Source organism: Croceicoccus sp. YJ47, from assembly GCF_016745095.1.
Lineage (GTDB): Bacteria > Pseudomonadota > Alphaproteobacteria > Sphingomonadales > Sphingomonadaceae > Croceicoccus.
This window is the reverse complement of sequence record NZ_CP067087.1, coordinates 115,343-560,000: the sequence shown is the minus strand read 5'-3', so window position 1 is coordinate 560,000 and position 444,658 is coordinate 115,343. Positions and strand designations below refer to the sequence as shown.

The 444,658-nt window shown below is 64.2% G+C and carries 415 protein-coding genes, 8 tRNA genes, 2 rRNA genes, 1 other RNA gene, 24 pseudogenes and 2 riboswitches (1 of these 452 only partly in view); of the genes and pseudogenes, 240 read left to right on the top strand and 210 right to left on the bottom strand.

Translation table 11 applies throughout. From position 1 onward, the window contains the following. Nucleotides 1-119 precede the first annotated feature (119 nt). The 3 genes from JD971_RS02655 to JD971_RS02645 all read left to right on the top strand — a co-directional run bounded on the left by JD971_RS02655 (nucleotide 120) and on the right by JD971_RS02645 (nucleotide 3,345). Nucleotides 120-2,918 (top strand): 23S ribosomal RNA (locus tag JD971_RS02655). A 121-nt stretch (nucleotides 2,919-3,039) separates the two neighbouring features. Continuing rightward, a 5S ribosomal RNA gene (gene rrf / locus JD971_RS02650) occupies nucleotides 3,040-3,154 on the top strand. A gap of 114 nt (nucleotides 3,155-3,268) precedes the next feature. Then, a tRNA-Met gene (locus JD971_RS02645) sits at nucleotides 3,269-3,345 on the top strand. Between the two features lie 174 nt (nucleotides 3,346-3,519). On the opposite strand, the gene JD971_RS02640 is transcribed toward JD971_RS02645, so the two are convergent. Beyond that, nucleotides 3,520-4,527 (bottom strand): NAD(P)-dependent alcohol dehydrogenase, encoded by a 1,008-nt coding sequence (locus JD971_RS02640; RefSeq protein WP_202085734.1) that lies wholly within the window; start codon nucleotides 4,525-4,527, stop codon nucleotides 3,520-3,522. 355 nt (nucleotides 4,528-4,882) lie between these two features. On the opposite strand from JD971_RS02640, the gene JD971_RS02635 reads away from it, so the two are divergent. Beyond that, nucleotides 4,883-5,662, top strand: coding sequence for an SDR family NAD(P)-dependent oxidoreductase (locus JD971_RS02635; RefSeq protein WP_202085733.1), 780 nt, complete (start codon nucleotides 4,883-4,885; stop codon nucleotides 5,660-5,662). Between the two features lie 50 nt (nucleotides 5,663-5,712). Here JD971_RS02635 and JD971_RS02630 read toward each other — a convergent pair. Continuing rightward, a pseudogene (locus JD971_RS02630) lies at nucleotides 5,713-5,946 on the bottom strand (acetyl-CoA C-acyltransferase); the annotation flags it as partial. A 282-nt stretch (nucleotides 5,947-6,228) separates the two neighbouring features. On the opposite strand from JD971_RS02630, the gene JD971_RS02625 reads away from it, so the two are divergent. Next, nucleotides 6,229-7,200, top strand: a complete 972-nt coding sequence (locus JD971_RS02625) for a DMT family transporter (protein WP_236672234.1) — start codon at nucleotides 6,229-6,231, stop codon at nucleotides 7,198-7,200. A gap of 13 nt (nucleotides 7,201-7,213) precedes the next feature. On the opposite strand, the gene JD971_RS02620 is transcribed toward JD971_RS02625, so the two are convergent. Genes JD971_RS02620 through JD971_RS02610 form a run of 3 tightly spaced genes read right to left on the bottom strand, consistent with a single transcriptional unit; the run spans nucleotide 7,214 to nucleotide 10,819 of the window. Then, nucleotides 7,214-8,629 (bottom strand): dihydrolipoyl dehydrogenase, encoded by a 1,416-nt coding sequence (locus tag JD971_RS02620; RefSeq protein ID WP_202085732.1) that lies wholly within the window; start codon nucleotides 8,627-8,629, stop codon nucleotides 7,214-7,216. Continuing rightward, nucleotides 8,626-10,011: an NAD-dependent succinate-semialdehyde dehydrogenase gene (locus tag JD971_RS02615; RefSeq protein WP_202085731.1), complete on the bottom strand. Its 1,386-nt coding sequence runs from the start codon at nucleotides 10,009-10,011 to the stop codon at nucleotides 8,626-8,628. The genes JD971_RS02620 and JD971_RS02615 overlap by 4 nt, the downstream gene beginning before the upstream one ends. Before the next feature lie 46 nt (nucleotides 10,012-10,057). Beyond that, the gene (locus JD971_RS02610; protein WP_202085730.1) at nucleotides 10,058-10,819 is read right to left on the bottom strand and encodes a hypothetical protein; all 762 of its coding nucleotides are present in this window, start codon (nucleotides 10,817-10,819) and stop codon (nucleotides 10,058-10,060) included. A 207-nt stretch (nucleotides 10,820-11,026) separates the two neighbouring features. On the opposite strand from JD971_RS02610, the gene JD971_RS02605 reads away from it, so the two are divergent. Continuing rightward, complete coding sequence (locus JD971_RS02605) at nucleotides 11,027-11,503, top strand: MarR family winged helix-turn-helix transcriptional regulator (protein ID WP_202085729.1); 477 nt, start codon at nucleotides 11,027-11,029, stop codon at nucleotides 11,501-11,503. A gap of 52 nt (nucleotides 11,504-11,555) precedes the next feature. On the opposite strand, the gene JD971_RS02600 is transcribed toward JD971_RS02605, so the two are convergent. Next, nucleotides 11,556-12,269 (bottom strand): OmpW family protein, encoded by a 714-nt coding sequence (locus JD971_RS02600; protein WP_371809702.1) that lies wholly within the window; start codon nucleotides 12,267-12,269, stop codon nucleotides 11,556-11,558. Nucleotides 12,270-12,539: 270 nt separating this feature from the next. On the opposite strand from JD971_RS02600, the gene ccoN reads away from it, so the two are divergent. From ccoN to JD971_RS02535, 13 genes are all read left to right on the top strand, one after another. Further along, nucleotides 12,540-14,147 carry a cytochrome-c oxidase, cbb3-type subunit I gene (ccoN, locus tag JD971_RS02595; RefSeq protein WP_371809732.1) on the top strand — a complete coding sequence of 536 codons (1,608 nt, stop codon included), beginning with the start codon at nucleotides 12,540-12,542 and terminating at the stop codon, nucleotides 14,145-14,147. Between the two features lie 14 nt (nucleotides 14,148-14,161). Continuing rightward, nucleotides 14,162-14,971: a cytochrome-c oxidase, cbb3-type subunit II gene (gene ccoO, locus JD971_RS02590; protein WP_202085725.1), complete on the top strand. Its 810-nt coding sequence runs from the start codon at nucleotides 14,162-14,164 to the stop codon at nucleotides 14,969-14,971. Then, nucleotides 14,968-15,132, top strand: a complete 165-nt coding sequence (locus JD971_RS02585) for a cbb3-type cytochrome c oxidase subunit 3 (protein ID WP_202085723.1) — start codon at nucleotides 14,968-14,970, stop codon at nucleotides 15,130-15,132. The genes ccoO and JD971_RS02585 overlap by 4 nt, the downstream gene beginning before the upstream one ends. Next, on the top strand, nucleotides 15,122-16,033 hold the full coding sequence (gene ccoP, locus JD971_RS02580) for a cytochrome-c oxidase, cbb3-type subunit III (RefSeq protein ID WP_202085722.1): 912 nt from the start codon (nucleotides 15,122-15,124) through the stop codon (nucleotides 16,031-16,033). The genes JD971_RS02585 and ccoP overlap by 11 nt, the downstream gene beginning before the upstream one ends. Then, nucleotides 16,020-17,582: a cytochrome c oxidase accessory protein CcoG gene (gene ccoG, locus JD971_RS02575; protein WP_202085721.1), complete on the top strand. Its 1,563-nt coding sequence runs from the start codon at nucleotides 16,020-16,022 to the stop codon at nucleotides 17,580-17,582. Before ccoP ends, ccoG begins: the two co-directional genes overlap by 14 nt. After that, nucleotides 17,579-18,025, top strand: a complete 447-nt coding sequence (locus JD971_RS02570) for a FixH family protein (protein ID WP_202085720.1) — start codon at nucleotides 17,579-17,581, stop codon at nucleotides 18,023-18,025. Before ccoG ends, JD971_RS02570 begins: the two co-directional genes overlap by 4 nt. Continuing rightward, a complete protein-coding gene (locus JD971_RS02565) occupies nucleotides 18,022-20,211 on the top strand; it encodes a heavy metal translocating P-type ATPase (RefSeq protein ID WP_202085719.1) in 2,190 nt (729 codons plus the stop codon). Before JD971_RS02570 ends, JD971_RS02565 begins: the two co-directional genes overlap by 4 nt. Further along, nucleotides 20,208-20,360 carry a cbb3-type cytochrome oxidase assembly protein CcoS gene (gene ccoS / locus JD971_RS02560; RefSeq protein ID WP_202085718.1) on the top strand — a complete coding sequence of 51 codons (153 nt, stop codon included), beginning with the start codon at nucleotides 20,208-20,210 and terminating at the stop codon, nucleotides 20,358-20,360. Before JD971_RS02565 ends, ccoS begins: the two co-directional genes overlap by 4 nt. After that, complete coding sequence (locus tag JD971_RS02555; protein ID WP_202085717.1) at nucleotides 20,357-20,599, top strand: hypothetical protein; 243 nt, start codon at nucleotides 20,357-20,359, stop codon at nucleotides 20,597-20,599. Before ccoS ends, JD971_RS02555 begins: the two co-directional genes overlap by 4 nt. 31 nt (nucleotides 20,600-20,630) lie before the next feature. Then, nucleotides 20,631-21,944: a radical SAM protein gene (locus tag JD971_RS02550; RefSeq protein WP_202085716.1), complete on the top strand. Its 1,314-nt coding sequence runs from the start codon at nucleotides 20,631-20,633 to the stop codon at nucleotides 21,942-21,944. A gap of 175 nt (nucleotides 21,945-22,119) precedes the next feature. Beyond that, nucleotides 22,120-23,700, top strand: a complete 1,581-nt coding sequence (locus JD971_RS02545) for a SulP family inorganic anion transporter (RefSeq protein ID WP_236672233.1) — start codon at nucleotides 22,120-22,122, stop codon at nucleotides 23,698-23,700. Continuing rightward, nucleotides 23,697-24,338 carry a carbonic anhydrase gene (locus JD971_RS02540; RefSeq protein WP_202085712.1) on the top strand — a complete coding sequence of 214 codons (642 nt, stop codon included), beginning with the start codon at nucleotides 23,697-23,699 and terminating at the stop codon, nucleotides 24,336-24,338. Before JD971_RS02545 ends, JD971_RS02540 begins: the two co-directional genes overlap by 4 nt. A gap of 347 nt (nucleotides 24,339-24,685) precedes the next feature. Then, on the top strand, nucleotides 24,686-25,384 hold the full coding sequence (locus JD971_RS02535; protein ID WP_202085710.1) for an EAL domain-containing protein: 699 nt from the start codon (nucleotides 24,686-24,688) through the stop codon (nucleotides 25,382-25,384). A 30-nt stretch (nucleotides 25,385-25,414) separates the two neighbouring features. Here the strand turns inward: JD971_RS02535 and JD971_RS02530 are convergent. After that, a pseudogene (locus JD971_RS02530) lies at nucleotides 25,415-26,659 on the bottom strand (class I SAM-dependent methyltransferase). 241 nt (nucleotides 26,660-26,900) lie between these two features. Here JD971_RS02530 and JD971_RS02525 point away from each other — a divergent pair. The 4 genes and pseudogenes from JD971_RS02525 (at nucleotide 26,901) to JD971_RS02510 (ending at nucleotide 31,250) form a co-directional block, all read left to right on the top strand. Beyond that, nucleotides 26,901-28,585: pseudogene (locus tag JD971_RS02525) on the top strand (ABC transporter ATP-binding protein). Next, nucleotides 28,578-29,660, top strand: a complete 1,083-nt coding sequence (locus JD971_RS02520) for an HlyD family secretion protein (RefSeq protein ID WP_202085709.1) — start codon at nucleotides 28,578-28,580, stop codon at nucleotides 29,658-29,660. The pseudogene JD971_RS02525 and the gene JD971_RS02520 overlap by 8 nt, the downstream one beginning before the upstream one ends. Beyond that, nucleotides 29,657-29,869 carry a hypothetical protein gene (locus tag JD971_RS02515; RefSeq protein ID WP_202085708.1) on the top strand — a complete coding sequence of 71 codons (213 nt, stop codon included), beginning with the start codon at nucleotides 29,657-29,659 and terminating at the stop codon, nucleotides 29,867-29,869. The genes JD971_RS02520 and JD971_RS02515 overlap by 4 nt, the downstream gene beginning before the upstream one ends. A gap of 61 nt (nucleotides 29,870-29,930) precedes the next feature. After that, nucleotides 29,931-31,250: a TolC family protein gene (locus JD971_RS02510; protein WP_236672232.1), complete on the top strand. Its 1,320-nt coding sequence runs from the start codon at nucleotides 29,931-29,933 to the stop codon at nucleotides 31,248-31,250. A gap of 11 nt (nucleotides 31,251-31,261) precedes the next feature. Here JD971_RS02510 and JD971_RS02505 read toward each other — a convergent pair whose 3' ends face one another. From JD971_RS02505 to JD971_RS16445, 6 genes are all read right to left on the bottom strand, one after another. Next, entirely contained in the window at nucleotides 31,262-32,473 is a 1,212-nt protein-coding gene (locus tag JD971_RS02505; RefSeq protein ID WP_202085707.1) for an Nramp family divalent metal transporter, read from the bottom strand. Nucleotides 32,474-32,621: 148 nt separating this feature from the next. Then, nucleotides 32,622-34,067: a carbohydrate porin gene (locus tag JD971_RS02500; protein ID WP_202085706.1), complete on the bottom strand. Its 1,446-nt coding sequence runs from the start codon at nucleotides 34,065-34,067 to the stop codon at nucleotides 32,622-32,624. A gap of 28 nt (nucleotides 34,068-34,095) precedes the next feature. Next, nucleotides 34,096-35,823, bottom strand: coding sequence for a fructose-specific PTS transporter subunit EIIC (locus JD971_RS02495; RefSeq protein WP_202085705.1), 1,728 nt, complete (start codon nucleotides 35,821-35,823; stop codon nucleotides 34,096-34,098). Beyond that, nucleotides 35,820-36,842, bottom strand: a complete 1,023-nt coding sequence (gene pfkB / locus JD971_RS02490) for a 1-phosphofructokinase (protein ID WP_202085704.1) — start codon at nucleotides 36,840-36,842, stop codon at nucleotides 35,820-35,822. Before pfkB ends, JD971_RS02495 begins: the two co-directional genes overlap by 4 nt. Next, nucleotides 36,839-38,683, bottom strand: a complete 1,845-nt coding sequence (gene ptsP / locus JD971_RS02485; RefSeq protein WP_236672231.1) for a phosphoenolpyruvate--protein phosphotransferase — start codon at nucleotides 38,681-38,683, stop codon at nucleotides 36,839-36,841. Before ptsP ends, pfkB begins: the two co-directional genes overlap by 4 nt. Further along, on the bottom strand, nucleotides 38,569-39,396 hold the full coding sequence (locus JD971_RS16445; RefSeq protein ID WP_236672230.1) for a PTS sugar transporter subunit IIA: 828 nt from the start codon (nucleotides 39,394-39,396) through the stop codon (nucleotides 38,569-38,571). Before JD971_RS16445 ends, ptsP begins: the two co-directional genes overlap by 115 nt. 150 nt (nucleotides 39,397-39,546) lie before the next feature. Here JD971_RS16445 and JD971_RS02480 point away from each other — a divergent pair. From JD971_RS02480 to JD971_RS02455, 6 genes and pseudogenes are all read left to right on the top strand, one after another. Next, nucleotides 39,547-40,524, top strand: a pseudogene (locus JD971_RS02480) (LacI family DNA-binding transcriptional regulator); the annotation flags it as partial. Between the two features lie 43 nt (nucleotides 40,525-40,567). Then, a complete protein-coding gene (locus JD971_RS02475) occupies nucleotides 40,568-41,428 on the top strand; it encodes a shikimate 5-dehydrogenase (protein ID WP_202085702.1) in 861 nt (286 codons plus the stop codon). A 69-nt stretch (nucleotides 41,429-41,497) separates the two neighbouring features. Beyond that, nucleotides 41,498-42,496 carry a class 1 fructose-bisphosphatase gene (locus JD971_RS02470; protein ID WP_202087278.1) on the top strand — a complete coding sequence of 333 codons (999 nt, stop codon included), beginning with the start codon at nucleotides 41,498-41,500 and terminating at the stop codon, nucleotides 42,494-42,496. A 117-nt stretch (nucleotides 42,497-42,613) separates the two neighbouring features. After that, nucleotides 42,614-43,003, top strand: a complete 390-nt coding sequence (locus JD971_RS02465; RefSeq protein ID WP_202085700.1) for a hypothetical protein — start codon at nucleotides 42,614-42,616, stop codon at nucleotides 43,001-43,003. Nucleotides 43,004-43,541: 538 nt separating this feature from the next. Next, nucleotides 43,542-43,835: a hypothetical protein gene (locus JD971_RS02460; protein WP_202085698.1), complete on the top strand. Its 294-nt coding sequence runs from the start codon at nucleotides 43,542-43,544 to the stop codon at nucleotides 43,833-43,835. A gap of 124 nt (nucleotides 43,836-43,959) precedes the next feature. Next, a complete protein-coding gene (locus tag JD971_RS02455; RefSeq protein WP_236672229.1) occupies nucleotides 43,960-44,841 on the top strand; it encodes a GyrI-like domain-containing protein in 882 nt (293 codons plus the stop codon). 371 nt (nucleotides 44,842-45,212) lie between these two features. Here JD971_RS02455 and JD971_RS02450 read toward each other — a convergent pair. Both JD971_RS02450 and JD971_RS02445 read right to left on the bottom strand, forming a co-directional pair. Further along, nucleotides 45,213-45,289: transfer RNA gene (locus tag JD971_RS02450), tRNA-Pro, on the bottom strand. Between the two features lie 91 nt (nucleotides 45,290-45,380). After that, nucleotides 45,381-45,456 (bottom strand) — tRNA-Ile (locus tag JD971_RS02445). A gap of 296 nt (nucleotides 45,457-45,752) precedes the next feature. On the opposite strand from JD971_RS02445, the gene JD971_RS02440 reads away from it, so the two are divergent. Then, nucleotides 45,753-46,214, top strand: coding sequence for an Lrp/AsnC family transcriptional regulator (locus JD971_RS02440; protein ID WP_202085694.1), 462 nt, complete (start codon nucleotides 45,753-45,755; stop codon nucleotides 46,212-46,214). Between the two features lie 27 nt (nucleotides 46,215-46,241). Here JD971_RS02440 and accC read toward each other — a convergent pair whose 3' ends face one another. From accC to JD971_RS02395, 10 genes and pseudogenes are all read right to left on the bottom strand, one after another. Beyond that, the gene (gene accC / locus JD971_RS02435) at nucleotides 46,242-47,591 is read right to left on the bottom strand and encodes an acetyl-CoA carboxylase biotin carboxylase subunit (RefSeq protein ID WP_202085693.1); all 1,350 of its coding nucleotides are present in this window, start codon (nucleotides 47,589-47,591) and stop codon (nucleotides 46,242-46,244) included. A gap of 7 nt (nucleotides 47,592-47,598) precedes the next feature. Beyond that, nucleotides 47,599-48,084: pseudogene (gene accB, locus JD971_RS02430) on the bottom strand (acetyl-CoA carboxylase biotin carboxyl carrier protein). Nucleotides 48,085-48,199: 115 nt separating this feature from the next. Further along, complete coding sequence (locus tag JD971_RS02425; RefSeq protein ID WP_202085692.1) at nucleotides 48,200-48,610, bottom strand: holin family protein; 411 nt, start codon at nucleotides 48,608-48,610, stop codon at nucleotides 48,200-48,202. Between the two features lie 82 nt (nucleotides 48,611-48,692). Beyond that, the gene (locus JD971_RS02420; RefSeq protein ID WP_371809701.1) at nucleotides 48,693-49,193 is read right to left on the bottom strand and encodes a DNA primase small subunit domain-containing protein; all 501 of its coding nucleotides are present in this window, start codon (nucleotides 49,191-49,193) and stop codon (nucleotides 48,693-48,695) included. A gap of 42 nt (nucleotides 49,194-49,235) precedes the next feature. Next, complete coding sequence (locus JD971_RS02415; protein ID WP_202085691.1) at nucleotides 49,236-49,520, bottom strand: hypothetical protein; 285 nt, start codon at nucleotides 49,518-49,520, stop codon at nucleotides 49,236-49,238. A 300-nt stretch (nucleotides 49,521-49,820) separates the two neighbouring features. Continuing rightward, the gene (locus tag JD971_RS17030; RefSeq protein ID WP_371809700.1) at nucleotides 49,821-50,726 is read right to left on the bottom strand and encodes a hypothetical protein; all 906 of its coding nucleotides are present in this window, start codon (nucleotides 50,724-50,726) and stop codon (nucleotides 49,821-49,823) included. After that, nucleotides 50,650-51,270, bottom strand: coding sequence for a DNA polymerase ligase N-terminal domain-containing protein (locus JD971_RS17025; protein WP_371809699.1), 621 nt, complete (start codon nucleotides 51,268-51,270; stop codon nucleotides 50,650-50,652). The genes JD971_RS17030 and JD971_RS17025 overlap by 77 nt, the downstream gene beginning before the upstream one ends. Next, nucleotides 51,267-51,767, bottom strand: coding sequence for an MgtC/SapB family protein (locus JD971_RS02405; RefSeq protein ID WP_202085690.1), 501 nt, complete (start codon nucleotides 51,765-51,767; stop codon nucleotides 51,267-51,269). Before JD971_RS02405 ends, JD971_RS17025 begins: the two co-directional genes overlap by 4 nt. A gap of 14 nt (nucleotides 51,768-51,781) precedes the next feature. Then, nucleotides 51,782-52,618: a Ku protein gene (locus tag JD971_RS02400; protein WP_202085689.1), complete on the bottom strand. Its 837-nt coding sequence runs from the start codon at nucleotides 52,616-52,618 to the stop codon at nucleotides 51,782-51,784. A gap of 133 nt (nucleotides 52,619-52,751) precedes the next feature. Then, nucleotides 52,752-52,828: transfer RNA gene (locus JD971_RS02395), tRNA-Pro, on the bottom strand. A 215-nt stretch (nucleotides 52,829-53,043) separates the two neighbouring features. Here JD971_RS02395 and yajC point away from each other — a divergent pair. The 3 genes from yajC to secF are packed head-to-tail and all read left to right on the top strand — an operon-like array spanning nucleotide 53,044 to nucleotide 55,974. Next, complete coding sequence (gene yajC, locus JD971_RS02390) at nucleotides 53,044-53,376, top strand: preprotein translocase subunit YajC (protein WP_236672228.1); 333 nt, start codon at nucleotides 53,044-53,046, stop codon at nucleotides 53,374-53,376. An 8-nt stretch (nucleotides 53,377-53,384) separates the two neighbouring features. After that, complete coding sequence (gene secD, locus JD971_RS02385; RefSeq protein WP_202085688.1) at nucleotides 53,385-54,983, top strand: protein translocase subunit SecD; 1,599 nt, start codon at nucleotides 53,385-53,387, stop codon at nucleotides 54,981-54,983. A gap of 10 nt (nucleotides 54,984-54,993) precedes the next feature. Continuing rightward, nucleotides 54,994-55,974 (top strand): protein translocase subunit SecF, encoded by a 981-nt coding sequence (gene secF, locus JD971_RS02380; protein WP_202085686.1) that lies wholly within the window; start codon nucleotides 54,994-54,996, stop codon nucleotides 55,972-55,974. 15 nt (nucleotides 55,975-55,989) lie between these two features. Here the strand turns inward: secF and JD971_RS02375 are convergent, their stop codons facing one another. From JD971_RS02375 to JD971_RS02365, 3 genes are read right to left on the bottom strand one after another with little or no spacing between them, the layout of a single operon-like run. Next, the gene (locus tag JD971_RS02375; protein ID WP_202085684.1) at nucleotides 55,990-56,574 is read right to left on the bottom strand and encodes a DUF421 domain-containing protein; all 585 of its coding nucleotides are present in this window, start codon (nucleotides 56,572-56,574) and stop codon (nucleotides 55,990-55,992) included. A gap of 18 nt (nucleotides 56,575-56,592) precedes the next feature. Next, complete coding sequence (locus JD971_RS02370) at nucleotides 56,593-57,021, bottom strand: hypothetical protein (protein WP_202085681.1); 429 nt, start codon at nucleotides 57,019-57,021, stop codon at nucleotides 56,593-56,595. Continuing rightward, the gene (locus JD971_RS02365; RefSeq protein ID WP_202085679.1) at nucleotides 57,018-57,590 is read right to left on the bottom strand and encodes a helix-turn-helix domain-containing protein; all 573 of its coding nucleotides are present in this window, start codon (nucleotides 57,588-57,590) and stop codon (nucleotides 57,018-57,020) included. The genes JD971_RS02370 and JD971_RS02365 overlap by 4 nt, the downstream gene beginning before the upstream one ends. A 102-nt stretch (nucleotides 57,591-57,692) precedes the next feature. On the opposite strand from JD971_RS02365, the pseudogene JD971_RS17020 reads away from it, so the two are divergent. Further along, nucleotides 57,693-58,168, top strand: a pseudogene (locus JD971_RS17020) (DUF6456 domain-containing protein). Between the two features lie 49 nt (nucleotides 58,169-58,217). On the opposite strand, the gene JD971_RS02355 reads toward JD971_RS17020, so the two are convergent. Then, on the bottom strand, nucleotides 58,218-59,984 hold the full coding sequence (locus tag JD971_RS02355; RefSeq protein ID WP_202085677.1) for an ABC-F family ATP-binding cassette domain-containing protein: 1,767 nt from the start codon (nucleotides 59,982-59,984) through the stop codon (nucleotides 58,218-58,220). Between the two features lie 115 nt (nucleotides 59,985-60,099). On the opposite strand from JD971_RS02355, the gene JD971_RS02350 reads away from it, so the two are divergent. From JD971_RS02350 to JD971_RS02335, 4 genes and pseudogenes are all read left to right on the top strand, one after another. Then, nucleotides 60,100-60,837: an SIMPL domain-containing protein gene (locus JD971_RS02350; protein WP_202085675.1), complete on the top strand. Its 738-nt coding sequence runs from the start codon at nucleotides 60,100-60,102 to the stop codon at nucleotides 60,835-60,837. Nucleotides 60,838-60,909: 72 nt separating this feature from the next. Next, nucleotides 60,910-61,248 (top strand): PepSY domain-containing protein, encoded by a 339-nt coding sequence (locus JD971_RS02345; RefSeq protein ID WP_236672227.1) that lies wholly within the window; start codon nucleotides 60,910-60,912, stop codon nucleotides 61,246-61,248. 122 nt (nucleotides 61,249-61,370) lie between these two features. After that, nucleotides 61,371-62,048: a response regulator transcription factor gene (locus JD971_RS02340; protein ID WP_202085673.1), complete on the top strand. Its 678-nt coding sequence runs from the start codon at nucleotides 61,371-61,373 to the stop codon at nucleotides 62,046-62,048. A 106-nt stretch (nucleotides 62,049-62,154) separates the two neighbouring features. Beyond that, nucleotides 62,155-63,467, top strand: a pseudogene (locus JD971_RS02335) (ATP-binding protein). Between the two features lie 26 nt (nucleotides 63,468-63,493). Here the strand turns inward: JD971_RS02335 and JD971_RS02330 are convergent. Continuing rightward, on the bottom strand, nucleotides 63,494-63,826 hold the full coding sequence (locus JD971_RS02330; protein ID WP_202085671.1) for a chorismate mutase: 333 nt from the start codon (nucleotides 63,824-63,826) through the stop codon (nucleotides 63,494-63,496). 146 nt (nucleotides 63,827-63,972) lie between these two features. Between JD971_RS02330 and JD971_RS02325 the strand changes: the two genes are divergently transcribed. The 3 genes from JD971_RS02325 to JD971_RS02315 are packed head-to-tail and all read left to right on the top strand — an operon-like array spanning nucleotide 63,973 to nucleotide 67,775. Then, nucleotides 63,973-64,983: a polyprenyl synthetase family protein gene (locus tag JD971_RS02325; protein ID WP_236672226.1), complete on the top strand. Its 1,011-nt coding sequence runs from the start codon at nucleotides 63,973-63,975 to the stop codon at nucleotides 64,981-64,983. Nucleotides 64,984-64,990: 7 nt separating this feature from the next. Beyond that, nucleotides 64,991-67,462, top strand: coding sequence for an ATP-dependent helicase HrpB (hrpB, locus tag JD971_RS02320; RefSeq protein ID WP_202085669.1), 2,472 nt, complete (start codon nucleotides 64,991-64,993; stop codon nucleotides 67,460-67,462). A 34-nt stretch (nucleotides 67,463-67,496) separates the two neighbouring features. Continuing rightward, nucleotides 67,497-67,775: an ETC complex I subunit gene (locus JD971_RS02315; protein ID WP_202085667.1), complete on the top strand. Its 279-nt coding sequence runs from the start codon at nucleotides 67,497-67,499 to the stop codon at nucleotides 67,773-67,775. Nucleotides 67,776-67,805: 30 nt separating this feature from the next. On the opposite strand, the gene JD971_RS02310 is transcribed toward JD971_RS02315, so the two are convergent. Next, nucleotides 67,806-68,294 carry a hypothetical protein gene (locus JD971_RS02310; protein WP_202085665.1) on the bottom strand — a complete coding sequence of 163 codons (489 nt, stop codon included), beginning with the start codon at nucleotides 68,292-68,294 and terminating at the stop codon, nucleotides 67,806-67,808. Nucleotides 68,295-68,358: 64 nt separating this feature from the next. Between JD971_RS02310 and ffs the strand changes: the two genes are divergently transcribed. The 5 genes from ffs (at nucleotide 68,359) to JD971_RS02285 (ending at nucleotide 73,819) form a co-directional block, all read left to right on the top strand. Further along, nucleotides 68,359-68,453: signal recognition particle sRNA small type (ffs, locus tag JD971_RS02305), an RNA gene on the top strand. Nucleotides 68,454-68,566: 113 nt separating this feature from the next. Beyond that, a complete protein-coding gene (locus JD971_RS02300; protein ID WP_202085663.1) occupies nucleotides 68,567-70,345 on the top strand; it encodes a DNA polymerase III subunit gamma/tau in 1,779 nt (592 codons plus the stop codon). A 46-nt stretch (nucleotides 70,346-70,391) separates the two neighbouring features. Continuing rightward, complete coding sequence (locus JD971_RS02295; protein WP_202085662.1) at nucleotides 70,392-70,736, top strand: YbaB/EbfC family nucleoid-associated protein; 345 nt, start codon at nucleotides 70,392-70,394, stop codon at nucleotides 70,734-70,736. 103 nt (nucleotides 70,737-70,839) lie between these two features. Next, nucleotides 70,840-73,281: an endopeptidase La gene (lon, locus tag JD971_RS02290; RefSeq protein WP_236672225.1), complete on the top strand. Its 2,442-nt coding sequence runs from the start codon at nucleotides 70,840-70,842 to the stop codon at nucleotides 73,279-73,281. Between the two features lie 265 nt (nucleotides 73,282-73,546). Further along, nucleotides 73,547-73,819, top strand: a complete 273-nt coding sequence (locus JD971_RS02285) for an HU family DNA-binding protein (protein ID WP_202085661.1) — start codon at nucleotides 73,547-73,549, stop codon at nucleotides 73,817-73,819. A 79-nt stretch (nucleotides 73,820-73,898) separates the two neighbouring features. Here the strand turns inward: JD971_RS02285 and rlmB are convergent, their stop codons facing one another. After that, nucleotides 73,899-74,666, bottom strand: coding sequence for a 23S rRNA (guanosine(2251)-2'-O)-methyltransferase RlmB (rlmB, locus tag JD971_RS02280; RefSeq protein WP_202085660.1), 768 nt, complete (start codon nucleotides 74,664-74,666; stop codon nucleotides 73,899-73,901). A 204-nt stretch (nucleotides 74,667-74,870) separates the two neighbouring features. Here rlmB and JD971_RS02275 point away from each other — a divergent pair. Further along, nucleotides 74,871-74,956: transfer RNA gene (locus JD971_RS02275), tRNA-Tyr, on the top strand. A gap of 427 nt (nucleotides 74,957-75,383) precedes the next feature. Further along, nucleotides 75,384-76,859: a cysteine--tRNA ligase gene (cysS, locus tag JD971_RS02270; RefSeq protein ID WP_202085659.1), complete on the top strand. Its 1,476-nt coding sequence runs from the start codon at nucleotides 75,384-75,386 to the stop codon at nucleotides 76,857-76,859. Nucleotides 76,860-76,875: 16 nt separating this feature from the next. On the opposite strand, the gene JD971_RS02265 is transcribed toward cysS, so the two are convergent. Next, entirely contained in the window at nucleotides 76,876-77,244 is a 369-nt protein-coding gene (locus tag JD971_RS02265) for a hypothetical protein (RefSeq protein ID WP_236672224.1), read from the bottom strand. 10 nt (nucleotides 77,245-77,254) lie between these two features. Between JD971_RS02265 and JD971_RS17015 the strand changes: the two genes are divergently transcribed. From JD971_RS17015 to JD971_RS02220, 9 genes and pseudogenes are all read left to right on the top strand, one after another. Continuing rightward, nucleotides 77,255-77,482, top strand: a complete 228-nt coding sequence (locus tag JD971_RS17015; protein WP_202085658.1) for a hypothetical protein — start codon at nucleotides 77,255-77,257, stop codon at nucleotides 77,480-77,482. Nucleotides 77,483-77,738: 256 nt separating this feature from the next. Continuing rightward, entirely contained in the window at nucleotides 77,739-78,248 is a 510-nt protein-coding gene (locus tag JD971_RS02255; protein WP_371809698.1) for a helix-turn-helix transcriptional regulator, read from the top strand. A gap of 128 nt (nucleotides 78,249-78,376) precedes the next feature. Then, complete coding sequence (locus JD971_RS02250; protein ID WP_202085657.1) at nucleotides 78,377-78,847, top strand: TVP38/TMEM64 family protein; 471 nt, start codon at nucleotides 78,377-78,379, stop codon at nucleotides 78,845-78,847. A gap of 69 nt (nucleotides 78,848-78,916) precedes the next feature. Beyond that, nucleotides 78,917-79,612 (top strand): MBL fold metallo-hydrolase, encoded by a 696-nt coding sequence (locus tag JD971_RS02245; RefSeq protein ID WP_371809697.1) that lies wholly within the window; start codon nucleotides 78,917-78,919, stop codon nucleotides 79,610-79,612. A gap of 189 nt (nucleotides 79,613-79,801) precedes the next feature. Then, nucleotides 79,802-79,981: a 50S ribosomal protein L32 gene (rpmF, locus tag JD971_RS02240; protein ID WP_202085655.1), complete on the top strand. Its 180-nt coding sequence runs from the start codon at nucleotides 79,802-79,804 to the stop codon at nucleotides 79,979-79,981. Between the two features lie 32 nt (nucleotides 79,982-80,013). Next, nucleotides 80,014-81,096 (top strand): phosphate acyltransferase PlsX, encoded by a 1,083-nt coding sequence (gene plsX / locus JD971_RS02235; RefSeq protein ID WP_202085653.1) that lies wholly within the window; start codon nucleotides 80,014-80,016, stop codon nucleotides 81,094-81,096. Next, nucleotides 81,093-82,083 (top strand): annotated as a pseudogene (locus JD971_RS02230) (beta-ketoacyl-ACP synthase III). The gene plsX and the pseudogene JD971_RS02230 overlap by 4 nt, the downstream one beginning before the upstream one ends. A gap of 86 nt (nucleotides 82,084-82,169) precedes the next feature. Beyond that, nucleotides 82,170-82,466 carry an integration host factor subunit alpha gene (locus JD971_RS02225; RefSeq protein ID WP_202085651.1) on the top strand — a complete coding sequence of 99 codons (297 nt, stop codon included), beginning with the start codon at nucleotides 82,170-82,172 and terminating at the stop codon, nucleotides 82,464-82,466. Then, nucleotides 82,463-82,888, top strand: coding sequence for a MerR family transcriptional regulator (locus JD971_RS02220; RefSeq protein ID WP_202085649.1), 426 nt, complete (start codon nucleotides 82,463-82,465; stop codon nucleotides 82,886-82,888). The genes JD971_RS02225 and JD971_RS02220 overlap by 4 nt, the downstream gene beginning before the upstream one ends. Here the strand turns inward: JD971_RS02220 and JD971_RS02215 are convergent. From JD971_RS02215 to JD971_RS17005, 8 genes and pseudogenes are all read right to left on the bottom strand, one after another. Continuing rightward, on the bottom strand, nucleotides 82,880-83,428 hold the full coding sequence (locus tag JD971_RS02215; protein WP_202085647.1) for a histidine phosphatase family protein: 549 nt from the start codon (nucleotides 83,426-83,428) through the stop codon (nucleotides 82,880-82,882). The genes JD971_RS02220 and JD971_RS02215 overlap by 9 nt on opposite strands. Beyond that, nucleotides 83,425-86,256 (bottom strand): ATP-dependent DNA helicase, encoded by a 2,832-nt coding sequence (locus JD971_RS02210; RefSeq protein ID WP_202085646.1) that lies wholly within the window; start codon nucleotides 86,254-86,256, stop codon nucleotides 83,425-83,427. The genes JD971_RS02215 and JD971_RS02210 overlap by 4 nt, the downstream gene beginning before the upstream one ends. A gap of 96 nt (nucleotides 86,257-86,352) precedes the next feature. Continuing rightward, nucleotides 86,353-86,985 (bottom strand): hypothetical protein, encoded by a 633-nt coding sequence (locus JD971_RS02205; protein WP_202085645.1) that lies wholly within the window; start codon nucleotides 86,983-86,985, stop codon nucleotides 86,353-86,355. A gap of 113 nt (nucleotides 86,986-87,098) precedes the next feature. Further along, nucleotides 87,099-87,662 (bottom strand): thermonuclease family protein, encoded by a 564-nt coding sequence (locus JD971_RS02200; RefSeq protein WP_202085644.1) that lies wholly within the window; start codon nucleotides 87,660-87,662, stop codon nucleotides 87,099-87,101. After that, nucleotides 87,659-88,624 carry a phytoene/squalene synthase family protein gene (locus JD971_RS02195; RefSeq protein ID WP_202085643.1) on the bottom strand — a complete coding sequence of 322 codons (966 nt, stop codon included), beginning with the start codon at nucleotides 88,622-88,624 and terminating at the stop codon, nucleotides 87,659-87,661. Before JD971_RS02195 ends, JD971_RS02200 begins: the two co-directional genes overlap by 4 nt. 20 nt (nucleotides 88,625-88,644) lie before the next feature. Next, nucleotides 88,645-90,129, bottom strand: a complete 1,485-nt coding sequence (locus JD971_RS02190; protein ID WP_202087261.1) for a phytoene desaturase — start codon at nucleotides 90,127-90,129, stop codon at nucleotides 88,645-88,647. 32 nt (nucleotides 90,130-90,161) lie between these two features. Continuing rightward, complete coding sequence (gene crtY, locus JD971_RS17010; RefSeq protein ID WP_371809696.1) at nucleotides 90,162-90,881, bottom strand: lycopene beta-cyclase CrtY; 720 nt, start codon at nucleotides 90,879-90,881, stop codon at nucleotides 90,162-90,164. Nucleotides 90,882-90,951: 70 nt separating this feature from the next. Continuing rightward, nucleotides 90,952-91,299, bottom strand: a pseudogene (locus JD971_RS17005) (lycopene cyclase family protein); the annotation flags it as partial. Here JD971_RS17005 and JD971_RS16425 point away from each other — a divergent pair. From JD971_RS16425 to JD971_RS02140, 10 genes are all read left to right on the top strand, one after another. Beyond that, complete coding sequence (locus JD971_RS16425; protein WP_236672423.1) at nucleotides 91,234-91,488, top strand: hypothetical protein; 255 nt, start codon at nucleotides 91,234-91,236, stop codon at nucleotides 91,486-91,488. The pseudogene JD971_RS17005 and the gene JD971_RS16425 overlap by 66 nt on opposite strands. Next, nucleotides 91,458-91,565, top strand: a riboswitch (TPP riboswitch). It overlaps the preceding gene by 31 nt. A 42-nt stretch (nucleotides 91,566-91,607) precedes the next feature. Continuing rightward, on the top strand, nucleotides 91,608-93,545 hold the full coding sequence (gene thiC / locus JD971_RS02180) for a phosphomethylpyrimidine synthase ThiC (RefSeq protein ID WP_236672222.1): 1,938 nt from the start codon (nucleotides 91,608-91,610) through the stop codon (nucleotides 93,543-93,545). A 7-nt stretch (nucleotides 93,546-93,552) separates the two neighbouring features. Further along, complete coding sequence (locus JD971_RS02175) at nucleotides 93,553-93,900, top strand: hypothetical protein (protein WP_202085642.1); 348 nt, start codon at nucleotides 93,553-93,555, stop codon at nucleotides 93,898-93,900. A 178-nt stretch (nucleotides 93,901-94,078) separates the two neighbouring features. Continuing rightward, a complete protein-coding gene (locus tag JD971_RS02170; RefSeq protein ID WP_202085641.1) occupies nucleotides 94,079-94,423 on the top strand; it encodes an HPF/RaiA family ribosome-associated protein in 345 nt (114 codons plus the stop codon). Nucleotides 94,424-94,485: 62 nt separating this feature from the next. Next, nucleotides 94,486-94,968 (top strand): COG3650 family protein, encoded by a 483-nt coding sequence (locus tag JD971_RS02165; protein WP_202085640.1) that lies wholly within the window; start codon nucleotides 94,486-94,488, stop codon nucleotides 94,966-94,968. Nucleotides 94,969-95,123: 155 nt separating this feature from the next. Then, complete coding sequence (locus tag JD971_RS02160) at nucleotides 95,124-95,702, top strand: fasciclin domain-containing protein (protein ID WP_202085639.1); 579 nt, start codon at nucleotides 95,124-95,126, stop codon at nucleotides 95,700-95,702. 90 nt (nucleotides 95,703-95,792) lie between these two features. Further along, nucleotides 95,793-95,999, top strand: a complete 207-nt coding sequence (locus JD971_RS02155) for a hypothetical protein (RefSeq protein ID WP_202085636.1) — start codon at nucleotides 95,793-95,795, stop codon at nucleotides 95,997-95,999. 211 nt (nucleotides 96,000-96,210) lie between these two features. Continuing rightward, nucleotides 96,211-96,417: a cold-shock protein gene (locus tag JD971_RS02150; RefSeq protein ID WP_202087257.1), complete on the top strand. Its 207-nt coding sequence runs from the start codon at nucleotides 96,211-96,213 to the stop codon at nucleotides 96,415-96,417. Between the two features lie 169 nt (nucleotides 96,418-96,586). Continuing rightward, entirely contained in the window at nucleotides 96,587-97,165 is a 579-nt protein-coding gene (locus JD971_RS02145) for a YbhB/YbcL family Raf kinase inhibitor-like protein (protein ID WP_202085635.1), read from the top strand. 51 nt (nucleotides 97,166-97,216) lie between these two features. After that, nucleotides 97,217-97,468 (top strand): SWIB/MDM2 domain-containing protein, encoded by a 252-nt coding sequence (locus JD971_RS02140; RefSeq protein ID WP_202085634.1) that lies wholly within the window; start codon nucleotides 97,217-97,219, stop codon nucleotides 97,466-97,468. A 10-nt stretch (nucleotides 97,469-97,478) separates the two neighbouring features. Here the strand turns inward: JD971_RS02140 and JD971_RS02135 are convergent, their stop codons facing one another. Beyond that, nucleotides 97,479-97,913 carry a DoxX family protein gene (locus JD971_RS02135; RefSeq protein ID WP_202085633.1) on the bottom strand — a complete coding sequence of 145 codons (435 nt, stop codon included), beginning with the start codon at nucleotides 97,911-97,913 and terminating at the stop codon, nucleotides 97,479-97,481. Between the two features lie 20 nt (nucleotides 97,914-97,933). On the opposite strand from JD971_RS02135, the gene JD971_RS02130 reads away from it, so the two are divergent. Continuing rightward, nucleotides 97,934-98,719 (top strand): DUF72 domain-containing protein, encoded by a 786-nt coding sequence (locus JD971_RS02130; protein WP_202085631.1) that lies wholly within the window; start codon nucleotides 97,934-97,936, stop codon nucleotides 98,717-98,719. Here JD971_RS02130 and JD971_RS02125 read toward each other — a convergent pair. From JD971_RS02125 to dapD, 6 genes are all read right to left on the bottom strand, one after another. Further along, nucleotides 98,714-99,154: a DUF1810 domain-containing protein gene (locus JD971_RS02125; RefSeq protein WP_202085629.1), complete on the bottom strand. Its 441-nt coding sequence runs from the start codon at nucleotides 99,152-99,154 to the stop codon at nucleotides 98,714-98,716. The two genes, JD971_RS02130 and JD971_RS02125, sit on opposite strands and share 6 nt — an antisense overlap. Next, on the bottom strand, nucleotides 99,151-99,480 hold the full coding sequence (locus tag JD971_RS02120) for a DUF3140 domain-containing protein (protein ID WP_236672221.1): 330 nt from the start codon (nucleotides 99,478-99,480) through the stop codon (nucleotides 99,151-99,153). The genes JD971_RS02125 and JD971_RS02120 overlap by 4 nt, the downstream gene beginning before the upstream one ends. A 6-nt stretch (nucleotides 99,481-99,486) precedes the next feature. Next, complete coding sequence (locus JD971_RS02115; RefSeq protein WP_202085627.1) at nucleotides 99,487-99,669, bottom strand: DUF3008 family protein; 183 nt, start codon at nucleotides 99,667-99,669, stop codon at nucleotides 99,487-99,489. Further along, nucleotides 99,669-99,893, bottom strand: a complete 225-nt coding sequence (locus tag JD971_RS02110) for a DUF2945 domain-containing protein (RefSeq protein WP_371809695.1) — start codon at nucleotides 99,891-99,893, stop codon at nucleotides 99,669-99,671. The genes JD971_RS02115 and JD971_RS02110 overlap by 1 nt, the downstream gene beginning before the upstream one ends. Before the next feature lie 17 nt (nucleotides 99,894-99,910). Continuing rightward, nucleotides 99,911-100,210, bottom strand: a complete 300-nt coding sequence (locus tag JD971_RS02105) for a hypothetical protein (RefSeq protein WP_202085626.1) — start codon at nucleotides 100,208-100,210, stop codon at nucleotides 99,911-99,913. A gap of 138 nt (nucleotides 100,211-100,348) precedes the next feature. Then, the gene (gene dapD / locus JD971_RS02100; RefSeq protein ID WP_202085625.1) at nucleotides 100,349-101,194 is read right to left on the bottom strand and encodes a 2,3,4,5-tetrahydropyridine-2,6-dicarboxylate N-succinyltransferase; all 846 of its coding nucleotides are present in this window, start codon (nucleotides 101,192-101,194) and stop codon (nucleotides 100,349-100,351) included. 276 nt (nucleotides 101,195-101,470) lie between these two features. On the opposite strand from dapD, the gene JD971_RS02095 reads away from it, so the two are divergent. Continuing rightward, nucleotides 101,471-101,770 carry a hypothetical protein gene (locus tag JD971_RS02095; protein ID WP_202085624.1) on the top strand — a complete coding sequence of 100 codons (300 nt, stop codon included), beginning with the start codon at nucleotides 101,471-101,473 and terminating at the stop codon, nucleotides 101,768-101,770. Next, the gene (locus tag JD971_RS02090) at nucleotides 101,745-103,946 is read left to right on the top strand and encodes a S8 family peptidase (protein ID WP_202085623.1); all 2,202 of its coding nucleotides are present in this window, start codon (nucleotides 101,745-101,747) and stop codon (nucleotides 103,944-103,946) included. Before JD971_RS02095 ends, JD971_RS02090 begins: the two co-directional genes overlap by 26 nt. Nucleotides 103,947-103,977: 31 nt before the next feature. On the opposite strand, the gene gmk is transcribed toward JD971_RS02090, so the two are convergent. The 3 genes from gmk to JD971_RS02075 form a co-directional block, all read right to left on the bottom strand. Then, a complete protein-coding gene (gene gmk, locus JD971_RS02085; RefSeq protein WP_202085622.1) occupies nucleotides 103,978-104,661 on the bottom strand; it encodes a guanylate kinase in 684 nt (227 codons plus the stop codon). Nucleotides 104,662-104,744: 83 nt separating this feature from the next. Next, complete coding sequence (locus JD971_RS02080; RefSeq protein ID WP_202085621.1) at nucleotides 104,745-105,104, bottom strand: hypothetical protein; 360 nt, start codon at nucleotides 105,102-105,104, stop codon at nucleotides 104,745-104,747. 68 nt (nucleotides 105,105-105,172) lie between these two features. Continuing rightward, on the bottom strand, nucleotides 105,173-105,706 hold the full coding sequence (locus JD971_RS02075) for an SspB family protein (protein ID WP_202085620.1): 534 nt from the start codon (nucleotides 105,704-105,706) through the stop codon (nucleotides 105,173-105,175). Nucleotides 105,707-105,789: 83 nt separating this feature from the next. Here JD971_RS02075 and hisB point away from each other — a divergent pair. The 19 genes and pseudogenes from hisB to JD971_RS01980 all read left to right on the top strand — a co-directional run bounded on the left by hisB (nucleotide 105,790) and on the right by JD971_RS01980 (nucleotide 121,814). Continuing rightward, a pseudogene (gene hisB / locus JD971_RS02070) lies at nucleotides 105,790-106,399 on the top strand (imidazoleglycerol-phosphate dehydratase HisB). A gap of 4 nt (nucleotides 106,400-106,403) precedes the next feature. After that, nucleotides 106,404-107,033 (top strand): imidazole glycerol phosphate synthase subunit HisH, encoded by a 630-nt coding sequence (gene hisH / locus JD971_RS02065; protein ID WP_236672220.1) that lies wholly within the window; start codon nucleotides 106,404-106,406, stop codon nucleotides 107,031-107,033. A gap of 66 nt (nucleotides 107,034-107,099) precedes the next feature. Next, a complete protein-coding gene (locus tag JD971_RS02060; RefSeq protein WP_202085618.1) occupies nucleotides 107,100-107,873 on the top strand; it encodes an SDR family oxidoreductase in 774 nt (257 codons plus the stop codon). Then, nucleotides 107,866-109,002 carry a glycosidase gene (locus tag JD971_RS02055; RefSeq protein ID WP_202085617.1) on the top strand — a complete coding sequence of 379 codons (1,137 nt, stop codon included), beginning with the start codon at nucleotides 107,866-107,868 and terminating at the stop codon, nucleotides 109,000-109,002. The genes JD971_RS02060 and JD971_RS02055 overlap by 8 nt, the downstream gene beginning before the upstream one ends. 21 nt (nucleotides 109,003-109,023) lie before the next feature. Further along, nucleotides 109,024-109,764 (top strand): 1-(5-phosphoribosyl)-5-[(5-phosphoribosylamino)methylideneamino]imidazole-4-carboxamide isomerase, encoded by a 741-nt coding sequence (gene hisA / locus JD971_RS02050; protein WP_202085616.1) that lies wholly within the window; start codon nucleotides 109,024-109,026, stop codon nucleotides 109,762-109,764. Beyond that, a complete protein-coding gene (gene hisF, locus JD971_RS02045; RefSeq protein WP_202085615.1) occupies nucleotides 109,761-110,543 on the top strand; it encodes an imidazole glycerol phosphate synthase subunit HisF in 783 nt (260 codons plus the stop codon). Before hisA ends, hisF begins: the two co-directional genes overlap by 4 nt. Before the next feature lie 68 nt (nucleotides 110,544-110,611). Continuing rightward, complete coding sequence (locus JD971_RS02040) at nucleotides 110,612-110,965, top strand: phosphoribosyl-ATP diphosphatase (protein ID WP_202085614.1); 354 nt, start codon at nucleotides 110,612-110,614, stop codon at nucleotides 110,963-110,965. Then, entirely contained in the window at nucleotides 110,962-111,345 is a 384-nt protein-coding gene (locus tag JD971_RS02035; RefSeq protein ID WP_202085613.1) for an HIT domain-containing protein, read from the top strand. The genes JD971_RS02040 and JD971_RS02035 overlap by 4 nt, the downstream gene beginning before the upstream one ends. Before the next feature lie 67 nt (nucleotides 111,346-111,412). After that, entirely contained in the window at nucleotides 111,413-111,898 is a 486-nt protein-coding gene (locus JD971_RS02030; RefSeq protein ID WP_371809693.1) for a YbgC/FadM family acyl-CoA thioesterase, read from the top strand. Further along, a complete protein-coding gene (tolQ, locus tag JD971_RS02025; protein WP_202085612.1) occupies nucleotides 111,899-112,606 on the top strand; it encodes a protein TolQ in 708 nt (235 codons plus the stop codon). Between the two features lies 1 nt (nucleotide 112,607). After that, nucleotides 112,608-113,060 carry an ExbD/TolR family protein gene (locus JD971_RS02020; RefSeq protein ID WP_202085610.1) on the top strand — a complete coding sequence of 151 codons (453 nt, stop codon included), beginning with the start codon at nucleotides 112,608-112,610 and terminating at the stop codon, nucleotides 113,058-113,060. Nucleotides 113,061-113,072: 12 nt separating this feature from the next. Then, complete coding sequence (locus JD971_RS02015; protein WP_202085608.1) at nucleotides 113,073-113,966, top strand: hypothetical protein; 894 nt, start codon at nucleotides 113,073-113,075, stop codon at nucleotides 113,964-113,966. A gap of 2 nt (nucleotides 113,967-113,968) precedes the next feature. Then, complete coding sequence (gene tolB, locus JD971_RS02010) at nucleotides 113,969-115,318, top strand: Tol-Pal system beta propeller repeat protein TolB (protein ID WP_202085606.1); 1,350 nt, start codon at nucleotides 113,969-113,971, stop codon at nucleotides 115,316-115,318. Nucleotides 115,319-115,415: 97 nt separating this feature from the next. Beyond that, on the top strand, nucleotides 115,416-115,943 hold the full coding sequence (gene pal, locus JD971_RS02005) for a peptidoglycan-associated lipoprotein Pal (protein ID WP_236672219.1): 528 nt from the start codon (nucleotides 115,416-115,418) through the stop codon (nucleotides 115,941-115,943). 42 nt (nucleotides 115,944-115,985) lie between these two features. After that, nucleotides 115,986-116,531, top strand: coding sequence for a J domain-containing protein (locus JD971_RS02000; protein ID WP_202085605.1), 546 nt, complete (start codon nucleotides 115,986-115,988; stop codon nucleotides 116,529-116,531). Between the two features lie 143 nt (nucleotides 116,532-116,674). Next, nucleotides 116,675-117,316, top strand: a complete 642-nt coding sequence (paoA, locus tag JD971_RS01995) for an aldehyde dehydrogenase iron-sulfur subunit PaoA (RefSeq protein WP_202085604.1) — start codon at nucleotides 116,675-116,677, stop codon at nucleotides 117,314-117,316. A gap of 3 nt (nucleotides 117,317-117,319) precedes the next feature. Next, on the top strand, nucleotides 117,320-118,270 hold the full coding sequence (locus JD971_RS01990) for a xanthine dehydrogenase family protein subunit M (protein ID WP_202085603.1): 951 nt from the start codon (nucleotides 117,320-117,322) through the stop codon (nucleotides 118,268-118,270). Between the two features lie 6 nt (nucleotides 118,271-118,276). After that, on the top strand, nucleotides 118,277-120,472 hold the full coding sequence (gene paoC, locus JD971_RS01985; RefSeq protein WP_202085602.1) for an aldehyde oxidoreductase molybdenum-binding subunit PaoC: 2,196 nt from the start codon (nucleotides 118,277-118,279) through the stop codon (nucleotides 120,470-120,472). Between the two features lie 7 nt (nucleotides 120,473-120,479). Further along, complete coding sequence (locus JD971_RS01980; RefSeq protein WP_202085601.1) at nucleotides 120,480-121,814, top strand: AarF/ABC1/UbiB kinase family protein; 1,335 nt, start codon at nucleotides 120,480-120,482, stop codon at nucleotides 121,812-121,814. Here JD971_RS01980 and JD971_RS01975 read toward each other — a convergent pair. The 4 genes from JD971_RS01975 to pdeM all read right to left on the bottom strand — a co-directional run bounded on the left by JD971_RS01975 (nucleotide 121,811) and on the right by pdeM (nucleotide 125,596). Continuing rightward, nucleotides 121,811-122,560, bottom strand: a complete 750-nt coding sequence (locus JD971_RS01975) for an alpha/beta fold hydrolase (RefSeq protein ID WP_202085600.1) — start codon at nucleotides 122,558-122,560, stop codon at nucleotides 121,811-121,813. The genes JD971_RS01980 and JD971_RS01975 overlap by 4 nt on opposite strands. Continuing rightward, complete coding sequence (locus JD971_RS01970) at nucleotides 122,557-123,879, bottom strand: cystathionine gamma-synthase family protein (RefSeq protein ID WP_202085598.1); 1,323 nt, start codon at nucleotides 123,877-123,879, stop codon at nucleotides 122,557-122,559. The genes JD971_RS01975 and JD971_RS01970 overlap by 4 nt, the downstream gene beginning before the upstream one ends. A 238-nt stretch (nucleotides 123,880-124,117) precedes the next feature. Beyond that, nucleotides 124,118-124,636: a translation initiation factor IF-3 gene (infC, locus tag JD971_RS01965; protein WP_202085596.1), complete on the bottom strand. Its 519-nt coding sequence runs from the start codon at nucleotides 124,634-124,636 to the stop codon at nucleotides 124,118-124,120. A gap of 213 nt (nucleotides 124,637-124,849) precedes the next feature. Beyond that, nucleotides 124,850-125,596 (bottom strand): ligase-associated DNA damage response endonuclease PdeM, encoded by a 747-nt coding sequence (gene pdeM / locus JD971_RS01960; protein ID WP_202085595.1) that lies wholly within the window; start codon nucleotides 125,594-125,596, stop codon nucleotides 124,850-124,852. A 45-nt stretch (nucleotides 125,597-125,641) separates the two neighbouring features. Between pdeM and hemF the strand changes: the two genes are divergently transcribed. The 3 genes from hemF (at nucleotide 125,642) to JD971_RS01945 (ending at nucleotide 129,250) form a co-directional block, all read left to right on the top strand. Then, a complete protein-coding gene (hemF, locus tag JD971_RS01955; RefSeq protein WP_202085594.1) occupies nucleotides 125,642-126,514 on the top strand; it encodes an oxygen-dependent coproporphyrinogen oxidase in 873 nt (290 codons plus the stop codon). Between the two features lie 7 nt (nucleotides 126,515-126,521). Further along, nucleotides 126,522-127,070, top strand: a complete 549-nt coding sequence (locus tag JD971_RS01950) for a pseudouridine synthase (RefSeq protein ID WP_202085593.1) — start codon at nucleotides 126,522-126,524, stop codon at nucleotides 127,068-127,070. A gap of 89 nt (nucleotides 127,071-127,159) precedes the next feature. Then, on the top strand, nucleotides 127,160-129,250 hold the full coding sequence (locus JD971_RS01945; RefSeq protein WP_202085592.1) for a bifunctional (p)ppGpp synthetase/guanosine-3',5'-bis(diphosphate) 3'-pyrophosphohydrolase: 2,091 nt from the start codon (nucleotides 127,160-127,162) through the stop codon (nucleotides 129,248-129,250). Nucleotides 129,251-129,254: 4 nt separating this feature from the next. Here the strand turns inward: JD971_RS01945 and JD971_RS01940 are convergent, their stop codons facing one another. The 3 genes from JD971_RS01940 to JD971_RS01930 are packed head-to-tail and all read right to left on the bottom strand — an operon-like array spanning nucleotide 129,255 to nucleotide 132,483. Further along, nucleotides 129,255-130,289: a peptidylprolyl isomerase gene (locus tag JD971_RS01940; RefSeq protein ID WP_202085591.1), complete on the bottom strand. Its 1,035-nt coding sequence runs from the start codon at nucleotides 130,287-130,289 to the stop codon at nucleotides 129,255-129,257. 41 nt (nucleotides 130,290-130,330) lie between these two features. Next, complete coding sequence (locus JD971_RS01935; RefSeq protein WP_202085590.1) at nucleotides 130,331-130,762, bottom strand: metallopeptidase family protein; 432 nt, start codon at nucleotides 130,760-130,762, stop codon at nucleotides 130,331-130,333. After that, nucleotides 130,759-132,483, bottom strand: coding sequence for a mechanosensitive ion channel family protein (locus JD971_RS01930; protein ID WP_202085589.1), 1,725 nt, complete (start codon nucleotides 132,481-132,483; stop codon nucleotides 130,759-130,761). Before JD971_RS01930 ends, JD971_RS01935 begins: the two co-directional genes overlap by 4 nt. A 169-nt stretch (nucleotides 132,484-132,652) precedes the next feature. On the opposite strand from JD971_RS01930, the gene JD971_RS01925 reads away from it, so the two are divergent. Further along, on the top strand, nucleotides 132,653-134,689 hold the full coding sequence (locus JD971_RS01925) for a bifunctional diguanylate cyclase/phosphodiesterase (RefSeq protein ID WP_202085587.1): 2,037 nt from the start codon (nucleotides 132,653-132,655) through the stop codon (nucleotides 134,687-134,689). Beyond that, nucleotides 134,686-135,171: a BLUF domain-containing protein gene (locus JD971_RS01920; protein WP_202085585.1), complete on the top strand. Its 486-nt coding sequence runs from the start codon at nucleotides 134,686-134,688 to the stop codon at nucleotides 135,169-135,171. The genes JD971_RS01925 and JD971_RS01920 overlap by 4 nt, the downstream gene beginning before the upstream one ends. An 18-nt stretch (nucleotides 135,172-135,189) precedes the next feature. Here the strand turns inward: JD971_RS01920 and JD971_RS01915 are convergent, their stop codons facing one another. Then, nucleotides 135,190-135,921, bottom strand: coding sequence for a queuosine precursor transporter (locus JD971_RS01915; protein ID WP_202085583.1), 732 nt, complete (start codon nucleotides 135,919-135,921; stop codon nucleotides 135,190-135,192). A 139-nt stretch (nucleotides 135,922-136,060) separates the two neighbouring features. Here JD971_RS01915 and JD971_RS01910 point away from each other — a divergent pair. Further along, nucleotides 136,061-136,136: transfer RNA gene (locus JD971_RS01910), tRNA-Val, on the top strand. 83 nt (nucleotides 136,137-136,219) lie between these two features. On the opposite strand, the gene JD971_RS01905 is transcribed toward JD971_RS01910, so the two are convergent. Then, nucleotides 136,220-136,618: a TlpA disulfide reductase family protein gene (locus tag JD971_RS01905; RefSeq protein WP_236672217.1), complete on the bottom strand. Its 399-nt coding sequence runs from the start codon at nucleotides 136,616-136,618 to the stop codon at nucleotides 136,220-136,222. A 222-nt stretch (nucleotides 136,619-136,840) separates the two neighbouring features. Here JD971_RS01905 and argH point away from each other — a divergent pair, with 222 nt between their 5' ends. From argH to JD971_RS01880, 5 genes are all read left to right on the top strand, one after another. Next, the gene (gene argH, locus JD971_RS01900) at nucleotides 136,841-138,223 is read left to right on the top strand and encodes an argininosuccinate lyase (RefSeq protein ID WP_202085581.1); all 1,383 of its coding nucleotides are present in this window, start codon (nucleotides 136,841-136,843) and stop codon (nucleotides 138,221-138,223) included. Continuing rightward, entirely contained in the window at nucleotides 138,220-138,474 is a 255-nt protein-coding gene (locus JD971_RS01895) for a hypothetical protein (protein ID WP_202085579.1), read from the top strand. The genes argH and JD971_RS01895 overlap by 4 nt, the downstream gene beginning before the upstream one ends. 3 nt (nucleotides 138,475-138,477) lie before the next feature. Next, nucleotides 138,478-139,737 carry a diaminopimelate decarboxylase gene (gene lysA, locus JD971_RS01890; protein ID WP_202085578.1) on the top strand — a complete coding sequence of 420 codons (1,260 nt, stop codon included), beginning with the start codon at nucleotides 138,478-138,480 and terminating at the stop codon, nucleotides 139,735-139,737. A 16-nt stretch (nucleotides 139,738-139,753) separates the two neighbouring features. Beyond that, a complete protein-coding gene (locus JD971_RS01885) occupies nucleotides 139,754-140,524 on the top strand; it encodes a bifunctional precorrin-2 dehydrogenase/sirohydrochlorin ferrochelatase (RefSeq protein WP_202085577.1) in 771 nt (256 codons plus the stop codon). A 101-nt stretch (nucleotides 140,525-140,625) separates the two neighbouring features. After that, nucleotides 140,626-140,871: a hypothetical protein gene (locus JD971_RS01880; protein WP_202085576.1), complete on the top strand. Its 246-nt coding sequence runs from the start codon at nucleotides 140,626-140,628 to the stop codon at nucleotides 140,869-140,871. Nucleotides 140,872-140,931: 60 nt separating this feature from the next. On the opposite strand, the gene ruvX is transcribed toward JD971_RS01880, so the two are convergent. The 7 genes from ruvX to pyrE all read right to left on the bottom strand — a co-directional run bounded on the left by ruvX (nucleotide 140,932) and on the right by pyrE (nucleotide 146,440). Continuing rightward, a complete protein-coding gene (gene ruvX, locus JD971_RS01875) occupies nucleotides 140,932-141,420 on the bottom strand; it encodes a Holliday junction resolvase RuvX (protein ID WP_202085575.1) in 489 nt (162 codons plus the stop codon). Next, nucleotides 141,417-142,565 (bottom strand): DUF3089 domain-containing protein, encoded by a 1,149-nt coding sequence (locus tag JD971_RS01870; protein WP_202085574.1) that lies wholly within the window; start codon nucleotides 142,563-142,565, stop codon nucleotides 141,417-141,419. Before JD971_RS01870 ends, ruvX begins: the two co-directional genes overlap by 4 nt. Before the next feature lie 3 nt (nucleotides 142,566-142,568). Beyond that, nucleotides 142,569-143,648 carry an AI-2E family transporter gene (locus tag JD971_RS01865; RefSeq protein ID WP_202085573.1) on the bottom strand — a complete coding sequence of 360 codons (1,080 nt, stop codon included), beginning with the start codon at nucleotides 143,646-143,648 and terminating at the stop codon, nucleotides 142,569-142,571. Between the two features lie 60 nt (nucleotides 143,649-143,708). Next, nucleotides 143,709-144,623: a signal peptidase I gene (lepB, locus tag JD971_RS01860; protein ID WP_371809691.1), complete on the bottom strand. Its 915-nt coding sequence runs from the start codon at nucleotides 144,621-144,623 to the stop codon at nucleotides 143,709-143,711. Continuing rightward, nucleotides 144,620-145,048: a holo-ACP synthase gene (acpS, locus tag JD971_RS01855; protein WP_202085572.1), complete on the bottom strand. Its 429-nt coding sequence runs from the start codon at nucleotides 145,046-145,048 to the stop codon at nucleotides 144,620-144,622. The genes lepB and acpS overlap by 4 nt, the downstream gene beginning before the upstream one ends. 64 nt (nucleotides 145,049-145,112) lie before the next feature. Continuing rightward, complete coding sequence (locus JD971_RS01850; protein ID WP_202085570.1) at nucleotides 145,113-145,862, bottom strand: pyridoxine 5'-phosphate synthase; 750 nt, start codon at nucleotides 145,860-145,862, stop codon at nucleotides 145,113-145,115. Next, nucleotides 145,859-146,440 (bottom strand): orotate phosphoribosyltransferase, encoded by a 582-nt coding sequence (gene pyrE / locus JD971_RS01845; protein WP_202085569.1) that lies wholly within the window; start codon nucleotides 146,438-146,440, stop codon nucleotides 145,859-145,861. The genes JD971_RS01850 and pyrE overlap by 4 nt, the downstream gene beginning before the upstream one ends. A 250-nt stretch (nucleotides 146,441-146,690) precedes the next feature. Here pyrE and coxB point away from each other — a divergent pair, with 250 nt between their 5' ends. From coxB to JD971_RS01765, 17 genes and pseudogenes are all read left to right on the top strand, one after another. Further along, the gene (gene coxB / locus JD971_RS01840; RefSeq protein ID WP_202087240.1) at nucleotides 146,691-147,746 is read left to right on the top strand and encodes a cytochrome c oxidase subunit II; all 1,056 of its coding nucleotides are present in this window, start codon (nucleotides 146,691-146,693) and stop codon (nucleotides 147,744-147,746) included. Between the two features lie 20 nt (nucleotides 147,747-147,766). Beyond that, nucleotides 147,767-149,466 (top strand): annotated as a pseudogene (gene ctaD, locus JD971_RS01835) (cytochrome c oxidase subunit I). A 114-nt stretch (nucleotides 149,467-149,580) separates the two neighbouring features. Continuing rightward, a complete protein-coding gene (locus JD971_RS01830; protein ID WP_202085567.1) occupies nucleotides 149,581-150,501 on the top strand; it encodes a heme o synthase in 921 nt (306 codons plus the stop codon). Beyond that, nucleotides 150,498-150,692 (top strand): hypothetical protein, encoded by a 195-nt coding sequence (locus JD971_RS01825; RefSeq protein ID WP_202085565.1) that lies wholly within the window; start codon nucleotides 150,498-150,500, stop codon nucleotides 150,690-150,692. The genes JD971_RS01830 and JD971_RS01825 overlap by 4 nt, the downstream gene beginning before the upstream one ends. A gap of 66 nt (nucleotides 150,693-150,758) precedes the next feature. Beyond that, nucleotides 150,759-151,310 (top strand): cytochrome c oxidase assembly protein, encoded by a 552-nt coding sequence (locus tag JD971_RS01820; RefSeq protein ID WP_202085563.1) that lies wholly within the window; start codon nucleotides 150,759-150,761, stop codon nucleotides 151,308-151,310. A gap of 130 nt (nucleotides 151,311-151,440) precedes the next feature. Then, a complete protein-coding gene (locus JD971_RS01815; protein ID WP_202085561.1) occupies nucleotides 151,441-152,262 on the top strand; it encodes a cytochrome c oxidase subunit 3 in 822 nt (273 codons plus the stop codon). Next, nucleotides 152,262-152,669: a DUF983 domain-containing protein gene (locus JD971_RS01810; protein WP_202085560.1), complete on the top strand. Its 408-nt coding sequence runs from the start codon at nucleotides 152,262-152,264 to the stop codon at nucleotides 152,667-152,669. The genes JD971_RS01815 and JD971_RS01810 overlap by 1 nt, the downstream gene beginning before the upstream one ends. Further along, nucleotides 152,666-152,998 (top strand): annotated as a pseudogene (locus JD971_RS17000) (SURF1 family cytochrome oxidase biogenesis protein); the annotation flags it as partial. The gene JD971_RS01810 and the pseudogene JD971_RS17000, both read left to right, overlap by 4 nt. Nucleotides 152,999-153,063: 65 nt before the next feature. Then, nucleotides 153,064-153,258, top strand: coding sequence for an SURF1 family cytochrome oxidase biogenesis protein (locus JD971_RS16995; RefSeq protein WP_371809761.1), 195 nt, complete (start codon nucleotides 153,064-153,066; stop codon nucleotides 153,256-153,258). Between the two features lie 11 nt (nucleotides 153,259-153,269). Further along, entirely contained in the window at nucleotides 153,270-154,679 is a 1,410-nt protein-coding gene (gene thrC / locus JD971_RS01800) for a threonine synthase (protein ID WP_202085559.1), read from the top strand. Continuing rightward, on the top strand, nucleotides 154,679-155,578 hold the full coding sequence (locus tag JD971_RS01795) for a class I SAM-dependent methyltransferase (protein ID WP_202085558.1): 900 nt from the start codon (nucleotides 154,679-154,681) through the stop codon (nucleotides 155,576-155,578). The genes thrC and JD971_RS01795 overlap by 1 nt, the downstream gene beginning before the upstream one ends. A gap of 6 nt (nucleotides 155,579-155,584) precedes the next feature. Further along, nucleotides 155,585-155,956 (top strand): dihydroneopterin aldolase, encoded by a 372-nt coding sequence (locus tag JD971_RS01790; protein WP_202085557.1) that lies wholly within the window; start codon nucleotides 155,585-155,587, stop codon nucleotides 155,954-155,956. Then, nucleotides 155,956-156,279, top strand: a complete 324-nt coding sequence (locus JD971_RS01785; RefSeq protein WP_202085556.1) for a Rossmann fold domain-containing protein — start codon at nucleotides 155,956-155,958, stop codon at nucleotides 156,277-156,279. Before JD971_RS01790 ends, JD971_RS01785 begins: the two co-directional genes overlap by 1 nt. 49 nt (nucleotides 156,280-156,328) lie before the next feature. Beyond that, nucleotides 156,329-157,351 (top strand): GTP 3',8-cyclase MoaA, encoded by a 1,023-nt coding sequence (moaA, locus tag JD971_RS01780; RefSeq protein WP_202085555.1) that lies wholly within the window; start codon nucleotides 156,329-156,331, stop codon nucleotides 157,349-157,351. A 41-nt stretch (nucleotides 157,352-157,392) separates the two neighbouring features. Continuing rightward, nucleotides 157,393-157,599, top strand: coding sequence for a MoaD/ThiS family protein (locus JD971_RS01775; RefSeq protein WP_202085554.1), 207 nt, complete (start codon nucleotides 157,393-157,395; stop codon nucleotides 157,597-157,599). Nucleotides 157,600-157,603: 4 nt separating this feature from the next. Beyond that, complete coding sequence (locus JD971_RS01770) at nucleotides 157,604-158,065, top strand: molybdenum cofactor biosynthesis protein MoaE (protein WP_202085553.1); 462 nt, start codon at nucleotides 157,604-157,606, stop codon at nucleotides 158,063-158,065. A gap of 86 nt (nucleotides 158,066-158,151) precedes the next feature. Beyond that, the gene (locus JD971_RS01765) at nucleotides 158,152-158,616 is read left to right on the top strand and encodes a hypothetical protein (RefSeq protein ID WP_202085552.1); all 465 of its coding nucleotides are present in this window, start codon (nucleotides 158,152-158,154) and stop codon (nucleotides 158,614-158,616) included. 64 nt (nucleotides 158,617-158,680) lie between these two features. Here JD971_RS01765 and JD971_RS01760 read toward each other — a convergent pair whose 3' ends face one another. After that, entirely contained in the window at nucleotides 158,681-159,193 is a 513-nt protein-coding gene (locus JD971_RS01760; protein ID WP_202085550.1) for a hypothetical protein, read from the bottom strand. A gap of 183 nt (nucleotides 159,194-159,376) precedes the next feature. On the opposite strand from JD971_RS01760, the gene rplU reads away from it, so the two are divergent. From rplU to JD971_RS01745, 3 genes are all read left to right on the top strand, one after another. After that, on the top strand, nucleotides 159,377-159,781 hold the full coding sequence (gene rplU, locus JD971_RS01755; RefSeq protein WP_236672216.1) for a 50S ribosomal protein L21: 405 nt from the start codon (nucleotides 159,377-159,379) through the stop codon (nucleotides 159,779-159,781). Nucleotides 159,782-159,821: 40 nt separating this feature from the next. After that, nucleotides 159,822-160,091 carry a 50S ribosomal protein L27 gene (gene rpmA, locus JD971_RS01750; RefSeq protein ID WP_202085548.1) on the top strand — a complete coding sequence of 90 codons (270 nt, stop codon included), beginning with the start codon at nucleotides 159,822-159,824 and terminating at the stop codon, nucleotides 160,089-160,091. 199 nt (nucleotides 160,092-160,290) lie between these two features. Beyond that, nucleotides 160,291-160,650, top strand: a complete 360-nt coding sequence (locus JD971_RS01745) for a hypothetical protein (RefSeq protein ID WP_202085546.1) — start codon at nucleotides 160,291-160,293, stop codon at nucleotides 160,648-160,650. On the opposite strand, the gene JD971_RS01740 is transcribed toward JD971_RS01745, so the two are convergent. After that, nucleotides 160,647-161,549 carry a metal-dependent hydrolase gene (locus tag JD971_RS01740; protein ID WP_371809690.1) on the bottom strand — a complete coding sequence of 301 codons (903 nt, stop codon included), beginning with the start codon at nucleotides 161,547-161,549 and terminating at the stop codon, nucleotides 160,647-160,649. The genes JD971_RS01745 and JD971_RS01740 overlap by 4 nt on opposite strands. Before the next feature lie 28 nt (nucleotides 161,550-161,577). Here JD971_RS01740 and JD971_RS01735 point away from each other — a divergent pair, with 28 nt between their 5' ends. Beyond that, a complete protein-coding gene (locus JD971_RS01735) occupies nucleotides 161,578-162,165 on the top strand; it encodes a TetR family transcriptional regulator (RefSeq protein ID WP_202085543.1) in 588 nt (195 codons plus the stop codon). Here JD971_RS01735 and JD971_RS01730 read toward each other — a convergent pair. Beyond that, nucleotides 162,162-162,950, bottom strand: a complete 789-nt coding sequence (locus JD971_RS01730; RefSeq protein ID WP_236672215.1) for a folate-binding protein YgfZ — start codon at nucleotides 162,948-162,950, stop codon at nucleotides 162,162-162,164. The genes JD971_RS01735 and JD971_RS01730 overlap by 4 nt on opposite strands. An 81-nt stretch (nucleotides 162,951-163,031) precedes the next feature. Between JD971_RS01730 and JD971_RS01725 the strand changes: the two genes are divergently transcribed. Beyond that, nucleotides 163,032-164,360, top strand: a complete 1,329-nt coding sequence (locus JD971_RS01725) for a dihydroorotase (RefSeq protein WP_202085541.1) — start codon at nucleotides 163,032-163,034, stop codon at nucleotides 164,358-164,360. A gap of 37 nt (nucleotides 164,361-164,397) precedes the next feature. Here the strand turns inward: JD971_RS01725 and JD971_RS16990 are convergent, their stop codons facing one another. After that, entirely contained in the window at nucleotides 164,398-164,739 is a 342-nt protein-coding gene (locus JD971_RS16990) for a hypothetical protein (protein ID WP_371809689.1), read from the bottom strand. A 3-nt stretch (nucleotides 164,740-164,742) separates the two neighbouring features. Beyond that, entirely contained in the window at nucleotides 164,743-165,321 is a 579-nt protein-coding gene (rarD, locus tag JD971_RS16985; protein WP_371809688.1) for an EamA family transporter RarD, read from the bottom strand. 238 nt (nucleotides 165,322-165,559) lie between these two features. Between rarD and JD971_RS01715 the strand changes: the two genes are divergently transcribed. Then, on the top strand, nucleotides 165,560-166,051 hold the full coding sequence (locus tag JD971_RS01715) for a glycine zipper 2TM domain-containing protein (RefSeq protein ID WP_202085539.1): 492 nt from the start codon (nucleotides 165,560-165,562) through the stop codon (nucleotides 166,049-166,051). An 88-nt stretch (nucleotides 166,052-166,139) separates the two neighbouring features. On the opposite strand, the pseudogene astD reads toward JD971_RS01715, so the two are convergent. Together astD and JD971_RS01705 are read right to left on the bottom strand one after the other, a co-directional pair. Continuing rightward, a pseudogene (gene astD, locus JD971_RS01710) lies at nucleotides 166,140-167,543 on the bottom strand (succinylglutamate-semialdehyde dehydrogenase). A 95-nt stretch (nucleotides 167,544-167,638) separates the two neighbouring features. Beyond that, nucleotides 167,639-169,045, bottom strand: coding sequence for a protein adenylyltransferase SelO family protein (locus JD971_RS01705; RefSeq protein WP_202085537.1), 1,407 nt, complete (start codon nucleotides 169,043-169,045; stop codon nucleotides 167,639-167,641). Between the two features lie 65 nt (nucleotides 169,046-169,110). Between JD971_RS01705 and JD971_RS01700 the strand changes: the two genes are divergently transcribed. The 4 genes from JD971_RS01700 to JD971_RS01685 all read left to right on the top strand — a co-directional run bounded on the left by JD971_RS01700 (nucleotide 169,111) and on the right by JD971_RS01685 (nucleotide 173,513). Further along, nucleotides 169,111-170,097, top strand: coding sequence for an alpha/beta fold hydrolase (locus JD971_RS01700; RefSeq protein WP_202085535.1), 987 nt, complete (start codon nucleotides 169,111-169,113; stop codon nucleotides 170,095-170,097). A gap of 7 nt (nucleotides 170,098-170,104) precedes the next feature. Then, nucleotides 170,105-171,199, top strand: coding sequence for a glycosyltransferase (locus tag JD971_RS01695; RefSeq protein WP_202085533.1), 1,095 nt, complete (start codon nucleotides 170,105-170,107; stop codon nucleotides 171,197-171,199). Nucleotides 171,200-171,351: 152 nt separating this feature from the next. Continuing rightward, a complete protein-coding gene (locus JD971_RS01690) occupies nucleotides 171,352-172,152 on the top strand; it encodes a tetratricopeptide repeat protein (protein WP_202085531.1) in 801 nt (266 codons plus the stop codon). 59 nt (nucleotides 172,153-172,211) lie between these two features. Further along, nucleotides 172,212-173,513, top strand: a complete 1,302-nt coding sequence (locus JD971_RS01685; RefSeq protein WP_236672354.1) for a PQQ-binding-like beta-propeller repeat protein — start codon at nucleotides 172,212-172,214, stop codon at nucleotides 173,511-173,513. A 42-nt stretch (nucleotides 173,514-173,555) separates the two neighbouring features. Here the strand turns inward: JD971_RS01685 and JD971_RS01680 are convergent, their stop codons facing one another. Both JD971_RS01680 and JD971_RS01675 read right to left on the bottom strand, forming a co-directional pair. After that, entirely contained in the window at nucleotides 173,556-174,929 is a 1,374-nt protein-coding gene (locus JD971_RS01680; protein ID WP_202085529.1) for a glutamate--cysteine ligase, read from the bottom strand. A 44-nt stretch (nucleotides 174,930-174,973) separates the two neighbouring features. After that, a complete protein-coding gene (locus JD971_RS01675) occupies nucleotides 174,974-175,738 on the bottom strand; it encodes a 16S rRNA (uracil(1498)-N(3))-methyltransferase (RefSeq protein WP_202085528.1) in 765 nt (254 codons plus the stop codon). A gap of 54 nt (nucleotides 175,739-175,792) precedes the next feature. Between JD971_RS01675 and ubiA the strand changes: the two genes are divergently transcribed. Then, nucleotides 175,793-176,701, top strand: coding sequence for a 4-hydroxybenzoate octaprenyltransferase (ubiA, locus tag JD971_RS01670; RefSeq protein ID WP_202085527.1), 909 nt, complete (start codon nucleotides 175,793-175,795; stop codon nucleotides 176,699-176,701). A gap of 3 nt (nucleotides 176,702-176,704) precedes the next feature. Here ubiA and JD971_RS01665 read toward each other — a convergent pair whose 3' ends face one another. The 6 genes from JD971_RS01665 to JD971_RS01640 all read right to left on the bottom strand — a co-directional run bounded on the left by JD971_RS01665 (nucleotide 176,705) and on the right by JD971_RS01640 (nucleotide 184,312). Next, a complete protein-coding gene (locus JD971_RS01665; RefSeq protein ID WP_202085526.1) occupies nucleotides 176,705-178,243 on the bottom strand; it encodes a PH domain-containing protein in 1,539 nt (512 codons plus the stop codon). Beyond that, nucleotides 178,240-178,707: a PH domain-containing protein gene (locus tag JD971_RS01660; RefSeq protein WP_202085525.1), complete on the bottom strand. Its 468-nt coding sequence runs from the start codon at nucleotides 178,705-178,707 to the stop codon at nucleotides 178,240-178,242. The genes JD971_RS01665 and JD971_RS01660 overlap by 4 nt, the downstream gene beginning before the upstream one ends. Nucleotides 178,708-178,719: 12 nt before the next feature. Then, nucleotides 178,720-182,145 carry a chromosome segregation SMC family protein gene (locus tag JD971_RS01655; RefSeq protein ID WP_202085523.1) on the bottom strand — a complete coding sequence of 1,142 codons (3,426 nt, stop codon included), beginning with the start codon at nucleotides 182,143-182,145 and terminating at the stop codon, nucleotides 178,720-178,722. Nucleotides 182,146-182,185: 40 nt separating this feature from the next. After that, nucleotides 182,186-182,944 carry a thioredoxin domain-containing protein gene (locus JD971_RS01650; protein ID WP_202085522.1) on the bottom strand — a complete coding sequence of 253 codons (759 nt, stop codon included), beginning with the start codon at nucleotides 182,942-182,944 and terminating at the stop codon, nucleotides 182,186-182,188. A 136-nt stretch (nucleotides 182,945-183,080) separates the two neighbouring features. Beyond that, nucleotides 183,081-183,764 (bottom strand): thioredoxin domain-containing protein, encoded by a 684-nt coding sequence (locus JD971_RS01645; RefSeq protein WP_202085521.1) that lies wholly within the window; start codon nucleotides 183,762-183,764, stop codon nucleotides 183,081-183,083. Then, on the bottom strand, nucleotides 183,764-184,312 hold the full coding sequence (locus JD971_RS01640; RefSeq protein ID WP_236672214.1) for a DUF721 domain-containing protein: 549 nt from the start codon (nucleotides 184,310-184,312) through the stop codon (nucleotides 183,764-183,766). The genes JD971_RS01645 and JD971_RS01640 overlap by 1 nt, the downstream gene beginning before the upstream one ends. Nucleotides 184,313-184,360: 48 nt before the next feature. Here JD971_RS01640 and JD971_RS01635 point away from each other — a divergent pair, with 48 nt between their 5' ends. Further along, nucleotides 184,361-185,410, top strand: a complete 1,050-nt coding sequence (locus JD971_RS01635; protein ID WP_371809731.1) for an A/G-specific adenine glycosylase — start codon at nucleotides 184,361-184,363, stop codon at nucleotides 185,408-185,410. A gap of 26 nt (nucleotides 185,411-185,436) precedes the next feature. Further along, nucleotides 185,437-186,324, top strand: a complete 888-nt coding sequence (nudC, locus tag JD971_RS01630; RefSeq protein ID WP_202085519.1) for an NAD(+) diphosphatase — start codon at nucleotides 185,437-185,439, stop codon at nucleotides 186,322-186,324. A 19-nt stretch (nucleotides 186,325-186,343) separates the two neighbouring features. Here the strand turns inward: nudC and JD971_RS16420 are convergent, their stop codons facing one another. The 3 genes from JD971_RS16420 to mgtE all read right to left on the bottom strand — a co-directional run bounded on the left by JD971_RS16420 (nucleotide 186,344) and on the right by mgtE (nucleotide 188,535). After that, on the bottom strand, nucleotides 186,344-186,484 hold the full coding sequence (locus JD971_RS16420) for a hypothetical protein (protein WP_236672213.1): 141 nt from the start codon (nucleotides 186,482-186,484) through the stop codon (nucleotides 186,344-186,346). A 168-nt stretch (nucleotides 186,485-186,652) separates the two neighbouring features. Further along, nucleotides 186,653-187,048: a DUF1489 family protein gene (locus tag JD971_RS01620; protein ID WP_202085518.1), complete on the bottom strand. Its 396-nt coding sequence runs from the start codon at nucleotides 187,046-187,048 to the stop codon at nucleotides 186,653-186,655. A gap of 47 nt (nucleotides 187,049-187,095) precedes the next feature. Beyond that, entirely contained in the window at nucleotides 187,096-188,535 is a 1,440-nt protein-coding gene (gene mgtE, locus JD971_RS01615; RefSeq protein ID WP_202085517.1) for a magnesium transporter, read from the bottom strand. Nucleotides 188,536-188,726: 191 nt separating this feature from the next. Between mgtE and JD971_RS01610 the strand changes: the two genes are divergently transcribed. Continuing rightward, nucleotides 188,727-189,191, top strand: coding sequence for a peptidylprolyl isomerase (locus tag JD971_RS01610; protein WP_202085516.1), 465 nt, complete (start codon nucleotides 188,727-188,729; stop codon nucleotides 189,189-189,191). Between the two features lie 64 nt (nucleotides 189,192-189,255). Here JD971_RS01610 and JD971_RS01605 read toward each other — a convergent pair whose 3' ends face one another. The 13 genes from JD971_RS01605 to JD971_RS01545 form a co-directional block, all read right to left on the bottom strand. Next, on the bottom strand, nucleotides 189,256-190,140 hold the full coding sequence (locus tag JD971_RS01605; RefSeq protein ID WP_202085514.1) for a LysR substrate-binding domain-containing protein: 885 nt from the start codon (nucleotides 190,138-190,140) through the stop codon (nucleotides 189,256-189,258). After that, nucleotides 190,140-191,072, bottom strand: coding sequence for a hemolysin family protein (locus JD971_RS01600; RefSeq protein WP_202087232.1), 933 nt, complete (start codon nucleotides 191,070-191,072; stop codon nucleotides 190,140-190,142). Before JD971_RS01600 ends, JD971_RS01605 begins: the two co-directional genes overlap by 1 nt. Nucleotides 191,073-191,129: 57 nt before the next feature. Next, entirely contained in the window at nucleotides 191,130-191,636 is a 507-nt protein-coding gene (ybeY, locus tag JD971_RS01595; protein WP_202085513.1) for an rRNA maturation RNase YbeY, read from the bottom strand. 5 nt (nucleotides 191,637-191,641) lie between these two features. Beyond that, nucleotides 191,642-192,682 carry a PhoH family protein gene (locus tag JD971_RS01590; protein WP_371809687.1) on the bottom strand — a complete coding sequence of 347 codons (1,041 nt, stop codon included), beginning with the start codon at nucleotides 192,680-192,682 and terminating at the stop codon, nucleotides 191,642-191,644. Nucleotides 192,683-192,784: 102 nt separating this feature from the next. Beyond that, on the bottom strand, nucleotides 192,785-193,591 hold the full coding sequence (locus tag JD971_RS01585; RefSeq protein WP_202085512.1) for a hypothetical protein: 807 nt from the start codon (nucleotides 193,589-193,591) through the stop codon (nucleotides 192,785-192,787). 35 nt (nucleotides 193,592-193,626) lie between these two features. Further along, nucleotides 193,627-194,967: a tRNA (N6-isopentenyl adenosine(37)-C2)-methylthiotransferase MiaB gene (miaB, locus tag JD971_RS01580; RefSeq protein ID WP_202085511.1), complete on the bottom strand. Its 1,341-nt coding sequence runs from the start codon at nucleotides 194,965-194,967 to the stop codon at nucleotides 193,627-193,629. 57 nt (nucleotides 194,968-195,024) lie between these two features. Next, nucleotides 195,025-195,798: a 1-acyl-sn-glycerol-3-phosphate acyltransferase gene (locus JD971_RS01575; protein ID WP_202085510.1), complete on the bottom strand. Its 774-nt coding sequence runs from the start codon at nucleotides 195,796-195,798 to the stop codon at nucleotides 195,025-195,027. 2 nt (nucleotides 195,799-195,800) lie between these two features. Continuing rightward, nucleotides 195,801-196,220 (bottom strand): Fur family transcriptional regulator, encoded by a 420-nt coding sequence (locus JD971_RS01570; protein ID WP_202085509.1) that lies wholly within the window; start codon nucleotides 196,218-196,220, stop codon nucleotides 195,801-195,803. A 142-nt stretch (nucleotides 196,221-196,362) separates the two neighbouring features. Beyond that, on the bottom strand, nucleotides 196,363-196,794 hold the full coding sequence (locus tag JD971_RS01565; RefSeq protein ID WP_202085507.1) for a MucR family transcriptional regulator: 432 nt from the start codon (nucleotides 196,792-196,794) through the stop codon (nucleotides 196,363-196,365). 216 nt (nucleotides 196,795-197,010) lie between these two features. Continuing rightward, nucleotides 197,011-197,502, bottom strand: coding sequence for a GNAT family N-acetyltransferase (locus JD971_RS01560; RefSeq protein ID WP_236672212.1), 492 nt, complete (start codon nucleotides 197,500-197,502; stop codon nucleotides 197,011-197,013). A 6-nt stretch (nucleotides 197,503-197,508) separates the two neighbouring features. Further along, complete coding sequence (gene tsaB / locus JD971_RS01555) at nucleotides 197,509-198,144, bottom strand: tRNA (adenosine(37)-N6)-threonylcarbamoyltransferase complex dimerization subunit type 1 TsaB (protein ID WP_202085505.1); 636 nt, start codon at nucleotides 198,142-198,144, stop codon at nucleotides 197,509-197,511. 21 nt (nucleotides 198,145-198,165) lie between these two features. Then, nucleotides 198,166-198,771: a malonic semialdehyde reductase gene (locus tag JD971_RS01550; protein ID WP_202085503.1), complete on the bottom strand. Its 606-nt coding sequence runs from the start codon at nucleotides 198,769-198,771 to the stop codon at nucleotides 198,166-198,168. 37 nt (nucleotides 198,772-198,808) lie between these two features. Next, nucleotides 198,809-199,384: a NifU family protein gene (locus tag JD971_RS01545; RefSeq protein WP_202085501.1), complete on the bottom strand. Its 576-nt coding sequence runs from the start codon at nucleotides 199,382-199,384 to the stop codon at nucleotides 198,809-198,811. 113 nt (nucleotides 199,385-199,497) lie between these two features. Here JD971_RS01545 and JD971_RS01540 point away from each other — a divergent pair, with 113 nt between their 5' ends. The 7 genes from JD971_RS01540 (at nucleotide 199,498) to JD971_RS01510 (ending at nucleotide 210,220) form a co-directional block, all read left to right on the top strand. Further along, the gene (locus JD971_RS01540; protein ID WP_202085500.1) at nucleotides 199,498-202,440 is read left to right on the top strand and encodes a pitrilysin family protein; all 2,943 of its coding nucleotides are present in this window, start codon (nucleotides 199,498-199,500) and stop codon (nucleotides 202,438-202,440) included. 159 nt (nucleotides 202,441-202,599) lie between these two features. After that, nucleotides 202,600-203,973, top strand: a complete 1,374-nt coding sequence (locus tag JD971_RS01535) for a class II 3-deoxy-7-phosphoheptulonate synthase (RefSeq protein WP_202087224.1) — start codon at nucleotides 202,600-202,602, stop codon at nucleotides 203,971-203,973. A 102-nt stretch (nucleotides 203,974-204,075) separates the two neighbouring features. Beyond that, entirely contained in the window at nucleotides 204,076-205,359 is a 1,284-nt protein-coding gene (gene egtB, locus JD971_RS01530) for an ergothioneine biosynthesis protein EgtB (protein WP_371809686.1), read from the top strand. A 10-nt stretch (nucleotides 205,360-205,369) separates the two neighbouring features. Continuing rightward, nucleotides 205,370-206,374, top strand: coding sequence for an L-histidine N(alpha)-methyltransferase (gene egtD / locus JD971_RS01525; protein WP_202085499.1), 1,005 nt, complete (start codon nucleotides 205,370-205,372; stop codon nucleotides 206,372-206,374). A 122-nt stretch (nucleotides 206,375-206,496) separates the two neighbouring features. Continuing rightward, nucleotides 206,497-207,522 (top strand): aspartate-semialdehyde dehydrogenase, encoded by a 1,026-nt coding sequence (locus JD971_RS01520; protein WP_202085498.1) that lies wholly within the window; start codon nucleotides 206,497-206,499, stop codon nucleotides 207,520-207,522. A gap of 7 nt (nucleotides 207,523-207,529) precedes the next feature. Further along, on the top strand, nucleotides 207,530-208,291 hold the full coding sequence (locus JD971_RS01515; protein WP_202085497.1) for an alpha/beta fold hydrolase: 762 nt from the start codon (nucleotides 207,530-207,532) through the stop codon (nucleotides 208,289-208,291). Nucleotides 208,292-208,354: 63 nt separating this feature from the next. Beyond that, nucleotides 208,355-210,220, top strand: coding sequence for a M2 family metallopeptidase (locus JD971_RS01510; RefSeq protein ID WP_202085496.1), 1,866 nt, complete (start codon nucleotides 208,355-208,357; stop codon nucleotides 210,218-210,220). A gap of 52 nt (nucleotides 210,221-210,272) precedes the next feature. Here JD971_RS01510 and JD971_RS01505 read toward each other — a convergent pair whose 3' ends face one another. The 4 genes from JD971_RS01505 to JD971_RS01490 form a co-directional block, all read right to left on the bottom strand. Beyond that, nucleotides 210,273-210,410: a DUF2256 domain-containing protein gene (locus tag JD971_RS01505; protein WP_202085495.1), complete on the bottom strand. Its 138-nt coding sequence runs from the start codon at nucleotides 210,408-210,410 to the stop codon at nucleotides 210,273-210,275. Between the two features lie 76 nt (nucleotides 210,411-210,486). Next, nucleotides 210,487-211,236, bottom strand: a complete 750-nt coding sequence (fabG, locus tag JD971_RS01500; RefSeq protein ID WP_202085494.1) for a 3-oxoacyl-[acyl-carrier-protein] reductase — start codon at nucleotides 211,234-211,236, stop codon at nucleotides 210,487-210,489. A 3-nt stretch (nucleotides 211,237-211,239) separates the two neighbouring features. Continuing rightward, the gene (gene fabD, locus JD971_RS01495) at nucleotides 211,240-212,181 is read right to left on the bottom strand and encodes an ACP S-malonyltransferase (protein WP_202085492.1); all 942 of its coding nucleotides are present in this window, start codon (nucleotides 212,179-212,181) and stop codon (nucleotides 211,240-211,242) included. A 69-nt stretch (nucleotides 212,182-212,250) separates the two neighbouring features. After that, complete coding sequence (locus JD971_RS01490; protein ID WP_202085489.1) at nucleotides 212,251-213,069, bottom strand: LD-carboxypeptidase; 819 nt, start codon at nucleotides 213,067-213,069, stop codon at nucleotides 212,251-212,253. A gap of 68 nt (nucleotides 213,070-213,137) precedes the next feature. Between JD971_RS01490 and JD971_RS01485 the strand changes: the two genes are divergently transcribed. The 7 genes from JD971_RS01485 to dnaN all read left to right on the top strand — a co-directional run bounded on the left by JD971_RS01485 (nucleotide 213,138) and on the right by dnaN (nucleotide 219,842). Continuing rightward, entirely contained in the window at nucleotides 213,138-214,571 is a 1,434-nt protein-coding gene (locus tag JD971_RS01485) for a glutamate ligase domain-containing protein (protein ID WP_202085487.1), read from the top strand. A gap of 41 nt (nucleotides 214,572-214,612) precedes the next feature. Further along, complete coding sequence (locus tag JD971_RS01480) at nucleotides 214,613-215,551, top strand: DUF808 domain-containing protein (RefSeq protein WP_202085486.1); 939 nt, start codon at nucleotides 214,613-214,615, stop codon at nucleotides 215,549-215,551. Nucleotides 215,552-215,695: 144 nt separating this feature from the next. Continuing rightward, nucleotides 215,696-216,079 (top strand): 30S ribosomal protein S6, encoded by a 384-nt coding sequence (gene rpsF, locus JD971_RS01475; protein ID WP_202085483.1) that lies wholly within the window; start codon nucleotides 215,696-215,698, stop codon nucleotides 216,077-216,079. After that, nucleotides 216,079-216,303 (top strand): 30S ribosomal protein S18, encoded by a 225-nt coding sequence (rpsR, locus tag JD971_RS01470; RefSeq protein WP_047821188.1) that lies wholly within the window; start codon nucleotides 216,079-216,081, stop codon nucleotides 216,301-216,303. The genes rpsF and rpsR overlap by 1 nt, the downstream gene beginning before the upstream one ends. Before the next feature lie 12 nt (nucleotides 216,304-216,315). Beyond that, entirely contained in the window at nucleotides 216,316-216,936 is a 621-nt protein-coding gene (rplI, locus tag JD971_RS01465; RefSeq protein ID WP_202085481.1) for a 50S ribosomal protein L9, read from the top strand. 172 nt (nucleotides 216,937-217,108) lie between these two features. Beyond that, nucleotides 217,109-218,548, top strand: coding sequence for an AMP nucleosidase (locus JD971_RS01460; protein ID WP_202085480.1), 1,440 nt, complete (start codon nucleotides 217,109-217,111; stop codon nucleotides 218,546-218,548). Nucleotides 218,549-218,705: 157 nt separating this feature from the next. Then, nucleotides 218,706-219,842 (top strand): DNA polymerase III subunit beta, encoded by a 1,137-nt coding sequence (dnaN, locus tag JD971_RS01455; RefSeq protein ID WP_202085479.1) that lies wholly within the window; start codon nucleotides 218,706-218,708, stop codon nucleotides 219,840-219,842. Nucleotides 219,843-220,252: 410 nt separating this feature from the next. Here dnaN and JD971_RS01450 read toward each other — a convergent pair whose 3' ends face one another. The 6 genes from JD971_RS01450 to JD971_RS01425 form a co-directional block, all read right to left on the bottom strand. Next, nucleotides 220,253-221,023 carry a hypothetical protein gene (locus JD971_RS01450; RefSeq protein WP_202085478.1) on the bottom strand — a complete coding sequence of 257 codons (771 nt, stop codon included), beginning with the start codon at nucleotides 221,021-221,023 and terminating at the stop codon, nucleotides 220,253-220,255. 53 nt (nucleotides 221,024-221,076) lie between these two features. Then, on the bottom strand, nucleotides 221,077-221,370 hold the full coding sequence (locus tag JD971_RS01445) for a hypothetical protein (RefSeq protein WP_202085477.1): 294 nt from the start codon (nucleotides 221,368-221,370) through the stop codon (nucleotides 221,077-221,079). Between the two features lie 471 nt (nucleotides 221,371-221,841). Next, nucleotides 221,842-221,916 (bottom strand) — tRNA-Asn (locus JD971_RS01440). A gap of 88 nt (nucleotides 221,917-222,004) precedes the next feature. Beyond that, nucleotides 222,005-222,796 (bottom strand): NAD kinase, encoded by a 792-nt coding sequence (locus tag JD971_RS01435; RefSeq protein WP_202085476.1) that lies wholly within the window; start codon nucleotides 222,794-222,796, stop codon nucleotides 222,005-222,007. A gap of 70 nt (nucleotides 222,797-222,866) precedes the next feature. Further along, nucleotides 222,867-226,373, bottom strand: coding sequence for a transcription-repair coupling factor (gene mfd, locus JD971_RS01430; protein WP_202085475.1), 3,507 nt, complete (start codon nucleotides 226,371-226,373; stop codon nucleotides 222,867-222,869). A gap of 44 nt (nucleotides 226,374-226,417) precedes the next feature. Further along, a complete protein-coding gene (locus JD971_RS01425) occupies nucleotides 226,418-226,702 on the bottom strand; it encodes a succinate dehydrogenase assembly factor 2 (protein ID WP_202085474.1) in 285 nt (94 codons plus the stop codon). A gap of 65 nt (nucleotides 226,703-226,767) precedes the next feature. On the opposite strand from JD971_RS01425, the gene recG reads away from it, so the two are divergent. Then, entirely contained in the window at nucleotides 226,768-228,828 is a 2,061-nt protein-coding gene (gene recG / locus JD971_RS01420) for an ATP-dependent DNA helicase RecG (protein WP_202085472.1), read from the top strand. Between the two features lie 32 nt (nucleotides 228,829-228,860). Here the strand turns inward: recG and JD971_RS01415 are convergent, their stop codons facing one another. The 12 genes and pseudogenes from JD971_RS01415 to JD971_RS01360 form a co-directional block, all read right to left on the bottom strand. Then, on the bottom strand, nucleotides 228,861-230,786 hold the full coding sequence (locus JD971_RS01415; protein ID WP_202085471.1) for a bifunctional diguanylate cyclase/phosphodiesterase: 1,926 nt from the start codon (nucleotides 230,784-230,786) through the stop codon (nucleotides 228,861-228,863). A gap of 119 nt (nucleotides 230,787-230,905) precedes the next feature. Continuing rightward, nucleotides 230,906-232,291 (bottom strand): alpha,alpha-trehalose-phosphate synthase (UDP-forming), encoded by a 1,386-nt coding sequence (gene otsA, locus JD971_RS01410; protein ID WP_202085470.1) that lies wholly within the window; start codon nucleotides 232,289-232,291, stop codon nucleotides 230,906-230,908. A 31-nt stretch (nucleotides 232,292-232,322) separates the two neighbouring features. Beyond that, entirely contained in the window at nucleotides 232,323-233,060 is a 738-nt protein-coding gene (otsB, locus tag JD971_RS01405; protein WP_202085469.1) for a trehalose-phosphatase, read from the bottom strand. 84 nt (nucleotides 233,061-233,144) lie between these two features. Further along, the gene (gene virB11 / locus JD971_RS01400; protein WP_202085468.1) at nucleotides 233,145-234,161 is read right to left on the bottom strand and encodes a P-type DNA transfer ATPase VirB11; all 1,017 of its coding nucleotides are present in this window, start codon (nucleotides 234,159-234,161) and stop codon (nucleotides 233,145-233,147) included. Next, a complete protein-coding gene (locus tag JD971_RS01395) occupies nucleotides 234,158-235,258 on the bottom strand; it encodes a TrbI/VirB10 family protein (RefSeq protein WP_202085467.1) in 1,101 nt (366 codons plus the stop codon). The genes virB11 and JD971_RS01395 overlap by 4 nt, the downstream gene beginning before the upstream one ends. Beyond that, a complete protein-coding gene (locus JD971_RS01390) occupies nucleotides 235,258-236,052 on the bottom strand; it encodes a TrbG/VirB9 family P-type conjugative transfer protein (RefSeq protein ID WP_202085466.1) in 795 nt (264 codons plus the stop codon). Before JD971_RS01390 ends, JD971_RS01395 begins: the two co-directional genes overlap by 1 nt. After that, complete coding sequence (locus JD971_RS01385; protein ID WP_202085464.1) at nucleotides 236,049-237,215, bottom strand: type IV secretion system protein; 1,167 nt, start codon at nucleotides 237,213-237,215, stop codon at nucleotides 236,049-236,051. Before JD971_RS01385 ends, JD971_RS01390 begins: the two co-directional genes overlap by 4 nt. Next, the gene (locus JD971_RS01380) at nucleotides 237,212-239,632 is read right to left on the bottom strand and encodes a VirB4 family type IV secretion/conjugal transfer ATPase (RefSeq protein WP_202085462.1); all 2,421 of its coding nucleotides are present in this window, start codon (nucleotides 239,630-239,632) and stop codon (nucleotides 237,212-237,214) included. Before JD971_RS01380 ends, JD971_RS01385 begins: the two co-directional genes overlap by 4 nt. Before the next feature lie 14 nt (nucleotides 239,633-239,646). After that, nucleotides 239,647-239,931, bottom strand: coding sequence for a type IV secretion system protein VirB3 (locus JD971_RS01375; RefSeq protein WP_202085460.1), 285 nt, complete (start codon nucleotides 239,929-239,931; stop codon nucleotides 239,647-239,649). Nucleotides 239,932-239,935: 4 nt separating this feature from the next. Next, nucleotides 239,936-240,244: a TrbC/VirB2 family protein gene (locus tag JD971_RS01370; RefSeq protein ID WP_202085459.1), complete on the bottom strand. Its 309-nt coding sequence runs from the start codon at nucleotides 240,242-240,244 to the stop codon at nucleotides 239,936-239,938. A gap of 26 nt (nucleotides 240,245-240,270) precedes the next feature. Next, nucleotides 240,271-240,821 (bottom strand): annotated as a pseudogene (locus JD971_RS01365) (lytic transglycosylase domain-containing protein). Between the two features lie 278 nt (nucleotides 240,822-241,099). Continuing rightward, complete coding sequence (locus JD971_RS01360) at nucleotides 241,100-241,474, bottom strand: hypothetical protein (RefSeq protein WP_202085455.1); 375 nt, start codon at nucleotides 241,472-241,474, stop codon at nucleotides 241,100-241,102. 264 nt (nucleotides 241,475-241,738) lie between these two features. Between JD971_RS01360 and JD971_RS01355 the strand changes: the two genes are divergently transcribed. Together JD971_RS01355 and JD971_RS01350 are read left to right on the top strand one after the other, a co-directional pair. Beyond that, the gene (locus JD971_RS01355) at nucleotides 241,739-243,301 is read left to right on the top strand and encodes a hypothetical protein (protein WP_202085453.1); all 1,563 of its coding nucleotides are present in this window, start codon (nucleotides 241,739-241,741) and stop codon (nucleotides 243,299-243,301) included. A gap of 114 nt (nucleotides 243,302-243,415) precedes the next feature. Continuing rightward, nucleotides 243,416-246,142 carry a TonB-dependent receptor domain-containing protein gene (locus JD971_RS01350; RefSeq protein ID WP_202085451.1) on the top strand — a complete coding sequence of 909 codons (2,727 nt, stop codon included), beginning with the start codon at nucleotides 243,416-243,418 and terminating at the stop codon, nucleotides 246,140-246,142. Nucleotides 246,143-246,216: 74 nt separating this feature from the next. On the opposite strand, the gene JD971_RS01345 is transcribed toward JD971_RS01350, so the two are convergent. After that, nucleotides 246,217-246,891, bottom strand: coding sequence for a response regulator transcription factor (locus JD971_RS01345; RefSeq protein ID WP_202085448.1), 675 nt, complete (start codon nucleotides 246,889-246,891; stop codon nucleotides 246,217-246,219). 358 nt (nucleotides 246,892-247,249) lie between these two features. On the opposite strand from JD971_RS01345, the gene JD971_RS01340 reads away from it, so the two are divergent. From JD971_RS01340 to JD971_RS01325, 4 genes are all read left to right on the top strand, one after another. Then, nucleotides 247,250-248,170, top strand: a complete 921-nt coding sequence (locus JD971_RS01340) for an alpha/beta hydrolase (RefSeq protein ID WP_236672210.1) — start codon at nucleotides 247,250-247,252, stop codon at nucleotides 248,168-248,170. Between the two features lie 121 nt (nucleotides 248,171-248,291). Further along, nucleotides 248,292-249,413: an 8-amino-7-oxononanoate synthase gene (locus JD971_RS01335; RefSeq protein WP_236672209.1), complete on the top strand. Its 1,122-nt coding sequence runs from the start codon at nucleotides 248,292-248,294 to the stop codon at nucleotides 249,411-249,413. Then, nucleotides 249,410-250,048, top strand: coding sequence for a dethiobiotin synthase (gene bioD, locus JD971_RS01330; protein ID WP_202085444.1), 639 nt, complete (start codon nucleotides 249,410-249,412; stop codon nucleotides 250,046-250,048). The genes JD971_RS01335 and bioD overlap by 4 nt, the downstream gene beginning before the upstream one ends. Next, the gene (locus JD971_RS01325) at nucleotides 250,045-251,298 is read left to right on the top strand and encodes an adenosylmethionine--8-amino-7-oxononanoate transaminase (RefSeq protein WP_202085442.1); all 1,254 of its coding nucleotides are present in this window, start codon (nucleotides 250,045-250,047) and stop codon (nucleotides 251,296-251,298) included. Before bioD ends, JD971_RS01325 begins: the two co-directional genes overlap by 4 nt. 527 nt (nucleotides 251,299-251,825) lie before the next feature. Here the strand turns inward: JD971_RS01325 and JD971_RS01320 are convergent. The 4 genes from JD971_RS01320 to JD971_RS01305 form a co-directional block, all read right to left on the bottom strand. Next, the gene (locus JD971_RS01320) at nucleotides 251,826-252,386 is read right to left on the bottom strand and encodes a heme NO-binding domain-containing protein (RefSeq protein WP_202085440.1); all 561 of its coding nucleotides are present in this window, start codon (nucleotides 252,384-252,386) and stop codon (nucleotides 251,826-251,828) included. Between the two features lie 349 nt (nucleotides 252,387-252,735). Beyond that, nucleotides 252,736-257,067 carry a CHASE domain-containing protein gene (locus JD971_RS01315; RefSeq protein ID WP_202085438.1) on the bottom strand — a complete coding sequence of 1,444 codons (4,332 nt, stop codon included), beginning with the start codon at nucleotides 257,065-257,067 and terminating at the stop codon, nucleotides 252,736-252,738. 5 nt (nucleotides 257,068-257,072) lie between these two features. Continuing rightward, on the bottom strand, nucleotides 257,073-257,567 hold the full coding sequence (locus JD971_RS01310) for a GAF domain-containing protein (RefSeq protein WP_202085436.1): 495 nt from the start codon (nucleotides 257,565-257,567) through the stop codon (nucleotides 257,073-257,075). A gap of 109 nt (nucleotides 257,568-257,676) precedes the next feature. Next, complete coding sequence (locus tag JD971_RS01305; RefSeq protein ID WP_202085434.1) at nucleotides 257,677-258,942, bottom strand: MFS transporter; 1,266 nt, start codon at nucleotides 258,940-258,942, stop codon at nucleotides 257,677-257,679. Between the two features lie 151 nt (nucleotides 258,943-259,093). On the opposite strand from JD971_RS01305, the gene cobO reads away from it, so the two are divergent. The 4 genes and pseudogenes from cobO (at nucleotide 259,094) to cbiB (ending at nucleotide 264,471) form a co-directional block, all read left to right on the top strand. Continuing rightward, entirely contained in the window at nucleotides 259,094-259,711 is a 618-nt protein-coding gene (cobO, locus tag JD971_RS01300) for a cob(I)yrinic acid a,c-diamide adenosyltransferase (RefSeq protein WP_202085432.1), read from the top strand. A gap of 34 nt (nucleotides 259,712-259,745) precedes the next feature. Continuing rightward, nucleotides 259,746-259,955: riboswitch (cobalamin riboswitch) on the top strand. A gap of 163 nt (nucleotides 259,956-260,118) precedes the next feature. Beyond that, nucleotides 260,119-262,050, top strand: coding sequence for a TonB-dependent siderophore receptor (locus tag JD971_RS01295; RefSeq protein ID WP_202085430.1), 1,932 nt, complete (start codon nucleotides 260,119-260,121; stop codon nucleotides 262,048-262,050). A gap of 23 nt (nucleotides 262,051-262,073) precedes the next feature. Next, nucleotides 262,074-263,515, top strand: a pseudogene (locus JD971_RS01290) (cobyric acid synthase). Continuing rightward, the gene (cbiB, locus tag JD971_RS01285) at nucleotides 263,512-264,471 is read left to right on the top strand and encodes an adenosylcobinamide-phosphate synthase CbiB (RefSeq protein WP_236672208.1); all 960 of its coding nucleotides are present in this window, start codon (nucleotides 263,512-263,514) and stop codon (nucleotides 264,469-264,471) included. The pseudogene JD971_RS01290 and the gene cbiB overlap by 4 nt, the downstream one beginning before the upstream one ends. A gap of 24 nt (nucleotides 264,472-264,495) precedes the next feature. On the opposite strand, the gene JD971_RS01280 is transcribed toward cbiB, so the two are convergent. The 6 genes and pseudogenes from JD971_RS01280 to JD971_RS01255 all read right to left on the bottom strand — a co-directional run bounded on the left by JD971_RS01280 (nucleotide 264,496) and on the right by JD971_RS01255 (nucleotide 270,523). After that, nucleotides 264,496-265,434 (bottom strand): calcium/sodium antiporter, encoded by a 939-nt coding sequence (locus JD971_RS01280; protein ID WP_202085428.1) that lies wholly within the window; start codon nucleotides 265,432-265,434, stop codon nucleotides 264,496-264,498. A gap of 23 nt (nucleotides 265,435-265,457) precedes the next feature. Then, nucleotides 265,458-266,906 (bottom strand): annotated as a pseudogene (locus tag JD971_RS01275) (helicase HerA domain-containing protein). An 82-nt stretch (nucleotides 266,907-266,988) separates the two neighbouring features. Then, nucleotides 266,989-267,855: an oxygenase MpaB family protein gene (locus tag JD971_RS01270; protein ID WP_202085426.1), complete on the bottom strand. Its 867-nt coding sequence runs from the start codon at nucleotides 267,853-267,855 to the stop codon at nucleotides 266,989-266,991. Nucleotides 267,856-267,882: 27 nt separating this feature from the next. Further along, on the bottom strand, nucleotides 267,883-268,686 hold the full coding sequence (locus JD971_RS01265) for an SDR family oxidoreductase (RefSeq protein WP_202085424.1): 804 nt from the start codon (nucleotides 268,684-268,686) through the stop codon (nucleotides 267,883-267,885). Nucleotides 268,687-268,688: 2 nt separating this feature from the next. Then, entirely contained in the window at nucleotides 268,689-269,870 is a 1,182-nt protein-coding gene (locus JD971_RS01260) for a zinc-dependent alcohol dehydrogenase (RefSeq protein ID WP_202085422.1), read from the bottom strand. Continuing rightward, entirely contained in the window at nucleotides 269,867-270,523 is a 657-nt protein-coding gene (locus JD971_RS01255; RefSeq protein ID WP_202085420.1) for an SRPBCC family protein, read from the bottom strand. The genes JD971_RS01260 and JD971_RS01255 overlap by 4 nt, the downstream gene beginning before the upstream one ends. A gap of 203 nt (nucleotides 270,524-270,726) precedes the next feature. On the opposite strand from JD971_RS01255, the gene fumC reads away from it, so the two are divergent. Continuing rightward, nucleotides 270,727-272,118: a class II fumarate hydratase gene (gene fumC, locus JD971_RS01250; RefSeq protein WP_202085418.1), complete on the top strand. Its 1,392-nt coding sequence runs from the start codon at nucleotides 270,727-270,729 to the stop codon at nucleotides 272,116-272,118. Between the two features lie 11 nt (nucleotides 272,119-272,129). On the opposite strand, the gene JD971_RS01245 is transcribed toward fumC, so the two are convergent. Together JD971_RS01245 and JD971_RS01240 are read right to left on the bottom strand one after the other, a co-directional pair. Next, nucleotides 272,130-274,196 carry an NAD(+) synthase gene (locus tag JD971_RS01245; protein WP_202085416.1) on the bottom strand — a complete coding sequence of 689 codons (2,067 nt, stop codon included), beginning with the start codon at nucleotides 274,194-274,196 and terminating at the stop codon, nucleotides 272,130-272,132. 219 nt (nucleotides 274,197-274,415) lie between these two features. Beyond that, a complete protein-coding gene (locus JD971_RS01240) occupies nucleotides 274,416-275,237 on the bottom strand; it encodes an SWFGD domain-containing protein (protein ID WP_202085414.1) in 822 nt (273 codons plus the stop codon). A 274-nt stretch (nucleotides 275,238-275,511) separates the two neighbouring features. Here JD971_RS01240 and JD971_RS01235 point away from each other — a divergent pair, with 274 nt between their 5' ends. The 4 genes from JD971_RS01235 to JD971_RS01220 all read left to right on the top strand — a co-directional run bounded on the left by JD971_RS01235 (nucleotide 275,512) and on the right by JD971_RS01220 (nucleotide 280,622). Next, nucleotides 275,512-276,846, top strand: coding sequence for an amidohydrolase (locus tag JD971_RS01235; RefSeq protein ID WP_202085411.1), 1,335 nt, complete (start codon nucleotides 275,512-275,514; stop codon nucleotides 276,844-276,846). Nucleotides 276,847-277,003: 157 nt separating this feature from the next. Beyond that, on the top strand, nucleotides 277,004-277,939 hold the full coding sequence (cysD, locus tag JD971_RS01230) for a sulfate adenylyltransferase subunit CysD (RefSeq protein WP_256435275.1): 936 nt from the start codon (nucleotides 277,004-277,006) through the stop codon (nucleotides 277,937-277,939). Next, on the top strand, nucleotides 277,939-279,879 hold the full coding sequence (gene cysN / locus JD971_RS01225; protein ID WP_202085407.1) for a sulfate adenylyltransferase subunit CysN: 1,941 nt from the start codon (nucleotides 277,939-277,941) through the stop codon (nucleotides 279,877-279,879). Before cysD ends, cysN begins: the two co-directional genes overlap by 1 nt. Next, nucleotides 279,873-280,622 carry a 3'(2'),5'-bisphosphate nucleotidase CysQ gene (locus JD971_RS01220; RefSeq protein ID WP_202085405.1) on the top strand — a complete coding sequence of 250 codons (750 nt, stop codon included), beginning with the start codon at nucleotides 279,873-279,875 and terminating at the stop codon, nucleotides 280,620-280,622. Before cysN ends, JD971_RS01220 begins: the two co-directional genes overlap by 7 nt. A 15-nt stretch (nucleotides 280,623-280,637) precedes the next feature. Here the strand turns inward: JD971_RS01220 and aroQ are convergent, their stop codons facing one another. From aroQ to JD971_RS01205, 3 genes are all read right to left on the bottom strand, one after another. Continuing rightward, the gene (gene aroQ / locus JD971_RS01215; protein ID WP_202085403.1) at nucleotides 280,638-281,069 is read right to left on the bottom strand and encodes a type II 3-dehydroquinate dehydratase; all 432 of its coding nucleotides are present in this window, start codon (nucleotides 281,067-281,069) and stop codon (nucleotides 280,638-280,640) included. 76 nt (nucleotides 281,070-281,145) lie between these two features. Beyond that, entirely contained in the window at nucleotides 281,146-281,544 is a 399-nt protein-coding gene (locus tag JD971_RS01210) for a response regulator (RefSeq protein WP_236672207.1), read from the bottom strand. Nucleotides 281,545-281,696: 152 nt separating this feature from the next. Then, entirely contained in the window at nucleotides 281,697-283,772 is a 2,076-nt protein-coding gene (locus JD971_RS01205; RefSeq protein ID WP_236672206.1) for a protein-disulfide reductase DsbD, read from the bottom strand. A gap of 172 nt (nucleotides 283,773-283,944) precedes the next feature. On the opposite strand from JD971_RS01205, the gene JD971_RS01200 reads away from it, so the two are divergent. Next, the gene (locus JD971_RS01200) at nucleotides 283,945-285,165 is read left to right on the top strand and encodes a UbiH/UbiF/VisC/COQ6 family ubiquinone biosynthesis hydroxylase (RefSeq protein ID WP_202085399.1); all 1,221 of its coding nucleotides are present in this window, start codon (nucleotides 283,945-283,947) and stop codon (nucleotides 285,163-285,165) included. 4 nt (nucleotides 285,166-285,169) lie between these two features. On the opposite strand, the gene JD971_RS01195 is transcribed toward JD971_RS01200, so the two are convergent. From JD971_RS01195 to hemC, 3 genes are read right to left on the bottom strand one after another with little or no spacing between them, the layout of a single operon-like run. After that, nucleotides 285,170-286,147: a hypothetical protein gene (locus JD971_RS01195; RefSeq protein ID WP_202085397.1), complete on the bottom strand. Its 978-nt coding sequence runs from the start codon at nucleotides 286,145-286,147 to the stop codon at nucleotides 285,170-285,172. After that, nucleotides 286,144-286,866: a uroporphyrinogen-III synthase gene (locus JD971_RS01190; RefSeq protein ID WP_202085395.1), complete on the bottom strand. Its 723-nt coding sequence runs from the start codon at nucleotides 286,864-286,866 to the stop codon at nucleotides 286,144-286,146. The genes JD971_RS01195 and JD971_RS01190 overlap by 4 nt, the downstream gene beginning before the upstream one ends. Beyond that, the gene (hemC, locus tag JD971_RS01185) at nucleotides 286,863-287,825 is read right to left on the bottom strand and encodes a hydroxymethylbilane synthase (protein WP_202085393.1); all 963 of its coding nucleotides are present in this window, start codon (nucleotides 287,823-287,825) and stop codon (nucleotides 286,863-286,865) included. Before hemC ends, JD971_RS01190 begins: the two co-directional genes overlap by 4 nt. 44 nt (nucleotides 287,826-287,869) lie before the next feature. On the opposite strand from hemC, the pseudogene tsaD reads away from it, so the two are divergent. From tsaD to JD971_RS01155, 6 genes and pseudogenes are all read left to right on the top strand, one after another. Then, a pseudogene (gene tsaD / locus JD971_RS01180) lies at nucleotides 287,870-288,922 on the top strand (tRNA (adenosine(37)-N6)-threonylcarbamoyltransferase complex transferase subunit TsaD). Further along, the gene (locus tag JD971_RS01175; protein WP_202085391.1) at nucleotides 288,919-289,935 is read left to right on the top strand and encodes an NAD(P)H-dependent glycerol-3-phosphate dehydrogenase; all 1,017 of its coding nucleotides are present in this window, start codon (nucleotides 288,919-288,921) and stop codon (nucleotides 289,933-289,935) included. The pseudogene tsaD and the gene JD971_RS01175 overlap by 4 nt, the downstream one beginning before the upstream one ends. Then, nucleotides 289,932-291,467, top strand: a complete 1,536-nt coding sequence (locus tag JD971_RS01170; protein ID WP_236672205.1) for a lipopolysaccharide biosynthesis protein — start codon at nucleotides 289,932-289,934, stop codon at nucleotides 291,465-291,467. Before JD971_RS01175 ends, JD971_RS01170 begins: the two co-directional genes overlap by 4 nt. 34 nt (nucleotides 291,468-291,501) lie before the next feature. After that, nucleotides 291,502-292,233, top strand: a complete 732-nt coding sequence (locus JD971_RS01165; RefSeq protein ID WP_202085388.1) for an OmpA family protein — start codon at nucleotides 291,502-291,504, stop codon at nucleotides 292,231-292,233. Between the two features lie 3 nt (nucleotides 292,234-292,236). Next, nucleotides 292,237-292,389: a hypothetical protein gene (locus tag JD971_RS01160; RefSeq protein ID WP_202085386.1), complete on the top strand. Its 153-nt coding sequence runs from the start codon at nucleotides 292,237-292,239 to the stop codon at nucleotides 292,387-292,389. Nucleotide 292,390: 1 nt separating this feature from the next. Further along, a complete protein-coding gene (locus JD971_RS01155) occupies nucleotides 292,391-293,161 on the top strand; it encodes a hypothetical protein (protein ID WP_202085385.1) in 771 nt (256 codons plus the stop codon). On the opposite strand, the gene JD971_RS01150 is transcribed toward JD971_RS01155, so the two are convergent. Both JD971_RS01150 and uvrB read right to left on the bottom strand, forming a co-directional pair. Then, the gene (locus JD971_RS01150; RefSeq protein ID WP_202085383.1) at nucleotides 293,158-293,541 is read right to left on the bottom strand and encodes a hypothetical protein; all 384 of its coding nucleotides are present in this window, start codon (nucleotides 293,539-293,541) and stop codon (nucleotides 293,158-293,160) included. The genes JD971_RS01155 and JD971_RS01150 overlap by 4 nt on opposite strands. A 199-nt stretch (nucleotides 293,542-293,740) precedes the next feature. Beyond that, nucleotides 293,741-295,927, bottom strand: coding sequence for an excinuclease ABC subunit UvrB (gene uvrB, locus JD971_RS01145; protein WP_202085381.1), 2,187 nt, complete (start codon nucleotides 295,925-295,927; stop codon nucleotides 293,741-293,743). 137 nt (nucleotides 295,928-296,064) lie between these two features. Between uvrB and JD971_RS01140 the strand changes: the two genes are divergently transcribed. From JD971_RS01140 to JD971_RS01105, 9 genes are all read left to right on the top strand, one after another. Further along, nucleotides 296,065-296,601 (top strand): DUF3617 domain-containing protein, encoded by a 537-nt coding sequence (locus JD971_RS01140; protein WP_202085379.1) that lies wholly within the window; start codon nucleotides 296,065-296,067, stop codon nucleotides 296,599-296,601. A 9-nt stretch (nucleotides 296,602-296,610) separates the two neighbouring features. Continuing rightward, a complete protein-coding gene (locus JD971_RS01135; RefSeq protein WP_236672204.1) occupies nucleotides 296,611-297,450 on the top strand; it encodes a triacylglycerol lipase in 840 nt (279 codons plus the stop codon). Between the two features lie 49 nt (nucleotides 297,451-297,499). Next, entirely contained in the window at nucleotides 297,500-298,942 is a 1,443-nt protein-coding gene (locus JD971_RS01130; RefSeq protein ID WP_202085377.1) for a circularly permuted type 2 ATP-grasp protein, read from the top strand. A 31-nt stretch (nucleotides 298,943-298,973) separates the two neighbouring features. After that, a complete protein-coding gene (locus tag JD971_RS01125) occupies nucleotides 298,974-299,924 on the top strand; it encodes an alpha-E domain-containing protein (protein WP_202085375.1) in 951 nt (316 codons plus the stop codon). Nucleotides 299,925-299,939: 15 nt separating this feature from the next. After that, nucleotides 299,940-300,344: a transglutaminase N-terminal domain-containing protein gene (locus JD971_RS16980; RefSeq protein WP_371809685.1), complete on the top strand. Its 405-nt coding sequence runs from the start codon at nucleotides 299,940-299,942 to the stop codon at nucleotides 300,342-300,344. An 18-nt stretch (nucleotides 300,345-300,362) separates the two neighbouring features. Next, on the top strand, nucleotides 300,363-300,752 hold the full coding sequence (locus JD971_RS16975) for a transglutaminase family protein (RefSeq protein WP_371809684.1): 390 nt from the start codon (nucleotides 300,363-300,365) through the stop codon (nucleotides 300,750-300,752). Nucleotides 300,753-300,855: 103 nt separating this feature from the next. Next, entirely contained in the window at nucleotides 300,856-301,611 is a 756-nt protein-coding gene (locus JD971_RS01115; protein ID WP_202085373.1) for a proteasome-type protease, read from the top strand. Between the two features lie 155 nt (nucleotides 301,612-301,766). After that, a complete protein-coding gene (locus tag JD971_RS01110) occupies nucleotides 301,767-302,384 on the top strand; it encodes a response regulator transcription factor (protein WP_202085371.1) in 618 nt (205 codons plus the stop codon). A gap of 112 nt (nucleotides 302,385-302,496) precedes the next feature. Then, nucleotides 302,497-303,006: a GNAT family N-acetyltransferase gene (locus JD971_RS01105; RefSeq protein WP_202085369.1), complete on the top strand. Its 510-nt coding sequence runs from the start codon at nucleotides 302,497-302,499 to the stop codon at nucleotides 303,004-303,006. Here JD971_RS01105 and JD971_RS01100 read toward each other — a convergent pair. Next, nucleotides 303,003-303,575, bottom strand: a complete 573-nt coding sequence (locus tag JD971_RS01100; protein WP_202085367.1) for a TMEM165/GDT1 family protein — start codon at nucleotides 303,573-303,575, stop codon at nucleotides 303,003-303,005. The genes JD971_RS01105 and JD971_RS01100 overlap by 4 nt on opposite strands. A 54-nt stretch (nucleotides 303,576-303,629) precedes the next feature. Further along, nucleotides 303,630-304,319 (bottom strand): extensin family protein, encoded by a 690-nt coding sequence (locus JD971_RS01095; RefSeq protein ID WP_236672203.1) that lies wholly within the window; start codon nucleotides 304,317-304,319, stop codon nucleotides 303,630-303,632. Between the two features lie 176 nt (nucleotides 304,320-304,495). Between JD971_RS01095 and JD971_RS01090 the strand changes: the two genes are divergently transcribed. The 3 genes and pseudogenes from JD971_RS01090 to JD971_RS01080 all read left to right on the top strand — a co-directional run bounded on the left by JD971_RS01090 (nucleotide 304,496) and on the right by JD971_RS01080 (nucleotide 308,553). Then, nucleotides 304,496-305,617, top strand: a complete 1,122-nt coding sequence (locus JD971_RS01090; protein WP_202085365.1) for a phosphoserine transaminase — start codon at nucleotides 304,496-304,498, stop codon at nucleotides 305,615-305,617. Between the two features lie 106 nt (nucleotides 305,618-305,723). Then, nucleotides 305,724-307,306 (top strand): annotated as a pseudogene (serA, locus tag JD971_RS01085) (phosphoglycerate dehydrogenase). A 101-nt stretch (nucleotides 307,307-307,407) separates the two neighbouring features. Continuing rightward, nucleotides 307,408-308,553, top strand: a pseudogene (locus JD971_RS01080) (ATP phosphoribosyltransferase regulatory subunit). 4 nt (nucleotides 308,554-308,557) lie between these two features. On the opposite strand, the gene JD971_RS01075 reads toward JD971_RS01080, so the two are convergent. Both JD971_RS01075 and JD971_RS01070 read right to left on the bottom strand, forming a co-directional pair. Then, nucleotides 308,558-309,385 carry an aldo/keto reductase gene (locus JD971_RS01075; RefSeq protein ID WP_202085363.1) on the bottom strand — a complete coding sequence of 276 codons (828 nt, stop codon included), beginning with the start codon at nucleotides 309,383-309,385 and terminating at the stop codon, nucleotides 308,558-308,560. Between the two features lie 93 nt (nucleotides 309,386-309,478). Then, nucleotides 309,479-310,411 (bottom strand): alpha/beta hydrolase, encoded by a 933-nt coding sequence (locus tag JD971_RS01070; RefSeq protein ID WP_236672202.1) that lies wholly within the window; start codon nucleotides 310,409-310,411, stop codon nucleotides 309,479-309,481. Nucleotides 310,412-310,532: 121 nt separating this feature from the next. Here JD971_RS01070 and JD971_RS01065 point away from each other — a divergent pair, with 121 nt between their 5' ends. The 7 genes from JD971_RS01065 to JD971_RS01035 all read left to right on the top strand — a co-directional run bounded on the left by JD971_RS01065 (nucleotide 310,533) and on the right by JD971_RS01035 (nucleotide 317,344). Further along, nucleotides 310,533-311,822, top strand: a complete 1,290-nt coding sequence (locus JD971_RS01065; protein ID WP_202085361.1) for an adenylosuccinate synthase — start codon at nucleotides 310,533-310,535, stop codon at nucleotides 311,820-311,822. A gap of 22 nt (nucleotides 311,823-311,844) precedes the next feature. After that, nucleotides 311,845-312,579, top strand: a complete 735-nt coding sequence (locus JD971_RS01060) for a class I SAM-dependent methyltransferase (protein WP_202085359.1) — start codon at nucleotides 311,845-311,847, stop codon at nucleotides 312,577-312,579. A gap of 85 nt (nucleotides 312,580-312,664) precedes the next feature. Beyond that, the gene (locus JD971_RS01055; RefSeq protein WP_202085357.1) at nucleotides 312,665-313,651 is read left to right on the top strand and encodes a winged helix DNA-binding protein; all 987 of its coding nucleotides are present in this window, start codon (nucleotides 312,665-312,667) and stop codon (nucleotides 313,649-313,651) included. Nucleotides 313,652-313,734: 83 nt separating this feature from the next. Then, nucleotides 313,735-313,825, top strand: a tRNA-Ser gene (locus JD971_RS01050). A gap of 887 nt (nucleotides 313,826-314,712) precedes the next feature. Then, nucleotides 314,713-315,843 carry an ADP-ribosylglycohydrolase family protein gene (locus JD971_RS01045; protein ID WP_236672201.1) on the top strand — a complete coding sequence of 377 codons (1,131 nt, stop codon included), beginning with the start codon at nucleotides 314,713-314,715 and terminating at the stop codon, nucleotides 315,841-315,843. Nucleotides 315,844-316,182: 339 nt separating this feature from the next. Continuing rightward, nucleotides 316,183-316,824, top strand: a complete 642-nt coding sequence (locus tag JD971_RS01040; RefSeq protein WP_202085355.1) for a hypothetical protein — start codon at nucleotides 316,183-316,185, stop codon at nucleotides 316,822-316,824. Beyond that, complete coding sequence (locus JD971_RS01035) at nucleotides 316,772-317,344, top strand: hypothetical protein (RefSeq protein ID WP_202085353.1); 573 nt, start codon at nucleotides 316,772-316,774, stop codon at nucleotides 317,342-317,344. Before JD971_RS01040 ends, JD971_RS01035 begins: the two co-directional genes overlap by 53 nt. A gap of 229 nt (nucleotides 317,345-317,573) precedes the next feature. Here the strand turns inward: JD971_RS01035 and JD971_RS01030 are convergent, their stop codons facing one another. The 4 genes and pseudogenes from JD971_RS01030 to JD971_RS16970 form a co-directional block, all read right to left on the bottom strand. After that, entirely contained in the window at nucleotides 317,574-318,584 is a 1,011-nt protein-coding gene (locus tag JD971_RS01030; RefSeq protein WP_202085351.1) for an OmpA family protein, read from the bottom strand. 44 nt (nucleotides 318,585-318,628) lie between these two features. Further along, nucleotides 318,629-319,615 carry a hypothetical protein gene (locus JD971_RS01025; protein WP_202085349.1) on the bottom strand — a complete coding sequence of 329 codons (987 nt, stop codon included), beginning with the start codon at nucleotides 319,613-319,615 and terminating at the stop codon, nucleotides 318,629-318,631. Nucleotides 319,616-319,900: 285 nt separating this feature from the next. Further along, complete coding sequence (locus JD971_RS16765) at nucleotides 319,901-321,238, bottom strand: ATP-binding cassette domain-containing protein (protein WP_202085347.1); 1,338 nt, start codon at nucleotides 321,236-321,238, stop codon at nucleotides 319,901-319,903. 62 nt (nucleotides 321,239-321,300) lie between these two features. Then, a pseudogene (locus JD971_RS16970) lies at nucleotides 321,301-321,414 on the bottom strand (ATP-binding cassette domain-containing protein); the annotation flags it as partial. Nucleotides 321,415-321,747: 333 nt separating this feature from the next. Here JD971_RS16970 and JD971_RS01015 point away from each other — a divergent pair. The 5 genes from JD971_RS01015 to JD971_RS16755 all read left to right on the top strand — a co-directional run bounded on the left by JD971_RS01015 (nucleotide 321,748) and on the right by JD971_RS16755 (nucleotide 324,555). Further along, nucleotides 321,748-322,251: a hypothetical protein gene (locus tag JD971_RS01015; protein ID WP_202085345.1), complete on the top strand. Its 504-nt coding sequence runs from the start codon at nucleotides 321,748-321,750 to the stop codon at nucleotides 322,249-322,251. Nucleotides 322,252-322,341: 90 nt separating this feature from the next. After that, complete coding sequence (locus tag JD971_RS01010; RefSeq protein ID WP_202085344.1) at nucleotides 322,342-323,058, top strand: IS6 family transposase; 717 nt, start codon at nucleotides 322,342-322,344, stop codon at nucleotides 323,056-323,058. A 152-nt stretch (nucleotides 323,059-323,210) separates the two neighbouring features. Next, nucleotides 323,211-323,765, top strand: coding sequence for a DUF421 domain-containing protein (locus tag JD971_RS01005; protein ID WP_202085343.1), 555 nt, complete (start codon nucleotides 323,211-323,213; stop codon nucleotides 323,763-323,765). A 96-nt stretch (nucleotides 323,766-323,861) separates the two neighbouring features. Then, complete coding sequence (locus JD971_RS16760) at nucleotides 323,862-324,347, top strand: IS6 family transposase (RefSeq protein ID WP_256435274.1); 486 nt, start codon at nucleotides 323,862-323,864, stop codon at nucleotides 324,345-324,347. Beyond that, a complete protein-coding gene (locus JD971_RS16755; protein ID WP_256435273.1) occupies nucleotides 324,322-324,555 on the top strand; it encodes a transposase in 234 nt (77 codons plus the stop codon). Before JD971_RS16760 ends, JD971_RS16755 begins: the two co-directional genes overlap by 26 nt. Nucleotides 324,556-324,652: 97 nt before the next feature. On the opposite strand, the gene JD971_RS00995 is transcribed toward JD971_RS16755, so the two are convergent. Both JD971_RS00995 and JD971_RS00990 read right to left on the bottom strand, forming a co-directional pair. After that, nucleotides 324,653-325,435 (bottom strand): SDR family NAD(P)-dependent oxidoreductase, encoded by a 783-nt coding sequence (locus JD971_RS00995; protein WP_202085342.1) that lies wholly within the window; start codon nucleotides 325,433-325,435, stop codon nucleotides 324,653-324,655. Nucleotides 325,436-325,473: 38 nt separating this feature from the next. Beyond that, complete coding sequence (locus tag JD971_RS00990; protein WP_202087206.1) at nucleotides 325,474-326,133, bottom strand: CoA transferase subunit B; 660 nt, start codon at nucleotides 326,131-326,133, stop codon at nucleotides 325,474-325,476. 142 nt (nucleotides 326,134-326,275) lie between these two features. On the opposite strand from JD971_RS00990, the gene JD971_RS00985 reads away from it, so the two are divergent. From JD971_RS00985 to JD971_RS00975, 3 genes are read left to right on the top strand one after another with little or no spacing between them, the layout of a single operon-like run. Then, nucleotides 326,276-327,466: an acyl-CoA dehydrogenase family protein gene (locus JD971_RS00985; protein ID WP_202085340.1), complete on the top strand. Its 1,191-nt coding sequence runs from the start codon at nucleotides 326,276-326,278 to the stop codon at nucleotides 327,464-327,466. After that, complete coding sequence (locus JD971_RS00980; protein WP_202085338.1) at nucleotides 327,463-328,527, top strand: phosphotransferase; 1,065 nt, start codon at nucleotides 327,463-327,465, stop codon at nucleotides 328,525-328,527. Before JD971_RS00985 ends, JD971_RS00980 begins: the two co-directional genes overlap by 4 nt. Before the next feature lie 25 nt (nucleotides 328,528-328,552). Next, nucleotides 328,553-329,713: an acetyl-CoA C-acetyltransferase gene (locus JD971_RS00975; RefSeq protein ID WP_202087203.1), complete on the top strand. Its 1,161-nt coding sequence runs from the start codon at nucleotides 328,553-328,555 to the stop codon at nucleotides 329,711-329,713. 8 nt (nucleotides 329,714-329,721) lie between these two features. Here the strand turns inward: JD971_RS00975 and JD971_RS00970 are convergent, their stop codons facing one another. Beyond that, complete coding sequence (locus JD971_RS00970; RefSeq protein WP_202085336.1) at nucleotides 329,722-330,492, bottom strand: SDR family NAD(P)-dependent oxidoreductase; 771 nt, start codon at nucleotides 330,490-330,492, stop codon at nucleotides 329,722-329,724. After that, a complete protein-coding gene (locus tag JD971_RS00965) occupies nucleotides 330,489-332,072 on the bottom strand; it encodes a GMC family oxidoreductase (RefSeq protein WP_202085334.1) in 1,584 nt (527 codons plus the stop codon). Before JD971_RS00965 ends, JD971_RS00970 begins: the two co-directional genes overlap by 4 nt. A 53-nt stretch (nucleotides 332,073-332,125) precedes the next feature. Here JD971_RS00965 and JD971_RS00960 point away from each other — a divergent pair, with 53 nt between their 5' ends. Then, complete coding sequence (locus tag JD971_RS00960; RefSeq protein ID WP_202085331.1) at nucleotides 332,126-333,628, top strand: acetyl-CoA acetyltransferase; 1,503 nt, start codon at nucleotides 332,126-332,128, stop codon at nucleotides 333,626-333,628. A 9-nt stretch (nucleotides 333,629-333,637) separates the two neighbouring features. On the opposite strand, the gene JD971_RS00955 is transcribed toward JD971_RS00960, so the two are convergent. The 5 genes from JD971_RS00955 to JD971_RS00935 all read right to left on the bottom strand — a co-directional run bounded on the left by JD971_RS00955 (nucleotide 333,638) and on the right by JD971_RS00935 (nucleotide 340,112). Beyond that, entirely contained in the window at nucleotides 333,638-333,817 is a 180-nt protein-coding gene (locus tag JD971_RS00955; protein ID WP_202085329.1) for a hypothetical protein, read from the bottom strand. A gap of 520 nt (nucleotides 333,818-334,337) precedes the next feature. Then, entirely contained in the window at nucleotides 334,338-335,162 is an 825-nt protein-coding gene (locus tag JD971_RS00950) for an enoyl-CoA hydratase-related protein (RefSeq protein WP_202085326.1), read from the bottom strand. Nucleotides 335,163-335,202: 40 nt separating this feature from the next. Next, complete coding sequence (locus JD971_RS00945; RefSeq protein WP_202085324.1) at nucleotides 335,203-337,335, bottom strand: acetate--CoA ligase family protein; 2,133 nt, start codon at nucleotides 337,333-337,335, stop codon at nucleotides 335,203-335,205. Nucleotides 337,336-337,441: 106 nt separating this feature from the next. Next, nucleotides 337,442-339,013 (bottom strand): aldehyde dehydrogenase, encoded by a 1,572-nt coding sequence (locus JD971_RS00940; protein ID WP_236672200.1) that lies wholly within the window; start codon nucleotides 339,011-339,013, stop codon nucleotides 337,442-337,444. Continuing rightward, a complete protein-coding gene (locus JD971_RS00935; RefSeq protein WP_202085323.1) occupies nucleotides 338,931-340,112 on the bottom strand; it encodes an SRPBCC family protein in 1,182 nt (393 codons plus the stop codon). Before JD971_RS00935 ends, JD971_RS00940 begins: the two co-directional genes overlap by 83 nt. Before the next feature lie 179 nt (nucleotides 340,113-340,291). Between JD971_RS00935 and JD971_RS00930 the strand changes: the two genes are divergently transcribed. Continuing rightward, entirely contained in the window at nucleotides 340,292-341,050 is a 759-nt protein-coding gene (locus JD971_RS00930) for an IclR family transcriptional regulator (protein WP_202085322.1), read from the top strand. Here JD971_RS00930 and JD971_RS00925 read toward each other — a convergent pair. The 10 genes from JD971_RS00925 to JD971_RS00880 all read right to left on the bottom strand — a co-directional run bounded on the left by JD971_RS00925 (nucleotide 341,035) and on the right by JD971_RS00880 (nucleotide 352,731). Next, nucleotides 341,035-342,522, bottom strand: coding sequence for an aldehyde dehydrogenase (locus tag JD971_RS00925; protein WP_202085321.1), 1,488 nt, complete (start codon nucleotides 342,520-342,522; stop codon nucleotides 341,035-341,037). The two genes, JD971_RS00930 and JD971_RS00925, sit on opposite strands and share 16 nt — an antisense overlap. A gap of 60 nt (nucleotides 342,523-342,582) precedes the next feature. Next, nucleotides 342,583-343,674, bottom strand: coding sequence for an aldo/keto reductase (locus JD971_RS00920; RefSeq protein ID WP_236672199.1), 1,092 nt, complete (start codon nucleotides 343,672-343,674; stop codon nucleotides 342,583-342,585). Further along, a complete protein-coding gene (locus JD971_RS00915; protein WP_202085320.1) occupies nucleotides 343,671-344,852 on the bottom strand; it encodes a cytochrome P450 in 1,182 nt (393 codons plus the stop codon). The genes JD971_RS00920 and JD971_RS00915 overlap by 4 nt, the downstream gene beginning before the upstream one ends. 168 nt (nucleotides 344,853-345,020) lie before the next feature. After that, nucleotides 345,021-345,797, bottom strand: coding sequence for an IclR family transcriptional regulator (locus JD971_RS00910; protein WP_256435272.1), 777 nt, complete (start codon nucleotides 345,795-345,797; stop codon nucleotides 345,021-345,023). 20 nt (nucleotides 345,798-345,817) lie between these two features. After that, complete coding sequence (locus tag JD971_RS00905; protein ID WP_202085318.1) at nucleotides 345,818-347,350, bottom strand: class I adenylate-forming enzyme family protein; 1,533 nt, start codon at nucleotides 347,348-347,350, stop codon at nucleotides 345,818-345,820. Nucleotide 347,351: 1 nt separating this feature from the next. Continuing rightward, complete coding sequence (locus JD971_RS00900; protein WP_202085316.1) at nucleotides 347,352-348,530, bottom strand: transporter; 1,179 nt, start codon at nucleotides 348,528-348,530, stop codon at nucleotides 347,352-347,354. Further along, the gene (locus JD971_RS00895) at nucleotides 348,527-348,964 is read right to left on the bottom strand and encodes a Zn-ribbon domain-containing OB-fold protein (protein WP_202085314.1); all 438 of its coding nucleotides are present in this window, start codon (nucleotides 348,962-348,964) and stop codon (nucleotides 348,527-348,529) included. The genes JD971_RS00900 and JD971_RS00895 overlap by 4 nt, the downstream gene beginning before the upstream one ends. Before the next feature lie 43 nt (nucleotides 348,965-349,007). Continuing rightward, the gene (locus JD971_RS00890) at nucleotides 349,008-350,444 is read right to left on the bottom strand and encodes an NAD-dependent succinate-semialdehyde dehydrogenase (RefSeq protein WP_202087196.1); all 1,437 of its coding nucleotides are present in this window, start codon (nucleotides 350,442-350,444) and stop codon (nucleotides 349,008-349,010) included. Between the two features lie 26 nt (nucleotides 350,445-350,470). Further along, a complete protein-coding gene (locus tag JD971_RS00885; RefSeq protein WP_371809683.1) occupies nucleotides 350,471-351,166 on the bottom strand; it encodes a CoA transferase subunit A in 696 nt (231 codons plus the stop codon). An 11-nt stretch (nucleotides 351,167-351,177) separates the two neighbouring features. Continuing rightward, a complete protein-coding gene (locus tag JD971_RS00880) occupies nucleotides 351,178-352,731 on the bottom strand; it encodes an MFS transporter (protein WP_202085306.1) in 1,554 nt (517 codons plus the stop codon). Nucleotides 352,732-353,030: 299 nt separating this feature from the next. On the opposite strand from JD971_RS00880, the pseudogene JD971_RS16965 reads away from it, so the two are divergent. From JD971_RS16965 to JD971_RS00870, 3 genes and pseudogenes are all read left to right on the top strand, one after another. Next, nucleotides 353,031-353,477, top strand: a pseudogene (locus JD971_RS16965) (TonB-dependent receptor plug domain-containing protein); the annotation flags it as partial. Between the two features lie 360 nt (nucleotides 353,478-353,837). After that, nucleotides 353,838-355,469 (top strand): TonB-dependent receptor, encoded by a 1,632-nt coding sequence (locus JD971_RS00875; RefSeq protein WP_236672196.1) that lies wholly within the window; start codon nucleotides 353,838-353,840, stop codon nucleotides 355,467-355,469. A gap of 174 nt (nucleotides 355,470-355,643) precedes the next feature. Further along, nucleotides 355,644-356,360: an IS6 family transposase gene (locus tag JD971_RS00870; protein WP_202085304.1), complete on the top strand. Its 717-nt coding sequence runs from the start codon at nucleotides 355,644-355,646 to the stop codon at nucleotides 356,358-356,360. A 542-nt stretch (nucleotides 356,361-356,902) separates the two neighbouring features. On the opposite strand, the gene JD971_RS00860 is transcribed toward JD971_RS00870, so the two are convergent. Both JD971_RS00860 and JD971_RS00855 read right to left on the bottom strand, forming a co-directional pair. Continuing rightward, nucleotides 356,903-357,952, bottom strand: a complete 1,050-nt coding sequence (locus tag JD971_RS00860; protein WP_202085303.1) for a LacI family DNA-binding transcriptional regulator — start codon at nucleotides 357,950-357,952, stop codon at nucleotides 356,903-356,905. An 11-nt stretch (nucleotides 357,953-357,963) separates the two neighbouring features. Beyond that, nucleotides 357,964-359,298: an MFS transporter gene (locus tag JD971_RS00855; RefSeq protein WP_202087192.1), complete on the bottom strand. Its 1,335-nt coding sequence runs from the start codon at nucleotides 359,296-359,298 to the stop codon at nucleotides 357,964-357,966. Between the two features lie 171 nt (nucleotides 359,299-359,469). Here JD971_RS00855 and JD971_RS00850 point away from each other — a divergent pair, with 171 nt between their 5' ends. The 9 genes from JD971_RS00850 (at nucleotide 359,470) to JD971_RS00810 (ending at nucleotide 369,345) form a co-directional block, all read left to right on the top strand. After that, complete coding sequence (locus JD971_RS00850) at nucleotides 359,470-361,908, top strand: TonB-dependent siderophore receptor (protein WP_202085302.1); 2,439 nt, start codon at nucleotides 359,470-359,472, stop codon at nucleotides 361,906-361,908. A 14-nt stretch (nucleotides 361,909-361,922) separates the two neighbouring features. Next, a complete protein-coding gene (locus JD971_RS00845; RefSeq protein WP_202085301.1) occupies nucleotides 361,923-363,938 on the top strand; it encodes a glycoside hydrolase family 97 protein in 2,016 nt (671 codons plus the stop codon). Between the two features lie 3 nt (nucleotides 363,939-363,941). Next, nucleotides 363,942-365,090: a glycoside hydrolase family 68 protein gene (locus JD971_RS00840; protein WP_236672195.1), complete on the top strand. Its 1,149-nt coding sequence runs from the start codon at nucleotides 363,942-363,944 to the stop codon at nucleotides 365,088-365,090. A 2-nt stretch (nucleotides 365,091-365,092) separates the two neighbouring features. Next, nucleotides 365,093-365,962 (top strand): ROK family protein, encoded by an 870-nt coding sequence (locus JD971_RS00835; RefSeq protein ID WP_202085300.1) that lies wholly within the window; start codon nucleotides 365,093-365,095, stop codon nucleotides 365,960-365,962. Nucleotides 365,963-366,356: 394 nt separating this feature from the next. Continuing rightward, complete coding sequence (locus JD971_RS00830; protein WP_202085298.1) at nucleotides 366,357-367,184, top strand: CPBP family intramembrane glutamic endopeptidase; 828 nt, start codon at nucleotides 366,357-366,359, stop codon at nucleotides 367,182-367,184. After that, entirely contained in the window at nucleotides 367,181-367,627 is a 447-nt protein-coding gene (locus JD971_RS00825) for a hypothetical protein (protein ID WP_202085297.1), read from the top strand. Before JD971_RS00830 ends, JD971_RS00825 begins: the two co-directional genes overlap by 4 nt. Next, a complete protein-coding gene (locus JD971_RS00820) occupies nucleotides 367,624-367,938 on the top strand; it encodes a transcriptional regulator (RefSeq protein ID WP_202085296.1) in 315 nt (104 codons plus the stop codon). Before JD971_RS00825 ends, JD971_RS00820 begins: the two co-directional genes overlap by 4 nt. 358 nt (nucleotides 367,939-368,296) lie before the next feature. After that, on the top strand, nucleotides 368,297-368,746 hold the full coding sequence (locus JD971_RS16400) for a transposase (RefSeq protein WP_236672194.1): 450 nt from the start codon (nucleotides 368,297-368,299) through the stop codon (nucleotides 368,744-368,746). A gap of 356 nt (nucleotides 368,747-369,102) precedes the next feature. Beyond that, complete coding sequence (locus tag JD971_RS00810) at nucleotides 369,103-369,345, top strand: hypothetical protein (protein ID WP_202085295.1); 243 nt, start codon at nucleotides 369,103-369,105, stop codon at nucleotides 369,343-369,345. A 1,015-nt stretch (nucleotides 369,346-370,360) separates the two neighbouring features. Here JD971_RS00810 and JD971_RS00805 read toward each other — a convergent pair. The 11 genes from JD971_RS00805 to JD971_RS00755 form a co-directional block, all read right to left on the bottom strand. Then, a complete protein-coding gene (locus JD971_RS00805) occupies nucleotides 370,361-370,975 on the bottom strand; it encodes a DJ-1/PfpI family protein (protein WP_202085294.1) in 615 nt (204 codons plus the stop codon). A 192-nt stretch (nucleotides 370,976-371,167) separates the two neighbouring features. Next, a complete protein-coding gene (locus JD971_RS00800) occupies nucleotides 371,168-371,650 on the bottom strand; it encodes a GNAT family N-acetyltransferase (protein ID WP_202085293.1) in 483 nt (160 codons plus the stop codon). Nucleotides 371,651-371,887: 237 nt separating this feature from the next. After that, nucleotides 371,888-372,721, bottom strand: a complete 834-nt coding sequence (locus JD971_RS00795) for a hypothetical protein (RefSeq protein ID WP_202085292.1) — start codon at nucleotides 372,719-372,721, stop codon at nucleotides 371,888-371,890. Further along, entirely contained in the window at nucleotides 372,718-373,554 is an 837-nt protein-coding gene (locus JD971_RS00790; protein WP_202085291.1) for an META domain-containing protein, read from the bottom strand. Before JD971_RS00790 ends, JD971_RS00795 begins: the two co-directional genes overlap by 4 nt. Next, nucleotides 373,551-375,338 (bottom strand): hypothetical protein, encoded by a 1,788-nt coding sequence (locus tag JD971_RS00785; protein ID WP_202085289.1) that lies wholly within the window; start codon nucleotides 375,336-375,338, stop codon nucleotides 373,551-373,553. The genes JD971_RS00790 and JD971_RS00785 overlap by 4 nt, the downstream gene beginning before the upstream one ends. 151 nt (nucleotides 375,339-375,489) lie before the next feature. Next, nucleotides 375,490-376,215, bottom strand: coding sequence for a hypothetical protein (locus tag JD971_RS00780; protein ID WP_202085287.1), 726 nt, complete (start codon nucleotides 376,213-376,215; stop codon nucleotides 375,490-375,492). Next, nucleotides 376,212-377,435 carry a hypothetical protein gene (locus JD971_RS00775; protein WP_202085285.1) on the bottom strand — a complete coding sequence of 408 codons (1,224 nt, stop codon included), beginning with the start codon at nucleotides 377,433-377,435 and terminating at the stop codon, nucleotides 376,212-376,214. Before JD971_RS00775 ends, JD971_RS00780 begins: the two co-directional genes overlap by 4 nt. Then, nucleotides 377,432-378,793 carry a hypothetical protein gene (locus JD971_RS00770; RefSeq protein WP_202085283.1) on the bottom strand — a complete coding sequence of 454 codons (1,362 nt, stop codon included), beginning with the start codon at nucleotides 378,791-378,793 and terminating at the stop codon, nucleotides 377,432-377,434. The genes JD971_RS00775 and JD971_RS00770 overlap by 4 nt, the downstream gene beginning before the upstream one ends. A 994-nt stretch (nucleotides 378,794-379,787) precedes the next feature. Further along, nucleotides 379,788-380,228, bottom strand: a complete 441-nt coding sequence (locus tag JD971_RS00765; protein ID WP_202085281.1) for a hypothetical protein — start codon at nucleotides 380,226-380,228, stop codon at nucleotides 379,788-379,790. Next, on the bottom strand, nucleotides 380,206-381,399 hold the full coding sequence (locus tag JD971_RS00760) for a hypothetical protein (RefSeq protein WP_202085272.1): 1,194 nt from the start codon (nucleotides 381,397-381,399) through the stop codon (nucleotides 380,206-380,208). The genes JD971_RS00765 and JD971_RS00760 overlap by 23 nt, the downstream gene beginning before the upstream one ends. Before the next feature lie 352 nt (nucleotides 381,400-381,751). Then, nucleotides 381,752-382,891 carry an alpha/beta hydrolase gene (locus JD971_RS00755; protein ID WP_202085270.1) on the bottom strand — a complete coding sequence of 380 codons (1,140 nt, stop codon included), beginning with the start codon at nucleotides 382,889-382,891 and terminating at the stop codon, nucleotides 381,752-381,754. Between the two features lie 358 nt (nucleotides 382,892-383,249). On the opposite strand from JD971_RS00755, the gene JD971_RS00750 reads away from it, so the two are divergent. Then, nucleotides 383,250-384,287 carry a DUF6624 domain-containing protein gene (locus JD971_RS00750; RefSeq protein ID WP_202085268.1) on the top strand — a complete coding sequence of 346 codons (1,038 nt, stop codon included), beginning with the start codon at nucleotides 383,250-383,252 and terminating at the stop codon, nucleotides 384,285-384,287. 592 nt (nucleotides 384,288-384,879) lie between these two features. Next, a complete protein-coding gene (locus JD971_RS00745) occupies nucleotides 384,880-385,311 on the top strand; it encodes a hypothetical protein (RefSeq protein ID WP_202085266.1) in 432 nt (143 codons plus the stop codon). Between the two features lie 204 nt (nucleotides 385,312-385,515). Here the strand turns inward: JD971_RS00745 and JD971_RS00740 are convergent, their stop codons facing one another. The 4 genes from JD971_RS00740 to JD971_RS00725 form a co-directional block, all read right to left on the bottom strand. Continuing rightward, nucleotides 385,516-385,878: a hypothetical protein gene (locus tag JD971_RS00740; protein WP_202085264.1), complete on the bottom strand. Its 363-nt coding sequence runs from the start codon at nucleotides 385,876-385,878 to the stop codon at nucleotides 385,516-385,518. A gap of 128 nt (nucleotides 385,879-386,006) precedes the next feature. Further along, nucleotides 386,007-386,864 carry a transglutaminase family protein gene (locus JD971_RS00735; protein ID WP_202085262.1) on the bottom strand — a complete coding sequence of 286 codons (858 nt, stop codon included), beginning with the start codon at nucleotides 386,862-386,864 and terminating at the stop codon, nucleotides 386,007-386,009. Further along, the gene (locus JD971_RS00730) at nucleotides 386,858-387,784 is read right to left on the bottom strand and encodes a transglutaminase family protein (RefSeq protein ID WP_202085260.1); all 927 of its coding nucleotides are present in this window, start codon (nucleotides 387,782-387,784) and stop codon (nucleotides 386,858-386,860) included. Before JD971_RS00730 ends, JD971_RS00735 begins: the two co-directional genes overlap by 7 nt. A 769-nt stretch (nucleotides 387,785-388,553) precedes the next feature. Beyond that, nucleotides 388,554-389,165 carry a thioredoxin family protein gene (locus JD971_RS00725; protein WP_202085257.1) on the bottom strand — a complete coding sequence of 204 codons (612 nt, stop codon included), beginning with the start codon at nucleotides 389,163-389,165 and terminating at the stop codon, nucleotides 388,554-388,556. 300 nt (nucleotides 389,166-389,465) lie between these two features. On the opposite strand from JD971_RS00725, the gene JD971_RS00720 reads away from it, so the two are divergent. Then, nucleotides 389,466-389,999, top strand: a complete 534-nt coding sequence (locus JD971_RS00720; protein WP_202085254.1) for a GNAT family N-acetyltransferase — start codon at nucleotides 389,466-389,468, stop codon at nucleotides 389,997-389,999. 101 nt (nucleotides 390,000-390,100) lie between these two features. Here the strand turns inward: JD971_RS00720 and JD971_RS00715 are convergent, their stop codons facing one another. Together JD971_RS00715 and JD971_RS00710 are read right to left on the bottom strand one after the other, a co-directional pair. After that, a complete protein-coding gene (locus tag JD971_RS00715; protein ID WP_202085251.1) occupies nucleotides 390,101-390,301 on the bottom strand; it encodes a hypothetical protein in 201 nt (66 codons plus the stop codon). Between the two features lie 173 nt (nucleotides 390,302-390,474). Then, nucleotides 390,475-391,266, bottom strand: a complete 792-nt coding sequence (locus tag JD971_RS00710; protein WP_202085249.1) for an alpha/beta fold hydrolase — start codon at nucleotides 391,264-391,266, stop codon at nucleotides 390,475-390,477. 165 nt (nucleotides 391,267-391,431) lie between these two features. On the opposite strand from JD971_RS00710, the gene JD971_RS00705 reads away from it, so the two are divergent. Next, nucleotides 391,432-391,947, top strand: a complete 516-nt coding sequence (locus JD971_RS00705; protein ID WP_236672193.1) for a hypothetical protein — start codon at nucleotides 391,432-391,434, stop codon at nucleotides 391,945-391,947. A 235-nt stretch (nucleotides 391,948-392,182) separates the two neighbouring features. Here the strand turns inward: JD971_RS00705 and JD971_RS00700 are convergent, their stop codons facing one another. The 4 genes from JD971_RS00700 to JD971_RS00685 all read right to left on the bottom strand — a co-directional run bounded on the left by JD971_RS00700 (nucleotide 392,183) and on the right by JD971_RS00685 (nucleotide 394,524). Further along, a complete protein-coding gene (locus JD971_RS00700) occupies nucleotides 392,183-392,659 on the bottom strand; it encodes an OsmC family protein (protein ID WP_202085247.1) in 477 nt (158 codons plus the stop codon). Between the two features lie 400 nt (nucleotides 392,660-393,059). Next, on the bottom strand, nucleotides 393,060-393,659 hold the full coding sequence (locus tag JD971_RS00695; RefSeq protein WP_202085244.1) for an SOS response-associated peptidase: 600 nt from the start codon (nucleotides 393,657-393,659) through the stop codon (nucleotides 393,060-393,062). Between the two features lie 146 nt (nucleotides 393,660-393,805). After that, nucleotides 393,806-394,132, bottom strand: a complete 327-nt coding sequence (locus JD971_RS00690) for a hypothetical protein (protein WP_236672192.1) — start codon at nucleotides 394,130-394,132, stop codon at nucleotides 393,806-393,808. Continuing rightward, nucleotides 394,129-394,524, bottom strand: a complete 396-nt coding sequence (locus JD971_RS00685) for a DUF427 domain-containing protein (protein ID WP_371809682.1) — start codon at nucleotides 394,522-394,524, stop codon at nucleotides 394,129-394,131. Before JD971_RS00685 ends, JD971_RS00690 begins: the two co-directional genes overlap by 4 nt. 279 nt (nucleotides 394,525-394,803) lie before the next feature. On the opposite strand from JD971_RS00685, the gene JD971_RS00680 reads away from it, so the two are divergent. From JD971_RS00680 to JD971_RS00670, 3 genes and pseudogenes are all read left to right on the top strand, one after another. Then, nucleotides 394,804-394,950, top strand: coding sequence for an IS6 family transposase (locus tag JD971_RS00680; protein ID WP_202085237.1), 147 nt, complete (start codon nucleotides 394,804-394,806; stop codon nucleotides 394,948-394,950). 11 nt (nucleotides 394,951-394,961) lie between these two features. Next, nucleotides 394,962-395,588 carry a DDE-type integrase/transposase/recombinase gene (locus JD971_RS00675; protein ID WP_202085233.1) on the top strand — a complete coding sequence of 209 codons (627 nt, stop codon included), beginning with the start codon at nucleotides 394,962-394,964 and terminating at the stop codon, nucleotides 395,586-395,588. Between the two features lie 25 nt (nucleotides 395,589-395,613). Beyond that, a pseudogene (locus JD971_RS00670) lies at nucleotides 395,614-396,390 on the top strand (SDR family NAD(P)-dependent oxidoreductase). 12 nt (nucleotides 396,391-396,402) lie between these two features. Here the strand turns inward: JD971_RS00670 and JD971_RS00665 are convergent. The 3 genes from JD971_RS00665 to JD971_RS00655 all read right to left on the bottom strand — a co-directional run bounded on the left by JD971_RS00665 (nucleotide 396,403) and on the right by JD971_RS00655 (nucleotide 398,531). After that, a complete protein-coding gene (locus tag JD971_RS00665) occupies nucleotides 396,403-396,603 on the bottom strand; it encodes an alpha/beta fold hydrolase (RefSeq protein ID WP_202085230.1) in 201 nt (66 codons plus the stop codon). A 144-nt stretch (nucleotides 396,604-396,747) separates the two neighbouring features. After that, entirely contained in the window at nucleotides 396,748-397,554 is an 807-nt protein-coding gene (locus JD971_RS00660) for an alpha/beta fold hydrolase (RefSeq protein ID WP_202085227.1), read from the bottom strand. Then, the gene (locus JD971_RS00655) at nucleotides 397,551-398,531 is read right to left on the bottom strand and encodes an aldo/keto reductase (protein ID WP_236672191.1); all 981 of its coding nucleotides are present in this window, start codon (nucleotides 398,529-398,531) and stop codon (nucleotides 397,551-397,553) included. The genes JD971_RS00660 and JD971_RS00655 overlap by 4 nt, the downstream gene beginning before the upstream one ends. Nucleotides 398,532-398,629: 98 nt before the next feature. Between JD971_RS00655 and JD971_RS00650 the strand changes: the two genes are divergently transcribed. Together JD971_RS00650 and JD971_RS16750 are read left to right on the top strand one after the other, a co-directional pair. Then, a complete protein-coding gene (locus JD971_RS00650; protein WP_202085222.1) occupies nucleotides 398,630-399,253 on the top strand; it encodes a LysR family transcriptional regulator in 624 nt (207 codons plus the stop codon). Beyond that, nucleotides 399,250-399,474 (top strand): LysR substrate-binding domain-containing protein, encoded by a 225-nt coding sequence (locus JD971_RS16750; RefSeq protein WP_202085219.1) that lies wholly within the window; start codon nucleotides 399,250-399,252, stop codon nucleotides 399,472-399,474. The genes JD971_RS00650 and JD971_RS16750 overlap by 4 nt, the downstream gene beginning before the upstream one ends. A 121-nt stretch (nucleotides 399,475-399,595) precedes the next feature. Here the strand turns inward: JD971_RS16750 and JD971_RS00640 are convergent, their stop codons facing one another. The 6 genes from JD971_RS00640 to JD971_RS00615 all read right to left on the bottom strand — a co-directional run bounded on the left by JD971_RS00640 (nucleotide 399,596) and on the right by JD971_RS00615 (nucleotide 407,801). Continuing rightward, the gene (locus JD971_RS00640) at nucleotides 399,596-400,753 is read right to left on the bottom strand and encodes a GGDEF domain-containing protein (RefSeq protein ID WP_202085217.1); all 1,158 of its coding nucleotides are present in this window, start codon (nucleotides 400,751-400,753) and stop codon (nucleotides 399,596-399,598) included. Between the two features lie 394 nt (nucleotides 400,754-401,147). Next, nucleotides 401,148-402,176: a ThuA domain-containing protein gene (locus tag JD971_RS00635; protein ID WP_202085215.1), complete on the bottom strand. Its 1,029-nt coding sequence runs from the start codon at nucleotides 402,174-402,176 to the stop codon at nucleotides 401,148-401,150. 1,059 nt (nucleotides 402,177-403,235) lie between these two features. Then, on the bottom strand, nucleotides 403,236-404,021 hold the full coding sequence (locus JD971_RS00630; protein WP_202085213.1) for a DeoR/GlpR family DNA-binding transcription regulator: 786 nt from the start codon (nucleotides 404,019-404,021) through the stop codon (nucleotides 403,236-403,238). 11 nt (nucleotides 404,022-404,032) lie between these two features. Then, a complete protein-coding gene (locus JD971_RS00625; RefSeq protein ID WP_202085210.1) occupies nucleotides 404,033-405,307 on the bottom strand; it encodes an MFS transporter in 1,275 nt (424 codons plus the stop codon). After that, the gene (gene lldD / locus JD971_RS00620) at nucleotides 405,304-406,458 is read right to left on the bottom strand and encodes an FMN-dependent L-lactate dehydrogenase LldD (RefSeq protein WP_202085208.1); all 1,155 of its coding nucleotides are present in this window, start codon (nucleotides 406,456-406,458) and stop codon (nucleotides 405,304-405,306) included. Before lldD ends, JD971_RS00625 begins: the two co-directional genes overlap by 4 nt. After that, nucleotides 406,455-407,801: an FGGY-family carbohydrate kinase gene (locus tag JD971_RS00615; protein ID WP_202085206.1), complete on the bottom strand. Its 1,347-nt coding sequence runs from the start codon at nucleotides 407,799-407,801 to the stop codon at nucleotides 406,455-406,457. The genes lldD and JD971_RS00615 overlap by 4 nt, the downstream gene beginning before the upstream one ends. A gap of 135 nt (nucleotides 407,802-407,936) precedes the next feature. Between JD971_RS00615 and JD971_RS16395 the strand changes: the two genes are divergently transcribed. From JD971_RS16395 to JD971_RS16385, 4 genes are all read left to right on the top strand, one after another. Further along, on the top strand, nucleotides 407,937-409,058 hold the full coding sequence (locus tag JD971_RS16395) for a class II aldolase/adducin family protein (RefSeq protein ID WP_236672190.1): 1,122 nt from the start codon (nucleotides 407,937-407,939) through the stop codon (nucleotides 409,056-409,058). Then, nucleotides 409,055-410,047: an SDR family oxidoreductase gene (locus tag JD971_RS16390; protein ID WP_236672189.1), complete on the top strand. Its 993-nt coding sequence runs from the start codon at nucleotides 409,055-409,057 to the stop codon at nucleotides 410,045-410,047. Before JD971_RS16395 ends, JD971_RS16390 begins: the two co-directional genes overlap by 4 nt. Nucleotides 410,048-410,066: 19 nt before the next feature. Further along, a complete protein-coding gene (locus JD971_RS00605) occupies nucleotides 410,067-410,963 on the top strand; it encodes a hypothetical protein (RefSeq protein WP_236672188.1) in 897 nt (298 codons plus the stop codon). A 704-nt stretch (nucleotides 410,964-411,667) separates the two neighbouring features. Further along, nucleotides 411,668-411,835: a GMC oxidoreductase gene (locus tag JD971_RS16385; protein WP_236672416.1), complete on the top strand. Its 168-nt coding sequence runs from the start codon at nucleotides 411,668-411,670 to the stop codon at nucleotides 411,833-411,835. Between the two features lie 33 nt (nucleotides 411,836-411,868). Here the strand turns inward: JD971_RS16385 and JD971_RS00595 are convergent, their stop codons facing one another. Continuing rightward, on the bottom strand, nucleotides 411,869-415,234 hold the full coding sequence (locus JD971_RS00595) for a glycosyl hydrolase (RefSeq protein ID WP_256435271.1): 3,366 nt from the start codon (nucleotides 415,232-415,234) through the stop codon (nucleotides 411,869-411,871). 447 nt (nucleotides 415,235-415,681) lie between these two features. Here JD971_RS00595 and JD971_RS16960 point away from each other — a divergent pair. Next, nucleotides 415,682-415,855, top strand: a pseudogene (locus JD971_RS16960) (hypothetical protein); the annotation flags it as partial. 95 nt (nucleotides 415,856-415,950) lie between these two features. After that, nucleotides 415,951-416,268, top strand: coding sequence for a hypothetical protein (locus JD971_RS16380; RefSeq protein WP_236672186.1), 318 nt, complete (start codon nucleotides 415,951-415,953; stop codon nucleotides 416,266-416,268). A gap of 390 nt (nucleotides 416,269-416,658) precedes the next feature. Here JD971_RS16380 and JD971_RS00585 read toward each other — a convergent pair whose 3' ends face one another. The 3 genes from JD971_RS00585 to JD971_RS00575 all read right to left on the bottom strand — a co-directional run bounded on the left by JD971_RS00585 (nucleotide 416,659) and on the right by JD971_RS00575 (nucleotide 418,898). Continuing rightward, nucleotides 416,659-417,264 (bottom strand): TetR/AcrR family transcriptional regulator, encoded by a 606-nt coding sequence (locus JD971_RS00585; protein ID WP_202085203.1) that lies wholly within the window; start codon nucleotides 417,262-417,264, stop codon nucleotides 416,659-416,661. A gap of 273 nt (nucleotides 417,265-417,537) precedes the next feature. After that, complete coding sequence (locus JD971_RS00580) at nucleotides 417,538-417,942, bottom strand: DUF6379 domain-containing protein (RefSeq protein WP_202085202.1); 405 nt, start codon at nucleotides 417,940-417,942, stop codon at nucleotides 417,538-417,540. Between the two features lie 50 nt (nucleotides 417,943-417,992). Then, a complete protein-coding gene (locus tag JD971_RS00575; RefSeq protein WP_202085201.1) occupies nucleotides 417,993-418,898 on the bottom strand; it encodes a sugar phosphate isomerase/epimerase in 906 nt (301 codons plus the stop codon). 296 nt (nucleotides 418,899-419,194) lie between these two features. On the opposite strand from JD971_RS00575, the gene JD971_RS00570 reads away from it, so the two are divergent. From JD971_RS00570 to JD971_RS00560, 3 genes are all read left to right on the top strand, one after another. Next, nucleotides 419,195-420,019 (top strand): phytanoyl-CoA dioxygenase family protein, encoded by an 825-nt coding sequence (locus JD971_RS00570; protein ID WP_202085200.1) that lies wholly within the window; start codon nucleotides 419,195-419,197, stop codon nucleotides 420,017-420,019. A 165-nt stretch (nucleotides 420,020-420,184) separates the two neighbouring features. Beyond that, nucleotides 420,185-421,003 carry a DUF1080 domain-containing protein gene (locus JD971_RS00565; protein WP_202085199.1) on the top strand — a complete coding sequence of 273 codons (819 nt, stop codon included), beginning with the start codon at nucleotides 420,185-420,187 and terminating at the stop codon, nucleotides 421,001-421,003. Between the two features lie 580 nt (nucleotides 421,004-421,583). Further along, complete coding sequence (locus JD971_RS00560) at nucleotides 421,584-423,896, top strand: TonB-dependent receptor (protein WP_236672185.1); 2,313 nt, start codon at nucleotides 421,584-421,586, stop codon at nucleotides 423,894-423,896. 713 nt (nucleotides 423,897-424,609) lie between these two features. Here JD971_RS00560 and JD971_RS00555 read toward each other — a convergent pair. Beyond that, the gene (locus JD971_RS00555; RefSeq protein ID WP_202085196.1) at nucleotides 424,610-425,359 is read right to left on the bottom strand and encodes an SDR family oxidoreductase; all 750 of its coding nucleotides are present in this window, start codon (nucleotides 425,357-425,359) and stop codon (nucleotides 424,610-424,612) included. A 278-nt stretch (nucleotides 425,360-425,637) separates the two neighbouring features. Between JD971_RS00555 and ada the strand changes: the two genes are divergently transcribed. Beyond that, nucleotides 425,638-426,723 carry a bifunctional DNA-binding transcriptional regulator/O6-methylguanine-DNA methyltransferase Ada gene (gene ada, locus JD971_RS00550; RefSeq protein WP_202085194.1) on the top strand — a complete coding sequence of 362 codons (1,086 nt, stop codon included), beginning with the start codon at nucleotides 425,638-425,640 and terminating at the stop codon, nucleotides 426,721-426,723. A 477-nt stretch (nucleotides 426,724-427,200) separates the two neighbouring features. On the opposite strand, the gene JD971_RS00545 is transcribed toward ada, so the two are convergent. Continuing rightward, on the bottom strand, nucleotides 427,201-427,656 hold the full coding sequence (locus JD971_RS00545) for a hypothetical protein (protein ID WP_202085192.1): 456 nt from the start codon (nucleotides 427,654-427,656) through the stop codon (nucleotides 427,201-427,203). Nucleotides 427,657-427,735: 79 nt separating this feature from the next. Here JD971_RS00545 and JD971_RS16375 point away from each other — a divergent pair, with 79 nt between their 5' ends. Beyond that, nucleotides 427,736-428,020, top strand: coding sequence for a MarR family winged helix-turn-helix transcriptional regulator (locus JD971_RS16375; protein ID WP_236672184.1), 285 nt, complete (start codon nucleotides 427,736-427,738; stop codon nucleotides 428,018-428,020). Further along, the gene (locus JD971_RS16370) at nucleotides 428,017-428,187 is read left to right on the top strand and encodes a hypothetical protein (RefSeq protein ID WP_236672183.1); all 171 of its coding nucleotides are present in this window, start codon (nucleotides 428,017-428,019) and stop codon (nucleotides 428,185-428,187) included. The genes JD971_RS16375 and JD971_RS16370 overlap by 4 nt, the downstream gene beginning before the upstream one ends. A 332-nt stretch (nucleotides 428,188-428,519) precedes the next feature. Here the strand turns inward: JD971_RS16370 and JD971_RS00535 are convergent, their stop codons facing one another. Both JD971_RS00535 and JD971_RS00530 read right to left on the bottom strand, forming a co-directional pair. Further along, complete coding sequence (locus JD971_RS00535; RefSeq protein WP_236672182.1) at nucleotides 428,520-428,846, bottom strand: GyrI-like domain-containing protein; 327 nt, start codon at nucleotides 428,844-428,846, stop codon at nucleotides 428,520-428,522. Then, on the bottom strand, nucleotides 428,810-429,424 hold the full coding sequence (locus JD971_RS00530; RefSeq protein WP_202085190.1) for an AraC family transcriptional regulator: 615 nt from the start codon (nucleotides 429,422-429,424) through the stop codon (nucleotides 428,810-428,812). The genes JD971_RS00535 and JD971_RS00530 overlap by 37 nt, the downstream gene beginning before the upstream one ends. A gap of 174 nt (nucleotides 429,425-429,598) precedes the next feature. Here JD971_RS00530 and JD971_RS16955 point away from each other — a divergent pair, with 174 nt between their 5' ends. Both JD971_RS16955 and JD971_RS00520 read left to right on the top strand, forming a co-directional pair. After that, complete coding sequence (locus JD971_RS16955; RefSeq protein ID WP_202087187.1) at nucleotides 429,599-430,189, top strand: DDE-type integrase/transposase/recombinase; 591 nt, start codon at nucleotides 429,599-429,601, stop codon at nucleotides 430,187-430,189. A 350-nt stretch (nucleotides 430,190-430,539) separates the two neighbouring features. Further along, nucleotides 430,540-431,316, top strand: a complete 777-nt coding sequence (locus JD971_RS00520; protein ID WP_202085188.1) for a helix-turn-helix domain-containing protein — start codon at nucleotides 430,540-430,542, stop codon at nucleotides 431,314-431,316. Here JD971_RS00520 and JD971_RS00515 read toward each other — a convergent pair. Together JD971_RS00515 and JD971_RS00510 are read right to left on the bottom strand one after the other, a co-directional pair. After that, nucleotides 431,288-434,533 carry an amidohydrolase family protein gene (locus JD971_RS00515; RefSeq protein WP_202085186.1) on the bottom strand — a complete coding sequence of 1,082 codons (3,246 nt, stop codon included), beginning with the start codon at nucleotides 434,531-434,533 and terminating at the stop codon, nucleotides 431,288-431,290. The two genes, JD971_RS00520 and JD971_RS00515, sit on opposite strands and share 29 nt — an antisense overlap. A 30-nt stretch (nucleotides 434,534-434,563) precedes the next feature. Further along, complete coding sequence (locus tag JD971_RS00510) at nucleotides 434,564-436,738, bottom strand: TonB-dependent siderophore receptor (RefSeq protein WP_202085184.1); 2,175 nt, start codon at nucleotides 436,736-436,738, stop codon at nucleotides 434,564-434,566. A 342-nt stretch (nucleotides 436,739-437,080) separates the two neighbouring features. On the opposite strand from JD971_RS00510, the gene JD971_RS00505 reads away from it, so the two are divergent. The 8 genes and pseudogenes from JD971_RS00505 to JD971_RS00470 all read left to right on the top strand — a co-directional run. Then, nucleotides 437,081-438,295 (top strand): PepSY domain-containing protein, encoded by a 1,215-nt coding sequence (locus JD971_RS00505; protein ID WP_202085182.1) that lies wholly within the window; start codon nucleotides 437,081-437,083, stop codon nucleotides 438,293-438,295. Next, nucleotides 438,292-439,251 (top strand): alpha/beta hydrolase, encoded by a 960-nt coding sequence (locus JD971_RS00500; protein WP_202085180.1) that lies wholly within the window; start codon nucleotides 438,292-438,294, stop codon nucleotides 439,249-439,251. Before JD971_RS00505 ends, JD971_RS00500 begins: the two co-directional genes overlap by 4 nt. Continuing rightward, nucleotides 439,248-439,841 carry an FMN-binding negative transcriptional regulator gene (locus JD971_RS00495; RefSeq protein WP_202085178.1) on the top strand — a complete coding sequence of 198 codons (594 nt, stop codon included), beginning with the start codon at nucleotides 439,248-439,250 and terminating at the stop codon, nucleotides 439,839-439,841. The genes JD971_RS00500 and JD971_RS00495 overlap by 4 nt, the downstream gene beginning before the upstream one ends. Before the next feature lie 117 nt (nucleotides 439,842-439,958). Beyond that, nucleotides 439,959-441,098, top strand: a complete 1,140-nt coding sequence (locus JD971_RS00490) for a carbohydrate porin (RefSeq protein WP_236672181.1) — start codon at nucleotides 439,959-439,961, stop codon at nucleotides 441,096-441,098. 592 nt (nucleotides 441,099-441,690) lie between these two features. Next, nucleotides 441,691-442,857, top strand: a complete 1,167-nt coding sequence (locus JD971_RS00485) for a diguanylate cyclase (protein WP_202085176.1) — start codon at nucleotides 441,691-441,693, stop codon at nucleotides 442,855-442,857. 811 nt (nucleotides 442,858-443,668) lie between these two features. Continuing rightward, nucleotides 443,669-443,998: an STAS domain-containing protein gene (locus tag JD971_RS00480; protein ID WP_202085174.1), complete on the top strand. Its 330-nt coding sequence runs from the start codon at nucleotides 443,669-443,671 to the stop codon at nucleotides 443,996-443,998. Continuing rightward, the gene (locus JD971_RS00475) at nucleotides 443,995-444,363 is read left to right on the top strand and encodes a response regulator (protein WP_202085172.1); all 369 of its coding nucleotides are present in this window, start codon (nucleotides 443,995-443,997) and stop codon (nucleotides 444,361-444,363) included. Before JD971_RS00480 ends, JD971_RS00475 begins: the two co-directional genes overlap by 4 nt. Next, nucleotides 444,360-444,658: pseudogene (locus JD971_RS00470) on the top strand (chemotaxis protein CheA); it runs 1,702 nt beyond the window's last position. Before JD971_RS00475 ends, JD971_RS00470 begins: the two are co-directional and overlap by 4 nt.

The following is a 444,658-nucleotide window of genomic DNA, read 5'->3' as shown; positions in this document are numbered from 1 at the left end:
GACCGGAAGGTTGGTATGTATGCGGCACTTACAGATGAAAATATCTGGCTGAGATTATCGTCCGCACCAATTGGATGCGACAGGGTTTATGCAAGCCTGTCGTTGATGGTGTGGATTCTCAAGCGTGAGGTAAGAGCATTTGGTGGATGCCTTGGCATGTACAGGCGATGAAGGACGTGGCACGCTGCGATAAGCGTCGGGGAGTTGTGAGCAAACTTTGATCCGGCGATTTCCGAATGGGGGAACCCACCTTCACCATTTCTCTCAGTTGTTGGTTGATCCTTGGATTGGCCAGCGGGTGAGTGAGGTGGAAAAGGTATTACCAGAGTGAATACATAGCTTTGGTGAAGCGAACCCGGGGAACTGAAACATCTCAGTACCTGGAGGAAAAGACATCAACCGAGATTCCGTTAGTAGTGGCGAGCGAACGCGGACCAGGCCAGTGCTTCTCATTCAATTAGCAGAACACTTTGGAAAGAGTGGCCATAGCGGGTGACAGCCCCGTATGCGAAAATGATGTGAGAAGACTCGAGTAGGGCGGGACACGTGAAATCCTGTCTGAACATGGGGGGACCACCCTCCAAGCCTAAATACTCGTACATGACCGATAGCGAACTAGTACCGTGAGGGAAAGGTGAAAAGCACCCCGATTAGGGAGTGAAACAGTACCTGAAACCGAATGCTTACAAGCAGTTGGAGCCTCTTTAGGGGGTGACAGCGTACCTCTTGCATAATGGGTCAGTGACTTAATTTATCATGCGAGCTTAAGCCGTTAGGTGTAGGCGCAGCGAAAGCGAGTCTGAAATGGGCGCCAGAGTATGATGAATTAGACCCGAAACCCGGCGATCTAGGCATGACCAGGTTGAAGGTGCGGTAACACGCACTGGAGGACCGAACCGTTTAATGTTGAAAAATTATCGGATGAGTTGTGTTTAGGGGTGAAAGGCCAATCAAGCCGGGAAATAGCTGGTTCTCCGCGAAATCTATTGAGGTAGAGCGTCGGATGTATGCCGTTGGGGGTAGAGCACTGGATGGGCTAGGGGGTCGCGAGATCTACCAAACCTAACCAAACTCCGAATACCAACGAGTCTTATCCGGCAGACAGACGGCGGGTGCTAAGGTCCGTCGTCAAAAGGGAAACAGCCCTAACCTACAGCTAAGGTCCCCAAGTCATCACTAAGTGGGAAAGCATGTGGGAATCCCAAAACAACCAGGAGGTTGGCTTAGAAGCAGCCATCCTTTAAAGAAAGCGTAACAGCTCACTGGTCTAAATAAGGGTTCCTGCGGCGAAGATGTAACGGGGCTAAAGTGATGCACCGAAGCTTAGGGTTCATAGTTTACTATGAGCGGTAGCGGAGCGTTCCGTAGGCGAGTGAAGCGGGAGGGTAACCGACCGTGGACGTATCGGAAGTGCGAATGCTGACATGAGTAGCGACAAAAAGGGTGAGATGCCCTTTCGCCGAAAGACCAAGGGTTCCTACGCAATGCTAATCAGCGTAGGGTTAGCCGGCCCCTAAGACGAGCCCGAAGGGGGTAGTCGATGGGAACCACGTTAATATTCGTGGGCCTGAAGATGTGTGACGGATTGTGGCAGTCGTTCGATCTTATTGGATTGATCGGGCGGTGAAGCAGTCCCAGGAAATAGCCTCTTCATATAGACCGTACCCGAAACCGACACAGGTGGTCAGGTAGAGTATACCAAGGCGCTTGAGAGAAGTATCCTGAAGGAACTCGGCAAATTGCCTCCGTACCTTCGGAAGAAGGAGGCCCTGTATCGACGCAAGTCTTTGCAGGGGGCACAGGCCAGGGGGTAGCGACTGTTTAGCAAAAACACAGGACTCTGCTAAGTCGGCTTCAAGACGACGTATAGGGTCTGACGCCTGCCCGGTGCTGGAAGGTTAAGAGGAGGAGTGCAAGCTCCGAATTGAAGCCCCAGTAAACGGCGTAACTATAACGGTCCTAAGGTAGCGAAATTCCTTGTCGGGTAAGTTCCGACCTGCACGAATGGCGTAACGACTTCCCCACTGTCTCCAGGATATGCTCAGCGAAATTGAATTCTCCGTGAAGATGCGGAGTACCCGCGGTTAGACGGAAAGACCCCGTGCACCTTTACTGCAGCTTCAGAGTGGCATTAGGAAAGAACTGTGTAGCATAGGTGGGAGGCTTTGAAGCGACGGCGCCAGCTGTCGTGGAGCCATAGGTGAAATACCACCCTGTTGTTTTCTGATGTCTAACCTCGCACCGTTAGCCGGTGTAGGGACCCTCTGTGGCGGGTAGTTTGACTGGGGCGGTCGCCTCCTAAAGAGTAACGGAGGCGCGCGATGGTAGGCTCAGGACGGTTGGAAACCGTCTGCAAGAGTGCAATGGCATAAGCCTGCCTGACTGCGAGACTGACGAGTCGAGCAGAGACGAAAGTCGGTCATAGTGATCCGGTGGTCCCTCGTGGAAGGGCCATCGCTCAACGGATAAAAGGTACGCCGGGGATAACAGGCTGATGATTCCCAAGAGCTCATATCGACGGAATCGTTTGGCACCTCGATGTCGGCTCATCACATCCTGGGGCTGGAGCAGGTCCCAAGGGTTTGGCTGTTCGCCAATTAAAGTGGTACGTGAGCTGGGTTCAGAACGTCGCGAGACAGTTTGGTCCCTATCTGCCGTGGGCGTCGATACTTGAAAGGAGTTGCCCCTAGTACGAGAGGACCGGGGTGAACATACCTCTGGTGTACCTGTCATCCTGCCAAGGGTGCCGCAGGGTAGCTATGTATGGACGGGATAACCGCTGAAAGCATCTAAGCGGGAAGCCTCCCTTAAGATTAGGTATCTTCGAGTCGTGATAGACCATCACGTTGATAGGCCGGGTGTGGAAGTGCGGTAACGCATGGAGCTAACCGGTCCTAATAACTCTGATCATGCTTGATGAATCTGCACCATCAATGACAGCCTTGGGTAACCCCGAGCGTCGTTGACCGGACGATCATCCAGCCAGATACGCCCAAGTATATCGCATCGATTAAAACCCGTGACACGCCAGCTTCATTGCTTGGTGACCATAGCGTCTGTGACCCACCCGATCCCATCTCGAACTCGGCCGTGAAACCGGACAGCGCCGATGGTACTAATGCTCAAGCATTGGAAGAGTAGGTCGTCGCCAGGCATTGAAGCCAGCGTGTCACGGGTATAACCCATTCACTTGTCAAAGGGCTGACCCCAAAAGGGCAGCCCTTTTTCCACGTTGGCGCAAAGCCAACACGGCGCAGTACGCGCCCGTCGCGGGGTGGAGCAGTCCGGTAGCTCGTCAGGCTCATAACCTGAAGGTCGTTGGTTCAAATCCAACCCCCGCAACCAATCCACACACTCACAATATTCCCAACCCGCAACAGCCGGTGGATGCGGCGAAAGTGGCATAGCCGGCCTTGGTTAGAAGGCGTTGGAGGCCGAGGTGTGCGCACCTCGACGCCAAAAACCAGCGGACCCGTCATGTAACGGGTCGCGCAACCCGCGCACGCAACAGAGCGCGGCTCACCATTCGAGCACGATCTTGCCAAAATGCTGGCCTGATTCTTCATGACGGAACGCATTGGCGATCTGATCGAGCGGAAAGCTGCGGTCGATTACCGGTCGGATGCCGGTTGCGCCAAGCGCGCGGACAAGATCCTGCTGCATTCGCCGATTGCCCACGACCAGCCCCTGAAGCCGTGCCTGGCCGCGCATGAGCAGTGCCGTCGGCACTTCGCCGCCCGCACCCGTCAGCACGCCGATCAGCGCGATATGCCCGCCGATGGTCACTGCATTGATCGACTGCGGCAAGGTGCCGGGTCCGCCGACCTCGACCACATGGTCGACGCCGCGCCCGTCGGTGAGATCGCGCACGGCATCGCCCCATTCGGGTGTCGTCTTGTAATTGATGGTGTGATCTGCGCCGAGCGCGCGGACGCGCTCGAGCTTTTCATCGGATGACGAGGTCGCGATGACCGTCGCGCCCATCGCCTTGGCCAGTTGCAGCGCGAAAATGGACACGCCGCCTGTGCCGAGCACGAGCACGCTCTCTCCGGCCTTTATTCCGCCATTCACGACGAGCGCTCGCCATGCGGTGAGCGCGGCGGTCGTCAGCGTCGCGGCCTCGGCATGGCTATATCCTTTCGGCGCGTGGGTGAAATAGGATGTCGGACGAACGACCCATTCGCGCGCATATCCGTCGATGCCGTCGCCGGGCGTCGTGCTGAAATCGCTGATCGCCGGTGTGCCGTCCAGCCATGTCGGAAAGAATGTCGAGACGACGCGGTCGCCTTCGGAAAATTCGGTGACGCCCGCACCGACAGCTTCGACCACGCCGGCGCCGTCCGCCATCGGAATGCGTCCGTCGGCGGTCGGCAGGCGGCCCGAAACGACACTGTAATCGTGGAAGTTGAGCGAGCTGGCGTGGAGCCGGACCCGGATCTCGCCAGCCGCCGGCGCGCCGGGATCATCGAGGTCGACGATTTTCAGCGATTCCAGCGTGGCCGGATTCGTAACCTTGGCAGCTTTCATTCCAAGTCCTTTTTTCGATGTCGGGCATCCAACCGACCGCACTGGGCCCAGTTCCTCGTCGCACGGCGACCCCCGATGGTCGCGCACCGTAAAATCTTGCTCCGAGGCCAGTGCGAAGCACGCCGCACCGACCCGCCGGGCACAGGACCCATGTGTCTGACGCGCACCGTTAACCCACCACGCCGTACCGAATGTCGCATGATGGCCCAGCGATCGAAACAGCGCGGCGCGCGTGCGTCGATGATGTGGCGCATACCCTACAGCGTGTCGCCATGGCGGCGAAGTCCCGTCCGGCGGGGATAGAATCCGGCTCGCCAATGGCGGATGCAGGGCCGATTGAAATTAGGAGACCGAGATGATTTTATCAGACACCGCCGCCATCGTCACAGGCGGGGCGAGCGGTTTGGGCGAGGCAACCGCGCGGGTTCTGGCGAAGGAAGGCGTGAAGGTCACCCTTTTCGACATGAACAGTGAGAGAGGGGCCGAGGTCGCCAGCGAAATCGGCGCGCATTTCTGTGAGGTCAACATCACGGACGAAGCGGCGGTCGACAAGGCTTTCGCCAGCGCTCGTGCCCAGCATGGTCAGGAGCGGATCCTCATCAATTGCGCCGGGGCCGGCAACGCCATCCGGACGGCGTCGCGGGCGCGGGATACGGGCGAGATTCGCGCCTTCCCGATAGCGGCGTTTCAAAAGATCGTGGGGATCAACCTGGTCGGGACGTTCCAGTGCATTGCCAAGTCCGCTGCCGGAATGCTCACACTCGACCCGATGGATGGTGGGGAGCGCGGAGCCATCGTCAACACCGCCTCCGCAGCGGCCGAGGACGGCCAGGTCGGGCAGGCTGCCTATGCCGCGTCGAAGGCCGGGATTGTCGGCATGACCTTGCCCATCGCGCGCGATCTCATGGGGGAGGGGATCCGGATCAACACGATCCTGCCCGGCATTTTCGACACGCCGATGATGAAGCAGGCATCGGATCAGGTGCGTGCGTCGCTCGCCGCGAGCGTTCCGTTTCCCAAGCGCCTCGGCAAGGCGGATGAATTTGCCAGCCTCGCGCTGGAAATGTGCCGGAACTCCTATTTCAATGGCGAGGATGTCCGGCTCGACGGGGCCATCCGCATGGCACCGCGCTAAGAAAAAGGGGCGGCGCGCTTCGTTGCGCTCCGCCCCTCTTCTGCTGCGGATTATACGCGCTCGATGATGATCGCAGGCGCCATGCCCCCCGCCGCGCACATCGTGACGAGAGCATAGCGCCCGCCGGTTCGTTCCAGTTCGTCGAGAACCGTACCGATCAGCATTGCGCCTGTCGCGCCAATGGGGTGCCCCAGCGCGATTGCCCCGCCATTGACGTTCACCTTCGAAGCATTGAGGCCGAGATCCCTGATAAATTTCAGCGGAACGACCGCGAATGCCTCGTTGGCCTTCGGCGTTCGCGCAGGCTACAGGTTCTAGGGCGCCGCCGAAGCGTTTCGGGGGCAGATCTTGCCCCGTGAGATCTGGTTTGGGATCAGGACATGTTCGGGCTTCATCGGTGTATTGAACACACACCGGTGGAGCCCGATTTTCCGAACGGATCGGAAAGCCGCACGCCGTTATTGCGCGATCATCGCGTTCGTCAGAAACGCCGGGCGCATGATTCCTGGTCCCGTGTCCATGATTTGTGTGCCCATGCGCGGCCCCAATCGCTAAGGGCATCAGCGATGACCATGACGCAGGATAGTGCCGGACGTTCCGGCGGCGTATTTGCGCCCATCATGCCGTTTGCCGCATTGCTGGCGGCCATGGTGACGCTTGCGATCGGCACGTCGATCGGCAAATCGCTGTTTCCGCATGTCGGCGCGGCGGGGACGGTGGCCTACCGGGTCGGGTTTTCGGCGCTGTTTCTGCTGGCGATCTGGCGACCGTGGCGTCGGCGATACAGCGCGGCGGAGTGGCGGCTTTTCGCCGCGTTCGGGTCGTCGCTCGGCCTGATGAACCTGTGCTTTTACCTGTCGCTGCGGACCGTTCCACTCGGCATCGCGATCGCGACGGAGTTCATGGGGCCGCTCGGCGTTGCATTGTGGGGCACGCGCCGCCCCCGCGATCTTGCCTGGCTTGGCCTGACGCTCGTGGGTCTCGCGCTTCTGCTCCCGATCGAGGAGACGGGATCGCGGCTCGATCCGGTGGGCATGGCATTCGCCGCGTCGGCGGGGGTGTTCTGGGCGCTCTATATCGTGTTCGGCGGAAAGCTCGCGCATCAGCATGCCGGGCACAGCATCGCGATTGCCATGGGCGTCGCGGCCGTAATCGTGGTGCCGGTCGGTGTGGTCAGCGCGAATGCCGCGCTGCTCGACCCGCGATTCATCGCAACCGGCATGGTCGTGGCGGCGGTGTCGAGCGCGATCCCCTACTCGCTGGAGATGGTTGCGCTCAAACATATTCCCGCGCGCGTTTTTGGCACGTTGACCAGCGTGGGAGCCGGCCATGGGCGCGGTCGCGGGCTTTCTCTTCCTCCACGAACTGCTTTCGCCGCGTCAGGGCATCGCCATCGTCTGCGTCATTCTCGCCTCGGCCGGGACGGCGATGACCGCGCGCCGGGAGGCCGAGCCGGTGCTCAACGAATTGCCGCCTGCCTGATGGCGGGCCGGCGGCCCGTCATGGCGCAGCCGGTGAAACCGGCTCCGGTGTCATGACGCGCGCGCAGGGTCACGCGCCCGCCGGCGTTCCCGTATCCTGCGTTTGGGGCAGGGGGAGCGGCGTCGCGGCGCAAATGGTCCGCAGCGCGGATTGCAACCCTTCCTCGATCGTGGGGTGATAGAAAGGCAGTTCCAGCATCTCGCTCGCCGTGACGCGCCGTTCGATCGCCCACGCGATCGCATGGGCAAGATGGTCGCCCGCCGGCGCGACGAGATCGGCCCCGATCAGCCGGCCCTCGGGCGCGGCGGCGTAGAGGGTGAGCACGCCTTCGTTGCGCCCCTCGACCCGTGCGCGGCCCTGATCCGAGAAGTCCGCGGTTCCGCTGACCGCGCTTTCGTCCTCGGCCACGCCGATGCTGGCCACGGGCGGGTCGGTGAAGATCATCGTGAATTTCACGTGCCGGTCGATGGAAATCGGCGCGGGCAGGGCGGCGGCATTGCGCCCGGCGATCCGGCCATCATGCGAAGCCTCGTGCAGCACGGGAACATCGGCGGCGACATCGCCCGCCATGAAGATCGCGCTCGTCCCGCATCGCATGGTTTGGCGGTCGTGGCACGGTACGCCATCATCGTCGCATTCGAGGCCGGCATTCCCGATGTCGAGCCCGTCGAGATGCGGCGGACGGCCGAGCGCGGCGAGCAGCATGTCGAACTCCGCCTCGCCCTTGTTATCGTCGCCGCTCCATTTCACGCGCACGCAATCGCCATCGCGCGACGGTTCGACATCGACGCCGAGGTGGACGGTCATGTCGCTCTCGATAATGTCGCGCAATGCGTCGTGCACCTTGTCGCAGCGCAGGTTACCCATGCGATCGGCCCGGTCGAAAAGGGAAACCTCCGTCCCCAGCCGCGCGAAAGCCTGCGCCATTTCGAGCCCGATCGAACCCGACCCGACCACGGCCAGCCGCCGGGGCAGGTCATCGAGCTCGAACATGTTTTCATTGGTGAGGAGCAAGTCGCCGAGCGCGGCGAAGGGCGGCGGCACGACCGCCTTCGACCCCGTGGCGATGACGATGGCCTTCGCCTCGACAAAGCGGCCATCGGACAGGGCGAGGCGGTTCTCGCTCTCGAACCGGGCGCGGGCCTGCACGCGGATGTCGTCGGGCAGATCCATGATGGATTCGCGGGTGAGGCGGACGAACCGGTCGCGTTCGGACCGGACCCGCTCCATCACCGCGGGACCGTCGACGCGCATATCGCCGACCTCGATCCCGAACAGGCCGGCCTTGCCGATCCGATGCGCTTCCTTCGCCGCGGCGAGCAGAAGCTTGGACGGCATGCAGCCTGTGTTTGCGCATAACGTCCCCCGGAATTCCGGGTCGATCAGCAATGTCGTCGCCCCGCTGTCGCGGGCGGCGCGCTCGGCGGCGAGCCCGGCCGTGCCCGCCCCGATCACCGCCACGTCGCAGCTTAGCGTGGCGCTCATTTGCCTTTCGCGATCCGGATCGACTTCACATTGACGAATTCCTTGATCCCCTCGGGGCCGTGTTCACGTCCGTAGCCCGAATTCTTCACCCCGCCGAACGGCATGTTGGGCGATGCGATGTCGAACGTGTTGATGCACACCATGCCGGTGTCGAAATGCTTCGCCGCCAGTTCGCGCGCGCGGTCGGTATCGCGGCTGAATATCCCGCCGCCCAGGCCATAGCGGCTGTCATTGGCGATGCGCATCGCGTCCTCGTCGTCCTTCGCCTTGATGATGGAGGCGACCGGCCCGAACAGCTCGTCGTCATAGGCCGGTTGCCCCGGCGCCACGTCGGCCAGTACGGTGGCCGGATAGAACCAGCCTTCGCGGTCGGGAACCGTCCCGCCGGTCACGAGGCGGGCGCCTTTCGCGACGCTCTGCGTGACCTGCTCGTGCAGTCCGTCGCGCTGCGATTTCGACACCATCGGGCCGAGCTTCGTATCCTTTTCGGTGGGATCGCCAAGTTCGATGCCGGCGAACTGCTTGCCATAGGCGTCGACGAATGCATCGTAATTCTTCTCGGTCACGATGAACCGCTTTGCATTCACGCAGGTCTGGCCATTGTTGTAGATCCGGCCCGCGACGCAGGTTTTCACCGCAAGGTCGAGATCGGCATCGTCGAGCACGATATACGCATCGTTGGAGCCGAGTTCGAGCACCGTCTTCTTGACCGCCTCGGCCGCTTTCTTCGCGATGTGGCGCCCGGCCTTGTCGCTTCCGGTCATGGTCACGCCGCGCACCAGATCATGCGCGATGAGCGTGTCGGACTGGTCATGGGTGATGCGCAGCACGCCGAAAAGCCCCTTGGGCAGGCCGGCCTTTTCGTAAAGCCGCCCGAGATATTCGCCGCTTCCCGTGCAGTTTTCGGCGTGTTTGAGCAGGACGCCATTACCGGCCATCAGGCTCGAAATCGAATAGCGCACGGCCTGATACGCGGGGAAGTTCCAAGGCTGAATGCCGTAGACCACGCCGATGGGCGCATGCGTCACGATGGCGGTGGCGCCCTTGGCCTCGCGTTCCTCGTCGGCGAGAACGGCTGGGCCATCCTTTGCGGTATAGTCGCAGATCGCGGCGCAAAGCTCGATCTCGTCACGGCTGTCGCCGATCAGCTTGCCGACCTCGCGCGTCATCAATTGCGCGAACTCTTCCTTGTTGTCGCGCAGCGCCTTGCCGATGGCGGCAATGACGCTGGCGCGATCCTCAAGGCTTTTCAAACGCCAGTCGAGGAAGGCCTTGTGGCTGTCCTCGACGACGCGGGCGGCGTCCTCGTCGCTCATGTAGGAATAGGTCTCGATGACCTCCTGGGTGAGCGGGTTGATGGTGGTGAAGGTCTGGTCGGACATGAATGAAATCCTTGAATCGTGTGATGTTGGGTGTGGTCTTGCGGGGTCAGCCGTAGGTGCCGCGATGTTTGGAGAGCGCTTTTTCCGTATCGGCGAGCGCGTCGAGAATTTCGTCGCGCCAGCCGCCGTGCGGGAGCCGGCGAACCGCCGAATGCGCGGCGCACACGGTCGGCGTGTCGGCCCATTTTTCGGCCAGGTCGCGCGCCCATGCGGCAAAGGCGTCCGCGGCACCGGCCCGTTTTTCGAGTGCGCTCGGTACGGTGGGGTGAAACTTGAGCCGGGATTGCGGGACTACGGACTTCAATACGCCCGGCGCCGCGAGCACGTTGATCGTATCGTCGACATGGACGATCCGGCTCTCCCGATGTCGCACCAGCACGGACGCGGCATGCACGCGATCGTTATCGGGCACGAGCTCGAGCCCGGCCGGCACGGAGAATTCCAGCTCCTCGGCAAATTCGGCCTGCGTCGCCGCATCCTCGATCAGCGCGTCGTCCCATGGCAGGGACGGCGCGTTTTCGCGGTGGCGCTTCGTGCCGAGCAGGCGCGCATCCGGCGCGATCCGGTGCGCGAATTCGCAGTGGAGCGTGTGAAACGGATGCACGTTGAGGATCGCGTCGATCTTCGCGCCATTGTCAGTCAGGCCGAGCAGCGCGCCGCGGTCCTCCCCCTCCACGCCATAGCTGTCGATGAGCAGGTAGCGCCCGTTTGCCCGGCGAATGAGCGACATCTGCGTGCCCACGTCGATCAGCCCGCCAATGCGGAACTTGCCACGGAAATTGATGAAGTCGGTCGCGAGCTGTTGCATGATCGCCGGGTGTCCTTTCCCGGACGGGCGCCCGGCTGGATGCGTGGAGAATGTGATGCAGGAATGAGCCAGCGCGCCAATTGTTCCATTGCGCGGGATTACATTGCGCACAATTTGATTTTGTGTGCAGTGAATTGATGGCTGTTGCTATGCTGTGCCCGCGATGATCGACAGCTTCATTCCAGACCGCATGGGCCACAGCGCCGCATGACCGGGCCAGACGCCACCGCCCCGCCGGCCGCGGGGCCGCGCGATCCGCTGCTGCTCGATTCGCAGCTGTGCTTCAAATTCTATGCCGCCAGCAATCTGGTGAACCGGCTTTACGCGCCGGTGCTGTCGCAGCTCGGTCTCACCTATCCGCAATATCTGGCGATGCTGGTCCTGTGGGAATGCGACGATCAGACGGTCGGCGCGCTCGCCGCGCGGCTGTATCTCGACAGCGGGACGATCACCCCGTTGATGAAGCGGCTTGAGAATGCGGGCCTCGTCAAGCGCATGCGCGATCCCGCGGACGAGCGGCGCGTGCGTATCCGGCTGACGCAGGCGGGCCGCGACCTGCGGGCGGCGGCGCGCAAGGTTCCCGGCATCATGCTCGCCGGGCAGGACGAGGCGCGGGTCGATGCCTTGCGCGAAACGCTGGGCGAGATGGTCGATACGCTCGCCGCGATGCAGGCCGCGCGCTGAGGGCGGGGCGGGGCGCTGTTTCCCCGCGCCCGCGCTCCCCGCCGTCACGGGATCAGAAACGAAGCCCCATTCCCGCACTCAGCACCCACGGATCGAGCCTGTGCTCTGTCCGGATGGCGAGCGTGTCGCCGGCGTGCCAGCGTGCCGTGGTGTCGATGAAATAGCGTTTCGCATCGAGGCTCACCATCAGCCCGGCGTCATTGACCGGCACGTCGATGCCTGCCTGAAGCGCGAAACCCAGTTCGTCCGAAAGATCGAAATCGGTGACGCCGAGCGGAATTGTCGCGGCGCCGGGCTTCTCGTCGATAAAGATGAAATAGGCCGGTCCCGCGCCGACATAGGGTTTCCCCCCGCCCAGATCGAAGTGATATTTCACCGTCACCGTCGCGGGCACCAGCTTTGCATCTGCCACGAGTTCCGCGCCGGGAAGCCCTGTCGTGCCATCGACGTCGTGCTGCGTGAGGCAACAGATCGTCTCGACCGAAAATGCGTTCGTGACGAAATATTCGATGGCGAGGGTCGGCACGACATTGTCGTTCGCCTTCGTCTGCGTCCCCGTGGGCAGGCCGACGATGTCCGTGTCGACATCGGTGATGGCCCCATCCGGCAGGACAGCGGTGACAAATCCGCGGACCTGAACCGATCCGGCGCGGTCGGGCGTGCGCGTCTGGGCGAGGGCGGGGGTGGTGGCGGCAAGCGGCATGGCAAGCGCGGCAAGCGCCGCGATACCGCGCGCGATCGGGCCGTGCGCGACAGGAAGTTTCATCGATAATGTCCCGGCAGGGCGGCGGCCGCCCGGTGCGGCCAAGGGTTTTCGCGCTGCCATCGCGGCACTGCACCCGCGCCGCGCCGCCTGCATTGATCCACGTCAATGCCGGGTGCGCCGTGCGCAGCCCGCCATGTTTTACCGCAATTTGCGATGGATCAATGAACGCCCGCCGCACCGGCCCTAGCGAGCCTGGCGAAACCAATGGAGATTGCGATGCAAGCGGAAGCTGCACTCGGCCGGGCGATATTATGGTTCGCGATATTGCTGATGTCGATCATCGTGGCGGCGACCGCGGCCGACCACGCATTTGCGGTGCAGGCGGGGATCGTCGCGCTTGTCGCGCTCGTGCTGATGATGATGAGCGCGACGCGTTTTGACCCGGTGGGCCGGGCGCGCGGGTTTTTCCGCATGCCGGAGGGGGCGTCGCGCTATGACGACGACGTGATCCGCTGGGGCGTGATCGCGACGATGTTCTGGGGGATCGTCGGCTTCCTGGTGGGCGTGTTCATCGCGGCGCAGCTCGCCTTTCCGCAGCTCAATTTCGAGCCGTACCTGAATTTCGGGCGGGTGCGTCCGCTCCATACCTCCGCCGTGATCTTCGCCTTTGGCGGCAATGCGCTCATCGCGACGAGCTTTTACGTGGTGCAGCGCACCTGCCGCGCGCAGCTTGCGTTCCCCGCGCTCGCCCGGTTCGTGTTCTGGGGCTACCAGATGTTCATCGTGCTCGCGGCGAGCGGCTATCTGCTCGGCATCACGCAGTCGAAGGAATATGCCGAGCCGGAATGGTATGTCGATATCTGGCTCACCATCGTGTGGATCGCCTATGGCGCGGTGTTCATCGGCACGCTGGTGCGGCGGCACGAACCGCATATCTATGTCGCGAACTGGTTCTATCTCGCCTTCATCGTGACGATCGCGATGCTGCATGTCGTCAATAATCTGGCCGTGCCGGTGAGTTTCATGGGCTCGCGCAGCTACAGCGCCTTTGCCGGGGTGCAGGATGCGCTGACGCAGTGGTGGTACGGGCACAATGCGGTCGGGTTCTTCCTGACGGCGGGCTTCCTCGCGATGATGTATTACTTCGTGCCGAAGCAGGCGGAACGCCCGGTCTATTCCTATCGCCTGTCGATCATCCATTTCTGGTCGCTGATCTTCCTCTACATCTGGGCGGGGCCGCATCACCTGCATTATACCGCGCTGCCCGACTGGGCGCAGACGCTGGGCATGGTGTTTTCGGTGATGCTGTGGATGCCGAGCTGGGGCGGCATGATCAACGGTCTGATGACGCTCAACGGCGCTTGGGACAAGGTCCGGACCGACCCGATCATCCGCATGATGGTCATGGCGCTCGCCTTTTACGGGATGAGCACGTTCGAAGGGCCGATGCTGTCGATCAAGAGCGTCAATTCGCTCTCCCACTATACCGACTGGACCATCGGGCACGTGCATTCGGGCGCGCTGGGCTGGAACGGGATGATCACTTTCGCCTGCGTCTATTACCTCGTGCCCCGGCTGTGGAAGCGGGAGCGGATGTTCTCGCTGCGCATGATCAACTGGCACTTCTGGCTCGCGACCGTGGGGATCGTTTTCTACGCGGCGAGCATGTGGGTCGCCGGCATCACGCAGGGGCTGATGTGGCGCGAATACGGAGCCGACGGCTATCTGGTGAACAATTTCGTCGACACCGTCGCCGCGCTCCACCCGATGTATGTGATGCGTGCGTTCGGCGGGCTGCTCTACCTTTCGGGCGGGGCGATCATGGCCTGGAACGTGTGGATGACGATGGCGGGTCGCCTCCGCGATGAAAAGCCGATGCGCGATGCCGCCTACGATCCCGCCGCCGACCGGCCTCTCCCCCCCGAACCGGCTGAATAGGAAGCCTGCCCGCCATGTCCATTTCCGACCCTGCACCCGACAACCTGCCCCTGTCGCAGGAGCCGCCCGACGTGGAGGCGACCGTGCGCGGGCACAAGCGGCTGGAGCGCAATATCACCCTCCTCGCCATCGCGACCTTCGTGACGGTGGCGATCGGCGGGCTGGTGGAAATCGCGCCGCTGTTCTGGATCGACAACACGATCGAGCAGGTGGAAGGGATGCGCCCCTACACGCCGCTCGAACAGGCGGGGCGCGACATCTACATCCGCGAGGGTTGCTATGCCTGCCACAGCCAGATGATCCGCCCGTTCCGCGACGAGGTGGAGCGTTACGGCCATTACAGCCTCGCCGCCGAAAGCATGTACGACCATCCGTTCCAATGGGGGTCGAAGCGGACCGGGCCGGACCTTGCCCGCGTCGGCGGCCGCTATTCCGACGAATGGCATGTGCAGCATCTCACCGATCCGCAAAGCGTGGTGCCGCAAAGCGTGATGCCGCAATATGGTTTCCTCGGCGAGACCACGCTCGACATCGCGGATGCGGGCGCGATGCTGACCGCGCTGCGCCGGGTGGGTGTGCCCTATTCCGATACCGACATCGCGCGCGCTAACGAGGATCTCATCGTGCAGGCCAACCCGGAGGCGGGCGACGCGGCCGACCTGCTCGCCCGCTATCCCAAGGCGCAGATCCGCGATTTCGATGGCGATCCGGGCCGCGTGACCGAAATGGACGCGCTGCTCGCCTATCTGCAGATGCTGGGCACGCTGGTCGATCTCGACAGCGCCGCCGCGCAGGAGGAACTCGCGCAGGAGAAGGGGCGATGAGCGTTTACGAAACGCTGCGCCATTTCGCCGACAGCCACGCGCTGATCGCGATGTTCGGGGTGTTCGCGATGCTGTGCGCATGGCCGTTCCGCCCCGACGCGCGGGCGCACAACCGAACCGCCGCCCATTCCATCTTCAAGGACGAAAACGATGGCGAATAGCCGCATCGACCCGGCCACCGGCACCGAAACGGTCGGCCACGAATGGGACGGGATCGAGGAACTCGACACGCCGATGCCGCGCTGGTGGCTATGGACGTTCTATCTCACCATCGTGTTCGCGATCGGCTATGTCATCGCCTATCCCGCATGGCCGATGGTCGACCGCGCCACGAAAGGCGTGCTGCACTGGTCGAGCAGGGGCGATCTGGCCAGGGACATGGACGCCGCCGAACAGGCGCGCACCGGCGTGCACGAGGCGCTTTCCCGCGTGCCGGTCGAACGCCTGCCGGACGATAGCGCGCTGCTTGCGCAGGCGGTCGCGGGCGGGCGCGCCGCGTTCCAGGTGCATTGCACGCAATGCCACGGTTCGGGCGGCGCGGGGAGCCAGCGGCTCGGCTACCCCAATCTCAACGACGATGACTGGCTGTGGGGCGGCGATCTGCGCGCCATCGAATACACGCTGGTCAATGGCATTCGCGCGCCGGGTCACGACGATACCCGGCAAAGCCAGATGCCGCCCTTCGAAGGGGTGTTCGACCCTGTGCAGATGGACGCCTTGATCGACCATGTCCTCGCGCTCAGCGGGAAGCGGGAGAACAACCGGCAGGGCGCGCAGATCTTTGCCGACAATTGCGCCGCCTGCCATGGCGAGGCGGGCGGGGGGAGCCGCGCACTCGGCGCGCCCCGGCTCAATGACGCGATCTGGCTGCGCGGCTCCGCGCGTGAGGATATCCGGCGGCAGATCCTGAACCCGCGGATGGGCGTGATGCCGGCGTGGGAGAGCAGGCTGGACCCGGCGACGATCCGTATGCTGGCCGCCTATGTCCATTCGCTCGGCGGGGGTGAGGATTTCATCGCGAAGGCCGAAGATCCGGCGGTCGAGGTCGATGACCGCCCCTGATCCCGCCGACCCCGCGCCGGGCGCGGGGGGCAAGCCCGACCGCCCGGTCAGCAGCGCGGTCGCCGATCCGGCGGCTGCGACCCGGCGCCACGGCCCGCACGAGCCGGAACCCGCTCATCTGCCGCAAAGCCTGGTCGAAAAACGGGCGGCCGTGCATAACAAGCGCATCGACGGACGGTTTCGCCGCTTCAAATGGGCGGTGATGCTGCTCACGCTCGGCATTTATTACGGGGCGCCGTGGCTACGCTGGAACCGGGGGCCGTATGCGCCGGACCAGGCCGTGCTGGTCGATGTGGCAAACCGGCGCTTTTACATGTTCGGGATCGAGATCTGGCCGCACGAATTCTATTTCGTCGCGGGGCTGCTGGTGATGGCGGGGCTGGGGCTTTTCCTCGTGACCTCGGCGGTGGGGCGGGCATGGTGCGGCTATGCCTGTCCGCAGACGGTGTGGACCGATCTGTTTCAGCATGTCGACCGCTTCGTCGACGGCGATCGCAATGCGCGCATACGGCTCGACGCGGCGCCGTGGACGTGGGGAAAGGTCGCGCGCCGGGCTTTCAAATGGACGATCTATCTCGCCATCGGTTTTGCCACCGGCGGGGCATGGGTGCTCTATTTCGCGGATGCGCCGACCCTCTGGCGCGAATTCTTCGCGGGCGAGGCGGCGCCCATCGCCTATGTCACCGTGGCGATCCTGACATTGATGACCGTGACGCTGGGCGGGTTCATGCGCGAACAGGTGTGCATCTACATGTGCCCCTGGCCGCGGATACAGACCGCCATGCTCGACGAGAAATCGTTGATCGTGACGTACAAGGGCTGGCGCGGAGAACCGCGCGGCAGCGTGAAGAAGGCGGAGAAGGCCCCCGCCCATTTCGGCGATTGCATCGATTGCCGCCAATGCGTCGCGGTGTGCCCGACCGGCATCGACATCCGCGAAGGACCGCAGATCGGGTGCATCACCTGCGCGCTATGCATCGATGCGTGCGACAGGGTGATGGCCGATGTGGGCCGCCCGCGCGGATTGATCGATTATGCCACGCTCGAGGATTGCGAGGCGGAGGCGCGCGGCGAGGCACCTCGTGCCCCGTGGCGCACGATCCTGCGTCCGCGGACCATCGCCTACGGGCTGATCTGGGGCGCGGTGGGGCTTTCGCTGCTGTTCGCGCTGGGCGTGCGCAGCCATGTCGGGCTGACCGTGTCGCCGGACCGCAATCCGCCTTTCATGGTGATGAGCGACGGCAGCTTGCGCAATTCCTACACACTGAAACTGCGCAACATGGAGAGCCGGCCGCGCGGCTTTCGCATCACCGTCGACGGTTTGCCCGGCGCCGTCCTTTGGTCCGATACCGTGGGCCGGGCCGATGCCGCCGGGGCGCAGACCGTCATCGTGCCCGCCGATCAGACGCGGACCGTGCGCGCCTATGTCGCCGTCCCGCCCGGCACGGCGGCGCAAGATTTCGCCTTTCGCCTGACCTCCCTCGACCCGCAGCATGAAACGGCACGGGCCCGAACCCATTTCTCCGCACCTGCAGGAAACAGCCCATGACACGCGAATTCACCGGACGGCACATGAGCGCGATCCTCGTCGCGGGGTTCGGCATCGTCATGGCCGTGAATTTCACGATGGCGACGCTGGCCATGCGTGGTTTCGGCGGGGTGGTCGTCGATAATTCCTATGTCGCGAGCCAGAAGTTCAACGGCTGGCTCGAAACCGCGCGGGCGCAGGATGCGCTGGGCTGGGAGGTCGCGGCGGCGCGTGCGGGCGATGGCCGGATGGTGGTGAGCACGGCGGGCGTCCCCGCCGGGGCGCGCGTGTCCGCCGCCTTGCGCCGCCCGCTCGGCGATCCGGCGGCATTCGATATTGCCTTTGCCGGGGCCGGGCCGGGGGCGTTCGTATCGACGCGCCCGGTGCCGTCCGGACGCTGGATCGCGCGCGTGTCCGTCTTCGCCGGGGGAGAGGAATGGACGCGGGAAATGCGCTTCGAATGAACGCGCCGGCCGTCCTTTCGCCGCATGCGATGGCGGGGCCTGCGCCTTCGCCTGTCGCCGATATCCGGCTGACCGTTCCGGGAATGCGTTGCGCCGGGTGCATCGCGAAGATCGAACGCGGGCTGATCGCGCTCGACGGGGTGGAGGAGGCACGGGTCAATCTCTCGGCCCGGCGCGTCACCGTGCGGCACGACGATACGCTCGATCCCGCGCGCCTGATTGCCGCGCTGCGCGATCTCGGTTTCGAGGCGCAGGTCGCGGGCGACACCGGCGCTTGCGCGGACAGGACGCGCGGCGGTGCGGATGGAGAGATGCGCCGCCTGCTCCGCGCGCTCGCGGTGGCGGGGTTCGGCATGATGAATGTCATGCTGCTCTCGATCAGCGTATGGTCCGGCGCCGATGGGGTGACGCGCGATGTGTTTCACTGGCTGTCGGCGATGATCGCGCTTCCGGTGCTCGCCTATTCGGGGCGGGTGTTCGTTGCCTCCGCGGCGAGGGCGTTGCGGCGGGGGCGGACCAACATGGATGTTCCGATTGCGATCGGGATCGTCCTTGCCGCGGCACTCAGCCTTTATGAAACGGCGACGGGCGGGGCCCATGCCTATTTCGACGGCGTGGTCATGCTGCTGTTCTTCCTGCTCGCGGGGCGGGCGCTCGACGAGGGGATGCGCGGGCGCACGCGGGCGGGGATCGGCGCGCTGCTCAGCCGGATGGGGCGCGATGCCGGGGTGATACAGGCCGATGGGTCGGTGCGCCGGATGAAGGCGGGCGAGCTGGAGCCGGGCATGGTCATGCTCGTCGCTGCGGGGGAGGCGCTGGCCGCCGACGGCGTGGTGGAGAGCGGGTCGGCCATGCTCGACAATGCGATGCTGACGGGGGAAAGCGCGCCCGAACATGCCGCGCCGGGCGCCAGGGTTCATGCAGGGGCCATCAACATGCATGCCCCGATCCGGGTTCGTATCACCGGGACCGGCGAGGATACCGCCATCGCCGAGATCGCCCGCTTGATGGACGAGGCCGGCCAGTCGCGCAGCCGTTACGTCCGGATCAGCGAGCGCGCCGCCCGCATCTACGCCCCGGCGGTGCATACGCTCGCCGCGCTGGCCTTTGCGGGTTGGATGATCGCGGGGGCTGGGTGGCATCAATCGCTCACCATCGCGATTGCCGTGCTCATCATTACCTGCCCCTGCGCGATCGGGCTGGCGGTGCCGGCGGCGCAGGTGGTGACGACGGGCGCGCTGATCCGGCGCGGCGTGCTCGTCAAGGATGGCAGCGCGCTCGAGCGGCTGGCCGAAATCGACATGGTGTTCCTCGACAAGACGGGCACGCTGACGCTGGGCGAATTGCGGGCGGATATCGCGGGGCTGGACGGGCGGGCGGGGGCAATCGCGCTCGCGCTCGCACAGACGAGCCGCCATCCGCTGAGCATCGGGCTGGCCCGGGCGCTCACCGCCGCGGGCGTCGTGCCGGCCGCGGTCGACGCCATCGTGGAGCGCGAGGGGGTGGGCGTGACGGGGCGGCACGATGGCGCGTTCGTGGCGCTGGAACGTCCCTCCACGGACGGCGGCGACGGACCATGCGTGCAACTGCGCATCGGTGAGGGCTCCCATGCGATCCGCTTTTCGGACAGGCTGCGCGGCGATGTGGAGGCTACGCTCGATGCCCTGCGCGCGATGAATCTCGAGCCGCGCATCCTTTCGGGCGACAGCCGCGCGGCGGTCGACGCGATGGCGCAGACGCTGCGCATTCCGGGCGAGGGCGGGGCCGATCCGGCGCACAAGCTCGCCATTCTGAGCCATGCAAAGGCGCAGGGGCGTCGCCCGCTCATGGTAGGCGACGGGTTGAACGATGGCCCGGCGCTGGCCGCGGCGCATGCGGCCATCGCGCCCGGCACGGCCAGCGACGCGAGCCAGCAGGCCGCCGATGCGGTGTTTACGGGTGAGCGACTTTTTCCCGTGGTGCTCGCCATCGCCGCGGCGCGGCGCACGATGCGGATCGTGCGGCAAAATCTCGCGCTCGCCGTCTGTTACAACGTGGCGGCGGTGCCCCTGGCGCTGATGGGGCGGGTCACGCCGCTCGTCGCCGCGATCGCCATGTCGACAAGCTCGCTCATCGTGGTGGCGAATGCGCTGCGGCTGGCGCGCGTGCCGGGCATGCCGGGCATGCCGGGCGGGACGGCGGCATGAGCGTGCTGGCCTTTCTCATCCCCGTCGCGCTCGGCATGGGCGGCGCCGGGCTCGTGCTGTTCTTCTGGGCGATGCGCGATGGGCAGTTCGACGATCTCGACGGGGCGGCGCATCGCATCCTCATCGATGACGAGGAGGATGCGGCATGATGACGGGCCTGTCCGCGCTGCCCGCCCTTGTCGCGGCGGCCGCGCTGTTCCCGCTTGCCGCCGGGCCGGGGCCGGATCCGTCGGCGGGGCGGACATTGCACCTTACCCTGTGTGCCGGGGCGGCGGGGCGCACGGTCGACATTCCCGTTCCACGGCGCGATCCGGCCGCACCGCTGCGCTGTCCGCCCAAGGCGTGCCATGCCGCATGCAACCGCCGCAAATTTGACCCATCGCAATGACGCGCGCCGCCGCCGGCGCCAAACATGCGGCATGTGGCCTTATCATTCCGACCTGCTCCGCGTGCCCGTGCCGCGCTACACCAGCTTTCCCACCGCCGCCGAGTTCGGCCCCATCGACGGGTGCGACTATCGCGAGGCGCTGGAAAACGTTTCGGGCGATGTTTCGCTCTACGTCCATATCCCGTTCTGCGAGAAGATCTGTTTCTACTGCGGCTGTAACACCGGTGCCGCGGGTCGGCGGCAGAGGTTGACGGCGTATCTCGACGCGCTGCACCGCGAAATCATGGCCGTGTCCGCGCTTCTGCCCGCAGGCACGCGGGTAACGCGGCTTTCGTTCGGCGGGGGCAGCCCCAATGCGATCGCGCCCACCGATTTCATCCGGCTGGTCGATCTGCTCACCGTGCGGTTCGGGCTTGTCGATCCGGTCTGTTCGATCGAGCTGGACCCGCGCACGATGTCGCCCCAATGGGCACAGGCCATCGCCCGCGTGGGCATCGCACGCGCCAGCCTCGGCGTGCAGACCTTCGCCGCCCATTGTCAGCATCGCATCGGCCGGGTGCAGAGCGAGGACATGATCGTCGCGACCACCGATAGCCTGCGCGAAGCGGGCGTCACGTCGCTCAATTTCGATCTCATGTACGGATTGCCCGGTCAGACGCGCGACGATCTTCTCGACAGCCTGCATCGCACGCGCGTGCTTCATGCCGACCGGGTGGCGCTCTTCGGCTATGCCCATGTGCCGCATATCGTGCCGCGGCAGCGCGTGATCGACAGCGATGCCATGCCGGATCAGGCGGAGCGTTTCGCCATGGCACAGCTCGGTTTCGACTATCTCGTGACGCACGGCTATGCGCCGGTGGGTTTCGACCATTTTGCGCTGGCGGGGCGCGATCCGCTGGCCCGTGCGGCGCTCGGCGGGAGGTTGCACCGCAATTTTCAGGGGTTCACCGATGACGACGCGCCCAATCTGATCGGCCTCGGCGCCTCCGCGATCAGCGCGTTTCCCCATCTCCTGGTTCAGAACGAGAAGAATGGCGGGCGCTACCGCATGCGCGTCGATGCCGGCGGCCTCGCACCCGAACGCGGCGCGCATCGCGGCGCGGAGGACCGGTCGCGCGGCGCCATCATCGAGGGGTTGCTGTGCCACGGACGCGCGACATTGCCGCCCCGCATCCGTGCGCAGAGCGATGCGCGGCTGGCGCCCTTCGTCGCGCGCGGCCTTGTCGAGATGGCGGGCGACACGTTGATCATCGCGCCGGGCGGGCTGCCCTATGCGCGGACGGTGGCGGCGATTTTCGACCCCTACCGCGCGGAGTCGGCCCGGCGGTTCAGTTCCGCCGTGTAATCGCGCGCGCCGGCGCGGTCAGGGCGCCCTGCAACAATTTGTTACATTGCCCCGAGGGAGCGGCAACAAAGCTTGCCGTATAAGACACGCTGACTTGGTCCGTTCCGGGCCTTTATGACGTGTCATGATTTCGTGCCCTCCGCCGCACCGGCGGTCGGCGCGCGAAAGGGGTTTCGTGAGTAGCAAGAACGGTCTGTTTTCGACGATAGGGAAGGACCTGCCGGCATCAATCGTGGTGGCGCTCGTCGCGCTTCCCCTCTGCCTCGGTATTGCGCTGGCATCCGGTGCACCGCTGTTTTCCGGGCTAATTGCGGGCATTGTCGGCGGCATCGTCGTCGGCATCCTGTCAAAATCGCAATTATCGGTGAGCGGGCCAGCCGCGGGTCTTACGGTCATCGTGCTGGGCGCGATCGAATCGCTGCCGAGCTGGGAGATTTTCCTGCTCGCCGTGCTGCTTTCGGGCGTGATTCAGGCCGGGCTGTTCTTTACCCGGTCGGGCACATTGTCGGAATTCGTGCCCAATTCGGTCATCACCGGCATGCTGGCGGCGATCGGGCTTATCCTGATCCTCAAGCAGATCCCCTATGCCGTGGGATATGAAGGCGATTTCGAAGGGAGCCTGAGCTTTCTTCAGCCGGACGGGCTGAACACGCTGTCGGCGCTGTTCTATTCCGTGTGGGACTTCTTCCTCGTCGGACCGATGATCATCGCGATCGTTTCGCTGATCTTCCTGTTCTGGTGGGATGCCAAGCTACCGAGCGAAGGGCCGTTACGCCTGCTTCCGGGTCCGCTTGTCGTCGTTATTTTTGGCGTGGTGGCCAATGCGATATTCATGGCGGTGGTCCCGGCATGGGCGATTGGCGGCGACCATCTGGTGCAGGTGCCGGTGGCCGAAACGCTGACCGGTTTCACGCAGCAGTTCTCCACCCCGGATTTCAGCGCCATCGGCATGGCCGACGTGTGGGTCGTGGCCTTCACCCTCGCCATCGTGGCCAGCCTGGAATCGCTGCTCTGCGTGAAGGCGGTGGACGAGATCGACCCGCAACGCCGCACGACGGACAAGAATTACGAGCTGCTCGCACAGGGTGGCGGCAATATCGTGTCGGGCTTCATCGGCGGCCTGCCGCTGACCTCGGTCATCGTGCGCAGTTCGGCCAATGTGTCGGCCGGTGCCATGACGAAGATGTCGGCGATCCTGCACGGCTTCTGGCTGTTGCTCAGCGTGCTGCTCATCCCCGCGGTGCTGAACCTCATCCCGCTGGCCGCGCTCGCCGCGATTCTGATCCAGGTGGGGTACAAGCTCAACAATCCCGCGCTTTACAAGCAGCGGTGGAAGCAGGGCTGGCACCAGTTCGTGCCCTTCGTGGCGACCGTGGCGGCGATCCTGCTGACCGATCTTCTGACCGGGATCATCATCGGTCTTGCCATCGGCTTCGTGTTCGTGGTGGCGCGTAATTTCCGCACCGCCATCACCAAGACCAACGACGGCGACCTCTACCTCGTCAGCGCGCGCCGCAGCCTGTATTTCATTCACAAGTATGAATTGCAGAAATCGCTGTCGGAAATTCCGGACAATGCGATCGTGGTCATCAATCTCAACCGGGCCGATTTCGTCGATCCGGACAATATCGAGATCATCAACAGCTTCGTGAAGAATGCCCGGTTCCGCGACATCGACGTCAGCGTGCGCCACGATTCCGATCATCTGGCGAATAGCGGGCTCGACGCGCCGCTCAGGAAGGTAAACTACGCATGAGGACGTTTGAGGAACTGCTCCTGTCGAACAAGGGCTGGGCGCGCGAAATGCAGGAGCGCAAGGCCGATTTCTTCACCGAGCAGACCCGCGGTCAGAACCCGGAGATCCTGTGGATCGGTTGTTCCGACAGCCGCGTGAGCCCGGATCAGATCACGCAGACCCGGCCCGGCGAATTGTTCATCCACCGCAATATCGCCAATCTCGTGCACGAGGATGACGACAATCTCGCCTCGGTCGTGCAATTCGCGGTCGAAACGCTCCGCGTGCGGCATGTCGTGGTGTGCGGCCATTACGGCTGCGGCGGGATCGAGGCCGCGCTGGAGGGCAACACCGAGGGACCGATCGACAAATGGCTCGAAAATGCGCGCCAAGTGGAGCGCGATCATGCCGAGGAGCTGAAGCATCAGACCGACCATCGCAAGCGGGTGAACCGTCTGGTCGAGCTGAACGTGCGGGACCAGCTCGTTCGCCTGTCCAAATTCGGGCCGATCCGCGCGGCTCATGAACGCGGCGACGAGCTCTGGCTCCACGGCATGGTCTACGACCTGCGCGACGGGCTGATCTCGGAATTGCTGACCATTGGCGGCGATGACGCGGCGGCGCCCCCGCCGGTTCCGGAAACGGTCCTGGCGTCCTGATCGCACGGTCCTTTTTACGCGATCCCTTTTTTACACAATGCAAAGACCCCGCCGCGGCAAACGGCGGGGTCTTTCATATGCGAACGCAGCCGCCGGTTGCCCGCCAAGACCTGCTAGGGTCCTGTTTACGGGATCTTATCCAGTTGATGGGATGCTCTTTGCAAAGTTGAGCAAAAAGGGCGTCCTTTGAAATATTTACCTTATCACGCTCGCGATGCCCGGACGGCGGCGCGATACGCATTGGAAGCGCGGGTATGAATCAGCCCGTCGATCCCCGCGCGTTCCAACAGGCGGGAAGGGCGCCCGCGTCCGCCTGCGAAGGGTGCCGCACGGCCAGGCCGCTTCCCATGGCGATCACCATGGCGTTTCAGCCGATCGTGAACATTCAGACCGGCCGACTGTTCGCGTACGAGGCGCTCGTGCGCGGGGTGGCGGGCAGATCGGCGGGCGCGATCCTCGCGCAGGTCGAACCCGACATGATCTATCGCTTCGATCAGACCTGCCGGGTCAAGGCGATCGAGCTTGCCGGCGGGTTGTTCCCGCGCGACGATGGCACGCGCCTTTCCATCAATTTCATGCCGAACGCGGTTTATGAGCCGGAGGCCTGCATTCGCGCCTCGCTCGCCGCATCGGCGCGGGTCGGTTTTTCGCCGCAGCGTCTGATGTTCGAATTCACCGAGAACGAGCGCATGACCGACACGGCGCATGTTCGCAAGATCATCTCGTCGTACAAGGCGCATGGATTTACCACCGCGATCGACGACTTCGGGTCGGGCTATTCGGGCCTCAACCTGTTGGCGGAACTGACGCCGGATCTGGTGAAGCTGGACATGGATCTGCTGCGCGGGATCGACGATTCCTTCGCGCGGCAGCGGATCGTGGCCAATATCGTCAACCTGTGCAGCGAACTTGGCATCGATTGCATTGCCGAGGGGATCGAGACGCCGGGCGAACTCAATGCCGCCCGCGATCTCGGCATCGAACTCGTGCAAGGCTATCTCATCGCCGCGCCGCAAACCGAGCGTCTGCCCGAAGTCGCGGTGTAACCGGCCGCACCCTCGACCGATGCAGGGCGATCAGGCGCGCAGCTTGCTTTCCGCCTCGGCCATGTAGTCGCGCGTGAGGGGAAGGGCGCGGCGGTCGCGGCAATATTGTATCTGGTAATTGCACATGCCGCCGTTTTCGAAACTGGACACCGCGCCGGCGAGGTAGAACGTCCACATGCGGAAGAAGCGCGCATCGTACATCGCCTCGATCGCCTCGCGGTGGGCCATGCACCTGTCGTACCATGCGCGAAGGGTTTGCGCGTAATGGAGGCGCAACATTTCCACGTCGCTGGCGATGAGACGGAATTTCTCGCTCGCCGCGACGGTTTCGGACAGCGCGGGAATATATCCGCCGGGGAAGATATATTTGCGGGTGAAGGCATCGGTCGTGCCCGGCCCGCCGATCCGTCCGATCGTGTGCAGCAGCATGACGCCATCATCGTTCAGCAGGTTGGCGCAGTTCTCGAAGAATGTCTCGAATTGGGGGCGCCCGACATGTTCGAACATGCCCACCGAAACGATGCGGTCGAAACGGGTGCCGCGCGCCGGAAGATCGCGATAATCGACCAGCTCGAACGTCACCCTGTCGGCGACGCCCGCATCGGCCGCGCGTTCGCGGGCAAGCTCGATCTGCTCGCGCGAAAGGGTGATGCCGTGCACGCGCACGTCGAAATGCCGCGCAAGATAGATCGCCATCCCGCCCCAGCCGCACCCGATATCGAGCACCGTCTGCCCGTCGCAAAGCCGCAGCTTGGCCGCGATATGCGCAAGCTTCGCCTCCTGCGCCTGTTCCAGCGTGTCGACGCCGTCGGGCCAGTAGGCGCACGAATATTGCATGTGGTCGGCATCCAGCATCAGCCGGTAGAGCGCATTGCCGATGTCGTAATGATGCGCGACGTTGCGCTGCGACCCGATGCGATTGTTGACGGCCTCGCGCGCGAAGGCGACCCGGTTGCCCAGCCGGCGGAGGAGCGCTGGCTGCCCGATCGAGCCGCCGCGATCCCACGGGCTGTTCGACCGGAGCAGTTCGACCAGTTCCATGATCCCGCCCTGTTCGATGACGAGCCGCCCGTCCATGAAGGTTTCCGCCGCGCCCAGCCGGGGGTCGAGCACGATGTCGCGCGGCACGCGTGCATCGGTGAAGCGGATCCGGACATCGGGAAACCCGTCCTCCTACCGGCCATAGAACGCGGGCGACCCATCGGCGAAAGTCACGCCGAGCGTACCCTTCTTGATGATGCGTACGAGATAGCGGTGGATCAGTCTGTCGCTCATGACCTGCGACATATTTCACCGCGTCCGCCATTTCCAGACCCATTTGTGAGCATGTGTTACACGCTTGCGCCGCCTCTTTGCGCAGGGATTGCAATGTGCCATATCGGTCCGGGTCCGGGCGGTTCGCATCCCGGCAGAAGGCTTTGCGACGGATGCCGGGGGCGCCGCGTGCGGCCGGTCGGACCGTCGTTCACATTCGGGATAGCACGGATCATATCATGGGCTATGGGGCGCAATCGTAATGGCGGGACAACGTCTTGGATATCGCGACGCCTTGTCGTGGATGTCGCAGATCATCGGGCCGGATTCGCGCTATGTCTCGCTCGGCCTCATCTATACGCTCGCGATCAGCCTGCTTTCGCTGGCGACGCCGATCTCGGTGCAGATGCTGATCAATTCGGTCGCGCGCACCGCGCTGCCCGCGCCGTTGTGGACGCTGTCGGGCGTGTTGCTGATGCTGCTGCTGATCGTCGCGTTTTTGAGCGCGCTGCGGTTCTATATCATGCATCTGTTCGAACGGCGCTTCTTCGCGCGCGTGGTCGCGCAGATCACGTTGAAGGCGGTGCACGCGCAGAACCCGTTCTTCAATGACGAGAACCGCTACAGCCTGTTCAATCGCTATTTCGACCTGACCATCGTGCAGAAGGCCGTGCCGAGCCTCGTCATCGGCGCGTTCACCATCATATTGCAGGCCGCGGTGGGGCTTGCGGTGACGAGTTTCTATCATCCGTTCTTCCTCGCCTTCAACGCGATCCTGGTGTCGATCTGCGCGCTGATCTGGATCGTGTGGCGGCGCGGGGCGATCACGCAATCGGTGGCGCTGTCCCATGCAAAACATGACGCGGCACACTGGCTGGAAAGCGTGGGCGCGTCGAACGGGTTCTATAAATCCAGCCGCCATCTCGGTTTCGCGATGGACCGGTCGGAGCAGGTGACCGCGCATTACGTGAACACGCACAAGCGCTATTTCCGGTACATCTTCTCGCAGACGCTGGCGTTTTTCCTGGTCTATGCCTTTGCGAGCGCGGCGCTCCTCGCACTCGGCGGGTCGCTGATCCTGAGCGGGGAGCTGACCATCGGGCAGCTTGTCGCGGCGGAGCTGATCCTGTCGGGGGTGTTCTACGGCATTTATCAGCTCGGCTGGTATCTCGACACGTTCTACGACCTCATCGCCAGTTCGGAGGAGCTGATGCTACTGTTCTCGATTCCTCAGGAAGACGCCGAGGCATCGGGCGAGGCGCCGCGCGACGGGGCGATCCGCATGCGCAATGTGGAGGTCGAGGGCGGCCGGTTCGATTTTTCCGTCAGCAGCGGCGAACAGCTCGTCACCGTGATGGAGCCGGGGGTCGACCGGATGCTCGCGCTTTTGCTCAAACGCCACGCCATGCCGGATCGCGGCATCGTGTCCATCGGCAACAGCGATCTTGGCGCGTTCGATACCTATCTGCTGCGCTCGGCCGTGATGGTGCTCGACCTAGGCCGACCATCGTGGAGGTCACGATCCGGCAGTATCTTACCCTCGCGGCGCCGACGCGCTCGGGTGAGGAGATCGGCCGCGCGCTCGAACAGGTGGGGCTGAGCCCGCGGATCGCGATGCTGTCGGACGGGCTCGATGCACAGCTTGCGTCGTCGGGCTGGCCGCTGTCCATTGCGGAGGTGATGGCGCTCAAGCTCGCCAATGCCTTGCTCAGCCAGCCGCGCGTGCTGGTGCTCTCGCAATTGTACGACATGATGGCGATCGACCGGCTTCAAGGCGCACTCGACGAGCTGCGCGCGGCGGGCACGACCATCTTGCTGAGCACCGGGCGGCCCGAGGCGCTTGAGCGGGACGGCTATCTCTGGCTCGGCCGGACGGAGCAGAAACGGTTTTCCAGCCGCGCCGACATGGTCGCATTCGTCGAAGGCAAGGCGATCCCCCATGCCTGATCGTCCCCAGCACAGCGCCCACTTTACCACGCTGGCCGGCATGCGTCCGCCCCGCATCGCACGCGTCGTCGCACTCCTGATCCTGGGCGGGATTGCGCTGTCGGCGGCGATCCTGTTCTTCGTCCCTTGGGTGCAGACGGCCCAGGGCACGGGCGAGGTCATCGCGCTCGACCCCGACGACCGCGTGCGCGAGGTGACGTCGCTGATCGGCGGGCGGGTCACCGAATTCTACGTGCAGGACGGCGAGGAAGTGTCCGAAGGCGACCCCATCGCGCGTGTCGAGGATGTCGACCCGCGCCTGATCGAACGTCTTCAGGCCGAGCGCGATCAGCTTATGATGGAGATCGACGCGATCGCGCGGCGGCGGCAGGTCGCCATGCTCGACGTCGACCGCAACCGGCAATTGTTCAACGAAGGGCTGGGCTCCCGCCGCGATTTCGAACAGGCGCAGATCAAGGTCGCGGAGGCCGACGCCACGCTGGCCGATGCGCGCGCGCGGGTGCAGCGCATCGATACCGAACTCAGCCGGCAATCGGCGCAGATCGTGCGTGCGCCGCGCAACGGGCGAGTGCAGCAGATCAATGTTGCGGCGGGAAGCGAGCTCGTCTCGCAAGGCACGGTGTTGGCCGTGATCGCGCCGGAGGAGATCGAGCGCGCCGTCGAGCTTTACATCAACGGGCGCGACGTGCCGCTCATCCATGATGGCAGCCCGGTCCGGCTCGAGTTCGAGGGGTTTCCCGCCGTGCAGCTGAGCGGGTGGCCCTCGCTCGCGCAGGGAATCTATGACGGGCAGGTGCGCTCGGTCGATCCCATCGCGCAGCCGAACGGGCTTTTCCGCGTCATCGTGGAACCGGTGCCGGGCAAGAGCGACTGGCCCGGGCGCCGCTTCGTCCGGCAGGGCAGCAAGGTGATGGGCTGGGTGCAGGGCGAGGAAGTGTCGGTCGGCTACGAATTGTGGCGGCAGCTCAATGATTTCCCGCTCGAATTCGGGCCGCGCGCCGATGCGGCCTATGGCGGCGGCGCGGGCGAGGGGGCATCTTCGGGCGCCGGTGGCGGACAGGCGCCGGCGAAATGATCGGACGCGGGCGGGACGGTATCGCGCGGCTGGCGCTGTGTGCCGCGTTGGCGGCAGGCGCGCCGGGCGTGGCGGCGCAGGATGCACCGGACCTCGCGGTGACGCAGCCTGACGAGATGGGCGAACTGGGCGAGGGCAGCGTCGTCGCCGACCCGTGGGATCGGGAGCCGGCAGCTGAGTTATCCCCGGCCTGCGCAGGACGGGCTTGATACAGCGTCGCTTCCCGACGGTCCGGCAGAGGCGCGCAGGGGTATCCTCACGCTCGACGATGTGCTGCGCTCGTCCGCCCGCACCGCGCCGCAGATCATCGAAACGCTCGCCGGCATCCGGCAGGCCGAAGGGCGCGCGCTGTCCGCACAGGGTGCGTTCGACATCGTGTTCGATGCCGAGGGGCGCGGGCGGGCGCTCGGCTATTACGACGGGACCTATCTCACCGGAGAGGCGAAGCGGCCGCTGCGCGACAATGGCGGCTATCTCTATGGCAAGTATCGCGTGGCGCGCGGCGATTTCCCGATTTACGAGGACCAGTATTTCACGAACCAGCTGGGCGAGGTGAAGGTCGGCGGGCTGTATTCGCTGCTGCGTGACCGGCTGATCGACGAGCGCCGCGCCAAGCTCAGCATCGCGAGCCAGGATATCGACATCGCCCGCTTCGAATCGCAGGCGACCGCGATCGGCGTGCAGGTGCGCGCGATGCGGGCGTATCAGCAATGGCTGGCCGCCGGCCTGCGGCTCAACGTGTATCGCGATCTGCTCGCGCTGGCCGAGCAGCGGCGCGGCGGCATCTCCCGGCAGATCGAGCTGGGCGCGCGTGCCTCGATCCTGCTGACCGAGAACGATCAGAATCTGGTCCGTCGCCGTGCCCGCGTCATCGATGCGGAGCAGACATTCGTGTCCGCCGCCAACGATCTTTCGCTGTTCTACCGCGATGCCGACGGCCGGCCCGTGCGCCCCACCGCCGCGCAATTGCCGGCAAGCGGTGCCGCACTGGCGGGGCCGGGGGCGGTCGTCGAAAGCTTCGCCCTGCGCGACCGGCCCGAGATCCGGACCCTGCTTGCCCGCGTGGATCAGGGGCTGGCGAGGCTGGCGCTGGCGGAAAACGATCTGTCGCCGCGGCTCGACGCATTTGGCGAGGTCGGCAAGGATTTCGGCCCCGAAGGGCTTGGCGGGCCGAGCCGGACCCCGCTCGAGCTGATCGTGGGGTTCCGCTTTTCCATGCCGCTCGAAAACCGGGCGGCGCGGGGGCGTATCCGCACGGCGCAGGGCGAGCTCGACGCGCTCGAATGGCGGCAGCAATATCAGCGCGACCAGATCGTGAACGAGATCGAGAACCTCGCGATCGAGATTGAGACGACGCGCCGCCTCGTCGAGATTACCGAGGAGGAGCTCGCGCTCGCGCAGAAGCTCGCCGCTGCCGAACGCCGCCGCTTTCAGCTGGGGGCGACCGATTTCTTCGTCGTCAACCAACGCGAGGAACTGGTCGCGGATATCGCTGTCCGGCTGGTCGATACGCAATTGCGCTATGCCGGGGCGAAGGCCGCCTATGCCGCCGCCGTCGTCGACCGCGAGGCGCTCGGCCTCGTTCGCTAGCGCCCGCCGGCTTAGCCTGCAAGCTGCACCACCTGCTGCACCGCGAGGATGACGAACAGCACGGCGGACCCGGCGAGCGTCACATTCGCGACCGCGCCATTGCGGGCGGCGGCAGGGAGCCGGTCCGAATTGTTGAGCAACAGCAGCGTGATCGCCAGGAACGGCATGAAAAGCGCGCCGAACGCACCATAGACGATCACCAGCAAAAAGGGCCGATCCGCGAAGAGCAGGATCATCGGCGGAAAGGTCAGCCAGCCGAGGTACACGCGATAGGCCGTGCTGCCCTCGCGCCCGCCTTCGGCCTCGTCACGTCCGCGCAATTGATACCACCAGTCGGAGAAGAACAGGCTCATCCCCTGCCACACGCCGAGCAGCGAGGACACCGATGTCGCGGCAAAACCGACGAGGAACAGCGCGGCGACGAGCCGGCCGAACCGCGCTTCGAGCACGTCCGACAGGCCGAGCAATCCGCGGTCGCTATCCTCCAGCGCGATGCCGGCGGAATGGAGCAGTTCGGCGCCCACGATCAACATGGCGACGACGAAAATGCCGGTGACGACATAGGCGACCGCATTGTCCACGCGCATCATCGGCAACCATGGCGTGCCGCGCCACCCCTTCGCCTGGGTCCAGTAGCCATAGGCCGCGGTCGTAATCGTGCCCCCGACCCCGCCAATCAGGCCGAGCGTGTAGAACAGCGACCCCTCCGGCAGCGAAAACGCCATCCCCCGCGCGAGGTCCGGCAGGCCGGGCGCGACCAGGATCGCAAGGCCGACCATGATGACGAACATCGTTCCGACCAGGATCTTCATCACCGTTTCGAAGGTGTCGTACCGGTTGAACCACACGAACACGAAGCCGAACACCCCCGCGATCATCGCCCAGCTGCGCAGCGAGAGCGCCGGAAACAGCGCGGTGAGCGGGAGCGCGGTCGCGCTCATCGCCGTGGCGCCGTAGATGAAGCCCCAGATGACGACGTAGATCCCGAAATACCACCCCGTCCACCGCCCGAGCGAGCGCCAGCCGGCAAGGATGGTCGAGCCGGTGGCGAGGTGGTAGCGCGCCGACCCTTCGGAAAGCGCGATCTTCACGATGCATCCGGCCACCGCCGCCCATAAAAGCGCATAGCCAAATCGCGAACCCGCGATGAGCGTGGCGACGAGATCGCCGGCCCCGACGCCCGTCGCCGCGACGACGATGCCGGGGCCAAGATGGCGCCACATCCGCCCACGCGGCGGGGGAGCCTCCCCGCGTCCGGCCCGGTCGCGGTATGCCGCCCTGCACTATCGGCTGTGTCGCTCATCGATTTTGCCCTCCCGTTTCCCCGTCGTTACAGGGGCCGGGGGGCAAGCGGAAGCCCGCCGGCGAGGATCAGCGCGCGGCGCCCAGAAGGGTCGGCCCGTCGATCGTGAATTTCAGGCCGAGCACCAGCGCATCGGGAATATCCGTGGTGCGGAACGGGGCGCCGGTCTGATCCGGGTCGATGATATATTGCACGTTCGGCGATATGCGGATCGCGGGCGTGAGCTGCATGCCGTAATGCAATTCCGCCATGTATTGGTGCCGTGCAATATCCGTGGTTCCGCCCGCCGACGCGCGCGCGGCGCCCATGCGCGCGATGGCGAGGTCGGAAAAACGCTGATCCGTGATCATGATGCCGAACGTATCGGTGTCGCGGCCCGCGAACGTGCCGGTCTGCACGGCGCCCGCCGCCCGGAAATCCGACAGCTCCACCTCGCCCGAAAGATTGGTCATGACCACGCCGAACAGCGACAGGCCGCGCGGATCGCCGTTTCCGGCGCCGGTGACTTTCTGTTCGGCGCGGAGGTAGAGGCCCGACCGGCCCCGACGCTCCAGCGGATCGCGCCCGCTCAGGATCGCGATGCCGCCCGCCTCGTCGCGAAGGGGATCGGCATATTTGCCCCGGTCGATCCACCCGCCGAGGATATAGCGGCCGGGCAGCCCGGACACCAATCCCGCATCCGGCGTATATTCGACCTCCCACGGCACGACGACGCCGGTCGCGCCCGAAAAGTCGAAGACAAAACCGTTGTCGTCGGCGCGCTTACGCTCGGGATTGACCTCGTAGACGCCAACATGGAGCGCGATGTCGTCGGTGAAGGCGGCGCGGGCATGCGCCATCCAGCTCGACGCCGGGAAATAGGTGAAATTGCTGTTCTTGAAGACGAAGGTGGGATTGCCGCAGATCGCATTGCTCTGAAAATGGCAGTAGAGCGGCGAATTGAGGAAATGGATATTGGCGACGCTCTTGCCCGCCTCGATCATGAGCCGGTCGTCAAGCAAGCGCTGTTCGTAGGTGAGGATGGCGAGATGCGTGTTCTGCGTGCCGAAAACCTCCTGAACCGAGGTGTTGTTGCCGATCGCCACGTCGGTCAGGCTCTTGCCATGGCGGTTGGTGACCGCGGCGTGCACCGTGCCGCCCGAAAGGCCGGCGATACGCTCCATGTCGAGATCGGCTCCGACATAGATCTGCCCGGTATAGGCCGCGTCCCTGCGGATCCCGCCGGTGAGATTGGTGGCGCCCTCGCCGGTATAGCTGATCGCGAGGGTGATGCCCTCATCGGCGAAAGGCTGGTACGCGGCGCGCGGGCCCGTGGCCGGTTCGGGAAGCGAGGGCGGCGGCAGGTCGGCGGGGTCCGCCACGGCGCTGCCCGCGTCGCGCGCCACCTGCGCCGCCGCAGGCGATGCGACGATAAGGGCGGGCACGAGAGCGAGAGCGGCGGTCACCGCGTGGCGCGCGAAAGGCGCAGGCGTGGCGGGCAGGGCAGCGCCCGCCCGGACAGAGGTTCCGGACATGGAAAGATACTCCTTGGGGAGGGATGCGTTACGCGGGCGACGTGCCGGTGGCGGCGGGCGGCGCCGCGCGTTTGAGAAGGCCGATCAGCGCCGCGCTCACCGCCGTCCCTGCGACGATCGCCAGCGCGTAGAGCGCCACATGCGTCACCGCGCCGGGTATCGGCAGCACGAAGATCCCGCCGTGGGGCACGCGCAGCTGAACGCCCGCCACCATGGAAATGGCCCCGGCGGTCGACGACCCGGCGATGAAGGCCGGGATCATGCGAAGCGGGTCGCGCGCGGCAAACGGAATGGCCCCTTCGGTCACGAAGGCGAGGCCCAGCACCGCCGCCGCGCCGCCGGCCTCGCGCTCCTCTGCGGAAAAGCGGGCGGCGAAGAGCCGGGTTGCCAGTGCGGCGGCGAGCGGCGGGGTCATGCCGGCGGCCATCACCGCGGCCATCGGGGCGTAAATATTGCTGGCAAGGGCGCCGATGCCGAAGGCGTAGGCCGCCTTGTTCACCGGGCCGCCCATGTCGAAGGCCATCATCGCGCCGAGGATGAGGCCGAGCACGATCGCGCTCGACCCCTGCATCGCGCGGAGCCATTCGGTCATCGCCGACAGCGCGAGCGCAACCGGCGCACCGATGGCGTAGATCATCAACAATCCGGTGATCAGCGTGCCCAGCACCGGCAGCACCAGCACCGGCATCAACCCGCGCAGGTTCTTGGGCAACACGATCACGCGGTTGAGCCAGTACACGCCGTAGCCCGCGACGAAACCGGCCACGATTCCGCCCAGGAACCCGGCGCCCAGCGAATTGGCGAGCATGCCGCCGATCATGCCGGGCGCGATACCCGGCCTGTCCGCGATGGAAAACGCGATATAGCCCGCCAGCGCCGGCACGATCAGCGCAAAGCCGCCCTCCGCCCCGATCCGGAACAGCGCATGGGCCAGCGTGCCCTCGGCTGCCTCGGCATTGGCGTCGATCCCGCCCAGCGCGAACGCCATGGCGATGAGCAGCCCGCCCGCCACCACGAAGGGCAGCATGAAGGACACGCCGGTCATCAAATGCTTGTAAGGGCCGGTCCGCTCCTTCGCCGCGGGTTGGGCGGTGTCCTGCGCGGCGGCGGTGTCGCCTTGCACCGATGCTTCGGCGAGGGCGCGTTCGATGAGAGCGGCGCCGCCGGAGATGGCGGGCTTCGTGCTGGACGAAAATACACGCTTGCAGGCGAATCGGGACCGGTCCACCTCCCGGTCGGCGGCGATGATGACGACATCCGCCGCCGCGATTTCCGCATCGGAGAGCGGCTCTCCCGCACCGACCGAGCCTTGCGTTTCGACGCGGATCGCATGGCCGAGCCGTTTGGCGCCTTCCTGCAACCCCTCCGCCGCCATGAAGGTATGGGCGATGCCGGTGGGGCAGGACGTGACCGCGACGATGCGACGGTTCGCGGCCACAGGGGCGGTGTCGGCAGGCCCGGTTCCGTTCTCGCCAAATACCGCATCCGGGTCGGCCAGCACGGCGTCCAGCGTCATGCACCGATCCGCGCGTTCGACGAGATCGGGCGCCATGGCGTCCTGCGGGCCGATCAGCAGCAACGTGCCATCCGCGCCCGGCGCCCCGTCGGGCAGCGGATCGACCGCGCCGTTTGGCGTGCGCACCTCGATATCCGCCGAATGCCCCTTGGCACGCGCGGCCTTGCGCAAGGCTTCGGCGGCGAGGAAGGCGCGCACGCCTGCCGCTTCGTCGGCGACGATTACATGGAATTTGGTCATTCGGCCTCTCCCAGCCCGTTCGTGCGTTCCAGCCTTGCCGCATTGTCACGGCGCCCGTGTGTCTCAGGCTTGTCCAGCCAGAGGATTTCGACTTTTGCCGCCAATGTCGCGATCTGGTCCGCGGGGGGGAGGTTCGGTCCCTCCCGGCCCAGCTTGCCCACCGCGAAGGCCGTGGCGAGGCGGGCGATCCTTTCGAGCGGCGCCTCCTCGATCAGCGCGGCGGCGATACCGGCCACCATCGCATCGCCCGCGCCGACCGTGCTGGCGATGGTGTCCACGGAAAGGCGGGCGGTCAGCGCCCCTTCGCGCGAAACGAACAGCGCCCCGTCCTCACCCGCCGACACCACCACCAGCGCGACCCCGCGCCGGTGGAGCCTGCGCGCGGCATCGAGCAATTCATCCGTTGTTTCGACCGGCCGCCCGATCCATTCGGCGAGTTCGTCGCGATTGGGCTTCACCACATGGGGCAAGCTATCGGCATCCAGCGCCAGCCGAAGCGGCGCCCCGCTGGTGTCCAGAAGGACGGTGCCGCCCCGTTCGCGCAGCCGCGCCGTCAGGGAAGCGTAAATATCGGGCGGACATCCCGGCGGGACGCTCCCGGCGAGCACGATGAGATCGTCCCCGCGCACTGCCTGCGCCAGACCGTCGCAAAGCGTGCCCGTCATGTCGGGTGTGACCGCGATGCCGCGGAGGTTGATGTCGGTGGTGCCGGCCTCGTCCACCAGCTTGAGATTGGTGCGGGTCGCGCCGCCGACGTGCGTCATCCGGTCCGCAATGGATTTCGCGCCGAAAAGCGTATCGAACGGCGCCGCATTGTCTGAGCCCAGGAACCCGTAGGCCGCGATGTCGCCGACCGGATGTGCCGCCCGCCAATCGGCAAGGCAGCTTGCGACATTGATCCCCTTGCCGCCCGCATGGGCGCGGGCGTCGCGGGCGCGGTGCACGGCGCCGGGGGTGAGCCGGTCCAGCGTGACCGTCTGATCGATGGCGGGGTTGAGCGTGACGGTCAGCGTGCTCATGCCGTGGCGTCCTGCGCTTCGTTCGCGGCACCATGCGGTTCGGTGGGCGAGCCTTTACGGTCGAGCGCGCGAACATCGTCGGCGCTCGCGGCGTGCAGCGCGTGGCCGGCGAGCGTCTCCAGATCGGCGAGGCTGGAGGTGCGCAGCCGTGCCTTCACCGCGGGAATATCGCGCGGAGTCATGGACAGTTCCGTCACGCCGAGCCCCGCCAGGATCGCCGCTCCGAAAGGATCGCCGGCAAGCCCGCCGCACACGCCGACCCACCGGCCATGCGCCCGCGCCCCCTCGACACAGGTGGCGATGAGGTTGAGCACGGCGGGGTGAAGGCTGTCCGCCTCGCTCGCCAGTTCGGGGTTCTGCCGGTCGATGGCGAGCGCATATTGCGTGAGATCGTTGGTCCCCACCGAAAAGAAATCGGCATGTTCGGCAAGCACGCGGGCCTGCACCGCGGCGGCGGGCACCTCGATCATGATGCCGATGGGCACCGCGGGGGCGTTCAGCTCGGCCCGGATTTCCTCGCACCGGGCGCGCAGCCTGATCAGTTCCCATGCCGAGGTGATCATCGGGAACATGATGGAGAGCGGTCCGCCGCCCTTTGCCGCACGGTAAAGCGCGCGCAATTGCGGGTCGAGCAGGTCCGGCCGGCGCAGCAGCAACCGCGCGCCCCGCACGCCGAGAAACGGGTTCTCCTCCTGCGGCAGGGCCAGATGCGGGACCTGCTTGTCACCGCCGATGTCGAGCGCGCGCACGATGAGCGGGCGGCCATCGAGCGCATCGATCATCGCGCGATAGATGCCATATTGCGCGTCCTCGTCCGGGGTTTCGCCCGCCTCGAGGAACAGGAATTCGGTCCGCATCAGCCCGACCCCTTCGCCGCCCTGCGTCATTGCGAAGGAGACCTGATCGGGGCGGTTCACATTGGCGGAAACCTCGATACGCACGCCATCGCTGGTGATCGCGGGCTTGCCACGCTCGGCTTCCTGCGCCGCGCGTTGCCGGTCCAGTTTCGCGATCCAGTCGCGCGCGGATTGCAGATCCTGCGCCGCCGGATCGATCCAGATGCGCCCGCTGTCGCCGTCGACGATGGCGGTGGTGCCGGGCCGCGTCGCGAGCAGTTTCGCGCCGCCCGCCACGACCGACGGCAGGCCGAGCGTCCGGGCAAGGATCGCGCTATGCGACGTTGGCCCGCCCAGTGCGGTGGCGATGCCCGCCACCCGTTCGGTGTCGAGCGTGGCGGTGTCCGACGGGGAAAGGTCGGACGCGACGAGGATCACCGGCGTATCGGGAAGATCGGCCAGCGACCCGTTCGACAACGACGGATCGAGCTGTGCCAGGACGCGGCGGCCCACATCGCGCAGATCCGCGGCCCGCGCCGCCAGCACCGGATTGCCAAGCGCCGCGAAACGCCCGGCGATCCGTTCCACCGCATTGTGCCATGACCAGGCGACCCCGTGCCCTTCCACCATCATCTGACACGCGAGGGTGATGAGGTCGGTATCGTCGAGCAATTCGGCCTGCGCCGTGAAGATCGCCGCATCGCCTGCGCCCAGCCGCCGGGTCGTGTCATCGATCAACGCCTTCATATGCGCGCGCGTCGTGCCCAGCGCGGCATCGAGCTCGGCACCGCCCGTGACGAGATCGACCGGCGTGTCGGGCACGTCGAGTTCGGCCGCGGCCAGCACGTGGACGGTGCCAATGGCAAGGCCGGGGCTCGCCGCGACGCCGGTCACCATTTCGGCCTCGTGTTCCGGTTTCCAGCCGTGGATCGGCGCGGCGGCCTTTTCCTCGGCGCGTTCGGCATCGCGCTTTTCACGGGCGGAGAGGCTGCGCGCCGTGCGCACGAGCGCGTCGAGTGCGTCGCGCGCGCCGTCCCCTCGGCCGAGAACACGATTTCATCGCCGGCACGGAGCCCGAGTTGCAGCAGGGAGATCAGGCTGCGCGGGTCGGCGCTTTCGTTCTTGTGGCGCACGCGGAGCCGGGCCTTGCCGGACTTGGCGCTGTCGACCCAGGCGGCGGCGGGACGGGCGTGCAGGCCGGAGGGGTAGTCGACGACCCATGTCTCGCTCTGCCCGAAATCGGTGGCGTGGGCGGTTTCGCGGTCGGGTGCCTCGTCGGTTTCGAGCGCGCGGGCGATCATGTCCGGATCGTCCGCCTCGATCAGCGCGCGAAGCCGGTCCTCATCCTGAATAAGCCGGGTCAACCGGCGCAGGATGACGATGTGATTGTCGGAATTGGCGGCGATGCCGACGACCAGATGCGCAACCTGTCCGGGGTTCCATTCCACCCCGTCGCGCAGTTGGAGCACCGCGATGCCGCCGTGATGCACGAGCCCGCGATCTTCCTTCAGCCCATGCGGAATCGCGACGCCCGAACCCAGGAACGTGTTCGCCACCGCCTCGCGCGAGAGCATCGATTCGACATAGCCGGGATCGACCGCGCCGCCCGCCACGAGAAGCTGGCCTGCCTGGCGGATCGCATCGTCCTTCGACGCGGCGGTGGCGGCGATACGGATGTGCGATTTGCGCGCGTGCGTCGGCGTGGGGCCTGCCGGCATGGTGATTCTCCCGCTGGGTACGTTTCTTATGCGTGCGAGAAAACGTTTTCTCGACGTCTTTGTCAAGGGGTGGCTTGCTCTGCACCGTGATATTCGCCATCGTCGCACCGTTCGGACCACGCGATACGCGCAAAGAAAGAGAACGTTTTCATGGCAGTCGGCATCCGCGATGTGGCACGGGAAGCCAATGTCTCCCCCGCCACCGTTTCCCGCGTGCTCGGCGGAAAGCCGGTCAATCCGGCCATGCGCGAACGGGTGTTGCAGGCCGTCGAACGCACAGGCTACCGCCCCAATCTCGCCGCCCGGCGGCTGCGCTCGCAGCGGTCCAACACCATCGGGCTGATCGTCGCCGACATCCGCAACCCGTTCTTCACCGCCGTATCCCGCACGATCGAGGACATCGCGGCGCAGCGCGGGATGCGCGTCATCCTGTGCAACACGGACGAGGACGCCGCGAAGGAGGCCGCCTATCTCGATCTCATGGCGCAGGAGCGGGTGAGCGGGGTGATCCTGGCCCCCGCGCGGAGGAAGGATGGCGGGCGCCGGCCTCCGCCCAGGCCGGATTTTCCCGTCGTGCTCATCGACCGGACGATGCCGGGCGCGACGTTCGATTGCGTGATCCTCGAAAATGCGGCGATGGCCGGTGAGCTGGTCGACCATCTCGCACAGGCGGGGCACAGGCGGATCGTCGGCCTGTTCGGCGCCGACAGCGGGACCGGGCGCGAACGGCGCGAAGGGTTCGAGGAGGCATCGGCCCGGCACGCACTCGACGCGACGAGCCACCTTATCCCCCATGGCGAGACGGAGGGCGCGCAGATGTTGCGCGATCTGCTTTGCACGGCCGAACGTCCCGATGCGATCGTGGCGAGCAACGGGGTGATGCTGCTCGGTGTGCTGCGTGCGTTGCGCGCGCTGCACATCGACGTGCCGGGCGATATCGCGCTTGCCGGGTTCGACAATAATGACTGGATGGAATTCGTGGGGCAAGGGCTGACCGTGATAGAACAGCCGGTGGAGGATATCGGTGCCACGGCCATGACGATGCTGCTCGACCGGATCGACAATCCGGATGCCGCCGCGCGCCGGGTCGTGCTGCGCGGACAGCTCATCGCGCGCGGGTCCACCGTCGCCTCGGCGGGCACAAGCCGGCCCCCGGAACAGGAGCCCCTGCATGAACACGAAACCACCACTCGGTCCCGCAACCCGGCTCTGCATGTCGCTGTCGGGGCGGCCGGGGCGTTCGGGCACGATCTTCCACAACCGGCTCTACGAATTGCTGGGTCTCGATTATATCTACAAATCGTTCGGGACCACCGACCTTGCCGCGGCGGTCGCGGGCATTCGGGGGCTGGGCATTCGCGGCTGCGCGATCTCTATGCCGTTCAAGGAGGATGTCATCGCGCTGATCGACAGGGTGGAACCGTCGGCGCGCGCGATCGACAGCGTGAATACCATCGTCAATGACGATGGCGTGCTCACCGGCCACAACACCGATTTCGTGGCGGTGCGCGATCTTGTCGCGGCGGCGGGAATCGCGCCCACGACCCCCTTCGTCGTGCGCGGCAGCGGCGGCATGGCCAAGGCGGTGACGGCTGCGTTGCGCGATCTCGGCTTTGGCACGGGCACCATCGTGGCGCGGAACCGCGATACGGGGCCGGCACTGGCCGAAAAATACGGCTATGGCTGGCGTGCCGATCTGGGCGAACCGGGCGCGGCCATGCTGATCAACGTGACACCGCTCGGCATGGAGGGTGCTGATGCGGACGCGCTGGCCTTTCCGCCGGTGCATGTCGAGGCGGCGGATGTCGCGTTCGACGTCGTGGCGCAGCCGGTCGAGACGCCCTTCGTCAAAATGTCGCGCGCGCAGGGCAAACGCGTGCTAACCGGGGCCAGTGTCATCGTGCTTCAGGCGGTCCGGCAATTCGTGCTCTATACCGGGCACACGCCGACGCCCGCGATGATCGAGGAGGCCGCCGCGCTCGCCCATGGGCAGGAGGCCGCCGCCGAAATTGCCGCCGTGCTGGCTGCCTGAAAGCGCAGGAGAATGAACGACATGACGACGACGGACACGATGACCCGGGACGACACCGCAACGCCCCGCATGACCGGGCGCCCCACGTTGAGCCGGTTCCTCATCGATCAGCAACGCCGACCCGACTCGACCTGTCCGGCGGAACTGCGCCTGCTGATCGAGACGATCGCGCGGGCCTGCAAGGTGATCAATCACGCCATTTCCAAAGGCGCGCTCGGCGACGTGCTCGGCAGTCTTCAGTCCGAGAACGTGCAGGGCGAGGTGCAGAAGAAGCTGGACGTGATCGCCAACGACCTGCTGCTCGACGCGAACGAATGGGGCGGGCATCTCGCGGGCATGGCGTCGGAGGAGATGGAGGCGATCCACCCCATCCCGAACCGTTATCCCAAGGGCGAATATCTGTTGCTGTTCGATCCGATCGACGGATCGAGCAATGTCGATGTCGATCTTTCGGTGGGCACGATCTTCTCGATCCTGCGCGCGCCGGAGGACAGCGCGGGCCGCGACGTGCGCGAGGCCGATTTCCTCCAACCCGGCCGGTGCCAGGTGGCCTCTGGCTACGCGATCTACGGGCCGCAGACGCTCATGGTGCTGAGCGTGGGGACGGGCGTGTATGAATTCACGCTCGACAGCGAGATCGGGTCGTGGCGGATGACCGACGGGCCGATCACGATACCCGACGGCACGCCCGAATTCGCGATCAACATGGCGCGGCGGCGGCAATGGTCGCCCGCCATCGCCCGCTTTGTCGAAGAGCGTATTCTCGGCACCGAAGGGCCGCTCGGCAAGGATTACAACATGCGCTGGACCGCCTCGATGGTGGCGGACGTGCACCGTATTCTGAAGCGTGGCGGCGTGTTCCTCTACCCCGGCGATCACCGGCGGGACGGCAAGGCGAAGCTGCGCCTGCTTTATGAGGCGAACCCGATGAGCTTCCTGATCGAGCAGGCCGGCGGCGCGGCAACCGACGGCGCCACGCGGATTTTGGACATAGACCCGGTCGGCCTGCATCAGCGCGTCGGCGTCATCCTCGGCGATGGCGAGGAGGTGGCCGCCGCGACGCCGTAGCGACCGGACCATCGGCGCATGTGCGGCGCGTCATGGCCGTGGGGTTATGGCGGGTTCGGGCGGAATCGCAGGTTTCCCGACACGATACCGCCGACCCCACGCCATTTGAAACGGGCGATGGCCGTGCCGCTCTGGCCGAAATTTCGCACGCGCTGGGCGAAGCGCAACTCGCAAACGGCGGCAGCCATTGTCGATCAAAGGTCGTATGCGTCGCATCGGGCCGATGATGGTCTGCGGCTCCGGGCTTCCTGTCGTGACCTTCAGGAATTTTGCATGAGCATAAAACGAATCGTTTCGGAGCAGCGCAATGCAGCCAATTTTTTGTCTGGCGTGATTATGGCTGGCCTGCTGCTGTTCTGGCTCTGGGCAGCACTCGATTGGATATTAGCATTGGGATGGAACGCTGATCCGCAAATACTCTGGGTTGCGCCATTGATGGCGATCTTCGGCTATGGTTTGCGGTTTGTCTGCATGGCGATTCTTCGGTTTGTGGAGAGCAATTACTGACGTCAGCCGGGTGCCCGAGATGCCTGGACGCAGCGCCAAGGTGTGTATGGGGGGACGGCGTTAGCGAGGCCGCTCCCGGACCGATGATTTGCTGCCCGCAAAGAGCGTGAAGCGGTCGTTCCGCAAGGGACGTTTGTGAGGCTCCTTGGCGCGGGCATTTCGGCGAACTGGCGCGCACGGTTTTACAAGAGCGGTCCTTCGCCGTTTCGCCCTATCTCCTGGCGGCATACGGGCATGGGCGGCTCAAACGGCCCACCGCGCTGGAACGGGGTCGCGGCGATGCATGGTCCATTGGCACCGGCGTTCGCGCGGTCCTGCCCGGATCGCTGAACGGCGTGGCGGAGGTCGCCTATGCCAGGGACACGCTGCGCGATGCGGGCGGCGTCCGCCTCACCGCGAGCCTTGGCCGCAGCTTCTGAATGCGCGGCGCGCCTTGATGGATACCCGATCACGCAGGCAAGCGAACGGGCGAAGTGATGGTCATCGGCTTCGCCCATGGTGATCTGTTGTCGGGAACGGCGCGCTCGCGACCGATCCGATGGCCGCGCGCGAGGCACGGGATTACGCCATCCTTCGCGGCACGCTGACGGTTTCGGAAGATTACGATTTGCAGGTCAGCGCCGGCATATTGTCCGTGCGGGCCCGGCCAGCAACGATCCCCGCGCGGGAAGTTGCAAGCCACGGGAACATCGGTCAATCGCCTGCGAATGATCGGGATACACTCGATTTCTGCAACACACTTGCCCCCTGCGCCTCCGTTGCGGGCGATGCGGATCGGGAGCAGGTCGAAGCAGAGGACGACAGGCTGCCGTTCCGTCCACGGCCGTCGTAGCAACAGCCTCCCGCCAAGCCTTGGCGGGCATCCCGTTTCGAACGCGATCGCGCCGAACCGCAAGATCGGTCGGGCAATATGCCCGAACCTGCGCCAGGATGGTGTCGCCACGATGGAGCGGACAGTGACGACAGCACTTCAACATTACCATGACCGGATGAAACGGGCGCTCGATCATATCGATCGGCATCTCGTCGATCCGCTGAATCTCGACACGATCAGTGCCGTCGCGGCCTTTTCCAAGTTTCATTTCCACCGGCAATTTTCCGCGACTTTTGGGCTGTCCGTGCATCGCTACGTGCAGCTCGGGCGGATGAAGCGTGCGTCGTTCCGGCTGGCCTATCGTCACGATCACAGCGTTACCCGGATCGCGATGGATGCCGGTTACGACGCTCCCGATGCCTTTGCCCGCGCCTTTCGGCAGCGCTTCGGACAGTCGCCGTCATCGTTCCGGAAAGCACCCGACTGGGAGCCGTGGCTTGCCGCCCTCGGGCCTCTCACCAACGCGAGGAGAAAAATCATGCAACGGTCCTTCGATGCAAGCGACGTCACGATACGGGAGGCTGACGCCGTTCCGGTGGCGATCATGGAGCACCGCGGACCACCGAACGAAATTGGCGCGACCATTCGGCGGTTCATCGACTGGCGAAAGGCAAACGGACTTCCCCCGCGGAGGAGCAGGACCTTCAACATCTTCCACTCCGATCCCGGCCATACCGATCCCCGCGATTATCGAATGGATCTGTGCGCAGCGACGGAGCAGGTTTTCGACGCGGGCGAGCACGGCGTGGTGTCCGGGATCATACCGGGAGGACGCTGTGCCGTCTTGCGGATCGTGGGGCATACTGACGATCTGGAATCCGCGGCTCTCTATCTCTACCGCGACTGGCTTCCGCAAAGTGGTGAGGAGGCGCGAGACTTCCCGCTTTACTGCGAGCGCATCGCGTTCTTTCCCGACGTGCCCGAAACAGAGGCGATTGCAGAGCTGTTTCTCCCGCTCAGATAGCGGCATACACCGCGTCGCTTGTTCCCAAATCTGCCAGGGTTAGCGATCTGCGGGGCGCGGTCGGGCGCATATTGATTCGTGGGTCGACGCGATCTCTGCCTCTCGCGATCAATCCACACGACAGCTTCGGCATCGAGCAGGCAAAGGCGAATGCGCCGCATCCGCAATGGCACGCGAAGGCAGGGATCGACGAGCACGCCGGATCGAGGTCCGCATCCTGCCCCTACTGCCTGAAAACGACCGCGGCATGCTCCGCTACGCCCGTGACGGAGCCGCAAGTCCTGTGGCGACCGAGGTCGATCAACGCTTTCGAGCCCGCGCCCCACGCGCGATCGAGCATCGGAACATCGCACAAGAAAGAAAAATGAAATTGGTCGGGGAGACAGGATTCGAACCTGCGACATCCTGCTCCCAAAGCAGGCGCGCTACCGGGCTGCGCTACTCCCCGAACCGGGATCGCCTTAAAAGAGCGCGCGGGCAGGCGGCAAGCGATTTCTTTGACCGTGTGCAGAGCGGGGCCTCCGCCGGCACGGGAAAATTGGTGGGCCCGGCAGGATTCGAACCCGCGACCTAGCCGTTATGAGCGGCCAGCTCTAACCGCTGAGCTACAGGCCCGTTGGGGCAGAGCGGGTAACGCTCGCCCGCCGGTTTGGCAAGCTGCTTTGGCCCGGGCCTGCCGCGCGACACGATACGGCGCGATCCGCCAGCGGGCGCGATAAATTGCGACAGGTCGCGGATCATTGCGGCAAATCGCGTTCGCCCGCGTTGCAATGGGAAACAATTTTGCGTAGCAATCCGTTTATTACGGCATATGGCGGTTCGGCCGCTCGCTTATTGCCCGCCATGGGCGAATCATTCCAATATGGCGAAACGCAACACGCCATGGGCCATCGAAGAGGTTTGTCCGCCACATGATTCATGATGAAATCGACCGTCGCCTGCTTGCCGAGTTGCAGGAAGAAGGGCGCATAACCAACGTCGAACTGGCGCAGCGCGTCGGCCTGACCGCGCCGCCCTGCTTGCGCCGGGTTCGCGCGCTCGAGGAACGGGGCGCCATTCGCGGCTATCACGCCGATCTCGACCCAGCCGCGCTCGGCTTTACCATCACCGTTTTCGCGATGGTCAGCCTCAAGAGCCAGGCGGAGGAATCGCTCCGCGCGTTCGAGGATCAGATGGCCGAACTGCCCGAAGTGCGCGAATGCCACATGCTCAACGGTGAGATCGACTTCATCGTGAAGATCGTCAGCCGCGATCTGCAAAGCTTTCAGGAATTTTTGACGAGCAAGCTCACGCCCACGCCCAACGTCGGCAGCGTGAAGACGTCGCTCGTCATCCGTTCGTCGAAGGTAAAGCCGGGCGTCCCGCTGGAATAGGACGCCCGGGCCGATGCGGGGCGGCGCCTATTCCTCGCGCTGCTCCATCCATTCTTCCAGCCATTTGATGGTGTAGTCGCCGGTCTGGAAATCGTCCTGCCGGATCAGCGTTTCGTGAAGCGGGATCGTCGTCTTCACGCCCTCGATCACCATTTCGCCCAGCGCGCGCTTCAGGCGCATGATGCACCCTTCGCGCGTGCGCCCATACACGATCAGCTTCGCAATCATCAGATCGTAGAACGGCGGAATGCGATAGCCGGCGTAAAGCCCGCTATCGACGCGCACGTGCATCCCGCCCGCGGCGTGATAGCTCGTCACCTGTCCGGGCGAGGGGGCGAAGCTGCGCGGATCCTCGGCATTGATGCGGCATTCGATCGCATGCCCGGTAAAGCGCACTTCGTCCTGCGTCACGGAGAGCGGTTCGCCCGCCGCGATGCGGATCTGTTCGCGCACGAGGTCGAGACCGGTGATGGCCTCGGTCACCGGATGTTCGACCTGCAGCCGGGTGTTCATCTCGATGAAGTAGAACTCGCCGTTTTCCCACAGGAATTCGATCGTCCCCGCACCGCGATAGCCCATTTCGGCCATCGCATCGGCGCATGTCCGGCCCATGCGATCGCGATCGGCGTCGCTGATCACGGGGGACGGCGCTTCCTCGAGCACTTTTTGATGCCGCCGCTGAAGCGAGCAGTCGCGTTCGCCGAGGTGGATGGCATTGCCGTTGCCATCGCCGAACACCTGAAACTCGATATGGCGCGGATTGCCGAGATATTTCTCGATATAGACGGTGGAGTCGCCGAACGCGGATTTCGCCTCCGACTTCGCCTGGCTCATCAGGCTGGGCAACTCGTCGGCGTTCTGCACGACTTTCATGCCGCGCCCGCCGCCGCCCGATGCGGCCTTCACCAACACCGGATAGCCGATCTCCTCGGCAAGTTGCAGCGCCTCTTCCGCCGTTTCCACCGCGCCGTCGCTGCCGGGGACGAGCGGCAGGCCGAGTGCGCCCGCCGTGCGCTTGGCCTCGACCTTGTCGCCCATCGTGCGGATATGCTCGGGCTTCGGCCCGATCCATGCGATGCCGTGGGCCTCGACGATTTCGGCAAATTTGGCGTTTTCGGACAGGAAGCCGTAACCGGGATGGATCGCGTCCGCCCCGGTAATTTCTTCCGCCGAAATGATCGCCGCCATGTTGAGATAGCTGTCCGTCGCCGACGGCGGGCCGATGCACACGGCCTGATCGGCCAGCCGGACATGCATGGCTTCGGCATCCGCGGTCGAATGCACGGCAACCGTTTCAATGCCCATTTCCTGCGCCGCGCGATGCACGCGCAGGGCGATTTCGCCGCGATTGGCGATGAGTATCCGGGTTATCGCCATGAAAGCCTCAATCGACCACGACGAGCGGTTGATCGAATTCGACCGGCTCGGCATCGCCGACGAGGATCTGGCTGACCGTGCCGGCGCGCGGGCGCGGGGATGGCGTTCATCACCTTCATCGCCTCGACGATGAGCAGGGTTTCGCCTGCCTTCACCTTGCTGCCGACCGCGATGAACGGCGCGGCGCCCGGCTCTGCGGAGAGATAGGCCGTGCCGACCATCGGCGATTTGACCGCGTCGACCGGCGCGCCGGGCAACTCGGCCTGCTCCGCCGGAGCGGCGTTTATTGGCTGGCGCGCCAACAGCAGGCGCGGCACGGCGCGGGGGCCATGGCGTAGGCGCCAACCGGCGCGGCGCGCGAAACGCGGATTTTCCGGCTGCCTTCCTCGACCTCGATTTCGGTAAGATTGGTATCGTTGAGCATGTCGGCCAGTTCGCGCACGAGCGCGCTGTCGATGTTCATGCCCGAATTTTCGGCGGTTTTCTCGCCCATGAAAGTCCCTCGCTGCAAATCCAGCCTGTCAAAGTCTGGCGCTATGCGCGCCGAAAATCGCAATGACAAGGGGGCGGCGCCGGTAGGCCGCACCGCCCCGAGGGGTTGTTCGCGCTTAGTCGACGCCCTTCACCTTGCCCCACTGGCGCGCCGCGGTATAGCCGAGATAGCCCGTCCCGAAGAGCGCATAGAGCGGTTCGGGAAGCGCGTTGAGATAGCTTGTCATGCCCTTGCCGATCGCATGCGCAGTCGCGGGATTGAAGGCGCCGATCACCCCCATTGGGATGGCGAACAGGATGATGAGATACATCACATAGAGAAATCCGGGTCGCGCCCGGCTGGTCCATGGATCGGGCGATTGCGCCTCGGTCACGATCGCCGAAAGCCGCGCCTCGATCTGCTTGAGCTCGTGATCCGCTTCGAGGCTGAGGAGTTCCAGCTTGGCCCGATCGCGGGCTTCCTTGTCGGGGATGACCTTGTCGATGATGCGGGTGATGGGCCCGATGAGGGATTCGAGAATGGGCATGGCTGCGCTCCTTTGCCAATGGACGCCGGATCGCTACACAGGTTAGCTGGTGTAGGAAAATAAAACCATATAGGTTAACTATTTAGAAGTCGGGCAGTTCCTGGTCCGCAAAGCCCCATCCCGCCAACGCGTCGTCTTCGGCCCGGCGCAACAACCGATCGGCGTCATCGATCGAAAACGGGTGCGCATCCTTTGCATCGTTCAACGCGTCCCAGTTAATGGGCACCGCGACGGCCCCGGCGCTGCGCGCCCGCGCGGAATAGGGCAGCACCGCCGTCGCCCCGCGCTGATTGCGGAGCCAGTCGATGAAAATGCGCCCCTTGCGCTTGGCCTTGCTCATCGTCGCGACGAAGCGATCGGGCTCGGCCATGGACAGCGCCTCGGCAAAGCGGCGGGCGAAATCCTTGTGCGCGTCCCAGCCGTGCGCAGGCGATAGCGGCACGACGACATGCACGCCCTTGCCGCCCGAAAGCATGGCGAAGCTGACGAGGCCGATATCGGCCAGCCGGTCGCGAATATCGCTCGCGGCTTTTTTTACGTCGGCAAAATCCACGGCTTCATCGGGGTCGAGGTCGAAGATCATGCGGTCGGGTGCCTCGAAATGCGCTCCTGGCCAGGCGTAGACTCACGCTTTCCTCACATCGCACGATGAGCCAGAAGCGCACGCATCAGATGCAGATCCCAGCCGGCCGTCGCCCTTTTCGGCGATGGCGATGGCGGCGTGCGCACGGCCCATGCCGCGGCCCTGAACGCACACCTGCCGTCGTTTTGAAAAAGGCGGATTTCTTTCCTGCCCATGCTGGACCGGAGCGTACGGAGGGCTTAGTGCGCCGGCAGCAGCGCGGCGGATGGCGATAATCAGCATAATAATAATCGGCAAGTCGCCAAGCTTCTCTGTCTTCGTGTCCATCGGAAAAAGCGACGACGCGATGTGGTGCGGAAAATCTGACCCCGAAAGTCGGCGCAGCGCGCCCGGCGCTGCCGCAGCCTTCCAGGGCACTCACCTCACCGGCGTCCTTGTCGTGTGCGAAGGGCAGAAGGGAAGCTGCGAGCTGCTGCAAAGTGCGCCGCGTGGTCATCCATGATGGCGGGGCAGATGGCGACTGGCGACGAGTTTCAAGCGTCGCTCGCACTGCGCTGCCGCGTCGGGCGTCGGCGGTTTTTCGCCACCCTCGAGCGAGCGGCGCGGTCTTGCGCGCGATCCGATCCGCTATCCATTCCGTCGGTCAGCCGAAAGATCGTCCAGCGTATCGGCCGTCGGCCGTTTGTGCTGTGCCACACCTTTGCACCTTGCACATCGGCCAATTCGCCGCCTTCGTTCTGCGCGCTTGAAAGGCATCGGCAGCGTAGCAAGCGGCGAACGCGTCGCGTCCTCGCCTTCGAACGCTGATGATGACGAACTGCTGCGCGTCATCCTGACCCAGCGGCTTCGTGATGGCGAGCGATATTTCGCATCGATCCGTTTCGAGATGATGCCTTCCTGCCCGGCATCGCACATGGTCCGATAAAGCTGCTCGCCCGCGTCGATGACATGATCGGCAACGTGCACCGGCGGCGGGGCATGGCGCAGAAGCGCCTCCAGCCGCTCCTTGCGCTCGATATTCGGGAGCGCAGTCAGATCCTCGCCGCCACTCGCGATAAGATCGAAGGCGTGGAACGAGAGCGCATCGCCATCCCCCTGCGCCCCGGCCCCGCGTTTCAGCACGGATTGCAGCGCCGAAAAATCGGGATTGCCATCCTTGCCATAGGCCACGATTTCCCCGTCGAGCAGCGATGGAGGAAGGTCGAGCGCCGCAATATGCGCGGCAAGCGGCGCGAATTTGTCGGTCCAGTCCTTTCCGCTGCGCGTATAGATCGTCACCGCGTCACCCGCCGCCGCGACGATGGCGCGATAGCCGTCGAACTTGATCTCGTGCATCCAGCCATTGCCGGCGGGAACCGCGTCGACCAGCGTGGCAAGCTGCGGCTTGGCAAAGGCGGGCGGTTTCGCATCGGGATTGCGCCGCGTTCGGGTGCGTTTCTGGCCGCCCTTCTTTTCATCACCGCCACCGGATTTCTTTTCGGCACCAGATTTCGCATGGCGGCTCCGCCATGACCTGGAACGCCCGGTCGACACGCTGGTGAGGCAACGCGCTCGACAGCGGATCACAGCCTGCTCTCGCGCTCTCATGCATCCTCGTCTTGCGCAGCAGCCAGTTTTCGCGGCGTTCGCCCTTGCGCGGCTTCATGCGGACAAGCAGCCATTCACCCTTCATCCGCTCACCCGACAGGATGAAATGCAGGTGCCCGTCGGCAAGGTCGTCCGCGCTTTTCCCCTCGACAGGTGCCCATGTGCCGCGGTCCCAGATCATGACCGTGCCGCCGCCATATTCGTCGTCCGGAATGGTGCCCTCGAACGCGGCATAGGAGAGTGGGTGATCCTCGGTCCGGACCGCCAGCCGCTTTATGTCGGGGTCGGGCGAGGGACCCTTGGTCACCGCCCAGCTTTTCAGTACGCCATCGCTTTCCAGCCGCAGATCCCAGTGCAGGCGGGTCGCATCGTGTTTCTGAACGATGAAGCGATTGCCGCCCGGCGCACCCGGATCGCCGGCCGGTTCGCTGGTCCTGCTGAAATCGCGCTTTGCATTATAAGCGGCGAGGGGGTCGGGGCGTTTCGTCATCGGCGGTCGCGCGGCGCGGTGCCGTCGTCCTGTGACAAGCGTCGATCGGGACCCATGTGCCGTTCAAGAATGCGAAGGAGGCTCAGCATCACCATCGAAATGATCGTCGCGACCAGCACGAGCGGCCATTGCGCCGCCCCGCAAGCCACCCCGACAATCGCGGCAAGCCAGAGATTGGCGGCGGTGGTGATATTGTGCAATTGCCCACGCGAAAATACGATCAACCCGGCACCGACGATACCGATGAACGAACCCGCCGCCTCGAACAGGCGAAGGGGGTCCATTCGTTCCGGACCGAGTTGCAGATAAAGGGCAATGATCGAAACGGTCGCCGCCGCGGAGGTAAAGCAGATCAGCCCATGCGTGCGCATTCCCGCCGCATGCCCCCGCAATTCGCGATCCAGCCCCAGAACGAGGCCGAGCACCGCCGCGACGCCCAGCCGCAGCATCAATTGCCAGTCAAGCCATTGGAGCGCGATCGATGGGTTGAGTTCCATGGTCGTCCCGCCGTTCAGGCGCTCTTCTTGCGCGATGGCTTCTTCGAAGGCGATTTGGTGTCATCGTCCCCCACCGATTTCTTCAACGCGGCCATGAGGTCGATGACATTGCCGCCCTTGCCGCTTTCCGGCTCCTCGACATCCTCGAGAATCTTGCCGCCCTTGTCCTTCGCCTTCTTCTCGATCAGCCGTTCGAGCGCGTCGGCGTAGCGGTCGTGGAATTCCGACGGATCGAACGGCGCGCTTTTCTTCTCGATCAGTGTCGTGGCGAGTTCGAGCAATTCGTCCTCGGGCTTGTCCTCGCCGATTTCGCCGAAAAAGGCCTGACCCTTGCGGACCTCGTCGGCATAGCGCATCGTTTCGAGCAATATCCCCTTGCCGCAGGGTTTGAGCGCGACGAGCAATTCCTTGCCACGCACCGAAATCTGTCCCAGCGCGACCTTCTTCGTCTGTCGCAGCGCGTCGCGCAGCACGACATACGCATCCATCGCGAGATCGTCCGCCGGCACCACGAAATAGGGTTTCTCGTAATAGAGCGCGTCGATGTCATGCGCGTCGACAAACTGTACGAGTTCCAGCGTCTTGCGGCTTTCGACCTTCGCCGCCTCGATCTCCTCGTCGTCGAGGAGCACGTAATTGTCCTTGGAGATTTCGTAGCCGCGAATGATGTCGTCGCGGTCGATGGGGCCGATGCCCTGCACGATTTTCTCGTAATTGATCGGCTTGCCGCTCGGTTCGTGGATCTGGCGAAAGCTGATCTTCGAGCCCGATTTGACGGCGGTGTAGATTTCCACCGGGATCGATACCAGCGCGAGCCGGATCTGACCCTTCCAATAGGCGCGTGCGGCCATCGTCGTCTCCCCTTCGTTCGAAGGGAAAGCGCATCAGGCGCGATTCGGTTTCCATCGCGGGGCGCGGGCCCGCTTACCATGCGCATATACGCGGCGGGCGGGGCACTCAGACGATGATGAATAAAGGAAAATTTGGTCGGGACGAGAGGATTCGAACCTCCGACCCCCACACCCCCAGTGTGATGCGCTACCAGGCTGCGCTACGTCCCGACCGGAACGGCGCCAATAGCGGGGCGCGGATCGCTTGGCAAGGCTTGCGGGAGAGAATATGCGATATGGCTCACCGTCCACCGGGCGACGGCACCGGGCGGGGCGCGCATTGCCACGCCTGTGCAATGCTGCTAATCGCCGCGCCCTGGACCCCGGCGGTGCCGTGATGGCGCCCCGAACCATTTTCATTTCTGATCGAAAGAAGCCGGTAAACCGTGAACAGTTCCCTGCTCATCCTCGCCGCGGCGCCCGCCGCCGCCGGACCGCCCGCCTTCATGAACCTCATCCTGCTGGCCGCGATGGGCCTCATTTTCTGGTTCCTCGTCTTCCGCCCGCAGATCAAGCGGCAGAAGGCGCATCAGGCCAAGATCGCCGGATTGCAGCGCAACGACCGCGTCGTGACCGCAGGCGGGCTCGTCGGCAAGATCACGAAGCTGGACGATGATTTCGTCGAGATCGAGATCGCTCCCAACGTCCGGGTTCAGGCCGTGCGCCAGACCATCGGCGACGTGATGCCCAAGGGCGGCGTCAAGCCCGCCAACGACTGAGACCGCCGATGCTCGATTTCCCGCGCTGGAAAGTCATCTGGCTCTCCGCGATTACCGTGATCGGGGTGTTTTTCGCCCTGCCGTCGCTCGTTTCCATCGCGGGCGGGACCTGGCCCGATGCGCTGCCCGATCCGGAGGTCAATCTCGGCCTCGATCTCGCAGGCGGCAGCCACATCCTGCTCGAGGCGGATACGGGGCAGGTGCGCGGGCTTCGGCTCGAATCGATGGAAGAGGACGTGCGCCGCGTCCTACGCGAGGCCGATGACGAGGTCGAGATCGGCGATATTTCCCGCAGCAACGGGCGCCTGTCCTTCATGGTGCAGGACGCCGATCAGGTCGACGCCGCGCGCGAGGCACTGCTGCCGCTGACCGATGGCGCAGGGCTTACCGGACAGCGCGACTGGACCATCAACGTGGTCGACGGCACGCGCTTCATCGTCGTCCCGACCGAGGCGGGGCTGGAACAGGGTGTCGAGCTGGCGATGGATACCGCCACCGATGTCGTGCGCCGCCGCATCGACGAGCTGGGCACGCGCGAGCCGACCATCATCCGGCAGGGCGATGCCCGCATCGTGGTGCAGGTCCCCGGCCTCGACGATCCGCAACAATTGAAGGATCTCCTGGGACAGACGGCGAAGCTTGAGTTCAAGCTCGTCGACGGTTCCGCGGCGCCTGCCGATTTGGCGCAGGGTATCGCGCCTCCGGGCAGCGAGATCCTGAATTTCGCAGCCGGTGGCCAGCAGACCGGCCCGATCGCGGTACGCCGGCTGGGCGGGATTCAGGGCGACAACCTGACCGACGCGCGGCAGGGCTACGATCAGAACGGCGCCCCCGTCGTCAACATCACCTTCAACCAGGAAGGCGGGCGCAAGTTCGCGCAGCTGACCACCGATAACGTCAACAAGCCGTTCGCCATCATCCTCGATGGCGAGGTTTTGTCGGCGCCCAATATCAACGAACCGATCCTCGGCGGCTCCGCGCAGATCAGCGGCAATTTCACCGTCGACAGCGCCAATGCGCTCGCCATCTCGCTGCGTTCCGGCGCGCTGCCGATCGATCTTCAGATCGTGGAGGAGCGCACCGTCGGCCCGGATCTCGGCGCCGATTCGATCCGCAAGGGTCTGCTCGCGCTGATCGTCGGCGGCGCGGCGGTCATGGCGTTCATGTTCGTGAGCTATGGCCGGTTCGGCATCTACGCCGACATTGCCATCGTGCTCAACGTGTTGATCATCCTCGGTATCATGGCGATTCTCGGCTCCACGCTGACGCTGCCGGGGATTGCCGGCTTCGTGCTGACCATCGGTACGGCGGTCGATGCCAACGTGCTCATCAACGAACGCATACGCGAGGAACGCCGCCGCGGCCGCCGCGTGGTGCAGGCGGTCGAGGTCGGCTATCGCGAGGCGCAGCGCGCCATTCTCGACGCCAACATCACCAATTTCATCGCGGGCGTGCTGTTGTTCCTCTTCGGCTCCGGGCCGATCCGCGGGTTTGCCATCGTGTTGATCATCGGCATCGTCACTTCGGTTTTCACCGCCGTCACGCTGACCCGCATGTGGGTGGCAAGCTATCTGCGGAAAAACCGCCCCGCCGAGCTGAATATCTAAGGGACGTGCCATGAAACTGCTCAAACTCGTTCCCGACAATACGAATATCCGCTTCCTGCGGTTGCGCGTGCCGTTCTACATCATCTCGCTGCTGCTGATGGCGGCGAGCTGGGCGCTGGTGGCGACGAACGGGCTCAACCTCGGCGTCGATTTCGTCGGCGGGCAGATGATCCGCGCGACCTTCACCGAAACGGCGGAGGCGCCGGTCGCGGAACTGCGACGCAGCATCGGCGGGCTCGGCTATGGCGACCCGGTGATCCAGCGTTTCGGACAGCCGAACGAGGTGTCGATCCGCATGCGCCTGCCCGAAGGGACCGGCCCCGATTCCACCACGCTCGCCGACCGCATGACGCAGGACATCACCCGCGCCATAGAGACGGAGCATCCCGACGTCCGGATCGACGGCGTCGATTCGGTGTCGGGCAAGGTGTCGGAGGAGCTGTTCTCCACCGGCATGTATGCGCTGCTCGCCGCGATGGTGGCGATCGCCATCTATATCTGGGTCCGGTTTGAGTGGCAGTTCGGCGTGGGCGCGCTTTTCGCGCTGATCCACGACGTATCGCTCACCATGGGATTCTTCGCGATTACGCAGCTGGAATTCGACCTCAATATCGTGGCGGCGATCCTCGCCATCATCGGCTATTCGCTGAACGATACGATCGTGGTGTATGACCGCATCCGTGAAAATCTGAAGAAATATCGCCGGATGCCGATGGAGGAACTGCTCGATCTGTCGGTCAATGAAACGCTGTCGCGCACGGTGGTTACCTCGCTGACGACGCTGACCGTGCTGGCGGCGTTGCTCATTCTCGGGCCGCAGGCGACCTTCGGTTTCGCGGCAGCGATTGCGCTGGGTATTTTCGTGGGCACCTATTCCTCGATCTACATGGCGGCGCCGATCCTCATCTGGCTGAAGGTCGATTCCAACAGCTTCGTGCCGAAGGAAAGCCCAACCGACCGTCAGGAACGCATCGTCCGGGGCGAAGGCTAAGCGCTCAAAGGCGGGTCAGCGCGGGCCGGGCAGTTCGTCCGGCGCGCGGACATCGGCGAGTGTCTCGGCCTCGTCGATGGTCATGTCGCATTTCGTGATGACGCTGAGCACGCCATTGGTTTCGAGGATGACCCAGTTGGCATCCTCGAACCGGGTGATCCCCTTCTGACGCAGGGCACCGCGCAGCTCTTCGGGCGAAATGCGCGTCCGGCGCATCGCGTCCTCCAGCACGCGGCCCTTGTGCAGCAGCAGCGTCGGTGACGCCTCGGCCAGTTTCGAGACAATCCCGCCGCGCAGCACGAGCAAGGTCGTCGCATATTGCATGAGGCCCAGCACGACGATGCCCAGCACGGCATCGGCAAAGGAGATATCCCGGCTCAATATGCCGGACGCCGCCAGCGCGCCGACAGTGACCGTGATGATCCAGTCGAAATTGTTCATCTGTCCCGTGGTCCGCTTGCCCAATATGCGGACGAAGGCGACGATGCCGATGAAGAAGAACACACCGCCCAGCGCCACCTCGGCAAGGCGGGGCCAGTCGCTGATCCAGTCGTTCGGTTCGAAAATCGGTCCGTCTCCTTCGCCATTGGGAACGGGCATGGACCGGTTTGGGTCCGGTCAGTCGGCGCGCATCTCGCCGCGGGCGATGCGGTCCGCGTCCGATCCCGGCGGCGCATCGGGCAGGGCGCCGAAATCCACGATATACACGGGCGGCGGGGCATATCCGAATTTCGAGGTCACGCAGAATGCGAGGCAGGGCGGCATGCCGTCAACATCGACCACATCCGGAACACCGAGGTTGCGCGCCTCGGGCGATGTCGGGTTGCGCGTGGTGTAGGACGCGACACGCTCATCCCGGACAACGGGGGCGCAGACGACGATTTCATCGCCGCTTGACGGCCTGCACGGGGTGGGGGCGGGCGGGAGCGCCATCACCTTCTGCCGGGCGAGCATGGCGTCGATATCGGCGGGCGCATTCTGCGCAAATGCCGCGCCGGCACCGCCCTGCCATAGCGTGAGCACCAGTGCGGCGCCCGCGCGTTTCACAATTTACGGACCAGCATGACGGCGACCGCCACCCATGCGGGATTGGTCACGACCGTCTGCCTCTGTCCGGCGCCGGTGGGCAGGATGGCGACCGATTGCGCATCGCGGTCGATCATCCGGCCGAACACGAATCGCCCGCCGGGACGCGGGACCAGCACGTCGCGATTGATCGCACGCGGCGTTTCCGCATCCTCCATCGCGCGCAGCCAGAGCTGATCGCCGGCGCGATATTCCCCGGCGCTGGCCGATACCTCCATCACGGTCAGCTTCGCCTCGCCCAGGAGCGATGCCGGCGCGATCGCCTCCCGCGGGGAGGACAGCGGTTCGGCGCCGCTGTCGGACAGGCGCGCCACGACCATCGTCGCTTCGCGCGCCTCGCTCGTGAGCAGGGTCTGCGGCTCCACCCTGAGCGCGGCGGCAATGCGATTGAGCCAGTCGATGGATAGCGTGCGCATTCCGGTTTCGAGCCGGCCGACGGTCTGCGGCGTGGTGGGCGGATCGCAACGCTCGGCGAGGTCGGCCAGGGTCAGGCCCTGCTGCTTGCGTATGGCGCGGATGCGATTGATCATGCCGGGTGACTACCACCATGACGACGAACCGCACAGGTTTTATTTTCCTACAGCATTGAACCGGGTCCATTCCGCTCCCGCCGAACGCAAGGGAGACAAGACATGGCAGGCGAATATGCAGATCGCGAATTGACCAGCGAGGGGCCGCGCCGGACCGGCGGTGTTGGGCGCAAGGCGCGCGGGGTGACGGTTAACCTGCGCAGATCGCCGGTCGCCTGGCTGCATTCGCGCGGCCATCTCGACGAACGGCAATTCGATGCGGGCGAGAGGCTGCGCGCCGATTACGAGCGGGCGCAGCTCGCCCCCTCCGTCACGATGAGCTGGGACCCGGTGCGGATCAAGGGGAGCGGCGATGCCGGCCTGACCCCACGGAAAAGCAGATGTCGGCGAGGCGCCGCTTTGACGAGGCGACCGCGGCCGCCGGGCCTGGGCTCGCCGATGTGCTGTGGCGCGTGGTGTGTGCGGGCGAAACGCTTCCCGATGCGGAGAAGGCGCTGGCCTGGCCCGCGCGCAGCGGGAAGCTGGTGCTGAAACTCGCGCTCGACCGGGTGGCGGGCTATTACCGGATACCGGGCTGAAACCTCAGCCCAGCGCCTCGACCTCCTCGGCGAGTTCGAGCCAGCGTTCCTAGGCCGCGTCCTTTTCCTCGCGCTTTTTGTCGAGCGCGGCGGTCAGGACGGCGAAACGGTCCGGGTCGCTGCTATAGAGATCGGGATCGGCGAGCGCGGCCTCGTCCTTGGCCATCGCCGCCTCGAGCGCCTCGATCCGCTCCGGCAGCAATTCGTAGTCGCGCTGATCCTTGTAGGACAGCTTGGTCTTGCGCTGCGGCGGGGGCGGCGGCGGCGGGGCGGCGGGTTTCGCGGCCTTGGCCTGCCGGGTGCGATCCTCGCGCTTGGCTTCCCAGTCAGCATAGCCGCCGACGACGATATCCACCGTACCGCTGCCGTCGAGGCCGAGCGTGAGGTTCACCGTCCGGTCGAGGAAATCGCGATCGTGGCTGACGATGAGCACGGTCCCGTCGTAATCGGCGATGACCTCCTGCAACAAATCGAGCGTTTCGAGATCGAGATCGTTGGTCGGTTCGTCGAGCACGAGCAGGTTCGACGTGCGCGCGAATTCGCGGGCCAGCACCAGGCGCGAACGTTCGCCGCCCGACAGCGTGCCGACCTTCGCATCGGCAAGGCCGGGGTCGAACAGGAATTCCTTCAGATAGCCCTGAATATGCTTGCGCACCCCCCGCACGTCGATCCAGTCGCCCCCCTCGGCCAGCACATCGCGCAGGCGCTTTTCATCGGACAACAGGCTGCGCTGCTGATCGATCATCACGCCCGACAGCGTTTTCGCCAGCGTGACGGTGCCGGTATCGGGCGCAATTTCACCCGTCAGCATTTTGAGCAGCGTGGTCTTCCCCGCGCCGTTGGAACCGACGATGCCGATGCGGTCGCCGCGCTGAATCCTCAGATCGAAATCACGGATGATCGTGCGGTCGCCGTAGGATTTGGAGACGTTTTCGGCGGTGATGACCGCCTTCGTCTTCGTTCCGTCGGCCACGATGGCGAGCTTCGCCTGCCCCTGCGGCTGCACCATGGCAGCGCGGGTGGCGCGCATCTGGTGCAGCTTTTCGAGGCGGCCCTGATTGCGCTTGCGCCGGGCGGTGACCCCGCGTTCGAGCCAGTGCGCCTCGATCTTGAGCCGCGCGTCCAGCCTTTGCGCCGCGCGCGCCTCGTCGGCGTAAACCTTTTCCTCCCACGCCTCGTACCCGCCGAAACCGACCTCGTTGCGGCGCAGGCTCTTGCGATCGAGCCACCATGTCGCGCGGGTCAGGCGGGTGAGGAAGGTACGGTCGTGGCTGATCGTGACGAACGCGCCCTTGTAGCGGTTGAGCCAGTCTTCCAGCCAGTCGATCGCGGCGAGGTCGAGATGGTTGGTCGGCTCGTCCAGAAGCAGCAGATCCGGATCCATCGCCAGCGCGCGGGCAATGGCGGCGCGGCGCTTTTCACCGCCGCTCGCGCTATTGGCGTCGCGCTCCATATCGATGCCGAGCTGGCCGGCGATGGCCTCCACCTCGTGGCGCTGCGGCGCTTCGTCTCCGCCCAGCGCATAATCCATGAGGGTTGCGCAACCGGTGAAATCGGGTTCCTGCTCCAGCATGACGACGCGCGTGCCGGGCTGTATCGTGCGCTTGCCGCGGTCTGCTTCGATCTCGCCGGCGATGAGCTTGAGCAGCGTGGTCTTGCCCGCGCCGTTCCGCCCGATCAGCGCGAGCCGGTCGCGCGGGAGCACGTGCAGGTCGAGCCCGCCATCGCCATCGCCCGTGCCGGGACCGCCGAACAGCCAGCCGCCCCCTTGTTGCAGGCCGAGGCCCTCCCAGCTCAAAATCGGTGCCTGTGCCATGGGCTTGCAGCTAATCGCGCCGTTCATCTTGCGCAAGCGGTGATCATGCTATCATCATCGAGTCACGGAACGATTTCATGATATCGAACCGTCCGTATTTTGGAGAATGATGCTCATGCGCAAACCCGTATTCCTGTTCGCCGCGCCCGCAATGGCCGTTGCCGCCCTGTCCGGCGGCACGATCTCCGCCCATGCGGCCGAGGTTCAGATGCAGGCCAGCGGCCCCGTCGTCGAACTCGGCGTGAGCGAGACGGTGCTTGCCGATCCCGACATGGCGACCGTCGGCGCGGGCGTCACCACCCGCGCACCCACCGCCAGCCAGGCGATGCAGGAAAACGCGCGCAAGATGACCGCCGTGGTCGAGCGGATCGCAGCGCTCGGCATTCCGGACGACCGGATTCAGACGACGGGCATCTCGCTCAACCCCCGGTATGATTACCGGAACGACGACGTGCCGCAGTTCCTGGGCTATGACGCGACCAATAACGTGCGGATCGAGCTTCGCGACATGGAGCGTGTCGGCGCGGTGCTCGACGCTCTGGTCGAGGCGGGTGCGACCAATCTTTCCGGCCCGGATTTCGGTCTCATCGACCCGAAGAGCGCCCAGGCGCAGGCCCGCCGTGCTGCGTTTCAGCGCGGGATGACGCAGGCGACCGAACTTGCACGGATGGCCGTAAGCTATACCGGCGTGCGCCTGCTTTCGGTCGAGGAAGCGGTGAGCGAGAACCGCCCGATGCAACGGGACATGATCGTGGTCACGGCAAGCCGCCGGGAGGGCGCCAGCAGCCCTGTAAAACCGGGGCAGGTGGGCACGGTGGTCATGCTGACCCTGAAATATGAAATGACGCGATAAGGGGCGGGCGCAACGCGGACGCGGCAATATTCAGATTGCGTTCAATGGCTTGATACTAACACGGCGACCACCATGACAATTCGCACACCCCATCGTCCCCGCTTCGCCATGCGCGCGCCCGTGGCCGCCGTGCTGGTCGCCGTGTCATGCCTTTCGCTTGCCGTCCCCGCCCATGCGGAGCAGGGCAAGCGCGACGGTCAGGGCGAGGCCCGCCGCGAATTGCGGGCCGGCAACGTGCACACCCTGCGCGAAATCGAATCGCGGGTCCTGCCGCGGATGAAGGGGATGGATTATCTCGGCATGGATGAATTTTCGGCCAATACCTATCGCCTGAAATTCATTCGCAACGGGCGCGTGGTGTTCGTCGATGTTGATGCGCGCACCGGGAATATCGTCAATATCATGCGCTGAACCCGGCGGGTTCCGGGGGTGCGATCCGACGGTGCAATGCGCTTGACCGGACCTTTCCGCTCTTTCATCTGTTCATGTCACGAACCGCCCGCCTTTCGCGGGGGCATGAACGGGGAACATGCATGCGTATCCTGATCGTCGAGGACGAACCCACTCTTGGTCAGCAATTGAAGACCACGCTCGAGCAGACGGGCTATGCCGTGGATCTGTCGGTCGATGGCGAAGACGGGCATTTCATGGGCTCGACGGAGGAATATGACGCGGTCATCCTCGACCTCGGCCTGCCCGAGATCGACGGGCTGACCGTGCTGGGCATGTGGCGCAAGGAGGGCAAGACCTTTCCCGTGCTCGTGCTCACCGCGCGCGACAGCTGGTCCGACAAGGTGGCCGGGCTCGATGCCGGCGCCGACGACTACCTCGCCAAGCCGTTTCAGACAGAGGAGCTGATCGCCCGGTTGCGCGCGCTCATCCGCCGTTCGACCGGCAATGCGACGAGCGAGCTGATTGCCGGCAATGTGCGGCTGGACACGCGCTCGGGCCGGGTCACGCTCGACGGGGAGCCGGTGAAACTCACCGCGCAGGAGTACAAGCTGCTGTCCTATCTCATGCATCACAAGGGCAAGGTCGTCAGCCGCACCGAATTGATCGAACATATCTACGATCAGGATTTCGACCGCGATTCCAATACCATCGAAGTGTTCGTGACCCGTATTCGGAAGAAGCTGGGCGCGGATGTCATCACCACGATCCGTGGCCTTGGCTACAGTCTCGACGATCCCGCCGACGCTCCGCGCGGGTAAGGGCGCGAAGGATCGCGTCGACGGGCCGTCGGGCGATGCGTCCACGGCCCTGACCGATACGCGTGCGCGCCTCCCGCGGGCGCACACGGGATCGCTGTCGCGGCGCATGATGCTGATCGCGCTGGCGTGGATCTCGATCCTGTTGCTGGCGGGCGGGGTGGCGCTCGACCGGACGCTCAATTCCTATGTCACGCGCAGTTTCGACGAGCAGCTCGAATATATCCTGACCGCGATGGTCGCGTCGGCCGAAATCGGGCCGGACGATGCGGTATGGTTTTCGCGGCCTTTGGGGGATCAGCGTTTCCTGGAGCCGGGGAGCGGCCTCTACTGGCAGATCGTGGGCGAGGGGCACGAGGATTATCTGTCGCGATCTTTGTGGGACAGGCAATTGCCGGTGCGCGAGACCGACAGCATGGACCCTGTGATCTTCGATTCCGCCACGTTCGAAAATGAACCGCTGCGCGTGATACAGCGGCCCATCATCCTTCCCGGAAGCGATACGACATGGTGGTTCACCGTGGCAGCATCGCGCGGCGAGCTGAATGCGCAGATCGGGCGGGTGCGCTCGATCCTCATCTACAGCTTCGTCGTGCTGGGCTTTGGCCTGATCGTGATGGCCGCGTTGCAGACATGGCTCGGCCTGTCGCCCCTGCGCGGGATCCGGCGCGCCATCCACCGCATCCGCGTGACCGGCGTGCCGCGGGTGGAGGAACCGCTCCCGCTCGAGGTGCAGCCGATGGTGGACGAATTGAATGCCCTGCTCGCCCATTCGCAGCGGCAGGCCGAGGAGGCGCGCACCCATGCCGGCAATCTCGCCCATGCGCTGAAAACGCCTCTCACGGTCGTGAACAATGCCGCCGCCGCCCGCGCGCCCGATCTCGACGAGGTGGTCAAGCGCGAGGCCGCGATCATGCGCCGGCAGGTCGACCACCATCTCGCCCGCGCCCGCGCCCTACCGGCCGCAGGGTCAGCGGGCTTGCGCGCGCCGACGTGCGCGGCGCGGCGGACGCGGTGGAGCGGGCGGTCGGCCGGCTCTACCCCGACGTGCGGTTCGACATCGATGGCGCCGATACCGCCATGGTCGCGCTGGAACGGCAGGATCTCGACGAATTGCTCGGCAATCTGGTCGAGAACGCCGCCAAATACGGCGGGGGCAGCGTGTTCGTCACGGTCGATGCGGTGCCCGATGGCGAATTGTGCGAAATCTGGATCGAGGATGACGGCATGGGCATCCCCGATCCCGAGCGTATCCGCATATTCGACCGGGGCGCCCGGCTCGACACGAACAAGCCGGGCACGGGTCTCGGCCTTGCGATCGTGCGCGACGTGGTCGAAATCTATGGCGGTGAGGTCGCGCTCGAGGAAAGCGAGGACCTGGGCGGGCTGCTGGTCCGGCTGGCCCTGCCGCGCGCGGGATAAGGCGCACGGACGAAGGCTTGCGCCGATTATTCGCCGCGGGCCTGCTGATGATGGCGGATGACCTCGTCGATGATGAAGCGCAGGAATTTCTCGCTGAATTCCGGGTCGAGATCGGCGTCTTCGGCCAGCGCCCGCAGGCGGGCGATCTGCTTTTCCTCGCGCGCGGGGTCGGCGGGGGGCAATTCGGCCTTCGCCTTGAACTCGCCGACGGCCTGCGTGATGCGGAACCGTTCGGCCAGCATGTGCACGAGCGCTGCGTCGATATTGTCGATGCTGCGGCGGTAGGCGGACAAGACGTCCGTCGGCGAGCGGCTGCCCTCGGTCTGCGCCTGTTTCGATGTCTGTTTCGATCCGGTCATGGCTCGCGTCTTACCAAGCCCCTGCCCGCTGGCAAGCGCATTGCGGCGATGCCCGGTCGCGGGGCGCCACCGTTCCGGCGCGATTCGTCGGGATATCCCCAACTTGTCTCTTGCTTTGGCGCGCTATCGCCCCCAAACGACGCTGCGTGAGCGCAACAGTGCACAAATTGACCCCCGGCGAACCGTCGCTGTCTCCGATTCTGGCGCTGACCGCCGATGGGATGAGCGGGGTGAACCGCATCATCCTCGACCGGATGCAGTCGAAAATCCCGCTGATTCCCGCTTTGGCCGGTCACCTCATCGCGGGTGGGGGCAAGCGTATGCGCCCGATGCTGACCCTCGCCAGTGCGGCACTCCTCGAATATGAAGGCGTGCGCCATCACAAGCTCGCCGCGGCGGTGGAATTCATCCACACCGCGACGCTGCTGCACGATGATGTCGTCGACAAATCGGACATGCGCCGCGGCAAAGACGCGGCCAATATCGTGTTCGGCAACCCTGCCGCCGTGCTGGTCGGGGATTTCCTGTTTTCGCGCAGCTTCGAATTGATGGTCGAGGACGGCAGCCTCAAGGTGCTGAAGATCCTGTCGGGCGCGAGCGCGGTCATCGCCGAGGGCGAGGTCGATCAGCTCACCGCGCAGCGCAAGGTGGAAACGGGCGAGGAACGCTATCTCCACATCGTCGGCGCAAAGACCGCCGCGCTGTTCGCCGCCGCCTGCCGCATTGCCGCCGTCGTGGCCGAACGCGATCCGAAGGTGGAGGAAGCGCTCGACGATTATGGCCGCAATCTCGGCATTGCGTTTCAATTGGCCGACGATGCGATCGATTACGATTCCGAAGTCGGCAGATCCGGCAAGGACAAGGGCGACGATTTCCGCGATGGAAAGATGACGCTCCCGGTCATCCTCGCCTATGCGCGCGGCGATGCGAAGGAGCGCGCCTTCTGGCAGGACGCGATCCGGGGCAAGCGGAACTCGGACGAGGATCTTGCCCATGCGATCGCGCTTATCGCGAAATATGATGCGGTGACGGACACGCGCGAACGGGCACGCCATTTCGCGAATCGCGCCATCGATGCCATATCGGGCTTTCCCGCGAACGAGGCGCGCGCCGCGATGATGGAGGCGGTGCAATTCGCGGTGGCCCGCCGCTATTGACCCCGCGATGGAGAGCGCGCCGCTCCCCATAAATGCCGTCCTGCCCGACCTTGCCGCCGCGCTGCGCGAGGGGGCGGGCGCCGTGCTGATCGCGCCGCCGGGCGCGGGCAAGACGACGGCGGTTGCCCCGGCCCTGCTGCATGAGCCGTGGTGCGACGGCGAAATCCTTTTGCTCAGCCCGCGCCGCGTCGCCGCGCGTGCCGCCGCCGAACGCATGGCCGAAACGCTGGGCGAACGGGCCGGCGCGACGGTCGGCTATCTTTCCCGCATGGACAGCCGGACATCGGCTCTCACCCGCATCACGGTGATGACGGAGGCGATTTTCGTCAATCGCATCGCCGCGGATCCCGAACTCTCCGGCGTGTCCGCGGTCCTGTTCGACGAGGCGCACGAACGCCATCTCGATAGCGACCTCGGCCTCGCCCTTGCGCTGGAGACGCAGGCGGTGCTGCGGCCCGATCTGCGTCTGTTGGTGATGTCGGCGACGATCGACGGCGCGCGGTTCGCGCAGACGATGGGCGGCGCCCCGGTGATCGAGAGCGAGGGCAAGATCCACCCCCTCACCATCGAGCATATCGGTACGCGGGCGGAATTGCGGCTGGAGGACCAGGTGGCGGGCGCCGTGCGCCGGGCGTGGAGCGAGACGAAGGCGGACCGCGATCTTCTCGTATTCCTGCCGGGGGTACGAGAGATCGAGCGCGCGATGGACACGGTGACGGCGGCGCTGCCGGGCGCGCTCGTCCTGCCGCTCCACGGGCAGGTGGAGCCGGCGGAGCAGCGCCGCGCCTTGCGCCGCGACGATGGCGGGCGGCGGCGGATCGTCTTGGCCACGGCAATCGCGGAAACCTCGCTCACGCTCGACGGGGTTTCGGTGGTTGTCGATGCGGGTCTGTCGCGGCGTCCGGAATTCGATGTCGAGGCGGGGCTGACCCGGCTCGTCACCGTGCGCGCGAGCCGCGCCGCCATTGCGCAGCGGGCGGGCCGCGCCGCACGACAGCGCTCCGGCACCTGCTATCGCATGTGGGAGGCCGCGGCCGAAGGCGGGTTTCAGCCCTATGATCCGCCCGAAATCGCGACGGCGGATCTGGCGCCGCTGCTGCTGTCGCTGACGCGGTGGGGGAGCGGGGCGGACGAATTGCGCTGGCTCGACCCGCCGCCCGCCGCTGCACTGCGCGCCGCGCGGGACAGGCTGGAGGCGCTGGGTGCGCTGGATGCCGAGGGGCGGCTGACGGCGCGGGGTGCGGATCTCGACCGGATGGGGATCGAGCCTGCGCTTGCGGCGATGGTGCTGTTCGGGGCGCGGCACGGCGTGGCGGAAACGGCGGCGCGGATCGCGCTTTTGTTGCAGGAACGCAATCTCGGCGGCGGGGGTGAGGATCTGGCCGCGCGGCTGTCGCGGTGGAACGCCGCGCGGGGCGGGCGTGCCGATGCCAGCCGCAAGCTCGCCGCCCGATGGGCGCGCAAGGCCGAAAGCCTTGCCGGGACGGACCGGGCGGAGACGGGCGATGTCCCGCCGCCGGGCATCCTGCTCGCCCATGCCTTTCCCGACCGGGTCGCGCGGGCGCGGGGTACGAATGGCGAGGACTGGCTGACCGCCGGCGGGCGAGGGTTGCGGCTCGACCCGCTTTCGACGCTGGCGCGGGCGGAATGGCTGGCGGTCGGCGCGGCGCAGGGGCACGCGGGCGGGGCGCGCATCATGGCGGCGGCCGAGATCGAGGCGGAGGATGTCGAGCGCTGGCTGGCGAACCGGATCGAGCGGCGCCGCACGCTGCGCTGGAACGAGGGGCGGGCGGAGGCGCGGCTGCAACGCCGGATGGGCCGGATCGTGCTGGCCGAAGGGCCGGACCCGGAGCCCGATGCGGAGGCGATCGCGGCCATGATGGTGGCGCGCGTGGCGCGGGACGGGCTGCAATTGCTGCCATTGGGCCGCGCGGCGCATGGCTTGCTGGCGCGCGCGCGATTTGCAGGGCTCGACACGCTGTCGGACGAGACTTTGCGCGCCGAGGCGGACGCATGGCTCACGCCGCTGCTTGCGGGCAAGCGCAGTTTCGACGCGCTCGACCCGCGTGGGTTGCACGATGCCCTGCGCGCGCGGCTCGACTGGCCGGCGCAGCAGACGCTCGACCGGGTGGCGCCGGCGAACTTCACCTCGCCCGCCGGGACGAGCCACGCCATCGATTACGAAGCGGAAGGCGGCCCGCAGGTCGAATTGCGGGTGCAGGCTTTGTTCGGACTGGACCGTCATCCCGAATTCGGCAGCCCGCCGCGTGCGCTGCTCCTGCAACTGACCTCGCCCGCGGGCCGTCCGATCCAGGCGACGCGTGACCTTCCCGCATTCTGGCGCGGGAGCTGGGCCGATGTGCGGCGCGAGATGAAGGGGCGCTATCCCCGCCACCGCTGGCCCGAACGGCCGTGGGAGGAGGAGGCCAGCCTGAAAACCCGCAATGCTTTTGAAGGGCGGGGCCGATCCCGCGCTTGATTTCGGCGTCGGCACGGGGCATCGCAAGGGCATTATGGCAGCACGAATCTATCAGCGTCCGAAAAACGCCATGCAGTCGGGGCGTGCGCGTTCCAGCGACTGGATCCTCGAATTCGAAGCGTCGGAGGCGAAGAAGCCCGACCCGCTGATGGGCTGGGCCGGGTCCGGCGATACGCAGGCACAGGTGCAGTTGCAGTTTCCCGACTGCGACGCGGCGAAGGCTTATGCCGACAAATACGGGATCGCGGTGCATATCGTGCCGACCCCGCCGCGCCGGCTCAAGCTGCAGGCCTACGCCGATAATTTTCGCTGACCGGTCCGCCGGGTTCGCGCCCCGCCGGCCTTATTGCTTGAGCGTGATGCGCCCGTCCTGATACGCGGTGCGGCAATCGCCGGCATCGTGCTGCACATCCTCGACGCGCAATACGGTCGTCGTCATCGCTTCGCCTTCGAAACGCATGTCGTCGCATTCGCCGTCATTGGCGAACGCCCCTTCGTCGTCGCCCCACGCGATTCGCCGTGCATCGACGACGCGCTGCTGCAATTCCTCGCTGCGCATGGTCACGCGCGTCTGCTCGAACGCGACGCGGCAATCGGTTGCGTCGTGGCCGCGATCCTCGTCATTGAGGACGGCCGCCATGCCGGCGCCGATGAAACGCATGTCGTCGCATTCGCCATCGCGCGCCCATTCGCTGCTGTCGTCCCCGAAATCGGGTGTTTGCGCCATGGCCGAAGGCGTCATGCCCGGCATCGTCCCGGTCAGCAGGATGGCGGTGGCCGCGGTGCGCAAGCTTCTGCTCGTCATGGTGGTGTCGATTCCCGTCCGTATCATGGCAGCGGCGATAGCATGTCGGATTGACCCTTGCCATTTATTGCGCGGATCGGCATATCGCGGGCCGGGAGTCGGGTGGACGTTCGCGTTCGCCAACCTGGTCAGGTCCGGAAGGAAGCAGCCACAACGGATTGCTGCGGGTCGCCCGGCTCCTTCATCACCCCATATCTGCCGCGATCGGTCCGGGTGGCTGCCCGGAACCATCGAGCTATCCGCAATTTGCACATCCGCGCCCTTCGACATTGGGGGGTGATCGCACTACATTGCGGGCCATGGCCGATTCACCCGATATCTTTGGCGCCGGCGATCCTGCCCCGGCGCCGCCCCCGCGCGAACCCGACATGGCGGACGATGCCCTCGGGCTCGGGCTAGGCGAACCGGCAACGTCGCCCGCGACCGTGCCCGACCCGGCGCAACCCTATCGCGTATTGGCGCGCAAGTACCGGCCGCAGACCTTCGGACAGCTCATCGGGCAGGACGCCATGGTGCAGACGCTGGCCAATGCGATCCGGCGCGACCGGTTGGCGCATGCATTCCTGATGACCGGCGTGCGCGGGGTGGGCAAGACGAGCACCGCGCGGCTGATTGCCAAGGCGCTGAACTGCATTGGCCCCGACGGGCAAGGCGGGCCGACCATCGACCCGTGCGGCGTGTGCGAGCCTTGCGTCGCCATTGCCGAGGGGCGCCACATCGACGTGATCGAGATGGACGCCGCCAGCCATACCGGCGTCGACGACGTGCGCGAGATTATCGAGGCGGTACGCTATTCCGCGGTATCGGCGCGCTACAAGATCTATATCATTGACGAAGTGCACATGCTCTCGCGCAATGCGTTCAACGCGCTCCTGAAAACGCTGGAGGAGCCGCCGGCGCATGTGAAATTCCTGTTCGCCACGACCGAGGTGGACAAGCTTCCGGTGACGGTCCTGTCCCGGACGCAGCGGTTCGATCTGCGCCGGATCACCGCGCCCATGTTGCAGGCACATTTCGCCTGGGTCTGCGCGCAGGAACAGGTCGAGGCGGAGGACGAGGCGCTGTCCATGATCGCTGCCGCCGCCGAAGGATCGGTGCGCGACGGGCTCTCGATCCTCGACCAGGCGATCGCCCATGCCGACATGGCGAGCGAGGGCGAAACCACCCGCGTCAGCGCGGATCAGGTGCGCGACATGCTCGGCCTTGCCGACAAGGGAGTGCAGCGCCGCCTGCTCTCCGCCGTGCTGTCGGGCGACGGGGCGGGGCTGCTCGATCTGGTCGACCGGCAATATGCACTCGGCGTGGAGCCGGTGGCCCTGCTGCGCGGACAGATGGAGCTCGTCCACCGCATCACGCTGGCGCAGCTCGCGCGCGGCGCCGCCGATGCGCCATTGGCAGAGGAGCGCGCGGCGATCGAGCAATGGGCGGGCACGCTGGGCGCGGCGCAATTGCACCGGCTCTGGCAATTGCTGCTTAAAGGACATGACGAGGTGCGGACCGCGCCCGACCCGCTCGCCGCGGCGCAGATGGCCCTGCTCCGCATCCTGCACGCCGCGGACATGCCCGATCCCGGCATGCTGATGCGCAGGCTGGACGAAATGGCCGCCCGACCGGCGATTGCCGCTAGCGGCGGCGGTGATGCGCAGGCCGCCCCCACGGCCACGACCGCCGCGACGACGAGGCCCGCTCCGGAATGGACCGATCTCATCGAACAGGTGGAGGATGTCGGCCAGCTGCGCGTGGGGCAGATCATGCGGGACTGGATCCGGGTGGCCGAATTGCAATACGGGATGCTGCGCTACGCCACGGTGCCCGGCTATGGCGAGGACGTCGCCCCCGAATTGCGCGACGCCCTCTACCGCGCCACGGGGGAGCGATGGGAACTGCACCGCGCGGAGGAGTGCGAGGCGACACGCCCCTCGCTGGCCGAGATCGCCCGCGCAAAGGCCGAAGACGAAGCCCGCATCGTGCGCGAGGCGCCGTTGGTGAAGGCGGCGCTTTCCGCCTTTCCCGACGCCCGGCTCATGGACGAGGCCGAAGTGGAACAGATGGACGAGCGGCGTTTCAAACGCGCCTGAAGCCCCTATATATTGACCCGATAACAGGCACGACAGGAGCCAGACGATGAAATCGATGGAAGAAATGATCCAGGCCGCGCAGCAGGCCGCCGAAACGATTCAGAAGCAGATGAACGACGCGCAGGCCACGCTCGACAATATCGAGGTCGAGGGCGTGTCGGGCGGCGGCATGGTCAAGATCCGCAGCACGGCGAAGGGCCGCATCCTGGGCGTGTCGATCGACGACAGCCTGATGGTGAAGGAGGACAAGCAGATGCTGGAGGATCTCATCACCGCGGCCTTCAACGATTGCCGGACCCGCGCCGACGCCCGCGCGAACGAGGAGATGCAGAAGGTGCAGTCGCAGGCCGGCCTGCCGCCGGGCTTCGACCTTTCCAAGCTCGGTCTCTGATCGCGGGCGGCGACGCCCGCCGTGGTTGCACCCGTGCGATACTGCACCATATTGGATGCGGATCGTAATGCGCGCGCCGGACGATTGGCGTAAGCGCCACTGAATGGAAAATATCTGGATGAGTTCCTACCCGCTTCTACCCTTGCGCGACATCGTCGTATTTCCCGGCATGGTCGTGCCGCTTTTCGTCGGACGTGAAAAATCCGTCGCTGCGCTGGAGGCTGCGATGGCCGCGCCCGATGCGGACGACGCCGACGAGGATGAAAACGCATCGGGCAAGCAGATCATGCTGGTCTCGCAGATCGATCCGGCCTGCGACGATCCGGCGGCGGACGACCTGTATGACATGGGCGTGGTCGCGACCGTGCTGCAATTGCTGAAACTGCCGGATGGCACCGTTCGCGTGCTGGTCGAGGGGCAGGAACGCGCGGCGCTCAACGCGGTCGAGGATACCGGCGCCATGGTCCGCGCCGAGGTCGAGGTGCTCGACGAGATCACCGCATCGGGCAGCGAGGTCGCCGCCCTCATGCGCCAGGTGATGGAGCAGTTCGACGATTATGCGAAACTGAACAAGAAGCTGTCGGCCGATGCCGGCGAACAGCTTGCCGAGATCGACGATGCCTCGCGCCTTGCCGATGCGGTCGCCGCGAACATTGCCGCCAAGGTCAGCGACAAGCAGGCGATGCTGACCGAGCGCGATCCGGTGAAGCGGCTGGAGATGGGGCTGTCCTTCATGGAAGGCGAGCTCGGCGTGTTGCAGGTCGAACGCCGCATCCGTGGCCGTGTGAAGCGGCAAATGGAAAAGACGCAGCGCGAATATTACCTCAACGAACAGCTGAAGGCGATTCAGTCCGAGCTCGGCGGCGAGGGCGAGGATGGCGACGAGCTGTCCGAACTGGCCGAGAAGATCGAGAAGACGAAGCTCTCCAAGGAGGCGAAGGCGAAGGCCAATGCCGAGTTGAAGAAGTTGAAGGCGATGCAGCCGATGAGCGCGGAGGCCACCGTCATCCGCAATTATCTCGACGTGCTGCTGGGCCTGCCGTGGGGCAAGAAGTCGAAGGTCAAGAAGGACATCGCCAAGGCGCAGGAGGTGCTCGACGCCGATCACTACGCGCTGGAAAAGGTGAAGGACCGGATCGTCGAATATCTCGCGGTGCAGGCACGCACCAACAAGCTGAAGGGGCCGATCCTGTGCCTCGTCGGGCCGCCGGGCGTGGGCAAGACCTCGCTTGGCCGTTCGATCGCGCGTGCGACGGGGCGCGAGTTCGTGCGCCAGTCGCTGGGCGGTGTGCGCGACGAGGCCGAGATTCGCGGCCATCGGCGCACCTATATCGGCTCGCTTCCGGGCAAGATCGTCACCAATCTGAAGAAGGCGGGCGCGTCCAATCCGCTCTTCCTGCTCGACGAGATCGACAAGCTGGGGCAGGATTTCCGCGGCGATCCGGCCTCGGCCCTGCTCGAGGTGCTGGACCCAGAACAGAACGCAAAGTTCCAGGATCATTACCTCGAGGTCGATTACGATCTGTCCGACGTGATGTTCGTGTGCACGGCCAATTCGCTGAACCTGCCGCAGCCGCTGCTCGACCGGATGGAGATCATCCGCCTCGAAGGATATACCGAGGATGAAAAGGTCGAGATTGCCGAGCGCCACCTGATCGAGAAGCAGGTCGAGCAGCACGGGCTTACCGAAGGGGAATTCACCCTGACTCAGGAAGGCCTGCGCGATTTGATCCGCTATTACACGCGGGAGGCCGGTGTTCGCACGCTCGAGCGTGAGATCGCGCGGCTCGCGCGCAAGAGCCTGCGCAAGATTCTGGAAGGCGAGGTGAAGAGCGTCACCATCACGCCGGAGAACTTGGGCGAGTTCGCCGGGGTGCGCAAGTTCCGCCACGGCGTTTCGGACGAGGAGAACCAGGTCGGCGCGGTCACGGGCCTCGCCTGGACCGAGGTGGGCGGCGAATTGCTCACCATCGAAAGCGTCACCGTGCCCGGCAAGGGGCAGGTTCGCACCACCGGCAAGCTGGGCGAGGTGATGAACGAGAGCGTGCAGGCGGCCTTCAGCTTCGTGAAGGCACGTGCGCCCGCATACGGCATCAAGCCGTCGATCTTCCTGCGCAAGGACATCCACATTCACCTTCCCGAAGGCGCGGTGCCCAAGGACGGGCCGAGCGCGGGCGTCGGCATGGTCACTTCGATCATTTCCACGCTGACCGGGATCCCCGTGCGCGCGGATGTCGCCATGACGGGCGAGGTGACGCTGCGCGGCCGCGTACTGGCCATCGGCGGGTTGAAGGAAAAACTGCTGGCAGCATTGCGCGGCGGGATCACCACCGTTCTCATTCCCGAAGAAAACCGCAAGGATCTGGTGGAAATCCCGTCGAACATTACCGATCGGCTCGAAATCCTCCCGGTTTCGCATGTGGACGAGGTTCTGGCCCGCGCCCTGGCCGAACCGACCGAGATGATCGACTGGAGCGAGGCGGACGATCTGGCCAGTCAGCCGGCGCCGATCGGAACGGCCGGGACGGTGCCCACCGCCCATTAAGGTCCGGTTTTTACTGCGAACGATAATACCGCGATGTGGCAACAATGCTGCATCGCGGTATTTCGCGTGCGGTGTGGCCCGATGGCGCCTCTTTGCCGCAAACGGATCCAAAATCGCATCTTTTCCGCGGCTTTGGCGCGGATTTGCCTTTGACACGCTGGCCGAAAACCGCTCCATTCCGTGCGTCTTAGGGGCGATTCATTATCGAGCCGCCCGTTAGGGTCACGAGTTTCATTAGCCAATCATACAAGGGGGTTTTCGAACCATGAACAAGAACGAGCTGATCAGCCAGGTTGCCGATGCCAGCGCCCTGTCGCGCAACGATGCGACCAAGGCAGTCGAAAGCGTTTTCGACGTCATCACCGAGGCGCTCGCCAAGGGTGACGAAGTGCGCCTCGTCGGTTTCGGCACGTTTTCGGTCGCAGAGCGCAAGGCATCGACCGGTCGCAACCCGCGCACGGGCGAGCCGATGGAAATCAAGGCTTCGACCCAGCCGAAGTTCAAGGCCGGCAAGGGCCTGAAGGACGCCGTCAACTAAGACGCGCGTTCATCGCACATGAAAACCGCGCGAAGGCATCGGCCCTCGCGCGGTTTTTCGTTGCGCGCAATCCGCGGCCTCAGTTTTCGGGCAGGTCCCGCATCGCACAGGCATAGAGGCTGATCGCCGCGGCATTCGACACGTTCAGGCTTTCAACCGCAGTCGCGATCGGCAGCCGCGCGATCTGGTCGCAATGCTGCCCGATATTGTGGCGCAGGCCGTCACCCTCTGCGCCGAGCACGAGCGCCACCGGCCCGGTCGTCAGCGCGTCGGCGAGCGTCGCCTCGCCATCGCCGTCGAGCCCGATGCGCCAATATCCGGCCTCCGCCAGATCGTCGAGCGCGCGCGAGAGATTGACCACGCGCACCCATGGCAGGGTTTCCAGCGCGCCCGATGCCGATTTGGCAAGCACGCCCGATTCGGGCGGCGCGTGCCGATCCTGCGTCACGATGCAGGCCGCGCCGAATGCGGCGGCGGATCGCATGATCGCGCCCACGTTATGCGGATCGGTCACATGGTCGAGCACCACGATCGGCGCGCCCGGCTCCCCCAATGCGACATCGTCGAGGAAGATATCGTCGAGCGGATCGCATTCGACGACCAGGTTCTGATGCGGCGCATCGCGGGCGACCAGCCGCGCCATGTCGGTATTCTGCGCATATTCGACCCGCACGTCCTGCGGGAGCTCGATCTGCTCCTCCTCGAGCATCGCGTCGATCGCCTCGCGCGTGCCCCATAGTTTCAGGATGGTGCGATCCTCATTGGCCAATGCCGCCGCGACCGCGTGCCGGCCCCAGAAGCGCACCGCGCCTTTCGATGCGCGCCCGCTGCCGCGTCCGCCCTGCATCCGGTAAGCGCGTCCGCGCAGTGCTTTTTCTCGCCTTTTTTCACCATGTTCTCGCGCCTCGTTCCAATTTGTGCGCCGCCTGTGCCAGCCTGCCTGTTGACAGGCAAGCGCAGCTTCGCCAAAGGGTGCGCCTCTAGGCCGGACGGACCTTTGCGGTTCGTCGCTTTTGAAGGGGCAAACGCCCCATCGATACGGCACCGGTGTGGACAGGTGGCCGAGTGGTTAAAGGCAGCAGACTGTAAATCTGCCCGCGCAAGCGTACGCTGGTTCAGATCCAGCCCTGTCCACCACCGCCGTTCCGGACGCCCATCACGAATGGCCTCACTGACGCCGGATCTGCCCTGCGCGAAATCGGTAAAGCTCTAGGATCGCGGTCGTTCGGCGGCGCGATGACGCTTCGCACGTTCGTCAGCTCTTCATGCATCCGGCGCGATTCGGAAAGGGCTGGCCAGATCGCCTGGCAACGCCGCAAGCGACAGGGAACGTGATCATTCGGTCCGATGCCGATGAAGCCCCCCGGCAGGATAGGATGGCGCCTTTATAGGATGGCGCCTTTAAAGATGTGCCGGACGGCGATGATGCGCTTGGAGTTGCGGCGATCGGGCCCGCCGATTTACGATGGATGGTCCGCCGCCCGGCGCCATGTGGCGTCCCGCGACAGATACGCAGCATGCCCCCTGCCTTGACCCGCGGGCATGCCGGGCTAAGGCACGGGACATGACCCAAGCGCCTCTCACCCTGTTCAATTCGCTGACCCGCAAGGCGGAGCCTTTCGTCCCTGTCCATCCGGGCGAGGCGCGTGTCTACAGCTGCGGCCCGACGGTGTATAATTACCCGCATATCGGCAACATGCGCGCCTATGTCTTTGCCGACACGTTGGGTCGGGTGCTGAGCTGGCGCGGATACCGGCTTACCCATGTCATCAACATCACCGATGTCGGCCATCTGACCGACGATGCCGATGCGGGTGAGGACAAGCTCGAAAAAGCGGCGAGCGAGCGGGCGCAGTCGATCTGGGACATTGCGCGCCATTATACCGATTCGTTCAAGGCGGATGTCAACGCGCTCAATATCCGGCAACCCGCCGAATGGACCGTCGCGACCGATTACATCGACGCGATGATCGATTTTGCGACATCCATCGCGGACCGGCACTGCTATGAAATCGACAGCGGCCTGTATTTCGATACCGCGAGCGTCGCCGATTATGGCCGCCTGGCCCGCGCCGTGACGGAGGAGGGCGAGGGCCGCATCGACGCGGTGGAAGGCAAGCGCAACGCCGCCGATTTCGCGATCTGGCGCCGGACGCCGCCCGGCGAAACGCGCCAGATGGAATGGGATTCGCCATGGGGCCGGGGGGCGCCGGGCTGGCACCTCGAGTGCAGCGTGATGAGCGGGCAGGTGCTCGGCTTTCCCTTCGACATTCACACCGGCGGCATCGACCACCGCGAAATCCACCATCCCAACGAAATCGCGCAGAATCAGGCGTTCTGCGGCTGCGGCGGATTGGACGAGGCGGTGCATTCGGGTGCGAAAATCTGGATGCACAACAATTTCCTCGTCGACCGGACGGGAAAGATGAGCAAGTCCTCGGGCGAATTCCTGCGCCTGAAACTGCTGCGCGATCGGGGCTATCACCCGCTGGCCTATCGCGTGATGTGCCTGCAGGCGCATTACCGCAGCGAGCTGGAGTTTTCCTGGGACGGGCTGCTGGCGGCGCTCACGCGGGTGAAGCGGCTTTTGACGGGCGCGCGCAATGCGATCGGTTCGAGCGGCGAAACCGTCGCATCGGGCGCGGTGCTGGCCGATCTCGCGATCGACAATGCCAGGTTGCGCGCGCTGCTCGACCGGTTCGATGCCGCGCTGGCGGACGATCTCAACACGCCGGTCGCGCTGACCGTGCTGGAGGAGGCGGTGACGGCGAAGAAGGTCCCGGCGCAGGAGAAGGTCGCGCTTGTCGCCGCGATGATGGCGGTGCTGGGCCTGCCTCTGCTCGGGCGCGAGGATTTCCGGATCCGTCCCCAATCCGCGCAACTCGACGAAACCGAGGTGGAGGCGGCAATGGATCGGCGCAAGGCCGCGCGCGCGGCAAAGGATTTTGCGACCTCCGACGCGATCCGCGACGAACTGGCCGCCAAGGGGGTCGAGGTGATGGACGGCGATCCGCTGGGCTGGGAGTGGCAGCCCGGCTGATCGCCGCCGGCTGCGCTCAACCCTCGTCGAGCAGCAGCACCTCGATTTCCACGCAGAGCCGCGGTTCGGGGAGCAGGCTGTGCTCGACCGAGCGGACCTCCGCATCGGCGACAAGGTGCCGGGGAATCGAAAATTCGTGATCGGCCAGGCTGGCGACGAAGCGTTCGCCCGCCTCCACCGCATGGACCCCGGTAAAGGCGAGGCTCATCGTGTGGCGCGATCCGGTGAAGGTGATGCTGGCCCATGGCCGCTGCGAATGGACGACGATGCGCCCTTCGTTCTCCGCGAGGTCCAGCACCGCCGCCGCGAGCCGTTCGCCCGGCGTGCGTTTGGAGCGCATGGCCATGGTCCTTTTGAAATCGAAGCTCTTGGTCAGGATTGGCATTTCATAGGACATGCTGCGTCTCCCCACCCTTGGCGATGTATTTGTTCATGAAATGTTCCACCCGCATTATCGTGCGACGACGCGGTTCGCGACCATTGCGCAAATCGACGACCAGACGCGGATCGCGCACGGCGAGCCTTCCGAACTTCGTTTCCGGCATTCCGGTGCGGCGGAGAAATTTCTCGATGTCCCGAATCAGCAACCTAACCTCCATTCTGCGACCCCAAGATTACGGTGATTCGCCTTGGGAATATCCTTTTGATCTAAAAAGAAATCCTACTTGTCTAGGAAAAATCTTTCGATTACATAGGAAAAATGATCGACGACCCGACACGCGCCCGGCTTCTGGCCTTGGCGGAAAGCAATGGCACCACGCTTGCGGCCCTTTCCCGGCTGATCGGGCGCAATGCGAGCTATCTTCAGCAATTCATACGTAAGGGAAGCCCGCGAAAGCTGGAGGAAAACGACCGCCGCCGGCTCGCGGAATTTTTGGCGTGGCCGAGGAGGAGCTGGGCGGCGCCGATGGGAAAGAAAAATCCTACGCCAAGCCGACTTCCGGGCCGGCAGCGCGGCCTGCCGCTGCGATGCGTGGTGCGCCCAGATGGGTGCAGATCCCGCGCCTGCCGCTCGGTGCGTCGGCGGGGCCGGGCGCGTTCTCGGCGGAGGAATCGCCGGTCGGGCAATTGTCCTTTTCCGCCGCATGGCTGCGCGAGCTGGGGTTGTCGAGCCAGGCGCTGAATGCGATCACCGTGGCGGGCGATTCGATGGAGACGACCCTTTCGGATGGCGACGAAATTCTGGTGAACCGGGATCTTGCCCGAATCCGCGACGGGATTCACGTGCTGCGCCGCGACGATACGCTCTTGGTGAAACGATTGCAGTTCAACCCGCCGGGCCGGGTCTCGATCATTTCGGACAATGCGGCTTATCCGCCCGAACATGGCGTCCCCCTCGACGAGATCGAGGTGATCGGCCGCGTCGTGTGGAAAGGCGGGCGGGTGTGATCGCGCGGGGTGCGACCGGAGCGCAGTGCCTGTTTTTTAACCTTTCGCCGCGAGACTGGCGCGAACGGGCGATACACGGGGGAACCAACCGGTCCTTCATGCTATAGTCATGTGATGAGGGACGAATCGTGGACGGCTTGACGGAAACATTGTTGGAATGGGCGCGGTTCGTGCAGGACCCTGTCATGCTCGCCATCATTTTCCTCATCGGGACGACGGCGCTCGTCGCATGTTGCGTTCCGGGCGTGATCCTGCCGGCGACGTTTTCCTCCGCCGCGCTGCTCGGCGGATGGCAGGGTGGGCTGATCGTCGCATTGGGTGCCCTGCTCGGCAGCCACATCCTGTTCGTTGTCACCCGGCATGGCATGCGGGCACGTGTGCGCGACCGGCTCGGCGACCGGCTCGACGGGTTCGAGCGGCAGTTCGAACGGCGGGGTCTTCTCTACATCATCGGCTTGCGCGTTGCGGGAACGCCCCATTTCCTCGTCACGGGGGCCAGCGCGCTCAGCACGCTGAACCACCGGTCCTTCGCCTTTGCCACGATGATCGGCTTCCTTCCCGCCATCGCGATGACCGCCGCGGCCGGTTCGGTGATCTGAACCTGCACGAGAATGGCCACGCCGGCCGTCTGCCTTGCATTCGCCGAGCACGGCGGCCACATTTCGTGCATGACAGACACCACGCCCCAACCCGTTTCGCCCCCGAAAGCTGAGCCCCCGATGCGGGCCGCGATCCTCCCCGTGACGCCGTTGCAGCAGAATTGCTCGCTCCTGTGGTGCACGCAGACGATGCGGGGCGCCCTGATCGATCCGGGCGGCGATCTCGACCGGTTGAAGGAATCGGTTGCGAAGGCGGGCGTGACGCTCGAAAAAATCCTGATCACCCATGGCCATATCGACCATTGCGGCGAGGCGGCGCTGCTGGCGCAGGAGCTGGACCTGCCGATCGAGGGGCCGCAGGAGGCCGACCGGTTCTGGATTTCCCGGCTTGCCGACGACGGCCGCAAATACGGGATCGCGGGGACGTGTTTCGAGCCGGACCGATGGCTGCAGGACGGCGATACGGTCACGCTGGGTGCGCTCACGCTCGACGTCATCCATTGCCCCGGACACACGCCCGGCCACGTCGTGTTCTACCATGCGCCGTCGCAATTTGCCGTGGTCGGCGACGTATTGTTCAAGGGGTCGATCGGCCGCACCGATTTCCCGATGGGCAATCATCAGGATCTGCTCGATGCAATCACGCGCAAATTGTGGCCGCTGGGCGATGATGTCACGTTCATTCCCGGCCACGGTCCGGTGAGCACGTTCGGTCAGGAACGCCGGACGAATCCCTTTGTCGGCGATGCGGCGATGGCTGGTTGAAGGGAGCCATGTTGCTGGCCGATGACGACACGCCCTTGCGTATCGTGCACAATTCGGTATAGCGCGCGCCTTCGCCGCAACCGATGCGACTGTCTGGCCGACCGCCTGTGGGACACCCCTTGTGGTCCGGTCATGCTTCGCCTAGGGCATCGGCAATTGTCTTATTCATGATTTAACACAGGTGCCGAAATGGCTGTCCCCAAAAGAAAAGTATCGCCGCATCGCCGTGGCAACCGCCGCGCGCATGATTCGCTCAAGCCTGCCGCGTATCACGAGTGCGGCAATTGCGGCGAGTTGAAGCGTCCCCACAATCTGTGCGACGCATGCGGCCATTACAACGGGCGTGAGATCGTTTCCGTCGGCCTTTGACGTCTGACGACTCGCAACCGGGAGATAGTTCGATGAGCTTGCCGCGTATCGCCGTCGATGCGATGGGCGGCGACGTGGGCGTGCGTGTCATGATCGAAGGCGCGGCACTGGCCCGCCGTCGTCACGACCGTTTCAAGTTCCTGCTCGTCGGCGATGAGACGCAGATCAAGTCTGCGCTCGACCATCATCCCAATCTGCGCGACGCGTCGGAAATCCTCCACGCGCCGGAGCAGGTCGAAGGCGACGAACGCCCGACGCAGGCGCTGCGCCGGGCGCGCCGTACGTCCATGGGCATGGCGATCGCCGCGGTCAAAAGCGGCGAGGCCGGGGCCGCGGTGTCGGGCGGCAACACCGGCGCGCTGATGGCCATGGCAAAGGTGTCGCTGCGCACCATGCCGGGGATCGACCGGCCCGCGCTTGCCGCGCTGCTGCCGACGCTGGGCGACACCGATCTCGTCATGCTCGACCTCGGTGCGAACACGGAATGCGATGCCCGCAATCTGGTGCAGTTCGCAATCATGGGCGCGGCCTACTCGCGCATTGCGACCGGCCTTGCCGAACCGCGCGTACGCCTGCTCAACATCGGGACCGAAGAGATCAAGGGCACCGACGCCCTGCGCGGCGCATCGGAAAAGCTGCGCGAGGCTTCGAAGACTCTCGCCCTGCGTTTCGACGGCTTCATCGAGGCGGACAAGCTCGCGCGCGGGAGCGCCGACGTCGTCGTCACCGACGGTTTTTCCGGAAATATTGCATTGAAGGCGGTGGAGGGTGCGGCCCGTTTCGTCACCGACCTTCTGAAAGATGCGTTTCAAAGTTCGCTGCGCTCCAAGCTCGGCTTTCTCATCAGCCGGCCGGCGACGGAATTGCTGAAGCATCATCTCGATCCCAACAACCACAATGGCGCCGTTTTCCTGGGCCTCAACGGCATCGTGGTGAAGAGCCACGGCAATGCGAATGCGGCGGGCGTGGCCAATGCGGTCGCGGTCACCGCGCGCCTGCTGGAGGAAAACCTGACCGAACGCATCACGGCCGATCTTGCCGAGGGCGCCGCGCTGCAGGGCAGCATGCCAGCGGCCGGCGAAACCGCCCCGTCCGCAGGTAGCGACATACGATGAGCGACACGATCCGCCGCGCCGTCGTGCTGGGATGTGGTTCCGCGCTTCCGGCGCGATGCGTCACCAATGCCGAGCTTGCCGAAACCGTCGATACCAGCGACGCGTGGATCGTGGAGCGCACCGGCATCCGGCAGCGGCATATCGCCGGCGATGGCGAAACGACGGGCACGCTCGCCGCAGACGCCGCGCGGAAGGCCATGGCCGCCGCCGGGGTGGAGCCGGATGACATCGGCCTGATCGTGCTGGCCACCGCCACGCCGGATCAGACGTTTCCCTCCACCGCGAGCTGGGTGCAGCATGAAATCGGCGCGAAGAATGCCTTTGCCTTCGACGTGGCGGCGGTGTGTTCGGGTTTTCTCTATGCGCTCGGCACGAGCCAGATCGATGCTGAAAACCGGGATGGCGAAACGCGCGCTGGTAATTGGCGCAGAGACGTTTTCGCGCATCCTCGATTGGGACGACCGGGGGACATGCGTGCTCTTCGGCGATGGCGCGGGAGCCTTTGTGCTCGAAGCGCGCGACGTCGCTGCGGCGGATGCCGCCTCCGCGCCGGGCGTGATCGCGACGCGGCTGCATACCGATGGGGAGCACGGTTCGCTCCTCTATGTCGATGGCGGTCCGTCGACGACGGGGACCGTCGGCAAGCTGCGGATGAAGGGACGCGAGGTGTTTCGTCACGCGGTCGTCAACCTGGCCCAGGTCCTGCGCGAAGTGCTGGACGAGGCGGGTATGACGGGCGCCGAGGTGGACTGGGTCGTGCCGCATCAGGCCAATGCCCGGATCCTCGACGCCACGGCCAAGAAGCTTTCGCTTCCGCCCGAAAAGGTGATCAAGACGGTCGACATCCACGCGAACACGTCGGCGGCGAGCGTACCGCTGGCCTATGATGTGGCGGTGCGGGACGGGCGAATTAAATCGGGCGATCTGGTCATGCTGGAGGCGATGGGAGGTGGCTTCACTTGGGGGGCGAGCCTGCTTCGGGTGTAAATTCCCTACATCGCTTGACGTCAAATTCATAACCTATGATAATGTAAGGGTTCTTCCAGGGTCGCTTCTATACAAAGGAAATGCCGATGCGATCAGCCGGAACTCTGACCCGCGCCGATCTTGCTGATATTATCCACCGCAAGCAGGGGCTTAGCCGTGCGGAATCTCTCAACATGGTTGAGGCGATCCTGCGCTTGATGTGCGATGCGCTGCATTCGGGGGAAAACGTCAAAATTTCCGGGTTCGGGACATTCCTTCTTCGCGACAAGAGCGAACGGATCGGCCGCAATCCGAAGACCGGGGTGGAGGTTCCCATCACCCCGCGCCGGGTCATGACCTTCCGTGCCAGCCAGCTTCTCAAGGAACGTATAAGCGCACGATGAAAAACAGCGACGATCTGTTTGACGATGGAAAGGATCCGCAGGCTTTCCGCACGATCGGGGAGGTGGCGTCCGCGCTTTCGATAAAACCGCATGTCCTGCGCTATTGGGAGACGCAGTTTTCCGCCCTCGCGCCGATCAAGCGCAGCGGGAACCGGCGCTATTACCGGCCCGAGGACGTCGCGATTGTGCAGAGGATCGATCGCCTGCTCAACCACGAAGGCTACACGATTCGCGGCGCGGCAAAGGCGCTGGCCGAGCCGGAACCGGCCGCGACGACCGCAGCCGCGGCGCGTCCTGCACCGCCACGCGGAGAGCGTCCGGGCATGATGAGCGACGAGGAAATGTTGATGCGTCTGCGCGCGATTCGCGAAACGCTGTCTCAGATCAAGGACGAGACCAAGCCCGCCGACATGTCAGTTTAGATCGGGGCCGAGCGCAGGGTCGAGATCGCGGGGCCGCGTCAGCGCGACAATCCGCCCCTTCGCATCGGGCAGGTCGGCCCAATCGTCGATGTCGAACTCCAGAACGGCGAACGCCCCCGTGGGATATTTCACAGCGACCGTATCGCGCATGGCATTGCCGGCGTCGTCGGGAACGTGGTCGAGCACGAAATCCTCCAGCCCCGGATTATGCGAAACGATCAGCAGCGAATCGCACGACCCGCCCATTTCGGCGGCGACCTCCGCGATCACTTCGGAGGTGGCGAGATAGAGGCGGCGATCCTCCGCCCGGTCGACCGGTGCGCGTCGCCCCATCGCATCGAGCGCGAGATCGAGCGTTTCACGCACACGCTGCGCCGGTGAGGCGAGGATCCGGTCGAAGGCTGGGGCCCGCGCGCCGATATGCGCCCCCATCACGGTTGCGGCCCGGCGGCCCTTTGCATTGAGCCCGCGATCGAAATCCCGACCGCTCGGCTGGTGGTCTTCGGATTTGGCGTGCCGCAACAGCCCGATGATCTTCAAACCGCTTCTTCCTCTACACCCGGATCGTGACCGGAAATGTCCCTGTCCGAAACACGGCTGTCTAACATTTTTAATGCTTCGTCCAGAGTGACCCGCGAAACCGGCGTGCCTTCGGGAAAGGCAGACAGCAGGCGCGACGGGAAAGCCGGCGACAACACGACGAACGCCCCCGAATCGGCACGGCTGCGGATAAGCCGCCCGAATGCCTGCGCCAACCGCCCGCGCACGATCGCATCGTCATAGGCCTGCTTGCCGCCTTTCTCCTCGCTCTTCGCGCCAGGCACCATATGGGCGGCGCGGCGCGCGCGGTGCAGGATCGACGGCTTGGGCCAGGGAACCTGCTCCATCACCACCAGCCGCAGCGATTCGCCCGGCACGTCCACCCCGTCACGCAGGGCATCGGTGCCCAGCAGGCTGGCCTTGGGATCGTCGCGGAAAATATCGACCAGCGTTCCGGTGTCGATCGGGTCGATATGTTGCGCAAAGAGCGGCAGCCCGCCCCGCGCCAGTCGATCGGCGATGCGGGCATGCACTGCGCGCAACCGGCGGATCGCGGTGAACAGGCCGAGCACGCCGCCGCGCGAGTGTTCGATCAAGCGGCCATAGGCGGCGGCAAGCCCGGCAATATCGCCCTTCTTCACATCGGTCACGATGATCACCTGCGCCTGCTTGGCATAATCGAAGGGGCTCGCCGCCTCGGTCAGCGCCGCCGCCACGCCGAGCTGCACCGCGCCAGAGCGTTCGAGCGCGCGCGCCCAGTCGGGTCCGTCCTCCTGCCGGTCGCATAGCGTGGCGCTGGTCTGCATCACGCCATGCGCGGGTTCCAGCACGGTACGGGCAAAGGGCCGCATCGGATCGAGCCAGCGGCGGTGTATTGCGATGTCGAATTCGCGCGCCTCGGCGCGTTCCACGGCGAACCAGTCGACGAAATCCGCATCCACCGGCCCGCCCATGCGCGCGCACATCGCCTCCCACGCGGTCAGCGTGTCGATCCGCCACCGCAGCGAATGGCGCGCCCCGTCGACACGCTGCCGCCCCTGCGCATCGAGCCAGTCGGGCGGATCGGCAAGGATCGCCTCCAGCCGGGCGGACAGCGCCATCAACGGTTGCCGCAGGCGGGCCAGCGCATCCTTCGCGTCGCTCGCCGCGCCGATGAACGCAGCGTCGAGATCGGTCACTTCGGTCTCTATGCCATAGCCTGCGTCCTGCGCGCTCGCATCGCGGGCGAAGGTCAGCGTACGCACCGCAGCGAGCAGACGTTCGATCGGGCCCCACGGTTCGCCCTCCGCAATGCGCGAAAGCCAGCCATCCGCGGGCAGCAGGTCGGCCGCCTCGCGCGCCTTGCCAATCGCCGCATCGCCCGCTTCGTCATAGCTCGCGACGTCGGAAAGGCGCGCGGCAAGGCCCCGGCGGCGGCCTTTCGACTTGCCCTCGGGCCCGATGACCCAGCGGCGCATCTCGATCGCCTCGCTTCCCGAAAGGGCGGCGGCAAAGGTGGAATCGGCCGCATCGAAGAGATGATGCCCTTCGTCGAACACGATGCGGGCGGGGCGCTGCTGCCCCTCGCGTTCGTCGCCATTGCCCGACCCGCGCGCGGCGTGGACCATGACAAGGGCATGATTGGCGATGACGAGATCGGCGTGGGCGGATTGACGGGCGGCACGTTCGATGAAGCATTTGCGATAATGCGGACACCCGGCATAGACGCATTCGCCGCGCCGGTCGGTCAGGGCCGCCATGCCGCGCCGCCGGAACAAGGTCGGCAGCCATCCGGGCAGGTCACCGCCCACCATGTCGCCGTCCTCGCTGAACGCGGCCCAGCGCGCGACGAGCTGTGCGAAAATGCCGGGGCGCCCTGCGAAGCCGCCTTGCAGGGCATCCTCCAGATTGAGCAGGCACAGATAGTTCTCCCGCCCCTTGCGCACGACGACGGCGGGGGTTTCGCGTGCCTCGCCCGCATCGACATCGGGCCATGCACGGCGGCTTTCCCGGCGAAGCTGACGCTGGAGAGCCTTCGTATAGGTGCTCACCCACACCGTGCCGCCCGCCGCCTGCGACCAGAGCGAGGCGGGCGCGAGATAGCCCAGCGTCTTGCCCACCCCCGTCCCGGCCTGCGCGAGCAGCATGTTCGGCTGGCCGACTTCGGGCCGGGGCGCGAAAATGCGCGCAGCCGCACGGGCATATTCGCGCTGCCCCTCGCGGCGTTCGGACCCTTCGCCGGTGAGCTGGTCGAGCCGTGCGGTCACCTCATCCTCCGCAATGGCGACATGCGCTGGTTGCGGGCGCGGCGGGCGCTCCTCCCATTCGGGCAGCTTTGCAAAAAGCCAGGGCTCGGCGCGTTCGGGCCGGCGGACATGCGGGGCCAGAAGGCTCGCCCAGGGCCAGCGCAGGCGGGACAGCGATTGCAGCGTGCTCCACGCGCCGGGCCGCTCGATCCAGTCCTCCGCCTCCACCTGCGCGAACAGCACAGCCGCCGCCCGGGCAAGCAGATGCGGCACCTCCGCCTCGTCCTGCGGAATGGCGAGGCCCAGACCTTCGGCCAGCCCGCGCGGCGTCGGCACCATGAAGCGGGCCGGATGAACGAAGGCGAACAGTTCGAGCAGATCCAGCCCCGATAATTCGGGATAGCCGAGCCGGCTCGCCACCAGCGGCGCATTCAGCATCAGCAGCGGAGTCTCCGCCGCCGCCATGATCGCCTCACCCCGCGAAAGACCGCGCACCTCGCCGTCGCGAGAGGCGAGCCAGCACCCCGAATGGCTCGCATGCAGGGCGGGCAGGGCCAGAGCATCGGCGAGGCCCGTGGTATCAGGGGGAAGGGGGGCGGACATTCGCCCCAACATAGGCGGCGTCACGCCAGAATGAAACGGCGCAGCGCGCGAAACCCGTCAATCGCGCGCAGGCCCATGCCGAAAGGCCGCGCCCGATCAGGCGATGGCAGTCTGCGTTCTCTCGGCTGGCAATTTGCATGAACAGCCGGTGTGCCCGCCGATCAGCATGGCGGTGATTTCCGCATCGATCCTGTCGCCGTAATTCCATTCCAGCGCACGGCGGACCAACCGGCCCAGAATGGCGGGGGCGTCCCGGCTGTCGTGCCCGTCCGCGCCATGGACGAAGCCCGACACGTGCATCCATTGATGCATCAGATGCGCGGCCATGTTCACATGGTCCCCGGCGATCATGCATTGCGACAGGAACCAGCGCGCGGTGCGGATGGGAAGCGTGCCAAGCTCGGTCGCGCCGATGACGGGCGGGCCGTCACGGTCGCTGTCCGGGCCGGGCAGATCCTCGACCGCGATGGACAGGTTGAGCGTGTGGTCGCCGGTCACCCCGGCTTCCTGCCCGATCTGCACGCGTTGCCAGATTTCCTCGCCGGTGAGGCGGCGGACGGAGCCATGCGCGCCCTTCCACTGCGTGTCGCCGTAATCGGCCTTTCGGACGCTGGCGCCGAAGCCGGGCATCGACACCGCTTCGCGCAGGAGCCGGACCGATTCGCGGATGAATGCTTCCTCGGCGTCGTTCGCGCCGGTGATCTCGTGCAGTTGGACAGATACGCTCATGCCATTATCAACGCCAGCGACGAAAAGCGTTCCGTGCTTTTCACGCATTAAATTAACAGGCGAAAGCGAACGCCCGCTTAACGTCGCGCTACGCAAGGGTTCAGAACAGGCGTTCAGCACCAGCCCGAACGGTGCCCCTGCCACTCCTCCGCCAGCCCTTCGCGCACCAGGATGATGCCGAGCGATGTCCCGCCGCGTTCCACGATGCGCAGCTTGCGCCCGTACATGTCGGTATCGCGGTCGATCCGGGCGAGGCTGAACGGACCGGCGTTGAGCAATTCCTGCAAGCGCAGCGTCGCCTGCTCGCCGAGGGCCAGCTCCGCGTCGCATTCGGGCGTGCTGGTTTCCGGTGTGTTGATGTCGGCGATCCGGATCTTGTCCCCATCCATCCAGAACGTATCGCCATCGACCACGCAATTGGTGCGCGCCGGGCCGTCGCACATCACAAATTGCTGGCGCAGATCGTCGGCCGGGCCGGGCGCAGGCGACGCGACCTGTTCGGGCCGGGCGGGCGAAAACAGGCCGGGATCGAACCGCAGCCATAGCCCGAGCACGATCAGGATCGCAGAGGCCGCGACCACCATCCACGCCCCGTAATTCGGGCGCCGCTTTTCGGGCCAGAACGCGATGTCGGGCTTGCGTTTCGCATAGCGCGACTGGCGCCGGTTTCCCATCATCTTCGCGCCCTTTCCGCCAGTTGCCGCCGCGTCCACAGCCGGCCGCGCGCCGTCTCGCCGCAATCGCGCGGCGGGGGCCGCATGGCCGCGACGACCGATCTTGCGACCCAGCCCGCCTTGCTCAGTGCGCCTGTATGAACCCGCGCGTTCCATGCGTTCGGTCCGGCGCTTTCCACCATGCGCGCGATGTCGCCGTAAATCCCCGTCGCCGACAGGATCGCCCAGCGTGCCCGGAACGGCAACCGCCCGGCGCCGACCCTTGCCGACGCCTCGTGACAGCGCCCGATGGCGCAGGCATGCGCGACCAGATCGACGAGAGCGGCGCGGTAATGCGGCTTCATATGCTGTCCCGGCGGAATATCCGCCTCCACCAGCCATTCGATGGGGAGATAGCACCGCCCCGCCGCGTCATCCTCCCACAGATCACGGACGATATTGGCGAGCTGAAACGCGAGGCCGAGGTCGCATGCGCGGTCGAGCGTATCCTCGTCCGAACGCGGCACCCCCATGACCAGCGCCATCATCACCCCCACCGCGCCCGCGACGTGATAGCAATATTGCATCATGTCGGCCTCGGTCCGGGGGCGCCAGTCCTCGCTGTCGAGAGCGAACCCCGCGATCACGTCATCGGCATCGGCCGCGGTGATCCCGCATTCGCGCGCCACCACGCCGAAGCCGTCGAAACTCGCATCGCCGGTCGCAACCCCCTGCAACGCCAATGCGGTGCGCTGCCGTATGGTGGCGAGCCGTTCGTGCGGATTACTCTGATCGCCGAGCGCGCCGCCCATGTCCTGCGCATCGGCGAGATCGTCGCACGCCCGGCACCAGGCATAGAGCAGCCAAACGCGCTCCCGCTCCCGCCGCCCGAACAGGCGGCTGGCCACCGCAAAGCTTTTCGAGCCGCGCGCGATCGTATCCGCGGCATGCGCGACAAGCTCGGATCGCGCCGCTATCGTAACCATGCGTCCCCCGCCATCCCGGTTCAGCCCCGCGCGAGATCCGACAGCATCAGCCGCGCCGTCGCCTTGGCGCTGCCGACGACGCCCGGAATGCCGGCACCCGGATGCGTGCCCGCACCCACGATATAGAGATTGCCGATTTCATCGTCGCGGTTGTGCGCGCGGAAAAACGCACTCTGCGTGAGGATCGGCTGCAGGCTGAACGCACTGCCCAGATGGGCGGACAGGTCGTTGGAAAAATCGGTCGGGGTATAATGGAACTTCGTCACGATGCGCGAATGGATGTCGGGGATGAGCCGGCGGCCCACCTCGTCCAGCACGCGCTTTTCCAGCTCCTTGCCGACCGCGACCCAGTCCACCGGCAATTGCCCCAGATGCGCCACGGGCACGAGCGCGTAAAACGTGCTCATCCCTTCGGGCGCCATCGACGGGTCGGTGACGCTGGGGTGGTGAAGATAGATCGAAAAATCGCGCGGCAACACGCCATGCTTGTAGATATCGTCGAGCAAGCCTTCGTAGCGCGGGCCGAACAGGATCATGTGATGCGGGATGCCCGGCCATGTCCCCTCGACCCCGAAATGCACGACGAACAGGCTCGGCGACCATTTCTTCTTCGCCAGCGACTTCGCCATTTTCGCGCCCCGGCGATTGTCGGACAGAAGGTCGCGATAGCTGTGCATCAAATCGCCATTGGTGGCCACCGCGTCGAAATTCTCGTGCCAGCCGCTCTTCGTCGTGACGCCGGTGGCGCGGTTGCCGACCGTGTCGATGGATGCGACCGCATCGCCGATCCGGACCGTGCCGCCGATCCGCTCGAAATGGCGCACCATCGCGGCGATCAGCCGGTTGGTCCCGCCCTTGGCCCACCACACGCCGCCGTCCTTCTCCAGCTTGTGGATGAGAGCGTAGATCGCGCTCGTGCTCATCGGATTGCCGCCGACGAGCAGCGTGTGGAACGAGAGCGCCTCGCGCAGTTTCTCGTTCTTGATGTATTTCGACACCATGGAATAGACCGAGCGCCAGGCCTGATTCTTGATCATGGCGGGCGCGGCCTTCATCATGCTGGCAAAGCTGAGGAAGGGGACGTGGCCGAGCTTCACATAGCCTTCCTCGTAAACCGCGGCCGAATATTGGAGGAATTCCTCGTATCCGGCGAGGTCGGCGGGGTTGAGCTTGGAAATCTCGGCGGCGAGTTTCGGGATGTCGTTGGTGTAATCGAAGGTGGTGCCATCCTCCCAATGGAGGCGGTAGAACGGCTGCACTTCCTGCAATTCGATATCGTCGGCCATGTCGTGATCGGACAGGCGCCACAATTCGGCCAGGCAATCGGGATCGGTGATGACCGTCGGCCCGGCATCGAAGGTAAAACCGTCGCGTTCCCAGTGATAGGCCCGGCCGCCCGGCTTGTCCCGGGCCTCGATCACCGTGGTCGCGATCCCCGCCGATTGCAGCCGGATGGCGAGCGCGAGCCCGCCGAACCCTGCGCCGATCACCGCCGCGCGGCGCATGGGCGTATCGCCGTCCGCTGTGGTGGTGGTGTTCATCGCATGGTCTCCGTGGGCAGCGAAAGGGGGGCGGGGCCGCGCATGCCCGAAAGCGTGGCGATGGCGCGTCGGACCGGCACGGGCGGTTTTCCCGAAAGAATGCGCAGGGCATCGCGCCCCGTGCCCCGACCGGCATAGAACCGCTCTATCAAACCTTCATCCAAAGTATAGAACCTTTGCAGAACCCTGTATCGCTCCTCCGGCTCCGCCGCGTCGAAGAGCATCGCGGTCAACATGCGATGGAACCGCCCGAGGCGCCAGTGCCGCGCCGCGTAATCCCGGCTGGCCGCGGCCAGCGATGCGCTGTCGAGGGAGGGGAGGGCGGCGATATGATGCGCGAACCGCACCGCATCGGGAAGCGAATAGCTCGTGAGCGGCTGAAACAATCCGGCGCGCACGCCCGCCATGCCGACATCGCCCGCGCGGCGCCCGAGAAGTTCATCGAAATCGCCGCCGGCCACCACCGGCAGGACGCCGGTTTCCTCCCGCGTGACGGCCTCGATGCTCCACCCGCGCCGCGCGGCATAGGCATCGATCCGGCGGGTCAGCGTATCCCGGTCGAGGTCGGGCGTATCGCTGTAATAGGTATCCTCGACGAATATCTCGCTGTCCGAAAACGGGAGGAGATAGACGAAGCGATAGCCATCGTGCTGCGCGACGTCGGCATCCATCACCACCGGGCGCGTGACCCCGTGCGGTTCGCGCAGGGTCAGCATGCGGCCGGCAGAATCTCTGCCACCCACCGGTGAGAGGGGCAAGATCGCCCCGTGCCAGTCCGCGTGCGTCGATCACGCCCCTGGCCGCGATCCGCTGCTGGCTCGTCAATGTCGCGCCATCGGCGTCCAGCGCCGCGATGTCGGCCCGCGTCATGACCGCGTCGCCACCAAGTGCATCGCGCACCGCCCTGTCGAGATTTTCGGACGCGATCGTGCGATAAGGGGTGCGCAACATGCGGCGATATTCGGGAAAGACGACATCGTAGCCATCGTCCCACCGCATCGCGATCAGGGGTTCGAGAATTGCGCGATGTTCAGGCGCAATATCGCTTTCGAAAAAAGACCATAGGTGATGGCCGCCGACCGCAGCCCCGCGTTCCACCACGCCCACCGACAATTCGGGACGAAGCCGGTGCAGGGTCAGCGCGATCAGCCCGCCCGAAAGCCCGCCGCCCGCGATGAGAATATCGAATGTCCGGCCCATTACCGCCTGCTTACACGGGACAGGCCGGGGCGCAAGCGCGATGGCACAGCCCGGCAATGCTTTACCTCGCGCCTCGAAGCGGGTAGAACGCAGGCCATCCACCGGGGAGCCTGCTTGGGCTGAGAGGCGGGCGTAGCGCCCCGCGACCCGTCGAACCTGAACCTGTTAAGACAGGCGGAGGGAGTGGCGGTCCTTGCCCGGCAATGCCCGCACGCTTTCCCGCCGGGAAAGAGGAAGCGCACATGGCCGACATCAACTCCCCCCTGGAAAGCCAGCCCGGCAAGAACGGCGCCATCGGCGTCACCACCGGCCCCATCCGCGGCAGCCACAAGATCCACGTCGGCCCGACGAAGGAGCATGGCATCCATGTCGCCATGCGCGAAATCCGGCTGGAGCCCACGGCGAAGGAAGCGCCGGTGCGCGTGTACGACACCTCCGGCCCCTATACCGACCCGGATGCCGACATCGACATCAATCGCGGCCTCCCGCAGCTTCGCCGCGAATGGATCATGGGCCGCGGCGACGTCGAGGCATATGACGCGCGCGAGGTAAAGCCGGAGGACAATGGACAGCTCGGCCCCGACCGCAGCGGCGGCGTCCCCCCGTTCCCCAATGTCGTGAAACGCCCGCTGCGCGCGAAGGCCGGCGCCAATGTCAGCCAGATGCACTATGCCCGCCGCGGCATCATCACGCCGGAAATGGAATATGTGGCGGAGCGTGAAAACCTCGGCCGCGCGATGGTGCGCGACCACGTGCGCGACGGGCAAAGCTGGGGCGCGGAGATTCCCGATTACGTGACGCCCGAGTTTGTGCGCGAAGAAATCGCCTACGGCCGGGCCATCATTCCCAGCAATATCAACCACCCCGAATCCGAGCCGATGGCCATCGGGCGCAATTTCCTCGTCAAGATCAACGCCAATATCGGCAACAGCGCCGTCGCATCGGACGTCGCGAACGAGGTGGACAAGATGGTCTGGTCGATCCGCTGGGGCGCGGATACGGTCATGGACCTTTCGACCGGGCGCAACATTCACGACACGCGCGAATGGATCATCCGCAACAGCCCCGTTCCCATCGGCACCGTGCCGATTTACCAGGCATTGGAAAAGGTCGGCGGCATTGCCGAGGACCTGACCTGGGAAATCTTCCGCGATACGCTGATCGAGCAGGCCGAGCAGGGCGTCGATTATTTCACCATCCATGCAGGCGTGCGCCTGCCCTACGTCCCGATGACGGCCAAGCGCGTGACCGGCATCGTGTCGCGCGGCGGGTCGATCATGGCGAAATGGTGCCTCGCCCATCACAAGGAATCGTTCCTCTATGAACGGTTCGACGAGATTACCGAGATCATGAAGGCGTATGACGTCGCCTATTCGCTGGGCGACGGCCTGCGCCCCGGCAGCATCGCCGACGCCAATGACGAGGCGCAGTTCGCCGAGCTTTATACCCTTGGTGAGCTGACCAAACGCGCTTGGGAGCAGGACGTGCAGGTCATGATCGAGGGGCCGGGCCACGTGCCCATGCACAAGATCAAGGAAAACATGGAAAAGCAGCTCGAGGCGTGCGGCGAGGCGCCGTTCTACACGCTCGGGCCGCTCGTCACCGACATCGCGCCAGGCTATGACCACATTACGAGCGGCATCGGCGCGGCGCAGATCGGCTGGTACGGGACGGCGATGCTTTGCTACGTCACGCCGAAGGAGCATCTGGGCCTGCCCGACCGCGACGATGTGAAGGTCGGCGTCGTCACGTACAAGCTGGCCGCCCATGCCGCCGATCTGGCAAAGGGGCACCCGGCGGCAAAGGTGCGCGACGATGCGCTTTCCAAGGCGCGTTTCGATTTCCGCTGGCGGGATCAGTTCAACCTGTCGCTCGACCCCGAAACGGCGGAGCAGTATCACGATCAGACGCTCCCGGCGGAAGGCGCGAAGACCGCGCATTTCTGTTCCATGTGCGGGCCGAAGTTCTGTTCGATGAAGATCACGCAGGAAGTGCGCGATTTCGCAGCGAAGCAGAACAGCGACAGCTATCTGGCCTCCGAAAACATCCGCCGCGAAACCCCGTCCGAGGCGCGCGAAAACGCCGAGGAAGGGATGGAGGAAATGTCCCGCCGTTATAAGGAAAAGGGCGACCGGCTCTACCTGCCGGAAGACGAGGTCGAAACCGGCCCGGCGGAGTAAGCGCACGATGGGCGGCACGGACCCGATCGTGGAGCAGGACGCGGACCGCAAGGATCGCCGCCGCCTGCCCATGATCGGGCTGGTGCTGTCCGCACTCTATGTGGCGGGGCTGGTCGCCTATCTGTTCTGGCAGGGGCAGAACCCGGCGGATCTCAGGCTTAACGAGCTGGGCGATTTCCTCGGCGGGGTGTCCAGTCCGCTGGCGTTCCTGTGGCTCGTCCTCGGCTTTTTTCAGCAGAGCCGGGAGATCCGCCTGTCGGGCAAGGCGCTGCATCTGCAGGCCCGCGAAATGCGGCGCAGTGTAGACGAACATCGCCGCATTGCCGGCGGGGGTGAGGGGGGCGACACGCCCTGACCGCGCGCGTCTGCGTCGCATGTGCGCACGGCCCGTGTGAGCCGCCGGTGTGAACCGCCCGCACGAACCGCCCCTGTGAACCAATTGTGACAAACTGTGCAATCGGCGCCGGGCTTCCTTTCAAACGGCGCGAAACGCACCATCTTGGTTGGTATAAACAATCGAGAGGAACCGCGTCATGCATGTGCAATTCAATTCCGACAGCAGCGTCATGGGCACCGAAAACGTCGCCGAACGGATCGAGGCGCAGGTCCGTGAAAAGATCGCCCGGTTCGAGGATCGCCTCACCCGGCTGGAAATCCATGTGCGCGACGAAAACGGCCCCAAGGGCGGCGCGGACGACAAGGCCTGCACGATCGAGGCGCGCCCCGCGGGCGGCAAGCCTATCGGCGTCACCGCCCATGCCGCCACGGTCGACGATGCCGCGCGCAAGGCCGCCAGCACGCTGGCGCAACGGTTGCAGAGCCATTTCGGCAAGAGCGAGCGCCACAGCCGCGATCGCCGCCCCGAAAAGACGTTCTGAACCCGCGCCGCGCCGATCACGGCACGGTTGCGCGGGGCGCCCGCGTCGCCGATAAGCGCGCCATGCCGAATTCGTGCACGCCATGCGTATGTCGCCCCCTGCGGACCGGGATCGCCATCCCTCTGCTCGCCGCTCTCGCCCTTGCCGGGTGCCAGTCGGGCGGCGACACCCCCGATGGCGCGCCGGGGGACATAAATGACAATCGCCCCTTTTCCGGCATTGCGGAAAACGAAACGCTCCATTTCACCGGAACCGAACCGTTCTGGAGCGGGGAGGTGGCGGGCGGCGTCCTCACCTATACCGTGCCGGCGGACGATGGCGTGTCCGATACGGCGATCGCGGTGGACCGGTTTGCGGGGCGCAACGGCGTATCGTTCAGCGGCACGTTGAACGGGCAGAGCCTGACGCTCGCCGCGACGCCCGGGGCGTGCAATGACGGCATGTCGGGGCGGCGCTATCCTTTTGCGGTGACCTTGCAATTGGGCGATGAAACGCGGCTTGGCTGCGGCTGGACCGGGGCAAAGGAGTTCACCGGGCCGGCCTGATGCGGGCGCAAACCCTCGCGGTTCAGCGCGCGGAAAGTGTTTTGCCCCAGTTTCGCCACTTTCTTGGAACGAATGCCGACATCCTTTCGTTGTTGAAGCAATTCCCGGCCCGACATGGCCGTAAATTCTACAATGAGTTCACGAAAGGATTCACCATGAAACATATCGCAACCGCACTGATGGCTTCCGCTGCGCTGGCTCTGTCCGCATGCGGCGACACGGCCGAAGCGCCCGAAGCCGATGCCACCATGGATACCATGGCCGCCGAAGACACGATGACCATGGAAGGCGAGAATATCGTCCAGATGGCGCAGGGCAATTCCGATTTCTCGACCCTGGTGAGCGCAGTGACCGCCGCGAACCTCGGCGATACGCTTTCGGGCCCCGGCCCCTTCACGGTGTTTGCTCCCACGAACGCGGCATTCGACGCGCTTCCCGAGGGCACGCTGGCCGAACTCACCGCGCCTGAAGGCCAGGAAGAGCTGAGCGGCATCCTGAACTATCACGTGGTGTCGGGCGACGTCACCGCCGAAGCGTTGATGCAGCAGATCGAGCAGGGCGGCGGTTCGGCCGAGCTGACCACCGTCAACGGTGCCACCCTCACCGCCACGACCGAGGGCGGCAATGTCATCCTGACCGACGCCGCGGGCAATACCGCAACCGTCACGCAGGCCGATATGGATGCCTCCAACGGCACGATCCACGCCATCGACGCGGTCCTGATGCCGAGCTGATCGCGCATTACGGAACGATGATTTGCCAAGGGGCGGGCCTGTATCCACGGGCCCGCCCTTCTTGTTATGTGAAAAGGACGGGATACAGCCATGGCGACGAACACGGGAAAGGGTCACCGCACCGGTTCCATCGACGACCGCACGCAGGTCCGCAACCCGCAGACCAAACGCTGGACCAAGCGCGACCGCGAAGAGGGCAGCGCCACCGCGGGCCAGTTTATGGAACAGAAATCGGACGGCGAACCGTTCAAGGGCGTCGCGGAGGAGCCGGACGGCAGGCGCAATCGCGACGAATGATGCGCCCTGTTCGCCGAATGCGTTTGCCGGAACGGGCGCGGGCGTGCTACCCATGCAATCGCTGACGTCACAATTGCGACGGATATATCGGTGCCGGTCGGGCCAAAAACTCGCCTCTGACGACAACTTCCTTTCTCTTGACGACATGACGCACGACCCGGCCCGCGATTTTGCGGGGCGGAAACCTATCGTTTCTGGAAAGGAAACATCTATGCCCATCGGTACAGTCAAATTCTTCAACACCGAAAAAGGTTATGGCTTCATTCAGCCCGAAGATGGCGGCGAAGACAGCTTCGTCCACATTTCCGCGGTGCAGGCCGCCGGCATGCACACGCTGGAGCGTGATCAGCGCCTGAACTACGAAGTCGAAACCGGCCGTAACGGCAAGAAGGCTGCGATCAACCTCACCGAGGCGTGATCCCCCTGGCACGCCCCCGCCGGATGACGGCGGGGGCATGCTTTTCGCGTCCTTCCATGAGGGGCGCTCGAAATGACCGGAACGGACCGGGGCTGCAAACCGTTGATGGGTTCGAAAGTCGCGGGCGTCCCCGTACGTGGCGGCATTGTCTGTTGGAGAATCGAACCCGATGCTTGAAAAAGTACCCGCCTGGCTGGGCTCTGCGCTTAAAAATGTGCGCGCCGGCCATGCCAAGCTGACCATTGCCCGTCTCGGCGGGGAGGATGTGCTGGGAGCCAAGGGCTTCGCGCTGAAATCCCCCGCGTTTCAGGATGGCGCCGCGCTGGACCCGTCGTTCACCGCCGACGAGGAAGACGCCGTCGCACCGCCGCTGGAATGGAGCGACCCTCCGCCCAGCACGCAGGAGCTCGTGCTCATCGTCGAGGACCCGGATGCGCCGGGCGCCGAACCGTTCTGCCACTGGCTCGTATGGGGCCTCGCGCCGCAGCGGGGCAAGCTGCTCGAAGGCGAAACGCCGCCCAAGGTCGGCAAGAATTCCTATATGAAGGCCGAATGGCTGCTTCCCGACCCGCCCACGGGCCACGGGAGCCATGATTACGTGTTCCAGCTTTACGCGGTTGACATGCCGCTGGCGTTGCCGCCGGGCGCGGGCCGTTCAGATCTGGTTCGCCAGATGGAAGGGCATGTGCTCGCCGCGGCCGTCCTGACGGGAACCTATGCCCGCGAAGGCGGCGACGACCACGATTGACATTCACAAGGGGCGGTTCCGATCAGGACGCCCGAACGAGAGGATCAGCACATGGCTGCCAAGAATAACGCTATCAACAAGCCCGTCGCCGTTTCGGAGGATCTCGAAGTGATCGTCGGCAAGGGGCCACTGCCGCGCGGCGAAGTCACCGCGAAGGTGTGGGAATATATCAAGAAGCACGATCTTCAGGCCGCCGATGACAAGCGCATGATCGAACCTGATGAAAAGCTCGGCAAGGTCATCGGGACCGAGAAGATCTCGATGTTCAAGATGAGCGCGCAGGTCTCGAAGCATCTGGGCTGATCGCCCGCACCTAGCCGGTCCGGCGGCGCCATGGCCAGTCCACGACGCCGCCGGCCCACAAGGCCAGCCAGACCAGCACCGGCTGTGCCACCATGCGCGGCAGGTGATAGCCGAGGCCAAGCCCGTGATCCGCCCGGCCCATGTCCATGGCGAAATGGTTGATATTGGCCGGAAACACGCACACCGCATAAAGCGCAAGCCCGACCGCCGCCGCCTTCCGCAGGCGGACGGACACGGGTTGCACCATGCCGATCGCACCGAGAATTTCGGCGATTCCCGTCAACGCCACGACCGCCTCGGGCCAGGGCACCACAGCCGGCATGATGCCGAGAAACGGCGCCGGCGCCGCGAGGTGAAGCACCCCCGCCACGAAATACGCAAGCGCGAGCAGCCATCGCGCCGCGGTCCTGCCTCTCCCTTGGCGAATGGGGCGCGTCCGGTCCATCGCCGGGGCATAGCGCAGCCATGAGCGTTCGAACAGGCATCGGCGGCTGGCGTTTTGACGGATGGCGCGCGGGCGTGTTCTATCCCGACGATCTGCCTCGCCGCAAAGAACTGCATTTCGCGTCGCGGCAGGTCTCCGCGATCGAGGTGAACGGCACCTATTATCGCCTGCAAAAACCCGAAACCTTCGCCGCCTGGCGCGCGGATGTGCCCGACGGTTTCGTTTTCGCGCTCAAGGCGTCACGCTACATCTGCAATCGCCGCAAGCTCGCCGATGCGGGCGAAGCGGTCGAGCGGTTCTTTGCGCAGGGGTTGACTGAGCTGGGCGATGCGCTGGGCCCGATCCTGTGGCAATTTCCCGATTACCGCGCTTTCGATGCCGAGGATCTGGCCGCGTTTTTCGCGCTTCTGCCCCGCGAACGGCACGGCTTGCCGCTGCGGCACGTGATGGAGGTGCAGCATGACAGCTTCCGCTGCGCCGAATTTGTCGATCTGGCGCGGGGGCATGATATTGCCATCGCCTATGTCGACGGACCGGGTGGGCTGGCCATGGCCGATCTGTCGGGTGGGCTTGGCTATATGCGGATGAAGGGGGCGCGGTCGGACCTTGCCTCCGGATACGACGACGCGGCGCTGGACGACAAGGCGCGTATCGCGGCGGATTGGGACCAGGGGGTCGCCCCCAATGGCGTCAACCGGATCACCACGGCGCGCATGGGGGCTATGGACGACGTTTATGTTTTCGTCATCGACGGGGCGAAGGAACGCGCACCTGCCGCCGCGATTGCCCTCGCCGGACGTTTATAGGCCGAGGCGCGCGCCGGTCGCCGCGTCGCGCTGCCCATCGTAAAATGCGTCGATCACCGCGCCGAAGCGTTGGCCTGCTTCCGGCGTATCGCTGCATGCCTCGAACAGGGTCATCGAACTGCGCAGTTTCATGGCGTCGATGTCGCCCATGATCTCCACCGCGCCGCGTCGTCCCGCCCAATCGAGAACGGCATCGGTGCATCCGATGAGGCGCGGGCCGAGCACATCGTGCCGCAGATAGGCGCGCGCCTCTGCCGCATCGGCAATGGCATAGCGGCGCGCCATCGCGCTGTGGCCCAAACCGGCAATCTGCGGAAAGACGAACCACATCCAGTGGGACCGCTTCGCCCCGTCGCGCAATTCGCCGAGCGCACGTTCGTAAATGCCGTCCTGTGCCTCGACAAAGCGGGCGAGCCCGGATGCAGACCCGCTCATTTCAGCGGATCATGCCCCCAGTTCATGAGCGAATAGCGCCAGTTCGTATCCTCGACATCGCCGTCGGGCCGCTGTTCCAGGTGGCGATGGATGTAGCCGATTACCTTCTGCATATGGTCGTAATCGGCATCGGTGAGTTCATCGACATTGCGGCGCTTGATCTCGACGATGCGGCGGCCCGAACGATGGCCGGTGCTTTCGCCGCCATCGCTGTCACCGACCGATTTCGATTCGTCGGTGTCGAGCCATTCTTCAAGCTCCTTGGGCTGCATGTTCACGCAGTCGCCGAATTGCTTGCGGCATTCTTTCTTCTCGTCGTCGTCCACCGCGGGTCAGTCCTTCTTTTCGGGAAGGTCTTTCCGGTCGGTGGAGGCGAAATCCTCCAGCTCGTCCTCCGACATGGAATCGTACATGTCCTTCGACGCGCCCTGAAGGTCGGAGACTTTCGTCTCGCCGCGCTTTGCCGAAAGGGCCGCGTCGGCGGCCTTCTGCTGTGCCTTTGACTTTGCCGGCATCAGTTCGCCGCCTCAAGCTCGGACCCGAGTTTCAGAACCTCGTCACCGTCTTCCTGCTTGATGAGATAGGCAGGATTGTCCTCGGTGCCGTTCTTCTTGACCTTGGAGCCCTTGAGCGTGCGTTCCACGTCACGCTCGAAACGCTCCTTTATCTGTCCCTTCGCGGTGCCGTTGCCCCAGCTCCACTCGACATACTGGTCTTTCTGAAACTTGTTCTCGGACATGATGCCGGCTCCTGTCGTTATTGCGGGTCCACCATCTCCGGCTCCTCGCCCTCGGCGCCGACGCCGGGGATCGCGGTATCGGAGGCATCGCCAGGCTCGTTCGGCGCGGCGGCGCCGGCGGGCAGGACAGGCTGTTCGGGGGCAGTGCCGCTTGCGACCTCGTCATCGGTCGTGGCCGCGCCGAAAATCCAGATGGCCGACATGCCGCCCACGATCAAAACGAGGCTGATGATCAGCACCCAGCGCACGATATGCGGCGTCGATCCCGCGCGCGCTTCGGTGGTCGATACGTCAACTTCTTCGCCGTGGCGTTCCATGGTAATTGAGGCTCCTGTCCAAGATTGCAGTCTGATGCCCGCCCAGCGATACGTCCTGTCCGGGATTTATAACAGTGGTATTCGAACGCATGACGGCGCGGTTTCGTTCCGCCGCCGCCATGGCTCTGTGCCCGCGCGTTACGGGCGCAGCAGCTCGTTGATTGCGGTCTTGCCGCGGGTCTGCGCATCCACGGTTTTCACGATGACCGCGCAATAGAGCGAGGGGCCCTCGCTCCCGTCGGGAAGCGGCTTGCCCGGCATGGTGCCCGGCACGACCACGGAATAGGGCGGAACGTAGCCTGTGTGCACCGCGCCCGTCGCACGGTCGACGATGCGGGTCGATGCGCCCAGATACACGCCCATGGAGAGCACCGCGCCTTCGCCCACGCGCACGCCCTCGGCCACTTCGGAACGCGCACCGATGAAGGCGCCGTCCTCGATGATGACCGGGTCCGCCTGCAACGGTTCGAGCACGCCGCCGATGCCCGCGCCGCCCGACAGGTGCACGTTCTTGCCGATCTGCGCGCAGCTACCGACGGTCGCCCAGGTGTCGATCATCGCGCCTTCGTCGACGAACGCGCCAATGTTGACGAAGCTGGGCATGAGCACGACGCCCTTGCCGATGTGGCTGCCCCGCCGCGCGACCGCGCCGGGGACGACGCGGAAACCGGCCTCCTCGAAACGCGCATCGGTCCACCCGGCGAATTTCGACGGCACCTTGTCATAGGCGGGCGCGCCGCCCGAACCGTCGGGCACGATTTCATTGTCATTCAGGCGAAAGGACAGCAGCACCGCCTTTTTCAGCCACTGGTTCACCACCCATTCGCCATCGGCACCGCGTTCGGCCACCCGCGCCTCGCCATTGTCGAGCATCTGCAGCGCCGCTTCGACCGGACGGCGGACGTCGACGCTTTCGGGCGTGACATTGGCGCGGTCCTCGAACGCGGCGTCGATTTGCGATATCAGGTCGGCTTGATCGGTCATGATGGGCGGCATCCTCTGGCGACGGCCCGGTGGGGCCAATGGTTTGCGATGGTTCGCCTATCGCCCGTATCGCGACAGGACAAGAGCCTAGGGCGGTTACGCAGGCCATCGTTCAGCTTCGATGCACGCTCGCTGCGCTATCGGCAATGCCGGTCGATCTTCCGACAGGGCGGAAGGACACCGGGGCAAGGATCGAGATTACGCTGGCCGCGCAGGGACAACACAACGCATGACGATAATGCCGGGTCGAAACGCACAGCCCTCGCGGCATGGCAAATGGGCATGGGCGCTGTCGGGCTCGATGCTGCTCGTCGCGTGCGGCGGTGGTGGTGGCGGCATGACGAGCACGCCCGCGCCGCCGCCGGCTCCCGCGCCGAGCCCTGCGCCAACCCCGGCGCCCAGTCCCGCGCCAACGCCGACGCCGACGCCGGCACCCACGCCCACGCCGGCGCCAACACCCGCGCCGAGCCCTACGCCAACACCCGCGCCCAGCCCTACGCCCACACCGACACCCACACCGACTCCCAGTCCGACGCCGACCTTCACGCCGGTGCCGACCAACTTCGATACGGCTGAGTATCGCCGCTCGGACGGGCCGGAGCAGCATAATGTCATCTCCGCTTGGCAGAAGGGCGTGACCGGCAAGGGGGTCGCGATCGGGATCGTCGATACCGGCATCGATCCGGACAATCCGGAATTTGCCGGGCGCCTGTCCGCCGCATCCGCCGATGTCGCCGGAAGCCGCGGGCTGGAATCGGAGGACGGGCACGGGACGCAGGTCGCGCTGGTCGCGGCGGCCGCGCGCAATGATACAGGCGTGATCGGCATCGCGTATGATGCCACGATCATCGCCCTGCGCGCAGACACGCCGGGCAGCTGCGCCACCGAAGATCCCGAAGATCCCTCCACCGGTTGCACCTTCGGCGACCGGGCCATCGCCGCCGGGATCAATCGCGCCGCCGATGCGGGCGCGCGGGTGGTCAATCTCTCGCTCGGCGGGGGCAGGGCGGGGCGCGAGGTGCGCAACGCGGTGGCGCGTGCGGCGGCCATGGGCGTCGTGGTGGTCGTGTCGGCGGGCAATGACGGCGATTCCACCGATGTGGATATCGACCCGGACAATCCCGACCCCTTCGCCACCGATACGTTGAGCGGGGCGCCCGCCAACGTCATCATCGCCGGGTCGGTCGATGCCGACAATCGCATTTCGGGTTTCAGCAACCGGGCCGGCAGTTTCGCCGCATCCTTTCTCTCCGCGCGCGGCGGGCGCGTATGCTGCGTCTATGAAAACGGGGAGGTTTTTACGACGGAGGAGAACGGCACGAGCTTTGTCTATGTCGTGTCGGGTACCAGCTTCGCCGCGCCGCAGATTTCGGGCGCGGTGGCCTTGCTCGCGCAGGCGTTTCCCAATCTTTCGGGCGATCAGATTGTCGAGATTCTCCTCAACAGCGCGCGCGATCTGGGCGATCCGGGTGCCGATGCCATCTATGGCCGCGGGCTGCTCGACATCGCCGCCGCGTTCGCGCCGCAGGGGGCGACCACGCTCGCCGGGTCCGCCACGCCGGTCAGCTTGAGCGATGTGGGCGGGACCACCGGCACGGCGATGGGCGATGCGTCCGCAGGTGCCCGGATGGGCGCGGTGATTCTCGATGGATATGACCGTGCCTATGCGATGGATCTTGCCGCCTCGCTGCGGGAGGCTTCGCCGACGCCGCGCCTGCACCGCGCGATGGCGGGGGCGACGCGCAACCTGGCGTTCGATGCCGGGAAACTCGCCCTGGGCTTTACCATATCGAACGATTCGACACAGGCGCCCGACCCGGTGTCGCGCCTCACCCTGACCGAGGAGCAGGGCCGGCAGGCGCAGGTCCTGGCCGCGCGCGTATCGGCGCAGCTTGCGCCGGATACCGCGATCGCCTTCGGGTTCCGGCAAGGCGCGGGGGGATTGCAGGCGATGCTCCAAGGCGCGCAGCAGCCCGCCTTCATGATCGCAGGCGATGCACGGGGCGAGCTTGGCGTGATCGCGCGCACCGATGCCGCGCTCGCCTTGCGCCGCGAACTCGGCGATTTCGGCCTCACGCTCAGCGCCGAAGGCGGCACCTTGTGGCAGATGCGCGACCGCGACGCGTTGCGCGATGCGCGGGTGCGGCCCGACCGGATGACGCGCTTTGCCGCGACGCTCGACCGGCAATGGGAGGATGTCGACATCGGCCTTTCGCTCGGCTGGATGGCGGAGGATCGCACCATTCTGGGCAGCCGTTTCCACGCCGCATTGGGGCAGGGCGGCGCGGATAGCATGATGCTGGATGGCGGGTTTGGCTGGCGGATAGGCGACCGATGGCGGCTCGGCGGCGGTTATCGGCATGCCTTTACCCACGCCCGCGAATCGGGCGCGGTGGCAGGGGGCTCGCGCCTGTCCGCCAATGCATGGAACGTGGATCTGGAACGGCGGGGCGTCTTCGCATCGGGCGACGCGCTGGCCCTTCGCCTATCGCAACCGCTGCGTGTGACGGGCGGAGGCGTGCGTTTCAACCTTCCCGTATCGTGGGATTACGACCGGGAGGAGGCCATTTTCGGCATTCGGACGCTGGCGCTTGCACCCACCGGGCGGGAAATCGCGACCGAGATCGCGTGGCGCGGGCGCACCGTGCTGGGCGATTTGGCGGCGAGCCTCTATTACAGGACCGACCCCGGCCATATCGCCGACTTCCCCGCGGACAAGGGCGTCGCGATGCAATGGTCGCACCGCTTCTGATCCGCCGGGATTGCGGCGGCGTCAAACGCTCTCAGGCCCGATTGCCGTCCTCGGTCAGTTCGCGCACGAAGCGGACGAGGCCCGTCTGACGCGCGCGGCGCAGGCGTTCCGCCTCCAGAATCTGGCGGACCTGGCGGTAACAGGCGTCGATATCGTCGTTGACGACGACATATTGGTAATCGTGCCAATGGCTGATTTCGGCGCGCGCACGTTCCATGCGGGCGTCGATGACCTGCGGATCGTCCGTGGCCCGCGCGGTCAGGCGGCGGCGCAATTCGTCGATGCTGGGCGGCAGGATGAAGACCGGCACCACGTCCGCCTCGGCCCGCTGGTGCAATTGCTGCGTCCCTTGCCAGTCGATGTCGAAAAGGAAGTCCTGCCCTTCCTTCAATCCGGCCCAGATGTGCGATTTGGGCGTGCCATAGCTGTGGCCGAAGACATGCGCCCATTCGAGAAAGGCGCTGTCGTCGATCATCGCGTCGAATTTTTCACGGCTGACGAAATGGTAATCGCGCCCGTCGACCTCGCCCGGACGCATCGGGCGCGTCGTCGCCGATACCGACAGCGCGAGCGCGGGATCGGCGGTGAGCAGCTTGCGCGCGATGGTGGTCTTGCCCGCTCCCGAGGGCGAGGACAGGATGAACATCAGGCCCCGGCGTTGCAGGGCGGGGCGTTCGTGCGTGCCGGTGTCGGGCGAATCTGAAGTTCTGTCCATGGCGGCAGATGCGCGCCATGGGCCATCCCGGTCAAGCCGGGACAGCCCTCATGGCGAAATTAGGGTCTTGGAAAAACCGGGGATCAACCCTTGGACCGGCCTTCGCGGATCTGCTTGCGCACCTGCTTGCGGCCTTCGCGCTTGGCGTCGCTGCCGCGGGCGCGGTCGTAGATCGTCTTGGCGACCAGCCCGCCGCCAACCGCCAGCGCGCCGGGCACGGAGCCTGTCGCCACGCGGGCCAGCACGGCCGAGGACAGCATGCGCGGGAGCGAGCGACCCTTGACCACCTTGTCGGCGGCGCTGTCGTTATAGCGCACCTTCAAGAGCTGTTTTTCCGCCACGCGCCGGGTGAGCCGGCCCACCCCGCGAAGGACGATGTCGGTGATGATCAGATTGGTCATCGGGTTCGGGCTGATACCCGGAAGGCGGCGACGCTTGGCCATGGGAATTCCTCGCTGTTCAAATCAGGGCTGGTAAAGTCTGGCCCCACAACGAAAACGCGTCGAGCCCCCTATTTCTTCTTTCCGAAATCGACGGTCACGACATTGGAGCCGTCATCGCCATCGGTCGCTTCATCAACGCCCGGATTGCCGCCCTGTTCCGCATCGCCCCCCGGCCCGCGGATCGCGTCATTGTTCGCATCCTCGTGGGGTTCGGGCTCTGCATCATGGCCGACGGGCTGAAACTGAAGGCCGAAATCCACCGCCGGATCGACAAAAGCGGTGATCGCGGCATAGGGAATGACCAGCTTCGCCGGCATCTGATTGAAGCTCAGCCCGACCGAGAAGAAATCGTCGGCCACGACCAGGTCCCAGAACTTGTTCTGCAACACGATGGTCATTTCATCGGGGAAACGCGCGCGCAAATGGTCGGGAATGTCGACGCCGGGCGCCTGCGATTTGAAGGTGATGTAGAAATGATGTCCGCCGGGCAGGACGCTGCCATTGGCTTGCACCTGTCCCAATACGCGGCCCACGACGGCGCGCAGGGCTTCCTGAACGATTTCGTCATAGGGGATCATGCTGTCTGGCGGGGTCTCTGTCATGCCTGCTGAATTGGCAACCCGTCCGCCTCCGGTCAAGCGGCAAAACAGGTTGCGCCGCCTGTCCGCGTGCCTATAGCGGGCGCATGCGGACAGGCCATATCAAGCGCAAGACCCACGAAACCGACATCGACGTTTCGGTCGATCTCGATGGCACCGGGCTTTACGACATTTCGACCGGCATCGGTTTTCTCGATCACATGGTGGAGCAATTCTCGCGCCATTCGCTGATCGACGTGCGGATGCGGATCGACGGCGACCTGCATGTCGACCAGCACCACACGGTCGAGGACAGCGCCATCGCGCTGGGACAGGCGCTCGACCAGGCCTTGGCCGACCGCAAGGGGATCAGCCGTTACGGCACCGCCTATTCGCCGATGGACGAAACGCTGGCGCGCGTGGCGCTCGACATTTCGGGGCGGTAAGTATCTCGTCTGGAAGGTAAGCTTTTCGCAGAGCCGGCTGGGCGAAATGGATACAGAGCTGTTCGACCACTGGTTCCATTCGGTGTCGCAGGCGTGCGGCATCACGCTGCACATCGAGCTGCTCTACGGGCAGAACAACCACCACATCATCGAGGCGATCTACAAGGGTTTCGCCCGCGCCATGCGGCAGGCGGTGGAAATCGATCCGCGCAAGGCCGATGCCGTCCCCTCGACCAAGGGGATGCTCGGCTCCGGCACGCTGGAGGTCTGATCGCTTGGGCGGGCATCTTGCTCTCATCGATTATGGCGCGGGCAACCTGCATTCGGTCGCCAATGCGCTGAAAGCCGCGGGCGCGGGCGATATTCGCGTCACCGCCGATCCCGAAATCGTGCGCGATGCCGAGCGCATCGTCTTGCCCGGCGTCGGCGCGTTCGGGGCATGCGCCAATGCCCTGCGCAGCATCGACGGCATGGTCGCGGCGATGGAGGAACGCGTAATGTCCGGCGGGGCGCCGTTCCTCGGCATTTGCGTGGGGATGCAATTGCTGGCCACGCGCGGGGTCGAACGCGGCGTGCATGACGGGCTCGACTGGATCGGCGGGGAGGTGCGCGCGATCGCGGTGACCGATCCGGCCATCAAGGTGCCGCACATGGGGTGGAACGACGTTGCGCCGATGCGCCATCACGACGGCGCCGAGCTGATCGAGGATGGCGAGGCCTATTTCCTCCACAGCTATCATTTCGCGGTCGACGATGGCCGCGATATTGCCGCGCTGACCGATCATGGCGGGGCGATTACGGCGGCGGTGGCGCGGGACAACCTGCTCGGCGTGCAGTTCCACCCGGAAAAGAGCCAGCGTTACGGCATCGCGCTGCTCGAACGCTTTCTCGACTGGCGGCCCTGAACCCTGCTTGCATCGGGAACCGGCAGGCCTGCCGATCCTTTGCGAAGGCGAAGGAGAATTTCCCGCATGACCGATACGACCACGCCGACGAACGCGTCCGACGCGCACACCGCCCGCACCCCGCTCACCGGGCGAAAGGCCATCGTCACCGGGGGCACCACCGGCATCGGGCGCGCGATCGCGGTGCTGCTCGCCTCCGAAGGGGTAGAGGTGTTCATCTGCGGCCGGGACGAGGATCACCTTGCCGACGCGCTCGCCCGCATTGCGGAGGTGGGCACCGGCCATGGCATCGCCTGCGACCTCGCGACGAAGGACGGGCTGGACCGGTTTTACCGGGAGGCGGAGGCGACTCTGGGCGGCTACGACATTGCCGTGCTGAACGCGGCGGCGGGTTATGGCGGCCTGACCGACGTGGACGAGGATGAACTGCGCTATGCCATCGCGCAGGATTTCACGCAGTATGTCGTCGGCGCGCACAAGGCCGTGAACCACATGCGGGACCATGGCGATATCGTCATGATCGGCAGCTATTCGGTGCACAAGCTGGGCGGCGGATCGACGGTGTATGCCGGGATCAAGTCGGGCATTCACGGTTTTGCCGAGGCATTGCGCCGCGAGGTTTCGCGGGACGGGATCAAGGTCACGCTGATCGTGCCGGCACTCACCGGATCGGACATGCAGAAGCCCGATATTCCGCCCGAAAAGCAGGCCGAGCGCATCAACGCGCATACCATGATGCGGGCCGAGGATATCGCCGTCGGCGTCCATTTCGCGCTGACGCAGCCGCGCCGCACCGTGGTGCAGGAAATGGTGCTGGTGCAGCGCGACACCGATGCCTGAGTACCGGGCCGACCGGCTGGTCTTTGCGCCCGGCGACGTGGATCTGTCGCGTTCGCCGATGGCGGGGGCGTTCGATGCCGAAACCTACGTGCTGGGCGCGTTCAATCCGGGAATGACGCGGCTTCCCAATGGCAATCTGCTGCTCATGGTGCGGGTGGCGGAGGCCTTGCGTCACCCGAAACACGATGGCCATATCCGCGCGATCCGGTGGGACGGGGGCGCATACCGGCTCGATCCATGGCCGCTCGCCGAGGTGGACACCGCCGACCCGCGCAAGTTCATGGTGCCGGGCGGCGGGTGGAAGGTGATGGCCCTGACCAGCCTGTCATGGCTTTTGCCGGTGGAATTGTCCGCGGACGGGTTGCAGGTGGTTGCCGTCCATTACGAGCGTGCCATCGCGCCTGCGGCGGATTATCAATGCTATGGCGTGGAGGATGCGCGGATTTCGCGCGTGGGGGAGCGTTATTACATGACGACCTGCTCCGTTTCGCCGGAGCGGCATTCGACCACGCTCTATACCTCCGACAATGCGCTGGACTGGACGCTGGAGGGGATCGTCCTCGACCATCAGAACAAGGACATGCTGATCTTCGAAGGGCAGATCGATGGGAAGTTCTGGGCGCAGACGCGGCCGCTGGGCGATCTCTATTTCGCCTATCCGCCGGGCAGCGAATGGCGCGCCGGCCCGTCGATCAACCTGTCCAGCAGCCCGGACGCGCTGCACTGGAAACCCCATGACAAGCCGGGCATCCGTCCCCATGCCGCGACGATCGCGACCGCGCGCATGGGTGGGGGGACGCCGCCGATCCTGACCGAGATTGCGGGGATGCGCGGCTGGCTCTCCCTCTGGCACGGGGTGGAGCCCGGCGGCATCGTGGGCACCTATCGGACCTATTGGTCGCTGCTCGACCCCGGCGATCCGTCGCAAACGCTCGCCACGCAGCACGAACCGTTGATGGAGGCGAACGAAGCGCTGACGCAGCCGCTGTCCGATGCGATGTATATCGACAATGTCGTGTTCACCACCGGCATCGCCGATGCGGGAGACCATTTCGTGGTGGCGTCGGGGGAGGCGGATCTTGCCTGCCGCATCACCCATGTGCCCAAGGGTGCTTTTCGTCCTGCATAGACGGTGCTACGCGCTGCTTCCATGATCGTATTTCCCGCAATCGACCTCAAGGGTGGGCAGGTCGTCCGCCTTGCCGAAGGTGACATGAATCGCGCCACCGTCTATGGCGACGACCCCGCCGCGCAGGCCCGCCTCTTTGCCGAGGCAGGCGCCATGCATCTGCATGTCGTCGACCTCGACGGCGCCTTTGCCGGGGAGGCCCGCAATCGCGAGGCGGTGGAGAGCATCGTCGCCGATTTTCCCGGCCACGTGCAGCTTGGCGGCGGCATCCGCACGCCCGCGGCGGTGGAGGGGTGGTTCGACCTCGGCGTGTCGCGCATCGTCATCGGCACGGCGGCCCTCACCGATCCCGATTTCGTGAAGGCCATGGCCCGCGAATATCCCGGCGGTATCGTCGTTGCGGTCGATGCGCGCGACGGCATGGTCGCCACGGCGGGATGGGCCGATGTGTCCGACGTGCCCATCGCCGACATGGCCAAAAGGTTCGAGGATGCGGGCGTGGCCTCTCTCCTGTTCACCGACATCGGGCGGGACGGGCTGCTCAAAGGTTGCAATATCGACGCGACGGTCGAGCTTGCACGCAGTAGCAGCCTGCCCGTCATCGCGAGCGGCGGGGTGAAGGGGATCGACGATATTCGCATGCTGTCGCTCCATGCCGACGACGGGATAGAGGGGGTCATCACCGGCCGCGCGATCTATGACGGGCGGCTCGACCTTGCCGCCGCATTGCAGATGGCGGCGAAGAGCGAGGAGCGCGGATGACCGTCCGGGTTCGCGTCATTCCCTGCCTCGACGTGGCGGATGGCCGCGTGGTGAAGGGGGTGAATTTCGTCGATTTGGTCGATGCGGGCGATCCGGTCGAACAGGCGCGTGCCTATGACGCGGCGGGCGCGGACGAATTGTGCTTCCTCGACATTTCGGCCAGCCACGAGGGGCGCGGCACGCTGATCGACATGGTGCGGCGCACGGCGGAGGTGTGCTTCATGCCGCTCACCGTGGGGGGCGGCGTGCGCGGGGCGGAGGATGCGCGCGCATTGTTGCTCGCCGGCGCGGACAAGGTCGCGGTCAATTCCGCCGCCGTGTCCCGTCCGCAAGTGGTGAGCGAGATCGCCGAACGTTTCGGGAGCCAGTGCATCGTCGCCAGCGTGGATGCCCGGCGTGTGGATAACTCCGGTGAAAATTCCGGGGAAAAACGGTGGGAAATCTTCACCCACGGCGGGCGCAAGGCGACGGGCATCGACGCGATCGACCATGCGCGGCGGCTCGCCGATCTGGGCGCGGGGGAATTGCTCGTGACCTCGATGGATGGCGACGGGACGAAGCGGGGCTACGACCTCGATCTCACCCGCGCGATTGCCGATGCGGTGCGCGTGCCCGTCATCGCCAGCGGGGGTGTCGGCACGCTCGACCATCTGGTGGAGGGGGTGACGAAGGGGCACGCGAGCGCCGTGCTCGCCGCGTCGATCTTTCATTTCGGACAGCATTCGATTGCCGAGGCGCATGACGCCCTGCGCGCCGCGGGGCTTCCGGCGCGAGGGTAGGGAACGCGGGTGCGTTTCGCGTTCGGGCCGCTTGCATTCCGCCGGGCAAATCGCCAATCCTCCTGTCCATGTCCGAAACCACCCACCCCCACACGCTGAGTCAGCTGGCCGCCACGATCGACGCGCGCAAGGGCGCCGATCCCTCCTCCAGCTATGTCGCCAAACTGCTCGCCGATGCGCCGGCTCTGCCCGCGCGCAAGCTGGGCGAGGAGGCGGTCGAGACGATCGTTGCCGCCCTGAACGGTTCGGACGAGGAACTGATCGGGGAGGCGGCTGACGTGCTGTTTCACCTGTCGGTCGTGATGGCGGCGCGCGGCCTCTCCATCGGCGATGCACTGACAGAACTCGACCGCCGCGACGGCGTTTCGGGCATCGTGGAAAAGGCATCGCGCAACGCAGCGCACGAAAGGAGCGAGGCATGACCCCCGTCGACCCGCGCCAACCCTATGACGACGACAATATCTTCGCGCGGATCCTGCGCGGCGACCTGCCGTGTGAAAAGGTGTACGAGGATGACTGGGCCTTTGCCTTTCACGACATTGCGCCGGTCGCCGATACGCACGTGCTCGTGCTTCCCAAGGGCCGCTACGTCACCTGGGACGATTTCAGCGCGAACGCGAGCGCGGAGGAAATCGCCGGTTTCGTCCGTGCGGTGGGGACCGTCGCGCGCGATCTCGATCTCGTCGATGCGGGCTACCGGCTCATCAACAATATCGGCCCGGACGGCGGGCAGATCGTGCCGCATCTTCACGTGCACCTGCTCGGCGGGCGGGTGATGGGGCCGATGCTGTCTGCAAACTGAACGCGGCGCCGGGAAATTTGCGCGGCGGCGTAATTAAGTTTCTTGTCGCCCCGATGGCCACGCGGCTATGACCGCGGCCATGGATCATCGCCTGCCCGAACCTGCGACCGGAAACATGCGCGATGGCGTGCATTACTATGCGGTGCGAGTCTTTTTCGAGGACACCGATCTTTCCGGCGTGGTCTATCACGCCAATTACCTGCGCTGGTTCGAGCGGGCGCGGTCGGACCTGCTCGACCGGCTCGGCATTGATCAGCGCGCCGCCTTCGATGCGGGCGAGGGTGCCTATGCGGTGAGCGATCTTGCCATCCGCTATACGGCGCCGGCGCGGCTTGGCGATACCGTCATGATCGAAACGCGCGCCGAGAAAATCGCGCGCGCATCCTGCCGCCTGTCGCAGCGTGCTTTGCGGGGCGGGGACCTGCTCTCGCACATGTCGGTGCGGGTCGGTTTTGTCGCACCCGATGGTCGCCCGCGACGACAGCCCGACGGCTGGATCGAGGCGTTCGCCGCATTCGATACCCCTTCCCACAGCCCGAAAGAGGCCTGCTGAATGTTGCTCAATACCCTTGCCGCCGTGGCCGCCGCGCCGGCCGCACCGACGCGGCTCGATCCGCTCGAACTGTTTCTCCAGGCCGATATCGTGGTGCAGATCGTGATGGCCGGGCTGATCCTCGCCTCGATCTGGGTGTGGGCGATCATCGTGTCCTTCATGCTCAAGATCGGGCGCCTCAATGCACAGAACCGCCGGTTCGAAAAGGCGTTCTGGCGCGCCGACGATATCGAGCCGATGGTGACCGGCGACAACAAGCCCGTCCCCTCGCGCAATGTCGCCGCCGCCGGGCTCGCCGAATGGCGCCGGTCCACGCGCGACGGCGTGCGGGACAAGGACGGCCTGCGCCAGCGGCTCTCCGCAACGCTCGACAGCGCGGTCACGGCGGAGAGCGACAAGCTCGCCGCGCGGCTCAATTTCCTCGCCACCGTCGGGTCGGTCGCGCCGTTCGTCGGCCTGTTCGGCACGGTGTGGGGCATCATGAACAGCTTTTTCCAGATCGGCGCACAGGCCAGCACCAGCCTCGCCGTCGTGGCGCCCGGCATTTCGGAGGCGTTGTTCGCCACCGCCATCGGGCTTTTCGCCGCGATCCCGGCGGTCATCGCCTACAACCGTTTCTCGTTCCGGGTGAACGGTTTCGAAACGCAGCTCTACCGCTTTGCCGACCGGTTCAACGCCTCGCTCAGCCGCGAGCTGGAGAGCATGTGACATGGGCGTGAAACTCGCATCCCCATCGGGCGGGCGGGGCCGGCGCGGACGCGGCGGGCGCACGCCCATGGCCGAAATCAACGTGACGCCGATGGTCGATGTCATGCTGGTGCTGCTCATCATCTTCATGGTCGCGGCGCCGCTGCTCGCCGCGGGCGTGCCGGTGAACCTGCCCGACAGCCAGGCCGACGCATTGCCCAACGACAATGAACCGCTCACCGTCTCGCTCGACGAGCAGGGCCGCATCTTCATCGACGAGGAGCGCATTCCCGCCGGCGCCTTTTCCGAACGTGTCGCGCTGTTCCTGCCCGGCGGCGGGGAGGCGCCGGCGGTCGTGCTGCGCGCGGATCGCGGCCTTGATTACGGGCGGGTCGTGGCGGTCATGGGTGCGCTCAACAATGCCGGTTTCCGTCAGATTTCGCTGGTCACCAACGGTTCATCGGAAAGCCCATAGCCCATGGCGACGATGACGCCGACAACCCCACCCCTCGACGATGGCGAGGCCCCCCGCTTCGGTCGGGAGGACAGGGCTGGCCTTGGTATCGCGATCGCCGCGCATGGTGCCGTGCTGGCCGGGCTGCTCCTCTTTGCCAAGGATCCGCCGCCCGTCCCGGTCGACATTCCCGGGCCGATCACCGTGACCGTTTCCGAAGAGATCGCGCTGGAATCCGTGTCACCCAACCCGGCCGCCAATCCCGCGCCCTCGGTGGCGGAACAGCTCGGCGATCCGACCCCGCCCGCGCCGTCGGTGGCAGAGCCCGTGCCCGCGCCGCTCCCGCCGAGGATCGAGCAACCCGCGCCGCAACCTCAACCGCGTCCCGAACCACGCCCGCAGCCTCGTCCCGAACCCCGTCCACAGCCGAGGGCCGAACCCAAACCGCAGCCAAAGGCGGAGCCCAGGCCGCAGCCCAAGCCCGCCCCCCGTGCCCCGGCGCGCGAGGCCCCGCGCGATCCCGCTCCGGCGCGCGGCAGCCGTCTCGGCAGCGATTTCCTCGCCGGCACCGGCGGCAGCGGGCAGGACCGGCAGCAGCCCGCGCAAAAGGCCGGCCCGCTCACCGCATCGGCGCTGTCCTCCGCCATCTCGCGCCAATTGCGCCCGCATTGGAGCGCACCGCAGGGCGTGGACGCGGAAAAGCTGGTGACGGTGCTGTCGTGGGACATGAACCGCGACGGCAGCGTGCGCGGGCGTCCGCGCGTCGTGTCGCAATCGGGCGTGACCGACGCGAACGAGGCGCAGAAGGACCGCCATGCCGAACTCGCCATTCGCGCGGTGCAGCTGGCCGCGCCATTCGACCTGCCCGATGAATATTACGACACGTGGAAACGCGTGGATTCGTTCCGCTTCGACCGGAGATTGTAAGCATGCTGAAATCCGCCCTTTACGCCGCCAGCGCGGCGCTCGCCCTCATCGCTGTCCCGGCGATCGCACAGGATGCGCCCACAGGCGGGCTGACCGGCTCCGTCTCGGATGAAAGCGAGTGGCAGGATCTGGGCATTGCGATCCCCGCCTTTGCCACCGATCGCGACGTGCCGACGCCGGCCGCCCCGCGCACGACCGGGGCGCTGGGCCGCGAGCTTTCGCGCGTGATCACGGCCGATCTTAAGAACAACGGCCTGTTCCGTCCCGTTGGCCCGGACGCGCTGCCGACCATCACCTTTCGCGAGGCGACCGCCCCGCAATATGGCAAGTGGAGCCCGTTGGGTGCCGAAATGCTGGTGCATGGCTTCGTAAAGGCGGGCGCGGATAATCAGCTGACCGTGGGCTGCTATCTCTACGATATCGGGTTGCAGCAGGAACTGGCCCGCGAGGGGTATGTCGTGTCGCCGGGTGACTGGCGCCGGGCTGCGCACAAATGCGCGGACATGGTGTATTCGCGGCTTTCGGGCGAGGATCCGTTCTTCGACAGCCGCATCGCCTATATCGCCGAAACGGGCCCGAAGGATAACCGGGTAAAACGGCTCGCCATCATGGATTCGGACGGCGCCAACCACAGCTTCATCACGAGCGGGAGCACGACCGCGCTCACCCCGCGCTATTCGCCCGATTATTCGAAGATCGCCTATCTGTCGTACAAGGACGGCAATCCGCGCATCTATATCTACGACATCGCGTCCAAATCGCAGACGCTCGTCACGCAGAGCGGCAATCCCACCTTTGCGCCGCGCTGGTCGCCCGATGGGCGGTACATCCTCTATTCCATGGCGGTGTCGGGCAACACCGACATCTATCGCGTGCCGGCCACCGGCGGACAGCCGCAGCGGCTCACCGATACGCCGGGGATCGACATCGGCGGGTCCTATTCCCCTGACGGGCGCCAGATCGTGTTCGAAAGCGACCGTTCCGGCAGTCAGCAGGTGTATGTCATGAATGCCGATGGCACCGGACAGCGGCGCATCAGCTTTTTCGGCGGGCGCGCGGCGACCCCGGAATGGAGCCCGCGCGGCGACCAGATCGCATTCACGCATATCGCCGGCAATTTCAAGATCGCCACGATGAGCCCCGGCGGCGGAAACCTGCGCCACCTGACCGACGCGTGGCAGGACGAGGCGCCGACGTGGAGCCCCAATGGCCGCATCATCCAGTTCTTCCGCACCACCCGCAACAGCGGCCAGTCGGAGCTGTGGCAGGTCGATCTTACCGGTGACAATCTGCGCCGGCTGGACACCCCGGTCGATGCGTCCGACCCGTCGTGGGGACCGGTTTTGCCCTGACAGCGTTGGTGTTGCATGACGGTGGCGCATCTGGCGCCATTCGATCGGCAGGCGACACCCGATCCTGATCCGATTATTACAGAAGGAGCCTAAGACAATGCGCTTGATGAACCGCTCGAACATATCCCGCGCCGCGCTTCTGGCGTGCGGCACGCTCGCGCTCGCCGCGTGCAAGACCACGCCCGACGAATTGCCGCCCGAACCGGTGACGACGCCCGCGCCCACCACCACGACCGGCAACACCGGCGCGAACACCGTCGCCCCCGGAAGTCAGCAGGATTTCGTGAATTCGGTCGCGTCCGATCGCGTTTTCTTCGACATCGACGAATTCAACATCGATTCCGCGGATCAGGCCACGCTGCGCAGCCAGGCGCAGTGGCTGATGCAATATCCGAACAAGCGCGTCACGATCGAGGGCCATGCCGACGAACGCGGCACCCGCGAATACAATCTCGCGCTGGGCGAACGCCGCGCCAATGCCGCGCGCAACTATCTCGTCGGCCTCGGCATCCCCGCCACGCGCATCACCACGGTGAGCTACGGCAAGGAGCGCCCGGTCGCCATGGGCTCGAACGAGCAGGCCTGGGCACAGAACCGCCGCGCCGTGACCGTCACGGTGCAGTAAAGCAGGGTCGATTTTCTCTCGCGATCTGGCTATTGCGGTGTGATGGCCAGATCGCGACGATCCGTAGACTGGGGTTTTCCCCGATGGCGCGGCTACGAAGCCGGGCGAGAGGCGCAGAACGTGCGCCTGTGCGACCGCGTGGGTTGCGACGAGCCGGGCGATTGTCCCGCGCCCAAATCCCCCAACAGCCCCGAACGCTGGTATTTCTGTCAGCCGCACGCCGCGGAATACAACCGCGGCTGGGATTATTTCGCCGGCCTGTCCGAAGAGGAAAAGGCCGCCCGTGCCGCGCGAGAACAGCGCGACAATGCCGGCTATCGCGAATCGGCGCATTATGGCTGGGCCGGATCGGGCGATGGCACGCGCAGCGGCGACGAATTGCGCGCGCTGGAGGTGCTCGAACTCGACCCCGATGCCGATTTCGCCGCGATTAAGAAGGCGTGGCGCCTCCTTGCCAAGCGGGTGCATCCCGATGTGAAGCCCGGCGATGCCGAGGCGGCGCAGGAATTTCACCGCCTGCAACTGGCCTATGACGTGCTGAAGGCGGCGGAGGACCGGCGCCAGTGGCAACCGGACGCGCCGCGTTGAACCGCACCTGTGTTCGCGCCGTCCGCGTGCGTCAAGTCCGCTTTCGGGGACATTTGCCATGACTGGGCGGCGCCGCTACGCTGTCCTATCCGGGGATGCCGAACATATCGCATTGCCTCCTCCATCAGAAAAATGGGACGCCCATGACGGATAACGGATTTTTGAACGCATCGCGGCGCGGTGTCCTTGCGGGCGGGGTGGCATCCGTCGCCATTGCCAAGACCATGCCCGTCGCTGCGCAGGGGGCGGGCGCGGCCCGGCCAGCGCATCCGGCGCCTGCAAAGATGGACGTCGCCATGACCGTCAATGGCACCCGGCGCGAGGTCAATGTCGACACGCGCACGACCCTGCTCGACACGCTGCGCGAACATCTTCAGCTCACCGGGAGCAAGAAGGGCTGCGACCACGGCCAATGCGGCGCGTGCACCGTCATGGTCAACGGGGAGCGGGTGAACAGCTGCCTCAGCCTCGCGGTCATGCACGAAGGCGACGAGATCACCACGATCGAAGGGCTGGGCACGCCCGGCGATCTTCACCCGATGCAGGATGCCTTCGTGCGCCACGACGGCTATCAATGCGGATATTGCACGCCGGGGCAGATCTGCTCCGCTGTGGCGACGCTGAACGAAATCGCCCGCGACATTCCAAGCCATGTGACGGATGACCTCACCGGTGCGATCCGTCCCACCAACATGGAAATGCGCGAGCGGATGAGCGGGAATATCTGCCGCTGCGGCGCCTATTCCAACATCGCCGATGCCATGGCCGAAGTCGCGAAGGGCTAACTCATGCGAAGCTTTACCTACGAACGCGCCGCATCGCCCGCCGCCGCCGCCGCAAGTGTCGCGGCCCGGCCCGGCGCGAAGTTCATCGTAAGCGGGACCAACCTGCTGGACCTCATGAAGCTGGAGATCGAGACGCCGGTCCATCTCGTCGACGTGCAGGACATCGGCCTCGACGCGGTCGAGGACACGGAAGAGGGCGGGCTGCGCATCGGCACGCTGGTCAGCAATACGGCGCTGTCGGCGCATCCGCGGGTGCGGCGCGATTATGCCGTGCTGACCCGTGCGATCCAGGCGGGGGCGAGCGGGCAGTTGCGCAACAAGGCGACGACCGGCGGCAATCTGCTCCAGCGCACGCGCTGTTCCTATTTCTACGACACCAACATGCCGTGCAACAAGCGCGATCCCGGCAGCGGGTGCGCCGGGATCAATGGCCATTCGCGGCAATTGGGCGTGATCGGCACGTCGGACGCGTGCATCGCGACCTATCCCGGCGACATGGCCGTGGCGATGCGCGTGCTCGACGCAAGTGTGGAAACGATGCGCCCCGACGGGCAGGCGCGGACCATTCCCCTGGGCGAATTTCACCGGTTGTGGGGCGATACGCCGCATGTCGAAACCGTGCTGCAACCCGGAGAGATCATCACCCACGTCGTGTTGCCGCCGCCGCCGCCCGGGCAGCATTTCTACGAAAAGGTGCGCGACCGTGCATCCTATGCCTTTGCGCTGGTGTCGGTCGCGGCCGTCATTGCGCCCGATGGCACCGGACGCGTCGCGTTCGGCGGGGTCGCGCCGCGGCCGTGGCGCGTGGCGGCGGCCGATGCCGCCCTGCCGCAAGGCGCAGGCGCGGTCATTGCCGCCGCCTTTGCCGATGCGCGCCCGACCGAGGACAATCGTTTCAAGATCAAACTGGCCGAACGCACGCTCGCCGGCGTTCTGTCCCAAGCGCGGAGCTAAACCATCATGAAATTCGATAGCCCCGCAGGAGACAATTTGTTCGACCGCGCCCGGATCGTGGGCAAGTCCACGCCCCGGATCGACGGCGCGCGCAAGGTCACGGGCACCGCGCCCTATGCGTACGAACGCCACGACGTCGCGGCGGGACAGGCCTATGGCTGGATCGTGGGTTCGGCGATCGCCAAGGGTCGCATCGCGTCGATGGACCTCGCCGAGGCACGCGCCGCGCCCGGCGTCATCGCGATCGTCGCCGCGACCGAGCACGAACCCGTCGGCAGCAGCGATTTCAATTTCGCCCCGCTGTTCGGCGGGCGCGAGGTTTCGCATTACCACCAGGCCATCGCCTGCGTCGTGGCCGAAACCTTCGAGCAGGCCCGCGCCGCGGCCGGTCTCATCCGCACGCGTTACGAAAGCGCGGACGGTGCCTTCGATCTCAAGGCCGCAAAGCCCGGCGCCCCGATCGCGATGGAGCGCGGCGAACCGGCGCGTTCGTCGGTCGGCGATTTCGACGGTGCGTTTGCGGGTTCAGCGGTGACGGTCGATGAAACCTACACCACCCCGGACGAAGCGCATGCCATGATGGAGCCACACGCGACCATCGCGGCATGGGACGGCGACGCGCTCACCGTTTGGACCTCGAACCAGATGGTCGAATGGGGGCGGCAGGCGCTGGCCTCGATCCTGCGCATGGATGCGGACAAGATCCGCGTCGATTCGCCGTTCATCGGCGGCGGGTTCGGCGGCAAGCTGTTCGTGCGGGCCGATGCGGTGATGGCCGCGCTGGCCGCGAAGGCGGCAAAACGCCCGGTCAAGCTCGCGTTGCAGCGTCCGTTGATGTTCAACAACACCACCCACCGCCACGCCACGATACAGCGTGTGCGCATCGGCGCGGATCGCGACGGGCGGATCGCGGCGATGGGCCACGAATGCTGGTCCGGCAATATCACCGGCGAAGGGCCGGAGGACGGCACGCTGCAGACGCCGAAGCTTTACGCGGGCGCGGGGCGGATGACGGCATGCTATATCGCGCAGCTCGACCTGCCCGAAGGCAATGCGATGCGCGCGCCGGGCGAAACGCCGGGTCACATGGCGCTCGAAGTGGCGATGGACGAGCTTGCCGAAAAGCTGGGCATAGATCCTGTCGAACTGCGCATCGCCAACGATGTGAAGGACCGCATCCCCGGCGGCGAGCAGACAAAGATTTCGGACCGCCATCTCACCCGTTGCCTGCGCGAAGGGGCGGAGCGTTTCGGATGGTCGAAGCGTTCGGCGCGTCCCGCGTCGCGGCGCAACGGGCGCTATCTGACGGGGATGGGCGTCGCGGCGGGCTATCGCGCGGCGCCGGCGCGGACATCGGCGGCGCGGGTCGGGATCGACGATGCCGGGCGCATCTCGGTCGCCACCGACATGACCGACATCGGCACGGGCAGCTATACCATTATCGCGCAGACCGCGGCGGAATGCATGGGCGTGCCGCTCGACAATGTGACGGTGCATCTTGGCGATTCGCGCTTTCCCGTGTCGGCCGGTTCGGGCGGGCAATGGGGCGCGGCGAGTGCGACCGCCGGCGTCTATGCCGCGTGCGTCAACCTGCGTGAGGCGATCGCACAAAAGCTCGGTTATGACGCGGCGCGGGCCGAATTTTCCGACGGGCGGATCAGCGGCGGCGGGCGCAGCAGTGCGCTCCGCGAAGCAGGCGCGCTCTCCGTCGATGGCGAAATGAGCTATGGCAAGTTCAAGCAGGATTACGACGTCGGCACCTATGCCAGCCATTTTGTCGAGGTGGACGTCGATGTCTTCACCGGCGAGCTCCGCATCCGCCGGATGCTCGCCGTGTGCGACGCGGGCCGTATCCTCAACCCGCTTTCGGCGCGCAGTCAGGTGATCGGCGGGATGGTGATGGCCGCGGGCGCGGCGCTGACCGAACATCTGGTGGTGGATAAACGCTTCGGCTTCTTCGCCAATCACGACCTTGCCCAATACGAGGTGCCGGTCCATGCCGACATCCCGCCGCAAGAGGTGGTATTCCTGGACACGCTCGATCCGATCATCTCGCCATTGAAGGCGAAGGGCGTGGGCGAGCTTGGCATTTGCGGCGTCGGGGCGGCGATCGCCAATGCCGCCTATAACGCGACCGGGGTGCGGGTGCGCGACTATCCGTTGACGCTGGACAAATATCTCGACCGTTTGCCCGCGGTGTGACGGCGCGATGAGCGGCGACGATCGCCACCGCATCGTGCCCAGCGGGCGGCTTTCGCGGCTGGGACAGTTCGGGCGGCTGGCGACCGGTGTCGCGGGCGGCATGATGGCGGAGGGCGCACGCCGCATCGCCGGCGGGGAGCGACCGCGCATGCGCGACATGCTGCTGACACCCGGCAATGTGTCGCGGCTGGCCGACCGTTTGTCGAACCTGCGTGGTGCGGCGATGAAGCTGGGGCAGATGATCTCGATGGATGCGGGCGACATGTTGCCGCCCGAACTCGCCGAGATCATGGCCCGCCTGCGCGAAAATGCACACCACATGCCGCCGGCGCAGATGCAGCGCGTGCTGGCGTCCGAATGGGGGGAGGACTGGCGCCGTCATTTCCGCCATTTCGAACCGCGCCCCATGGCCGCCGCCTCCATCGGGCAGGTGCACCGCGCGACCACGCGCGACGGGCGCGAACTCGCGATCAAGGTGCAATATCCCGGCGTGCGCGAAAGCATCGATGCCGATGTCGACAATGTCGCGACCTTGCTGCGCATATCGAACCTGCTGCCGCGTGAGCTCGACATCGCACCCTTGCTCGCCGCGGCCAAGGCGCAATTGGCGGAGGAGGCGGATTATTTGCGCGAAGGGGAGCAGATGGCCCGGTTCGGCGCCTTGCTCGCCGATGATGCGGACGTGGTGGTGCCCACGCTCGACCGCGATCTCACGACACGCAATATCCTCGCCATGCGTTTCGTCGAGGGGCAGCCGATCGAAACGTTGGACGGCGAAAGCCAGGATCGGCGGGACCGGGCGATGCGGATCCTGATCGGCGTCGTGCTGCGCGAATTGTTCGAATTCCGGCAGATGCAGACCGATCCGAATTTCGCGAACTATCGCTACCAGCCTGAAACGGGGCGGATCGTCCTGCTCGATTTCGGCGCGGCGCGGGGGGTAAGCGATGCGGTGGTCGAAGGATACCGCGAATTGCTCCGCGCAGGGTTGGCGCAGGACCGCGACCGCATCCGTGCCGCCGCCATTTCCGCGGGCTTCATGGCGCCCGCGGTCGCTACGCGGCACCGGGCGCGTGTCGACCACATGATCGACGTGATCGTCGCCGAAATGCACAAGCCCGGCCCGTTCGATTTCGGCGACCGTGCGTTCGTGTCGATCCTGCGCGAGGAAGGCATGGCGATCGCGCAGGACCGGGCGAGCTGGCACCTGCCGCCCGCCGACGTGCTTTTCGTGCAGCGCAAGATCAGTGGGACGGCGTTGCTCGCCGCGCGGCTCAAGGCACGGGTCGACGTGCGCGCCATGGCCGACCGGATCGTGGGCGAGGGCGCGCCGAAACTCTAGGGCGCGGCCCATTCCTCGATCAGTCCGGCAAAGCGCGCCGGATCGGTTTCGGGCAGGAAATGCTGCGCGCCCGGCACCTCGACCATATCGCAATCGGGCAATGCGTCCGCCAGCGCGCGGCTCGGCAAGGCGAAGGCGGGGCGGGTATCGGCGCCCATCGCGACGCGGCACGGCGTTTCGATCCGCGCAAGTTCGGGCGGTCCGATTTTCGCCGGAGCCTGCCCCCCGCCCATGAGCAGGGGCATCATCGCGGCATTGGATTCGTAGATGGCCTGCCGCTCCGGCGCCATGCGGGCGAAACCCGGACCAATCAGGGTACGCACCGCGGCGACCGGCCCATCCTTCTTCAACGCGGCGCCGACCGGGCCGAAACACGATCTGAAATCGCGTGAGAACCGTTCGATCTCGTCCGCGTCGGACAGGTAATGCGGCAAGCCAGCCTCGTAGAAAAACGCACCCGCAAACAATTCCGGCCGGTCGAGCAGCGCCTGCAACCCTACATGCACGGCATAGGACCAGCACACGATGCGCACGTCGCCGCCCATGCGCGCGGCATGGTCGCACAATTCGCGCGCATGCAGGGCCGTGCCGAACCCTTCGCCCGCGTCAGGCCAGGCCGCATCGCCGAAATAGGTAAGGGTGATCGCCTCGGCCTGCCACCCGTCGGGCAGGGCGGCGATCACCGGGTTCCAGATCCGCGCATCGCCCGCCGCGCCGTGAACGAAGAGCAGCCGCGGCGCTGTCATGCCTGCGCCAGTGCCTGATCGAAATCGGCGATGAGGTCGTCCGCATCCTCGATCCCGATGGAGACCCGCACGAGATTGTCCGTGATGCCGAGCCGGGCCTTGCGCTCGGGCGGGACGGAGATGTGCGTCATTGCGGCGGGATGGCTCGCCAGCGTTTCGGTCCCGCCGAGGCTGACGGCGAGCTTCGCGATTTTCAGCGCGTCGAGAAAGGCGAAGCTTTCGGCCTCTCCGCCCTTCACGAAGACCGAAAATGTCGAGCCGCTGCCGAGGCAATGGCGATCGTATATGTCCTTTTGCGAGGCATCGGCGATCATGCCGAGATAGCCTAGACGGTCCACCTTCGGATGGTCGGCAAGAAAGGCGCACACCTTCGCCGCGTTTTCGCCCGCGCGCGTCATGCGCAGTTCCACCGTCTCCAGGCTGCGCAGCAACATCCACGCCGTGTTCGGGTCGCAGATCGTGCCCATCGTATTGCGCAGCGCACGGACCGGGTCGATCCATTTTTTCGCGCCAGACAGGCCGCCCGCAACCAAATCGGAATGCCCGCCCACATATTTGGTAAGGGAATAGATCACGATGTCGGCCCCATGGTCGAGCGGACGTTGCCACAACGGGCCGAGGAACGTGTTGTCGATGGCGATCGGAGGTACGGTCCCTTCGCCGGCAAACGCCGCGTCGCGAAGCGCGGCAACCGCCTCGATATCGACGAGCGCATTGGTCGGATTGGCCGGGCTTTCGAGGTAGATCATGGCGAGATTGCCGCCGTTTGCCTTCGCCTTCTCCTTTGCCTCGTCGATGGCGCTGGCCATGTCCTCACGGCTCGCGCCGGCGGCGAAATCGACGTAATCGACGCCGTAACGGGCCATGATCTTGGAAATGAATCCTTCGGTCGCGGCATAGAGCGGGCCGGAATGCAGGATGACATCGCCCGCCTTGCAATTGGCGAGCAGCAGTGTCGCGATCGCCGACATGCCGGAAGAGAACACCAGGCTTTCCTCCGCCGCGTCCCAGATGGCCAGCCGGTCCTCCAGAATTTCCTGATTCGGGCCGTTGAAGCGGGAATAGACCAGCCCCTCGGCGCCGCCCTCGCGTTGCCCGGTCAGCCCTTCGAAATGGCGCTTACCCGCCGCCGCGCTTTCGAACGCGAAGGTGGAGGTGAGGAAGATCGGCGGCTTGAGCGCGCCTTCCGACAGGACGGGATCGAAGCCATAGCCCATCATCGCGGTGGTCGGCGAGATCTTGCGCCCGCCAATGGATTCCAGCGCGGGTTTAGGCTTGCGGCGCGGGGTGGGCTGATCGGGTCGGGACGTATCGGTCATGGGTTTGGCGGATCCTCTGTCTTGTCAGGTTTCATTCGTAACCTGTTTCCGCATTCGACGCCAATAAAGCGTCGGCGGCGGTTCCTCGATTACAGGTGGGTTGCTCAACCAACGAAGATCGCGCCGCATATATCCGAAGAGGAGGATCGCCCCACGCCCGGCGAAGCAGGCTGGCCACGAAAAATGCCGCCCGGATCGTCTCCGGACGGCATCGTGATCGTCGCAATCGTGCGGGCGCTTATTTCGGCGCCAGCACCATCAGCATCTGTCGCCCTTCGAGGCGGGGGAACGCCTCCACCTTGGCGATTTCGCGAACATCGTCCTGCACCCGCTTCAACAGGTCCATGCCGAGTTCCTGGTGCGCCATTTCGCGCCCGCGGAAACGCAGCGTCAGTTTCACCTTGTCGCCGTTTTCCAGGAACTTGTTCACGTTGCGCATCTTCACATCGTAATCGTGATCGTCGATGTTCGGGCGCATCTTGATTTCTTTAAGCTCCTGCGTCTTCTGCGTCTTGCGCTGCGCATTGGCTTTCTTCTGCGCCTCGTACCGGAACTTGCCGACATCGAGGAACTTGCACACCGGCGGGTCTGCGTTCGGAGAGACCTCAACAAGGTCCAGCCCCGTCTCAGCCGCGCGCTCGATCGCTTCGCGCGTGTACATGACCCCCAGGTTTTCGCCCTCGTCGTCGATGACCCGAACCTTGTCGGACTGAATCATGGTGTTGTATCGCGGGCCGCTCTTGACCGGCGGTTGCAATGATCGGCGAGGGGGACGTGCTATGGGGCCTTCTCCTGAGGTGGCTTATTAGAAAAAACGGGCGGCCGTCCGCAGAATCGCGAAAGACCGATTAGAGGCGCGCTCTTATCCCAGAATCGCGCCTTTGTGAACTCGCTTACGCACCAAGTGGCCCGCAGGTTCCTTCACTCGCGAAAGAGATGGGGATGAAACGCCCGTTTCGCAAGGGCGCAATCACGCCGCCTGCCACAAGGGAAAGCGCAGCAACCGCCCCGCCGCGGGCACCATTGCCGTAATATGCCGCGCCGGTTGCATGGCATGGACGATCGCCGCATCGCCCGCATCCATCCCCGCCGTCAACGTGCCAAATGCGGGAAGGATCATACGCGCGCCAGTGCCCGTGCCCGTTTCGTCGCCGTCGTTCGCGCCATCGCCGATCACGGCACAGGGCCGGACGATGCGGCGCCCCTTCACCATGATCTGCAATCGGGGGTGGAAATGGCCGGACAATTCGGGCCGGGTTTCGCCCGCCTTCGCCTGATGGCGCAGCACGATGCCGCCGGTTTCCAGTTCCTCGACCTGCGTGCCGCCGGGGGCGTCGGCCTCCCGGCGGCGGTGATGCGCGGGGGCGAGGTAATCCTTCGCATCGTGATTGCCGGTGATCCAGACCCAGTCCACCGCCCGCGTCAGCGCGTCGAGCATGCCGCGTGCATGCGCCTCCAGCCGGCCCGGCCCGCCCGCATCGTGGAAATTGTCGCCCAGCGTGAAGACCCGCCGCGCGCCCGTGCTGCGGATCGCGGCGGCCACCCGTTCGAGCGTTTCGCGGCTGTCATACGGCGGCAGCATCTGTCCGGTGCGCGCGTAAAAGCTCGCCTTTTCAAGATGCAGGTCCGCCACCAGCAACGCATCCTCGCGCGGCCAGTAGAGCGCGCGGCCATCGACGATGCGCCATTCCTGATCTGCGAACGAAAGGGGAACCATGCGAAGCCTATTGCCGCAGCCGCGCCGCTTTGGCAAGCGCGGGCCATGACCGAACCGAAAACCGACTGGACCGCCGAAACCGCCGCCGCGAGGGAGTGGTTCGAACAGCTGCGAACGCGCATCTGCCAAAGTTTCGAGGCGATCGAGCGAGAAGCCGGCAGCGACGCCGCGTTCGAATATACCCCCTGGACCCGCGAACCGGACGAGGGGGAGACCGACGGCGGCGGCGGAACGCGCGGGGTGATGAAGGGGAAGATCTTCGAAAAGGTCGGCGTGAACGTGTCGACCGTGCATGGCCGGTTCAAGCCGGAATTCGCCGCCACCATCAACGGCGCCAGCGCCGAACATCCGCAATTCACCGCCACTGGCATCAGCCTCGTCGCGCACATGGCGAACCCGCACGTGCCGGCGGTGCACATGAACACCCGCTTCCTCACGACGCAGGCGGCATGGTTCGGCGGCGGCGGCGATCTCAACCCGCCGATCCCGTATGAGGAAGATACCGCGCAGTTCCACGAGGCCTTCCGCAAGGCGTGCGAAGGTCATGACGATGCGTATTATCCCCGGTTCAAGAAATGGGCCGACGATTATTTCTTCATCCCGCACCGGGGCGTGCACCGCGGCGTGGGGGGCATATTCTACGACCATCTGGAATGCGCGGACGAGAGGCAGTTCGCCGACAATTTCGCCTTCACCCGCGACGTGGGGGAGGCGTTCCTGGCGTCCTTTCCCGACATCGTGCGGCGCCGCATGGACCATGAATGGGATGACGCGGACTATGCCCGCATGCTCGAATGGCGGGGGCGCTATGCCGAATTCAATCTGGTGCATGACCGGGGCACGCTGTTCGGGCTGAAGACCGGGGGGAATATCGACGCCATATTGATGAGCCTGCCCCCGCTCGCGGCGTGGAATTGACCGCGGCGTGGCGCGGCTGATCCTGCTCAACAAGCCGTTCGGCGTGCAATCGCAGTTCAGCGGCGGGGCGGGCGGCGATGCGCGCGACACGCTTGCGTCCTTCGTCGATGTGCCCGGCGTCTATCCCGCCGGGCGGCTGGACAAGGATAGCGAGGGGTTGCTGCTGCTCACCGACGATGGGCGGCTGCAATCGCGCATCGCGGAGCCGCGCTACAAATTGCCCAAGACCTATTGGGCGCAGGTCGAGGGCGAGCCGGACGATGCCGCGCTCGAACGCCTGCGCCGCGGGGTCGCGTTGAAGGATGGCACGACCCGGCCCGCACGCGCCGAACGCATGGACCCGCCCGCGATATGGGAGCGCGTGCCCCCCGTGCGGTTTCGCAAGACCGTGCCCGACCGCTGGATCGCGCTCACCATTGCGGAGGGGCGCAATCGCCAGGTGCGGCGCATGACGGCGGCGGTGGGGCATCCGACGCTGCGGCTGGTGCGCTGGCAGGTGGGGGAATGGACGCTGGACGGGCTCGCACCCGGGCAATGGCGCGAGATCGCGGTTTAGGGCGCCGCCGGGCGGCCGAGGCGCATGCGTGGTAAATATATGGCGAATGCGATTGCAATGCGCGCAATAATCCGCACATCCTGTTTTCGATGCTGCGCCAATACGAACTTGTCGAACGTGTAAAATCCTACGATCCCGATGCGGACGAGGCGATGCTCAACCGCGCCTATGTCTATACCGTGCAGAAACACGGCACGCAGAAGCGCGCATCGGGCGACCCGTATTTCAGCCATCCGGTCGAGGTCGCGGGCCTGATGACCGACCTCAAGCTCGATCAGGAAACGATCGTCACCGCGCTGCTCCACGACACGGTGGAGGACACGCTGGCCACCATCGACGACATAGAGCGCAATTTCGGCGCCGATGTCGCGCGGCTCGTCGATGGCGTGACGAAGCTGTCGAAGATCGAGCAGATGGCCGAGAACGAGCGCGCGGCCGAAAACCTGCGCAAGTTCCTCCTCGCGATGAGCGAGGATCTGCGCGTGCTGCTGGTGAAGCTTGCCGACCGGCTGCACAATATGCGCACGCTGCACTTCATCTCCAAACCGGAGAAACGCCGCCGCATCGCGCGCGAGACGATGGATATATACGCGCCGCTGGCGGAGCGGGTCGGCATGTACGAATACATGCGCGAGATGCAACTGCTCGCCTTCGAACAGCTCGAGCCCGAAGCCTATGGCACGATCACCGGCCGCCTCGCACAGATCCGCAGCCAGGAGGGCGGGCAGGTCGACGACATCGCCTGGGCGATCAAGCAGGCGCTGGCCGAGGCGGGGCTCAATGTCGAGGTGTCGGGCCGGGAAAAACACCCCTATTCCATCTGGAAGAAGATGGCCGAACGCCATGTGAGTTTCGAACAGATCACCGACATCATGGCGTTTCGCGTCATCACCGACACGGCGGAGGATTGTTACCGCGCTTTGGGCGTGCTGCACCGCACCTGGTCGATGATTCCGGGCCGGTTCAAGGATTACATCTCGACACCGAAATCGAACGGCTACCGTTCGCTTCATACCGCGCTGGTGTTCGAAAATTCGATGCGGATGGAGGTGCAGATCCGCACCGGAGAAATGCATCGCACCAATGAATTCGGCCTCGCCGCGCACTGGGCGTACAAGCAGGGCGGGGCGACGCCCGACGGGCAGGTCGGCTGGCTGCGCGACCTTATCGAGATTCTCGACACGGCGCAGGATGCGGAAGAGCTGCTCGAACATGCGAAGCTGGCGATGTACCAGGATCGCATCTTCGCCTTCACGCCCAAGGGTGCGCTGTATCAGCTTCCGAAGGGGGCAACGCCGGTGGATTTCGCCTTTGCCGTGCATACCGATCTTGGCGGGACGGCGGTGGGCGCGAAGATCAACGGGCGCCACATGCCGCTGCGCACGCCGCTGTCGAACGGCGACATTGTGGAAATCATCAAGGGCCACGATACCGAGCCGCAGCTCCACTGGCTGAGCTTTGTCGTGACCGGCAAGGCGCGCGCCGCGATCCGCCGTTCGGTGCGGATGAAGGAGCGGGACGAGATGGTCCGCATCGGCGGCGAAATCTACGATTCGGTCGTGGCCCGCCTCCCGCAGAAGATCGGGACGAAGGCGCGCAATGCCGCGCTCAAACGGCTCGACATGGCGGATGAGACGGCGATGCTGCTCGCCATCGGCGAAGCGCGGTTGAGCGAGAGGGAATTGATGGAGGCGCTCGTCCCCGGAAGCGCCGCGGACCTGCCCGACGACAGCTTCTGGCATTCGCCGGAACGCGCGGTGCGTGTGCGCGGATTGAAGAAAGGGACGGCGTTCGAGCTTTCGACATGCTGCCATCCGGTGCCGGGCGACCGCATCGTCGGGCTGCGGGCGGGGAAAACGGTATGCGTCCACGCGATCGACTGCCTCGAACTTGCGAAAAACACGTCGGAGCAATGGATCGACCTGCAATGGGACCCGACCACCGACGGCGCGACCGGGCGGTTGAAGGTCATGCTCTACAACCGCATGGGCACGCTCTCCGAAATGACCGGATTGTTCAGCGCGCACCACGCCAATATCGCCAATCTTTCGCTGCAATCGCGCGACGAGCTTTTCGGCAATTACGAGGTGGACATCGAGGTGCGCGACCTCGCCCACCTCACCCGCATCGTCAGCGCATTGCGCGCCAGCGATGCGGTGGCGCAGGCCGAGCGGGTCTGACGGGCTAGTCCACCGGGCGGATCGGCACCTGCACGTTGCAGACGTCGACCCCGCCTGCGCCATATTGATAAAAGCTGTCATCGCGATTGGCCCGCACGTGGAGATAGCGCGCGAAGCTGTCGCTTGCCGTGTCGAGATATTCGAAGGCGGGCCGCTCGCCCGGCGGCAATTCGCGCGCCAGCCGGACAGACACGATAGGCGTATGGCGCGCCTCGTCGGCGTAGACGCCTGCCGGCCCCTTGCCGCGCGGCAGGGTGGAGAGGTGCTCCATCCCCGCGATCACCCGCCCGACGAGCGCGATGTTGCGGTCGAGCTGGCGCGGGGCGTGGCCGATCACGGTGTAGAGTTCGGCCCCCGTGCCGGTGTCGGGCGTGAGGTCGCGCGCCACCCCGATCATGCCGTAACAATGAGTGGGCCATGCGCCGTCCGCATCCATCGCCACGGGCCAGCCGCGATAGAAACCGGTCGTCGGCGCATAGGGATCGGCGCCATATGCCTGTATTCCAGGCGCCGGTTCCATGGCGACCGGCGGCGGCGTGCCATCACGCACCGGCACTGCGGCAAGCCGGGCCCGCCGGATCGCCTGCGACCGCAGCATTTCGCCGACCGCGCGATAGCCTTCGCTGTCGCCCGCCACCACGTAGTCGCGTTCGGGCACCGCGACGATGCCATCGGGCAGCGGCTTGGGATCGGCGCGCTCGTCCTCCCCATCGCCCCATTGCGTGACCCAGTTGTCGACCACGCGATAGACGCTCGTCCCGTCCCACCAGTGATCGCGCGCCAGCAGGCGGACATTTCCGACCCAGCCTTGCGAGAACGGTTCGGGCAGCAATTGCATCACGATACGCCGCTCTTCCCCTTGCGCATCGGGGGCGAGCGTCATGACGAGCAGGTCGTCGTCCGCGATGCGCCGCCATTCGCTCTCGGGCGCGGCGTCGGCGATGGCGCCGGGGGTGGGGCGGGTGTCGCCATCCTGCGCGGCGATGGCGGGCGCGGCGAGAGAGGCGAGCAGGGCGAGCGGCAGGACATGGCGTTTCATGGCCGCGATAATGCCCGCCCCGCACCGAAACGCAAGCGGTCCTATCCCTCTGCCGTGTCCAGGTCCGCCGCGTCTTCCAATGCGTGCATATCGTCGTCCGACAATCCGAAGTGATGGCCGATTTCGTGGATCACGACATGCGCGACGAGATGTTCGAGCGTTTCATCCCCCCGCTCCGCCCATTCGTCGAGGATCGGGCGGCGAAACAGCCGGACCCGGTCGGGCATCGTGCCCGAATGCTCGATGCTCTTGTCGGAAAGGGGGATGCCCTCGTAAATGCCGGTGAGTTCGAACGGTTCGTCGAGGCCGACGCTCCGGAGCGTTTCGTCGTCGGCGAAATCCTCGATGCTGAGGACGATCCCCTCGCAATGGACGGCGAAGGCGGGGGGTAGCGCGGCGAGCGCGCGGCGGGCCATGGCCTCCATCTCCTGTGCCGTGGGGGCGTGGCCGATGGTGCGTTTGCCACGTGTCATTGCGCGGGGTCCCCGTTCCCGGCCGCATTTTCGTCCATGCGGACCTCGCGCTCGCGTGGGAGGAAGGCGGGCGCCGGCTCTGCGCCCGCTGCGGCGTCCATCCGCGCCGCCATGCGCAGCATGTGTTCGCGCAGACGGCACAGCATGTCCCACCCGGTCGACGGGTCGGTCGCCCGCACGATCATGCGCACCACCATGGCCCGGTCGGTGTGGTCGACCACCTGCAATTTCGCCTCTTCGGGAGAGATCGCATCATCGTCGTCCGCGACGAATTTCGCGAATTCCTCGCGCAGCTTCGCAATGTCGGCACGATGGTCGAGATGCAGCCGCGCCACCTCCATCAAGTAGGGATCGGTCTTGGTCCAGTTCTCGAAGCTGGATTGCACGAATTCGCCCACAGGGACGAGCACGCGCCGCTCGTCCCAGGTGCGCAGACGCAGATGGGTAAAGCCGATCTTTTCGACATAGGACCAGCTGCCGTCGTATTTCACGGCATCGCCGATGCGCGCCGTTTTTGAAAAGGCGATCTGAAGCGAGGCCATCACGTCGGAAAGCATGGTGCGCGCGGCAAAGGCGAGGATCAGCGTGAGGAAACCCGCCGATGCGACCAGCGAAAAGCCGAGCGTTTCGGTCAGGTTCGTCTGAATGAGGACGACCCCGATCGCGACGAGGAGGAGGATGACGATCACGATGCGCCGCACCGCCGACAGCGTGGTATAATAATTGCGGTCGCGCTCTGCCTCCGGCTCGCTGATGTCGTCGATCTGGTTCTGCGCGACGGTGTCGAGAATGCCTTCGATCACGGCGAGGAAAATGGACGCGATGGCCAGCACGATGGCGAGAATCTGCACCGGATCGAGAATGGCGGCGATCGGCCCCGAAAAGGTGAAGAACAATTGCCGCATCACCGCGAACGTCCCGGCAAAGGCAAACAGCGCGACCGGCGTGCGCACCGCGTCGAGCACGCCGACGATCCATTTGTCGCCATAGCGGTCGGAGAGCGTACGGAGCGCCCGCCAGGTCAGCGCAGCGGCCAGGAACGCCACGGCGATGACGAACGGCAACGCGATTACCTCCCACCATAGCAGGGTCCAGAACGCAGGCTGGCGCAACATGTCGGGCAGGGCCTGCTCGAACGCGGTGGGACCGTATCGTTCGTAAAGCTGCGACAGGTTCTGTACCGTCTGTCCCGCGATGAGCCAGCGCGGATCGCCATCGCCGGCGCGGTAGCGGGCGATGCGGACGGTGACGGCGCGCGTCGGCATGTCGATCCGGCCGAGCCGGATGTCGCGGCGCGGCACCCCGGCCATGGGATTCTTGCTCGAACTCGTATCGTCGAGCGCGTCGGGACGGTCCGGCAATGCGTCCCAGTCAAGCGTCATCGCCCGGCCGAGCACGGCGTGAAACTGCCGGGCGAGCCGTGGCCCGGCGCGGGCCTGCTGGTCCGGCGGGAGGAAACCCAAATCGAGCGCATGGGCCGCAGCGGTCCAGTCCTCGCGCTCCGCCGCGTCGTGAAAGCTTTCCATAGTGGCCTGCGGCGTATCGTAATACCCCGGCGGTTCCCCCGGAAGGCCGGCATTGATCGCATCGCGTTCGTAGACGGGCGGCCCGTCCCCCGATTGCGCACCCGCCACCCCGCCCAGCAGCGCAAGCGCCAATACGCAAAGGCCGAGCGCCACAAGAGCGCGGCGGATCGCGGGGAGGGAAGCGGTCATCATCATCGTAAAGCCCTACCGCGACAGGGGTACGGGCGTCAAAGCACGTCGGAGATTCCCGCTTGGCCCGCGGTCACGCGCCGCTCTGCCATAGGATGCGGTTAACCCGTTCTTATCGGCTTTGCGTGCATATCCGGTCCGATAATGTCGTGTTCGTTCGCGTGGGAGCAGGATCATGCAGGTCGCGGCCTATTTCATGCAGGACCATAATCTGTGGCTGGTTTTCCTGGCCCTGCTGATGTGCGTGCTTGGCTCCCTCACCTTCGTGCGGTTGAGCCATCGGACCTTTACAGAGCAGGGACCGGCGCGGTTTTACTGGGCGCTGCTTGCCGCGACGACGGGCGGCATGGTGTACTGGTCCACCCATTTCATCGCCATGCTGGGATATGATCCCGGGACACCCGTGACCTTCGATGCGACATTGACGATCGCGTCCGCGCTGACCGCGATTCTGGGCACCTATGTGGGGCTGCTGGTCGCGATGCATCGCAGTGCATGGATTGCGGGTGTGATCGGCGGGGCCATTGTGGGCCTGTCCATCGCGGCCATGCATTGGGTGGGCATGCTCGCCTATCGCGTGGACGGGATCGTGCGGTGGTTGCCGGGCTGGGTTGCGCTCGCGGCCGGGATGTCGATGGTGTTGTTCACCGCGGCGATCTGTTTGATAAGGACGAAAGCGGGACAGGCGCATGCGATGCGGCCGGTCGCGATCCTGACCGTCGCGGTTTTCGGCCTGCATTTCGCCGGGATGGTGGGCTTTACCGTGACGCCGTCCGTGGGCCGGGCCGCAAGGGTGACGGGCGAGCCGTTCCCGGCGATGGCGGTGGTCATCGCGCTCGCTGCGCTTCTCATCATGTTGATCGGCATATCGGCGCATTTCGTCGAGCGTCACGGGCAGATTGCCCGTGCGAACCTGCGTCATCTCGCCCTTCATGACGACCTTACGAAGATCATCAATCGACGCGGATTCGGCAATGCCGTGGCAAAACATTGCCGGATGGCCGGGGCGGGGGAGGAAAGCTTCGCGCTGATCCTGATCGATCTCGACAGGTTCAAACCGGTCAACGATACGCTGGGGCATCGGACCGGGGACGAGGTTCTGCGCCGCGTGGCCAGGAGAATCGGCGCGGCGGTGCGTCCCGGCGATCTGATCGCGCGGGTGGGCGGCGACGAATTCGCCGTGATCGCGCCCGGTATCGATTACAGCGCGGATGCGGATGCGCTGGCCGCCCGGATCGGCGAACTGCTGCGGCGGCCCTATGTCATCGACGGCAATGTGGCCGAAACCGGGGCCAGCATCGGCGTCGCGCTGGCCCCGTTGAACGCCGACGATCCGGAACGGCTGGTGCAATGTGCCGACATCGCGCTTTACGCGGTGAAGAAGGAAGGGCGCGGCAGGCATTGTCTGTTCGATGCGGAGCTGGGCGAGCGGATGGAGCGCCGCCGTGCCATCGCCGCCGATCTGCGCCGCGCCTGTCTGCGCGACGAATTCACGCTGGTCTATCAACCGATCACCCATGCCGCGACGGGCCGCATCATCGGTGCGGAGGCGTTGCTGCGCTGGCACAGCGAAGAGCGCGGCGACATGGCGCCGTCGGAATTCATCCCGATTGCGGAGGAGTTGGGCCTGATCTCGCGCATCGGGGCCAGCGTGCTCAATCGGGCATGCTGCGATGCCATGTCGTGGGACAGCGACATCACCCTGTCCGTCAACCTGTCGCCGGTACAGCTGCTCGATCCCCGCCTCCCGCAGATGGTGGCGCGCGCGCTTGCGCATGCGGGGCTGGACCCCTCGCGGCTGGAGCTTGAAATCACCGAAACCGCACTCATTGAAAATGACGAGATCGCCATGCGCATTCTCAACCGGATCAGCGGGATCGGCGTGCGTATCGCCCTCGACGATTTCGGCTGCGGCTATTCCTCGCTGAGCTATCTGCATCGCTTTCCGATCGACCGGATCAAGATCGACCAGTCGTTCATTCAAAGCCTGCCCGACGATCTGCAGAGCATGTCGATCGTCAAATCGCTGATCCAGCTCGGCACCAGCCTGGAGATGAGCGTGACCGCCGAGGGGATCGAGACGCGCGCGCAGCATGATTTCATGACCGCGCAGGGATGCGAATGCCTGCAAGGCTTCCTCATCAGCCATCCGCTCGATTGCGATGCCTTCATCGACCTGCTCCGCGCGGGCAAGGACAGGACCGCCGCATGAGCCCGCCGTCCCCCGACATGCTGTGCCGGCTTCTCTATACCAGCACGGCGGCGCCCGGCGATCAGGCCGGCGAAACCATGGTGCGCGAGATCGTCGGCGGGGCCAGCTACCGCAACCGGCAAAGCGGGGTGAGCGGCGGCCTGCTGTTCGACGGGACCAAGTTCGTGCAGGTGCTGGAGGGACCGGCGGCCAGCGTGGAGAGCCTGTTCGAGAGTATCTGCCGCGATCTGCGCCATGTCGACGTCAATCTCATCGATTTCAGCCCGGTCGATGTGCGAATGTTCGGCGAATGGCGAATGGCGTTCGTCGGGCCGGACCATGAAATCATGAAGGACATGGAGAACGACAGCGACGAAATCGCTTTCCTCCTCGGCGTCAACGCACGCAAGGCGGTGGAGCAGCTGCGCGCGCTGTTCGAGCAGGGCGACGAACGATGCGAAGGCGGCGGGACGACCGACGAACCGCGCACCGCCGCCGCGTGATGCGGACGCCCGACCGGTTCAGCCGCCCTTCGCGAAGGGTGAGAAATCGGTCGTTTCGTCGTAGACGTCGACCGCCTCTGCGCGTTTGAGCGCGCCGATCACGCGATAGGTCACAGGGGTCAGCAATGCCTCCCACCCCGTCTTGATCGCCCATTGCGACACGACCGCCTGCGCGATGAGCTCCGGCGGGAAGCCCGGCACGCCGAGAAACGCGACCGGATAGAAGATCAGGCTGTCCAGCCCTTGCCCCACGACGGTCGATCCGATGATCCGCATCCACAGATGGCGCCCCTGCATCCGGCTCTTCATCTTTGCAAGGACGTAGGAATTGGCGAATTCCCCGACCCAGAATGCCACGATGGAGGCCGCCACGATGCGCCAGGTATTGCCGAACACGAATTCGTAGGCGTCCTGCCCCTCCCACCCTTCCATCGGCGGCAGGGAGACGACCGCCCATGCCATGAACGCCATGAACAAAAGCGCCGCAAACCCCGTCCAGATGACCCGCCGCGCCCGGGCATAGCCGTATACCTCGGTCAGGACGTCACCGATGATATAGCTGACCGGAAAGAAGAGAACGCCCGCGCCGAACACCCATTGCGTGCCGCCGGGCAAGGTGATGTAGCTAAGTTTCGATGCGCCGATGACATTGGACAGCAGCACGATCATGACGAAAGCCGCCATGACGAGATCGTAGAAGCGAAAATGCCCGACCCGGGCGGCATCGATCCTGTGCGGGGCGTCGTTCATGCCCCGTGGCTAGCGCGTTTCGCGGGTTGCGCAAAGCCCGTTGCGGATGCGCGGCGCGCACAGGGGCGCATGGCGAACGCCGCCAAGTTCCACTTGACCGCCGGGCAAAACCCGCTAAATCCGCGCGCTCCGACGGATCGGGCGGTTAGCTCAGCTGGTAGAGCATCTCGTTTACACCGAGAGGGTCGGGGGTTCGAGCCCCTCACCGCCCACCATCGTTTGCAGGCCCTGCGACTGGCGCTGCCACCATGCGAATCGGCGCCCGCGGCGTCGCGCGACGGGCCCATCGGCCGCACGCTCAATCGAACAATTGCGCAGCTTCCCCGCCGGACCAGTCATATCCGCCGACCACGCGCCAGATTTCGCGCCCGTCGCTGCCGTAGTACACCGTCGTCGGCAACACCCCCGTGCCATAGGCGAAGCCGAGCGCGTTTTCCGGATCGAGCCAGGGGCGTAGCATCGTGAATTTACGCTGATCGAAGAAGGCCGCGACCTTGTCCGCCCCGTCCAGATCCTGCGACACGGTGAGCACGGCAAGCTCCCCCTCGCGTGCCTTTGCCAGATCGTCGAGCATCGGCATTTCGAGGACGCAGGGCGCGCACCATGTCGCCCACAGGTTGACGAGCACCGGCTGACCCGAAAATTCATCGAGACTGCGCGTCGTGCCGTCCGCCAGCGTCAGCACCGCCTCGGGCATCGGCTCGCCCGCGTGGCTGCGGTCGATCTCGCCCGTCAGGACGGCATCGTCCCCATCGCCCTTTGCTTGCGAAGCGGCGGTCTCTTGCCTATCGCACCCGGCAATCGCAAAGCTGCCGGCCGCAAGGTCGCTGCGGCGGCAACGGACAGGACTGGGCGGAATTTCATGGGCAAGGGCAAGGCAGGCTCCGACGACAAGGCGAATGGCGGGCAGGCAAATCAGATGTGGGGCGGACGCTTTGCCGAGGGGCCGTCCGCGATCATGCGCGAGATAAATGCCTCCATCCCCTTCGACAAGGTGTTGTGGCGGCAGGACATCGCCGCATCGAAGGCGCATGTCGCCATGCTCGCCGCGCAAGGGATCGTGACGGACGCCGACGCCCGCACCATCGCCGACGGGCTGGACACCATCGCGGGCGAATATGAACGCGATGGCGTGCCCGAAAACTGGGATCTTGAAGACATCCACATGGTGACCGAGGATCGCCTGTCGCAAATCGTCGGCGCGGCGGCGGGGCGGCTTCACACCGCGCGCAGCCGCAACGACCAGGTCGCGACTGATTTCAAGCTCTGGGTGCGCGACACGATCGACCAGACCGATGCCGCGCTCGCCGCGCTGCAACGCGCGTTGGTGACCCGCGCGGGCGAACATGCGGACAGCATCCTGCCCGGTTTTACCCATCTGCAAACGGCGCAGCCGGTGACGCTGGGCCATCATCTCATGGCCTATTACGAGATGTTCCGCCGCGACCGTTCGCGCTTTGCCGATGCGCGGGTGCGGTTGAACGAATGTCCGCTCGGCTCCGCGGCGCTGGTAGGCACCGGCTTTCCCATCGACCGGGATCGGACCGCGCGCGAACTCGGTTTCGACCGGCCCACGGACAACAGCCTCGATGCCGTGTCGGATCGCGATTTCGCGCTCGATTACCTGTCGGCAGCGGCGCAGACCTCGCTGCACCTCTCCCGCCTTGCCGAAGAATTGATCCTGTGGGCGAGCCAGCCGTTCGGTTTTGTGCGGATTACCGATTCGCTGTCGACCGGAAGCTCGATCATGCCGCAGAAGAAAAACCCCGACGCGGCCGAGCTGATTCGCGGGCATGCGGGGCGCATCACCGGATGCCTCATGCAATTGAGCATGACGATGAAGGGGCTCCCGCTGGCCTATTCGAAGGACATGCAGGACGACAAGCCCCCGGTGTTCGAGGCGGCTTCGCTCCTCGCCCTGTCGGTGGCGGCGATGACGGGGATGATTGCGGAATCCACCTTCAACACCGCCCGCATGCGGCAGGCGGCGGAAATGGGCTTTGCCACCGCCACCGATCTTGCCGACTGGCTCGTGCGGGAGGCGGACATCCCGTTCCGCGAGGCGCACCACATCACCGGCGCCGCGGTGAAGCTCGCCGAGGGGAAGGGCGTGGCGCTCGACGATCTCACCCTCGCGCAGTTGCAGGACATCGACCCGCGCATCGACGAACGCGTGTATACCGCGCTTTCGGTCGAGGCGTCGGTCGCGGCGCGGAGCAGCCACGGCGGTACCGCCCCGGCGCAGGTCCGCGCGCGGGTCGCCGATGCGCGGCGCGTGCTGAACATGGGGGACGGGGCATGAGCGGGCGGCGCATCGTCCATCTCGGCGTCGCGGCGGCGGCCATCCTTACCGCCGGCTGCGCGCAACGGACCGATCTGGAGCCCTTGCCCGGCAACACGCTTCCGCCCGCCGCCTATGGCGAGGCGACGCGCCCCACGGTTGAGGAATTGCTCGAACGTTCGCCGCAGGCTGCGCCCGAACGCAATGTCGAACTGCGCACGCAGTCCGAACCGCGCGAACCCGACCCTTTCGACCTGCCGCCGGAGCGTTAGACCATGGACCATTTCTCCCGCCGCGACGGCGTGCTGCATGCCGAGGACGTGCCTCTGACGCGCATCGCCGAAGAGGTCGGCACCCCCGTCTATGTCTATTCGCAGGCCACGCTGTCCCGCCATGCGCGTGTTTTCCGCGAGGCGCTTGCGATTCTGCCCGACGTGCATTGCGCCTTTGCGGTGAAGTCGAACCCGAATCTCGCCGTGCTCCGCGTGCTCCGCGCAGAGGGGTTCGGCGCCGATGTCGTGTCGGCGGGCGAGATGCGGCGCGCGCTCGCGGCGGGCATGGCGTACGGGGACATCGTGTTTTCGGGCGTCGGCAAGACCGATGACGAACTGGCCGAGGCGCTCGATGCCGGGATCGGACAGTTCAACCTGGAATCGGAGGAAGAGGGCGACGCGCTCGCGAAAATCGCCGCGGCACGGGGGGTGCAGGCGCAATGTGCGCTGCGCGTCAATCCCGATGTCGAGGCCGGCACGCATGAGAAGATCTCCACCGGCAAGGCGGAGAACAAGTTCGGCGTGCCCTATGACCGGGCGGCGGCGATTTTCGACCGGCTCGCGGGGCGGGACGGCCTCGCCATGCGCGGGCTGGCCGTGCATATCGGGAGCCAGCTTGCCAGCCTCGACCCGCTGGAGGCGGCGTTCGCACGCATGGGTGCGCTCATGGAGGCGATCCGTGCGGAGGGGCACGCCGTGACCCACATGGATCTGGGCGGCGGTGTCGGCGTGCCCTATCGCGAAGGGGAACGCTTTCCCTCGCCGCAGGATTATGCCGCAATGGTCGCGCGCGTGACGAAGGATTGGGGCGTGCGCCTCATGTTCGAGCCGGGCCGCGTGATTTCGGGCAATTCGGGCATTCTCGTCACCCGCGTCGTCCGGGTGAAGCAGGGGGTGTCGCATCCCTTTGTCGTGGTCGATGCGGCGATGAACGATCTTGCCCGCCCCGCCATGTACGATGCCTGGCACGATTTCGTCGCCGTGACCGATCGCGGCGACACGATGGTCGCGAATATCGTCGGCCCGATTTGCGAGAGCAGCGACACCTTCGCCATGGGCCGTGACATCGCCGCGGTGGAAACGGGCGACCTCGCGGCGTTCCGCACCGCCGGTGCCTATGGCGCGACGATGGCGAACACCTACAACAGCCGCCCGCTGGTGCCCGAGGTGCTGGTCTCGGGCGATCGCTATGCCGTTGTCGCGGACCGGATCGAACCGGCGGAAATCCTCGCCGCCGAACGCGTGCCGCACTGGCTCGCATGATGGGCTGCGTCCGCTGATGCAATCGCTGCCGCTGTTTCACCGTGTCGCGGGACAGAAGATCGTCGTGCTGGGCGAGGGGGAGGCCGCGGCGGCGAAGCGGCGGCTGATCGAGCGGGCCGGCGGGATCTGCGTCGGCGAGCCGGAGGCGCATCACGCAAGGCTCGCCTTCATCGCGATCGACGATGCGCGCGAGGGTGAGGCGGCGGCGATCCGCATGCGGTGCCGCGGCCTTCTGGTGAATGTCACCGACCGTACGGCCTTGTGCGAATTTACCGTGCCCTCGATCCTCGACCGCGATCCGGTGCTGGTCGCGGTGGGCACCGGCGGGGCGTCGGCGGGGCTGGCAAAGATGCTGCGTCTGCGGCTCGAACGGCTGCTCCCGCCGGGGCTGGGCCGGCTGGCGCAGGCGCTCGGCATGGCGCGCGAGGCGATCCGGGCGCGCTATCCGCAGGGGGCGGACCGGCGCCGCGCGCTCGACATCGCGCTGGGCGAGGGGGGCGCACTCGATCCGCTGACCGAACATGGGGCCGGGGTGGTGGACGACTGGCTGGTAAGCGATGCGGACACCATGCGGGAGGGGCGCTATGCCATTGCGCTGCGCTCCGCCGATCCGGACGACCTCACCCTGCGGGAGGCGAGACTGCTGGGCAGCGCCGATTATGTCGTTCACGCCCCCGGCGTACCCGCAGCGATCCTGAACCGTGCGCGCGCCGATGCCGTCCGTGTGCCGGTGGCGGAAAGCGATACGACCGGCGACGGGGTCATCGTCGCGATACACGGGCCCTGAGGCGGCGCGTCTCCGCAATTTGGCAAAATTATGGCAGGCGCCGGGAACGATCGACCCGATGCGCCCGTTTTGCATCCGATAGCTACGTAAGGGATATCGAGATGAAGAAATTCGCCATGGTTTTTGCCGCCGGAACGCTGGCACTGGGCTTGTCTGCCTGCGACGTGGATCAGACCGAGGAAGGCGAACTGCCGGAGGTGAATGTCGAGGGTGGCAACATGCCCGAATATGACGTCGAGGCGCCCGACGTGAACATCGATACCGAGGAACGCACGGTTGAAGTGCCCGTCATCGACGTGGACACCCCCGATGCCGAGGGCGAACCGGCGACCGACCCTTCGGAATAAGGGTTTTTCGAGAATGAGAAGCGGGCCGCGGACCTATCGTCCGGCGGCCCGTTTTTCTATTCAGCCATCCTCGTCGAAGGCGAAGCCCCCGCTGCCGAGCGCGTCGATCGCGCCTTGAAGGATGATCGCGGCGGCGTGGCTGTCGATCCGGGTCGCGCGGCGGGCGCGGCTGAAATCCTGTTCGATGAGCGCGCGTTCGGCGCCCACGGTGGACAGCCTTTCATCCCAGAGCAGAACCGGCAACCCGAACGCCTCGACGAGATTGCGGGCGAGGGCGCGGCTGGCCTGCGCGCGCGATCCCTCGCTCCCGTCCATGTTGCGGGGCAGTCCCACGACGAAACCGGCGACCCGCCGTTCGCGTACCGTCGCCGCGATCACGTCGCGCAGCGCGCCGAACTTGCCACGCGGATGCGTCTTTCCCGCCGTGGCGAAATGCCATCCCGCGTCGCACGTGGCGAGCCCGACGGTTTTCGTGCCGGGATCGATGCCGATCAGCACGCCGCCATCGGGGAGCGCGGCATCGAATTCGCGAACTTTCTCGGTAATCATCGCCCGCCCACGACAGGCGATGACGCCCCGCCCTGCGCCGCATTCCAAGCCGATACGCGGGCCGCAACATCGCGGCGCAGATTGGCCCAGAACAGCGGAATGTCGTAAACATGGTAATTGTTGCCCGGCAGCACCGCATTGCCGAGATCGGGCGGATCGCCGATGAGCAGAATACCGCGCGGATCGCAGCGCGCCGGCACCGCCTCCTCGACCAGTCGCCCGCTCGTGAAATCGGCATTGGGAACCAGCGTGCCGAGGTTCGCACTGGCCGGTGCGGCGCCGCCGATCCCGCCGGTGAGGGGGTTGGAGCACAACAGCTCCGTCTCCGCATTGGGGAGGCCATTAAGGCCCAGCCCGGCGGAATAGGAGCGCAACAGGCGATCCGGATCGGCGGGTTCGGCAAAGCTCGACCAGCTCATCACGCAGCCCGATTGCCGCGCATCGCCGCAGGCGGGAAGCCCGAGCGCGGGCAGATCGTTCGCCACCGAAATCGGCCAGCCGATGATATAGGCGGCGGCGATCCGGTCGGCGACGGGGGTGCCGGCGATCCGTTCGCGCAACAATCGCCGGAGGTGCAGCGCGCCTTGGCTATGTCCCGCCAGCACGATGGGCAGCGCCGGATCCGCCTCCTCCACGAACTGCGCAAAGGCCTGCTCCACATCGCGATAGGCGGCGTCGATCGCGCGCTGCGCCTCCGGCCGGTCGGTGAGGAACGCGCCCACCGCCGCCTGGCGATAACGCGGGGCCCAGATCTGCTCCGCCCGGTTAAATGGGCTGGCCATGCCGCGCACGAACAGATCGGCCCGTTGCCGCGACGCCGCATCGTCGAGCGGCGCATTCCATGCGGTGTTTTCGACAAAGCTGGTCGGGTGGACGAAGAACACCGCCGCCGCCATGCGCCCGTCGGTTTCGGTAAACCCGTCGGGGAGCCAGCGTGCGGGATCGTTGCCGTCCATGCCCGGGCGGCTGATCCACATGGCGCCATCGGCATAGGCATTGTCGGGCAGGGCATCCTGCTCCGCAAACGCGGTGTCGGGGACGAAGGCGAATTCGGTCAGATCGTCCGCGAAATAGGACAGGGCCAGCCCGCCAGCGATGATGAGGACGATGAGAATCGCGATGACATACAGGAACTTGCGCGCCATTGTTCAGCCCCGCGCGGCCAACGGATGATCCTCTCCCGCATGGTCGGAGCGGTGTTCGAGCATCGTCTTGATCATCGCGACGAGCGGGTCGGCCAGCGCCAGCCCCAGAATGCCAAACAGGATGCCGAGGATCAACTGCATCGCGAGCACCAGCGCCGGGGCGAGATCGACCGTCTTCTTCGCGATCATCGGCACCACGATATAGCCATCGAACGTCTGCACCACGGCATAGACGCCGAGCGCGTAGAGCGCCATGTCCGTCCCCCCCGAAAGCCCGACAAGGACCATCAGCACGCCCGAAATCACCGCGCCAATGTTGGGAATGAACGCGAGCAGCCCGGTGATGAGGCCAAGCAGCGAGGCCATCGGCACCCCATACACGCCCAGCGCGATGCCGGTAAGGACGCCTTCGAAAACCATGCCGACCACCCGGCCGAACAGCAGGCGGCGCATCGCGAACGCCATTTTTTCCATCATTTCGAGGAAGCTGCCGCGCCGCCGGTCGGGGAGCAGCCACGCAAGCCCGCGTTCGTAAAGCCGCGGTTCCGCCGCGAAATAGATGCCGAGGATCAGGATCAGGAAAAACGTGGTCAATCCGCCGACCACCCCGCCGATCATGCTCGTCACCTTGCCGATGCCGCCCACGCCCTGCTGCACGATGGTCTGCATGTCGGGGGCGATCGTGATGCCCTGCGATTCGAGCCAGCTCATGACCGTCGCGACCTGCCGGCGGATGAGGTCGGGGAACTGCGCCGCCTCCGACGCGAATTGCGTGCCGGCAAAGAACAGCAGCCAGGCCAGGAACGCCGTCGCCGCGATGAGCACGAGCGCCACGCGCCAGCCGCGCCCAATGGGCAACGCCCGGCCCACGAGCCGCGCGCCGCCGTCGATCAACGCGGCAAAGACGAGCCCGCCGAATATGACCAGCAAAGCCTGCGACATGTAGAGGCACAGGCCGAAGATCGCCGCGACGCCGAGCCACACCATCGCCCGGCGCGCCTCGAACCGGAGGCGGGGGTCGGCGATGGTGGAGGGGCTGTGTCCCTCGGGGATCGCGTCTTCGATATGCGGCTCATCGGTCATTGACGCGGTTTAACGCAATGAAATGCCTTTACAAGCGTGGTGTCCGCCCGTCGCCGCGGATCAGCGTGCGGCGAGGTGCGCTTCCCCGGCACGTTGCGCCGGGCGGATCGGCGGGCGCAGAGTGCCGAGGGCACGCCCATCGCGCAGCGCGCCGAACCAGGACAGCGGGTTCCACCCCTCGCTCCCGTCGAGCGAGAAGGTCACGAATTCGGCCCGGCCCCCGATGTCGGACAGCGGCACCGGCCCGCCAAGCCCGACGCCCGGCAGCGTTTCGCGGCTGTCGGCGCTATGGTCCCGATTGTCGCCCATGAGAAAGACATGGCCTGCCGGAATCGTGATCTCGGGCCGGTTGTCGAGCTTCTGGCTGATGTGGTCGACGATCAGATAGGACGCGCCATTGGGCAAAGTCTCGCGATAAGTCGGCAGTTCGTAGACCGAGCGCCCGCTCGGCAAACGGGTGCGATAGGGTGCGAAGGCGGCAAGGCACGGCACGCCATTGCATGTCTGGGCATCGTCGGCGTCGATCTGCACCGGCGGTTCGGCGTCCTGCGCGATCATCCGGCCGTTGAGCACGATGCGCCCGTCGCGAATGGCGATGCGGTCGCCGGGCAGGGCGACGACCCGCTTGATCCAGTCTTCCTTGGCGTGCGGCGGGCTGACGATGACGATATCGCCATATTCCGGCGTCCGGCCCAGCACGCGCATGTCGGACCGGGGAAGCGCATGGAACGAGGCCGACACCCACGACCAGCCATAGGGATATTTGCTCACCACCAGCCGGTCGCCGACGAGAAGGTTCGGCATCATCGAGATCGACGGAATGTAGAACGGTTTCGCCACCAGCGAGTGAAAGCCGATCACCGCGAGCAGCATCAGGGCCAGCCCTGTGATCTCCCGCCGCCAGTCGACCGGCTCGTCCTTTTCGAAGGCGACCGGCGCCTGCGGGGCGGGGGGCGGCATCGTGCTCTCGCTCACGCGCGGGTGTCCTGCGCGGTGGCGGGCGTGGGCAGCGCCTCGATAATGACGAAGGCCTGCGCCCAGGGATGGTCGTCGGTCATGGTAAGATGCACTTTCGCCTCGTGTCCCGGCGGGACCATGTCGGCAAGCCGGGCCGCCGCCCCGCCCGAAAGCGCGAGCGTCGGCGCGCCCGACGGCGCGTTCACCACGCCGATATCCTTCATGAAGACGCCGCGGCGAAAGCCGGTCCCCACGGCCTTGGAAAAGGCCTCCTTTGCTGCGAACCGCTTGGCATAGGTGCAGGCCTGCGTATGGGGGCGCCGCGCGGCCTTGGCCCGCTCAACCTCGGTGAACACGCGATTCTCGAACCGCTGCCCGAACCGGGAAAGCGAATTGGCGATGCGGTCGATATTGCAAAGGTCGGAACCCATCCCGATGATCATGGCAAGCGGTCTAGCGGCAAAACCATGACGGTGGAACGGACAAGTTGCACGGTTCGGCGCGCGTCTACCTCGCCTCGTCCATGAGCGTGCGCATGCGCCGCACCGCATTTTCCAGCCCCACGAACACCGCCTCGCCAATGAGATAATGCCCGATATTGAGCTCCGCGAGCTGCGGAATGGCGGCGACCGGCATCACGTTTTCATAGGTCAGCCCGTGGCCGGCATGGGGCTCGATCCCGTTCTTGGCGGCAAGCGCGGCCATGTCGGCCAGCCGTTTCAGTTCGACCGCGCGCGCATCGCCCGTCGCATGGGCATATTCGCCGGTGTGAAACTCGACGACCGGCGCGCCGAGCCGCATCGCCGCCTCGATCTGGCGCTCCTCCGGCTCGATGAAAAGGCTGACGCGGATGCCCGCATCGGCGAGGCGCGCACAGATGGGCGCAAGCCGGTTGTGCTGCCCCGCGGCGTCGAGCCCGCCTTCGGTCGTGCGCTCTTCGCGCTTTTCGGGAACGATGCAGGCCGCGTGGGGCGCATGGCGCAAGGCGATGGCGAGCATCTCCTCCGTCGCCGCCATTTCAAGGTTCAGCGGAAGGTCGGTCGCATCCTGTATCCGGCGCAGATCGGCATCGCGAATGTGGCGGCGATCCTCCCGCAGATGGGCGGTGATGCCGTCGCCGCCGACCGAAGCGACGATCTGCGCCGCACGGACCGGGTCGGGATGGTCGCCGCCGCGCGCATTGCGGATGGTCGCGACATGGTCAATATTGACGCCGAGCCGCAGCGGACGCGCCTGTGTCGGGCTGCGCCCGGTCATGCTTTCCGGCTCCCCGGCTTCGTCACGGGAATCGCGGCGAGTTCCGGGGGAACTTCATCCGGCGCGTAGGTGGGAAAGCGGATTTCGACGAGCGGCACGAAGGGAATGTCGAACGCGGTGTCGCCGCCCGAACGGTCGACCAGGCTGGCGAGCGCGATGACCTCGCCGCCTTCGTCCTCGACCGCCTTGATCGCCTCCCGGCTGGAGAGGCCGGTGGTCACGACGTCCTCCACCATCAGGATTTTTTCGCCGGGTGCGATGTCGAACCCGCGGCGCAGTTCGAACGTGCCGGTCGGCCGTTCGACGAACACCGCGTCCCGGCCCAGCGCGCGGCCCATTTCCTGCCCGATGATGATGCCGCCCATCGCGGGCGACACGACCTTGTCGATACGCGCGCGCAGGTCGCGCGGAAGCTTCGCGGCGAGCGCGGCGGCAAGGCGCGCGGCCCGGTCCGGATTCATCAAAACGCGCGCGCATTGCAGGTAATGCGCGCTATGTCGTCCCGACGAAAGCTTGAAATGCCCTTCTAGCAGGGCGCCCGCGGCGCGAAATTCGGCAAGGATGCTGGTCTCGTTCATGGGTTCCGTCTGCCTTGATCCCGGTGCGGCGGGGGCATGGCCCGGCGTGCCTGCGCCGCGGCCCATGCGCCCCGCCTCGATAAAAATATCCCCTAGAGGTGCTTGAGACAGGCCGCAAGCGCGCGTATAGGCTGGCTCGCAAGTGGAGGCGAAACGTGCCATAATGTCGGTTGACGGCATGGTCCGTCACGACGAAGCACTTCGCGAACCTTAGGATTCAGGCAGGAAAGCGAGCGAACTGGTGAGCAACATGCGCCGCGCGGCTGACAAGATTAAGACGGCGGGATTCGGTCTCGCCATGGGTGTGGCATTTCTGCCGCAAACCGTGCTGGCCGCAATTGCGCCTGCCCAACCTGACGTCATCGAAAACGCGCTTACCGCGGTTCCGGCGGCTGCGCCCGTTGCCGAGGCGGCGCTAGCCGGCTCGTACACGCCCATGGCTCCGACGCCGGGCAAGGGCATGCCGATCGACGGCGCCATCGGGTTCCAGGACCAATATTCGCCGATCGGTGAATATGGCCTGTGGATGCACAATGCGATCCTGATGCCGGTGATCGTCATCGTGTCGCTGCTCGTGCTGTTCCTGATGCTGTGGGTGATGGTGAAATATCGCCGCGCCGCGAACCCGACGCCGTCGAAGACCGCGCACAACACCGTGGTCGAGGTGATCTGGACGCTGCTCCCCGTGCTGATCCTGCTCGGCATCGCGGTCCCCTCGATCGACCTGCTTGCCAAGCAATATGAGACGGCACCCGAAGATGCCCTGACCGTGAAGGTTACGGGGTATCAGTGGTACTGGGGCTATACCTATCCCGATTACGGCGATTTCGAGGTGATCTCGAACATGATGGACGAGGACGAGGCCATCGCCAATGGCGAGCCGCCGCAGCTCGCCGTGGACAATCGCCTGGTTGTGCCGGTGGGCGAGCCCATCCGGATCCAGACGATCGGTGCGGACGTCATCCACTCCTTCGCCGTGCCTTCGCTGTGGTTTAAGCTCGACGCGGTTCCGGGCCGCCTCAATGAGAAGATGCTGATCGTCGAAGAGCCGGGCGTCTATTACGGACAATGCATGGAGCTTTGCGGCGCGCGTCACGGCTACATGCCGATCGCGGTCGAGGCTCTCCCCCGTGCGCAGTTCGAGCAATGGGTGCTGACGCAGCCGGGCGGCACGCTGGGCGACGAACCGTCCGACGTGACCGAGATTCCCGGCATTCAGCAGCCCGAGTCCGCAATTCCCGGGGCGGCCGGTGCCCGCAACCCCGCTCCCGAAGGCGCCGCCGCCACCGCGGCCCCGACCGTCTAAGAAGGTAAAGGTTTCCAGACATGGCTACCACCGCTCACCCCGACCATCATCCCGCGCATGACGACGCGCACGATCTGCATAGCCATGCCGATCACAAGCCGTCGTTCTTCGCGCGCTGGTTCATGTCCACCAACCACAAGGACATCGGTACGCTCTACCTGATCTTCTCAATCTTCGCGGCCATCATCGGCGGCGGCATTTCGGGCATCATGCGGGCCGAGCTTGCCGAACCGGGCATCCAGGTTCTCGGCTGGTGGGCGCAGTTCCTCGGCGGCGGCGAAGCGGTCGATTTCGACCAGACGCTGCACCTGTGGAACGTCCTGATTTCCGCGCACGGCCTCATCATGGTGTTCTTCGTCGTGATGCCGGCCATGATCGGCGGTTTCGCCAACTGGTTCGTTCCGATCATGATCGGCGCGCCCGACATGGCGTTCCCGCGCATGAACAACATCAGCTTCTGGCTGACGTTCATGGGCTTCTGCTCGCTGATGATCTCGGCCTTCATGCCGGGCGGCACCGGAACGGGCGCCGGCACGGGCTGGACCGTCTACGCACCGCTGTCGACCACGGGTTCGCCCGGGCCGGCGGTCGATTTCGCCATTTTCGCGCTGCACCTTGCTACGCTTACTCGATCATGGGCGCGATCAATTTCATCACCACCATTTTCAACATGCGCGCACCGGGCATGACCCTGCACAAGATGCCGCTGTTCGTGTGGTCGGTGCTGGTCACGGCCTTCCTGCTGCTGCTCGCTTTGCCGGTTCTGGCCGCGGCGATCACCATGCTGCTGACCGATCGTAATTTCGGCACGACGTTCTTCGATCCCGTCGGCGGCGGCGACCCCGTCCTTTATCAGCACCTGTTCTGGTTCTTCGGCCACCCCGAAGTGTACATCATGATCCTGCCGGGCTTCGGCATCATCAGCCAGATCGTCTCCACCTTCAGCCGCAAGCCCGTCTTCGGCTATCTCGGCATGGCCTATGCCATGGTCGCGATCGGCGTCGTCGGCTTCGTCGTGTGGGCGCACCACATGTACACGGTCGGCCTCTCGGTGAACGAAAAGATGTACTTCACCGCCGCGACGATGATCATTGCGGTGCCGACCGGCATCAAGATCTTCAGCTGGATCGCCACCATGTGGGGCGGCAGCCTGGAGTTCAAATCGCCGATGTGGTGGGCGCTGGGCTTCATCTTCCTGTTCACCGTGGGCGGCGTGACCGGCGTCGTGCTGGCGAATGGCGGCGTCGACGACAACCTGCACGACAGCTATTATGTCGTCGCGCACTTCCACTATGTTCTGTCGCTGGGCGCGGTGACCGCCATGTTCGCGGGCTGGTATTACTGGTTCCCGAAGATGTTCGGCCGCTGGCACTCGGAACTGCTGTCGAAGATTCAGTTCGTGATCTTCTTCATCGGCGTGAACCTCGTGTTCTTCCCGATGCACTTCCTTGGCATGCAGGGCATGGCGCGCCGCTATCCCGACTACACCCCGGCGTTCAGCTACTGGAACCACATCTCGTCGGTCGGCTATGTCATCATGGCGATCAGCGTCGGCGTGTTCTTCCTGAACATCATCTACGCCATCGTTGCGGGCAAGAAGCCGGCCCCGAACTACTGGGGTGAGGGTGCGACCACGCTGGAATGGACGCTGTCCAGCCCGCCCCCGTTCCACCAGTTCGAAACGCTGCCCGAAATCGACGATCACGCCCACGCGCATTGATCGCTTCCTTCGGCGCAAAGTCACCCGGCGCCCCGGCGGATACTCTCCGCCGGGGCGCTCTGGTTTTGCGATCCGGGCTTTGCGCGTGCTTCCTTTGCAGCTATAGGCCCCTGCATGATCACCGCAGACCATAGCGTCGCCCTGCCGACGCACTGGCGCGACTTCCTCGCGCTGACCAAGCCGCGCGTGATGACGCTGGTGGTGTTTACGGGCCTGTGCGGCTTGCTTGCGGCGCCCGGATCGATCCATCCGGTCATCGCCTTCACCGCCATATTGTGCATCGCCGTGGGTGCCGGCGGCGCTGCTGCGCTGAATCAGTGGTACGAGGCCGAAATCGACGGCGGGATGAAGCGCACGGCGAACCGGCCGCTTCCCGCCGGGCGCATGGAACGCGGCAGCGCGCGGGATTTCGGCATTGCCCTCTCGGCAGGATCGGTCATGGTGATGGGGCTGGGCGTGGGCTGGCTTGCCGCGATCCTGCTGGTCATTTCCATCGTCTATTATGCGGTGGTCTACACGATGTGGCTGAAACCGCGCACGCCGCAGAATATCGTGGTCGGTGGCGGCGCCGGTGCATTTCCGCCGCTGATCGGATGGGTGGCGGTCACGGGTGAGATTACGCTCATGCCCGTCGTGCTATTCGCGATTATCTTCTTGTGGACGCCGCCGCATTTCTGGGCGCTCGCGCTTTTTGTGAAGACCGATTATGCCAATGTCGGCATTCCGATGATGCCCGTCGTTGCCGGGGAGAAGGCCACCCGCCGCCAGATTCTGGCCTATACCGTGATCCTTGCACCCGTCGCGATGGCGCCATGGTTCATCGGCGGGGCGGGCGCGATCTACGCCATTGGGGCGGCGATCCTGTCGCTGGCATTCTTCGCGCTTGCGGTGCCGGTGGGCACGCGGTTTTCCGGGCCGGACGATGCCATGAAGCCGGAAAAGCGTCTCTTCGCCTTCTCGATCCTCTACCTGTTCGCGCTGTTCGGTGTGCTGGTCGCGGATCGACTGGCCGCCAATTATGGATGGATTGCATGACGCCCGACGAAAAACGCCGCCATTCCGACGAAGTGCACGCGCGTCAGAAAGGCCGGAACAAGGTGCTCGGCTTCGTTCTGGTCGGGCTCGTCGTGCTGTTTTTTGTTCTGACCTTCGTGCGTTTCCCGACGCCGGAGGACCGTGCCGCCGCCGCGGCGGAGCAGGACGCCGCGCAGAATTCGGGTCGGTAGTTCGGGTGATCGCCGCGTGATCTGCGTCTTTGCCATTCGGGCCGAACTGCCGTATGGGATCGGATCATGTCTGCCCATCTGATCGATAACCGGAACCGCCGCGTCGGATTGATATTCCTGGGCGTTGCGGTGCTCATGCTGGGGCTCGGCTATGCCGCGGTGCCGCTCTACCGGATGTTCTGCCAGGTGACCGGGCTCGACGGCACGACGCAGCGCGTGACCGAGGCCGAGGCGGCGAAGGTCTTCGTGGCCGAGGACACGATGTCGATTCGCTTCGACGCGAATGTCGAACGCGGCATGCCGTGGAATTTCCGCCCGGAACACACCACCGATACCGTATCCATTGGCGCGCGCGACATGGCGATTTTCCTCGCGAAGAACGAATCCGATCACCCGATCACCGGTACGGCGAGCTTCAACGTGTCCCCGGTGCAGGCGGGCAAGTATTTCAACAAGATACAGTGTTTCTGCTTCACGGATCAGACGTTGCAGGCGGGGCAGGAAATGCGCATGCCCGTGCTGTATTACGTGGACCCGGCGATTCTCGACGATCCGGATACGCGGGACCTGAAGCAGATCACGCTCAGTTACACGTTCTACGCGCATGCGGACGAGTAACGTCGCGCGCTTTGGCGCAAAGGCTCTGGACCGCGCGCGTCGGCGCCGCTAAAGGCGCGCAAAGGATTTTGTGGACCGCCGAGGTCCGTCACTGATCGCTCAGGCTGAAAGTTCAGGGGAAATACGCATCATGGCCGGCACGAAGAACCACGATTATCATATTCTGCCGACGGACCCCTGGCCGTTCCTGCTGTCGTTCTCGCTGCTCGTCTTCACGAGCGGCATGGCGATGTTCATGCATGAAATGGCGCTCGGCACCTATGTGCTGATCGCTGGCGTGATCGGCGTGCTGGTCGCCATGTACAGCTGGTTCAGCAATATCATCAAGGAAGCGCGCGCCGGCGACCATACGCCTGTGGTGCAGCTGCACCTGCGCTATGCGATGATCCTGTTCATCGCGTCCGAGGTCATGTTCTTCGTGGGCTGGTTCTGGGCGTTCTTCGATTTCGCGCTCTTCCCCACCACGCTGACCGAGGTGGTCGACGGGCAATGGCCGCCCGCGGGGATCGAGGCGGTGATGGATCCGTTCGACCTGCCGCTGCTCAACACGCTCATCCTCCTGTGTTCGGGCACGACGGTGACCTGGGCGCACCATTCGCTGATCCACGGGGATCGCGACGGGCTCAAGAAAGGGCTGTGGCTGACCATCATCCTCGGTCTGATCTTCAGCGGGGTGCAGGCTTACGAATACATGCATGCGCCGTTCCCCTTCGGCGAGAACACCTATGGTTCGGCCTTCTACATGGCGACCGGGTTCCACGGCGCGCACGTCATCATCGGGACGATCATGCTGATTGTCGCGCTCGTGCGCAGCTACAAGGGGGATTTCACCCCGCGTCAGCATTTCGGTTTCGAGGCGGCTGCCTGGTACTGGCACTTCGTCGACGTGGTGTGGCTGTTCCTCTTCGTGGCGGTGTATGTCTGGGGCGGTTGGGGCGCGCCGGTTCACTGATGACCGATACACCCGAAGACGGGCCGGGCCCTCGCTCGCCCGCTTCGCTGATCAAGGCGGCGGCGCTTGGGGAATGCCCCCGATGCGCCGCCCCGACCATGTTCAGGGGCGCGGTGCAATTCGCGGATAAATGCGGCCATTGCGGGCTTGATTATTCCCGCTTCAACGTCGGCGACGGGCCCGCCGGTTTCCTCACCCTGATCGTCGGCGCGGTGATGGCGATCCTCGCCATCGTCGTGGATCAGATGCTTCACCCGCCGTTCTGGGTTCACGTCATTCTCTGGGTGCCGTTGACGATCGCGATGGTGGTCTATGGCCTTCGGCTCGCGAAGGGCGCGTTGCTGATCGTGGAATATCGGCGCGGCGCGCGCGAGGCGCAATCGCGCGGTGACGGCGGCGGGGAATGATGCGCCGCATACCCGTATTCGCGACATTGGTGGTTGGCGTGGCGGTCGCCGTGATGTTCGCGCTCGGCATCTGGCAATATCGCCGGGCGCAGGAAAAGACCGCCATCATCGCCTATTACGAGCAGGCGCAGGGCCGAAGCGAGCCCGTTCCCTTCCCGCAAAGCGAAACCGCGAGCGAGGCGGCGCTTTACCGGCAAAGCCAGGTCGATTGCGCCGAGGTGGTCGAGCAGGGCGCAATCGGCGCCACCGCGCGCGACGGGCGCAAGGGATGGGGCCAGGTCGCGCAATGCCGCCTTCGCGGGGGCGGGGAGGCGGAGGTCATGCTGGGCTGGGTCCTGCAGCCCGGGGTTCGGCCCTGGGACGGCGGCGTTGTGACCGGGACCGTGGCGCCGGCATGGGCATGGGGGTCCGGCTCGTCGCCGATCCGCCGCAGGCCGGGCTCGCACCGCTGGCCCGGCCCGATCCGCACAATCTGCCCAACAATCATATCTCCTACATGGTGCAATGGTTCTTCTTCGCCGCGACGGCGCTCGTCATCTATGGGCTGGCCCTGCGTGCACGGCTTGCGCGCAAGGATGACGGGAGGTAATCGCGCGGCGCATGGATTATATCAGCACACGGGGCGGGGCATCGCCGCTCGATTTCAAGGGTGTCACGCTGGCCGGGCTGGCGAGCGACGGGGGGTTGTTCATCCCCTGCGAGTGGCCGCAGTTCACCCACGATGACATCGCCGCGATGGCGGGCCTCCCCTATGCGCAGGTGGCCGCCCGCGTCATGGCGCCGTTCGTCGGCGCATCGCTGGCGCCTGAACGCCTGCTCGAATTGTGCGAGGCTGCCTATGGCCGGTTCGCGCATGCCGCGGTCGCGCCGATCAAGCAGCTCGACGAGCGGCAATGGCTGCTCGAACTGTTTCACGGACCGACACTGGCGTTTAAGGACGTCGCGCTGCAATTGCTCGGCCTGCTGTTCGAGGAATTTTTGAAAGATGGCGACCGGCATCTGACCGTGGTGGGCGCAACCTCGGGCGATACCGGGTCCGCCGCGATCGAGGCGCTTGCTTACCGTGCGCATGTGGACGTGTTCATGCTGCACCCGCGCGGCCGCGTGTCGGAGGTGCAGCGGCGGCAGATGACGACGGTGCTCGCCCGCAACATTCACAACATCGCCATCGACGGCAGCTTCGACGATGCACAGGCCACGGTAAAGCGCATGTTCGGCGACACCGCCATGACCGGCCGTTTCCGGATCAGCGCGGTGAACTCCATCAACTGGGCGCGGCTCATGGCGCAGGTGGTGTATTACTTCACCGCCGCCGTGGCGCTTGGCGCGCCGCACCGGAAAATCGCGTTCAGCGTGCCAACCGGCAATTTCGGCGATGTGTTCGCAGGCTATGTCGCGGCGCGCATGGGCCTTCCGGTCGAGCGGCTGATCGTCGCGACGAACGTGAACGACATCCTGCACCGCGCGATCGCATCGGGCGATTATTCGGCGCAGGGCGTCACGCCCACCGACGCCCCCTCTATGGACATTCAGGTCAGCTCGAATTTCGAGCGGCTGCTGTTTGATGCAGGCGGGCGCGACGGCGCCGCCATGGCGGAGCAGATGCGCGGTTTCGATGGCGCCCGCGCGATGCAGCTCACCAATGCGCAGCGTGAAGGGGCCGCCGCCCTGTTTTCCAGTGCGCGGGTGGATGCCGATGCGATGAATGCCGCGATGCGATGGGCGCATGACGCCGCGGGCGAGGTGATCGATCCGCATACCGCGATCGGCCTCTACGCCGCGCGCGCCGCCGATCTGCCGGCGCATGTCCCGGTCGTCACGCTCGCCACCGCGCATCCGGCCAAGTTCGGCCCGGCGGTAAAGGCCGCCACCGGCGTCGATCCGGTGCTGCCGGAACGCCTCGCCGACCTGCACGAGCGGGAGGAACGCTACGACGTGCTTTCGGGCGAATACGACGCCATCGCCTCCTATGTCGCAGAGCGCGCCACGGTCAGCGCAGACCCCGCGTAATGGCGGTGTTGACGGAACGGCCCGGCCTCATGCTGGGCGAGGGGTGGGACGGATTTCGCCTGCTCGACAGCGGGCACGGGCGCAAGCTCGAAGCCTATGGCGATTACCGGTTCATCCGCCCCGAACCGCAGGCGATGTGGACGCCGCGCCTCGCGCAATGGGACGCGCATGGTGAATTCGTGCCCGCCTCGGACGAGGATGGCGGCGGGCGCTGGCAATTCGATGGCCGCGTGCCGCGCGATGGCTGGACGCTGGAGTGGAATGGCATCCGGTTCAATGCGCAATGTACCCCGTTCCGGCATTTGGGCTTTTTTCCCGACATGGCGCCGGTGTGGGAATGGATGGACGCGCAGCTGGACGGGATGCCCGATCCGCAGACGCTGAACCTGTTCGGCTATACCGGCGTCGGGTCGCTTTCGCTCGCGCGGCGGGGGCGGGTCACGCATGTCGATGCGTCCAAGAAATCCGTGGCGCAGGCACGCGAAAACGCCGCGCTTTCGGCGATGGAGGACCGGCCGGTGCGCTGGCTGATCGACGATGCCGCCAAGTTCGCCGCGCGCGAGGTGCGGCGCGAACGGCGGTATGATGGTATCATTCTCGACCCCCCGAAATTCGGGCGCGGCCCCAATGGCGAGGTCTGGCGGATCGAGGATGGGCTGCCCGGTCTCGTCGCCGATTGCCGGCAATTGATCGATGGCAATTCGCGTTTCCTGTTCCTCACCGCCTATGCCGTGCGCATGTCCTCGCTCTCGCTGGCAGGATTGCTGGCCGAACATTTCGGCGATCTGCCGGGCTGCGTCGAACATGGCGACCTCGCCGTGCGGGAGGAAGGCGTCGCAGGACAGGCGGGGCGGATCCTGCCGACCGCGATCTATGCCCGCTGGTCCAACGAAGGCTGATTGCTCATGACCGATTCGCTCACGCTCGAAGTGTCCGATCTCGTCGTCGATGTCCTGACCGGCATCTATTCGGAGGAGACGGGAAAGCCGCAGCCGCTCCGCATTTCGCTCGCCGTACGAATGAAAGTGCCGGACCGGTTCGAGCCCGACACCCCGCTCGACGCGAGCAAGAACTACATGGACCTGAAATTCGCGGCGAGCGAAGCCCTGCCCGAAGGCGTGCATTTCAAGCTGATCGAGGCGGTGGCCGACCATATCTGCGAAACGCTCTTCCTTCAGGATGACCGGGTGGAGCAGGTCACGGTCAAGATCGTGAAGCTCGCCATTGCCGAACATGACGAGAAGATCGGCATGACGCTCGTCCGCGACCGCCGGTAATGCGGGGGCTGGTCTATACCGCCGATCTTTCCGGCGCGGAGCCGCTCTCCGCCGCGGCGCGGTTTCACGACTATCATCTCCCGCATATCGAAAATGCGCTCAATACGACGGATGTGCTGACCATCCGTTTTTCCCATGCGGAGGAAAAGCCCCATCGCTGGCGGGTGGAGGCGATTGCCGCGCTGGCCCGGCGCCATGCCCCACGCCGGGTAAACGGAGTCGCGCCGGCGCAGGAAAACGCGGATGAGGAGGCGATCGCGGCGACCATCGCCTTTCTCGACGGGAACGAAGGCGTCACCGGGCAATTGATACGCGCAGGGTAGGCGGCTTCACGTTTTGCCTTCGCGTGCCTCTTGTGACAGAACGGACCGCATGGCCAAGCCCGAACCGACGATCCGAAATGCCCCGCTGGTGGACCAGTTTCAACGGGCCATCACCTATCTGCGCCTGTCGGTGACCGACCGGTGCGACCTTCGCTGTCAGTATTGCATGCCCGAACGGATGCAGTTCCTGCCACGCAAGGACGTGCTCAGCCTCGAGGAATTGCACCGCGTGGCGCTGGGCTTCATCGACCGCGGCGTGCGCAAGATCCGGCTGACCGGCGGCGAACCGCTGGTGCGGCGGGACATGATGGAACTGACCCGCGCGCTGGGGCGGCGGCTCGGCGACGGGCTCGATGAACTGACGCTCACGACCAATGCGACGCGGCTTGCCGAATTTGCGGACGGGCTGGCCGATGCGGGCGTGCGGCGCGTGAATGTTTCGCTCGATACGCTCGATGCGCGCACATTCGCGGAGCTGTCGCGGCGGGACCGGCTCGACGACGTGTTGGCGGGCATCGCGGCGGCGAAACAGGCCGGGCTTCGGGTCAAGCTCAACACGGTCGCCTTGAAGGGTATCAACGAGTCGGAAATTCCCGACATCATCGCCTGGGCCCATGGCGAGGGGCACGACATTACCCTGATCGAGGTCATGCCGCTGGGCGAGGTGGATGGCGAGCGGATCGACCATTACCTGCCGCTCACCGTGATACAGGACGAATTGAACCGGCGCTGGACGCTGCGCGAGAGCGGGCACCGCACCGGCGGCCCGGCGCGCTACTGGGACATTGCGGAGACGGGCGGGCGGCTCGGCCTCATCACGCCGCTGACGCAGAATTTTTGCGCCGGGTGCAACCGGGTGCGCGTGACCGCCACGGGACAGCTCTACGCCTGTCTCGGCGGGCAGGAGCAGGTCGACCTGCGCGCCGCGGTCCGGTCGGACGATCCCGATCGCGCGCTCGACGACGCATTGAACCTGGCCATGGCGATCAAGCCGGAACGCCACCATTTCGCCATCCGCAAATCGGGCGAGGCCCCCGCGCTCGCCCGCCACATGTCGATGACCGGCGGCTGAGTTCATGCTGACACTGTTGTTCCTGGGCCGGCTTCGAAGATGTGGCCGGCGGGCCTCAGCGGCACATCGACGTCGCCGCGCCGCTCACGCTTTCGCAGATTTGCGCGCAGTTTGACGCGGATTTCGCGGCGCAGATCGGCGATCCCACCACGAAGATCGCGCTGAACGGCGTCATCGTCGCCGGGGACGACTGGCGCGCGGGCGACGGGGACGAGCTCGCCTTCCTCCCACCCGTCAGCGGTGGATAGCCCGGTGCGCGATGTCCGGCTGATCGAGCGGGATTTCGATCCGTCGCGGGAAATGGCGCAATTTTCGGCGGCCCATGACGCGGCGGGCGGAATCGTCAGCTTCCTCGGAAAGGTGCGGCGCGAGGCCGGCGATGCCTCGGTCGACATGCTGGAGCTGCGGCATTTCGGGCCGTTGACCGTTCCGGGGATGGAGGCGCTCGCGAACCGCGCCCTCGCGCATTGGCCGCTGGCGGGGGTCATGGCCCTGCACCGCGTGGGGCAGATGCGGCCCGGCGACGCCATCGTGCTCGTCGCATGTGCCGCGCGCCACCGCCGCGATGCCTTTGCCGCGGCGGATTTCCTCATGGATCATCTCAAGAGCCGGGCGTGGTTCTGGAAACGTGAGCATACGGCGGCGGGGTGGCGCTGGATCGAGCCGCGCGATGAGGATCACGCCGATCTCGCCCGGTGGGCGCATATCGCATGAGGCGCATAATTTTCGCGCTTTGATCCGGATCAAGGAATCGGGACCGCCGCCGCGATACATCATGCCCATCACGCAGGAGATGCACGATGAGCATGAAATTGAGCCGTCAGCTCGTAACCGAACGAGCCTTCGTCCATACCGAGCTGCCCGCCGCGATTCCGTCCGATGCGCTGGCCGAACATGGCGGCGCGCGCACGCATGTCGACCGCAGCTTCGAATTGCCGACCGGCCTCTACGCGGTCACGGTCGGGGCCTATCTCGCCTATCTCGCGGTGATGGGGCTGGGGCTGTCGGCGCCGGGCCTTGCCATTCCGATGGCGATCTTCTTCCTTTTCGTCATCGCCGGTTTCGGCGTGCCCGCACTCTGGGTGCGGATGAAGCCGGACCATGGCGACCGTCCCCTCGACTGGGGTGCGTTCCGCCGCGACGGGATCACGACCATGACCGGGCGGATGGAGGCAGGAGCCGCAACGGTGCAGGTCGTCATCCTGCCGGTGCTGATTCTCGGCTGGGGCGTGGGCATCGTCACCATTCGCGCCATCGTCGGCTAGCCCGGCGGCGTACAGTTCTCTCCCCCCTGGCGCGGACCGGATCCTTCCGGTTCCGCGCCTTTTTTCATGGGCGCGCCGGGACGAGCGCGCCGAGCGCGGCATCCTCTTCGGCGACGAGTGCGGCCACCATGTCGCGCGTCGCGACGATTCGCGTCACATCGCGCGCCAGCTCCTGCGCCGCGCGTTCGGTGAGCAGCAGGTCGAGATCGGCCAGCGGCAGCATGGTCTGGCTCCGCGCCGATTGAAGGCTGGCGAGCGCGACCTGCGCATCGCCCCAGGCGTCGCTGCCGATGGGGGCGCGCGATCCTTCGCGGATGCGGCGGCGGGCGGCGGGCAACTGATCCACGAAACGCGCATGGGCCGCACGCGCCTGCGCGGCGAGAGTGTCGAGACGGGCCGGCAATTCGGGGGATAGCGGCGCGGGCGGCGGCGGCGGGGTCGGCGCACCGATCGCGCCGGCGCGTTCGATGGGCCTGCGTTCGAGCGAGGGATACTCCCCTGTATCCTTCGCACATCCGGCAAGGGAGGCGGCGGCGATCGAAAGGGCGAGCAGGGCGGGGCGGGGCTGTATCGACATGGGTTTCGTGCCATAGCATGTCCCGCCCGCGTGGGAAGCGTTCCGTCGGATCATGCGCGCTTTTCGCCCCCTTACGCGTTGACACGGGCGGCGATGTTGCGTATCGGGCGCCACTCAATCCGGCGGTGCGCACATGGCGGTGCCTATGCCGGTTCATTGCCCGTAGCGATTCTTTTGCCTGGGATGGGACCGATCGGTCGTATTCCGCGTAAGGATCGTGAAGGGCAGCAAGAAACGGATTTGACTAACATGTTCGCAATCGTGCGCACTGGCGGCAAGCAGTATCGCGTCGCCGAGGGAGACAAGATCGCTGTCGAGAAGCTGGCTGGCGAGGCCGGTGACACGATCACGCTGGGCGATGTCCTGCTGGCTTACGAAGGTGCCGAGCTTTCGGATGCCGGCAAGGTGACCGTTTCGGCGGAAATCATCGCGCAGGCGAAGTCGGAGAAGGTCGTCGTCTTTAAAAAGCGTCGCCGTCACAACTATCGCCGCAAGCAGGGCCACCGTCAGCAGATGACCCTCCTGCGCATCACCTCGGTCGGGAGCGGTGCCAAGAAGGCCGCGAAAAAGACCGACGACGCGGCCTGAGCCCGCGCCGCGAACCCGATAATTCGAAGGACAGTTCACCATGGCACATAAAAAAGCAGGCGGCTCTTCGCGCAACGGTCGCGATCTGGCTGGCCGCCGCCTCGGCGTCAAGAAGTTCGGCGGCGAGAACGTCATCGGCGGCAACATCATCGTGCGTCAGCGCGGTACGAAGTTCTATCCCGGCACCAATGTCGGCATCGGCAAGGACCACACGCTGTTCGCGCTGGGCGAAGGTCGCGTGCGTTTCCATGACGGCAAGCTAGGCCGCAAATACGTATCCGTCGATGTCATGGCAGAAGCTGCCGAATAACGACGGTCGTATATGGGCCGTCCCGACGGGGTGGCCCTTCCGGCGTATGACGCAGCCGGACGAAACAGGGGAGAGGGGCCACAGGCTCCGTCTCCCTTTTTTCTTGGCTCTTCCCGAAATCCGCCTGCGGCAGCATTCCCGCTGCCACATGATTGCAATGCAGGGCGGCTATACGTGCCCTGTATCCGGGAGAAGCGAAGTGTTCATCCGAAGCGAAACCCTGTTCCTGCGGCCTGCCTGGGTCGAGGATGCGCCGCGTCTGCACCATCTGAACGCGCCGGCGGCGTTCGACCCTCCGCCCGGGTCGAACCCCGCGCACGATGCGGAGCGGCACGCGCTCGTCGTGACGATGCCGCATGCGGGCGCACGGATCATCGGCGCGGCGACGCTGCGCGCGCATGGGAACGGGTGGAAAAGGGCGGCCTGGCTCGCCCCGGCCTATCGCAATCTCGGTCTCGATGCGGAGATCGAGGCGGCGCTTGCCAGCTTGACGCAGGTTCTGCCCTCGCCGGACGGCGGGCAGCGCGTGATGCGTACGCCGGACCTTATCGCCGCCTAGGCCGCGGCGGTGTCGCCGGCCGCGTGGGGGGCGACCGTGTCGGCCCCCGCGTCATAGCGTGCGAGCAGATGGCTGTCGTCGAGGTTCCAGGGGTGAAAGCCCGGCTTGAAATAGGATAGCCAGTCCGGGATCGCCTTGCGCAGGATGCCCGGCGAGAGCAACGCATGGCGCAGCACGCCGAGATGCGCGCGCGGGCCGGTGATGCCGTCCTGACGCAGCAGTTCGATCGCCCCGCGATACCGCCGCGACAGAAAATTCTTCGTCACCAGCAGCATCATCACCGATTTCAGCTTGTAGCGCTTCCACCGGCTCCAGTCGCGCGTGGCATGGGCGTAGGTATCGTAGGCGACGCCCTTGTGCTCGATCTCCTCGACCGCGTGCCAGCGCCACAGATAGGCCGCATCGCCTTCGACTCCGCGCAGATGGCGCGGATCGGCGAGCAATTGATGGGCGAACATCGCCGTAAAATGTTCGAGCGCCATGGTCGCGGCGAGATTGAAGATCACCGGCCGCTGTCGCGCCTCGGCAAGATCCTCGTCCACCTGCCGCTCCAAATCGGCGATGTCGTAGCCTGCGTTCGTCACCGCCTTGTTGAAGGCGACGTGCTCGCGCGTGTGATTGACTTCCTGTGTCACGAAATCGCGGATCTGCGCGGCGAGCTCGGGTGGGGCGCCCTTGCGATGCGCCTTCACCGATCTGATGAAATAGGCCTCGCCCTTGGGAAAGGTGATCGACAGCGAATTGAACACGGCGGTCGCGAACGGATCGCCCCCCGCCCACCAGCGTTGCGCCGGCTCGCCGCGCTTGAACCGGCGGTTGCGAATCTGGATCGCGACGGGCGGCATCAGGCCGGCCGGTGCGGTCGCTGTCAAATCGGGCGTGATGTTGCTATGGGCCATGACCAGAGAATGGGATGGACTTACATAGATGTCAATAAGGAAGCGCCTGAGCCCCGAAGACAGCCGCCGTGCCGCGCTCGATGCGGCGCGCGCGCTGCTCGTCGAAAGCGGGCCGCAGGCCGTCACGTTGAAGGCGGTCGCGGGCCGGATCGGGCGCACCCATTCCAACCTCCTCCACCATTTCGGAAGCGCGGCGGGCCTGCAAAAAGCGCTGGCCGGCTATCTCGCGACGACGGTGTGCACGATCATTGCAGAGGCGATCGCCGCGCGCCGGGCCGGGCACGGGAGCGCGCGCGAGGTGGTCGATCTGGTCTTCGATGCGTTCGGGCGCGAGGGGGCGGGCGCGCTGGCGAGCTGGATGCTGCTTTCGGGGAACGAGGATGCGCTCGACCCCGTGTTCGAGGCGATTCACACGCTCGTCGACAATATCGCGCCGGGTGAGGATACGCGCCCCATCCGGGAGGCGACGATGATGCTCGTGCTGCTGGCGCTCGGTCAGGCGACAATGGGCGATGCGCTGGCCGCCTCGCTCGCCCTTCCCGGCGATGCCGCGCGCGACATGGCGGAGCGGCAATTGCTCGCCATGCTCCCGGACGAGGCGATCGCCTGCGTTTAGGCCGGGTCAGCGTTGCCCGCCTCCAGCGCCTTCGCCATCCAGCGCGGCGCGCGGTCCGCATCGATATCGTCGACCCGCCGGTGATCCACCGCAAGGCCGAGATCGTCATAGGCGATGCGCCGCCGCTTTTCGTCCGAAAGCTGTATCGGCACCACGGTCAGCCGCCGGTTCACCTTCTGCCGCCAGTTCATTCGCGCCGTGTTTTCCTGCCCGATATAGCAACCCTTGTCGAAACTCACCCCGTGGAGTTCGCCGGCATTGCATTCGAGCCAGAGCGTCTGATCATGGCCGAGTTCCGCGCGCCCTTCCGTCACGCCGAGCGAGAGCCGATGTTCGCGATAGGCCGCATCGGCGCATGCCGCATCGCTTTCGTCGACAGGTTCGAGCCAGCGTTGACCGAGCGCGGACAGGCGCGGATCGTCCGCCCCGCCGTCGCCCGGATGCGCGTTCCAGTGGACGGTAACCTTCGGATCGACCGCGATGTCGATCTTGCGGCGCAGGCGATAGAGCGAGAGCCGCCGGATCAGTTCCTCGGTATGCTCCGCCTCGCAATCGATCAGCATGTCCTTGCCCGAAAGCCAGACGAAGAAATCGAACAGCACCTTGCCCTGCGCCGAAAGCAGCGCAGCCCACACAGGGAGCGATTTCGTCACGTCGGTCGTAATCAGCCCCTGAAGAAAGCTTACCGCGTCGTCGCCCGAAAGCCGGATGACGGCACGTTCGCACAGGCGGGTGGCCAGCCCGCGCATCGGCGCGGGGGCGGGCGAGCGGGAATCGTGGGGCATTTCGGTCCTTCCTTGCGGTCTCTTGTCCGATAGGGCGCGGCAGGTCTTGGCCAACGGGCCGGGGCCGTCTATCGCTATGGCATGAACGATACGCATGACACGCCCGAATGGTCCCTTAGCGGGGGAACCGTCCACACGCCATCTGGTCCCGTCGAGCGCGATGTCGGCATTCGCGACGGAAAGATCGTGGGCATCGGCCATTTCCCCGGGGTGCGCAGCGTGGATTGCACCGGGCTCGACATCCTGCCCGGCGTCATCGACAGCCAAGTCCATTTTCGCGAACCGGGGCTGGAGCACAAGGAAGACCTCGAAACCGGAAGCCGCGCCGCGGTCCTGGGCGGAATCACCGCGGTCTTTGAAATGCCGAACACCAACCCCAATACCGATACCGCCGAACGCATCACGGACAAGCTGTCGCGCGCCCATCACCGCATGTGGTGCGACCATGCGTTCTACATCGGGGCGACGGCCGAAAATGCGGAACATCTGGCCGAGCTGGAGCGGATGCGCGGCACGGCGGGGGTGAAGATCTTCATGGGCGCGTCCACCGGCAGCCTGCTGGTGTCGGACGACGACAATCTGGCCCGCGTGCTCAATTCCGGGGTGCGCCGCGTCGCCATCCATGCCGAGGACGAGGACCGCATGAATGCGCGGAAGGGCGAGCGTGTGCCGAACGATCCGTCCTCCCATCCGGTATGGCGCGACGATGAAAGCGCGATGCTCGCCACCCGCCGCATCCTGCGCATCGCGCGCGCGGCGAATCGCCCGATCCATATCCTGCACGTGACCACCCCGGCGGAGCTGGCCGAGATCAGCAAGCATCGCGACATCGCCAGCTGCGAGGTTACGCCGCAACATCTCACGCTCGCGGCGGAGGATGCGTATCCCCGGCTCGGCACCCATGCACAGATGAACCCCCCGATCCGCAGCGCCGCGCATCGCGACGGGCTGTGGCACTGGTTGCAGCAGGGCGTGCCCGACGTGCTCGGCTCCGACCATGCGCCGCACACGGCGGAGGAAAAGGCGAAACCCTATCCCGATGCGCCGTCGGGCATGCCGGGGGTGCAGACGCTGCTGCCGCTGATGCTGAACCATGTGGCGGAGGGGCGCATGACTCTCGACCGGCTGATCGACATGACCAGCGCGGGGGTGCAGCGGATCTTCGGCCTGGTCGGCAAGGGGCGCATCGCCGCCGGTTACGACGCCGATTTCACCGTGATCGACCGCAAGGGCTCCTTCACGATTACCGAGGAATGGCTCGCCTCGCGCTGCGGCTGGTCGCCGTTTACGGGCATGGAGCTGAAGGGGCGCGTCGTCGGCACGATCATCCGCGGGCACACCGCCATGTGGGACGGGCAACTGGGCGAGCGCGCGACAGGCGAACCGTTGCGCTTCGCAGGCGCGCTCTAGGCCGCGCGGAAAGGCGCGCGGCTTCGGCCTCGCGGTTTTATACGGGCAGTTTTCTTTGGCGGGCGGCGCGGCGGGTGGCGTTGCCGCGTTTCACGATGTCGGTGCAGAACAGCGCGATCGCCGTCCAGATGAAGACGAAGCAGACCAGCTGCGCAATCAGAAGCGGCTGATCGAACACGAACATGGCGAGCAGGAACACGATCGTCGGCGCGAGGAACTGCACGAAGCCGAGCGCGGAATAGCTCATCCGGCGCGCCGCGGTCGCGAACATCAGCAAGGGAAAGGTCGTCATCGCGCCCGCACCCACCAGGAGCAGCGAGATCGACAGCGAATCGCCGAACTGCGCCGTGCCCGCGGGCGCGAGCGCGACCGCGGCCACAGCTTACACCGCAAGCAGGATCACCTCCACCGTCAACCCCGGCAGCGGCGCGATGGCCACCGTCTTGCGAATGAGGCCATAGGTCGAAAAGGAAAAGGCGAGCACGAGGCTGATCCACAAGGTCGCCTCCGCTTCCCATGCGAGAATCGCGATGCCGATCGCGGCCAGCCCGACGGCAAGCCATTGCAGCTTACTCAACCGTTCCTTGAGCACGACCGTGCCGAGCAGCACGTTCACGAGCGGATTGATGTAATAGCCAAGGCTCGCTGCGTAGAACGACCCGCTCTGCACCGCGTAGATATACACGAGCCAGTTCACGCTGATCAAAGCGGAGCTGCCGACCATCGCGATCAGGACGCGGCGGTCGCGCAGCGCGGCCCGGATCGCGCCCCACTGTCCCGCCACGCTCAACATGATCGCACACAGCGGCAAGGTCCACAGGATGCGCCAGCCGACCAGCGCCCACGGGCTGACCGCGTTGAGCAGGACGAGGTAGAGCGGGAAAATCCCCCACATCCCATAGGCGCCGATGGCATAGGGCAGGCCGCTGCGCACCGGCGCTGCGGTGGCGGGTTCAGTCATCGTGCAGTCATCTTCGACATGGCAGTCCTGCGGGGTGAAACGCGCGTCATGGCGCGGCGCTTAGGCATCAGCATCGCGATAGGCAAAGCCGAAACATTAAAAACTTTTTAAAAACTGCATCTCCGTTCGTTTAACGTTCATAAAAGTTCAGATATTTATGAACGTGCCAAATGAGCAATCGGAACCGGCAAGGCTATCCCGTCACTTGCCCGGAAGTCCGGAAAGAATGGAGAATCGCATGACCCGCATCGCAATGTTCCGCAATGTCGCACTGGCCGCCGCCATCCCGGCCGTCGCACTGTCCGCGCCCGCCGCGCAGGCCGCGACCTTCCCCACCCATGCGAGTGCCGAGGTCGTGAGCCAGTACGCATTGCCCGGCGCCGCGGACGAAGCCGTGCAGCATCGCAAGGACCGCCGCGACCGGTGGAACAATGGCCGTTTCGGACGTTACGACGACCGCCGTTATGACGATCGCCGCTATGACGACCGCTATCGCAGCTATGGCGAGCCGGTGCGCCGCGACACCCGCGTGTGGCGCGGTGACGATGGCCGCGTGTATTGCCGCAAGGAAAACGGCACGACCGGCCTGCTGATCGGCGGCGCGGTCGGCGGGTTGATCGGTAACGAGATCGCAGGGCGCGGTGACCGCACGCTCGGCGCGATTCTGGGGGCCGCCGGCGGTGCGCTGCTCGGCCGCGAGATCGACCGCAGCAATTCGCGCTGCCGCTGATAACAATTTGATCGTTTCGGCCCGTGTGGTCGGATGAGGAGACGCCGCGCCTTCCCCTTCGGGGAGCGGCGTCTTTTCGCGTGCGGTCTTAGTCCTTCAGTCCGACGGGAATCGCGGCCTCGGGGGTGTCGGCCTCGGTGCTGGTGACGGGATAGGAGCAGTAATCCGCCGCGTAATAGGCGCCGGGCCGATGATTGCCCGAAAGCCCGGTGCCGCCGAACGGCGCGGCGGAGGATGCGCCATTCGTCGGCTTGTTCCAGTTCACGATCCCCGCGCGCGACAATTGCCAGAACCGTTCGTAATCCGCCCGGCTTCCGCCGACGAGCGATGCCGAAAGCCCGTAGGCAGTGTCGTTCGCCGCATCGATCGCGGCATCGAGATCGGCGACGCGAATGATCTGTAGCAACGGGCCGAACAATTCGTCGTCGGGCCGGTCGGCCACATCGCTCACGTCGAGGATCGCAGGGGTCAGCATCGGCTTGCCCTCCGCCACCCGGCGGAGCGGACGCACGACGCGCGCGCCCTTCGCCACCAGCGCATCATAGGCGGAGATCAACCCTTAGGCCGCATGATTGTCGATGACCGGGCCCATGAAAGGCTGCGGCTCGTCAAACGGGGCGCCCACGATGATGCGGTCCACCATCGGCAGCAGCCGCTCCATCAATGCATCGTGCAGATCGTCCCGCACGATCAGCCGCCGTGCCGCGGTGCACCGCTGTCCCGCCGTGGTATAGGCCGATTGCACGATGATCGTCGCGTCCGCGTCGAGATCGTCGGTGTCCCACACGATCAGCGGATTGTTGCCCCCCATTTCGAGCGCGGTGATGATGCCGGGCCGGTCGGCCAGCGCCTTGTTGATGGCGATGCCGGTGGTGGACGACCCGGTGAACAGCACCCCGTCGATGCGGGCATCGCCGGTAAGCGCGCGGCCTTCCTCCGCCCCGCCGGGCAGGAATTGCACGACATCGGCGGGCACGCCCGCGCGGTGATAATATTCGACGAGGCGCTGGCCCACCGCGGGGGTTTTTTCCGACGGTTTGAAGATCACGACATTCCCCGCGATCAACGCCGGCACGATATGGCCATTGGGCAGATGCGCCGGAAAATTATACGGGCCGAGCACCGCCATCACGCCATGCGGTTTATGCCGCAGCGCGCCCGTCGCCGCCCCGTCCAGCGCGCGCGTGCCGGTGCGTTCCTCGTGCGCCTTTACCGAAATCTCGACCTTGGCGACGACGGCCGACACCTCGGTCTTCGCTTCCCAGAACGGCTTGCCCGTCTCGCGCGCGATGAGCCTTGCGAAATCCTCCGCATCGTCGCGCACCTCATCGGCAAAGCGGCGCAGGATCGCGATCCGCGCATCGGTGCCCCGCGCGGCCCAGTCGGGAAAGGCATCGCGCGCACGGGTAAGCGCCGCATCGACATCGCCGATGGCAATGCGGGCGATTTCTTCGTCGGTGGCGGGTTCGGTCGAAACGATGGGGGCGGTCACGTGCAATCCTCTTTTTATCGCAGGCCCGTTCGTCACGGGCGTAAACTGGTTTCAGGTGCATCCATATGGGCATGGCGCGCCGAATTGCACGCCCATCATTGCGGCTGTCCGGCGGGGCGGGGCGCATCGCCATGCGCATCGCCCATGCGGCGCACGGCCTCGACCTTCGCATGGAGAGGGGTCCAGTCGTCGTCCCGGTCGATCGCGGCCCAGATGGCCTCGACCTCCTCGATCAGCATGGATTGCGCCGTCTCCTCCGACCAGTAGGGGTGCGTATCGGCCACCCTGTCGGTTCCGGACACGACCGCGGCAAAATCGGCGGCATCGGGCGGCAACCGGTCCGTCCGCGCGGCGTGAAAGAACGCATCGGGCTGCATGCCGGTCGCGCGCATGGCCTTTTCGCCTTCGCTCACCAGTGCGGCGGCGGTGTCGTCATCGCAATTACGAACGCCGAGCCGCCAGGCAAACCGGCGCCGGACCGCGGCGGTGAACAATGCGGCATAACGGTCGAGCGCGGCGATGAGCGGCTCCGCCTCGCATATGGGGCGCAGCGCGATGGCCAGCTGCGCACAGTTCCAGTGGAGCGCATCGCCCTGCCGCCCGAAGGCGTAGAGCCCCTCCCTGTCGAAATAGGCGGCGGTGAACGCAGCATCCCATTGCGGCAGGAAGCGCCACGGCCCGTAATCGAAACTTTCGCCCGACACATTCATGTTGTCGGTGTTGAGCACGCCATGCACGAAACCCGCCACGGCATAGGATGCGGCCTGATCCGCGAGTCGTTCGACGACGAGATGTACCAGTCGAACCGCCGGATCGTCGCGTCCCGGTGCGTCCTCGGGCGGCGGCGGGCCGGGATAGTGGGTGAGCGCATAGTGGGTGAGGGCGCGCAGATGGTCCTCCTCACGCAGGAAGGCGAGCCGTTGGAAACTGCCGATGCGGATATGGCCGTGGCTCAGCCGCACCATCACCGCACTGCGCGTAGGCGAGGGTTCGTCGCCGCGTTCGAGACTCTCGCCCGTCTCGATCACCGAAAACGTACGCGAGGTGTGAACGCCCAGCGCCTCCAGCATCTCGGTCGCGAGGATCTCGCGCACCGCGCCCTTGCACGTGAGCTTACCGTCGCCGAACCGGCTATGGGGTGTCTGTCCCGAGCCTTTCGTGCCGAGATCCATGAGCCTGCCGCCGCCGTCGCGCATCTGTGCGAACAGGAAACCGCGCCCGTCGCCGATGTCCGGATTGTAATTGCGAAACTGATGCCCGTGATAGCGCAGCGCGAGCGGGGCCGGGAGATTGTCGGCAAGCGATCCGAACCGCCCGAAATGCGCGATCCAGTCCGCGTCGGACATATCGGCAAGACCCACCTCCCGCGCCGCACGGTCGTTACGGAAACGCAGGGTATGCGCCGGAAATCTCGCCGCCTCGACCGGGTCGGCGATCCACGATGCGATGGACAGGATCGGCGTTTCGGGCCGATAGCGGGCTGTTTGCGGATCGCCTTGCATCCCGCGATAGTGGGGACGTGCCCGCCATCGTGCAATTCTCTTTTGAAGAAAGGCACGCTAAACGCATGGCTGCCCACCGCCCCGCCCACGACGATCAGGATACGAAATTGACCGACACCCCGCGCGACACACGCGAAACCCAGACCGAGCCGGCGAGCGATCCGGGCAGGGCGGCGCCCTATATCGACAGGTTCTGGGAAAGCGATGATGGCCTGCAACTCCACTACCGCGATTACGAGGGGCCGGAGGGATCGGACGCGCTGCCTGCGCTCTGCATTCCGGGGCTGACCCGGAATGCGCGCGATTTCGAATCGCTTGCCGAAACGCTTGCGGAGGACCGCCGCGTGCTCGTCGCCGAATTGCGGGGCCGGGGGTTGAGCGAACAACCGCGCGATGCGGCGAGCTACACCCCCGTCACCTACGCGCAAGACATCGCCGGACTGTTCGCACAGGAAGGGATCGCGCGCGCGGTGTTCATCGGCACCTCGCTCGGCGGGATCGTGACCATGCTTTACGCGCTGAGCCAACCGGAACAGGTCGCGGGCGCCGTGCTCAATGATATCGGACCGGAGATCGAGCAGGCGGGACTTGACCGCATCGCTGGATATGTCGGGCAGGGGCGCAATTATCCGACATGGATGCACGCGGCCCGCGCGTTGCAGGAAAGCCAGGGCGAATGCTATCCCGACTGGGGCCTCGACGAATGGCTGGCCCATGCGAAACGATTGATGGTGATGGGCAATAACGGGCGGATCGGGTTCGATTACGATTCCCGCATCGCCGATGCCTTTGCCCGCGATGATGACCGGTCGGAGGATGACGCGCCGGCGCCCGTTTCGCTCTGGCCCGGATTCGACGCGCTTTCGGGGCGGCCCGTGCTCGTGCTGCGCGGGGAGAATTCGGACCTGCTTTCGCCCGCAACCGCCGCGAAGATGGCGGAGCGTTGGCCCGAGGTTGCGCTTGTCACCGTGCCGCGAACCGGCCATGCGCCCACGCTCGACGAACCGCAGTCGCGCGAGGCCATCGCCGCGCTGCTGCAACGAACGGGCTGATCCTGTCATGGCGAAGAAGAAGATCAAGGTTTTCAAGGTGCGCAAGCTGCTGCACCTGGGTATCGATGCCGATGCGATGGCGTGGTCGGCGCGGTTGATCCGCGGCCTCCCGCCCAAGATGCAGAACCATTCGCCTTTCGCCGATGATGATACGGCGTCGAGGTTGCAGCTTTACCGCCCTGATTTCCCTGTGCTTTCGGGTGTTGCGGGGCTGGGTCGGCTGTCGCGGATGGCGCGGGCGATGCGCGGCTACGATCTCGTCGTGACGCATGGCGACAGGGCGTTGAACCCGGTCATGGCGCATACGTTTTTCGCCGGGCAGCTAGGCCTGCCGCCGCTGCTCCATCTGCACGACGGGGTGGCCGGGTTCGCCGGCGGGATGCTGCACGATTTTCGCAGGCGCCTCGCTTTTGCCCGAACGCCCGCGATCGTGGTGCCGACCATGGACAGCGCGGCCGAATTCGCGCGCGCCTGGTCGCCCCCTGCGGGCAGCCTGCAGATCCTGCCCCCGCTGTTCCCGTCGGCGCCGCGCGCGAAACCGCGCCCCGATGCGATGCCCCGGCTGGTAAAACGGGGGGCGGAACGGTGGATCGCGGCGCGGGCATGCGATGTCGCGCCGGTGGCCGATGCGGTGCTGGGGGCGCTGCCGCAAATGGCGGATCACTGGCGGCTGGTGCTGTTCGGGACGCGCGAGGAGACGGCGCCGCTCGTCGCGCGGGCGGAGGCCGATGCGATGCAGGACCGCGTGCTGACCACCGACAGGGTTGCGGGGCCGTCCGATTTCGCTGGCCTTTACGACGTTGTCCTGTGCGCGTCGGACGGCGGGGTGCCGGTGGGCATGGCCGAGGCGATGGCGGCCGGTTCCGCCGTGCTCGTGCGCGGGCCGCGGGCGTTGTCCGAACTGCTGCCGCCCGAAAGCCGGTTCGGGCTTGTCGGGGCAAAGGGTGGCGACGGCCTGCGTGATGCGCTGTCCCGTATGGTCGCGGGCGACAATGCGGCGGAGGCGGGCGCGGCCAATGCGTCTTATGGCAAGGAACGCGCCGATCCCGCGGGGTATCACGCGCTGATCGCCGGGCTGCTCGACATCCCGCATCTCGATTGAGCGGCGCCGCGGCGGCGGTTTGCCCTTTCATCGCGGGTTCAGGGGCTAACCGCTCTATGCAGGGGCCGGATGGGCGAGAGGGATTGGCGATTGAAAAGCCCTGTCGCGCCGCCTAGACCCCGCGCGAACCGACCGCATGAAAGGCAATGAACTTGGCGCTTCGCCCGAAAACCCCCGAAGACCGGCAGCAGGCCCTCGCCCGCCAGGAAAAGGCGCAGGAAGACGTGTTCCGCCGCGAGGTGGACGAAGCCGTGCGGCAGGACCGGATGCAGAGCGCGATGCGCCGCTATGGCGTGCCGGCGCTCATCGTCGCGGTTCTGGTGATTATCGGGCTGGGCGGCTACGTCTGGTGGCACGGGCGCCAAGTCGCGGAGGCGGAGGCCGATGCGGTCGAACTGACGCTCGCGATGGATCGCATCGATGCGAATCGGCTTGACGAGGCGAGCGAGCGGCTTGCCCCGTTGCTGGAGTCCGACATTGCGGGCTATCGCACGCCTGCCCGCATGGCGGCGGCGGGCATCGCGCTTGAACAGGGCGATGCGGCGGAGGCGACGCGACTGTTCGACCTCGTTGCCGACGATGCCGATGCCCCCGAAGCCTTGCGCGATCTTGCGCGGCTGCGGGCGGTTTCGGCTAATTTCGACGCGATGGAACCTGCCGATGTGATCGCGCGGCTGGGCCCGATCGCGGCGCCCGGCAATCCGTTCTTCGGCAGCGCGGGCGAGCTGGTCGCCATGGCACAGATCAAGCAGGGCAACGAGGACGAGGCTGGCGCCATGTTCGCGCAGATCGCGCGCGAGGACGACGTGCCGCAATCGCTGCGTGCCCGCGCGCGGCAGATGGCCGGCGTGCTGGGCACCGACGCGGTCGACGATCCGCAGCAGGTCGTCGAGGATATCATACAAGGCAGCGCCGCAAGGCGCGGCCGTAAGAGGATCGGATGCAGGTTTTGAACACATATTTTCCGACATCGACCCGCCGGCGCGGCGCAGGTTTGCTGCGCGGTGCGGCGATGGCCGTGCTTGCCGTCTCGCTCGGCGCGTGCAGCGTTTTTGACAAGGGCGACCCCGAAACCACGCCGACGGTCGGCAATCGCACCCCGATCCTGTCCAAGATCGAGAGCGGCGCGAAGGTGGACCCGGCGCTGGCCAACGTGCCGGTCGTGCTCCCGGCGCAGCAGGTGAACGCCGAATGGGCGCAGGCAGGCGGATCGGCCTCGAAAAGCTACGGCCATCTCGCGCTGTCCGCTTCGCCGAGCCGGGCCTGGTCGGTCGATATTGCCGGGGGCAATACGCGCCGCCGGCTGGCCGCGTCGCCGGTCATCGGCAATGGCATCATGTTCGTCTATGACACGGCGGGAACGGTGCAGGCGTTCGATGCGGATACCGGCGCGCGCCTGTGGCAGCATTCGCTCGAATCCGAAGGCGCGGGCAGCAATTCGCTGTTCGGCGGCGGGGTCAGCTATGGTGAAGGGCGCGTCTATGCGACCACGGGCCTTGGCGAGGTTGCCGCGCTCGACGCGCAGACGGGTGCCGAAATCTGGCGCGTGAACCTGAATTCGCCGCTGCGCGGGGCGCCCACGCTCGCGTTCGGCGAGGTGTTCGTGATGACGCAGGACAACCGGATCTATGCGCTGGATTCGCAGGACGGGTCGCAGAACTGGACCGAGGCAGGCTCTTCGGGCCAGTCGGGCGTGTTCGGCGTGGCGGCGCCCGCGGCGGGGCAGGGCACGGTGATCGCGGGCTATTCCTCGGGAGAGCTGATCGCCTATCGCTATGAAAACGGGCGCAACCTGTGGGCCGACGCGCTTTCGCGGACCAGCATTTCGACATCCGTCGGCACGCTGACCGACATCGACGCCGATCCGATCATCGATTCGGGCCGCGTCTATGCGCTGGGCCAGGGCGGGCGCATGGCGGCTTACGAGCTCGTCACCGGGCAGCGTATCTGGGAGCTCAACCTCGCGGGGATTTCGACGCCTGCGGTTGCGGGCGACTGGATCTTCACGCTTACCGACGATGCGCGGATGTTGGCGATCAGCCGCGCGACCGGCAAGGTCCGCTGGATCGCGCAGCTTGCCCATTATCGCAAGCCGAAGAACAAGGAAGGCGAGATCTTCTGGTCCGGGCCGGTGCTCGCGGGGGAGCGGTTGTGGATTGCGAATTCGCGCGGCGAGCTATGGGCCGTGAATGCCGCCGATGGCGAGGCGACAAGGGTTGCGGAACTCAACGCCGGCGTATCGCTGGCCCCGGTGGTCGCGAACAACACGCTTTACGTGCTGGACGAAAGCGGGCGGATCACCGCCTTTCGCTAAGCCATGGTCCGCGTCCGGCGTGTCGCGCCGGACGCGCCATGATCAGAAGCTCTTCGCGCCGTAGATGCGCGACACGTCGCCGTTCCACTCGCCGTGATACAGGTCGAGGCATTTGTCGGCGAGCGTCTTTCCGCTGCGCACCACCTCGTCCAGCGGTTCGAGAAAGCCCGTTTCGTTGTCCCCGCTCGCATTGCGGCGGTCGCGTGCGGACAATCCGGCCCGCGCGATGGATAGCACCTCGCCCGCGATGTCGCGCAGCGTGCCGCCCCCCGGCAAGGGCGCGGTCAGCCCCATTTTCGGCACCGCGTCGCGCAGTTCCTCACGCTCGGCCATGGTCCAGCCCTTGACCAGATCCCACGCCGCGGCGAGCGCGGTCCGGTCGTAAAGGATCCCCACCCAGAGCGCCGGAAGCGCACAGATCCGGTTCCACGGTCCCCCGTCGGCCCCCCGCATTTCGAGGAAGCTTTTCAGCCGCACCTCGGGAAAGGCGGTGGACATGTGGTCCTCCCAATCGGCGGCGGTCGGTTTTTCGCCGGGCAGGACGGACAGTTTGCCGTCGAGGAAATCGCGAAACGAATGGCCCGCCGCGTCGATATATTTCCCGTCGCGAAACACGAAATACATCGGCACGTCGAGCATGTAATCGGCATAGCGTTCGTACCCGAAGCCATCCTCGAACACGAAGGGCAGCATGCCGGTGCGGTGCGGATCGGTGTCGGACCAGATATGGCTGCGATAGGAGAGGAAACCGTTCGGCTTGCCCTCCAGAAACGGCGAATTGGCGAACAATGCGGTCGCCAGCGGTTGCAGCGCCAGCCCGACGCGGAACTTGGCCACCATGTCGGCCTCGCTCTCGTAATCGAGGTTCACCTGTATCGTGCAGGTGCGCAGCATCATGTCGAGACCGAGATTGCCGACGCGCGGCATGTGGCGGCGCATGATGTCGTACCGCCCCTTCGGCATCATGGGGAGTTCCTCGCGCGTCTTGTCCGGCCACATGCCGGCGCCGAGGAAACCCACGCCGAAACGTTCGCCGATCGCCTTCACCTGTTCGAGGTGGCGCCCGGTTTCGGCGCAGGTTTCGTGCAGGTTTTCAAGCGGCGCACCCGACAGTTCGAGCTGTCCCGCAGGTTCCAGGCTGACCGTGCCGTCGGGGCCGGACATGGCGATGACCTTGCCGTTCTCCTCCACCGGCGACCATCCGAATTCGGTCAGCCCCATGAGAATGTCGCGAATGCCGCCCGGCTCGTCATAGCTGGGCGCGTGGTGATCGCCGCGTTTGTACACCAGCTTTTCATGTTCGGTGCCGATGCGCCAGTTTTCGGGCGGCTTTTCCCCGTCGGCCATCGGGCGGATCAGGGCGTCGCGGCTCTCGATGACCGGCGCGGCTTGGGCAGAGGTTTTGCGCGTACTCATGCCCTGCGCGTTAGGACGCCGCGCCCCGCGATGCCAGCGCAATTTTATGGAACGGGCGTGTCCGCCGCCCAGTCGCCCGCAATCCCCATCCACAGCGCCGTCGCGGCAAAGGTCGCGGTTTCCCCGCGCAGGATACGGGGGCCGAGCGTGATCGCGCGCGCAGACTCTACGGCCCGGATCGCGTCGCGTTCGGCATCGTCGAAGCCGCCCTCCGGTCCGGTCAGCAGGGCGGCGGTTCGCGGGCCGCGCGCAAATTCCGCCGCCGCCGCGGCTCCGCCCGTTTCATCCGCGAAATACAACGCCCGGTCATCGGGCCAGTCGCGCAGCAACGCGGCGAGCGGCACCGGCTCGCACAGTTCGGGCAGGGCGGTGCGCGCGCATTGTTCAGCCGCCTCCGTCACGATGGTGCGCGCGCGATCGAGGTTGAGCGCATCGGCGACGCAGCGCCGCGTCACGACCGGCTGGATCCGCCGCACGCCCAGTTCCGTCGCCTTTTCCAGCACCTGATCGAAGCGCGGTTTTTTCAGCAGCGCGGCGCACAGCGTGAAATCCGGCACGGTTTCGCGGGGGCGCATGTGTTCGACGATTTCGGCGGTCACCGAACGCTTGCCCACGTCGGTCACGCGGGCGGCCCATTCGCCGGTCGCATCGTCGCACAGCATCACCGCGTCGCCTGTCCCCACGCGCATCACGCGGGCGAGGTAATGCGCGGCATTGCCCTCGATCCGGATGTCCTGCCCCGGCGATAGGGGGTGGGGCACGAAAAGGCGGGGGGCGCTGCGCGGCGGCCAGGCGGGGGTTGCGGGCATGGGGCCAGCGTCTAGCCGCTTCGCATCGCCGCGAAAAGACGCTAGCACGCTGACATGGATGTGACCGCAACGCCCGACACGCAACATCGCGGCCTCGTCGCCTGGCTCCCCGCGCCGGCGCGGCCCTATGCGCTGCTTGCCCGGTTCGATCGGCCGATCGGCTGGTGGCTGCTGTTCTGGCCCTGCGCGTGGGGGGTGTTGCTGGCGGGCGGGGTGGACCGCTGGCCGCTGCTGCTCTGGCTGCTGCTCGGGTCGATCGCGATGCGCGGGGCGGGCTGTGTCTGGAATGATTTTCTCGACCGCGATCTCGACCGGCAGATCGCGCGCACCGCGACCCGCCCGCTCGCCAGCGGGGCGGTGTCCGCGATGCGGGCGCTGCTGTGGCTGGGGGTGCTGTGCATTGTCGGGTTGATCGTGCTGCTGCAATTGCGGTTGCAGGCACAGCTCGTCGCGCTGGCCAGCATTCTGCCGGTGGCCGCCTATCCGTTGATGAAGCGCATCACCTGGTGGCCGCAGGCGTGGCTGGGCATGGTGTTCAGCTGGGGCGCGCTGGTCGGCTGGGTGGAGATCGGCCTGCCGCAGTGGGGCGTGCTGGCTGCGCTTTACGCCGGGGCGATCTGCTGGGTCATCGGCTATGACACGATCTATGCGTTGCAGGATATCGAGGATGACGCGCTGGTCGGCGTGCGGTCGAGCGCGCGGGCATTGGGCGGACGGGTGCGCGGCGGGGTGGCGGGCTTCTACCTTGCGGCGATGGTGTTCTGGGCGGCGGCGTTCTGGTTGCTGCGGGAACACTGGCTGGCGCTTTTGGCGCTGCTGCCGATGGCGCTGCATCTCATCTGGCAGATCGGGACGTTGCGGCCCGCCGATCCGGCCGATCCGCTGGCCAAGTTCCGTTCGAACCGGTTTGCCGGGTTGCTGATGGCGCTGGCCTGTCTCGTCGCGGGCAATGCGGGGATGTGAGGACTATCGCGGCAGGCGCGCAAAATCGACCGCAGCAATATGGTCGAGCACGCGGGCGCGGACCGCTCGCGCCTCGTCGAGCCTGATGCCGGCAATCGCGAACTTCCCGCCCGCCAGCCCGAAATGCAGACGCGCATAGCCGCGCATCCGGGCCAGCGGACCCTGTGCGATTTCCACGCTGTGCAGGCGTATCCGGGGCGCGGCGGTGAGTTCGGGGGAGAGCAGGCCCACCTGTCCGAACAATGTCGCCTCGTCGAGCGCATGGCGATGCCGCCGCCATTGCAGCCAGCGTGACGCCGCGATCAGCCCGGCGACAAGCACCGGAATCGCGGCAAAGGGCCAGTACGGCGAAACCGCCAGCCCCACCGCGATCAACAACAGCGGAACCGCGCCGATCAGCGCCGCATCGGTGAAGTACCGCGCATCCGGCCTGTGCCAGCGCGTCGCCGCATCGGGCAGGTCGATGCCGGTGATTGCGACGATCCGGGCGATTTCCGCCATTGTGGCAAAGGGCGCGACGACATGGCTCGCGTCCGATTTGTCGCTCGCCAGGCTGACGAAGGACAATCCGTGCCAGCCAAGGAGACGCCGGATCACGCCGGTGCCGATGATTGCGGCCTGCACGCGGTGCAGCGGCATGACCACGTCGCTGCGCGTGAGAAGCCCGCGGCGGCGGCGAAATCCCTTCTCCGTGCGTTCGAGGAGGAAGCGGTAATCGCGAAGGATCGTGCGAACGAGACCGGTCACGAACCCGACGAGCAGCAACGTCCCCAGCCCGAGCACCGCGCCCGCAACGGCCAGCGCGACGCCCGCTGCGGCAACATATTCCCCTTGCTGCCCAATGAGTTCCTTCCAGAAGCTGTCATCCCATATCAGGGGGGAGAGCAGGAATTCGAACTGTTGAAACCCGGCGGCCAGGACCGCGAAGACGAGAAGTGAGAATTCGAACGCGCCGAAGGTGACGAGCCGCCTGTTGTCCATGGCGAAAACAGTCTGCGCCGATTCGGTTGCGGTGGGCGGCGATGCGCCGTCCGTGCCATCGCCGCCCCGATCCCGTGCCGGGCCGCCATCCCCGGACACGCGCGCGCGGGCATCGCGGACCTGCTCGCGCAATCGTGCGCCTTCTGCCGCGGTGACATAGGCGAGGGTGACCTCCTCCTTGCCGCCGGCACCGGTCTCGAACTGCACCTCGACCAGCCCGAACAGGCGCGAAAGCAGCGTTTCCGACAGGCTGACGTCCTGTATCCGGTCGTAGGGGATGGACCGCGCCTCTTTATTGATAAGCCCGCGTTCGACACGAATATCGTCTGTCCCCACGCGATAGCCAAGCTGCCGCCAGGAAATCCATGCGCCGCCGACGACCGCGATCACGACGATGACCGGCGCGATCCAGATGACCCAGTCGGGCACATCCTCGCGCAGCGCGCCGAATGCCAGCGCCGCGATGCCGAGCGCGCCCTGCCACACGCCCTTCGCCGCGCGCACGGCAATGCCATAGGGATGCGTGCGCATCAGCGCGCCGTCGTCGGCCCCATCGCTCATCCCGCTTCGCCGTCGGCGATGAAGGCGCGGATCGTTTCCCGCATGGCGAGCGCATCGTCGTGGCGGAGCCCCGGCAGCGCGACCGATGCATTATGCGTGCCCGCCGTATGCACCACCAGCGTGGCGAGCCCGAACAGCCGCTCGATCGCCTCCGCATTGACGTCGATATGCTGCACCCTGCCAAAGGGAACCACCGTATCGCGCCGGTTCCACCATCCGCGCACCACGCGCAACCGGTCGCGCGTCAGGCGGTAGCCCATGCGCCGGTAGCGGCGGCGCGGCATCACCGCGACAAAGCCAAGCAGCAGGAGCGCGACCGGCGCAATGATCGCGCCTGTGGGCAGCGGGGCGGCAATCTCCGCGCCAATCGCCGCGACGGCCAGCGGCACGATCATCAAGATCGCGCGCACCCGCAACACCTTGATCATGTTCGGGTGCAGCGGATCGAGCGTGTTTTCATCCATTATCGCGTCCCCTCATTCCGCGGCGAGCAATTCCTCCGCCCCGCCCAGATCCACGCTGACCAGCCGGGACACCCCCTGTTCCACCATGGTCACGCCGAACAGGCGGTGCATCCGGCTCATCGTCACGGCATTATGCGTCACGATGAGATAGCGCGTTCGCGTCTCGCGCACCATCGCCTCGAGAAGATCGCAGAACCGATCGATATTCGCATCGTCCAATGGCGCATCCACCTCGTCCAGCACGCAGATCGGCGCCGGGTTCGTCAAGAACAGCGCGAAGATCAGCGCGACCGCCGTCAGTGCCTGCTCCCCACCCGACAAAAGCGTGAGCGATTGCAGTTTCTTACCCGGCGGTTGTGCATAGATTTCGAGGCCGGCCTGCAACGGATCGTCGCTGTCGACGAGGGCGAGATGCGCCTGCCCCCCGCCGAACAGCGTCGTGAACAGCGAACGGAAATGTCCGTCCACCGCGTCGAAGGCGGCCCGCAATCGTTCGCGGCCCTCGCGGTTCAGGCTGCCGATCGAACCGCGCAGGCGATGGACCGCCTCGGCAAGATCGGCCTGCTCCTGCGCGCTGGTGCCCTGCTGCGCCTCGGCTTCGGCGAGTTCGTCCGCCGCGACGAGATTGACCGCGCCCAGCCGTTCGCGCGCCGCGACGTGGCGGTCGAGCGTGTCGCTCTCGCCCTGCGCCGTGCCGACATCGTCCTTCTCGAACGCGGCGCGCTCGGGGAGGAGGGGCGGCGGACATTGGAACCGCTCTCCCGACTGGCGGGCGAGTTCGCCGCGGCGCGCTTCCTCGTTCTCGGCGCGGGCGGCGGCACCGGCGCGATGTTCGCGGGCCTGCGACACCGCTTCGTTCGCGGCGGTGAAGGCCGTCTCGCCCGCGCGGGCGGCCTCGGCAGCGGCGGCATGGGCGCTTTCGGCGGCAGCCAACTCGCCGGCAAGCCGATCGCGGGCCGTTTCGGCCTCGGCAATTTCGCGGTGCAAGGCGTCGGGCCGGGCGGCGGTGATCGCGCGCTCCTCCTCGATCTGTTCGCGCCGGCGGGTCATCCCGGCCAGCCGCTTTGCCGCGTCGCCGGCCCGCGCCTGCCATCCGCGCATGTCGCTGCTGAGGCCGATGACGCGTTCGCGGCCCACGGCCAGCTGCTGTTCCAGTGCGGCAAGCTCCGCCATCGCGGCCTGCATCGCGGTGCGAGCGGTGTCGTTCGCCTTCTGCGCCGCGTCGTGGACGGCGCGTTGAGCCGCAGGGTCGGGCAACCGGGCGCGCGCCGCTTCCGCCTCATCGCGATGCTTCACGGCGGCGGCAATCTGCGTGTCGAGTTCGGCCAGCCTCTCGGCCAGTTCCTCGGCAAGGCGGGCGTGTCGTTCGACCGCGCTTTCGGCCTGGTCGCGGGCGCGCAGGGCGCTGCGCTGTTCTTCTGCGGCCTGCGCAAGGGTGCGCTCCGCCGCGCCGCGCCGCTCGCCCGCCTGGCGCAGCGCATCATTCGCAGCCGCCGCCTCGGCCTCCGCCCGTGCCACCGCATCCGTCAATTCCGGCAGCCGCGCGGCAAGCGCGTCGAGGCGGTTGGCCGCCTCCAGCCGCGCTGCCTCCGCCGCACCTTCGCCCCGCGCCACGAACCCGTCCCACCGGCGCAGGGCACCCGCCATCGTCACCAGCCATTCGCCGGGCGCCAGCGCGTCCCCGTCGTCGCGTTCCGCCACCCGGACCAGCGCAAGCCGCGCGCGCAATTCATCGGGCGCATCGCGGACATGGTCGGCAAGGCTGCCGGGAATCGCGGGCGGGGGCGGCGCCCCGGTCCAGAACCGACCATCCTCCTCCGCGCCCGGCCGACCCAGCGGCGCGGCGGCATCCCGGCCCAGCACTGCGGCGAGCGCCCGTTCGTAGCCCGGCTCGGCTGCGAGCGCGTCGATGGCGCGGCGCTGTCCCTTCTGCCGGTCGCGGGCCTTTTCCCGCGCGATCCTGTCGTGGTCGAGCGCGTCATGCTCACGCGCGACGCCGGCCAGTTCCGCCTTCGTCGCCGACAGCGCGCCGGCGGCATCGTCGCGCGCGCTGCGCAAGCCTTCCCGCGCGGCGCTTTCCTGTTCGAGCGTATCCCGCGCCCCGTGCAAAGCGGCCTCTGCGCGCTCCACGCGCTCGCCCGCCTCGGCCAGCGCGGCGGCGAGGGCGGCGGCATCGCCGGCCCCGGCGGCCTTCTCGGCGCGCTGCTCCTTTTCCCGTCGCAACCGGGCCAGCGTCTGCTCCGCCTGTGCCACCGCCGCCTCCGCCACGCGCCAGTCCGCCTCGACCCGTGCCTGTTCCGCCATGGCCTGCGCGAGGGTCAGTTCCGCCTGGCGCGCGTCGCGTTCGGCCCGTTCCTGCGCCTGGACGAGGGCGGGGCGTCTGGCCTCGTCCCCGGCCAGCTTCGCCTCCGCATCCTTGACCTCGCGTTCGAGCCGGCCAATCGCATCGGCAGCATCGCGCGTGGTGCGGTTGGCATCGCCCTCGTCCGCCTCCATCCGCGCGTGCTGCCGGTCGAGATCGGCAAGCTTTTCCTCCGCTGCCTCCAGCTTTCCGGTGAGCACGGCGAGCATGTTCGCCTGCGCATTGAGATCGTCGCGCCGGTCGGCCACGATCTCGCGCGTCGCGGCGAGCCGTTCGGCGCCCTCGCGCTGCGCTTTCGTCGCGGTGTTGAGCGTGTCCTGCGCCGCGGCGACGTCGGCCTCCGCCTGCCGGGCGGCGGCGCGCGCGGTGTCCGCCGCGATCGCCGCATCGCGCCACCGGGCAAAGAGCAGCCGCGCCTCGCCCTTGCGGATCGTGTCCGACAATTCGCGGTATTTTTCGGCGGCCTTCGCCTGCCGCCGCAAGGTGCCGATCCGGCTGTCGAGCTGCGCCAGCAATTCGTCGAGCCGCTGAAGATTGGCCTCTGTTGCGCGCAGCTTGTTTTCCGCGTCGCGCCGCCGGACGTGAAGCCCGGCGATCCCGGCCGCTTCCTCCAGCATTTCGCGACGCTGCGCCGGCTTGGCCGCGATGACGGCGGCGATGCGGCCCTGGCTGACGAGAGCGGGGCTGTGCGCGCCGGTCGCCGCGTCGGCGAACATCAGCGATACGTCCTTTGCCCGCACGTCCCGCCCGTTCAGGCGATAGGCGCTGCCCGCATCCTTTTCGATGCGGCGCATGACCTCCATGTCCTCGCCATCGTCGGTTTCGGCGAGCAGTACGACCTCGGCGAAATTGCGCGCCGGGCGGCGCTGCGTCCCGGCAAAGATCACGTCCTCCATGCCGGAACCGCGCATGGATTTGGGGCTGGATTCGCCCATGACCCAGCGCAACGCCTCGAACAGGTTGGACTTGCCGCAGCCGTTGGGGCCGACGACGCCGGTCAGGCCGGGCTCGATATGCAGTTCGGTCGGTTCGACGAAACTCTTGAACCCGCTCAGCCGGAGCCGCCGGAATTGCATCAGCGTGCCCGCTGCGCGCCCGGAATCGCCGGGTCTTCGATCACCGCGCGCCCGCGTTCTGCAACGCGGTCTGCACCTCCGGCCAGGTCAGCGCCTCGATCTTGCGTCCGTTGATGAGGAACGTCGGCGTGCCGGTGATGTCGAATTGCTCGCCCTGCGTCTGCGTATTTTCGGCAAGCTGCGTGGCGGTCGGCGCGTTTTGAAGGCAGGAGATCGCCTGATCGCGCGAAATGCCCCGCGCGGCGAAGAAATCGAACATGCCGGTGATGTCGGCCATTGCGACGTAGCGTTGATTGTCGGGCGCGGAAATCGCGCTTTGATACGCCTGCTCGCCCGCGTTCTGCACCGCCTCGAAGAATTGCGGCTGATTCGCCCAGAACTGGTCGGTGAGCGCGAAATAGCTTTCATCCGCACCGCACCGGGTCAGCATCGCGCCGGTGATGTCGATCGGATCGCGCACGAAATTGCGAAGCTCGAAACTCACGCGGCCGGTATCGACATATTCGGTGCGCAGCGGCTCCATCGCAGCGGCGGAAAATTCGGCGCAATGGCTGCAGGTGAGCGAGCCATATTCGACCAGCTTGATCGGCGCATCGGGGTTGCCCATGATATAGCCGCCCTCGGCCGTCTGGCTGATCGTCTCCGACCAGCTCTGGCCTTCGGGCGCCGTGACGCTGGCGACCGGTTCGCCATTCGCCGCGCTCGGACCTGCGGCCTCCTCTTCGCCCGAACCGCAGGCAGCGAGAGCGAGGATGAGCGGAGCGGCCAAAAAGGCGGTCTTTGCGGGCAGGCGGGTCATGATCGGGCAATATCCTCGTATGACGGACAAAGGGATGTCTTTCCCCCATGAATAGCCCATTCGCGGCACGAGGCAAACGCCATGCCGCGCGGCCCCGCGATTGTCCACAACGGGCCGGTTGGACGAGGGAAACGCCTCAGGGCAGGATGCGCGCGTCCAGCACCGGCTTCAACGCGGCCCAGTCGTGGACGCCGGGAAGAAGCGTCCCGTCGATGGCGAAGCTCGGCGTGCCAGTGACGCCAGCCTCGGCATATTGGCGCGTGCGCGTGGCGAGGGTCTGCGCCATGGTATCGTCCGCGATGCAGCGATCGAGCGCCGCCGGGGTATAGCCGCGCCCCTTCATCAGCTCGTACAGCCCCGCATCGCGGGCAAGCGCCTGCCGCCGCGATGCGTTGGTGCCGGTTTCGTAACGCGCCCGCTGTGCAGGCGTGGTCGCGCGGATACGGTCGAGCCATTGCGGCTGCGCCTTCATCAACACGGCGTGGTTCGTGGCGAAATTCGCCGGCTTGCCGCAATTGGCGATCAGCGCCACGGTCAGGTCGAGCGGGTCGCGAACGAGATGGCGAATCTCCACCCCGACATGGCCGGGCCGGGCATAGGCGAGCTTGAGCGTGTCGCCGGCCTCCTGCTCGAAATGTGCACAATGCGGGCAGGTATAGCTCACATATTCGGCGAGCCGCATATCGGCATCGACCCGGCCGATGAGGTGGCCCGCCATCGGCGCGCTCTGCGGGGTCGCACTCTCCTGCGCCGATACGGCGGGGGCGGCGGCCAGGCTCGCGGCCAGCGCAGTGCCGAGAAATGCCGAGATCATGCGCATCAGTTCTTCGTCCTGTTCCCTGCCGATTCCATCGAGCGTGCCAGCGATTCCAGCACGGTGCGAAGTTCCGGATCGCCAATATCGCGCAGTGAGTCGCCCAGTTCCATCGAAATCGGTTTGAGCGATGGGGGCGCCGCCAGCCTTGCCCCATTGTCCTTCGGCGGCTGAACCGCGCCTTGCCGGATCTTCACCCGCTGTATCGCGCGATAGCCGAAGAACCGGTTCACCCGCTCGATAATGTCGGGCACGACATGCTGAATGAGCGGGGCATGCGCGGGCAGCACCACGAGGTTGAGCGTGCCGTGCGCCTTTTCGCCGGGGGGAAAGCGGATGGATTCGGGCGCGGTGACGCGCGCGTGTTCGGCCCCGACAATCTCGGGCCAGCGCGTGACGATGCTCGACTGCACGAAACCGAAGCGGCGAAACGCGGTCCGCCCGATCTGCGGCATGAGATCGGCAATCGGCTTCGCCCCGCCGCCGCGCGGACGCTCATACGGCTTCGCAGCGGCCTTGCGCGGTTTGGCAGGTTTGGTGGAGTCGCTTTTCATGGATGCACCGCCCATGCCATAGAACCGGGCGTGAAGACCAGTTCCCAGATGTTCGAACCCGATCCCATGCCCGCGCGCCTGTTGCTGTCATGGTACGATGCCTTTGCGCGCGATCTGCCGTGGCGTACCCCGCCCGGTTCGCAGGCGCGGCCCGATCCCTACCGCGTGTGGCTGTCGGAAATCATGTTGCAGCAGACCACGGTGGCCGCCGTGCGCCCCTATTTCGCGCAATTCACCGCGCGCTGGCCCGATGTGGACGCGCTCGCGGCGGCGGACGACGATGCGATCATGGCGGCGTGGGCGGGGCTGGGCTATTATGCTCGGGCGCGCAACCTGCTCGCCTGTGCAAGGGCGGTAAGCCTGCGTGGCGGCTTTCCCGATACGGAGGAGGGGTTGCGCGCCCTGCCCGGCGTCGGCGCCTATACCGCGGCGGCGATTGCGGCGATCGCGTTCGGCAGGCGGGCGGTCGTCGTCGATGCCAATGTCGAACGGGTGGTGTCGCGCCTGTTCGCAATCACGGAACCGCTCCCGAAATCGCGCCCCACGATCCGCGCCGCAACGGACGCGATCACGCCCGTCATGCGCGCCGGCGATTTTGCGCAGGCGATGATGGACCTCGGCGCGACGATCTGCACGCCCAAGGGGCCGGATTGCCCCGGATGTCCGCTAAACGCCGGTTGCTTGGGGCGCGAACAGGGCGTGGCCGCCGAGCTGCCCCGCAAATTGCCGAAGAAACCCCGGCCCGACCGCCGCGGCACAGCGTTCCTAGCCTTGCATGACGGTGCTGTTCTCCTCGTCCGGCGGGCGGGGCGGGGGATGCTCGGCGGGATGTGGGCCTTGCCCGACGATGGCTGGGCAGCGGGGCAGGACGGGGACGGCATGGCCCCGTTTACGGCCGATTGGACCAGGGCGGACGGGACCGTCGATCATGGCTTTACCCATTTTGCCCTTTCGCTCTCGGTCATGAGGGCGGAGGTCGCGACCCGGCGCAATCTTCCGGAGGGCCAGTGGTGGCCTCTCGACCGGATCGCGGAGGCCGGGCTGCCGACATTGTTTGCAAAGGCGGTGCGGCTGGCGCTTTGCGATACGGCGGATTAGGGATGGTGGCCGAGAGGAACCGCACCATGTCCACCCCCGCCGCCGCAAAGCCCTGTTTCATCGACCGTGCCGACCATTTGCGCGGGGATGGCGACGCCATCGCTGCGCTGCTGCGGGGCGATGCGCGGCTTTTGTCGATGGCCGGCATGGCCCCCGATTTCGATGCGCAGGACCGGCTGCGCTGGACCGCGCTGTCCGATGCGCCGGAGGGGGCAGAGCTGGTGTTCCTCGGTCTCGATGGGGAGCGGGGCTGTTTCGCGGCGGTCCCGGCGATCAGCGATCCCGTGCCGATGCGCGCCGTGCGCGACTTGGCCGCGCGGCTGCATTCCGATGAGTTCGCCGTGTTCGCCTGCGCGCGGAGCATGGCCGACTGGCACGCGCGCCATCGGTTCTGTGCCGTGTGCGGCGCGCCGACGCGTATCGCGCGGGGCGGGTGGCAGCGGGACTGCACCGATCCGGCCTGCGCCGCGACGCATTATCCCCGCTCCGACCCGGTGGCGATCATGACCGTGGAACACCGCCGCCCCGATGGCGAACGCGTGCTGTTGCTCGGGCGGCAGGCGGGCTTTCCCGATGGCATGTATTCCGCGCTCGCCGGCTTTGTCGAACCGGGCGAAACGCTGGAGGATGCGGTCGCGCGCGAAATCATGGAGGAGGCGGGCGTCCGCGTCCGCGACGTCACCTATCGGGCGAGCCAGGCCTGGCCGTTTCCCTCGCAATTGATGCTGGGCTGCCATGCGCATGCCGACGATGACCGTATCACCGTGGACGAGAACGAGCTGGAGGATGCGCGCTGGTTCACGCGGGCGCAGATCGCCGACGCGCGCGATGGAAAGGCGAGCGCGGGATTTTCGATGCCGCCTGCCTATGCCATCGCGCATCGGCTGATCTGCGAATGGTGGGAGCGGGGCTGAACCCGCTGCGCCCGGCGGTTCAGTCCGCGCGTTCGGACTGTATCGCGGCGCGGGTCTTTTCACCCTTTTGCGCGTCCTGTGCGGGCTGATCCTGTCCGGTGACGCGTTCGACCTGATTTTCGGGGGTGAAGGCGTTCTTCTCCTCCGCGCGTTTACCCACGCGGCGTTCCAGGTCGCCGCGCCGCGGAGCCTTGCTGCGACGGGGTGGCCTGTTCCTGTGCGGCGTCGATGATGTCATTGTCGGGGTGACGCGATTGGCGTTCTGGCATGTGCTTTCTCCTTTACCCGGTCAACGGGCCGGGGAGGGCACACGTTCCGTCGTTCTCGCTCAGACGAGGCCCAGCTTCGTCAGACGGTTGAGCAGCCGGCCCGGAAGCACGTCGCCCGGATCCGCGCCCTCGGGAAGGTCGCGCGGCGCGTCCGCCTCCTCCAGATAGCGCCAGCCTTGATGCGCACGCTTGGGCCGGGTTTCCACCGCGATCAGTTCGGGGGCGAGCACGATGTCATACCGGCCATCCTCACGCTTTTCGAAGGCGCGGATCTCGCTCCTCCCGACGATGGCATGGTCCACGATCCAGTAGAGCGAGCCGCCGATCATCTCCTCGTGCCGCTTCGGGATGTAGCGCGTGTTGATGCGAAACTCGGCCTCGTGCGCGGCGATCCGCTGGCGCAGGCCGTCGACGCCATTGGCGCGAAAGGCGATCTTGGTCATGTTGAGCGGCATGATGCGTATCTAGGGAGCAGCGGCGCCATGTGCCAGCGCCGCGCGTTTCATCCCGTCAGCCCGCTCGCCACCGCGAGGCCGAGAAACGCGAAGAAACCCATGGAATCCGTGATCATCGTGACGAACACGGACGAGGCCACGGCGGGATCCTGGTTCATCCGGTCGAACAATACCGGCACCGCAACGCCGGCGAAACCGGCGGTGACGATATTGATGACGACCGCCGCCCCGATCACCGCGCCCAGCATCGGGGTGAAGATGAACGCCGTCGCCGCCCCGATAAGCACCGCGACCGTCCCGCCATTGAGCAGGGCGACCCGCATTTCGCGCCATATCACGCGCCGGGTGTTTGACCGGGTAAGCTGATTGGTGGCGAGCGCGCGCACCGCGACCGCCATCGTCTGCGTCCCCGCATTGCCGCCGATGCTGGCGACGATGGGCATGAGCACGGCGAGCGCGACGAGACGCTCGATCGCGGCGCCGAAGCTCGCGATGATGAGCGAGGCGATGAGCGCCGTGCCCAGATCTGCGATGAGCCAGCGCACACGCTCGGTATAGGATTGGCGAATCGGCTCGTTGATGTCGCCTTCGCCCGCGCCGGACATGAGCAATGCGTCCTCGCCCGCCTCTTCCGACATGATGTGGACGATGTCGTCTGCGGTAATCTGGCCCAGCAACCGGCCCGACCCGTCGACCACGGCGGCGGAAATGAGGGCGTATTTCTGAAAGCGGAGCGCGACCTCTTCCTGGTCCATCTCGACGGGGATCAAGGTCTGGTCCCGCTTCATCACGTCGGAAATCGCGATATTGCGCGGGACGCGAAGGATCCACGACAGCTGACACGTGCCGACCGGGCGGTGCGCGGGATCGACGACGAACACTTCCCAGAACTCGGTAGAAAGATCGGCATTTTCGCGCAGGTAATCGATGAGGTCGCCGACGGTGATATGTTCGGGCACCGCGACCAGATCGCGCTGCATCAGGCGGCCTGCCGATTCCTCGGGAAAGGACAGCGCGCTTTCGATGGCGGCGCGGTCGCCGGGGTCCATCTCGGCAAGGACGGCGTCGCGGTCGCTCTCGTCCAGATCCTCGATCAGGGCGACGGCGTCGTCGGTTTCGAGCTGTTCGGCGATCTGCGCGACGGCATCGGGCGACAGTGCGGCGATAAGCTCGTCGCGCACGTGCTCGTTCAGCTCGGCGATGACCTCGCTGTTCATCAGCTCGGCAATGGCGGCGCCCAGCGCGGGGCGTTCCTCGCGGGCAAAAATCTCGAACAGATCGGCGATGTCCGCGGGGTGGAGCGGTTCGACCAGATCGTAGACGCGCTGCCGCTCGTCTTCCTCGAGCGCCTCGCGCACTTCCTCGACGAATTCGGGCCTCAGCCGGTCATCCTCGTCAAGCCGTTCCTCACGCGCGTCGAGATCGGCGGCGAGGCGCGCGGCCTCCCCTGCGGAATCGTCCATCATGGCGTGTTCGTCGCGGTCCATCGGCCACGAGGGATAGGCGGCGGGGCCATTAAATCAACCGCGAAGCGCGCCTCGGCCGCATTGTGGAAAAACCTGTCGACAAGTTCCGGGAAAAACTTGGTAAAACGCGGGGATGACTTTGCGGACGCCCTTCCTATATCGGGGCCAGCCAATGGCGGGGCGTTCCCGCCCGATTAGTATCAGGAGATTGCATGGCCGACGAAACACTGACCTTCACGCTGGACACCGGCAATGGCGAGGGCGGCGATGTCGTCATCAAGCTGCTTCCCGACATCGCGCCCAACCACGTCGCCCGGATCAAGGAGCTGGCGAGCGAAGGGTTCTATGACGGGGTGAAGTTCCACCGCGTGATCCCCGGATTCATGGCGCAGGGCGGCTGCCCCAACGGCACCGGCATGGGCGGATCGAAGAAGCCGGACCTGAAACAGGAATTCAACGATCACAAGCATGTGCGCGGCACCTGCTCGATGGCGCGCACGCAGGATCCGAACAGCGCGAACAGCCAGTTCTTTATCTGCTTCGACGATGCAAGCTTCCTCGACCGGCAATATACCGTCTGGGGCCAGGTCGAGAGCGGCATGGACCATGTCGACGCATTGCCCAAGGGCGAGCCGCCGCGCGAACCCGGCACGATCGTCAAGGCGACGGTGGGCTGATCCCACGCCGCACGATGTGAAAAAGGCCGCGGGGGCGATCACCCCTGCGGCCTTTTTTCTGGCGTTACAGCTTCGCGTTTACCAGCCAGTCGTGAAAAATGCGCACCTGCCGGTTTTCGAGCGCGCGCGGGCGGCACACGAACCAGTAGCTGTACGGGCTTTCCACCTCCAGATCGTAGAGCGGGGCCAGCCGCGCATCGTTGGAGCGGGACAGATGGTCCCCGTGCATGATCGCCACGCCGAGCCCCTGCGCCGCGGCTTCGAGAATGAGCGGGCCGCTGTCGTAATGATCGACGGTGGGGCGGTGGCGCGGCAGTAGCCCGGCGGCCTTGCGCCACGCTTCGAAACTGCGCTCCATATCCGAATGGACGAGGAAGTTCTGCTTCGCCAGGAGATCGGGGTCGGGCGTATCGCCCAGCATCGCCACAAGCTCGGTCGAGGCGATGGCATGGACCCGGTTCTGGTCGAGTTGCACCATGTGCAGCGACGGGTCCGGCCCGTCGGACAGGATGATCGCGGCATCGAGCGTATCGCCGAGCCGCGGCACCGGATGCGACGAGCTTTCCATGTCGATATGCAGCGCCGGATACAGCCTCCGCAATTCGCGCATCCTCGGCACGAGCCTCTGCGCCGCGAAGAGTGGCATCACCGCGAGGCGCAGGCGCAGGAGCCGCGAATCGCCCATATGCGTGCCGATCTTCTCGGCCAGCTCGTCGAGCGCGGGGGCGACCGCATCGAACAGGCTCTGCCCATCCTCGGTCAGCTTCATCGCCTGATGCTGCCGCAGGAAGAGCTTCTTGCCCACGAAATCCTCAAGCGCGGTGACCCGGCGCGACAGCGCGGACGGGGACAGCGCCAGCTCGTTCGCCGCCGCCTTCGCCGAACCGAGCCGGACGATGCGGACAAACGCCTCGAGACTGCGCAGCGGGGGGAGGCGGCGCGTCGCCATCAGCCTTCGGCCTCTTCGTCCGCGTCGGTTTCGGGCACGGGCGGATGCAGCCGCAGCCGTTCGACATGGCGTTCGTCGCCGGCGATGATCTCGATCCGCCAGCCGCTGTCATGGTGGAGCACGCTGCCGACCTTGGGCACTTCCTCCGCCAGCACGAACGCCAGCCCGCCGAGCGTGTCCACCGACCCTTCGATGACGGCGAGCTCTGGATCGACGCGGCGCGCGACCTCGGTCAGTTCGGTCCGGGCATCGGCGTCCCAAATGCCGCCGTCGATCGGCACGAGCTGCTCGACCGGGGCATCGTCGTGTTCATCCTCGATATCGCCGATGATCTCCTCGACCAGATCCTCGATCGTGATGACCCCGTCGGTGCCCGAATATTCGTCGACCACGATGGCGAGATGGACCCGGTGCGAGCGCATGTCGGCCAGCACGTCCAGCGCCCCGCGCGCCTGCGGCACGTAGACCGGCTGCCGCATGAGCACGGTCCAGTCATCGGGCGGGGTTTCCCCGATGGCGAGGAAGGGGAACACGTCCTTGATCAGCATCATGCCGATCACGTGGTCGAGCGATTCGGCATAGACCGGGATGCGCGAATGGCCGTGTTCGGCAAAGGTCGCGACCAGCTCGGCCCAGCTTGCGCTGCGTTCGATGGCGATGATCTCGCTGCGGGGGATGGCGACGTCGTCGGCGTCGTTCTCGCTGAAATGCAGGAGATTGCGGAGCATCTGCCGTTCGGTCTGCGACAGGTCGCCATTGGCATGATCGGCCGCGGTGTCGCGATCCTCCTCATGCTCGTCGATGGCTTCCTCGATCTGCTCGCGCAGCGATCTTTCGCCTTCATTGTCGAAGAAGGCGCGTATGCGATGCCACAACGCCCTTCGGTCAGGCTCCGGGTTGCGAGTATCGCCAGATTGGCTGCCGTCCGGCATCGTCGTGTCTTTCATCCTCGGTCATCGAACCGTCCGCCGCAGGGGACCGGCTCTTTTTCAAATATCGCGATCCGCATAGGGATCGTCGATCCCCAATGCGGCCAGTGCCCTGATTTCGAGCGCTTCCATCGCCTCGGCCTCTTCGTCCCCATCCTCATGATCGAAACCGGCGAGGTGGAGGAGGCCGTGAATCAGCAGATGCGTTGCATGATCTGCAAGCGCAACCTGTTTCTCATCCGCCTCGCGCCTGCATACACCATGCGCCATGATGATGTCGCCCAGCATCACGGGCGCGCCGGGCCGTTCGGCGGCACGCAGCAGCTCTTCGCGCGCGATCATCGGAAAGCTCAGCACGTTGGTCGGCCTGTCCTTCGCGCGCCATTCCTGGTTGAGCGCGTGGACTTCCTCGTCCTCGCCCATGACGACGCTCACCAGAATCTCGGAATGCGCCAGCTCGGGCAGGACATGCGCCACGGCCCGCGCGGCCGCGGCACAGCGCGCCTCCCAATCGGTGTCCTGACCCCAGACGGGATCGACGTCGAGTTCGATCGTGGCGGCGGACATGCGCGTCAGCCCTGCTGCCCTTCATACGCCTCGACGATGCGGCCCACGACAGGGTGACGCACCACGTCGGCGGCGGTAAAGCGCGCCATCCCGATGCCTTCCACCCCTTCGAGCCGTTTGACCGCGTCGGCGAGCCCGGAAAAGCTGTCCCCGCCCGGAATGTCGACCTGTTTCGGGTCGCCGCACACCACCATGCGGCTGTTCTGGCCAAAGCGGGTGAGGAACATCTTCATCTGTGCAGGCGTGGTATTCTGCGCCTCGTCGAGGATGACGAACGCATCGGCCAGCGTGCGCCCGCGCATGAAGGCGATGGGCGCGATCTCGATCTCCCCGCTGGCGAGGCGGCGTTCCACCTGTTCGGGCGGCATGCAATCGTAAAGCGCGTCGTAAAGCGGGCGGAGATAGGGGTCGACCTTCTCCTTCATGTCGCCGGGCAGGAAGCCGAGCCGTTCGCCCGCCTCGACCGCGGGGCGCGAGAGGATGAGCCGCTGCACGCTTCCGGTGATGAGCTGCGCGACCGCCTGCGCGACGGCGAGATAGGTCTTGCCCGTGCCCGCCGGGCCGAGCGCAAAGATGATGTCGTTGCTGGTGAGCGCGCGCATGTAGTCGATCTGCGCCGCCGAACGCGGGGCGATGGTCTTCTTGCGCGTGCGGATCATCACCGGCGGGCGTTTGTCATCGCCGCGCACGATCCCGTCGAGCGTGGGTTCGTCCGACATCGCGATGAGCGATCTGACCGCCCCGGCGTCGAGTTCGAAACCGCTTTGAATCCGTTGATGCATGGCCTGGAGGACGTCGCGGGCGCGTTCGACCGCATCCTCGCTGCCTTCGATCTGCACGCGATTGCCGCGCGCTGCGATATACACGCCGAGCCGGTTTTCGATGCGGACCAGATTGGCATCGAACTGCCCGAAAAGCGCGGCCAACACGCCGGGGTTGTCGAACTCCATCTCCGTGCGCGAACGATGGCCTGCGGGGCCGGCGGCGATGGGGTCGTAGGGGCTGTTTTCGTCCGTGCCGGACATGCGCGCCTGTTTGCGGCTCACTGAGTTTCCTTGTCTGTGTCCGCCCCGATCATCCGGGGCGAATCGTCATCATGTGAATGTAGGCGCCGCAAGCGCGGTGACAAGGACATGTGTCGCCACTGCTCAACGCGCGCGGCCCGCGACAACGGTTTCGCCCGCCGCGAGCAGCAAATCGCCATTGGGTCCAACGACATAGGCCGGATCGGCGGAAAGCACGCGCAGCAGGCGGCGCTGCGCCTCCGACGGCGCGGCGGTACCGGGACAGGCGCGGCTTTCGACATCGCGGAGAACAAGCGTACCGGCCTGCCCATCGACCCTGCCCGAAATCGCATCCGGGCACCCGATATCCACCGAAAGCCGCCCCTCCGCCACGCGCAGCAGCACCGGCGAACCATCCGGCGACGACAGCATCAGCGCGAATTCCCGACCCTCGATCGCCGGGGCGGGAAAGCTGTCGCGCGCCGGTCCGTCCGGAACGAGGATGGCCCGGTGCCCGCCGCCCGCAATCGCGATCCGGCCATCGCCATCGCGGCCGATGGCGGGGCGCGCGGTCAATATGGCAGACAGCGCGTTGTCCGGTCCATCGGGCGGGCAATTGACGAGCGTGGACGGCCCGCGCAGCACCGCGAGGCTGTCGCCGGTCGCGATATACAGACCCTCGTGATGGTTGCAGCCATCCCATGACAGGGTCGTTTGCGTAAAGCGGACGGAGCTTTCGCCAAAATCGTCCGGGGGCGCCGCATCGTCGAGCGAGACGAGCCGGAAGCGCCCCTCGATACCGGCGAAGGTTCCGCGCGCGAAGCCGGCGGGCAGGGCGGGCGCCGCCGCGTCCCCGGTCGTAGCCGTTGTCGCCGCAGCCACGGGCGCAGCCGGCGGCGTATCCTCCGCCCGATCCCCGCATGCCGACAGCAGCACGGCCAGGGGTAGCATCGACGTCCCTGCCGCCCATGCCGCGGCCCGGCGCATCACGCGTCCACGGTGTCCAGCCGGCGCGCGGCAAGGCTGTTCGGTCCGGCCTGTTCCAGCTCCACCGTCACCAGGTCACCGATTTCGGCGTCCCCTGTGAAATAGGCGGATTGCAGCCAGGGCGTCTTGCCGATCCACTGGCCGTCGCGGCGACCCTTGCGCTCGACCAGAATGTCGCAGCGCTTGCCGACCGTGCTTTCGTTGAACGCTTGCGAATGCACGGCGAGCAGGGATTGCAGCCGTTGCAGCCGCTCGTCCATCACGGCCTCGGGCACCTGTGCGTCCATGGTGGCGGCGGGCGTGCCGGGGCGCGGGCTGTATTTGAAGCTGAACGCGGCGGCATAGCGGATGTCGTCCACCATGCGCAGCGTCTCCTCGAACTCGGCATCGGTTTCGCCGGGAAAGCCGACGATGAAATCGCCCGAAATCGCGATGTCGGGCCGGACCTCGCGGAATTGTTCGATCACGCGGACGTAGCTTTGCGCCGTGTGGCTGCGGTTCATCGCGGCCAGCACCCGGTCGCTCCCCGACTGCACCGGGAGGTGGAGATAGGGCATCAGCTTGTCGAGCTCGCCATGCGCGGCGATCAGGCCGGGGGTCATGTCGTTGGGATGGCTGGTGGTATAGCGGATGCGGGCAAGGTCGGGCAGGGCGGCCAGCGCGCGGACCAGCCCTTCGAGACCGACCGTCCGGCCCCTGTCATCCTCGCCCCGCCAGGCATTCACGTTCTGACCGAGCAGCGTAATCTCGCGCGCGCCGCCATTGACGAGCCGCTTCGCCTCCTCCACCAGATCGGCGAAGGGGCGGCTGATTTCCGCGCCGCGGGTGTAGGGCACCACGCAATAGGTGCAGAATTTGTCGCAGCCTTCCTGCACGGTGAGGAACGCCGACGGTGCACGCTTGCGCCGGGCGGGGAGCGCGCCGAATTTCGCGATCGCGGGCATGTCGGTGTCGGTCACGCGCTCACCCTTCACCGCACGGTCGATCATCTGCGGCAGCCGGTGATACGCCTGCGGGCCGACCACCATGGAGACGCCGGGGCTGCGCGCCATGATCTCCTCGCCCTCGGCCTGGGCGACGCATCCGGCGACGGCGATCATCGGTTCGCGGCCCGATTTCGCGCCCGCCTTGCGCAGGCGGCCAATGTCGGAATAGACCTTTTCGGCGGCTTTCTCGCGGATGTGGCAGGTGTTGAGAACGACGAGATCGGCCTCCTCGCCCTCCGCGGCGGGAACGATGCCCTGCTCGCTCAGCATCTCGGCCATGCGTTCGCCGTCATAGACGTTCATCTGGCAGCCGAAGCTTTTGACTCGGAAATTTTTCGGTGCGGCTTTGGTCATGCGCCGCCGCTTACACCCAATCGCCATTTCGCGAAAGGGAGTGGCGAGGGCGCGTCCTTACCGCGCGCGGCTGCGGTCGAGCGCCTCGTCCAATACGTCTTGCGCCGCGCGGGTCATCGCCTTGCGCCCGTCGAGCGCGTCGCCGGAGAGCGGGGCGAGAAAGCGCACCGTCACCGCGACAGGCGTCCGGCCCGCGACGATGCGCAGGAAATTGCGCAGGCCCGGCTCGTCCCCGACCCAGCAGACCGCGGGCGCGTCGGGGCCGTAATCCATGAAAACCGGCTGCACCGAAACGCCGGGCGGTACCGGGTCGATCGCGGACAGGAGCGCACTTTTGAGCGGGAGCATCTCGTGCCCGTTGGCGGTCGTGCCCTCGGGAAAGAGGACGAGCGTGTGCGACACGTCGAGCGCGTCACGGATGCTGTCGGCCTGCTCGCCCACGGTCTGCCGCCGCGACCGGGCGATGAACACCGTGTCGTTCATGTCGCACAGCCATTTGAGCGGACCGACACCGGCGAGCCCGTCATGCGCCACAAAAGCCGCCCCCGACACGCGGGCCAGCACGAGAATATCCATCCAGCTGACATGATTGGCGATGAGGATGCGCCGCCCCGATGCCGGTACCCCGTCGGTGTGGACGCGAATGCCGGCGATGCGCGCAATGCCTGATAGAAACGCGGGCGGCACCCGGTTCGGCATGCGGAGCAGGCGGGAGAGGTAATAGGCCGGCACGCACATCGCGAGCCATACCAGCATCGCCGCAATGCGCGGCACCACGCGCCAGTCGGACAGCGACAGCCCGCCGCCCTGCGCCACGATCGGCGCGCCCATGCCTAGTCCCGGTCCAGCCTTACGCCGTAAAGTTCCATGCGGTGATCGACCAGGCGAAAGCCCAGCCGCTCGGCAATCTGGCGCTGCAACGCTTCGAGTTCGGGATCGACGAATTCGACGACCTTGCCGGTTTCCACGTCGATCAGGTGATCGTGATGCGCCTCGGGCGTGGCTTCGTAACGGGCGCGGCCATTGCCGAAATCGTGGCGGTCGAGGATGCCCGCCTCCTCGAACAGGCGGACGGTGCGATAGACCGTCGCGATCGAGATGCGCGGATCGACCGCGCTGGCGCGTTCATGCACCTTTTCCACGTCGGGATGGTCTTCGCTTTCCGACAATACCTTCGCGATCACGCGCCGCTGGTCGGTGATGCGCAGGCCGCGTTCAGCACAGATTGCTTCGAGATCGATAGGATTGGGCACGGGGTATCAACGCCTTTTTCTTCGCGCCGGACCGCCGCAAGAGGGCGGGCCGGCAGTTTGCGGCCAATCATAGACCGCGTCTCCGTCAGTGCAACCGCCCCGTACCCATCGATCACCCGATCATACGACGCGCGGCGCGGGATCAGCTTTTCTTCTTGACCCGCGTGCCAGGCTTGCGACCGAGGCCGATCTTCTTGGCCAGTTCGCGACGCTTTTCCGCGTAATTGGGCGCGACCATCGGATAATCCGCGGGCAGGTTCCAGCGCGCACGATATTCATCGGGCGTCATGTTGTAATGCGTCATGAGATGGCGTTTCAGCATCTTGAGCTTCTTGCCGTCTTCGAGGCAGACGATATAGTCGGGCTTTATCGATGCGCGGATCGATACGGCGGGTTCGGGCGGGGCCTCGTCCTGCTTCACCTCGCCGTCCAGTCCGGCGAGCGCGGCGTGCACCGCGGTGATGAGCGTGGGGACATCGGAAACATCGACGGCATTGTTGCTCACATGAGCGGCCACGATGTCCGAGGTCAAAGTAATGAGGGTTTCCTTCATATCCAGGTCGGACTGTTCCATCTCTCGGACTTTCAAACGGGGGTTAATGATTTGTTTCATACGCGCTTTTTGTTGAGGGGGTCGCGCATGAGGCGTCTGCCACTTAAAGTGCGGAAACGCTTTTACAAGCCTTCGGAGGCGAATCTCATGCAGCAATGCGCCTTAACACGAGCCTAAAACGCGGCAGGTTGGCGAAGTATCGGCAAATAATGATCGCAAGGCGCGCCGAAACGATATTTAATAATAGGGCTGGCTTGCGATGGGTTCGATTGCATAAGTGACGGCGTCGCGCTTGGTTCCGTCGCGGCCCTTATAATATCCGGGCCGGCGCCCCACCGGGCAGAAGCCGATCCCTTCGTAAAGCGCCCGGGCCGGATTGTCGGACCGCATTTCGAGGAAGAGCCGCGCGACGCCCGCGACCGCCGCCCGGTCGATCACGTCGATCAGCAGATGCCGCCCGTAACCGCGCCCCCGCCAGCGCGGCGCCACCGCGATGAGCATGAGCTCCGCCTCGTCCAGAACGGTGCGTACCACGGCGAATCCCGCCGCCTCGCACGATGAGTCGAACGGGCCGTCGAACCGCCCGTCGCTGCGGATGATGGAGTATTGCGTGCCGGGCATGAGCAGACCGCCCGTCAATTGTGCGCGGGTCCATGCCTCCCCGAACGCGGGATCGAACGCGCTTTTCATCACGTCCATCATCGCGTCGATGTCGTCGTGCGGCGGCACGTGGCGCTATCCGGTAAGGGCGGGCGGTTCGATACCGCCGGGCAATTTCGCATCCGGACCGCGCCCGTAAGCCGGGCGGACATCCCCCGTCAGCCGCGCCGCATGCAAAAGGAAGAAGCGCCGTGCATCCGGCAGCATCGGCATCGCCGTACCGGACCCGCGCTGCGCGACCAGCGCCTCTGCCTGATTGCCGGCGACGCGCTCGCATACGATGGCGGCGGCGGCATCGTCGGGGCGCAGCGAACGCACCGCGTCCAGCGGCGCGCCATCGTCGCCGAACGATTGGACGAACCATTCCCCGTGCCCGCCGGTGTTGCACACCGCGACCGGCCCGCCCGCATCGGCGACCGCCTGCGCCGCGACGAGCGCATGCGTATGATAGCCGACCAGCGGAACGCCCCACGCCACGCCCAGCGCGCGCGCGGCAGCAAGCCCGACGCGAATGCCGGTAAAGCTTCCCGGACCCAGCGCGACGGCAATCCGGTTGGCGCGCCCGCGCCCCGGCAATTGCGCGATCATCGGGATCAGCCGTTCGGCATGGCCGCGGCCCAGAACCGCGTGGTCCCCCGCGATCAGCGCATCACCATCGAACAGCGCGGCGGAGCACGCCTCCGTCGCGCAATCGATGACCAGCGTCTTCACGAAACCCGGCCCCGTGCCCGATCAGAGGACGATATTGAACGTCTCGAAATCGGGACGCGGGCTGCGGTCATAGGTGCTGTCCATGTCGCCGTAGCCGAGAGTGGAAATGAAGTTGGGCCGCCAGCGCGGATGATCGCCGAGGAATTCGGCCGTCACCTTGTCCGCGTCGAAGCCCGACATCGGCCCGCAGTCGAGACCGAGCGCGCGGCATGCGATGATGAAATAGGCGCCCTGCAGGCTCGAATTGCGAAAGGCGCTTTCGCGGCGCGCATCCTCATCCTCGAACCAGCTTTTCGCGTCGGTGTGTGGAAACAGCCAGGGCAGCTCCTCGTGAAAGTCGAGATCCATCGCGAGGATGACTGCGACCGGCGCTTGTTCGATCTTGTCGCGATTGCCATCGCTCGCGCAGGCGGCGAGCCGTTTGCGCGCATCGTGTGATGCACACCAGATCAGCCGCGCGGGCAATTGATTGGCCGACGTCGGCCCCATCTTCATGAGGTCCCAGATCCGGTGCAGCATGTCGGGCGCGACCGGCTTGTCGAGATAGCCGTTCATGGTCCGCGCCTCGCGAAAGATGCGATCCAGCGCATGGGCGTTGACGGGCTGGGGAAGGGCGGTGTCGGTCATGATCGGCCTCGAAATTTCTTGAAAAGGGCGCGGGGGTTCAGGCCGCGCGCACTTCGCTCACTTCGGGGACGTAATGTTTCAGCAAACCCTCGATCCCCTGCTTCAGCGTGGCGGTCGAGGACGGGCAACCCGAACACGCCCCCTGCATGCCGAGATAGACGACGCCGTCGTCGAACCCGCGATAGACGATATCGCCGCCATCGGCCGCGACCGCCGGGCGCACCCGCGTTTCGAGCAGGTCCTTGATCTGCGCGATGATGTCGGCGTCTTCCTCCCGGTCGGCGACGACGGGATCGGCTTCGGCCGGCACGGAAAATTCCGCGCCGCCGCCTGCGAACAGAGGCGCTTCGGACACGAAATGGTCGAGCAGGACCGAGACCACCTGCGGCTTCAGCGCGGACCAGTCGGCACCGGGCGCCGCCGTCACCGCCACGAAATCGCCGCCGAACAACACGCCCGTCACATCGCCGAGCGAGAACAGCGCGGACGCCAGCGGCGAGGCTTTGGCCGTTTCGGGGTCGGTAAACTCGCGCGTGCCGGACGGCATCACCTGCCGTCCGGGCAGGAATTTCAGCGTGGAGGGATTGGGCGTGGTTTCGGTTTCGATGAACATGCGTCCGATGTAGAGAGAATGCGCCTGTATTCAAGCGCCATCGTCGTCCCTCGCCAACAGGCCGATGCGGGTATTCAGTGGCGCTTCATCACCCGGCCACCTATATGGCGCCCATGATATTGAACGCCCGCACGGCCATGCGTCTTGCCGTATCGCCCTTCGCCCTCTCGCTCTCCGCTTTCGTGGGGATTGCCGCCCTTTCACCCGCCGCCCATGCGCAGCCCGCCCCGTCCGCCGAGGCGAGCCGCGAATGGCCGCAGGTGGAGGCCGACCGCCCGTGGATCTACCGCGGGAGCGACGTGCCCCCCGATACCGAATGGGATTTTGGCGAGCTGGAAAACGGGCTGCGCTATGCGGTGCGTTTCAACGAGGTGCCGCAGGGGCAGGTGTCGATCCGCGTGCGTGTCGATGCCGGATCCCTGCATGAAACGGAGGATGAGCGCGGCTTTGCGCATCTTCTCGAACATCTGGTGTTCCGGGAATCGAAATATCTCGGGCCGGGGGAGACGATCCCCCGCTGGGAACAGCTCGGCGCGACGTTCGGCAACGATACCAACGCCGAAACGACCCCGACGCAGACGGTGTACAAGCTCGATGTGCCCGACATCGACCCGGCGAAGGCGGACGAGGTGTTTCGCCTGCTGTCGGGCATGGTCACGGCGCCCACGCTTTCCGAAAAAGGGGTGAAGACCGAGGTGCCCATCGTGCTCGCCGAAAAGCGGGAGCGGGGCGGCGCCGGCCTGCGCGTGAGCGAGGCCAGCCGAGAGACCTATTTCGCGGGCCAGCCGCTCGCCACCCGCGCGCCCATCGGTACGGAGGCCACGCTCGGCGCGGCTGGGCGGCGGAACGTGCGCGCGTTCTACGACCGGTGGTACCGGCCGGAGAACACCGTGATTTCCATTGCGGGCGATCTCGATCCTGCGTTGATGACGCAGCTCCTCCAAAAATATTTCGGCGGCTGGAAGGGGAAGGGCCGCGCCGTGCCCGCGCCCGATTTCGGCGATCCGGTCGCAGGCGCCGATGCGCGCTCTGCGGAAGGCGCGCTGGCGCCCGTGGGTGAGACGCGGGTGATGGTCGAACCCGACCTGCCGCGCAATGTCGGCTATGCCGTGCTGCGCCCGTGGGAGAAGGTCGCCGACACCATCGCCTATAACGAAGGGCTGCTGCTCGATCAGCTGGCGATCTCGGTTCTGAACCGCAGGCTGGAGGCGCAGGCCCGCGCCGGCGGCAGCTATCTCGCCGCGCAGGTCGGCCAGGACGACGTCAACCGCAGCGCGGACGTGACCTTCGTATCGGTCACGCCGCTGTCCGACGACTGGCAGGCCGCGCTGAACGATGTGCGTGCGGTGATCGCGTCGGCGCTCGCCACCCCGCCGACCGAGGCGGAGGTACAGCGCGAGCTTGCCGAATTCGACAATGCCTTCGCCATCGGGGTGGAGACTTCCTCGGTGCAGCAGACCCGCGACCTTGCCGACAATATCGTGCAGGCCGTCGACATTCGCGAAACCGTGGCGGCGCCCGATACGGTGCTCAACGTGCTGCGCGGGATGAGCGACCGCGTTACGCCGCAGGCTGTCCTGCGACATACGCGGCAGCTTTTCACCGGCGAGGTTCTGCGCGGCCTGATGATCGTACCCGATGCGGACGAGGCGGATGCCGCCGCGTTCCGCGCCGCGCTGCTCGCCCCGGTCGAGGCGCTCGACAACAGTGCCGATAACGGACCGCAGCTGTCCTTTGCCGACCTGCCCGCGATCGGAACGCCGGGCACGGTGGTCGAGGAAGCGCCCTCGGGCCTTTTGGGGATCGAGACGATCACGCTGTCGAATGGCGTGCGCGCGATGCTGTGGGCGAACGATGCCGAGCCGGGGCGGGTCAATGTGCGCGTGCGGTTCGGTGCGGGCTACGGCGCGTTCGATGCGGACAGCGCCCCCTATGCGACGCTCGGCGAAGGTGCGTTGATGAGCGCGGGCGTCGGCCAGCTCGACCAGGACGATCTCGAACGCATCGCGACCGGGCGCAAGCTCGGCCTCGGCTTCGCCATCGAGGAGGACAATTTCGTGATGAGCGCGGAAACGCGGCAGTCCGACCTCGCCGATCAGCTTTACCTGTTCGCGGCGAAACTGGCCGATCCGCGCTGGGATGCGCAACCGATCCTGCGCACGCGGGCCGCGCTGGCCCTCGGATATGGCAGCTACGCGACCAGCCCGGCCGGCGTGATCGAGCGCGACCTCGAATATATCCTGCGCGGTGAGGACCCGCGCTTCCACGCGCCCACCCCGGCGGAGGCGGAGACGCTCACCCCCGAAGGTTTCCGCAAGGTGTGGGAGCCGATCCTGGCAAGCGGGCCGGTGACGGTGGAAATCTTCGGCGATTTCGACCGTGGGCAGGCGGTTGCCGATCTGGAAAGGACGTTCGGCGCCCTCGATCAGCGTCCCGCGATGGAGATGGGGCCGCAGCTTTCCTCCTTTCCCGAAACGGGCGGCGATCCGATCGTGCTCACCCATCGCGGCGACGCGAACCAGGCCGCGGCGATCATCGCCTGGCCGACGGGCGGCGGGCGTGACCGCGTGCGGCTTTCGCGGCAGGTCGAGATCCTCTCGCAATTGTTCAACAATCGCCTGTTCGATGCGATGCGCGAACGGCTGGGCGCGAGCTATGCGCCCAATGTCGCCTCGCGCTGGCCGCTCGACCGCGAGGATGGCGGCATGATCATCGCCATGGCGCAGCTACAGCCCAAGGACGTGCCGGCGTTTTACGACGTCGCCAACGGCATCGCCGCCGACCTTGTCGCCAACCCGCCCGGCGCGGAGGAAATCGCCCGCGTCACCGAACCGCTGCGGCAGCTGATCAGCCGGTCGTCGAGCGGGAACGGCTTCTGGCTCAACCAGCTTGGCGGGGCGGCGCGCGATCCGCGGCGCTTCGATCAGGTGCGCTCGATCCTCGACGATTATTCGCGCACGACGCCCGAAACGATGCAGAAGCTGGCGCAGATGTTCCTCGGGGGCGAGGACACGGTCCGCATTTCGGTGCTGCCGGAGGAACAGGCCGGGGAATGATGCGATGTTGCGCGTGTGACATGCGCAGCATCGTTTCGTATGGATGTTTGCCATTGTAACCTTTGCAAAGCGGGATGCGCGTTGCTATGGCGGGCGCCTTCCGACCACCACCGAACATGACAAGACCGCCACGACTGGCGGCGCGATGGAGTGACCACATTGGCAAACGACTGGAGCCCCGAAAGCTGGAAATCGCATGAGGGGCGGCACCTGCCGACCTATGCCGATACAGCGGCCCTGAACGATGTCGAGGAGCGCCTGTCGCATTATCCGCCGCTCGTCTTCGCGGGCGAGGCGCGCGCGCTCAAGGCCGATCTCGCCGAGGTGGCGGGCGGCCGCGGATTTCTGTTGCAGGGCGGCGATTGCGCGGAAAGCTTTGCCGAATTCCACCCCGACAATATCCGCGACACGTTCCGCGTGCTGCTTCAGATGGCCGTCGTGCTGACCTTTGCGAGCAAGCAGAAGGTCGTGAAGGTCGGACGCATGGCGGGGCAGTTCGCCAAGCCGCGCTCCGCCCCCACCGAAACGCAGGGCGATACCGAGCTGCCCAGCTATTTCGGCGACATCATCAACGACATCGGCTTCGATTCCACGGGGCGTCAACCCGATCCCGAGCGCATGATCCGCGCCTATAGCCAGAACGCGGCCACGCTCAATCTGCTGCGCGCGTTTGCGGGCGGCGGCTATGCCAATCTGCGGCAGGTGCACCAGTGGACGCAGGACCACATCGGCCGCTCCGACTGGGGCGCGCGCTTTTCGCAGACGGCGGACCGCATTTCGGAGGCGCTGGACTTCATGGCGGCATGCGGCGTCGATCCCGCAACCGTCCCGCAATTGCAGGGGACCAGCTTCTACACCAGCCACGAAGCGTTGCTGCTGCCTTACGAACAGGCGCTCACCCGCAAGGATTCGCTCACCGGCGATTGGTACGATACCTCCGCGCACATGCTGTGGATCGGGGATCGCACCCGGTTCGAGGGCAGCGCCCATGTCGAATATCTGCGCGGGGTCAACAACCCCATCGGGATGAAATGCGGGCCCTCGCTCGAACCCGATGCGATGCTGCGCCTGCTCGACACGCTCAACCCCGCGCGCGAGCCGGGGCGGATCACACTCATCAGCCGGTTCGGCCATGAAAAGGTGGAGGCAGGCCTCGCCCCGCTGGTCCGCGCGGTCAAGCGTGAAGGGCACCCGGTGGTGTGGTCGTGCGACCCGATGCACGGCAATGTCATCAAATCGCCGAGCGGCCTGAAAACCCGCCCGTTCGACCGCATCCTGTCGGAGGTGAAGGGCTTTTTCGCGGTTCACCGGGCAGAGGGCACCCACGCCGGCGGCATTCATGTCGAGATGACCGGGCAGGACGTGACCGAATGCACCGGCGGCGCCATCGCCATCACGGACGAGGCGCTGGGCGACCGGTATCGCACCCATTGCGATCCGCGTCTGAACGGAGCGCAGTCGATCGAACTGGCCTTCCTGCTCGCCGAGATGCTGAACATGGAAATGCGGCAGCGCGACGCCGAAGCCGCGTGATGACAGCCGGGGCGTGGCCGTCGCCATGCCCCGGTCGCACCGGAATCGGATGAATTTGCGCGTGCGGTTGGCACTTCGGCGCCGATCGCGCATTATAGGGGCATGGATAATGCCGCGCCACGCCCCGAGATCGACACGACACGAGCCGGGGCGACCGATTCCCCGGCCATGAACAGCCTGGCCGAACGGTTCCGCGCGACCCGGCTCAGCCTCGATCTCGCCGGGCCGCTGTCCGATGCCGACGCCACGATACAGTCGATGGAGGATGCCAGCCCGACCAAATGGCATCTGGCGCACACGACATGGTTTTTCGAAACCTTTCTCCTGCGCGACCGGCTCGACGGCTATCGGCTTTTCGACGAGAAATTCCCGTATCTTTTCAACAGCTATTACGAGGCGGAGGGCGAGCGGATCGCCCGGTTTTCGCGCGGCATGCTCTCGCGCCCCACGTTGGAGGAAGTCGTCGCCTTTCGCCGCGCGGTCGACGATGCGATGGAGCCGCTGCTGATCCGTGAGGATTGCGCGGAACTCATCGCACTCGGCATCGCGCATGAGCAGCAGCACCAGGAATTGCTGCTCACCGATATCAAGCATGCGCTGTTTCAAAACCCGCTCGGTCCCGCGATGTTCGAGGGCGACGTTCCGGCGGGCGCGCCGGGCGATGATGGCTGGATCGAGCACCCCGGCGGCATCACGCGCATCGGCCATGATTTCGGCGCGGACGATGCGGACCCGGCCCGCGATTTCGCCTTTGACTGCGAAGGGCCGCGCCACCGTCATTTGCTCGAACCGTTCGCGATGGCGCGGCGGCTGGTGACCAATCGCGAATGGGAGGCGTTTGTCGCCGATGGCGGCTATCGCGATGCGGCGCTGTGGCTGTCGGATGGATGGGCGTGGGTGCAGGCGAACGGCATTGCCGCGCCGATGTATTGGGAGGGGGACACGCAATTCACCCTCTCCGGCGCGCGGCGGCGCGATCCCGATGCGCCGGTCACGCATATCTCCTATTACGAGGCCGATGCCTTTGCCCAATGGGCCGGCGCGCGCCTGCCGACCGAGGCCGAGTGGGAGGCACTCGCCGCGAGCGAGGATCCGCATGCGGGACAGCAGCTCGACACCGCCGGCCCACTGCATCCCGTGGCGCGCGACGGTCTGTTCGGGTCGTGCTGGCAATGGACGCGCAGTGCGTATCTGCCCTATCCCCGGTTCCGCCCGGTCGAAGGGGCGGTCGGCGAATATAACGGCAAGTTCATGTCGGGGCAGTTCGTGTTGAAGGGCGGGAGCTGTGCGACGGTGCGCGGCCACATGCGCGCCAGCTATCGCAATTTTTTCTATCCGCACATGCGGTGGCAATTCACCGGGCTCCGGCTCGCCAAGGATATTTGAGGGGATACGCATGCCAGTCGAACAAGCGGTTCGCATCGTGGATGAAGATGCGAGCGGGATCGACCGCGCCTTTCGCGACGAGGTGATCGCCGGCCTGTCGCAGCCGCAAAAGGCGGTGCCGGCGCGCTGGTTCTACGACGAACGCGGATCGCAATTGTTCGAGGATATCACCGCCGTCCCCGAATATTACCCGACCCGGGCGGAGCGGCAGATCCTGTCCGCGCGGGGGCAGGAATTTGCCGATGCCATCGGATCGGGCCGCGCCGTGGTCGAATTCGGGTCGGGCAGCTCGGCGAAGACGCCGCTCCTGCTCGACGCAATCGCGCCGTCGGCCTATGTCCCGCTCGACATTTCGGGCGATTTCCTGCGCGCGTCGGCCAATACGCTCGCCAAAAGCTTCCCCGATCTGCCGATCCACCCGGTGGAGGCGGATTTCACGAAGCCCGTCACCCTGCCGGGCGCGATCGCGGGCGCGCCGCGGCTGGGGTTCTTTCCCGGATCGACGATCGGCAATCTGGTGCCGCGCACCGCGGTCGACCTGCTGCGCCAGATGCGACGCACGTTGAGTGCGGACGGCGCCGGCGAAACGCCGGCACAGCTGCTGATCGGGATGGACCGGATCAAGGATACCGCCGTGCTGGAGGCTGCCTATGACGATGCGGCCGGGGTGACGGCGGCGTTCAACCTCAACCTGCTCATCCGCATCAATCGCGAGCTGGGCGGCGATATTCCGGTGGCGGATTTTGCGCATCGGGCGATCTGGAACGATGACATCGCGCGCATCGAAATGCATCTGGAGGCGCAGGCCGACATGCGTTTTGCGATCTGCGACCATGATTTCACGATGGCCAGGGGCGAGACGATCCATACCGAGAACAGCCACAAATATGGCAAGCGCAGCGCCAATACGCTGCTGCTCGCAGGTGGCTGGACGCCGATGCGGCGGTGGAGCGACGACAAGAATCGTTTCATGCTCATCCTCGCCGAGGCCAGCCCGTTGCGCATGGCCCCGTAATCCGCGCAATGTTTCGCCAATCGTATGGGTTGTCAGCCATCCGATGTGCGGTTAGGGCGCCCACAGTGCGGCGCTGGCGTGATGCGCCGTTTGACATAATGTCTTTCAGGTAAGGTTTGATCATGGGTTATCGGGTGGCCGTCGTTGGCGCGACGGGGAATGTCGGGCGCGAAGTGCTCGCGATCCTGGCGGAGCGCGAATTTCCGTATGACGAGATCGCGGCGGTCGCGTCCTCGCGCTCCGTCGGGTCCGAGGTGGAGATCGGCGACACCGGCAAGATGATCAAATGCCGCAATATCGAACATTTCGATTTCACCGGCTGGGACATCGCGCTGTTCGCCGCCGGAAGCGGTCCGGCGAAGGATTACGCGGCGAAGGCGGCGGCGGCGGGGTGCTATGTCATCGACAACAGCTCGCTTTATCGCATGGACCCGGACGTGCCGCTCATCGTGCCGGAGGTGAACCCCGACGCGATCGAGGAGGCGGTGAAGCGCAAGATCATCGCCAATCCCAACTGCTCGACCGCGCAGATGGTCGTCGCGCTCAAGCCGCTGCACGATGTCGCCACGATCAAGCGCGTGGTGGTCAGCACCTATCAATCGGTGTCCGGTGCGGGCAAGGCCGGCATGGACGAACTGTTCGAGCAGAGCCGCGCCATTTTCGTCGGCGATCAGGTCGAACCGCGCAAGTTCACGAAGCAGATCGCCTTCAACGTCATTCCGCACATTGACGTCTTCCTCGACGATGGTTCGACGAAGGAAGAGTGGAAGATGGTCGTCGAGACGAAGAAGATCATGGACCCCAGGATCAAGGTGCAGGCCACCTGCGTGCGGGTGCCGGTATTCGTGGGCCACGCCGAATCCATCACGCTGGAATTCGAGAAGGAAATGACCGCAAGCCAAGCGCAGGACATCCTGCGCGAGGCGCCGGGCATCATGCTCGTCGACAAGCGCGAGGACGGCGGATACGTCACCCCGGTCGAATGCGCGGGCGACAGCGCCACCTATATCAGCCGCGTGCGCGAGGATCCGACGGTCGAAAACGGCCTGGCGCTGTGGTGCGTGTCGGACAATCTGCGCAAGGGTGCCGCATTGAACGCGGTGCAGATCGCCGAATTGCTCGGCCGCCGTATCTTGAAAAAAGGCTGATCGCGCAATGGCTCTCCCCGATTTCGATACGGTTGCGGCGCGCGACGGCACGCCCCTTGCCGTGCATCGCATGGGGGAGGGCACGCGCGGAACGGTCGTGCTGCTGCATGGGTTGTTCTCCAATGTGGAGACGAACTGGGTCAAGTTCGGCCATGCGCAGAAGCTCGCCGATGCGGGGTTCGCGCTCATCATGCCGGATCTGCGCGCGCATGGGCACAGCGGGGCGCCGCACGATCCGGCCTGTTATCCGCCCGACGTGCTTGTCCGTGATCTTGAGGATGTGATCGCCCATTACGGGCTGGTCGAATATGATCTTGTCGGGTTTTCGCTGGGTTCGCGCACGGTGCTGCGCGGCGTGCTCGACGGGCTGGAGCCGCGGCGGCTCGTGCTGACCGGCATGGGGCTGGAGGGGCTTGCCGGATGGGAGAAGCGGGCCGAATTCTTCCGCGACGCGATCGACCGGTTCGACGAGGTGCGCATGGGCGACCCCGCGTTCTTCGCCGTCAGCTTCATGAAGACGATGAAGGTCGACCGCACCGCCGCCCGCCTGCTGCTCGGCTCGATGGCCGATACCAGTCGGGAGGCGCTTGTCGCTGCGACCATGCCGACGCTCGTGCTGTGCGGGGACAAGGACAATGACAACGGCAGCGCCGACGCGCTGGCCGAGGCATTGCCCGACGGGCGCCGCGCCACGATCCCCGGCACGCATATGAGCAGCGTTTCCGAAGGCGCACTCGGCGATGAGCTGGTGGCGTTTCTGACCGCTTGATTTCGGGCGGGTGGCGGTCCAAACCGGTTTCATAACGAACCGGGATCGAAGGATAACGCCCTGATGAAATTCGCTTCTTCCGTCGCCGCGATGGCGATGGCCATCGCGCTTGCCACCCCCGGCCATGCGCAGACCGCCGCCGACGGCAACCCTGTCACCACCGACGCGGAGGAGGCGGCCCGCTTTCCCATGACGGCGCAGGGCGCGGCACAATTCATCGCCGCCGCCGAAGCCGACCTGTTCGGTTACAGCGTCGATGCCAGCCGCATCGCATGGGTCAACGCCACCTATATCACGCCCGACACCAACGCACTCGCGGCGCAAAGTGGGGCGATCGGCACGGAAAAGCAGGTGAAATACGCGCTGGCCGCCGCGCAATATGCGCGTGTGCCGGGGCTCGACCCCGATGTGGCGCGCAAGCTCGACATCCTGCGCAACGGCATTGTCCTTCCCGCGCCGACCGCCGATGGCGCGGCGGAGGAATTGAATACCATCGCCACCGATCTCAACGCGCAATATGGCAAGGGGCGCGGGCTTTTGAACGGCGAGCCGATTTCGGGCAGCGATATCGAGGCGGAGATGGGCAATCTTGCACGCACGCTTACCGAATATGCGGAAATGTGGGCGAGCTGGCACGACAATGTCGGCGCGCCGATGAAGGACGATTACGCGCGCATGGTCGCGATCGCCAACGAAGGCGCGAAGGAACTCGGCTTTGCCAATACCGGCGCGATGTGGCGGTCGGGATACGACATGCCGCCCGAACAGTTCGCCGCCGAAACCGAGCGGCTGTGGCAGGAGGTGAAGCCGCTCTACATGGCGCTCCACACCTATGTTCGCGGGCGGCTGAACGCGAAATATGGCGATGGCGTGCAGCCTGCGACCGGCCCGATCCGCGCCGACCTGCTCGGCAATATGTGGGCGCAGGAATGGGGCAATATCTACCCGCTGGTCGCGCCCGAAGGGGCGGGCGACCTCGGCTATGACATCGGCGAATTGCTGGAGGCCAAGGGCGAGGGGCCGATCGACATGGTGAAGATCGGCGAGGGGTTCTATTCCTCGCTGGGGTTCGAGCCTTTGCCCGAGACGTTCTGGGAGCGCAGCCAGTTCACGAAGCCTGCCGACCGCGAAGTCGTGTGCCATGCGAGCGCGTGGGACGTGGACAATGTCGACGACATCCGCATCAAGATGTGCATCAAGGTGAACGCTTACGATTTCGTGACGATCCATCACGAACTCGGCCACAATTACTACCAGCGTGCCTATAACGAGCAGCCGTATCTCTATCTCAACGGCGCGAACGATGGGTTCCACGAGGCGATCGGCGATTTCGTCGCGCTGTCGATCACGCCGGAATATCTGGTGCAGATCGGCCTGCTCAACCGCGAGGACGTGCCCTCGGCGGACAAGGACATCGGTTTGCTGCTGCGTCAGGCGATGGACAAGGTGGCGTTCCTGCCCTTCGGCCTGCTGGTCGATCAATGGCGCTGGGGCGTGTTCGACGGCAGCATCGCGCCTGCCGATTACAACACGGCGTGGACCGATCTTCGCCGCGAGTATCAGGGCATCACCCCGCCGGTGGAGCGGCCCGCCGATGCGTTCGACCCCGGCGCGAAATATCACATTCCGGGCAACACGCCCTACATGCGCTATTTCCTCGCCCGGATTTTGCAGTTCCAGTTCTACAAATCGGCGTGCGAGCAGGCCGGATGGACCGGGCCGCTGCATCGCTGCAGCTTCTACGGCAACGAGGAGGTGGGGCAGCGTTTGAACGCCATGCTGGAAATGGGCGCGTCGAAGCCCTGGCCCGATGCGCTGGAGGCGTTCACCGGAAGCCGCGAGATGAGCGGCAAGGCGATGGTGGAATATTTCGCCCCGCTCAAGGCCTGGCTGGACGAGCAGAATAAGGGGCAGCCGCAGGGTTGGTAATCCGATGAAGGGGCCGGGCGGAAACGTCCGGCCCTTCGGTCATGGCGGCGCGCTATTTCGCCGTGCGGCGGCACCGCTCCGAACAATAGACCACATTGTCCCAGTCGCGCGCCCACTTCTTGCGCCAGGCGAACGGGCGTTCGCACACCGGGCAGGTCTTTGTCGGCAGGTTCGGTTTCTTGTGGGCCATCGTGTGGGACAACGCATCGCACGCGGTCCGGTTGCCGGGCGGATGCGGCCATTCGGCACCCACCCGGCAACGGGGTTCAGATCATCGCCATGCCGCCGTTCACGTGGAGCGTCTGCCCGGTGACGTAGCCCGCTTCCTTCGACGCGAGATAGGCAACCGCGGCGCCGATGTCGGACCCTTCGCCCATGCGCCCGGCGGGAATGCGGGCGTTCAGCTCGTCCTTCTGCGCATCGGGCAACACATCGGTCATCGCCGTGCGGATGAAACCGGGCGCGACGCAGTTCACCGTGATGTTGCGGGTGGCAAGCTCCTGCGCGAGGCTCTTGCTCAGGCCGGTAAGACCCGCCTTGGCCGCGGCATAGTTCATCTGCCCCGGATTGCCGGTGGTGCCGACGACGCTGGTGATCGAAATCATGCGGCCGAACTTCGCCTTCATCATGGGCCGGGTCGCGGCGCGCATCAGCCGGAACGCAGCGGTCAGGTTGACCTGCAACACCTGCTCCCAATCCTCGTCCTTCATCCGCATCATCAACCCGTCGCGGGTGATCCCGGCATTGTTGACGAGGATGTCCAGCCGGCCGAGCGTGTCGATCGCCGCGGGGATCAGCGCATCGACGCTTTCCGCGCTCGACAGGTCGCAGGTGATCTCCACATGATCGCCGCCGGTTTCGGCGTTCAGCTGTTCGCGAAAGGCGCGCAGCTTGTCGCCGTTCGATCCGCTGAGCGCGATACGCGCGCCCTGTCCCGCCAAGGCGCGGGCGATTTCGGAGCCGATGCCCCCCGATGCGCCGGTCACCAGCGCCGTCATTCCGGTCAGGTCGAACATCGCTCAGATCTCCTTTGCCAGCGTTTCGCAATCGGCCATCGTGACGATGGAGCGCACCTCCACGCCATCGGCGGACCGCTTGACCATGGGGCCGAGCACCTTGCCGCCCAGCTCGATGAATTGCGTCACGCCGATCGCGGCCATGCCCGCCGCGCTCTCGCGCCAGCGGACCCGGCCCATGACCTGCGCGACGAGATGCTTGCGGATTTCTGCGGGGTCGGCGACAGGCTGCGCCGTGACATTGGCGAACACCGGCAGGCGGGGTGCGTTCGGCATGGTCCGGGTCAGCGCATCGTCCATCGCGGTGGCGGCCGGTTCCATCAATTCGCAATGGAACGGGGCCGACACCGGCAGCATCACGGCGCGGCGGATGCCGAATTCCTTCGCAATGGCGACCGCGCGTTCGATCGGCGCAACGTGCCCCGACAGCACGACCTGCGTCGGGTCGTTGTCATTGGCCACGGTGCACACTTCGCCTTCCGCCTCGGTCGCGGCCTTCGCCAGTTCGGACGCCTTTTCCACATCGGCGCCGAGCAGCGCGCACATCGCGCCGACACCGACCGGGACGGCGGCCTGCATCGCCTGTCCGCGCAGTTTCAGGAGCCGCGCCGTATCGGACAGCGAAAACGCACCGGCGGCGCACAGCGCGCTATATTCGCCGAGGCTGTGGCCCGCGACATAATCGCCCGTCGCGGCAAGCGAGACGCCGAATTCCTTCTCCAGAACGCGCACGATGGCCATGGAATGCGCCATGATCGCAGGCTGCGCGTTTTCGGTGAGGGTGAGCTGATCCTCCGGCCCGTCCTTCATGATGGCGAAGAGCTTTTGCCCCAGCGCGTCGTCGACTTCCTCGAAAACCTCGCGGGCGTGGGCGGATGTGTCGGCGAGCGCAGCGCCCATGCCGACGGTCTGGCTCCCCTGTCCGGGGAAGATGAAAGCTTTCATGGATGTCTCCTTATGCATTGCGGGGCGGGGTAGGTCGCGGCGCATTCGCCCGCAAGCCCCGCCGTCATGTCATTTCGGGCGGGGGCCGAACGGGACGATGCGATTGGCGGCATCGTGGCCGATGTCCGCCTTACCGAGGAAAGGCACGCCCGCCCGCTCGCACCAATGGCGGCAGATCGCCTCTGCGCCCATGCCGAAGGGGCGGTCGTTTTCCGGCACGTCGGACACCCGGCCCAGCCGCACGCAAGCAAGGTTCATGGCCGGCATCGCCTCCGCGACGTGAAAGAAAAGCCGGTCGATGGCATACAGATACTCGCTCACCTCCTCCAGCATGAGGACATGGCCCGACAGGTCCGGCATGAGCGACGTGCCGCAGATCATGGCGAAGGTCGCAAGGTTGAAGGCCACCGTCGGCGCATCGGCGGCAAACGGCTCCATCGTTCCCCGGTCGCCCGACATGAAGGACAGCGTACGCCGCACCGCCGCCGCGCCGCCGTCGCGCCCGATGTCGTAAGGCATGGGTGCGTGGGTGGGCCGTCCGATGGAATGGCGGTAAAACCCGGCAAGCAGATAGCCCGCATCGGAATAGCCGAAATAGCGTTTGTCGCGGGCCGCATCGTTCATGCGCGCAATCGCGTCGCCGGCAATCCGGCACGCGCCATATCCGCCGCGCGCGAACCATACGGCATCGAACGCCGGATCGTTCGCGCATTCGATGAGCGCCTCGCGCCGCTGTGCATCGCTTCCCGCGAAATGGCCCGATTCCTCGAAACATTGCGGATGGAACGTGAGCGAAAGGTCCGGGTAGTCGCGGGCGAGGGCCGCCACCGCGTCGGCGCAATCGCGCGGGAAGGGGGCCGACGGGGCGCAGATGGCGACGTTATACATATAAAACCATCGCTAAACCCCATGCCCGTGATTGCCAAGCGTGCCCTTTGCCAATAGCCACAGCGGCGATGACCGACAATATTGCCAAACCGTCCGACCTTCTTTCGCGCCCGTTCTTCTTTTGCGGGATCGGCGGATCGGGGATGCTGCCGCTGGCCTGTATCCTGCGGGCGCGGGGGGCGGACATCGGCGGGTCCGACCGCAGTTTCGATGCCGGACGCAGCGCGGCGAAGTTCGCATGGCTCGAACGGCAGGGCATTGCCCTGTTCCCGCAGGACGGCAGCGGGGTGACGAGCGCCGAGCAGGTGTTGATCGCAAGCGCCGCGATCGAGGATAGCGTGCCGGAGGTGGCGCGCGCGCGCGATCTTGGCTGTGCGCGGATGAGCCGGGCCGAATTACTCGCCGAACTGTTCAATGCCGCGCCCGATTCCATTGCCATCGGCGGGACCAGCGGAAAATCGACCGTGACGGGCATGACCGGCTGGATCATGGCGGAGGCGGGGCGCGACCCCACCATCATGAACGGCGCGGTGATGAAGAATTTCGTCGCCGACGACGCGCCCTTTGCCAGCGCGCGCACCGGCGATGGCGGCATGTTCGTGGCGGAGGTGGATGAAAGCGACGGGTCCATCGCGCTCTACCGCCCCGGCGTGGCGGTGTTGCTGAATGTCAGCCTCGACCACAAGAGCATGGACGAATTGCGCAGCCTGTTCGGCAATTTCCTGGCGGTCGCGCCGCGCGGCGCGATCAATGCCGACGATGCGGAGAGCATGGCACTCGCCGCCCGTGCGCAGGCCGTCACCCGTTTTGCCATCGACAATGAAGAGGCCGACATCGGCGTCGTGCCCGGCACCATCGTGCAGAAGCCGACCGGCATCGACGCCACGATCGTCGACCGCCGTGCCGATACGCGCCACGATCTGCAATTGAAGCAGCCGGGGCGCCACAATCTCGCCAATGCGCTGGCCGCGATTGCCGCCGCCGATGCCGCGGGCGTGTCCGTTGCCGATGCCGTCGCCGCATTGTCCCGGTTCGAAGGGTTGCGGCGGCGCTTCGATGTCGTCGGCACGAGTGCGCGCAACATCACCGTCATCGACGATTTCGGCCACAACCCGGAAAAATGCGCCGCAACGCTCCGCACGCTGAAGGCGCATCCGGGCCGCGTCATCGCCTTTTTTCAGCCGCACGGATATGGCCCGTTGCGGCAAATGGGCATGGAACTGGCCGAAACCTTCGCGAAGGTTCTGAACACCGACGACAGGGTGATCTTTTCCGACCCGGTCTATTTCGGGGGAACCACCGATCGTTCGGTCGGTTCGGAACGGATCGTGGCCGCCATCAATGAAAGCGGCGGCAATGCCGAACATATCGCGGACCGTGGCGATTGCGCGGATCGGATAGTGCAGATCGCGCAAGCCGGCGACCGCATCGTGATCATGGGCGCGCGCGACGATACGCTGAGCCAGTTTGCGCACGATCTGCTGATGCGGCTCGACCGCTGAACGGGCGTCGCCCGCGGCAGGACATTTGAAGGGGAATTGCATTGGCCACAGGTCTGGTAGCGTTGTTCGACGATATTGCGGTGATCGCGCGCGCCGCGGCGGCCTCGGTCGACGACGTCGGCATTGCCGCATCGCGCGCAGGGACGAAGGCGGCCGGCGTGGTCATCGACGATGCCGCCGTCGCGCCGTCCTACGTCACCGGCCTTTCGCCCAAGCGCGAATTGCCCATCGTGTGGCGCATCGCCAAGGGCAGCTTCTTCAACAAGCTGATCATCCTCCTGCCCGCCGCGCTTCTGCTCAGCGAATTCCTGCCCTGGACCATCACGCCGATCCTGATGCTGGGCGGGTGCTACCTGTCCTACGAAGGGGCGGAAAAGGTGATGGAGAAGCTCGGCGCGAAGAAACAGGGCAAGACCATCGACGAACCGATCGAGGATCCTGCCGCCTTCGAAAACGAACGCGCATCGGCGGCGATCCGCACCGATCTCATTCTCTCGGCCGAGATCATGGCCATCACGCTCAATTCCGTGGCGGCGGAAACGCTGCTGTCGCGGGCGGCGGTGCTGGCCATCATCGGGATCGGGATTACCGTCGTGGTCTATGGCGCGGTCGCGCTCATCGTGAAGATGGACGACATCGGGCTGTACCTGTCGCAGAAAAGCAGCGCGCTGTCGCAGCGGGCCGGGCGGCTCATGCTGAAAGGGATGCCGTTTCTCCTGCACGCGCTGTCGTTCATCGGGACGATCGCCATGCTGTGGGTCGGCGGCGGGATCATCCTGCACGGGCTGGAGGAGCTGGGCGTGCCGGGGCCGGCGCATGTCGTCCATGACATTCAGCACCACGTTGAAATGGCCACTGGCGCATTGTCCGGCGTGCTGGGCTGGTTGAGCTATGCGACCGTGTCGGCATTGGTGGGGCTGGCACTGGGGTTCGTGATCGCGATTCTCCTGCACAAGGTGTTTCGCATCGGCGCGCATTGAGCGTGCATGCCTAAGGCTTGCATCTGGCGCCGCCTCGTGTATGGCACGGGACGTTCCTGCATTGCGGGAACACGAAGAAAGCCGGAGGGGCCCCGCAATGGTGCGGACACGCCAGCGATCGGTTAGAGTAAAAGGAACGAGCGCATGCCGCTTTACGAGCATGTGTTCCTTGCGCGTCAGGATCTGAGCCAGGCTCAGGTCGATGCGCTTGCGAACACCGCCACCGAAATCGTCGAGGCCAATGACGGCAAGGTTGTCCGCACGGAAACCTGGGGCCTGAAGAACCTCGCCTACAAGATTCAGCGCAACCGCAAGGCGCATTTCGTGATGCTGAACATCGACGCCCCCACCGGCGTCGTTGCCGAGCTGGAGCGCCAGACGCGCATCAACGAAGACGTCATCCGCTACATGACCATCCGCATCGACGAGATGGACAACGAACCCTCCGTCATGATGCGCAAGAACGACCGTGACCGCCGTGGCGGCGATCGTGGCGATCGCGGCGGCAACCGCCGGGGAGACCGCTAATGGCCCGTCCTTTCTTCCGTCGTCGCAAGAGCTGCCCGTTCTCCGCAAAGAACGCGCCCGCCATCGATTACAAGGACGTGCGCCTGCTGCAGGGCTTCATGTCCGAGCGTGGCAAGATCGTTCCCAGCCGCATCACCGCGGTGTCCGCCAAGAAGCAGCGCGAGCTGTCGAAGGCGATCAAGCGCGCACGCCACATCGGCCTGCTGCCCTATATCGTGAAGTAAGGAGGAAAACCCATGGATATCATCCTCCTCGAACGTATCGAGAAGCTGGGCAGCATCGGCGATGTCGTGTCCGTCAAGGACGGCTACGCGCGCAATTTCCTGCTCCCCAATAAGAAGGCCCTTCGCGCCAACGAATCGAACCGCAAGGTGTTCGAGGCGAATCGCGAACGGCTCGAAGCCGAAAACGCCGAAAAGCGGACCGCTGCCGAAGCGCAGGGCAAGAAGATCGACGGCGAGGAAATCGTCCTCATCCGTGCATCGTCCAACTCGGGTCAGCTTTACGGTTCGGTCAACGTGCGCGACATCGCCGCGGCCCTGACCGAAAAGGGCCACGAGGTGAACAAGTCGCAGATCGTGCTCGACGGCCCGATCAAGACCATCGGCATGTTCGACGTGCGCGTCGTGCTTCACCCCGAAGTCAGCGTCTCGGTGAAGGCCAATGTCGCCCGTTCGGACGACGAAGCCGAGCTGCAGGCGCAGGGCATCGACGTGATGGCGCAGATGTTCGAAGAAGAATCGCAGAACACCGGCGGCTTCACCGAAGAGCGTGATCCCAATGCCGAGCCGGGCGAAATCGCTGGCGAGCCGGAGGAATCCGCAGAAGACGAAGCCGAGGGCGAAGAGCAGGCCTGATCGGTCGCTTTTCGGCCGTTGGTCGGAAAAATACGGGCGCGGTATCCGGATGGGTGCCGCGCCCGTTTTCGTATCCGATCGCGGAATCGTGGTTCGTGCCGGAATCGGCGTGGATCGAAAAACGGTGCAGTCTGCCTTTGAAATGTAGGATATTGCGCGCTATCTGCCGCCGATGGATACACCCGATACGATCATTGCCGAACTGACCCGCCTGCACGACGAGGCGGTCGAACGGCTCCGCGCCGACATTGCCGCCTTTGCCAATGATGGCAGCCTGCCATCCTCCACCCGGCGAAGCGACGGCAGCTATTGCTACCCCGAACTGCGCCTCACCTATAAGGGGGATGGCGACCCGTCGGATATTTCGCGCGCGTTCGGGCGGCTCAACCGGCGGGGGCATTACAACACCACCGTGACCAGGCCGCGGTTGTTCGCCGAATATCTGCGGGAGCAGCTTTCGCTCATCCTGGCCGATTATCCGGTCGAGGTGGACGTGAAGCGTTCGCGGCAGGAAATCCCGTTTCCCTACGTCCTCGACGGCAATGCGGGGCGCGATCTTGCCGGGGTCAGCCCGCAATTGCTGGCGCGGCATTTTCCGTCGACCGACCTCGCGCTGATCGGGGATGAACTCGCCGACGGGTTCGAGATCGGCAATCCGGACGATCCGATGCCGCTCTCGCTGTTCGACGGGTTGCGCACGGATTTCAGCTTGGCACGCCTCGCGCATTATACCGGCACCGACCCCGACCATTTTCAGAAATACGTGCTGTTCACCAATTATCACCGCTATGTCGACGAATTCGTCGAATGGGCCGGCACGCAGGTCGGGCAGGGGCGGTATCAGGCGCTCGCCGGGGCGGGCGGATTGTTCATCGATCAAGAGACGACGGGCGCGCGCGGGCTTCTCTCCGATACGGCGTGGCGGCGGCACCAGATGCCGGCCTACCACCTCATCGGTGAAGGGCGTAGCGGCATCACGCTCGTCAATATCGGCGTCGGGCCTTCGAATGCGAAGACGATTACCGACCATCTCGCCGTGTTGCGGCCTGAGGCGTGGCTGATGATCGGGCATTGCGGCGGCTTGCGCCCGACGCAAAAGATCGGCGATTACGTGCTCGCCCATGCCTATCTGCGCGACGATCACGTGCTGGACGCGGTGCTGCCGCCCGAAATTCCCCTGCCCGCCATTGCCGAGGTGCAGCAGGCGCTCGCCGCCGCAGCCGAGGATGTGAGCGGGACCGAAGGGGCCAGCCTCAAGCAGCGGATGCGGACCGGCACGGTGGTCACGACCGACGACCGCAACTGGGAATTGCAGATCAGCACGACGGCGCGGCGCCTTTCACTGTCGCGCGCGGTCGGTATCGATATGGAAAGCGCCACCATCGCGGCGCAGGGCTATCGTTTCCGCGTGCCTTACGGGACGCTGCTCTGCGTGTCGGACAAGCCGATCCATGGCGAGATCAAGCTTCCGGGGCAGGCCAACAAGTTTTACGAGGAGGCCATCGGCGCGCATCTGCAGATCGGCATCCGCACCTGCGACCTGCTGCGCGAGGAAGGCACCCGCCTGCACAGCCGCAAGCTGCGTGCGTTCAACGAGCCGCCGTTCCGCTGACAGCGGGGGAAAACTCCGCGCAAAACGCAATCGAATCGCGGCGTTCCCGGTGTGTTCGCCTTGCCCCGATGCGCGTGGGCGCTAAGAAAGTTTGGCCGTATTGAACTTTGCCCGCACCGCGCATGTCCGCCGCCGGGCACAGGGGGAATTGAGTATAATGAAGGCCACGATCGAACGCGCGACCCTGCTGCACAGTCTCAGCCACGTGCAATCGGTGGTGGAGCGGCGCAATACCATCCCCATCCTGTCCAACGTGCTGATCGATGCATCCTCCGATGGCGGGGTGAAGGTGATGGCCACCGACCTCGATCTGCAGGTCGTCGAAACGATGAGCGCGGCCAGCGTGGAAAGCGCCGGCGCGATTACCGTGTCGGCGCATCTGTTGTTCGACATCGCGCGCAAATTGCCCGACGGTTCGCAGGTCAGCCTGGAAACCGCGGACAATCGCATGGTGGTAAAGGCAGGGCGCAGCCGGTTTCAGCTTCCCACCCTGCCGCGCGACGATTTTCCGACCATCGTCGAAGGCGACCTGCCGACCAGCTTCGAGATTCCCGCTGCCACGCTGGCGCAGCTCATCGACCGGACGCGCTTCGCGATTTCGACCGAAGAGACGCGTTACTACCTCAATGGCATTTTCTTCCACGTGGCGGAGGACGGGCCGGGCGGGCAGCCCGTGTTGAAGGCGGCGGCGACCGACGGGCACCGGCTCGCGCGCTTTACCCTGGCGCGTCCGGACGGGGCGGAGGGGATGCCCGACGTGATCGTGCCGCGCAAATGCGTCGCCGAATTGCGCAAGCTGCTCGAAGAATCGCTCGACACCAATGTGCAGGTCGATCTGTCCGCGTCGAAGATCCGCTTCACCATGGGCGGGGAGGGCGGCATCGTGCTCACCAGCAAGCTGATCGACGGGACGTTCCCCGATTACAGCCGCGTGATCCCGACCGGCAATGACAAGCTGCTGAAGCTCGATCCCAAGAGCTTTTTCTCCGGCGTGGACCGGGTGGCCACCATCGCCACGGAAAAGACCCGCGCGGTGAAGATGGCGCTCGACCAGGATCGCGTCACGCTTTCGGTGACCAGCCCCGACAATGGCACGGCGGCGGAGGAACTGGCCGCGGATTACAGCGCCGAAGGGCTGGAGATCGGGTTCAACGCCAATTATCTGAAGGATATTCTCGCCCAGATCGAGGGCGATAATGTCGAGCTGCACCTCGCCGATGCCGGTGCGCCCACGCTGATCCGGCAGAATTCGGACAGTCCGGCGCTCTACGTGCTCATGCCGATGCGCGTTTGACGGGTTAAAGATCCGGCGCTTCATCGGCGCGCAATGTGTGTCCCTCCATTCGCGGTGCATGGCCCTTGGGTTATGCGCCGCGATTTCCTATGGCGCGGCCAACGATATGGAGATTATCTTATGAAGACCATCACGAAACTCGCCATGACCGCACTGGCGGCCCCGCTCGCCCTGTCGGCAATGCCGGCCGCCGCGCAGGACGGCGCGGAAGAAAACCTTCGCTGTGCGGCGTGGGCCCTTCTCGCCAGCGAGCAGGCGCAGGATCCGGAGCAGAAGCGCGGCATCGGCATGGTCATGGCCTATTTCATGGGCCGTTACGAAGCGTCCTCGGGCAAGAAGATCGGCGATGTCATGAGCTATGACGCATTGCCGACGATCATCGGCGACCTTCCCGCCGCCAATGCCGAGTGTCAGCCGCTCGCCAAGAGCTTCGGCAATCGACTGACCGAGGTGGGCATGCGGATGCAGGCCGAAGCGCAGGCCAAGGCCGCGAGCCAGCAGCAGGGCAACAACGCCGAAGCCGGTCGCTGATCCCGTAAACGACAGAGGGCCCGGTCGCCGATGCGCCGGGCCCTCTCGCTTATCAGCAGAGCGCGAAGCGGGATCAGGCGCGCAATCTGGCACAGCGCACCGGCCAGCGCATCGACATCCGCCATCGAATCGAACAGCGCCCGTGTAACCCGTACGCAGGCAACGCTGTTCGATCCGCTGCGCAGGACGGTGAATATCCCGAAGCGGTCGAGCAATTGCGCGGCCAGAGTGCGGTTCTCCTCGGTCGAGGTTTGCCCCCGCATCCGGAACGCGGTCATGCCCGCGTGCATTCGCGGGTCGTCGGGGGACAGCACCTCGATAGCGCGATCGTCGCGCATTCCGCGACCCAGCGGTTGCACAGCGCCCGCAGCCCCCGCGGCACGGCGCGGCGCCGTTATTGCCACCTGAAACCGCAGGGCCGCGGCAACGCTCACCAAGGCGGCGAAATCGACGGTCACGGTCTGGACGTGCAGATCGATGTGGATGACGGCCATGCGGGATATAGGAAGCCCCACGCCAAGCGGCGCTCCGATCCATTGGCGCAGGTTCAGGCCCACGAAATCGGCCTCGAAATCGGGGAGCGTTAAATTGACCGGATCAAGGCCGTATGCCGCAGCGACGATGGCATCGATGCCGGGTGCGCGTGCCATGCTGACGATTTTCCGCAGGGGCATCCGCAGACCGGCACGGCGGCTTATATACGTCAAAAATACGAGCCCGAGCCGCGGATGCCGATCGAAAGCCGCTTCGTGGGCGGTGAGTATGTTGGCCTGACTTGCGGGGCAGGGCGGTGCGGACGATTTTCGCCCCGTGCCGCCATGGCCGAGATCATAGCGTCCTGCATGCTGTCGTAATCGAGCTTGGCGAGCGTGCTGCCCGCCACCGTGTCGACCCGGCTATATCCGCCGATTATTGCCTTCAAAGCTTCGATCGCGTTGCGGGTGAATGCGACCTGCTCGACATCGACGCGCAGGAAACGCGACCTGTTTGCGCACATGGCTGAGGTCTGCGCGCATGCTGCGCCGCACATGGGAACTGATGTCGCGATTCACGCTCACCATCGATCCGAAACACGGAAATATATCGCCGTTCGCATTGCCGCTGCGATCGGTCCATGGCCCGTGATACCGCACATTGAGCCTGACCGAAAAGCGCCCCAGCTCGTAGCCGAGCGCGGCGTCCGCATTATGTCTGCGCAAGCGTTCTTCGAAGATGCGACGCTGCGTTCTATCGGCAAAGGTGGTGCTGTTCTCGCTCGTCACCTTCGTGTCGTTGTAATGATCCGCGATGCTGGCACCGAGACGTCCCCGGCCCGACATATCCGTGACAGGTGAGGACCGAATCCATGCCCCACATGCGCGTATCGATTACCTGCTCTTTTATGCACTTCCATGCACCATCAGACAGCGCAAAAACAGCAGAAACGCAAGGTTCCTGCCCCAGATTGCACGTCGATGAAAAGAGATAGTGGCTCCCCGAGTAGGATTCGAACCTACGGCCAAGTGATTAACAGTCACCTACTCTACCGCTGAGCTATCGGGGAGCAGCCCTTTGCAAGGCAGGACCGGGCGTATAACAGCGCTGAGATTTTTGACAAGCCGTCTCCTGCAAAAAATCGCAAAAATGTTCGTTCAGATCACGAATTGTTCGGTCACGATCCGCTCGTCCAGGCTATGGCCCGGGTCGAACAGCAAGGTGAGGTCCCGCTCATGCGCGACGCGGACCTCGATCGTGGCGATATTGCGCACTTCCTTCTGATCGGCGACGGCGGAAACCGGGCGTTTTTCTGCCTCCAGCACGCGGAAGGCGATCGGCAGGTGATCGGGCAGGATCGCGCCTTTCCACCGGCGCGGGCGAAACGCGCTGATCGGGGTGAGGGCGAGCTGCCCCGATGCGAGCGGAAGTATCGGGCCGTTCGCCGAAAAATTATAGGCCGTCGATCCCGCCGGCGTCGCCACCAGCACCCCGTCGCATGCGAGTTCCGGAATGCGGACCTTCCCGCCGACCGACACCTCCAGCTTGGCCGTCTGCCGCGTTTCGCGCAGCAACGACACCTCGTTGATGGCGCAATTCTCGAAGCTCGACCCGTCCTGGCGTACGGCCTTCATGAAAAGCGGCGACACGGTGAGCGGTTTGGCGCGGGCGAGCCGCTCCATCAGCGGGCGGGCGCTCTTGTACCTGTTCATGAGAAAGCCGACCGTGCCGAGATTGAGCCCGTAGGCGGGCACGATCCGCCCTGCATCGAGCATTGTATGCAGCGCAGTCAGCATGAAGCCGTCGCCGCCGAGCACCACGATCGCATCCGCATCGGCGAGCGGGACCCAGTCATGCGCATCGCGCAGCGGGGCCGCGGCCTCCTGCGCACGCTCGGTCGGCGACACGAACAGGCTGAGCTTTTCGTAAATCGGTTTCAGCTCGGTCATGCGGCGTATCCTTCCCCTTTGGCGCGCGACCCTATGGGGCGGGGGCGGGCTTGGCAACGCGGGCGCGTCTTCACGCCGGTGATTTTGCCCTTGCCGCCCGCCGCACGACGCCCGCCAGCCCCTTGGTCAGCTGGTGCAGGCCGTGGAGCCGCGCCTTCGGGTCGTTCCACGCGCGGTTGATGACCAGCTTCATGTCGGGCCGCAGTTTCGCCGTACCCTTCAACCGCTCGACATAGGCGATGAGCCCGGCGGGTTCGGGGAAGCTGTCGTTGTGGAAACTGACCAGAGTGCCGCGTGCGCCGACATCGATCTTCGCGATGCAGGCCTCCACCGCGAGCGCCTTGATCTCGATCAGGCGGACGAGGTTTTCGGTCGCGGAGGGGAGGGGACCGAACCGGTCGATCATCTCGGCGGCGAGCGCCTCGATCGCTTCGCTGTCGGCGGCATCGTTCAACCGGCGATAGAGCGCCATGCGCACGGCGAGGTCGGGGACGTAATCCTCCGGAATCATGATCGGCGCATCGACGGTGATCTGCGGCGACAACCCGCTGCGGTCTTCCTCAAGCCCGGCATCGCCCGCCTTTGCGGCCAGAATCGCGTCCTCCAGCATGGATTGGTACAGTTCGAAGCCGACCTCGCGGATCTGCCCCGATTGTTCGTCGCCGAGCAGATTGCCCGCGCCGCGATGGTCGAGATCGTGGCTCGCCAGCTGAAACCCCGCGCCCAGCGAATCGAGATCGCCCAGCACCTTGAGCCGCTTTTCCGCGACCTCGGACAATTGTTCGCCGCGCGTGTGCGTGAGATAGGCATAGGCGCGCAGTTTCGAGCGGCCCACCCGCCCGCGCAGCTGATACAATTGCGCGAGGCCGAACCGGTCAGCACGGTGGATGATGATCGTATTGGCCGACGGAATGTCGAGCCCGCTTTCCACGATGGTCGTCGAAAGCAGCACGTCATATTTCTTTTCGTAGAAGGCGCTCATGCGCTCTTCCACCTCGTTCGCGCCCATCTGCCCGTGGGCGAACACGGCCTTCACCTCCGGCACGTATTCGCGCAGCCAGTCCTCGATTTCCGGCATGTCCGAAATACGCGGCACGACGATGAAACTCTGCCCGCCGCGGTGATGTTCGCGCAGCAAAGCCTCCCGCATGACCATGTCGTCCCATTCCATCACATAGGTCCGCACGGCGAGCCGGTCGACCGGCGGGGTCTGTATCACCGACAATTCGCGCAGGCCCGACATCGCCATCTGCAAGGTGCGCGGGATCGGCGTCGCGGTCAGCGTGAGGACATGCACATTGGTCCGCAGCGCTTTCAGCTTTTCCTTGTGCGTAACGCCGAACCGCTGCTCCTCGTCCACGATGACGAGGCCGAGCCGCTTGAACGCGACGGATTTGGACAGGATCGCGTGGGTGCCGACCACGATGTCGATGGTGCCGTCGGCAAGACCCGCGCGCGTCGCGGTTGCTTCCTTCGCCGGAACGAGCCGCGACAGGCGCCCGATATTGAGCGGGAAGCCGCCGAACCGTTCGACGAAATTGCTGTAATGCTGCCGGGCGAGCAGGGTGGTGGGCGCGATCATCACGACCTGACGCCCGCTCATCGCCGCGACGAAGGCGGCACGAAGGGCGACTTCGGTCTTGCCGAAACCGACATCGCCGCACACCAGCCGGTCCATCGCCCGCCCATCGGCCAGATCGCCGAGCACGTCGCCGATGGCGCGTTCCTGATCGTCCGTCTCGTTCCAGGGGAAGCGATCGACGAAGGGAGCATAGCTCTGCTCGTCCGGTTCGATCACCGGCGCTTTCTGCAACGCGCGTTTCGCCGCCGTGCGCAGCAAATCATGCGCGATTTCGCGGATGCGCTCCTTGAGCCGGCTCTTGCGCTTCTGCCACGCCTCGCCGCCCAGCCTGTCGAGCGTGACCCCTTCGGATTCGCTGCCGTAGCGGGACAAGACGTCGAGATTTTCGACGGGGATATAAAGCTTGTCCCCGCCGTGATATTCGAGCGTGACGCAATCGTGCTTGCTCTTGCCCACGGTGATCGGGTCGAGACCGAGGTAGCGCCCGATCCCGTGATCCATGTGCACGACGAGATCGCCGGGCGTGAGCGCGGCCAGCTCCGCCATGAAGGCATCGGCGTCCTTCTTGCGCTTTTTGCGGCGGACCAGCCGGTCGCCCAGAAGGTCGCGCTCGGTCAGGACATCGAGATCGTCATTCGCAAACCCGGATTCCAGCGGGAGCACGACAGCGACCGCCTTGCCCTTCGCCGCGATGCCGAGCGCATCCTGCCATCCATCGGCGATGGCCGGCGCGCTCTTGCCCGCCTCGCCAAGCTGGCTGACGATTCGGGCGCGCGACCCTTCGGAATAGGTGGCGAGGATGGGTTTGCGGCCCCCCTTCGCCACTTTTCCAAGGTGAGCGGCCGCCGCTTCGTAGACGTTCTCGCCGCGGCTGCGTTCGGGGGCGAAATCGCGCGCGGAATGAAGCCCGAAATCGACCACGCCGTCGCTTTCCGGCTCGGCGAAGATCGAGGTGCGGTGAATGGGCCGCTCCGCCATGCGCGCGGTCCATTCCGCCTCCGCCAGATAGAGCGATTCGGGCGCCAGCGGACGATAGCTGCCGGGTGCCTGCGCGGCGCTTTCGCGGCGGGCGCGGAAATAGTCGGCGATCTCTTCCAGCCGCGTTTCGCCCGACCGGATCGCCCCGCCATCCACCACCGCGAGATCGTCCGGATCGAGATGGTCGAACAGCGTGGACAGCTTTTCCTCGAACAGGGGCAGCCAGTGCTCCATCCCGGCCTGCCGGCGGCCCTCGCTCACCGCCTGATAGAGCGGGTCGGAGGTGGCTGCCGCGCCGAACATTTCGCGATAACGCCCGCGAAACCGCCGAATCGTATCGTCGTCGAGCAGCGCCTCGCTTGCAGGGAGCAGCAGGTGGCTCTTTACCGAACCCGTGCTGCGCTGATCGCCGGGATCGTAGAGGCGCAATGTCTCCAGCTCGTCGCCGAAGAAATCGAGCCGGAGGCCCAATCGCTTGTCCTTTTCGCCAAGGCCCGACGGCACGATGTCGAAGATCGAGCCGCGCACCGCGAATTCGCCTGCGTCGATCGCGGTGTCGGCGCGGCTGTAACCCTGCCGCTGCAACAGCGCGATCAGGCTTTCATGCCCGACCGACATGCCCGGTTCGAGCAGGCGCGTGGCCTCCCGGATGCGGAACGGGGTCAGGACACGCTGCAACACGGCATTGACCGTCGTGACGAGCAATTGCGGCCCGCTGCGTTTCCGCTGCAACGCCTGAAGCGCGGAGAGGCGGCGTGCGCTGACCGAGAGCGCCGGGCTCGACCGGTCATAGGGGAGGCAGTCCCACGCCGGGAATTCGATGACCTGCAATTCGGGGGCAAAGAACGGGGCCGCATCGGCGACGGCGGCCATCGCCTGTTCGTCGGGGGCGATGAACACGGCGCGGCCCTTCGCCCCGCGCGCCAGATCGGCCATGACCATCGGCAACGCGCCGCGCGCGAGGGAGGACAGCACCAACGGGCGCCGGGCGGTGGTGATATCGGAAATTTCGGCCATGTGTCCTTCGGGACGAACGGGGGGCAGGGCGGTTCCCGCGGGGGTTATCGGTGGACGTGCACGTAATCAGGCCGGCGCATCGCGTCCATCATCGGCCCTTCGTAAAGCGGCGGGGCGGGCTGTACGCCCAGCGCCCATGCCATGATGTCGACGTCATCCTCGTCCAGCAGGGTTTCGAACCATTTCAGTTCGCGTTCGTCCCACGTGTTGGAATATTTGTCGAAAAAACCGCCGATCATGAAATCGGCCTCCCGCGTGCCGCGATGCCAGGCACGGAATTTCGCGCGGGCGAAACGGGCGGGTTCGTTAAAGGGAACAGGATCGGCCATGAAAACCGGGTAGCGAGCGCGCTTGCGCGGTGCAAGCGGCGAAAAACACCGCTATAGCCGCCGCCATGCGTCCCGAAAGGCTCAATCCCCTGTTCGCCAGTGCCGACACGTTGAAAGGCGTGGGGCCGAAACTGGAAAAACCGTTGAACCGGCTGGGGCTGCGGCGGGTGAAGGATTTCGTCTATCACCTGCCCGACCGTTTCGTCGAACGGCGGCAGGTCGCCGACCTCGACGAGGCGCAGGTCGGCGAACATATCATCATCCACCTGACCGTGACCGACCATCGCGGGAGCAGCACCGGGCGCGGCCCCTTCCGCGTGCAGGCGCGCGATGCGGCCGGCAATATGGTTGCGCTCACCTATTTCGGGCGCGCGTCCTATTCGGCGCGGAAACTGCTGCCCACCGGCGAGGCGCGATGGGTGGCGGGCAAGCTCGAACAATATGGCGACATGTTGCAGATCGTCCATCCCGATCACGTTTCGCCCGACGGCGCGGCCGTGATGGGAGCGGCGTGCGAGCCTGTCTATCCGCTGGCCGAGGGGCTGACGCAGAACCGTCTTGCCACTATGGTGGAACAGGCGCTGGGGCTGGTGCCCAACCTGCCCGAATGGGTCGATGCGGGTTTGAAGGAAAAGCGCGGCTGGCCCGATTGGCGCGATGCGCTCGTGCTCGCCCATCGCGGCGGACATCGGGAGGCGCGCGACCGGCTCGCCTATGACGAATTGTTTGCGAGCGCGTTGGCGCTGATGCTGGTGAAGGCGGACAATCGCCGGCGGCGCGGGCCGTCCTTGCAGGGGGACGGGCATCTGCGCGACCGGTTGAAGCTGCCCTTTTCCCTGACCGGTGCGCAGCTGCGTTCGATTCGCGAGATCGAGGGCGACATGGCGCAGGAATATCCCATGCTGCGCCTGCTTCAGGGGGACGTCGGATCGGGCAAGACGGTCGTCGCGCTCACCGCGATGCTGATCGCGGTGGAGGCCGGCGCGCAGGCCGCGATGCTCGCCCCGACCGAAATCCTCGCGCGGCAGCATTACGAAACGCTCACCGAAATGGCGCGCGGCACAGGGGTCGAGATCGCAATCCTGACCGGTCGGGACAAGGGGCGCGCGCGTCAGGCGACGTTAATGGGATTGATGGACGGCACGATCGACATCATCGTCGGCACCCATGCGATATTTCAGGATGCGGTCAATTATCGCAATCTCGCGCTCGTCGTCATCGATGAGCAGCATCGGTTTGGCGTGGGGCAACGGCTCCTGCTCACGCAGAAGGCGAAGGGGACGGCCCATTGCCTCGCCATGACGGCGACGCCCATTCCGCGCACGCTGACGCTCGCGCAATATGGCGAGATGGAGGTGTCGAAACTCGACGAGCTGCCGCCGGGGCGCAAGCCGATCGACACGCGCGTCGTCGCGGTGGAGCGGATGGACGATGTCGTCGCCGGACTGCGCCGCCATGTCGAGGGCGGGGGGCAGGCGTACTGGGTCTGTCCGATGGTGCATGAAAACGAACGCGCCGATCTCGCCGCGGCAGAGGAACGTTTCGATGCGTTGCGCGACGTGCTGGGCGACCGGGTGACCTTGGTGCACGGACAATTGCCCGGCGATGTGAAGGACGCCAACATGCAGCGTTTCGCGAGCGGCGAGATGCAGGTGCTCGTCGCCACCACGGTGATCGAGGTGGGGGTCAACGTGCCCAATGCCTCGCTCATGATTATCGAGCAGGCGGAGCGTTTCGGGCTTGCCCAGTTGCACCAGCTGCGTGGGCGGGTCGGGCGCGGGGCGGCGGAATCGGTGTGCCTTCTGCTGCGCGGTCGGGCGTTGAGCGAGACGGCGCGCGACCGGCTCGCGCTCATGCGGGAGACGCAGGACGGGTTCCGGCTGGCGGAGGAGGATCTGCGCCTGCGGGGCGGCGGCGAACTGCTGGGCACACGGCAATCGGGCGAACATGCCTTTGCCGTGGCGACGCCCGAACAGATTGGCGATCTTCTGGAGCCGGCGCATGATGATGCGCGCCTGCTGATCGAACGCGATGGCGGGTTGACGGGCGCACGCGGCGATGCGGCGCGCACGCTGCTCTATCTGTTCGAGCGGGATTACGGGGTGCAATTGCTCCGCGGCGGATAAAGTCGGGGCGGGTCGGGATAACCCTGCGAGATTCAGGCGACGGAGACGGAGCGGCCCGGGGCTTCCTTCACCATGTCCTCGAACTGCGCGACGGTGAGGGGCGCGCTGAACAGATTGCCCTGAATATTTTCGCAGCCCATCGCGCGGAGCATGTCGAGCTGCTCCGTTTCCTCCACCCCTTCGGCCACGCAGGGCAGCCCCATCGTGCGGCACAGCGTTATGACCGCCTGGAGCAGGTCGCGGCTCCGCGTCATCCGGCTTTCCACGATGAAGGACCGGTCCAGTTTGACGACATCGATGGGCAGCTTGTGCAGATAGCTCAGGCTCGATTGACCGGTCCCGAAGTCGTCGAGCGCGATCCGTGCGCCCAGTGCGTGAAACTCCTCCATCGCCCGATGCGCCAGCTCCAGATCGCGCAGCATCGCCGTTTCGGTGAGCTCCAGCACGAGGCGCGAGGCATCGACACCGCTTTCCCGGATGCAGTCGGCGATGGCGGCGACCGTCTCCTCGCTCGCCAGGTCGTATGCCGACAGGTTGAACCCCAGGACGACGCTTCGCGGCATCTGGCCGAGCGTACGCAGCATTTTTCCGAGTAGCACGAGGCTCAACCGGTTGATCAGCCCCAGCCGTTCGGCCAACGGAATGAACACGGCGGGCGCCACCGCTCCGAGCGTCGGGCTGTTCCAGCGTGCGAGCGTTTCGCCCCCGACGATGTGAAAGTCGGACAGCCGCACGATCGGTTGCAGGTTGATATCGAATTCCGCCTCGTAATCGGCGTTTTGCAGGGCGGTTTCCAGCCGGCGTTGCTGGCGCATCGTCTGATCCAGCTTGGCGGAATAGGTGATGGACGAACCGCGCTGGTGATTCTTGGCGTAGTAGAGCGCGTAGTCGGCCTGATCGTAGAGCGAGACGATGTTCGTGTGCTCGTCGCTGCGCATCGCGAGGCCGCAGCTTGCGCCGATGGTTATCTTCGTTTCACCCATGTGAAACGGCTGCGCGATCCTGCGGCATGCCGCCTGCGCCAGCTGCTCTGCGCGGCGCAGGTCGGTCTCCATGACAAAGGCGAATTCGTCCCCGCCCAGCCGCGCGATCATCGCCTCTTTGCCAAGCGCATCGCGCAGCCGTTCGGCCACCTCGGCCAGCAGCGTGTCGCAAAGCGCGTGGCCGAACGTGTCGTTCGCCGCCTTGAACCGGTCGAGGTCGATGGTGCCGAAGACGAGCGCCGTCCCGTCGCGCGTGCATCGCTCCATCATGGCGGTGCTCTTGGAAAAAAAGTAGCGCCGGTTGGGCAACCCGGTCAGCGTGTCGGTATTGGCGAGATGGGTGACCTCCTCGTGCAGCCGCTCGCCCTCGACGCGGGCCTCGACCAGCTTTTGAAAGCCAAGGAAATTGTTGAGCAGCACCCGGATCAGCATGATGAGCACGAGCAGGATGTTGAACGCGATCGCGGTGTAGATCGGCCCGCCCATCGACAGCTGATACGAAAGATAGGGCACCATCACGATGACGGTGACGAGGAAGGCAGCCTGCGGCAGATAGGTGAGACACGCGATGCATCCGATCACCGTCGTCGCAATGAAAAGCGCGACATGGGCGCGCTGTTCGTCCTGCGCAAAGCCGTAGAGTCCGAGCGACCAGCTTATATAGGCAAAGGCGATGAAGGCGGCGAGCATGGTCGTGCGGCGCAACATGCGGATCGCCCCGGCCGCGTTCACTTCCATCCGGGGGCGCAACTTCCACGCGATGGCGCGCAACGTGCTCATCGTGACGAGCACGAGCGGGATCCACAAGGTCATGTAAAGCGGAGCGACGTGGAAATGGGTGATCGCCACGGCCACGGCGTTCACGCTCAACACCGCATAAAGCATCGGGATCTGACGCTGCAACTCGTCGTGCTGCGCGATCGCAAGCTTGTCCGGTACCGAAGAAATCTTCAGCCAGTCAGCAAATCTGAGCACATGAGGCTTCATCATGCCTGATATGAGAGGATGACCCTAATTTATCCTTAGGCGCGCTTAGGCAATTGCCCGTTATGGAAATCGCACACCGATATTGCGGGAAGCGGGTCGGCCCGGAGTTATCCCTTGCCGGGGGGGACTTTGGTCTCCGTAATCATCGCGACGAATTTCTCCCGCCACCAATGGACATCCTCCGTTCGCACCCCGTCGAGCAATGATTCAAAGCGGCGCTTGCGTTCGGATAGCGGCATCTTCAACGCCTGCTGCAACGCTTCGGCGACTTCCTCCGGCGAGTAGGGATTGACGAGCAGCGCTTCCTTCATCTGCGACGCGGCGCCGGCAAAGCGCGACAGGATCAGCACACCCGGATCTTCGGGATCCTGTGCCGCGATATATTCCTTTGCCACAAGGTTCATCCCGTCGCGCAGCGGCGTGACCAGCCCGACCCGCGCCGCGCGGTAAAGCGCGGTCAGTTCCGCCCGCGCATAGCCGCGATTGACGTAGCGGATCGGGGTCCAGTCCACCTCGGCGAACTCGCCATTGATCCGCCCGGCCAGCTCGTTGAGCTTTTCACGGACCTTCTGATATTGCTCGACCTCGCCGCGGGAGGGGGGCGCGACCTGGATGAGCACGACCGAGCGGTGCAGTTCCTCATGCGTGTGGAGCAGATGCTCGAAACTGTTGAGCCGTTCCTCGATCCCCTTGGAATAATCCAGCCGGTCGACCCCGACGATCATGGTGAGCTGCCGCAGCGAGGTGCGCATGCGTTCGGCAATGGCATTCGCCTCGCGCGTTTCGCTCGCCTCGCGGAAATTCTTGAAATCGATGCCGATGGGGCACACCACCGCGCGCACCATCTTTTCGCCGACGTGGATATATTCGCCCTCGCTGCGCCCGCCCAGCTCGTGCTCGCAATAATGGCGGAAGCTTTCCAGCCATTCCTCGGTCTGAAACCCGATCACGTCGTAGAAGAACATCGAGCGCACGAGCCGCTCGTGATAGGGCAGGGAGACGAGCAGGCGGGTCGGCGGCCAGGGCGTGTGGAGGAAGAAACCGATGCGGTTGCGCACCCCCCGATCGCGCAGCAGCATGGCCATCGGGATCAAATGATAATCGTTGATCCAGACCACGTCGTCAGGCTCGATCATCACATGCAGCGGTTCGGCGAAGCGCCGGTTTACGCGTTCGTATCCCTCACCGAAGCTGCGGTTGTATTTCGCGATGTCGACGCGGTAGTGGAACAGCGGCCAGAGCGTGCGATTGGCAAAACCGTTGTAATATTCCTCGACATCCTGCGCCTCGAGATCGACCACGGCAGAGCGTACGCCGTCGCTTTCCTCGAAATTGACGCTGCCGGTGAACTCCTCGACCTCGCGGCCGGACCATCCGAACCACAATCCGCCGCTCTCGCGCAGGGCCGCCTGAAGGGCCACCGCAAGTCCGCCCTGCGCCCCGTCGGGCGATGGCATGGACACGCGGTTCGATACGACGATAAGACGGCTCATGATTTCCCCCTGGGTTTCCTTCGATCCGCTCTCAATTTCGTAATGACCGGTCGAGCCATTCGTTCACGGAATTAACATCGGGCAATCGGAAATTCGCGGCGGTCGCGCGCATCGTCCCGATCAACACGCCATGCCCGCCCGACCGGGTCACCTGCTCGAAACCGGCCTCGTCGGTAACGTCGTCGCCCAGGAATACCGGGCGATGGCCTGCGAATGGTGCGCGCTCCAGAATGTCGGAGATGGCGACGCCCTTGTCGACGCCCGCCCGGCGCAATTCGACCATCTCGTGGCCGTGCTGCACATGAAAACCGTGTGATCGCGCGAGATTTTCGGCGAGCGCGACGCATTCCTCGCCCCATTCCGGCGACAGCCGGTAATGCAGCGCGGCGCCCAGCGGCTTGTCCTCGAACAAGACGCCGTCGTGGGTCTCGGCAAAGCGTTCGAACTGCCGGCGCGCGTCGTCCATGCCGGGAGGGCGGGCGGTTTCGCTCATCGTTCCATCGGCAAGCCGCCATTCGGCCCCGTGGCTCCCCGCGATCGCGAGGCCGTCCATCCCGAAACCGTCCAGCGTCGCGATGTCGCGCCCGCTGACGAGGGCGAGCCGGCCGTCGAGCCGGTCCGACAATGCGTGGAGCATCGCGATCAACTGCTCGCCGACGACGACCCCATCGGGCCGGTCGGCGAGTTCGACAAGCGTTCCGTCGAAATCGAGGAACAGCGCATCGCCGGAAAAATCGATCGGCGGGGGCGGGGGAAGATGCTGTGTCACCCCGCCGTCTTGGCCCTGTGGCCCGGCGGGGTCAAGCCCGCGATGCTGCACATGCGAAACGTGGGCGCGAGAACCGGCCCGCGATCAGCCGATCTGCGCGAGTATGTCCGCGCTCCGGCCGATGGCCGCGATGCCGCGCCGCCCGTCCACCCGGCCGAGCTGCACGATCACGTCGATGACGGACGCCGCATATTCGAGCGTGTCGGTGCGGGTGAGGCCGATGCCGGTCTGCATCACCATCAAGGCCAGCTGTTCGAGCGCACCGCGCAGCGAATTGGCGTGGATGGTGGAAAAGCTGCCGGGATGGCCGGTGTTGATCGCGCGCAGGAAGCTCACGCTTTCCGCGCCGCGCAATTCGCCGAGCACGACCCGGTCGGGCCGCAGGCGCAGCGCGGCCTGAAGTAGCTCGTTCGCGGTGATCTTCGCCTCGCCCAGCTCCCCTTTTACCGCGACAAGGCCGACCCCGTTGGCGCCGGGCAGCTTCAGCTCGGGCGTATCCTCGACGAGGATGACGCGTTCATGTGCCGGAATTTCGCCCAGCAAGGCGTTGAGGAAGGTGGTCTTGCCCGTCGACGTGCCGCCGGAAATCAGCACGGTCTTGCGATGGCGGACGGCGGCGCGCAGGAAATCGACCGGCGTGTCCTGCGCATCGGGGAGCGCGGGTTCCGCCGCGCCGCGCAACGGCCCGCTGTCATAGGCGTCGAGCGGCAGGTCCAGCCGCCGGTGCCGCCGGATCGCCATGGTCCAGTGGCGCCGCGTCGCGGGCGGCCCGCAAAATTGCACGCGCGCCCCGTCGGGCAGCGTCGCGCCGAGCAAGGGATGCTCCCGGTTGATGCCCTGATGGCTGACTCGCGCGACCTGCTCGGCGAGCCGCTGTATCAGCCGGTCGTCGATTTCGGGCACGGCGACCCGCTGCATCCCGGGCACGCCTGCATCCTCCACCCACAGCTCGCCCGGCGCGTTGACGAGGATTTCCGTCACCGTGTCCCGCAACAGGAACGGACGGAACGGGGCGAGATACGCATCGAGATAGACGCTCCCCGCGCTCGGCATGTCGGCGGCGGGCAGGTCCGGGCTCATCGGCAGGATCGCGGCATTCATTTCGTCACGGTCGAAAAATCGAGATCGCGCGCGGTGAACACGCGGATCGGTTCGCCCTGCCGGACGCGCACGGTCGGGCCGATCTTGCCGTTTTCCTGCACGGCCGCCGCCGCCGCGCTCTGTCCGCCGCCCAGCACGACCGACGCGCCTCCCGTGCCCATCGCCGACAATCCACCCACGACGGAGAGGAGCATCGCCGAGCCGAACCGCTTGAAGAAATGGCTGTCGACCTTGCCGCGCAGGCCCGTCGTGCCATCGAAGCCGGTCGCGGGCGAGCCGATATTGACCGACACGCCATCGGGCCGGATCAGCCGGGTCCAGATGACATAGGCGCGTTTCTGGTAGGCCTGCAGCCCGCTTTGATATTGCCCGATGAGCCTGCTGCTGCGCGGGACGAGCACGCGGCGGCCGTCGAAGCTTTTCACATCCTGGCTGACCACGGCGCGGACATATCCGGGCACGTCGGTGTCGATCGCGGTTTCGAGGATCGCGGGGATCAACGTGCCCTGCGTCACTGTCGTGCCGGGGTCGACCATGCGGGCGGCCTGTGCCGGGCCGCCGCCGACGCCGCCGATGCGGCTTGCGAAATCGGACGCCGAGCTGCCTGCCGCCGCGTTGTCGCCCGGTGCCGGCGCGCCGACCGGAACCGACGGTGCACCGCCCGCATCGAAGACCAGCGTCGGGCTGCTATAACGATTGGCGGCGGGGCCGGTCGCGGTCTGCGGCGGCGCGGAAAGGACGGGCGCGGGGGCCGGGTCGGCTTGCTGCATCGCCATCGGCGCCGCCGCGGGCGGGGCATCCGGCACGGTCAACGGCACGTCGGCGGGCGCGGTCGCAGCGGTTTCCGTCGGCGTGGCGACCGGCGCAGGGGCGGGCTGTTCGATGCGCGCGCTATTCATGCCCCACAGCGTGAACGCGCCGAGAAGGCCGACGATGGCGACGCCCGCGGCCAGGCCGAGCCCGTCGGACTTGCCCTTGCGCTGCGTGACGGCGGGAAAGGAATTGCGGCTGGCGAGGTCGATGATTTCCGCGCTTTCGGTTTCGCGCGGGTCGACGTCATTGGCGGGATGGGCGGGAAGCCGGGCGGCGGGGCGCATCAGTTCTGCTCCACAATTGCGCGGTCGGTCGCGCGGGCGAGCGCACGATCGCTGAGCCTGCGCGGCGGGCGCGGTGGCCCGTTGTTGACGAGAAAGGCATCATTGTCGCCGGAACGCAGGATGATTTGCGCAGGAACGCCATCGATGATGATGTTTTCGCCCCGGACGGCGAAATTGACCGGACCTTCACGCCCGTCGGCATTGGTGACAAGGATGGCGGGCACCGCGCGCCCCTGCGGCCAGGCGAGATAGGTCACCTCGCCATCGTCATAGGCGCGTTCGGGCAGCAGCGCGGCATCCCCGCTGCGCCCCCATGCGAAGTTCAGCAAGGCCGGATCGGTCACGGCGAGCGGATCGGTCGCGGCCTGCATCTCGACCGAGCCAGGCGCGGCGGCCATGCGGGCGGGGGCGTCCTCCTCCGGCTCTTCGGGATAGGCGAAGCGCAATTGATACAGAGGTTTGGCCCGCGGACTTGCGACAAGATCGAAGTAATAGGTGCGGCGATCGGTGACGACGGTCATGTTGGTCGCCGCCGTCGGTTCGAGCGGTTTGACGAACAGCAGATTGGCGCGCTTGTTCGGCGTGACCTGCCAGCTTGCGGAATCGCCGATGGCGACATTCTCGATTTTCTCGTCATCGGCAAAGGCGACGGTCGCCTGCACATTGGTGCGGCCTTCGATGCGGACGACGGCGCTTTCGTCATACATGCGGGTGACGAGGCGCGGATCGTCGGCGCGGGCGGGCGCGGCCATCGTCGCGGCGACAAGGGCGAGCGTGCAAAGCGGGCGGATCATTTCAACTTCTCCGTGGAGCGGGCGGGCGCGCTGCGAAAGCGGCTGCCGATGCCATGGGCGCGGGACCGGCCCGCGTTCGCGGCGGGCTGGCCGGCGGAATGCGCGGTGTGGGCGGTGATGCGGAAGTCGCGCGCCTGCGGGGCGGGCGGGGCGCTGCCGAACCGGTCATTGGCGGGGGCGGGAACGGGAATGGCCTGCGCGATGCGGCGGTCGGTGCTCACCGCGGGCGCCGGCGGCGGCGCGGACGCGGCCGGGGCAGGCGGGGCGGCACCGGATTGCGCCGCGGCGGCAGTGCGGCTCTCCGCCCCGGTCGCGGCCAGCCCGAACACGTCCCAGTCGGCGACCATCGCCGTCGCGGTATTGATCGCCAGCATCATCAGCGCGACATGCACCGCCCCGATCAGGAAAAAGCCCATCGCCGCGCGTGGGTCGATCTGACCCGGCGTCTGGCCCAGCGCGTTGAGCACCGGTACCGCGAGTTCCAGCATCATCCCCCCGCCCAGCACCGCGAACAAGGGCGCAATGGCCAGCAGGACCAGCCCCTTCAACCAGCCCGCGAACAAGCCGCGCGTGCCGGGAAACAGGGCCATGACCACGAACACCGGCCCCACCGCGACCAGCACGGCAAGTGCGATCCGCGTCGTCACCAATATGCCCACGGTGCCGAGGAGCAGAAGCGTCGCACCGAGCCAGAGCAGGCCCGGCGGGGAGAACATGCTCATGTCCTGCTGCTGCTCCGGCCCGGCGATCTGCCCGATCGCGGCAAAGGCGATGTCGATCTTGTCGGCAAAGGCGGTGGTGGCGCTGCCCTCGCTCCCGGTGATGATCGAGGCGATCTGATCCGCCGCGCCGGTGGCGAGGGTCCAGACCACGCTCTGATACGCGACCCAGCTCGTCGCGAAGGTCAGCACGAGGCCCAATGTCATCATGCGCGGGGTCAGTGCGGCAACGCCGATCCGGCTACGTCCCGTAAGCAGGCCGAACGCAAACAGCGCTACGAACAATGTGAGCAGGATCGTGAGCGCGGGGACCAGCGCGCCACCCGCCCCGAACAGGCGCCCGAAGGCGGCCTGCGTCGCGTCGGCGGCGAGGCAATCCACCCCGCGCAGCGCGGCGGCGATGCCGTTGCCGACATTGTCCAGTTCGGTCGCGCAGCCGTTCATTCCGCCGCGTTCCACAGTGCGAAATCATCGGCGCTTCCGCCCGGCCACGGCTGTCCCGTCAATTGCGGGTACCAGTGCGCCGGATCGTCGCCGACCGATGCGCGGATACGGTCGAGATTGCGCACGATGCTTTCCCGGCCCGAGAGCACGGTCAACACCTCCGGCGCCCCCGAAAGGTCGAGCCGCACCACGACCGAGGCATCGGGTTGCCGCACGAGGAAGCAGCGCGAATGGGCGGGCAATCCCTTGATCAAGGCAAGCTCGTGTTCGGTCAGGCCGAAGCCGTCGCAATAATCCTCCGCCCGCGCGCGCGAATTGGGCATGAAGATCATCGTCGCGGTCTGTTCGACCAGCGCGGTGGAAATCCGGCTGTCGAGTGCGTCGCGCGCGCTCTGCGTCGCGAAACCGACCAATGCGTTGCGTTTGCGCAGCGTTTTCAGCCAGTCGCGGATGCGCGCGGCGAACACTTCATCGTCGAGCGCCTTCCACCCTTCGTCGATGAGGATCATCGTCGGTTGCCCGTCGAGCCGTTCCTCGATCCTGTGAAACAGATACATCATCACCGGCGTACGCAGGCGCGGATTTTCGAGCAGCGCCGTCATGTCGAAACCCAGCACCCGGTTCGTAAGGTCGAGCCGGTCGACATCGTTATCGAAAAGCCAGCCATGCTCGCCATCCTCGATCCATGGGGACAGCCGGTCGGCCAGATCGCCCGGCATCGGACGGCGCGCGCCCGACAAAAGCTCGCGGAAATGGCGCAGACGGCGCAGGCGTGCATCATTGGCATAGGCGGCATCGACCGCGTGCGCGATGGTGGCAAGCTCCTCCGGTCCCTCGGCCTTGAGCATGAGGCCGAGCCAGTCGCGCAGAAACGCGCGATTGCCCGCCGTATCGGGCAGGGAGAGCGGGTTGAACCCGGTCCGCTCACCCGAAGAAATGCGGTCGTAGCGCCCGCCAATGCCGCGCACGAACACCTCCGCGCCGCGATCCTTGTCGAACAGGATGGTTCGGGGCTCGAACTTCTGCGCCTGCGCCGCGAGGAAATTCATCACCACCGTCTTGCCCGAACCCGACGGGCCAATGACGGAAAAATTGCCGAGGTCGCCATTGTGGAAATTGAAGAAGAACGGCGTCGCGCTCGTCGTCTGCAACAAGGTGACGGCATCGCCCCAATGGTTGCCGTCGGCCTGACCCACCGCAAAGCCATGGAGCGAGCCAAACCCCGCCATGTTCGCGGTCGAGATCATCGCCCGGCGCACGAGATAGCCTTCATTGCCGGGAAACTGCCCCCAGAAGGCCGGTTCCAGGTTCACGTCCTCCCGGACCGCGATGGCGCCCGTGTCAGCAAGCGCGGCGGCGGCGGCGGCGGTCATGTCGTCGAGCGCGGAAAGCCCGCCGGCCCGGATCAGCACGGTGAGGTGATGGTCGCCAAACCCCGTCGCCCCTGCGCCCAGCGCGTCGCGCGCGGACAGCATCTCGGCCCGTTCGGCGGCGGCTTCCTCGTCCGCGCTGCGCAGGCGGCGCAGGGCGAGATCCATACGTTCGCGCGCGGTCTGACGCTCCGTCGGGGCGTAGCTTTCTGTCACGACCATCTCGCATGGGAGGCGGAGAAGCCCGTCGAGCAGGCCGGGCGATGTCGCGTCGGGATAATCTTTGAGCGAAAGCATCGCGGCAAAATCGCTGCCCCCGCCGCCGCGCAGTTCCATCGCGTCGAGCCCGAAGCTGACCCGGCGATAGGGCAGCATGTGGCCGATGTCGGTATCCTCCGCCGGGCGGCGCACCGGGCGCATTTCGCCATTATAGACCGCGCTCAACAATTCGAGGATCTCGCTGTTCACGCGGCCCTCGCCAGCGTCATAATCGCCGAGAAGGCGCGCGCCATAGGCGCTGAGCGATGCGGCCATGCCGGTGATCGCGGCGCGAAGGGCGCGCAGATCCTTGGGATCCGCCTCCACCTCGCTCCGGCGGCGGCGCAGCATCCGGGCGGCCTTTTCCGCCAGCCCCGCCTTGCCCCGCGCAGGCCGGCGGATCAGTGTGACGAACTGATCGTTCACGAACAGCGATCCATCGGCGAGCCGTTCGCGCCAGCGCGCGTCGATATGGGCCGACAGCGGATCGGCGAACTCGGCATCGAGATCGACCGACACCCGTCGCCGCACGACATGGTGATAGAGCACGAAACGCGCATCGAGCACGGAACGCAACATGACCTCACGCGCGGCGGCATGGGCGTTCAGCGCGTCGCTATCCTCGGTTTCGAACAGCAGGCCGGGCACCTGCATCGCCATCATCAGCGACCCATCGCGCAGCATCACGCAATGTTCGTCCACCTGCCGCGCATAGGGCAGCCGGTCGCCCGCGGGGGCTTCCTTCTCGCTCCACCCGGCGGCGCCGATCCATTTGCGTTGCTTTGCCATGAATGCGTGCCTCCTCAGGCGGCGTAGCTGTTGCAGCCCCAGCGTTTCCAGTTCTTCACCCGCGGGCACCGGCTCACCTTCGTCAGCCAGAGATCGAACACGCGCGGTTCGCGAAGACACGCGAAATAGCCGACCCCGTGTATCGCCAGCGCCGCCGGCAGGGCGAGAAAGCTCCCGGTGATCAGGAACAGCTCGGTCGTGACGGCGGCATTGATGACGAAGAAATTATACGTCACGCCGCCAAACATCTGCGGCCGCGTCAATGCGCGATGCACCGGATGGCGGGACAGTGCCGTCATCGCCTCAACCGACCGCCGCGGTCGATTGAATGCCCGAGACGATCGAAGCCGCGCCGAACAGGATGAAGCAGCCGAGAATGACGGTGCCGCCGAATTTCCAGTTCATCCGCCCCGTCAGCATCATGAAGCCGACCGCCGCAACCGCCATCACCGCGACCGCCGTCGCGACATTGCCGAGCATCGTCCCCTGAAGCCAGGCGAGCGCGGACACGATGGGACCGGACCCCTGCGGATCGGCACCTTGCGCCATTGCCGTGCCGGGAAGGGCGAACGCGAGCGCGGCGATGAGCCGTGCGACGGGGCGGGTGAGCATGCGGGAAAGAGCGGCAGACATGGCAATCATCTCCGGGAATGGTCGGACAGGCGGCCCATGACGGCCGCGACATAGGTTTGGGTTTCGCGAATGCGGGCACGCCACCGGCGCGGATCACGCGGCCCGGCCCGGCGTTATAGGCGGCAAGCGCGCGTTCGATATCGCCGTCGAAACGGTCGATCTGTTGCCGGAGGTAGCGCGCGCCGCCTTCGAGATTGGCGAAGGGATCGTCGGCATTCACGCCGAGGTCGCGGGCCGTGCCCGGCATCAATTGGGCAAGGCCGCGCGCGCCCACGGGCGATCGTGCATCCTCGCGCCAGCGGCTTTCCTGCCAGACGAGCGCCTCGATCAAGGCGGGGCTGAGGTCGAAGCGCGCCGATAATTCGTGCACCTTCGCGGCATAACGCGCAGGCAGCAGCGCGGCATGATCGGCAATGTTCGCAAGTGCGGCGCCGGGTACGGCGGGGGCCTCGCCATCGGCGGCTGGCGGCGTCATATCGTCTGTCGCCACGAGATCCCCGGCGATCCAGCGATGGCCGTCTGAGGAAACCTCCATGACATCGGCGCATGCGGGCATGGCCGGCACGCAAAGCGCCAACCCCAGTCCCAAAATGCCACGCGCAAGAATCATGAATGCCTCCCTTGAGGAGGCGAATGAACCCCGTTGATGACACGCGTGTGACAGGCTCGCGTTCAGGGCGCAGGATGAAAAACCCGCCTGTTCAGGAAGCGTTCCCGCACGCCGGCGCGCGGACGGACGCTACACCCCGTCATATGGCGCGGCAGGCGTCACTCTCCGCGCAAAACGTCAATCGCCGGCGGAGCGACACGCGCATCCGCCGGTGCGATATAAGGTCAGTCGGCGGTGGCGAGCCGTTCGCCAGCGGCAAATTCGCCACGCTCCAGCATGGCGAGCGCACTACGGGCGAGCACCTTGCTGTCGACCCACTGACCACTCGCCGTTTCAAGGGCGAAGCGGTCGGCATTGTTCGCGGCGGCCTCGAACATGGTGCGGGCGGCGGCGGTGTCATCCTGCCGCGCATAGGCGATGCCGAGGTTGATGAGCCGGGCGGGATCATCCTCGGCCAGGGCCTCGTTCGCTTCGATCTGGCGGATGGCGGCGGCATCCTGTCCGGCGCGCATCGCTTCATAGGCGACATCGACACGCTCCGCGCCGATCGCGGGGGCAGGGCTCAGCATCAGGGTGAGGGCAAGGGCGGCAAAAGCCATGGCATTTCTCCATCTCGGTCTTCTTATTGAAACCGATTTTGCGCCGCGCCGCCCGCCTCTGCAATCAAAATGTCACAATGTCATCGAACTGTAACATTCGGCGAAGGAGGGGGTCGTCATAGGCAATTTGCGTCCGCTGCAAATTCTCGTCCGAATTATCAGACGAGCGCAAAGAAACTGTCACAACGCGCATCTAGGTCCGCCTTCGCGAAGCCGAATTCGCAGGATTTGATTCTCGGTTTTTACTTGAGGGGGACCGCCGCCGTGACCACTATTTCCCGTACGCTCGTTCTTGGCTGCAGCATGCTGGCGCTGGCCGCCTGCGGGCCGGAGGACATCGCATCGCCCGGCACGGGCGGCAATGTCATCATCAACAATCCGGCGCCCACGCCCGCGCCGACGCCTGCGCCCACGCCGGGCGGTTCGGTGACAGCCGCGAACGGCTGTCCCACCATCGCCGATGCGCAGGGTCTTTCCGACGAAGGCACGATTTCCGGACCGACCGGCGAATATCGCGTCTGCGCGATGCCGGCGCGTTTCAACACCTCCTCCACGCTGCCCTATGTCGAAGGGCTGCTTTACCGCATGGCGGGCCGCGTGGATGTCGGCACCGATGGCGGGCCGACCGCCGATGCGAGCGACGGCGCCACCGACAGCAATGTGACGCTCACCATCGCGCCGGGCGCGATGATCTACGCCAGCGGGTCGTCCTTCCTGATGGTGAACCGCGGAAACAGGATCAACGCGGTCGGCACGGCCTCGCGCCCGATCCTTTTCACCAGCCGCGACAACGTGCTCGGCCTCAACAACGAAAACTCCTCGGGTCAGTGGGGCGGCGTCGTGCTCGCGGGCCGCGCGCCGGTGACCGACTGCATTGCACCGGGCGCCACGCCGGGCACCACCGGCTGCGAACGCCAGGTCGAAGGCGCGGCACAGCCCGCATTGTTCGGCGGCGCGACCCCCGACGACAGCTCGGGCCGCATGAGCTACGTGCAGATCCGCTATTCCGGTTTCGTCCTGTCGGGCGACAGCGAGCTTCAGTCGCTCACCACCGGCGGCAGCGGTTCGGGCACGCAGCTCGACCACATCATGTCCTATAATTCGTCCGATGACGGCGTCGAATTCTTCGGCGGGCGCGTCAATCTGAAGAACCTGATCGTCGTGGGGGCCGAGGACGATTCGATCGACACCGACACCGGCGTGAAGGCCAATCTGCAATATGTCATCGCCGTACAGCGCGAAGGCGCCGGCGACACCATCATCGAGGCGGATTCCAGCAATGGCCTCGAAAATTCGACCCCGCGTCAGAACACGCAGATTTCCAACGCGACCTTCGTCCACCGCAATGCCTCGTCGAGCCAGGCGATCCGCATCCGCGGCGGCACCGATTATGCGCTGGTGAACAGCGTCATCGTCGCGCCGAGCGGCGTGCCCTGCATCCGGCTCGACGATGCGGCGACGATCCAGACCTCCGGCGCGGACGAGAAGGGCGCACCGCGCTTCAATTCGGTCGTGCTCGATTGCGCGACCAATTTCCGCGACGGCGGCGATGTCAGCGCAAGCCAGGCGCAGGCGATCTTCGATGCCGGATCGAACAACAACAAGGATTTCACCAACACGCTTTCGATGCTGTTCATCAACGGCTCCAACGAAAATGGCGTGGTGGCCTTCAACCCGACCGCTTTGTCCAGCTTCTTCGACAATGCGAACTTCGTCGGTGCCGTGCGCGACGCCGCGAACAACTGGACCACGGGGTGGACCTGTAATTCGGCGGCGATCAGCTTCGGCAGCAATGTCGGCACCTGCACCAGCCTGCCGATCTACTGAGGACGCGCAGCCGGAAAAGGGGGCCGTCCGCGCGCCGGGCGGCCCCATGCTGCATCCCGCATCGCACACGCGACTATCTGTTTTCGGACCTGTAATTTGAGGGGGTCTTACATCATGTCCACCGGCTTTCAGCCTTCCGGCAGGCGGCTCGCAGGGCTGCTGCTGCTTTCATCCGCGATGGTCCTGCCCGGCGCCGCGCTGGCCCAGGGCACCGGCGGACCGCCCAGCACCGGAGAAAGCGCCATCCCGCCGCGCCCGTCCGCGGACAACGACCTCACCGATCAGGTGCAGGGCGTCGACGGCGAACCGATCGAGGATGGCCTTGATCAATCCGACATTTCCATTCCCGGTGGCGGCGGCGCGATCGTCGTGACCGGCCGCCGCATCCGCGACGTGTCGCGCGCCAGCACGCAGGTGCTCTCCGTCCTGTCGGCAGAACAGATCGCCCGCACGGGTGAGGGCAACATCGCCGGCGCGCTCAGCCGCGTGACCGGGCTTTCCATCGTGGGCAACGGCAATGTGTTCGTGCGCGGGCTCGGCGATCGCTATTCGCTGGCGCTGCTCAACGGCTTGCCCCTGCCCAGTCCGCAGCCGTTGAGCCGCGTGGTCCCGCTCGACATTTTTCCGACCAATATCGTCGCCTCGTCCCTGGTGCAGAAAACCTATTCGGCGAACTTTCCCGGCGAATTCGGCGGCGGCGTCATCAACCTCACCACCCGCGCGGTGCCGACCGAAAGCTTTCTGCGCATCGGCGGCGGCGTCAGCGGCGACACGCAGACGACCGGCAATGACGGGTACAGCTATTACGGCTCCGACATCGACGCCTTTGGCTTCGACGACGGCACGCGCGACGCGCCGCCCGCGTTGCAGGATTTCTTCGACAGCGGCGCGCGCCTGTCCGACCTCGGCGTGGATCAGGCGGCCATCGCGAAGCAACTCGGCAACCCCGATCTCGTCGTGGCGCAGCGCCTCGGCAATCTGCCGGTGAACTTCTCCGGCTCGATCACCGGCGGCACCGGTTTCGACGTGTTTTCGGATGGCAGGCTCGGCGTGATCGCGACCGCCTCGCTCAGCAATAGCTGGCGCAACCGGGCGATCATTTCGCAGACGGCGGTGAATGCCGACCTCGATCTCAACACCGATTTTCGCGATTACACGACCGACAACCGCATTGTCGTGAACGGGTTGCTCGGTTTCGGGCTGGAGCTTGGCGAGCATAGCTTCCGCTGGACCAATCTTTATATCCGCGACACGCTGAAACAGACGCAGATTTCGGTCGGCGACGAGTTTCAGTCCGGCTTTTCCAAGCAGATTCAGAACAATGGCTGGTTCGAGCGGCAATTGCTCGACACGCAATTCGTGGGCGAGATGGAGTTCGGACCTCTCGAAATCGACCTGCGCGGCGGCTATGCGCAGACGCAGCGCGAGGCGCCGTACGAATACAGCTTCGAATATGTCCGCACGAACGAACCGAACGATCCGTTCGGCGATCTGTTCGTCAACGTGCTCGACCGGCAGCGCGGCGCGGCGTCCGTCACCTTCTCCGAATTGAAAGAGGACCTTTACTACGGCGGCCTCGATTTCGGGTATGAATTGTCGGACTGGCTGCGGGCGAGCGTCGGCTATGCCTATACCGATACGGACCGCTATTCCGAGCGGCGCGAATTCCTGTTCAACGCCTCGACCGATTTTCCCGATGGCGTCGGCGCGCTGCGGCCCGATCTGTTGCTCGGCGATGCGATCATCGATTATTTCGACATCGGCCTCATCGAAAGCACGCAGGCCGATCCCGCCTTCGATGCCGGACTCACCATCCATGCGGGATATGGGCAATTGCGGGTCAATCCGCTCGACCGCGTGAACCTCGACATCGGCGTGCGGTATGAAGACGCGGATCAGAGCGTGAACCCGGTCGAGCTGTTTGCCACGCCGACCAATTCGGGCAGCAGCACCGCGCTCGCCAATGATTATTTCCTCCCCGCCGCGACCCTCACGTTCGAGGCCAGCGACGATTTGCAATTGCGCGTAGCGGCGTCGAAGACCATCGCCCGGCCGCAATTTCGCGAGCTGATCTTTCAGACTTACTACGATCCCGACACCAACCGGCAGTTCAACGGCAACCCGTTCCTGATCGACAGCGAACTGATCAATGCCGAGGCGCGCGCGGAATATTACCTCGGCGGCGGCGACCGGGTTTCGATCGCCGGTTTCTACAAGGATATCGACAACCCGATCGAGGCCTATTCCAGCTTTTCCGACAATGCGCAGGTGACCAGCTTCGCCAATGCGCCCAAGGCCACGCTCTATGGCGCAGAGGTCGATCTGCAATATAGCAAGGACCTGTTCGGCCTGGGCGAAGCGTTCGCGACGAAGCGCGCGGTGATCGTCGCCAACTACACCTATACGAAGTCCGAAATCAAAGTCGGCGAGGGCGACGTGACGCAGGTATTCCCGCGCGGCGGGCAGCCGGCGTCGAACTATTTCCGCGATGGCGCGGCGCTCACCGGACAGTCCGATCATCTCGCCAATCTGCAACTCGGGCTGGAGGACATCGACAGGTTGCAGCAATTCACGCTGCTCTTTTCCTATGCCAGCAAGCGCGTGACGAGCCGCGGTACGAATGCGCTTCCCGACATCCTCGAAAATCCGGGGTTGAGCGTGGATTTCGTCGCGCGCGAGGAAGCGGATTTCATGGGCGTGCCGGTGCAATTGAAATTCGAAGCGCGCAATATTACCGGGCGCGACCATTTCGAATATCAGTCGAACGGCCAAAACCGGATAGAGATCAACACTTACGAGGTCGGGCGCAGCTTCGCACTGAGTGCGTCGGTCGAATTCTGAGCATACGGGGACGGGGCGGGGCCGGCATCGGTTCCGCCCATTCTTACCACACATTCACGCGCACTCGTGGTGGGTCATGGCATGTCGAAGACGTAACCCATCGACCGCACCGTGCGCAAGGGATCGCCAGCCCCCGCGCATTTGAGCGCGCGGCGCAGGCGTCCCACCCATACATCGACGGTGCGTTCGTCGATCGGCGGTTCCTGCTTTCCCAACCCGCCGATCAGCTGCGCGCGGGAAAACACGCGATTGGGGTTTTCGGCAAAGTAGCGCAGCAGGCGAAATTCGTTCGGCCTGAGGTCGACGGGTGTCCCATCCCACCGGGCCTGCAACGCGCCGAGGTCGATGACCAGATCGCCCCGCTCGACGATATTGGCCGCATGGTAATTCTGTCGCCGCGACTGGAGCGCGAGCACGCGGTCGAGCAGATCGTTGCGGTCGACCGGTCCGATCATGTAATCGTCGGCCCCCGCGCGAAGGGCGCGCCGCCTGTCGCCGGCATCGTCCTGTTCGAGGATCATCGTCACGTGGGCATGGTCCATGCGCGGATCGGAACGCAGGCGCCGGCACATTTCCAGCCCCGACATTTCCGGCATGACCCAGTCGATGAAAGCCCAGACCGGTCCTTCGACAAGGCGCTGCGGCCCGTCGCAGCCCAGATGGTCGAAAACGAACCGCTGCGAGCCATGCACGAAGTCGCCCGTTGCAGCGGTGTGCGCCGCTGTCGTGAAGATATTGACTACGTCCATGATCGAAATCCCCGCCGTGCCGCCCGTTAGTGCCGCGCGGTTGTGACGGGTTTGTGACGAACCCGGCGGGTTTCGCAGCGTTACGGGAACGCCGGTACAGGATTGCAGCGGCCCGGCTCCCCACGGGTATGCGGCGTGGCGAATGAAAGCGTCGATCCCGGTTCCATATGAGGCGGGCAAGACACTTGCGAGGCGCCGACCTTTCACGATAGCCTGCTTGCCGGATCGAGTTTTCGACGCTTCGGAGAATGCACACATGCGCAGCTTTCGCCCCGCCTTACCGCCGCGGTGCCGTGCCGTCCTTGCGCTTGTCGGTGTGCTAACGGGGTTATCGCTTGCCCCCGCCGCGTCCGGAACGGTGTACCCCCCCAAACGCGAGATCGAAGCGCCGGGGCCGCAAGGGATGCTGCACGGAACGTTCCAGAACGTCAGCAAGAATGACGCGCCCGTTGTATTGATCGTGCCGGGATCCGGCCCGACCGACAGGGATGGCAACAGCCCCGCCGGGATCAAGGCCGCGAGCTATAGCGGGCTCGCCTTCTGGCTGATGATAAGGGGCATCGCCAGCGTGCGCATCGACAAGCGCGGCATGTTCGCAAGCGCCGACGCCATCGCCGATCCCAACGCCGTCACCATGGGTGATTATGCCAACGATGTGCATGCCTGGACAAAGGCGATCGTGGAGAAAACGGGTGCGCCTTGCGTCTGGGTGATGGGCCATAGCGAGGGCGGCACGGTCGCGCTTCTCGCGGCCGCGAATGCGGAGGGTGAGGCGGCGCGCAACATCTGCGGCGTCATCACGCTCGCGGCACCGGGTCGGCCACTGGGCACGATCATGCGCGAACAATTGCGGGCCAACCCGGCCAATGCCCCGATACTGGACGATGCGCTGGGCGCGATTGCCACGCTGGAGGAGGGCCGCCGCGTCGATACCGGCGGTTTCCATCCGGCGCTCGCCGCCCTGTTTGCCCCTGCGGTGCAGGGGTTCCTCATCGACAGCTTCGCCATCGATCCCCCGGCGCTCATCGCAGAGATTTCGAAACCCGTCCTCATCGTGCAGGGCGAAGAGGATATTCAGGTCACGCCCCGCGATGCCCGGTTGCTGCACGCGGCAAAGCCCGATGCGACCCTCGCGCTGCTGCCGGGGGTGAACCATGTGTTGAAAGACGTGCCGCCGGGGGATCGTGCCGCGAACATGGCAAGCTATGCCAATCCCTCCTTGCCGAATGCGCGCGGCGTGGTCGATGCGATTACCGGCTTTGTGATGCAGCACCGCTGAACGCGATTTCGGCACGACGACAAAAGGGGTAAGGGGGTTGTGAATGCGCGGCGCCCGCCTATTGCGGGGCGGGCGGACATCGGCGCATCGGCGCGGATCGCGAGACGTCGGAGAGCGAAAGGTGACATTGCCGCAATTCTACGCGCAGGATCTCGCCCGGCTCGACACGATGGCGCGCCGCCGTGGGCTCGCTTTGCCGCGCGGGCGGGATTTTTCCTCCAACGATTATCTGGCGCTGGCCGGGTCGGATGCGCTGCGCGATGCGGCGATGCATGCGCTCGAACGCGGGGTGCCGATGGGCTCCGGCGGCTCGCGCCTGCTGCGCGGGCACAGGGCGGAACATGCGCAGGTGGAGGAAGATGCCGCGCGATTTTTTGGGTCGGAGGCGGCGCTATTCATGAGCACGGGTTTCGCCGCGAACAGCCTCCTGTTTTCCACGCTCCCACAGAAGGAGGACTGCATCTTTCACGATGCGCTCATCCACGCGAGCGCGCATGAGGGGATGCGACTGTCGCGGGCGGCGCGGCGCGGCTTTGCCCATAATGACGTGGATGCCGCCGCCGACGCGATCGCGCAATGGCGTGCATCGGGCGGGTCCGGCACGCCGTGGATCGCTTTCGAAACATTATACAGCATGGATGGCGACGTCGCGCCGGTTGCCGCATTTGCGGCGCTGGCGCGGGCGGTCGGCGCCACGCTGTTCATCGATGAGGCGCATGCGGTCGGTGTTTACGGGCCGCAGGGGCGCGGGCTGGCGTCCGGTTTGCAGGGGGAGGAACACGCGATCGTGCTCGCCACCTGCGGAAAGGCGCTGGGCTGCGAAGGGGCGCTGGTGCTGTGTTCGGATGTGATCCGCGACTTCCTCATCAACCGGGGCCGGGGGTTCATATTTTCCACCGCGCCGTCGCCGTTGATGGCCGCGGTGGTCGGCGATGCGCTGCGCCTGATCGCGGAAGGCGACGACCTTCGCCAGAGGCTGCGCACACGCGTGCAGGGCGCGGCCGATCGGTTCGCCGCGCTCGGCATCGCGCCCAGCGGGTCGCAGATACAGCCTGTCGTCATCGGGGAGGAAGCGCGCACGATGCAGATTGCCGCCGCCTTGCAGGCCGAGGGATTCGACATTCGCGGCATTCGACCGCCTACCGTGCCACAGGGCACCGCCCGGCTGCGCCTCTCGATCACGCTCAACAGCGACGAAGAGGATATGGACGCGCTCATTCATGCGATGGAGCGGTTGTTGTGAGCCGCACGATCGTCGTCACCGGGACCGATACCGATATTGGCAAGACCGTCTTTGCCGCCGGGCTGACCGCCGCGATGGGGGCGCATTACTGGAAACCGGTGCAGGCCGGGCTCGACGATGGCAGCGACAGCCGGACGGTCGAGATGCTCGGCGTGCCGGCGGCGCGGATCGTGCCCGAAGCGTATCGCCTGACGACGCCATGTTCTCCCCATCTCGCGGCGGAGCGTGACGGGGTCGAGATCGATCCGGCGCGGCTGACGCTGCCAATGGTGGATGGCCCGCTCGTGGTGGAGGGGGCGGGCGGCGCGCTGGTGCCGGTGACGCGCGGGCTGCTCTATGCCGATCTGTTCGCGCGGTGGGGCGCGCCGGTGGTCATCGTCGCGCGGACCACGCTCGGCACCATCAATCACAGCCTGCTCACCATCGAAGCGTTGCGCAGCCGCGCTGTGCCGATTCTCGGCATCGCGTTCGTCGGCGAGGAGGTCGAGGATAGCGAGCGCATCATCTGTGCCATGGGCCGGGTGCGTCACCTGGGCCGGTTGCCGCATGTCGACCCGCTCGATGCGCGGACCTTGCGCGCGGCGTTCGCAAATGGTTTCGATGCGGGCGGTTTCGGCAGGGAGACATGGGCATGACAGGTTCCCCGATCTGGCACCCCTTCACGCAGCATGGCTTGAACGAACCGATCCCGCGCGTCGCACGGGCGGAGGGCGCGATGCTTTATACCGATGACGGGCGCGACATCGTCGATGCGATCTCGTCATGGTGGGTGACGACGCACGGCCATGCCCATCCGCGCATCGCCGCCGCGATTGCCGAACAGGCCGCCCGCCTCGACCAGATCATCTTCGCCGGGTGGAGCCACGAACCGGCCGAGCAGCTTGCCCGTTCGCTCCGCGCCATCATGCCCGAAAGCCTGACGCGCGTGTTCTTTTCCGATTCCGGCTCCACCTCGGTCGAGGTCGCGTTGAAAATGGCGCTGGGCTACTGGCTCCACCGGGGGGAGGCGCGGCACGCGATTGCGGTGATGGACCACGGCTATCACGGCGATACGATCGGCACCATGTCGGTGGGCGCGCGCGGCACGTTCAACCGCGCTTACGAACCCTTGCTCTTCGACGTGACGAGCATCCCCTTTCCCGCCGAGGGCGCGGCACAGGCGACGCTCGACGCGCTCGATGCCGCGTGTGCCGCGGGGGCGGCGGCTTTTGTGGTCGAACCGCTCGTGCTCGGCGCGGGGGGCATGATGATGTATGGCGCCGACACGCTGGCGCAGATGCGGGCCATTTGCGCGGCGCATGGGACATTGTTCATCGCGGACGAGGTGATGACCGGATGGGGCCGGACAGGGACGATGCTGGCGTGTGAGCAGGCCGGCGTGGTGCCCGACATATTGTGCCTTTCCAAAGGGTTGACCGGCGGGGCCGTCCCTCTTGCCGTCACCATGGCGAGCGAGCCTGTCTATGACGCGCATCTGTCGACCGACCGGGGGCGCATGTTCTTTCATTCGTCGAGCTATACCGCCAACCCCGTGGCCTGCGCGGCGGCGAACGCCAATCTCGCCATCTGGCGCGAGGAGCCGGTGATGGACCGGATCGCCACGCTGGCCGCGCGGCAGGGGGTGCATCTCGATACGCTGTCGCGGCGGGGCGGGGTGGTGAATATCCGGCGCTGCGGGACGATCGCGGCGTTCGAGGTGGGCAATGGGGGCGGATATCTTTCCGACCTTGCGCCGCGGATGATGGGCATGTTTCGCGAACGCGGCGTACTGCTGCGTCCGCTTGGCAACACGGTTTATGTCATGCCGCCCTACTGCATTACCGCGGCTGAACTCGACCGGGTTTACGCAACGATCGCGGATGTCCTCGACGCGGTTACGGCATGAACCCCGGGCCGGATGTCCGTCACGGCGCGCTCCATCTGTTCATGGGCTGGTGAGCCGCGCATCCAAAGCGCCGCATCATGCCGATTTCACTGAAGCCGGAAATTGTCATTCGCAATTGGGGGCTGGTGCGCAGATCCCATCGGAAAAGCGGGCGCCGCACTTGATGGGCGGATACGGCATGGGATCGCGCCCGAAGCCCTGTTTCGGCAGGATCCCCCCAAATATTGAGCGATGCCGTCCCGTCGTTGCGCGTGATGCTTTGATCCGTCACGCGCACCCCGTCCCACCGCTTTCACCGGGTCGCCGAATGCGGCCTTCGTCAATTGTCGCGAGCATAAGGCGACCCGGCGAAGGTCACGGTGACGAAGCGCGACTACGCCGGCGCCGTTGCGCGGCATGGTCCCATTCGCTCGCCGGCGGACCGGCTGGGCAAGGCGGCGGCTTTCCCCTTCACAGGCTGCGGCCGCGTGCCTGCCAGCGCCGAACACGCGGGGGAAGCGCCGCCTTTCGGCCAGGAGACGGAGCGATCAGGCCGGACAGGCGCTCACCTGCTGCGTGCCCGATATGGCGAAGGACGCCGCCGTGCAGTCGTCCGAAACGCCGATCCAGTCGAGGTCCCGCGTATCGCCAAAATGCTTCATCACACCCGACACGAGACCATGCGCGATATGGGCAAAGGGCCGGTGGGAGGCATAGGTAATGACGATCGTGTCGCCCTCGCTGCGCGAGACGACGGACGGCGGCGCGGATCGGGGATGAAGCGCGCGCACCTCATGATGGATATGGTCGTTGACATGCGCGAGCAGGGCCTCCGCGCTCGAATATCTGCCGACGATCTCGGCATAGAGGATGGCGAACCGTTCGAAGAGATATTCCCCGAAAGCGCGGCACAACACAGTCATGTCGATCTCGCCGAGTTCCGCCGCCACCCCGACGACGCGCACCGCCTCCTCCCAAGGGTAGTAGCCAGTGGGCGAATAGGCACCGCCATGCGGCAGATTGGCGCGCGACAACACCTCTTCGGCAAAAATTTGCCCGCCTGTCTTGTCAAGAAAACCTACCAGCTCGGTATAGACCACGCCCCGCATGCAATGTTCCTCCATGAATTGAACGTGGAAATGTCATGCAACTATCGTGCCGGGATCGAAACCGGCAAAACGTTGATGCCATGGCAATACGCGTGGACATGCTCGCCGCGTTGCTATGCGGTGTGCGCAGGCCGCGTCGAACCGACGCATTTGCCGCGACGCACGGTTTTGAGACCACCACCGCAGCACTCGTCCCCGCCATAGCCGGTCATTCATGCCGTCGTTACGGTGACGAGGGTGACGACGGTCAAACCCGGCGCAAGGCCGCGCACCGACGGCAAGAATGCGCCTATCCAAGACGCCGAACGCAAACAATCACGATCATGGCACTTTCGCCGCTGCGGCGCGGTCAATGGGCGCTTTCATCGAGTATAAGCGCAAAGGCACGCTGTGCCTCGGCAAACGCGGCGCGGCGGGCTTCACCGGTGCTTCCCTTCAACGCGGCCTGTTGAACGCGTGCCTCTTCGCCCAGACTTTCCTCTCCGAATGCGCCTGCGACCCCGGCAAGCTGATGGAGAAGGCGGACGATCTCCGCCACCGCTGCGTCGTCGGCCCGTTCGGGGTCGACGGCATGCAGGGCATCGAAGGTTTCGCGGCGAAGCGCGAAATAGCGCATTTCGATCGGGCTTCCGGCGCTCGCCTGCGACGCAGGGGCGGGTGCCGCCGGCGTGGCGACGAGATCGCGGTTGAGCCAGCGCGCGATCTTCCGCTTGAGCAGGTCGAGGCGAATGGGTTTCGCCAGATGATCCTGCATCCCGGCGGCAAGACAGCGTTCGATATCCTCGCGATAGGCATTGGCCGTCTGGGCGACGATGGGCAGTTCGCGCGCGCTGAATCCTTCGGCGCGCAGGGTCCGCGCGGCCTGCAATCCGTCCATGACCGGCATCTGCATATCCATCAGCACCAGCGCGTAGGGATCCCCGATCTGCTGGGCTTCTCTCACCATGCGGACGGCTTCCTGCCCGTTTTCGGCGATATCGGCATTGAGCTTCATCCTGTCGGCCATGGACAGGATGAGAACCTGGTTGATGTCGTGGTCCTCGGCAATGAGCACGCGGGGCGAACCTTCGAAGCCGGGCCATTCCTCCTCCTCGGGGACGTCGGCCTCGGCGACGACTTCGCGGGTCAATTCAACCGGAATGGAAAGGGTGAAGGTCGAACCCTCGCCCGGTGTGCTGTCCACGTGCAGATTGCCGCCCATCATGCGCGCAAGCTCGGTGCTGATGGTGAGGCCGAGCCCCGTTCCGCCATAGAGGCGGGCGGTGGATTCGTCGGCCTGGCTGAATTCGCGGAAAATGGTTTCGAGCCGGTCTTCGGGAATGCCGATCCCCGAATCGCTGACCGCAACCATCAGGCTGTCGCGCCCTTCGTCCCGCTTGATCGTGACGTTGGTGCGCACGAATCCGCTCTTGGTGAACTTGATCGCGTTGCCGATCAGATTGGTCACGACCTGACGCAGGCGCAGGGCATCGCCCAGTATGGCCTGCGGCACGTCATCCGCGATGGTGAGCGTGAATTCGAGCTGTTTCTGACGCGCGGTCGCCTCCAGGACGCGCATGCTGGCATCGATCGTCTCGCGCAGGTCGAAATTCTGGCGCTCGATCCGCATCTGTCCCGCATCGATCTTCGAGATGTCGAGAATGTCGTTGAGAATCTGCATCATCGCCCGCCCGGATTCGGAAATGAGCCGTGCCTTGTCGCGCTGATCCGGGGTCAGGTCGCTGTCGAGCAGCATTTCGGTGAAACCCACGACGCCGTTCATCGGGGTGCGGATTTCGTGGCTCATATTGGCGAGGAAGGTCGCCTTTGCGGCGGCGGCGGCCTCGGCGCGGCGGCGTGCGGCGATCAGGTCGAATTCCATGTGCTTGCGATCCTCGATATCGCGGATCGAGGCCGAAACCTCCCGGGCTTCCCCCGTCACCGGATCGCGGATCAGCGCAACATTCGCCTCCAGCCAGCGATAATCGCCATCGCCCGCGGCATCGTTCCCCGGAATGCGGGAACGATAGGCGAGGATCGTCTTCTCGTTCCGCCCGCTGATGAGGTCGCGCCATGCGCTGCGCATCATGTTCTCATCCTCGGGATGGATGAGGCTGAGCGATTGTTTCCCGATCAGCTTTTCAGGGGGCGCGCCGAGCACGTCGCGCGTCGAGGGCGAGGCGTAGATACAGACCCCGTCCAGCGCGATGCGGAACACCGCGTCGGTCGCGTTCTGCGCCAGGAGCGAGAGCTGATCGTCGCGCTCGGCCAGATCCTTTTCGAAACGCTTTCTCTCGGTGATATCCATGGCGACGCCGATATATCCGCGCAATTCGCCGTCATCGCCCCATTCGGGCGTCGCGATCACATCGACCCAGTAAACGTCGCCGCTCTCCCGGTTGCACAGACGGAATTCGTGCCGGTGGGCGATCCGTCCCGCTGCGGCATCGAACCAGCGCTTCATCAAGGGCGTCACATCGGCGGGATGGACCGCTCTTGACCAGCCGAGGCCCATCGCCTCCCTGTCGTTCATGCCGGACATGCGCGACCACACCGCATTGACATAGGTGAACATGCCATCGGGCGCGGTGCGGAAGATCCCCGCCGGGGAAAGGTTGGAGAGCGACTGGAACCGCTCCTCGCTCTGCTTCAGCGCGTCGGATGCGCGTTTCTGCTGTGTCACGTCGATGGCGACGCCGATGAAACCGAGTGTGTTGCCGTCTTCATCGAGGTTCGGCGCCGCGATCAGATCGACCCAGAAGGGCGGGAAACCAGGTTTGAAGAAACGAACCTCGGTCCGGATCTGCTTGGAATTATGAACCGCGTCGAGCCATCTTTTCTTGAATGCGGCCTTGTCGTCCGGGTGAACCGCGTCGAGCCATCCCGCACCCAGCGCACGCGACGCCTTCAGCCCCGTCGCGCGCAACCAAGCCTTGTTCACATAGGTGCAGAAGCCAAACGGGTCGGTGCGGAAGATACCCGCGGGCGAAAGACCGGTAAGATTGGCGAACTCGCGCTCGCTGTCGCGCAGCGCGGCCACGGTGGCGCGCAATTCGGCGGTGCGCGCATCCACTTCGGCCCGGACCTGCGCTTCGCGGCGAAGACCCGCCAGCAGCACCGCAGCAAAAATCAGCGTCAGCAACAGCCCGCCCAGAAGGACGAGATGCGCTTCATAAGTGCTCGATCGCTTTTCGAAGGCGCGCGTGCTTTGCCACACCACGGTCCAGTCGCGGCCCATTACGCGTATCGTTTGCCGGCGCGCAAACATGGGGCGGTGCCCGGCGGCATCATCGGCGATATCGGTATAGAGAATACGGTCCGGGTCCGGCCGGGTGCCGTCGTAAACGGTAACGTCGAGCAATTCGTCCTGACTGGCCGAAAGCCCCTTCATGAAGCGAGGCGCGATGAATGGCGCGTAGATCCATTCGCGAAGGGCGGCGCGCCGCTGCGCAACGGTGTCGAGGGGCATGCCGGGTTCGTACACCGGGTGAAGCAGGAGAAAGCCGACGCTCTCGCTTTCATCCTGCACGAGCGTGATGCGGTCGGAAATCACGGCCTCGCCCGTGTCGCGAGATTGGCGCGCGGCCTGCCGGCGGTGTTCCTCGGACGCGATGTTGAAGCCCAGCGCCTTGGCGTTGGCCTCGATCGGTTCGGCCAGCGAAATGACGAAGTTCTCGTCGAGATCGTCGGCCGGATGAACGTCGAAATCTTCGAGGCCGGAGGCTCTTTTTTCCGCAACGAATGCGTCGATCTGCGCATCGGGTACAGGCTGGATGATGCCGAGCCCGCTGATGCCCGGCAGGGTTCCGCCCGACAGGAGGCCGAGCACGTAGGTACGCCATTCGGCGGGCGTCACCTCTTCCGAAATCTCGAAAAGCCCGACCGCGCCGTCGAGCGCCTGACCATAGGATTGCAGCCGGTTGGCGAGTGCCTGCGCATTGTCGCTGACCAGCCCTTCGAACGCTGCTTCCACGCGTTGATGACGATTATGGGTAACGATGTGCCAGCCCACGAGCGTCGCGGTCAGCATGAGGATCACCGCCAGGAACGGAAGCGGGGGGAAGGGGGCGAGCGGCTTTTCGCGCCAGAACACCTTGTTCCGCATCCACGGGGCGAGCAGGAAAAGCGGCAGCACGATCGCCACGCCGCTCGCACTGCCCAGCCACCATCGCAGCGCCGTGCCGAACAGATCGGATGCGCCCAGAAAGCCTGTAACATACATCGCCGCCGTGCCGAACACCGACCCGACAAGACACGTCACCGGCGCGGCAAGCATCAGCAGGCGCAGCGCATCGTCCCGACCTGCCAGCCTGACCGGGAAACCGGCCTTCCTGCGGACCAGGAATGCGCCCAGCGCCGCCTGCGCCGTGGAGCCCGCAGCGGTCGATGCCGCGGCCACCAGCGCCAGATCGTTGGGCGGGAAAAAACCGGCGGTAAAGAAATAGAACCCGCTGCCCAGCGCGCCCAGAAAGACCGCGCCCGCCATGCGATAGCCCAGGATCACGAGCGCGCTGATCGCGATGCCCGAAGCGGGCCAGATAACGATCGAATTGCCCGGCGGCGGCGCCAGTTTCAGCGCGGCGATGGCGAGGACGAAATAGCACAGCGCGACCATGCCAAAACGGACGACCCCGCCCCCGACGAACGAGGGGGGGATGATCGTGTTTCCCTTTGCGAGGCGCCTCTTCGAAAATCGCGCCATGTGGGTCATGTGCGTTCGTCAGCCTCGATACGGCGGGAGGCGGCGATCTGGCTGACCTCACGCGAAAATGCGATCAGGTCGGCGCGCTCTTCCTCGTCGAAACCGGCGCGCGTCCTGCGGTCGATGACGCATACCGTGCCGAGCTTGCTCCCGTCATGGGCGACGATGGGGGCGCCGGCATAGAAACGGATGGAGGGGTCGCCGGTGACCATCGGGTTGTCGGCGAAACGGTCGTCGGCGGTCGCGTCGGACACCACCATCACGTCGTCCCCCTCGATCGCGTAGGCGCAAAAGGCCATCGACCGCGGCGTCTCGCTTTGATCCAGCCCGATCTTCGCCTTGAACCACTGACGATCGGCATCGACGAGCGAGATGAGCGCAACCGGCACGCCAAAACGTTTCGCAGCGCGGCGTACGACATCGTCGAATTTTTCCTCCGGCTGCGTGTCGAGCAGGCCATTTCCGTGCAACGTCGCCAGCCGTTGTTCCTCATCCATCATACGCGTCCCGATTTGTCCAATGCACGGATAGTTATAGCAAATTATTCTTTGCAAAACCTTTATGGGGGTGTCCCGTGATTACGGTATAATGGTTCGGGAACGGATGTATCTACGCGGGCGCGCGATCCTTGCGGAGTGTGAGAGCCACGATGCTGATGATTGCCGCCACCGCGATATAGAGCCCGACAAAGCCGAGCCCGCCGATTTCGGCAAGCGCCTGCGCCGCGACCGGCGCTACCGCTCCGCCAAGGATTCCGCCCACGTTGAAGGTCAGCGATGCGCCGCTGTAGCGGACGCGCGCGGGGAACAGTTCGGGCAGATAGGCGCCGAGCGGTCCATACAGGAACCCCATGCACAGCAGCGCGAGCGACAGGAACAGCCAGATCAGGAACAGCGAACCGCCGCCGAACAGCGGCCCCATCAAAAGTCCCACGCCGATCGCGCCCACGCATCCCGCGATCAGCACGCGGCGCGGCGAGGACCGGTCCGCCGCAACCCCCGCCAGCACGATGCCGAGCGCCATGAAAAGGATCGCACCGAGCTGCACCATGAGGAATTCGGACCGGCCATAGCCGAGCGTCGTCGTCCCGTATCCCAGCGCGAAGGCGGTCGACAGATAGAACACGGCGAAACAGGCCACGACCGAAAACGTGCCCGCCAGCGTCGCGGGCAGGTGGGAGCGCAACAGGTCGGCCATCGGCGCCTTGGCCGGGGGAGCCTCCTCCATCGCGGCGGCAAAGGCCGGCGTCTCCGTCAGCTTGAGCCGCACCCACAGTCCCAGCACGACGAGCACCGCACTGAGCAGGAACGGCACGCGCCAGCCCCATTCGACGAATTGCGCATCGCTCAACACCGAACCGAGCAGAAGGAAGAAACCATTGGCAAGGATAAAGCCGATCGGCGCGCCCAGTTGCGGGAACATGCCGAACCGCGCCTTGTAACCCGGCGGCGCGTTTTCCACCGCGAGCAGGGCCGCGCCGCCCCACTCCCCGCCGAGGCCGAACCCCTGCCCGAAACGCAGGATGCAAAGCATGAGCGGCGCCAGCCATCCCGCCATCTCATAGGTCGGGAGAAACGCGATCAGCAAGGTGGACCCGCCCATGAGCATGAGCGAGGCGACAAGCGTGGATTTGCGCCCGATGCGGTCGCCGAAATGGCCGAACACCGCCGCGCCGACGGGCCGCGCGACAAAGGCGACGCCAAGGCTGGCATAGGCGGCGAGCAATTGGGCCGACGGCGATCCTGCCGGAAAGAAGAGCGGACCGAAGACCAGCGCGGCCGCGGTCGCATAGACATAGAAATCGTAGAATTCGACCGCCGTGCCGACCATGCTCGCCAGCAATACGCGCCCGTGACCCCGAAACCCTTGCAACATCCGTCTTCTCCCTCGCGCGCCGCTATAGGCGAGGGGCGGCGGCGTTGCCTAGACGGCTTGTGGCGCCGCACGGCCCGGCCCATCGGCCTGTTGCACGCCGCGCGATTGCTGCTAGCCCGGCGGGCCGATCCCTTGAGACATGGAACCCATCATGACCGACGCGACGCCTGACGAAACCTCCGCACAGCACAAGGCCCGGATGCAGGAAATGCAGAAATCGCAGGCGAAGCGCCGGCGCGAGCTGACCGATCCGGAACGCGGGCTGGTGCTGGTGCATACGGGCGATGGGAAGGGGAAGTCGAGCTCGGCCTTTGGCGTGATCGCGCGCGCGCTCGGCTGGGACAAGAAGATCGCGGTCGTGCAATTCATCAAGGGCAAGTGGAAGACGGGCGAGAAGAATTTCTTTGCCCGCTTTCCCGATTCCATCGACTGGCACGTGATGGGCGAAGGCTTCACCTGGGACACGCAGGATCGCGCGCGCGACATCGAGGCGGCGGAGAAGGCGCTCGCGACCGCGGCCGGGCTGATCGCGTCGGGTAAATACGATCTCGTCGTGCTGGACGAGATCCACATTGCATTGCGCTACGATTATCTCACACCGGAGGCGGTGATCGCCGCGCTGGAAGCGAGGGGCGATACGGCGGTGATCCTGACCGGGCGAAACGCACCGCAGGCGATCATGGACTATGCCGATACGGTGACAGAAATGACGGAGATCAAGCACGCCTATCACGGCGGCATCCGCGCGCAGCAGGGCATCGATTTCTGACCATCGCGGGATTGACAAGCTGCGCGCGCTTTCGCAATGGCTGCGCGCAGACGGTGCTGCGCATGCGAAATCATGTGGAAGCTAAGAGGGAAGCCGGTGCGATGCCGGCGCTGTGCCCGCAACTGTAGGCCGGGAGCCTCGAGCCAACATGTCACTGGCAATGCCTTTCGCAGGCACGCCGGGAAGACGGTTCGAAGGCGTCGATCGGTGAGCCAGGAAACCTGCCGTCGCGTCGTTCGTCCGGGGCCGGGTCCAGCCCACAGGGACAGGAAAGTTTCTTTCCGAAGTAGCGACAGCCTGGCCGGTTTCCGGTGCCGCGGGTCCATGATCTGTCGGCAGGCCTTTGTTGTCGAACGAACCGCGTGGGTATCGGGGCCCTCGCGCGGGCCTTGCTTTGGACGTTTACCATGATTTTCAATTTCCGTCTTCTGGCCGCCGCATCGGTGCCCGCACTTCTTGCCGCGAATGCCGCCTCGGCGCAGATGCTGACGCCATCGCCCGTCGACCTGCCGCGCGGCGACGCGATTTCGCAGGATACCATCGTGGTCACCGCCAACCGCACCGAACGTGCGATCAGCCAGGTCGGCCAGTCGGTCACCGTCATCGCCGAACCCGAAATCATCGCGCGCCAGCCCAGCGACGCGCTCGACGTGTTGCGCACCGTGCCGGGCGTGACCTTCACCCGCAATGGCGGCATCGGCACCAATGCCGGCGTGTCGATCCGCGGGGCGGACAGCGACCAGACCGTCGTGCTGATCGACGGGGTGAAGCTCAACGATCCGGCCTCGACCGGGGGCGGGTTCAATTTCGGTCCGCTGCTCATGGGCAATATCGCGCGGGTCGAAGTCGTGCGCGGATCGCAATCGGTGCTTTACGGAAGCCAGGCGATCGGCGGCGTGGTCAATCTCTTCACCCGTGCACCGGGGGACGAGCCGGCCATGTTCGCAAGCGCGCAATACGGATCGCGCGACACGGTCGAACTGGTTGGCAATGTGTCGGGCCGGGCCGGGCCCGTGGGCGCGAGCCTTGGCGCGACCTATCTGCGCACCGACGGCATCTCGGCCTTCAGCGAGGCCCGGGGGGGAAGCGAGAAGGACGGCTTTGAAAGCATCGGCGTCAATGGCAAGCTGGATATTGCGCTCGCCAGCAATCTCTCGCTCGACCTTCGGGGGTTCTACGCCGATAGCGAGGTCGGCATCGACGGGTTCCCGGCGCCGCTCTACGCCTTTGCCGACACGCCGGAAGTATCGCATCGCGAGGATTTCGTCGGCTATGCCGGGCTCAATGCCGCGTTTTTCGACGGGCGGTTCCGCAACCGGCTCGGCTTCGCCTACACCAATATCGACCGCCGCAATGTCGATCCCAGCCTTTCGGGTGAGACCGAAACCTTTGCGGCACAGGGCGAAAACCGGCGCTTCGAATATCAGGGGATCGTCGATGCCGCCGATTTTGCCGAGCTGGTCTTCGGGGCGGAGCGCGAGGAATCCGAATATGACAGCGCGCCCAACGCCGCCGACGTCGCGATCAACAGCGCCTATGGCCAGGTGAACCTGACGCCGGTGCGCGGCCTGTCGCTTACCGGCGGGGTGCGGCATGACGATCACGACACTTTCGGCGGTGCGACGACCTTCGCGGCGAGCGGGGCCTATTCTCCCAACGCCGGCGCCACCGTGCTCCGCGCCAGCTATGGCGAGGGGTTCAAGGCGCCCTCGCTGTTTCAGCTTTACAGCGAATACGGCAATGGCGCGCTGCTGCCGGAACGGGCGGAAAGCTGGGACGTGGGGTTGACGCACAGCTTCCTCGGAAATCGCGCAGAGGTTGGCGTCACCTATTTCGAGCGGTCCTCGACGAACCTCATCGCCTTCGTCTCCTGTTTCGGGAATCCGGCGGCGATCTGTGCCGATCGTCCCTCCGGCACCTATGACAATATAGCGCGGGCGAGCGCCGATGGCTGGGAATTCGGGGTGGCGCTGCGGCCGGTTGACGGTTTCGACGTCGCGCTCAATTACAGCATCGTGGACGCGTTCGACGACATGACCGGCAACCGGCTCGCCCGGCGGGCGCGGGACAAGGCCAGCCTCGTCCTCGACTACCGGACGCGCGGCGGCATCGGGCTCGGCGCGACGGTGCTGATGGTGGGGGACAGTTTCGACAATGCGGCGAACACGCGCAGCCTCGACGGCTATGTGGTGAGCGACATCCGGGCAAGCTACGCGCTGACCGACAGGCTGGAGCTGTTCGGGCGGGTCGAAAACCTGTTCGACGCCGACTATGAAACGATATTCCGCTATGGACAGCCGGGGCGCATGGCCTTTGGCGGCGTGCGTTACCGGATGTAAATGCCGTGACAGGCCGCGCGATCATGCTGCAGGGCACAGGCTCCGACGTGGGCAAATCGGTGCTCGTCGCCGGGCTGTGCCGGATCGCGCGGCGGCGCGGCCTCTCGGTCGCGCCGTTCAAGCCGCAGAACATGTCGAACAATGCCGCCGCCTGTGCGGGCGGCGGCGAGATCGGCCGGGCGCAGGCGTTGCAGGCGCGCGCCGCCGGGATCGCGCCGACGACGGACATGAACCCGGTCCTGCTCAAGCCAGAAGGCGACCGGCGTGCGCAGCTCGTCGTCAATGGCGCGGTCCTCGAAAGCGCGGAGGCGGCGCGATACATGGCCCGGCGCGGCAGCCTGCTCCCCGATGTGCTCGCGTCGTTCGAACGGCTGCGCGCCGTTTACGACCTCGTCATCGTGGAGGGGGCGGGCAGCCCGGCGGAGGTGAACCTGCGCCGGGGCGACATCGCCAACATGGGCTTTGCCCGCGTCGCCGACGTGCCGGTGATCCTCGTCGGCGACATCGACCGGGGCGGGGTGATTGCCTCGCTGGTGGGAACGAAGGCGGTGATCGATGCCGAGGATGCGGCGATGATCGCAGGCTTTGCCATCAACCGGTTTCGCGGCGATCCCACCCTGTTCGAGGATGGCGTGCGGTTCATCGAGGATCGCTGCGGCTGGCGCTGTTTCGGGGTGGTGCCGTGGCTGCGATCGGCCCGCGCGCTCCCGGCGGAGGACGCGGTGGTGCTCGACAATGCGGTCCCGGCGCGCGACGGGATCGTGATCGCGGTGCCGATGCTGTCGCGGATCAGCAATTTCGACGATCTCGACCCGCTGCGCGCCGAACCCGATGTCGACGTGCGCTTCGTCCCGCCCGGCCGCCCCATCCCGAGGGAGGCGGACGCCATCATCCTCGCCGGCACGAAATCGACATTGACCGACCTTGCCATGATGCGCGCGGAGGGGTGGGACCACGACATTCTCGCCGCTTACCGCACAGGGGCGCATATCTTCGGCCTGTGCGGCGGGTTTCAGATGCTGGGCACGCGCGTCACGGACCCGGACGGGCGCGATGGCACGGGGGTGCGGCCGACGCGCTCGGCCTGCTCGCCATGGAGACGGCGATGTCGGGGGCAAAGATCGTGCGGCCCGTCAACGGCCGCACCGCCGCGCATGGCGACGCGCTCACCGGATATGAAATCCACACCGGGCGGTCGAGCGGGCCTGCGCTCGCACACCCGTTCTGCATTCTGGACGACGGCGCGCGCGACGGTGCGCTCGCGGCTGAGGGGCGCATCATCGGCACCTATCTGCACGGCGTGTTTGCCAGCGATGCATTCCGCGCACGCTGGCTTTCGGGCATGCGCGAGGGGCGGGTCAGCGCGCTGAATTACGAAGCGGGGGTGGAGCAGGCGCTCGACATGCTGGCCGATGGGCTGGAGGCGGCGCTCGACATTGACGGGCTGTTCGCGCTGGCCCGATGATGGCGCTTGCAATGAATGCGGCGGTGATGCTGGCGGCGCTCGTGCTGGAATGCGCGGTCGGCTGGCCCGATGCGCTTGATCGGCGGATCGGGCATCCGGTGCGCTGGTTCGGGTGGATCGTGACACGGGTGGAGCCTGTTGCCAATGCGCCGGGTGCGCCGCGCGCCGTGCGGATCGCGGCGGGGGGGATTTTTGCGATCGTGCTGATCGTGCTTGCGGCGGCGGTGGGGGCGGGGATCGCGCGCCTCGTGCCTGCCGGAGCCTTCGGGTTTATCGTCTCGGCGGTCATCGCGGCGAGCCTGCTGGCCCCGCGGTCGCTGCACGATCACGTGGCGGCGGTGGGTACGGCGTGGCGGGACGGCGGGCTGAGCGCGGCGCGGGCGGCACTGTCGCATATCGTGGGGCGCAATACGCGGACGCTGAATGAAAGCGGGATTGCCCGTGCCGCGATCGAAAGCCTTGCCGAAAACACCTCGGACGGGGTGACGGCGCCGCTTTTCTGGGGCGTGCTGTTCGGGCTTCCGGGGCTGTTTGCGTACAAGGCGGTCAATACGCTCGATTCCATGATCGGCCACCGCAACGCGCGTTACGAGGCATTCGGAAAGATCGCGGCGCGAATCGACGACGTGGCCAATCTGATTCCGGCGCGGCTGACGGGTGCGATCTTTGCACTTTGCGCCGGATCGGGCGGCGCGCTTGCGGCGATGGGGCGCGATGCGTCGCGCCACCGCTCGCCCAATGCCGGATGGCCGGAAAGCGCGATGGCCGGCGGGCTGAATATCCGCCTGTCCGGGCCGCGCGAATATGATGGGGTGATGCGGCAAGAGCCGTGGCTGAACGCAGGTGGGCGCGATCCGGCGATGGGCGATATCGGGCGTGCGCTCGCGCTCTATCGCCGGGCGGTGGGTATGATGGGGATCATGCTCGCCATCATCGCCGCCGCCGCGATCGTATAGGCAAAGCCCGCGCCGCCCGCGCGATCATCCCCCCGCCGCCAGCATCGCCAGAAAACCCGCATAGGCGAGAAGAAACATCGCCGCACACCAGCGCGGCAGGCCCTTTTTCCAGTAAACGAGCATCGTCAGCACCGCCGCCGACGCCGCCATCACCACCAGGTCGAAGGGCCAGAGCTCGACCGGCACGGGTTCGCCCGAAAGCGCCATGGTCGTGCCGCCGATGAACAATATGTTGTAGAGATTGGAGCCGGTCACGCTGCCCAGCGCGACCTCGGATTCGCCTTTTCGCGCGGCGGCAAGGCTCGCGACGAGTTCGGGGAGCGAGGTGCCGACGGCCACGATGGTCAGCCCGATCAGCGTCTCGCTCATCCCCGCGAGCCGCGCCAGATCGGTCGCCCCATCGACCAGTATCCTGCCCCCGAAGATCAGCAGCGCAAGCCCGGCCGCCGCCCCGGCAAGTGGGCGGAACCAGCCCTGTGGTACCATATCGGGCACCGCGCTATCGTGCGGCGGCGGCGTGCGCTCCGCCTTGAAGCAATAGGCGATATAGACAAGCAGAAGCGCGACCAACGCGAGGCCGAGCGCCAGGCCGGAAAGGCCCGCCACCGCCACGCCGCACAGCAGGAGCGCGGCGAAAAGCCCCACCACCGGATCGCGCATGCGTCCTGCCGCCGCCACGCGGATCGGCGCGACAAGCGATGCCCCGCCGAGCACCAGCAGCGTGTTCGCGATATTGGAGCCGACGATATTGCCCCATGCGATGGCCGGCGCGCCCGCCCGGACCGCCTCGATGCTCGCGACGAGTTCGGGGGCGGAGGTCCCGAACCCCACCAGGACCAGCCCGATGAACAGCGGCGCGACCCGCGCCTTTGCCGCAAGCTTCACCGCGTGGGAGACGAGCAATTCGCCCCCGCCGATCAGCAGGACGAGGCCCAGCACGATCGCAAGCACGGCATAGGTCATCGACGGGTCCTGCCCATGATCCGTCAGACCGCCGCCGTCGTCAGGCCGAGCTTTGGCACAGTGATGGTGCGGCGGCCCGAAAAATCGGTGCGGATGACGAGCAGCTCCATACGCTCGAAATTGTCGAGGAGGCGGCGGATGCGGCCCGCGCTGCTCGTGCCGTAGATGCGGGCGAGCGTGTCGTCGTCGGGGCAGGGCGCCTCGTCCTGCGCCGCGCGCGCGATGGCGAGGAACGGGGCCAGCATGTCGTCGGGCACGCTGCGCGAGAGCGCGACGAGCGCGGCGTGATCGTCGTTGTCCACGTCGATGCCCGCCTGCGCCATGGCGAAGCGGCGATTGAACTGCGTCATGTCGAGCCCGTGAAGCGGCGCCCGGCGCGCCCGGCATCGCAGGGTGAAATCCTGGAACAGGGCGGCGGATGTCTGAAACGCGCTATCGGGCTCGGCCGCCATTTCGCCCAGCACTTCGGCGATGATCGGGGCGATGTCGGGCGCATCGTCGGCCTGATCTTCGGTCGGGTCCGGCGCAGAGTCCTGTATCGCGATGCGTTCGATCAGCGCGTCGGCCTGCTCGCTCGGGCTGGGCCGTGGCGGGGCGGGTGGCGGCGGTTCGGGCATTTCCGGCGCGGCGTGGAGCAATGCCTCCATTTCTTCTGCCGAAGCGGTGGGGAGCGGCATCAGGCCCGGCGCCGCGCCGCGCGTGCCGGTGCGCACGCTCCCGATGCGGACCGATACGGGGCGGCGGGAGATCGCAGGACCCAGCCCGAGGAACATCCCGCGGTCGAGGTCGCGGATCTGCTCCGCCTGCCGCCGTTCCATGCCGAGCAGGTCGGCGGCGCGCACCATGTCGATATCGAGGAATGTCCGCCCCATCAGGAAATTGGACGCCTAGGCCGCGACATTCTTGGCAAGTTTCGCCAGCCGCTGCGTCGCGATGACCCCGGCAAGACCGCGCTTGCGCCCCCGGCACATCAGGTTCGTCATCGCCGAAAGCGAGAGGCGGCGGGCCTCGTCGCTCACGTCGCCGCCCTGTGCCGGGGCGAACATCTGCGCCTCGTCCACGACGACGAGCGCGGGGTACCATTCCTCCCGCGGGGCATCGAACAGGGCATTGAGGAACATCGCGGCGCAGCGCATCTGCGCCTCGACCTCCAGCCCGTCGAGCGCGAGCACGACCGACGCGCGATGTTGCCGGATGCGGGCGGCAAGCTGCACGATTTCGGTATCGCCGTAATCCGCGCCGTCGATCACCACATGACCGAACGGTTCGGCCAGCGTGACGAAATCGCCCTCCGGATCGATCACGACCTGCTGCACCAGCCCGGCGCTTTCCTCCAGCAGGCGGCGCAGGAGATGCGATTTGCCCGAACCCGAATTGCCCTGCACCAGCAGGCGCGTGGCGAGCAATTCCTCGATATCGATGGGAACCTTCGTGTCGCGATTGTCGCTGCCGATGATGATCGAATTGCTCACCTGCCGGGCAATAGCGGGCCGCGCGTCCCAGCCAAAGCCATCGCGCGCCGCTATCCCCAGCCTATCTGCCCCGCTTACGCGATCATTCGCGAAAGCTCCACCTGAGCGCCGCGCCCATCGCATAGGTCGCGACCCTGTTCGGGAGCGCCATGAGCCGCCCCGGTCGCAGGTTCAGCATGGCGGGCGCCCATCGCGGCAACAGGTCGAGCGCCGCTTGGCCAAGCATGCGATGCGGCGCCGCCGAGGCGGGATTGCCAGCCGCCGGCGTGAGCACGAGATCGGCGACCTCCCGCGTTTCGGGCAGCACGGCAAGCTCGCCGCGAAACGAGGCCAGCAACGCCTCTGCCGCGGCGCGCGTGTCCGGCACCGGATCGGCGCCCAGCGCGCGGGCGACATGGGCCGCCTGCGCGAAATAGATATCCTGATCCTTGGCGCTCATCCGCGGATCGACATAGCGGATATACGCATCGAGAAAGCACAGCGCCTCGCACACATGGACCCAGGCGAGCAGGCGCGGATCGGACGCGCGATAGCCCGTCCCGTCCGCCAGCGTTCCGGTCACGCGCAGATGGATGCGGCGAACCCGGTCGATCGCGGCCTCCGCCTCGGTGCGATCCGCATAGGTGGTGATGGCGATGAAACGCGCCGTCCGCCGCAGCCGACCGAGCATGTCGGCGCGAAAATCCGAATGGTCGAGCACGCCGCGAAGCGCCGCGGGGTGCAGCATCTGTAACAACAAAGCGGCCATGCCGCCGACCATCATCGACACGACATCGGCATGGACCGCGCGAATGACCGAACCGGGCGGGAATATCGCCGTGTCGGACCGGATGACCGGCGTTTCCCCGCGGCTCGCGTCGTTGAACACGGCGCGAACCTGCGCGCGGAGCATGGATTTGACGACCGCAGTGGGTGCGGCGGGCGCGGCTTTGCGGCGCGCTCTCACCATCGGGGTGCGATCATGGCGGGGGGGTCGTCAATCGGCGTGTTCCTTTTTGGGCTTGGCCATCTTGCGGTGCATTTCGGCCAGCATCGTATCGGGAATAACATTGGCGAACATGTCCTGAACCTTGTTCATGAAGCCCGACACCACATGCGCGTCCCCTTCGAGCAGGGCCTCGTACCCATCCTTCGCCACCTTGGCGGGGTCGGCCTTGCTGTCGGACTGTCCGGCGCCTGTATCTTCCATGTTCGCGCGGTCGAAGAATTGCGTATCGGTCACGCCGGGCATCAGGCAGCTAATCGTGACATTGGTGTCCTTCAATTCGTTGCGAAGGCCGAAACAGAAATCGTCGATATAGGCCTTCGTCGAATTATAGACGAGTTGATACGCGCCGGGCAAATGGCCCGCGATGGACCCGGTGACGAGGATCCGGCCCGCATCGCGTTCGCGCATCCGCTTCCCGATGTAATAGATCAGCGCGGTCGTGCCGGTGATATTGGTGTGGATGACATGCGCGATGTCCTTCCACTCCTGATCGAGGAAGGCGTGCCCCAGGCCGTGCCCTGCATTGGCGAGCAGGAAATCCACCGGCCGGTCGCCGATTTCGGTCATCAGCGCCATGATCCCGTCCCGCGTGGCAAGGTCGCCCATGACGGTCGCGATCGACGCGGCGCCATGCTGTTTCACGATGGCCTCGGTTTCGCCCATGTCGCGGTCCGCGGCGAGGATCAGGTCGCAGCCGTCCTTCGCCGCAAGCTTCGCCAGTTCCTGCCCGATCCCGCTCGACGCGCCGGTGATCACCACCAGCCCGTGCAATTTGTCGATGTCCTTCGCCATGATCAGGCCTCCATTCCGGGTTTGAGGACGACTTTCGTCCATTCGTTCTGATTGTCGTGAAAATTCCTGTAGCCGTCCGCCGCCTGGGAAAGGGGAAGCCGGTGGCTGATGAGGAAGGTGGTGTCGAGCGTGCCATCCTCGATCTTGGCGAGGAGATCCTTCGTATAGCGTTGCACGTGCGTCTGCCCGCCGCGCAGTTGCAGCCCCTTTTCCATCATCGCGCCCAGCGGCCATTTGTCGGTCATCCCGCCATAGACGCCGGGGATCGACACGCGCCCGCCCGGACGCACCGCCAAAATCGCCTGTTTCAACGCGCTGGCCCGGTCGGCACCGATGCCCACGGTCTGCTTCACCATGTCCATCATGTTGTCATAGGCAAAGCCGTGCGCCTCCATGCCGACGGCGTCGATCACCGCGTCCACGCCGATCCCGCCCGACATTTCCATCAAGGCTTCGCGCACGTCGGTTTCGCGAAAATTGATCGTGTCGGCGCCCAGCTTTTTCGCAAGCGCTAGCCGGTGGGGATAATGGTCGATGGCAATCACCTTCGATGCGCCCATCACGATGGCCGATTGAATGGCGAACAGCCCGACCGGGCCGCAACCCCACACCGCGACCGTATCGTCGGGATTGATCTCCGCATTTTCCGCCCCCATCCAGCCGGTCGGCAGAATGTCGGAGAGGAAGAGCACCTTGTCATCGTCGAGATGGTCGGGAACGACGATCGGCCCGAAATCGGAGTAGGGCACGCGGACATATTCCGCCTGCCCGCCCGAATACCCGCCGGTGAGGTGGGAATAGCCGAACAGCCCCGCCATCGGATGCCCGTAAAGCGTTGCCGATGCGTCCTGTTTCTCCGCCGGGTTGGAATTTTCACAGCAGCTGTATTGCTGAATGTTGCAGTGGAAACAGCCGCCGCACGAAATGGTGAAGGGAACGACGACGCGTTGCCCTTTTTTCAACGTGCTGTCGGCGCCGGTTTCCACGACCTCGCCCATGAATTCATGGCCGAGTATGTCGCCCGACTGCACCATCGGGATGACCCCGTCGTAAAGGTGCAGGTCGGAGCCGCAGATCGCGGTGCTGGTGACCTTGATGATGGCGTCGCGGCTGTTCACGATTTCGGGATCGTCGACCGTATCGACGCGCACGTCGTGCTTTCCATGCCAGGTGAGAGCCTTCATCGTGCATTCTCCTGCTGATATTGGGCGGCGCGGGTCTGGTCCTTGCGGCGCGCGCTGGTGCTGACTTCGCCTGTTTCCATCAGCATCTTGAAACGTTTGAGATCGTGGCGCGCCTGCACCTCGGGTTCTCGCATGAACAGCTTGGCAATGGCCTGGCCGATCTTGCCGCCGGGCGCCTTGTACGCGATGATGAGCGAGACGCGCGTGCCGCGGTCCCCCGGTGCATCCTCGAAAGTGACGCGCCCTTCGGTGTCGATGTCCGACCCTTCGACGGAGCGCCATGCGATGAGCGTGTCCTGCTCTTCGCGCGCGATCTCGGTTTCGATGTCGACGGATTGTCCGGCGGGCGCCTTTATGGTCCACACGGCGCGCCCGTCGCTTCCCTTGGGGGTGATTTTCTCCACGTTTTCCATGAATTGGGGGAGGTTCTGAAACTCCCGCCAGAACGCGAACAGCTCCGTGCGCGGCTTGCGGATGGTGACGGTGCGGCCGACGACCTCGTAATCGCCGAAATTGCGGCGCTGCGTCCACCCCGGCGCGCTGTCGGGGTGATGCTTCTTCTCTCGTGTGGAGAGCCATGCGCCCACTGCCGCCGCGCCAAGCGCTATGCCCGCCCCGGCCAGCGCGCCAAGGTCCCTGTTGTCCGATTTCATGTGCAATCTCCGATACCTGTTAACGATAGAAGCCGCCGCGCCGCCATCGTGTTCCGCCCGTCGGTCAGGGCGCCCCAGGGGTGCGACGGGGCGTGCGGCATGATCGCGCCGGGCGGCGTATCGCCGCGGCCACCGGGGAACACCGGGCGGGGGCGGCTTGTTGCCCAAAACGAAAGCATCCGATGAAAGGGGCCACATCAGCCATGACCGAGACACGCAGCGAAACCGACACCATGGGCGCGATCGACGTTCCGGCAGACCGGCTCTGGGGCGCGCAGACGCAGCGTTCCCGCGAAAATTTCCGCATTGGCGAGGAGGTGATGCCGCGGCCCGTGACGCGCGCGCTGGGCATTGTGAAGCGGGCGGCGGCGCGGACCAATCGTGATCTCGGCCTGCTGGATGCCGATCTGGCGGGCGCCATCATCCGCGCCGCGGACGAGGTCGTGTCGGGCGATCTCGATGCCGAATTTCCGCTCGTCGTGTGGCAAACCGGCTCCGGCACGCAAAGCAACATGAATGCGAATGAGGTCATCTCGAACCGCGCGAATGTGATGCTGGGCGGGAAACCGGGCGAAAAATCGCCGGTGCATCCCAACGATCACGTCAACATGTCGCAATCGTCGAACGATACGTTCCCCACCGCCATCAATATCGCCGCCGTCACCGAAATCGCCGAACGGCTGCTGCCCGCGCTGCACGCGATGCAGGAGGATTTGGCCCAAAAGGCGCGCGACTGGGACGGCATCGTGAAGATCGGCCGCACCCATACGCAGGATGCCACCCCGCTCACCCTGGGGCAGGAGTTTTCAGGCTATGCGCGGCAGGTCGAACTCGGCATCGCACGGGTCGATAGCGTGATAGGCGGGCTCTGCGATCTGGCGCAGGGGGGCACGGCGGTCGGCACCGGGCTGAACGCGCCGGACGGCTTTGCAGAGGGCGTGGCCGACGCCATTGCGGAGGATACCGGCCACCCATTCCGCACCGCAGCCAACAAGTTCGAAAGCCTCGCCGCGCATGATGCGCTGCTTTTTGCGCATGGGGCGCTGAACACGCTGGCGGCCAGCCTGTTCAAGATCGCCAACGACATCCGCTATCTCGGCTCCGGGCCGCGCTCCGGGCTGGGCGAGCTGGCGCTTCCCGCGAACGAGCCGGGCAGCTCGATCATGCCCGGAAAGGTCAACCCGACGCAGTGCGAGGCGATGACGCAGGTCTGCGCGCAGGTGTTCGGCAATCACGCCACGCTCAGCTTCGCGGCGAGCCAGGGGCAGTTCGAGCTGAATGTCTATCGCCCGGTGATGGCGTATAATTTTCTGCAATCGGTGCGGCTGCTGGCCGACGCGGCGAACAGCTTTACCACGAACCTGCTTGCAGGGCTGGAACCGCGGGAGGACAATATCGCGAAGGGGGTCGAAAACTCGCTGATGCTGGTCACCGCGCTGGCGCCGACGATCGGCTATGACAAGGCCGCGGCCATCGCGAAGGACGCGCACGCGCGCAACATTACCCTGCGCGAAGCCGCGATCGACAGCGGCCATGTCACCGGCGAGGATTACGACCGTATCGTGAAGCCCGAGGCCATGACGAAGCCGGGCTGAACCTCACCCGATCATTCGGGCACGTTGTCCCGCAATTCGCGGACCCACACATCGGCGACCGAATCCGACGGCGCGCGCCAGTCGCCCCGCGGGCTGAGCGCGCCGCCCGACGATACTTTCGGACCGTTGGGAATGGCGGACCGCTTGAACTGCGTCGATTGAAAGAAGCGCCAGCAGAATTTTTCCAGCCATGTGCGAATGGTGGGAAGGTCGTATTGGTTCTTCAGAGCGTCGGGAAATTCCACCGGCCATAGCCCGCGCTCCGCATCCCGCCACGCATGCCAGGCGAGAAAGGCGACCTTCGACGGACGCTGCCCATAACGCATGATGTGGTGGAGGAAAAAATCGTTGAGCTCGTACGGGCCGATCTTGCTCTGCGTGCTCTGAATCTCGCCATCCTCGCCCTGCGGCACGAGTTCGGGGGAGATTTCCGTGGCGAGAATATCCTCCAGCACCTGATCCGCCTCGTGGTCGAGCTGATTGGTGCGCGCGGTCCAGCGGATGAGATATTGGATGAGCGTCTTCGGCACGCCGGCGTTCACCGCGTAATGGCTCATCTGATCGCCCACGCCATAGGTGCACCAGCCCAGCGCCAGTTCGGACAGATCGCCCGTTCCGACGACGAACCCCGAATGATGGCCCGCCAGCCGGAACAGGTAATCGGTGCGAAGCCCTGCCTGCACGTTTTCGAACGTCACGTCATAGACCGGCTCCCCGTTGGCGAAGGGATGGCCGATATCCTCCAGCATGCGGCGCGCGGCGGGCTTGATGTCGATCTCCTCCGCCGTGATGCCGATCGCCTTCATCAGCTTCCACGCGTTCGATTTCGTACCCTCGCTCGTCCCGAAACCGGGCATGGTATAGCCGCGGATGGTGGTGCGCGGCAGGTTCAGCCGGTCGCACGCCCGCGCCGCGACGAGCAGCGCATGGGTGGAATCCAGCCCGCCCGAAATGCCGATTACCATGGTTTCGCCGCCCGTCGCCTCGAACCGGCGCATCAACCCGTCGACCTGGATATTGAACGCCTCGAAGCAATCCTCGTCGAGCTTGTCCTGCCGATTGGGGACGAAGGGAAAGCGCCGGATCGGCCGGTTCAGCCCGATGTCCCGCATGCCGTTGCCGAGCGTGAATTCCACCGTGCGGAACCGCGTTTGCGGCAGTCCGGCGTGTTCGGCGGCATCGTTGAAGGTCTGCAACCGCTGCCGGTCCTGCACGATGCGGTCGCAATCGATGTCGGCAATGCACAATTCCGCATCGAGCGAGAAACGCTCGCTCTCGGCCAGAAGATGGCCGAGTTCGTAGATGATGCCCTGCCCGTCCCAGGCGAGATCGGTCGTGCTTTCCCCGTGCCCTGCGGCGGAATAGAGATACGCCGTCTGCGTCCGGGCGGATTGCGCGCGGCACAGAAGATGGCGCTCGTCCGACTTGCCGATGGTGATGTTGCTCGCCGACAGATTGGCGATGACCGTCGCTCCGGCGAGGGCGCCGGTCGTGGATGGTGGGCTGGCCGCCCAGAAATCCTCGCAGATTTCGGCGAACAGCTTGAAGGATGGGATGTCGGTCGCGGCAAAGATCAGATCGGTGCCGAACGGAACGCGCGTTTCGCAGATCGTGATATGCTGCCCGACGATATTGCGGCCATGCGCGAACCAGCGTTTTTCGTAGAATTCGCGGTAATTGGGCAGGAAGCTTTTAGGCACCGCGCCCAGAATGCGCCCCTTCGCGACGGGAATCGCACAATTGTATATTCGCCCCTCGTGGCGAAGCGCCGCCCCCACCATCAGCACCGACGACAGCTCCGCGCTCGCCTCCGCAATGTCGCATAGCGCCGCCTCCACCGCGTCGAGCAATGCCGCCTGCATATGCAGATCGTCGATGGCATAGGACGTGAGGCACAGTTCGGGAAAGATGAGCAGGTCGACTCCTGCCTCATGCGCCCGCCTCGCCTCCTTTAAAATCGCGTCGCGGTTGAAGGAGATGTCCGCCGTGCGAACCTTGGGCGTGCTCGTCGCCGCGCGGATGAAACCATGGCGATGGAGCGAGAAAAACGCATGGTCCGTCTCGGTGCTGGGGTTCATCGCTTCGTCCATCCTATGGTGTTCCTGTCCTGCGCCGGCACGCGGACCGCGCATTTTGCCGGCGCCTGTCGTGTGCGGGGCAGGAATGGACAAGTTCGCCATGCGCGGCAAGCGCCTCCTTCGCAATCCTGTCGGCGCGGCGATGCCCGCATCACCCATCCGCCACGAAAAAGGCCCCGCCGCGATGGGCAGGGCCTTTGGTCTCGTCATTCGAAGGGATCAGGATGCGGAGGTTTCTTCCGCCGTCCGGGTCCGGTCGTATCGCCGGTCCAGTTCCGTCACGCGCAGATTGTTCTGCACATGGCGCACGCCGGAGATGTCATGGACGCAATCCTCCGCCCGGCGCTTGCCGCGACGATCGTCCACCGATCCGTCGAGGGTGACTTCGGCATCCTGCACCGTGACGGTGATTTCGGACGCATCGACGCCCCAGTCATCGGTCAGCCGGTCACAGGCATCTTCGAGAATACGCTCGTCCGAACGCTTGTAATTCGCAGGTCCGCGTCCGGTATGGTCACGCTCCCGGCGGCGTTCGGCATCCTCGTCGCCGAACCAGCTGGCGATTTCGTCGCCGGCCTTGTCGAAGAAACCGCGTTCCTCGTTCGTGCGGCGGTTGTGGCCCATCGTCCCGGCATAGGCGCCGCCCCCGCTGCCATAACTGCCGCTGCCATATCCGCGGTTCTGCACACGTTCGAAATCGCGACCGCCATAATCGTTCGAATTGAAGCTGCCGAAACGGTCGCCACGATTGTCGTAACGCATGGGTTCGCCCGCCGTGCGCGCTCCGCTCCGGTCATTCATGTCACGTCCGCCGCGGCGCGTCATGTCGTCACGGCCGTAGCTTTCGAAGTCATCGCGGCCATAATCATTGTCCATCTGCCGGTAGCCTTCGTCATAGCTGCCCTGCTGACCGTATCCGCGCTCCGCACCGTAGTTGCCGGATTCGAATTGCTGTTGCTGACGATCGTCGAAACGGTCGTAATCGCGGCTGTAGCTGCGATTGCGTTCATTCCTGCGCTCGTTGTCATAACGGTTGGCCATGGTGTGTCTCCTTTTACTGTGTCATGAAAGACGTCACCGAATATTTCTATCCGTTCGTCTTTCCCGCCATTCAGCGGATTGTATGGTGTTTAAACGGCTGAACCGATTGATTTGTTTCGCGGTTCGTCGCAACGCTGCGCCATTTGGGCGAAGAAGTGGCGCGACACGGGATTTTGAACGCCGTTACAAGGGTTTGTCCTGCCCGCCAGGCGCACGCCGGAACGGACGGCAAAATCGGATTGCGGGCCGGCGCAATCGCGGTAAGGTGGCACGCATGACCATACGATCCACGCTTCGTGCGCTTTCGCTTTCCGCGGCTCTCGGCCTGACCATGCCCGGTGTGGCATGGGCCGATACGCTGTCCGACGATCTTCAAGGTGACATGCCCGGCCTCATGGCGCTGTATCGCGATTTCCACGCGCATCCCGAATTGTCGATGCAGGAAACCCGGACCGCGGCGAAGATGGCGGGCCTCATGCGTGAGCTTGGCTATGAGGTGACGGAAAATGTCGGGCAGACCGGCGTGGTCGGCATCATGAAGAACGGGCCCGGCCCGGTGGTACTGCTGCGCGCCGACATGGACGGTCTCCCGGTGCGGGAGCAGACGGGGCTTCCGTTCGCGTCGCAGGTCACCGCGACGGCGCGGTCCGGCGTGGAAAGCGGCGTGATGCATGCCTGCGGCCACGATACGCACATGACCGGCCTGATCGGGGCGGCGCGCCTTCTGGCGGAGCGGCGTTCCGAATGGTCGGGGACGCTGATGCTCGTCGCGCAGCCGGGCGAGGAAGTCGGCGAGGGGGCGGCCGCCATGCTCGACGACGGACTGTACGACCGGTTTGGTCGGCCCGACTATGCCATCGCGTTTCACGACGCCGCCGCGCTTCCCGCCGGGGTGGTGGGCTATTCCCCCGGCTACGCGCTCGCCAATGTTGACAGCGTCGACATCACCGTGCCGGGCGTCGGCGGGCACGGCGCCTATCCGCACATGACGAAGGACCCCATCGTGCTGGCGAGCAGCATCGTCATGCGGCTTCAGACGCTGGTCAGCCGGGAACAGGACCCGCAGGATCCGGCCGTCGTCACCGTCGGCTCCATCCATGCCGGGTCGAAGCACAACATCATTTCGGACGAGGCGAAATTGCAGCTCACCGTGCGCAGCTATGGCGATGAAAGCCGGCAAGGCCTGCTCGACGGGATACGCCGCATCGTGCGTGGGGAGGCGATCGCCGCCGGCATGCCGGAGGACAGGATGCCGACCGTCACGCTCGCGGATCAGTTCACGCCCGCGACCTACAACGATCCCGCCCTCGCGACGCGCATGGCCGGATTGTTCGAAACGCGTTTCGGCGCAGAGCGCGTGGTCGAGGAACCCGCCACGATGGGCGGCGAGGATTTCAGCCGTTACCGACGCGCCGCCCCGGACGAGATCGAATCGCTGATCTTCTGGGTCGGCGGGGTGCCGATGGACCGCTGGGAGGCGGCAGAGGCGGGAACGGCGCAGCTTCCCTCGCTGCACAGCCCGTTCTGGGCACCCGATGCGGAGGCCGTCATCGCCACCGGGGCGGAGGCGCTGGCCGCGGCGGCGCTCGACCTCATGCCGCGCAGCTGAACGCGCGCCTCCCGATCCGCGCCACCCGACCGGCGCCACCCGACCCGCGCAGGTCGGGCTAAATCCCCGTTGGCGCGGCGCAACAAATTCTTGGCTGTAATGCGGAAGGCCCGCGACTAGGTTCCCGCCATCTTTTGAACAATCACGCGGGCGCGCCGTGCCCGCTGCCGATCGAAAAGCGCGACCTATGGCCAAACCCCTCACTCACCTTCAGCGTCTGGAGGCCGAAAGCATCCACATCATGCGCGAGGTCGCCGCCGAGGCGGACAACCCCGTCATGCTGTATTCGGTCGGCAAGGACAGCGCGGTGATGCTGCATCTTGCGAAGAAGGCGTTCTATCCCTCGCCGCCGCCGTTTCCGTTGATGCATGTCGACACCACCTGGAAGTTTCAGGCGATGTACGAATTGCGCAACCGTGCGGCGGAAGAGGCCGGCATGGACCTCATCGTGCATCAGAACCCGGAGGCGAAGGAACAGGGCATCAACCCGTTCGACCATGGCCCGCTCCACACCGACATGTGGAAGACGCAAGGGCTGAAGCAGGCGCTCGACAAGCATGGTTTCGATGCGGCGTTCGGCGGCGCGCGCCGGGACGAGGAGAAAAGCCGCGCGAAGGAGCGTATCTTCTCCTTCCGCACGGCGACCCACGGCTGGGACCCGAAGGACCAGCGGCCCGAACTCTGGAACCTTTACAACACGCGCAAGGCGAAGGGGGAGAGCATTCGCGTGTTCCCCATCTCCAACTGGACCGAGCTCGACATCTGGCAATATATCCAGCTGGAGGGGATCGAGATCGTGCCGCTTTATTTTGCGGAAAAGCGCCCGGTGGTGGAACGCGACGGCTTGCTCATCATGGTCGATGACGACCGCTTTCCCCTGCGCGAAGGGGAGACGCCCGAAATGCGTTCGGTGCGGTTCCGCACGCTGGGCTGCTACCCGCTGACCGGCGCGGTGGAGAGCGAGGCGAGCGACCTTAGCGGCGTGATACAGGAAATGCTGCTCACCACCACGAGCGAGCGGCAGGGCCGCGCGATCGACCGGGATGCCGGCGACGCCAGCATGGAAAAGAAGAAGCAGGAGGGCTATTTCTGATGGCCGACGCGCACGACACCACCGATGCCCCCGTGTACGAGACCGACGCGCTCATCGCGAAGGACATCGACGCCTATCTGGAATCGCATCAGCATAAAACGATGCTGCGGTTCATCACCTGCGGCAGCGTGGACGACGGGAAATCGACGCTGATCTACCGGTTGCTCTATGATTCCAAGATGATCTTCGAGGATCAGCTGGAGGCGCTCGAAAGCGATTCCCGCCGCGTCGGTACGCAGGGGCAGGAGATCGATTTCGCCCTGCTCGTCGACGGCCTCGCGGCGGAGCGGGAGCAGGGCATCACCATCGATGTCGCCTATCGCTTCTTCACCACGCAGAAACGCAAGTTCATCGTCGCCGACACGCCCGGCCACGAACAATACACCCGCAACATGGTCACCGGCGCATCGACCGCCGATCTCGCCGTGATCCTCGTCGATGCGCGCAAGGGTGTGCTGGTGCAGACCCGCCGGCACAGCTATCTCGCCCATCTGGTCGGCATCCGTAATGTCGTGCTGGCCGTGAACAAGATGGATCTCGTCGATTACGATCAGGCGACGTTCGATGCCATCGTCGCGGATTACCGCGAATTTGCGAAGACCATCGGGATCGAGGATTTCACCGCCATTCCGATTTCGGGCTTCAAGGGCGACAATGTCACCGCGCCGTCCGAAAATACGCCGTGGTATGCGGGGCCGTCGCTCATGGACCACCTCGAAACGGTCGAATTGTCGAGCGATAGCGACCTTGCCAAGCCGTTTCGCATGCCCGTGCAGTGGGTGAACCGGCCCAATCTCGACTTTCGCGGATTTTCCGGGTTGATCAGCGCGGGCACCGTGCGCCCCGGCGATCCGGTCCGGATCGTGCCGTCGGGCAAGACCACGAACATCGCCCGCATCGTCACGCTGGACGGTGATCTGGACGAGGCGCAGGTCGGGCAGTCGGTGACGCTCACGCTCGCCGACGAGGTCGATTGTTCGCGCGGCAGCGTGATCGCCGCCGCCGATGCACCGCCCGAAACCGCGGATCAGTTCGAGGCCACGATCGTGTGGATGGCGGACGATGCGATGTTGCCTAGCCGGTCCTACTGGATGAAGATCGGCACGCAGCAGGTATCGGCCAGCGTGCAGGAGCCGAAATACACCGTCGATGTGAACAGCATGGACCACATGGCGGCCAAGACGCTGAATCTCAACGAAATCGGGGTCGCGGAACTTGCCACAGAACGGCCCATCGCCTTCGTCCCCTATCGCGACGAGCAGGACCGGGTGAGCCCGGCGCTCGGCGGGTTCGTGCTCATCGACAAGATGACGAACCGCACGGTCGCGGCAGGCATGCTGCATTTCGCGCTGCGCCGCTCGCAGAACGTCCATTGGCAGGCGCTCGACATCACGCGCGAGGCCCGCGCCGATCTGAAGAACCAGGCGCCGAAGGTGCTGTGGTTTACCGGGCTTTCGGGATCGGGCAAATCGACGATCGCGAACCTCGTTGAAAAACGGCTGCACCGCATGAACCGGCACAGCTTCCTCCTCGACGGGGACAATGTGCGGCACGGGCTGAACCGCGATCTCGGCTTTACCGACGCCGACCGGATCGAGAATGTGCGCCGCGTGGGCGAGGTCGCCCGGTTGATGACCGATGCCGGACTGATCGTGATCACCGCCTTCATCTCCCCCTTCCGGGCCGAACGCGACATGGTGCGCGCGATGATGGAGGAGGGCGAGTTCATGGAAGTGTTCATCGACACGCCGCTTTCCGTGGCGGAGGAGCGCGACGTGAAGGGCCTCTATGCCAAGGCGCGGGCCGGGACGCTGAAGAATTTCACCGGGATCGACAGCCCTTACGAAGCGCCGGAAAACCCGGAAATCCGCATCGACACCACCGCGCTTTCGCCGGAGGAAGTAGCCGATCTCATCGTGGAGCGTTTGCTGGGATGGTAACGAAGGTTCGTATCGAGGACGACGCCGAGCTGGCCGCGAGGCTCGCGACCACGGCGGGGCAGATCGCCGTCGCCGTGCGGGAAAGCGGATTGCTCGACGGCAAGGAGCTGGGCAGTGCAGGGGACAAGGTCGCCAATGCGTTTCTGATGAAGGCGCTGGCCGAGCAGCGGCCCGAGGATGGCGTGCTTTCGGAGGAAAGCCGCGACACGCTCAAACGGCTGGACAAGGAACGCGTATGGATCGTCGATCCGGTCGATGGCACCCGCGAATATGGCGAAAGGCGCAGCGACTGGGGCGTGCATGTCGGGCTTTCCATCGGGGGGCGGGCGGCCATCGGGGCGGTGGCGTTGCCGGGGCTGAACGTCACGATGCGGTCCGACCGGACGGAGCCTTTGCCCCCCGCGCCCGAACGGCTGCGCATGGTGGTGAGCCGCACGCGCCCGGCAAAGGAAGCGGTCCACGTGGCAGAGGCTCTGAATGCCGAGCTCGTCCCCATGGGCAGCGCCGGTGCGAAGGCGATGGCGATCCTGCGCGGGGAGGCGGACATCTACCTGCATTCGGGGGGGCAGTACGAATGGGACAATTGCGCGCCCGCCGCCGTGTGCGAGGCGTTCGGCCTCCACTGTTCGCGCATCGATGGCGCGCCGCTCCAATATAACCGGGCCGATGTCGGGCTGCCCGACCTGCTGTTCTGCCGCAAGGAGCATGCGACCCGCGTGCTGAACCTCGTCGCCGCGATGTAGCGTGCAGCGCCGCGTTCAGATCCGCTGCGCAACCGCCTCTATCGCAAGGACATAGCCCAGCGTCCCCGCGCCGCAGATGACGAGATCGGCCACGGCGGAGATGTGGCTGTGGTGGCGGAAACCCTCGCGCGCGTGGATATTGGAGATGTGCACCTCCGCGATCGGCCCTGTAAAGGCGGACAGGGCATCGCGAATGGCGATGGAGGTGTGGCTGTAGGCGGCAGGATTGATGACGATGGCGGCGGCATCGCTACGCGCCGCCTGGATCCAGTCGATCAGATCGTGTTCGGCATTGCTTTGGTGAAAGGCGATCTCGTGGCCGAGCGCGTCGGCCCTTGCGCGGCACATCCGCTCGACATCGGTAAGCGTTTCGTGGCCGTAGATGTCCGGCTCCCGCTGACCCAGGAGGTTGAGATTGGGACCGTTGAGTACGGTAATACGCGCCATCCGGTCCGCCTTTCGCTCTTGCAACCGCAGTCTTGCGCCTAACCGATGGCGGGGGCGGACGCAATCGCGCCGCGGTTCATTTCCTGCTCACGACCAGCTTCTGCAGCCGGGATTCCAGCGTTCCGATCGGGCACGGCTTCGTGCACACATCGGCGCGGGGATAGCGTTCCTGCAATTCCTCGGGGCTGGCATGGCCGGAATGAAAGACGAATGGAACGGCCATGTCCCGAAGCCTGTCCGCCACGGGAAAGACGACACCGTCGGTAAGCTGCACGTCGAGCACGGCACCGTCGGGAACGCGCGTTTCGATCGCGGCGAGAGCGCGGACGATGCTGGGATGCGGGCCATCGACGGTAAAGCCGCAATCCTCCAGCCGATCGACGAGGTCGAAAGCGATGATCATCTCATCCTCGACGAGGAGGATATAGGGCGAAGCAGTCTCGGGCTCGCCATGGTCGCCTGCTTCGATGTTCACATTCAATTGCGGTCGGCTCACCACTCGCACACTTTCATCGGCGTCTGCCCCCCTGGGTCGCAGCCAGCTATTGTTAACATTCGGCAGAAAACGAACAGGCCAGCCGCGCAATTGTTCCCGCGCGGGACATTAAAAAGCGAACGCCCGTTCCTTTATCCCGGATCTGTGCCGTTTCCCGGAACCCCGTCGCGGGCGAGCGTGACCAGCGCGTCGGCCGAAAGGACCTGCGGCAGGGTTTGCGGGGGCTTTCCCGGCGCGTACCAGATATAGAGCGGAACGCCCGCCGCGCCGTTTTCCGACAGGAAGCGGGCGATGGCCGGATCGCCCCGCGTGAAGTCGCCGCGCAGGATCGCCACATCGTGATCGGCAAAGGCCTTCGCGACGGGCCCGCGGTCGATCGCGACCCGTTCGTTGACCTTGCACGTCACACACCAGTCCGCCGTGAAATAGGCGAACACGGGGCGGCCATCCGCGCGCGCGGCGGCCAGCGCCTCGATACTGAAGGGCTGCGTGCCGGGAAGGGCGGCGGCATCGGCGGCGGCGGGCGCAGGCTCCATCCACGCGGCGAGCCCGCCTGCGCAGGCCGCGATCAACAGCGTCATCCCGGCAAGCGGCGCAACGCCGCGCCCCTTCGCCTGTCGCCGCCCCGCCACGAACAGCACGGCCAGCACGCCCGCCCCGGCGCTGAGCGCCATCACCGCCAGCGTCCATCCCCCCACGCGCCAGCAGAGCCAGAACAGCGCCACCCCGGTCAGCGCCATCGGCACGGCCATGGTGCGCCGGAACGCGTTCATCCACCGGCCCGGCTGCGGGATCATCGCGCGCAGGCGTGGCACGAAACCAATGGCAAGAAACGGCGCCGCCAGCCCCAGCCCCAGCGCCGCAAACAGCGCGAGTGCCGCCCATGCAGGCAGAAGCAGCGCGGCGCCCATCGCCCCCGCCATGAACGGCCCGGTGCACGGCGTCGCCACGAATGCGGCGAGCATGCCGGTCCCGAACGCGCCGCCCCCGCGCCGCTCGACCGGTACGGGGAGGACCATCTCGTACACGCCCGCCAGATTGGCGGCGATCGCGGTGACGAGGAGGAAGAGCAGCACAATGGTCGCCGGTTCCTGCAGCTGAAACGCCCAGCCGACCTCCTGACCGAGCAAGCGCAGGACGAGCAGCACCCCGCCGAGCGCGACGACCGTGACCAGCACGCCCGCGGTATAGGCAAGCGCCTCCGTCCGGGCGCGCCCGTCGCTGTCGCCCCGCGCGCGGGCAAGCGCGACCGCCTTCAGGCTGAGCACCGGGAATACGCAGGGCATCACGTTGAGCAGCAAGCCGCCGGCAAACGCGGCGAGTAGCAGCAGCGCCAGCGGCCCGGTCCCCGTGCCATCGGCGCGCGCCGCATTCGCGAGCGGCTCTCCCGCAGCGCCCGGCGGTCCGGGTTCGAGCCGCACCGACACCCCGCGCTCGTCATTGAGCCGGAGTACCGCATCATGCGCCCCCTCGGCCATGGCTCCCTCCCGCGCATCGGTCTCCACGATGATCCAGTCGCCCCGGCGCGAGACATCCTGCCGCGCGGCATAATCGACCACACCATCGTCGGCGAGGAACAGGTGCGGCGCGGCAAGGCTCGCCCCCGCCGCGACGGGGATCGCGGCGCGCAGCCGCCCACCGGCAATCTCGTATCGGCCCGGCTCCGCCAGCGGAGCGGGGAGCGCGGCGCGCCATGCGGCGAGGCGCGGGCTCTCCACCGCGCGATCCGCAATGGTGAGGCGCGTGCGAAGCGTCGCCTCCTCCGGCACGCAGATCGTGTCGGTGCACGCCAGCCAGCGCGCCTTTACCGCGATCGGCACGGCGTCGCCCGGCGCCATCCGCGCGGACACCGACGCCGGGACGAGCACGGCATAGCGCCCTTCGTAAACATGGTTCATCAGCCCGGAAATCAGCAACGTCTGCGGCACCGGATATTGCGGATCGCCCACCGAAACCCCGTCCGGCAACGTCCATTCCAGCGTCATGCCATAGCCCGCATCGCCGGGGTTCGACCAATATCCGTGCCACCCGTCCGCAGGGTCCATGAGGAGCGCGATCACCGCATCCTCGCCCGGCGCGGCGGTGCCGGCAATCAGCCGCGCATCGATATTGTTGGCATGGGCCCCCCCCGGCAGCCCGCCCGCCACAAAGATCATCGAACACGCAACCCACGCGAGCAGCACGCGCAGGAAAGCCGTCGGCAACACGGGGCAAATCGACAGGCGATGATGCATGGGAGTGATCGTGTCCGGGCTCGCTGCTGCGGCGATGCGGCGATACGGACACTTGCGTCCGCGCCCGCGCACCGCCATCAACCGCATGGCGTATCTAGGCGCGGCATGGCGCCGTGTCCAGCATGGCGGGAACGAGGAACGAGCGATGACGAAGACAGACAGGCGCGATGTGGTGATCCTGGGCGGCGGCCTTGTCGGGACCAGCCTGGCGCTCGCGCTCGCAAAGGCGGGCATCACGAGCCATGTCCTCGACGCGGCCGATCCCGAGACGCAGCTTGCCGAGGGGTTCGACGGGCGCGCGTCGGCCATTTCCACGGCGAGCTGGAACATGTTCGCCAATATCGGCGTCGCGCCTTTGCTCGAACCGTTCGGCTGCCCGATCGAATCCATCGCGGTCAGCGATCAGCTCAAACCCGGCGAACTGCATTTCCGGCCCGAAACGGGCGAGGGCAGCCTTGGCCGCATGTTCGCCAACCGGCAGCTGCGCAAGGCGTTGTTCGACGCGATGCAGGACGAGGACGCCATCGCGTTTCATCCCCGCTCCCGCGTGACCGAACGCCACCGCGGCCCGCATGGTGTCGCCGCCGTGCGCGACGATGGCACGCGTTTCGAAGGGAGCCTGCTCGTCGGGTCGGAAGGGCGCGGGTCGCCGACGCGCGACGAGGCGGGCCTGAAAATGGCGAAATGGGATTATCGTCACCGGGCGATCATCTGCGGCCTCGCGCATGAAAAGCCGCACGGGAACGTGGCGTGGGAAATCTTCTATCCCGAAGGGCCGTTCGCGCTTTTGCCGATGCTGGACGATGCGGATGGGCGGCATCGCACCGCGCTGGTGTGGACGGTCGCGGAAAAGGAAGCGGAAGGCTGGCTCAAGCTTGGCGACCGGGCGTTCCTCGCCGAGGCGGAGAAGCGCATGGGCGCGCTGCTCGGCACGATGGAACTGGCCTCCCCGCGGTCGTCCTATCCGCTCGGCTTTCATCATGCGCCGACGATCATCGACCACCGGCTCGCGCTCGTCGGCGACGCGGCGCACGGCATCCACCCGATCGCGGGGCAGGGGCTCAATCTCGGCTTGCGCGATGTTGCGGCGCTGGCCGAGGTGGTGGGCGATGCGATGCGTTTGGGGCTGGAGCCGGGGGACGCAGAGGTGCTCAAACGCTATCAGCAATGGCGCGCATTGGACGATTTCACAGTGTCGCTCGCGACCGACGGGCTGACGCGGATCTTCGGCGTGCCGGGCCGCGCCGCTTCCGCCGTGCGTAGGCTGGGCATGGGAGCGATCGAGCGGGTCAATCCGCTCAAACGCTGGTTCATGGACGAGGCGCGCGGGGTGAGCGGGACGCTGCCGACACTGCTTCAGCGCTGAGGGCTCAGGCGGCGGGTTCGGCGGTGCGCGAAGGAGCTGCCTGCCCTTCGCTCGCGCCGTCTTCGTCCACGGCCGCATCGGCGCCCGCAGGGGCCGCCGGGCTCAATTGCCGGACCGGCTGCCCGCTTCCGTCGTTGAGGTTGCGCGGTTCGAGCAATGCCGCCGTCTCGATCAGGTCGAGCGCCTCGCGCGCCGCGACATAGCGCCGGGCATCACGGAGCCATCCCTCCGCCCGTTCGGCATTGGGAAGGCTCGCGACGAGCGCGCGCGCCGATGCGACCCGCCCTTCGTCGAGCAGGCGGCTCGCCCGTTCCAGCCTGCGTTCGGGGCGGGGGGACGGCGCGCTCGCCCGGCGCAGCACGAACAGATCGCCCAGCTCCGCCTTCACCCGTTCCCACCCGTTCAGATCGCGTGGTTTTTCAACCGTTTCCTGCGGCAGGTTTTCGAGCCCCTGCCGCAATTGTTCGAGCGTGACCGGATCGCGCGCGGTGGCGAGGATGGTGCGGACCGCATTGGGCTGCGCATTCCCGAATCGCAGCCGCAGCTGATCGCCGAGATAGCCGAGCCGCTCGCCCCGCTCGATCAAACGGCGTGCGGCAAAGGCGATGAGCAGGCCTTCGGCGCGGGCGGCATTGCCCGACGCGGCCTCGGCCTGAAGATCGATGCGGTTGAGCCGGCGTTCGAGCGCATTGAGCCGCAGGTCGATCGGCGCGCCGGTGCCCGGACCCGCCGCCATGGCCGGCGCGGTATTGCCCGCACCGTCGCCGTCGTTCGCGGCGCCTGCCTTCGTCTGCGGGGCGGCGGTGTCCTGATCGGTGGCGATCCATCCTGTGCGCCACGCGATCCACGCCGCCGCGCCTGCGCCCAGCACGAAGGCGAGAAGCACGGCAAGCACCATCCCGCGCAGCCCGGATTTGCGCGTGTTGTTCGCATTTCGCGGGCGGTCATGCGGGCGGGTCGGTTCGGTCATGCGATCGTTCAAGCGGGTGTTCCTTCTGGCCCCTGTCGCCTTTCCATGCCGCCTTTGCACATTTCGGCGGCAAGGGCCAGCAGGGCGGCATCATCCACCGTTTCCGCCACCGCGACGGCACGCCATCCCGCCCCCGCGGCCGGCGCGATCCGGGGCGCGAGACATGCAAGCGCGATACGGCCGCGCGGCAGTCCGACCCGCTCGACCTCCGCCGAAAAATGGCGCGCAGCCTCCGCCGAATGGAGCAGCACGACTAGCCCTTCGTCGGCCAGCGCCGCAAGCGCGCCGGGCAGGGGCAGCGCCGCCACGCGATAGACGACGCGCGTGTCGAGCCTCGCACCCTCAGCGAGCGAGAGCGGCACATGCGCCTCCCCCGACAATCGCAGGAGATTTCGCGCACCCATCGCGACCGCCCTCTCGGCGACCGGCTGCAATCCCCCCGCGCCGACATGCGCGACCGTAAACCCCGCCGCCCGCGCCGCCTCCGCCGTCGTTTCGCCGACGCACCACGCGGGGAGGGCCGTCAACGCCGACAGCTTGGCCCCGCCGTGGCGCATGATGTTCGCGCTGCCGAGGAGGAGCGCGTCGAGGCGGGCAATGTAGGGCATGGTCCACCCCGCCGGTTCCACCCGGAACATCGGCATGGAGAGCAGCGCAATACCCGCCTCGCCCGCGCGTTTGAGCGTCGCGGCATCGCCCGGTGGGGGACGGATCGCGACAATGGCCGTCATTGCGGGCCGAAAAAGGCGCGGATTGCGTCCGGCGCATCGGCGAGCAGCTTCCGGCCCATGTCCGCCGCGGGTTCGGTCTCGCCTGCGGCAAAGGCGATGTCGCTGTCGCGGCGGACGGTGCCGTCGGGGCTGAAAATCGCGGCGGTCATGCGCATGGCGGCACCGTCGCGGCGGGTCCACGCGGCGATCGGGCTATGGCAATTGCCGCCCAGCGCGAGGAGGAGCGCGCGTTCCGCCATGACCTGCGCTCGGGTCGGGGCATCGTCGATCGCGCCGAGCATTTCGCGAAGATCGTGGCGATCCGCGCGGCATTCGATGCCGATGGCGCCCTGGGCCGGGGCGGGGAGCCATTCCTCCGCCTCCAGCACATGCCCCACGCCCCCCTGGTCGAGCCGGGCCAGCCCCGCCGCCGCCAGCAAAGTCGCATCCGCTTCGCCCGCGCTCAGCTTCGCCAGCCGCGTCGCGACATTGCCGCGGATCCCGACGATGGTGAGGTCGGGACGGTGATAAAGCATCTGCGCGGCGCGGCGCGGGGCACTGGTCCCGACGCGGGCGCCGCGCGGGATCTGCGCGATGGACGATGCCCCGACCAGCACGTCGCGCACGTCCGCGCGGGGAAGAAGCGCGGCGATGGCGATGGCCTCGGGGCGAATCGTCTCGACATCCTTCATCGAATGGACCGCGAAATCGATGCGCCCGTCGGCAAGGCACGCGTCCAGCTCCTTTGTCCACAACGCCTTGCCGCCGATCTCGGCGAGCGGGCGGTCCTGTATCTTGTCGCCGGATGCGATGACGGGGACGAGTTCGACGGCGCCATCGTCCCAGCCATGCGCGGCGATGAGGCGGGCCTTCGCCTCCTCCGCCTGCGCAAGGGCGAGGGGGGAGCGCCGCGTCCCCAGCTTGAGCGGGCGGTCCGGGCGGGGCCGGGATGCGGATCGGGATTGGTTCAGGAGTGTCATGCGCGTCTTGTGCTAGCGCCGCAAAGCGTTCAGGGAAAGCCGCCATGACGGCGCCAATCGTTCTCGGTATCGAATCCAGCTGCGATGAAAGCGCGGCGGCCCTTGTGCGGGCCGACCGCACCATCGTCGGGCAATCCATCGCGTCGCAGGACGAGGCGCATCGCCCGTTCGGCGGCGTCGTCCCCGAAATCGCCGCGCGCGCGCATGTCGAGGTCGTCGGCCCGATGGTGGAACGCGTGCTCGACGATGCGGGCATGACGCTGGCCGATGTCGATGCGATTGCCGCGACGGCGGGGCCGGGGCTGATCGGCGGGGTGATGGTCGGGCTGGTCACGGCAAAGGCGCTGGCGATGGCGGGTGACAAGCCGTTGATCGCGGTCAACCACCTCGAAGGGCATGCGCTGTCCCCGCGTCTCGCCGATCCTCAGCTTGCCTTTCCCTATCTGCTGCTGCTCGCATCCGGCGGGCATTGCCAGATACTGGAGGTGCGCGGCGTCGGCGATTACCGCTAGCTCGCCACCACGATCGACGATGCCCTGGGCGAGGCATTCGACAAGACGGCGAAGATATTGGGCCTCGGCTATCCGGGCGGCCCGGCGGTGGAGCGTCTGGCGAAAGAGGGCGACCCCGCCGCCGTGCCGTTGCCGCGACCGTTGAAAGGCGCGAAGGAGCCGCATTTCTCCTTTGCCGGGTTGAAGAGCGCCGTCCTGCGCGCGCACCAGACGGGCGACCACGCCCCCGCCGACATCGCCGCCAGCTTTCAGCAGGCCGCGCTCGATTGCGTGATCGACCGGACGGGCCGCGCCCTGCAAACCGCAGAGGGCATGACCGCGCTGGTCGTGGCGGGCGGGGTTGCGGCGAATGCGTCGTTGCGCGCCGCGTTGGAGAGTATGGCTGCGCAACATGGCCTGCGTTTCGTTGCGCCGCCGATGGCGCTGTGTACCGACAATGCCGCGATGATCGCCTGGGCGGGGCAGGAGCGGATCGCGGCGGGGCTGGTCCAGCCGGGCGGCGATCCGCTCGATTTCGTGGCGCGGCCGCGCTGGCCGCTGGACCCGGATGCGGAACCGGCGCGCGGGGCGGGAGTAAAGGCGTGACGGCGACGGGCGTGATCGGGGCGGGCGCATGGGGCACCGCGCTTGCGCAGATGCTGGCGAGCGACGGGCGCGCCGTGCGGCTCTGGGCGCGGGATGCCGGGCTTGTCGGGACGATCAACGACGCGCATCGCAACCCGCTCTATCTGCCCGATGCGGCGCTGTCCCCGGCGATACGAGCGACGAACGATCTTTCCGAACTCGCCGCGCTCGACATATTGCTCGTCGTCGTACCGGCGCAGCATGTGGGCACGGTTCTTGGCGAATTGTCGGGCTATGGCGGCGATCTGGTGCTGTGTGCCAAGGGGATCGAGGCGGGCAGCGGGCGCTTGATGGCCGATGTCGCGGGCGATTGCGTGCCGGGCGCGGGGCTGGCGGTACTGTCCGGCCCGACCTTCGCGCACGAGGTCGTCGCCGGCTTGCCGACGGCGGTGACGCTCGCGTGTGCGGGCCGTCCGGGGGAGAGCGGGGAAGCGCAATGGAACCGCCTGTCCGCCGCCATCGCGCGGCCGCAGTTCCGGCCCTATTTTTCCGATGACATGACAGGCGCCGAAATCGGCGGCGCGGTGAAGAACGTGCTGGCCATTGCATGCGGCGTGGTGGACGGGCTTTCGCTGGGGCAGAATGCGCGGGCGGCGCTGATTGCGCGCGGCTATGCCGAGATGCTGCGGTTCGGGCTGGCGCGCGGGGCGCGGGCGGATACGCTGGCGGGGCTGTGCGGGCTGGGCGATCTCGTGCTCACCTGTTCGTCGACGCGCAGCCGCAATTTCTCGCTCGGCAAGGCATTGGGCACCGGACAGTCGGCGGCGGAGCTGATGGCCCATCGCCGCACCGTGGCGGAGGGCGCCTTTACCGCGCCCGTGCTCAACGCGCTTGCCCATGACATGGGGATCGCCATGCCGATCACCGAGGCGGTGTGTGCGCTGCTCGACGGGAGGGTTGACGCGCAAACCATGGTCGAACGGTTGCTGTCGCGCCCCTTGCGGACCGAAACCGAACCGGAGAACACGGTTTGACCGAGCCCGCAGCGGCCCCCGTAAAAGACGCGGACGGCAGCGACATCCAGGCGCTCGCAAAAGGCGGGCGCACCAATTTCTTCGGCTTCCTGCTCCGGCTGGCGGCGCGCTTGCCGTTCCTGTTCATTGCGGGACGGCTTTATGGCGCTGACGATCTCGGGCGCTTCGCCTCCGCGCTGATCATCGTGGAGATCTGCGGGCAATTGGCGACGCTGGGGCTGAAGCGCGGCCTCGCCAAGGAGCTCGCCCGCGAACAGCGCGCCGATGCCAATGTCGTGGCCGACGGGTTGCTCTTGTCGCTCGGGCTGTCGGCGGCGATGGCGGCGATCCTGTTCGTGTTTCCGACGCCGATGTTCCCCAATGGCATGAACGCGCCGATCGACCGCTATCTCCCCATCGCGATCGTGATGCTGGCCACGACGGAGATCATGCTGGCGGCGCTTGCCTATCGTTACGACATCGCGGCCACGGTGCGCAGCCGTTCGGTGGTGGAACCGTGGACGCTGTCCATCATGGCCGGCGTGTTCTGGTTCGTGCCGGGGCTTCGCGATGGCGGGCTTTCGCTCGCCTATCTCGTGTCGGTCGTGGCGGCGGCGATCACCGCGCTGGTGCCGATGCTGCGCAGCTACGGCCTGCCGCATGGCTGGAACCCGCGGCCGATACAGCTTGCCGCCATCGCGCGCGACAATCTGCCGCTGGCGCTTGCCGATGCGATCGAGTGGGGCACGCGCCGGCTGGACATCGCGCTGCTCGGCATCTTCGTCAGCCCGGCGACCGTCGGCGTTTATTACGTGGCGCAGCAGGTCGCCAGCCTGCCGCAAAAGCTGAAGACCAGTTTCGAGCCGATCCTCGGCCCCGTGATCGTGCGCAAGCTGAACGAGGGGGACTATCCCGCCATCGCGCGGCAGGTGTGCCAGGCAGGCTTCTGGATCATCGCGGCGCAGGCGGGCATCGGCCTCGCGCTCGGCATTCCCGGGGAGGGGGTCATGGGCCTCGTCGGGCCGGGCTTCGTCGCGGGGACCGGCGCGCTCGCCTTCCTGCTCGCCGCCGAGGTCGTCGCATCGACCGCCGTCGTTTCGGAAGCCGCGCTCATCTACATGGCCAGGATGCGCAATCTCGCGCTGTCGGTTGCGACGCTCGTCGTGCAGGCGGGGTTGAGCGTAGCCGCGATCCTCATCATGCGGCGGCTCGGCCTGAACGAGCTGTTTCAGGCGGCGGGCGTGGCCATCGGGCTGATGCTGGCGCTGGCGTTCGCGTCCTTCGTGAAATCGCGGGTGCTGTCGCGCATGCTCGGCGAACCGATCAGCAATTTTCGCTGGCCGCTCGTCTGGGCGGTCGCGCCGGCGGTGCTGGTGGGATATGCGTTCAAGCTGACGCCGGAATGGGCGCAGCTCGCGCTCGGCGTGCCGGCGATTTTGCTGACCTATGGCTTCGTCATATGGAAGCGCGGCTTCGGCCCGGAGGACCGCGTCCTGTTCAAACAGGCGGGAAAGAAGGGCGAGACGCTTCCCCACACGCCGCCGCCACGCTAAGGCCTGCGCCATGGCCTTTGTTTTGCGATCCTGGATGAAGCTGAGCGCCGGCGCGGTCGTCGTGGCGGGCATTGCGCTGGCGTTCGATGCGGCGACGGGACCGGTCGTCGTCAGCCGGCTGGACCAGATGGCGCAGGAGGTGATCGCGCGCGAAGGGGGCGCGGATATTCGCGCGGATTTCCATACCTCGACCGGCGCGCTCACCCGGCATCCGACGCTTTACGGCGGCGAATCGCTCGATGACGGGCGCCGTGTCCGCATCGCGCGCGCCATTGCCGCCCTGCCGGGCGCGGGCGGCGTGCATTGGGCGAGCCGCGGTGCCGGTCCCGCCCCCGAAACGAGCGATACGCCCGAACGCGGCCCCTACCATTGTCAGCGCGACGTCGAATCCCTGCTCGCCCAGCGGGTCATCCGTTTCAACGAAGGCAGCGCCAGCATCACCGCGGACAGCGCGACCCTGCTCGACGAGGTGGCGGACGCGCTCGAACCATGCGGGGGCAGCATCATCGCCATCGCGGGCCATTCCGATGCGGTCGGCGATGCGGCGATCAACCTGCGGCTGTCGCGGCAACGGGCGCTGGCCGTGCGCGATGCGCTGGTGGCGCGGGGCTTGCCGCGGGACGGGCTGCGGGCGCAGGGCTATGGCTCACAGCGTCCCATTCCCGGCATTCCGCCCGAGGATTCCGCCAATCGCCGCATCGAGTTTTCGGTGATCGCCATCGAACCGTTGCAACCCACACCCATCGACACGCCGGACGCGGGGTAGCGCATGCCGATCTGGATAGAATTGCTGGTCTCGCTGTTGATCGTCTATGCCGGGATCGTGGCGCTGACCGTGCCGTGGCTGCGGCGGCGGAGGCGATTGCGCGCGTTGCAATTGCGCCGCGAGGCATCGCCCGCACGAAAAAGAGAGGAACAATGACATGTGGCAATTGATAGAGGCGAACTGGGTCGCCTTTCTGATCGTTGCGATACTCGCGGTGCTGATCGCGTTCTGGATCGTGGGACGCGCGAAGAAGCCGCGCGAACGTAGCCACCGTCCCGACGTGCTCGACGAAGGGGTCGGGCCTGCGCGCCGCAATCAGGCGCTGATCGACGCGCCGCCCGCCGGGGCGCCGCCCGTTTCCCCTGCGCAGGATTCGATCGGCGGAAGCGCGGGCGAACGGCTCGCCCGGCAGGATGGCGCGTCCGATACGGAAAAGACGCCGCCCGCAACCCCGCCCCTTGGCGGTGCGGACGTGGCCGTGGCCGCCGCCGTGCTGTCGAACGAACCGGGCACGGACGAGGATATCGCAACCGATCACCGCGCCCCGACGATGCAGCCGGGCGCCGGGGACGATCACCGCGCGCCGCCCACGGCAGACACGGGCGACCACACCTTCGAACCCAATGATCAGGCGATCAGCGACCGCGAAACCGTCGCCGCCGCCGCGAAAATGCATGACCAGGACGACGCGGCCCACGATCTTTCCCGGATCAAGGGCGTCGGTCCGAAGCTCATCGCGATGCTGGGTTCGATGGGCATCTCCCGCTACGATCAGATCGCGGCCTGGACCGATGAGGACGTCGCGAAGATCGACGCGCAGATGGGCAATTTCCAAGGCCGGATCGAGCGTGACAACTGGCGCGAGCAGGCACGGCTTCTGTCCGAAGGCGACCGCGAGGCTTACGAAGCCAGGTTCGGCAAGCTCTAGACGCTTGGCACGAGGCGCTCGGTTTCGGGCGCCTTGCATGCCTCGAACATGCGGATCGCTTCGCCGGGACCGGGCGTGATGACCTTGCCGCCGCCCGCCACCGTGGCATAGAACGGCCCGCCCGTCACCGCGCGCCAGTGCGGATCGTCGGCGGGAAGCGACCCGATCCACGCCCCTCCGTCATTCTGAACCCGCAGGCGCAGGATACCGCGATAGCCGACAAAGGCGAGCACTGCCTTCGCCCCGTCACGGTCGGCGACCGGGCGGATCGCCGAAATGGTCCCGTTGCTGCATGCGAGCGCGAGCAGCGGCCGTTTGCCCGGTTCGCCATACACGGCGGTGCCCGCATCCTTCGCCACGCGCCAGCGCGCCGCCGGCATGGATCGATGGCGCCGGGCATGTCGCGATTGGGCGGCAGAACACGTTTGGCCGGGAGGGTCTTGCGCGCGTTTTCGTCGAGCACGATGCGAATGGGACCATTGCCGTCCGCGGCCACGGCGGCGTCATCCTCCGCCTCTGCGGAGCAGGCGGCGAGGGCGAGGGCGAGCGTGGCGACGGCGGCGGTGGGAACGAAGCGGATCATTTGCCCCATTTGCGCTGAGTCTTGCCGTAACGCAATTTACGGGTGCCGGGTTTTCCCTCGTTCGATCGGCCGACGCGCGGGGCCTTCTGCTCCCCGTCGGGAAGGCCGAGCTCGTCCGCCTCCAGCTTGCGGATCTCGTCGCGCAGGCGTCCGGCTTCCTCGAACTCCAGATCGGCGGCGGCATTGCGCATCCGCTGCTCCAGCTCCTCGATATAGGCGCGCAGGTTGTGGCCGGCGAGGTTGCGGGGTTCATCCTCGCCCGGTTCGCCGCCGGCATCGTCGCGCGCGGCGCTGTCGCCGACGATGTCGGCGACGCGGCGCGTGATGGTGACCGGCGTGATGCCGTGTTCCTCGTTATAGGCCTGCTGCTTTTCGCGGCGACGGTCGGTTTCCGCCATCGCTCGCTCCATGCTGCCGGTGATGCGGTCGGCATAGAGGATCACGCGCCCGTCGACATTGCGCGCGGCGCGTCCGATCGTCTGAATGAGCGAGGTTTCGGACCGCAGGAACCCTTCCTTGTCCGCATCGAGAATGCACACCAGCCCGCATTCGGGAATGTCCAGCCCTTCGCGCAGGAGGTTAATCCCCACCAGCACGTCATACACGCCGAGCCTGAGATCGCGGATCAGCTCGATCCGTTCCAGCGTCTCCACGTCGGAGTGCATGTAGCGAACCTTTACGCCCGCCTCGTGCATGAATTCGGTCAGATCCTCGGCCATGCGCTTGGTCAGCGTGGTGACCAGCGTGCGGTAGCCATTGGCCGCGGTCGCCTTGCACTCCTCGATGCAATCCTGGACCTGGTCCTCCACCGGCTTGATCGTGACGGGCGGGTCGATGAGGCCGGTCGGGCGGATGACCTGTTCGGCAAAGACGCCGCCTGTCTCCTCCATCTCCCAGTCGCCGGGGGTCGCCGACACCGCGATCGTCTGCGGCCGCATCGCGTCCCATTCGTTGAAACGCAGCGGGCGGTTGTCGATGCACGACGGCAGGCGAAAGCCATATTCGGCAAGCGTGATCTTGCGCCGGTGGTCGCCCTTGGCCATGGCGCCGATCTGCGGCACGGTCTGGTGGCTTTCGTCGACGAAGAGCAGCGCATTGTCGGGCAGATATTCGAACAGGGTCGGCGGCGGCTCGCCCGGCAGGCGGCCGGTCAGGAAGCGGGAGTAATTCTCGATCCCCGCGCAGGATCCGGTGGCCGCGATCATCTCCAGATCGAAATTGGTACGCTGCTCCAGCCGCTGCGCCTCCAGCAACTGCCCCTCGGCCTCCAGCTCCTTCAGCCGTTCGGTCAGTTCGAACCGGATCGCCTCGGCGGCCTGCTTCATCGTGGGGCCGGGGGTGACATAGTGCGAATTGGCGTAGATGCGCACCTTCGACAGCGAGGCGCCTTTCTTCCCGGTGAGGGGGTCGAACTCGCTGATCTCCTCGATATCGTCACCGAAGAAGCTCACGCGCCAGGCCATGTCCTCATAGTGGGAGGGGAAGATTTCGAGACTGTCCCCGCGCACCCGGAAATTGCCGCGCGCGAAGCCGACATCGTTGCGCTTGTACTGAAGCGCGACGAGCTTGCGGATCAGTTCGCGCTGATCGACCGTGTCATCCTTCTTGATGTCGAAAATCATTGCCGAGTAGGTCTCGACCGAACCGATACCATACAGGCATGATACCGATGCCACGATGATCACGTCGTCGCGTTCGAGGAGTGCGCGCGTGGCGGAGTGGCGCATCCGGTCGATCGCCTCGTTCACGCTCGATTCCTTTTCGATATAGGTATCGGAACGCGGCACATAGGCTTCGGGCTGATAATAATCGTAATAGCTGACGAAATATTCGACGGCGTTATTGGGGAAGAAACTCTTGAACTCGCCATAAAGCTGCGCGGCGAGAATCTTGTTCGGCGCGAGGATGAGCGCGGGACGCTGCAACTCCTCGATCATCTTGGCCATGGTGAAGGTCTTGCCCGACCCCGTCACGCCGAGCAGGACCTGCGTCTTTTCCCCATCGCGCACCGATCCGGTGAGTTCGCGGATCGCGGTGGGCTGATCGCTAGCCGGTTCGTAATCGGATGCGATTTCGAACCGTTTGCCCGGTTCGCTCTTTTCCGGGCGGTTGGGTTTGTGCGGGACAAAACTGCCGGAGGTATCGGGCTCCTGCAGTCCGCGGCGGATGACGAGTTCGGACATGGCGCGGATATGGGGGGCGATGCGGCGTTTCGCAATCGCCGACGGCGCAGGCCTGCCATGACGCGCGCGAGAATCAGCATTGGCGCTCGGCCCGCCGGCCCGCTATCACAGGGGATGCAACAAGGAGTATTGCGCTTATGACAATCCGTTTCGCGTCGCTGGCGCTGTGTTCGGCAATGGCGCTCACCCTGCCCGCATGTTCCGAGGATGCGCCCACCGAAAACCCCACGGTCGAGGAAGCAGCGAGCGAGGCCGAGAAGCTGGACCGTCCCGACCCCGGCGAATATCGGCAGACGATCACGATCAATTCGCTCGAGATGCCGGGCGCACCCGAGGAGATCGTCGCACAGGTGCGCAACGCCATCGAGCAGAACGCGACCCGCACCTATTGCCTCACCCCGGAACAGGCGAGCGAAGGCTTCGCGGATCAGTTTCGCCGCGTGACGGAGAATGACGACTGCACCTGGAATCGCTTTGGCGTGGACGATGGCAATCTCGATGCCCTGCTGACCTGCGGCGGCGGGCAGGGCGGCGAGGTGACGATCGCGATGGAGGGGAGCGTGTCGTCCACCGGATCGCGGATCGACATGACGATGAGCCAGGAGAACGCGGCAATGGACATGGATATGGCCATGACGATGGAATCGGAACGGCTGGGCGATTGTCCGGCCTGATGGCGTGACATGACGGCGATGGACGAACACCGGCAACCGGCACATGGCGCATCGGGCGCATCCGGCGCGCGCACATCGGACAAGATGCGCTTTATCGCATCCGAATGGCGGCGGCGGCGCGCGCTCGCCCGCATGCCGCAGCCTGATGGCGTGGCGCGGCCGAATGCGCGGCTGATCCTGTCGGAGTTTGCGTCGGCGATCTTTCCCCATGCCTATGCCTGGTCGCATGGGCGGGTGCGGGTCGCGCCGGCGGACGAGGCGCGGACCGTCATGCTCGTGCCCGGATTCGGCTCGCATCCCTGGCGCATGGCGCCGCTGCGCCGCGCGCTCGAAAAGGCGGGGCATACCGTCGTCGACTGGGGCCTCGGCTGGAACCTGGGCGCCGATGCGCAGGAGTTCGAGCGGCTGTGCGCACGCATCACGCTGATGGCGCGAAGCTCGGGCGCGCCCATCGTGCTGATCGGGTGGAGCCTCGGCGGCGTCTACGCCCGCGAGGCGGCCAAGCGCGTGCCGGATGATGTGGAGATGGTCGTGACCATGGGCTCGCCGTTTTCGGGCGACATGCATGGCAATAACGCCTGGCGCATCTATCATGCGATCGCGGGGCATACGGTCGACGATCCGCCGGTGGGCGGCGATCTGGCGAAAAAGCCGCCGGTTCCCACCATCGCCTTGTGGAGTGCGCGCGACGGCATCGTTCACCGCCACTGCGCAGGCGGAAAGGCGGGGGAGCGCGATGAAATGCACCATGTGCGGTGTACGCACATGGGGTTTGCCTGGCATCCCGCCGCGATTCAGAGGGTTCTTGCCGTACTCGACCGACATCTTTCGGGAACGGATACGGCCTGACTCGCTTTTGTTAATATGGGTCTGACATTAAAACGGGGTTGATCGTCATATGAGCGGGGACGCGAGCGCGAATTTCGACGAGATGTACGATGCCAACGGCAATGTACGGCCCGCCTATGAAGATTATTGCGATTGGTATGACGAACAGGATCGCACGATCCTGCGGCGCAAGCACGAAGAGGCCGAGAGCTTCTTCCGCCGCACCGGCATCACGTTCAATGTTTACGGACAGGACGATGCCGAGGAACGGCTGATCCCGTTCGATCCGGTGCCCCGCATCATCACGGCCAGCGAATGGCGGCGCCTGTCCCGCGGGATCGAGCAGCGGGTGAGGGCGCTCAACGCCTTCCTTCACGATCTCTACCACCGGCAGGAGATCATCCGGTCCGGCCGCGTGCCCGAATGGCTCCTCCATGGGAACGAGGCGTTTCTGCCGCACATGTCGGGCTTTACCCCGCCGGGCAATGTCTACACCCACATCACCGGCATCGACCTCGTCCGCACGGGCAAGGACGATTTCATGGTGCTGGAGGACAATGCCCGCACGCCGAGCGGCGTGTCCTACATGCTGGAAAATCGCGAAACGATGATGGCGATGTTCCCCGAACTGTTCACGCGCGTGTCGGTGGCGCCGGTGTCGAACTACCCCCGCCGTCTCGCCCGCAGCCTTGCGGCATGCGCGCCGCCGGCCTTCGACGGATCCAACGGGCGCAAGCCGGTGGTCGCGGTCCTGACGCCGGGGATCTACAATTCGGCGTATTACGAACATGCCTTCCTCGCCGACCAGATGGGCGCCGAACTGGTGGAGGGCACGGACCTGCGCGTGATCGACGGGCGGGTGCAGATGCGCACGACGCTGGGTTTCACGCCGATCGACGTGATCTATCGCCGGGTGGACGACGAATATCTCGATCCGCTGACCTTCAATCCCGACAGCGTGCTCGGCGTGCCGGGCATCATGGACGTGTACCGCGCCGGCGGCATCACCATCGCCAACGCGCCGGGTACCGGCGTCGCCGACGACAAGGCATTATACAGCTTCATGCCCGAAATCGTGGAGTTCTATACAGGCGAGAAGCCGCTGCTCCCCAATGTGGAGACGTGGCGTTGCATGGAGCCGGACTCGCTCGCCTACGTGCTCGACAATATCGAGGATCTCGTGATCAAGGAGGTCCATGGTTCGGGCGGTTACGGCATGCTCATCGGCCCGACCTCGTCCAAGCGGGAAATCGCGAAATTCACCGCCAAGCTCAAAGCCAATCCGCACAACTACATCGCGCAGCCGACGCTTTCGCTGTCGACCTGCCCGATCTTCACGAAAAAGGGTCTGGCGCCGCGCCATGTCGATCTGCGGCCCTTCGCGTTGATGAGCCCGAACGGCATCGACATCACGCCCGGCGGGCTGACGCGCGTCGCGCTCAAGCGCGGATCGCTCGTCGTCAACAGCAGCCAGGGCGGCGGCACCAAGGACAGCTGGGTACTGGAGGAATGAGCATGCGCGACAGTCAAGGGGAGGCGCGTTGATGCTGGGCCGGTCTGCGAACAATATCTACTGGATGTTCCGCTATCTGGAACGGGCCGAAAACTATGCGCGCCTCATCGACACGGGCTTTCGCATGGCGCTCACCCGCGACAAGACGGTGAGCAGCGGGGAATGGCGCTCCGTCATCGTGACCGCCGGCCTTCAGCCCGCGTTCGAGGAGAAATACGGGCGCGACGATTATTCCGGTCCAAACGTCTATAATTTCATCCTGCGCGATCCGGACAACCATACGAGCGTGCTCGCCATCCTGGAGATGGCACGCAACAATGCCCGGGGCGTGCGCGCCGCGATCACCCGCGAATTGTGGGAGGCGGTCAACGAAAGCTGGATGACGGTGCGCGATGCGCTGCGCTTACCGGTGCGCAACACCAATCTCAACGATGTGCTCGACCTCATCCGGCATCAGACCACGCAGGTGCGCGGCGCGATGCTCGGCGGAATGCTGCGCAACGACATCTTCAATTTCGGGCGCATCGGGCAATTCCTCGAACGGGCGGACAACACCGCCCGGATCGTCGACGTCAAATATTACGTGTTGCTGCCCTCGCTGTCCTATGTCGGGTCGAGCCTCGACAATGTGCAGTGGGAGACGATCCTGCGCTCGCTCGGTGCCGAACGGGCCTATCGCTGGCTCAACGCCGGACAGATGGACGCGCGCGGCATCGTCGATTTCCTGGTGCTCGACGGGCGTTTCCCCCGCTCGCTCAGCTTCTGTTACGAAAAGCTGCGCGCCAATCTCGGCAACCTGGCGCTGCAATACGGGGGCGAGGTCGAGGCGCACGAATTGATGCGCGGCGCCGATGTCGCGCTCCACGATCAGACCGTCTCCAGCATATTCGAGCAGGGCCTGCACGAATTCCTCACCGGCTTCGTCGCGCAGAATCAACGCATCGCCGCCGCGATTCAGCACGATTACCGCTTCGTCGAATAGAAAGTCACAAGGGTTATGCGTCTCTCCATCTCGCACCGCACGCGTTACGATTTCGACGAGCCGGTCGTCCATGGCCTGCAACGTCTGCGCCTCACGCCCAAGTCGACGAGCGGGCAGGAGGTATTGTCCTGGAACATGGAATATGACGGCGCGCGCGAACAGCTGAGCTACGAGGATCACAATTGCAACACGACCGTGCTCGTCGAGGTCGATCCAGGCGTCACCCATGTCGAGATCGCGTGCAAGGGCATGGTCGATACCGACGACAAGGCGGGGATCATCGGGCGCCATGCGGGCGATCTGCCGCTGTGGCACTTCAATACGCAGACCGACCTGACCCGGCCCGATGCGGCAATGCGCGCGCTTGTCGACCGTGTGTCGGGCGGGGATGATACGCTGGAAACGATGCACGCGCTTTAGGCCGCGATCATCGATGCGGTGCGCTACGAAACGGGCACGACCACGTCGCAGACCACCGCGTCGGAGGCGCTCGGCGCGGGGACCGGCGTGTGTCAGGACCATGCCCATATATTCCTGGGCTGCGCGCGTATCATGAAGGTGCCGGCCCGCTATGTCAGCGGCTATCTGATGATGAACGACCGCGTCGATCAGGAAGCGGGCCACGCCTGGGCCGAGGCATTCGTGGCGGGGCTCGGCTGGGTCGGGTTCGACATCTCGAACCAGATCAGCCCCGATGCGCGCTATGTCCGCGTGGCAACCGGGCGCGATTACCGCGAAGCCGCGCCGATCACCGGCATTTCGAGCGGCGGACACACCGATTCCATGACCGTCGAATTGGCCGTCGCGCAGCAGACGGTGGACCAGTAATCGCACGCTTACGCAGCATCGCGTACCGTCGCACAGGCGTCGCAATTACGCTTTTCATGCGATAGAGCGGCGCAGCAGACCGAAGATTCAAAGGATATAATGCATGACCTATTGTGTCGGCATGCTGCTCGACAAGGGCATCGTGATGATGAGCGATACGCGGACCAATTCCGGCGTCGACAATATCTCGGTGTTTCGCAAGATGACCACGTTTCAGGGGGAGGACCGCGTCATCACGATGATGACCGCGGGCAATCTGGCGACGACGCAGGCCGTCATCAGCCAGCTCGAGGAGCGCAACAAGACGCCTGAGGAGCGCGAGCCCACGATCTTCAAGGCGCCGACCATGTTCCAGGTCGCGAACATGGTGGGCGATCTCCTGCGCGATGTCGTGATACAGCGACAGATGTCGAACAAGGGGCAGTCGGGCGGCCCGAAATTCACCGCGTCCATCATCGTCGCCGGACAGATCGAGGGCATGGAGCCGCGCCTCTTCATGATCTATCCCGAAGGCAATTTCATCGAGGCGTCGACCGACACGCCGTTTTTCCAGATCGGCGAAACGAAATATGGCCGTCCGATCATCCTGCGCGGCTATGATTGGAACATGAGTTTCGAAGACGCGGTCAAGCTGCTCATGGTGTCGATGGATTCCACGCTGGCCGCGAACCTGTCGGTGGGCATGCCGCTCGACGTGACGGTGCTCGAACGCGATCTGTTCGAACCGAAGCACGAACGGCGCATCATGGCCGACGATCCCTATTTCAACGCGATCTCCTCGGGATGGGGCGAAGCGTTGCGCTCGGCCTTCCATTCATTGCCGGATTACAGTTTTTATAATGACGATTCGCAATCGTGATGGCTGCGGCGGCGTTTTGTGTCCCGCCTGTTGCAACCATATCGGATGATCATTTGTCCGATTTTCGCCGGGCGCGTGGTTAACCATTTCCAATAGGTCCATACCGGATTTAACCGTAATGGCCGTGGTCCGAACCCGGGTGCATCATCCGGGACATGGAACAGCGAACAACAATCCACATCGTCGACGCCGACCCCCGCAACCGCGCCGCTTTTTCCCGGGTTGTCTTCAACCTCGGGCATCATGCGGAAGTGTATGCCGATGTCGGCGAATTGTGCCAGCACATGCCGGACAAGGGCATCATCCTCGCGCAGGATGACCCCGAAAACGGCGGCATCGACGGATTGATCCAGGCGATGTCCGACAATGGCGGATGGCTCCCGATCATCGCCATGGCATCCGATCCGGGGCTTGAGCGTGTTGTCGCCGCGATGCGGGCCGGGGCGCTCGACTATCTTTCCCAACCGGCGGATGACAGCGCATTGCAGGCCGCGATCACCCGGGTTTCCGCAGAGGCCGCGAACCAGGCCGAATATCGCCGCCGCGCGATCGAGGCGCGGCTCCGCATCTCGATCCTGTCCAACCGGGAGCGGGAGGTTCTCGACCGGCTGACGCAGGGACGCAGCAACAAGGACATCGCCCGCGACCTTTCCATCAGCCCGCGCACCGTCGAGATCCATCGCGGCAACATGATGGACAAGCTCGGCGCGCGGCACGCGGCAGAAGCGGTGCGGCTCAAACTCGAGGCGTCGCTGGGCGACTGGATGCATTAATCAGTTCGACAACGTGCAGGGAAGGGACCGGGCGGGTCGGATGGGTAGCGCATCCGGCCCGCCCCGGTCATTCCGCTTGCCATGGGGCGCAGGCTGCGCGAAAATTGTCCGGATGGAACCCATAGTTACCGAACGTCTGTTGCTGCGCCCGGCGCGGATGGAGGATTACCCCGCCCATCGCGCGATGGAACTCGCGCCGGATTTCGGACTCGGCCCGACGACCGAGCATGAAAGCTGGCACCGGTTTCAGCGGATGGCGGGCAACTGGGCCTTGCAGGGTTACGGCATGTTCATGGCATTCGACCGCCAGACGCAGGAGTTTCTCGGCAATGTCGGGCTGAGCGATTTCAGGCGCGGGATCGAGGGCATCGACGGCTATCCCGAAGCTGCGTGGGTGTTTACCGCGGCGGCGCACGGGCACGGTTTCGCAACCGAGGGAGCGATTGCGGCGCATGACTGGCTCGATGCGCATGTCTCGCCGCGCCGGACGGTCTGCATCATATCGCCCGACAATGCGCGCAGCCTGCGCGTCGCGGCAAAGCTCGGGTATCGTTCCTTTGGCGAGGGGTGCCATCTCGGCGATACGGTCGTTCTGCTCGAACGCGTTGCGATGGCGGGCTAGGGGAGCCAGCCTGCCGTCTGCGCGAGAAGCCAGATCCCGATGGCGAGGAACAGCGCGGCCGCGATGGTGCGCACGACCTTCAGCGATACCCGCCGGACCAGCGCATCGCCCAGCCAGATTGCCGGAAGATTGGCGATCATCATGCCGAGGGTCGTGCCCGCGGTCACCCATCCTGTCGCCGCGAATTGCGCACCCAGCGCGATGGTCGCGATCTGCGTCTTGTCGCCCATTTCGACGAGGAAAAACGCGATCAACGTCGTCACGAACGCCCCGCCGCGCGAACGTGGTTCGTCATCCTCGTCAAATGTGTCGGGGATGAGCGTCCAGAGGCCCATCGCCACGAAACCCGCCGCCACGCCATAGCGAAACCACTCGCTGTCGAGCCATGCCGCGGCCGTCGCACCGAGCAGCGCCGCGAGGAAATGATTGGCGATCGTGGCGAGGAATATCCCCGCTGCAATGGCGAAAGGTCGCCGGAACCGGGTGGCGAGCACGATCGCCAGCAGCATCGTCTTGTCACCGATCTCGGCGAGGGCGACCACCAGTGTCGATGTGAGGAAAGCGTCCATTCTATGCTCCGGGAGCGGGAAATCGGGAGGATGCGGCGTTTACGCGATTCAGGCCTAGCGGCAGAAGCCGCCGCCGCCCGGCTCGACGTGAAAATGATTGCGATGCGCCGCGTTATAGTCCGGGCCGAGCGTCGTGCCGAACCGTTTGCAAGCGCTTTGATGCACGGCGCGCAGAAATTCGCGTTCTGCGCGCGAACCGTTCCACCCGTCGAGCACCGTCACACGCCGCCCATCGGCGAGGACGAAGGCGGAAATGTCGATCGCCTGCGCGTTGGAGTGCGCAGAACGCCGCCCGGTCCCTGCGACATTGCGGCAGGAATAGCTTCCGAAAGTCTCGATCTTCGTCACCGGGCTGCCCATGATCTGCTCCGCCGCGCGATTGACGCCATAGCGGGCCCATCCGGCGAAACTGTCGGCAAGCGGGCAGTACACCCGGTCGAGATTCGACAGCGACATGCGCAAATCATCGCTCGGCAGGCTTTGCAGATAGACCGCATTGGTGCTGTCGCAGCCCTTGCCCGCGAACAGATCCTGCGCCGGGGTGAAGGCGACGCCGGCATCGCCCAGCAAGGCGCGGCATTGGCGCACGTTCGCATCGCCCTGTGCGCCGCTGGCCGTGCCGGTTCCGCGCGTATCGCGCGACGGCGCGGGCGCATCGCCGGCGCAGGCGGACAGCAAAAGCGCCATGGCGACGCTGATACACGGCAGGCGGCGGAACTTCATTGGCGGGACCCGGTTCGACATATGTGCTCCCTATAACAACCGCTCCGCGACGCCAATGCGCCATTCGCCGCATTGTCGGTGAACGATAATTTCACACAGGCGCACCCCACCGCTTGACTTGGCCGGCGCACGCTGTAGTGCCGCCGACGGGCCACGCGGTCCCAACGCCGCGCGAGCTCTCTGAAAGGAGAGAATACATGACCGATACCAAGCCGACGCTCCCGCAGCGTCCCTTTTTCTCATCCGGCCCCTGCGCAAAGCCGCCGGTATGGGATGCCTCCAAACTCGACAGCAGATCGCTCGGCCGTTCGCACCGCTCGAAGATCGGCAAGGCGCGTCTCGCGTATTGCATCGACCTGATGCGCGAGGTGCTGAACCTGCCCGACACGCATCGCATCGGCATCGTGCCGGGCTCCGATACGGGCGCCTACGAAATGGCGATGTGGACGATGCTGGGCGCGCGGCCCGTGACGACGCTGGCGTGGGAAAGCTTTGGCGAAGGCTGGGTCACCGATGCGGTCAAGCAGCTGAAAATCGACCCGACCGTGATGCGCGCCGACTATGGCGAGATTCCCGACCTGTCCGCGGTGGACTGGTCGCATGACGTGCTGTTCACCTGGAACGGGACGACCTCGGGCGTGCGCGTGCCGGGCGCCGACTGGATTCCCGACGATCGCGAAGGGCTGAGCTTTGCCGACGCGACCAGCGCCGTTTTCGCGCAGGACATCGACTGGACCAAGGTGGATGTCGCGACCTTCAGCTGGCAGAAGGCGATGGGCGGCGAGGGTGCGCATGGCGTGCTGATCCTCGGTCCGCGCGCGGTCGAACGGCTGGAAAGCTACACGCCCGAATGGCCGCTGCCCAAAGTGTTCCGCATGACCAAGGGCGGCAAGCTGATCGAGGGCATTTTCAAGGGCGAGACGATCAACACGCCCTCGATGCTCGCGGTCGAGGATGCGATCTTCTCGCTCGAATGGGCGAAATCCATCGGCGGCGCCGCCGAGATGAAGCGCCGCGCCAATGCCAATGCCGCCGCGCTCGACACCATCGTGCAGGACCGCGCATGGCTCGGTCATCTGGTCGTCGATCCGGCGATCCGGTCCAACACCTCGGTCTGTCTCACGGTCGAGGGCGCGGACGCGGCTTTCATCAAATCCTTCGCCAAATTGCTGGAGGATGAGGGCGCGGCCTATGACATCGCGGGGTATCGCGATGCACCGCCGGGCCTGCGCATCTGGTGCGGGGCGACGGTCGACACCGCCGATATCGAGGCGCTCGGCCCCTGGCTCGATTATGCCTGGAATGCGCTGAAGGCGTAATTCTCTTGCGGTGCGGCGACCACAAAGCCGCACCTTTTTTCCCTGATATTCTCGCCGGTTATTGCCGCGCCGACGCGCACCCGGCACAGACACGAGGACCATTCCCATGGCCAAGCCCAAAGTCCTGATTTCCGACAAGATGGATCCCAACGCCGCCCGCATTTTCGAGGAGCGCGGCTGTGACGTCGATGTCATCACCGGCCAGACGCCCGACGAATTGAAGGCGATCATCGGCCAGTATGACGGCCTCGCCATCCGTTCCTCCACGAAGGTCACGCCCGAAATCCTCGAGGCGGCGACCAATCTCAAGGTTATTACCGCGCCGGCATCGGTGTCGACAATGTCGATATTCCCGCCGCTTCGGCCAAGGGCGTCGTGGTGATGAACACCCCGTTCGGCAATTCGATCACGACCGCGGAACATGCCATCGCGATGATGATGGCGCTCGCCCGCCAGATTCCGGAGGCGAACGAATCCACGCAAGCCGGCAAGTGGGAAAAGAACCGCTTCATGGGCGTCGAGGTCACGGGCAAGACGCTGGGCCTGATCGGGGCGGGCAATATCGGCGCCATCGTCGCCAGCCGCGCACTCGGCCTCAAGATGAAGATCGTCGCCTATGATCCGTTCCTGACCGCCGAACGCGCGATCGACATGGGCGTGGAGAAGGTGGACCTCGACGAATTGCTCAAGCGTGCGGATTTCATCACGCTGCACACGCCGCTGACCGACGAGACGCGCAATATCCTCTCCGCCGAAGCTCTTGCCAAGACGAAGAAGGGCGTGCGCATCGTCAATTGCGCGCGCGGCGGGCTCATCGACGAAGCCGCGTTGAAGGCCGCGCTCGAATCGGGCCATGTCGCGGGCGCCGCGCTCGACGTGTTCGAGGAGGAACCGGCGAAGGAAAACCCGCTGTTCGGCACAGCCAATTTCATCTGCACCCCGCATCTGGGCGCCAGCACGACCGAGGCGCAGGTCAATGTCGCGCTTCAGGTCGCCGAGCAGCTCAGCGATTATCTCGTCAATGGCGGGGTGACCAACGCGCTCAACATGCCGTCGCTTTCGGCGGAGGAAGCGCCGCGGTTGCGCCCCTACATGGCGCTTGCCGAAAAGCTGGGCAGCCTCATCGGGCAGCTGGCGCACGACAATCTCACCAAGATCAGCATCGAGGTCGAGGGCGCCGCCGCGCAGCTCAACCAGAAGCCGATCACGGGCGCGGTGCTTGCCGGCTTCATGAAGCGGTTTTCGCAGAGCGTGAACATGGTCAACGCGCCGTTCCTGGCGAAGGAGCGCGGGCTTGAGGTGCGCGAAATTCGCAACGAACGCGAGGGCGTGTATCAGACGCTCGTGCGCGTGACGGTGGACACCTCGGCAGGCGACCGTTCGGTGGCCGGCACGCTCTTCGGCAAGGCGGAGCCGCGGCTCGTCGATATTTTCGGTGTCGGGATCGAGGCCGATCTCGACGGAAACATGATGTATATCGTCAATGACGATCAGCCCGGTTTCATCGGCCGCATCGGCACGCTGCTCGGCGAAAACGGCATCAATATCGGCACGTTCCACCTTGGCCGGCGTGCCGCGGGCGGCGAGGCTGTCCTGCTGCTTTCGGTCGACAATCCGGTGCCCGAAGATGTGCTGAACGCCGCGTGTCAGCTGACCGGCGTGCGCGTCGTGCGGGCGCTCACGTTCTGAACCCATGCGCGGATGGGCCGGGCGGGAGCGGCTTGCCTCTCCCCCCGGCGCCATCTAGGGGCGCGGGACGAAGGGAAATGACGATGACCGCCGCCACCGACATGCGACAGGGCGCCAGCCTGCCGGACGCCGATCTCCTGCCTGCCGATCTTCTGCCCGAAGGTCTGGCCGACCGGCTGCCCCCCCATGCCGCGAGCGCGGTGCAGATTACCCGCGCGGTCACCGACACCATGGTCGCGCACGGCTATGCCATGGTGCAGCCGCCACTGGTCGAGTTCGAGCGCAGCCTCGCCTCCCGCATGGCGGGGACGGGGACGCGGCGCATGGTGCGCTATACCGACCCGGTTTCGCTGCGCACGCTGGCGCTGCGTTCGGACATGACGGTGCAGGTCGGGCGCATCGCCTCGACCGGGCTGCGCGGGGCGGCGCGTCCGCTGCGCCTGTGCTATGCGGGTCAGGTGCTTGCCATTCGTGGCGACGGGCTCGAACCCGAACGCGAACGGCTTCAGATTGGCGCCGAAATCGTGGGCACCGACACGGTCGCCGCGGCTTGCGAGAGCGTGAGCCTCGCCATTGCCGCGCTGCGGGCCGCGGGCGCGCAGGACATATCGGTCGATTTCACCCTGCCGGATCTGGTCGAAACCCTGTAGGCCGGTTCCCTGCCGCTTGCGCCGGAACAGGTGGCGGCGGTGCGGCGCGAACTCGATGCGAAGGATGCAGGCGGGCTGGCATCGCTCGGTGCGCATGATTATCTGCCGCTGCTCTATGCGACGGGCGCGTTCGACACCGCGATCGAGAAGCTGGCCGCGATCGATGCGGGCGGCGCGCTGGCGACGCGGATTGCGGGGCTGCGCCGGATTGCCGACCATGTCGGTGGGCGGGCCGCGCTCACGCTCGACCCGTCGGAACGGCACGGTTTCGAATATCAAAGCTGGTTCGGGTTCACAATCTATGCCGACGGGCTGCGTGGCGCGCTGGGCCGGGGCGGCACCTATCGCATCGGCGGGGAGGGCGGCCATGACGAGGCCGCGACGGGTTTCTCGCTCTACCCCGATCCGCTGATACAGCTATGCGCGCGGACGCAGAGCGCCGACCGCCTCTTCCTGCCCGAAGGCTATGATCCCGGCATCGCGGACCGCCTGCGCGCCATTGGCTGGCAGACGGTCGCGCAATTGTCGGATGCGGACGACCCCGCCGCGCTGGGCTGTACCCATGTGCTGCGCGGGCGGGAACCGGTCCGGCTCTGATCGATCAGCCGCAGAAGGTCTTGGGGTCCGGACCCTTGCGACCGTCGGCACTGTCGAGCGCGTCGATCCGCGCCATGTGATCGCGGTTCAGGAACACCTGCATCGCGCCGCGATTGGCCGCCATGTGTTCGCGCGACGACGCCTTGGGAATGGGCGAACAGCCGCTCTGCATGTGCCAGCGCAGGACGACGGCGCCCGGATCGGCGTCGAGTTCCTTGGCGATGTCCTGAATGACGGGGTGGCTCATCGCCTCGCCGGAGCCGAGCGGATACCAGCTTTGCGTGATGATATTGTGCTCCTTGTGAAAGGCGCGCAATTCCTTCTGCTGAAACGTGGGGTGCAGCTCGACCTGGTTGACCGCGGGAACGACGCCGCTTTCGTCGATCAGCGTCTGCAGATGATCGGCATTGAAATTGGACACGCCGATCGACTTGACGCGGCCATCATCGCGCAGTTCGGTCATGGCTTTCCACGTCTCGACGAACTTGCCCTTGTCCGGGCAGGGCCAGTGCATGAGCAGCAGGTCGACCTCGTCCCGGCCGAGCCGTGCGAGCGACTGGTGAAAGGCGGCCTTCGTCTCGTCGTAACCCTGATCGTCGTTCCAGATCTTGGTGGTGAGGAACAATCCGTGCTTGCCCGAGAGCGCCTTGCCGACGCCTTGCTCGTTGCCGTAGATGGATGCGGTGTCGATCAGGCGGAAGCCTTCCTCGAGCGCCATGGCGACCACGTCGGTCGCATCGTCATTCTCGATCTTGTACGTGCCGAAGCCGAGTTGCGGCATTTCGCGGCCATCGTTGAGGTGGAGCGTGGGAAAAGCAGTAGGGGCGTTCATAGATCTCCTTAATTGCGCGCGAACGGGTGATGCTCCGTTCCGGCAAGAATTATCGGGTGGTACCCATGAAAGCTGGGCAATCCGCGCCGGATTTCAACCACCCATCACCTGCGCGAGCCATTCGTCGACGATTCGCGTGGCGGGATAATCGCTCCGCCCGAGCCTGTTGTTGATCTCGTTATGGGCTTTCATCCCGCGCCCTTCGAAGGCAGCGACCTCGGCCGGCGTCCCCGCCTTTTTCAGCGCGTCTGCGAAGATCCGCGCCTGCGCGGCGGAATCGCGCTCGACATGGAGCATGAGCATGGCGCCGGCGTTCGGGCTGTCGACATGGGCGGTCGGGGACATCGCGCCCTGCATCGCCGCATTGCCGGAAAAGGCGAGTTCGTACGCAAAGCCGAGCAGCGGCCCGGCGGCCCTGATCTGCTGCCCGACATCGAGCGCGGCGGCATCGATCAGCACCGCACCCGCAATGTCGGTGGGCGCCATCCCGCCGGCGCGCAGATATTGCGGATCCGTCGCCACCAGCGCGGCAAGATGCCCGCCCGCGCTGTGCCCCATGAGCACGACGCGGCTGGGATCGATATGCAGGGTGTCGGCGCGATCGCGCAACATGGCGACTGCGTCGGCGACGTCCTGCGCCTGATCCCGGATGTCGACGTCGGGGAGCAGGCGATAGTTGATCGTCGCGAAATTATAGCCCGCCTGCGTGTAGTGACGGATCTTCGCCGTGCCGGTCGAATCGGCCTTGTCTCCCGACACCCATGCCCCGCCATGCACGAACACGATGAGCGGGCGCGGCGCCGTGCCCGACCCCGCGCCGGGAAAGAAATCGAGCGTCTGTAACGCGTCGCTGCCATAGCGGATCGCGGAAGGGGCCGGCATGGCCGTGGCCGCACGGGCGTCCGCCTCCGCCGCCGGTCCGCCCGCCTGCGCTGCGTCCTGTGCCAGCGCGGGAGGCATGGGCGCAGCCGTCAGGGCGGCGGCGCAGGCCAGCGCGGCGAAGGGGCGAAATACACTCAAATCCATAAAAATCCCGTCTCAATGCGTATCGACCGGGCAAATGGCCGCTGTGCGCCCTTGCCCCGGTGGCGAAGGCACCCTAATGCCGCGCGGGCTTTACCAAAGCTGAAAGCAAGGGCGAAAAATCTTGGCAAACGTAACGGTGATCGGCGCTCAGTGGGGCGATGAGGGCAAGGGCAAGATCGTGGACTGGCTCGCCAGCCGGGCCGACGCCGTGGTGCGGTTCCAGGGCGGGCACAATGCCGGCCACACGCTCGTCGTGGGGGACGTGACCTATAAATTGTCGCTGCTGCCGTCGGGCATCGTGACGGGCACGCTGTCGATCATCGGCAATGGCGTGGTGCTCGACCCCTGGGCGCTCAAGGCCGAGATCGAGAAGCTCACCGCGCAGGGCGTGACGATCGACGCGGAAAATTTCGCCATCGCCGACAATTGCGCGCTGATCCTGCCGCTGCACCGCGATCTCGACGGCCTGCGCGAAAACGCGGCGGGCACCGGCAAGATCGGCACGACCGGGCGCGGCATCGGCCCGGCGTACGAGGACAAGGTAGGCCGCCGCGCGATCCGCGTGTGCGACCTTGCGCATCTCGACGCGCTCGGCCCGCAGCTCGACCGGCTGTGTGCGCATCACGACGCGCTGCGCCACGGTTTCGGGCAGGATCCTGTCGACCGGGAAAGCCTGCTTGCCGAATTGCGCGAGATTGCCGATTACGTGCTCCAATTCGCGCAGCCGGTGTGGAAGCGGCTCAAAAAAGTGCGCAAGGCCGGCGCCCGCATCCTGTTCGAAGGGGCGCAGGGCGTGCTGCTCGACGTCGATCACGGCACCTATCCGTTCGTCACCAGCTCCAACACGGTGAGCGGTACCGCGGCCGCGGGGTCGGGGCTCGGTCCCAACAGCACCGGCTTCGTGCTGGGCATCGTGAAGGCCTATACCACGCGCGTCGGTTCCGGCCCGTTCCCGACCGAACTGTCCGACGAGATCGGTCAGCGTCTGGGCGAACGCGGCCATGAATTCGGGACGGTGACCGGGCGGCAGCGGCGCTGCGGCTGGTTCGATGCGGTTCTGGTGCGCCAGTCGTGCAGCATTTCGGGCGTGACCGGCATTGCGCTGACCAAGCTCGACGTGCTCGACGGGTTCGATGTCGTCCGCATCTGCACGGGCTATCGCCTCGATGGGCGGATCCTCGATTACCTGCCCGCCCATGCCGCCGATCAGGCCCGCGTGGAGCCGATCTACGAAGAGATGGAAGGCTGGAAGGGGACGACCGCCGGCGCGCGCAGCTGGGCCGACCTCCCGGCACAGGCGATCAAATATATTCAGCGCGTGCAGGAATTGATCGAGACGCCGGTGGCGCTCGTCTCCACCAGCCCGGAACGCGAGGATACGATCCTGGTGCGCGACCCGTTCGTGGATTGAGCGCGCAACGGCGGCCCGGACGATGACGTCGCGCGAGACGACAGGATATCTGCCGCAGGGCGAGGCGGGGCTGCACCGAAGCTGGCGGGAAAAGGCACTCGTCGCGGGGTGGGCGGTGGTCCAATGGCCATGGCTGTTGCGCAGCCTTTCGGGCGGGCGGCGCAGTGACAAGGCCGCGCTGCTCGACCGGCTCGACCTGCCGCATGATGCGCTGCCCAATCTGGGAAGCTGGAAGGCGGATACGTTCTTCCTTACACGGATTGCGGATGCGATCGCGGCGGATCGCCCTGCCTGCGTGGTGGAACTGGGCGCGGGGGCGTCCTCGCTCATCGCGGCGCGGGCGTTGCAATTGCATGGCGGCGGCACGCTGACCAGCTTCGACCAGAACGCCGCATTCGTCACCGCGACCGCGCGATGGCTGGCAGAAAACGGGCTGAACGCCGATATACGGCATGCCCCGCTCACGTCGCAGGACGGCGAATGGGCGTCGTGCTGGTACGATCTCGACCATGTGCCCGACACCATCGACCTGCTCATCATCGACGGTCCGCCCTGGACCCTGAACCCGTTCGTGCGCGGCACGGCGGAGCGCTTGTTCGACCGGTTGGGCAAGGGCGGGCGGGTGTTGCTCGACGATGCGGCGCGGCCGGGCGAGCGGGTCGTGGCGCGGCGGTGGCGCAAGCGATGGCCGGACATCGAATTCGTCCTGCATCGCGGCGGCACGAAGGGGATGCTCGAAGGGCGGCGCAAGGTTTAACGCGAAAATCGCTTGACCGGGAAGCTTCGTATTTTCAGTATCTTCGCCTGTCGGGGCATCCTCCCGGCGCCAAGGGGTCGCGACAATGGGGCAGAACGCAGCGCCTTTCCAATATGCATTCGGTGAAAACCGCGACACTGCGTCGGCATCGCCACCGGGGTCGAGCGCGTCGATATTCGCGGACCGGTCGCAGGTGCGGGGTCTGCTTTCCGACCTGGCGGACGATGCCGGCATGCGCGTGCGGCATTGCACCGACATCGCCCCCTTGCGGGACGAGGCATTGCCGGCGCTTGGCGACATCCTGATCATCGATGCGCCGATCGTCGACGATACGCTGGCCGCCGTGCTGGGGCGACTGGGCGAACGGGCGGCACGCGGGGGCGAGGCGCTCATACTCTCGACCAGTGCGGATGCGATCGACACCGTTTATGGCATGGCCGAATGGGGCGATGCGCAGATCCTGATCAATCCGTCCGCTGCGGAGCGGGCCATGGCGCTCGCCGTGGCGGCGGCGCGCGCGCCGGGGCAGAGCGTGGGCGACATCGCATCGGAGGATCGCGCCGCGCTGATGCGGCTCACCGAACAGGTCAGCATGCTGGCCCGCCGGATCGAGGCGCGCGGAGACGAGGGTTTCGCGTCCGAAAACCTGGCGAAGGAGCCGGACACGGGCTTCATATCGCTGACCCCCCGGCACGAACGGGCGACCGCCGCGCGGGACAATGGCAGCTTGCCGCCAGCGGCGTTGATCCGCGAAATAATCCGGCAGCGCCAATTGCGCGCGAAGTTTTTCGATGCCGAGCTGTTCGCGGACCCTGCCTGGGACATCCTGCTCGACCTGACCGCGGCGCAGGCGGAGCGCACGCAAGTTTCGGTCAGCAGCCTTTGCATTGCCGCGAACGTGCCGCCGACGACCGCGCTGCGCTGGATCAGCCAGATGACCGAGGCCGGGCTGCTCAAGCGCGTGCAGGACAGGGCCGACCGCCGCCGCGCCTTTATCGCGCTGAGCGACAAATCCGTCGCTGCGATGAGCGGGTATTTCGCGGCCTTGCGGGGCAGTTCGGCGGTCGTCTGATCGGGGCGCGGGTATAATCGCCATGCCTCTTGCGTCGCCGAATGGGAGCGGCTAGGGCACGGCTCGCTCATGCAAGAGCGCGCGGAGCGGTGGCCGAGTGGTCGAAGGCGCACGCCTGGAAAGTGTGTATACGGTAACCCCGTATCGTGGGTTCGAATCCCACCCGCTCCGCCATTTAGTCCAGGCCCTATCCCTCACAGCAGAGAAACCGCCAAATAGCCCGCAGACTGCGGGCTTATTCGCGTCGGCCCCGTACCGGCGGAGAGTGGAGATGGGCACACGGGGTAGTGCTCAGGAAAAGCGGAGAACGAGAGCGCCTCCAGCGTCCTGCCGCGCGGCGGATGATAGCTAGGTTACACCCCCAGGAGCGCGTCCTTGCGAGCCTGCTGAATCGGGCTCGATGGGAGAGGTTGCGCATGTTGACAGCTGACAACCGCTTGCCAGCGTTAGTTGACAAGGATGTTGTCAGGGCCCCGAGGCAAAAATGCGGCTAACCCGTTGTATTACCGATATAATCCGATAAGGCTGACAACTTATAACCCGGACGCAATTACTGTTCTCGCCGCTAAAAAAAAGAGGTTGTCAACATGCGCGCAACCTGGACGCGTTTTTGGGCGCGGTGAACCGTGGGCAAAAGAAGCGGTGATCGATGCGATGGAAGGGGGCGAAGCGAGCGCCGTAGGTCAGCGCGGCGAAGCGCCGCTGCAGCAGGCAAGGCAGCCGGCATTGCAAGCCGAAGCAGCAAGCCAGATGCCTGCCGGCAGACACATGCGGCGCTTTGGTGTATCAGTCCAGCAGTTAAAAATGGCCATCTTTCATGGTCGCTTCTTCGCAAAGGATCGTGATGACTTCCAACCCGCGCCTGCTGTTCCCGCGCGAGCAATCCGCGCTGGCGCACCCGGCTATCGACCTCGTGCTGCTGACGGTCAGCGATGGCGGTTTGCAGGTGGTGGTGAAGGAACGCGAGCGCCCGCCCTTCGAAGGACGATGGGCGCTGCCAGGCCGGTTGGTCGAAGAGCCGGCCGCGTTCGAGCTGGCAAAGCGTGGGCGAAGAGCTGCGCATGCGGCTTCGCGCAGGCTCGAACGTATTGGTCCATTGCAAGGGCGGCCTGGGCCGGGCCGGAGTAATCGCCTGCCGCCTGCTGATCGAGCTTGGCATGAAGCCATCGGAGGCCATCGTCGCGGTTCGTAACGTCAGGCCCGGCGCCATCGAGACGGCGGCACAGCTTGACTACGTGATGCAATTGAAGGCGATTGCCGAACCTGTGCCATCGCGTTCGCGCGCGGCCATTGCGGACCGGGCGCTGGGCGCCATGCTGGGGCTGGCGGTGGGCGATGCGCTGGGCACGACGCTGGAGTTCTCGCCGCGCGATAGCCGTCCGCGTTTGAGGGGCATCGAAGGGGGCGGGCCTTTCCAGCTTAAACCCGGTCAATGGACCGATGATACCGCCATGGCGCTCGCCTTGATGGACAGCGTGCTGCACCATCCCGACCTTGACGAGACGGACCTGATGCAGCGCTTTGTCAGCTGGCATGAGAACGGCACCTATTCGTGTACCGGCACCTGCTTCGATATTGGCATCACCACGCGGCAGGCGCTGGCGCGCTTCAAGCGCAGCGGGGATCCCGTGGCAGGCTCGACCGATCCCCAAAGCGCGGGCAATGGCAGCCTGATGCGGCTTGCGCCGGTGGCCTTGCGGCATTGGCAGAACCGGCAGCGCCTGCACGATGTCGCTGCACGCCAGAGCCGGACCACGCATGCTGCACCCGAAGCGGTCGATGCTTGCGTCGCCTTTGCCGATCTGCTGGCCGATGCCATTACCGGCGCGCCTGCCAGCACGGTCCTGCAGCGGCGCACGGGCACGGCTTATCAAGGCCGCATCGGCGAGATCATGGCCGGGTCCTGGCGCGACAAGTCGCGCGATGCGATCTGTTCGACAGGCTATGTCGCGCATTCGCTCGAGGCGGCGCTGTGGTGCGTGGCGCGCACCTCCAATTTCTTCGATGCGATATTGACGGCCGCCGAGCTTGGCGAGGATGCCGATACCACCGCTGCCATCACCGGTCAGCTTGCCGGCGCGCTTTACGGCGCTTCAGGCATTGGCCCGCACCAGATCGAGAAGATTGCCTGGAACGAACGGATAAGCGGGGCGGCCGAGGCGCTTGTTGCTGCTGGGATGCAGGCAGAGTGAAGGGGCAACCGGGCTTCGTGTGAGCGGGACGCTCGCCTCGCGGTGTTAGCGTAGGGGCACCGCGCTGGGTTCGTTTGTCCAGATCGTGCTTTTTCTTTGCAATTCTGCGCGGCGCAATCGCTCGACGCAAGGTGTGAGCGGACGCCTCACGGTCCGGCAAAGCCTGCGGTCGTGCAGGTCGCATCGTCGCGAATACCGCTTGCGAGCGGATGACCAGACGACGTGGCGCGTCGATAGCCGGGCCAATGATTATCGCGATGACTGCCCATAAGGGGCTGCCATGCGCCATGTCGTGACAGCACGATTCGAAAGACCAGAAACATCTACGAGGGTTTTTCGATGACCAATATGTTGCCCATGGATCCTGTGAGCGAAGCCTTCGAACGCGATTGCTTCACCGGTCTGTGGACCGATCTGTATGATGAGCTTGTCGAGGACTATGAGCCCAAAGGGCTGATCCAGCGCCTGTACCTGCGCGATATTGCCAAGCTCACGGGCCGGATCGAACAATTGCGCCTCATTCAGTCAGGCCTGCACAGCTATCATCTCTATGCCCTGAGCTGCCATGCGAAGAACGGACGCACCGCCTCGGACGATGCTGCGATAGAAGGCAGTTCCTGGTGCACCGATGTCGAGGAACGCGGTGTCGTTCACAACATTGTCGCAAGCCTTGAGAATATCAGCCTGTGCAATCTCAATGCGTTTGGTCCTGCCTTCGAGCGGCTTGTCGGCATGGCCTATACCCAGAGGCATGCGCTGTTCATCGAACTCGACCGGCTGATCGTCGAACTCGTGCAAGCGCGCAACGCTGTCATCAATGGGCTCGATGCGCGCTGCGCGCAGCTGGACCGGGTCGCCGATCTGGAAGGGATGCTGCAAGCACATCTGCGTGAGCATGGTTGCGGCTCGCACAGCGACGACGAAGGCTATGACTGTGCCGGCAGCGAGCGCGCGCACCGGGGAGGAGCCAGAGGCGACTAAACCGGCGGTATCCAGTTTGCGCAGCGAAGCGGCCCGGGCTGCCAGCCGCCGCAATGGCGCAAAAAGCAAAGGACCCACATCACCACAAGGCAAGGCGAAGGCGGCCAGGAACGCGTTCAAGCATGGCTTCCGATCGAAACGCACCTTGCCCGAGCCGCTTCCGCCCTGGCTTGCCGAGATCGAGCAGGAGCTGGCCATGCTGGCCGGCGAAGTCGGCATTGGACGCCATCCGCAGATGGAACGTGTTTTGCTGAACTTCCTGCTGATCAATGAGATCGACACGCTGATCGATGGCACCATCGATCATCTGCTGTCGCTTGCGCCCTGCGATGTGGCGGCACAGCTCCAGCCTCGAAAGCTGGCAACGCTTGAATATTACCGCCACGGCTTTCGCAGGCGCCGCGATACCGGCATCCGCCTGCTTATGGCCACCGGCTATCGTCAGAGACAGACCGCCTTTCGCAATCTTGAGCGTGAGCAAAAGCGCAGGGGGAAACGTGTCGGGCGGAAGGTGAAATGAAAGCGGGGTGCGGCGGCGGCTTTGCGCCCCAATATCGGTCTTAGCCCTCCCACCCACGGCTCCCGAAAGCTGACATAGCCATCAGATCACAGAGAAACCCTTCTCCGGGGGAATTCCGGGCGGAGATTGGGTAAGAAGCGGATGGTGCGCGAAGATCCTGCGAGAGAACTCGTCAAATTCTTCGAGGGTTTTACAGGCCCGCTTCAAGCTCACCAAGCCCCACTTGAAATTAATCAAAGGCAATATCGGCGTAACGCATTTTACTGATATCAATCGTATCGAGATCTGCGACATTACCGCCGCGCGCTACTACTGGTACATTCAAATTGTCGCGCAGATATTGCGCAACTGTATTCGCGCGCGAGACGGACAATTCAGCGTTAGCAGCGGTGGTACCGCGCGGATCTGTATAGCCCGTGACGGCAAGGGGACGGGCATCTTCGCGCAATTCCTCGATAAGGGCGTCAAGATACCGCATTGAGGCGAAAGTCAGTTCATCGCTGCCAGTGGTGAAATAAACCCGGAAGGGCATTTTCATAGCTGGTGTTGTCTGGATGTCTTGGAGCGCTTGTTCGAGGTTGTCTAACCGTTCAATTAGATTAGCGATTACCTGCGAGGTTTCAATTCGCAGCCGCTGTGTTTCAGCGCCTTGCGTTTCGACCTGTCCCAAACGCTTTTCGAATTCGCTGTCGATCTGCTCGGCGCGGTCTGCATCGCTCATGTTTTTGAAGTTGTTGAGCGTCGAGCGAATTTCATTCTTGTCGATGCCCGGTGGAAACCCGCCTGTCGCTTCAAGCTCTTCAATGCGGCGCAGCAATTCATCGACGGAAATGTCAGAAGGTGTGCCCGATATCTTTGAATCACCGGAAACTGAATCAAGGATACTCTGCGGGACAGATGCGGAGTCGGCCAAACTGCTGAGGAGATATGAGGCGTATTGCTCATCGGTGAGTGCACCGTTGGCCCATGCCTTGCACATCGTATCCGCCTTGGCGACACGATCTGCCGCCTCAGCCGATAAGATGGCTCCGCGCAGGCTAATTGTCTCACCGCCGCCCGCCACCAGCAAATCGACGTTCCTAGTGCGCGAATAGTTCTTCGCCAGCAGAGCTTCAGCCGAAGCGCAGCGCGAAACAACATCGGCCCGGACCTTAGGCGATTCGGGAGGCTTGGGAGTTGAGCACCCAGCCAGCAAGAGCATGGCAAACGATGCCATAATGACGCCGCGCGAAAAATACATAGAGCCCCCAAACGTGTCAGCCGCCCCCGGCCGGGAATTGTTTATTACTCTGTCTGAGTGGTCGCCGGTACACTCGGTGAAGGCGCGTCCGTTGCAGGAGGGATGTCTGATCCAATCGCCTGAATTTTTGAGCTGAGATTGATCTCGGACTGTTGAACGGCCGCGGCGCAGGCGCTTAATGAGCTGGAAGAGACCGCCGTCGCGCCCGCCGGATTGCCCGACAGCGTATTGGCCAGCACTGCCAAGGATACAACCGGCGCAATGTTGGCGTCGAGATAATTGGTGAGGATCGACCTCAGATCCGCAAGGCTGCGTTGGAGCGAAGACGATCCGTCAGACAGTGCCGCTTTGATAATGGTCTGACAGCCCTGAAGCTCTGCGACGCCCGCGAAGTTGAGGCCAAGCCATCGCTGCCGCTCCGTAATGTTGATAAACAGCTTGTTTGTATCCAGTCCGTTGAGCGCCGCATCCACGATAGCTCGATCGATGGTTGGATCTGTCGGCTTGCGTGTCGTCTGTTCCTGATAGTAATCCTTCGCCGCAAGTCGTGTGCGGAAATCCTCGTCGGGCAGACCAGCCAGCGTGCTAATCTCGAGGTTCAGATTGGCTACGGCCGCACCCAACAAACGTAATTGCTCTTGCTCGCTCTCGCCTCCCCGTGCACGGATTTCTGCTGAGATCCGGCACGCATAAGCATCGAGCACAGCGCCCATCGCCTGCTGCCGCAGTCCAGCGAACGCAGAACGCGTCACGCGCTGTCCGCCAAAGACCGTGAGATCGGGTAGGTCCACCAGTTTGTCGAGCACATTGCCGCCAAGACGACCGGTCAGCTCAACCTCAGATAAGGCCTCGCCAGCCGAATAGGGAATCGCACCGCAATTCTGGCGATATGCATCGGCGCCAGCCTCCTGTGCCATAACTGGTGTGCTAATGGCATACGTGACGATTGCGGCGAAGAAAACACTTCGAATCATACAAAGCCCCCCATAAGTTTTCGCGTTGAGCCTACTAGAAGGCAGAAGGTCGAACAAGATAGTTAGTGCAATTAGACAGTCGCTCGAATACAGCTCAATTCTGCACGTGTATTTCGCGCGCGACTTCTTGGAGCCAAGCCTCGTGGCGCGGGACTTTTTAGTATTGCTCTATTCATTCTGCATCAGCGGCTCGATGCAGGCGAATTTTTTGAGGTCGTCAGCTGAATAGCTGCTTCTCTCAGTACGCTCGACGAAAGCGGATTGTCATCGATCGGCCCAGTTGCTGAACGAATAAAACTGAAAGCGGAATAAAGCTTTCGCCGCCGTCCGCGGCATTGGCATTTATGTGTCACCCATCGTGATCGCACGCGTCAATCCGAGTGCATTGCGAAACGCTTCGTCATGACTGATGCAGATTATCGTGCCATCATAGTGGGTGAGCGCATTCTCTAGAAGTTCGATCGCCTCGATATCGAGGTGATTTGTCGGCTCGTCTAAGATCAGCATTTGTGGAGGTTCTGGCCGCGAGAAAAGGCAGGCGAGTGCAAGTCGCACTTGTTCGCCACCAGAAATGCCGGTCACGGTCCTGTCTGCCCACTGTCCACGAAAGCCATATGCGGCAAGCGATGTGTGGGCCGACTGTTGATCAAGCGCGGGATTGTATCGCTTCATCGTGTCGAGGAGAGTTTCGGATTTATCGAGCATCGCCAGATGCTGGTCGAGTACGGCCATGCTCTTTTGATCGGAGGCTATCTTGTCGGATGCCGGCGTGTCGAGCCCGAGCAGCAGTCTGACCAGGCTGGTCTTGCCGGAGCCGTTCGGCCCGGTGATCGCGATGCGCTTTGGTCCGCGAACGACGAGATCCATGGAACCGAAAAGCACACACCCATTCCGTTCGCAGACAAGGTCATGCACATCCACCAAGGTCTGGCGGGACGACAGGCCAGATCGGGGAAGTACGATGCGTATCGGCACGATCCGCTCGACTTCCGCCTGGGCCGAGCGTGGCATTGCATCGGCCTGATCGACGATCTCCTGCCCAACTACGCCATATCGCGCGGCGGTCTTTTCCGCCCGCTGCTGTTGTTGGAAAAGATATGGTTTCGGATCGGCCCCCTTGGCCGCGAGGGCGCGCCCGCGCTTGTCCCGTCTCGCCTGCTTTTCCATTTCGCGTTGCTTAGATCGCTTTGCCGCATCGAGGCCCTCGCGAGCCTGTTCAAGCGCTTCGATCGAGCGTGCGCGGTTTGCGTCCCGTTCGACCTTGAATGAAGACCGGTTCCCGCCGACGATGGTAACGCCTGCGGGCGAAAGTTCGACAATTCTTTCGACTCGTTCAAGCAGCCAGCGGTCGTGGCTGGCGACAAGCAGCGGACCGTTCCAACCCTCGATCAGATTGGCCACGCCTTCGCGTCCGTAGGAGTCGAGATTGTTCGTCGGCTCGTCGAGCAGCAAGATATCGGGTGCGGGCAAGAGTAGCGCCGCAAGCTTCACGCGCATCCGCTCTCCACCGCTCAGGCTGGAAATTGCGCGTGACGTTTCCATTGATGCCAGTCCGAACCGGGCCAACAGGTTCTCCAGCCTAGAACCGAGAATCCAGTCCGCAAGATCAAGGTCGTCGCCAACAGGCGAACCTGCCTCGATGCGCGCAATGCGTGCCAGATGGTCCGCGACCCCAAGCATGTGGCCAACCGTGGAACTTGCGTCGATCCGTCCTGGCGCAGCAGGCCGACCTTGCCATCCGTCACGATCGTTCCGCCCAACGGAAGATGCGCATGGCCTGCAATAGCTTTCAAAAGGGTGGTCTTACCCGATCCGTTACGACCGAAGAGACCGACGGCTTCATGTTCAATGGACAGGGAAAGATCGGAGAAAAGTGGAGTACCGTCGGGTGTCGCAAGCTCTAACTTCTGATTGGCAGTAGCTTGCAGCCTGACAACTCACAGCAGCTTTCCGTGATTTTCTTCTATAAGCTGACTGGCAGAATTCGGCGCAAAGTCTACCTGAGCCGCGGAAAGCCTTCGCTACAGCAATGGAACCCAACTTTATTGTGCTGATTGCAGCCCTCGAGCCGACATTGGTTGAGATGAACAATCTTGCGTATCCAAAACTGATCTAGGCGAGTGAGGCTTGACGTCAATCTGGTTGGGTCCTACATCGTCTAAGTCAGATCTAGATGTAAGGGCTGAAAAATGGCAAAGCTTGTTCAACACCTCGACGCGGTAGTCGCCGCAATTATTCACCTTAACGAAGCTGTTGTTGAGAATGCCTTATTGGCCGATAGGCTCGCACAAGCTCATGCATTTTATGTGTACGAACGGGAGCCCGAAAAGCCGATCTTTGGTTTCTCGAAATTCGTCGGCTATGAAAATCTCACACCTGCGAAATATCTGGCAAAATACAAAAAACTCGATGGACGAAACACAGAGATTGTTTTGTCAAAGTGGTTTGAAGAAGTCACAGAAGGCTCTCCAACATACGAAGATCTGTATGAAAAACTGAGCGCGTGGTTGGCTCAATTTGGCAAGCGCCCTCGCGGTGGCGAAAAGCAAAAGGTCCGCATAATGGTTATCCGACCAGAATTTCGAGACGCAAATTCTACGAAAGACGAAGATCGGAGGCTGCTTGATTTGCTAATCGCTGTGGCTGACAAATTGCCCGCAACGCAGCGTCATGAACTGCGGGCTGCATTGTAATACATCAGGTGTTACGTTTAACATCCGCAACGGCACTGTCAGAAGGATGGTACCTCTGGCAAAAACCTTGATGCAGGGTAGGGGAAGCGGATGTCCCGAGCCAAGAAACCAGCCAACCCGTTCCGATACTTCCATTCTTCGCCGGAAGTCATCCGACTGGTCGTGATGATGTATGTCCGCTTTCCGCTTTTGCTCCGGAACGTCGAGGATCTTCTGTCGGAACGTGGCATCGACATTTGCCATGAAACGGTGCGGTTGTGGTGGAACAGGTTTGGTCCAATGTTCGCAGCGGACATTCGCCGCCAACGCGTAAATCGGATGCGCGGTTTTCGAAAATGGCAGTGGCATCTCGATGAGATGTACGTCCGCATAAATGGCGAGATGATGTATCTATGGCGTGCCGTTGATCACGAAGGCGAAGTCCTGGAAAGCTACGTCACAAAAGCGAGGGACAAGGCCGCCGCCCTGCGTTTCATGAAGAGGGCGCTGAAACGCCACGGTTCGCCGGAGATCATAACAACCGACGGACTGCGTTCCTACAAAGCAGCCATGACCGACCTTGGTAATTCGGCTAATCAGGAGACAGGCCGCTACGCGAACAACAGGGCTGAAAACTCACATCTGCCATTCCGACGAAGAGAACGAGCGATGCTGCGCTTCCGGCAAATGAAGTCGCTGCAGAAGTTCGCCTCGGTTCATGCCTCCTTCCACAACTACTTCAATTCCGAACGCCACCTCGTTGATTGTCAAACTTACAAAGCCCGCCGCTCAGTTGCATTGGCTGAGTGGCAAAACCTGATGGCCTGAAGAATAGCCGGGGAAGGGCGCACTCTGCAAAACGGAGAACGGTTTGCATCCGACTGACAGCTCCCAAGCGAGCGGTCACTGCCTGCACCTTGGCCTGATACTGACGTTCCGAACCCATTTGCCCTTTCAACCAAATTTGAGGAAATCAAAGGATGTTCGGACTAAGCGACTATCCCGACGCAATCATTCGCGGCGTGGCGCTTGGCCTCATTACGCTGGTTTGGGTTATTCTTCTCGTGCGTGTGATCGGTTTGCGAACATTTTCGAAAATGACCGCCTTCGATTTCGTTATCACGCTGGCAACCGGTTCGCTGCTCGCTTCGGCGGCAACCGTTACCGATTGGATAGCGCTGGTCCAGGCTTTGAGTGCCATCCTCGCCTTACTGATAGCGCAGGTGATATTGGCGCGGCTACGTCGCGGATCGCGGACCTTCCAGCTTATGATTGAGAACGATCCAATCATGCTGATGCATGATGGTAAGATACTGGAAGGCGCGCTTGCTAAAACGCGCGTGAGCGAAAGCGATGTACTATATGAGATCCGCTTGCAGGGTATTCGCGACCTATCCCATGTTCGTTCGATGGTTTTGGAAAGCACCGGCGATATCTCGATCATATCGGGGGAGACCGGACCGACCGAAGAAGTCCTGAGAGAGGTCGATTGCTGCTACGGTCCAGAGAAACACCATACCACTCGACAAAAGTGAGCTTGCGCTTCGGTAGCCTGGTTCGACGGTTGCCGCGGGCACCGTCAGAAGGATTGTACCTCTGGCAAAAACCTTGGTGCAGGGTAGAGGAAGCGGATGCCCCGAGCCAAGAAACCAGCCAACCCGTTCCGGTATTTCCATTCTTCGCCGGAGGTAATCCGACTGGTCGTGATGATGTATGTGCGTTTCCCGTTTTCGCTTCGGAACGTGAAAGATCTTCTGTCGGAGCGCGGCATCGACATCTGTCATGAGACGGTCCGACTTTGGTGGAATCGTTTCGGCTTAATGTTCGCGGTCGACATTCGCCGCCAGCGGGTAAATCGGATGCGCGGCTTTAGCCGTTGGCAATGGCACCTCGATGAGATGTACGTCCGCATAAACGGCGAGATGGTGTACCTATGGCGTGCCGTCGATCACGAAGGTGAGGTGCTCGAAAGTTACGTCACAAAAACGAGAGACAAAGGCGCCGCCCTGCGTTTCGTGAAGAAAGCGCTGAAGCGTCACGGGTCGGCCGGATGTCTTAACGACCGACGGACTGCGATCGTACAAAGCTGCGATGTCCGACCTTGGCTGCGAGCATAAGCAAAAAACAGGCCGCTACGCGAACAACAGGGCTGAAAACGCACATCTGCCATTCCGACGAAAGGAACGAGCGATGCTGCGCTTCCGGCAAATGAAGTCGCTACAGAAGTTCGCCTCGGTTCATGCTTCCTTCCACAACCACTTCAATTCCGAACGCCACCTCGTTGATCGTCAAACTTACAAAGCCCGCCTCAGCTGCATTGGCTGAGTGGCAGAACCTCATAGCCTGACGAGTGTCGGCGGAAGGGCGCACTTTGCAAAGCGGGGAGCCGTTTGCATTCGACCGACAGATCCCTGATCAGTCATCAGCGCGGTGCCATTCGGATGGCACCGTCCAGGCGGACGTCCTCGCCGTTGAAATAGCTGTTTTCTATCATCACGAGTGCAAGCGCTGCGTATTCATGCGGTTTACCCAGCCGTTTAGGATAGGGGACGGATGCACTAAGCGATGCAAGCGTCTTTTCAGGTAGACCCATCAGCAGGGGAGTCTCGAAAAGACCGGGCAGGATAGTGTTCACACGAATGTTCTCGGACATGAGGTCACGCGCCACGGGGAGCGTCAGGCTCACCACACCGCCTTTCGAGGCAGAATAGGCAGCCTGCCCGATCTGACCGTCCTCGGCCGCTACGGAAGCTGTGTTGACGATGGCACCGCGATCTCCGTCAGGCAGCGGGCTGAGGTCGAGCATGCCGGCCGCACTCTTCGCAATGCAGCGGAAGGTGCCGATCAAATTGACCTGCACGACCTTCTCGAATGCATCGAGAGGGAAATGTCGGATGCTGCCGTCTTCCCTGTCGCGGCTTGCGGTCTTTATGCCGTTGCCGATGCCCGCACAATTGACGAGTACGCGTTCCTGGCCGTGCGCGTCGCGCGCCCTTTTGAAACCTTCGTCTACGCTGGCCTCGTCGGTAACGTCGACATCGCAGAAAACTCCCCCGATTTCGTCCGCCACGCGCTGTCCACCGTCGCCATCCCGATCGAAAATGGCGACGCGAACACCCTTCTTGCCAAGGGCGCGGGCCGTGGCGGCACCGAGGCCGGATGCGCCACCGGTCACGACGGCTGCGATGGAAGAGTTTAGTATCATGGAAAATCCCAATTCATGTTTGTCGGATTATCGGAAGGTCAGGCCGCTGCGAGAGCTTCGCTCACGGCAAAGGGCGCTTCGGTTTGCTGCTCGATCTCCTCGATGGTCACGCCCGGTGCCAGTTCGAGCAGGGTCAGGCCGCTGCCGCCCTCACGATCGCAATCGAAGACGCCGAGATTGGTGATGATGCGGTCGATGGCGCGCACGCCTGTAAGAGGAAGCGTGCATTCCTTCAGGATCTTGGGGCTACCGTCCTTGCTGGTGTGATCCATCACCACGACCACGCGCGGCACGCCGGCAACGAGGTCCATCGCACCGCCCATGCCCTTCACCACCTTGCCCGGAATGGTCCAGTTGGCAATATCGCCATTCATGGCCACTTGCATTGAGCCGAGAATGGTCAGATCGATATGACCACCGCGCACCAGGGCGAAACTGTCAGCCGAGGAGCAATAGCTCGTACCCGGCAGCTCGGTTACGGTCTGCTTGCCCGCATTGATGATGTCGGGATCTGCCTCTCCCTCGAAAGGGAAAGGGCCGATGCCGAGCATTCCATTCTCGGAGTGCAGGCTCACGGTGATGTCGTCCGGAATGTAGTTCGCGACGAGCGTGGGTATGCCGATGCCAAGGTTCACATAGTCCCCATCGGCGATTTCGCGCGCAGCTCTCCGGGCCATCTGTTCCCTTGTCCAGGCCATGCCCATCTCCTTTCATCCACCAAAGACATAGGCACTTCACGGGGATGCGAGCAAGCACTTTCTTCGCAATAGAGAATGCCATTCTCAAAAGTTGACGATTGCTCGCGGGTCCGGTTAGTGCGGGTTCCTGCAAGGAGAGAGTATGATCGAGATTTCCCGGCGGGCGCGCGATATTGGCGGCGAGGTGGAGCGCTTCGTGCGCGATGTCATCGTTCCATTCGAAACTGACGGGCGCCGCGACCACCACGGGGCGCCGACCGAGGAACTGGTGCGCGAAATGCGCGATCTGGCGAATGATGCCGGGCTGATGACGCCCCATATTCTGGAGGACGGCAGCCACCTGACCCAGGTCGAAACCGCGCATGTGCTCATCCGGTCCGGGCTCTCCCCGCTTGGCCCGCTGGCGCTCAACACCAATGCGCCGGACGAAGGCAATATGTATTTGCTCGGCCATGTCGGCAGCGACCATCTGAAGAAAAAGTTTCTGGGTCGGCTGGTGTCGGGCGAGGAGCGCAGCGCCTTCTTCATGACAGAGCCCGCCGAATGGGGCGGGGCGGGGTCGGATCCTTCGATGATGAAGACCACCTGCCGCAAGGATGGCAATCATTGGGTCGTGAACGGGCGCAAGGTGTTCATCACGGGTGCCGATGGCGCCGGCGTCGGTATCGTGATGGCAAAGGCCGAGAGCGTAGAGGAGGGGGGCGGTGCTTGCATGTTCATCGTCGACCTGCCGGATCCCGCAATTCGTATCGAGCGCGTTCCCAACACGATCGACAATTCGATGCCGGGTGGACACGCCAGCGTGGCGATCGAGAACCTTCGCGTTCCGGCTGACCAAATGCTTGGCGAGGCCGGCGAGGGTTTTCGCTATGCGCAAGTCAGGCTCAGTCCTGCGCGCCTTTCGCACTGTATGCGCTGGTTGGGTGCGGCGATGCGTTGCCAGGAAATCGCCATCGATTATGTCTGCCGGCGCGAAGCGTTCGGCAAACTGCTGATCGATCACGAAGGGGTCGGTTTCATGTTGGCGCAGAACCAGATCGACCTGAAACAGGCGGAATTGATGGTCTTCTGGTGTGCATCGATACTTGACTCCGGCGATCTGGGCACGACCGAGAGTTCCATGACCAAAGTCGCAGTGTCGGAAGCCCTGATGCGTGTTGCGGACAATTGCGTGCAGGTTCTGGGCGGGACGGGGGTGACCGACAAAACGGTGGTCGAACAGGTGTTTCGCGAATTGCGCGCGTTCCGGATCTATGATGGCCCGACGGAAGTCCACAAGTGGTCGCTCGCGAAAAAGATCAAGAAGGCGCAGCAGAGGAAAGCTGCGCCGTGAGCACCTTGGGCCAGGAGAATACCGGCACGACAGCAGTGCGCGAGGGATACGAAATCGATCGCGACGCTCTCAATGCATGGATGGGCGAGAATATTCTCGATTACTCGGGACCGCTCAGGATCGCGCAATTCAAGGGCGGCCAATCCAATCCGACCTATCGGCTCGCATCGCCCTCCGGTCGTTACGTCCTGCGCCGCAAACCGCCCGGCGAAATCCTGAAAGGGGCTCACGCGGTCGAGCGGGAGGCCCGCGTCATGGCGGCGCTGGGCGAAACCGAATTTCCCGTGCCGCGAATTCTGGGCCTGTGCAACGAGGATACCGTCCTTGGAACGCCATTTTTCGTGATGGAGATGGTCGAGGGCCGGATATTCTGGGACGCAAGCTTTCCCGACGTCGGGCGTGACCAACGGCCTGCCTATTTCGGCGCAATGAATGATACGCTCGCGCGGCTCCACTCGGTAGATTTCGAGGCCGTCGGCCTTGGCGATTACGGGAGGCCGGGAAACTATTTCGCGCGTCAGATCGGACGCTGGTCAAAGCAATATCTCGCCGACGAGGAGGCCGGGCGCGATCCCGAGATGGATGCGCTGGTCGAATGGTTGCCGCGGAATATCCCGCCGGGCGACGAGACCACGATCGTTCATGGCGATTGCCGGTGCGACAACATGATCTTTCACCCCACCGAGCCGCGCGTGCTGGCCGTGCTCGACTGGGAGCTTTCCACGCTTGGCCATCCGCTCTCCGACTTTTCCTATAATGCCATGATGTACCGCATGCCGCCCCATATCGTGCCCGGATTGCGCGACGCTGATTTGAATGCGCTGAATATCCCGACCGAGCGCGAATATATCGACGATTACTGCCGCCGCACGAGGCGCGATGGCATCGCCAATTGGGATTTCTACATCGCGTTCAACTTTTTTCGCCTGGCGGCAATTTTCCACGGGATCAAGGGACGGGTCATTCGCGGAAATGCCTCCAGTGCCCAAGCGGCTGAGAGGGCAGCGGATTTCCCTCAGCTGGCGAGACTTGCCGGCGATGCGATGCGCGCCTGCTCCTGAAACAGACAGAGGAAAACCCCTTCTCATGAATGAAGCCTATATCGTTGAAACACTGCGTACACCCGGCGGTCGCCGCAAGGGAGCGGCCTCGCACTGGCATCCGGCGGACATGGCCGCTGAAGTCATCAATGCCTTGCTCGACAAGACAGGCATCGACCCCGCGGCGGTGGATGACGTGATCCTCGGTTGCGTCACTCAGGCGGGCGAGCAGAGCAACGCCTTTGCGCGTAATGCGGTGCTTTCGTCCAGATTGCCGCAATCGGTGCCGGGCGTTACCATCGACCGCCAGTGCGGCAGTTCGCAGCAATCGATACATTTCGCAGCGCAGTCGGTGATGAGCGGCGTGCAGGACATGGTGATTGCAGGCGGCGGGGAGAGCATGACGCGGGTGCCGATGTTTTCGAACCGCAAGCTGCATGACGAGGCGGGCCTTGGCGAAGGGCCGTACAGTCGGCGTGTGCTTGAACGGTACGGTGTCGACGGGTTCAGCCAGTTCACGGGCGCGGAAATGATGGCCGGGAAATATGGCTTTTCGCGCGAGGATCTCGACAACTTTGCGCTGATGAGCCACCGCAAGGCGGCTGCGGCTTCACGTTCCGGAGCCTTCGACGCGGAGATGGTGCCGCTCACGGACAGCGAAGGAACGCATACCCGGGACGAAGGCATTCGCTTTGATGCTTCGTTAAAGGCGCTGGCCGATCTCAAGCCCCTTGTGGAGGATGGGGTCATCACGGCAGGCAATGCCAGCCAGATCTGCGACGGAGCGTCGGGCTTGCTGATCGTGGGAGAACGCGCGCTAAGGGATCATGGCCTGACGCCCATTGCGCGTATCGCCGGCATGACCGTAACGGCAGGCGATCCGGTCATCATGCTGGACGAGCCGATCAATGCAACGCGCCGGGCGATGGACCAGGCGGGTATGAACCTGGATCAGATCGACCTTTACGAAGTCAACGAGGCGTTCGCACCCGTGCCGATGGCTTGGCTGCAACAACTGGATGCGGACCCGGACAGGCTGAACGTCAATGGCGGTTCGATCGCGCTAGGCCATCCGCTGGGCGCGACGGGCGCCAAACTCACGGCAACGTTGATCCACGCCCTTAGATCGCGGGGTAAACGCTACGGCCTGCAAACGATGTGCGAGGCAGGCGGCATCGCGAACGTCACGATATTCGAGGCGCTCTGATCACGGCGTTACAACGCCTGACCATCGTCGATCGTGATAGTCGAGCCCGTTACATAGCGCGACGCATCCGAAGCGAGGTAGAGGGCAATATCGTCCAGCGCATCGATATCCATGAGGTGGCGGCGATGCCAGCTCGCGATCTGTGCCTTGCCAGCGTCGCTTTCGAACCATTCGTCTCCCATCTCGGTGCGAATATAACCTGGCTGGATGGTGTTCACATTGATGCCTTGCCGCACCCATTCGCGGGCAAACTGGCGTCCAAGATGCGCGACGCCTGCCTTGCTGGCGGCATAGGCGGCGTCCCCCTGATTGGTCATATCCGCTGTGACGGAGCCGATCAGGACGATGCGTCCCCGTGCAAGCGCCCGCATGTTCGATGCGATCATCCGCCCCGCACCCTCACGCACGGTCAGATAAAGGCCCAGCAGGTTTGTATCGAACACGGACCTCAGCGCATCTGCCGATACATCGGTCGAGCGCCCCGCGCGCGAGACGCCCGCATTTGCAAAGATGGTATCGACCGTGCCGAACTCATCTTCGGCTAGATCGTAGGCGTTGTGCACCGATGCTTCGTCAACCACATCGAGCGGGACCGCCAGCGCCTTACCACCGCCTTCGTTGATCTTGTCGGCGAGCGCCATCGTGCGATCGGTCCGCCGGGCACCGAGCACCAGCTTTGCACCGGCCTGCGCCAGCTTAATTGCGAGATGCATGCCGATGCCGGACGATGCCCCACTGACGAGTGCGATGCGGCCCTCGAGAGAATGATTGCGTGTCATGCTCGCTCCTGTTCAAGATCATGTTCGATAAGGTCGGATGCCCTCCAAGCCATCGCGCAGACAGGCGCAAACGTGTTCCCCGAAGGCATGACTGGTGCGATGGAGAGGTCGACGACGCGCAGGCCTTTGATTCCGCGCACGCGGCATCGCGGATCGACGACCGATTCCTCGTCCACGCCCATGCGGCAGGTGCCTGCGGCGTGATAGGCAGGCGTTCCCAGCATCCGGTAGGCCTCGATGATGGCATCATCGCTTTCCGCCTCAGCGCCCGGCCGCGTCTCCTCCACGATAATGTCGCAGAGAGGCTTCGTAAGGGCCAGCGCACGTACGTAGCGGACCGTCCCGATCAGCTCCCGCCGTTCCTGCTCGTTCGAGAAAAAGTCGAGGGCACCCTCGGGCAGCACAGCGGGATCGCGCGAGACGATGTGAACATGGCCGCGCGCGCGAGGGCGGAGGGGGTAGATCACCGCCTGAATGCCGGGGAAGCTTTCCATCGCCATCTTCGCGCTGGAACGATCAATGCTGTGCGGTGCGAACAGCAATTGGGCATCGGGACGATCGGCATCGGCATGACTTCGAAACCAGCCGATGACATCGAAAGTGCCACTCGCGAGCGGACCCTCGTGCTTCAGGTAATATTGCGCAGCATTTTTCAGCAGGCGGAGGCCTGAATATTCGCGGTTCAAGGAATAATGCGGCCGCGTGCGCCATTGGAGCGTGATGCCGCAATGTTCGAAAAGATTGTCGCCTACGCCTCTGTTCTGGGCAACCAGAGGAATGCCCAGTTGATCGAGATATTCCGGATCGCCAATGCCCGAGCGTTCCAGGATTGCCGGCGAGCCGAAAGTGCCCGAAGCGAGAATGATTTCGTGCGCCCGAAAGACCTCTTCCTTGCCGTTGCGCAGCCCTGCAACACCCGTCGCGCGGCCATTCTCGAACAGGACCCTATCGACCGTCACGCCGGTTTCGATCGCCAGATTGCCGCGGTTCTTGACGGGATCGAGAAAGGCGGCCGCAGCGCTCTGGCGTCTGCCATGCCAGACGGTCTGGGGACAGTACCCTATCGCCTCCACGGCGTCCGGATCGTTGGGATTGCCACGCCGCGACAGCCCCAGCGCCTCGCCGGCCTCTATCACCGCGTCCATTTCCGGACGGGGAGGCGGGACGGATGTCCGAAGGCCGTTCTCCCCTTCCAGAGCGTCGAAAGCCTGTGCGATATGCTCCCATGCCCAATCATCGCCTGCCTTTTTGGCAAGCGCATCGTAGTCTGCGGGCTTTCCGCGAACATACATCATGCCGTTGGTGGAGGACGAGCCGCCAAGCGTCTTCCCGCGTACCCAGAAGTAGGCCGGCTCGTTGTTACCGGCGCGGCCTGAAATGCGAAAAGGCCAGACATAAGCAGAATTGGCCAACACCTTGCCCACACCCTTGGGCATATGGATCATCGGATTCCTGTCGGGCGGTCCGGCCTCCAGCAGGAGCACCTGTCGGTTCGGACTGGCGCTCAGACGGTTGGCGAGAACACACCCAGCCGCACCACCCCCGACAATGATCACATCTGCGATTTGCCCGTTTGCCATGCCTCTCAAACCTTTTTCTTGCGAGAATGATCTTTCGCATACAGAATAGTGAGATGACTGACCAGCCTGAATTCGACCCCCGACAATGTCCGGTTATCATCGGCGGAGGGGAACTGGCCGATCGACCCGAAAATCTGGCCGACGCGCTTGATCCGGCAGGTTTGATGGTCGCTGCCCTTCGGTTGGCGGAGCGCGATGCGGATTGTGAAAACCTTCTCGCCCGGCTCGATCGACTTGATATCATCAACGAAATCTCGTGGCCGTATCCGGATCCGGAGGCTGAACTGCGGCGTCGATTGGGGCAGTCTGAATTGCAGACCCGCTACTGGCCAGTCGGCGGGCAGACGCCGATCACGGCGCTGCACGAGGCAGCGCTCGATATTCAGGCCGGTAGGGCGCGGATAATCGCCGTTTGCGGAGGCGAGGCTGAGGATAGTATACGCCGGGCGCGCAAGAGCCAAGCCGCCCTGAATTGGCCCGAGCGGGATGAGGGTTTCCGCCCGGTGCGCGGCGGGGATTATCAGGGCAGGGTTGCAAAGACACTGGGATTGACGAGCCCTGTTAACGTCTATCCGCTTTATGAAAATGCGAGCCGCGCGGCATGGCGACAGAATTTTGATACCGCGCAGCAAGAGAGCGCCCGCATCTGGTCGCGCAATTCGCATATTGCCGCTGCACGCGATGCTGCATGGCTCAAAAGCGCCGTCGATCCCGAGACGATACTGTCAGGCGATGGCGGCAATCGCCTGATCGCCTGGCCCTACCGTAAGTTGATGGTTGCCAATCCGATCGTGAACCAGGGCGCGGCGTTTATCGTGACCAGCTTGGCGATGGCGCGCGAGCTCGGCATTTGTGAAGATCGCATGATCTTCATTCACGGCGGCACGGCCGCTGACGAGCCGCGCGACATCCTTGCGCGGCAAGACTACAGCTTTTCGCGGGCCATGGAGGGCGTGCTTGGACAAAGCGCGAAGCTGGCAGGCGACAAATTCGCTGTCGAACTGTACAGCTGTTTTCCCTGTGTTCCGAAAATGGCGCGGCGCGTACTCGGCTTGTCCGACCACGATGCGTTGAGCGTGACAGGAGGGCTTACCTTCTTCGGCGCGCCGCTTAACAACTTCATGGGACATGCCGTGGTCGCGATGGTGCACCATTTGCGACGGCAAAGCGGCTGGGGCCTGCTTTACGGCCAAGGTGAATATGTGACGAAGCATCACGCGGTGATGCTCGGCACGAAGAAACCCGAACGGGCCTTGCCGCAGCATTACCGATTGCGGGATCTGGAAAAAGACATCGAACGCGCCGCTCCGCGCCTTGACCAGTCCCATCGCGGACTGGCGAGGCTGGAAACCTACACCGTAGTGTTCGACCGCAATGAAGACGTACGCCAGGGCATAGCTATTGCCCGTGCGCCGGATGGCAGCCGCGTCGCCGCTCGAGTGGAGACCGACGATGCTTGCACGCTCGAGAAACTCATGAGCGGAGTCGATCTGGTCGGTCGCCAAGGTGAGATTGGAATAGGCGCGGATGAATTGCCACACTGGTGCTTTATCTAGGATCGGGACTCATCGGAGCAGCGAGAAGATGACAGTTGCCGGGATGCGCATGGAGGGCATAAAGCTATTTTTGATTTGACGGGTTTCATGCGGTGAGTTTCCCGCGAGGCTATAGCCCTTGTCGGCGAGCAGTGCGCTGCTGAGGGGCAGAGCGTTGACTATCGATGCCGCGCTTTCCAAACCGCTCATCTGCCCCCCGCTTAGTAGCATGACCAGAGGTGGTCCCTGACAATTGCTTCTTGCCTGAAGCCTGAAGTGAAGCTTGCGCTCCAGGCCGACCTTGGCACGCCCACTATGTTGAGAAAGAGGCCGTTTTTAATAAACCTGACCGCTAAGTGATGAGCTTTCAATCGGTGCATCAATCATCGGTTCATTCGGCTCTCCACCTTTCGCAGCGAGCGCAGCAGAGATCTCTGCGGACACACCCAGACCGCTCCACCTAAGGAACCGATTGGAAATGGCCTTTCGCTTGGCCCACTCCGCGAAGGCGTCACGCCAGCGCAGACCCTGGCGGATTGATCAGATAATCCCGCTGACTATCCGCCGACCACCGATCCGCGGCAATCCATGTTACACGGGGAAATGCGGCTCGATCCAGCGCATCGGCGCCTCAGGCAACCCGATCATATCAATCGTGACGACGACGACTCAGGATTGCCGATGGTTCCAATCATCGCGCGTTTTGGAAACCTTGTTACGCATCATGCGCTCAGCGGCCCTTCCAGATAGGCTGCCGTTTTTCAGCGAATGCTTTGGGTCCTTCCCGATACTCTTCCGAGCCTAGCATGACATCGAGCGCCTCGTTATCGCGCTGGCTGAGAAAAGCCTGCTCCAGTGACGCTTTTTCGAGACCCTTGCGGGCGATGCTTTTCGCAGCGCGAATGGCGAGCGGGCTGCCCTGCAGGATCATCTCCGCCCAGCGGCGTGCCTCGGCGATCAGTTCCTCGGGAGATACGACACTGTTCACAAATCCCATCTCGCGGGCTTCGTGTGCCGATACCCGGCGGCCGGTCAGGATCATGCCCATCGCCTGCTGCCAACCGATCGTGCGAGGCAGGCGATGCAACCCGCTTGCAAGCGCTGCCATCCCGACCCGTGGTTCGGGCAGGGCGAAGATTGCATCATCCGATGCGATCACGATGTCGCATGACAGGGCAATCTCGCACCCGCCGCCAAGCGCCAGCCCGTTCACGGCCGCGATGATCGGCTTCTCGCAGTCGAACCGTCCGGTCAGGCCGCCGAAATCGCTGTCGGGTCGGTCGAGTCCGCCCCCTTTTGCCTGGAACTTCAGATCGTTTCCGGCGCTGAAGGCGCGCCCCTCGCCAGTGATGATGGCAATCCACTGCTCCGGATCTGCTGCAAACTCGTCAAACACGCGGGCAAGTTCGAAATGCGCGTCGGTATGAAGCGCGTTGAGACAATCCGGGCGATTGATCGTGACGATCGTGAGCGGCCCTTCACGGAGAACTTTGCAGTATTGCGTCGGCGCGGCGGCGCCGTCCTGTCGCGTTTCCCCTGTCTGGTTAGTTGTCACGGTTCAGCGCCTCACATCGAACATAGTCATTATTCACGGGTCACGCAGCCGCTTGCCCATTCTGTATCACCGGGTTTTCGGCGGTCTCAGGGATGATGAGCGCGTCGAGCGCCACCGCACCCTTGTGCTCTTCGAGCAAGAGCAGGGGGTTGATTTCCACTTCGAGAATTGTGCCGCGATGTCGGGCAATGAAGCGGCTCATCGCCGCCATTGTCTCTGCGGCAGCGCGTATATCGACGCGAGGTTTCCCGCGCATGCCGTCGAGCAGAGGGAACCCGCAAAGGGACCGGATGAGTTCGAGCGCCTCATTCGCGTCGAGCGGAGCAAGACCGATCGCGACATCATCGAGAAGCTCGGTAAAAATGCCGCCCATGCCGACCGACACGACAGGACCGAAAACCGGATCAATCCGGGCGCCCAGTATGAGTTCGGCAACACCCCTGATCATCGGGGCAATCAGAACGCCGCGTATCTCTGCCGCGGGATGCGCACGGCCTACGTCAGCGAGTATCTTGGAGGCGGCATCTGCGGCCTGATTTCCAGGATCGACGGCGAGGCGAACGCCGCCGGCATCGGATTTGTGCTGCACATCCGGGGATATCACCTTGATGGCGAGAGGGCCATCGAACTGGCGACTGATCCTTCCAGCTTCCGCGGAATTGCGAGCCGTTGCGAAGGGCATCGTGGGAATGCCGGCGTCCGCCAGTGCGGCAAGGGCTTCAGCCTCGTCAAGGCGAACGAAACATTTGGTGCTCGTATCGGGCAGCGTCGGCACGCATGCGGGAGCACCCGATATTGCGCGCCCTGCGGTTGCAGCATGGGCAAGCGCCGTGACGGCGAATGAGGGGTCCTCGAAGACCAGCAGTCCTGTCTCCTCGTACTCGCTTACCGTGCGCGGCCCTGCGTTCATGCAGATGGCGAAGGGCACCTCGCTGCCGCTTTCCAGTCCCTGCTGAATCGCTTCGCGGAGAGGTGGGCCGAGCACCGGGCTTTCCGGCCAATTCATGAAGAACGCGACGACCGCATCGTAATTACCCTGGCGTGTTACGATCGATACCGCATCGCGTACGATCGAAGCATCGCTCATCGCCTGCGCGGTCGTATCGACAGGGTTGGCGGATGAGCCGAGCGGTATGCGCGCGTCGAGGTCCGCCCGTGCCGGTTCAGGCATGCTGGCAATATCGAATCCGGCTGCTTCTGCCGCGTCCGCCATCAGTATGCCGGCGCCTCCCGATACGGTGAGGATCCCAAGGCGATTGCTCGCCAGTAGCCCACGGCGCGTCAACACGTAGAGAGTGTCCACCAGCTCTTGCGTGGTTTCGACCCGAATGGCGCCGGAGCGGCCTATGATCTGGTCGAGAGTGCGATCGTCTCCGGCGAGACTGGCGGTGTGGGACTGGGCGGCTTTCTGGCCGGAACTGGACGTGCCGACTTTCAACAGGATGACGGGTTTGCCTGCCAGGCGTGCCACCTCGACAGCGCGAAGAAAGGCACGGCCATGCCGGATACCCTCGACATAACAGCCGATGACTTTCACGTTGATGTCGGCCGCTGCGGCTTCGATCAGATCGGCAACGCCAATATCGCACTCATTCCCGGTAGCCGCGAAGCTGGCGAGCCCTATTCCCCGGCGGCGCGCCAGCATGGCAATATGTGCGCCATAAGCGCCCGACTGCGAAACAATGGCGAGCTCCCCTTGGGGGGGAGGGCCGTCTTCCAGGAGGCTGGAAAACGTTGCGGCTATTCCATCACCCGCTTTGTAAAAGCCAAGGCAATTCGGGCCGAGCAAGCGGATGCCAAGCTTCCTGGCGGTGGCCAGCATCTCGGCTTCCAATGCCGCGCCTTTTTCCCCTGTTTCCGAGAAGCCGGAAGTGAGGACCACCGCGGCACGGACATTTTTCGCACCCGCTTCCGCGAGGACCATCGGGATAGCCTTGGGCGGAACGGCGATCACCAGCAAATCAACTTCGTCGGCAGGTATTGCGCCGATGCTGGGAAAGGCTTTCAGGCCCTGCACTTTATCGCGGGACGGATTTACGGGGTAAATCTCACCTTCGAAGCCATCGCGAAGGCAATAGTGCAGGGGGCGGCCGCCTATGCGGGTGGGATCGTTCGATGCACCGATGAATGCGATGCTTCGCGGTGCAAACAATGCATCTAGCGATTTTGCCATCTTCGCAAACTCTTTCCTGTAACACGCTGACCGGGTGGGAAATCTTCTTTGAAGATACCGCAAAACAAGAATTCTTTACCGAGAAAGTAATTCGGCATCGGGTGAATTACTCACCGAGTTCGAGCCAGATCGCTTTCGACTTCAGGTATTTTTCATATCCCGCGCGACCCATGTCCTTGCCGATGCCCGACTTCTTGTAGCCGCCAAACGGCGCGGTCAGATCGGTTCGGCGGCCCCAATCGTTGAGCCAGACCGTGCCGCTTTCGATGCGCTGGGCCGCCTTGAACGCCCGCGTAATGTCCGCTGTATGCACCGATGCCGTGAGTCCATAATCCGGATGGTTTGCAAGAGCGATGGCTTCGTCAAAATCCTCGAATTCCTGCACGGCCAGCACAGGGCCAAAGATTTCCTCGCGATAAGCGCGATTTTCGGTGGTGACGCCGCGAAGGACAGTGGGCTGAAAGAATAGCGCCGTGTCGTGATCGATCCGGCTGCCGCCGATCAGGATTTCCGCTCCGTCCGAGACACTGTCGCGCACGATGCTGTCGATGCGCTCGATCTGCTTTTCATTGATGATGGGCGGAATGCTCGTTTCCTTCGACCAGGTCTCGCCGGGCTTCAGTCCCGTCATGGCATCGGCGACCAGGTCGATGAACCTGTCGGCGACGGATCGCTCCACGACGAGCCGGGACCCGGCAAAACACACCTGCCCGCTATTATAGGTGATGCCACGGGCCACCGTCTGCGCGAGGCGTTCGATATCGGGTGCGTCGGCAAAAACCACCTGTGGTCCCTTGCCGCCAAGCTCCAGGCTCACCGGCTTGAGCCCGGACATGGCGGCATCGGCCATGATGCGAGAGCCGGTCGCGCTTGAGCCGGTGAAGGTGACATAGTCGACCTCCGAATGCTTGACGAGCGCGGATCCTGCGTTCCCGTCACCGTTGATGACATTGAATATGCCTTGCGGAACGCCCGCCTCCACGGCCAGCTCCGCCAGACGCAGCGTGGCAAAGGGGGTCAGCTCCGAAGGCTTGAGCACCACGGCATTCCCAGCGGCAAGTGCGGGAGCGAATTTCCATGCCGCCAGAATCAGAGGGAAGTTCCAGGGGGCAATCGCCGCGACCACGCCGTATGGTTCGTGCACGACCATGGACAGGGAGCTTCGAGACGTCGCGGTCACTTGGCCTTCAACCTTGTCCGCGTACTCTCCGAAAAAGCGCAACGTACCGGAAACGACCTTTACATCGCGAGCCATTGCCTCCGAATAGATGCGCGCCGAGGCGATGGCTTCCAATGCGGCAATCTCGGCCGAATGCGCGTCCACAAGGTCGGCAAACCGATACAGGATGTTCGCCCGGTCGCGGGGCGCCATCGTGCCCCAGCCACTGTCTTTCCACGCATGCCGAGCGGACATCACCGCTTCATCGACCTGACCTTGCGATGCCCATCCGGCATCCAGTCTGATCGAGAAATCCGACGGGCTTGCAACCTGCCGCGTTTCGGCGCCGACGACGCGCCTGCCGCCGATGAAAAGCCCCGGCGAAGGGCGAACAGACCTGGGATCAAAGAACATGGAATGAAACCTCTCGTGCCGCTCAGGAAGCCGGCTTGGTGTCGGCCAGCAAGTGGCTTTCGAGTTGATCGTAATAGGTGGGAATGGTGTTCTCCATCCCGCCATAGGTCAGCTTGCCGAGGCCGCCTGACGCAAGCCCTTCATGCGCGGTCTGCGAAGCGCGGAAATCTTCGTTTCCGAACACATCCAGAACCAGGTCATAGGAGCGCTTCGCGATGTCCTTGGCCTTGTCGGTCACAGGCTCCTCGGGCAGCAGCATGTAGTAATCGACCAGCGTGCGATCTGGCGCTCTGGGCATCAGCACCATCATCGAGATATAGTATGGACTGGTGATCAGGACCGCGTTCGGAAAAATCTGATAGGCATGGGTGACGGTCTTGTGGATGTTCTCTTCCCGGTTCTCGATCATTTCCGGCTCGAACTGGACTTTGCCCGCGACCTTGCGCTGATGAGGGCCCAGCTTGCTGACGATGACGGGCATGTCCCTGAACAGGTCTCCGATCAGATCCCTGTGCAGCCGCGTCACGTGGTAACTTTCCATGAAAGGCTCGAGCACGAGCTTCCAGTTCGCCTTCAGATCGAAACGCTTTGTATCGTACAAATAGGCATCGGGTACGCCCAGATGCTGCATGTCTATGGCAAAGCCTTCGTCCATTCCGCTCCAGTCGGGATCGATCGCGCGATCGAGAACACCCCAGATGATCCCCGCATGCTCGCGCACCGGCAGCGTCGGCAGGTGGTATTCCGATTTGTCGAACTCTTCGAAAAGCTCGCTTCGCGCGGCGCCCAGCAGCTTTCCGTCCAGAGCGTAGGTCCAGCTGTGATAGGGGCACACAAGCCGGCTGAGCTTGTGGACCTTGCAATCCTCGATCAGCTTGGAGCCCTTATGCTGGCAAGCGTTGTAGTACAGTCCGATCTGGCCTTCCTTGTCCCGAACGACCAGTAGCGCCATGCCATAGCCATCGAAGGCGACGGCGGATCCGGGCTCGGGAAGGCGCGAAGAAGGCATGAGCGGCACCGGCAACCGGCGGAAAACGGAGCGTTGCTCGAGATCGAAATGCTTCTGATCGAGAAAGATGGAGGCAGGACGTGTCTTCTTTATCACCGGCTTCAGCCAGTCCGCGATCGGCACCGGTTCATGCCCCGCATCATGGGCAGGTATCTTGCGAATGTCCTCGATCTGGCTTGGGCTCAGATCGTTCAATGTTGGTTTCCTAGGTGTTCCCATCGGGTTCCCCTCCATATTCCGCGGTTATTCTTGAATTTATGGGCTATGGAATGGCGAAGATTGCGCACCAATGTCAATCATTGAGAATAACATTCTCGATAGAAAATATATTGCGCATTGACCGGAGTGGCGGACCGCAATAGCTCTCGCGCATCATGTCCGCCCCATCAGAAAAACCAAAAGGCAAGCCGGTAGGAGCTGTGGTGCAGACCATCAGGCTTCTGCGAGCCTTGTCGGAATCAGACGCCCCGTTGGGCGTGAGCGCCGCAGCGCGCGCGGCCGGGATCAACACCTCCACGGCATTCAATGTTTTGCGCACTCTGACAGCCGAAACTTTGACGGTGTTTGACGAGCCGACGAAAACATATTCGCTTGGGCCGGGCTTGCTTGATCTGTGCGGCGCCTTGCGGCAACCGAGCCTTGCCGAGAAGATACGTGCGGAGCTGCCCGAACTCGCGGCGAAAACCGGTAAGCTGATCGCGCTCTGGGAAGTCATGGGGACGCGGCTTATCCTGCTCGATCGCGCGCAGAGCGATCGTCCCGTTCGTCTCGACCTTGATCTCACGCAGCGCATGCCGCGTTATCTTGGTGCTGTGGGCCGTGCTGCCGCAGCGGCGGATGGTCTTGGAAAGGCTGCGTTGAAAAAGGAATTCGGCAAGCTTCGCTGGGCAGGCGACATTTCCCCGGCGGATTACGTTGAAAGCGTCGAACTTGCCCGACAGCAGGGTTACGGCGTTGATCGTGGGGCCCTTTACGAAGGTATTGTCGCAATTGCCTCGGTCGTGACGGATACAGAAGGCAAGCCCGTGCTTGGCCTGTCTGCGATCGAATTCGCCGAGCGGCTGAACGAGGACGATATAGCGGCGACCGGCAAGATGCTCGCCGACGTCACGCGGCATTATTCCGCCGACTGAACCGCGGCGGTCGGCGGCGCATCAAGCAGAAGCGTTTTTGTTTCGAGAAAACTGCGCAGTCCCTGCTCCCCGCCTTCGCGTCCGATGCCTGATTGCTTGAAACCGCCAAAGCCAATGGAAAAGTCCAGTTTCAGCCCGTTCTGGCTCATCGTGCCTGTTCGGACCTGTCGCATGATACGATAGGCGCGTTCCGCATCGTTGGTGAATACGGCGCTTACCAGGCCGAAGTCGCTGTCGTTCGCGATACGCAAAGCGTGATCCTCATCGTCAGCCGGAATGACCGTGAGAACAGGGCCGAAAATCTCTTCGCGCGCGATAGCCGCCGAATTGTCCACATTGCCGAAAACGGTCGGTTCCACATACCATCCGCGGTCGACGTGGCCCGGTCTACCACCCCCTGTGGCGGGAGCATACCCATCCTTGATGGCTCGTGCGATATGGCCTTCCACCTGTTCGCGCTGCCGCCGGGTTGCAAGGGGCCCCATGCCGGTAGAGCGATCAAAAGGATCGCCCACCTTCACGCTCGCCATCTGACTGGCAAGAGCGTCCACGAAATCATCGTGGCGACCGCGAGGAACGATGAGCCGTGTTAGCGATGCGCACACCTGTCCCGTAAGAGCGCAGGCGCGCATGCCAAGCGTTTCGGCTGCTTTTGCGAAATCATAATCCTCGCAGATGATGGCGGCTGATTTCCCGCCGAGCTCCAGGGTCTGGCGCCCAATTCGTCCGCCCATGATCGACCCGATCTTTCGTCCAGCCGCGGTCGAGCCTGTGAAGGCAATCTTGTCCACCCGAGGATCGCACACCAGTTTTTCCGACGCTTCTCGATTGGCGGTAAGCACGTTGATCACGCTTACTGGCAAACCGATTTTATCCGCGATTTCGGCCATCAGCAGCGCATGGCCAGGCGCCTCGGGAGAAGCTTTGATGATGACGGTACAACCTGCGAGCAGCGCAGGCGCAACCTTGTGCGCGATAAGGGAAATCGGGCCATTCCAAGGTATGATCGCGCCGACGACGCCAACCGGCTCGTGCGCGATGAAGGCTGCATCGGTCATGGCGCTGCTTTTCGGTTCCAGAAACGCGAAGCTGTGCGCCAATTCGGCGTAAGCGCGGTAAATGTCTCCGATCGATCCGGCAAAAGCCTCCGCTAGTTGATGCGTGATGCCCATCTCGTTTGGCCAGATCGCAGCGACGTCGGCTGCGCGTGCGTCGATTTCGCGTGCGATCAACATCAGGTAATCGGCGCGATCTTCGGGAGAGAGGCGAGGCCAGGGCCCATCGTCAAACGCTGAGCGCGCCGCGCCGATAGCGTGATCGATATCGTCGACGCCGGCCTCCGCCACCTCGCAATAAGGCATTTCCGTCGCGGGAGAGATCACGGTGATGCGCCCTCCTTGCCGCGGCGCGATCCATTCGCCGTTGATGTAGAGCATGTCGGGCCGCGCGAGAGGGTGACGATCGAAATGCATTGTCATGTCCTTGCCATGGTATTGACCAAGCCTGTGTTGAGCGAGCCGGGGATCGCGCGCTCACTCATCACGGCCAGCGCGACGATCGCGCGCCTCCACCACGGCGTCACCGAACAGTCGCTCCTGCACGCGTGCACCCAGAAGGCCGTGCGGAAAGCCAAGATCGATGGCGCTCACCTCGTCCAGACGGGTGAGCGCGTCGGCTGTGAGTTCTACCTCAAGAGCGCCGAGGTTCTCACGCATCTGATCTACGGTCCGCGCGCCAATCACCGGCGCCGTTATGGCTTCATCACGCATCGTCCAAGCCAGAGCGATCTGCGCAGGCGTGTGACCCAGCTCTTCGGAAATTTCGCTTACCACTTCCGCGATGGCAAAGGAGCGTTCGGTAAGCCGCTTGCTACTGCGGTTAATCTGGCCGCGCCCTGTTAGCGCATCCGCATCCTTGTCCAATTGCCTGCGCGAGTATTTTCCCGTCAGGACCCCGCCCGCGAGCGGCGACCACGGGAGCACCCCGATGCCGAGTTTGCGACACATGGGGATCACATCCCGCTCCGCCGTTCTTTCGAGAAGATTGTATCCGGCCTGGTATCCTGCGAACCTCGTCCAGCCGCGCAGTTCCGCAATGGCCTGCATCCGGCTCGCCTCCCAGGCTGGAGTGTCCGAAAGGGCGATGTATTGCACCTTTCCGGCGCGGATAAGATCGTCGAATGCGCGCAGGATTTCATCCGCCGGAGTGCGGAAATCCCACATGTGCAGATAGAGCAGATCGATGCGATCGGTCCCAAGAGAGCGTAAACTGGCTTCGACAGATCGGATCATGGAAAGGCGGTGATTGCCGCCCGAATTCGGGTCGCCTTTCTTCCGCGCCACCGCGTATTTCGTACCGACGACCATGGTGTCGCGCCGATCCTTGAGCCAGCGCCCTACGAGACGCTCACTCTCCCCGTCGCCGTAGGTATTTGCGGTATCGATGAAATTTCCGCCCGCCTCGGCATAGGCGGAGAGCATGGTCTCGGTCTCGCTCTCCTCGGCTCGCCAGTCTGCAGCAGCACCGAAAGTCATGGTGCCAAGGCAGAGCGGCGATACGCGAAGTCCGGAATGCCCGAGCAGGCGGTAATGATCCAGGCGGGTCGACATGATCGACTTACTCACGCTTTTCCCGGAACTTCCCATTCCAGCGGCAGGCTTTCCAGCGACATCACCACGCCCGCGCGCCAATCTTCCTCGAAACCGGATTTCACGCGAAAGCGAGGAATGCGCGTCAGGAATTCTTCGATGAAAATTCGCACCTCCGCACGCGCCATCCAATGCCCCAGACACAGATGCGGCCCGGTCGAGAAGCCGACATGCTTGCGCCCCTTGCGATCAATGTCGAACTCGGTGGGATTGTCATTCACCTCCGGATCGAGCCCGGCGAGCGTCATGGGTGCGACGATCATTTCACCGGCTTTCAAATGAGCGCCGGCGAGTTCCATGTCCTTGCGGATCAGGCGGACCCCATTGGTGACAGGGAAGCGACGCATGCTCTCGTCGAAGAAATCCTTGATATCATCAGGATTCTCCCGGAGCCGGTCTTGGAGAGCGGGATTGTGCGCCAGATGGTTGAAACCGAAGGTCAGGGCATTCGCCACCGTATCGAGACCGGCCACGAACAGAAGGAAGCCGATCGAGAGAAGCTCGTCCTCCGTCAGCGGTCGTCCGTCAATTTCCTCGTTCACGAGCTTCGTGAAGAGGTCATCCTGCGGGTTTTCGCGGCGATCGTCGAAAACAGCCTTCAATTCCGAGAGCATCTTGCGCTGCAATTCAATGCGGCGCTCCCTGGTTATCTGGCCGAAGAATTCGGTCACCAGATTGCGGAACTCGACATAGCGGTCCAGCGGCAGGCCCGCCATCTCCATGAAGATCGTTACGGGGTAAAGCGCGCCCAGTTCGGTGGCGAAATCGCACGCGCCTCGATCCTGCACCTTGCCAATCAATTCCTTCGACCAATGATGCATCTTGTCCTCGAGGCCGGCGATCACCTTCGGGGTAAAGTGCTTCATCAGCATCTTGCGGTAGGGGGTGTGCGCTGGCGGATCCAGGTTGATGGGGATGGCCCGGATCGGGCTCTCGGTCTTGGGTACTTCGATCTCGTTGTTCGAGAAACTCTCGTGCTCGCTGATGACCTGAGTCACCAACTCGTAATTCGTCACCAGCCAGTGCCCGCCATTGTGCGGGGTATAGAAAATTTCGGGAGCCTCCTGCGCCATCTCGAAATATCCGAGATGAGGATTTTTCAGCAGACGTTCGTCCTGATAGATGTCGAACTCGTAAACCTGATCTGCACGCACATGCGCCGGGATTTCGACCTTCTGCCCGCTTGCTCCACCACCTGACACTGCTTTCTCTCCAATCGCTTGCTCTTGGTGCCGCGTGAAAATCGGCGGCCCGTAGCCTATGTCTTGATGGTCAGAATCACAGTGTGGAAGCGATCCGTCAATATTTGAGAATAATATTCTCTATTCCGAATTATCGGAAGGAAATCCCGAGAAGCGAATGGCAAGCTCTCGCAAGTCCTTGCCCAGTTCCTTCAGTCGCTCCCGATCCAGCCTGTGCGCGATGTCGCTGGCGGTCAGGCCGTGGGTAACCGTCCCGTCGCTGTCCACGATCACGGCAGCCACCGTAACGATGCCCGGATGCAAGGCACCCTCGTCAATCGCGTATCCGGCCTCGCGTGCCATCTGCACCTCGGCGATGTAGCGCTCGCCATCGAGCGGTCCGTCCCAGCGGATTTCATCGAAGCCATCTCGAAGCTTTTCGTCGGATAGACCCTGGGCCGCGGCCCAGGCGCGCCCCACCGCCCCGGCAAACGCAGGCAGTTTCTGATGGATCTGCATGTCGAGCCGCACCGGGCTTTTTGCCACGGCCCGCTCGACCAGTTGCATCCTGCCATTGGTCGATTGCCAAAGGCCCACAAGGCAAGTCGTCCTGTCGGCGATGCGCTGCAGATCGCCGACCATTTCCTGCTCCAGGGATCGCGCCGCCATACCGCCGCATATTTCGAGCAAGCCGCGTGACAGGGCGTAGGTTTTGGTACGCTCGTCGAATGTTACCGCGTTTTCAAAAACAAGCGTTCGCAGAATATTGAACGCAGTCGACGGATTGACATCGGCGGCCCTGGCCAGAGCCGTCACGCCGCGTGGTGGGTCCGCTCGGGCAAGTATTCGCAAAAGGGCGAACGCCTGCGTCACGGCACCCACCCTTTTGGCCAACTTCCCTGTCTTTGCGCCGTCCATCCCGACCCTTTCGTCAGCTTTTATCCGATGCCGGACCTTAGTCTGTCGCGTCTGTTGGAAACGGCGGCATAGGTTCGCTTGAGTTGTTGTCGATCGACTTTTTCATTTGCAAGCCGCGGGAGCGGTTTATCCGTTAATTCCACATATCGCGGCAGCTTGTATCCTGCCATCCTTTCCGCGCACCAATCGAACAATTCCTGTTCTTCCAGCGCGGCATTGCAACGCGCGCAGGCGAAAATTGCTTCTGCGTAATCGGCATCCTGCACGCCGAAAACGGCGACCTCGGCAATGGCGGGATGCTGCGAGATGATGCCTTCGATCTCGGCGGGAGAAACGTTGAAGCCGCCAGACTTGATCATCTCTTTCGACCTGTCGATGAAATGGAAATATCCTTCCTCATCGACCATGCCGATATCGCCTGTATGCATCCATCCGTCCTGCAATGCAGCGGATGTCTCTTCGGGCTTGTTCCAGTATGCTTTCATCAAACCCGGTCCGGTGAGCAGGATATGCCCCGCTTCGCCAGGATCGCATGGGCTCCCGTCGTCACGCTGAATGCGGAAGCGCGACAGAGCGAGGCCGCGGCCGCAACTGTCGGGCCGGGCACGTGCTTCCGCTTCGCTGGCGATGATGGCACCTCCGCCAACCTCGGACATGCCGTAGAGCTGGCGCAGGGCGATGCCTTTTTCCATCCAGCGCGCGAGCGTTTCCCTGGTGGGTGTGGCGCCGCCGATGCGGGCGAAAGTCAAATGCGATAGATCCGCATCGGCGAATTGAGGCAGATCGGCCAATTGATCATAGATCATGGGCACGCCAATGAAGAATGTGATCCGCTCCTGAGCGAGCAGTCGCAAGATTTTCTCGGTAGAGTATTTCTGCGTGAAATACAGCGTTCCGCCGACTATGGTCGTGAACATCTGGCCCCAGGGCAGTCCGGGCGACGAATGAAGACCGAAGGGCATCAGTGATCGGGTTTCGGCGCCGATGCGATTGTCGAGCAGCAGCATCTCGGTGAACTTCAGGAGATAACTCCCGTGCGTCATCATGGCTCCCTTAGGCCGGGAGGTGGAGCCGCTGGTGAAAATGATCATCGCCACATCCTCGCTCTCCCGGCGGACCTGCTGCCATCCGTCGGTGGCGCCGCCGCGAAATTGCGAGACATGGTCGATGGGCATGATGGTTGCGGTCACGCCCGCTTTCACCATTCGCTCGGCGCGCTCGGAATCCGCGATTATCAGGCGCGGATCACTGTCCGAGGCGAGGTAGTGGAGTTCCAGTCCCACAAGCCGGTCATTGAATGGCACGATGATGCCGCCGGACTTGGCAATGGCAAAGGCGCTGGCGATCCATTCCAGCGAGTTGGCTGCTGCAATTGCTACGCGGTCTCCCGGCCGGACGTCCTGGCTCTGCAAATGCTCCGCCAGACCGTCGCTCCATTTGGCGAGCTCGCCGTAGGTGAGGGCATCCTCCCCGTCGAACGAGAAGGCCATTTTTTCAGGGGTGCGCCTCGCCCAGTAGTCCAGCCCGTCATGTATCAATCCCATCTGGCTCATGTCACAGCGTCTCCTCGCTTCCGAACAGCGCCGTGCTGGTCACGGAGTCTCCAGGCCCGCCTGCCATCAGTGACAGTTTCGCGTTGGGCACCTGATTTGTCGATGTCCCGCGGATCTGACGGACCGCTTCGAGCACCAGCCCCATTCCGTGAATGAAACCGTCTGCGATGTTTCCGCCCGACGTGTTGATCGGCAAGGCGCCGGACGGTGCAGTCAGATTGTCCAGTGTGATGAACGCCCCTGCGTTTTCGTACGTGCAAAAGCCGTGATCGATGATCGAGGCCACGGCCATGCCGGTGAAGTTCTCGTAGATCTGGGCAACGTCCACGTCTTCGGGGCCGTATCCTGATTCCTCCCACAGGCGCTTGGCAAGATGGATCATGCCGACACTGACATAGGGCTCGTGATTGTCCTCCAGCGATCCCGATGACGACTGCGCTTCTGCACCCATCGGGCAGGACAGGAGGAAGGCGGGTTTCTGCTTCATGCTCCTCGCCCGTTCTGCGGAAACCAGTATGACGGCGGCCGCGCCGTCGTTCTCGCGGGAGCAATCGAACAGGTGCAACGGTTCGGAAATGAAACGCGATGCCTGGTATTTCTCGTGACTCAAGGGCTGCCCGTGACCGGCGGCGCCCGGATTGTTCCGCGCGTGATGGTATCCGGCGCGCGCGATCGCCTCCAGCGTAGAGGCGGGGACGCCGTGGTGCTCGATGAGCCGCTGGCTGCGCATGGCGGAACGCTGCAGGACCATATCGATCCCGTTGGCCAGAAACTGTGCCGGCGTATCCCCCTGCGTCACGGCGACCTGCAAGCGCTGGTTACTCTGCTCCGCCATCGCGCGATAAACGACGACGGCTTCGGCCTGGCCTGAATGAATGGCCTGCGCGGCCAGCAACAAGGCGGCGGGAATGCCGCCACCATGCGTCCATGCGAGTGCCGCGAAGCGCATATCCTTTGTGCCGAGCGCGGGCATGAGTTTCTGGCCGGTATTGCGCTCCGACCCGTAGGATACGAAACCGTCGATGTCCGCCGGATCCATCCCGGCATCCTCGGCTGCGGCTATGATGGCCCGGAGCGCCAGCTTCGTTTCGCCATCGGGTGACGTTCCGCGCTTGTAATACGGTGTCTGACCGATACCGACGACAGCGGCGGCTCCTCGAAATGCGTTTGCGGTGTTCATGCACGGTTTCCTTCCGCAAGATGCCAGACCACGGTGGCGTAGCCTTTCGACTTTTCGTCACCCGGCCTGATACGACCCGTAAGCCGGGCGCCGATCGCCAGACCGTCTTCATCGCCTTCCAGCACGCCGGGAATGCGGATCGAGCCCGCCTGCGGAAGCTCGACGAGAAGCGTTACGAAAGGCGTGTCCTCACGGCGTTCCTTCACCACTTCGGATACAGCATGGTTGCGCGTCCAGGTGAAAAGCGTGCCCGTCATCTCGATCTCTTCCCAATCGAGATCCCAGGATCCACATTTGCCGCACCGGTAATGCGCGGGCCACATCCACTGATGACACGAGGAACATTTCGGTGCGACGAAACGGCCTTCTTCGAGTGCATCCCAGAAGGGATCATCGGCGCCGATGCCTCCGGCGATGCGTGGTTGGTCGGTCATGATCTCTCTCCTGTCCTGCGCTGGTCGTCTCGTGCCGAGCGGGTCATTTCATGTGAAATGTCTTGGTAACCAGGTGAGCCATTACCCCTTCGGGTCCATCTTCCGATCCGAAGCCGCTGTCCTTCATCCCGCCAAACGGGCTGTCGGGCCAGCTCAGGGCCAGCTGGTTCACAGCAATCATCCCCGCCTCGATCTCGTCGCCCAGACGGTTCTGGCGGCGGCCATTTTCCGTGAAGCAATAGGCGGCCAGGGCGTAGGGCAGGCGGTTGGCTTCGGCTATTGCGTCATCGTCGCTCGCGAAGCGACTTATCATGGCGACCGGACCGAATGGCTCGTCGTTCATGAGCCTGGCAGTCATGGGCACGTCGGTCAGCACGGTCGGCTGGTAGAAAAAACCGCGCCCGTTCGCGCCGCGCGTTCCGCCGGTGAGCACTGTCGCACCTTCGGAACGGGCATTCTCGACCATGGCGTCGATTGCTTCGGGCCGGCGCGCATTGGCCATCGGCCCCATTTGCGTTTCGCTCTCGAAACCGGATCCGACCCTCAGCGCGCTCGTGCGCTCGGCAAAGCCGCGCGCGAATTTTTCGTAAATACCTTCCTGTACGTGGAAACGGGTCGGCGAGATGCACACCTGTCCGGCATTGCGGAATTTGTGCGGAACCAACATGTCCAGAGTCTTGTCCAGATCGCAGTCGTCAAACACCAGTACCGGCCCGTGCCCACCCAGTTCCATGGTGGAGCGCATGACCGTGTCCGCCGCGAGCTTCATCAGATGCTTGCCGACGGGCACCGATCCGGTGAAACTCAATTTGCGGGTGACGGGGGAGGCAAGCAGGTGGCGCGAAATCGTGTCAGGCACGCCGAACACCATCTGCGCGACCTTGCCGGGAAGGCCGGCATCCTCAAAGCAACGCATGATCGCGATTGCGCTCCCGGCGGTCTCCTCGCTTGGCTTGAGGATGATCGCGCAGCCCGCCGCCAGAGCCGGGGCAAGCTTGCGCGCCGGGTTGAGTATGGGAAAGTTCCAGGCACAGAATGCTGCCACCACGCCGATCGGCTGGTGCAGTACGAGCGAACGGGAGCCCGTCGGACGAGGCAGGACGCGGCCGTAGATGCGCTCCGCTTCGCCAGCATGGAATTCGATCAGCGATGCGGTCAGGCCCAGCTCGCCCTTTGCCTCGGCCACCGGCTTGCCCTGTTCCATGGTCGCGATGCGGGCGATGTCGTCTGCCCTTTCACGCAAGAGCGCGGCGGCTTTCCGCAGGACATTGGCCCGCTCCGTTCCGGAGGTGTCGCGCCACTGCGCAAACCCTTCTTCGGCGGCCTGCAGGGCGCGGTCCAGATCATCGAGGCTGGCGCTCGGCAGTTCACCGATCACCTCGCCGGTGGCCGGATTGCGGGGTTGCGTCGTGTCGCGTCCCTCGGGGCCGAGCCATTCGCCGCCGATGTAGAGGCCGAGCTTGCTGGAATAATCGTTCATGGTCTGGGTATCCTGTAATCTTTGGGTTAGGCGCTTTCCCGAGTTCGCTCGGTAAGACGCTCGATGCGCTTTTCGTTTATTGTCGCCATCACGATGCGGTCGACATGAATGCCGGGCACGTGGATGCAATCGGGGTCGAGCGAGCCGGCCTCGACCAGTTCCTCCACCTCGACCACCGTGACCTTGCCGGCGGTGGCCATCATCGGGTTGAAATTGCGAGCGGTCTTGCGGAAAACCAGGTTTCCTTCCGGGTCTGCGCGCCAGGCTTTGACCAATGCAACATCCGCTCTGAGCCAACGTTCGCGGACATACTCGATCCCGTCAAAAACCTCGGTCGGCTTTCCCTCGGCCACCACTGTGCCGACACCGGTCCGGGTATAGAATGCCGGAATGCCGGCACCCCCTGCGCGAATGCGTTCCGCCAAGGTGCCTTGTGGATTGAGTTCAAGCTCGAGCGCGCCGGAAAGGTAAAGCTGCTCGAACAGCTTGTTCTCTCCGACATAGGAAGAAATCATTTTCTTCACCTGCTTGTTTTCGAGCAGCGCCCACAGGCCGAAGTTATCGGCACCTGCATTGTTGGAGATGACGGTCAGGGATTTCACCTGCGAAGCGCGCACAGCCTCGATCAGGGTTTCGGGATTGCCGCATAGCCCGAACCCGCCCGACATCAGCGTGATGCCATCTTTCAACAGATCGCTCAGCGCATTATCGGCGCTGTCCATTACCTTGTTTCTCATAATTGTTCTCCGGCTTGCCGGGCTCTCTCGACGAGGGTTTCCTCAGCTTTTGGCAAGCGTAAGTACAAGAGGACGAACATCAGGATCGATACGGGTAGCACCGCCATGAGCGAGAGAATGGCCGTGGACATGCTACCGGTGGCCGAAGAGATGGCTCCAACCGAATAGGGACCAAGGGCCAGACCGATCATGGTGAGTGATAGAAGGAACGTCGCAGATGCCAATCCGCGCATGCGTGGAAGCACCAGATCCTGCGAGGTGGCCCCTGCCGACGGCAAGGTGATGCTACCGAAGAGGATCATCGGAAAATAGAGGACGTAGAACACGCCAAGACTTCCGGTGGTGAAAATCACGGTCAACGGGACGAACGGAAGGATCGCGCCCGCGATCATCACCATCACGCGGCCCGAGGGATGGCGTTCCCTCAGGAAATCGGCGAAGCGTCCCCCGAAAATCAGGCCAACGAAGCCCGCCACCGCGCCAGCACCGCCGATAAAAAAGGCGGCCTCGGCGCGGTCCGCACCCAATTCACTTTCGACGTAAGGCAATGACCAGAAGATCACCGCATAGTTCACGAATGATGTCAGTCCGTGGCCGATGGTGAGATAAAGAAAAGACGGCGTCTTCCATATGAGCGTCCATGCAGGACGGTCACGGCTCTTGAGGGCGGCAACCCAGCTAAAGATAGCATATACGCCGATACCAACGGCGACCCATTGCAGCTTGTCGCCGGTCCAGGCGATCAGACCCAGTGCTATCAACGAAATGAGCGTGGCCGCGGCAATGTTGACCAACAGCGGTCCGCGCCCGCGGCGCGCCGCCGTGAACAGGCAGAACGGTGGGACCATGGTCAGCAATTCATCGAGGAAACCGCGAAAGGGACGCTCCACGGGAGGCTGTTCGATCCCATCCGACAGGCCGCGAACCGGCTCCCTCAACGTGGCGACCAAGCATGCGAGCGCAAGACCGGGCAGTCCGACTGCCATGAAGGCAGCCTGCCACCCGACGATCCCTTGCCAACCTTCGGGAAATGCGTCGTTCCATACCTCGACAATCTTCGCGCCGATGAACAGCGACGCGCCCGATCCGATATACATTCCGGCGGTATAAAGCGCGATCGCGGTCGCGCGCCGATTCTTCGGAAAGTAGTCGGAGATCAACGAATATGCGCACGGCGACGCGGTTGCTTCCCCGACACCCACGCCGATGCGGGCGAGCGTCAATTGCACTCCGGTACGGGCGAAGCCCGACAATGTCGTCATCAACGACCAGAACGCAAATCCGATCGTAACCAGGCGAATCCTGTTCCAGCTATCGGCAAGGCGACCCATGGGGATGCCGAACAGGGCGTAGAACACGCCGAACGCTGTTCCGTACAAGAAACCGAGATCGGCATCGGAAAGGCCAAGGTCGCGTTTCAGGTCGAGAGCGAGAACGCTGATGATCTGCCGATCGATGAAGTTGAGCGCGTAGATCAGCGAAAACACACCCAGCACATAGTTGCGATAGGCGGTCGAAGGATGCTCGCGCGAGATTTTACCGAACTTCATGCGGCCATCCACCACAGGATGATCTGACGATTCAGCCGCCGTCGGGCGCTATTCCTTATCATCTGCCTCTCCCCGGTGATGCCGCTCTTTCCATTCGGAATAGAGAATGGTGTTCATCATACAGAAGTTCAACCCCGTGTAAACCTTGGAGATGGCATCCTCCTCCACGGGCGGCGCTCACCTGAATTCTCTATAAAGAACGATATTCTCAAATGTTGACAGGCGGGTCGGGGCAGGCAATCGTGGCATCACAAAACGGCGGTCCGTGAAGGCTGCGGTGTCAGAAGGAGAGAGAAAACATGAGAGCATTCACCAGAACTTTGCTGCTGTCATCCGCTGGTTGCTTCGCGCTAACGGCACTCCCCGCGGCAGCGCAGGTCTCCGAATCCGAAGCGGTTGATCCAGAAGCGGAAGTCGGTCGGTCGAATGGTTCGTCAAACGCCATCATCGTCACGGCCCGCCGACGCGAGGAAACCAGCATCAACGCGCCCGTGCAGATCCAGGCCATCAGCGGCGACCAGTTGCAGGCGCGTGGGATCAATTCGGTCGATTCGCTGGCGCAGGCGGTTCCGACCCTCATTACCAGCGAAGCCACGTCCTCGCCGCAAGGCGGCATTGTTGCGATACGCGGCCTGTCCGGCGTCGATGCCAATCCGTTTGCCGATCAGGCCGTCTCGTTCAATATCGATGGCGTGCCCGTTGCGCGGTCCTCGGTGCGTCGTCTTGGCCAGTTCGACGTGGCCCAGATCGAAGTGCTGAAGGGGCCGCAGTCGCTGTTCTTCGGAAAGAACAGCCCCGCGGGCATCATCACGACCCGCACGAACGATCCCAAAGGCTATTTCGAAGTCGGCATCATCGCCGGTTATGAATTCGAAGCCGACGAAATTCGTACAGAAGGCTACGTCTCCGGCCCCGTCACCGATACGCTCGGTGTGCGGCTCGCAGGTTTCTATAGCCATTCCGAAGGTGACATACGCAACGTCGCGCCCGACGGCGGCGCCAACGTATTCGTGCCCTTCGATCGCCGCGTGCCCAATGGCGATGAATACGCTGCCCGCGCCACGGCGCTGTTCGAACCCGGCGACCGTTTCGATGCGCGGTTCAAGGTGGCGCATAACCGTTCGAACACATCGGGTTCGACGGATGTCCTGCAATTCGTCGACTGTCCGCTCGGAATACCGCAGGGAACGCCAGCTGGCTACGATACGCCGGAAGATTGCTTGGCCGATGGCCGGGTCACGGCCACCGACAACATCGGACCCAACTTTCAGAATTTGGACAGCCGTTTTGGCGAGGAAACGTATCTGAAGAGCCAGCAAACTCTCGCCAGTCTCGAAATGAATTACCAGCTAAGCGACGCCTTTACCCTGTCGTCGATCACCGGCTTCTACGATGCGGGTAACAGTTACGTCGGAAGCTTCACGGCGAATTTCCTCGAAAATGGCATTCCGCTTACGTTTCTGCCGGCATACGCAGACCTCGAAATTCGCGAAGTGACCGAGGAGATCCGGTTGACCTCGGATCTTGACGGGCCTTTCAATTTCCTCGTCGGCGGACTCATTCAGGATTCACGAGGCGAAGCGCAGGCGCTGGTATCTTTCAACGCTTATAATCCGTTTCCGCGGTCGAACTATCGTTACGTTCAAAACGGCACCGCCTATTCGATTTTCGGCCAGGTTTCCTATGAATTCCTGGATTCCTTCGAGCTATCGGCAGGTGCGAGATATTCCAGGGAAGAGAAATCGCTGCCAGTGTTCGAGTCCGCATTGTCGAGCGATTTCGACAACCTCCTGAATATCGAGGCGCCGCGCGAGGTCGATTTCGACAATGTCTCTCCCGAGGTTACGCTCAGCTACCGACCTTCGCGGGATCTGACCATCTATGGGTCATACAAGGAGGGCTTTCTGTCGGGTGGCTTCAACGCGACCAACCCGAATACGACCTCATCGATCAACGCGCGCGGCAATCTGGAAAGCCTGATCGATCCGCGCTACGGGCAGCAGGAGATCGCCGGTTTCGAAGGCGGTGTGAAGGCGTCACTGCTGGATGGCGATCTGCTCGCCAATTTCGCGGTTTTCGATTACGAAACGACGGGTCTGCAGGTCGCTGTCCTGGTCGGCGTGACGCAGGAACTTCGCAATGCGGGCGAAGTGCGGACGCGCGGCGCGGAATTCGATTTCACCTATCGCACGCCGCTCGATGGATTGTCGCTCAATGGTGCGTTGTCCTATCTCGACGGCGAGTACACCGATTATCAGAGCATCTGTTATTCCGGCCTGCCCGCGCCGGAGTGCCAGGTTCAGGTAAACCGTTTCACCGGCGAAGCTGCCTTGTTGACGGACCTGTCAGGCACCGAGCTCGTCCGCGCCCCGGATTGGACCGGCACTTTCGGCTTTAACTACGAAACGCCCGAATTTTCCGGCATGCGCTTTGAATTGCTTGGCAATTTCTTCTTCACCGACAGTTTCTTCACGGATGTCATCAGCTCGCCGGGCGGACGCCAGCCAGCTTATCAGCTGTTCGATGCCGGCGTGACGCTGAAGGATGCTGGTGAAACGTGGGAACTGTCCCTGCTCGGCCGCAACCTTACCGACGAACGGTATTTCACGCGTTCAGCTGGGAACCCCTTCTCGGGCAGCGCGCCCGGTGGTACGGGAACCGTGCTTGCGGACACAGTGGCGGTTACCAGTCGTGGTCGCCAAGTCTGGCTACGCGCGACATATCGCTTCGGAAATTGAGGTGCCGGCATAGGGCTTTGGTGAGATCATCTTCCGGGACGGGCAACGTCAGAAGGATGGTACGTCTGGCAGATTATGGTGGGCAGGGCAGGGTAGGGGAAGCGGATGTCCCGAGGGCACTGTCAGAAGGATTGTACCTCTGGCAAATTGTGGAGCGCAGGGTAGGAGAAGCGGATGCCCCGAGCCAAGAAACCAGCCAACCCGTTCCGGTATTTCCATTCTTCGCCGGAGGTAATTCGCCTCGTGGTAATGATGTACGTTCGTTTCCCGCTTTCGCTGCGAAACGTGGAAGATCTTCTGTCGGAACGATGCATCGACATTTGCCATGAGACGGTGCGGCTCTGGTGGAACAGGTTTGGTTCGATGTTGGCGGCGGACATAAGGCGGCAACGCGTCAGCAGAATGCGCGGCTTTCGCCATTGGAACTGGCACCTCGATGAGATGTACGTCCGCATCAATGGCGAGATGCTGTACCTTTGGCGTGCCGTCGATCACGAAGGTGAGGTGCTTGAAAGCTACGTCACCAGAACCAGGGACAAGGCTGCCGCCCTGCGTTTCATGAAGAAAGCGCTGAAGCGTCACGGTTCGCCGGAGGTCTTAACGACCGACGGACTTCGCTCCTACACGGCAGCACTGACCGAACTTGACTGCGGTCAGAAGCAGGAGATCTACCGCTGGGCTAACAATCGGGCAGAAAACTCACACCTGCCATTCCGACGAAAGGAACGAGCGATGCTGCGCTTCCGGCAAATGAAGTCGTTACAGAAGTTCGCCTCGGTTCACGCGTCCTTCCACAACCATTTGAATTCCGAACGCCACCTCGTTGATCGTCAGACTTATAAGATCCGACGCACAGCTGCATTGGCTGAGTGGCAGAACCTCATGGCCTGAAGAATGTCGGGGAAGGGCGCACTCCGCAAAACGGAGAGCGGTTTGCATCCGACTGACAGCTCCGACCGGGAGCATCGAACGGCGAACCCCAGCAAGCGACATTATCCCTTTCCAACAGCGGACGGTGATAGTCCCGCGCCATATCGTTGGGGCTTGTGCCAAGCAGGATCACATCATCGACCTGCCTCATTTCCATATAGTCGGAATAGAAGTCTCCGGAGTCCGACTGGACCGAAACAGGCGCATGATAACCGCGTGCCGCGGCTGCTGTGCAGACGTTGCCCAACAGGGAGTAGTGAAACGGATTGATATGGGTGGCAGACTGTCCCGCACGTACGATGACTACGACGGCCAAGGTGTTTGTCTTGCCGCTTCGCAGGCCAGCCGTGCGCAGATCCACGCGGTAGCCGAGCTCGTTTGCTGCACGTTCAACGCGCAAGCGAGTGGCTTGCTTAAGCGATGGATCGCCGTTCAGCGCGCCAGACCGTAGGCTGACTTACACCGGCTAGCTGTGCGACATCGAATGAGGTTACGCGCATCACCTAGACGGTTTCGCGAATGATCAGATGGGGGGGCAGGATCAGGCTTTCCGTGTCTTCTCCGCCCAGCCGCCGCATCAGCAGGTCGACGAGACCCTTCGCGCCCGCGGCGATGTCCTGCCGGACGGTGGTGAGCGGGGGCACGGTCTGGCGTGCGATCGGCAGATCGTCGAAGCCGACGATCTTCATCTCGCCCGGCACGTCAATGTCGTGCTCGCGCAGTTCCTTGAGGCATGCGACCGCGATGGCATCTGTGGCTGCGAATATGCCGTCCACTTCGCCTTGGATCTTGCGCAGGTGCCGGGCAATCTCTCCGCCCATACGATCAGCCGACAGGTGCGTGGGAAGCGCCCGGATCGTGACGCCCATCCTTGCCGCAACATCCTTCGCCCCGCCGAAGCGCGCGGCAAATTCGATGGGCTGGGTATCGCCCAGGAAGGCCAGGCTCGTGGCCCCTGCAGAGACCAGATTCTCTGCCGCCAGCTTGCCCCCCAGCCGGTTATCCGTTCCCACGACGCAATGCCTCTGGCCTTCCTGATGGTTGCCCCAGACAACCATCGGCAGGTAGCCATTGGCCACGTCCTCGATCCGGTCGAACTGATCCGACTGGCCGATAACCACTACCCCATCGATCATTCCGGAGCGGATGAAACGGTCCAGCCAGTCCTCGTCTTGGTCGGGAATGACCCGGCGCAGCATGAGGTCGTAGCCGTATTCGGTCAGCTCGTCGGCCAGGTGGCCGAGCAATGTCATGAAGAAGGTGTCGGAAATCTGCTGGTTGCGATCATGACCCAGCGGGATGATCACCCCGACTACGCCGGTCTTCTGCCGCCGCAGTTTGCTGGCGATCTGGTTGGGCCGGAAGTCGTATTCGCGGGCCAGCGCCTCGATGCGCTCGCGGGTTGCACGGTTTACGAGGCTGTTGCCCGCCAGCGCACGCGACACCGTGCCGGCGGTGACGCCCGCGATCTTGCCCAGATCTGCAAGCGTGCGGACGGTCTGGCGCTCGCCGCCGTCCTTCGCCTTGTCAGGATTTTTTCGCGTCTTGCCCATTGCCCCCAGCCTTACTCCGCATCCTCCATGGAAATGCGAGGTACCCTGTGTCCGGCATCTACGAACAAAGTCGCGATTGCACCAGCAATCATCAGCGCCCCGCCCAGCAGGAGGACGTTGCGGGGATCGCTGCCGAGAAGGGGTTCATAGATGAGAGGCATCGTGAGTGTCTGGATAAGCATGGGGATGACGATGAACATGTTGAACACGCCCATGTAGATGCCGTTGCGTTCCGGCGGGATAGCATCGGCCAGCATGACATAGGTGTTGCCCATCATGCCAGCCCAGCCGATGCCGATGCCCAGCATCAGCACGAACAGGGCGGAAGGCGAATCCACGCCCGGGATGAACAGCATGGCGATACCCGATGCGGTCAGGCATCCGGCATGGACAAGCCGTGCCCCGAGCCTGGCAACGATCGGGATGAGTATCAGCGCACAAAGGAAGGCAATGAAATTGTAAACTGCCCCTGCCTGCTGGGTCGTCAGGGTGGCGTCGCGAAATGCCGCGCTTGATGGATCGGCGGTGTCATAGATGGCGCGCCCCACGGCAAAGGTAATGTACTGCCAGTAAGCGAACATCGCATACCACTGGCACAGCATGGCCAAGGCGAGTTGCTGCATAGGCCGCGGCATGTCGCGGATGGCGTCGATGATCTCCTGCACCGTCGCCCGCACGGTCAGGGGCTTGGCTTCGAGTGCGGCCTTTTCCTCTGCATCCAGCGGCAATTCCGGCACCCGCCACACCGACCACACAATGGTGCTGATCGACAGGATTGCGCCGATGATGAAGGCGATCCTGACAATGGCCGGGATGCCGTTGGCATCAAGCACATCCTTGGCCACGAAAGCGGTAAGCAGGGTAGGGGCCATGTACGACAGCGTCTGTGCGAGCCCTGTGAAAGCGCTCTGTGTCAGGAAGCCGATGGATCGCTGGTCCGGTGTAAGCCGGTCTGCGACATAGGCACGATAGGGCTCCATCGTGATGTTGTTGCCTGCATCGAGAATCCACAGCAACGAGGCCGCCATCCATAGCGCGCTGGAATAGGGCATCAGGAACAGGCTGATCGAGCAGATGATGGCGCCGATCAGGAAGTAGGGCGTGCGCCGACCGAGCCGCGAACTCGTGCGGTCGCTCATCGCGCCGATGATCGGCTGGATGATCAGCCCCGTCATCGGCCCGGCCAGCCAGAGCAGCGGCATCGTCGCCTCGTCCGCACCGAGAAAACCGTAGATCGGCCCCATGTTCGCCTGCTGCAGGCCGAAACTGAACTGCAGGCCGAAGAAGCCGATGTTCATCTCGATGATTCTGAGTAGCGAAAGCCGCGGTTTCGTGGCGGTTTGCATATCCATTTCCTCTCGGTCGCCACTCTTCATGTCGGCGTTATAGGCGTTTGGTGACATAGATTGCGATGCAATGCAATCGTTTGAAATTTCCAATTGCAATCGTTTGAATTCGACATATACATTATGGCGAATCGCGCAAAATGGCGCGACGTATCGAGGAGAGGTATGAGAATGAAGTTCCGTCACGCTTTGGCCTTTGGCGTCGCCCTCAGTGCCCTTTCGAACCCCGTATTCGCGCAGGATGAAGCCGTTGCGGATCAGTCCGCCGAAGATGGCGAATTCGATCCCATGAATGTTATCGTCGTGACCGGCGCCACTACTGGGGAGCGCTCGCGCTTCGAAACCACCTACGCGATCACGGTCCTGGACCAGGATGAACTGAATCGGCGCGCTCCCAGCGCGATCTCCGATATCATCGGCACCGCGCCCGGCCTCTATGTCGAAAGTTCGGGAGGCGTCATTGGCAACAACGTCTATTCGCGCGGCCTCCCTAACGACAACTATCGATACATCCCGGTCCTCGAAGACGGCTTGCCGGTTTGGGAAGAAGGCGCAGGTGCCTTCACCAACGCCGACATTTTCTATCGCGTCGATCAGACCATCGAAAGCGCACAGATCGTTCGCGGTGGCTCGGCTTCCATCACCGCGTCGAACGCGCCGGGCGGTGTGCTGAACATTGTCACCAAGCGAACGGCCCCGACGCTGGAAGGCATCGCCAAGGTCGAGTGGGGTGATTACGATCACTTCCGAGGCGACTTCAACCTGGTCGGTCCGATTTCCGACGACGTCTCGTTTCACGTTGGCGGATTCTATCGCAGTGACAATGGCGGTCGCGATCCGGGCTTCAATGGCAACCGCGGCGGGCAGTTCCGCGCTGGCCTGACCTATGATGACGGCGAAAACTCGCTCTACGTCGGATATCGCAAACTGGCCGACCACGCGATCTTCTACACCCCGATGCCGCTCGCCAGCACCGACGAGGGCCTGCCGGGATTGAGTGCGCAGGATGGCACCCTTTACAACAGTGACTGGCGCAATTTCATCGTGCCCAACGGCAACGGCGATTTCGAGACCGATGTCGATCTGGGCGACGGCGTCTATACGAACACGGATACCCTCACCGTACTTGGCGAGTCTTTCCTCAATGACTGGCTGTCGATCAATGTAAAAGGCCGCTACACTTCAGGCCGAGTGGATTACATCGGCCTCTTCTCGAACAACGTCGAGACGGTGTCCGATTTCCAGGCTCGCGCCCTCGGCAGCCTTCAGGGCGCAGACCCGCTGACCACCGGCGTCGTTTTCCGCAATGCCAACACCGGCAATGACATCGCTGCCAGCGATATTGGCAACGGGCTCGTCCTGACCGAAAGCATCTTCGCCACTTTCGTCGATGTCGAAAACCTGATCGGCGACATCTCCTTCAACGGGGAGTTCGATCGCGGCAGCATCACCGTGGGCTATTACTACAGCAACTTCGATCAGCGGCAGCTGTGGAACTGGAATGACGTGCTGGTCGAAGCGCTCAACCGTCCCCGGCTGCTGGACGTCGTGGGGCAGGACGCCTCCGGCAACGATACGGTCGCGCTGACCCTGAACGGCCTGAGCAACTTGCACGGCAACCTGCAGTTGTTCACCGATCACGTCGAGATCAATGCGCTCTATGCGACCGGCAGCTTTGATGTCACTGACGCGCTGCGTGTCGATGCGGGCCTCCGCTATCACATGGTCACGAAAGCTGGCACGATCGCCCGGACCAACTCCATTGATCTTGGGAACCCGGATACCATTGTCGACGACAACGTGGCGGTCTTCAGTGGCGGCGTAACGCCCTACAACTTCGACACCGATCAGCTCGCGTTCTCTCTTGGTGCGAACTACGAGTTCAATCCCGATTTCGCGGCATTCGCCCGCTACAGCCGCAGCTTTCGTGTCACCCCGGAATTCCAGCAATGGTTCAATTGCTGCGGCAACGTGGAGGACGATATCGAGTTGCTCGAAGGGGGGCTGAAGTACTCCCGTCCTGGCATCGGGGCATTCGTGACCCTGTTCTACAACAACTTCCCGAACATTGCCTTCTCCAACATCGGGGCGAATGGACAGGTTGAAAGTGCGACAGCGGCCGCCCGGTCTTACGGCGTGGAAGTTGAATTGAACTGGCAGCCTGCGGATATCTTCGACATCGCGGTGTCGGGCAGCCTGCAGGACATCAGCTACACCGGTTTCTCCGGAACGGATGCCAATGGTCCGTTCGATTTCTCGGGCAACCAGATCCGTCGCCAGCCTGAATACACGGCTTCAATCCGGCCCACTCTCCACCTGCTAGACGAGAAGCTCGACATCTTTGCCAATGCCCAGTTTATCGGGCGCCGGTACGAGGATGTCGCCAACACGGTCGAACTGCCCGCATACACGGTGATTGATCTTGGTGCAGACCTTGCGGTGACCGACCGCATTTCTCTCCAGGCGATGGTGACCAACTTGTTCGACGAGGTCGGCATTACCGAAGGGAACCCTCGCGCTGGTGCCATCAGCAACACCGGTGGGCCGATCTTCCAGGGGCGCCCGATCTTCGGCCGCCAGATCAGGGTCGGTGCTACGGTCTCCTTTTGATAAGAGTCAGTTTCATGTTCACACATTCCCCCAAAGTGACGCTGGCTCTGGCCAGCCTCACAACCCTTCTCTGGTCTGGCTCGCTCAAGGCGGAAGACATTGCCTCTCCCGATGGAGATGTTGTCGTCAGTTTCGAGCTTCAGGACGGCAAACCGGTCTACGCTGCCCACTTTCAAGGGAAGCCAGTCTTGGACTGGTCGGAACTGGGAGTGGAGTTTCGTGAACGCTCGGCTCTCGTCCAGGATTTCACCTTGACCAATGTCGAGCGTGTCTCGCGCAAGGCCGAGTGGGAGCAACCCTGGGGAGAGCGTCGCCTTGTTCGCGATGAGTTCAACGGCGCCAGCTTTGACCTTGCAACTGCGACCGGGGAGGGTCTCTCCATCGAATTCCGGGTCTATGACGACGGATTCGGATTTCGTTATCACATTCCGGGCGAGGAGGGCCGGGCCTATATCATCTCGGACGAACGGACGCAGTTCCGGTTTGCTGAAAACTTTCAGGCCTGGTCCATCCCGGCATACCGCGAAAAATTCAGCGAGTATGAATATTCACGCTCTGCACTTTCGGCGATTTCAACCGCGCAAACTCCGCTGACACTGGAGGGCAACGGCTTCGCGATGGCAGTCCACGAAGCGGCCCTGATGGACTACGCGTCCATGAATTTGCGCATGGTGGAGGACAACACCCGCACGCTCAAGGCGGACCTTTCGCCCTGGTCCAATGGTGATCTCGTCCGCGCCAATGGACCTGTTAGCACGCCTTGGAGAACCGTTCTGCTGGCGGAAACCCCTGCCGAACTTGCCGACTCCACGATTATTCTCAATCTCAACGAACCGAACCAGCTCGGCGATGTTTCCTGGGCGCAGCCACAGAAGTACGTCGGAATTTTCTGGGCCATGCACACCGGTCGCCTGACATGGGAACCCGGCCCCATGCTTGGCGCGACGACCGAGCGCGCCATCGAGTACATTGATTGGGCAGCCGAGCACGGCATTGACGGCGTCTTGATCGAGGGCTGGAATGTGGGCTGGGATGTCCCGCGATGGTGGGTGAACGGCAACAGCCGCTTCATTTTCGACGAGGCGCAGCCCGCCTTCGATATGGCGGCGGTTTCAGCCCACGCGGCAGAGCGCGGCATCAACATTATCGGTCACCACGAGACAGGAGCACAAGTTCAGGATTACCTGAGCCAGCTGCCCGACGCGCTGGATTATTACGAGCAATACGGCATCCATGCGATCAAGCAGGGCTATGTGGGGACACGTCTGGACGAAACCGAATGGCCGGACGGACAGTATGCGGTCGAGACCTTCCATATCGCTGCGCGCGCGGCGGCGGCTCACCAGATCGCGGTCTTCCCGCACGAACCGATCAAGCCGACAGGTGTGCGGCGGACACTGCCAAATATCATGAGCCGCGAGGGTGCTCGAGGCCAGGAATACAATGGCGGCAGCCCTGACGGTGGCAACGCGGTGGATCACACGACCATCCTTCCGTTCACGCGCATTCTTTCCGGCCCGCTTGACTACACGCCAGGCGTATTCGGCTTTGATTATCGCGAGAACCGACCCAACAACCGCGTTCCCTCGACATTGACCAATCAACTGGCGCTATTCGTCGTGCTCTACAGCCCTGTTCAGATGGCAGTGGACCTTCCGAGCAATTACGACCGCTATCCAGATGCTTTCCAGTTTATCCAGGATGTGCCTGTTGACTGGGAAACAAGCCGGACGCTGGCTGGCGAAATCGGCGAATATGTCGTGGTGGCTCGCCAGGATCGCAATTCACAGGATTGGTACCTCGGTGCGATCACCAATGATGATGCGCGTAGCCTTGAGGTGTCGTTGGAGTTTCTGCCTTCGGGGCGATACGAAGCTACGATCTATGCTGACGGAGTCGACGCCGATTGGCGGACCAACCCGGAAGCATTCGAGGTTTCACGCCAGGTCGTGACATCTGAAGATATGCTGTCGATGCGCCTCGTCAGTGGTGGCGGTCAGGCCATTCGCTTCCGTCGGTTGGAGGGGTGAGGCATGGCAATGTCTCCAAGCTCCCTGAAGCAGGAAGCTCATCCACCTCATCCGACTCTTCGCTGGACGTCTGTCGATATCGATAAGTTGAAACTCGATGATACCAACCAGGCACCGGTGATCGAAAGCGACATGGCGCGGCCCATGTCTCCCGATCTCGATGTCTGGGATTCCTGGCCGCTTGCCGATCCGGCTGGAAAGCCGGTGCGCTGGCGGGATGGCGAACTCTGGTTTGCTCTCGCCGTACCGCGCGAAGACGATCCGGAGGAGCGGCATCACAAGGCGCGCATCCATCATTTCCACAGGGTCGCGGACCGCTTCGTCCATCTCGGGCAGACGCTGACCGAAGGGCACACGCCAGGCACGCGCGAATGGTCTGGCTCGGCCCGCTTTGAAAACGGGCAGGTAACGCTTTTCCTGACGGTGGCTGGCCGGGCAGGCGACCGGGCGACGACCTTCATGCAGCGCATCTTCTCCACCTCTGCCAGCCTCGATCCGGACGGGGACTTCGGCATCTGGTCGCCCGCGGTCGAATGTGTCTCAGCCGACGGCCTGCATTACCGGCCTGCCGACCAGCTTGTGGGCGAGCCGGGCAAGATCAAGGCGCTGCGCGACCCCGCACATTTCCGTGATGCCGATGGAACCAACTACCTGCTGTTTACCGGGTCTTCAGCAGCACAACCGGGTTCGCACGACGGGGTCATCGGGCTGGCTGTCGAGGACGAGCAGGGCAAGTATCGAACCCTGCCTCCCGTCATCACCGCTGTAGGAGTGAACAACGAGCTGGAGCGGCCGCACATCGTGGAGCACGGGGGGCTTCTGTACCTGTTCTGGTCAACGCAGCGCGGAGTTTTCGCGCCGGGTATCGTGGCGCCTACAGGGCTCTACGGCGCTGTGGCGAGCAGCATTTCCGGGCCGTGGCAACTTCTGAACGGCACTGGTCTGGTGCTGAGCAACCCGGCTGATGCGCCAACACAGTGCTACAGCTGGTGGGTCTTGCCCGATTTTTCCGTGGCCAGCTTCGTCGATTATTGGGGTCCGGCAGACGAAAGCCGACCCGAAACCGAAACGCGCCGGGCGAGGTTCGGCGGCACGTTCGCGCCATTTGTCCAGATCGCCGTGGAAGGCAATCATTCGTGGCTGGTCCGATAGTTATGGCGGGCGAACGGTTGCTGGCGGGGATCGAGGCAGGCGGTACTAAATTCGTGCTCGCAGTCGGCACATCGCCCACCCGGATTGTCGCGCGCCATACGATTCCCACCCGCTCGCCGGAATTCACGCTGGCCGAGGCCGCCGAGTGGTTCGAGGCACACGGCCGGATCGACGCCTTGGGCATCGGCAGCTTTGGCCCCCTCGAGCTCGATTCGTCGTCGAGCGGCTGGGGAAAGATTGCCACTACGCCAAAACCCGGCTGGTCGAATTGCGATATCGCTGGCTATTTCGGTGCCCGTCTTGGCGTTCCTGTCGGTTTCGATACCGATGTGAATGCCGCGGCGCTGGCGGAATACACGTTCGGGTCAGGCGCGGCAGCGTCATCGCTAGCCTACATTACGGTTGGCACCGGGATCGGTGGCGGGCTGGTGATCGATGGCAAGGCCGTGCACGGGGCGGCTCACCCTGAAATGGGGCATATCTTTCCGCGTCGCCGTGCGCTCAATACAGATTTCGGAGGCATCTGCCCGGTGCATGGCGATTGCCTGGAGGGACTGGCGTGCGGCCCTGCCATCAAGGCACGATGGGGCGCATCCTTGTCAGAATTGCCTGAAGACCACGAAGCGCATGGGGTCATAGCAGATTATCTCGCGCAGCTTTGCCACACCCTGTTTGCCGTGAGTGCAATCGAACTGATCGCGATGGGCGGCGGTGTGCTGAAAGCCCCCGGATTACTGGACCGCGTAAGACAAGCCGCTGCACAGCTAGATGGGGGATACCTTCCGGGTGGATCAAGGCATAGGATCACAGCGCCCGGCTTAGGTGACGATGCGGGGGTAATCGGCGCCTTGTTGCTGGCAGATTGCGCTTGACCTCGTCCTTGATAGTGTCGGTCAAACGAAAGTTTGAGGTAAGCCTCACGGTTTTCCGCTACCCGCTCATCTGACGAAAGTCAGCTAAGGCTGGTAATTGCACGCGATGCACACTGTCAGCTTGCGGCCCAGTTTTTTACGGCCCACAAACCGCCCCATTTGCAGTCATTCGACGGGTCTGTCGATGCTCTCGAAAGTGTACGTCGGGAATGAACATCGCCGAGCGCCGGAATTTGGGACTTCGGCGCTAGCCCTGAATACCTCCTATTTTGCCTCGCGAGATTGCCTACGCGTTGACGCTCGAAGATCACTTTCGATAAAGGAAAGTTATGACTTGCCCCATGGGAAAGCGTGTCATAGATACTTTCCGCCAAGGAAAGTAAGGATTCGGCCGATGGATGTGATCTCAGGTTTGGCGCTTTTGGGGGTCATAGGTGGCCTCACCTGGATGTCCTGGCGAGATTCGCGCGACTACACGGCTTTCAAGCAGTTTGAGTGCAGCGCGGACCGGGTGCGCTTCCACCGCCGATGGACGCTTGTTCCATTGGCGGTGTTCGGTGTCGGTGGGCTGGCCGTAATTCTGTCACTCGGAAGACTGGACGCACTAGGATCCCTGCCTGTCGAATTTGCGCTCCTGATCGCCCCGTTGGAGGCGGTTTCGGAACCCGAAAGTTCCAGCTTGGAAACGCTGGTCGGAATGGCCATTGGCTTGCTGCTGGGGCTGACCATCACGGCAGTGGTTTGGCGTCGCCGGTCGAAGAGGATGTCGCAGCCGGTGGTCGGCGACATCGAAGCGCTCTTGCCGCGTAACGGCAAGGAGGTGCTTTCCTGCGTTCCGCTGGCGTTGAATGCTGGCATCAGCGAAGAGATTTTCTATCGCGTCGCGCTTCCGCTGCTCGTGCTCGAAGCTACCGGATCGGTGGGGGCGTCGCTGTTGATTTCGATCGCGGCGTTCGGATTGGCGCACTGGTATCAGGGTTGGAAAGGTGTCCTCGCAACCAGCGCGATGGGGGCGCTGTTCTTCTGGCTCTATCTCTCGAGCGGATCCATCATCAAGCCGATTGCGATGCACGTGCTCATCGATATCATCGGCCTGGTAGTCTGGCCTCTGGTTTCCCAATCTCTGGCCAGGCGGCGTTCAGCGTCCGAGCCAGGCGAGCGGGCAATATCACCGAAGCCGGCAGCAGTCGCTACGGCTATCGAAGCAAAGGCAAATTCATGAGCGATGTGAAGGACCCGCGGGACGCACTGGCGGTACTCAATTCCACGAACGATCGTTTGGCAAAACGCATGCATTGGCCCCTCTGGCGACATCTTGCCGGAGGTTTGCTCCTGACGTTGATAGTCGGATCCGTGGCTCTTCCACGCGCTATTTCAATCGTGGCCTTCGTGGTGGCGATGGTCATGACAATACTACTGGTCCAGGACGACAAGAAGCGTCACGGTATGTTTGTGAGCGGGTATCAAAGAGGCAGAACCGTATGGATTGTCGGCGCGATCGTCGCTTTGATAGTATCCGCTCTGATCGTCGTTATGCGGTTCGACGAGCCGGTCGCCAATCCATGGTTCTGGGTGACATTGTCGATCGTTTTTCTCGGGACGTCAGGACTGAGTTCGATCTGGGAACGGGTTTATCGCAAGGATGTGCGCGAAGGTAGGTTATGAGCCCGGGACTTGACGAGATATTCAATGCGACCGCGCGCCTGCAGATCGCCGCGATCCTTCTGCGTGCCGACGAGGCCGAATTCTCAGTCATTCGCGACGTGATGGATGTCAGCGATTCGGCTCTTTCGAAACATTTGTCGACACTTGCCGAAGCGGGCTACGCGTCGATCAGGAAAGCGCCACGGGACGGGCGTCAGCGAACCTGGGCCGTGCTGACGCCAGAGGGCCGGCAGGCGTTCCGCCAGCATGTGAAGGCGCTCCAGGAACTGATTACCGTCGCCGAAAGGGATTTTGATGGGGCAAGTTCCTGATGCTTCGGGTCCGTTCCATTCGGCAGCAGGGCACTACTGTGAGAAGGATGGCATCTGTGGCAAAGTATGCGGTGCGGGGCAGGGGAGTGGAATTCCCCGAGCCAAGAAACCAGCAAACCCGTTTCGGTATTTCCATTCCTCGCGGTAGGTGATTCGTCTCACGGTGATGTTGTATGTCCGTTTTCCGCTTAGCCTGCGGAATGTCGAAGATCTTCTGTCTGAGTGCGGCATGGACATCTGCCACGAGACGGTGCGGCTCTAGTGGAACAGGTTTGGTCCGATGTTCGAGGCCGACATTCGCAGCGAGCGGGTCAGCCGAATGCGCGGCTTTCGCCATTGGAACTAGCGTCTGGATGAGATGTACGTCCGCATCAACGGCGAGATGAGGCACCTGTGGTGCGCCGTCGATCACGAGGGCGAAGTATTGGAAAGCTACGTCACCAATAGAAGGGACAAGGCAGCCGCCCTGCGCTTCATGAAGAAAACAGTGAAACGCCATGGCTCTCCACATGTCATGACGACGGACGGACTGCGCTCCTACAAAGCCGCGATGTCCGACCTTGGCTGCGAGCAGAAGCAGGAGACCGGCCGCTACGTGAACAACCGCGGTGAAAACTCGCACCTGCCATTCCAACCAAGGGAACGAGCGATGCTGCGCTTCAGGCAAATAAAGTCGCTGCAAAAATTCGCTTCAGTTCAAGCATCCTTCCATAACCACTTCAATTCCGAACGACACCTCATTGATCGTCGAACTCACAAGATCAGCTGCCCAGCCACATTGGCTGAGTGGCAAGTCCTCATGGCTTAAGACAAGGTGGGGAAGAGCACTTTGCAAAACGGAGAGCGGTTTGCATCCGAGCTGATAGCTTTCCTGAAACAGGTTCGATCTCGGATGTGCGCGTTTTGTCTTTGTAAACCATCGAGAGCTAACAGCCCTCTGCCGCACGGATCTTGCCGCTCCAACAACCTTGATCATCGAAAATAAACCGCGGCTGGCATTCGTAGGAACCTTGTTGGCGCCACCATTCGATCGACGATCGAGTGAAGTCTAAGCGGGATATGTTAATGAAATTGGTTTTGGTCGGCGTGCTCGTCGCCGCGACTGCCGTCAGCGCGCCGGCATACGCTTAAACTGCTGGCGGTCTGCGCTACAACGTCGGCTTGGTGCTGGGTATCGACAATGTTCAGATCGAGAACGATCCGTTCGATGTAGAGGATAGCAGGAAGGGCGCGATATACGGAGTTACGGCTGGCGTAGACTTGGTCAGCAGCGGCGGGTTCTTCGCTGGCGCCGAGCTAGAATTTTCAGATGCGAATACGGATGATGAGGTCTCCGACATGTTCGTTGACGGCGATAAGCTTCGATTGAGCAGCGGTCGTGATCTTTATGCTGGCGCAAGGTTCTGATATCAGATGGACCCTGCATTCGGTATTTACGGCTAGGATCTCGTCGAGGGTGGCATTTCGATAAGTCGAGATCAATTCGTCGGCGTTCTTGCCTATTCGTTTTGATCGCGATGAGGGGAAGGGGTGAGGGCAATGCCCTTCATCCCTTCGTGTCTGCAATCAGATTGACCTTGCCGTCCGGTTATAGAGCGCTCGACGAACTGCCGTAATTACCAAAGTTGGGGTGGAAAGCTGGCATCTGAATCCAGCGCAATTCCTTATTTGAAGTCAAGTGAACGTAGGTCAGACAAGTTCGCAACCCCAAAGATCAGAATGGCTGATCTTGGACCTTCCGATTGAAATGCACCAATACTTGCTATGCGGCCATGTAGCGGCATTCCGTAGGTGATGCCTCGATCAAAAGCTTCTACATTTACTCTACAATCCGCAATTGTCGTGGTTGTCCACCATCTCGCGAGCTCAAGTGGCCCACACCGGATCGGGATCTGATGCGTCTCTGGTGCGCCCAGTGTTTCTACCACCAAAGGTGAATGGAGGTCCTTGGCGTAGGGGACGTTAAGGTTGATCATAGCGCCAACCTGATTGGCGAAAATAACATGAGGGATGTTCTGAGGGACGAAGCCCCGCACAGAAAATTCGCAAGAATTAGAGGAAACTATGTAGGCACTATTAATCGAGATTCCATCTGGTAAATTTGGAACTCGGGGGCTGTCGAGAGAGATTTGTTCTAATTGAACAACATCACCAGCCTTGCAATTATTAGTCGAAGGCGGAGCGGAATAACCACTTGCAGGCGGAATATTATGAGTGGTGCATGCGGCAACCGCAACAACCGATAGCGAAACCAGAGCGAGGCGACACATAATCCAATGGTGGCATGGCAGTAGGATGACCGCAATAAGGGTCGCAAGTGGAATGGCGGATTTTGGGCGTAAAATGCGTTTAGCTGCCCTGTCCGCTATCGGGGATGACGGCGCGAGTTGCGAACGACTGAAATTGGGGTGGAAACCGGCCTTTACGCTGCGGCAGCCAGAGGAAGAAACTCTTTGACCACCGCGCTGGCGTGCTCAATCCATGCTTCCTTTTCCCCAACCGGAGCAACGTAGTGAATTGCCTCTGACGCGTCCTGCCAAGATGCTCCGCGAGCAATCATCCAGGCGGCCAGATATTGGGAGGACAGGCAGCCGCCAGCCGTAGCGACATTGCCCTGGGCTACGAACGGCGCGTCGATTACCGTCACGCCAGCCTCTATGACCCAGGGTTTCGTGGTAAGGTCCGTGCAGGCGGGAAGATTGCCCACTAACCCCAGCTTCGCCAACAGCAATGTTCCAGAGCACTGTGCGCCAATAAGTTGCCGCTTTGGATCAAGTTCAAGCTGTTGGAGCAGAACAGGATCGGCAGCAATTTCCCGCGTTCTGATACCGCTTCCGATGAGCACCGCATCTGCTTCAACTGCGAACGACAAGGGCCGTTGGCGTGTGATCGTAACGCCGTTCATCGAGGTCACCTGCTCTGTGGGCGAAGTGATATATGCGGCCCAGCCTTTCGACTTCATCCGATTGAGGATGCCAGCGGCGATGAACGAGTCCAACTCGTTGAAGCCGTCGAAAGTGAGCACAGCGATTTGCATAACGAATACCCCTGAAAATTGCCTCCTGTCGTAGCGCTTTGTGATTGGCATGGAAATGTCTGTAGTCAGGGTCGTTAGCCGCTAGGCTGCTTTTGGCGCATCAAGCGCAATAGCCGCCCGTCCGCTCCAAGGCGTCGCAACAAAGCTTCCGAATGTCTCACCTTGGGGTGGTTTTACGACTGTTGGCGTTGTCTAGCGAATGCGTGAATCGGCCTCTTGGAGTTTGAGATGGAGGAACTGATTGAACTCGCTTTCCTCGTAATCGCCGAATGCGTCACCCTTCACGAAGCCGCGCCGACGATAGAGCGTGAGCGCTGGCTCGAAGGCATCGCCGCTTCCTGTTTCGAGGCTTAGCCGTTCGACACCGCGATCCGCTGCGGTATCGATAATCGTTTCCAGTATTGCGGCGGCAGCACCACGTCTCAGAAAGTCCGGATGGGTCCGCATGGATTTAACCTCGGCCATTCGATCACTCAGCATCTTCAACGCGCCGACCGCGGCGATCCGATTTCCAGCCCGGGCCGTCCAGACTGTCACCTCGGGCGATTGAAGCCCGGTAAGATCGAGAGCGAAAACGTTGCCAGCAGGAGAATGCGAATACATCCCGGCAAGGTGCAAGGCGAGTAATTCCCGCGTTTCATTTGAGGAGAGATCATCCTCTTGAACTTCGAACATCAACCGAACCTCGATTATCTGTTGGCTTCGTGACCGCTTACCGGCAGCGCTGCAAGTCCGATCAATGTCCGCGATCAGGGTCGTTGCCGGAAAGTCCACTTTTGATAAGTCCGCCACCGAAAGCTGCCGTTCGTTCTTGCATCGCACGGTTCGCCCGGGTCGCAATATTGCGGCCCGGCGCCTCAATACGATGCGGCGCTGTTCACAGCTTGTTTGGCGACTGTCTGCGCGCTCATTTCAGTATGCCCAGAAGCGATTGCAATCCAACGGGTCAAGCGCCGGATCGCGTAGCCGGCGATCCGCCTCACGCCGCGCCTGCTCGACTGCGCATTTGCTGGCGCGCTCCACGATCTGTTTTTCGGTCGCACCGCTACGTTCGCCGTAACGACGCAGGGCAGGATTGAACCTTTCCGGAACAGCAAAGGGATTACTGACGGAGGTGACACTCACGACTTTGTGGTTCCCGCAGGCTTCGGCCAGCGCCGGATCGGGATCGGAAGGTTCGTCATACCAACCTGTTGCTGCAGTCAGCCCCACGCGCACGTTGCCCATCGTGTTGGGTTCGTAGCGTGATCCGAACGCAAGGTAGCCTTCCTCATCCACGACAAGCGCGGTGGAGTACGGAAACAGGATCAGTGGATCATCATCCCCTTCACGGTCGAGGAAGAAGCATCCGTCGCGCAGCACGATCGGGTGCGCGCTACCCATGCTGAGCACATCACCTGCGGGCTCTGCTGGCTGAGGGAAGGCGCGGATATAATAAGAAAGCGCGGGCGGAACAGCCGGTCGGGCAAGTACGGGTTTATCGTTGACCGGATGGGGCGGCCATTTCCCGTCGAGATCCGAAAACGGCCGCGGAAGTGGCGCCTCGAGGATCGTGAGGCGGCCGGTCGGCTCTTGCGTGGCGCCACGCGGCATTGCCATAGGCTCGAGGCACGCCTCTGTGTTCCTTCCGGATTCCGTGATGATCTTGCCGTTCTCGTCAAAGCTGCACAGCAGCGCCGCGTCGTCGGTGCGCGAACAGGCAGCGGTCAGTGCGGCGAGAGGCAATAAAAGGGCGAACCGTATCATCGCGCCCTGTCTCCCGTCAGGACATGGTCTCCGCCTGCGACGATCAATTCGCCGTTGGGGCCGATCAAAAAGTGCGGATCGGCGCGCATGAGTGCGGCGAAGGCGTCGTCTCGGGCCGCGTATTGGGGTGAGCAATTCTGCTCCGTACTGGCAATGTCGCCTTCGACGATCAATCGGTTGCCCTCGCTTTGGTACGTGCCAAACAGGGTCGCGCAGGATGCAAGTCCCCGCCACGTGTCCGCATAAAATCTCAGATGCCGGTCCAACGGGCTCGAACTTGTCGTCTCGCCGTCCAGTGCGCGGACGGTCCATTCTGTGTTGGCAAGCCCCTTGGAAACCGGATCGCGAATTGGGATGCGCATCGGATCGGGTGAGCGATCCAGTGGCTGCGCACCGTCATCGCGGGTTAGTTCGATCGCATGCTCTCCAGACCTCAGGCGCAATCTGTCCCCGGCTAACCGGACCTGCGGATAGGCCCGGAACAGTTCGGCAATCGCATTTTCCCAAGTGGCCAGCGGCGCGATGCAGGCCATCGCATCTCCGCCCCAGCTATGCACCGCGATGCGCCCTTCGGCATAGAGCGTGGTGCCGCCAAAGCGATTGCAACCCACCGATCCGCCGGCTGCATCTGCTGAGAAAGCAAGGTAGGGTTCGCTCTCCGCAGTCGGCAGCGCTTCGCCGTCGATGCTGACGATGCGCCACCTGCCAGCTATATCCTCCAGCGCAGGCGTTTCCTGAATGGCAGCGTCGGCAGAGGCATTGCGCGCCTGCTCGTCAGCCTGCGGGCTGCAGGCGGCAAGCCCGATTGGCAGCAGACAGGCCGGCATTCTCATCGCGGCATCGCTTTGAGGATCACATCGCCCTCCGGCAGCGGTACGGTATACTCCGGGTTTTCGGGGCAAGTGCTCACACAAATGACGTCGGGGAAGGAGTTGGCATCGATCCACTGCGCGACTTGCGCGACCACAGGCTCCGTGATCGGATTCCCGTCGGGCAAGTCGCCGGGGCAAGCGATCGCGTTTGCGAAAGCCATGGTCCTGCCGCCTTCGCTTATCGCACCGACAGGCGTGCAGCCATCATGGAACGCGGTCACACCGCCATAACCATTCGGATTGGCCAAATTCGTGCTGCCGTCGTATTCGATCCAGAGGCGCGTGGGATCGGGCAGCACGCGATCGCCGATGCGGGTTATGAAATAGCGCCGCACCGTCGGATTGCCGAAACTGTCGGTCGACCTGGGCGGCGCGATCCGGGCCATCCCGTGATCGACCTGCACCGCCAAAGCGCGTGCGTGTTCGACTGTCGTCCCAACATCGCTGGCCGCCCCCAGCACGTCCGCGCCTTCCACCGCTTCGGCCAGCCTGCCATCGACAATCCGCATCAGCGGCAGTGTCATTTGCACAACGCGCGTGTCGAAAGACGGGGGGTCGCCTGCCACCAGACGCCCGGCGAGATAGCCGGTACGGCTCGCCAGCAGCAGCACCTCCTCTCCCGGTTCGGGCGTGATGACGGGCGAGCGGCTCTTGCCCTCCAGCGGTGGCATCCGCACGATCAGCAGGTCGCCGTTATGATTTTCGCCGCGCCAGCCTTCACGCACGCGGTAAAGGTAATCGAGTGACAGGCCGTCACTGCGGTCGACCGGGCGGATGCCTTCCAGCACCGCCCGCACGACGATGGGCGCAATTGCAAAGCGTTCGGCAAGACTGCGCGCTTCCGTGCCGGGAGCAGGCAGCAGCCCCGCCCCCTGCGCCTGTGCGTAGTGCCAGGCGGTCATTCCGGCGAAAGCAAGAGCGCGCGGATCGACGGGATTCTCCACGCGGGGCATTCCCTCGCCGCCCAGGCCGACGGCCCTCAGCGCCAGCCCGACGCGCTGTTCGGCAGGCATCGCTGCCGCCTTTTCGGCAAGCTCGGCCGCCAGGGGATGCGGCGCGATGGCCTCGGCATCAACCGCAAGTTCCGGATAACGCGCGGCGGGCACGAGTGTCGCCTGCGCTCTTCCGATCCTCACCGTCATGCGGGTCTCCACCAGATCGGCGCGGTAGCTTGCTTCGGCACCGAGCTTCGCCAATTCGTCGCCCAACGTCTCAACACGGCAACTTGCGCTCATCCGGTAGTATGAGCCACCCGTGCGCACTTCCCCGTCGCGGTCGGTGTGCCAGCCATTGGCCGCAAAATCGCAGTTTTCGGCATCCACGCTGTATTCCGACCCGAAGGTGACGCGGGTCAGCTCCTCGCCGCGATGGGGCCTGCCGCGTCGGTCCGCGAGCAGCCACTCACCGCGCACGAAATTTTCGCGCGGGACGGTCGCTGCCACGTCGACCCTGGTGAAAACCCATGTCTCACCACCGCGCTCGATCCTGATGGTGTCGTCATCGACCGGCACGATGCGCACTTCGCCTGCATCGAACGGGGCGAGCCGCCCCTGCGGTTGGCAATTTGAGGCAAGGGGCGTGTAATCGTCCAGTGCGTATCGCCCATCGCTCAGATCGCGCATCTGTCCCTGTGTCAGTTCGCAGCCGCTACCAAACGAGAACATCGGGCTCCAGATCGTGAGCCGGTCTTCCGGCGAGACACCTGGGCCGGACATCTGCCGCCATTCGCCATAGAGCGCCTTCACGGCATCGGTGATCGGCGCAAGCCCGCCCGGCTCCGACGGCGGCGGCGCAGGGGGCAGAGGTGTCGGCAGCGCCTCGCGCGAAGGGCCGGCGACGGCGCAAGCAGCCAGCAGCATTGGCGCGGAGACGACGCAAGGGACAAACACGGCGATCTTATGCCTCATCGACATATTCCTTGCAGAGCGCCTCGGCCCCCGATGGTCCGGGTGCGGGTGGAGGGGGCGGCGCTGCCGGTTGCATCTGTTCCGGGCCAGGCAGCGGAGCGGGCGGTGGCGCAATGATCGAGCAATCCTCACAATAGTCGGGCGGCGGAACGAAGTCCGGCGGCGGCGGCGGGAACATCAGCGCGCATTCCTGGCTTGCGGCGCGCATGGTCACACTGGCGAGAGTCTGCAACACCGCGTCGCAATCTTCGTCGTCATGGCAGGTGCCCCAGAAGATCGGCTCTTCCTCTTCCCGCCAGATCGCCACTGCCGAACTTTCCGATCCACCATAATGGTTGGTGATGAGATAGCGCCTGCCGCCATCATCCAACATCTTGCGAAAGGCGGGCCTGCCGTTGATGGTGATGGGCTCGCCCCATTCGTCGTCCGTCATTGCCTTGCCGAAATGATCGAGGACGTAATCAAAGCGCAGGGTGCCTGATCGCCAGACCGCATGCACGCTATCGTCACCCAAAGGGCATTCGCTGGCACGGTTGGGGCAGGTTTCCGTGTCGCCCTCGAATTCCAGACCAGCCGGGAAAAAGAAGCTCATCCCGCCCAGCGAAATGCCCGAGGTCGGGATGATTTCCGGCTCTGGAACGATAATGTCGTTCGGCTCGCCGCATCCTGTCAGGACGGCGCATATCAGGAGGGGAGAAATGATCGCCCGTCTCACGGCAAAGTCCCCTGCCTGTTGCCTGCGCCGCCGTTGAGCAGCCAGATATCGCGCTCGATCCGCTGCATGGCGGCGAAAGTCTCTGCTTCGTCCGCGCCGTCCACTTGCGGCAGGCGGTCGGGTTGCCGGTCGAGCGGGGCGATGCGCGTGACGAAGGGCTTGCCGGCCAGGGCGTGTGGATCGCCCGCCACTTCGACCGCAATGAGGCGCGGGGAGGCTTTCGCCTGCTGTATATCGCGCACCGAGCGGGTGAAGGCCTGCGCGACTTCATAGCCGAGCCCGGTTCCGTAGCGTCGCAGCGGGGAGAGCTTCGCGCGCAGGAACTCCGCCGCGCCGTGATGCGGGTCGCCGATTTGGCCACGTTGACTCTGCGCGAGATAATCCGTTGCGCTGGCCAACCACGGGGCGGCCTGCTCGTGCGGCGACGGGCGCACTTCTTCGATGAACGCGCCGCGCGCATAATAGGCCGCGCGGATCGTCGCCCCGGCGGCGCGCAAGTCGCGTTCCACGCGGGCCGGGTCGGTATCGGGCGTGATATGCAGCAGCCTTGGTGCAGTGTCCGGCACATTTCCATCAGCCGCAAGTCGAACCGAATAGAGCCAGAAATCCTCATCGGACAACGTTACCGGCACGAAGCCAAAGGCGGGATAATTGGGTGAAGCTGTCTTGCCGTCGCTCATCGTGAGCCTGTTGAGCACCCGGCCTTCCGCATCGCGCAGGACGACGTAGAAGCGTCCGGTCTCGGCCATCAGTGCAGGCGGGCTGCAACTGGTCATAGGCGGCGGTGGTGGCGGGGGACTGCCGGGAGCGGTCGCCTGCGGAAAGAGTAAGGTCGGTCGTTCCTCCGTATAGCTGAACGGCGTGACCTGCCCCGTTTCGCTGGTGAAATGCTGCAAGGGGGCGCTGAATATCCGCTCCTTGTCCGATGAAAAGGTCAGAGGGCTTCCGAAAACGATAAAGCGGTCGGCGCTGTTGCCTTTGAAGCGGGCGATGGTGCGCAGGGTGATGATCCCGGTTGGCCTCTCGCCACCGCCCCGCGTTCCATCGTCCTCGACCAGTACCAGATCGGCATAGGTCGCGGCGGTCAGCATCTCCTTCGCGAAATACTGGCCACTGGTATAGCCGACGTCTTCGGGATGCTGCGTGTAAACGCAGGCCTGCGCCTCTTGCGGTAGCGCCAGCGCGGCAAGCGCGACAATTGGCAGAACCCCGCGCATCACTGCTTGTCTCCTGCTTGCGCCAAACCCAATGCGTGCTGGATCGGGGCAATCCGCTCGCGCAGTTCATCGAGCGCTACGGGTTCAGGGAAACCGGATACGGGGCGGACCATACCGTCATCGTCCAGAAGTGACGGCGCCATCCACGGCACGTTGACGTACCACTTGCCGTCGGTACGCGCCGCACCTTCGCCGCCCTGCACATAGGCGGAATGGCGATAGAGCGCGTCGCTGAGATGCAGGACCCAGCGCGATCCCGGTTCGAGCGAATTTGGCAGGCCGGGCAGCAGCGTCGGATCGTCCATCCCCTGCCCATAGCGGGTCACGCCCGCGGCATCGGTACGCATGCCGGAGGCAAGGCGCTGGCGCAGCTCGTCGCCCGGTTTCGCACTGCCTTTCAACACCTCGACCACGCGCCAGCGGACGCTCGAAGAAAAGCCGTCGGTCCCTTCGTCCGCTATGTCGATCCCCGCCGGCTCGGCAACCACGATATCGGTTGCGGTCATGGCCCGTTTTTCGATCGTCTGCCGACCGTTCATCGCGTCGAGCGCCTCGATCGGGTCGAAGCCCGCTGCGCGCAATTTACGAATGCTGTCGAGTGTGAGGCCGTAAGCGATCAGGAAATGCGTCTGCTGGAGCGACCCGGCTTTCGACGGCCTGCGCAATTCCTGCCGCGATACAGGCGTCCCGGGCGGGGGCGGTTCGAAATAGGGGAGCGGAGTTTCCTCCACCAGCGCGCGGATCGCGGCGAAATCGGGATGCGCCTCCAGCGGATACCAGATCGCCTCGGGATCGCTGCGGATCGGGATATCCTGCCGGTAGATCGCGCTCTGGCTCTCCGCCGCGATGCGGACCAGCGCGGGGAAACGCAGCTTTCCGGCAATTGCCGCCTTTGACAATGCAGCGATATCCGCCGGGCGTACTTCGACCGTCCCGCCAAGCGGATCGACAGCGACTTGCGCCTCGACCCCGGCAGCCTCCAGCTGGGCGGCGATATCGGCGCGCGCTTCCTCCAGCGCATTTGCTCCCTGCGGCACGACTTGCGCAGCCACGAAATTTTGCAGCGTAGAGGGAACCAGTGCCTCTTTCGTCACGGCATCGGTGTGAAAGATGTGCGCGGTGCCCTGACCCTCGTCGATCCAGATTGCCGCGACCACATCGCCGCGATCCGCCAGCAAATCAGCTCGCCACGTCTGCAGATCGGCAAGCAGCGCCATATCGGCCTCGTAATCCGCCTGTGCAGCAGCTTTGTTGCCCAGCTCGGCCTGCCTGCGTGCGATGCCTTCCTCGCGCTGCTGCTGGTCCCACACCTCGCGGGGGACGATGCCGCGCACCACGCGATAGGGGCCCGGGGCAGCCATTTGCGCCGACGACGTCCTTTGGCGGTTCGACCTCGCCGGGTTGCAAGCCCATCAGCACCACGTCGCTGCCGACATAAACCTTTGCGCCGGAAAAGCGGTTCATCACCGCCACCGTGCCGGGGTCGGAGATTTCCAGCGCCATGCTCTGTTCCCAGATCGCGATTTTCGGCTCCTCGCCTTCAGGGTAAAGCCAAAGGCAGCCGTTGCGCAGCTCAAGGCGGGCGCGCACATCCGGAACTCCCACCAATGTGCGAGGCATCCCATCGGTGCGATTGGCGAACTGCGGGAAGCCCTTCACGCGCGTGTCGCCTGCCGGAATGGGCGGCGCGGGAAACGGGAATGGTGCAGGTTCCTTGAACACGACATAGCCGGGAAGGTCGAACTCGCCGCGCGCGGCAGCCTCGCGGATCGGGTCGGCGCTTTGCCCCAGATCGATCTCGACCGTCCCTTTGGTAATGTCGGAACCGGCGCCGAACCAGTTGATTCCCATCTGCCGAAGAAGCGCGACCATGCGATCCTGCGTCGCGCGCAATTCCACCAGCGTCGGACCGGGACGCTCCACCGGAATGTAGATCGGATCGCTGGTATATTTCGCCAGCGTTTCCGCCGCATTGCGGGTGAACGCCACTGCCACGCCATAGACCGGCTGATGCTGGATCCACAGCCCGGCGAAACTGTCCGGCTCCTTCTCCATCAGCATGACCTGGAGTGAACCCGGATCGGCATCGGGCGCGGTATCGGGGCGCGGCCCCGGCTCTGTGCGGGGGGCCAATCGCACCGCGGTTCTGAATTTCCATCCGCCGCTGCGCCTCTTCCACGCTCACGCAATAGGCGCGCGCATACCAGGCGTTTTCCGCATACTGGCCCTTATAATTCTCGATCGCCTCGATCTCTTCCATGGTGAGATCGGGGCAGGCCTCGAAGAGTGGTTTTTCATCCTGCGCAAGAGCGGGCCCTGCCAAAGCGATTGCCGCCAGTGGTAAAATTACGTGCTTCATTCCTGTACCGGCTCCAAATGGTGCAACCGCGTCACATCATGTTTGGGGCACGCCGGAGGGATCGTAACACCATAGAAACGCTCGATCTCGCGAATGGACCATCCTCGCCCGGCGTCACGCAGGATTGCCGCGCCGCCTGTGATGCGCGCACCGAAGCGAATGCTGTTGCCGGTCGCCGGGTCGAACACGCCATCGCCCGTCGGCAGCAGGGTGACGCCCCGATCGAACAGCACAGTGCTGTTGCCGTTGCGCGTAACAATGCACCCGTCGATCGCTGCGATGGAGCCATGAAACTGCGCCTCGCCGCCAAAACCATTGCTGTCGATGGTGATGGGCTGCGCTTCGGTCATGGCCGTTGCGCGGCCAGCCAGCGCATGCCGATGGCCAGCATCACAGCCGTTTTCCTGTTCTTGATCACGACTGGCTCCCCGTTCCATCAGGTGCCGGCTGCCGAGGCATTACCAGCGTGACCTGCGCGCAAAGCTGGGGTTCGGCCGCGCTGGCCCGCAGGCGACGATCCGCGATGATCTGTTCCTGTTCCGCGACGCAGTCATTGGCATGTTTCATCGCCTCTGCATCGCTGAGGTCGTGTTCCTGCGCATATTGCTTCACCGCGAACCAGTCGCCGCCATATCCTGCCGCCTGGTCGAGCGATTTGACGAGAACCACACGATGTTGGCCGCAAGCTTCGATCAACTCGGCGGGCGGATTGGCCATCTCGCTACGATAGCCGAGTTGCATCCGCGTGCCGACGCGCGCGAGCCGGGGCTGGTAGTTCGAATAGCGCGACCGAAAGGCCATGTGACCTTCGCTGTCGCGATAGACCCCGGTCCCAATGCCGAACATGGCGAGCGGGTCGGCAGCGCCTTCCTCATCGATGAAGAAGCATCCGTCGCGAAGTACGATGGCATCGAAGGTCGCGATATCGGGCGTGGCCCCGGCGATCCTGTCGCTCGCGGCAAAGTAACGGATATCGGACCGTACATCCTCGGTCAGCTGCGGGAGGTCGGGTACTGCATAGGCGCTGAAGCGCAGCAGCAGATTTGCCGGAATTTCCCAGCCACTCTCCCGGCGGAGGGCTTCGAAACGCGCTTCGGAAAGAGAGATATCGAGCCAAGGCACGCTCATATTGCCGAAGCCTTCGGAGGCAATTTCGCGACCGATCCTCTCGGCCCATTCGCGTGCGACCGTCTCTTGGTCGACGCGGGAAAAATCGCCCTGCGCGGCGACGAACAGGCGGTCTTGCGTGTAACGTCTCAGGCTGGCATCGGGCGCGCGCAGGAAATAGGCGACCCCGGTCAGTGAGCCTAGTCCGTCATTCTCCGGCCCGTCACGCCAGCGCCATTCGATCCCGCCGAAATTGCCCATCTCGCCCTTTTTGATCCGGCGAAGCACGGGCAGGTTCCGTTCTTCGATCCGGTCGGCGAGGATTGTGCGGCGGTCCTGCAAAGTGGGGGAATAGGGTTCCGGCCCTAACCGCTCGAACGGCGCATAGATCGGCGCTTCCAGTATGGTGGCGAAAGCGCCCGCCTCCTTTTGCGCATCCGCAGCGGAGTAATCCGTGCATGCCGCCAGAGCGCATGAAAGAATGACGGCAATCCAAATCAAGACGCGGTCCTCCAATGTAACAAGGTAACATTAAGGAGGTCATTGTGAACCCAGGATAAATCGCCACGATAGGCTGATCCGCTTCACTCAACGGGCTTTTCGCATATTTGTGACGGTTGTCTTTGAAGGCTTTGGTATGATGGTCGATAAGCCCACCCCTCGCGATCGTTTTCAATTCGAGCATGGAAGCACCCGGGCGCTGAACAAAACCGGCGAGTCCGCAATCGGCCCAGATTTTGTCCAAAATCTCATACCCGTTGGGATCGCATTCTGGTCGACGGAAACAGCCGTTTGTGGGCGGAAACCTGCCGATCCGCGTTTCTGGAGCAGAACAATCGAAAACCGATATTCCTCATTCATGGACAGCTTCCTGATCGTCCCTGAGACCGAGTTCCCCCAACGCGAAATTGCCTGCCGTCAGTTTTTGACCAGGCTTCATCAGCAGGCAGCGACCGTAATACGCCGCGGGAGCGCTATTCTTTTCCTCGAACGTCACGGCGGTCGCGATCGCATCGCGGCAAGGCCCCGCATCTAAGTTGGCGCGTGCTTCGGCGGAGTAGGTCGGGGCCACAAAATCGTCGTAGGCAAGGGACAGCGGATTGCCGCTCCGCGAGGGAGTGAGATAGAGAGTGCGGAAAGCGTCGAGCCAACCCGTCAGCGCCATCGTTCTGTGCTCTTCTTCGGAAGAGCGATCCACGAACGCCCATTTGAGCCCTTCGGGCGCTGAGGTTTCGAACGCCGCGACTAGCGTCTCCAGCCACGGGCCGTTTCGGTTTCCGACGCCTTCGTCGCCCATCGTAAAGTACACGCGGCGGTTCGAGGCATCTTGTTGGGCCAACCTAGCAGCAGCCTCGTCCACGATCCGTCCGCCATCCCACCAGACGCTGGGCGTCAATGCGATATAATCATCGAACAGTTCGGGCGTTGCCAGAAAAGTATCGATGACGAACAGACCGCCCAACGACACCGATGTCAGCGCTTTGCGCCCGGTCCGATAGCGTCCGGTCGCCCATGGGATGACGTCGGTCTCGAGATAGCGTCGAAACTGGTCGGCCCCGCCCGGCACCATACGATCGCCAAACGCATCGCTCAGGCGCTCCGGATCGAGCCGGGTCCATTCCGGTGTAAGCTGGCGATAGCGATCCTTCGTTTGCACGCCGATAAGGATGAAGGGCTCAAAGCTGGTTGAGAACTCAGCTTCGGCGGCGATACCGGAAAGCAATTCAAAATCCTGGTCCGGCCCGCCGTCGACCGAGAATACCACCGGATAGCGCCGCTTCGGGGCATCCGCATATCCCCTCGGCAGTCGCACGGTAATGATTTGCTCATCGCCATAGACAGCCGAGTTAATGCGGTGGACCGAACCGATGACGATCGGGGTTCCATCTGGGTCGGAAAGTTCTGCATGATCGCTTTCCGGTTGCGCTATTGCCGGAGAACCAAAGACCATGCCCGCGAGCAAGAGATACCAGGATAAATGGCTATTGAACACCTTGCGACCTCCCCAGAAATTGCATTCACTTCAGTCTTGGCACTGGTTCTCTCGCAACGACGGCTTTCAGGCAAGGGTGACGCCCCACCGTACGTCCGCAATTAGGGCCATTTCCAGAACGGCGGGTTTCAAGCGGAAAATGCGATGAGCTGCCATGCCCACTACCGGAAACATCGGCGTGAGTAGCGAACGACAGGAAATGGGGTGGTTTTGCGACCTTCCGCTTCCAGGCACCGCTTGAGAGCAAGCTGACACTCAAGTATGGGTGGTGAGCTGGTCCCCCTTTATTACTGCGCTATTATCGTTGTAAAGCGCATCACTTACTTGCCGTCCCAGCCACAGGTTTTCGGATTGCGAAATGTTTGAAAAAATACGGTCGGCAGTCATATTCTCTACGCTTCTTACAATAGGGAGCAGCGTTGTTGCTCATGCCAGAACCGATGATGCCGCTTCGGCAATTCCGGCGCTGCTCGAACCTTTTGTAGAGAACGAACGACCGGCGATGGGCGACTACCGGTGGATGCGCGGCGATTTTCCCGAGGCGAGTGAACAAGATGTGCGGGTATCGCAGGCTGCGATGTCCTACGATGCGGAATGCTACGAGCGGCATCGCGCAGAAGTTGTCGCTGAACTGCGTTCCATGGGTATCGAACCTGTCGAAAAATCGGCCTCTTCCATCGTCTATGAATGCAGTGCGTTCAACCGCATGAAGGTAGCCGAAGGGACAACATGGGCGCAATTCCAGGACGCCCTCGCAACCGTTCGCCCACTCGTGAGCGGCATTGTCTATGCCAGCGACTACGCACTTCGGTCGTCGAATGATGACGATGCGTATCTTCCCGGGAGTTTACGCATACGTTTCGTAGCCGACCAGATGGTTCGTGGTGCCCTTATCGCGGCGTTTCGCCGGACGGAGATTTTCGCCGGTTTGGATGAATTGCAACAAAGCATTGCCGTGGACATGTTGAGCCAGCAAATGGCGAAGGCCGATGCGGCCAACAGCGAATTTTTGAAAGGGCTGATCGCGTCGGGTGCATGGCCGAAGATCAGCGTAGTGGGAGAGGAAGCTGCGCACGATGCTTGGCTACTCACTCAACATGCGGACGCAGATCCGGCATTACAGCTTGCCGCGCTCAGGCGAATGGAAGCGCTGCTCGACAATCAAGAGGTTTCGGCCAAGGATTACGCCTACCTCTATGATCGTGTGATGCTGAAAATTGCGGGGAAGCAGCGCTACGCCACACAGTTCGAATGCCGAGAGGGCTCGCGCGTGCCGCAAACTTTGGAGAGCACCATCGATTCTGCCGACCGCTACCGTGCTACCGCAGGGATGGAGACCGTCGCGCAAAATCTAGCGCGTATGGAGGACAGCTACGGTGCCTGCTCTCAAGCCTAAAGCTCCTCTTTTCTAGGTTCGCATACTTTCGAAAAAATATTTGCTACAGCTAGGTTGTACATCTAGCCACTCCTGCTCCCTCCAATGGAGGTTGCAATGCAATCGAAATTCGAATGCAGCTGACGTTGATGCGCCAACGTCTGCTTACGGCAAAGTCTCGAAATCTTCGTGGTGTTTGCAGATAGGGTCGCAAGCGGAATGGCGGGTTTTGGGTGTAAAATGCATTGAGCTGCCCTGTCCACTATCGGGGCCGACGGCACTAGATGCGAACGACAAAAAATGGGGTGGTTTGCCGACTGGCAGGTTTCAAGATTTGGAAGGTCGAAAACGGAGATTTGCCCAGGGCCGTGTTTCGTGGAACCGATGGTCAAGTTGAAATCGGCTTGAGCGCGAGAATGAGCGATGTTATTTAATGCGAATGACCCGCGTGACTGCAAAGCTTCAACAACAACGCCGCAATCTTGAGGCGGTGTTTGCGCGACTTCGGCTGATGTGGATAGGTTGAGACCATCCCGTTAGCTGGATTTGACCACCCCGCCCAATCGGCGGGGTTTTTCATGCCGGTTGGGCCTATTCTTAGGACAACAGGACAATGCGGAAAATCGACGAAACAGCCATCAAACGTGTCGCATCGGGCGTGATCGACTGCACACTACCGAAGAGCGAATGGACACATGCAGGTCACTTCGCTGCCGCGCTTTGGCTTTGTCGCCATCGCCGCGATCTTACCGAAGCGGACGAAATACGGATGCTGATTTCGCGCTATAACGAGGCTACCAATACCGCAAACACCGATACAGGTGGCTATCATCATACTGTTACCTTGGCATCTATGCGCGGGGCGGGTGACTTTTTGGCCAGCTACCCCGAAGACGTGCCCCTCAGTGACGTGCATTACGCCTTGATGGCATCTCGATACGGCGACCCAGATTGGCTGCTCAAATATTGGAGCCGCGAAGTGCTATTCAGTGTGTCAGCACGCCGGGGTTGGGTCGACCCCGATCTGTCGTCATTGCCCTTCTGATGACCGGAGCGCGAAAATCGCGAAGAGGCGCGCTAGGCGATTGGCTGCTCTAAATCGGGTTTCTCATTAGTCCGGTTGTTTGCAACTGGGGTCTTCAGCAGCTAGCCCGCTACCTGTGCGTCTAGAGCGATAGCCGCCTGTCTGTTTCTAAATACCGCGACAGGGCATCCGAATGTCTGAGATTGGGGGGTCTGTTGACTTCGGTCAGGCAGGCGGCTGACCTTCCTCTTTGGTCAGCGTCATAGGAACGGCGCTAAGATAGCCCGCACGGTTAAGTCGATTTAAGACGTCTTTCAATGATAAGGCCGTCTCGCTGTTCGTTCGCTCAAACCAAGCGCAGACTCGTCTTTGGGGCCGACTTTCAGTTCGAACGAGTTGCCAGCCTAATTTGTAAAGTTTCTTCTCGGCGCGTGATAATAGCCAATCTGCCAAACAGATCTTCAGTTGATTAACGTCTTCACAATCGAGGTTATCGATTTCCCGGTTGTTTCGACGAGTGCTGACCATCCATGCCGTTACTGTAAGTAGGACGATGACCAGCGCGATCACGATTTCATATAAGGTCATTGCTGCTCGCCTGACGAATGCACTTCTAGGCTATCGATCCGTTACAATGTCCGCAACGAGGTCGGATGCAAAATGGCCGCTTGCCGCATAAGTCGCGTCGAAAGCTGCCGATCTGGAAACGACCGGGTTCAAGCCCCCTGCGGCAACGCGGTTTCTGCAGGCGGTTGGCTGATGTCGGCGCTCGCGACTTCGTCGGTATGCACCTTGAATTCGATCAGTTTGGCGTTGCCGAACGCGGTCGTGATCGCGGCATCGGTAGCATCGCGGCCCCGGGCCATGGTGATGCGGCCTATGCGGGGGCGATTGTGCCTTGCGTCGAGGGCATACCACCGGCCGCCCAGATAGACCTCGAACCAGGCTGAGAAATCCATCGGTGCGTCGATCGGATCGATGCCAATATCGCCCAAGTACCCGGTGCAGTAGCGGGCGGGAATATTGACGGCCCGGCATAGCGTGATCGCCAGGTGTGCGAAGTCGCGGCACACGCCGTAGCGTTCGATGAAAGCCATACGGGCCGTGCGCTGGTCGTCAGCCTTCATGTAATCGAATGATAATCGGTCATGCGCCGCATCGACGAGCGCCTGTACCCTGGCCCAGCCCGGAGCAGTCGACCGGGCAATCTCCCAAGCCTCGTTCGTCAGCAGGCTGACTTCGCAATAGCGCGAGCTCATCAGATAGATCAGCGTTTCGGGCGGCAGATCCTTGATCAGATGCTGCTGCGCATCGGTCACGACCGGATCGGATTTGCCGCTGTCTTCGATTACGAAATCGTTGCGGATCGTAATGCCGCCCTTCGGTATGACGAAGCGCGTGGCCCGATTGCCGAAATGATCGTTGAAATGCTCGATGGGAACCTGCGGCTCTACTTTCAGCCGGTCCGGCGTCAGCAAGTCGGCTTCGCGTTCGGGCCTTACATTGAGGAGCGCCACCACCGGCACGTCCTGGTCGGTTTCGAAGGCGATATCGTACCCGGCCCTGATCAGCATGTTGGTTGCTCCGTCGTTTCGAAATCGGGATGTTCGGTATCCATCCCGATGTGCTTGATGCGCACGTCGACATCCATGTCGATCTGGCTGCCCTTCTGGCCTAGCCACGTTCCCGAGAGCGGCCTGGCCTGTTGCGGATCGCGGGCGACCGCAACGCGGATGAGCCCGCGATTGCCGATGATGGCATTCGTCGGATCGAACTCGATCCATCCCGATCCGGGTAGGAACACGCGTACCCAGGCATGGGTGCTGTGCCCGCCTATCCGCGCGCCCGAACCTGCAGGCGTATAGGTATAGCCCGACACGAACCGCGCGGCGAGGCCAAGGGCGCGTACTCCTTCCATCATCAGCACCGCAAAATCGCGACACGTGCCGCCGCCTTTCGAAAGGGTGAAAAGCGGGGTCTGGATGCCCTTTTCCTCGCGCCGGCTATAGGAAAAGTCGCGCTTGATCGTTTCGGTCATGTCGGTGAGCAGTTCAAGCGTTGGTCGCGATCGACCGCAGGGAAGGAAGCCGTGTGCCCAGCCATCGATGGTGCGATCGGGATCGGGGTATTGCCGCTCGATCGAACGCAGCAGGTCGGGCATGTCGGCGGCCGAATAGGTGAACGGATAGGTTGCTGCGTAATCCTCGACTGCGATGGCTTCCGGCTCGGTGGGGATATGCTCGACTTCGGCAAAGCCGCGGACTTCCAGCGTTTCCGCCCGCGTCGACGGAGCGAAAGTGGCGATGGCCACCGCGTTACCGAACACATCCTGCAACCAGCGGAGCCGCTCGGGCTCGGGGCTTATCGTCAGTTCGGCGGCCAGCAGCCGCTGGTCGAAACTTTCGCGTGGGCGAACGAGGATGCGATGCTCGCCAAAGGCCACGTCCCGCAGATAGCGATAGCGTGTGACATGATTGATCGATACTGTCGGCATTTCGCAAAGCAGCTTTTATGGCGATACATGGCGACAACAATCTGTTGGGACCATACGATCCCGAACCGGTCGTGATTTCCGGATCGGCCACAGTGGAAAGCCGCATCCTGCTGCTGGGCGGCCAAGCGAGAGGCGCCAATCCGACAGGTCTGAACGGCATTTTCAGAAGGAGTGTACCTCTGGCAAAAGCCGCGGTGCAGGGTAGGGGAAGTGGATGCCCCGAGCCAAGTGACCAGCCAACCCGTTTCGGTATTTCCATTCTTTGCCGGAAGTGATCCGACTGGTCGTTATGATGTATGTCCGCTCTCCGCTTTGCTCCGGAACGTCGAAGATCTCCTGTCCGAACGCGGCATCGACATATGTCATGAAACGGTGCGGTTGTGGAACAGGTTTGGTTCAATGTTCGCGGCTTATCTGCAAGACCACGCAGGTGTGGCTCGTCCGCCCCGCCGAAGACATGGCAAAGCACTGACTTGGAAATCACGGATTTGCCTTCTGTAGGCCTTTCGCGCAAATCTACGGGTAAAGCGCGATCGCGGGAAATACGGAACGCGGCCGCGCCACCGGCAGTGGAGCAGGTCAGGAGGCGCAAGCGTGCCAGGCTGCGTATGATGTTGGCCGCAAATCCCCTGACTTCCACTGCGCATCGCCAGCGCCGGCTTGCGTCAATGGTTGTGTCCTGCCGCCGGCGTCGCCGATCATGACCTGAACAGGCGAGTGGTGAGGGATCGAATAGGTAGCAATTCTTTCGAGAAGGCATCCATGCTGCTCAGCCCCAGCATGGGTTCTTGCCTGGTTTCCACGCGATCGAGCAGCCCGCGCTTGGCACCTGCGGCTGCGGGGCGGGCTGGCCAGCCAGCACGGCATCCGCGGCGCGGCGCAGATCTTCGCCGGTAACGGGCAGCGTGTTGCGATACGGCTCGGTGCCAATCATGGGCGGGTGGCCCAGCTTCGGTCGGCTTGGATCGAATTGGCCGCAGTAGGCCAACTTCATCTCGCCATCGTAAAGAAAGAAATCGGGTGTGCAGATTGCGCCATAGGCCAGTGCCACATCCTGCTCGCTATCGTGGAGGTAAGGGAAGGGGAACCCTTTATTTTGCGCCAGTTCTTGCATCTTTTCCGGGCTGTCCTCGGGGAATTCCGTGGGGTCGTTGGCCGAAATTGCGACGATCTGCAGACCCTGGGGTATATATTCCCGGGCAAACTCCAAAAATCCATCAAGTAAATGCAGCACAAAGGGACAGTGATTGCAGATAAACGCGACAAGCAGGGCCTTGTCGTGGGTGAACTCAGCCAGCCTGCGGACTTCACCGGTGGTGTCTGTCAAGGCGAAGGGTCGAGGCGCGGTGCCGTAATCGATCTGTCGGGAAAGTTTCAGCATACAGGCAATGTTCCTCAAAATAGAACCGGTATTCTGATAATGTTAGCGATAGGTGTCAATTGGAGAGAACGGCACTGTCAGAACGATGGTATCTCTGCCAGAAGCCGCGGTGCAGGGTAGGGGAATGCCCCGAGCCAAGAAACCTGCCAGCCCGTTCCCGGCGAGATGATGAACCGCTGGCGTGCCCTCGATCACGAAGGTGAGGTATTTGAAAGCTACGTAACGAAGACCAGGTCGCTTTACGATTGTCCGCTTTCGATCTCTGTCGACGGATAGCTGCCGAGCGAACTACACGAAACGATGGCCCGCCAAGGTGTTGATCCATTGCTCTTGAACGCGTGGCTATCGGCTCGCTCGATCGCACGCGGATTGCCGATGCCGGTCCCGGAATACGGGGGCTTTCGTATTGATACAAACTCGAATGGCGAAATCGCGCGCTGGGTTTTTCCGAAACCTGAGCCCGGTTTGCAAACGCTTCGTCGGATCATCAACGAGCCAGGCTATCTTATGAAGCTTTGCGGTTCAGCCGACGAATTAGACACGTTGCTACCGGTGCGATGGACGGACGCCTCACTCCCCTGGCTACTTCATGCACGCGCCGGTCGAGCCACGCGCGAGCAGGCTGATGTTTTCATCTGCGATCGCATCGTAACGCAACCTGGGCATGGTAGGAAAGGTCTGGCCCAAGTTCTGATGGCAGAGCTTTCTGCAGCGCGGCAGGTTGACGACAAGCCGCAGGTGCTCGTTGCAACAAAACCCGGCCGAGTTCTTTATACTGCATTGGGGCGGGAGACGGTTTCGCCCTATTCTACAGCGTCAATCACCAGACCCTAAGTTCGCTGTTTGCGTTCACTGGATCGCCGTCGACCTTCGACGATGGGGGCGTTTGCTGACCGGCCATTTTTGGAACCGTGTGTGTGCTGGGGATGGCGGCGTCAGGCATTCTGCTCACGGCCCATCCATGCTCTGACCGCAATTGTGAGCAATACAAGCCAAGGCGCGTATAAGGTTGATATTGTAGATAGATCGAGCGGCGGCAGGTAAAGCTTGCCAGCAAGGCCAAACCCGACCAGCCAAATTAGACCTGACAGTGCTAGCCAGATTGACAAACCAATGCTGAATACGGTGGCCTTCATATGTCCATGATGATGTTAGTCGCCAGCCTTCGCAAATAGGGTCGTATCCTGAATGGCAGCTTCCCGCATAAGCCTCCACGAAAGCTGCCGGTCTGCAAGCATCCCACAAAGGGCCTTCCGTTGGGAATAGCCCCTGCATAGGCCATCGTTTTGCAAACCGCTCAGTTGCAGCATTATTTCGATTCCGAGGTGCTCGTTGCATCCAGAATCACGCGAACGGTTTCCTCTGGCCGATCCCACATCGGAAAGTGTCCGCTATGCTCGAACCAGTGCAGCGTCGCTTCAGGGAAGGCTTTGATCGCGCGATCCGCCTGCTGCGGTAGACACAGCCGATCCTTGCGTCCCCATCCGATGACAACGGGCGCAGCCGTGTCCGCAGGGCCATCCTGCATTGCGCCGTTGGCGAGATCCTTCACAAGCGAATTGACGGTGCGCGTATCAGCCAATGACTTCAGTTCACGCGCAACGAATGCCGGATCGAGCGCCCACGGCCTTGCAGAGAGCTGGGCCATGAGCGCGGTCCGGCCTGCGACATTTCCGGTGATGGCAGAAAGCGCCGGTCGCAGCGCGCGAACCAAGGCAATCGATGGCGTTATGGTGGCTCTGAAAAACGTCCGCTCCCACCCTTGCCAGAAGCCGCCCGGATCCAGTGCGACAACCGCGCCCGCCTGGCCACGCCGCGCCATCTCGAGCACAAGGCGAGCACCCAGCGAGCTGCCAACCATATCGATACCTGTGAGGTTCTCCGCGCCGAGCCAGTCGTGCAAACTGCGCGCCAGCCCGTCAAACGTGCCGCTGTCGGCCTCTTCGGGTGTCTGCCCGTGGCCGGGCAGGTCCACGGCGATGACCTCCCTCACTTGAGAAAGCGCAGGCGAGATCGTGTCCCACGAGCCGCAGGTTGCCCCCAATCCGTGGACAAGGAGAAGGGGTTTTCCGCGCCCCGTGCGCGTGTGGTGCATGGTCATGTGCTCGTAACGCCTCACACCGACTTATGGGGCCGCGGATGTCTATATTTCGCAATTTGAGGCCAACAATGGACGGTCCGCTCGTGGCCCCAGTTTTTGATGTTAGGTTGCGAATACTGCGATGGCAGGTTTCGAGAAAAAGAATTGTCGAAAAAACGGGAGAGAATGGGGTGGGAAGCTGATAGTGAAAAGGCTAGCTTAAGCGGCATGAGAAGGGCGTGCTTCGTAATTCTGTTTTCGCTTGGTGTGATCACATCGCCAGCCACAGCGTCCGAGCTCGAAAGGCCGGCCAGATTCTGCGGCTATTCACCGATCATTGACGTGAGGCCCGGCGAAAAGATCACCACACTCCAAGGTGGCATCCACGGTGGTAGTTTCCGGTGGGACGGTGATTTTGGTTCGATTGTTGTTCGGGGGATCGGTTGGGCGAGTCGTCCTAATGGACGACTTGTGATGCAGCCAGCTGAAGGCCGCCCAGGCCAGTTTGCTCAACAAAGAAAAGACGGCAAATACGTCATCGCAATCTGGAACGGTCGGCAGGGAACTGCCTATTTCGAATCCTCCACTCGTTTCACTGTAGAACAACGAGCAGCAATAGAACGGGTGCGCTTGTTTCAAGAAGGCGAGGAACCTTCGGACTGCGATCTGCGAACGGTGTTTGTCTGGTCGACTGACCAGTAGCCGCCGACTTTAGCTAATGTCCGCAATTAGAGTCGTTTGACGAATAGCCGCTTTTTTTCGATCTGCGTCAAAAGCCGTCCATCCCCTGCTGGCCCGTTCGAACCCAGCCTCGAACGGCGATAAGTGGGCGGGTGGTTTGCCGACTGTCGACTTCTGGCTCGGGATAAGGGGAAAAGCGGCCATCTTCTGCGGGACCACCTTTGCTAAAAATGATCGAATTTCGGGAAAGGGGGCGTCAGCCCACGGCGATCTCGAACGTCGGCGCGTATGTAATCGGAAAGTTTACTGAGCGGGCAATGAAGCAGTAGCGGTGAACCTCGTGGTGGATCGTCTTTGCTTGTGAAATGTCAGTGCCATCGGCAACGACGATCGTCGGCCGCAAGGTGGCCCGGAGGAATTGGCCGGATCCATCCGCGTGGATCTCACCGACGCCAAGCGGATCATCGGTGTAGCGATGGACCACGATCTTGGACGTGCTGGCGAGGTGGAGATACCAGAGCATATGACAGCTCGACAACGAGGCCAGAAGAAGATCTTCCGGATTTGGCAGAGTCGGATCGCCACCCAGAAGCGGATCGTTTGAGCAATTGATAGTTGGCTTGCCGGGCGTCACCAAGTCCCAGGTGCGATCGTAGCCGCGATAGGCCCGTGTGCCGTCTCCACGATTGCCGGTCCAATCGATGCGGCAGGTGTACTCGTGTTCCTTAGCCAACTCGCTTCACCCCCTTGTCGAACGGAAGTGCCCCCGCCGGGGCAATAGCACGGTCTTCGCGAATGGGAACTTTTGCGGTACGTTCGCCTGCGCTATCGCGCCGCCAATCGTCCGGTCCATCCTTTTCCCGGAATCTGTTCCCGAACGCCTTTCCCGAGATGGCTAGTTGAAAATTCTGAAACGGGAAAGATCGCGTTTACCGGATGGCCGGTTCCAGGCCGCCGTAATAACCTCTCGATCGACGGAGATGGGGTCGTGTCCGGAATGGCGGCTTTTCTATCGCCATGGGTCGTTGCGGTCATTCGGATGGAACAACGACACTGTTTGGACAGGGCGTAAAAATCAACAGCCCATCCTCGCCAACCAGCTCCACTTTGGCTCATAGGAGCGGAACACTATGTCATTGGCGCGTCCAGGGCGCTTGGGTTCGGTCAATGGTCATTTCGCCCCTGTAAGGCGCACATAGCGCCTTCGCCTCTTTGGGGTCACCTGCAAGCCAGCGCGTCCTGTCGCTTGGCGAAATCAGCACTGGCGAACGATCGTGGATGTCCTCTAGCGCGATGCAGGCATCGGTCATCACCATCGAATAGACCCGGCCCCATTCCGCGCTATCCCGCCATATGCCGGCGGCTGTAAAAATCGGTTGGTCGGGAAGGCTGAACCAGGTGCGCGTCTTGCTACCCTCGGCGCCTTCCGCTTCGGCAAAGGCATTGAGCGGTATCAGGCAACGGCGATTGACAAAGCTCGCCTTCCAGAACCCGCTGCCAAGCTTGTCGGTGCGCGTGTTATTTACAGGCTTTGGTTTCAAGGGCTGTCCCTGCTTGCCTTTAAGGGTCAAAGGAAAGCCCCATACCATGGAACGCAGGCTATCACCGTCGTAAACCAGGCCCGCTGTGCCGGGGTAGATCTCGCCGCTGACATTGCTTCCATGCGGAGCTGCGACGCCGAACATTTCGGCCACCTCTGTAACGGCGCTGGTCATGCGATACAGATTGCACATCAGCCCACGCTGGCCTGACCGCCGTCACCTGTCAAATCGAAGGCGTGTACGAAGTCGATCAATGCAGCGGTCATGCGCGCTCAGTGCAAGGTGGCCTACATCGGCGACCCTGTCGAACGAACCGACCGGCAAACGATGCCTGTCGCTTATGCCTGCTCCGCACTTTGCGCATACCAGTCCGCGTATATCGTGTTGCGTGCCATGCGGCGCGTCAGATCGGGCGCGCCGTCGGACCACCAGACTGGCCCCCGCTCACCCAGCGCGGTCTTGGCCGCATCGACCTGAGCACGCGCATCGGACACGTTCTCACTATCGCAACGCAATGCTTGTCCCACGGCACGGCGGGCATCCATCAGTCGGTCGACGAGTTCCTGCCGCCGCGCGTCCGACAGCCGCGGATCGGACCGTCGCCATAACCGCCCCCGCACGACGATATAGCGTCCGTCCGGCGTGACGAGGGGATCGGCTTTCACCAAAAGCGACTGCCCGGAACGCCCTTGAACGGGCCGGCCACGGATGAGGTGATCCAGCCTCCATAGAAATCGCCCGGTTGCGGGGTTGCCCGTTCACCATCGACATAACAGGCATCCATCGCTCCGGGATAGAAAGCCACATGGTCGCGCAGGATCTCGAACGATGCCGTCGGGTCAGGGTAAGACCAGGCCGCGCTCTCGCGCCGCTCTGCGCCCGCGATGACATCGAAATATCGGGCGATGCCTTTCCATTCGCAGAAGCTCGTGCCGCCGATTTCTTCGAGCACGCCGAGTTCGATGCTATCGGGCGGGAGATAGTACGTGGGCGGGTGGCTTGTTTCGAGTGTGCGAATTGCGCGTCTGGTATCGGCGATGATCTGGCCGCCGAGCACGATCTGAATATGGGCGGCGGCGGGTTCGGCGATGGCAGGGCGGGGATAGCTCCAGACGCTCTCCTGACCTGGGCCGACGGGATCGGGTGTTACAGGCTTCATAGGGCATCAACGCTTTCACGCCGAAATGGTGTCACCGCGGTTTCAGCATAGACCGTTTTATAGACAGGGGCTGTCAGAATCATGGTCGGTGCAGGGTAGGGGAAGGGAATGCCCTGAGCCAGGAAACCGGCAAACCCTTTCCGGTATGTTCATTCTTCGCCGGAGGTGATCCGGCGGGTGGCGATGCTGGACGTTCGTTTCCCGCTGTCTTTGCGGGTCGTCGAAGATCTTCTGTCGGAACGTGGCATTGATATCTGCCACGAGACGGTGCGGCTCTGGTGGAACAGGTTTGGTCCGATGTTCGCAGCGGACATTCGCCGCTAGCGGATCGCCGAATGCGGGGTTTTCGTCATCGGCACTGGCACTTCGACGAGATGTACGTCCGCATAAATGGCGAGATGACGTACGTCTGGCGTGCCGTCGATCGCGAGGGTGAAGTTATTGAAAGCTATGTTACCAAGACCAGGGACAAAGCCGCCGCTCTGCATTTCATGAGGAATGCACTGAAGCGCCACGGCTCTCCACACGTTATGACGACGGATGGTCAGCACTCCTACAAGGCTGCGATGACCGAGGGCGGATACTGTGGTAGTCCTGATCGGGCCCAAGGACATCGCTTGGCCCGGCACGCCCTTGCGGTCCGACGAGCCGCTGGTGAGGCTCGACGCATTGCAGGATGGGGTGCGCTGCCTGATCGCACTGCCGGAGCTTGGCGCCGCCCGCATGATCCTCTCCACGATTGCCCCCTTTTTGGCGATGCGCTGCCCGGCACGCCGATGGATGGCGATTACTGGACGCCCGAAAAGGACGCGCCGCGCCCGGCGTTCAACGACTGGCTCCACGCCCATCACGGATTGGCCACCCTGTTCGATCTCGATCGCCTGCTCGCCCATCCGCTTCCGACAGCGGCGACCGGCTTCCGGGCGCGCGGGGCAACCATGCGATTGCCGATGCGTTGGTGACACTCATCCACTCAGGAGACAGATATTGAAACTCGACCTATCCGGCCGTTCGGCCCTCGTCACCGGTTCCACCGCCGGGATCGGCTTCGCAGCCGCCAGAGCGCTCGCCGATTGCGGCGCGCGCGTGTTCGTCAACGGGCGCGATGAAGGCCGCACCGCCGAGGCTGCCGGGCGAATAGCGGCGGGCGCGCAGCCCGTGGCCGGCGATGTCGGCACGGCGGAGGGGTGCAAGGCGATCCACGCCGCCACCGGACCGGTCGACATCCTCATCAACAATGCCGGGATTTTCGAGTAGGCCGATTTCTTCGATACCGACGACGAGACATGGGATCGCCACTGGCAGATCAACGTGATGAGCGCGGTGCGGCTGTCGCGCGCCTATGCCCCGGCGATGGTCGACAAGGGCTGGGGCCGGATCGTGATGCTGGGCTCCGAAAGCGCGTTCAACATCCCGGCCGACATGATCCATTATGGCGTGAGCAAGACCGCCGACGTCGCCTTTGCGCGCGGCCTCGCGAAGCGGCTGGCAGGGACCGGGGTGACGGTCAACTCGGTCCTGCCCGGCCCGACGCTGTCCGAAGGTCTGGAAGACATGCTCGCCGACCAGGCCGCGCAAAGCGACAAGCCTTTGAAAGAGGTCGCCGCCGACTTCGTGATGGAGAACCGCCCGACCTCTATCATCCAGCGGGCGGCGAGCGTGGAGGAGGTGGCCAGCATGATCGCCTATGTCGCATCGCCGCTGTCCAGCGCCACGACCGGCGCGTCCCTGCGCGTCGATGGCGGCGTGGTGGACAGCCTCTAACGCCGCACGCGCTCAGCCGGCGAGGATGGCCTGCGCCAGTTGCTGGGGATGCGTCAACGCGATCATGTGCGGCGCATCGGGAATGACGGTGACGTCGTCGGCGAGCCGTCGCATCAACTCGGGCGGGGTCGAGCGGTCGACCTCGCCCGCGATGATCGACACGGGCGGATCCAGCCGGTCGAGCCTCTCTTCCAGCGCAAGCGTCGCCAACACACGCCATGCCGCGGCCCATTCCGCGACCGATGACGCGCGCACGCAGTTTCGCGCGTAGCGGACCGGCCAGTCGTTGCGCGTGAGATCGGCTGTCCGAAACCAGCGCGTCAGGCTCGGGATGATCTGCGCTTCCAGCCCCTCGTTCTAGGCCGCCTGTGCGCGCTCCTCGAAGGCGGGGAACGACCATGCCGTCGCCGCGATCACAGTCAGGCCGCGGACCAGATCCGGCCGTTGCAGGCCCAGTTCGAGCGCGATCGAACCGCCCAGCGACAGGCCGGTGACATGCGCCCGCGCGATGCCGAGCCGTTCGAGCAGGTCCGCGACATCCGCCGCGTAATGCGCCAGATCGGCGACATGCGGCGCGCCTGCCGCTGCGCCGAAGCCCCTGAGGTCGATGGCGATGACGCGGTGGCGCGCGGTGAGATGGGGAATGACGTCAGACCACATGCGCCAGTCCAGCCCCAATGCATGGAGCAGCACCATCGGCGGTTTCTCGCCGCCGCTGTCGAACAGTGCGGTCGTGTGGTCACGCAGCGCCAAGGGGCGCGCGGTGAGCAGGGTTTCCCCGCGTTCGGCGGCGACCTCTTCGACGATGCGCGCCATCGTCAGCGCGCGCGGATAGCCGGCATAGACCGAAACGTGCTCTGCGCTGGCCATGACTTCGCCGGGCGACAGGCCGCAATCGAGGGCGAAGCCGATATGCGTGCGCAGCTGCGCTTCGCACCCACCCAGCGCGCCGAGCATGGCGATCGTCTCCAGCTCCCGTTCACCAACACCCAGCGCGGCATCTGCGATGACCGACCCGAGCGCATGGGTGACCAGATTGTCCGCCAGTCGCCGGGAGCGGGCGGCGGTGGCGGACAGGATTTCCTCCATCGCGCCGCCCGTGACCCGGCGCATCGCCAGCGCGCCGATCCGGACCGACTGGTCGGTGGCGGCGAACGGGCTCATGCGTTCACACCCTTCATCCCTTCGGCGGTGTAGCGCTCGCCCACGAAGGTGCCGGGGGCATAGGCGTTATCGAGCCGGTCGATCTCGTCGGCGGACAGGGTCAGGCTGGCTGCGGCGATGTTCTGTTCGAGATAGGCCAGACGCTTGGTGCCGGGAATCGCGAACGCCCCCTTGGCCAGCACCCATGCCAGCGCGACCTGCGCCGGGGTTGTCTCGCGCCGGTCGGCAATGGCCGAAAGGGTTGCGAGGCGGGCCCTGTTCGCCGCCAGCGCGTCCTCGCCGAAGCGCGGCGCCTGCCGGCGGAAATCGTCTTCGGCGAGAGTTTCGCGGTCGATCGCGCCGGAAAGCAGGCCGCGGCCGAGCGGACTATAGGCGACGAAGGCCACACCCAGCTCGCGGCAGGTGGGCAGGACGTCGGCCTCCCTGTCGCGGGTGGTCAGCGAATATTCGCTTTGCACCGCGGCGACCGGATGGACCGCGTGGGCGCGCCGCAGGGTGTCGGCGGAAACCTCGCTCAGTCCGATGCGTGCGATCTTGCCCGCGGTGACCAGATCGGCGAGCACACCCATCGTCTCCTCGATGGCGCGACCGGCCTCGGCGCGGTGGACGTAATAAAGGTCGATCCGGTCGATGCCGAGCCGCGTCAGCGACGCATCGCAGGCCTGCCGAATATAGTCCGGGCTGTTGTCGATCGTCCGCGCATATTCGCCCGGCTGCTTGCGGATGCCGAACTTGGTCGCGACGAAGGCCTCTGCGCGCCCCTGCCTCAGGAAGCGCGCGAGCAGCTCTTCATTATGGCCATTGCCGTACACATCGGCGGTATCGAACATGCGAACGCCCAGCGCGTAGGCGCGGTCGAGCACCGCCAGCGACTGCGCGTCGTCGGTCTTGCCGTAGAATTCGGACATGCCCATGCAGCCCAGGCCAAGCTGGGGGAGTTGCGGACCGTCGGTGCCGAGGGGAAGCGGGGGGATCATGATGAAAGGCTCCTGTTTGGGTCTGGGCGCCATTCTAGGCTTTTCGCAGCGCTGCGAAATTGCATGCTTTTGCACGCCTCCCGTGCAAGAACGATCAGATGGACTGGGATGATCTCCGCATTCTCGCGGCGCTGGAGCGCGAGGGATCGCTGGCGGCCACCGCGCGGCGGCTCGGCGTGAACCACGCGACCGTCTCGCGCCGCATTGCCGCGCTGGAGGACGATCTGGGGCAGCAGCTGATCCGCCGTCTCGCGCGCTCGACGCCGCTGACCGAAAAAGGGCGGGAAGTCGCGGCCATCGCGCAGGAGATGGAACACAGCGCGCTGAAGGTCGCGCGGGCAGGCTACGCCGCGCACGGCACGCTGACCGGGACGGTGCGCCTCTCCGCGCCGCCCATTCTCGTGAGCGAGGTGATCATTCCGGCAATGGGCGCGATGCGCTCGGCCCATCCCGACCTGCGGATCGTGCTCTCGGGCAACTCGCATATTGCCTCGCTCGATCGTGGGCAGGCGGACCTGGCCGTGCGAATGGTCGAACCCCAGGGGCAGCAGAACATCGTGCGGCGGATCGGGCAGGTCGATTTCGCCCTCTATGCAACCGCGCCGATCGCGAAGCAGCCGCCTGCGGAATGGCGCTTCATCGCCTTCGACGAAACGCTCGCGCATGTCGCTCAGCAGCGGTGGCTGGAGGAATATGCGGGCGACCGGCCGCTCGACCTTTGACGAGCGATTTCCCCTCGCAATTCGCCGCCGCGCGCGCCGGACTGGGGGTCGCTTTGCTGCCCTGCATCATGGGCGATGCCTGCCCGGACATCATGCGCGTGGCGCCGGAGCAGCCCGAAAAAAGGCCGGTCTGGTTGGTCATTCACGCGGACCTCCACAATGCACCCGCCGTGCGCGCCGTCTCCGATTTCCTGATCAACGTCTTTGGGAAGGGTTGCTGAGAACCGCGGACCTATTTCGACAGCAAACTCCTGTTCGCTGGTCGTAAAGACGCAAGCTTGCTCAATGTTTCCTATCAAAACCGGACAGTCGGCTCCCGGCCCAAAAGCCGTCGGATTGCCCTCAGGCGGCCTTTTCCAGAGCTGCTTGGGCTGATGGATTTGTCTCGTCTCTACATACCTGGTTGCGCCCTTTCTTCTTGGCGCAATAAAGTGCCTTGTCCGCCTGTTCGAAGGCAGTCGTCATATCTTTTCCGGCCCCGAAACTCGCGACGCCGAAACTCGCGCTGAATGCTGCTTGTTCGCCAGTCGCAGGGTGACGGAATTGGTGGAACTCCAATCGGATTGCTTCGGCGATCAGAGCGGCTTCCTCCTGTGGCGTATCGACGAGAAGAAGGGCAAATTCCTCCCCTCCCAAACGGCCCGCATAGTCGCCGTAAAGCGTGAATATCGATGCAACGGTTCGGATGACATCATCTCCGACCTGGTGACCATAGGCATCGTTGACGCCCTTGAAACGGTCGATGTCGCACATGATGACCGAGCCCGTCCGGCCCTCGACCTGTTTAGCGACCTCATCGAACATTCGGCGATTGAAGAGGCCGGTCAGATCGTCGTGCTCTGCCTGATGCTTGTGTAGCGCGATGACGTTTGCGACGATTTTCGCGACCAGCAGAATGGCCAGACCCGCGGTCAGCAGGCTGAGCGCATCGATGAAAATGCTTTCGAAGATGTCGACGTTCATCACCTGTATCGGGGTCGGTTCGCCGAGCAGAAGGGGAAACATTGGAGCGCGGATCGCAACGCCGATCATCGAACAGATACAGAGAAGCAACAAGGCGTTATCGATTAGGTTTCGGTCGCGCTGGCGCATCTGGATCCGGATTGCCTCGTAAAAAATGTAAACGCTAGCAGACTGGAAAGGAATGCATTGATAGAAAATGGGCGCGCCCGCTGGGATCATCACCAGAGACAGCCCTATGAGGTAAGCAAATATCCTGAGCTGCCTGCCGTTCGCGATTTCGAGCTTGAGGCTTTGCCGGATGGCATTGCCCCCAAAAAGATAGGCCAAGGGAACCAGCAAGCTCATGGCGGCGACCCCAAGGTCGGAGTGAGCCGCATAGCGGAAGACGAGCGTTTCCAAGCCGACGCAAGCAAGCGTCGCAGCAAGCCAGGCCAACGCCGAGCCAGCTTTCAAGGCGATGTGAATAGCGAGGCAGATGGCGGCAAGCGCGCTGAGTAGACCGAACACGACGAGGTGGAGGTCCACCAGAATTTGCATGAATGCCCCCAAAATTCGACTAGGATTGTCGTCTAGCCGAAAAGCTTAAAGGCAATGTTACTGTCAATCAAATCGCGAGCGGATCCGGCTGCGGTGAGGATGCTTCTGGATTACTTCATGACCGGAGAAGCTGTGACGACAGCTTTCGTTGGATCGAGACCGAAAGCTGCCTGTCATAACCGCAACCGGGCCGGGATTTGCCGTAGTGGGGACGCCTTACTGTGGCTTCCGCGTTCTCGTTTGCCCGGCCAAGCGGCACAGCACTGTCAGAAGGATGGTAGCTCTGGCAAAAATCTCGGTGCGGGGAGGGGAAGCGGATGCCCCGCGCCAAGAGACCCGGTCCTCCTGGCCGTGCCGCCACATCTGCCATCCCCGCACCTCGCCGTCGACGGGATCAATCTCCCCAACGGCTTTCGTGATCATCAGGGCCGTTGAAAAATGGCCAGGGCGTGAAACGGTTAGGCCCCAGAATATCTGGCCTTGGCAATGTGACATCGCCCGATGCCGCCCATTCCACGCCACGTGCCAGAAGGACCAGATAGTCCAACCGCCGAAACGTGTCGACGTCATGGCCGGGCATGATCGTAAATGCACGACCGCGACCATACTCGTTGATCCAGGCAACGGGCTGCGGTTTGCCAATGTTGGGGAGCTGCGTAATGTCGCCCTGCGGGACAGGAACAGTCGCCTTGTTCGGCCAGTCTGCGCGCCGATACCATTCGATGTCATCGTTCACGGTCATGAGCACCTTCGCCCCCGGGAACACGCGCGCGCCCACCAGGAAGTCGTCACCGGTGAAGAATATCTCCGGCAGGAGGCCCTCGGTGATCGGATGGGCCGTTGTGTCGACCTGTCCGATGAAATCAAGTGTCGGCGCCCTGCGCAAACCATCATCAGCACTCACGCTACCGCCACGGATCTTGTTGTATTCATCCGGCCAACCCCAGTCCTCTTCCTGAACCGAGGAACTGTGAAACCAGACGATACCTTTGCCCTTGTCTTTCACGAACTGGATAAGCGCCTGATCCACCCGCGGACCTACGCCTTCGGCAGGCTCCACATAGTTATCGCGCCCTTCCCGGGAGATAATAACCGCATCGTATCCTTCGAGCATTTCGGTTCCGATAGCATCGAAATCCTCGATAACTCTTACCCGGAAACGTCCGGTGTCCTCCAGGACCGTTGTCAGGAGATTGCTGTGAAAACGGAAAGTGCGATTTTCGTTGTCGTGTTCTTGGCTAACCCGGCCCGCGGCAATCAGAATGTTGAGCTTGCGTGCCTTGGTCGGCGCGGGTTCTTCCTGAATTGACGCCATAGCTTCGACAGAGGAACCCTGATCGGGTGCAGGCTGCGCATCCGCTTCTCCATAGAACGGCAGAGAACACGCAAGTGCAGTTATCCCAAGCATAAGTCGAAAATGCATATCAGCCTCTCCAAAACACCCAAAAACGATTTTTTATTGGAACCGTGGTTCGTTCAAAAAGACGACAAACCAACGCATGCCGGCGATCGGCGGATAGCCGCAGTATCCGCGATACCTCGGAAATATTCGGCAAGGTATCGCGGCAAGTGGGCGCTTGGCTCGAAGTCTTTCTGCCGAAAGGCTATCAGTCAGTCCGTAGTGGAACAAGTATTTTCATTCCATTCTTTCACAGCGGATGGCGGAGCGGTCTCCCGAGGGGGCGTGGACAACTTGAGCCAGTACCTGGCGGTGGCAAGATGGACCATTTCGAGGAAGCTGTTGCGAGTTGGTCGTAACGGGTAGCGATAGCGCGGTTGATCCGAGGTGGACGCCCGCAACACGCGTTTGGCGGCATGATTGGCCGGACCGCCGAGGCGGCGTGAGAGGTGGCATTGGTAGGCGCCGATGGGCTGTTCTGCGAAGATGTTTCTCGGCTTTTGAGGTGGCTCCTCGGATCTCAGGCGCGCCTATCACCGTGGAGACACGCGGTTCGTGGAAGATCAAGCGGTCGAAGTTGTCTATGAGGTTGGCTAGCGTGAGTTTGGCTTGCGCCCTGGCAATGCCGATGGTGCAGATGAAGAGCCCATAGTGGTTCTTCTGGTGGGCGGAGACATGCTCAACCCGGGCGCGCAAGGCTGACTTTGCAGCATTGGCGCGCGGCATGCGTTCTGGCATCCCTCGCCTTTGGGGCTTCAGGGTTCAGCGCGCATCCGATAGAGTATGCTGAGCCTGGAACACCAGCACCCTGCACATCGTAACCGGATCAACCGGTAGCCGACCGCTCTCGGCTCGGTCGCTATAGCCAAGCCGCCGGGGTCAAAAGCGGCCAGAAGCGCGCGAACTCCGCCGTGGCAGCAGATCCTCGATCGGTTCCCCATCCGTGCTCAACCGCGCAAGGTGTTCCGCCCGTGCAAACGGGCTTTTGGCTGCATCGAAACTCTTCGTCCAATGCACGCAATGAATCATAATCCGCACGTCGACGGGAGGGGTTTTTGCGGGTGTCCGGATGCTCTCCCAAGCCTATCCTGCGACAATCAGTTCGATGTTCTTGTCTTCGAGCATGGCGCAGATCTCGCCCTTGATGTTTGCATCGGAGACCACCGTATCAATTTCATCGAGTCCACACACGATTGCTCCCGAAGACGCTTCGAATTTGTGGCTGTCGACAAGCACGACGATCTTCTCTGCCCGCTTTATGAATCGGCGCTGCGATGCGACCAGCACGGTATCGGTTTGCGCGATGCCTTGCGGACCGATCGAGGCGGCACCCATGAACAGCTTGCTCGCGTGAAAGCGGGGCATGGAGTCCTCTCCGCCCGGAGCGAGAATGATATTCTGTTCGCGGAAGATAGTTCCGGATGGGACCAGCAACGTCGTACCTTCCTGCGGAAGCAAGGCGTTCACGATGTGAAGCGAATTGGTCAGGACCTGAAGGCCAAGCCCGGAAAGATGCGGACACATGTGGTAGGTCGTCGATCCGCCATCAATGATAACGCCTTCGCCCGCTTCGCACAGGGCCGCAGCCGCCTTTCCTATGGCGCGCTTCGCAGCGAGGTTCTGCGCAATTGATTTCTCGAACGGCGTCCCGCGCAGGCTCAGCGTCGGGACTTCGCTATCGCCTTCGCTTCTTGTCGCCCGCGCGCCACCATGGACGCGCGAGAGCAGGCCTTGCTCCTCCATCCGGCTGAGGTCACGCCGAATGGTTGCAGGGGACGCATCCAGGTTCGCTTCAAGGTCGCGGTAGGAAACGAAGCCGCTCCGGCCAAGCGCCGCCAGTATCGCCTCCTCCCGCTCGGTCGCGTGCATGGTGATTATCCCTATCCTGCCTGTTGTTCATACTGAATGTCTTCCAACGATTTGCCCGCATTGTTCGGCGCCCACAACCATCCGACAAACGCGCTTATCGCGAGGAACCCGGTCAGGATCCAGGCGAGCACCGTGAAATCGGCAGACGCAAGCATCGGCACGAAGAAGCTGAAAACACCCAGCGTAATGCGCACCACGGCAAAGCATAGTCCCTGAGCGGTGCTGCGCAGCGCAGTGGGGAACATTTCGGCGCTCCACAACTGGAAGAAACTCTGCGCACCAAAGCCCTGGAAAAAGCCCAGCAGGAACACATGCAGGATCACCACCGGAACGGTGAGCGGAAAAATCGCCAGCAGGCTCATTCCCACCACCTGCATAAGGGCGGATACCATGAACATCGTCCTGTGGCTCACCTTGTCGACGAACTTCATGAAGATGAAATAGTTGGCGACCATGCCGAGGAAGAAATTGAGGCATTGAAGCGCGATACTCTGGGAATGGGTGGCAACGCCGAGGGTTTCCATAAGGTAGGGGAAGAACAACCCGTTGGTGCCCGCCCACAGGTTCCAGAACCCGTAGATCCCGACCAGGCCTGCGATGGAGACGAGATAGCGTCCCTTGAAAAGGGCGGAGACGGGGGGAGGGGAGTAGCTCGCGTGCTGCGTTTCCTCCCACCGGCGGCTTTCGCGCATCTTGCGGCGCAGGAACGTAAGACCGAGGGCGACGAGGACCAGATGTGCGAAGACAAGGCGCGCGCCAAGCTCGCCAAGCCCCAAGAAATCGGTAAAGAAAAGGCTCATCAGCAGCACGACGACAGGGCCGAGGTTCCACAATATCTGCGCGACCCCCGAATGCTTGCCGCGCCGCGTGTCGGGCGCTTCCTCGGCAATCAACGACCAGCTGGCCGGTATATCCGCACCCACAGCAAGGCCGACGATGATGAAGCCCAGCACGATCATCCACGGTGCCACCGCAAAGACGAGGATGCTCATACCCAGGGCATAGACCAGCATATCGTACTGATAGATGCGCTTGCGGCCCAGCCTGTCGCAAAGCCAGCCGCCGATCATGGCACCCACGCCCGCGCCGATAGCATTGGGTCCGAAGGCGGCTATCAGGCCAAGCAGCTTATCCGAAAGCCCATACATACTCTGCCACAATGCCAGCGCAGCGGCGCCCGAAACGATCGAACCACTGTCGATGTAGTTGGCAAGGCCGGCAAGGATCGTGCCCTTCCAGTTATCCTTTTCGATATGCGGATCGTCGACGATCTCTACCTGGCTCATGAATCCCCTCCCCGTGCGAGAACTGTTCTGTCGATTTGATCGATTGAGGTTGTGCCGGTGAGCGCCATGGCAACACGCATCTCGGCTTCGATAAGGTGAAGCACGTGGCGCACGCCTGCCTCGCCGCGTCCGCCGAGCGCGTAGACCCAGGGGCGCCCGATCAGCACGCCATTAGCGCCCAGCGCCAGCATTCGCACCACATCGAGGCCGGAGCGCACCCCGCCATCAGCGAGTACGGTCATGTCGCCCCTCACGGCATCGGCAATCGGGGGGAGGGCACGGGCAACCGAAAGGGCGCCGTCGAGCTGCCTGCCTCCATGGTTCGAGACGACAATCCCATCTGCGCCCAGCTTTACCGCTTCGCGTGCATCATCGGGGTCGAGGATGCCCTTGATCACCAGCGGGCGGTCCCATTCCGAGCGGATGAAGTCGAGCGTCTGCCACGTAACCGAGGGATCGAAATTGCTGCCGAGCCAGGCGAGAAAATCCGATATGGGGGCATCGGCGCCCATGACCCCCGCCACGTTGCCCAGCGACAGCGGGCGCCCCATGACGCCCACGTCCCACGCCCAGCGCGGCCGCTTGAGCACTTGCCATGTGCGGCGCATCGCGCCCTTCAGATTGTCTGCGCCCGACAGTCCGGAGCGAACATCGCGATAGCGGCTGCCGGGGAGCGGCAGGTCGACGGTGAACATCATCACCGGGCAATCGACGGCCTTCGCGCGCTGGATCATCTCGCGCATGAAGCCCCGGTCTCGCAGCATGTAGAGCTGAAACCAGATCGGCCTGGATGCAGCGGCCGCCACTTCCTCCATCGAGCAGGCAGAAACCGTGGAAAGCGTGAAGGGCACACCTGCGCTCTCGGCTGCACGTACGGCCTGGCATTCGCCGCGCCGCGCGTTGAGGCCTGCGAGCCCGATGGGCGCGAGTGCAAGCGGCATGGACAGCATCTGCCCGAACAATTGTGTCGACAGGTCGATCCGGGAGACATCGCGCAGGATCCGCTGGCGCAGCGCGATTTGCGCAAGGTCGCTCGTGTTTCTGCGTAGCGTCACCTCGCCATAGGAGCCGCCGTCGATATATTCGAACAGGAAATGCGGCACCTTGCGGCGTGACAGTTCGCGATAGTCGGTAACGGAAGCCGCGATCATCGGATAGTGCCGATGCGCGCATGCCACGCCGCCTTGTATGCGGTCAGGTCTTCGGACAACGGTTCGACGCGCTGCAGTTCGCCATCAGGCTGGAGCGAAGGGTCGATCAGGCGAAGGGCGCCAAAGCTCACGTCATTGTGAGCATTGGCCGTGTAGATCGTCATGTCCGGACGCAGCGATGCGAGGGCGCGGACGAAAACCTCGGCTTCGGCAAACCGCCCTTCGATCAAGAGACGGTCCCTGGATCCGATCAGGTCAAGCGAGACGTCGGCTAGCAGCGCGGCGTAGATGCAGGCTCCGGCGCGGCGGGCGTACCAGTCGTCAGGCCTGTCGACCCATCCTCCCTTGCATGCGGGGAAGGGGCCGTTGCCGGGCACGAGCGTGGGCAGGACCATGGCCTGGCTCTGGACCACGCCGCGAACTGCGGCGAGCAGATGCGGCTGGTCGGGCTTGATGTCGACGCGGCGGGTGTCGATCTCGATCAGGGTTTCAATCTCGCGCCCGCCCATGAAGCGGGCTGAGGGAACAGCCTGGCCATCGGCATCGACATTGACGAGACAATCGCGCCCTTCTCGCAGGGCCGTGAAGTCCTGGGGTTCTGCCGGGAGCCGCATGGCAATGAACCACGTGCCGGTGGATAGTACCGTCGCTTCGTTCCCGGCGATTTCGGGAAATCCGCGCGCGGCGACCAACGCCGCGTTGGAATCATGCAGTCCGGCAAGCACCTTAGTAGTGACGGGCAGACCGGTCTCTCGGGCGAGGCCGGGTTTGAGTGTGCCGACCACGTCGCCAGCCTTCGACAGCGGGGCAAATTTTCCGGCCCAGCCACGGCGCCGAGCCATGGCGGAAAATTCGCCTTTGGCAGGGTTCCAGAGGTCCGAATGGCAGCCAAGACTCGTGACTTCGCTCGTGGCCATGCCGGTCAGCAACCAAGCCCAGTACTGGGCATAGGGCATCAGGGTCGTATCCGCGAAGGCCTCCGGTGCGGCCTCCTCAAGCGCATGGAGTTGCGCGCCGAAGTTCAGGCCGGCAGCAAGAGCGGGAGACCCTGTTTCTGCAAAAGGATCCCGCTGCTGGCGATATGCAGAGAGCACCTCGGGCGGCAATGCCACCTCGTAATCGGGCGAAGCGAAAGCCGGCACGCCATCGCGGACGCCCGCGACTGCGGCACCGTGTGACACGGGCACGATATATTCGATGGGGTGGCCGGACCAGCGCTTGAGCGTCGCGATTGCCCAATCGGCTGTACCGGCGGTGTCGAGCAAGCCGTCAGCCGGCCCGTTCGCACGGGTAATGCGGTCGAGAATGCGGCCCTCGCGCGACCACAGGGTGAGCTTGCTCATCGTCTTACCAACATCAAGCACAATGGCGTAACCGCTGCTCAATCCCACTCCCTTTCTGCGTCGAAATGCGCATTGATGATTGTTGAATAGCGAAAATGATTGCTTGTGAAAAGTGAAAACGCTAGCCTGCGGCGCATGACCATGCAGACCACGCTTGCCGGAGAGGCCATTCCCTTCGCTATTCCTGGCTGCCGCTGGGACGATGCCGCTGCCGCTGAAATGAGTGAGCCCGAGCTTCTGCTATATCGCTCGAACCTGCTTGGCAGCGACCTCACCGTGACCAATTTCGGTGGCGGGAATACTTCGGCCAAGGTCATGGGGACCGATCCGCTCTCCGGCGAGCCGGTCGAGGTCTTGTGGGTCAAGGGCTCGGGCGGAGACATCGGCTCCATGACGCTCGATGGTTTCGCGACGCTCTACGAAGACAAGCTTCTCGCGCTCGAAAACCATTATGACGGCGAGCAGGACGACGACAAGATGGTCGGTTTCCTGCCGCACTGCACGTTCAACCTGAACAGCCGCGCAGCCAGTATCGACACGCCGCTGCATTCGCTGCTCCCCTATAAGCATATCGATCATGTCCATCCCGATGCGATCATCGCCCTGGCGGCCTCGTCCGGCGGTGAGGCGGCAACGCGGGAAATCTGGGGGGACGAAATCGGTTGGCTCCCCTGGAAACGTCCGGGCTTTACCCTTGGCGTCATGATCCGCGATTTCGCGAAGGCCAATCCGCAGGCGAAGGGTGCGATGCTGGCCGGGCACGGCATCATCTGCTGGGCCGATACGGCGAAGGATTGCTACGAGCAGACCGGGCGCCTGATTGCCCAAGCGGCAGAATATCTGAACGCCAGGCTTGCCGGCAACCCGGCCTTTGGCGGCGCGATCCACGATCCTGTGCCGGATCGCGCGGCCATCGCGTCCGATCTCATGCCGCGCCTTCGCGGCCTGATGACCGGTGACCGCCGGAAGATCGGCCATTTTTCCGATGACGCAGCGACGCTCGAATTCGTCTGCTCGAAGGATTTCGGCCGACTGGCGGCTCTTGGAACATCGTGTCCCGATCATTTCCTGCGCACCAAGATCGCTCCGCTTACGCTCGATCCGGCGCGATTGGATGACGACGATTATCTCGCGCAATCGCTGGCGGATTATCGCGACCTCTACGCCGCCTATTACGACCGCTGCAAGCGCGCCAATTCGCGGCCATGCGCGATGCCAACCCTGTGGTCGTGCTGGTTCCAGGCGTTGGTCGGATGACCTTTGCCAAGGACAAGGCTACGGCTCGTATCGCTGGCGAGTTCTACCTCAACGCCATCAACGTCATGCGCGGGGCCGAGGCCATCGGCGATTACATTGCGCTGGACGAACAGGAAGCCTTCGACATCGAATACTGGTTGCTCGAGGAAGCCAAGTTGCAGCGCATGCCTGCGCCGAGGGAAATGGTCGGCAAGATCGCGCTGGTGACGGGCGGGGCCGGCGGCATCGGTGCGGCGACGGCGGCGCGCCTGCTGAAGGAAGGCGCCTGCGTGATGCTCGCAGACCGCGACGGCGAGGTGGTGGCCGAAGTTCGCGAAAGATTTGCCAAACAGTTCGGCAAGGATGTCGTTCGCTGCGTCACCTGCGACGTCACCGATGAGGCGCAGATGAAAGCAGCCTTTGCCGAATGTGCGCGCGAATTCGGCGGGCTGGACATTCTCGTGGCCAATGCCGGCATCGCGTCGAGCGCGCCGATCGAGCAGACCACCGTAGAGCTGTGGGATCGCAATTACGATGTCCTGGCGCAAGGCTATTTCCTCACAGCCAAGCATGCGTGGGGCCTGCTGAAGCAGATGAAGGAGCAGGGCGGGACGTCGGTCGTCTTTATCGGATCGAAGAATGCGATTGCCGCTGCTGCGGGAGCCTCGGCCTATGCCAGCGCCAAGGCCGCCGCCAATCACCTTGCGCGGTGCCTCGCGCTTGAAGGCGCGCCCGAAGGGATCCGAGTGAACGTCGTCAATCCGGATGCTGTCATCAAGGGCAGCCGCATCTGGGACGGCGACTGGCGCAAGGAACGCGCCGCCTCGAACAAGGTGGACGCAGGTGAAGAGCTTGAAGCGCATTATCGCAACCGCTCGATGCTGAAGCGCGACGTTCTCCCGGAGGACATTGCCGAAGCCGCTTATTGGCTCGCCAGTGAGGCCAGCGCGAAGTCGACCGGCAACATGCTCAACGTGGATGCGGGCAACGTGCAGGCGTTTACGCGCTAACAGGAGCGGAGGAGAGGACATGCAGAAGACGGTTATTTCGCCGGACCTGATCGCGCAGGGCAATGCGGACAACGCGGCCGCTCTGGAAGACGATTACGCCAGCCTCGACCGCAAACTCGAGCGGCGCGGCATTGCTATCGATTCCGTGAAGGACAGGGCCAAGGGCTGGTCAGTCGCGGTGCCCAGCTGGGGCGCGGGCCGGGGAGGCACCCGCTTTGCCAAGTTCCCGCTCGCAGGCGAACCGACCAACATCCACGAGAAGCTGGAAGACTGCGCTGTAATCCATCAGCTTGGCCGTACCACGCCGCGTGTAAGCCCGCATTTCCCCTGGGATTGCGTGGAAGATTACGCCGGATTGCGCGAAGAGGCAGAAAGCTACGGCCTCGGCTTCGACGCGGTGAATTCCAACACTTTTCAGGATCAGCCGGGGCAGGCGCAGACCTACGCCACGGGTTCGCTCGCCTCCACCGTCGAAGCAACGCGCCAGCAGGCCGTCGAACACAATATAGAGTGTATCGAGATCGGGCAGAAGATCGGCTCCCGTCGTCTGACCGTGTGGGTGGGCGATGGCACGAACTTCCCCGGCCAACAGGATCTCGGTCGCTCGCTTGATCGCTATCTCGAGGCAGCTGCGCAGGTCTACGCTGCCTTGCCCGGCGACTGGCAGATGATGCTCGAACACAAGATGTTCGTAGCCGGCCTTCTACTCCTCGGTCATTTCGGACTGGGGCAGTTCGCTGATGGCGGCGCAGGAACTTGGCGACAAGTGCAAGTGCCTTGTCGATCTTGGCCACCACGCCCCGAACGTGAATATCGAACAGATCGTCGCCCGTCTTCACCGCGCGGGAAAGCTCGGCGGCTTCCATTTCAACGACAGCAAGTATGGCGACGACGATCTCGACAGCGGATCGATTGACCCGCATCAGCTCTTCCTAGTGTTCAACGAGCTTGTCGAAGCGGAATTGAACCCGCGCGCCGGGTTCGATCCTGCCTACATGATCGATCAGTCGCACAATGTCACCGATCCCATCGAAAGCATGATGTCCTCGGCAGAGGCGATCGCCGGATGTTATGTTCGTGCGTTGCTGGTTGACCGCGATGCTCTTCGAGCGGCGCAGGAGGCGAACGACGCGATGCTCGCTTTCCGCATTCTGCGTACGGCCTACGAAACCGATGTCGGCCCCATCCTCGCCAGGGCTCGCGAGGAAATGGGCGGCGCAATCGACTGGCTGCAGGCCTATCGCGACAGCCAGTACCGCCAACGCAAGGCGCAGGAGCGCAAGGCCGTGGGGCTGGGCGCCGGTATCGTGTGAAACAGATGCCCGGCAATGACGCGCGCAATAGGAGAAGGGTTCGTCTTCTGGCCAAATTCACGTGCGGCATTTGGCATTTGGTAATGGTTGCCCTTGCGGAAAACATGCTGCGCCCATCCAATCGTTTGTAGCTGAGACGCACAAAGACCGACCAGCATGGGATTTGGCAGCTGGAAATTGCCTTTGCCCATGGCTGTGAGGAAACGGCCGCCCTAGCCGACGCCAGGCGCGAGGCCACCGAGATGATGGCGGCAGGGTGCTGTTCGGATTTGATTAGCGCGGCGTGGGCGGCATTGCGATCCACGAGATGGGCAGTGCCCGCGTAGGCCGAGATCAGCGAAGCAACGTGCTCAACGCCTGGAGTCAGGCGAACGACATACCGAACCTATTCGTCACCGACGGCGCGCAGGTGAGTTCCCCGGCCTGTAAGAACCCTTCGCTCACCGCGCTTGTCACTTCGCCGTTGCTTAGATGAAGCCGGAGACTTCTGACCGACAGGACGAGAGCTTCAGGGGGCAGGGCTTGCGAAGACGCGCAGCTTCACGGGTCCTAACAGGCCCGACGTGCGAAGAGGCGCGTCCGCAGTGTAGGTTGGGCCGAACGCCATCGCATCCTGAGTGCCAAGGACGGCATCGCCGATCAGGCGGTTGACCCAAAGATTCGCGACGCGGATCTCGAAGCTGTTGTCGCCGGGTCTTACGAGAGAGGTGACGTCGAGCGTGTACGGCCGGGTCCAGACGATACCTGCCGCAGTTCCGTTCACCGACACTTCCGCCATGTCGCCCACTTCGCCGAGCTCCAGTTCGATGCGAGGGTTTCCTGCCAGCGCATCCGGGGGGACGTGAACGTCGCGCTTATATCGCGCCGTTCCGGAAAAGTACCTCAGGTCCGCCTCCTGCAAATCGGTCCACGATATCAGGCGAGGCATGGCGACTGATCGCGCTTCCTCACCGAATTCAACCTGCCAGTCACCGTTGAGGTCAAGTTCTGCGCCGGGAGCCATGCTTTGCCGGGCCGGACTTGCGGGTACATCATCCCCGGCAAGAACCACGATCGCAGAGCCGCCTGCGGGTATTTCCAGCCGGGCAAGGGTGCGATCGTGCGCGGTTCGATGGGCCAGCGCTTCACGCTCACCGGTTACGGCGTCCCAGAGTTCGGGTCGATAGCCGCTGCTCCGCATGGAGAAATCACCGGCAAACGCGCGTGGGCCTTTGTTGAATACGAAATATATCTCCGCATCGTCCAGTTCGCGGTGCTGCACGATAAGATCCGCAGCAGGCTCGGCAAACCAATCGGGGGCGGTGCCAGTTTCGCGCAGAGCCTCGTCCAGGCTTTCGTAGACCATGCCGTCTTGGAAGCGATGCGGACTGCTGCTGCCGGATGGCCAGAGTTCGTCCGCAAGCTGGCTCCAGCGTTGCGGGTCATCGCCCAAACTCGGTGTGCCATCGGGTCTCGCGCCGGCAAGTACGGCTCCTTCGCCGACAAGCGAATGGATGCGTTCGAGGGTCGCCAAGGTCATGCGTTCGCTACTGCCGCCCAGCGCCAGCAGGCGATAGGTGACGCCGCCATCGGAGACAAGCGTGCCGTCCGCCGCCACGCTAATGGCTGAGCGCAGGCCCTCTGCGCCAACGAAATCGAAGCCGTAGCCCTGCGGCACGCCTTCGAAAGGCCGTTCGGAATAGAGGGCCGTCACCGGCGCCTCCTCGCCCACGAAATAGGCGATTTCAGCCGCGTGGCGGCCCTGCTGCATCAACCACGAAACGCGCGCGAGATAGTCCGTCCAACCCCGCGCCATGTCCGCCCACGTTTCGTGCCGGGTAAAGAACTGGCCAAGCTGCGGAGCGAGCGAGAAACCCGGTCGTGCATCGTCGAGTGGCTGGTGCGCCGAAGTGTGGATGATCATCCGGTTGACACCCAGCGCAAAGGCGTGGTCGGCCGAAGGCTTGAGATCGGCAGGGGAAAAAGCGAAAGGTAGGCCGAAGGCCGTCAGGCTTTCTGCACCGACCAGCGCGCGGCCATAGATATTCGCCACCGATGCGGCGCCCTGAATATCCGCTGCCAAGGTCGGCCGTTCGAGGCGACCGTTCGGGGCCCACCAGAACGCCCCCATGGGAATGTCGGCCCGTGCGCGAATTGCCAGATCGTCACCCAGTTGCGGGCGACGGTCCTCGAGGGCTTCCGCGTAGTAGGTAAGATCGCTTTCATCCGCGATACGAGCGAGCGTGCCGTAATGGGCCTCGGTCACGAGGTCTGAAATGGTGCGGCGGAAATCCCACAGGAAACGGTCGCTGGCCTGCGCGCTTTCGATCACGACGCCGGTGAGGGCTGGTAGGAACGGCGTGGGGTCGTAACCGCGTAATGTCCGAAATTGCTCGATCATTCGCGGCGTCCAGTTCTGGTTCCCCGCCTCGATGCTGTCGCTCAAGAGCGCGCGAATGCCTCGGTCACCGACCAGCTCTTCGCCCACGGCTGCGCGATATATGTCGAGATAGCGTGTGATGTACCGCTCCACGGCATCGGCGTCGAGCTTGTCCACTTCCAATCCGGTCGCCTCTGCCGGTGCGGGGCCATTCGTTTCGCCCGTGAGCGAATAGCCCAGCCTCAAGATCGTCCAGCGTCCGGCAGGTGGCACCCAGGACAGAGAACCGTCGGCTTGCAGGAACTCCGTAACGTCGACCACATCTGCGGCCGGGACTGCGTCGACATCAGCCGTACCCGGCGTGTCATGCGCGTAGTAGTCCGGGGTGGTGGCAAACCCCGCCTTCTCGACCCACTGATCGATCCGCGCGCGCCCGGAAAAGCGGGCTTCCGTCAGGGAGAATGCATCGGGCGCGGGCGGAGCGGGTATGGCCACGGTGCCGGATGGGGCAGGTGGCCCGCCCCCCGGTCGCTGAGTCAGTTCCAGACGCGCGAAGCGAACCGTTTCCGGCGCGAACGTTATCGTGCGCAGTCCTGCAGTATTGCCCGGAAGATCGGCAATGGTGCGAAAGTCCCTGCCGTCCGCGCTCACACTCAGTACGGCTTGCGGCATTGGCGGTGCGCCAAAACCTGTTGCTGCGTTCAAACCCAGTTCGAAAGCGGTGATCACGGTGGGAGCGCCAAAGTCGAAGGTCAAATTTGCCCTACCCTCAGGGCCGATGGGCACGGCGGTAGCGGCAGAATAACGTCCATCCGTCATCATGCCGGTTTCGAGCAGTTCGCTTGCGCCATGCGTGACGGTCGGCGTCGGCGCGGTTGCATCGACAGAAGGAAAGGCCAGGACGCGCACGTCCTTGTAGAGTGCATGCCCCTGGTCAGGGTGCGCAGCCGAGATATCCTGGATGGGGCCAGCAACGTCAGGCGGGGGAGGGAGCAAACCGACAGCCGTTTCGCCCGGCACCTCGACTTGTGACCATACGAGCTTTTTCATCGCGTCCGAGGCCTGAACGAAAGGCGCACCTGTCGCGCTCCATCCAGGCGAGGACGCGATAGCCAGTTCAAGGCCGAGTTCCTGCGCGACACGTGCGCTGCGCGCGACTGCTCCACCCCATTCCGGCGAGGACCAGATCAGCGGTGGATCGACAACCCGGGGTGTCGCCAGCGTGCCTTCGAAAAGCTGCACTCCGCCCATGCCGGCTTCATGCATCCAGCGCAGATCGGCCTCCGCACCATCTGCGGAGACGTTGCCATTCATCCAATGCCACCAAGTATACGGTCGCGCCGCCGGAGGCGGGTCGGCGAAGCCATCTGCCAATGGATTTGAGACCGATTGCGTGCAGCCGGCAAGCCACAGAGCGAGCACCCCGACAATCGCTTCCTTCCCGATTCTTCGCCGCCCGACCGCTCTCCGGCCTCGACGATTAGGGGGGCTGAGATGTGCAAAGCTGTTCGACATGCGCGTCATTTGTCTTGGAACCCGTTCTTCCTCTCCATGAAGGCATAGCGGGAAAACACAACATACCAACCAAAATAATCACCGATTAGATGGCGCGGGATCGAAGGTCCGAACGCGCGGCATCGTGAAGCACCTCATTTGGTACGACAAGAATGGTTCTGCGAAGGGGTGGGCACCGGGCACCGACCTGCGCAAAGGGGATCGTAGCGGACAGCTTTCCTAATCAAGCAAAGGATGCGCGCAAATTTGGCTTCGCAGTCCTTAGCGATTTTGATCATAACTCTCGGAAGCAATATCAGGCTTGGAAAAACAACTATCTCGGAAATTCAATTCAAGATGATCCCAAATCGGCCGATGTCGTTGTTCCTATCGCTTCGCTTGTGCGGCTTACCATTCGCTTATGCCGCGATGGCGTATACGGAATGGTAGCTTTTTGCAGTTCGCACGATAACTGCCGACAGTTTCGATGGTCTGCCGCAAGGCTGGGGGTTCGACTTTGTGGGCGAGGAAGGACTGCGGCACGCGCTCCGCATGACTGGCGACGGCGCGCTCGTTTTGGACGGGGGCGTTCGCTATCGACTGCTTGTGCTGGGCGGCGGCATGCGCATGACGCTGTCGACGCTGGAACGCATTCTTTCGTCGGATCGCCTCCCGAAGCAAGCCCGAACCTGGCCGATGATATGCGCCCTTGGAGCGAGGTTGCCGACGATCTGTGGTTGGCGGACAACGCCTCGTCGCAACGGGTGGGTAAAGGGTTCGTCTACGGCATCTCGCCCCACTGTTCGGGATTACCCGATGCGGAGAAATTATTTGTCTTCAACCGCAGCGGACGGCCCATTGCGGGTGATTTTTCGTTCTGCACCCACGGGTGTCGTCCCGAATGGTGGGACGCAGTTACGGATCGGCGCGGGACGGCAGCCCATCGCGTCGAAGGCGGCCGCATCGTCGTACCGCTCGAAATGGCCACGGGCGGATCGTCCAACGTGGTCCTTCGTCAAAAGGGCGAACCTGCAAAGCCGGAAAGGCGACGATGAGGGCGCAGGATCGTGTCGATCTCAGCCGGGACTGGCAGCGGTAATTTCCCGGCGCGGGACACGCGATGGCGCTGCCGCAGCTTGTTTCATGGACATCGTAGGCCGCGCTGAAATTGCGGTACTTTGCGGGGACGGCTATCTATAGCCACGACTTCGTGCCCGACCCTCTACGAGCGACATCAAGTTTTTTGTCAGCGAAGGCGCCAAGACCGTTCGGATCCGCCTCGCCAATCTGTGGGTCGACCGGCTGATCGATGATTCCGTGGAAGACAATTGGCAACGCCGAGGCGTTCGGCCCGACCAATACCGACAAGGCACCGCTGCGCGCTCCGGCGCCTTTCGGGTCCCGTCATGCTGCGCTTTTTCCGGACCGTCCGGGAAGACGCGCAACTAGGTGATGGCCATCAAAACCGCCTGATGGACGATGGCGAGAGACAGCTGCCTTTCCTTGAAATCCATGACCCCGTCCGGATAGATCAGTCCCTTGCGAAGCATGTTTGCAAACCCGTAGACCGCGGACCAGAACGCGATCGTGCGCACGTCCGCTTCGTCCTCGGTAATGTCCGGCAGATGTTCGGCAATCAGCCCGCGAAGTGCCTTGTGCGCGCGGATCTGGTAATCGAGAAGCTGGCGATCGAGCGTGGGCGTGGTCAGTTCGCTCTCATACATCAATTCGACGAGGTGCGGATTTTTCTTGGAGAAGGCGATGAAATGGACGCCCATCGCCTCCAGCTGGTCCGCGGTTCCGCTGGCCCCGCCGACGGCCTTCCCCACGCCTGCCATCATTTCCTCGTACCCTTCGATGGCGAGCGCAAGCAGCAGCGACCGTCGATCCGGAAAATGGTGGTAGGGCGCACCGGGCGAAACGCCCACGATCTGCGCGAGCGATCGGATCGAGAGGCTGGTATGCCCATGGGTCACAAGATAATCGCGCCCGGCATCCAGCAAATCCCGTCGCAAATTCTCCTTGTGGTAGGGGTTTTTCGCCTGCGTCATTCCGGCCCTCGATTGTCCTGAAACGGCATCTAGCAGCATTTGCGGCGATGAGAAGGCTTCGCGATAATTCGCAAGGCCCGCCAGAGGCGACATTTTCGCGCCGGGCAACAGAGGTTTTGCCAAGCGCGATGGGAGGCCGGATATCGGGCCGAGCCTCGTGAAACAAAAAAGCCCGCCGCCGCAAGGTTGCGAGCGGGCGGGCTGCGTAAACGGATTCCCATAAGCGCTGGCACGCCGGCAGCCCGGTGAAGGACTGCCGGCGAAACCGTGCGATCACGGGATGCAGATGGTGGCCAGACGCTCTGCATGGGTCGGGAAAATATGTACATCGGGCGGAAAATAGGAATAGCGGATCCGCGCTTTTACTTCGACCGTGTGCACACCCGGTTCGAGACCGCCCGGCTTGTCGACCAGGATTTCGCCCCACTCGGTCAAGCCCCAGCGTGCCTCGGTTTCCTCACGCATTTCTTCCAGCGTGTAGACTTCGTCGCGGATGCCGAAGCGGTTCTTTTCGAAAGGAAAGAACTCGCCATCGACCGTCACGTCGAAGCCATCGATCTGCGACAGGCGGGTGCCGTGATAGTTGGGAATACGGATGCGGACGGCAAAACCTTCGCGTGCGCCGTCGGGGCCGAAATTGCGAAAGCCGGTGCCCTGGATCAATTGATGTTCAAGCATGGAATAAACTCCGATCTGGATGGATTGTGCGCGGGTTGGACGACGGGTGCCTAAGGACGCCCCTCGTCGAATTCGCGCTCCAGCTTGCGCAGCAAGACGTGCTGACGCCGCACCTGGTCGATCGAGCGCCAGGGCGCGCGCCAGCCTTCGTACTCGCTGGAAAGGTAACCGGAGTAGCCCGAACGCTTGATGGCGGAGATCACCGGCTTCCAGGGAATGTTCTGGTCTTCCAGATTCTCGTCGATGTCGTGAAACTTGGCCTGGACGAAGGCCACATATTTCGCAACGTCCAGGAAATCCTCCGGATCGACGGCGATGCCGTTGAGGAATTCCATGTGCTTGCGGGCCTCCTCGTTGATCTGATGCGATCCCCAGTGCGTCAACGGCCTGTCCTGGAAAATGCCGGTATCGATCATCAGGCGAAAATTCTCGCTGCCGGTGCGTTCGATGAAGTCGATATAGCCGTCGACGACCTTGTGCTTGATCGGCGTCGGGGAATGGATTTCCGGGCAGATCACCACGTCCAGTTTCGCCGCAAGATCGAGATTGCGCTCGGTATAGGCTTCCCACTGCGGATCGGGGATCAGGTCATGCGAGATGACGCCGAACTTGGGGCGCAGAAACTTGAAGCCCAGCCGATGGGCGAGGCGCAGGTCGCGCTCCAGTTCCGCCGCTCCCTCCTCGATTGTCAGGCTGTGCTTCAGCGTGATGCGGGTATCCACCCACGAACACATGTTGGTGGGTTCGAGGTCGTACGTTTCGAGCAGGCCGAACCACCGGTCGAGCCAGCTGGTGGGGGGATTGGGGTAGCCTTCGATCTGTCCCTCGCCAAGAATCTCGATCCCTGTGGCACCGGTTCCGGCGATGTGATCGAAAACATCCTCCATCGCCATGACCGAACCATAATCCTCGCCATAGCTGTAGGCGGATACGCCGTATTTGAATTGTCCGGCCATGCAGGGTCTCCCTTGAATCTGTTCACCTCGCGCCTTGCGGGTGCGGGGTCATTATCGAATCAGAGGTTCGATTAAGCGCTGATTAGATTATATGCAAGGGGAGCGCCGCACGTGCCCCCCGGTATGGCCAGGATGTGCGCCGGGGCGACGAGCAGGCCAGCAACGCCGCTTTCCCGTTCCCGGCGCAACCCGCCGTTACGCATGGGCGCACGAGAGCGTTGACCTTCATCTAATCGCCGATTAATAATCGTCACCCAAGACGCCGCTCGAGCGGACAGACAAGGATGCCGTTCGACATGTCCACGACCTTTGGCCGACAAGGCGCTGCCTTCATTCTCTCCCCGGAAGAGATCGAGCGGTTTCACCGTGACGGGTACATTACCCTGCGCCAGGTGATGACCGACGACGAACTGTCCGGTATCGAGGAATTGTTCGATCGCTTCATCCGCGGCGAAGTCCCCGGCATGGGCAAGGACTTCTGCGACATGTCCGGCCCCTATGATCGTAAGTTCGAGGAATTCAGCCTCGTCAACGCGGTGCTGCCCAGGACCTATCGCCCCGAACTTTGCGGCAACCTCTACGAATTGCGTACGGCCTCGATCGCGCGGCAATTGCTGGGGGATACGGCGACGCTGGACTACGACCAATTTCTTGCCAAGCGCCCGGCAAAGCCGGATGCGGTCTTCACCATGCATCAGGATCTGGGGTACTGGCCCACCGGAACGCCCGAGCCCCTGACCGCGACGTGCAGTCTGGCGCTGGACGACGCCGATGCGGAAAACGGTTGTCTCGTGGTGATCCCCGGCTCGCAGAAACAGGGCCTGCGCCCGCACCGCCCCCTGATGGGTGAGGATCGCAGCAAATCGCATATCCTGAGCGCCGAGGTGATGCCTGACGATGACGTTGTGGAACTGCCGCTGAAGCGCGGGGACATCACCGTCCATGACGAACTCATCGTCCATGGATCGGGGGGCAACACTTCGCCCGATCGCTGGCGGCGCACCTATATCGTCGCCTACCGATCGGCCGCTTGCGTCGCGCACGAACGCGCGATCGGATTTACCCACTCGCACAACGATACGATCAACTGGGAAACACACCTTGGCGCGCTGAACGGCTGACCGTGCTTGCCCTGGCGCGCCGGTCGGGCAGGAAACTGGCGATACCGGGCGGCGCCACAATCGGCAATCGCTGCACCGCGTCACCGTACGCGACGTGCTTCGCGTTGGCTCCTTGTCGCGACCGGATCGATCCCATCAGAACACAATCAGACGGGGAGGTTTCAGATGACTTCAAGGCGCGAGGCAATCGGTCTCCTGGCGGGGGCGGGATGCACGGTGGCTACCGGCGGGCTTTTGTCGGCACCGGCGAAGGGCGCGCAAACCGACGGTGGTTGGACCGACCTGCTCAATGGCTCCGATCTTGCTGGCTGGACATTCTTTCAGGATGGCGTGGGCGCGAACGACCGCGATGGCGTGATCGCCTTTGACGATGGTGTGATGCACGTTCTGGGGCCCGCATATACCGGCCCGGCGGCGCCCGGTATGGGGTATATCGCGACTGCCACCGAATATGGCGACTATCACCTGAGCCTGGAATACAGATGGGGAACGCGGCGCTACGAACCGCGCACCCTGGCAAAGCGCGACAGCGGCATTCTCTACCATGTCCCGTCGGGCCGCGACTTCCTGTGGCCGGACTGTGTCGAATACCAGATCATGGAACGCAGCACGGGCGACGCGATCCCCGTCAACCACCGCGCCATCCCCGCGATCTCTGCCGGTGGCATCCCGTCCTGGCCGACGGATTTTCCGGGCAACACGCGCTATGCGCCACAGATCGATGCCGGCGGCAATTTGCGTCAATGGATCAAGGCCGATGGCAGCTTCGACACGCTGGATGGCTGGAATACCGTCGAGCTGATCTGTCGCGGCGACAGCGCCGCGCACATCGTCAATGGACGGTTGGTGACGGCGCTCTACGGCCTCCAGAGGCAAAAGGGGGGCGACTCCTCGACCTATGTCCCGATCACCCGCGGACGCATCCTGTTGCAGATCGAGGGCGCGGAAATATCCTTCCGGAACGTGAGGATACGGGCCGTGTGACGGCTCGGCTGCTGCATTCGCGAGGCCGGGCTCCACAAGACACCGGTATTGATCGCGACAAAGCAGAACGGCTGCGCGTTAAATCCTGGGCACCCGTAATCGCCCGCAATTTAATCGGTGCTTAATCTGCTTGACAGCTTGCAGCGATTCTATCTAATCATTGCTCAAATGAGGCCTGCGGATCCGGTTCCTGCCGCTATCAAGCATCGCTTGGCGCCGGACTGAATAGGCCCGAAACATGGAGGGATGAGTAGATGCTCAAAGGGATGCACACGCATTGCTGATGGAAGGGTCATGCTGCCAGCCGGAATGCCCGGCTCGCTGCATGCCCGGTCGCTCGACCACGCGTGATCGAGTGAACTTTAGCGCCAGCATTACGAGGCCTCCGGGCTTTCACTGACCAGAACAAGCCTCTGAACCGCGGCACCAGGAAGATACCGTCAATAGCCGGACTTCTGCCGCGAACGGGCGCTGGACCGCAGGTTTAACTACGGGTCGCCGGTGGCACGCACGACTACCGGGGGGCAATGAGGAGAAGAAAAAAATGAAATATTCTCAGTTCGGCGCGGCGCTGCTCGCTTTGGCCGCGATCCTGCCCGTCAGCGCGATGGCGCAGTCATCGGACGCAGGCGACGCGGCCGACGCTTCTGTAAATTCGAATTCCGACAGAACGATCATCGTGACCGCCACGCGTCGCAGCGAGAGCTTGCTCGAAGTGCCCGTCAGCGTGCAGGCCATCGGTGGCGAGCAGCTCGAGCAGAGCGGCATCAACAATCTGTCTTCGCTGACCCAGCTTGCGCCCAGCCTGCAGAGCGGCAACGACGATACGTTCTCCATTCGCGGCATCGGCACCACGACCTTTTCGCCGACGCTGGAACCCACCGTGTCGCAGGTCGTGGACGAAGTCGTCTATGGCACTGCCGCCTTCGCGGCCGCGCCGTTCTACGATGTCGAAAGGGTCGAGGTGCTGAACGGGCCGCAGGGTCTTTTGTTCGGCAAGAACGCTTCGGCCGGTCTGGTCAACATCATCACCACCCGCCCCGTGCCGGGCGAGGTTTCGGGCTATGTGAACGCGGAAGGCGTGACCCGCTATCGCCCGGGAAGCAATGGCCTTGGCGGGACCGTCGACGGAGCCATCAATCTGCCCGTCGGCGCCAACAGCGCCGTGCGCCTGGCCGGTGTCTATAACGAGCAGGACTCGGTGGTGCAGGTGATCGAGAAGCCTGCCGCGGGCACGCGCTTCGAGCCCGTGCTGAAGCAATACGGCGGCCGCGCCAAGTGGCTCAGCGAAATCGGCGATCTCACCGTCTATCTCCAGGGCGATTACCTGAATTCCACCGGCACGGCAGGCTTTACCGACCTCACCTATCGCTATCTGGCGGACGGTTCGACGGTGGAAGGTGCCGTGGCAGCCGATGGGGTGACACCGGGCTTCGACAATCTGGAAGCCGCCGCCGACGGGCCCAGCTTCCGCGATCTGGAGATGGGCGGTGTTTCCGCCAATCTCAGCTATGACTTCGCCAACGACTGGACGGTGACGAGCATCACGGCATGGCGGAAGCTCGATACCGAGTTCCAGTTCGACACCGATTTCACGACGCGAAACTTCCTGAACACCAATGCCAATACCACCGACTACGAGCAGTTCAGCCAGGAAGTGCGGGTCGCCTTGCCCGATAGCGGACCGTTCTCAGGGCAGGTCGGCGTCTATTACTATTCGTCCGATACCCACAACACGGTCCTGCGCGAAGGGCTCAACGGTCTGCCGCCTTTCGTCGCGGTCAACTTTCCCTTCTGCGTCGATGCCGTGGTCCAGCCGGGACCGCCGCCTGCGTGCAGCGTCAGCAACTCCGGGTTCCTGGGGCAGGACAGCGATATCAGACAGAGCGTTCGCTCCTCCGCGGTGTTCGGCCAATTTGATTATGAGCTTGTTCCCGACCTGACCCTGTCGGCTGGTGGTCGTTACACCCATGACGAGGTTTCGATCGAATTGACCGAGAACACCGGCAATTACTTCGTCACTCTGGGCGTACCGAACAACTTCACCGACGAGGACATCGAGGCCGACAATTTCAGCTGGAAGCTGAGCGCCGATTGGCAGGCTACGCCCGATGTCCTGGTCTATGGTTTCTACGGACGGGGCTACAAGGGGCCCGGATTTTCCAACAGTTCCCCGGCGCCCGGTGCATCGATCGCGGTCGAGCCCGAAATCTCCAAGGGCGGCGAAATCGGCATCAAGGGGACTGCGCTGGATCGCTTACTGACCTTCAGCCTCGCGGCGTTCTACACGAAGTTCCAAAACCTTCAGGTGCAGGCGTTCAACGTCCCGCTCCAGACCTTCATTCTCGATAATGCGGCCGAGGCGACGACCAAGGGCATCGATGCCACGGTAACGCTGCGGCCGGTCAGCGGCTTGACGGTCGGGGCCAACGCGGCGTTTCTGGACGCGTCGTACGACAGCTATCCCAGCGCCCAGTGCTATCCCCAGCAGACCGATCCCTCCTGCGCGACCGACGATTTCTTCGATGCCGCCGGCCTGCCGGTACTTCTCTCCGCAGACTTCACCTCGACGGTATTCGCGAACTACAATGTTCCGTTGACCAACGCGATCGACGGCGTTCTGGGTGGTTCGTGGTATCACCGTTCGTCCTACAGCACCGGCTTCGCGCCTGGTCAGGAGGTTCCGACCACCGATCGGTTCAATGCCAATGCCGGGGTCACGGGCGACAACTGGTCGCTGGGGATCTTCTGCCGCAATTGCTTCAACCAGATCCGGCCTTCGTCGGTGGACCAGGTGCCCGGTGACGCGGCATCGGGCATCCTGTCCTACAACCAGCGTTTCACCATCGATTCGGTGCGCACGGTCGGCCTTCGCGCCGGATTTGAATTCTGATGCTGGTGACGGCGTCGTCGGGACCTTTCAGGTCTCTGCGACGCCGAGTGTCCTGCCGCGGGATCGATGACCGGGGAACCCGGCGGTCAAGGGCAGCACGCTACGCATGGTGCAGGATTTGACTGCGGTTGTCGGCGATGTCGTCGCAAGCTGCGCGAGCCGCGTACTTCGAACGGCGCCGCTTCCCTCCGGAGGCCATCCAGTTCCGCGTTTGGCGCCTTAACGCTCTGCGGATCGCCAGCACGACATTGCTGGCACTTCGCCACCCGGCACGCAATCTTGAGGTACCCCACCGGTGTTTCCGCCGAACATCATCGCGCTGCGCCATGCCGAGATCGAAGTTGACCCGTGACCTGCTGGCAGCCAGCGGTTTCAGCGCCAGGATCGCGGTCAACCTCATGCCGAAGCGCTCCGCCATCGAACGCCATGAGCATGAGGAATTCCTCGGCCACGCGATATGATGGCTTATCCAGCCCGCCATTTGCCGGAGATCGCCACCGAAATGAGCCTTTGTGCCGCCGATCGCCGCAAAATGGCAAAGGGCGTCCTGCTCAAGCGCACGTAGCGCATAGGTGCGCCGGAAGTAGCTATCCGGCGACGGTGGGCGTCTGGATCAGCGGGGCCATGGGAGTGCGCCCGCCAGAATGCGAAGGCGGGTTGCCTGTGGTGCGCGTCATTGCGCTGTGCCTTCGCACTCGCGACCCATCGGCTGTTTACTTCACGGCAGCGTTGCCACCATCGGCGAACAGAGCCGATCCGGTGACGAAGCTGGCCATGGAACTGGCAAGGAAAAGTGCGGCGGACGCGAGTTCCTTGGGTTGAGCGATCCGCTTCATGGCGTGGAGCCCGGCTGCCCAATCCTTCTGGCTTTGATCGCCTGCCATGTCGGTATCCACACCGCCCGGCAGAAGAGCGTTGGCCCTGATGCCCTTGGCGGCATAGTCGGCGGCGATCCCCTTTACCAACCCCATCAGTCCGGCCTTCGATGCACCGTACGCGGCCATGCCGGGAATACCGACGCTGGTTCCTACGAAGCTGGACGTGAACACGATGGAGCCGCCGCCCCGCTCGAGCATCGCAGGGATCTGGCTGCGCGCACCCAGATAGGCGGCCGTCAAGTTAACGGTCAGCGTGTGTTGCCAGTCTTCGGGCGCGATTTCGGCCAGCGGCTTTGCCACACCCACCGTGCCGGCATTGTTAATGGCGATGTCGAGGCCGCCAAATTCGCGTACCGCCTCTGCGACGATCCGCGCATGGGTTTCGGGAAGGGCGATGTCTCCGGCAGACGCATGGGCGCGTCCTCCCTTGCTGCGGATCTCGTTCGCGACCTCATCAAGATAAGCCTGGCGTCGCGCTGTCAGGACGACTGCCGCGCCGTGCTCGGCGAACATCAGCGCAATGGCTCGCCCAATGCCGGAGGATGCGCCCGTGACGACGGCAACCTTGCCCTCAAGTAAAGTCATGCTTGAACACCTTTTCTGCTTTCGTGCATGGCAGCAACCTATGTGAGCGCGGTCCGCCCGCCACTCCGCTTCTTGCTGTCAAAGCAATCCTCGTCGGGGCCACAGGCCGGACGGCTGGCGGCAGGACGCGTCGCATCGAAGTTTGACAGCAAGATGCGGAGTTTCAGACGCTGCGCCGGTTGCTAGGCAATTTGCGGAACCCGCAGAAATCGGGTTGCGAGCAGAACTGCGTGATGGGCACTGGCAGACAGGGTAAGGACTATTCATGGGGAACGGACATGCGGCCCGATAAACAAAGCGACATCAGACGCTCTGACCCCGCTGATGAAAACCGTTATTGGGAGGCGGTCGTTCGCCGCGATACGGCGTTTGAGGGGAAGTTCGTCTATGCCGTGACATCGACCGGCATCTTTTGTCGGCCGGGCTGCCCGTCGCGCCTTCCGAAAAGAGAGAATGTCACCTTCTTTTCAGATTGCCGGTCTGCCGAGGGAGCAGGGTTCCGCGCGTGCAGACGGTGCAATCCCGATGGCATTTCCATTTCCGAAGAAAGCGCGGCAGCCATCAGCGCGGCGTGCCGTTTGATCGAGACTGCAGAGCAACTTCCAACCCTTGACGCATTGGCTGCCGCTGCCGGGATCAGCCCCTTCCACTTTCATCGCCAGTTCAAGGCCATCACGGGTCTTACACCGAAAGAATATGGGGCAGCGCATCGAGCGAAGTCTGTTCGCCATGCGCTGGCGGAGGCGCAGAGCACGGTCACACAGGCGATCTATGACGCCGGATATAACTCGGGCAGCCGCTTCTACGAAAAGTCTTCCGAAATGCTCGGCATGACGCCCACCGCCTTTAGGGACGGGGGTGCCGGCACGGAAATAAAGTTCGCCGTCGCAGAGTGCTCGCTTGGCTCCATTCTCGTCGCGTGCAGCGCGAAAGGCGTCTGCGCGATCCTGCTGGGCGATGACCCCGACAGGCTGGCGCGTGATCTTCAGGATCGCTTCGCGAAGGCGGCTCTTATCGGCGGCGATAAAGAATTTGAACGACTGGTCGCCCAGGTTGTGGGGTTCGTCGAAGCGCCCGGCATCGGCCTCGACTTGCCACTCGACATTCGCGGAACCGCCTTCCAGCAAAGGGTCTGGCAGGCGTTGAGAGACATTCCCGCCGGTCAGACTGCCAGCTATGCCGAAATCGCGGCGCGGATCGGAAACCCCAGGGCGGTGCGTGCTGTCGCCCAGGCCTGCGGTGCCAACGCGATTGCCGTCGCGGTTCCCTGTCATCGCGTGGTCAGGACGGACGGCTCGCTGTCGGGCTATCGCTGGGGCGTGGAGCGCAAGCTTGCCTTGCTCGAGAAAGAGGCGCGCCCATGAACGCCGCCTTCAACCAGCCGGGTGGCAATTCCGCGTCCGTTATGATCGACAATCGCATCCGGTCTTTCCCTTGGCACGATATCTGCGCAGACCTTGACGCATAGGGTGCTGTCATCGCCCGGCACGGATTGGCAAAGGCGCGTATCGCGACTTGCGCTATCCCTTGCCCGACCTGATTTCCGCTCTGCGCTTGGATCTTTATCCCCGCCCAGCGACGGTCGCGAACTCTTGGAATGAACGCACTCTCAGAAAGATGGTACCACTGGAAAATTGCGGAGCGCAGGGTAGGGGAGGTGGATACTCCGAGCCGAGAAATCAGCCAAACGCGTTTCGGTATTTTCACTCGTCACCGGAGGTAATCCGGCTTGTGGTGATGATGTATGTCCGATTTCCGCTCTCTCTGCGGAACGTGGAAGGTCTGCTGTCGCTCCCGTCGGGAGCATTTGTAGCGGCCACGCGCAGGGATATGCAGCTTGCTCACGCACTGGCGTCGTTCACCGCCGGACGTTTGCGGGCGAGACGCAGTCCGTCGCGCATGTTGAGGCTGAGCAGGGCGATGTTCACGGCGCCCGCGATCAGCTCAATCGTTTGCACGATGTAAAACGAGGCATCGAAAGACGCCGCCTGAGCCTTGAACGACAGATATAGAGCGGACGGTATCAGAACCAGAATACCATTGCCTGCAATGATGGGCATGCGCCTGCGCTTCACACCGACCAACGGGTTTCGCAATCCCTTGCCCAATTGAAGACCGGAGCCGCCTGCCGCCATCAGCGATGGGATCAGGATCAGGAAGCCCCACGGGATGATGGTCTTGACCGTGACGAGCATCGCTTCACTGCCCATCAGCTCTGCCGACACCGTGGATAACCAGAAGCAAACAATCGTGAGCAGGGCGATCGCGCCTGCGATGGGGTGGATCATTTTCGCCATGGAAACCTTCCGCGTGTTTCAAAACATAGTCAGCTATGTATTCTTGTATAGCTTGCTATGCAAGTGCTATCGACACGATATGAAATTTCACAAAGACCTGTCGGCCGGATACCTCGTGAATCACACGGCGCGGCTGTTCGAGAGAGGGTTGGCTGCGCGCATCCGGCCGCTCGGGCTTACCCCCGGCACATTCCCGGCTCTGCTGGAACTGTGGGAGGGAGACGGGTTGACGCAAAAGGAGCTGGTCGAACGTCTGGACATTGAACAGGCCACCATGGCCAACACGCTGGCGCGCATGGAACGCGACGGGCTTGTCCGGCGCCAAAGGACGAGGCCGACTACCGGGTGCAGCGGATCTGGTTGACCGATCATGCAAGAGGGCTGCGCGATGCGGCAATCGAGGCGGCGAGGTCCGTGAATGCCGAAACAATGGCCGGCTTGTCGCCGCAGGAGCAGGGGCAGCTGGTCGCACTGATGCAAAAGATCGTTTATCGCGACAAGACGTTTTCGATGCGAACCTCATCTGAATGACCGGCAGCGCTTGGGGGCGTTGGCTTCCGTGCTGCTTTTATCTGAAATGCTTGGATAGCTGCGCCTCCGGTTTTGCAAAATTGCGCGCCGTCATCGAATGGCTTGAGCAGATGCTGGCGCGTAAACCAGTGCATGCTGGAGGGTATGGCACGACAATCGGCGAGACGGGGCCGGTCGAACCAAGGCTTTCTACCGTGGCAACAGCGCGCCGTGGGCGATGCGGTTCGCGTCCGCGAGCTCCCATACGGGCCAGGGGCCATGCGCCGCATCGACAGGCCGGACAGATGGCCGCATCCGGCTCCTGCCAAGACCTGAATTTACCACTTGTTCCTTCAGGAGCCTCCACAGATGGAAGGGGGGCAGGCGGATGAAGCTCCCTCAAGCGGGATGTATATGAGGGCACGCTGTTGATCGAATGGCACCTCTTCCGGGTCATCCAGATAATGAATGAGAAGCGGGAGCGCTGCGATAGGAAGATCGGCAAGAACAGCCTCACGATAGAGGCCATCGACCGCCACGTGGATCAGATCGTAATCGCCAATGTGCTGCATTCGCAGCGTGAGGCTACCGGGGATGTCCATTTCGCCAATGCCGCACTCGGCCGGGACGCGGTCGGTCGTCGTTACCCCACAATCGAAGCGGCAGTCCTTGCTGTCCACTTCTTGCGGGTCATCGTAGGGAATGCCGTAAAGCCCAGTGACGTCATAGGGGCCATGTGCTCCAGCAACCGCTCAAACAGCAAGTTGAAGCCGTGATTGAGTTCCTGGTAATCGCCGACGTTCCGAATGATCGAGAGGCGAAGCGGCGAGAGGGAAATGATGGATATCTCAAGCGCAGGCGCGTCGACATCCTTCTCGATCGCAGGTCTTGAGAGGGATGCCGCCACTTTGGCGCGATGGTGGGGATCGTTTTGCAATTGAGAAGGGGCTACGCTCGTGGATTCCCTGAGCGCACGGGCGTAGGCTTGACTGGTCGCATATCCGCTCTGTCCGGTTGCGGCCGAGATGCCCTGATCGAGCAGCGGTAAGCTTCCGCCCAGCCGCACACGCTTGATCGCGGCGCCCACCGTCTCCCCGGTCATGATCCGGAAAATGCGATGGAAGTGATAGGGCGATAGTGCGGCCGCCGCGGCAAGCTGGTCCAGCGAGGGCACCTTTCCGATGGCAAGTTCTTGCTGAAGCAAGGCGATCGCGCGTTCGATCCGATCGGCGTATCGCGTGCGTTGACTTGGCTGCATGTTGATCTCCTTGCCCCAGCAATTACGCTTTCAGAGCCAGCGCGTCGTTCCCGATCTTGCGCAAAATGAAGGTTACCGATTTCGACGCAGGCTGACACTGTCAGAAGGGTGGTACGTCTGGTCAATCGCGCAAGGCGGGTTCGGTGAGTTGAATACCCCGAGCCAAGAAACCCTCTGACGTCCGTCGATCAGGAGGGTGAACCCCTCGAAAGCTGCATTACGAAAACGAGGGAAAAAGGTGCAGCCCAGTGTTTCACGATGAAGGCGTTGAAGCGTCACGGTTCGCCTGATGTGATTACGACAGATGGGCGTCGCTCCTCCAAAGCTGCCATGTCCAGATCTGGACATTCGTGGAAGCAGGAGATGGGCTGCTGCGCCAGCAATCGGGCTGAAAACTCCCGTCTTCCACTCCGCCGACGAGAGCGAGCGATGCGGAGCGGCCTCGGTTCATGCGAGCTTCCGCAATCACTTCCGAACGCCCGCTCGCCGACCGTCAAACTTACAAGACACGCCGCTCAGCCGCACTGGTGCAGTGGCAGAACCTCACGACCAGAAGAATGGCAGGGGAAGGTCACATTCTGCAAAACGGAAAGCGGTTTGCATCCGACTGACAACTCCGCGTACGTCTTTGCGGGCGACGGCGCGAAGGTCGTCCTGTCCGACATGGATGGGAAGGCTGATATTCAGACAGCCGCGGACTTCTGCACTGCGGACGGCGAAAGGCCATTCATTGTCAGTGCTTGCGAATATTGCCGAGCCGCCTAGCAGGTTTGTAACAGGCGGGGTCGTTGTATCTGGTTGGTTTGACCTGCGGGCTTTGCAGTGCGGCGAAAGCGCCGAATGTGTGCTCACCGCGAAAGCCCGCAAGGGTATTCGACAGCGAATGCAGGGGCGGATTTGTAAGCGGTTATCCCTGCTTTGCTTCCCATTGACGCCTCCAACCCTTTTCTTCAGGCGTGCAGGCTTACGGGAAGCGTTCGGGCATCCCGTTTCCCCGCAAGCTACCTCATTTGCAGCGATTTGGCTGGCAAGCATTCGGAATCGTCATCCAATTGCCCGATTGACTATTGCACGTCATGCGCGAAACCTTGGCGGGAAGGGGACGCGCGAGGGGCATGAAACATTCCGCCGACTATCCGCTGGCCACGAGGCCGATCATGGGGTTCGCCGACGCATATCCGGCCGGTATGCGCGATCCGCCGCACAGCCATCCGCGTTCGCAGCTGACCTATTGCAGTGCGGGCGTGATGATGATCGGCGCGGCCGAGGCGGTCTTCATGCTTCCGCCCCGCCGCTCCATCTGGATTCCGGCGCATCTCGTGCACGAGGTGCAGTGCCGTGGGCCCGTATCGGCCTATACGCTGTATATCGATCCGGCGCTGGATCCCAATCCGCAGACAGCACGCGTGATCGAGGTGAGCGACCTTGTGCGCGCGCTGGTGTTCGAGGTCGGTCATTTCCACCCTGCCTATGACATGGAAGGGCGCGAAGGCACGATTGCCAGCCTGCTCCTGTCCGAAATCAGGCGCATGGCGGTGACCCCCAGCGATCTTCCCATGCCCCGCGATCCGCGCCTGCTGCGCGTGTGTCATGCGTTGATGGACGACCCTGCGGATCAGCGCGACCTTGACGAATGGGCGTCGCTTGCCGCGATGGGGCGGCGCACCTTCACCCGCGCATTCCGGCGCGAAACGGGTGCTGGCCTCGCGACATGGCGCCAGCAGGTACGCCTGATGGCCGCGATTCCGTTGATCGAGGCAGGCAAGCCCGTCGCAATCGTCGCCTATGAGGTGGGGTACGAAAGCCCCAGCGCGTTTACGGCCACGTTCCACCGCGTATTCGGCATGCCGCCCAGCGCCTTCATCAATCAGCCGCACGACCGGCAGGCGTGAACCAGAACGCCGGGGCAGGCGCCTTGTCCGGCCAGACCTGCGCCAACGTGCCGCCCTCGTAAAGTAGGCCGCCCTTCATCACCTGTTCGATGGTCAGCGTATTGGCGATGTCGATGCGCGGATCGGCTGAAAGGATGACGAGATCGGCCAGCTTGCCCGTTTCGATCGAGCCGAGGTCCGCCGCGCGGCCAATCGCCTTGGCGCCATTGATGGTCGCCGCCGTCAGGATTTCCGCCGGAGTCCAGCCGCCCATCTGGTGCGCCTGCATTTCCCAATGGGTGCCAAGCCCGGGCACTTCGCCATGCGCGCCGATGGCAACGAGGCCGCCAGAGCGAAAAACCCGTGCCGCGCTCGCAGCGGTGCGGGGGAAGACATAACCCGCCGGATCGGTCCATTCGCGCTGCCAGAATTTCTGGTCTCGGAACCATGGCGGGGCGAGGCGGGCATATTTCGGATCGTCATGCGGCGCGTCCCGGGCGATGAAGAAATCCTGCGCCGGATAGCCGCCATGGGTAATCTGCAACGTCAGGTCATAGCTGGTGCCGCTGCGCGCCAGGAACTGTGTCACATCGTCATAGAGCACCGGCGGCGGGATCGCATGCTCGTTCCCCGAATAACCGTCGAGGATGTGGGTAAGGTCGAGCTTCATCGACAGCGCGCCTTCCGCCGTCGGCTGAAGCCCCAGATCTACCGCTTCCTGCGCGATCCATTGGCGGACTATGCGATTGCCGCTGCGGTACATCTTGATGTTCGAAAGCCGGTAGTGATCGCGGTAGCGGCGCAGGACATCACGCACGTCCCCGCGCGAACGGAAATCGTTGAACGAAAAGATCGCCGTCCCGGTCGAGAATATGCGCGAGCCGAGCGCCAGCCCGGCATCGAGCGCGTCCTGATAGGCCAGCATGTCGACCGTAAGCGTCGAGGGGTCGAACGCGGTCGTCACGCCATAGGCGAGATTGGCCGCAGGGCCCCACGGTTCGAAATCGAGGACATCGCGGCGAATGTCGGCGACATGATCGTGCACATCGATGAACCCCGGCACGACGAAACGGCCCGCCATGTCGCGGCGCGCGGTGCCTTCCGGAACGCGGATTGTCCTAGCCGGGCCGATCCCTGCGATCCGGTCGTTCTCGATCAATATGTCCGCGTTTTCGATCGTACCTTGCGGGCCTTGCGTGATGGCCGTCGCACCGGTCAGCAACAGGCGCCCGCGCGGAACGTCGCGCGGCAAGACGACCTCGGCCGTGACCGAGGCGATGCCGGGGCTGTTTGGCGACATGCTGAAGACCGTGGAACCGACCGACCAATATGCCGTCGTTCCCGCCGCGCCCCAGCCAAAGAAATCGGCGCCGACGTCACTCAACCGGCGATGGCTGCCGGCATCGGACAAGGACACCACGCGGTCCCCGGCAGAGGGCACCTCCACCAGATGCAATTGCTGCGCGATCTGGGCGAGCGCGAGGCGGCCGTCGGGGCTGATGCGGATGTCGTCGGCCTCGGCCGCTCCTTGTGCGAAATACCAGTTGGGGCCCGTCACCCCGATGATCTTGTCACCCGTGTCGATGCGATAGACCCCATCGGGCCGGTTGAGCAGCAAGGTCCCATCGGCGAGGAAATGCGGCGTTCCGCCGATGTCGCCCTCGGCCAGAACCTCGGTCCCCGCGCCGCCCGGCCCCAGACGTACAAGCCGGGCCTGCCGGAACTGGCCGAACTCGACATAGCGGGCGAGGCGGTCGGCGGTGGGCGACTGGATCGTCACGATGCTGCGGTCCGGTGCTTCGACGGGATGGGTATAGAACGCGTCCTCCTGCGTGAGGCGCTCGGCCTTGCCATTGTCCAGATCGGACCGCCAGACATGGCCGCCCTCGGCCGCGGTCCACGTCACGAACAGCAGGCCCTTTCCGTCCCGGGTCCACGATGGATGGAATTGCGGGGGCAGTCCCGGTGCGACAGGTTCGGCATCCCCGCCCGATGCCGGCATGGTATAGAGCGTGCCCAGGGCGGAGAAGGCGAGCGTCGATCCGTCGGGCGACAAGGCCGGGTGCTGAATGATGCGGGCGCGCACCGGCCCGGTTTCCACGCGCACCGGCGCGCGCGTCAGCGGGGCCAGTCCGGCCTTCACCTCGGCGCGAAAGGGGATCGTCTCCAGCGATCCGGTCGCAAGGGTCATCCGCCGCAGCTTGCCGCCCTTGCTGAAGATGATTGCGGCGTCGTCGGGCGTGAAAGCCACGCGGGGCGCAATATCGCTCCAGAAGGACGCCTGCAGCGCATCGGGGTCCAGCTCCACGAGATCGCGTTCGCGCCCGGTCGTGAGGTCATGGAGCCGCAGCCATGTCTCCCCGGTGCGTCGCTGCACATAGGCCAGCGTTTTGCCATCATGCGAAAGGGCGGGGCGAAAGGCGCTGGATTGCACCTTGCCCAGCCGGATGTCGCCCACCGCCTTGACCAGCAGCTCCTCGCGTCCGCTGACAGAATCGCGGCGGACGATGCGCCACTCGACAGGCGAGGCCAGGTCCAGATCGCCTTCGCGCCGCGCATAGATCAGCGCCCCGCCATCCGCCGTCGGTACGGCGCCCAGCGCATGCCGCGTCGTGCCGTCCCCCTCGGTCGGTATGACGACACGGCCCATGCCATCCCCGTTCAGCGCAATCCCCCATAATTCATAGGCGTTCCGGTCCGGCCAGAAGCGCGAAACATGGATGGCGCGGCCATCTGCGCTCCACGAAGGGGAGGTGAACACAGGGTCGCCCCCGTGGAACGAGACTTGCCGTGCCTCGCTGCCGTCGGTCCGCATGATCCATATGTTTTCGGGGCCGGAGCGATCCGAAAGGAACGCGATCCATCGTCCGTCGGGAGAGAACTCCGGCTGCGTGTCCATGGCCATGCCGCGCGTGATGGCGCGTGCCTGGCCGCCGGTGCTGGGCAGGGTGTATATATCGCCCAGCATGGCGAAGACGATCGTGCGCCCGTCAGGCGACAGCGCGGGCTGGAGCGCGGTGCCTTCCTCTACGGTGAAGGCGATTTCCCGCTCCGGCGCGAGCGGGAGTGTCGCACCGGCTTCGGCGCGCGGGATGGGCGGCAGGCCGGATGGCGTAGGGGGGAGGACACCCGCCGTCCCATCGGCCTCTGTGCGTCCCATCGCATCGGCATCGGGCGTCGCCGTCCACAGCAGGAGGACGCTGGCGATTGCGCCTGCCAGCCGTCCTGCATCCATCATTCCACCTCCATCGCAGCCGGAACCTGTCGTTCAGAACCTGTACGTTGCCGTCGCGATCACCTGCCGCCCCGCGCCGAAGTTGCAATTGTTCGCATCGGCACAGCGCGCCACATAGCGCTCGTCGAAAATGTTCGATCCGTTGATCGCAAGGCGCCAGTTCGGCAAGTCATAGTGCAGCATCGCATCGAACAGTGTGGCTTCGCCCGTTTCGAAAACGATCGGGTTGAACGGCCCCGGCAGGCTGCCGGCCCCGTCGCTGTTATAGCGCACGCCCGCGCCAAAGCCAAAGCCTGCAAGCGAGCCACGCTGAAACGTGTAGTCGGCCAGCAGCGATGCCTTGTGCCTGGGCGTGACCGGAAGCGCCGCGCCCACTTCCTGCGGCGTCTCGCTCGCCACGACCTCGGTATCGGTATAGGAATAGGATCCGTTGATCGCGAGCTGGTTGCGGATGCGGGCCACGAACTCAAGCTCGCCGCCTTGGACCTTCACCTCGCCCGACTGCGTCGAACCGACGGGCGCCGACACGGGGGAATAGACCGCGCTGGTGACGTTCTCCTGCCGGATGTCGAACAGAGCCGCCGTCAGCAGCAGGTCGATCCCTTCGCCCAGGCCGCGCGCATCATATTTTACGCCGCCTTCCCATTGTTCGCCCGTGGTCGGCTTGAGCGGATCGCCCGCGATGTCGACGCCCAGCACTGGCTCGAACGATGTGCCATAACTGACATACGGGACGACGCCCGCATCGGTCACATAGGACACGCCCGCGCGCCAGGTAAACTCGTCCTGCTTGCCATCGGTGCCAAAGCTGGTGCGATCGACCCAGTCGTTGCGGCCCGACAGCAAGACGCGCAGCCCGCCGATGGCGATCTGGTCCTGCGCGTAAAGACCGGTCTGTTTCAACGTCTGGTCGGTGAACACCGTGTCGAGTGGCGGCGTCACGAAGCCTGCCGGCAGACCGTATTGCGGGTCGTAGATATTGATCGGATCGGGCACACTCGCCCCGCTGGGGCAGAAGAACGGGCTGCAGAAACCGAAGGGCGCATCATTGTCGACATCACGGTAATCGACGCCGACAAGGAAATTGTGCTCGATCCCGCCGGTGTCGAACTTGCCATGAAAACGCCCGTCGATGGTGAGCGACGTCACGTCCTCCTGATAGGGATAGCTGTTGCGATAGACCGTATCCATGGCCGCGTCGGTGAAACCGGCGGCATAGATCACGCGCTGTTCCTCCGCATAGTCGGCATAGCGGCCATTCACCGTCAGGCCCATGTCGGGACCCAAATCCTGCTCGAATTCGAAACCGGCGCCCCATTGCTTGCGCTCGTACCGGTTGTAGTCCGGCTCGCCCAGATTGACGCTGCGCGGAAGCTTGCTGTTCGGATTGTCGAGCAGCGTGCCCGCCGCCGGCAAGAAGCCGTTCGTGTCGCCGTTCACCTCGTCATACTGGTAATAGGCAAGGCCGGTCAGCCGCGTATCGGGTCCGATATGCCAGGTCGCCGCGGGCGCGGCATAGATGCGCTGCGCATCGACGAAATCGCGCTCCGCCCCGCGGTCGCGGATCATCACCGTGGCCCGCAGGTCGAGCGCGTCCGACGCCGGGCCGGTGACGGTCATGCCCAGCTGCTTGTAATCGTCGGTGCCGTACATGGCGGAAATCTCGCCATCGAAGACGCTTTTGGGCCGGCGGCTGGTCTGATTATAGATGCCGCCCGGAGGTGCTGAGCCGTAGAGCACCGACGCAGGGCCCTTCAGGATCTCGAGGCTTTCGAACGCATAGAGGTCGATGCCGTTGGAATAGATCGTACTCGTCACCGGCGTGGCGAGGCCGTCGACGAACTGCTTGGGCGGAAAGCCGCGGATCTGGATGAAGTCGAACCGCAAATCGGGGCCGTAATTCTCGCCCGTGGCGCCCGCGACATAGCGGACGGCCTGCTGCGCATCGATGAAGTTCAGAAGGTCGATCTGGTCGCGGCTGACGACGCTGATCGACTGCGGGGTTTCGACGAGCGGAATATCGCTCTTCGTCGCGGTCAGCCTGCCTTGGGGAACATAGCGTTCGGAGGTCACGATGATGACGCGCTCGCCATTTTCGCTTGTCTCGATGGTTTCCACGCCGCGATCCTGCGCGGAGGACGAATGGGCCGGACACAGCATGGCAAGGGCCAGCGCCGTTCCGGAGAAGAGACGTGAAGCATGCGACATCGAAGTGATCCCCTTTGGCAAAAATTGCGCGCCCGATGACCCCCACGGACGAAAATAATATTGCAGGGGCAGCATACGCATCGTTTCGATCAGGCCGGTTTCGTGGATGGGCCATCCATCATCGCAAATTGGCCACCAAGGCGAGTTTGCTCCAAAACTGTGACGCTCTCGCCATAGCTAATATTGCGAGACGTTTGCAATACGGCAGCTTATGACCCATGCGCGATAAAGAGCGGCCCGCCCGGATGTCGCGCGTGCGGGGTTTGGGACATAGGATCGAAATGGTAAGCCAGACGGGCGCCGCACAACGGGGCGGCGCCGCGAATGAGGAGGGGATGGTCCATGCGCGCCTTTTTGCTGCTGCTGCATCGCTATTGCGGGCTCGTCAGCCTCGCGTTTCTCGCCGTGGCCGGATTGACGGGCAGCCTGCTGGTGTTTCGGGCCCCGCTCGACCATGCGCTCAATTCCGATCTGTTTTCTGCTTCGAACCCGGTCGCATCGACGCCTCTTGACACCGTGGCCGCAATCGACGCGTTTCAGGCGGCCCATCCCGGCCTGCAGGTGACCGCTTTCCCGCTTCGCAGCGACGCCAACCGATCCATTGCGGCCGAGCTTTCCGCGAGGCCGGGCGCCATTGCCCCCGCCTTCGACGAGGTTTTTCTGAACCCCGCGGACGGATCGGTCATCGGGGGCAGGGAAACCGGGCCCGGCCTCGGTCCCCGAAATTTCGTGGCCGGGGTCGCGGATCTGCATTTCGAATTGCTAACCGGCACGCCGGGACGGTTGTTTCTGGGCGCAATCGCCGTGCTCTGGCTGCTCGCGATGATCGCGGGTCTGGTGCTGACCACGCCCGAGAAGGGGCCGTTCTGGAAAAAATGGTGGCGCAACTGGCAATTTCGCCGCTCCAGTGCGATCCCGCGCCTTTTGCTCGATCTCCACAGGGCGAGCGGCTTGTGGCTGCTCCCGTTTCTGGCCGTGCTGGCCATGACCTCGATTGCGTTCAATTTCTGGAGCGAGGCGTACGAACCTGCCGTGACGGCTGTTTCCCCGCTCGAGCATGATCTGTTCGATCAGGACGCGCCGTTTCCGCAGGGCGCCGTTCCCCGCCTTTCGTTCTCGGATGTCCTTCCGCGCGCAGAGGCCCATGCCGAAGCGATCGGCCTCGACTGGGAGCCGGCGCGGATGCTCTACCTGCCGCAGTGGAACCTGTATGGGGTCAAGTTTTCGCCCCATGGCGAGCTCAGCTATCGGCAGCTGGGACCGGTCGATCATTATTTCGACGGCGATACGGGCGAATGGCGGCATCAGGTCGATCCCTATTCCGACAGCGCGGGCCTCGCGATGATCCGCGTGGTCTATCCGCTCCACAGCGGCGAGATTTTCGGCTTTGCCTCTCTGGCGCTGGTTTTCGTACTGGGTCTCGTGACCTTTGGGCAGTCGGTCACGGGACTCTATATCTGGTGGAAGAAACGGTCTTCCCGCGTTGCGCGGCGCAAGGCCGCGAAGCAATCAAAGGGCAGCCCGCCAATATATGCAGATGCCGGGAAGGGCGCATGACACAAAGCCAGACCATCATGCCGGGCGATGACATCGATCCCGAAATCCGCCGCTTCGTCCGTGCGGTGAATGCGGAATATGAACGGCTGACCAAGGGCGGGGAGACCATTGCCGAGCGCCGGGCCATTGCCGAGAAGGTCAGGCAACCATGGCGCAGCGGCGGTCCGCAGATGGCCGAAACGATCGAGATCGGGGCGCAGGATGCAGGCGCGCCGCTGCGCATCTATCGTCCCGTGACGGACCGGCCGCTCCCGGCGCTGATCTATCTGCATGGCGGCGGGTGGACCAGTTTCAGCCTCGACACGCATGACAGGTTGATGCGCGAATACGCGGCCCGCAGCGGCGCAGCGATCATCGGTGTCGACTACAGCCTGTCGCCCGAAGTGCGCTTCCCCGTCGCACTTGACGAGATCGGCGCGGCGGTCGGATGGCTCGAAACGCATGGCGCGAATTACGGAATGGAGATGACCGATGCCATCGTCGGCGGCGATAGCGCGGGCGCGAATCTCGCGCTTGCGACGGCGATGCGGATGCGTGATGCGGGGCGGTCGCCCTTTGGCGGATTGATCCTCAACTATGGCGCGTTCGACGAACGGTTGCGAGAGAGCCACAGCCGCTACGGCGGTCCCGAATATATGCTGACCGCCGACGAGATGGACTGGTTCTGGCGCAATTACCGGGGCGATGACCGCGCGCCGCATCCCCTTGCCACGCCGCTCAACGGCAATTTCGCGGACCTGCCTCCGGCGTTCTTCTGCGTTGCGCAGTGCGATATTCTCGCCGATGAGAACCGCGAAACCGCGTCGCGAATGGCGCAGGCCGGCGTCGATGTCGCACTGCATGTCTATGAAGGCGCGACGCACAGCTTTCTCGAAGCGGTCAGCATATCGGCACTGGCGCGTGAGGCCATCGCGGATGCCGCCGACTGGATGCGGTCGATCTGGCGGCGTGGATGAGCGCAATTTCCTCCGCCGATGACGGCGCCGTGCGCGGTTTGCTCGATCAGATGCCGCTTTGCTGGATCGTGCCGCACGCCAGCCCGGCAGCGGCCTTGCTCATGCCCGTTGTCGCGGAGGGGAATGACGGGGAAGGGCCGACGACACTTCTCGGCCACCTTCCATTGCGGGTCCCGGCGGTGGAGATCCTCGTCCGCGAACCGCTTGCCTCGTTCCTTTTCCTCGGGCCGAATGCCTATGTCCCCCCGGGCATCGTGGGCCGCGACGACTGGGCCCCGACGTGGAACTTTGCATCGGCGCGGCTGACCGGTACGGTCGAGATGGACGCGGATTTGACGGAACGGTCGGTCGCGATCCTCACGCGGCTGATGGAGGGTGAGGACGGCTGGACAATGGGCCGGATGGGGCCGCGGGCCGACTTGCTTTTGACGAAGATCATCGGCTTTCGGGTAAAAATCATGGAGAGCGTGCCGTACTTCAAGCTGGGGCAGGATGAGAGGCCGTCCGACTACGCCCGCATACGGCGCCATTTCGCGAACGGCGCGCTGGGCCGGTGGATGGACCGCCTCGTCAAAAGGAAATCCGAATGACGATCCGAGAGCGAAATGAGACAGCATCTGGCCCGTTAAAGCGAGTGGTGGCCCGCACTTTCGGGTAGCCTGTCCGTTACCATGTCCCGCGTTCGCGAAAATCCCTGCTATCCCTTCATGCGCAAAAGGATCGCTGCGGCACTTGCCGCGATGCTGCTGTCCGCGTTTGGCCATGGCGCGGCGCACGCGCAGGATCTGCCAGCCGATGCACAGCCCGGGAGCGCGTTCCGGCTATCGGCTGCGTATACGGCGGAAGTCTGGCGGAACGAGGGCGGCGTCAAGGACGGCTGGCGCTATCTCGACAATCTGGATGTCGTGCTCGAGGCGGATCTCGAGCGTGCCGCCGGATGGAAAGGCGCGACCGGCCAGGTTTATGTCCTCTACAACAATGGCGCATCGCTCAGCGAGTTGACGGGTGACATTCACATCGTCAGCAATATCGAGACCGGCGTGCGCGCGCTCCGCCTGTACGAGGCCTGGATCGAGCAGGAGATCGGCGACAGGGCCAGCGTCAAGGCTGGGCTTTACGATCTGAACTCGGAATTCGACGCGCTTGAAACTTCCGCGCTTTTCATCGGCAGCGCGCACGGCATCGGGCAGGACATCGCGCAAACGGGCGAAAACGGCCCGTCGATTTTTCCGGTGACAAGCCTTTCGGTGCGCGCACAAGTGCAGATCGAGGAAAGCCTGTTGCTCAGGGCCGCGATCCTCGATGCCGTGCCGGGCGACCCGGATCGGCCGAGCAGGACTGCGATCGCTCTTGGCGACGGCGTGCTCGCCATTGCGGAAGCGGACTGGCGCATGGGAGCGCTTCGCCTGCTTGCCGGCGACTGGCGCTATTCCGAAAAGCAGGACCGGGTCGATGGCCGGGGCGAAGCATCGAGCAGCGGCGCCTATCTGCGCGGCGAAACGTGCCTGAGCGGCGCGGAATATTGCGGAATCGCGGTCTTCGCCCGTGCCGGCATCGCCTCTGGCGCAACCAATCCCTACGCCGCTTTCCTGTCCGGAGGCGTCGTCTACTCGCCTCGGGAAGGGGAGCAGGTGGGGCTCGCGGTGGTGCACGCCATAGCCTCTGACGTGCCAGCCGTCGACGAGGGGAGGGCGAATTCCGAAATTGTGATCGAGGCCACCTATGCGCGTGAACTGACGCCCTGGCTCTCGGTTCAGCCTGACCTTCAATATGTGATCAACCCGGGTGCCAGTCCCGGAACGCGCGATGCGCTCGTGATGGGGCTCAGGGTTGCGGTCGGCTTCTGACCGGTCCGACACTTTACCTTGGCCGAACGGCGGGCCCTCTTAGCGGGAAGGTACCTTTGGGGCACTGTCGGAACTGACCCACCCGATTGAAAACTGCGCGGGCGCGGGCAGGGCGTACCCATGCCCAGACTGCGAAACCATCCAGCCGGCTCCGCTGTTTCAACTCCTTGCCCGAAATCATCCGTCTGGCGGTGATGATGTATGTCCGTATTTCCGCCGGACCAGCGGAATGGCGGGGATCTGCTGGCCGTGCGCGGGATCGACATACGGCACTGCCGGGCTCCGTCAAAAGGACGGAACCTTTGGCAAATTGCGGATCGCAAGAAGGGGGAGGTGAACGCCCCGAACCATGAAACCCGCCAAACCGTGTGGGTATTTCCACCCGTCACCGGAGGTAATCAGAGTTGTGATTATGGCGTCTGTTCGATTGTCGCCTTCATTACGAAACGTGGAAGATGGCCTGTCGGAACGTGGTGTCGGCATCTTCGACGAAGCGGTCAGGCTTTGGTTGGACCCTGCCGGGCCTAGGGCTGCGGCAAGATTTCGTTAACCTTGATGAGATACTCGCTGGGCCAGGGGGACTGGCGGCTCGATGCCTACGACGATAAGTGTGGGATATGCGCATGTTGCCATTTACGGCTTCATGGCGGTGCTGTGCGTCACTCTGCTGCTGGCGTTTCAGCGCAAGCCGGCGCTGGCATGGTTAACTGCGAGCCTGTTCATCGCCACCGCAGAGGTGCTGTTGCTGGGCAGACTGACGTCCGAAGGCGCAAGGCTGGTGCTGGCAATCTGCTGTGTGCCGGTCGCCTATGCCTGTATCGGGCAAACCACGCGCCATCTGTATGCGCAAGGCCGAACTCCGCGTGCGTTTCATGGGATGATCGCTGCGATTGCGGCCGCCGGATGGGCCGCGCTGTCGGCGGGGTTGCCCGCCATCGTCGCCGTAATGATGTTCAATCTCGCCTGTGTCGTGGCGATTGCGGAAACGCCGTGGCGTATCGCACGCGCGCGCGTCCTGCACCCGATTGATTGGGCATTATTTGCGGGCGTAACCGGCGCCGGTGCGGTTTTCGCGGTCCGGCTGGTCTTGTACCCCCTCCTCTTCGACGCCCATCGGGACCTGGCCGCGATAACGGGATCGGACATCGACCGCGCGCTTCTGGCCGTTAACGGATTGCTGGCCGGGCCGATTGTGCTGTTGCTTATCGCAAAAGTGGTCGCCGGGGTCATCGCCGGCTATCGCGATCGGTCCGAGCGCGACCCGCTTACCGGGCTGGCCAATCGGACGGCTTTCGAGCGGCTGGCGCTTCAGGCGATGCGCGGGAACGGGGCGCTGATCCTGTGTGATCTTGACCATTTCAAACAGGTCAACGACCGCTATGGCCATTCCGCTTACGATGCGGTGCTGCGCCGCTTTGCCGCCCTGTTGCGCGAAACCGGGTTGAATGCGGCACGGATAGGTGGCGAGGAGTTCGCCCTGATTGCCGCGGAACGTGGGGAGATCGAGGCGGCATTCATCGCCGAGAATCTGCGCCAACGGCTTTCCAGTTCGCAATTCGAGATAATCGACGCGGATCACGTGCTGACAGCCAGCTTCGGCGTCGCGGGCTTTCAACCGCATGCGTCGTTGCAAAGCCTGATCGATGAGGCCGACAGCGCCCTTTACACCTCGAAGAACGAAGGGCGGGACCGCGTTACGTTGCACACTCCCAACCTGGTGCGACAGGCTGCGCCGCAGCGGTCTCTGGCGGAGGCCTGACGCCGCTGTGTCATGAGACAGGATGGCAAGGGTGGAACAGGTCCGGTCCAATGTTCGCGGCGGACCTTCGTCCCGGCTGCAGTCTTAAGCTTCATGATAGGAACGCTGAAGCCTCACGGATCGCCATAGGTCATGACGACCGACGGTCTCCGCTCCTGCAACGCTGCGATGTCCGGCTCCGGCTTTGAGCAGAAGCCAGAGACACGTCGCTGCGCGAACGAGCGATGCAGGGTTTCAGGGAAATGAAGTCGTTACACAAGCTCGCCTCGGTTCATGCTTTCTTTCACCACCGCTCCAACGCCGAACGTCACCTTGCCGACCGCCAAACCTACAAGACGCGCCGCTCGGCTACATTGGCTGAGCGGCAAAAGCCTGGGGTTTGAGACCCGACCGGGGAAGGGCGCCCTTCGCAAAACGGAGAGCGGTTTGCATCCGAATGACAGCGCCCGCGCATGACATCCCCCATCGCCGACATACCCGCACCATGCATCGAAGACCATTTTGCGCAGATCCCGCAGGTGACGAGGAAAAGGTCGGGACTGACCTCGACACGATGAGGCGGCGGATTCGTGTCTGGGATCGATCGCGGGCCGCGAGCCGGGATCGCCAAATCGGGAGTATCCGCGCGTCATCCGTTGATGGAGGCGGCAGCCGTGGCCGCTGTGAAACCCGCCCTTTCCCGTCCATCCGCACCGCTCTTTCGCAATCTCCAAAGACGGACCAGAGGTTGGAAGCGTAGGGCGCGTTTAAGCTCATTTTATCGTTTTTCGTTCTAGAAAAAAACAGCTTAACGAGATGGGTCGTCATACGCATGGAAAGTTCGGTTCGCTCTGCGATTTCGGTCAGGATTCCCGCCGAAGTCACGCTTCCTGCCATACCCGGCATCTACGACGAGGTGATCGCCGCTTTCGAACAGGACGGCGCGATCGAATTCGCGATCGGCGACCTGAAAACGGCCGATCTCGCCTTTGTGCAGCTTGTCGAAGCGGCCCGCCGCGACGCGCGGGCCGGCGCCAGGGATCTTCGCCTGTCCCACCCCGTGTCCCCGCCCGTCACCCAGCTTCTGCGGCGCGCAGGTTTCCTCACTCAGGCGACGTCGGACGACATCGCCTTCTGGTTCCATGGAGAAATTCCGCAATGACCGCTTCCATTCTCACGGTCGACGATTCCCCTTCCGTTCGCATGGCCATCCGCATCGCGTTGAGCGGGGCAGGTTACACCGTCACAGAGGCCGGTGACGGAGAAGAGGGCCTGGCCGCGGCCAATAATGGCAAGTTCGACATGATCGTCACCGATCTCAACATGCCGAAGATGGACGGGCTGACCATGATCCGCGAATTGCGCAAGCAGCCCGAGCAGGCGGGTGTGCCGATCATCTTCCTGACGACGGAGTCCGACGACGGGATGAAGGAACAGGCCAAGGCCGCTGGCGCCACGGGCTGGCTCGTGAAACCTTTCGTGCCCGAGAAGCTGACGAAGGTCGCGCGCAAGGTGCTCTACCGGTGAGCGAGCAGGGCCTCCCCGATCCCACGGCGACCTTCCGGATCGAAGCGGCAGATGTGCTCAACGAGGTGGAGCAGGCGCTGCTGGACCTGACCGAACGTCCCGGCGACAGGAACCTCATCGACGCGGTATTCCGCGGCCTCCACACGCTCAAAGGCTCGGGCGCGATGTTCGGGTTCGATGCGCTGGCAGGTTTCACCCATCATTGCGAAAGCGCATTCGATCAGGTCCGAAAGGGCGCGGTCGCCGCAACGCCGGAATTGATCTCGATCGTTCTCAATGCGCAGGATCGCATGCG

Coding starts and splice junctions, on each gene's coding strand:
- JD971_RS02640 (WP_202085734.1), bottom strand. CDS start 4,527: ATGAAAGCTGCCAAGGTTACGAATCCGGCCACGCTGGAATCGCTGAAA.
- JD971_RS02635 (WP_202085733.1), top strand. CDS start 4,883: ATGATTTTATCAGACACCGCCGCCATCGTCACAGGCGGGGCGAGCGGT.
- JD971_RS02625 (WP_236672234.1), top strand. CDS start 6,229: ATGACCATGACGCAGGATAGTGCCGGACGTTCCGGCGGCGTATTTGCG.
- JD971_RS02620 (WP_202085732.1), bottom strand. CDS start 8,629: ATGAGCGCCACGCTAAGCTGCGACGTGGCGGTGATCGGGGCGGGCACG.
- JD971_RS02615 (WP_202085731.1), bottom strand. CDS start 10,011: ATGTCCGACCAGACCTTCACCACCATCAACCCGCTCACCCAGGAGGTC.
- JD971_RS02610 (WP_202085730.1), bottom strand. CDS start 10,819: ATGCAACAGCTCGCGACCGACTTCATCAATTTCCGTGGCAAGTTCCGC.
- JD971_RS02605 (WP_202085729.1), top strand. CDS start 11,027: ATGACCGGGCCAGACGCCACCGCCCCGCCGGCCGCGGGGCCGCGCGAT.
- JD971_RS02600 (WP_371809702.1), bottom strand. CDS start 12,269: ATGAAACTTCCTGTCGCGCACGGCCCGATCGCGCGCGGTATCGCGGCG.
- ccoN (WP_371809732.1), top strand. CDS start 12,540: ATGTCGATCATCGTGGCGGCGACCGCGGCCGACCACGCATTTGCGGTG.
- ccoO (WP_202085725.1), top strand. CDS start 14,162: ATGTCCATTTCCGACCCTGCACCCGACAACCTGCCCCTGTCGCAGGAG.
- JD971_RS02585 (WP_202085723.1), top strand. CDS start 14,968: ATGAGCGTTTACGAAACGCTGCGCCATTTCGCCGACAGCCACGCGCTG.
- ccoP (WP_202085722.1), top strand. CDS start 15,122: ATGGCGAATAGCCGCATCGACCCGGCCACCGGCACCGAAACGGTCGGC.
- ccoG (WP_202085721.1), top strand. CDS start 16,020: ATGACCGCCCCTGATCCCGCCGACCCCGCGCCGGGCGCGGGGGGCAAG.
- JD971_RS02570 (WP_202085720.1), top strand. CDS start 17,579: ATGACACGCGAATTCACCGGACGGCACATGAGCGCGATCCTCGTCGCG.
- JD971_RS02565 (WP_202085719.1), top strand. CDS start 18,022: ATGAACGCGCCGGCCGTCCTTTCGCCGCATGCGATGGCGGGGCCTGCG.
- ccoS (WP_202085718.1), top strand. CDS start 20,208: ATGAGCGTGCTGGCCTTTCTCATCCCCGTCGCGCTCGGCATGGGCGGC.
- JD971_RS02555 (WP_202085717.1), top strand. CDS start 20,357: ATGATGACGGGCCTGTCCGCGCTGCCCGCCCTTGTCGCGGCGGCCGCG.
- JD971_RS02550 (WP_202085716.1), top strand. CDS start 20,631: ATGTGGCCTTATCATTCCGACCTGCTCCGCGTGCCCGTGCCGCGCTAC.
- JD971_RS02540 (WP_202085712.1), top strand. CDS start 23,697: ATGAGGACGTTTGAGGAACTGCTCCTGTCGAACAAGGGCTGGGCGCGC.
- JD971_RS02535 (WP_202085710.1), top strand. CDS start 24,686: ATGGCGATCACCATGGCGTTTCAGCCGATCGTGAACATTCAGACCGGC.
- JD971_RS02520 (WP_202085709.1), top strand. CDS start 28,578: ATGCCTGATCGTCCCCAGCACAGCGCCCACTTTACCACGCTGGCCGGC.
- JD971_RS02515 (WP_202085708.1), top strand. CDS start 29,657: ATGATCGGACGCGGGCGGGACGGTATCGCGCGGCTGGCGCTGTGTGCC.
- JD971_RS02505 (WP_202085707.1), bottom strand. CDS start 32,473: ATGTGGCGCCATCTTGGCCCCGGCATCGTCGTCGCGGCGACGGGCGTC.
- JD971_RS02500 (WP_202085706.1), bottom strand. CDS start 34,067: ATGTCCGGAACCTCTGTCCGGGCGGGCGCTGCCCTGCCCGCCACGCCT.
- JD971_RS02495 (WP_202085705.1), bottom strand. CDS start 35,823: ATGACCAAATTCCATGTAATCGTCGCCGACGAAGCGGCAGGCGTGCGC.
- pfkB (WP_202085704.1), bottom strand. CDS start 36,842: ATGAGCACGCTGACCGTCACGCTCAACCCCGCCATCGATCAGACGGTC.
- JD971_RS16445 (WP_236672230.1), bottom strand. CDS start 39,396: ATGCCGGCAGGCCCCACGCCGACGCACGCGCGCAAATCGCACATCCGT.
- JD971_RS02475 (WP_202085702.1), top strand. CDS start 40,568: ATGAACACGAAACCACCACTCGGTCCCGCAACCCGGCTCTGCATGTCG.
- JD971_RS02470 (WP_202087278.1), top strand. CDS start 41,498: ATGACCGGGCGCCCCACGTTGAGCCGGTTCCTCATCGATCAGCAACGC.
- JD971_RS02465 (WP_202085700.1), top strand. CDS start 42,614: ATGGCCGTGCCGCTCTGGCCGAAATTTCGCACGCGCTGGGCGAAGCGC.
- JD971_RS02460 (WP_202085698.1), top strand. CDS start 43,542: ATGGCCGCGCGCGAGGCACGGGATTACGCCATCCTTCGCGGCACGCTG.
- JD971_RS02440 (WP_202085694.1), top strand. CDS start 45,753: ATGATTCATGATGAAATCGACCGTCGCCTGCTTGCCGAGTTGCAGGAA.
- accC (WP_202085693.1), bottom strand. CDS start 47,591: ATGGCGATAACCCGGATACTCATCGCCAATCGCGGCGAAATCGCCCTG.
- JD971_RS02425 (WP_202085692.1), bottom strand. CDS start 48,610: ATGCCCATTCTCGAATCCCTCATCGGGCCCATCACCCGCATCATCGAC.
- JD971_RS02420 (WP_371809701.1), bottom strand. CDS start 49,193: ATGATCTTCGACCTCGACCCCGATGAAGCCGTGGATTTTGCCGACGTA.
- JD971_RS02415 (WP_202085691.1), bottom strand. CDS start 49,520: ATGGACACGAAGACAGAGAAGCTTGGCGACTTGCCGATTATTATTATG.
- JD971_RS17025 (WP_371809699.1), bottom strand. CDS start 51,270: ATGACGAAACGCCCCGACCCCCTCGCCGCTTATAATGCAAAGCGCGAT.
- JD971_RS02405 (WP_202085690.1), bottom strand. CDS start 51,767: ATGGAACTCAACCCATCGATCGCGCTCCAATGGCTTGACTGGCAATTG.
- JD971_RS02400 (WP_202085689.1), bottom strand. CDS start 52,618: ATGGCCGCACGCGCCTATTGGAAGGGTCAGATCCGGCTCGCGCTGGTA.
- secD (WP_202085688.1), top strand. CDS start 53,385: ATGCTCGATTTCCCGCGCTGGAAAGTCATCTGGCTCTCCGCGATTACC.
- secF (WP_202085686.1), top strand. CDS start 54,994: ATGAAACTGCTCAAACTCGTTCCCGACAATACGAATATCCGCTTCCTG.
- JD971_RS02375 (WP_202085684.1), bottom strand. CDS start 56,574: ATGCCCGTTCCCAATGGCGAAGGAGACGGACCGATTTTCGAACCGAAC.
- JD971_RS02365 (WP_202085679.1), bottom strand. CDS start 57,590: ATGATCAATCGCATCCGCGCCATACGCAAGCAGCAGGGCCTGACCCTG.
- JD971_RS02355 (WP_202085677.1), bottom strand. CDS start 59,984: ATGGCACAGGCACCGATTTTGAGCTGGGAGGGCCTCGGCCTGCAACAA.
- JD971_RS02350 (WP_202085675.1), top strand. CDS start 60,100: ATGCGCAAACCCGTATTCCTGTTCGCCGCGCCCGCAATGGCCGTTGCC.
- JD971_RS02345 (WP_236672227.1), top strand. CDS start 60,910: ATGACAATTCGCACACCCCATCGTCCCCGCTTCGCCATGCGCGCGCCC.
- JD971_RS02340 (WP_202085673.1), top strand. CDS start 61,371: ATGCGTATCCTGATCGTCGAGGACGAACCCACTCTTGGTCAGCAATTG.
- JD971_RS02330 (WP_202085671.1), bottom strand. CDS start 63,826: ATGACCGGATCGAAACAGACATCGAAACAGGCGCAGACCGAGGGCAGC.
- hrpB (WP_202085669.1), top strand. CDS start 64,991: ATGGAGAGCGCGCCGCTCCCCATAAATGCCGTCCTGCCCGACCTTGCC.
- JD971_RS02315 (WP_202085667.1), top strand. CDS start 67,497: ATGGCAGCACGAATCTATCAGCGTCCGAAAAACGCCATGCAGTCGGGG.
- JD971_RS02310 (WP_202085665.1), bottom strand. CDS start 68,294: ATGATACGGACGGGAATCGACACCACCATGACGAGCAGAAGCTTGCGC.
- JD971_RS02300 (WP_202085663.1), top strand. CDS start 68,567: ATGGCCGATTCACCCGATATCTTTGGCGCCGGCGATCCTGCCCCGGCG.
- JD971_RS02295 (WP_202085662.1), top strand. CDS start 70,392: ATGAAATCGATGGAAGAAATGATCCAGGCCGCGCAGCAGGCCGCCGAA.
- lon (WP_236672225.1), top strand. CDS start 70,840: ATGGAAAATATCTGGATGAGTTCCTACCCGCTTCTACCCTTGCGCGAC.
- JD971_RS02285 (WP_202085661.1), top strand. CDS start 73,547: ATGAACAAGAACGAGCTGATCAGCCAGGTTGCCGATGCCAGCGCCCTG.
- rlmB (WP_202085660.1), bottom strand. CDS start 74,666: ATGCAGGGCGGACGCGGCAGCGGGCGCGCATCGAAAGGCGCGGTGCGC.
- cysS (WP_202085659.1), top strand. CDS start 75,384: ATGACCCAAGCGCCTCTCACCCTGTTCAATTCGCTGACCCGCAAGGCG.
- JD971_RS02265 (WP_236672224.1), bottom strand. CDS start 77,244: ATGCCAATCCTGACCAAGAGCTTCGATTTCAAAAGGACCATGGCCATG.
- JD971_RS17015 (WP_202085658.1), top strand. CDS start 77,255: ATGCTGCGTCTCCCCACCCTTGGCGATGTATTTGTTCATGAAATGTTC.
- JD971_RS02245 (WP_371809697.1), top strand. CDS start 78,917: ATGACAGACACCACGCCCCAACCCGTTTCGCCCCCGAAAGCTGAGCCC.
- rpmF (WP_202085655.1), top strand. CDS start 79,802: ATGGCTGTCCCCAAAAGAAAAGTATCGCCGCATCGCCGTGGCAACCGC.
- plsX (WP_202085653.1), top strand. CDS start 80,014: ATGAGCTTGCCGCGTATCGCCGTCGATGCGATGGGCGGCGACGTGGGC.
- JD971_RS02225 (WP_202085651.1), top strand. CDS start 82,170: ATGCGATCAGCCGGAACTCTGACCCGCGCCGATCTTGCTGATATTATC.
- JD971_RS02220 (WP_202085649.1), top strand. CDS start 82,463: ATGAAAAACAGCGACGATCTGTTTGACGATGGAAAGGATCCGCAGGCT.
- JD971_RS02210 (WP_202085646.1), bottom strand. CDS start 86,256: ATGTCCGCCCCCCTTCCCCCTGATACCACGGGCCTCGCCGATGCTCTG.
- JD971_RS02205 (WP_202085645.1), bottom strand. CDS start 86,985: ATGAGCGTATCTGTCCAACTGCACGAGATCACCGGCGCGAACGACGCC.
- JD971_RS02200 (WP_202085644.1), bottom strand. CDS start 87,662: ATGATGGGAAACCGGCGCCAGTCGCGCTATGCGAAACGCAAGCCCGAC.
- JD971_RS02195 (WP_202085643.1), bottom strand. CDS start 88,624: ATGGTTACGATAGCGGCGCGATCCGAGCTTGTCGCGCATGCCGCGGAT.
- JD971_RS02190 (WP_202087261.1), bottom strand. CDS start 90,129: ATGCGCCGCGCGGCGGTGATCGGCGCAGGGTTCGGCGGGCTCGCGCTC.
- crtY (WP_371809696.1), bottom strand. CDS start 90,881: ATGCTGACCCTGCGCGAACCGCACGGGGTCACGCGCCCGGTGGTGATG.
- JD971_RS16425 (WP_236672423.1), top strand. CDS start 91,234: ATGGCCGCCGACCGCAGCCCCGCGTTCCACCACGCCCACCGACAATTC.
- thiC (WP_236672222.1), top strand. CDS start 91,608: ATGGCCGACATCAACTCCCCCCTGGAAAGCCAGCCCGGCAAGAACGGC.
- JD971_RS02175 (WP_202085642.1), top strand. CDS start 93,553: ATGGGCGGCACGGACCCGATCGTGGAGCAGGACGCGGACCGCAAGGAT.
- JD971_RS02170 (WP_202085641.1), top strand. CDS start 94,079: ATGCATGTGCAATTCAATTCCGACAGCAGCGTCATGGGCACCGAAAAC.
- JD971_RS02165 (WP_202085640.1), top strand. CDS start 94,486: ATGCCGAATTCGTGCACGCCATGCGTATGTCGCCCCCTGCGGACCGGG.
- JD971_RS02160 (WP_202085639.1), top strand. CDS start 95,124: ATGAAACATATCGCAACCGCACTGATGGCTTCCGCTGCGCTGGCTCTG.
- JD971_RS02155 (WP_202085636.1), top strand. CDS start 95,793: ATGGCGACGAACACGGGAAAGGGTCACCGCACCGGTTCCATCGACGAC.
- JD971_RS02150 (WP_202087257.1), top strand. CDS start 96,211: ATGCCCATCGGTACAGTCAAATTCTTCAACACCGAAAAAGGTTATGGC.
- JD971_RS02145 (WP_202085635.1), top strand. CDS start 96,587: ATGCTTGAAAAAGTACCCGCCTGGCTGGGCTCTGCGCTTAAAAATGTG.
- JD971_RS02140 (WP_202085634.1), top strand. CDS start 97,217: ATGGCTGCCAAGAATAACGCTATCAACAAGCCCGTCGCCGTTTCGGAG.
- JD971_RS02135 (WP_202085633.1), bottom strand. CDS start 97,913: ATGGACCGGACGCGCCCCATTCGCCAAGGGAGAGGCAGGACCGCGGCG.
- JD971_RS02130 (WP_202085631.1), top strand. CDS start 97,934: ATGAGCGTTCGAACAGGCATCGGCGGCTGGCGTTTTGACGGATGGCGC.
- JD971_RS02125 (WP_202085629.1), bottom strand. CDS start 99,154: ATGAGCGGGTCTGCATCCGGGCTCGCCCGCTTTGTCGAGGCACAGGAC.
- JD971_RS02115 (WP_202085627.1), bottom strand. CDS start 99,669: ATGCCGGCAAAGTCAAAGGCACAGCAGAAGGCCGCCGACGCGGCCCTT.
- JD971_RS02110 (WP_371809695.1), bottom strand. CDS start 99,893: ATGTCCGAGAACAAGTTTCAGAAAGACCAGTATGTCGAGTGGAGCTGG.
- JD971_RS02105 (WP_202085626.1), bottom strand. CDS start 100,210: ATGGAACGCCACGGCGAAGAAGTTGACGTATCGACCACCGAAGCGCGC.
- dapD (WP_202085625.1), bottom strand. CDS start 101,194: ATGACCGATCAAGCCGACCTGATATCGCAAATCGACGCCGCGTTCGAG.
- JD971_RS02095 (WP_202085624.1), top strand. CDS start 101,471: ATGGGCATGGGCGCTGTCGGGCTCGATGCTGCTCGTCGCGTGCGGCGG.
- gmk (WP_202085622.1), bottom strand. CDS start 104,661: ATGGACAGAACTTCAGATTCGCCCGACACCGGCACGCACGAACGCCCC.
- JD971_RS02080 (WP_202085621.1), bottom strand. CDS start 105,104: ATGGCCAAGCGTCGCCGCCTTCCGGGTATCAGCCCGAACCCGATGACC.
- JD971_RS02075 (WP_202085620.1), bottom strand. CDS start 105,706: ATGACAGAGACCCCGCCAGACAGCATGATCCCCTATGACGAAATCGTT.
- JD971_RS02060 (WP_202085618.1), top strand. CDS start 107,100: ATGACCGATACGACCACGCCGACGAACGCGTCCGACGCGCACACCGCC.
- JD971_RS02055 (WP_202085617.1), top strand. CDS start 107,866: ATGCCTGAGTACCGGGCCGACCGGCTGGTCTTTGCGCCCGGCGACGTG.
- hisA (WP_202085616.1), top strand. CDS start 109,024: ATGATCGTATTTCCCGCAATCGACCTCAAGGGTGGGCAGGTCGTCCGC.
- hisF (WP_202085615.1), top strand. CDS start 109,761: ATGACCGTCCGGGTTCGCGTCATTCCCTGCCTCGACGTGGCGGATGGC.
- JD971_RS02040 (WP_202085614.1), top strand. CDS start 110,612: ATGTCCGAAACCACCCACCCCCACACGCTGAGTCAGCTGGCCGCCACG.
- JD971_RS02035 (WP_202085613.1), top strand. CDS start 110,962: ATGACCCCCGTCGACCCGCGCCAACCCTATGACGACGACAATATCTTC.
- JD971_RS02030 (WP_371809693.1), top strand. CDS start 111,413: ATGACCGCGGCCATGGATCATCGCCTGCCCGAACCTGCGACCGGAAAC.
- tolQ (WP_202085612.1), top strand. CDS start 111,899: ATGTTGCTCAATACCCTTGCCGCCGTGGCCGCCGCGCCGGCCGCACCG.
- JD971_RS02020 (WP_202085610.1), top strand. CDS start 112,608: ATGGGCGTGAAACTCGCATCCCCATCGGGCGGGCGGGGCCGGCGCGGA.
- JD971_RS02015 (WP_202085608.1), top strand. CDS start 113,073: ATGACGCCGACAACCCCACCCCTCGACGATGGCGAGGCCCCCCGCTTC.
- tolB (WP_202085606.1), top strand. CDS start 113,969: ATGCTGAAATCCGCCCTTTACGCCGCCAGCGCGGCGCTCGCCCTCATC.
- pal (WP_236672219.1), top strand. CDS start 115,416: ATGCGCTTGATGAACCGCTCGAACATATCCCGCGCCGCGCTTCTGGCG.
- JD971_RS02000 (WP_202085605.1), top strand. CDS start 115,986: ATGGCCAGATCGCGACGATCCGTAGACTGGGGTTTTCCCCGATGGCGC.
- paoA (WP_202085604.1), top strand. CDS start 116,675: ATGACGGATAACGGATTTTTGAACGCATCGCGGCGCGGTGTCCTTGCG.
- JD971_RS01990 (WP_202085603.1), top strand. CDS start 117,320: ATGCGAAGCTTTACCTACGAACGCGCCGCATCGCCCGCCGCCGCCGCC.
- paoC (WP_202085602.1), top strand. CDS start 118,277: ATGAAATTCGATAGCCCCGCAGGAGACAATTTGTTCGACCGCGCCCGG.
- JD971_RS01980 (WP_202085601.1), top strand. CDS start 120,480: ATGAGCGGCGACGATCGCCACCGCATCGTGCCCAGCGGGCGGCTTTCG.
- JD971_RS01975 (WP_202085600.1), bottom strand. CDS start 122,560: ATGACAGCGCCGCGGCTGCTCTTCGTTCACGGCGCGGCGGGCGATGCG.
- JD971_RS01970 (WP_202085598.1), bottom strand. CDS start 123,879: ATGACCGATACGTCCCGACCCGATCAGCCCACCCCGCGCCGCAAGCCT.
- pdeM (WP_202085595.1), bottom strand. CDS start 125,596: ATGGTTCCCCTTTCGTTCGCAGATCAGGAATGGCGCATCGTCGATGGC.
- hemF (WP_202085594.1), top strand. CDS start 125,642: ATGACCGAACCGAAAACCGACTGGACCGCCGAAACCGCCGCCGCGAGG.
- JD971_RS01945 (WP_202085592.1), top strand. CDS start 127,160: ATGCTGCGCCAATACGAACTTGTCGAACGTGTAAAATCCTACGATCCC.
- JD971_RS01940 (WP_202085591.1), bottom strand. CDS start 130,289: ATGAAACGCCATGTCCTGCCGCTCGCCCTGCTCGCCTCTCTCGCCGCG.
- JD971_RS01935 (WP_202085590.1), bottom strand. CDS start 130,762: ATGACACGTGGCAAACGCACCATCGGCCACGCCCCCACGGCACAGGAG.
- JD971_RS01930 (WP_202085589.1), bottom strand. CDS start 132,483: ATGATGATGACCGCTTCCCTCCCCGCGATCCGCCGCGCTCTTGTGGCG.
- JD971_RS01925 (WP_202085587.1), top strand. CDS start 132,653: ATGCAGGTCGCGGCCTATTTCATGCAGGACCATAATCTGTGGCTGGTT.
- JD971_RS01920 (WP_202085585.1), top strand. CDS start 134,686: ATGAGCCCGCCGTCCCCCGACATGCTGTGCCGGCTTCTCTATACCAGC.
- JD971_RS01915 (WP_202085583.1), bottom strand. CDS start 135,921: ATGAACGACGCCCCGCACAGGATCGATGCCGCCCGGGTCGGGCATTTT.
- JD971_RS01905 (WP_236672217.1), bottom strand. CDS start 136,618: ATGCCCGAGGCGGTGCTGACGCTGGCGGACGGCACGACGCGCAGTCTC.
- argH (WP_202085581.1), top strand. CDS start 136,841: ATGTGGGGCGGACGCTTTGCCGAGGGGCCGTCCGCGATCATGCGCGAG.
- JD971_RS01895 (WP_202085579.1), top strand. CDS start 138,220: ATGAGCGGGCGGCGCATCGTCCATCTCGGCGTCGCGGCGGCGGCCATC.
- lysA (WP_202085578.1), top strand. CDS start 138,478: ATGGACCATTTCTCCCGCCGCGACGGCGTGCTGCATGCCGAGGACGTG.
- JD971_RS01885 (WP_202085577.1), top strand. CDS start 139,754: ATGCAATCGCTGCCGCTGTTTCACCGTGTCGCGGGACAGAAGATCGTC.
- JD971_RS01880 (WP_202085576.1), top strand. CDS start 140,626: ATGAAGAAATTCGCCATGGTTTTTGCCGCCGGAACGCTGGCACTGGGC.
- ruvX (WP_202085575.1), bottom strand. CDS start 141,420: ATGATTACCGAGAAAGTTCGCGAATTCGATGCCGCGCTCCCCGATGGC.
- JD971_RS01870 (WP_202085574.1), bottom strand. CDS start 142,565: ATGGCGCGCAAGTTCCTGTATGTCATCGCGATTCTCATCGTCCTCATC.
- JD971_RS01865 (WP_202085573.1), bottom strand. CDS start 143,648: ATGACCGATGAGCCGCATATCGAAGACGCGATCCCCGAGGGACACAGC.
- acpS (WP_202085572.1), bottom strand. CDS start 145,048: ATGATCATCGGGATGGGTTCCGACCTTTGCAATATCGACCGCATCGCC.
- JD971_RS01850 (WP_202085570.1), bottom strand. CDS start 145,862: ATGACCGGGCGCAGCCCGACACAGGCGCGTCCGCTGCGGCTCGGCGTC.
- pyrE (WP_202085569.1), bottom strand. CDS start 146,440: ATGAACGAGACCAGCATCCTTGCCGAATTTCGCGCCGCGGGCGCCCTG.
- coxB (WP_202087240.1), top strand. CDS start 146,691: ATGCGCCGCGCGGCTGACAAGATTAAGACGGCGGGATTCGGTCTCGCC.
- JD971_RS01830 (WP_202085567.1), top strand. CDS start 149,581: ATGATCACCGCAGACCATAGCGTCGCCCTGCCGACGCACTGGCGCGAC.
- JD971_RS01825 (WP_202085565.1), top strand. CDS start 150,498: ATGACGCCCGACGAAAAACGCCGCCATTCCGACGAAGTGCACGCGCGT.
- JD971_RS01820 (WP_202085563.1), top strand. CDS start 150,759: ATGTCTGCCCATCTGATCGATAACCGGAACCGCCGCGTCGGATTGATA.
- JD971_RS01815 (WP_202085561.1), top strand. CDS start 151,441: ATGGCCGGCACGAAGAACCACGATTATCATATTCTGCCGACGGACCCC.
- JD971_RS01810 (WP_202085560.1), top strand. CDS start 152,262: ATGACCGATACACCCGAAGACGGGCCGGGCCCTCGCTCGCCCGCTTCG.
- JD971_RS16995 (WP_371809761.1), top strand. CDS start 153,064: ATGGGCATGGGGGTCCGGCTCGTCGCCGATCCGCCGCAGGCCGGGCTC.
- thrC (WP_202085559.1), top strand. CDS start 153,270: ATGGATTATATCAGCACACGGGGCGGGGCATCGCCGCTCGATTTCAAG.
- JD971_RS01795 (WP_202085558.1), top strand. CDS start 154,679: ATGGCGGTGTTGACGGAACGGCCCGGCCTCATGCTGGGCGAGGGGTGG.
- JD971_RS01790 (WP_202085557.1), top strand. CDS start 155,585: ATGACCGATTCGCTCACGCTCGAAGTGTCCGATCTCGTCGTCGATGTC.
- JD971_RS01785 (WP_202085556.1), top strand. CDS start 155,956: ATGCGGGGGCTGGTCTATACCGCCGATCTTTCCGGCGCGGAGCCGCTC.
- moaA (WP_202085555.1), top strand. CDS start 156,329: ATGGCCAAGCCCGAACCGACGATCCGAAATGCCCCGCTGGTGGACCAG.
- JD971_RS01765 (WP_202085552.1), top strand. CDS start 158,152: ATGAGCATGAAATTGAGCCGTCAGCTCGTAACCGAACGAGCCTTCGTC.
- JD971_RS01760 (WP_202085550.1), bottom strand. CDS start 159,193: ATGTCGATACAGCCCCGCCCCGCCCTGCTCGCCCTTTCGATCGCCGCC.
- rplU (WP_236672216.1), top strand. CDS start 159,377: ATGGGACCGATCGGTCGTATTCCGCGTAAGGATCGTGAAGGGCAGCAA.
- rpmA (WP_202085548.1), top strand. CDS start 159,822: ATGGCACATAAAAAAGCAGGCGGCTCTTCGCGCAACGGTCGCGATCTG.
- JD971_RS01740 (WP_371809690.1), bottom strand. CDS start 161,549: ATGGCCCATAGCAACATCACGCCCGATTTGACAGCGACCGCACCGGCC.
- JD971_RS01735 (WP_202085543.1), top strand. CDS start 161,578: ATGTCAATAAGGAAGCGCCTGAGCCCCGAAGACAGCCGCCGTGCCGCG.
- JD971_RS01730 (WP_236672215.1), bottom strand. CDS start 162,950: ATGCCCCACGATTCCCGCTCGCCCGCCCCCGCGCCGATGCGCGGGCTG.
- JD971_RS01725 (WP_202085541.1), top strand. CDS start 163,032: ATGAACGATACGCATGACACGCCCGAATGGTCCCTTAGCGGGGGAACC.
- rarD (WP_371809688.1), bottom strand. CDS start 165,321: ATGACTGAACCCGCCACCGCAGCGCCGGTGCGCAGCGGCCTGCCCTAT.
- JD971_RS01715 (WP_202085539.1), top strand. CDS start 165,560: ATGACCCGCATCGCAATGTTCCGCAATGTCGCACTGGCCGCCGCCATC.
- JD971_RS01705 (WP_202085537.1), bottom strand. CDS start 169,045: ATGCAAGGCGATCCGCAAACAGCCCGCTATCGGCCCGAAACGCCGATC.
- JD971_RS01700 (WP_202085535.1), top strand. CDS start 169,111: ATGGCTGCCCACCGCCCCGCCCACGACGATCAGGATACGAAATTGACC.
- JD971_RS01695 (WP_202085533.1), top strand. CDS start 170,105: ATGGCGAAGAAGAAGATCAAGGTTTTCAAGGTGCGCAAGCTGCTGCAC.
- JD971_RS01685 (WP_236672354.1), top strand. CDS start 172,212: ATGGCCGTGCTTGCCGTCTCGCTCGGCGCGTGCAGCGTTTTTGACAAG.
- JD971_RS01680 (WP_202085529.1), bottom strand. CDS start 174,929: ATGAGTACGCGCAAAACCTCTGCCCAAGCCGCGCCGGTCATCGAGAGC.
- JD971_RS01675 (WP_202085528.1), bottom strand. CDS start 175,738: ATGCCCGCAACCCCCGCCTGGCCGCCGCGCAGCGCCCCCCGCCTTTTC.
- ubiA (WP_202085527.1), top strand. CDS start 175,793: ATGGATGTGACCGCAACGCCCGACACGCAACATCGCGGCCTCGTCGCC.
- JD971_RS01665 (WP_202085526.1), bottom strand. CDS start 178,243: ATGAGCGATGGGGCCGACGACGGCGCGCTGATGCGCACGCATCCCTAT.
- JD971_RS01660 (WP_202085525.1), bottom strand. CDS start 178,707: ATGGATGAAAACACGCTCGATCCGCTGCACCCGAACATGATCAAGGTG.
- JD971_RS01655 (WP_202085523.1), bottom strand. CDS start 182,145: ATGCAATTCCGGCGGCTCCGGCTGAGCGGGTTCAAGAGTTTCGTCGAA.
- JD971_RS01650 (WP_202085522.1), bottom strand. CDS start 182,944: ATGACCCGCCTGCCCGCAAAGACCGCCTTTTTGGCCGCTCCGCTCATC.
- JD971_RS01645 (WP_202085521.1), bottom strand. CDS start 183,764: ATGCGCATGATCTCGGCATTTCTCGGCACTGCGCTGGCCGCGAGCCTG.
- JD971_RS01640 (WP_236672214.1), bottom strand. CDS start 184,312: ATGAAAAGCGACTCCACCAAACCTGCCAAACCGCGCAAGGCCGCTGCG.
- JD971_RS01635 (WP_371809731.1), top strand. CDS start 184,361: ATGTTCGAACCCGATCCCATGCCCGCGCGCCTGTTGCTGTCATGGTAC.
- nudC (WP_202085519.1), top strand. CDS start 185,437: ATGTCCACCCCCGCCGCCGCAAAGCCCTGTTTCATCGACCGTGCCGAC.
- JD971_RS01620 (WP_202085518.1), bottom strand. CDS start 187,048: ATGCCGCTCAACATGACCAAGATCGCCTTTCGCGCCAATGGCGTCGAC.
- mgtE (WP_202085517.1), bottom strand. CDS start 188,535: ATGGACCGCGACGAACACGCCATGATGGACGATTCCGCAGGGGAGGCC.
- JD971_RS01610 (WP_202085516.1), top strand. CDS start 188,727: ATGGCCGACGAAACACTGACCTTCACGCTGGACACCGGCAATGGCGAG.
- JD971_RS01605 (WP_202085514.1), bottom strand. CDS start 190,140: ATGGCGACGCGCCGCCTCCCCCCGCTGCGCAGTCTCGAGGCGTTTGTC.
- JD971_RS01600 (WP_202087232.1), bottom strand. CDS start 191,072: ATGCCGGACGGCAGCCAATCTGGCGATACTCGCAACCCGGAGCCTGAC.
- ybeY (WP_202085513.1), bottom strand. CDS start 191,636: ATGTCCGCCGCCACGATCGAACTCGACGTCGATCCCGTCTGGGGTCAG.
- JD971_RS01585 (WP_202085512.1), bottom strand. CDS start 193,591: ATGCTACCCCTGGCCGTGCTGCTGTCGGCATGCGGGGATCGGGCGGAG.
- miaB (WP_202085511.1), bottom strand. CDS start 194,967: ATGACCAAAGCCGCACCGAAAAATTTCCGAGTCAAAAGCTTCGGCTGC.
- JD971_RS01575 (WP_202085510.1), bottom strand. CDS start 195,798: ATGGGCGCGCCGATCGTGGCGCAGGGCGGCGGGCTGTCGCTGTCCGAC.
- JD971_RS01565 (WP_202085507.1), bottom strand. CDS start 196,794: ATGGAACAGTCCGACCTGGATATGAAGGAAACCCTCATTACTTTGACC.
- JD971_RS01550 (WP_202085503.1), bottom strand. CDS start 198,771: ATGACCGACACCGCCCTTCCCCAGCCCGTCAACGCCCATGCGCTGGAT.
- JD971_RS01545 (WP_202085501.1), bottom strand. CDS start 199,384: ATGTTCATCGAAACCGAAACCACGCCCAATCCCTCCACGCTGAAATTC.
- JD971_RS01540 (WP_202085500.1), top strand. CDS start 199,498: ATGATATTGAACGCCCGCACGGCCATGCGTCTTGCCGTATCGCCCTTC.
- egtB (WP_371809686.1), top strand. CDS start 204,076: ATGGATAATGCCGCGCCACGCCCCGAGATCGACACGACACGAGCCGGG.
- egtD (WP_202085499.1), top strand. CDS start 205,370: ATGCCAGTCGAACAAGCGGTTCGCATCGTGGATGAAGATGCGAGCGGG.
- JD971_RS01520 (WP_202085498.1), top strand. CDS start 206,497: ATGGGTTATCGGGTGGCCGTCGTTGGCGCGACGGGGAATGTCGGGCGC.
- JD971_RS01515 (WP_202085497.1), top strand. CDS start 207,530: ATGGCTCTCCCCGATTTCGATACGGTTGCGGCGCGCGACGGCACGCCC.
- JD971_RS01510 (WP_202085496.1), top strand. CDS start 208,355: ATGAAATTCGCTTCTTCCGTCGCCGCGATGGCGATGGCCATCGCGCTT.
- JD971_RS01505 (WP_202085495.1), bottom strand. CDS start 210,410: ATGGCCCACAAGAAACCGAACCTGCCGACAAAGACCTGCCCGGTGTGC.
- fabG (WP_202085494.1), bottom strand. CDS start 211,236: ATGTTCGACCTGACCGGAATGACGGCGCTGGTGACCGGCGCATCGGGG.
- fabD (WP_202085492.1), bottom strand. CDS start 212,181: ATGAAAGCTTTCATCTTCCCCGGACAGGGGAGCCAGACCGTCGGCATG.
- JD971_RS01490 (WP_202085489.1), bottom strand. CDS start 213,069: ATGTATAACGTCGCCATCTGCGCCCCGTCGGCCCCCTTCCCGCGCGAT.
- JD971_RS01485 (WP_202085487.1), top strand. CDS start 213,138: ATGACCGACAATATTGCCAAACCGTCCGACCTTCTTTCGCGCCCGTTC.
- rpsF (WP_202085483.1), top strand. CDS start 215,696: ATGCCGCTTTACGAGCATGTGTTCCTTGCGCGTCAGGATCTGAGCCAG.
- rpsR (WP_047821188.1), top strand. CDS start 216,079: ATGGCCCGTCCTTTCTTCCGTCGTCGCAAGAGCTGCCCGTTCTCCGCA.
- rplI (WP_202085481.1), top strand. CDS start 216,316: ATGGATATCATCCTCCTCGAACGTATCGAGAAGCTGGGCAGCATCGGC.
- JD971_RS01460 (WP_202085480.1), top strand. CDS start 217,109: ATGGATACACCCGATACGATCATTGCCGAACTGACCCGCCTGCACGAC.
- dnaN (WP_202085479.1), top strand. CDS start 218,706: ATGAAGGCCACGATCGAACGCGCGACCCTGCTGCACAGTCTCAGCCAC.
- JD971_RS01450 (WP_202085478.1), bottom strand. CDS start 221,023: ATGGCACGCGCACCCGGCATCGATGCCATCGTCGCTGCGGCATACGGC.
- JD971_RS01445 (WP_202085477.1), bottom strand. CDS start 221,370: ATGTGCGCAAACAGGTCGCGTTTCCTGCGCGTCGATGTCGAGCAGGTC.
- JD971_RS01435 (WP_202085476.1), bottom strand. CDS start 222,796: ATGACCGAGCTGAAACCGATTTACGAAAAGCTCAGCCTGTTCGTGTCG.
- mfd (WP_202085475.1), bottom strand. CDS start 226,373: ATGGCCGAAATTTCCGATATCACCACCGCCCGGCGCCCGTTGGTGCTG.
- JD971_RS01425 (WP_202085474.1), bottom strand. CDS start 226,702: ATGGCCGATCCTGTTCCCTTTAACGAACCCGCCCGTTTCGCCCGCGCG.
- recG (WP_202085472.1), top strand. CDS start 226,768: ATGCGTCCCGAAAGGCTCAATCCCCTGTTCGCCAGTGCCGACACGTTG.
- otsA (WP_202085470.1), bottom strand. CDS start 232,291: ATGAGCCGTCTTATCGTCGTATCGAACCGCGTGTCCATGCCATCGCCC.
- virB11 (WP_202085468.1), bottom strand. CDS start 234,161: ATGAATGCCGCGATCCTGCCGATGAGCCCGGACCTGCCCGCCGCCGAC.
- JD971_RS01395 (WP_202085467.1), bottom strand. CDS start 235,258: ATGCGCCCCGCCGCCCGGCTTCCCGCCCATCCCGCCAATGACGTCGAC.
- JD971_RS01390 (WP_202085466.1), bottom strand. CDS start 236,052: ATGATCCGCCCGCTTTGCACGCTCGCCCTTGTCGCCGCGACGATGGCC.
- JD971_RS01385 (WP_202085464.1), bottom strand. CDS start 237,215: ATGAACGGCTGCGCGACCGAACTGGACAATGTCGGCAACGGCATCGCC.
- JD971_RS01380 (WP_202085462.1), bottom strand. CDS start 239,632: ATGGCAAAGCAACGCAAATGGATCGGCGCCGCCGGGTGGAGCGAGAAG.
- JD971_RS01375 (WP_202085460.1), bottom strand. CDS start 239,931: ATGACGGCACTGTCCCGCCATCCGGTGCATCGCGCATTGACGCGGCCG.
- JD971_RS01370 (WP_202085459.1), bottom strand. CDS start 240,244: ATGCTCACCCGCCCCGTCGCACGGCTCATCGCCGCGCTCGCGTTCGCC.
- JD971_RS01360 (WP_202085455.1), bottom strand. CDS start 241,474: ATGGCTTTTGCCGCCCTTGCCCTCACCCTGATGCTGAGCCCTGCCCCC.
- JD971_RS01350 (WP_202085451.1), top strand. CDS start 243,416: ATGTCCACCGGCTTTCAGCCTTCCGGCAGGCGGCTCGCAGGGCTGCTG.
- JD971_RS01345 (WP_202085448.1), bottom strand. CDS start 246,891: ATGGACGTAGTCAATATCTTCACGACAGCGGCGCACACCGCTGCAACG.
- JD971_RS01325 (WP_202085442.1), top strand. CDS start 250,045: ATGACAGGTTCCCCGATCTGGCACCCCTTCACGCAGCATGGCTTGAAC.
- JD971_RS01320 (WP_202085440.1), bottom strand. CDS start 252,386: ATGCGGGGCGTGGTCTATACCGAGCTGGTAGGTTTTCTTGACAAGACA.
- JD971_RS01315 (WP_202085438.1), bottom strand. CDS start 257,067: ATGGCGCGATTTTCGAAGAGGCGCCTCGCAAAGGGAAACACGATCATC.
- JD971_RS01310 (WP_202085436.1), bottom strand. CDS start 257,567: ATGATGGATGAGGAACAACGGCTGGCGACGTTGCACGGAAATGGCCTG.
- JD971_RS01305 (WP_202085434.1), bottom strand. CDS start 258,942: ATGTTGCAAGGGTTTCGGGGTCACGGGCGCGTATTGCTGGCGAGCATG.
- cobO (WP_202085432.1), top strand. CDS start 259,094: ATGACCGACGCGACGCCTGACGAAACCTCCGCACAGCACAAGGCCCGG.
- JD971_RS01295 (WP_202085430.1), top strand. CDS start 260,119: ATGATTTTCAATTTCCGTCTTCTGGCCGCCGCATCGGTGCCCGCACTT.
- cbiB (WP_236672208.1), top strand. CDS start 263,512: ATGATGGCGCTTGCAATGAATGCGGCGGTGATGCTGGCGGCGCTCGTG.
- JD971_RS01280 (WP_202085428.1), bottom strand. CDS start 265,434: ATGACCTATGCCGTGCTTGCGATCGTGCTGGGCCTCGTCCTGCTGATC.
- JD971_RS01270 (WP_202085426.1), bottom strand. CDS start 267,855: ATGGTGAGAGCGCGCCGCAAAGCCGCGCCCGCCGCACCCACTGCGGTC.
- JD971_RS01265 (WP_202085424.1), bottom strand. CDS start 268,686: ATGGCGAAGGACATCGACAAATTGCACGGGCTGGTGGTGATCACCGGC.
- JD971_RS01260 (WP_202085422.1), bottom strand. CDS start 269,870: ATGAAGGCTCTCACCTGGCATGGAAAGCACGACGTGCGCGTCGATACG.
- JD971_RS01255 (WP_202085420.1), bottom strand. CDS start 270,523: ATGAAATCGGACAACAGGGACCTTGGCGCGCTGGCCGGGGCGGGCATA.
- fumC (WP_202085418.1), top strand. CDS start 270,727: ATGACCGAGACACGCAGCGAAACCGACACCATGGGCGCGATCGACGTT.
- JD971_RS01245 (WP_202085416.1), bottom strand. CDS start 274,196: ATGAACCCCAGCACCGAGACGGACCATGCGTTTTTCTCGCTCCATCGC.
- JD971_RS01240 (WP_202085414.1), bottom strand. CDS start 275,237: ATGGCCAACCGTTATGACAACGAGCGCAGGAATGAACGCAATCGCAGC.
- JD971_RS01235 (WP_202085411.1), top strand. CDS start 275,512: ATGACCATACGATCCACGCTTCGTGCGCTTTCGCTTTCCGCGGCTCTC.
- cysN (WP_202085407.1), top strand. CDS start 277,939: ATGGCCGACGCGCACGACACCACCGATGCCCCCGTGTACGAGACCGAC.
- JD971_RS01220 (WP_202085405.1), top strand. CDS start 279,873: ATGGTAACGAAGGTTCGTATCGAGGACGACGCCGAGCTGGCCGCGAGG.
- aroQ (WP_202085403.1), bottom strand. CDS start 281,069: ATGGCGCGTATTACCGTACTCAACGGTCCCAATCTCAACCTCCTGGGT.
- JD971_RS01200 (WP_202085399.1), top strand. CDS start 283,945: ATGACGAAGACAGACAGGCGCGATGTGGTGATCCTGGGCGGCGGCCTT.
- JD971_RS01190 (WP_202085395.1), bottom strand. CDS start 286,866: ATGACGGCCATTGTCGCGATCCGTCCCCCACCGGGCGATGCCGCGACG.
- hemC (WP_202085393.1), bottom strand. CDS start 287,825: ATGACACTCCTGAACCAATCCCGATCCGCATCCCGGCCCCGCCCGGAC.
- JD971_RS01165 (WP_202085388.1), top strand. CDS start 291,502: ATGAAGCTGAGCGCCGGCGCGGTCGTCGTGGCGGGCATTGCGCTGGCG.
- JD971_RS01160 (WP_202085386.1), top strand. CDS start 292,237: ATGCCGATCTGGATAGAATTGCTGGTCTCGCTGTTGATCGTCTATGCC.
- JD971_RS01155 (WP_202085385.1), top strand. CDS start 292,391: ATGTGGCAATTGATAGAGGCGAACTGGGTCGCCTTTCTGATCGTTGCG.
- JD971_RS01150 (WP_202085383.1), bottom strand. CDS start 293,541: ATGCCGGCGGCGCGCTGGCGCGTGGCGAAGGATGCGGGCACCGCCGTG.
- uvrB (WP_202085381.1), bottom strand. CDS start 295,927: ATGTCCGAACTCGTCATCCGCCGCGGACTGCAGGAGCCCGATACCTCC.
- JD971_RS01140 (WP_202085379.1), top strand. CDS start 296,065: ATGACAATCCGTTTCGCGTCGCTGGCGCTGTGTTCGGCAATGGCGCTC.
- JD971_RS01135 (WP_236672204.1), top strand. CDS start 296,611: ATGACGGCGATGGACGAACACCGGCAACCGGCACATGGCGCATCGGGC.
- JD971_RS01130 (WP_202085377.1), top strand. CDS start 297,500: ATGAGCGGGGACGCGAGCGCGAATTTCGACGAGATGTACGATGCCAAC.
- JD971_RS01125 (WP_202085375.1), top strand. CDS start 298,974: ATGCTGGGCCGGTCTGCGAACAATATCTACTGGATGTTCCGCTATCTG.
- JD971_RS16980 (WP_371809685.1), top strand. CDS start 299,940: ATGCGTCTCTCCATCTCGCACCGCACGCGTTACGATTTCGACGAGCCG.
- JD971_RS01115 (WP_202085373.1), top strand. CDS start 300,856: ATGACCTATTGTGTCGGCATGCTGCTCGACAAGGGCATCGTGATGATG.
- JD971_RS01110 (WP_202085371.1), top strand. CDS start 301,767: ATGGAACAGCGAACAACAATCCACATCGTCGACGCCGACCCCCGCAAC.
- JD971_RS01105 (WP_202085369.1), top strand. CDS start 302,497: ATGGAACCCATAGTTACCGAACGTCTGTTGCTGCGCCCGGCGCGGATG.
- JD971_RS01100 (WP_202085367.1), bottom strand. CDS start 303,575: ATGGACGCTTTCCTCACATCGACACTGGTGGTCGCCCTCGCCGAGATC.
- JD971_RS01095 (WP_236672203.1), bottom strand. CDS start 304,319: ATGTCGAACCGGGTCCCGCCAATGAAGTTCCGCCGCCTGCCGTGTATC.
- JD971_RS01090 (WP_202085365.1), top strand. CDS start 304,496: ATGACCGATACCAAGCCGACGCTCCCGCAGCGTCCCTTTTTCTCATCC.
- JD971_RS01075 (WP_202085363.1), bottom strand. CDS start 309,385: ATGAACGCCCCTACTGCTTTTCCCACGCTCCACCTCAACGATGGCCGC.
- JD971_RS01070 (WP_236672202.1), bottom strand. CDS start 310,411: ATGGATTTGAGTGTATTTCGCCCCTTCGCCGCGCTGGCCTGCGCCGCC.
- JD971_RS01060 (WP_202085359.1), top strand. CDS start 311,845: ATGACGTCGCGCGAGACGACAGGATATCTGCCGCAGGGCGAGGCGGGG.
- JD971_RS01055 (WP_202085357.1), top strand. CDS start 312,665: ATGGGGCAGAACGCAGCGCCTTTCCAATATGCATTCGGTGAAAACCGC.
- JD971_RS01045 (WP_236672201.1), top strand. CDS start 314,713: ATGCGGCTTCGCGCAGGCTCGAACGTATTGGTCCATTGCAAGGGCGGC.
- JD971_RS01040 (WP_202085355.1), top strand. CDS start 316,183: ATGACCAATATGTTGCCCATGGATCCTGTGAGCGAAGCCTTCGAACGC.
- JD971_RS01035 (WP_202085353.1), top strand. CDS start 316,772: ATGACTGTGCCGGCAGCGAGCGCGCGCACCGGGGAGGAGCCAGAGGCG.
- JD971_RS01030 (WP_202085351.1), bottom strand. CDS start 318,584: ATGTATTTTTCGCGCGGCGTCATTATGGCATCGTTTGCCATGCTCTTG.
- JD971_RS16765 (WP_202085347.1), bottom strand. CDS start 321,238: ATGCTTGGGGTCGCGGACCATCTGGCACGCATTGCGCGCATCGAGGCA.
- JD971_RS01015 (WP_202085345.1), top strand. CDS start 321,748: ATGGCAAAGCTTGTTCAACACCTCGACGCGGTAGTCGCCGCAATTATT.
- JD971_RS01010 (WP_202085344.1), top strand. CDS start 322,342: ATGTCCCGAGCCAAGAAACCAGCCAACCCGTTCCGATACTTCCATTCT.
- JD971_RS01005 (WP_202085343.1), top strand. CDS start 323,211: ATGTTCGGACTAAGCGACTATCCCGACGCAATCATTCGCGGCGTGGCG.
- JD971_RS16760 (WP_256435274.1), top strand. CDS start 323,862: ATGCCCCGAGCCAAGAAACCAGCCAACCCGTTCCGGTATTTCCATTCT.
- JD971_RS16755 (WP_256435273.1), top strand. CDS start 324,322: ATGTCCGACCTTGGCTGCGAGCATAAGCAAAAAACAGGCCGCTACGCG.
- JD971_RS00995 (WP_202085342.1), bottom strand. CDS start 325,435: ATGATACTAAACTCTTCCATCGCAGCCGTCGTGACCGGTGGCGCATCC.
- JD971_RS00990 (WP_202087206.1), bottom strand. CDS start 326,133: ATGGCCTGGACAAGGGAACAGATGGCCCGGAGAGCTGCGCGCGAAATC.
- JD971_RS00985 (WP_202085340.1), top strand. CDS start 326,276: ATGATCGAGATTTCCCGGCGGGCGCGCGATATTGGCGGCGAGGTGGAG.
- JD971_RS00975 (WP_202087203.1), top strand. CDS start 328,553: ATGAATGAAGCCTATATCGTTGAAACACTGCGTACACCCGGCGGTCGC.
- JD971_RS00970 (WP_202085336.1), bottom strand. CDS start 330,492: ATGACACGCAATCATTCTCTCGAGGGCCGCATCGCACTCGTCAGTGGG.
- JD971_RS00965 (WP_202085334.1), bottom strand. CDS start 332,072: ATGGCAAACGGGCAAATCGCAGATGTGATCATTGTCGGGGGTGGTGCG.
- JD971_RS00960 (WP_202085331.1), top strand. CDS start 332,126: ATGACTGACCAGCCTGAATTCGACCCCCGACAATGTCCGGTTATCATC.
- JD971_RS00955 (WP_202085329.1), bottom strand. CDS start 333,817: ATGAGCGGTTTGGAAAGCGCGGCATCGATAGTCAACGCTCTGCCCCTC.
- JD971_RS00945 (WP_202085324.1), bottom strand. CDS start 337,335: ATGGCAAAATCGCTAGATGCATTGTTTGCACCGCGAAGCATCGCATTC.
- JD971_RS00940 (WP_236672200.1), bottom strand. CDS start 339,013: ATGGCGGGATGGAGAACACCATTCCCACCTATTACGATCAACTCGAAA.
- JD971_RS00930 (WP_202085322.1), top strand. CDS start 340,292: ATGTCCGCCCCATCAGAAAAACCAAAAGGCAAGCCGGTAGGAGCTGTG.
- JD971_RS00925 (WP_202085321.1), bottom strand. CDS start 342,522: ATGCATTTCGATCGTCACCCTCTCGCGCGGCCCGACATGCTCTACATC.
- JD971_RS00910 (WP_256435272.1), bottom strand. CDS start 345,797: ATGGACGGCGCAAAGACAGGGAAGTTGGCCAAAAGGGTGGGTGCCGTG.
- JD971_RS00905 (WP_202085318.1), bottom strand. CDS start 347,350: ATGAGCCAGATGGGATTGATACATGACGGGCTGGACTACTGGGCGAGG.
- JD971_RS00900 (WP_202085316.1), bottom strand. CDS start 348,530: ATGAACACCGCAAACGCATTTCGAGGAGCCGCCGCTGTCGTCGGTATC.
- JD971_RS00895 (WP_202085314.1), bottom strand. CDS start 348,964: ATGACCGACCAACCACGCATCGCCGGAGGCATCGGCGCCGATGATCCC.
- JD971_RS00890 (WP_202087196.1), bottom strand. CDS start 350,444: ATGAACGATTATTCCAGCAAGCTCGGCCTCTACATCGGCGGCGAATGG.
- JD971_RS00885 (WP_371809683.1), bottom strand. CDS start 351,166: ATGGACAGCGCCGATAATGCGCTGAGCGATCTGTTGAAAGATGGCATC.
- JD971_RS00880 (WP_202085306.1), bottom strand. CDS start 352,731: ATGAAGTTCGGTAAAATCTCGCGCGAGCATCCTTCGACCGCCTATCGC.
- JD971_RS00870 (WP_202085304.1), top strand. CDS start 355,644: ATGCCCCGAGCCAAGAAACCAGCCAACCCGTTCCGGTATTTCCATTCT.
- JD971_RS00860 (WP_202085303.1), bottom strand. CDS start 357,952: ATGGGCAAGACGCGAAAAAATCCTGACAAGGCGAAGGACGGCGGCGAG.
- JD971_RS00855 (WP_202087192.1), bottom strand. CDS start 359,298: ATGCAAACCGCCACGAAACCGCGGCTTTCGCTACTCAGAATCATCGAG.
- JD971_RS00850 (WP_202085302.1), top strand. CDS start 359,470: ATGAAGTTCCGTCACGCTTTGGCCTTTGGCGTCGCCCTCAGTGCCCTT.
- JD971_RS00845 (WP_202085301.1), top strand. CDS start 361,923: ATGTTCACACATTCCCCCAAAGTGACGCTGGCTCTGGCCAGCCTCACA.
- JD971_RS00840 (WP_236672195.1), top strand. CDS start 363,942: ATGGCAATGTCTCCAAGCTCCCTGAAGCAGGAAGCTCATCCACCTCAT.
- JD971_RS00835 (WP_202085300.1), top strand. CDS start 365,093: ATGGCGGGCGAACGGTTGCTGGCGGGGATCGAGGCAGGCGGTACTAAA.
- JD971_RS00830 (WP_202085298.1), top strand. CDS start 366,357: ATGGATGTGATCTCAGGTTTGGCGCTTTTGGGGGTCATAGGTGGCCTC.
- JD971_RS00825 (WP_202085297.1), top strand. CDS start 367,181: ATGAGCGATGTGAAGGACCCGCGGGACGCACTGGCGGTACTCAATTCC.
- JD971_RS00820 (WP_202085296.1), top strand. CDS start 367,624: ATGAGCCCGGGACTTGACGAGATATTCAATGCGACCGCGCGCCTGCAG.
- JD971_RS16400 (WP_236672194.1), top strand. CDS start 368,297: ATGTACGTCCGCATCAACGGCGAGATGAGGCACCTGTGGTGCGCCGTC.
- JD971_RS00805 (WP_202085294.1), bottom strand. CDS start 370,975: ATGCAAATCGCTGTGCTCACTTTCGACGGCTTCAACGAGTTGGACTCG.
- JD971_RS00800 (WP_202085293.1), bottom strand. CDS start 371,650: ATGTTCGAAGTTCAAGAGGATGATCTCTCCTCAAATGAAACGCGGGAA.
- JD971_RS00795 (WP_202085292.1), bottom strand. CDS start 372,721: ATGATACGGTTCGCCCTTTTATTGCCTCTCGCCGCACTGACCGCTGCC.
- JD971_RS00790 (WP_202085291.1), bottom strand. CDS start 373,554: ATGAGAATGCCGGCCTGTCTGCTGCCAATCGGGCTTGCCGCCTGCAGC.
- JD971_RS00770 (WP_202085283.1), bottom strand. CDS start 378,793: ATGGCTGCCCCGGGCCCCTATCGCGTGGTGCGCGGCATCGTCCCCCGC.
- JD971_RS00765 (WP_202085281.1), bottom strand. CDS start 380,228: ATGGAACGGGGAGCCAGTCGTGATCAAGAACAGGAAAACGGCTGTGAT.
- JD971_RS00750 (WP_202085268.1), top strand. CDS start 383,250: ATGTTTGAAAAAATACGGTCGGCAGTCATATTCTCTACGCTTCTTACA.
- JD971_RS00745 (WP_202085266.1), top strand. CDS start 384,880: ATGCGGAAAATCGACGAAACAGCCATCAAACGTGTCGCATCGGGCGTG.
- JD971_RS00740 (WP_202085264.1), bottom strand. CDS start 385,878: ATGACCTTATATGAAATCGTGATCGCGCTGGTCATCGTCCTACTTACA.
- JD971_RS00735 (WP_202085262.1), bottom strand. CDS start 386,864: ATGCTGATCAGGGCCGGGTACGATATCGCCTTCGAAACCGACCAGGAC.
- JD971_RS00730 (WP_202085260.1), bottom strand. CDS start 387,784: ATGCCGACAGTATCGATCAATCATGTCACACGCTATCGCTATCTGCGG.
- JD971_RS00725 (WP_202085257.1), bottom strand. CDS start 389,165: ATGCTGAAACTTTCCCGACAGATCGATTACGGCACCGCGCCTCGACCC.
- JD971_RS00720 (WP_202085254.1), top strand. CDS start 389,466: ATGGCCCGCCAAGGTGTTGATCCATTGCTCTTGAACGCGTGGCTATCG.
- JD971_RS00715 (WP_202085251.1), bottom strand. CDS start 390,301: ATGAAGGCCACCGTATTCAGCATTGGTTTGTCAATCTGGCTAGCACTG.
- JD971_RS00710 (WP_202085249.1), bottom strand. CDS start 391,266: ATGACCATGCACCACACGCGCACGGGGCGCGGAAAACCCCTTCTCCTT.
- JD971_RS00705 (WP_236672193.1), top strand. CDS start 391,432: ATGGGGTGGGAAGCTGATAGTGAAAAGGCTAGCTTAAGCGGCATGAGA.
- JD971_RS00695 (WP_202085244.1), bottom strand. CDS start 393,659: ATGTGCAATCTGTATCGCATGACCAGCGCCGTTACAGAGGTGGCCGAA.
- JD971_RS00675 (WP_202085233.1), top strand. CDS start 394,962: ATGCGGGGTTTTCGTCATCGGCACTGGCACTTCGACGAGATGTACGTC.
- JD971_RS00660 (WP_202085227.1), bottom strand. CDS start 397,554: ATGAGCCCGTTCGCCGCCACCGACCAGTCGGTCCGGATCGGCGCGCTG.
- JD971_RS00655 (WP_236672191.1), bottom strand. CDS start 398,531: ATGATCCCCCCGCTTCCCCTCGGCACCGACGGTCCGCAACTCCCCCAG.
- JD971_RS00650 (WP_202085222.1), top strand. CDS start 398,630: ATGGACTGGGATGATCTCCGCATTCTCGCGGCGCTGGAGCGCGAGGGA.
- JD971_RS00640 (WP_202085217.1), bottom strand. CDS start 400,753: ATGCAAATTCTGGTGGACCTCCACCTCGTCGTGTTCGGTCTACTCAGC.
- JD971_RS00635 (WP_202085215.1), bottom strand. CDS start 402,176: ATGCATTTTCGACTTATGCTTGGGATAACTGCACTTGCGTGTTCTCTG.
- JD971_RS00630 (WP_202085213.1), bottom strand. CDS start 404,021: ATGCACGCGACCGAGCGGGAGGAGGCGATACTGGCGGCGCTTGGCCGG.
- JD971_RS00625 (WP_202085210.1), bottom strand. CDS start 405,307: ATGAGCCAGGTAGAGATCGTCGACGATCCGCATATCGAAAAGGATAAC.
- lldD (WP_202085208.1), bottom strand. CDS start 406,458: ATGATCGCGGCTTCCGTTACCGACTATCGCGAACTGTCACGCCGCAAG.
- JD971_RS00615 (WP_202085206.1), bottom strand. CDS start 407,801: ATGAGCAAGCTCACCCTGTGGTCGCGCGAGGGCCGCATTCTCGACCGC.
- JD971_RS16395 (WP_236672190.1), top strand. CDS start 407,937: ATGACCATGCAGACCACGCTTGCCGGAGAGGCCATTCCCTTCGCTATT.
- JD971_RS16390 (WP_236672189.1), top strand. CDS start 409,055: ATGACCTTTGCCAAGGACAAGGCTACGGCTCGTATCGCTGGCGAGTTC.
- JD971_RS00605 (WP_236672188.1), top strand. CDS start 410,067: ATGCAGAAGACGGTTATTTCGCCGGACCTGATCGCGCAGGGCAATGCG.
- JD971_RS16385 (WP_236672416.1), top strand. CDS start 411,668: ATGGGCAGTGCCCGCGTAGGCCGAGATCAGCGAAGCAACGTGCTCAAC.
- JD971_RS00595 (WP_256435271.1), bottom strand. CDS start 415,234: ATGTCGAACAGCTTTGCACATCTCAGCCCCCCTAATCGTCGAGGCCGG.
- JD971_RS00585 (WP_202085203.1), bottom strand. CDS start 417,264: ATGACGCAGGCGAAAAACCCCTACCACAAGGAGAATTTGCGACGGGAT.
- JD971_RS00580 (WP_202085202.1), bottom strand. CDS start 417,942: ATGCTTGAACATCAATTGATCCAGGGCACCGGCTTTCGCAATTTCGGC.
- JD971_RS00575 (WP_202085201.1), bottom strand. CDS start 418,898: ATGGCCGGACAATTCAAATACGGCGTATCCGCCTACAGCTATGGCGAG.
- JD971_RS00570 (WP_202085200.1), top strand. CDS start 419,195: ATGTCCACGACCTTTGGCCGACAAGGCGCTGCCTTCATTCTCTCCCCG.
- JD971_RS00565 (WP_202085199.1), top strand. CDS start 420,185: ATGACTTCAAGGCGCGAGGCAATCGGTCTCCTGGCGGGGGCGGGATGC.
- JD971_RS00555 (WP_202085196.1), bottom strand. CDS start 425,359: ATGACTTTACTTGAGGGCAAGGTTGCCGTCGTCACGGGCGCATCCTCC.
- ada (WP_202085194.1), top strand. CDS start 425,638: ATGCGGCCCGATAAACAAAGCGACATCAGACGCTCTGACCCCGCTGAT.
- JD971_RS00545 (WP_202085192.1), bottom strand. CDS start 427,656: ATGGCGAAAATGATCCACCCCATCGCAGGCGCGATCGCCCTGCTCACG.
- JD971_RS16375 (WP_236672184.1), top strand. CDS start 427,736: ATGAAATTTCACAAAGACCTGTCGGCCGGATACCTCGTGAATCACACG.
- JD971_RS00530 (WP_202085190.1), bottom strand. CDS start 429,424: ATGCAGCCAAGTCAACGCACGCGATACGCCGATCGGATCGAACGCGCG.
- JD971_RS00520 (WP_202085188.1), top strand. CDS start 430,540: ATGAAACATTCCGCCGACTATCCGCTGGCCACGAGGCCGATCATGGGG.
- JD971_RS00515 (WP_202085186.1), bottom strand. CDS start 434,533: ATGATGGATGCAGGACGGCTGGCAGGCGCAATCGCCAGCGTCCTCCTG.
- JD971_RS00510 (WP_202085184.1), bottom strand. CDS start 436,738: ATGTCGCATGCTTCACGTCTCTTCTCCGGAACGGCGCTGGCCCTTGCC.
- JD971_RS00505 (WP_202085182.1), top strand. CDS start 437,081: ATGCGCGCCTTTTTGCTGCTGCTGCATCGCTATTGCGGGCTCGTCAGC.
- JD971_RS00500 (WP_202085180.1), top strand. CDS start 438,292: ATGACACAAAGCCAGACCATCATGCCGGGCGATGACATCGATCCCGAA.
- JD971_RS00495 (WP_202085178.1), top strand. CDS start 439,248: ATGAGCGCAATTTCCTCCGCCGATGACGGCGCCGTGCGCGGTTTGCTC.
- JD971_RS00490 (WP_236672181.1), top strand. CDS start 439,959: ATGCGCAAAAGGATCGCTGCGGCACTTGCCGCGATGCTGCTGTCCGCG.
- JD971_RS00485 (WP_202085176.1), top strand. CDS start 441,691: ATGCCTACGACGATAAGTGTGGGATATGCGCATGTTGCCATTTACGGC.
- JD971_RS00480 (WP_202085174.1), top strand. CDS start 443,669: ATGGAAAGTTCGGTTCGCTCTGCGATTTCGGTCAGGATTCCCGCCGAA.
- JD971_RS00475 (WP_202085172.1), top strand. CDS start 443,995: ATGACCGCTTCCATTCTCACGGTCGACGATTCCCCTTCCGTTCGCATG.